Annotated in this window: 432 protein-coding genes, 12 tRNA genes, 10 rRNA genes, 2 pseudogenes and 1 riboswitch (1 of these 457 running past the window's edge); of the genes and pseudogenes, 295 read left to right on the top strand and 161 right to left on the bottom strand. The window is 54.3% G+C overall.

Features of this window, described 5'->3' with window-relative positions; translation table 11 throughout:
* The 5 genes from L3068_RS22920 to fabY form a co-directional block, all read left to right on the top strand.
* Positions 1-730 carry the 3' portion of a DeoR/GlpR family DNA-binding transcription regulator gene (locus L3068_RS22920; RefSeq protein WP_014885750.1) on the top strand. 71 nt of this gene lie to the left of the window's left edge, so 730 of the gene's 801 nt are visible here — the last part of the coding sequence; the start codon falls outside the window, past its left edge; the stop codon is at positions 728-730.
* A 119-nt stretch (positions 731-849) separates the two neighbouring features.
* On the top strand, positions 850-1,449 hold the full coding sequence (yihX, locus tag L3068_RS22915; RefSeq protein WP_023331629.1) for a glucose-1-phosphatase: 600 nt from the start codon (positions 850-852) through the stop codon (positions 1,447-1,449).
* Positions 1,443-2,324, top strand: coding sequence for a virulence factor BrkB family protein (locus L3068_RS22910; RefSeq protein ID WP_014885748.1), 882 nt, complete (start codon positions 1,443-1,445; stop codon positions 2,322-2,324). The genes yihX and L3068_RS22910 overlap by 7 nt, the downstream gene beginning before the upstream one ends.
* Complete coding sequence (gene dtd, locus L3068_RS22905) at positions 2,321-2,758, top strand: D-aminoacyl-tRNA deacylase (RefSeq protein ID WP_014885747.1); 438 nt, start codon at positions 2,321-2,323, stop codon at positions 2,756-2,758. The genes L3068_RS22910 and dtd overlap by 4 nt, the downstream gene beginning before the upstream one ends.
* A 44-nt stretch (positions 2,759-2,802) precedes the next feature.
* The gene (gene fabY / locus L3068_RS22900) at positions 2,803-3,744 is read left to right on the top strand and encodes a fatty acid biosynthesis protein FabY (RefSeq protein WP_023331628.1); all 942 of its coding nucleotides are present in this window, start codon (positions 2,803-2,805) and stop codon (positions 3,742-3,744) included.
* A gap of 8 nt (positions 3,745-3,752) precedes the next feature.
* On the opposite strand, the gene L3068_RS22895 is transcribed toward fabY, so the two are convergent.
* Complete coding sequence (locus L3068_RS22895) at positions 3,753-4,673, bottom strand: alpha/beta hydrolase (protein WP_117582090.1); 921 nt, start codon at positions 4,671-4,673, stop codon at positions 3,753-3,755.
* A 228-nt stretch (positions 4,674-4,901) separates the two neighbouring features.
* On the opposite strand from L3068_RS22895, the gene L3068_RS22890 reads away from it, so the two are divergent.
* Together L3068_RS22890 and nadS are read left to right on the top strand one after the other, a co-directional pair.
* Positions 4,902-5,213 (top strand): type II toxin-antitoxin system RelE/ParE family toxin, encoded by a 312-nt coding sequence (locus tag L3068_RS22890; RefSeq protein ID WP_117582088.1) that lies wholly within the window; start codon positions 4,902-4,904, stop codon positions 5,211-5,213.
* Positions 5,214-5,504, top strand: coding sequence for a NadS family protein (gene nadS, locus L3068_RS22885; protein ID WP_032635182.1), 291 nt, complete (start codon positions 5,214-5,216; stop codon positions 5,502-5,504).
* A gap of 41 nt (positions 5,505-5,545) precedes the next feature.
* Here the strand turns inward: nadS and fdhE are convergent, their stop codons facing one another.
* The 4 genes from fdhE to fdnG are packed head-to-tail and all read right to left on the bottom strand — an operon-like array spanning position 5,546 to position 11,069.
* Positions 5,546-6,475, bottom strand: a complete 930-nt coding sequence (gene fdhE / locus L3068_RS22880) for a formate dehydrogenase accessory protein FdhE (protein ID WP_014885738.1) — start codon at positions 6,473-6,475, stop codon at positions 5,546-5,548.
* Positions 6,472-7,107 (bottom strand): formate dehydrogenase cytochrome b556 subunit, encoded by a 636-nt coding sequence (fdoI, locus tag L3068_RS22875; protein WP_008501832.1) that lies wholly within the window; start codon positions 7,105-7,107, stop codon positions 6,472-6,474. Before fdoI ends, fdhE begins: the two co-directional genes overlap by 4 nt.
* Positions 7,104-8,006: a formate dehydrogenase subunit beta gene (gene fdxH / locus L3068_RS22870; RefSeq protein WP_008501831.1), complete on the bottom strand. Its 903-nt coding sequence runs from the start codon at positions 8,004-8,006 to the stop codon at positions 7,104-7,106. Before fdxH ends, fdoI begins: the two co-directional genes overlap by 4 nt.
* Positions 8,007-8,018: 12 nt before the next feature.
* Positions 8,019-11,069, bottom strand: a complete 3,051-nt coding sequence (gene fdnG / locus L3068_RS22865; protein ID WP_086527813.1) for a formate dehydrogenase-N subunit alpha — start codon at positions 11,067-11,069, stop codon at positions 8,019-8,021.
* Positions 11,070-11,440: 371 nt separating this feature from the next.
* On the opposite strand from fdnG, the gene fdhD reads away from it, so the two are divergent.
* Together fdhD and L3068_RS22855 are read left to right on the top strand one after the other, a co-directional pair.
* Positions 11,441-12,277: a formate dehydrogenase accessory sulfurtransferase FdhD gene (fdhD, locus tag L3068_RS22860; RefSeq protein ID WP_014885735.1), complete on the top strand. Its 837-nt coding sequence runs from the start codon at positions 11,441-11,443 to the stop codon at positions 12,275-12,277.
* A gap of 114 nt (positions 12,278-12,391) precedes the next feature.
* A complete protein-coding gene (locus L3068_RS22855; RefSeq protein WP_014885733.1) occupies positions 12,392-12,604 on the top strand; it encodes a YdgH/BhsA/McbA family protein in 213 nt (70 codons plus the stop codon).
* Between the two features lie 40 nt (positions 12,605-12,644).
* Here the strand turns inward: L3068_RS22855 and L3068_RS22850 are convergent, their stop codons facing one another.
* Entirely contained in the window at positions 12,645-13,610 is a 966-nt protein-coding gene (locus L3068_RS22850; RefSeq protein ID WP_232947961.1) for a hypothetical protein, read from the bottom strand.
* Positions 13,611-13,814: 204 nt separating this feature from the next.
* Between L3068_RS22850 and L3068_RS22845 the strand changes: the two genes are divergently transcribed.
* Complete coding sequence (locus L3068_RS22845; protein WP_014885733.1) at positions 13,815-14,027, top strand: YdgH/BhsA/McbA family protein; 213 nt, start codon at positions 13,815-13,817, stop codon at positions 14,025-14,027.
* A 40-nt stretch (positions 14,028-14,067) separates the two neighbouring features.
* Here L3068_RS22845 and L3068_RS22840 read toward each other — a convergent pair whose 3' ends face one another.
* Both L3068_RS22840 and L3068_RS22835 read right to left on the bottom strand, forming a co-directional pair.
* Positions 14,068-14,391, bottom strand: a complete 324-nt coding sequence (locus tag L3068_RS22840; RefSeq protein WP_117582082.1) for an AzlD domain-containing protein — start codon at positions 14,389-14,391, stop codon at positions 14,068-14,070.
* Complete coding sequence (locus tag L3068_RS22835; protein ID WP_014885731.1) at positions 14,391-15,050, bottom strand: AzlC family ABC transporter permease; 660 nt, start codon at positions 15,048-15,050, stop codon at positions 14,391-14,393. The genes L3068_RS22840 and L3068_RS22835 overlap by 1 nt, the downstream gene beginning before the upstream one ends.
* A gap of 104 nt (positions 15,051-15,154) precedes the next feature.
* On the opposite strand from L3068_RS22835, the gene L3068_RS22830 reads away from it, so the two are divergent.
* The 4 genes from L3068_RS22830 (at position 15,155) to L3068_RS22815 (ending at position 20,265) form a co-directional block, all read left to right on the top strand.
* A complete protein-coding gene (locus tag L3068_RS22830; RefSeq protein ID WP_014885730.1) occupies positions 15,155-15,703 on the top strand; it encodes a helix-turn-helix domain-containing protein in 549 nt (182 codons plus the stop codon).
* A gap of 17 nt (positions 15,704-15,720) precedes the next feature.
* Complete coding sequence (locus tag L3068_RS22825; RefSeq protein WP_014885729.1) at positions 15,721-16,716, top strand: LacI family DNA-binding transcriptional regulator; 996 nt, start codon at positions 15,721-15,723, stop codon at positions 16,714-16,716.
* A gap of 103 nt (positions 16,717-16,819) precedes the next feature.
* Positions 16,820-18,943, top strand: a complete 2,124-nt coding sequence (locus tag L3068_RS22820; RefSeq protein ID WP_117582080.1) for an alpha-galactosidase — start codon at positions 16,820-16,822, stop codon at positions 18,941-18,943.
* A gap of 44 nt (positions 18,944-18,987) precedes the next feature.
* Entirely contained in the window at positions 18,988-20,265 is a 1,278-nt protein-coding gene (locus tag L3068_RS22815; protein ID WP_014885727.1) for an MFS transporter, read from the top strand.
* On the opposite strand, the gene rhaM is transcribed toward L3068_RS22815, so the two are convergent.
* The 4 genes from rhaM to rhaB form a co-directional block, all read right to left on the bottom strand.
* On the bottom strand, positions 20,253-20,567 hold the full coding sequence (rhaM, locus tag L3068_RS22810) for an L-rhamnose mutarotase (protein WP_117582078.1): 315 nt from the start codon (positions 20,565-20,567) through the stop codon (positions 20,253-20,255). The two genes, L3068_RS22815 and rhaM, sit on opposite strands and share 13 nt — an antisense overlap.
* A 27-nt stretch (positions 20,568-20,594) precedes the next feature.
* The gene (gene rhaD, locus L3068_RS22805) at positions 20,595-21,425 is read right to left on the bottom strand and encodes a rhamnulose-1-phosphate aldolase (protein WP_063944119.1); all 831 of its coding nucleotides are present in this window, start codon (positions 21,423-21,425) and stop codon (positions 20,595-20,597) included.
* 73 nt (positions 21,426-21,498) lie between these two features.
* On the bottom strand, positions 21,499-22,758 hold the full coding sequence (gene rhaA / locus L3068_RS22800) for an L-rhamnose isomerase (RefSeq protein ID WP_117582076.1): 1,260 nt from the start codon (positions 22,756-22,758) through the stop codon (positions 21,499-21,501).
* A complete protein-coding gene (gene rhaB / locus L3068_RS22795; protein ID WP_014885723.1) occupies positions 22,755-24,224 on the bottom strand; it encodes a rhamnulokinase in 1,470 nt (489 codons plus the stop codon). Before rhaB ends, rhaA begins: the two co-directional genes overlap by 4 nt.
* Before the next feature lie 301 nt (positions 24,225-24,525).
* Here rhaB and rhaS point away from each other — a divergent pair, with 301 nt between their 5' ends.
* Positions 24,526-25,359, top strand: coding sequence for an HTH-type transcriptional activator RhaS (gene rhaS / locus L3068_RS22790; protein ID WP_023331610.1), 834 nt, complete (start codon positions 24,526-24,528; stop codon positions 25,357-25,359).
* 72 nt (positions 25,360-25,431) lie between these two features.
* Positions 25,432-26,280, top strand: coding sequence for an HTH-type transcriptional activator RhaR (gene rhaR, locus L3068_RS22785; RefSeq protein WP_023336471.1), 849 nt, complete (start codon positions 25,432-25,434; stop codon positions 26,278-26,280).
* Here the strand turns inward: rhaR and rhaT are convergent, their stop codons facing one another.
* Positions 26,281-27,315 carry an L-rhamnose/proton symporter RhaT gene (gene rhaT, locus L3068_RS22780; RefSeq protein WP_045268713.1) on the bottom strand — a complete coding sequence of 345 codons (1,035 nt, stop codon included), beginning with the start codon at positions 27,313-27,315 and terminating at the stop codon, positions 26,281-26,283.
* Between the two features lie 289 nt (positions 27,316-27,604).
* On the opposite strand from rhaT, the gene sodA reads away from it, so the two are divergent.
* Positions 27,605-28,225, top strand: a complete 621-nt coding sequence (gene sodA, locus L3068_RS22775; protein ID WP_004203668.1) for a superoxide dismutase [Mn] — start codon at positions 27,605-27,607, stop codon at positions 28,223-28,225.
* Positions 28,226-28,296: 71 nt separating this feature from the next.
* Complete coding sequence (gene yiiM / locus L3068_RS22770; RefSeq protein WP_045268702.1) at positions 28,297-28,971, top strand: 6-hydroxyaminopurine reductase; 675 nt, start codon at positions 28,297-28,299, stop codon at positions 28,969-28,971.
* A gap of 53 nt (positions 28,972-29,024) precedes the next feature.
* On the opposite strand, the gene cpxA is transcribed toward yiiM, so the two are convergent.
* Together cpxA and cpxR are read right to left on the bottom strand one after the other, a co-directional pair.
* Positions 29,025-30,398: an envelope stress sensor histidine kinase CpxA gene (gene cpxA / locus L3068_RS22765; protein WP_014885717.1), complete on the bottom strand. Its 1,374-nt coding sequence runs from the start codon at positions 30,396-30,398 to the stop codon at positions 29,025-29,027.
* Positions 30,395-31,093 carry an envelope stress response regulator transcription factor CpxR gene (cpxR, locus tag L3068_RS22760; RefSeq protein WP_006179159.1) on the bottom strand — a complete coding sequence of 233 codons (699 nt, stop codon included), beginning with the start codon at positions 31,091-31,093 and terminating at the stop codon, positions 30,395-30,397. The genes cpxA and cpxR overlap by 4 nt, the downstream gene beginning before the upstream one ends.
* Before the next feature lie 150 nt (positions 31,094-31,243).
* On the opposite strand from cpxR, the gene cpxP reads away from it, so the two are divergent.
* From cpxP to L3068_RS22730, 6 genes are all read left to right on the top strand, one after another.
* Complete coding sequence (cpxP, locus tag L3068_RS22755) at positions 31,244-31,750, top strand: cell-envelope stress modulator CpxP (protein WP_047027628.1); 507 nt, start codon at positions 31,244-31,246, stop codon at positions 31,748-31,750.
* Between the two features lie 154 nt (positions 31,751-31,904).
* On the top strand, positions 31,905-32,798 hold the full coding sequence (gene fieF, locus L3068_RS22750; RefSeq protein ID WP_014885715.1) for a CDF family cation-efflux transporter FieF: 894 nt from the start codon (positions 31,905-31,907) through the stop codon (positions 32,796-32,798).
* Between the two features lie 174 nt (positions 32,799-32,972).
* Positions 32,973-33,935, top strand: a complete 963-nt coding sequence (pfkA, locus tag L3068_RS22745; protein ID WP_047625594.1) for a 6-phosphofructokinase — start codon at positions 32,973-32,975, stop codon at positions 33,933-33,935.
* Positions 33,936-34,164: 229 nt separating this feature from the next.
* Positions 34,165-35,154: a sulfate ABC transporter substrate-binding protein gene (locus L3068_RS22740; protein WP_045134872.1), complete on the top strand. Its 990-nt coding sequence runs from the start codon at positions 34,165-34,167 to the stop codon at positions 35,152-35,154.
* A 107-nt stretch (positions 35,155-35,261) separates the two neighbouring features.
* Positions 35,262-36,005, top strand: a complete 744-nt coding sequence (locus L3068_RS22735) for a CDP-diacylglycerol diphosphatase (protein WP_014885712.1) — start codon at positions 35,262-35,264, stop codon at positions 36,003-36,005.
* A gap of 73 nt (positions 36,006-36,078) precedes the next feature.
* Positions 36,079-37,383: an SLC13 family permease gene (locus tag L3068_RS22730; protein WP_047625597.1), complete on the top strand. Its 1,305-nt coding sequence runs from the start codon at positions 36,079-36,081 to the stop codon at positions 37,381-37,383.
* A gap of 81 nt (positions 37,384-37,464) precedes the next feature.
* On the opposite strand, the gene tpiA is transcribed toward L3068_RS22730, so the two are convergent.
* Entirely contained in the window at positions 37,465-38,232 is a 768-nt protein-coding gene (gene tpiA, locus L3068_RS22725; RefSeq protein WP_003862019.1) for a triose-phosphate isomerase, read from the bottom strand.
* A gap of 111 nt (positions 38,233-38,343) precedes the next feature.
* The gene (locus L3068_RS22720; protein WP_048996426.1) at positions 38,344-38,940 is read right to left on the bottom strand and encodes a DUF1454 family protein; all 597 of its coding nucleotides are present in this window, start codon (positions 38,938-38,940) and stop codon (positions 38,344-38,346) included.
* Between the two features lie 112 nt (positions 38,941-39,052).
* Between L3068_RS22720 and L3068_RS22715 the strand changes: the two genes are divergently transcribed.
* Positions 39,053-39,472 carry a DUF805 domain-containing protein gene (locus tag L3068_RS22715; RefSeq protein ID WP_023331602.1) on the top strand — a complete coding sequence of 140 codons (420 nt, stop codon included), beginning with the start codon at positions 39,053-39,055 and terminating at the stop codon, positions 39,470-39,472.
* On the opposite strand, the gene fpr is transcribed toward L3068_RS22715, so the two are convergent.
* The 4 genes from fpr to L3068_RS22695 form a co-directional block, all read right to left on the bottom strand.
* Positions 39,473-40,219 (bottom strand): ferredoxin--NADP(+) reductase, encoded by a 747-nt coding sequence (fpr, locus tag L3068_RS22710; protein ID WP_014885708.1) that lies wholly within the window; start codon positions 40,217-40,219, stop codon positions 39,473-39,475. It lies immediately after the preceding gene.
* Positions 40,220-40,315: 96 nt separating this feature from the next.
* Positions 40,316-41,326 (bottom strand): class II fructose-bisphosphatase, encoded by a 1,011-nt coding sequence (gene glpX / locus L3068_RS22705; RefSeq protein ID WP_023331601.1) that lies wholly within the window; start codon positions 41,324-41,326, stop codon positions 40,316-40,318.
* Between the two features lie 117 nt (positions 41,327-41,443).
* A complete protein-coding gene (gene glpK, locus L3068_RS22700) occupies positions 41,444-42,952 on the bottom strand; it encodes a glycerol kinase GlpK (RefSeq protein ID WP_014885706.1) in 1,509 nt (502 codons plus the stop codon).
* A 21-nt stretch (positions 42,953-42,973) separates the two neighbouring features.
* Complete coding sequence (locus L3068_RS22695; protein WP_014885705.1) at positions 42,974-43,819, bottom strand: MIP/aquaporin family protein; 846 nt, start codon at positions 43,817-43,819, stop codon at positions 42,974-42,976.
* Between the two features lie 399 nt (positions 43,820-44,218).
* Here L3068_RS22695 and zapB point away from each other — a divergent pair, with 399 nt between their 5' ends.
* A complete protein-coding gene (zapB, locus tag L3068_RS22690; RefSeq protein ID WP_008501806.1) occupies positions 44,219-44,458 on the top strand; it encodes a septal ring assembly protein ZapB in 240 nt (79 codons plus the stop codon).
* A 76-nt stretch (positions 44,459-44,534) separates the two neighbouring features.
* On the opposite strand, the gene rraA is transcribed toward zapB, so the two are convergent.
* The 7 genes from rraA to priA form a co-directional block, all read right to left on the bottom strand.
* Complete coding sequence (gene rraA, locus L3068_RS22685) at positions 44,535-45,020, bottom strand: ribonuclease E activity regulator RraA (RefSeq protein ID WP_014885702.1); 486 nt, start codon at positions 45,018-45,020, stop codon at positions 44,535-44,537.
* Positions 45,021-45,112: 92 nt separating this feature from the next.
* Positions 45,113-46,033 carry a 1,4-dihydroxy-2-naphthoate polyprenyltransferase gene (gene menA / locus L3068_RS22680; protein ID WP_014885701.1) on the bottom strand — a complete coding sequence of 307 codons (921 nt, stop codon included), beginning with the start codon at positions 46,031-46,033 and terminating at the stop codon, positions 45,113-45,115.
* A 68-nt stretch (positions 46,034-46,101) separates the two neighbouring features.
* Positions 46,102-47,436: an ATP-dependent protease ATPase subunit HslU gene (gene hslU / locus L3068_RS22675; protein ID WP_010436948.1), complete on the bottom strand. Its 1,335-nt coding sequence runs from the start codon at positions 47,434-47,436 to the stop codon at positions 46,102-46,104.
* A 9-nt stretch (positions 47,437-47,445) separates the two neighbouring features.
* Positions 47,446-47,976 (bottom strand): ATP-dependent protease subunit HslV, encoded by a 531-nt coding sequence (gene hslV / locus L3068_RS22670; RefSeq protein ID WP_008501802.1) that lies wholly within the window; start codon positions 47,974-47,976, stop codon positions 47,446-47,448.
* Between the two features lie 94 nt (positions 47,977-48,070).
* Complete coding sequence (gene ftsN / locus L3068_RS22665) at positions 48,071-49,060, bottom strand: cell division protein FtsN (RefSeq protein WP_014885700.1); 990 nt, start codon at positions 49,058-49,060, stop codon at positions 48,071-48,073.
* A gap of 93 nt (positions 49,061-49,153) precedes the next feature.
* Complete coding sequence (cytR, locus tag L3068_RS22660) at positions 49,154-50,215, bottom strand: DNA-binding transcriptional regulator CytR (RefSeq protein WP_392389257.1); 1,062 nt, start codon at positions 50,213-50,215, stop codon at positions 49,154-49,156.
* Between the two features lie 83 nt (positions 50,216-50,298).
* Complete coding sequence (priA, locus tag L3068_RS22655; RefSeq protein WP_117582074.1) at positions 50,299-52,494, bottom strand: primosomal protein N'; 2,196 nt, start codon at positions 52,492-52,494, stop codon at positions 50,299-50,301.
* Positions 52,495-52,694: 200 nt separating this feature from the next.
* Here priA and rpmE point away from each other — a divergent pair, with 200 nt between their 5' ends.
* Positions 52,695-52,907: a 50S ribosomal protein L31 gene (gene rpmE, locus L3068_RS22650; RefSeq protein WP_003862040.1), complete on the top strand. Its 213-nt coding sequence runs from the start codon at positions 52,695-52,697 to the stop codon at positions 52,905-52,907.
* A gap of 48 nt (positions 52,908-52,955) precedes the next feature.
* On the opposite strand, the gene metJ is transcribed toward rpmE, so the two are convergent.
* Entirely contained in the window at positions 52,956-53,273 is a 318-nt protein-coding gene (metJ, locus tag L3068_RS22645; RefSeq protein WP_006179183.1) for a met regulon transcriptional regulator MetJ, read from the bottom strand.
* A gap of 275 nt (positions 53,274-53,548) precedes the next feature.
* On the opposite strand from metJ, the gene metB reads away from it, so the two are divergent.
* The 4 genes from metB (at position 53,549) to katG (ending at position 60,586) form a co-directional block, all read left to right on the top strand.
* A complete protein-coding gene (gene metB / locus L3068_RS22640) occupies positions 53,549-54,709 on the top strand; it encodes a cystathionine gamma-synthase (RefSeq protein ID WP_014885697.1) in 1,161 nt (386 codons plus the stop codon).
* Between the two features lie 2 nt (positions 54,710-54,711).
* The gene (locus L3068_RS22635) at positions 54,712-57,144 is read left to right on the top strand and encodes a bifunctional aspartate kinase/homoserine dehydrogenase II (RefSeq protein ID WP_023338878.1); all 2,433 of its coding nucleotides are present in this window, start codon (positions 54,712-54,714) and stop codon (positions 57,142-57,144) included.
* Between the two features lie 225 nt (positions 57,145-57,369).
* Positions 57,370-58,257 carry a methylenetetrahydrofolate reductase gene (gene metF / locus L3068_RS22630; RefSeq protein ID WP_023331596.1) on the top strand — a complete coding sequence of 296 codons (888 nt, stop codon included), beginning with the start codon at positions 57,370-57,372 and terminating at the stop codon, positions 58,255-58,257.
* Positions 58,258-58,405: 148 nt separating this feature from the next.
* Positions 58,406-60,586: a catalase/peroxidase HPI gene (gene katG, locus L3068_RS22625; protein ID WP_023331595.1), complete on the top strand. Its 2,181-nt coding sequence runs from the start codon at positions 58,406-58,408 to the stop codon at positions 60,584-60,586.
* Positions 60,587-60,678: 92 nt separating this feature from the next.
* Here katG and gldA read toward each other — a convergent pair whose 3' ends face one another.
* The 5 genes from gldA to argE form a co-directional block, all read right to left on the bottom strand.
* The gene (gene gldA / locus L3068_RS22620; protein ID WP_214602881.1) at positions 60,679-61,782 is read right to left on the bottom strand and encodes a bifunctional L-1,2-propanediol dehydrogenase/glycerol dehydrogenase; all 1,104 of its coding nucleotides are present in this window, start codon (positions 61,780-61,782) and stop codon (positions 60,679-60,681) included.
* 12 nt (positions 61,783-61,794) lie between these two features.
* Positions 61,795-62,457 (bottom strand): fructose-6-phosphate aldolase, encoded by a 663-nt coding sequence (fsa, locus tag L3068_RS22615; protein ID WP_023331594.1) that lies wholly within the window; start codon positions 62,455-62,457, stop codon positions 61,795-61,797.
* Positions 62,458-62,585: 128 nt separating this feature from the next.
* Complete coding sequence (locus tag L3068_RS22610) at positions 62,586-63,347, bottom strand: AraC family transcriptional regulator (protein ID WP_117582070.1); 762 nt, start codon at positions 63,345-63,347, stop codon at positions 62,586-62,588.
* A gap of 55 nt (positions 63,348-63,402) precedes the next feature.
* On the bottom strand, positions 63,403-66,054 hold the full coding sequence (ppc, locus tag L3068_RS22605; protein ID WP_014885691.1) for a phosphoenolpyruvate carboxylase: 2,652 nt from the start codon (positions 66,052-66,054) through the stop codon (positions 63,403-63,405).
* 271 nt (positions 66,055-66,325) lie between these two features.
* The gene (argE, locus tag L3068_RS22600) at positions 66,326-67,477 is read right to left on the bottom strand and encodes an acetylornithine deacetylase (protein WP_117582068.1); all 1,152 of its coding nucleotides are present in this window, start codon (positions 67,475-67,477) and stop codon (positions 66,326-66,328) included.
* Between the two features lie 88 nt (positions 67,478-67,565).
* On the opposite strand from argE, the gene argC reads away from it, so the two are divergent.
* From argC to oxyR, 4 genes are all read left to right on the top strand, one after another.
* Entirely contained in the window at positions 67,566-68,570 is a 1,005-nt protein-coding gene (gene argC / locus L3068_RS22595; protein ID WP_047625605.1) for an N-acetyl-gamma-glutamyl-phosphate reductase, read from the top strand.
* A 6-nt stretch (positions 68,571-68,576) separates the two neighbouring features.
* Positions 68,577-69,353, top strand: coding sequence for an acetylglutamate kinase (gene argB / locus L3068_RS22590; protein ID WP_086527814.1), 777 nt, complete (start codon positions 68,577-68,579; stop codon positions 69,351-69,353).
* Between the two features lie 77 nt (positions 69,354-69,430).
* Complete coding sequence (gene argH / locus L3068_RS22585) at positions 69,431-70,804, top strand: argininosuccinate lyase (protein WP_117582066.1); 1,374 nt, start codon at positions 69,431-69,433, stop codon at positions 70,802-70,804.
* 313 nt (positions 70,805-71,117) lie between these two features.
* Positions 71,118-72,035 carry a DNA-binding transcriptional regulator OxyR gene (oxyR, locus tag L3068_RS22580; protein ID WP_014885686.1) on the top strand — a complete coding sequence of 306 codons (918 nt, stop codon included), beginning with the start codon at positions 71,118-71,120 and terminating at the stop codon, positions 72,033-72,035.
* Here the strand turns inward: oxyR and sthA are convergent.
* Positions 72,018-73,418, bottom strand: a complete 1,401-nt coding sequence (sthA, locus tag L3068_RS22575) for a Si-specific NAD(P)(+) transhydrogenase (RefSeq protein WP_014885685.1) — start codon at positions 73,416-73,418, stop codon at positions 72,018-72,020. The two genes, oxyR and sthA, sit on opposite strands and share 18 nt — an antisense overlap.
* A 196-nt stretch (positions 73,419-73,614) precedes the next feature.
* Between sthA and fabR the strand changes: the two genes are divergently transcribed.
* Together fabR and L3068_RS22565 are read left to right on the top strand one after the other, a co-directional pair.
* Complete coding sequence (gene fabR / locus L3068_RS22570) at positions 73,615-74,253, top strand: HTH-type transcriptional repressor FabR (protein ID WP_008501784.1); 639 nt, start codon at positions 73,615-73,617, stop codon at positions 74,251-74,253.
* 9 nt (positions 74,254-74,262) lie between these two features.
* Positions 74,263-74,622, top strand: coding sequence for a YijD family membrane protein (locus L3068_RS22565; protein WP_008501783.1), 360 nt, complete (start codon positions 74,263-74,265; stop codon positions 74,620-74,622).
* A 56-nt stretch (positions 74,623-74,678) separates the two neighbouring features.
* On the opposite strand, the gene trmA is transcribed toward L3068_RS22565, so the two are convergent.
* On the bottom strand, positions 74,679-75,779 hold the full coding sequence (gene trmA / locus L3068_RS22560) for a tRNA (uridine(54)-C5)-methyltransferase TrmA (protein WP_023338877.1): 1,101 nt from the start codon (positions 75,777-75,779) through the stop codon (positions 74,679-74,681).
* A gap of 104 nt (positions 75,780-75,883) precedes the next feature.
* A riboswitch (cobalamin riboswitch) is annotated at positions 75,884-76,059 on the top strand.
* Positions 76,060-76,125: 66 nt separating this feature from the next.
* Here trmA and btuB point away from each other — a divergent pair.
* The 9 genes from btuB (at position 76,126) to L3068_RS22515 (ending at position 84,481) form a co-directional block, all read left to right on the top strand.
* Entirely contained in the window at positions 76,126-77,976 is a 1,851-nt protein-coding gene (btuB, locus tag L3068_RS22555; protein ID WP_014885683.1) for a TonB-dependent vitamin B12 receptor BtuB, read from the top strand.
* A complete protein-coding gene (gene murI / locus L3068_RS22550) occupies positions 77,921-78,772 on the top strand; it encodes a glutamate racemase (RefSeq protein WP_014885682.1) in 852 nt (283 codons plus the stop codon). Before btuB ends, murI begins: the two co-directional genes overlap by 56 nt.
* Positions 78,773-79,150: 378 nt before the next feature.
* Positions 79,151-80,690 (top strand): 16S ribosomal RNA (locus L3068_RS22545).
* Positions 80,691-80,760: 70 nt separating this feature from the next.
* Positions 80,761-80,837, top strand: a tRNA-Ile gene (locus L3068_RS22540).
* Between the two features lie 42 nt (positions 80,838-80,879).
* Positions 80,880-80,955: transfer RNA gene (locus L3068_RS22535), tRNA-Ala, on the top strand.
* 180 nt (positions 80,956-81,135) lie between these two features.
* A 23S ribosomal RNA gene (locus L3068_RS22530) occupies positions 81,136-84,039 on the top strand.
* Positions 84,040-84,103: 64 nt separating this feature from the next.
* A 5S ribosomal RNA gene (gene rrf / locus L3068_RS22525) occupies positions 84,104-84,219 on the top strand.
* The 16S, 23S and 5S rRNA genes sit together here with 4 tRNA genes alongside, the layout of an rRNA operon.
* A 56-nt stretch (positions 84,220-84,275) precedes the next feature.
* Positions 84,276-84,352: transfer RNA gene (locus L3068_RS22520), tRNA-Asp, on the top strand.
* A 53-nt stretch (positions 84,353-84,405) separates the two neighbouring features.
* Positions 84,406-84,481: transfer RNA gene (locus tag L3068_RS22515), tRNA-Trp, on the top strand.
* Positions 84,482-84,573: 92 nt separating this feature from the next.
* Here the strand turns inward: L3068_RS22515 and hdfR are convergent.
* A complete protein-coding gene (gene hdfR / locus L3068_RS22510) occupies positions 84,574-85,395 on the bottom strand; it encodes an HTH-type transcriptional regulator HdfR (RefSeq protein WP_014885681.1) in 822 nt (273 codons plus the stop codon).
* A gap of 118 nt (positions 85,396-85,513) precedes the next feature.
* Here hdfR and L3068_RS22505 point away from each other — a divergent pair, with 118 nt between their 5' ends.
* On the top strand, positions 85,514-85,852 hold the full coding sequence (locus L3068_RS22505) for a MaoP family protein (RefSeq protein ID WP_014885680.1): 339 nt from the start codon (positions 85,514-85,516) through the stop codon (positions 85,850-85,852).
* Between the two features lie 29 nt (positions 85,853-85,881).
* Here L3068_RS22505 and L3068_RS22500 read toward each other — a convergent pair whose 3' ends face one another.
* Positions 85,882-87,402: a YifB family Mg chelatase-like AAA ATPase gene (locus tag L3068_RS22500; protein ID WP_058690467.1), complete on the bottom strand. Its 1,521-nt coding sequence runs from the start codon at positions 87,400-87,402 to the stop codon at positions 85,882-85,884.
* Between the two features lie 341 nt (positions 87,403-87,743).
* Here L3068_RS22500 and ilvL point away from each other — a divergent pair, with 341 nt between their 5' ends.
* The 7 genes from ilvL to ilvA all read left to right on the top strand — a co-directional run bounded on the left by ilvL (position 87,744) and on the right by ilvA (position 94,294).
* Complete coding sequence (gene ilvL / locus L3068_RS22495; protein WP_001311244.1) at positions 87,744-87,842, top strand: ilv operon leader peptide; 99 nt, start codon at positions 87,744-87,746, stop codon at positions 87,840-87,842.
* A gap of 86 nt (positions 87,843-87,928) precedes the next feature.
* Positions 87,929-87,979, top strand: coding sequence for a peptide IlvX (ilvX, locus tag L3068_RS25355; protein ID WP_214602896.1), 51 nt, complete (start codon positions 87,929-87,931; stop codon positions 87,977-87,979).
* Between the two features lie 2 nt (positions 87,980-87,981).
* Positions 87,982-89,628 (top strand): acetolactate synthase 2 catalytic subunit, encoded by a 1,647-nt coding sequence (ilvG, locus tag L3068_RS22490; RefSeq protein WP_096217707.1) that lies wholly within the window; start codon positions 87,982-87,984, stop codon positions 89,626-89,628.
* Entirely contained in the window at positions 89,625-89,888 is a 264-nt protein-coding gene (ilvM, locus tag L3068_RS22485; RefSeq protein ID WP_003860184.1) for an acetolactate synthase 2 small subunit, read from the top strand. Before ilvG ends, ilvM begins: the two co-directional genes overlap by 4 nt.
* An 18-nt stretch (positions 89,889-89,906) precedes the next feature.
* Entirely contained in the window at positions 89,907-90,836 is a 930-nt protein-coding gene (gene ilvE, locus L3068_RS22480; protein WP_014885677.1) for a branched-chain-amino-acid transaminase, read from the top strand.
* 60 nt (positions 90,837-90,896) lie between these two features.
* Positions 90,897-92,747, top strand: coding sequence for a dihydroxy-acid dehydratase (gene ilvD, locus L3068_RS22475; protein ID WP_014885676.1), 1,851 nt, complete (start codon positions 90,897-90,899; stop codon positions 92,745-92,747).
* 2 nt (positions 92,748-92,749) lie between these two features.
* Positions 92,750-94,294, top strand: a complete 1,545-nt coding sequence (gene ilvA, locus L3068_RS22470; protein WP_014885675.1) for a threonine ammonia-lyase, biosynthetic — start codon at positions 92,750-92,752, stop codon at positions 94,292-94,294.
* A gap of 18 nt (positions 94,295-94,312) precedes the next feature.
* Here the strand turns inward: ilvA and ilvY are convergent, their stop codons facing one another.
* A complete protein-coding gene (gene ilvY / locus L3068_RS22465) occupies positions 94,313-95,203 on the bottom strand; it encodes an HTH-type transcriptional activator IlvY (RefSeq protein ID WP_014885674.1) in 891 nt (296 codons plus the stop codon).
* 152 nt (positions 95,204-95,355) lie between these two features.
* Between ilvY and ilvC the strand changes: the two genes are divergently transcribed.
* On the top strand, positions 95,356-96,831 hold the full coding sequence (ilvC, locus tag L3068_RS22460; RefSeq protein ID WP_023331585.1) for a ketol-acid reductoisomerase: 1,476 nt from the start codon (positions 95,356-95,358) through the stop codon (positions 96,829-96,831).
* Positions 96,832-96,916: 85 nt separating this feature from the next.
* On the opposite strand, the gene ppiC is transcribed toward ilvC, so the two are convergent.
* A complete protein-coding gene (ppiC, locus tag L3068_RS22455) occupies positions 96,917-97,198 on the bottom strand; it encodes a peptidylprolyl isomerase PpiC (RefSeq protein ID WP_008501570.1) in 282 nt (93 codons plus the stop codon).
* A gap of 85 nt (positions 97,199-97,283) precedes the next feature.
* Here ppiC and rep point away from each other — a divergent pair, with 85 nt between their 5' ends.
* Positions 97,284-99,308: a DNA helicase Rep gene (gene rep, locus L3068_RS22450; RefSeq protein WP_008501569.1), complete on the top strand. Its 2,025-nt coding sequence runs from the start codon at positions 97,284-97,286 to the stop codon at positions 99,306-99,308.
* Positions 99,309-99,364: 56 nt separating this feature from the next.
* Here the strand turns inward: rep and gppA are convergent, their stop codons facing one another.
* Complete coding sequence (gene gppA, locus L3068_RS22445; RefSeq protein ID WP_023331584.1) at positions 99,365-100,849, bottom strand: guanosine-5'-triphosphate,3'-diphosphate diphosphatase; 1,485 nt, start codon at positions 100,847-100,849, stop codon at positions 99,365-99,367.
* A gap of 6 nt (positions 100,850-100,855) precedes the next feature.
* On the bottom strand, positions 100,856-102,121 hold the full coding sequence (gene rhlB, locus L3068_RS22440; RefSeq protein ID WP_014885670.1) for an ATP-dependent RNA helicase RhlB: 1,266 nt from the start codon (positions 102,119-102,121) through the stop codon (positions 100,856-100,858).
* Between the two features lie 144 nt (positions 102,122-102,265).
* Here rhlB and trxA point away from each other — a divergent pair, with 144 nt between their 5' ends.
* The 17 genes from trxA (at position 102,266) to L3068_RS22355 (ending at position 117,424) form a co-directional block, all read left to right on the top strand.
* A complete protein-coding gene (gene trxA / locus L3068_RS22435) occupies positions 102,266-102,595 on the top strand; it encodes a thioredoxin TrxA (RefSeq protein ID WP_006179218.1) in 330 nt (109 codons plus the stop codon).
* Between the two features lie 344 nt (positions 102,596-102,939).
* Entirely contained in the window at positions 102,940-104,199 is a 1,260-nt protein-coding gene (gene rho, locus L3068_RS22430) for a transcription termination factor Rho (protein WP_008501566.1), read from the top strand.
* Positions 104,200-104,441: 242 nt separating this feature from the next.
* Positions 104,442-105,545 carry a UDP-N-acetylglucosamine--undecaprenyl-phosphate N-acetylglucosaminephosphotransferase gene (gene wecA / locus L3068_RS22425; RefSeq protein WP_032635152.1) on the top strand — a complete coding sequence of 368 codons (1,104 nt, stop codon included), beginning with the start codon at positions 104,442-104,444 and terminating at the stop codon, positions 105,543-105,545.
* A 13-nt stretch (positions 105,546-105,558) separates the two neighbouring features.
* Positions 105,559-106,605, top strand: coding sequence for an ECA polysaccharide chain length modulation protein (gene wzzE, locus L3068_RS22420; protein ID WP_032635150.1), 1,047 nt, complete (start codon positions 105,559-105,561; stop codon positions 106,603-106,605).
* A 56-nt stretch (positions 106,606-106,661) separates the two neighbouring features.
* Positions 106,662-107,792, top strand: a complete 1,131-nt coding sequence (wecB, locus tag L3068_RS22415; RefSeq protein ID WP_063434588.1) for a non-hydrolyzing UDP-N-acetylglucosamine 2-epimerase — start codon at positions 106,662-106,664, stop codon at positions 107,790-107,792.
* Positions 107,789-109,051, top strand: coding sequence for a UDP-N-acetyl-D-mannosamine dehydrogenase (wecC, locus tag L3068_RS22410; RefSeq protein ID WP_117582161.1), 1,263 nt, complete (start codon positions 107,789-107,791; stop codon positions 109,049-109,051). The genes wecB and wecC overlap by 4 nt, the downstream gene beginning before the upstream one ends.
* Positions 109,048-109,725, top strand: coding sequence for a dTDP-4-amino-4,6-dideoxy-D-galactose acyltransferase (rffC, locus tag L3068_RS22405; RefSeq protein WP_032635146.1), 678 nt, complete (start codon positions 109,048-109,050; stop codon positions 109,723-109,725). The genes wecC and rffC overlap by 4 nt, the downstream gene beginning before the upstream one ends.
* A gap of 4 nt (positions 109,726-109,729) precedes the next feature.
* Positions 109,730-110,860, top strand: a complete 1,131-nt coding sequence (gene rffA / locus L3068_RS22400) for a dTDP-4-amino-4,6-dideoxygalactose transaminase (protein WP_048995847.1) — start codon at positions 109,730-109,732, stop codon at positions 110,858-110,860.
* A 1-nt stretch (position 110,861) separates the two neighbouring features.
* A complete protein-coding gene (gene wzxE, locus L3068_RS22395; RefSeq protein WP_117582157.1) occupies positions 110,862-112,112 on the top strand; it encodes a lipid III flippase WzxE in 1,251 nt (416 codons plus the stop codon).
* Complete coding sequence (locus L3068_RS22390; RefSeq protein ID WP_063943803.1) at positions 112,109-113,188, top strand: TDP-N-acetylfucosamine:lipid II N-acetylfucosaminyltransferase; 1,080 nt, start codon at positions 112,109-112,111, stop codon at positions 113,186-113,188. Before wzxE ends, L3068_RS22390 begins: the two co-directional genes overlap by 4 nt.
* Positions 113,185-114,537 carry an ECA oligosaccharide polymerase gene (wzyE, locus tag L3068_RS22385; protein WP_014885661.1) on the top strand — a complete coding sequence of 451 codons (1,353 nt, stop codon included), beginning with the start codon at positions 113,185-113,187 and terminating at the stop codon, positions 114,535-114,537. Before L3068_RS22390 ends, wzyE begins: the two co-directional genes overlap by 4 nt.
* A gap of 12 nt (positions 114,538-114,549) precedes the next feature.
* The gene (gene wecG, locus L3068_RS22380; RefSeq protein ID WP_023331579.1) at positions 114,550-115,290 is read left to right on the top strand and encodes a lipopolysaccharide N-acetylmannosaminouronosyltransferase; all 741 of its coding nucleotides are present in this window, start codon (positions 114,550-114,552) and stop codon (positions 115,288-115,290) included.
* A gap of 197 nt (positions 115,291-115,487) precedes the next feature.
* Positions 115,488-116,873, top strand: a complete 1,386-nt coding sequence (gene thrP / locus L3068_RS22375; RefSeq protein ID WP_117582155.1) for a bifunctional threonine/serine APC transporter ThrP — start codon at positions 115,488-115,490, stop codon at positions 116,871-116,873.
* Positions 116,874-116,975: 102 nt separating this feature from the next.
* A tRNA-Arg gene (locus tag L3068_RS22370) sits at positions 116,976-117,052 on the top strand.
* A 67-nt stretch (positions 117,053-117,119) separates the two neighbouring features.
* Positions 117,120-117,195, top strand: a tRNA-His gene (locus L3068_RS22365).
* 21 nt (positions 117,196-117,216) lie between these two features.
* Positions 117,217-117,302, top strand: a tRNA-Leu gene (locus tag L3068_RS22360).
* A 45-nt stretch (positions 117,303-117,347) separates the two neighbouring features.
* A tRNA-Pro gene (locus L3068_RS22355) sits at positions 117,348-117,424 on the top strand.
* 541 nt (positions 117,425-117,965) lie between these two features.
* Here the strand turns inward: L3068_RS22355 and hemY are convergent.
* Genes hemY through hemC form a run of 4 tightly spaced genes read right to left on the bottom strand, consistent with a single transcriptional unit; the run spans position 117,966 to position 122,057 of the window.
* Positions 117,966-119,165 (bottom strand): protoheme IX biogenesis protein HemY, encoded by a 1,200-nt coding sequence (gene hemY, locus L3068_RS22350; protein ID WP_117582153.1) that lies wholly within the window; start codon positions 119,163-119,165, stop codon positions 117,966-117,968.
* 2 nt (positions 119,166-119,167) lie between these two features.
* On the bottom strand, positions 119,168-120,358 hold the full coding sequence (gene hemX / locus L3068_RS22345; protein ID WP_014885655.1) for a uroporphyrinogen-III C-methyltransferase: 1,191 nt from the start codon (positions 120,356-120,358) through the stop codon (positions 119,168-119,170).
* Between the two features lie 20 nt (positions 120,359-120,378).
* Positions 120,379-121,119, bottom strand: a complete 741-nt coding sequence (gene hemD, locus L3068_RS22340) for a uroporphyrinogen-III synthase (RefSeq protein WP_014885654.1) — start codon at positions 121,117-121,119, stop codon at positions 120,379-120,381.
* A complete protein-coding gene (gene hemC / locus L3068_RS22335) occupies positions 121,116-122,057 on the bottom strand; it encodes a hydroxymethylbilane synthase (RefSeq protein ID WP_048996605.1) in 942 nt (313 codons plus the stop codon). The genes hemD and hemC overlap by 4 nt, the downstream gene beginning before the upstream one ends.
* Positions 122,058-122,407: 350 nt before the next feature.
* Here hemC and cyaA point away from each other — a divergent pair, with 350 nt between their 5' ends.
* Positions 122,408-124,951: a class I adenylate cyclase gene (gene cyaA, locus L3068_RS22330; protein ID WP_014885652.1), complete on the top strand. Its 2,544-nt coding sequence runs from the start codon at positions 122,408-122,410 to the stop codon at positions 124,949-124,951.
* 91 nt (positions 124,952-125,042) lie between these two features.
* On the opposite strand, the gene cyaY is transcribed toward cyaA, so the two are convergent.
* Positions 125,043-125,363 carry an iron donor protein CyaY gene (gene cyaY / locus L3068_RS22325; protein ID WP_014885651.1) on the bottom strand — a complete coding sequence of 107 codons (321 nt, stop codon included), beginning with the start codon at positions 125,361-125,363 and terminating at the stop codon, positions 125,043-125,045.
* A 135-nt stretch (positions 125,364-125,498) separates the two neighbouring features.
* Here cyaY and lptM point away from each other — a divergent pair, with 135 nt between their 5' ends.
* From lptM to corA, 8 genes are all read left to right on the top strand, one after another.
* Entirely contained in the window at positions 125,499-125,702 is a 204-nt protein-coding gene (gene lptM / locus L3068_RS22320; RefSeq protein WP_117582151.1) for an LPS translocon maturation chaperone LptM, read from the top strand.
* 35 nt (positions 125,703-125,737) lie between these two features.
* Complete coding sequence (gene dapF, locus L3068_RS22315; protein WP_014885649.1) at positions 125,738-126,562, top strand: diaminopimelate epimerase; 825 nt, start codon at positions 125,738-125,740, stop codon at positions 126,560-126,562.
* Positions 126,559-127,266 (top strand): DUF484 domain-containing protein, encoded by a 708-nt coding sequence (locus L3068_RS22310; RefSeq protein ID WP_023331571.1) that lies wholly within the window; start codon positions 126,559-126,561, stop codon positions 127,264-127,266. The genes dapF and L3068_RS22310 overlap by 4 nt, the downstream gene beginning before the upstream one ends.
* Complete coding sequence (xerC, locus tag L3068_RS22305; protein ID WP_063943795.1) at positions 127,263-128,165, top strand: tyrosine recombinase XerC; 903 nt, start codon at positions 127,263-127,265, stop codon at positions 128,163-128,165. Before L3068_RS22310 ends, xerC begins: the two co-directional genes overlap by 4 nt.
* Entirely contained in the window at positions 128,165-128,881 is a 717-nt protein-coding gene (gene yigB / locus L3068_RS22300; protein WP_117582149.1) for a 5-amino-6-(5-phospho-D-ribitylamino)uracil phosphatase YigB, read from the top strand. The genes xerC and yigB overlap by 1 nt, the downstream gene beginning before the upstream one ends.
* 107 nt (positions 128,882-128,988) lie before the next feature.
* Positions 128,989-131,151: a DNA helicase II gene (gene uvrD, locus L3068_RS22295; protein ID WP_014885645.1), complete on the top strand. Its 2,163-nt coding sequence runs from the start codon at positions 128,989-128,991 to the stop codon at positions 131,149-131,151.
* 149 nt (positions 131,152-131,300) lie between these two features.
* Entirely contained in the window at positions 131,301-131,357 is a 57-nt protein-coding gene (ysgD, locus tag L3068_RS22290) for a YsgD/CorL family protein (RefSeq protein WP_212743980.1), read from the top strand.
* Between the two features lie 150 nt (positions 131,358-131,507).
* The gene (corA, locus tag L3068_RS22285; protein ID WP_008501540.1) at positions 131,508-132,458 is read left to right on the top strand and encodes a magnesium/cobalt transporter CorA; all 951 of its coding nucleotides are present in this window, start codon (positions 131,508-131,510) and stop codon (positions 132,456-132,458) included.
* Positions 132,459-132,542: 84 nt separating this feature from the next.
* On the opposite strand, the gene rarD is transcribed toward corA, so the two are convergent.
* Together rarD and yigI are read right to left on the bottom strand one after the other, a co-directional pair.
* Positions 132,543-133,439 (bottom strand): EamA family transporter RarD, encoded by an 897-nt coding sequence (gene rarD / locus L3068_RS22280; RefSeq protein WP_117582147.1) that lies wholly within the window; start codon positions 133,437-133,439, stop codon positions 132,543-132,545.
* Between the two features lie 51 nt (positions 133,440-133,490).
* Positions 133,491-133,958, bottom strand: coding sequence for an acyl-CoA thioesterase YigI (gene yigI / locus L3068_RS22275; RefSeq protein ID WP_014885643.1), 468 nt, complete (start codon positions 133,956-133,958; stop codon positions 133,491-133,493).
* Positions 133,959-134,118: 160 nt separating this feature from the next.
* Here yigI and pldA point away from each other — a divergent pair, with 160 nt between their 5' ends.
* From pldA to rhtC, 3 genes are all read left to right on the top strand, one after another.
* Positions 134,119-134,988: a phospholipase A gene (gene pldA / locus L3068_RS22270; protein ID WP_014885642.1), complete on the top strand. Its 870-nt coding sequence runs from the start codon at positions 134,119-134,121 to the stop codon at positions 134,986-134,988.
* Between the two features lie 90 nt (positions 134,989-135,078).
* Positions 135,079-136,908 carry an ATP-dependent DNA helicase RecQ gene (gene recQ, locus L3068_RS22265; protein ID WP_014885641.1) on the top strand — a complete coding sequence of 610 codons (1,830 nt, stop codon included), beginning with the start codon at positions 135,079-135,081 and terminating at the stop codon, positions 136,906-136,908.
* A 61-nt stretch (positions 136,909-136,969) separates the two neighbouring features.
* Positions 136,970-137,590, top strand: coding sequence for a threonine export protein RhtC (rhtC, locus tag L3068_RS22260; protein ID WP_025757538.1), 621 nt, complete (start codon positions 136,970-136,972; stop codon positions 137,588-137,590).
* On the opposite strand, the gene rhtB is transcribed toward rhtC, so the two are convergent.
* A complete protein-coding gene (gene rhtB / locus L3068_RS22255) occupies positions 137,587-138,207 on the bottom strand; it encodes a homoserine/homoserine lactone efflux protein (RefSeq protein ID WP_014885639.1) in 621 nt (206 codons plus the stop codon). The two genes, rhtC and rhtB, sit on opposite strands and share 4 nt — an antisense overlap.
* Before the next feature lie 111 nt (positions 138,208-138,318).
* On the opposite strand from rhtB, the gene pldB reads away from it, so the two are divergent.
* The 3 genes from pldB to L3068_RS22240 all read left to right on the top strand — a co-directional run bounded on the left by pldB (position 138,319) and on the right by L3068_RS22240 (position 141,125).
* Positions 138,319-139,311: a lysophospholipase L2 gene (pldB, locus tag L3068_RS22250; protein ID WP_032629594.1), complete on the top strand. Its 993-nt coding sequence runs from the start codon at positions 138,319-138,321 to the stop codon at positions 139,309-139,311.
* A 31-nt stretch (positions 139,312-139,342) separates the two neighbouring features.
* Complete coding sequence (gene yigL, locus L3068_RS22245; protein WP_023331564.1) at positions 139,343-140,143, top strand: sugar/pyridoxal phosphate phosphatase YigL; 801 nt, start codon at positions 139,343-139,345, stop codon at positions 140,141-140,143.
* Between the two features lie 82 nt (positions 140,144-140,225).
* Entirely contained in the window at positions 140,226-141,125 is a 900-nt protein-coding gene (locus L3068_RS22240; protein ID WP_014885636.1) for a carboxylate/amino acid/amine transporter, read from the top strand.
* Here the strand turns inward: L3068_RS22240 and metR are convergent.
* Positions 141,013-141,966 (bottom strand): HTH-type transcriptional regulator MetR, encoded by a 954-nt coding sequence (metR, locus tag L3068_RS22235; RefSeq protein WP_023331563.1) that lies wholly within the window; start codon positions 141,964-141,966, stop codon positions 141,013-141,015. The two genes, L3068_RS22240 and metR, sit on opposite strands and share 113 nt — an antisense overlap.
* 115 nt (positions 141,967-142,081) lie before the next feature.
* Here metR and metE point away from each other — a divergent pair, with 115 nt between their 5' ends.
* Positions 142,082-144,343: a 5-methyltetrahydropteroyltriglutamate--homocysteine S-methyltransferase gene (gene metE, locus L3068_RS22230; protein WP_117582145.1), complete on the top strand. Its 2,262-nt coding sequence runs from the start codon at positions 142,082-142,084 to the stop codon at positions 144,341-144,343.
* A 32-nt stretch (positions 144,344-144,375) separates the two neighbouring features.
* Here the strand turns inward: metE and L3068_RS22225 are convergent, their stop codons facing one another.
* From L3068_RS22225 to L3068_RS22215, 3 genes are read right to left on the bottom strand one after another with little or no spacing between them, the layout of a single operon-like run.
* Complete coding sequence (locus tag L3068_RS22225) at positions 144,376-145,458, bottom strand: ABC transporter ATP-binding protein (RefSeq protein ID WP_117582143.1); 1,083 nt, start codon at positions 145,456-145,458, stop codon at positions 144,376-144,378.
* Positions 145,455-146,843: a phosphohexomutase domain-containing protein gene (locus L3068_RS22220; RefSeq protein WP_117582141.1), complete on the bottom strand. Its 1,389-nt coding sequence runs from the start codon at positions 146,841-146,843 to the stop codon at positions 145,455-145,457. The genes L3068_RS22225 and L3068_RS22220 overlap by 4 nt, the downstream gene beginning before the upstream one ends.
* A gap of 29 nt (positions 146,844-146,872) precedes the next feature.
* Positions 146,873-147,913 (bottom strand): LacI family DNA-binding transcriptional regulator, encoded by a 1,041-nt coding sequence (locus L3068_RS22215; RefSeq protein ID WP_117582139.1) that lies wholly within the window; start codon positions 147,911-147,913, stop codon positions 146,873-146,875.
* Between the two features lie 186 nt (positions 147,914-148,099).
* Between L3068_RS22215 and L3068_RS22210 the strand changes: the two genes are divergently transcribed.
* From L3068_RS22210 to L3068_RS22190, 5 genes are read left to right on the top strand one after another with little or no spacing between them, the layout of a single operon-like run.
* Positions 148,100-149,389, top strand: a complete 1,290-nt coding sequence (locus tag L3068_RS22210; RefSeq protein ID WP_023331558.1) for an ABC transporter substrate-binding protein — start codon at positions 148,100-148,102, stop codon at positions 149,387-149,389.
* Positions 149,390-149,397: 8 nt separating this feature from the next.
* Positions 149,398-150,264, top strand: a complete 867-nt coding sequence (locus L3068_RS22205) for a carbohydrate ABC transporter permease (RefSeq protein WP_080463683.1) — start codon at positions 149,398-149,400, stop codon at positions 150,262-150,264.
* A complete protein-coding gene (locus L3068_RS22200; protein WP_045269172.1) occupies positions 150,265-151,092 on the top strand; it encodes a carbohydrate ABC transporter permease in 828 nt (275 codons plus the stop codon).
* A gap of 10 nt (positions 151,093-151,102) precedes the next feature.
* A complete protein-coding gene (locus tag L3068_RS22195; RefSeq protein ID WP_096217713.1) occupies positions 151,103-152,686 on the top strand; it encodes an alpha-amylase family glycosyl hydrolase in 1,584 nt (527 codons plus the stop codon).
* Entirely contained in the window at positions 152,670-153,728 is a 1,059-nt protein-coding gene (locus tag L3068_RS22190) for a glycoside hydrolase family 130 protein (protein ID WP_117582138.1), read from the top strand. The genes L3068_RS22195 and L3068_RS22190 overlap by 17 nt, the downstream gene beginning before the upstream one ends.
* 41 nt (positions 153,729-153,769) lie before the next feature.
* On the opposite strand, the gene L3068_RS22185 is transcribed toward L3068_RS22190, so the two are convergent.
* On the bottom strand, positions 153,770-154,573 hold the full coding sequence (locus tag L3068_RS22185; RefSeq protein ID WP_014885625.1) for a dienelactone hydrolase family protein: 804 nt from the start codon (positions 154,571-154,573) through the stop codon (positions 153,770-153,772).
* A 255-nt stretch (positions 154,574-154,828) separates the two neighbouring features.
* Here L3068_RS22185 and udp point away from each other — a divergent pair, with 255 nt between their 5' ends.
* From udp to tatD, 9 genes are all read left to right on the top strand, one after another.
* Positions 154,829-155,590, top strand: a complete 762-nt coding sequence (gene udp, locus L3068_RS22180; RefSeq protein WP_003860792.1) for a uridine phosphorylase — start codon at positions 154,829-154,831, stop codon at positions 155,588-155,590.
* A 139-nt stretch (positions 155,591-155,729) separates the two neighbouring features.
* Positions 155,730-157,187 carry a DNA recombination protein RmuC gene (gene rmuC, locus L3068_RS22175; protein ID WP_014885624.1) on the top strand — a complete coding sequence of 486 codons (1,458 nt, stop codon included), beginning with the start codon at positions 155,730-155,732 and terminating at the stop codon, positions 157,185-157,187.
* Between the two features lie 66 nt (positions 157,188-157,253).
* Positions 157,254-158,009, top strand: coding sequence for a bifunctional demethylmenaquinone methyltransferase/2-methoxy-6-polyprenyl-1,4-benzoquinol methylase UbiE (ubiE, locus tag L3068_RS22170; protein ID WP_014885623.1), 756 nt, complete (start codon positions 157,254-157,256; stop codon positions 158,007-158,009).
* A gap of 13 nt (positions 158,010-158,022) precedes the next feature.
* Positions 158,023-158,628 carry a ubiquinone biosynthesis protein UbiJ gene (gene ubiJ / locus L3068_RS22165; protein ID WP_117582136.1) on the top strand — a complete coding sequence of 202 codons (606 nt, stop codon included), beginning with the start codon at positions 158,023-158,025 and terminating at the stop codon, positions 158,626-158,628.
* A complete protein-coding gene (gene ubiB, locus L3068_RS22160; protein WP_014885621.1) occupies positions 158,625-160,265 on the top strand; it encodes a ubiquinone biosynthesis regulatory protein kinase UbiB in 1,641 nt (546 codons plus the stop codon). The genes ubiJ and ubiB overlap by 4 nt, the downstream gene beginning before the upstream one ends.
* Positions 160,266-160,341: 76 nt before the next feature.
* Positions 160,342-160,596, top strand: a complete 255-nt coding sequence (tatA, locus tag L3068_RS22155; RefSeq protein ID WP_014885620.1) for a Sec-independent protein translocase subunit TatA — start codon at positions 160,342-160,344, stop codon at positions 160,594-160,596.
* A 3-nt stretch (positions 160,597-160,599) separates the two neighbouring features.
* Entirely contained in the window at positions 160,600-161,142 is a 543-nt protein-coding gene (gene tatB / locus L3068_RS22150; protein WP_023331551.1) for a Sec-independent protein translocase protein TatB, read from the top strand.
* Positions 161,143-161,144: 2 nt separating this feature from the next.
* Complete coding sequence (tatC, locus tag L3068_RS22145; protein ID WP_023331550.1) at positions 161,145-161,915, top strand: Sec-independent protein translocase subunit TatC; 771 nt, start codon at positions 161,145-161,147, stop codon at positions 161,913-161,915.
* Positions 161,916-161,956: 41 nt separating this feature from the next.
* Positions 161,957-162,739, top strand: a complete 783-nt coding sequence (tatD, locus tag L3068_RS22140; RefSeq protein WP_032635121.1) for a 3'-5' ssDNA/RNA exonuclease TatD — start codon at positions 161,957-161,959, stop codon at positions 162,737-162,739.
* Here the strand turns inward: tatD and rfaH are convergent.
* Positions 162,736-163,227: a transcription/translation regulatory transformer protein RfaH gene (gene rfaH, locus L3068_RS22135; protein ID WP_020882871.1), complete on the bottom strand. Its 492-nt coding sequence runs from the start codon at positions 163,225-163,227 to the stop codon at positions 162,736-162,738. The genes tatD and rfaH overlap by 4 nt on opposite strands.
* A 170-nt stretch (positions 163,228-163,397) precedes the next feature.
* Here rfaH and ubiD point away from each other — a divergent pair, with 170 nt between their 5' ends.
* Positions 163,398-164,903, top strand: coding sequence for a 4-hydroxy-3-polyprenylbenzoate decarboxylase (gene ubiD, locus L3068_RS22130; protein ID WP_023331547.1), 1,506 nt, complete (start codon positions 163,398-163,400; stop codon positions 164,901-164,903).
* 30 nt (positions 164,904-164,933) lie between these two features.
* The gene (gene fre / locus L3068_RS22125; RefSeq protein ID WP_014885614.1) at positions 164,934-165,635 is read left to right on the top strand and encodes an NAD(P)H-flavin reductase; all 702 of its coding nucleotides are present in this window, start codon (positions 164,934-164,936) and stop codon (positions 165,633-165,635) included.
* Between the two features lie 182 nt (positions 165,636-165,817).
* Here fre and fadA read toward each other — a convergent pair whose 3' ends face one another.
* Entirely contained in the window at positions 165,818-166,981 is a 1,164-nt protein-coding gene (fadA, locus tag L3068_RS22120) for an acetyl-CoA C-acyltransferase FadA (protein ID WP_008501515.1), read from the bottom strand.
* 9 nt (positions 166,982-166,990) lie between these two features.
* Positions 166,991-169,180, bottom strand: a complete 2,190-nt coding sequence (fadB, locus tag L3068_RS22115) for a fatty acid oxidation complex subunit alpha FadB (protein ID WP_117582134.1) — start codon at positions 169,178-169,180, stop codon at positions 166,991-166,993.
* A gap of 190 nt (positions 169,181-169,370) precedes the next feature.
* Here fadB and pepQ point away from each other — a divergent pair, with 190 nt between their 5' ends.
* The 12 genes from pepQ to L3068_RS22055 all read left to right on the top strand — a co-directional run bounded on the left by pepQ (position 169,371) and on the right by L3068_RS22055 (position 181,906).
* A complete protein-coding gene (pepQ, locus tag L3068_RS22110; RefSeq protein WP_014885612.1) occupies positions 169,371-170,702 on the top strand; it encodes a Xaa-Pro dipeptidase in 1,332 nt (443 codons plus the stop codon).
* Positions 170,702-171,316 (top strand): IMPACT family protein, encoded by a 615-nt coding sequence (locus L3068_RS22105; protein ID WP_014885611.1) that lies wholly within the window; start codon positions 170,702-170,704, stop codon positions 171,314-171,316. The genes pepQ and L3068_RS22105 overlap by 1 nt, the downstream gene beginning before the upstream one ends.
* Positions 171,317-171,356: 40 nt before the next feature.
* Positions 171,357-172,808, top strand: a complete 1,452-nt coding sequence (gene trkH / locus L3068_RS22100) for a Trk system potassium transporter TrkH (RefSeq protein ID WP_013099227.1) — start codon at positions 171,357-171,359, stop codon at positions 172,806-172,808.
* A 10-nt stretch (positions 172,809-172,818) separates the two neighbouring features.
* Positions 172,819-173,364 carry a menaquinone-dependent protoporphyrinogen IX dehydrogenase gene (gene hemG / locus L3068_RS22095; protein WP_117582132.1) on the top strand — a complete coding sequence of 182 codons (546 nt, stop codon included), beginning with the start codon at positions 172,819-172,821 and terminating at the stop codon, positions 173,362-173,364.
* Positions 173,365-173,716: 352 nt separating this feature from the next.
* Positions 173,717-175,256 (top strand): 16S ribosomal RNA (locus L3068_RS22090).
* A 70-nt stretch (positions 175,257-175,326) separates the two neighbouring features.
* A tRNA-Ile gene (locus L3068_RS22085) sits at positions 175,327-175,403 on the top strand.
* A gap of 42 nt (positions 175,404-175,445) precedes the next feature.
* Positions 175,446-175,521 (top strand) — tRNA-Ala (locus L3068_RS22080).
* Between the two features lie 180 nt (positions 175,522-175,701).
* Positions 175,702-178,605, top strand: a 23S ribosomal RNA gene (locus tag L3068_RS22075).
* Positions 178,606-178,669: 64 nt separating this feature from the next.
* A 5S ribosomal RNA gene (gene rrf / locus L3068_RS22070) occupies positions 178,670-178,785 on the top strand.
* Between the two features lie 124 nt (positions 178,786-178,909).
* Positions 178,910-179,938 carry a UDP-N-acetylmuramate dehydrogenase gene (gene murB / locus L3068_RS22065; protein ID WP_023331542.1) on the top strand — a complete coding sequence of 343 codons (1,029 nt, stop codon included), beginning with the start codon at positions 178,910-178,912 and terminating at the stop codon, positions 179,936-179,938.
* On the top strand, positions 179,935-180,897 hold the full coding sequence (gene birA / locus L3068_RS22060; protein WP_023331541.1) for a bifunctional biotin--[acetyl-CoA-carboxylase] ligase/biotin operon repressor BirA: 963 nt from the start codon (positions 179,935-179,937) through the stop codon (positions 180,895-180,897). The genes murB and birA overlap by 4 nt, the downstream gene beginning before the upstream one ends.
* A gap of 16 nt (positions 180,898-180,913) precedes the next feature.
* Entirely contained in the window at positions 180,914-181,906 is a 993-nt protein-coding gene (locus L3068_RS22055) for a family 8 glycosyl hydrolase (RefSeq protein WP_117582316.1), read from the top strand.
* A 48-nt stretch (positions 181,907-181,954) separates the two neighbouring features.
* Here L3068_RS22055 and bcsG read toward each other — a convergent pair whose 3' ends face one another.
* The 3 genes from bcsG to bcsE are packed head-to-tail and all read right to left on the bottom strand — an operon-like array spanning position 181,955 to position 185,380.
* Positions 181,955-183,634, bottom strand: coding sequence for a cellulose biosynthesis protein BcsG (gene bcsG, locus L3068_RS22050; RefSeq protein WP_117582318.1), 1,680 nt, complete (start codon positions 183,632-183,634; stop codon positions 181,955-181,957).
* Complete coding sequence (gene bcsF / locus L3068_RS22045; RefSeq protein ID WP_117582320.1) at positions 183,627-183,821, bottom strand: cellulose biosynthesis protein BcsF; 195 nt, start codon at positions 183,819-183,821, stop codon at positions 183,627-183,629. Before bcsF ends, bcsG begins: the two co-directional genes overlap by 8 nt.
* Positions 183,818-185,380: a cellulose biosynthesis c-di-GMP-binding protein BcsE gene (gene bcsE, locus L3068_RS22040; RefSeq protein WP_014885604.1), complete on the bottom strand. Its 1,563-nt coding sequence runs from the start codon at positions 185,378-185,380 to the stop codon at positions 183,818-183,820. The genes bcsF and bcsE overlap by 4 nt, the downstream gene beginning before the upstream one ends.
* 174 nt (positions 185,381-185,554) lie before the next feature.
* Between bcsE and bcsR the strand changes: the two genes are divergently transcribed.
* From bcsR to L3068_RS21995, 9 genes are all read left to right on the top strand, one after another.
* The gene (gene bcsR / locus L3068_RS22035; RefSeq protein ID WP_008503237.1) at positions 185,555-185,743 is read left to right on the top strand and encodes a cellulose biosynthesis protein BcsR; all 189 of its coding nucleotides are present in this window, start codon (positions 185,555-185,557) and stop codon (positions 185,741-185,743) included.
* Positions 185,744-185,754: 11 nt separating this feature from the next.
* On the top strand, positions 185,755-186,507 hold the full coding sequence (gene bcsQ, locus L3068_RS22030; RefSeq protein WP_014885603.1) for a cellulose biosynthesis protein BcsQ: 753 nt from the start codon (positions 185,755-185,757) through the stop codon (positions 186,505-186,507).
* Entirely contained in the window at positions 186,504-189,119 is a 2,616-nt protein-coding gene (bcsA, locus tag L3068_RS22025) for a UDP-forming cellulose synthase catalytic subunit (protein WP_117582322.1), read from the top strand. The genes bcsQ and bcsA overlap by 4 nt, the downstream gene beginning before the upstream one ends.
* A gap of 10 nt (positions 189,120-189,129) precedes the next feature.
* Positions 189,130-191,550, top strand: a complete 2,421-nt coding sequence (bcsB, locus tag L3068_RS22020) for a cellulose biosynthesis cyclic di-GMP-binding regulatory protein BcsB (RefSeq protein ID WP_045135437.1) — start codon at positions 189,130-189,132, stop codon at positions 191,548-191,550.
* 6 nt (positions 191,551-191,556) lie between these two features.
* Positions 191,557-192,663 (top strand): cellulose synthase complex periplasmic endoglucanase BcsZ, encoded by a 1,107-nt coding sequence (gene bcsZ / locus L3068_RS22015; RefSeq protein WP_047625829.1) that lies wholly within the window; start codon positions 191,557-191,559, stop codon positions 192,661-192,663.
* Positions 192,645-196,127: a cellulose synthase complex outer membrane protein BcsC gene (bcsC, locus tag L3068_RS22010; protein WP_096218281.1), complete on the top strand. Its 3,483-nt coding sequence runs from the start codon at positions 192,645-192,647 to the stop codon at positions 196,125-196,127. Before bcsZ ends, bcsC begins: the two co-directional genes overlap by 19 nt.
* A 119-nt stretch (positions 196,128-196,246) precedes the next feature.
* The gene (gene hmsP / locus L3068_RS22005) at positions 196,247-198,253 is read left to right on the top strand and encodes a biofilm formation regulator HmsP (protein WP_023331533.1); all 2,007 of its coding nucleotides are present in this window, start codon (positions 196,247-196,249) and stop codon (positions 198,251-198,253) included.
* A gap of 159 nt (positions 198,254-198,412) precedes the next feature.
* Positions 198,413-199,699, top strand: coding sequence for a dicarboxylate/amino acid:cation symporter (locus L3068_RS22000; RefSeq protein ID WP_014885598.1), 1,287 nt, complete (start codon positions 198,413-198,415; stop codon positions 199,697-199,699).
* Between the two features lie 226 nt (positions 199,700-199,925).
* Positions 199,926-201,413, top strand: a complete 1,488-nt coding sequence (locus L3068_RS21995) for a M16 family metallopeptidase (RefSeq protein ID WP_014885597.1) — start codon at positions 199,926-199,928, stop codon at positions 201,411-201,413.
* Between the two features lie 63 nt (positions 201,414-201,476).
* Here the strand turns inward: L3068_RS21995 and kdgK are convergent, their stop codons facing one another.
* Positions 201,477-202,406 (bottom strand): 2-dehydro-3-deoxygluconokinase, encoded by a 930-nt coding sequence (kdgK, locus tag L3068_RS21990; protein WP_045135440.1) that lies wholly within the window; start codon positions 202,404-202,406, stop codon positions 201,477-201,479.
* Between the two features lie 229 nt (positions 202,407-202,635).
* On the opposite strand from kdgK, the gene pdeH reads away from it, so the two are divergent.
* Together pdeH and L3068_RS21980 are read left to right on the top strand one after the other, a co-directional pair.
* On the top strand, positions 202,636-203,409 hold the full coding sequence (gene pdeH, locus L3068_RS21985) for a cyclic-guanylate-specific phosphodiesterase (RefSeq protein ID WP_045269642.1): 774 nt from the start codon (positions 202,636-202,638) through the stop codon (positions 203,407-203,409).
* Positions 203,410-203,474: 65 nt separating this feature from the next.
* Complete coding sequence (locus L3068_RS21980; protein ID WP_096218278.1) at positions 203,475-205,517, top strand: AsmA family protein; 2,043 nt, start codon at positions 203,475-203,477, stop codon at positions 205,515-205,517.
* 94 nt (positions 205,518-205,611) lie between these two features.
* Here L3068_RS21980 and L3068_RS21975 read toward each other — a convergent pair whose 3' ends face one another.
* From L3068_RS21975 to L3068_RS21965, 3 genes are all read right to left on the bottom strand, one after another.
* Entirely contained in the window at positions 205,612-206,934 is a 1,323-nt protein-coding gene (locus tag L3068_RS21975; RefSeq protein WP_045135441.1) for an MFS transporter, read from the bottom strand.
* Positions 206,935-207,195: 261 nt separating this feature from the next.
* On the bottom strand, positions 207,196-208,221 hold the full coding sequence (yhjD, locus tag L3068_RS21970) for an inner membrane protein YhjD (protein ID WP_014885592.1): 1,026 nt from the start codon (positions 208,219-208,221) through the stop codon (positions 207,196-207,198).
* Between the two features lie 50 nt (positions 208,222-208,271).
* Complete coding sequence (locus tag L3068_RS21965; RefSeq protein ID WP_023331530.1) at positions 208,272-209,171, bottom strand: LysR family transcriptional regulator; 900 nt, start codon at positions 209,169-209,171, stop codon at positions 208,272-208,274.
* Between the two features lie 119 nt (positions 209,172-209,290).
* Here L3068_RS21965 and L3068_RS21960 point away from each other — a divergent pair, with 119 nt between their 5' ends.
* A complete protein-coding gene (locus tag L3068_RS21960; RefSeq protein ID WP_117582324.1) occupies positions 209,291-210,049 on the top strand; it encodes an SDR family NAD(P)-dependent oxidoreductase in 759 nt (252 codons plus the stop codon).
* 173 nt (positions 210,050-210,222) lie between these two features.
* Entirely contained in the window at positions 210,223-210,825 is a 603-nt protein-coding gene (locus L3068_RS21955) for a response regulator transcription factor (RefSeq protein ID WP_014885589.1), read from the top strand.
* Here the strand turns inward: L3068_RS21955 and L3068_RS21950 are convergent.
* Both L3068_RS21950 and L3068_RS21945 read right to left on the bottom strand, forming a co-directional pair.
* A complete protein-coding gene (locus tag L3068_RS21950) occupies positions 210,804-211,142 on the bottom strand; it encodes a lysozyme (protein WP_014885588.1) in 339 nt (112 codons plus the stop codon). The genes L3068_RS21955 and L3068_RS21950 overlap by 22 nt on opposite strands.
* 71 nt (positions 211,143-211,213) lie before the next feature.
* The gene (locus L3068_RS21945) at positions 211,214-211,753 is read right to left on the bottom strand and encodes a GNAT family N-acetyltransferase (protein ID WP_014885587.1); all 540 of its coding nucleotides are present in this window, start codon (positions 211,751-211,753) and stop codon (positions 211,214-211,216) included.
* Positions 211,754-211,899: 146 nt separating this feature from the next.
* Here L3068_RS21945 and L3068_RS21940 point away from each other — a divergent pair, with 146 nt between their 5' ends.
* Together L3068_RS21940 and L3068_RS21935 are read left to right on the top strand one after the other, a co-directional pair.
* Positions 211,900-213,489: an STY4199 family HEPN domain-containing protein gene (locus tag L3068_RS21940; RefSeq protein WP_014885586.1), complete on the top strand. Its 1,590-nt coding sequence runs from the start codon at positions 211,900-211,902 to the stop codon at positions 213,487-213,489.
* A gap of 115 nt (positions 213,490-213,604) precedes the next feature.
* Complete coding sequence (locus tag L3068_RS21935; RefSeq protein WP_420169936.1) at positions 213,605-214,747, top strand: IS481 family transposase; 1,143 nt, start codon at positions 213,605-213,607, stop codon at positions 214,745-214,747.
* 94 nt (positions 214,748-214,841) lie between these two features.
* On the opposite strand, the gene L3068_RS21930 is transcribed toward L3068_RS21935, so the two are convergent.
* The 3 genes from L3068_RS21930 to L3068_RS21920 form a co-directional block, all read right to left on the bottom strand.
* Entirely contained in the window at positions 214,842-216,491 is a 1,650-nt protein-coding gene (locus L3068_RS21930) for an alpha,alpha-trehalase (protein ID WP_117582381.1), read from the bottom strand.
* A 185-nt stretch (positions 216,492-216,676) separates the two neighbouring features.
* On the bottom strand, positions 216,677-218,029 hold the full coding sequence (gene gorA, locus L3068_RS21925) for a glutathione-disulfide reductase (RefSeq protein WP_117582383.1): 1,353 nt from the start codon (positions 218,027-218,029) through the stop codon (positions 216,677-216,679).
* A 71-nt stretch (positions 218,030-218,100) separates the two neighbouring features.
* The gene (locus L3068_RS21920; RefSeq protein WP_014885583.1) at positions 218,101-218,943 is read right to left on the bottom strand and encodes a 23S rRNA (adenine(2030)-N(6))-methyltransferase RlmJ; all 843 of its coding nucleotides are present in this window, start codon (positions 218,941-218,943) and stop codon (positions 218,101-218,103) included.
* Positions 218,944-219,149: 206 nt separating this feature from the next.
* On the opposite strand from L3068_RS21920, the gene prlC reads away from it, so the two are divergent.
* Together prlC and rsmJ are read left to right on the top strand one after the other, a co-directional pair.
* Complete coding sequence (gene prlC / locus L3068_RS21915; protein ID WP_117582385.1) at positions 219,150-221,192, top strand: oligopeptidase A; 2,043 nt, start codon at positions 219,150-219,152, stop codon at positions 221,190-221,192.
* A gap of 6 nt (positions 221,193-221,198) precedes the next feature.
* Positions 221,199-221,951, top strand: coding sequence for a 16S rRNA (guanine(1516)-N(2))-methyltransferase RsmJ (gene rsmJ, locus L3068_RS21910; RefSeq protein ID WP_045269647.1), 753 nt, complete (start codon positions 221,199-221,201; stop codon positions 221,949-221,951).
* A 96-nt stretch (positions 221,952-222,047) separates the two neighbouring features.
* Here the strand turns inward: rsmJ and uspA are convergent, their stop codons facing one another.
* A complete protein-coding gene (gene uspA / locus L3068_RS21905; RefSeq protein ID WP_003861223.1) occupies positions 222,048-222,485 on the bottom strand; it encodes a universal stress protein UspA in 438 nt (145 codons plus the stop codon).
* A 283-nt stretch (positions 222,486-222,768) separates the two neighbouring features.
* Between uspA and uspB the strand changes: the two genes are divergently transcribed.
* Positions 222,769-223,104, top strand: coding sequence for a universal stress protein UspB (gene uspB, locus L3068_RS21900; RefSeq protein ID WP_003861224.1), 336 nt, complete (start codon positions 222,769-222,771; stop codon positions 223,102-223,104).
* A gap of 53 nt (positions 223,105-223,157) precedes the next feature.
* Here uspB and pitA read toward each other — a convergent pair whose 3' ends face one another.
* Positions 223,158-224,657 carry an inorganic phosphate transporter PitA gene (pitA, locus tag L3068_RS21895; RefSeq protein WP_023337922.1) on the bottom strand — a complete coding sequence of 500 codons (1,500 nt, stop codon included), beginning with the start codon at positions 224,655-224,657 and terminating at the stop codon, positions 223,158-223,160.
* Between the two features lie 228 nt (positions 224,658-224,885).
* Between pitA and L3068_RS21890 the strand changes: the two genes are divergently transcribed.
* From L3068_RS21890 to L3068_RS21855, 8 genes are all read left to right on the top strand, one after another.
* The gene (locus L3068_RS21890) at positions 224,886-226,088 is read left to right on the top strand and encodes a BaiN/RdsA family NAD(P)/FAD-dependent oxidoreductase (RefSeq protein ID WP_058690723.1); all 1,203 of its coding nucleotides are present in this window, start codon (positions 224,886-224,888) and stop codon (positions 226,086-226,088) included.
* 142 nt (positions 226,089-226,230) lie between these two features.
* Positions 226,231-227,073 carry a TnsA endonuclease N-terminal domain-containing protein gene (locus L3068_RS21885; protein ID WP_000090707.1) on the top strand — a complete coding sequence of 281 codons (843 nt, stop codon included), beginning with the start codon at positions 226,231-226,233 and terminating at the stop codon, positions 227,071-227,073.
* Positions 227,060-229,183: a TnsB C-terminal domain-containing protein gene (locus L3068_RS21880; RefSeq protein ID WP_000351437.1), complete on the top strand. Its 2,124-nt coding sequence runs from the start codon at positions 227,060-227,062 to the stop codon at positions 229,181-229,183. Before L3068_RS21885 ends, L3068_RS21880 begins: the two co-directional genes overlap by 14 nt.
* Positions 229,183-230,631, top strand: a complete 1,449-nt coding sequence (locus tag L3068_RS21875) for an ATP-binding protein (RefSeq protein WP_001049180.1) — start codon at positions 229,183-229,185, stop codon at positions 230,629-230,631. Before L3068_RS21880 ends, L3068_RS21875 begins: the two co-directional genes overlap by 1 nt.
* A gap of 40 nt (positions 230,632-230,671) precedes the next feature.
* Positions 230,672-232,228 carry a TnsD family Tn7-like transposition protein gene (locus L3068_RS21870; protein WP_001324699.1) on the top strand — a complete coding sequence of 519 codons (1,557 nt, stop codon included), beginning with the start codon at positions 230,672-230,674 and terminating at the stop codon, positions 232,226-232,228.
* A gap of 11 nt (positions 232,229-232,239) precedes the next feature.
* On the top strand, positions 232,240-233,166 hold the full coding sequence (locus L3068_RS21865; protein ID WP_074520087.1) for a hypothetical protein: 927 nt from the start codon (positions 232,240-232,242) through the stop codon (positions 233,164-233,166).
* A gap of 352 nt (positions 233,167-233,518) precedes the next feature.
* Positions 233,519-233,818 (top strand): helix-turn-helix domain-containing protein, encoded by a 300-nt coding sequence (locus tag L3068_RS21860; RefSeq protein ID WP_001097216.1) that lies wholly within the window; start codon positions 233,519-233,521, stop codon positions 233,816-233,818.
* A gap of 563 nt (positions 233,819-234,381) precedes the next feature.
* Positions 234,382-236,208 carry an AAA family ATPase gene (locus L3068_RS21855; protein WP_001239419.1) on the top strand — a complete coding sequence of 609 codons (1,827 nt, stop codon included), beginning with the start codon at positions 234,382-234,384 and terminating at the stop codon, positions 236,206-236,208.
* A gap of 168 nt (positions 236,209-236,376) precedes the next feature.
* Here the strand turns inward: L3068_RS21855 and copM are convergent, their stop codons facing one another.
* From copM to silR, 4 genes are all read right to left on the bottom strand, one after another.
* Complete coding sequence (copM, locus tag L3068_RS21850; RefSeq protein ID WP_000647571.1) at positions 236,377-236,727, bottom strand: CopM family metallochaperone; 351 nt, start codon at positions 236,725-236,727, stop codon at positions 236,377-236,379.
* A gap of 147 nt (positions 236,728-236,874) precedes the next feature.
* Positions 236,875-237,306, bottom strand: coding sequence for a silver-binding protein SilE (gene silE, locus L3068_RS21845; protein WP_000790485.1), 432 nt, complete (start codon positions 237,304-237,306; stop codon positions 236,875-236,877).
* Positions 237,307-237,550: 244 nt separating this feature from the next.
* A complete protein-coding gene (silS, locus tag L3068_RS21840) occupies positions 237,551-239,032 on the bottom strand; it encodes a copper/silver sensor histidine kinase SilS (protein WP_000555736.1) in 1,482 nt (493 codons plus the stop codon).
* A complete protein-coding gene (gene silR / locus L3068_RS21835) occupies positions 239,025-239,705 on the bottom strand; it encodes a copper/silver response regulator transcription factor SilR (protein WP_000697968.1) in 681 nt (226 codons plus the stop codon). The genes silS and silR overlap by 8 nt, the downstream gene beginning before the upstream one ends.
* Before the next feature lie 189 nt (positions 239,706-239,894).
* Between silR and silC the strand changes: the two genes are divergently transcribed.
* The 7 genes from silC (at position 239,895) to L3068_RS21800 (ending at position 249,563) form a co-directional block, all read left to right on the top strand.
* Positions 239,895-241,280, top strand: coding sequence for a Cu(+)/Ag(+) efflux RND transporter outer membrane channel SilC (silC, locus tag L3068_RS21830; protein ID WP_000475506.1), 1,386 nt, complete (start codon positions 239,895-239,897; stop codon positions 241,278-241,280).
* Between the two features lie 27 nt (positions 241,281-241,307).
* Complete coding sequence (gene cusF / locus L3068_RS21825; protein WP_001246155.1) at positions 241,308-241,661, top strand: cation efflux system protein CusF; 354 nt, start codon at positions 241,308-241,310, stop codon at positions 241,659-241,661.
* Between the two features lie 113 nt (positions 241,662-241,774).
* Positions 241,775-243,067 carry a Cu(+)/Ag(+) efflux RND transporter periplasmic adaptor subunit SilB gene (gene silB / locus L3068_RS21820; protein WP_000157620.1) on the top strand — a complete coding sequence of 431 codons (1,293 nt, stop codon included), beginning with the start codon at positions 241,775-241,777 and terminating at the stop codon, positions 243,065-243,067.
* A gap of 10 nt (positions 243,068-243,077) precedes the next feature.
* Positions 243,078-246,224 carry a Cu(+)/Ag(+) efflux RND transporter permease subunit SilA gene (silA, locus tag L3068_RS21815; RefSeq protein ID WP_074519931.1) on the top strand — a complete coding sequence of 1,049 codons (3,147 nt, stop codon included), beginning with the start codon at positions 243,078-243,080 and terminating at the stop codon, positions 246,222-246,224.
* 86 nt (positions 246,225-246,310) lie between these two features.
* Positions 246,311-246,751: a DUF411 domain-containing protein gene (locus L3068_RS21810; RefSeq protein WP_000758228.1), complete on the top strand. Its 441-nt coding sequence runs from the start codon at positions 246,311-246,313 to the stop codon at positions 246,749-246,751.
* A 126-nt stretch (positions 246,752-246,877) separates the two neighbouring features.
* Entirely contained in the window at positions 246,878-249,325 is a 2,448-nt protein-coding gene (gene silP, locus L3068_RS21805; protein WP_001353604.1) for an Ag(+)-translocating P-type ATPase SilP, read from the top strand.
* Positions 249,326-249,365: 40 nt separating this feature from the next.
* The gene (locus L3068_RS21800; protein WP_000843494.1) at positions 249,366-249,563 is read left to right on the top strand and encodes a DUF2933 domain-containing protein; all 198 of its coding nucleotides are present in this window, start codon (positions 249,366-249,368) and stop codon (positions 249,561-249,563) included.
* Between the two features lie 33 nt (positions 249,564-249,596).
* Here the strand turns inward: L3068_RS21800 and L3068_RS21795 are convergent, their stop codons facing one another.
* Together L3068_RS21795 and L3068_RS21790 are read right to left on the bottom strand one after the other, a co-directional pair.
* Complete coding sequence (locus L3068_RS21795) at positions 249,597-250,334, bottom strand: peptidoglycan DD-metalloendopeptidase family protein (protein WP_000287501.1); 738 nt, start codon at positions 250,332-250,334, stop codon at positions 249,597-249,599.
* A gap of 288 nt (positions 250,335-250,622) precedes the next feature.
* The gene (locus L3068_RS21790; protein WP_214602843.1) at positions 250,623-251,072 is read right to left on the bottom strand and encodes a PcoE/SilE family metal-binding protein; all 450 of its coding nucleotides are present in this window, start codon (positions 251,070-251,072) and stop codon (positions 250,623-250,625) included.
* A gap of 234 nt (positions 251,073-251,306) precedes the next feature.
* Between L3068_RS21790 and pcoA the strand changes: the two genes are divergently transcribed.
* From pcoA to L3068_RS21750, 8 genes are all read left to right on the top strand, one after another.
* Positions 251,307-253,124 (top strand): multicopper oxidase PcoA, encoded by a 1,818-nt coding sequence (gene pcoA, locus L3068_RS21785; RefSeq protein ID WP_000925240.1) that lies wholly within the window; start codon positions 251,307-251,309, stop codon positions 253,122-253,124.
* Between the two features lie 5 nt (positions 253,125-253,129).
* Positions 253,130-254,020, top strand: a complete 891-nt coding sequence (gene pcoB / locus L3068_RS21780) for a copper resistance outer membrane transporter PcoB (protein ID WP_001378118.1) — start codon at positions 253,130-253,132, stop codon at positions 254,018-254,020.
* A 39-nt stretch (positions 254,021-254,059) separates the two neighbouring features.
* Positions 254,060-254,440 carry a copper resistance system metallochaperone PcoC gene (gene pcoC / locus L3068_RS21775; RefSeq protein ID WP_000025662.1) on the top strand — a complete coding sequence of 127 codons (381 nt, stop codon included), beginning with the start codon at positions 254,060-254,062 and terminating at the stop codon, positions 254,438-254,440.
* Positions 254,441-254,495: 55 nt separating this feature from the next.
* The gene (pcoD, locus tag L3068_RS21770) at positions 254,496-255,374 is read left to right on the top strand and encodes a copper resistance inner membrane protein PcoD (protein ID WP_229692861.1); all 879 of its coding nucleotides are present in this window, start codon (positions 254,496-254,498) and stop codon (positions 255,372-255,374) included.
* A gap of 54 nt (positions 255,375-255,428) precedes the next feature.
* Positions 255,429-256,109, top strand: coding sequence for a copper response regulator transcription factor PcoR (gene pcoR, locus L3068_RS21765; protein WP_001188930.1), 681 nt, complete (start codon positions 255,429-255,431; stop codon positions 256,107-256,109).
* Positions 256,106-257,506, top strand: coding sequence for a copper resistance membrane spanning protein PcoS (pcoS, locus tag L3068_RS21760; RefSeq protein WP_001211179.1), 1,401 nt, complete (start codon positions 256,106-256,108; stop codon positions 257,504-257,506). Before pcoR ends, pcoS begins: the two co-directional genes overlap by 4 nt.
* 217 nt (positions 257,507-257,723) lie before the next feature.
* Positions 257,724-258,158, top strand: a complete 435-nt coding sequence (gene pcoE, locus L3068_RS21755) for a copper resistance system metallochaperone PcoE (protein ID WP_000723069.1) — start codon at positions 257,724-257,726, stop codon at positions 258,156-258,158.
* 427 nt (positions 258,159-258,585) lie between these two features.
* A complete protein-coding gene (locus L3068_RS21750) occupies positions 258,586-259,611 on the top strand; it encodes a TerC/Alx family metal homeostasis membrane protein (RefSeq protein ID WP_014885578.1) in 1,026 nt (341 codons plus the stop codon).
* A 60-nt stretch (positions 259,612-259,671) separates the two neighbouring features.
* Here L3068_RS21750 and L3068_RS21745 read toward each other — a convergent pair whose 3' ends face one another.
* On the bottom strand, positions 259,672-260,334 hold the full coding sequence (locus L3068_RS21745; protein WP_014885577.1) for an HAD family hydrolase: 663 nt from the start codon (positions 260,332-260,334) through the stop codon (positions 259,672-259,674).
* A gap of 321 nt (positions 260,335-260,655) precedes the next feature.
* Between L3068_RS21745 and L3068_RS21740 the strand changes: the two genes are divergently transcribed.
* Positions 260,656-261,102: an NlpC/P60 family protein gene (locus L3068_RS21740; RefSeq protein ID WP_014885576.1), complete on the top strand. Its 447-nt coding sequence runs from the start codon at positions 260,656-260,658 to the stop codon at positions 261,100-261,102.
* 5 nt (positions 261,103-261,107) lie between these two features.
* Here L3068_RS21740 and L3068_RS21735 read toward each other — a convergent pair whose 3' ends face one another.
* Together L3068_RS21735 and L3068_RS21730 are read right to left on the bottom strand one after the other, a co-directional pair.
* Positions 261,108-261,902, bottom strand: coding sequence for an SDR family NAD(P)-dependent oxidoreductase (locus L3068_RS21735; RefSeq protein ID WP_047027090.1), 795 nt, complete (start codon positions 261,900-261,902; stop codon positions 261,108-261,110).
* A 32-nt stretch (positions 261,903-261,934) separates the two neighbouring features.
* Entirely contained in the window at positions 261,935-262,816 is an 882-nt protein-coding gene (locus L3068_RS21730) for a LysR family transcriptional regulator (protein ID WP_050861827.1), read from the bottom strand.
* A gap of 99 nt (positions 262,817-262,915) precedes the next feature.
* Between L3068_RS21730 and L3068_RS21725 the strand changes: the two genes are divergently transcribed.
* The 8 genes from L3068_RS21725 (at position 262,916) to arnF (ending at position 271,136) form a co-directional block, all read left to right on the top strand.
* Complete coding sequence (locus tag L3068_RS21725) at positions 262,916-263,422, top strand: phenolic acid decarboxylase (RefSeq protein ID WP_014885573.1); 507 nt, start codon at positions 262,916-262,918, stop codon at positions 263,420-263,422.
* 323 nt (positions 263,423-263,745) lie between these two features.
* Positions 263,746-264,885: a UDP-4-amino-4-deoxy-L-arabinose aminotransferase gene (gene arnB / locus L3068_RS21720; RefSeq protein ID WP_117581798.1), complete on the top strand. Its 1,140-nt coding sequence runs from the start codon at positions 263,746-263,748 to the stop codon at positions 264,883-264,885.
* A gap of 1 nt (position 264,886) precedes the next feature.
* Positions 264,887-265,870 carry an undecaprenyl-phosphate 4-deoxy-4-formamido-L-arabinose transferase gene (gene arnC / locus L3068_RS21715; protein WP_063667154.1) on the top strand — a complete coding sequence of 328 codons (984 nt, stop codon included), beginning with the start codon at positions 264,887-264,889 and terminating at the stop codon, positions 265,868-265,870.
* On the top strand, positions 265,867-267,849 hold the full coding sequence (arnA, locus tag L3068_RS21710; protein ID WP_059373001.1) for a bifunctional UDP-4-amino-4-deoxy-L-arabinose formyltransferase/UDP-glucuronic acid oxidase ArnA: 1,983 nt from the start codon (positions 265,867-265,869) through the stop codon (positions 267,847-267,849). The genes arnC and arnA overlap by 4 nt, the downstream gene beginning before the upstream one ends.
* Positions 267,846-268,748 (top strand): 4-deoxy-4-formamido-L-arabinose-phosphoundecaprenol deformylase, encoded by a 903-nt coding sequence (gene arnD / locus L3068_RS21705; protein WP_050862867.1) that lies wholly within the window; start codon positions 267,846-267,848, stop codon positions 268,746-268,748. Before arnA ends, arnD begins: the two co-directional genes overlap by 4 nt.
* Positions 268,745-270,400, top strand: a complete 1,656-nt coding sequence (gene arnT / locus L3068_RS21700; RefSeq protein WP_059373000.1) for a lipid IV(A) 4-amino-4-deoxy-L-arabinosyltransferase — start codon at positions 268,745-268,747, stop codon at positions 270,398-270,400. Before arnD ends, arnT begins: the two co-directional genes overlap by 4 nt.
* Positions 270,400-270,735, top strand: a complete 336-nt coding sequence (gene arnE / locus L3068_RS21695) for a 4-amino-4-deoxy-L-arabinose-phosphoundecaprenol flippase subunit ArnE (RefSeq protein WP_014885567.1) — start codon at positions 270,400-270,402, stop codon at positions 270,733-270,735. Before arnT ends, arnE begins: the two co-directional genes overlap by 1 nt.
* Positions 270,732-271,136 (top strand): 4-amino-4-deoxy-L-arabinose-phosphoundecaprenol flippase subunit ArnF, encoded by a 405-nt coding sequence (arnF, locus tag L3068_RS21690; RefSeq protein WP_047027087.1) that lies wholly within the window; start codon positions 270,732-270,734, stop codon positions 271,134-271,136. Before arnE ends, arnF begins: the two co-directional genes overlap by 4 nt.
* Here the strand turns inward: arnF and acpT are convergent.
* Together acpT and L3068_RS21680 are read right to left on the bottom strand one after the other, a co-directional pair.
* Positions 271,093-271,689 (bottom strand): 4'-phosphopantetheinyl transferase AcpT, encoded by a 597-nt coding sequence (acpT, locus tag L3068_RS21685; protein ID WP_117581794.1) that lies wholly within the window; start codon positions 271,687-271,689, stop codon positions 271,093-271,095. The two genes, arnF and acpT, sit on opposite strands and share 44 nt — an antisense overlap.
* Positions 271,690-271,789: 100 nt before the next feature.
* Entirely contained in the window at positions 271,790-272,839 is a 1,050-nt protein-coding gene (locus L3068_RS21680) for an AI-2E family transporter (protein WP_014885564.1), read from the bottom strand.
* 145 nt (positions 272,840-272,984) lie between these two features.
* On the opposite strand from L3068_RS21680, the gene L3068_RS21675 reads away from it, so the two are divergent.
* The gene (locus tag L3068_RS21675; protein ID WP_236904770.1) at positions 272,985-274,202 is read left to right on the top strand and encodes an MFS transporter; all 1,218 of its coding nucleotides are present in this window, start codon (positions 272,985-272,987) and stop codon (positions 274,200-274,202) included.
* Positions 274,203-274,205: 3 nt separating this feature from the next.
* Here L3068_RS21675 and L3068_RS21670 read toward each other — a convergent pair whose 3' ends face one another.
* Together L3068_RS21670 and L3068_RS21665 are read right to left on the bottom strand one after the other, a co-directional pair.
* On the bottom strand, positions 274,206-274,763 hold the full coding sequence (locus L3068_RS21670) for a DcrB family lipoprotein (RefSeq protein ID WP_023309515.1): 558 nt from the start codon (positions 274,761-274,763) through the stop codon (positions 274,206-274,208).
* Between the two features lie 72 nt (positions 274,764-274,835).
* A complete protein-coding gene (locus tag L3068_RS21665) occupies positions 274,836-275,501 on the bottom strand; it encodes a 7-cyano-7-deazaguanine/7-aminomethyl-7-deazaguanine transporter (RefSeq protein ID WP_014885561.1) in 666 nt (221 codons plus the stop codon).
* Between the two features lie 167 nt (positions 275,502-275,668).
* On the opposite strand from L3068_RS21665, the gene tusA reads away from it, so the two are divergent.
* A complete protein-coding gene (gene tusA, locus L3068_RS21660) occupies positions 275,669-275,911 on the top strand; it encodes a sulfurtransferase TusA (RefSeq protein ID WP_014885560.1) in 243 nt (80 codons plus the stop codon).
* 101 nt (positions 275,912-276,012) lie between these two features.
* Here tusA and yhgN read toward each other — a convergent pair whose 3' ends face one another.
* Positions 276,013-276,606: an NAAT family transporter YhgN gene (yhgN, locus tag L3068_RS21655; protein WP_003861574.1), complete on the bottom strand. Its 594-nt coding sequence runs from the start codon at positions 276,604-276,606 to the stop codon at positions 276,013-276,015.
* 177 nt (positions 276,607-276,783) lie between these two features.
* Between yhgN and asd the strand changes: the two genes are divergently transcribed.
* From asd to glgP, 6 genes are all read left to right on the top strand, one after another.
* On the top strand, positions 276,784-277,887 hold the full coding sequence (asd, locus tag L3068_RS21650; protein WP_014885559.1) for an aspartate-semialdehyde dehydrogenase: 1,104 nt from the start codon (positions 276,784-276,786) through the stop codon (positions 277,885-277,887).
* A gap of 230 nt (positions 277,888-278,117) precedes the next feature.
* Complete coding sequence (gene glgB, locus L3068_RS21645) at positions 278,118-280,304, top strand: 1,4-alpha-glucan branching enzyme (RefSeq protein WP_014885558.1); 2,187 nt, start codon at positions 278,118-278,120, stop codon at positions 280,302-280,304.
* Positions 280,301-282,274 carry a glycogen debranching protein GlgX gene (gene glgX, locus L3068_RS21640; protein ID WP_088127372.1) on the top strand — a complete coding sequence of 658 codons (1,974 nt, stop codon included), beginning with the start codon at positions 280,301-280,303 and terminating at the stop codon, positions 282,272-282,274. Before glgB ends, glgX begins: the two co-directional genes overlap by 4 nt.
* 17 nt (positions 282,275-282,291) lie before the next feature.
* Positions 282,292-283,587, top strand: a complete 1,296-nt coding sequence (gene glgC / locus L3068_RS21635; RefSeq protein WP_023337914.1) for a glucose-1-phosphate adenylyltransferase — start codon at positions 282,292-282,294, stop codon at positions 283,585-283,587.
* The gene (glgA, locus tag L3068_RS21630) at positions 283,587-285,020 is read left to right on the top strand and encodes a glycogen synthase GlgA (protein WP_023331499.1); all 1,434 of its coding nucleotides are present in this window, start codon (positions 283,587-283,589) and stop codon (positions 285,018-285,020) included. Before glgC ends, glgA begins: the two co-directional genes overlap by 1 nt.
* Before the next feature lie 18 nt (positions 285,021-285,038).
* Complete coding sequence (gene glgP, locus L3068_RS21625) at positions 285,039-287,486, top strand: glycogen phosphorylase (RefSeq protein ID WP_014885554.1); 2,448 nt, start codon at positions 285,039-285,041, stop codon at positions 287,484-287,486.
* An 86-nt stretch (positions 287,487-287,572) separates the two neighbouring features.
* Here glgP and glpD read toward each other — a convergent pair whose 3' ends face one another.
* Positions 287,573-289,081, bottom strand: coding sequence for a glycerol-3-phosphate dehydrogenase (glpD, locus tag L3068_RS21620; protein WP_014885553.1), 1,509 nt, complete (start codon positions 289,079-289,081; stop codon positions 287,573-287,575).
* 286 nt (positions 289,082-289,367) lie between these two features.
* Here glpD and glpE point away from each other — a divergent pair, with 286 nt between their 5' ends.
* Genes glpE through L3068_RS21605 form a run of 3 tightly spaced genes read left to right on the top strand, consistent with a single transcriptional unit; the run spans position 289,368 to position 291,353 of the window.
* Positions 289,368-289,700: a thiosulfate sulfurtransferase GlpE gene (gene glpE / locus L3068_RS21615; protein WP_014885552.1), complete on the top strand. Its 333-nt coding sequence runs from the start codon at positions 289,368-289,370 to the stop codon at positions 289,698-289,700.
* A gap of 47 nt (positions 289,701-289,747) precedes the next feature.
* Positions 289,748-290,578 (top strand): rhomboid family intramembrane serine protease GlpG, encoded by an 831-nt coding sequence (glpG, locus tag L3068_RS21610; RefSeq protein ID WP_014885551.1) that lies wholly within the window; start codon positions 289,748-289,750, stop codon positions 290,576-290,578.
* A gap of 16 nt (positions 290,579-290,594) precedes the next feature.
* Entirely contained in the window at positions 290,595-291,353 is a 759-nt protein-coding gene (locus L3068_RS21605) for a DeoR/GlpR family transcriptional regulator (protein ID WP_014885550.1), read from the top strand.
* A gap of 82 nt (positions 291,354-291,435) precedes the next feature.
* Here the strand turns inward: L3068_RS21605 and malT are convergent, their stop codons facing one another.
* Complete coding sequence (malT, locus tag L3068_RS21600; RefSeq protein WP_014885549.1) at positions 291,436-294,141, bottom strand: HTH-type transcriptional regulator MalT; 2,706 nt, start codon at positions 294,139-294,141, stop codon at positions 291,436-291,438.
* Between the two features lie 584 nt (positions 294,142-294,725).
* On the opposite strand from malT, the gene malP reads away from it, so the two are divergent.
* Positions 294,726-297,119, top strand: a complete 2,394-nt coding sequence (malP, locus tag L3068_RS21595) for a maltodextrin phosphorylase (RefSeq protein WP_117581790.1) — start codon at positions 294,726-294,728, stop codon at positions 297,117-297,119.
* 9 nt (positions 297,120-297,128) lie between these two features.
* Positions 297,129-299,207, top strand: a complete 2,079-nt coding sequence (malQ, locus tag L3068_RS21590; RefSeq protein ID WP_047343548.1) for a 4-alpha-glucanotransferase — start codon at positions 297,129-297,131, stop codon at positions 299,205-299,207.
* 110 nt (positions 299,208-299,317) lie between these two features.
* On the opposite strand, the gene gntT is transcribed toward malQ, so the two are convergent.
* From gntT to gntX, 3 genes are all read right to left on the bottom strand, one after another.
* Positions 299,318-300,634: a gluconate transporter gene (gene gntT, locus L3068_RS21585; protein ID WP_014885546.1), complete on the bottom strand. Its 1,317-nt coding sequence runs from the start codon at positions 300,632-300,634 to the stop codon at positions 299,318-299,320.
* A 360-nt stretch (positions 300,635-300,994) separates the two neighbouring features.
* Complete coding sequence (gene nfuA / locus L3068_RS21580; protein ID WP_003861601.1) at positions 300,995-301,570, bottom strand: Fe-S biogenesis protein NfuA; 576 nt, start codon at positions 301,568-301,570, stop codon at positions 300,995-300,997.
* 61 nt (positions 301,571-301,631) lie between these two features.
* Positions 301,632-302,315 (bottom strand): DNA utilization protein GntX, encoded by a 684-nt coding sequence (gene gntX / locus L3068_RS21575; RefSeq protein WP_117581788.1) that lies wholly within the window; start codon positions 302,313-302,315, stop codon positions 301,632-301,634.
* A 36-nt stretch (positions 302,316-302,351) separates the two neighbouring features.
* Between gntX and bioH the strand changes: the two genes are divergently transcribed.
* Together bioH and L3068_RS21565 are read left to right on the top strand one after the other, a co-directional pair.
* A complete protein-coding gene (gene bioH / locus L3068_RS21570; protein ID WP_023331493.1) occupies positions 302,352-303,125 on the top strand; it encodes a pimeloyl-ACP methyl ester esterase BioH in 774 nt (257 codons plus the stop codon).
* 111 nt (positions 303,126-303,236) lie between these two features.
* Positions 303,237-303,506 (top strand): YdgH/BhsA/McbA-like domain containing protein, encoded by a 270-nt coding sequence (locus L3068_RS21565; RefSeq protein WP_014885543.1) that lies wholly within the window; start codon positions 303,237-303,239, stop codon positions 303,504-303,506.
* Positions 303,507-303,550: 44 nt separating this feature from the next.
* Here L3068_RS21565 and feoC read toward each other — a convergent pair whose 3' ends face one another.
* From feoC to greB, 5 genes are all read right to left on the bottom strand, one after another.
* Positions 303,551-303,787, bottom strand: a complete 237-nt coding sequence (gene feoC / locus L3068_RS21560) for a [Fe-S]-dependent transcriptional repressor FeoC (protein WP_014885542.1) — start codon at positions 303,785-303,787, stop codon at positions 303,551-303,553.
* A 10-nt stretch (positions 303,788-303,797) separates the two neighbouring features.
* Positions 303,798-306,116, bottom strand: coding sequence for a Fe(2+) transporter permease subunit FeoB (gene feoB, locus L3068_RS21555; protein ID WP_236904769.1), 2,319 nt, complete (start codon positions 306,114-306,116; stop codon positions 303,798-303,800).
* A gap of 30 nt (positions 306,117-306,146) precedes the next feature.
* Positions 306,147-306,374 carry a ferrous iron transporter A gene (gene feoA, locus L3068_RS21550; protein WP_008503050.1) on the bottom strand — a complete coding sequence of 76 codons (228 nt, stop codon included), beginning with the start codon at positions 306,372-306,374 and terminating at the stop codon, positions 306,147-306,149.
* Between the two features lie 318 nt (positions 306,375-306,692).
* Entirely contained in the window at positions 306,693-309,023 is a 2,331-nt protein-coding gene (locus tag L3068_RS21545; protein ID WP_117581785.1) for a Tex family protein, read from the bottom strand.
* Between the two features lie 87 nt (positions 309,024-309,110).
* On the bottom strand, positions 309,111-309,584 hold the full coding sequence (gene greB / locus L3068_RS21540) for a transcription elongation factor GreB (protein WP_117581783.1): 474 nt from the start codon (positions 309,582-309,584) through the stop codon (positions 309,111-309,113).
* Positions 309,585-309,812: 228 nt separating this feature from the next.
* Here greB and ompR point away from each other — a divergent pair, with 228 nt between their 5' ends.
* Positions 309,813-310,532, top strand: a complete 720-nt coding sequence (gene ompR, locus L3068_RS21535) for an osmolarity response regulator transcription factor OmpR (protein WP_001157751.1) — start codon at positions 309,813-309,815, stop codon at positions 310,530-310,532.
* A complete protein-coding gene (gene envZ / locus L3068_RS21530) occupies positions 310,529-311,875 on the top strand; it encodes a two-component system sensor histidine kinase EnvZ (RefSeq protein ID WP_014885538.1) in 1,347 nt (448 codons plus the stop codon). Before ompR ends, envZ begins: the two co-directional genes overlap by 4 nt.
* 124 nt (positions 311,876-311,999) lie before the next feature.
* Here the strand turns inward: envZ and pckA are convergent, their stop codons facing one another.
* From pckA to L3068_RS21505, 5 genes are all read right to left on the bottom strand, one after another.
* Positions 312,000-313,619, bottom strand: a complete 1,620-nt coding sequence (gene pckA, locus L3068_RS21525; protein ID WP_023331490.1) for a phosphoenolpyruvate carboxykinase (ATP) — start codon at positions 313,617-313,619, stop codon at positions 312,000-312,002.
* 360 nt (positions 313,620-313,979) lie between these two features.
* The gene (gene hslO / locus L3068_RS21520) at positions 313,980-314,864 is read right to left on the bottom strand and encodes an Hsp33 family molecular chaperone HslO (RefSeq protein ID WP_162269363.1); all 885 of its coding nucleotides are present in this window, start codon (positions 314,862-314,864) and stop codon (positions 313,980-313,982) included.
* Between the two features lie 18 nt (positions 314,865-314,882).
* Positions 314,883-315,284: a ribosome-associated heat shock protein Hsp15 gene (hslR, locus tag L3068_RS21515; protein ID WP_014885535.1), complete on the bottom strand. Its 402-nt coding sequence runs from the start codon at positions 315,282-315,284 to the stop codon at positions 314,883-314,885.
* Positions 315,281-315,964 carry a GMP/IMP nucleotidase gene (gene yrfG / locus L3068_RS21510; RefSeq protein ID WP_014885534.1) on the bottom strand — a complete coding sequence of 228 codons (684 nt, stop codon included), beginning with the start codon at positions 315,962-315,964 and terminating at the stop codon, positions 315,281-315,283. The genes hslR and yrfG overlap by 4 nt, the downstream gene beginning before the upstream one ends.
* A gap of 67 nt (positions 315,965-316,031) precedes the next feature.
* Positions 316,032-318,167: an intracellular growth attenuator family protein gene (locus L3068_RS21505; RefSeq protein ID WP_014885533.1), complete on the bottom strand. Its 2,136-nt coding sequence runs from the start codon at positions 318,165-318,167 to the stop codon at positions 316,032-316,034.
* Between the two features lie 325 nt (positions 318,168-318,492).
* Here L3068_RS21505 and nudE point away from each other — a divergent pair, with 325 nt between their 5' ends.
* Complete coding sequence (gene nudE, locus L3068_RS21500) at positions 318,493-319,053, top strand: ADP compounds hydrolase NudE (protein WP_008503041.1); 561 nt, start codon at positions 318,493-318,495, stop codon at positions 319,051-319,053.
* 80 nt (positions 319,054-319,133) lie between these two features.
* Here nudE and mrcA read toward each other — a convergent pair whose 3' ends face one another.
* Positions 319,134-321,686 (bottom strand): peptidoglycan glycosyltransferase/peptidoglycan DD-transpeptidase MrcA, encoded by a 2,553-nt coding sequence (gene mrcA / locus L3068_RS21495; RefSeq protein ID WP_014885532.1) that lies wholly within the window; start codon positions 321,684-321,686, stop codon positions 319,134-319,136.
* Between the two features lie 120 nt (positions 321,687-321,806).
* Between mrcA and L3068_RS21490 the strand changes: the two genes are divergently transcribed.
* The 12 genes from L3068_RS21490 (at position 321,807) to trpS (ending at position 331,768) form a co-directional block, all read left to right on the top strand.
* Positions 321,807-322,583, top strand: coding sequence for a type IV pilus biogenesis protein PilM (locus tag L3068_RS21490; protein ID WP_117581781.1), 777 nt, complete (start codon positions 321,807-321,809; stop codon positions 322,581-322,583).
* Entirely contained in the window at positions 322,580-323,074 is a 495-nt protein-coding gene (locus tag L3068_RS21485) for a PilN domain-containing protein (protein WP_045134911.1), read from the top strand. Before L3068_RS21490 ends, L3068_RS21485 begins: the two co-directional genes overlap by 4 nt.
* A gap of 3 nt (positions 323,075-323,077) precedes the next feature.
* The gene (locus tag L3068_RS21480; protein WP_232947950.1) at positions 323,078-323,533 is read left to right on the top strand and encodes a HofO family protein; all 456 of its coding nucleotides are present in this window, start codon (positions 323,078-323,080) and stop codon (positions 323,531-323,533) included.
* Complete coding sequence (locus L3068_RS21475) at positions 323,523-323,927, top strand: HofP DNA utilization family protein (protein ID WP_117581777.1); 405 nt, start codon at positions 323,523-323,525, stop codon at positions 323,925-323,927. Before L3068_RS21480 ends, L3068_RS21475 begins: the two co-directional genes overlap by 11 nt.
* Positions 323,839-325,077 (top strand): DNA uptake porin HofQ, encoded by a 1,239-nt coding sequence (hofQ, locus tag L3068_RS21470; RefSeq protein ID WP_117581775.1) that lies wholly within the window; start codon positions 323,839-323,841, stop codon positions 325,075-325,077. The genes L3068_RS21475 and hofQ overlap by 89 nt, the downstream gene beginning before the upstream one ends.
* Positions 325,078-325,363: 286 nt before the next feature.
* Complete coding sequence (gene aroK, locus L3068_RS21465) at positions 325,364-325,885, top strand: shikimate kinase AroK (RefSeq protein WP_003861630.1); 522 nt, start codon at positions 325,364-325,366, stop codon at positions 325,883-325,885.
* A 56-nt stretch (positions 325,886-325,941) separates the two neighbouring features.
* The gene (gene aroB, locus L3068_RS21460; RefSeq protein ID WP_014885526.1) at positions 325,942-327,030 is read left to right on the top strand and encodes a 3-dehydroquinate synthase; all 1,089 of its coding nucleotides are present in this window, start codon (positions 325,942-325,944) and stop codon (positions 327,028-327,030) included.
* Between the two features lie 92 nt (positions 327,031-327,122).
* Positions 327,123-328,418 (top strand): cell division protein DamX, encoded by a 1,296-nt coding sequence (gene damX / locus L3068_RS21455; protein ID WP_117581773.1) that lies wholly within the window; start codon positions 327,123-327,125, stop codon positions 328,416-328,418.
* 67 nt (positions 328,419-328,485) lie between these two features.
* Positions 328,486-329,298 (top strand): adenine-specific DNA-methyltransferase, encoded by an 813-nt coding sequence (gene dam, locus L3068_RS21450; protein ID WP_014885524.1) that lies wholly within the window; start codon positions 328,486-328,488, stop codon positions 329,296-329,298.
* A 41-nt stretch (positions 329,299-329,339) separates the two neighbouring features.
* Positions 329,340-330,017, top strand: coding sequence for a ribulose-phosphate 3-epimerase (rpe, locus tag L3068_RS21445; protein WP_014885523.1), 678 nt, complete (start codon positions 329,340-329,342; stop codon positions 330,015-330,017).
* Positions 330,010-330,771, top strand: a complete 762-nt coding sequence (gph, locus tag L3068_RS21440; RefSeq protein ID WP_023337906.1) for a phosphoglycolate phosphatase — start codon at positions 330,010-330,012, stop codon at positions 330,769-330,771. The genes rpe and gph overlap by 8 nt, the downstream gene beginning before the upstream one ends.
* Complete coding sequence (gene trpS, locus L3068_RS21435; RefSeq protein ID WP_014885521.1) at positions 330,764-331,768, top strand: tryptophan--tRNA ligase; 1,005 nt, start codon at positions 330,764-330,766, stop codon at positions 331,766-331,768. Before gph ends, trpS begins: the two co-directional genes overlap by 8 nt.
* Positions 331,769-331,911: 143 nt before the next feature.
* On the opposite strand, the gene L3068_RS21430 is transcribed toward trpS, so the two are convergent.
* From L3068_RS21430 to nirB, 4 genes are all read right to left on the bottom strand, one after another.
* On the bottom strand, positions 331,912-332,082 hold the full coding sequence (locus L3068_RS21430) for a YhfL family protein (protein ID WP_014885520.1): 171 nt from the start codon (positions 332,080-332,082) through the stop codon (positions 331,912-331,914).
* A gap of 138 nt (positions 332,083-332,220) precedes the next feature.
* Positions 332,221-333,594: a siroheme synthase CysG gene (cysG, locus tag L3068_RS21425; protein WP_117581772.1), complete on the bottom strand. Its 1,374-nt coding sequence runs from the start codon at positions 333,592-333,594 to the stop codon at positions 332,221-332,223.
* Positions 333,595-333,729: 135 nt separating this feature from the next.
* Positions 333,730-334,056, bottom strand: coding sequence for a nitrite reductase small subunit NirD (gene nirD, locus L3068_RS21420; protein WP_014885518.1), 327 nt, complete (start codon positions 334,054-334,056; stop codon positions 333,730-333,732).
* On the bottom strand, positions 334,053-336,596 hold the full coding sequence (gene nirB / locus L3068_RS21415; protein ID WP_047027070.1) for a nitrite reductase large subunit NirB: 2,544 nt from the start codon (positions 336,594-336,596) through the stop codon (positions 334,053-334,055). The genes nirD and nirB overlap by 4 nt, the downstream gene beginning before the upstream one ends.
* Positions 336,597-336,835: 239 nt before the next feature.
* Here nirB and L3068_RS21410 point away from each other — a divergent pair, with 239 nt between their 5' ends.
* The gene (locus L3068_RS21410; RefSeq protein WP_023331477.1) at positions 336,836-338,137 is read left to right on the top strand and encodes a cytosine deaminase; all 1,302 of its coding nucleotides are present in this window, start codon (positions 336,836-336,838) and stop codon (positions 338,135-338,137) included.
* 18 nt (positions 338,138-338,155) lie between these two features.
* On the opposite strand, the gene tsgA is transcribed toward L3068_RS21410, so the two are convergent.
* Positions 338,156-339,337, bottom strand: a complete 1,182-nt coding sequence (tsgA, locus tag L3068_RS21405) for an MFS transporter TsgA (RefSeq protein ID WP_048997509.1) — start codon at positions 339,335-339,337, stop codon at positions 338,156-338,158.
* A gap of 278 nt (positions 339,338-339,615) precedes the next feature.
* On the opposite strand from tsgA, the gene ppiA reads away from it, so the two are divergent.
* From ppiA to argD, 4 genes are all read left to right on the top strand, one after another.
* Positions 339,616-340,188 (top strand): peptidylprolyl isomerase A, encoded by a 573-nt coding sequence (ppiA, locus tag L3068_RS21400; protein WP_014885514.1) that lies wholly within the window; start codon positions 339,616-339,618, stop codon positions 340,186-340,188.
* A gap of 105 nt (positions 340,189-340,293) precedes the next feature.
* Entirely contained in the window at positions 340,294-340,878 is a 585-nt protein-coding gene (locus L3068_RS21395) for a putative adenosine monophosphate-protein transferase Fic (RefSeq protein WP_014885513.1), read from the top strand.
* A gap of 30 nt (positions 340,879-340,908) precedes the next feature.
* A complete protein-coding gene (gene pabA, locus L3068_RS21390) occupies positions 340,909-341,472 on the top strand; it encodes an aminodeoxychorismate synthase component 2 (RefSeq protein WP_117581768.1) in 564 nt (187 codons plus the stop codon).
* Positions 341,473-341,558: 86 nt separating this feature from the next.
* Positions 341,559-342,779: a bifunctional acetylornithine/succinyldiaminopimelate transaminase gene (gene argD, locus L3068_RS21385; protein WP_023331473.1), complete on the top strand. Its 1,221-nt coding sequence runs from the start codon at positions 341,559-341,561 to the stop codon at positions 342,777-342,779.
* Here the strand turns inward: argD and L3068_RS21380 are convergent.
* Positions 342,776-344,863 (bottom strand): YccS/YhfK family putative transporter, encoded by a 2,088-nt coding sequence (locus L3068_RS21380; protein WP_023331472.1) that lies wholly within the window; start codon positions 344,861-344,863, stop codon positions 342,776-342,778. The two genes, argD and L3068_RS21380, sit on opposite strands and share 4 nt — an antisense overlap.
* A 57-nt stretch (positions 344,864-344,920) precedes the next feature.
* Positions 344,921-345,553, bottom strand: coding sequence for a cAMP-activated global transcriptional regulator CRP (crp, locus tag L3068_RS21375; RefSeq protein ID WP_000242758.1), 633 nt, complete (start codon positions 345,551-345,553; stop codon positions 344,921-344,923).
* Between the two features lie 311 nt (positions 345,554-345,864).
* Here crp and L3068_RS21370 point away from each other — a divergent pair, with 311 nt between their 5' ends.
* Positions 345,865-346,269 carry an OsmC family protein gene (locus tag L3068_RS21370; protein WP_014885509.1) on the top strand — a complete coding sequence of 135 codons (405 nt, stop codon included), beginning with the start codon at positions 345,865-345,867 and terminating at the stop codon, positions 346,267-346,269.
* Between the two features lie 86 nt (positions 346,270-346,355).
* Here L3068_RS21370 and L3068_RS21365 read toward each other — a convergent pair whose 3' ends face one another.
* From L3068_RS21365 to L3068_RS21355, 3 genes are read right to left on the bottom strand one after another with little or no spacing between them, the layout of a single operon-like run.
* A complete protein-coding gene (locus L3068_RS21365) occupies positions 346,356-347,225 on the bottom strand; it encodes a phosphoribulokinase (RefSeq protein WP_014885508.1) in 870 nt (289 codons plus the stop codon).
* A gap of 30 nt (positions 347,226-347,255) precedes the next feature.
* Positions 347,256-347,474, bottom strand: a complete 219-nt coding sequence (locus L3068_RS21360; RefSeq protein WP_003861664.1) for a YheU family protein — start codon at positions 347,472-347,474, stop codon at positions 347,256-347,258.
* Positions 347,471-348,493 (bottom strand): hydrolase, encoded by a 1,023-nt coding sequence (locus L3068_RS21355; protein ID WP_023331471.1) that lies wholly within the window; start codon positions 348,491-348,493, stop codon positions 347,471-347,473. Before L3068_RS21355 ends, L3068_RS21360 begins: the two co-directional genes overlap by 4 nt.
* Positions 348,494-348,721: 228 nt before the next feature.
* Here L3068_RS21355 and mdcA point away from each other — a divergent pair, with 228 nt between their 5' ends.
* The 8 genes from mdcA to mdcH all read left to right on the top strand — a co-directional run bounded on the left by mdcA (position 348,722) and on the right by mdcH (position 355,768).
* Complete coding sequence (mdcA, locus tag L3068_RS21350; RefSeq protein ID WP_014885506.1) at positions 348,722-350,377, top strand: malonate decarboxylase subunit alpha; 1,656 nt, start codon at positions 348,722-348,724, stop codon at positions 350,375-350,377.
* Positions 350,377-351,234 (top strand): triphosphoribosyl-dephospho-CoA synthase, encoded by an 858-nt coding sequence (locus L3068_RS21345; protein WP_045281917.1) that lies wholly within the window; start codon positions 350,377-350,379, stop codon positions 351,232-351,234. The genes mdcA and L3068_RS21345 overlap by 1 nt, the downstream gene beginning before the upstream one ends.
* Before the next feature lie 9 nt (positions 351,235-351,243).
* Positions 351,244-351,543: a malonate decarboxylase acyl carrier protein gene (gene mdcC / locus L3068_RS21340; RefSeq protein ID WP_014885504.1), complete on the top strand. Its 300-nt coding sequence runs from the start codon at positions 351,244-351,246 to the stop codon at positions 351,541-351,543.
* Positions 351,536-352,369: a biotin-independent malonate decarboxylase subunit beta gene (locus L3068_RS21335; protein WP_014885503.1), complete on the top strand. Its 834-nt coding sequence runs from the start codon at positions 351,536-351,538 to the stop codon at positions 352,367-352,369. Before mdcC ends, L3068_RS21335 begins: the two co-directional genes overlap by 8 nt.
* Complete coding sequence (gene mdcE, locus L3068_RS21330; protein WP_014885502.1) at positions 352,369-353,169, top strand: biotin-independent malonate decarboxylase subunit gamma; 801 nt, start codon at positions 352,369-352,371, stop codon at positions 353,167-353,169. The genes L3068_RS21335 and mdcE overlap by 1 nt, the downstream gene beginning before the upstream one ends.
* Positions 353,170-353,292: 123 nt before the next feature.
* On the top strand, positions 353,293-354,252 hold the full coding sequence (locus L3068_RS21325; RefSeq protein WP_023331468.1) for an AEC family transporter: 960 nt from the start codon (positions 353,293-353,295) through the stop codon (positions 354,250-354,252).
* A 2-nt stretch (positions 354,253-354,254) separates the two neighbouring features.
* Complete coding sequence (locus tag L3068_RS21320) at positions 354,255-354,872, top strand: malonate decarboxylase holo-ACP synthase (RefSeq protein ID WP_058690263.1); 618 nt, start codon at positions 354,255-354,257, stop codon at positions 354,870-354,872.
* Positions 354,872-355,768, top strand: coding sequence for a malonate decarboxylase subunit epsilon (gene mdcH / locus L3068_RS21315; RefSeq protein WP_117581766.1), 897 nt, complete (start codon positions 354,872-354,874; stop codon positions 355,766-355,768). The genes L3068_RS21320 and mdcH overlap by 1 nt, the downstream gene beginning before the upstream one ends.
* 85 nt (positions 355,769-355,853) lie before the next feature.
* Here the strand turns inward: mdcH and L3068_RS21310 are convergent, their stop codons facing one another.
* Both L3068_RS21310 and L3068_RS21305 read right to left on the bottom strand, forming a co-directional pair.
* Positions 355,854-356,786: a LysR family transcriptional regulator gene (locus L3068_RS21310; RefSeq protein WP_117581764.1), complete on the bottom strand. Its 933-nt coding sequence runs from the start codon at positions 356,784-356,786 to the stop codon at positions 355,854-355,856.
* Positions 356,787-356,801: 15 nt separating this feature from the next.
* On the bottom strand, positions 356,802-358,706 hold the full coding sequence (locus L3068_RS21305; protein ID WP_023331460.1) for an ABC transporter ATP-binding protein: 1,905 nt from the start codon (positions 358,704-358,706) through the stop codon (positions 356,802-356,804).
* Between the two features lie 138 nt (positions 358,707-358,844).
* On the opposite strand from L3068_RS21305, the gene kefG reads away from it, so the two are divergent.
* The 4 genes from kefG (at position 358,845) to slyD (ending at position 362,100) form a co-directional block, all read left to right on the top strand.
* Entirely contained in the window at positions 358,845-359,396 is a 552-nt protein-coding gene (gene kefG / locus L3068_RS21300; RefSeq protein ID WP_014885493.1) for a glutathione-regulated potassium-efflux system ancillary protein KefG, read from the top strand.
* Positions 359,396-361,201 carry a glutathione-regulated potassium-efflux system protein KefB gene (kefB, locus tag L3068_RS21295; protein ID WP_014885492.1) on the top strand — a complete coding sequence of 602 codons (1,806 nt, stop codon included), beginning with the start codon at positions 359,396-359,398 and terminating at the stop codon, positions 361,199-361,201. The genes kefG and kefB overlap by 1 nt, the downstream gene beginning before the upstream one ends.
* A gap of 13 nt (positions 361,202-361,214) precedes the next feature.
* Positions 361,215-361,415: a YheV family putative zinc ribbon protein gene (locus L3068_RS21290; protein ID WP_003861689.1), complete on the top strand. Its 201-nt coding sequence runs from the start codon at positions 361,215-361,217 to the stop codon at positions 361,413-361,415.
* A 94-nt stretch (positions 361,416-361,509) separates the two neighbouring features.
* Positions 361,510-362,100: a peptidylprolyl isomerase gene (gene slyD / locus L3068_RS21285; RefSeq protein WP_014885491.1), complete on the top strand. Its 591-nt coding sequence runs from the start codon at positions 361,510-361,512 to the stop codon at positions 362,098-362,100.
* Positions 362,101-362,151: 51 nt separating this feature from the next.
* Here the strand turns inward: slyD and L3068_RS21280 are convergent, their stop codons facing one another.
* The gene (locus L3068_RS21280) at positions 362,152-362,370 is read right to left on the bottom strand and encodes a protein SlyX (RefSeq protein ID WP_008503009.1); all 219 of its coding nucleotides are present in this window, start codon (positions 362,368-362,370) and stop codon (positions 362,152-362,154) included.
* A gap of 237 nt (positions 362,371-362,607) precedes the next feature.
* Between L3068_RS21280 and fkpA the strand changes: the two genes are divergently transcribed.
* From fkpA to bfr, 11 genes are all read left to right on the top strand, one after another.
* A complete protein-coding gene (gene fkpA, locus L3068_RS21275) occupies positions 362,608-363,429 on the top strand; it encodes an FKBP-type peptidyl-prolyl cis-trans isomerase (protein ID WP_023331457.1) in 822 nt (273 codons plus the stop codon).
* A 165-nt stretch (positions 363,430-363,594) separates the two neighbouring features.
* A complete protein-coding gene (locus L3068_RS21270; protein ID WP_014885489.1) occupies positions 363,595-364,317 on the top strand; it encodes a helix-turn-helix transcriptional regulator in 723 nt (240 codons plus the stop codon).
* Positions 364,317-364,703, top strand: coding sequence for a sulfurtransferase complex subunit TusD (gene tusD / locus L3068_RS21265; RefSeq protein ID WP_023337892.1), 387 nt, complete (start codon positions 364,317-364,319; stop codon positions 364,701-364,703). The genes L3068_RS21270 and tusD overlap by 1 nt, the downstream gene beginning before the upstream one ends.
* Positions 364,703-365,062: a sulfurtransferase complex subunit TusC gene (gene tusC / locus L3068_RS21260; protein ID WP_117581762.1), complete on the top strand. Its 360-nt coding sequence runs from the start codon at positions 364,703-364,705 to the stop codon at positions 365,060-365,062. Before tusD ends, tusC begins: the two co-directional genes overlap by 1 nt.
* Positions 365,063-365,069: 7 nt before the next feature.
* Positions 365,070-365,357, top strand: a complete 288-nt coding sequence (gene tusB, locus L3068_RS21255; RefSeq protein ID WP_014885486.1) for a sulfurtransferase complex subunit TusB — start codon at positions 365,070-365,072, stop codon at positions 365,355-365,357.
* 124 nt (positions 365,358-365,481) lie between these two features.
* Positions 365,482-365,856, top strand: a complete 375-nt coding sequence (gene rpsL, locus L3068_RS21250; RefSeq protein ID WP_000246815.1) for a 30S ribosomal protein S12 — start codon at positions 365,482-365,484, stop codon at positions 365,854-365,856.
* 96 nt (positions 365,857-365,952) lie between these two features.
* Positions 365,953-366,423 (top strand): 30S ribosomal protein S7, encoded by a 471-nt coding sequence (rpsG, locus tag L3068_RS21245; protein ID WP_003861706.1) that lies wholly within the window; start codon positions 365,953-365,955, stop codon positions 366,421-366,423.
* A 96-nt stretch (positions 366,424-366,519) separates the two neighbouring features.
* Positions 366,520-368,634, top strand: a complete 2,115-nt coding sequence (gene fusA / locus L3068_RS21240; protein ID WP_023331453.1) for an elongation factor G — start codon at positions 366,520-366,522, stop codon at positions 368,632-368,634.
* Positions 368,635-368,703: 69 nt separating this feature from the next.
* The gene (tuf, locus tag L3068_RS21235) at positions 368,704-369,888 is read left to right on the top strand and encodes an elongation factor Tu (protein WP_014171903.1); all 1,185 of its coding nucleotides are present in this window, start codon (positions 368,704-368,706) and stop codon (positions 369,886-369,888) included.
* A gap of 179 nt (positions 369,889-370,067) precedes the next feature.
* Positions 370,068-370,262 carry a bacterioferritin-associated ferredoxin gene (gene bfd / locus L3068_RS21230; RefSeq protein ID WP_008503493.1) on the top strand — a complete coding sequence of 65 codons (195 nt, stop codon included), beginning with the start codon at positions 370,068-370,070 and terminating at the stop codon, positions 370,260-370,262.
* 72 nt (positions 370,263-370,334) lie between these two features.
* Positions 370,335-370,814, top strand: a complete 480-nt coding sequence (gene bfr / locus L3068_RS21225; RefSeq protein WP_014885483.1) for a bacterioferritin — start codon at positions 370,335-370,337, stop codon at positions 370,812-370,814.
* A gap of 34 nt (positions 370,815-370,848) precedes the next feature.
* On the opposite strand, the gene L3068_RS25285 is transcribed toward bfr, so the two are convergent.
* The 11 genes and pseudogenes from L3068_RS25285 to gspD form a co-directional block, all read right to left on the bottom strand.
* Positions 370,849-371,628, bottom strand: a complete 780-nt coding sequence (locus L3068_RS25285) for a prepilin peptidase (protein WP_048339401.1) — start codon at positions 371,626-371,628, stop codon at positions 370,849-370,851.
* 1 nt (position 371,629) lies between these two features.
* On the bottom strand, positions 371,630-372,103 hold the full coding sequence (locus tag L3068_RS21210; RefSeq protein ID WP_032635368.1) for a type II secretion system protein M: 474 nt from the start codon (positions 372,101-372,103) through the stop codon (positions 371,630-371,632).
* Positions 372,096-373,304 carry a type II secretion system protein GspL gene (gspL, locus tag L3068_RS21205; protein WP_214602846.1) on the bottom strand — a complete coding sequence of 403 codons (1,209 nt, stop codon included), beginning with the start codon at positions 373,302-373,304 and terminating at the stop codon, positions 372,096-372,098. The genes L3068_RS21210 and gspL overlap by 8 nt, the downstream gene beginning before the upstream one ends.
* On the bottom strand, positions 373,237-374,196 hold the full coding sequence (gspK, locus tag L3068_RS21200) for a type II secretion system minor pseudopilin GspK (protein WP_214602847.1): 960 nt from the start codon (positions 374,194-374,196) through the stop codon (positions 373,237-373,239). Before gspK ends, gspL begins: the two co-directional genes overlap by 68 nt.
* Positions 374,193-374,774: a PulJ/GspJ family protein gene (locus L3068_RS21195; protein WP_214602848.1), complete on the bottom strand. Its 582-nt coding sequence runs from the start codon at positions 374,772-374,774 to the stop codon at positions 374,193-374,195. Before L3068_RS21195 ends, gspK begins: the two co-directional genes overlap by 4 nt.
* Positions 374,767-375,135 carry a type II secretion system minor pseudopilin GspI gene (gene gspI / locus L3068_RS21190; RefSeq protein WP_050863167.1) on the bottom strand — a complete coding sequence of 123 codons (369 nt, stop codon included), beginning with the start codon at positions 375,133-375,135 and terminating at the stop codon, positions 374,767-374,769. The genes L3068_RS21195 and gspI overlap by 8 nt, the downstream gene beginning before the upstream one ends.
* Entirely contained in the window at positions 375,132-375,632 is a 501-nt protein-coding gene (gene gspH / locus L3068_RS21185) for a type II secretion system minor pseudopilin GspH (RefSeq protein WP_087529697.1), read from the bottom strand. The genes gspI and gspH overlap by 4 nt, the downstream gene beginning before the upstream one ends.
* A 2-nt stretch (positions 375,633-375,634) precedes the next feature.
* Positions 375,635-376,078, bottom strand: a complete 444-nt coding sequence (gspG, locus tag L3068_RS21180) for a type II secretion system major pseudopilin GspG (protein ID WP_047626063.1) — start codon at positions 376,076-376,078, stop codon at positions 375,635-375,637.
* 9 nt (positions 376,079-376,087) lie between these two features.
* Positions 376,088-377,287: a type II secretion system inner membrane protein GspF gene (gspF, locus tag L3068_RS21175; protein ID WP_179121248.1), complete on the bottom strand. Its 1,200-nt coding sequence runs from the start codon at positions 377,285-377,287 to the stop codon at positions 376,088-376,090.
* Entirely contained in the window at positions 377,284-378,759 is a 1,476-nt protein-coding gene (gene gspE / locus L3068_RS21170; RefSeq protein ID WP_214602849.1) for a type II secretion system ATPase GspE, read from the bottom strand. Before gspE ends, gspF begins: the two co-directional genes overlap by 4 nt.
* Positions 378,756-379,901 (bottom strand): annotated as a pseudogene (gene gspD, locus L3068_RS21165) (type II secretion system secretin GspD); the annotation flags it as partial. The pseudogene gspD and the gene gspE, both read right to left, overlap by 4 nt.
* A gap of 63 nt (positions 379,902-379,964) precedes the next feature.
* Between gspD and L3068_RS21160 the strand changes: the two are divergent.
* Positions 379,965-381,133, top strand: a protein-coding gene (locus L3068_RS21160) for an IS3-like element IS911 family transposase (protein WP_094461488.1) whose coding sequence is annotated in 2 segments (ribosomal slippage) — positions 379,965-380,214 and positions 380,214-381,133 — 1,170 coding nt in all. Because the reading frame shifts where the segments join, the coding sequence is not laid out codon by codon here.
* Between the two features lie 8 nt (positions 381,134-381,141).
* Here the strand turns inward: L3068_RS21160 and L3068_RS21155 are convergent.
* Both L3068_RS21155 and gspC read right to left on the bottom strand, forming a co-directional pair.
* A pseudogene (locus L3068_RS21155) lies at positions 381,142-381,993 on the bottom strand (secretin N-terminal domain-containing protein); the annotation flags it as partial.
* Complete coding sequence (gspC, locus tag L3068_RS21150) at positions 381,994-382,809, bottom strand: type II secretion system protein GspC (protein ID WP_214602917.1); 816 nt, start codon at positions 382,807-382,809, stop codon at positions 381,994-381,996.
* Positions 382,810-383,010: 201 nt separating this feature from the next.
* Here gspC and L3068_RS21145 point away from each other — a divergent pair, with 201 nt between their 5' ends.
* From L3068_RS21145 to L3068_RS20985, 33 genes are all read left to right on the top strand, one after another.
* Positions 383,011-384,432, top strand: coding sequence for a peptidoglycan-binding domain-containing protein (locus tag L3068_RS21145; protein ID WP_214602918.1), 1,422 nt, complete (start codon positions 383,011-383,013; stop codon positions 384,430-384,432).
* Positions 384,429-384,800, top strand: a complete 372-nt coding sequence (locus tag L3068_RS21140; protein ID WP_058690798.1) for a type II secretion system protein GspB, cryptic system variant — start codon at positions 384,429-384,431, stop codon at positions 384,798-384,800. Before L3068_RS21145 ends, L3068_RS21140 begins: the two co-directional genes overlap by 4 nt.
* Positions 384,801-385,047: 247 nt before the next feature.
* Positions 385,048-385,359: a 30S ribosomal protein S10 gene (gene rpsJ / locus L3068_RS21135; protein ID WP_001181005.1), complete on the top strand. Its 312-nt coding sequence runs from the start codon at positions 385,048-385,050 to the stop codon at positions 385,357-385,359.
* A 32-nt stretch (positions 385,360-385,391) separates the two neighbouring features.
* The gene (rplC, locus tag L3068_RS21130) at positions 385,392-386,021 is read left to right on the top strand and encodes a 50S ribosomal protein L3 (RefSeq protein WP_003863274.1); all 630 of its coding nucleotides are present in this window, start codon (positions 385,392-385,394) and stop codon (positions 386,019-386,021) included.
* 10 nt (positions 386,022-386,031) lie between these two features.
* Positions 386,032-386,637 carry a 50S ribosomal protein L4 gene (gene rplD, locus L3068_RS21125; protein ID WP_000424395.1) on the top strand — a complete coding sequence of 202 codons (606 nt, stop codon included), beginning with the start codon at positions 386,032-386,034 and terminating at the stop codon, positions 386,635-386,637.
* Positions 386,634-386,936, top strand: a complete 303-nt coding sequence (rplW, locus tag L3068_RS21120; protein ID WP_000617546.1) for a 50S ribosomal protein L23 — start codon at positions 386,634-386,636, stop codon at positions 386,934-386,936. The genes rplD and rplW overlap by 4 nt, the downstream gene beginning before the upstream one ends.
* 17 nt (positions 386,937-386,953) lie before the next feature.
* Entirely contained in the window at positions 386,954-387,775 is an 822-nt protein-coding gene (rplB, locus tag L3068_RS21115; RefSeq protein WP_000301859.1) for a 50S ribosomal protein L2, read from the top strand.
* A 16-nt stretch (positions 387,776-387,791) separates the two neighbouring features.
* Positions 387,792-388,070, top strand: a complete 279-nt coding sequence (gene rpsS / locus L3068_RS21110) for a 30S ribosomal protein S19 (protein WP_001138117.1) — start codon at positions 387,792-387,794, stop codon at positions 388,068-388,070.
* Between the two features lie 14 nt (positions 388,071-388,084).
* Positions 388,085-388,417: a 50S ribosomal protein L22 gene (rplV, locus tag L3068_RS21105; RefSeq protein WP_002919773.1), complete on the top strand. Its 333-nt coding sequence runs from the start codon at positions 388,085-388,087 to the stop codon at positions 388,415-388,417.
* Between the two features lie 17 nt (positions 388,418-388,434).
* Positions 388,435-389,136, top strand: a complete 702-nt coding sequence (gene rpsC / locus L3068_RS21100) for a 30S ribosomal protein S3 (protein ID WP_000529945.1) — start codon at positions 388,435-388,437, stop codon at positions 389,134-389,136.
* Between the two features lie 12 nt (positions 389,137-389,148).
* Positions 389,149-389,559, top strand: coding sequence for a 50S ribosomal protein L16 (gene rplP, locus L3068_RS21095; RefSeq protein ID WP_002919759.1), 411 nt, complete (start codon positions 389,149-389,151; stop codon positions 389,557-389,559).
* Complete coding sequence (gene rpmC / locus L3068_RS21090; protein ID WP_003863282.1) at positions 389,559-389,750, top strand: 50S ribosomal protein L29; 192 nt, start codon at positions 389,559-389,561, stop codon at positions 389,748-389,750. Before rplP ends, rpmC begins: the two co-directional genes overlap by 1 nt.
* Positions 389,750-390,004 (top strand): 30S ribosomal protein S17, encoded by a 255-nt coding sequence (gene rpsQ, locus L3068_RS21085; protein ID WP_008503489.1) that lies wholly within the window; start codon positions 389,750-389,752, stop codon positions 390,002-390,004. The genes rpmC and rpsQ overlap by 1 nt, the downstream gene beginning before the upstream one ends.
* A 166-nt stretch (positions 390,005-390,170) precedes the next feature.
* Positions 390,171-390,542, top strand: coding sequence for a 50S ribosomal protein L14 (rplN, locus tag L3068_RS21080; RefSeq protein WP_002919748.1), 372 nt, complete (start codon positions 390,171-390,173; stop codon positions 390,540-390,542).
* Between the two features lie 10 nt (positions 390,543-390,552).
* The gene (rplX, locus tag L3068_RS21075) at positions 390,553-390,867 is read left to right on the top strand and encodes a 50S ribosomal protein L24 (protein WP_003863287.1); all 315 of its coding nucleotides are present in this window, start codon (positions 390,553-390,555) and stop codon (positions 390,865-390,867) included.
* Positions 390,868-390,881: 14 nt separating this feature from the next.
* Positions 390,882-391,421: a 50S ribosomal protein L5 gene (gene rplE, locus L3068_RS21070; RefSeq protein WP_001096206.1), complete on the top strand. Its 540-nt coding sequence runs from the start codon at positions 390,882-390,884 to the stop codon at positions 391,419-391,421.
* Positions 391,422-391,435: 14 nt separating this feature from the next.
* Positions 391,436-391,741, top strand: a complete 306-nt coding sequence (gene rpsN / locus L3068_RS21065) for a 30S ribosomal protein S14 (protein ID WP_003863291.1) — start codon at positions 391,436-391,438, stop codon at positions 391,739-391,741.
* A gap of 30 nt (positions 391,742-391,771) precedes the next feature.
* Positions 391,772-392,164, top strand: a complete 393-nt coding sequence (rpsH, locus tag L3068_RS21060) for a 30S ribosomal protein S8 (protein ID WP_006178918.1) — start codon at positions 391,772-391,774, stop codon at positions 392,162-392,164.
* A 12-nt stretch (positions 392,165-392,176) separates the two neighbouring features.
* Positions 392,177-392,710 carry a 50S ribosomal protein L6 gene (rplF, locus tag L3068_RS21055; protein WP_003863296.1) on the top strand — a complete coding sequence of 178 codons (534 nt, stop codon included), beginning with the start codon at positions 392,177-392,179 and terminating at the stop codon, positions 392,708-392,710.
* Between the two features lie 9 nt (positions 392,711-392,719).
* On the top strand, positions 392,720-393,073 hold the full coding sequence (gene rplR / locus L3068_RS21050) for a 50S ribosomal protein L18 (RefSeq protein ID WP_003863297.1): 354 nt from the start codon (positions 392,720-392,722) through the stop codon (positions 393,071-393,073).
* A gap of 14 nt (positions 393,074-393,087) precedes the next feature.
* Positions 393,088-393,588 (top strand): 30S ribosomal protein S5, encoded by a 501-nt coding sequence (gene rpsE, locus L3068_RS21045; protein WP_003863299.1) that lies wholly within the window; start codon positions 393,088-393,090, stop codon positions 393,586-393,588.
* A gap of 6 nt (positions 393,589-393,594) precedes the next feature.
* Positions 393,595-393,774 carry a 50S ribosomal protein L30 gene (gene rpmD, locus L3068_RS21040; RefSeq protein WP_003863301.1) on the top strand — a complete coding sequence of 60 codons (180 nt, stop codon included), beginning with the start codon at positions 393,595-393,597 and terminating at the stop codon, positions 393,772-393,774.
* Between the two features lie 3 nt (positions 393,775-393,777).
* A complete protein-coding gene (gene rplO / locus L3068_RS21035; protein WP_014885468.1) occupies positions 393,778-394,212 on the top strand; it encodes a 50S ribosomal protein L15 in 435 nt (144 codons plus the stop codon).
* 7 nt (positions 394,213-394,219) lie between these two features.
* A complete protein-coding gene (gene secY, locus L3068_RS21030; protein ID WP_003863305.1) occupies positions 394,220-395,551 on the top strand; it encodes a preprotein translocase subunit SecY in 1,332 nt (443 codons plus the stop codon).
* Positions 395,552-395,582: 31 nt separating this feature from the next.
* Positions 395,583-395,699: a 50S ribosomal protein L36 gene (gene rpmJ / locus L3068_RS21025; RefSeq protein ID WP_000868187.1), complete on the top strand. Its 117-nt coding sequence runs from the start codon at positions 395,583-395,585 to the stop codon at positions 395,697-395,699.
* A gap of 146 nt (positions 395,700-395,845) precedes the next feature.
* Complete coding sequence (rpsM, locus tag L3068_RS21020) at positions 395,846-396,202, top strand: 30S ribosomal protein S13 (RefSeq protein ID WP_003863308.1); 357 nt, start codon at positions 395,846-395,848, stop codon at positions 396,200-396,202.
* Positions 396,203-396,218: 16 nt separating this feature from the next.
* Positions 396,219-396,608, top strand: coding sequence for a 30S ribosomal protein S11 (rpsK, locus tag L3068_RS21015; protein ID WP_003863312.1), 390 nt, complete (start codon positions 396,219-396,221; stop codon positions 396,606-396,608).
* 32 nt (positions 396,609-396,640) lie between these two features.
* Positions 396,641-397,261 (top strand): 30S ribosomal protein S4, encoded by a 621-nt coding sequence (gene rpsD, locus L3068_RS21010; protein WP_003863314.1) that lies wholly within the window; start codon positions 396,641-396,643, stop codon positions 397,259-397,261.
* Positions 397,262-397,286: 25 nt separating this feature from the next.
* The gene (locus L3068_RS21005; RefSeq protein WP_002919219.1) at positions 397,287-398,276 is read left to right on the top strand and encodes a DNA-directed RNA polymerase subunit alpha; all 990 of its coding nucleotides are present in this window, start codon (positions 397,287-397,289) and stop codon (positions 398,274-398,276) included.
* Positions 398,277-398,316: 40 nt separating this feature from the next.
* On the top strand, positions 398,317-398,700 hold the full coding sequence (rplQ, locus tag L3068_RS21000) for a 50S ribosomal protein L17 (RefSeq protein WP_001216368.1): 384 nt from the start codon (positions 398,317-398,319) through the stop codon (positions 398,698-398,700).
* 107 nt (positions 398,701-398,807) lie between these two features.
* A complete protein-coding gene (locus tag L3068_RS20995; protein ID WP_014885466.1) occupies positions 398,808-399,176 on the top strand; it encodes a DnaJ family domain-containing protein in 369 nt (122 codons plus the stop codon).
* Positions 399,177-399,178: 2 nt separating this feature from the next.
* The gene (gene zntR / locus L3068_RS20990) at positions 399,179-399,604 is read left to right on the top strand and encodes a Zn(2+)-responsive transcriptional regulator (protein WP_014885465.1); all 426 of its coding nucleotides are present in this window, start codon (positions 399,179-399,181) and stop codon (positions 399,602-399,604) included.
* A 57-nt stretch (positions 399,605-399,661) separates the two neighbouring features.
* Positions 399,662-399,877 carry an alternative ribosome-rescue factor A gene (locus L3068_RS20985; RefSeq protein WP_014885464.1) on the top strand — a complete coding sequence of 72 codons (216 nt, stop codon included), beginning with the start codon at positions 399,662-399,664 and terminating at the stop codon, positions 399,875-399,877.
* Here L3068_RS20985 and mscL read toward each other — a convergent pair whose 3' ends face one another.
* The 5 genes from mscL to def form a co-directional block, all read right to left on the bottom strand.
* Positions 399,878-400,288 carry a large-conductance mechanosensitive channel protein MscL gene (gene mscL / locus L3068_RS20980; RefSeq protein WP_045135129.1) on the bottom strand — a complete coding sequence of 137 codons (411 nt, stop codon included), beginning with the start codon at positions 400,286-400,288 and terminating at the stop codon, positions 399,878-399,880.
* A 146-nt stretch (positions 400,289-400,434) separates the two neighbouring features.
* Entirely contained in the window at positions 400,435-401,811 is a 1,377-nt protein-coding gene (trkA, locus tag L3068_RS20975) for a Trk system potassium transporter TrkA (protein WP_014885463.1), read from the bottom strand.
* A 22-nt stretch (positions 401,812-401,833) separates the two neighbouring features.
* A complete protein-coding gene (gene rsmB / locus L3068_RS20970; protein WP_214602919.1) occupies positions 401,834-403,120 on the bottom strand; it encodes a 16S rRNA (cytosine(967)-C(5))-methyltransferase RsmB in 1,287 nt (428 codons plus the stop codon).
* Between the two features lie 51 nt (positions 403,121-403,171).
* On the bottom strand, positions 403,172-404,119 hold the full coding sequence (gene fmt / locus L3068_RS20965; protein WP_047343785.1) for a methionyl-tRNA formyltransferase: 948 nt from the start codon (positions 404,117-404,119) through the stop codon (positions 403,172-403,174).
* A gap of 25 nt (positions 404,120-404,144) precedes the next feature.
* A complete protein-coding gene (gene def / locus L3068_RS20960) occupies positions 404,145-404,654 on the bottom strand; it encodes a peptide deformylase (RefSeq protein WP_006812188.1) in 510 nt (169 codons plus the stop codon).
* Positions 404,655-404,782: 128 nt separating this feature from the next.
* Here def and dprA point away from each other — a divergent pair, with 128 nt between their 5' ends.
* From dprA to L3068_RS20930, 6 genes are read left to right on the top strand one after another with little or no spacing between them, the layout of a single operon-like run.
* Complete coding sequence (gene dprA / locus L3068_RS20955; protein ID WP_023337877.1) at positions 404,783-405,907, top strand: DNA-protecting protein DprA; 1,125 nt, start codon at positions 404,783-404,785, stop codon at positions 405,905-405,907.
* The gene (smg, locus tag L3068_RS20950; RefSeq protein WP_008503477.1) at positions 405,879-406,352 is read left to right on the top strand and encodes a DUF494 family protein Smg; all 474 of its coding nucleotides are present in this window, start codon (positions 405,879-405,881) and stop codon (positions 406,350-406,352) included. The genes dprA and smg overlap by 29 nt, the downstream gene beginning before the upstream one ends.
* A 27-nt stretch (positions 406,353-406,379) precedes the next feature.
* Positions 406,380-406,934, top strand: a complete 555-nt coding sequence (locus L3068_RS20945; protein WP_023338824.1) for a DNA topoisomerase family protein — start codon at positions 406,380-406,382, stop codon at positions 406,932-406,934.
* On the top strand, positions 406,927-407,499 hold the full coding sequence (gene tsaC / locus L3068_RS20940; RefSeq protein WP_023337875.1) for an L-threonylcarbamoyladenylate synthase type 1 TsaC: 573 nt from the start codon (positions 406,927-406,929) through the stop codon (positions 407,497-407,499). Before L3068_RS20945 ends, tsaC begins: the two co-directional genes overlap by 8 nt.
* A 4-nt stretch (positions 407,500-407,503) precedes the next feature.
* The gene (aroE, locus tag L3068_RS20935) at positions 407,504-408,322 is read left to right on the top strand and encodes a shikimate dehydrogenase (RefSeq protein WP_014885457.1); all 819 of its coding nucleotides are present in this window, start codon (positions 407,504-407,506) and stop codon (positions 408,320-408,322) included.
* Positions 408,319-408,567 carry a DUF1488 family protein gene (locus tag L3068_RS20930; protein WP_023337873.1) on the top strand — a complete coding sequence of 83 codons (249 nt, stop codon included), beginning with the start codon at positions 408,319-408,321 and terminating at the stop codon, positions 408,565-408,567. Before aroE ends, L3068_RS20930 begins: the two co-directional genes overlap by 4 nt.
* Here the strand turns inward: L3068_RS20930 and L3068_RS20925 are convergent.
* Positions 408,543-409,097 carry a gamma carbonic anhydrase family protein gene (locus tag L3068_RS20925; RefSeq protein WP_023337872.1) on the bottom strand — a complete coding sequence of 185 codons (555 nt, stop codon included), beginning with the start codon at positions 409,095-409,097 and terminating at the stop codon, positions 408,543-408,545. The two genes, L3068_RS20930 and L3068_RS20925, sit on opposite strands and share 25 nt — an antisense overlap.
* A gap of 472 nt (positions 409,098-409,569) precedes the next feature.
* Between L3068_RS20925 and L3068_RS20920 the strand changes: the two genes are divergently transcribed.
* The 6 genes from L3068_RS20920 to rrf (L3068_RS20895) all read left to right on the top strand — a co-directional run bounded on the left by L3068_RS20920 (position 409,570) and on the right by rrf (L3068_RS20895) (position 414,796).
* Positions 409,570-411,109 (top strand): 16S ribosomal RNA (locus L3068_RS20920).
* Between the two features lie 85 nt (positions 411,110-411,194).
* Positions 411,195-411,270: transfer RNA gene (locus tag L3068_RS20915), tRNA-Glu, on the top strand.
* 192 nt (positions 411,271-411,462) lie between these two features.
* A 23S ribosomal RNA gene (locus L3068_RS20910) occupies positions 411,463-414,366 on the top strand.
* A gap of 65 nt (positions 414,367-414,431) precedes the next feature.
* Positions 414,432-414,547, top strand: a 5S ribosomal RNA gene (gene rrf, locus L3068_RS20905).
* Between the two features lie 14 nt (positions 414,548-414,561).
* Positions 414,562-414,637, top strand: a tRNA-Thr gene (locus tag L3068_RS20900).
* A 43-nt stretch (positions 414,638-414,680) separates the two neighbouring features.
* A 5S ribosomal RNA gene (rrf, locus tag L3068_RS20895) occupies positions 414,681-414,796 on the top strand.
* Between the two features lie 106 nt (positions 414,797-414,902).
* Here the strand turns inward: rrf (L3068_RS20895) and L3068_RS20890 are convergent.
* The 7 genes from L3068_RS20890 to L3068_RS20860 form a co-directional block, all read right to left on the bottom strand.
* Positions 414,903-415,661, bottom strand: coding sequence for an amino acid ABC transporter ATP-binding protein (locus L3068_RS20890; protein ID WP_014885454.1), 759 nt, complete (start codon positions 415,659-415,661; stop codon positions 414,903-414,905).
* Positions 415,662-415,668: 7 nt separating this feature from the next.
* The gene (locus L3068_RS20885) at positions 415,669-416,772 is read right to left on the bottom strand and encodes an amino acid ABC transporter permease (protein WP_014885453.1); all 1,104 of its coding nucleotides are present in this window, start codon (positions 416,770-416,772) and stop codon (positions 415,669-415,671) included.
* Between the two features lie 9 nt (positions 416,773-416,781).
* Positions 416,782-417,963, bottom strand: a complete 1,182-nt coding sequence (locus tag L3068_RS20880) for an amino acid ABC transporter permease (RefSeq protein WP_014885452.1) — start codon at positions 417,961-417,963, stop codon at positions 416,782-416,784.
* Positions 417,964-418,030: 67 nt separating this feature from the next.
* On the bottom strand, positions 418,031-419,056 hold the full coding sequence (locus tag L3068_RS20875) for an amino acid ABC transporter substrate-binding protein (RefSeq protein ID WP_014885451.1): 1,026 nt from the start codon (positions 419,054-419,056) through the stop codon (positions 418,031-418,033).
* A gap of 474 nt (positions 419,057-419,530) precedes the next feature.
* Positions 419,531-419,752: a lipoprotein gene (locus L3068_RS20870; protein ID WP_008502867.1), complete on the bottom strand. Its 222-nt coding sequence runs from the start codon at positions 419,750-419,752 to the stop codon at positions 419,531-419,533.
* Between the two features lie 304 nt (positions 419,753-420,056).
* On the bottom strand, positions 420,057-423,170 hold the full coding sequence (locus L3068_RS20865) for an efflux RND transporter permease subunit (protein ID WP_117582364.1): 3,114 nt from the start codon (positions 423,168-423,170) through the stop codon (positions 420,057-420,059).
* A gap of 11 nt (positions 423,171-423,181) precedes the next feature.
* Positions 423,182-424,321: an efflux RND transporter periplasmic adaptor subunit gene (locus tag L3068_RS20860; RefSeq protein ID WP_014885449.1), complete on the bottom strand. Its 1,140-nt coding sequence runs from the start codon at positions 424,319-424,321 to the stop codon at positions 423,182-423,184.
* 389 nt (positions 424,322-424,710) lie between these two features.
* On the opposite strand from L3068_RS20860, the gene envR reads away from it, so the two are divergent.
* Positions 424,711-425,427, top strand: a complete 717-nt coding sequence (envR, locus tag L3068_RS20855; protein WP_032635392.1) for an acrEF/envCD operon transcriptional regulator — start codon at positions 424,711-424,713, stop codon at positions 425,425-425,427.
* Here the strand turns inward: envR and L3068_RS20850 are convergent.
* Positions 425,343-427,424, bottom strand: a complete 2,082-nt coding sequence (locus tag L3068_RS20850) for a putative bifunctional diguanylate cyclase/phosphodiesterase (protein WP_045268630.1) — start codon at positions 427,422-427,424, stop codon at positions 425,343-425,345. The two genes, envR and L3068_RS20850, sit on opposite strands and share 85 nt — an antisense overlap.
* 135 nt (positions 427,425-427,559) lie before the next feature.
* Positions 427,560-427,724: a DUF2556 family protein gene (locus L3068_RS20845; RefSeq protein WP_014885446.1), complete on the bottom strand. Its 165-nt coding sequence runs from the start codon at positions 427,722-427,724 to the stop codon at positions 427,560-427,562.
* A gap of 371 nt (positions 427,725-428,095) precedes the next feature.
* On the opposite strand from L3068_RS20845, the gene L3068_RS20840 reads away from it, so the two are divergent.
* The 3 genes from L3068_RS20840 to L3068_RS20830 all read left to right on the top strand — a co-directional run bounded on the left by L3068_RS20840 (position 428,096) and on the right by L3068_RS20830 (position 430,483).
* Positions 428,096-429,319, top strand: a complete 1,224-nt coding sequence (locus tag L3068_RS20840) for a tyrosine-type recombinase/integrase (RefSeq protein ID WP_023304532.1) — start codon at positions 428,096-428,098, stop codon at positions 429,317-429,319.
* A complete protein-coding gene (locus tag L3068_RS20835) occupies positions 429,316-430,158 on the top strand; it encodes a DUF6387 family protein (protein ID WP_236904768.1) in 843 nt (280 codons plus the stop codon). The genes L3068_RS20840 and L3068_RS20835 overlap by 4 nt, the downstream gene beginning before the upstream one ends.
* A gap of 115 nt (positions 430,159-430,273) precedes the next feature.
* Positions 430,274-430,483, top strand: a complete 210-nt coding sequence (locus tag L3068_RS20830; RefSeq protein WP_032668248.1) for a helix-turn-helix transcriptional regulator — start codon at positions 430,274-430,276, stop codon at positions 430,481-430,483.
* Between the two features lie 382 nt (positions 430,484-430,865).
* On the opposite strand, the gene L3068_RS20825 is transcribed toward L3068_RS20830, so the two are convergent.
* Both L3068_RS20825 and L3068_RS20820 read right to left on the bottom strand, forming a co-directional pair.
* Positions 430,866-431,105: a hypothetical protein gene (locus L3068_RS20825; RefSeq protein ID WP_071882735.1), complete on the bottom strand. Its 240-nt coding sequence runs from the start codon at positions 431,103-431,105 to the stop codon at positions 430,866-430,868.
* Positions 431,105-431,299: a YlcI/YnfO family protein gene (locus L3068_RS20820; protein WP_023304530.1), complete on the bottom strand. Its 195-nt coding sequence runs from the start codon at positions 431,297-431,299 to the stop codon at positions 431,105-431,107. Before L3068_RS20820 ends, L3068_RS20825 begins: the two co-directional genes overlap by 1 nt.
* Between L3068_RS20820 and L3068_RS25350 the strand changes: the two genes are divergently transcribed.
* From L3068_RS25350 to L3068_RS20790, 6 genes are all read left to right on the top strand, one after another.
* Entirely contained in the window at positions 431,235-431,705 is a 471-nt protein-coding gene (locus L3068_RS25350; RefSeq protein WP_308417539.1) for a host cell division inhibitor Icd-like protein, read from the top strand. The two genes, L3068_RS20820 and L3068_RS25350, sit on opposite strands and share 65 nt — an antisense overlap.
* Complete coding sequence (locus tag L3068_RS20810) at positions 431,698-431,883, top strand: hypothetical protein (RefSeq protein ID WP_023304528.1); 186 nt, start codon at positions 431,698-431,700, stop codon at positions 431,881-431,883. The genes L3068_RS25350 and L3068_RS20810 overlap by 8 nt, the downstream gene beginning before the upstream one ends.
* Positions 431,876-432,103 (top strand): hypothetical protein, encoded by a 228-nt coding sequence (locus L3068_RS20805; RefSeq protein ID WP_023304527.1) that lies wholly within the window; start codon positions 431,876-431,878, stop codon positions 432,101-432,103. The genes L3068_RS20810 and L3068_RS20805 overlap by 8 nt, the downstream gene beginning before the upstream one ends.
* Entirely contained in the window at positions 432,100-432,468 is a 369-nt protein-coding gene (locus L3068_RS20800; RefSeq protein WP_023304526.1) for a hypothetical protein, read from the top strand. The genes L3068_RS20805 and L3068_RS20800 overlap by 4 nt, the downstream gene beginning before the upstream one ends.
* Complete coding sequence (locus tag L3068_RS20795) at positions 432,465-433,829, top strand: helicase RepA family protein (protein WP_023304525.1); 1,365 nt, start codon at positions 432,465-432,467, stop codon at positions 433,827-433,829. Before L3068_RS20800 ends, L3068_RS20795 begins: the two co-directional genes overlap by 4 nt.
* Positions 433,830-434,043: 214 nt before the next feature.
* The gene (locus L3068_RS20790) at positions 434,044-434,304 is read left to right on the top strand and encodes a hypothetical protein (protein WP_023304524.1); all 261 of its coding nucleotides are present in this window, start codon (positions 434,044-434,046) and stop codon (positions 434,302-434,304) included.
* A 34-nt stretch (positions 434,305-434,338) separates the two neighbouring features.
* Here L3068_RS20790 and L3068_RS20785 read toward each other — a convergent pair whose 3' ends face one another.
* The gene (locus L3068_RS20785; RefSeq protein ID WP_023304523.1) at positions 434,339-434,848 is read right to left on the bottom strand and encodes a hypothetical protein; all 510 of its coding nucleotides are present in this window, start codon (positions 434,846-434,848) and stop codon (positions 434,339-434,341) included.
* 55 nt (positions 434,849-434,903) lie between these two features.
* The gene (locus tag L3068_RS20780) at positions 434,904-435,644 is read right to left on the bottom strand and encodes a hypothetical protein (protein WP_023304522.1); all 741 of its coding nucleotides are present in this window, start codon (positions 435,642-435,644) and stop codon (positions 434,904-434,906) included.
* A gap of 245 nt (positions 435,645-435,889) precedes the next feature.
* Between L3068_RS20780 and L3068_RS20775 the strand changes: the two genes are divergently transcribed.
* The 12 genes from L3068_RS20775 (at position 435,890) to L3068_RS20720 (ending at position 443,837) form a co-directional block, all read left to right on the top strand.
* A complete protein-coding gene (locus L3068_RS20775) occupies positions 435,890-437,056 on the top strand; it encodes a phage major capsid protein (RefSeq protein ID WP_042348054.1) in 1,167 nt (388 codons plus the stop codon).
* Between the two features lie 51 nt (positions 437,057-437,107).
* Positions 437,108-437,668 (top strand): HK97 family phage prohead protease, encoded by a 561-nt coding sequence (locus L3068_RS20770; protein WP_236904767.1) that lies wholly within the window; start codon positions 437,108-437,110, stop codon positions 437,666-437,668.
* Between the two features lies 1 nt (position 437,669).
* Entirely contained in the window at positions 437,670-438,905 is a 1,236-nt protein-coding gene (locus L3068_RS20765; protein ID WP_032673048.1) for a phage portal protein, read from the top strand.
* Positions 438,902-439,240: a phage head closure protein gene (locus L3068_RS20760; RefSeq protein ID WP_236904766.1), complete on the top strand. Its 339-nt coding sequence runs from the start codon at positions 438,902-438,904 to the stop codon at positions 439,238-439,240. The genes L3068_RS20765 and L3068_RS20760 overlap by 4 nt, the downstream gene beginning before the upstream one ends.
* Positions 439,237-439,530, top strand: coding sequence for a head-tail connector protein (locus tag L3068_RS20755; RefSeq protein WP_042348057.1), 294 nt, complete (start codon positions 439,237-439,239; stop codon positions 439,528-439,530). The genes L3068_RS20760 and L3068_RS20755 overlap by 4 nt, the downstream gene beginning before the upstream one ends.
* The gene (locus L3068_RS20750) at positions 439,530-439,973 is read left to right on the top strand and encodes an HNH endonuclease signature motif containing protein (RefSeq protein ID WP_032655283.1); all 444 of its coding nucleotides are present in this window, start codon (positions 439,530-439,532) and stop codon (positions 439,971-439,973) included. The genes L3068_RS20755 and L3068_RS20750 overlap by 1 nt, the downstream gene beginning before the upstream one ends.
* Positions 439,966-440,118, top strand: a complete 153-nt coding sequence (locus L3068_RS20745) for a hypothetical protein (RefSeq protein ID WP_162184623.1) — start codon at positions 439,966-439,968, stop codon at positions 440,116-440,118. Before L3068_RS20750 ends, L3068_RS20745 begins: the two co-directional genes overlap by 8 nt.
* Positions 440,119-440,248: 130 nt before the next feature.
* A complete protein-coding gene (locus tag L3068_RS20740; RefSeq protein ID WP_000113647.1) occupies positions 440,249-440,605 on the top strand; it encodes a phage terminase small subunit P27 family in 357 nt (118 codons plus the stop codon).
* Positions 440,589-442,250: a terminase large subunit gene (locus L3068_RS20735; protein WP_023304452.1), complete on the top strand. Its 1,662-nt coding sequence runs from the start codon at positions 440,589-440,591 to the stop codon at positions 442,248-442,250. The genes L3068_RS20740 and L3068_RS20735 overlap by 17 nt, the downstream gene beginning before the upstream one ends.
* A gap of 13 nt (positions 442,251-442,263) precedes the next feature.
* On the top strand, positions 442,264-442,863 hold the full coding sequence (locus L3068_RS20730; protein ID WP_023304512.1) for a tail assembly protein: 600 nt from the start codon (positions 442,264-442,266) through the stop codon (positions 442,861-442,863).
* Entirely contained in the window at positions 442,860-443,210 is a 351-nt protein-coding gene (locus tag L3068_RS20725; RefSeq protein ID WP_023304511.1) for a hypothetical protein, read from the top strand. The genes L3068_RS20730 and L3068_RS20725 overlap by 4 nt, the downstream gene beginning before the upstream one ends.
* 87 nt (positions 443,211-443,297) lie before the next feature.
* Positions 443,298-443,837: a hypothetical protein gene (locus L3068_RS20720; protein ID WP_023304510.1), complete on the top strand. Its 540-nt coding sequence runs from the start codon at positions 443,298-443,300 to the stop codon at positions 443,835-443,837.
* 671 nt (positions 443,838-444,508) lie between these two features.
* On the opposite strand, the gene fis is transcribed toward L3068_RS20720, so the two are convergent.
* The 14 genes from fis to acuI all read right to left on the bottom strand — a co-directional run bounded on the left by fis (position 444,509) and on the right by acuI (position 459,052).
* Complete coding sequence (gene fis / locus L3068_RS20715; RefSeq protein ID WP_000462905.1) at positions 444,509-444,805, bottom strand: DNA-binding transcriptional regulator Fis; 297 nt, start codon at positions 444,803-444,805, stop codon at positions 444,509-444,511.
* A 23-nt stretch (positions 444,806-444,828) separates the two neighbouring features.
* Positions 444,829-445,794: a tRNA dihydrouridine synthase DusB gene (gene dusB, locus L3068_RS20710; RefSeq protein WP_014885445.1), complete on the bottom strand. Its 966-nt coding sequence runs from the start codon at positions 445,792-445,794 to the stop codon at positions 444,829-444,831.
* A 330-nt stretch (positions 445,795-446,124) separates the two neighbouring features.
* A complete protein-coding gene (locus L3068_RS20705; RefSeq protein ID WP_063862157.1) occupies positions 446,125-446,865 on the bottom strand; it encodes a carbonic anhydrase in 741 nt (246 codons plus the stop codon).
* Between the two features lie 128 nt (positions 446,866-446,993).
* Positions 446,994-447,875: a 50S ribosomal protein L11 methyltransferase gene (prmA, locus tag L3068_RS20700; protein ID WP_014885443.1), complete on the bottom strand. Its 882-nt coding sequence runs from the start codon at positions 447,873-447,875 to the stop codon at positions 446,994-446,996.
* A gap of 11 nt (positions 447,876-447,886) precedes the next feature.
* A complete protein-coding gene (panF, locus tag L3068_RS20695; RefSeq protein WP_014885442.1) occupies positions 447,887-449,338 on the bottom strand; it encodes a sodium/pantothenate symporter in 1,452 nt (483 codons plus the stop codon).
* Positions 449,328-449,570, bottom strand: coding sequence for a YhdT family protein (locus tag L3068_RS20690; protein ID WP_014885441.1), 243 nt, complete (start codon positions 449,568-449,570; stop codon positions 449,328-449,330). Before L3068_RS20690 ends, panF begins: the two co-directional genes overlap by 11 nt.
* Before the next feature lie 104 nt (positions 449,571-449,674).
* Positions 449,675-451,573, bottom strand: coding sequence for a M60 family metallopeptidase (locus tag L3068_RS20685; RefSeq protein ID WP_228037406.1), 1,899 nt, complete (start codon positions 451,571-451,573; stop codon positions 449,675-449,677).
* Between the two features lie 171 nt (positions 451,574-451,744).
* Positions 451,745-453,646 (bottom strand): M60 family metallopeptidase, encoded by a 1,902-nt coding sequence (locus tag L3068_RS20680; protein WP_214602841.1) that lies wholly within the window; start codon positions 453,644-453,646, stop codon positions 451,745-451,747.
* Between the two features lie 222 nt (positions 453,647-453,868).
* Positions 453,869-455,218, bottom strand: a complete 1,350-nt coding sequence (accC, locus tag L3068_RS20675) for an acetyl-CoA carboxylase biotin carboxylase subunit (protein ID WP_003860388.1) — start codon at positions 455,216-455,218, stop codon at positions 453,869-453,871.
* 10 nt (positions 455,219-455,228) lie between these two features.
* Positions 455,229-455,690 (bottom strand): acetyl-CoA carboxylase biotin carboxyl carrier protein, encoded by a 462-nt coding sequence (accB, locus tag L3068_RS20670; RefSeq protein ID WP_010436174.1) that lies wholly within the window; start codon positions 455,688-455,690, stop codon positions 455,229-455,231.
* Between the two features lie 21 nt (positions 455,691-455,711).
* Entirely contained in the window at positions 455,712-456,164 is a 453-nt protein-coding gene (gene aroQ / locus L3068_RS20665; RefSeq protein ID WP_023331425.1) for a type II 3-dehydroquinate dehydratase, read from the bottom strand.
* A gap of 234 nt (positions 456,165-456,398) precedes the next feature.
* A complete protein-coding gene (gene msrQ / locus L3068_RS20660; RefSeq protein ID WP_014885437.1) occupies positions 456,399-456,998 on the bottom strand; it encodes a protein-methionine-sulfoxide reductase heme-binding subunit MsrQ in 600 nt (199 codons plus the stop codon).
* Positions 456,999-458,000 carry a protein-methionine-sulfoxide reductase catalytic subunit MsrP gene (msrP, locus tag L3068_RS20655; RefSeq protein WP_096217823.1) on the bottom strand — a complete coding sequence of 334 codons (1,002 nt, stop codon included), beginning with the start codon at positions 457,998-458,000 and terminating at the stop codon, positions 456,999-457,001. It lies immediately after the preceding gene.
* 77 nt (positions 458,001-458,077) lie between these two features.
* The gene (gene acuI / locus L3068_RS20650; RefSeq protein ID WP_023337867.1) at positions 458,078-459,052 is read right to left on the bottom strand and encodes an acrylyl-CoA reductase (NADPH); all 975 of its coding nucleotides are present in this window, start codon (positions 459,050-459,052) and stop codon (positions 458,078-458,080) included.
* A 182-nt stretch (positions 459,053-459,234) separates the two neighbouring features.
* On the opposite strand from acuI, the gene csrD reads away from it, so the two are divergent.
* Entirely contained in the window at positions 459,235-461,175 is a 1,941-nt protein-coding gene (csrD, locus tag L3068_RS20645) for an RNase E specificity factor CsrD (RefSeq protein WP_023337866.1), read from the top strand.
* Positions 461,176-461,373: the final 198 nt, after the last annotated feature.

Raw genomic sequence — 461,373 nt, 5'->3', positions numbered from 1 at the left:
TATGAATATTGATGAACTGGCGCAGCTGCTGGATGTGTCCACACAAACGGTACGACGGGATATCCGTAAGCTCAGCGAGCAGGGACTCATAACGCGTCATCATGGCGGTGCGGGCAGGGCGTCCAGCGTGGTGAACACGGCGTTCGAGCAGCGTGAAGTTTCGCTCACCGAAGAGAAGCGGGCGATTGCCGAAGCGATTGCGGACTACATTCCCGATGGCTCGACCATCTTTATCACCATCGGGACGACGGTGGAGCATGTTGCCCGGGCGCTGCTCAATCACAACCATTTGCGCATTATCACCAACAGCCTGCGGGTGGCGCACATTCTCTATAAAAACCCGCGCTTTGAAGTGATGGTCCCCGGCGGCACGCTGCGCCCGCATAACGGCGGCATTATCGGCCCGGCGGCGACGGCGTTTGTATCCGGCTTCCGGGCGGACTATCTCGTGACCAGCGTAGGGGCGATTGAGCACGACGGTGCGATGATGGAGTTTGACGTCAATGAAGCCAGCGTGGTGAAAACCATGATGGCTCACTCGCGCCATATTTTACTGGCAGCCGATCACACGAAATACAGCGCTTCCGCCGCCGTAGAAATTGGCAACGTGGCGCAGGCCACGGCGCTATTCACGGATGAGCTTCCCGGCTCGGCGCTGCAAAATCTCCTCAAATCCAGCAAAGTGGAAGTCGTTGAAGTCAGTTCAGGAGAAGAACAGCAGGCTGGCTGACCTTTTTATGGCCCGATATCTCTCTTCGGGCCATTCCTTTCTTTAAGCTGAATCTCGCACGTAGCCAAACCTTCTCTTTCCCGCTACAGTTATTTTTCCACGGCGAGCAGGAGATAAACATGCTTTATATCTTTGATTTAGGAAATGTAATCGTCGATATCGATTTTAATCGCGTGCTGGGCGCATGGAGCGACTTTAGCCGTGTTCCGCTGGCGACGTTAAAGCAGAATTTCGCGATGGGCGAAACCTTTCATCAGCATGAGCGCGGTGAAATGAGTGACGAAGAATTCGCAGAGCGTTTCTGCCAGGATATGGGGCTGTCGTTAAGCTATGAGCAGTTTTCGCACGGCTGGCAGGCGGTATTTGTCGCCATCCGCCCGGAAGTGATCGACATCATGCACAAATTGCGCGAGCAAGGGCACCGTGTGGTTGTCCTGTCGAATACTAACCGCCTGCACACCACGTTCTGGCCTGAAGAATACCCTGAAGTTAAGGCAGCGGCAGATAAAATCTATCTCTCGCAGGAGATGGGTATGCGCAAGCCCGAAGCGCGGATATATCAGGCCGTTTTGCAGGCAGAAGGTTTCACTGCCGCCGATGCCGTCTTTTTCGACGACAATGCCGATAATATAGAGGGAGCTAACCAGTTAGGTATCACGTCAATTCTGGTGACCGGAAAAGAGACGATACCCAACTACTTTGCGAAGCAGTTATGTTAAAAACCGTTCATCAAAAAGCCACGCATCATACGCGCCCGCTGAGAGCCTGGCTAAAACTGCTCTGGCACCGCATTGATGAGGACAACATGACCACGCTGGCGGGAAACCTCGCGTACGTGTCGTTGCTCTCATTAGTGCCGCTGGTGGCGGTGATCTTTGCGCTATTTTCCGCCTTTCCGATGTTTGCGGACGTCAGCCTGCAGCTTCGCCATTTCGTGTTTGCGAATTTCATTCCTGCCACCGGGGATGTTATCCAGAACTACATCGAGCAGTTCGTTGCCAACTCCAACAAGATGACGGCGGTGGGGGCGTGCGGGCTGATTGTCACTGCGCTGCTGCTGATGTATGCCATTGATAGCGCACTGAACACCATCTGGCGGAGTAAAAAAGCGCGGCCAAAAGTCTACTCTTTTGCCGTGTACTGGATGATCCTCACGCTCGGCCCGCTGCTGGCCGGGGCGAGCCTTGCCATCAGCTCTTACCTTCTGTCATTGCGCTGGGCGAGTGATTTAAACGGCGTTATTGATAATGTGCTTCGCATCTTTCCGCTGATCCTGTCATGGCTTTCGTTCTGGCTGCTCTATAGCGTCGTACCGACCACGCGCGTACCAAACCGCGATGCGGTAGTGGGGGCGCTGGTGGCGGCCGTGCTTTTTGAGCTGGGTAAAAAAGGGTTTGCCCTCTACATCACCATGTTTCCGTCCTATCAGCTGATTTACGGCGTGCTGGCGGTGATCCCCATTTTGTTTGTCTGGGTCTACTGGACCTGGTGTATCGTCTTGCTTGGTGCCGAAATAACTGTCACTCTCGGCGTATACCGCGAACTTAAAAAAGCAGCAGCAGCTGAAAAACAACAAGAAGCAGACCAACCATGATTGCATTGATACAGCGCGTAACCCGTGCCAGCGTCACCGTGGAGGGAGAGGTGACGGGTGAAATTGGCCCAGGACTTTTGGTGTTGTTAGGTGTCGAAAAGGATGATGACGAACAAAAAGCTAACCGCTTATGCGAGCGGGTGCTGGGTTACCGCATTTTCAGCGATGCGGAAGGCAAGATGAACCTGAACGTCCAGCAGGCGGGCGGCAGCGTGCTGGTGGTGTCCCAGTTTACGCTGGCAGCGGATACCGAGCGCGGCATGCGCCCGAGTTTCTCGAAAGGCGCCGCGCCCGATCGTGCAGAAGCACTTTACGAATACTTTGTTGAGCGTTGTCGCCAGCAGGAAATGCATACGCAAACCGGACGATTCGCTGCAGATATGCAGGTTTCGCTGGTGAACGATGGCCCCGTCACATTCTGGCTCCAGGTATGAGCCAACTGGCGGCGTGGCCGCGGGTAACAAGAGAGAGTACAGCTATGTATCACCTTCGAGTACCGCAAACGGAAGAAGAGTTAGAAGCCTATTACCAGTTCCGCTGGGAAATGCTGCGCAAGCCATTACATCAACCGAAAGGCTCTGAGCGCGACGCCTGGGACGCAATGGCCCATCACCAGATGGTGATGGACGAGGAGGGCAATCTCGTCGCTGTCGGGCGTCTGTATATCAATGCCGATAACGAAGCATCTATTCGCTTTATGGCGGTTCACCCTTCCGTACAGGACAAAGGGCTGGGGACGCTAATGGCAATGACCCTTGAGTCCGTCGCCCGCCAGGAAGGCGTTAAGCGCGTCACCTGTAGCGCCCGCGAAGATGCCGTGGAGTTTTTTGCCAAACTCGGTTTTGTTAATCAGGGGGAAATCACCGCCCCGCAAACCACGCCGATTCGTCATTTTTTGATGATCAAACCCATTGCCACTCTGGACGACATTCTGCATCGCGCAGACTGGTGCGGTCAGTTACAGCAAGCCTGGTATGAACATATCCCTCTGAGTGAAAAGATGGGCGTGCGCATCCAGCAGTACACCGGGCAAAAATTCATTACCACCATGCCGGAAATCGGCAACCAGAACCCTCACCACACCCTGTTTGCTGGCAGCCTGTTTTCTCTGGCAACGCTCACCGGCTGGGGGCTGATCTGGCTGATGTTGCGCGAGCGCCATCTTGGCGGCACCATCATTCTGGCCGATGCCCATATTCGTTACAGCGCGCCGATCAGCGGCAAACCGAGCGCGGTGGCTGACCTTGGCGCACTGGGCGGCGACCTTGATCGTCTGGCGCGTGGCCGCAAAGCGCGTGTACAGATGCAGGTTGAGCTGTTTGGTGATGAAACCCCGGGCGCGGTTTTTGAAGGAACTTACATCGTTCTCCCTGCGAAGCCGTATGGCGCGTATGAAGAGGGGGGAAATGAAGAGGAGTGATCGCCTGTTTACTCTTCCCGGACGTGCCTAATCCGCCCGGCGATATCCCGCATTACGTCTCGCGCTGACTGGCTAATTCCACCAAGCTGGAAGAAGCCATGGATGACACCCAGCCAGCGTTGAGCGGTACACTCCACACCCTGCTCTGTCAGGCGCTGATACAACATTTCTCCTTCATCACACAGCGGATCATACTCTGCGGTAATGATGTGCACAGGGGGAAGACCGTGAAAATCATCCCGCCACAATGGGCTGGCTTCGGGATGCTGACGGTCAGTGTCTGCGAGATACATCTCATACCCGCTAAGCAAGGTATCTCGGGTGATGACATAATCCGCACCATTGAGAATATAACTTTCAAAACTGGCCGTAGCATCAAGCATAGGGTAGATAAGAATCAGCTGTGCAGCTTGCCAGACACCTTTCGTTTTGAGTCTAAGCGACGTCACCAGCGCCAGATGTGCGCCTGCACTGTCTCCGCAAAGGGTGACCCGGTATTTATCTACGCCTAATTTTTCGGCATTGTGCCAGATAAGATCAGCCGCCCTTTCTGCATCGTCGTGTGCGGCGGGGAAGAGATGCTCGGGTGCGAGTCTGTACTGAACCGCAATGACCCGACAGTTACCGTAAAACGCCAGTTGGCGAAGCTGATTATCATGGGTTTCAAACCCACCGCTGACAAAACACCCACCATGATAGTAGAGGGCACAAGGTAACGTTTCAGGGGCATTGACAGGCGAAAATACCCGAAAGGTCAAATCCTCAAGAACAAGCGTTTCAACCTGGACACGAGTTTCTTTTTCCCCGGCCAGCGCTGTGCTGGCGACATATCCGCTTCTCCGGTCATCAATACTCTGCTTTCGCGAGGAAGGTCGTCCTGCGGCAATAAACTCCTGTACCAGCTTATCAATACCCTTCTCCAGAGCCATGGTTACGTCCTTTTACTGTGTGTTTATACAGTTTATAGCCTGGTTTACAGCAGATGAAAACAAAGAAATTGGGTTAAACCAGAGATTTGGAAAAAGGCTCGCAAAATCCTTATACACTCAATGAAATAAATGGATTAGTTGCTCGAATATCAATAACGTAGCTCATATGGGAGTACGTCATTGACGTACATAGGAGATGTGTTACTCTAAGCCAATGGCGTATAATTTATGCTGTTCATTGAAACGGATATTTTCACTGAAGACGTCAAAACGTTACTGGATGACGACGAATACCATAAGCTTCAGGTTTTCCTGGCAACGCAACCTAATTATGGCGATCTGATTCAGAATACGGGGGGCCTGCGAAAGATTCGCTGGTTTTCCGGAAGCAAGGGAAAGCGTGGTGGAGTAAGGGTTATTTATTTTCATCGTACGCGTGAGTTTGAAATTAGGTTGCTGCTCATTTATCGCAAAGGGATCAAAGATGACCTGTCCGCGAAGGAGAAAGCCATTCTGAAAAAGATGATAGAGAGGTGGTAAATGGATAAGGCGCTGTTTGAGCGATTAACCCAAAGCATTGCGCAAATGAACGAAATTGCCGAGGGCCAACGCGAGCCGTCGCGTACGTTTCAAATCGATGCGATGAAAATAAAAGAAATTCGCCAGGCGTCCGGGTTGTCGCAGAGTAAATTCGCGAACTTAATCTCAGTCAGTGTTGATACGTTGCGTAACTGGGAACAAGGCAGACGCTCACCCACAGGCCCGGCCAAAGCGCTATTGCGCGCCATTGCTAACGACCCTCAACATGTCATCCCTGCGCTATCGCAGTAAATAGCCCGGTTGCACAGAGGCTCACCGGGCTTTGGTGGAAATTACTCCCCTTCACCCGGGAACAGGAACGGGTTGATTGAGCTGCGGGCGAAGCCCTCCTGCTCCATTTTGGCGTCCAGAATCAGCGAGGCGAGATCGTCGGCTACCGCTTCGACTTTCGGGTCTTTTTCCTGATACAGAATCTTCAGGTAGGTCCCACAGTCGCCGCAGCTTTCGGCTTTCACTGCCGCTTCTTCATTTTCCAGCGACCAGTAGTTGAGATCGCGGGTCTGCTCGCAGTTGCTGCACTTCACGCGCACGACGTGCCATTCGGTTTCGCACAGGTTGCAGTGCAGGTAGCGCAGCCCCTGGGTGGTGCCAATCTGTACCATGCTAGAGACCGGCATGGAACCGCACACCGGGCAGAACTGGCGCGCTTCGCCGTACTCGGCGCGGGCTTTGCCGGGGATCAGGCTTGCCATCTGCGCCCAGTAGAGCGACAGTGCCGCCCAGATAAACGGCGCTTTATCACTGCTGACCAGCGAGAAGTCGGAAGCAAACAGCGCACTCGCCATCTCTTCCAGCTCCTGTTCGGACGCTTTTTCCAGGTTCTCAATGACCGCCAGCGCAGTACCGCTCATTTCGGGCTTTAGCTCGGCAATCAGCGAATGCAGCAGCTTGTGCCAGTGCTTGTCGCGCGGCAGGACGTGAATATCCAGCGGCGGCTTGCCCTGCTCATTGGCTTCTTTGATGCGCGCAGTCAGGTCCATTTGCAGTGGGTGGTCGTACAGCACCACTTCCTGCGCGTGGGCGACAAGCGCAGCAAAACGCAGAAAATCGCCCAGCGGGTTGTTCTCTGCCAGCTCGCGCAGACGCTCTGCGCGGCGGTTGTAGAGGTTCTTGAGTCTGGGGAATAACAACGGCGGAATATACTCCGCCGTACGTTTCTCGCTCGACCCCAGCTCATCTTGCGGGATTATGCGAATACTCATTCAGATGACTTTTCCTGTTTCTGGCGGACTTCACGGTACCAGCGCGGGTGATGTTTCTTCGCCCACGTACTGGTTACCCAGCCTTCCACCATCGCGGTAATGGTGCCTTTCACCCAGAGGGCGGCGTAAATATGCACCATGATAACCACAATTAGCGCCACTGCGGCAAATGAATGCAGCATCAGCGCGAATCGGATCACCGGGATTGAGAAAGCAGGCGCAAAATACGGACGCCAGATGATCACGCCGCTGACCAGCAACAGGACCAGGAAGATAATCGCCGCCCAGAATACGCATTTCTGACCGAAGTTATAACGCCCGGTATCACCTACTTCCTCGTTGACGACGATCTTACGAATATTCTTCGCCCAAAAGATATCATCCCGATTGATTAGGTTATGGTGCCAGTAGCGGAAAAACATGATGATGAACGACGCGAACATGATGACGCCAACAAACGGGTGCAGTATACGCGCCAGTTGTGGTGTCCCCATGATCTGCATCAGCCAGTTGAAGGAGGGGAAGAAGAACCCCAGCCCGCTTATCGCCGCCAGCATGAAGCAGAAGGCGGTGACCCAGTGGTTGATGCGTTCCGGCGCGGTGTAGCGCACGATGGTGTCACGTTTTCTCATTTGCGCACCTCGTCTTTCTCTTCATGCAGGTTGTCGTCTTCCTCTTCCGCACGGTTCGGACCGACGCCGACGTAGTGGAAGATGCTCGCTGCGAAGGTGGCAGCAAAACCTACCGCGGCCAGCGGTTTCCAGATGCCTTTCCAGAACTTCACGGTGGCGCTGATTTCCGGGTTCTCCGGCAGGCCGTGATACAGATTCGGCTTGTCGGCGTGGTGCAGCACATACATCACATGCGTACCACCAACACCGGCCGGATCGTACAGGCCCGCATTGTCGTAACCACGGGTTTTCAGCTCGCCCACGCGCTCTGCCGCCAGCGTTTTCATATCCTCTTTAGAGCCAAAGTGGATAGCGCCGGTTGGGCAGGTCTTCACGCACGCGGGCTCCTGGCCGACAGTGACGCGGTCAACGCACAGCGTGCATTTGTAGACGCGGTTGTCTTCCGGATTCAGGCGCGGTACGTCGAACGGACAGCCCGCAATGCAGTAGCCGCAGCCGATGCACTGCTCGGACTGGAAGTCGACGATGCCGTTGGCATACTGAATGATAGCCCCTTCTGACGGACATGCCTTCAGGCAGCCCGGATCCGCGCAGTGCATACAGCCATCTTTGCGGATAAGCCATTCCAGTTTGTCGTTCTGCTCCACTTCCGAGAAACGCATCACCGTCCAGGACTTGGCGGTCAGGTCCGCAGGGTTGTCGTACACCCCAACGTTGTGACCCACTTCGTCACGCAGATCGTTCCACTCAGAGCAGGCCACCTGACAGGCTTTACAGCCGATACAGGTGGTCACGTCGATAAGTTTCGCCACTTCCTGCTGGTGGTCCCGCGCCTGAGGCGCGGGCGTGAAACCGTTAGTCGCGGAACGACGGATAATGTCTTGAGATTGATAAGCCATAAGTCGTCTCCGTTACACCTTTTCCACGTTCACGAGGAAGGCCTTAAACTCCGGCGTCTGCGTGTTCGCATCACCGACGAACGGCGTCAGGGTATTCGCAATGAACCCTTTCTTCGCCACGCCCTCATAGCCCCAGTGAATTGGGATGCCGATGGTATCCACCTGCTGACCATGAACGTTCAGCGTGCGAATACGCTTGGTCACCACCGCCTTGGCTTTAATGTAGCCGCGGTTAGAGGAGACCTTCACGGTATCGCCATGGGCGATGCCGAGCTTGTTCGCTAGCTTCTCGCCGATCTCCACAAACTGCTCCGGCTGCGCGATGGCGTTAAGCAGCGCGTGCTTGGTCCAGTAGTGGAAGTGCTCGGTCAGACGATAGGTGGTGCCCACGTACGGGAACTTGTCTTTTTTACCCAGCGCTTCAAAGTCGCCCTTGAAGATACGCGCTGCCGGGTTAGAGACCACGTTCGGGTGCAGCGGGTTAGTGCCCAGCGGCGTCTCAAACGGCTCGTAGTGTTCCGGGAACGGCCCTTCTGCCATCTTATCAATGGCAAACAGACGTCCCATCCCTTCAGGCTGCATGATAAACGGTCCGACATCGCTGCCTGGTGCGGCAGTGCTGTAGTCCGGAATATCCACGCCGCCCCATTTCGCGCCGTCCCACTTCAGAAGCTGACGCTTCGGATCCCACGGGTTGCCCTGCGGGTCAGCGGAGGCACGGTTATAGAGGATGCGACGGTTAAGCGGCCACGCCCACGCCCAGCCCAGCGTATTGCCGAGGCCCGACGGGTCGGCGTTGTCGCGGTTGGCCATCTGGTTGCCTTTCGGCGTCCAGCTACCAGCGAAGATCCAACAGCCGCTTGACGTGGTACCGTCATCGCGCAGATGGGCGAAGGTACTGAGCTGATCGCCTTTCTTCGCCAGCACGGTGCCGGTGGTCGGGTCGATAACATCCGCCAGCGCCTTACCGTTGCTCTCCATCGCCACTTCTTCCGGCGCAGGATTTTCAGGCGTCGAGTAGTTCCAGGTCATGTTCAACACCGGTTCCGGGTTCGCGCCACCTTCAGCCGCGTACATCTTACGCAGGCGTAAGAAAATACCGGCCAGGATCTCGCCGTCGTTCATGGCGATGCCCGGGGCGTCCGCACCTTTCCAGTGCCACTGCAGCCAGCGGCCGGAGTTGACAATAGACCCGTTCTCTTCCGCGAAGCAGGTAGATGGCAGACGGAACACTTCAGTCTGAATCTTCGACGGATCGACGTCATTCGATTCGCCGTGGTTCTGCCAGAAGGTCGAGGTTTCAGTATTGAGCGGGTCAATCGTCACCAGGAACTTCAGTTTCGACAGGGACTCAACAACCTTGTTCTTGTTCGGGAACGAGGCTACCGGGTTAAAGCCCTGGCAGATATAACCGTTGACCTGACCCTGATGCATCATCTCGAAGTACTGAAGCACGTCGTAGCCTTTGTCCCACTTCGGCAGCCAGTCAAAGCCCCAGCTGTTTTCCGCCGTCGCCTTGTCGCCGTAGAAGGCTTTCATCAGCGAGACGAAGAACTTCGGATAGTTGCCCCAGTAGTTCACCTGGCCTTCGAGCAGCGGTTTTGGCGTGCTGGCCGTCAGGTAGGTTTGCAGGTCGGTTTGTTTCTCGCTTGGCAGGTTCATATAACCTGTCAGGCTTTGAGACAGCAGGCCGAGGTCGGTCAGACCCTGAATGTTGGAGTGACCGCGCAGGGCGTTCACGCCGCCGCCTGCCATGCCCATGTTGCCGAGCAGGAGCTGAACCATCGCCATGGTACGGATGTTCTGCGCACCGATGGAGTGTTGCGTCCAGCCGAGGGCGTAGAGGAACGACGCGGTTTTATCTTTCGCGCTGGTTTCGGCGATCAGCTCGCAGACCTTCAGGAAGTCCGCCTTCGGCGTACCACAGATGTTTTCGACCACCTCCGGCGTGTAGCGGGAGACGTGCTCTTTCAGCAGGTTCCACACGCAGCGCGGGTGTTGCAGGGTGGTATCGCGTTTCGCAAAGCCTTTCTCATCCAGCTCGTAGTTCCAGCTGGTTTTGTCGTACTTGCGTTTTTCGGCGTCGTAACCGCTGAACAGGCCATCTTCGAAGTGGTAATCCTCACGCACGATCAGGCTGGCGTTGGTATAGGCTTCGGTGTATTCGCGGTTGTATTTTTCGTTGGTCATCAGGTACAGCAATACGCCTGACAGGAAAGTGATGTCAGTACCTGAACGAATAGGGGTGTAGAAATCCGCCACTGACGCTGTACGCGTGAAGCGGGGATCGATCACAATCAGTTTCGCACCGTTGTGGATTTTGGCTTCCATCGCCCAGCGGAACCCGACAGGGTGCGCTTCAGCGGCGTTACCGCCCATCACCACAATAAGGTTGGCGTTCTTGATGTCGACCCAGTGGTTGGTCATCGCACCGCGACCAAATGTTGGAGCAAGACTTGCTACCGTTGGTCCGTGTCAGACACGCGCCTGGTTGTCGACCGCGAGCATACCGAGTGCGCGCGTAAATTTCTGGGTTAAATAGCCGGTTTCATTACTGGACGCTGAAGCACACAGCATCCCGGTGGAGAGCCAGCGGTTGACCGTCACGCCGTCGGCGTTCTTCTCAATGAAGTTCGCATCACGGTCTTCTTTAATATGTTTAGCGATGCGGTCAAACGCCTCTTCCCAGCTGATTTGCTGCCATTTGTCGGAGCCAGGCGCACGATATTCAGGGAACTTCAGGCGGCTTTCAGAGTGGATAAAGTCCACCAGACCGGCCCCTTTCGGACACAGCGCGCCGCGGTTGACCGGGTGATCCGGGTCACCTTCGATATGGAAAATAGACGCTTTGGCGTTTTTAGCACCGTCGCCGAGGCTATACATTAACAGCCCGCAACCGACAGAGCAGTACGTACAGGTATTACGGGTTTCACGGGTGCGCAGCAGTTTATACTGCCGCGTTTCCGCCAGCGCGACGCCGGGCGCAAAGCCCAGTGCTGCTGCCGTTGTGCCTGCCATACCGCCAGCGCAGATCTTAAAGAACTGCCTTCTGCTGACCTGCATGGGTCACTCCTTGTTTCGACATTGCTTACATATGTAGTTTTGACTTCGCGGTTGAAGAATGACCGCAAAGGAAAAAATTTGCGTTAATCCCTCATTTCTCCGAGGGATATCATCAGAATACCACAATGTCGGTACACCTGTTCTAATGGCGTTAATACAAAGTGAACGTATTATCACCATGTTGATTATAAAGTGTGATACAGATCACGCTATTGCTTCTGCATGTTAAAGCGGTGTAGCGCTGGCCGGGTTGCACCCCTTCTAAATGAGTAGGAGAATGATTGTCGAAAAGTTGATCCATACTATGCGTAAGGCCTGTTGTTTATGCTGCAATAGCAGGCTCACCTCCGTGGTTGTTCAGGAATACCGCTGTGTCTAAACAAAACCGTGCTACCCACTCGTCGCCACTGCCTGCAGGCATTGTGGAACTGTCGGTACGCAGACCGCCCCACATTACCCACGCCACGCCCGATTTGCTGGCGGAAGAAGTGCCTGTTGCGCTTGTTTACAACGGTATTTCGCATGTGGTGATGATGGCTTCGCCGAAAGATCTCGACCTGTTCGCCATTGGCTTTTCTCTCTCGGAAGGCATTATTGCGCATCCGCAGGAGATCTACGGGATGGACGTGGTGAAGGCGTGTAACGGTCTTGAAGTGCAAATCGAACTCTCCAGCCGTCGCTTTATGGGGTTGAAAGAGCGCCGCCGCGCGCTGGCCGGACGCACCGGCTGCGGCGTGTGTGGCGTTGAGCAGCTCAATGATATCGGCAAGCCCGTTGCGCCGCTGCCGTTTACCCAGACCTTCAATCTGGCACACCTTGATCATGCGCTTGAACATCTCAACGACGTACAGCCCATCGGCCAGTTGAGCGGTTGTACGCATGCGGCGGCGTGGGTGTTGCCGTCGGGCGATATTGCCGGAGGGCATGAAGACGTGGGTCGCCATGTCGCGCTGGATAAGCTGCTGGGACGCCGGGCGCGAGAAAGCGAGGTCTGGCAACAGGGCGCGGCGCTCGTTTCCAGCCGTGCAAGTTATGAGATGGTGCAAAAGTCCGCAATGTGCGGTGTGGAAATCCTGTTTGCGGTATCGGCGGCCACAACGCTGGCGGTGGAAGTGGCGGAGCGCTGCAACCTGACGCTGGTCGGGTTCTGCAAGCCGGGAAGGGCAACAATCTATACCCATCCGCAGCGATTAATAGTTGATCAATAATTTTGAATGTTTCAGGCAAAACCTTCCGCTTTTAGTTGTTCGGGATGAGGTCTAGTATTTATCTCATCAAGGCACGGTGCCTTACCAAAACAACTTAACGAAAGGATTTATATCATGAAAAGCATCAAAACTTTTGTCGCTGTAATCGCTCTGGCTGCTTCTTTCGGTTCTTTCGCTGCACAGACTGTGACCGCAACCGCCTCTACCATCGACGGTGCAGAAGCTAAAATCGCGGCGCAGGCTCAGGAAGCGGGTGCATCATCCTACAAAATTACCCAGGCATTCACGGGTAACCGCGTACACATGACTGCTGAACTGAATAAATAAGCCAGTCACACCGTCGAAAGAGCGCCCACGGGGCGCTTTTTTATTTTTTCTCTTTTTTAACAATATCTTTTCTATCCTGAACCTCTACCAGGGAATAAAAAGGCGCGACGTTTTTACAGGTCAGACGCCAGATCCCGTAATCCCGCTTTTTTGGCGTAAACACGCGATAATTACCTTCACCTACCATCATAAAGCGCGCATTGGGATAGTCGTTGAGAATTCGATATTCATTGTTACAGTAAAACGTATCCCGAGTGTCGTAATCGATTGTCACATTGAGGACGTATTCAAGCACCCGGCTGGTATTGACGTTATAGGCAATAAAGAAGATATAGCCAGCGCAGAAAAGGGGGGCAGAAATCGCCATGACGTTAAACTGGACCGATGAATTCTGCAACAAGGGAAGCGCCATCGTGAATAGCAGAAATACCATGGAAAAGAATAAGGTGCAGAAGATTAAAAAGAACCCAAACGACGTAATTTTATTGAAAGTCGCCTCGTAGGTGACATCCGTGACGTCCATAAAGACCTTTCGCGCCAGTATGTAGCAGATGAAGGAAATTAACAGCCATACACCACGTGTAAGGGTGAAAGCCTTTTTCGCAATTTTCTTTCTGTCATCATCCACGGCGTCCAGATAGAGGGTGATGGAATAGTAGATACATCCCACCGTCCCGATCGCGAGCGTGACGGGTAGCTCCAGGCCATTTCTGGCGAAATATTTAAATGCCACACACGATGTTAAAAACAGCAGAGAAGACATCAGCGTCGAGCCCGCTATTTTTTTGTATTCACCCCATTCCATTTGGGACAGCTGCAACAGCGTGAGGGGTTTTATGCGTGAGGAAATGATGATAGCGCAGGCTATCAGCATGGCCATCCAGACGAAGACGGGCATCGCTTTACTGTTAAAGGGCGTTATGACAAAAATGGCGCCCGTATAAGCGATAAAATGGACGGCAGTACTATGTCTGATGAGGAATGAGGGTTGTTTTCTGCTTTGCATCGGCGTTTTTCTCCCTGAAAAAGGCTGACGTTCAGGACATCAGGAAACAGATATCAGCGCAATGCATGACGTTTTTTTTGAGTTCAGTAATTTTGAATGATAATAGCAAATCCTTCCGCTTTTAGTTGTTCGCGATGAGGTCTAGTATTTATCTCATCAAGGCACAGTGCCTTACCTGAGCAACTTAATGAAAGGGTTTATATCATGAAAAGCATCAAAACTTTTGTCGCTGTAATCGCTCTGGCTGCTTCTTTCGGTTCTTTCGCTGCACAGACTGTGACCGCAACCGCCTCTACCATCGACGGTGCAGAAGCTAAAATCGCGGCACAGGCTCAGGAAGCGGGTGCATCATCCTACAAAATTACCCAGGCATTCACGGGTAACCGCGTACACATGACTGCTGAACTGAATAAATAAGCCAGTCACACCGTCGAAAGAGCGCCCCCGGGGCGCTTTTTTAGTTTATGCTCGCCACGCGCAGTAGCGCCGTCACTACTGCCGCCGCGATGATCACCACAATCAATGGCATTTTTCGCCACGCCAGAAATACCGCAAACGCCACGCCCAGCACGCGCGCCATCCCGGCGAAATGTTCCCCTTCATAAAATGTGGTCGCCAGCGCCACAGAAAACAGCAACACCGTTGCCGCATCTGACAGCAGCGCCTGAGATCGTTCAGAGAGTGCCAGTCGGTTGCCGAGTTTTGCTCCGCCGAGACGCATCAAATAGGTTCCCGCAGACAAAATGGCGATGCCGAGAATAAAAATCGTCATATTTTCCATTATTTCTTCCTCGCAGCGAGACCGAGTAAAGAGAGCAGCACCGGTAATCCCACCGGGGCAAACGGTACGGCAGCCAGGGATAGCACGGCACCGCTACAGGCGCGGATTAACGTGGTACGGTTTTTAAACGCGGGAACCACTAACGCCAGCAGAATGGCCGGAAAGACCGCATCCAGCCCGATGGTTTCCGGGGCCGGGAGCAGCTTACCGACCATGGCGCCCAGCAAGGCGCCCACCGGCCAGATAATTGCAACGCCTAAACCACATAACCAGTACGCCGCCTTACGCTGCTCGGGCGTTTTTTGCGACAGGCCAAACACCACGCTTTCGTCATTCATAATGTGGCAGCCCAACAGGCTCAGGCCGCGCTTGCCTACCAGTTCACGCACCGTCACGCCAAACGGCACATGGCGTGCGTTGACCAGCAAACCGGCTGCCGCCGCCGCCAGAGGGTTACCGCCGCTGGCCACAATGCCGATAAACATAAATTCCGATGCGCCCGCGAGGACGGTGAGCGAGAGAACAAACGGCACCCAAAGCGGGAAACCGTAGGCCATCGCCAGTGAGCCGTAAGACATCCCGACCACGCCGACCGCGAGGCAAACCAGGATGATTGCTTTTATCGTGTCGCCTTTAAGGCAGGAGAGATGATGCTTCATACAATTTTAGCCATATCGAACGTGTATCCATTATAATGAACGCAACAGAACTGTTTTTCAAGACGAACGATTCGTTCGATTTATAGAACAAAAAGGGCCGTTATATGACGCAGCCAATTAGCGTAATCGCCAAAAGCCTGGTGCGAGAACGCCTGCGAACCGGGCTTTCACTGGCGGAAATTGCCCGCCGTGCCGGGATCGCTAAATCCACGCTTTCCCAGCTGGAATCCGGCAACGGCAACCCCAGCCTGGAGACGCTGTGGTCGCTCTGCGTGGCGCTGGATATTCCCTTCGCCCGTTTGCTGGAGCCGCAGTTGCCGAGCACGCAGGTGATCCGCCGTGGTGAAGGAACGAAAGTGGTTGCCGGACAGGCAAACTATGAAGCCATACTGCTGGCTGCGTGCCCGCCAGGCGCGCGACGGGATGTCTATCTCCTGATGACCCAGCCGGGTGCAGACCGCATTTCTCAGCCGCATTCGCCTGGCTCGGTAGAACATATTATCGTCATGCAGGGAAGGGCTCTGGTCGGCCTGCTGGATGCGGCAGAAGAGCTCGCCGCCGGGGATTACATCTGTTACCCCGCCGACCAGCCGCACATTTTTAAGGCGCTGGAGCCAGACACGCATGCGTTGCTGGTGGCGGAACAAAATTAACGTAGATACGGAAAATCATGTCGCTTAAAGCCATTGCCAAAGAGCTGGGACTCTCCATTACGACCGTCAGCCGCGCCCTCAACGGCTATGACGACGTCTCTGCTGAGACGCGCGCGCGCGTGGAAGCCGAGGCTCAGCGCCGTGGTTACCGACCTAACACCTTCGCCCGCCGCCTGAAGATGGGCAAAATTGACGCGGTCGGGCTGGTGTTTCCCGTCCATCCTGTTCCGCTCAATAACAGTGTATTTATGGACATGGTCGGCGAAATTAGCCACGAACTGGCGCGACATGAGATCGACTTACTGCTCATTGCCGATGACGATCTGGCGGATAAGCACAGCTATATGCGCATGGTACAGAGCCGGCGCGTCGATGCGCTGATTGTGGCGCATACGCTGGATCGCGATCCGCGGCTTGAGCAGCTGCAGGCCGCCGGGTTCCCTTTCCTGGCGCTTGGGCGCAGCCAGCTGCCGCAGCCTTACGCGTGGTTTGATTTCGATAACTATGCCGGTACGTACAATGCTACCCGCTGGCTGATTGAGAAAGGCCATCAGCGTATTGCGCTGCTCGGCGAAAGCAATAATCAGGCATTTATCACCCAGCGCCGTCAGGGCTATCTGGACGCTCTGCGGGAAGCCGGGCTTTCCAGCGAATGGCTGCGCGCCATGCCGCCGTCGCGCCGCGTGGGATATGCCACCACGAAAGAACTGCTTGCCCTGCCGCAACCGCCCACGGCGATCATTACTGACTGCAACACCCACGGCGACGGGGCGGCGATGGCGCTCGAACAGCTGGGGCGTTTATCCGGCGACAACGCCGTGTCGCTGGTGGTCTACGACGGACTGCCGCAGGACAGTATCGTCGATACCGACGTGGCGTCGGTGATCCAGTCCACCCGTCAGGGTGTCGGAAAACAGATTGCCGACATGGTCCGCCGGCTAATTAACGGCGACGATATTGCGCAGCTTCAGGTGCTCTGGCAACCGGAATTCTCCCCCGGCCAGACGGCCTGAATATCTCCATTTTCTAAACCCGATCACAAATCCGAAACGTTTTGGTTTGTATCCGAAACGTTTCGGATCAAAACTCAAGGCATCCCATGACAGGAGATGTCTGATGCAAGATTCTATTTTACGACTTGAAAGCGCAACGGTAGATGTGGTGATAAAAACGCGCCCGTTCGCCGAAATTATTTACTGGGGGCCGCATCTTCAGCACTTTTTGCCGCAAAATGCTGAAACCCTTTCGCGGCCCGTTGCTAACGGCAGGCTGGATGTCGATTCTCCGGTTACGCTGATGGCTGAACTCGGGCATGGCCTGTTTGGCTCGCCGGGTATTGAGGGGCACCGACAGGGGCTGGACGGTTCCCCGGTATTCAGAACTACGCGGGTACAGCAGGAATTAAACACCCTGACGATTACCGCTGAAGATGACTATGCGGGCCTGCGTCTGACCAGCGAGCTGGCGCTGGACGACAGCGGCGTGCTGGTGGTTCGTCACGGTTTAACGAACCTGAAAGCACGTCCCTGGCAGGTTGACCGCTTTGCCGTCACGCTGCCGGTGGCCGAGCGCGCCCGGGAGGTGATGGCCTTCCACGGACGCTGGATCAGAGAGTTCCAGCCGCACCGCGTAAACCTTGAGCACGACAGCGTTGTGATTGAAAACCGCCGGGGTAAAACCTCCCACGAACACTTTCCTGCACTGATAGCCGGTACGCCATCGTTCAGCGAAATGCAGGGTGACGTCTGGGGCGTGCATCTGGGCTGGAGCGGGAACCATCGCCTGCGCGCGGAAGCGAAAACCGACGGTCGCCGTTATATTCAGGCCGAAGCGCTCTACCTGTCGGGGGAAATGGCGATAGAAGAGGGCGATACGCTCTGGACACCGCGCCTGTATGCCAGCTACTCCCCGCGGGGCCTGAACGGCATGAGCCAGTCTTTCCATCGCTACCTGCGCGACAACGTCATCCGCTTCCCGGAAAATAAACCGCGTCCGGTACACCTCAATACCTGGGAGGGGATCTACTTCAACCACGATCCGGATTACATCATGCGCATGGCCGACGAGGCCGCCACGCTGGGCGTGGAGCGCTTTATTATTGACGACGGCTGGTTCAAAGGCCGCAATGACGACCACGCCGCGCTGGGCGACTGGTATCTGGATGAGAAAAAATATCCGAATGGCCTGACGCCGGTGATTGACCACGTCAAACGGCTCGGCATGGAGTTTGGCATCTGGGTTGAGCCGGAGATGATCAACCCGGACTCCGATCTGTATCGCGCGCATCCTGACTGGGTGCTGGCGCTGCCGGGCTATGCCCAGGCGACCGGGCGTCATCAGCTGGTGCTCAACCTCAACATTCCGCAGGCTTTTGATTATCTTGTGGAACGCATGAGCTGGCTGCTGGGCGAGCATGCGATCGACTACGTGAAGTGGGACATGAACCGCGAGCTGGTGCAGCCGGGACACAACGGTAAAGCCGCCGCCGACGCCCAGACCCGTCAGTTTTACCGGCTGCTGGATGTGCTGGGCGAGCGCTTCCCGCATATTGAATTCGAATCCTGCTCTTCCGGCGGCGGGCGCATTGATTACGAAGTGCTGAGCCGGAGCCATCGCTTCTGGGCGTCCGACAACAACGACGCGCTGGAGCGCAGCACCATCCAGCGTGGCATGAGCTATTTTTTCCCGCCGGAGGTGATGGGGGCGCATATCGGTCATCATAAATGCCACGCCACCTTCCGCCAGCACAGCATTGAATTTCGCGGCCTGACGGCGCTGTTTGGCCATATGGGGCTGGAGCTGGATCCGCTCACCGTGGACGCGCAGGAGCGCGAGGGGTACCGACATTACGCCGCGCTGCACAAGCAGTGGCGAGAGGTGATCCACAACGGCACCCAATGGCGGATTGATATGCCGGACGCCACCACGCTGGCGCAGGGGATTGTGAGCGAAGACAAGGCGCAGGGGCTATTTATGGTCAGCCAGCTCGCGATGCCGGATTACAGCCTGATGATGCCGCTGCGCATGCCGGGGCTGGAGGCCAGCGCGCAGTACCGCGTCGCGCTGCTCGATCACCCGAATATTCAAATTACGGGCGAAGGCGGGCACACCATGCGCAAGCTGCCGGCGTGGATGGAAACACCGCAAACGGTGAGCGGTGAGTGGCTGATGCAGGCGGGCATTGCGCTGCCGATTCTCGATCCGGAAACCGCCATTCTGATTGGCGTGGAACGCGTGTAAAGGTGATGGGCCGGGAAACTGGCCCTCCGTTGAGGATAAAAATAATGAACACAACAACCTGTACCCACAAAGACAACCCAAATTTCTGGATCTTCGGGCTGTTCTTCTTTCTCTACTTCTTCATCATGGCCACCTGCTTTCCGTTCCTGCCGATCTGGCTGTCGGATATCATCGGCCTGAATAAAACCCATACCGGGATTGTTTTCTCCTGCATCTCGCTGTCGGCCATTGCGTTCCAGCCGGTGCTGGGGGTGATTTCGGACAAGCTGGGGCTGAAAAAACACCTGCTGTGGATAATCTCGGTGCTGTTATTCCTGTTCGCACCGTTCTTCCTGTACGTCTTCGCGCCCCTGCTGAAAACCAGTATCTGGCTGGGGGCGTTGAGCGGCGGGTTGTATATCGGTTTTGTCTTCTCGGCGGGATCGGGCGCAATCGAGGCCTACATCGAACGCGTGAGCCGCAACAGCTTCTTCGAATACGGCAAGGCGCGCATGTTCGGCTGTCTCGGCTGGGGGCTATGCGCGTCTACGGGCGGCATCCTGTTCGGCATCGATCCGTCGTATGTATTCTGGATGGGATCAGGGGCCGCATTGCTGTTGATGCTGCTGCTGGTGGTCGCGAAGCCGAAGCCCAACCAGACGGCGCAGGTGATGAACGCCCTGGGAGCCAACCAGCCGCAGATCACTGCCAGAACCGTCTTTAAGCTGTTCCGCCAGCGCAGAATGTGGATGTTCATTCTGTACGTGATTGGCGTTGCCTGCGTGTATGACGTTTTCGATCAGCAGTTTGCCACCTTCTTTAAAACCTTCTTCGCCACGCCGCAGGAAGGCACTCGCGCCTTTGGCTTTGCCACCACGGCGGGGGAAATCTGTAACGCCATCATCATGTTCTGCTCGCCGTGGATCATTAACCGTATCGGCGCGAAAAATACGCTGCTGATCGCCGGGGTGATAATGGCGACGCGTATTATCGGCTCGTCGTTCGCTACCACTGCCGTGGAGGTGATTGCCCTGAAGATGCTGCACGCGCTGGAAGTCCCGTTCCTGCTGGTGGGCGCCTTTAAGTACATCACCGGGGTGTTTGATACCCGACTGTCGGCGACTATCTATCTGATCGGCTTCCAGTTTGCCAAACAGTCGGCGGCGATTTTCCTTTCTGCCTTTGCCGGAAATATGTATGACCGGATCGGTTTCCAGGAGACGTATTTGATGCTGGGCTGTTTCGTGCTGGCAATTACGGTGGTGTCGGCGTTTACGTTGAGCAGCAGGCAGGAGATTGCTGCCGCCTCGGGGGCAGCAGCGTTAACACATCAGTCCAGGTAAAACACTTCGGTAAGCTCCGTACTCACCGGGCTGTTATCCGGGTTTGACGGCATAACGTCGCCCATATGTTCCCACCAGCGCTGGCAGACGTCGGTATTCGCTACCGCGCGCCAGCGCTCCTCCGATTCAATCTCCACGGTCGCAAACAGCAGGTTGCGTGATTTGTCGAGATAAATGGCGTAGCGGTGCGCGCCGTGGTCTTTCAGCACCGCTTCAAGCTCGGGCCATATGGGGTTATGGCGACGCACATACTCCTCGTGCGCGTCCGGGTTTACCTGCATCACAAACGCTTTGCGGATCATCATGCCTCCAGTCGCTTTCGCGGACGGCTATGGGTACAAATCCAGTGCCGACTGCATCGGCGTAACGCCAAAGCGTTTACCGAGTGCAATCAGCTCTTCCCGGGTAATGGTCTGCTTCATACCGCCCATGGAATAGACCTTCACCAGCACTTCAGCTGATTTTTCAGCGGTATCGATCAGGCCGAAAGTTTCATCCAGCGTCGGGCCGCTGCCGAAAACGCCGTGGAACGGCCACAGCACCAGAGAATGCTTTTGCATCTCTTTGGCGGTTGCCTGGCCGATCTCGTCGGTACCGGGCACCATCCACGGCAGAATGCCGACGCCGTCCGGGAAGACCACCAGGCACTCGGTGCTGCCTTCCCACAGCTTGCGGGTGATGAGATCGGCGTTGTTTTCCACCACGTAGGTCAGGGCAATCAGATTGGTGGCGTGGCAGTGCATGATGACGCGGTCTTTACCGTGGGTCGCCTTGATGCGCTGGCAGTGCGAGAGGAAGTGCGCTGGCAGTTCAGAGGTGGGCACTGCCTCGTCCGTGAGCCCCCAAAGAATGTGGTAGCCCGCGCCGTCGCTGTCCACCCTCACGACGCCGAGATTGGCCTGCGGGTCGAGCTGGACGTTGCGAAAGAACTTGCCGGATCCGGTGACGATAAACGGCGTGTTAGCGAGCAGCGGCATCGGCTGGCTCAGGGCGATATAGCGCGGTTTTTGATGGAAATCAGCGGCGTACGGCTCGATGTCGGCATCGTCCAGGCGCAGCGTCAGGTTGCCGCCGTTACGCTCATCCCACCCTTTCAACCAGGCGTCAGAGGTGGCTTTAATCATGCCCTGGACGAACCAGGAATGGGTGATGGTCTGCATACTGTGGTTCCTTTGAAAATGCCGGGTGGCGCTATGCTTACCCGGCCTACTTATACTGCGGGGGAGGGTTGAATCACCCGCGTGTGCTCAACACGTCTTTCTCATACGCCCGCACGTTCTCCAGCCACTGGCTGCCTGTTGGTACGTCGTTGCGCTGACAGTACATTTCCCACACGGCCTGCCACGGCAGCGATTTCTGCTCTTCCAGCAGCGCCAGGCGGGCCGTGTAGTCACCTCCCTGCTCCAGCTGTTTCAGTGCTTCAGTGGGCTCCAGCAGGGCACGAAGCAGCGCTTTCTTCATGTTGCGGGTGCCGATAACCCACGCCGCGATGCGGTTGATGGAGGCGTCAAAGAAGTCGAGGCCAATATGGACGCGGTCGAACAGGTCGTGGCGAACGATCTCGCTGGCAATGGCCTGCGTTTCGTCATCCAGCAACACCACATGGTCGCTGTCCCAGCGCACCGGACGGCTGACGTGCAGCAGCAGGCGCGGCACGTAGAGCATGGCGGCAGAAATTTTGTCGGAGATGACCTCCGTCGGGTGGAAGTGCCCGGCATCCAGACACAGGGCAGTCTGGCGGCTGGTGGCGTAACCCATATAGAACTCGTTCGAGCCGACGGTATAACTCTCCGCGCCAATGCCGAACAGCTTGCTCTCCACGGCATCAATATGGTGCGCCGGGTTAAGCTTCTCGCTAATGGCTTCATCCAGTGCAGCCAGCAGGCGCTGGCGCGGGGCGAGGCGGTCAATGGTGACGTCCTTCATGCCGTCCGGGATCCAGATATTCATCACCGACGGGGTGCCAAGCTGTTCACCAAACCAGGCTGAAACGCGGCGGCAGGCCTTCACGTGGTCGATCCAGAACTGACGGATCTCGTGACTGGCATGGGCGAGGGTAAAGCCGTCAGCGCTGAGCGGGTGCGAGAAGCAGGACGGGTTGAAGTCCAGACCCAGACCGTTGGCTTTTGCCCACGCCACCCAGTTTTTAAAGTGTTTCGGCTGGATTTCATTACGCGCGACCGGCTCGTCGGATTCCAGATAAATCGCGTGCAGGTTCAGGCGCTTCGGACCGGGTATCAGGCTGAGCGCCAGCGTCAGATCGGCGCGCAGTTCGGTCGCGTTGCGCGCTTTCCCGGGATAGTTACCGGTTGCCTGAATACCCCCCGTCAGGGAACCGCCTGGGTTTTCGAAGCCGGCGACGTCATCGCCCTGCCAGCAATGCATGGAGACCGGCAGACGGTCGAGCTGACGCAGTGCCGCTTCGACATCCACGCCGACGGCGGCGAAACGCTGTTTAGCCAGGTTCCAGGCTTGTTCAAGTTGAGTGGTCATGCGCAAAGCTCCTTAGTCAGTCGGTTTTGCTGAAACTGCGCCCGGTAGCGGGCAATTTCATGGCAGGGATCGGGAAGGAACGTGGTCAGGCTGCCGCTGGCGGTGACTACCGAGCGGAAATCGTCCACGCTGGCCAGTTCGTCAAGGGTCATCAGCTGAATGCCGATATTGCCGAGCGTGGAGGCCTCGACCGGGCCCGCCACTACGGTGATGCCGCAGGCATCGGCACAAAGCTGGTTTAACAGCGCGTTCTGGCAACCGCCGCCAACAATATGCAGCGTGTCGAACGGTCTGCCGCGAAGGCTGGCCAGCTCGCTCAGCACATCCGCATAAAGCAGGGCAAGGCTGTCAAAAATACAGCGCGCCAGTTCGGCCGGGCTTGATGGTACAGGCTGTCCGGCCTCGCGGCAGGCGGCCTGGATCTCGGTGCTCATGTGCGCCGGATTGATAAAGCGATCGTCATTGGGATGAATCAGGAACGTACAGGCTTTGCGCTTTTCGGTGTCGGCGATAAGCCCGGGCAGATCGGTAATTTTCTGCTCCTTAAGCACCCGCTGGAGCAGCCACAACCCCATAATGTTCTTTAACACCCGATAGCGCCCTTCGGCCCCGCCTTCGTTGGTGATATTTGCGGCCATTGCCTCCTCGCTGACGTAAGGCGTTTTGCTTTCAAAGCCCATCAGCGACCAGGTGCCGGAAGAGAGATAGGCGGCATCTTTACCGCAAAGCGGCGAGGCAATAACCGCGCTGGCGGTATCGTGGCTCGCCACGGCAACGACCGGGATCGCATTCCCCTGCGGGCACACCCACTGGCCGATGACGTTGCCGGGATGGGTCGGCGTACCGAACCACGCCGGGGATGCGCCCGTCCAGGCCAGCAGGTGCTCATCCCAGTTATCCGAGTTGATGTTGACCAGCTGGGTGGTGGTGGCGTTGGTATATTCCCAGTTCATGTTGCCGGTCAGGCGATAGCTCAGATAGTCCGGGATCAGCAGCACATGGGCAACGTCTGCTGCCAGCCCTGGCTGCTGCTCGACCAGCGCGCGCAGCTGATACAGCGTGTTAAACGGCAGAAACTGTATGCCGCTGCGCCCGTAGATATCATCCTTACCGAGCCGGGCGATGGCGTGCGCCATCAGGCCATCCGTGCGGCTGTCGCGGTAGGAGACGGGCAGGCCAACGCGAGCGCCGCTGCTGTCCAGCAAGACATAATCGACGCCCCAGGTATCTATGCCGATGCTGTCGATGAGGATCCCGCTATCGCAGACTTTTTTGAGCCCTGTACGGATCTCCGTCTCAAGTTCATCAATGTTCCAGGTATCAAAGCCGTCCTGTTTTTGCAGGCAGTTCGCAAAACGATGCATCTCGCGAAGGGAAAGGGTGTGCTGGTCGCAGTCCCAGGTGGCGAGCATTACACGGCCGCTGGATGCGCCTAAATCCACAGCGACACAATGGCGAAAGGTCATGGTCGGATCCTTCTTGAAATCATTAGCGCTGAGTGTAAAAAAGGGGCGAAAAGACCACCTTCTCGCCACTGACAGTCCGCAACCCGTGCTGGCAAGAAAGCAAAGATGAACGTGAGGGGGTTCACACTTTTCCGCGAAGGCGCGCCGTTCAGCCACTGTGACGTTGACCGCAATTCCGGATCTTTCCCGCTTATTCTTGAAAAACAGGCAGGTTTTGCGGCGTTTGCTGTCGAAAATTTAAGGTGAGGGTGAGAGGCCTTATTTACTATTTTGAGAACATTTCTCATTGGTGGGGGGCGTTATGACCATACTGCACAGCGTGGACTTTTTTCCGGCGGGTGGCTCGCCTGTAGCGATAGAGCCGCGGCTGCCGCAGGCGGCTTTCCCGGAGCATCATCATGATTTTCATGAAATCGTGATTGTTGAGCATGGCACGGGCATCCATGTCTTTAACGGTCAGCCCTACACCATCAGCGGCGGCACAGTCTGCTTTGTGCGCGACCACGATCGGCATCTGTATGAGCATACCGACAACCTGTGCCTGACGAACGTGCTCTATCGATCCCCGGACGCATTCCAGTTTCTCGCAGGGCTTCATCAGCTACTGCCGCAGGAGAAGGAAGGACATTATCCGTCGCACTGGCGCGTGAATCAGGCCACGCTGCAGCAGGTTCGCCAGATTTTGCTTCAGATGGAGCAGAGTCAGGACGGACAGGAGATGCATGCGCTCGCCACGCGCGAGATGTTGTTTATGCAGCTGCTGGTGGCGTTGCGCCGCAGTAACCCGGTGGAGGGGGAGAGCAGCGAAGCCCGCCTGAACCAGCTGATGGCCTGGCTGGAGGAACATTTTGCCGAGGATATCTGCTGGGAAATGCTGGCGAGTCATTTTTCACTCTCACTGCGCACCCTGCACCGCCAGCTTAAGCAGCGAACCGGGCAGACGCCCCAGCGTTACCTTAACCGACTGCGGCTGATAAAGGCGCGCCACCTGCTGCGCCACAGTGATGAAAGCGTCACGGATATCGCTTATCGCTGCGGTTTCGGCGACAGTAACCACTTTTCGACGCTGTTTCGTCGGGAGTTCAGCTGGTCTCCGCGTGATATTCGCCAGGGGAGGGACACATCACTACAGTAACGCGAGCCCAGTCAACGTTTTGCTGCCGTAAAGCGGGTAATAATGTCAGGTTTTCGCCGTTGAGGTGGTGATGTGGCCGCACCGTTAATTCTTCGCAAAGATGACTTTTTTGCCTCCGCTGAACAAGCTGTTGCGGTGGCGGATCGCTATCCGCAAAACGTCTTTGCTGAACACACGCACGAATTTTATGAGCTGGTGCTGGTGTGGCGCGGCAACGGTCTGCACATTCTCAACGATCGGCCTTACCGCATTACCCGGGGGGATCTGTTTTACATTCGTGCCGAAGATAAACACGCCTACGCCTCGGTGAATGACCTGGTTTTACAGAACGTTATCTACTGCCCCGATCGGCTCAGCCTTAACGTTGACTGGGCAGCATGCATTCCCGGCTTCAACGGTGCGAAAGGCTCGCCGCACTGGCGTTTAAGCAGCAGCGGCATGACTGCCATCCGTCAGGCCATTTCCCTCCTTGAACAGGAGAGCTATAAAACCGATCCGCTGGCTAACCCGATGGCGGAGATCCTCTTCGCACAGCTGGTGATGATGCTTAAACGGCATCGCTACGAGACGGATAACCCCTCCGCCACGCAGCAGGAGACCCTGCTCGATAAGCTGATTGCCACGCTGGCGGCCAGCCTGAATAAAAGCTTTGTTCTGGAAAAGTTCTGCGAGCAGGAGCAGTGCAGCGAACGTGCCCTGCGTCAGCAGTTCCGTACCCAGACTGGCATGACGGTAAATCACTATTTGCGCCAGCTGCGCATTTGCCACGCCCAGTATTTGCTCCAGCATACAGAGTTCATGGTCAGTGACGTGGCAATGCGCTGCGGCTTTGAGGACAGTAACTACTTTTCGGTGGTCTTTAATCGCGAGGTAGGGATGACGCCGGTGCAATGGCGTCATCACAGTCGCAGGGCGGCGTAATCAGTTCGCCATACCGAGGCCGACAATGTTGGCCGCAATGATAATCACCACGCAGCCCAGGCTCAGAACGCCCACCGGTCGGCGTCCGGCATTGTTCCACTCCCTCAAGATGAGACCCACCATTCCGCCGCACAGCACGTAGAAGCTCATGTGCAGCATCCAGCTCATATAGTCATATTGTGCCGGGATGCTGGCGTGTCCCCAGGCGTAGAAAAAGAATTGCAGGTACCACATCAGTCCGCCGAGCGCCGAAAGCAGTACGTTGGTGATGATGACCCGTTTTGCCAGTGAGAAGTCGGCTTTTAGCGACAAACTCTCAACTTTTGCCAGACGAATTACGCAATAGCCGAGGTTAACCAGTGCGCCGCCGCCCATGATCACCACGTAGCTGGGCAGCGCCACGTACAGCGGGTCGACGCCCAGCGCGGCGGCCGCCTCGTGCATCGGTTTGGCGGCGTTCATGGCAAACGACATTCCGGCGGAGAAGATGCCGCACATTACCGCCAGCAGCAGACCCTTTTTCAGGTTAAAGTCCTCGGCTTTAATGCCCATCTTGCGCTCTTTCAACTGGCCCGCGCGGGTCACTATTCCGACGCCAATAACCGCTACCAGCACGCCCAGCAGCGTCATTCTGCCGCCTTCGGTATTCAGTAACACGTCGAGGTTACCGTTGAGGATGGGCGTCATCAGAGTGCCGACAATCAACGTGATGCCAATCGCGATGCCGATCCCCATCGACATGCCGAGATAGCGCATGGTGAGGCCATAGTTAATATTGCCGATGCCCCACATGGCACCAAACAGAAACACTGGCAGCAGAGTGGAGGCGTTAAAAGAGGAGAAGTAGCCCCAGAAATCCGGGAGTAGCATGGCGCTGATGGCCCAGGGAAGCAGGATCCAGGAGACCACACCGCCAACCGACCACATGGTTTCCCATGACCACTGCCTGACTTTTTTAAACGGAGCATAGAAGCAGGCTGCACTGGCCGCACCTATCAAATGCCAGAAAATACCCATCGTAATCGCATGATTCATGTTTACGTCCTCATCGTTTTTATCGGTCAATGGCATCCCACCGACCCGATGAGTGTAAAAATTAAGCAGAACGACCACCTTCGGGAGGCTGCCGCACTTTGGTTTTAAATGGCAATCAACGCGTTAAGCGCGTGAGCAGATTCACATTTTCACGCTTCATCAGAAAAGGAATGACCTTACAAAAACTACGGCATTGATAATCATTTTCAATATCATTTAATTAACTATAATGAACCAACTGCTTACGCGGCATTAACAGCTGTGCCGCCCGACAATAATGGAGAGGATTATGAGTTATACACTGCCATCCCTGCCGTATGCCTACGACGCACTGGAACCGCATTTCGACAAGCAGACGATGGAAATCCATCACACTAAACACCACCAGACCTATGTGAACAACGCGAATGCTGCGCTGGAAAGCCTGCCAGAGTTCGCTAACCTGTCTGCTGAAGAACTGATCACTAAACTTGACCAGCTGCCAGCGGACAAGAAAACCGTTCTGCGTAACAACGCGGGCGGCCACGCTAACCACAGCCTGTTCTGGAAAGGCCTGAAAACCGGTACCACCCTGCAGGGCGACCTGAAAGCGGCTATCGAGCGCGACTTCGGCTCCGTTGACAACTTCAAAGCGGAATTCGAAAAAGCCGCTGCAACCCGTTTCGGCTCTGGCTGGGCGTGGCTGGTTCTGAAAGGTGACAAACTGGCGGTGGTTTCCACTGCTAACCAGGACTCCCCGCTGATGGGTGAAGCGATCTCTGGCGCATCCGGCTTCCCGATCCTGGGTCTGGACGTGTGGGAACACGCTTACTACCTGAAGTTCCAGAACCGTCGCCCTGACTACATCAAAGCGTTCTGGGATGTGGTGAACTGGGACGAAGCAGCAGCGCGTTTCGCCGCTAAAAAATAAGGTTGCATTGACGCCTGTGAGAAGCGAGTCTGATGACTCGCTTTTTTTGTATCTGCGTAATGGAGGCAGCGATGCATTACCCGGTGAATGTGTTTACAGGCAAGGTAAGGGAGTACGACGGCAGCCGCCCGAGCGCCATCGCGAAAGTGCAGGTTGACGGTGAACTGACCTTAACCGACCTTGGGCTGGCAGGCGATGAGCAGGCCGAAAAGAAAATCCACGGCGGGCCGGATCGCGCGCTGTGTCACTATCCTCGCGAGCACTATCAGCACTGGAAAACCGAATTTCCTAACCAGGCGGACCTCTTCGTTGCGCCTGCATTTGGTGAGAATCTCTCGACGGAAGGGCTGACGGAAAAGAACGTGTTTATCGGCGATATTTATCGCTGGGGCGACGCCCTGATTCAGGTGACGCAGCCTCGCTCGCCGTGCTTCAAGCTCAACTACCACTTCGGCATTCAGGATATGTCGGCCCAGCTGCAAAGCGCGGGTAAAACCGGCTGGCTGTACCGTGTGGTGCTGGCCGGGCAGGTTTCGGCGGATGCGCCGCTTGAGCTGGTTTCGCGCCTGAGCGACGTGTCGGTGTATGACGCCTGCGCCATCGCCTGGCATATGCCGTTTGATGATGAACAATATCATCGGTTGCTGTCTGCGGCGGGGTTATCGACCAGCTGGACCAGAACGATGCAGAAGCGGCGGTTAAGCAACAAGATCGAAGATAATTCGCGGAGATTGTGGGGAAAATAGTGCTCCGCAGAAAGTAGGCCGGGTAAGGCGAAGCCGCCACCCGGCACATACCGTTACGAACGCTTATACAACGGCAGCCACAGCGTTAACCGCAACCCGCCCAGCGGGCTGTCGTCAGCTTTCACCCAGCCGCGATGCTGTTGCATGGCGGTTTCAACAATGGCCAGACCCAAACCTGTACCGCCGGATTCACGGTCGCGCGCTTCGTCAGTACGGTAGAACGGACGGAAAATCTGCTCCCGATCTTCAGGGCTGACGCCAGGACCGTCGTCATCCACGATAACGGTGATCCCGTCTTTATCTACCGAGAACGCCACCTCAATCTTGGTATGCGAGTAGCGCAGAGCATTACGCACAATATTCTCCAGCGCGCTTTCCAGCGTGTTGGGGTTGCCGTACAGCGGCCATGGACCCGGCGGGAAGTTGACGGTGAACGATTTGCCCATCTGTTCCGCTTCGAACGCCGCGTTGTCCAGCACCTCATGCCACAGGTGATTGGCTTTCACTGTTTCGCTGACCAGCGCGTTTTTCTGCTGGTTGCGTGACATCACCAGCAGGTCATTAATCATGCTGTCCAGGCGGTGAGCTTCCGTTTCAATACGTTCCAGCTCTTTACTTTCCCCACTGCGGCGGCGCAACAGCGCGGTGCCAAGCTGCAAACGCGTAAGCGGGGTGCGCAGCTCGTGCGAGATGTCCGATAGCAGACGCTGCTGTGCGGTCATCATCCGATCGAGGGCGCTGACCATCTGGTTAAAACTGGTCCCGGCGGCAAGGAATTCCTGTGGCCCCGCTTCCAGCTCAGGGTGTTGTCGCAGGTTACCCTGCGCCACTTCATCGGCGGCGTTTTTCAGCTTACGTGCGGGTTTTGCCAGACTCCACGCCAGCCATAACAGCAGCGGCGAGCTGACCAGCATGGTAACAATCAGCAGCAGGAGCGGACGGTCAAACAGCAGGTTGATGAAATCGGACTGGGAACTGCTCGCAGGGCGAATCAAATAGAGCTGGTAATTGTCTTCCCCATCCCGTACCGAGAAAGGACCGACCATCTCTACCCGACCATATTTCTTTTTCTGTGGGTGATCGGCATTATCCGCTTGGCCAATAAAGTTACGGATAATCTGCATTTCATTGCGATCGGCCCCAATGACGCGGCCTTCGCTGGTGACCAGCAAAAGGCGTTGCCCGGGCGGCGCCCACTTGTCGATAGCGCGAAACAGCCTGCGCCACCACATCAAATCGTTCGGCGGATCGTTTGCCAGCTCCGCTTCAACATGCTGCTCGATCATCACGCCCTGACGTTGCTCGCTGTCAAGAAGCTCCGTCATCTGGCGTGAGTCGAGTTTTGGCAACATCAACACGAGCATTAAAACCAGGGCCAGCGTCAGCCAGAAGATGGCAAAGATGCGGGCGGTTAAGCTGCCTATCATGAAGCGGAAACCATCAGATAGCCACGACCACGCAGGGTTTTAAACCATGGGTGACCGTCTTTACGCTCCGGCAGCTTGCGGCGCAGGTTAGAGATGTGCATGTCGATGGCGCGGTCAAACGGGGTAAGACGTTTGCCCAGCACTTCCTGACTCAGGTGTTCACGCGATACCACCTGGCCGAGGTGCTGCGCCAGCAGATAAAGCAGGGTGAACTCTGTGCCGGTCAACTCCAGGGTCTGACCGTCGAAGCTCGCTTCCTGACGACCTGGGTTCAGGCTCAGGGAGTCCACTTCCAGCGTGGGTGAGCTGTTGTCGGTATTCTGCTGCTGCTCGCTCCAGTGGGAACGGCGCAGGATAGCGCGAATACGGGCCACCAGTTCACGATCGTTGAACGGTTTCGGTAAATAGTCATCCGCACCCAGCTCAAGGCCGAGAACGCGGTCAAGTTCGCTGCCGCGGGCGGTCAGCATGATAACGGGGGTCTGGTGTGTCTGGCGAAGCTCTTTCAGCGTATCAATACCGTTTTTCTTCGGCATCATGACGTCGAGCAAAAGTAAATCGATGCTGTCGTCAAGGAGACTCAGCGCCTGCTCGCCATCATGGGCAACCAGGACGTTGAAACCTTCCATGTCGAGCAACTCCTTTAAAAGGGATGTGAGCTCTCGGTCATCATCAACTAACAGGATTTTATTCATTGTTTAAATACCTCCGAGGCAGAAATTACGACATCAAGGCTATCTAATCCATGACTTTACGTTGTTTTACACCCCCTGACGCATGTTTGCAGCCTGAATCGTAGACTGTCTCTCGTTGAATCGCGACACGAAAGATTTTGGGAGCAAGTGATGCGCAAAGTTACCGCTGCCGTCATGGCCTCAACGCTGGCGTTCAGTGCGTTTAGCCAGGCCGCTGTAGCTATCAACGGCGATACCGGTCCCTCACCAGAGGGTGCAACGCAGCTCAGTAGCCAAAGCCATATGTTTGACGGCATAAGTTTAACCGAACATCAGCGTCAACAGATGCGAGATCTGATGCAGAGGGCACGACACGACCAGCCCCCTGTTAATGTTAGCGAAATGGAGACAATGCATCGCCTTGTCACCGCAGAAAATTTTGACGAAAGCGCTGTACGCGCTCAGGCCGAAAAAATGGCAGAGGAACAGGTTGCCCGCCAGGTAGAGATGGCGAAGGTCCGTAACCAGATGTTCCACCTGCTAACGCCCGAGCAGCAAGCGGTTTTGAACACCCGACATCAGCAACGAATGGACCAGTTGCGTGAGGTTGCACGGATGCAGCGAAGCCTGGATGCGACGCTTTTCAGTAGCAATAGCAGTACCCGTAGTAACCAGTAAACCCTGTTTTCCTTGCCATAGACACCATCCCTGTCTTCCCCCACATGATGTGGGGGTTTTTTTTGCCCCCGCATTCTGATTTGTTAACCGTTTATTCATCCTCCGTCCCCCTATGCTTCCGTTATACTAGCGGCAAGACATGACAGGAGCGTTTATGAATCAATCCTATGGAAGGCTGGTAAGCCGGGCCGCTATTGCGGCAACCGTTGTGGCGTCTGGCCTGTTACTGATTAAAATCTTTGCCTGGTGGTATACCGGTTCGGTCAGTATTCTGGCGGCGCTGGTGGATTCGCTAATGGATATTGCCGCCTCGCTGACCAACCTGCTGGTGGTGCGCTATTCACTGCAGCCCGCGGATGAAGAGCACACGTTTGGGCACGGTAAAGCGGAGTCGCTGGCCGCGCTGGCGCAAAGCATGTTTATTTCCGGTTCTGCACTGTTCCTGTTTTTGACCGGCATTCAGCATCTCGTCTCGCCGACACCGATGAACGATCCCGGCGTGGGCGTAGTGGTGACGGTCGTTGCACTTATAAGCACACTTGTTCTGGTAACGTTCCAGCGCTGGGTGGTTCGCAAAACGCAAAGCCAGGCAGTACGGGCGGATATGCTTCATTATCAATCTGATGTTATGATGAATGGGGCAATTCTTATTGCGCTGGGCCTGGCCTGGTATGGCTGGCACCGGGCCGATGCGCTATTTGCGTTAGGTATCGGCATCTATATTTTGTATAGCGCCTTACGGATGGGGTATGACGCGGTGCAATCGTTGCTTGACCGAGCCCTTCCGGACGCAGAACGCAATGAAATTTTTTCTCTTGTGACCTCCTGGCCTGGCGTCAGCGGTGCACACGATCTTCGAACGCGGCAGTCAGGGCCGACCCGCTTTATTCAGATTCATATTGAAATGGAAGACAACCTGCCACTGGTACAGGCTCACGTAATTGCTGAGCAGGTCGAGCAGGCAATTTTGCAGCGTTTTCCTGGTTCAGACGTCATTATTCACCAGGATCCCTGCTCGGTTGTACCCGGACACGTGGGGCTTTCGTAATTGGTTGTAAAAAAGTGAGCCAGGCCAGCATTTTGTGTATAAATTACCGCCATTTGGTCTGACCTGAATCAATTCAGCTGGAAGGGATTGATATACTATTTGCAGTATTCGTTGGTCGATAAGTTTCTTCCGGCAACAGATTTCAATTTTGCATTCCTAAGTTCAGAGGTAGTCATGATTAAGAAAATCGGTGTGTTGACAAGCGGCGGTGATGCGCCGGGCATGAACGCGGCAATTCGTGGTGTTGTCCGTGCAGCGCTGACGGAAGGTCTGGAAGTTTTTGGTATCTATGATGGTTACCTGGGTCTGTATGAAGATCGTATGGTTCAGCTCGACCGTTACAGCGTGTCCGACATGATTAACCGTGGCGGTACCTTCCTTGGGTCTGCGCGCTTCCCGGAATTCCGTGACGAACACATCCGTGAAGTGGCTATCGAGAACATGAAAAAACGCGGTCTGGACGCGCTGGTGGTTATCGGCGGTGACGGCTCTTACATGGGTGCAAAACGTCTGACCGAAATGGGCTTCCCGTGCATCGGTCTGCCGGGCACCATCGACAACGACATCAAAGGTACTGACTACACTATCGGCTTCTTTACTGCACTGGGTACCGTTGTTGAAGCGATCGACCGTCTGCGCGATACCTCGTCTTCTCACCAGCGTATCTCTATCGTTGAAGTGATGGGGCGTTACTGCGGTGACCTGACCCTGGCGGCAGCCATTGCGGGTGGTTGCGAATTTATCGTTGTGCCAGAAGTCGAATTTAGCCGTGAAGATCTCGTGGCTGAAATCAAAGCGGGCATCGCGAAAGGTAAAAAACACGCGATCGTGGCTATCACCGAGCACATCTGTGACGTTGACGAGCTGGCGAAATACATCGAAGCCGAAACCAAACGCGAAACCCGCGCGACCGTACTGGGTCACATTCAGCGTGGCGGTTCCCCTGGCCCTTACGACCGCATTCTGGCGTCCCGTATGGGCGCGTACGCTATCGATCTGCTGCTGCAGGGTCACGGCGGCCGTTGCGTCGGTATTCAGAACGAAAAACTGGTTCACCATGACATCATCGACGCGATTGAAAACATGAAGCGTCCGTTCAAAGGTGACTGGCTGGACTGCGCGAAAAAACTGTACTGATCGGCTCTGTTGCCCGGTGGCAAGGTAAATGCAAAACGGTAACCCTTGGGTTACCGTTTTTTATGTTTGCTCCCTCTCCCGTGGGAGAGGGTTGGGGTGAGGGCATCTGGCTGCTCACATTCTTCTTTTTATTCCTCTACGTTATAGCCAATCTTTTTTTATTCTTTAATCATCGAATCGCTTTCTGGCACGCTGCATTCATCAAAACACTACACAAGAGAGCCGGGCGATGAATAAATGGGGCGTGGGTTTAACATTATTGCTGGCATCGGCCAGCGTTCTGGCGAAGGACATCCAGTTACTGAACGTGTCTTACGACCCGACGCGTGAGCTGTATGAGCAGTACAACAAAGCATTTGCGGCGCACTGGAAACAGGAAACTGGCGACAATGTCGTGGTTCGCCAGTCTCACGGCGGCTCCGGTAAACAGGCGACCTCCGTCATCAACGGTATCGAAGCCGATGTGGTCACGCTGGCGCTGGCCTACGATGTTGACGCCATTGCCGAGCGTGGCCGTATCGACAAAAACTGGATCAAACGCCTGCCGGATAACTCTGCACCATACACCTCGACCATCGTCTTCCTGGTGCGTAAAGGCAACCCGAAACAGATTAAAGACTGGAACGACCTGGTAAAACCGGGCGTGTCAGTGATTACACCAAACCCGAAAAGCTCCGGCGGCGCTCGCTGGAACTACCTGGCGGCCTGGGGTTACGCGCTGCATCACAACAACGGTGACCAGGCCAAAGCGCAGGAGTTCGTGAAAGCGCTGTACAAAAACGTCGAAGTGCTGGACTCCGGCGCGCGTGGCGCCACCAACACCTTCGTCGAGCGCGGTATCGGCGACGTGCTGATCGCATGGGAAAACGAAGCCCTGCTGGCCACCCACGAGCTGGGCAAAGACAAGTTCGAGATTGTGACCCCAGGTGAGTCTATTCTTGCCGAGCCGACTGTTTCCGTGGTCGACAAAGTGGTTGATAAGAAAGGGACAAAAGCGGTGGCGGAAGCCTACCTGAAATATCTCTACTCGCCTGAAGGCCAGGAAATTGCGGCGAAAAACTACTATCGTCCACGCGATGCGGCTGTTGCGAAGAAATATGAAGGGGAATTCCCGAAACTGAAACTCTTCACCATTGATGATGTGTTCGGCGGCTGGACGAAAGCGCAGAAAGAGCACTTCTCTAATGGCGGCACCTTCGATCAGATTAGCCAGCGCTAAGCGTTATCAAACGGCACGGTGACCCGGTGTGAGAAATCCACCGGGTTTTTTATTTGGTCATCATTTTGCGTTACTCTTTCGCCTCTATCGAAAACAGGGAACGCGTTGTGAAAAAAATTATCTTATTGATCCTTATTATCATCGCCCTTGCCGCTGGCGGCGTGTACTGGATAAAAGCGGGTAATCCGAATGCGTTGCGTCATATCGTTCTCGACCAGTGCCTGCCTAATCAACTGCAACACCGTAACCCGGCACCCTGCGCACAGGTGAAGCCTGATGCGGGCTATGTCGTATTTAAAGACCGCAACGGGCCGTTGCAGTATCTGCTGATGCCGACATACCGCATTAATGGAACCGAAAGCCCGCTCCTGACCGAGCCTCACACGCCAAATTTCTTCTGGCTGGCGTGGCAGTCGCGCAGCTTTATGACCCTGAAGCGGGGATCTGAGGTGCCTGACAGCGCCATTTCACTGACGATTAACTCGCCGACTGGCCGTACGCAGAACCATTTCCATATTCATATCTCCTGTCTGCGCCCGGACGTACGTGAGAAACTCAATGCGGCACAGGGCGACATCAGCACCCAGTGGCTACCTCTGCCCGGTGGGCTGGAGGGGCACGAGTATCTTGCCCGACGGGTAACGGAGAATGAACTGGTCCAGCGCAGCCCGTTTATGATGCTGGCGGAAGAGCTACCCGAAGCGCGCGACCACATGGGGCGCTTTGCGCTGGCGATGGCGCAGCAGTCGGATGGTTCGTTTGTTTTGCTGGCGACCGAGCGAAACCTGCTCATGCTTAACCGCGCCTCGGCTGAGGAATTGCAGGATCATCAATGCACTATCCTGAAGTGACCCCACCATAAATAGCGTTTACTCGTCCTGCCTGTCGCCGTAGACTTGCTGAAAAAATCTACAGGAGACAGGTATGTCGCTCTGGTTATCTCATCCTCTGCTGCTGCCTTCGTTGATTGTTGGCGTCACCATCGTGCTATGGGCGACGTCGCTATTGCCAGAATTTATCACCGCGCTGCTGTTTTTCACGGCAGCGATGGCCGCCAGAATCGCCCCGCCGGAAGTCATTTTCGGCGGCTTTGCCTCGTCGGCTTTCTGGCTGGTATTCAGCGGTTTTGTACTGGGGGTGGCGATCCGTAAAACCGGTCTGGCTGACAGGGCCGCCCGGGCGCTGTCAGCAAAGCTTACCGATTCCTGGATATTGATGGTGGCGAGTGTGGTGCTGCTGAGCTATGCGTTGGCGTTTGTGATGCCGTCGAATATGGGGCGTATTGCGCTGCTGATGCCGATTGTTGCGGCGATGGCGAAACGTGCCGGTATCCCTGACGGTTCCCGCGCCTGGTTTGGTCTGGCGCTGGCTGTGGGGTTCGGCACTTTCCAGCTCTCAGCAACTATCCTGCCTGCTAACGTCCCTAACCTGGTGATGAGCGGTGCGGCGGAAGGCTCGTACGGCATCCACCTGAACTATGTTCCGTATCTGCTGCTGCACACCCCAGTGCTGGGCATTCTCAAAGGACTGATCCTGATTGGCCTCATCTGCTGGTTATTCCCCGGCAGCCCAAAACCGCCGAAGGATCTGGCGCCAGCTGAACCCATGGGGCAGGATGAAAAGCGCCTCGCCTGGCTGCTGGCGGTGGTGCTGGTGATGTGGGTCACGGAGAGCTGGCATGGTATTGGGCCGGCATGGACTGGGCTGGCGGCGTCCGTCATCGTTATGCTGCCGCGCGTTGGTTTTATCACCGGGGAAGAGTTTTCTGCGGGGGTGAATATGCGTACCTGCATTTACGTCGCGGGCATTCTTGGGCTGGCGATTACTGTTACGCAAACCGGTATCGGCACGGCAGTGGGCGAAGCGTTGCTCCGCATTATGCCGCTGGACGCAGACAAACCGTTCACCAGTTTCCTGGCGCTGACCGGTATCACCACCGCGCTCAACTTCATTATGACTGCTAACGGCGTTCCGGCGCTGTATACCACCCTGGCACAGAGCTTCTCAGATGCCACCGGCTTCCCGCTGCTGTCGGTGATTATGATTCAGGTACTGGGTTATTCCACGCCGCTGCTGCCGTATCAGGCGTCGCCGATTGTTGTGGCGATGGGGCTAGGGAAGGTGCCTGCAAAGGCGGGGATGATGCTCTGTCTGGCGCTGGCCGTTGCGACGTACCTGGTACTGCTGCCGCTGGATTATCTGTGGTTTAGCTTGCTGGGGAAAGTGTAGTCCGCCCAACCCTCTCCCGAAGGGAGAGGGAGGAGAAGAGCGTAGGGCGGGTTAGCGAAGCGCCACCCGCCGCAAAGGCAATTACGCCTGTTTAGCCGCTTCTGCCGCTTTAACGATCACCGCGAAAGCGTCAGCCTTCAGGGATGCACCGCCAACCAGCGCGCCATCGATGTCTGGCTGGGTGAACAGCTCAGCAGCGTTGGAGGCGTTTACGGAACCGCCGTACTGGATAATCACTTGCTCAGCCACTTTCGCATCAGCTTTAGCAATGTGGTCACGGATGAATTTGTGCACGGCCTGAGCCTGCGCTGGCGTTGCAGATTTGCCGGTACCGATCGCCCAGACTGGCTCGTAAGCAATGACTGCACCTTCGAACGCTGCTGCGCCCTGCGTTTTCAGAACCGCGTCGATCTGACGTGCGCACACTTCTTCGGTTTTGCCCGCTTCGTTTTCTGCTTCGGTTTCACCGATGCACAGAACCGGGATCAGACCCTGCTCTTTCAGCACAGCGAATTTCTTCGCGATGAACTCGTCGGATTCTTTGTGGTAGGTGCGACGCTCTGAGTGGCCGATGATGATGTATTTTGCGCCGATATCTTTCAGCATTTCAGCGGAAGTTTCACCGGTGAACGCGCCAGACAGGTTAACGTCAACGTTCTGTGCACCCAGAATGATGTGGCTGCCGTCAGCGGCGCGTTTAGCCAGATCCAGGTACATATCCGGCGGAGCGATAGCAACCGCGCAGCCCGTTACGCCAGCCAGCTCTTTACGCAGGTTCGCAACCAGTTCGTTTACCATGTGGCGGCTGCCATTCAGTTTCCAGTTACCCATCACTAAAGGATGTCGCATTTCAATTCTCCACGCTAAATAAGCGAATTAAGGAATATGGCCGCCCTGTCGGGCAGCATGGTCTGTGAATCAGTATAGAGATTTTCCCTCGAAAGGCTTTGCTTTTTGTCATTAATTCGCCCCGCCGAGGGTGTCAGATAGCGCCAGCTTAATCGGTTCAACTGCGAAGGTCAGTCCTTTTTCGCCGTTATCCGCCACCACATAGCGAATTGCCCCTTCAGTTGTGGCGTAGTACCGCTTGTTTTTACCCGCGGCCAGCAGCTTTTGCAGCTTTTGCTGGCTTTGCTTTTTCGTCAGCGCGGGCGTAAACGCCTGTAATACCGCGCTCATGTACTCCTGAGCCTTCGTTTTTGCCGCTTTCTGCTCTGGCCCCTGGATCGGTAGCCAGGTGATTTGCATGCTTTTGATTTTTAACGTCCCACGCTCCAGCGCCGTGGAGGCATACAAGTTTTCGTTTATCTTGCTCGCCGCGCGGGTCAGGGTTGGGGTATCACGAGAGTTATCAATCGCGCGAAACTCATCCAGCGGCAACGTAGGGTTGGTCTGATTGAAGGTTTCACGAAACTGACTGATGGATTGATCGAACGACGGCGCGCCTGCCAGCAAATAGGGTGCCGTGGTAGGGGCCGACGTGTCGGCGGCGTGCAGCGGAAAACCCGCGCCAAGCATCGCTATACACAGGAAGAGAGTGTGTGCCGAACTTTTCATCAACATTGCCCCTGGCCGTAAGTGCTCATGATTAAAACGATATCTGCCCGGCTTGTCAAAAGGTCACAACTCCAGGGTAAAATGCGGACTAAATGATAATAAGGAACCTTACATGACCATACAGCAGTGGCTGTTTTCATTCAAAGGGCGTATCGGACGCCGTGATTTCTGGGTCTGGATGGTGACGTGGGTTGTCGCCATGCTGCTTCTGTTTTTCGTTGCGTACAATGCCTGGTTGAGCACGCAAACGGCGGCTTTTGCGCTGGTCTGTTTGCTGTGGCCAACGGCGGCCGTGGTGGTGAAGCGTCTTCACGATCGTGGCCGTTCCGGCGCGTGGGCCTTTCTGATTATTCTGGCGTGGATGCTGGTCGCAGGGAACTGGGGGATGCTGCCGTCCATTCTTCCCTGGGTGGTGGGCAGACTGCTGCCGTCCGTTATCTTCGTGATGATGATTGTCGATCTGGGCGCGTTTATCGGCACCCAGAGCGAAAATAAATACGGTAAAGACACCCTTGAGGTGAAGTACCGCTGATCACCAGTAGTGTTCGGCAGTCATATGACCCGGTCGGCGGCGAAGATGTTTCGTCATCTGCCGGGTATCCTTCAGAAGCTGTTGCGTATCCCGAACCATCTGCGGGTTACCACACAGCATGACGTGGCTGGTGTCTGCAGTCATCGGCAAACCCACTGCGTTTTCCAGCACACCACTCTCAATTAACGCCGGCACGCGACCGGTCAGCGTACCTGCTACGGTTTCGCGGCTGACGACGGTCTGAATTTTCAGCTTCCCGCCATATCGCTGTTCCAGCGCCTGCATCTGCGGCAAGTAGCTCAGGTCTGCGGCGTAGCGCGCAGCATGCACCAGCACGATGTTTTTAAAGCGCTCAAGGTCTTTGCCATATTGCAGAATGGAGAGGTAGGGGCCAATGGCCGTGCCGGTTGCCAGCATCCAGAGCGTGTCACAATCAGGGATCTCTTCGAGTACAAAGAAACCTGCTGCTTCACTCACAATTTGCACATCGTCACCGGGCTTAAGGGCGGCAAGGCGCGGGCTGAGCTTACCGTCCGGGACGGTCACCAGATAGAACTCAAGATCCGGATTATCCGGCGCGTTAACGTAAGAGTAGGCGCGCTGCACGCGTTCGCCGTCGACATCCAGCCCCAGCTTCGCAAATTGCCCGGCCTTAAACGGGTGAACGGGAGCATGCAGGGTGAGACTAAATAGCGCATCGGTCCAGAACTCTATCTTTGTGACTTTACCTGTTACCCAGTCCGCCATGATCTTCTCCTGTGCTGTTTCTCTGTTCTATCTTCCGTACTTGTGGGAAACATTTCCAGCCCCTTCGGGCCGGAAAGCTCTATCGATCAAACGGTTTTACAGAATGTGCGTCTGTACGTCCGGGTCTTTACGATCGAGATAGTGAATGGACTGAATGCGGCGAATGGTGCGCGATTTACCGCGGATCAGCAGCGTTTCGGTGGTCGCCATATTGCCCTTGCGGGTGATGCCGTCCAGCAGGTCACCTTTGGTGATGCCGGTGGCGGAGAAGACAACGTTGTCGCTGCGTGCCATTTCATTCAGCGCGAGAACCTTATTGGCTTCGATACCCATTGCTTCGCAGCGCGCCAGCTCGTTTTCACCGATACGGCGGTTCTCGTCGCTGTCGCCTTTCACCTCATGCCGAGGCAGCAGGCGCGCCTGCATATCGCCGTCCAGCGCGCGGATCACCGCCGCCGAGACCACGCCCTCCGGCGCACCGCCGATGCCGTACAGCACGTCTACTTCGCTGTCCGGCATGCAGGTCAGAATTGAGGCGGCAACATCGCCATCCGGAATGGCAAACACGCGCACGCCGAGCTTTTGCATCTGCGCGATGGTGGCGTCGTGGCGCGGTTTTGCCAGAATCGTCACGGTCAGTTCACTCAGGGGTTTGCCCAAAGCTCTGGCGATGTTGCGCAGGTTCTCTTCCAGCGGCAGGCTGAGGTCGATTGCGCCCTTCGCACCAGGACCGACTATCAGCTTTTCCATGTACATATCCGGCGCGTTAAGGAAGCAGCCTTTATCGCCCACGGCCAGAACCGCAAGCGCGTTGGCCTGACCCATCGCCGTCATGCGGGTGCCTTCAATCGGGTCTACGGCGATATCCACCGCATCCCCTTTGCCGGTACCGACTTTTTCACCGATATAGAGCATTGGCGCTTCGTCGATCTCGCCTTCGCCGATGACGATAGTGCCGTCGATGTTGACCTGGTTAAGTACAATGCGCATGGCATGGACAGCAGCACCGTCCGCGGTATTTTTGTCGCCACGCCCCAGCCATTTATAGCCTGCGAGGGCGGCCGCTTCGGTGACGCGGGAAAACTCAATAGCAAGTTCACGTTTCATGAGGTACTCGTGCAATCAAAAGGAATTGCACGAAGTTTATCACAGAGTGGGGAGGGGAGAGGGGACCGGTGCTGTCTGGGCCCCTCACCCTCTCCTCATGGGAGAGGGAATATAGGATTACTCGTCGTGCTCTTCCCACGCCAGGGCGCGCTTCACTGCTTTCTTCCAGCCGCTGTAGCGGAAGTTGCGCTCGGTGGTTTCGATGCCCGGGCGGAACTCGCGTTCGATAACCGCTTTTTCCTGCAGCTCGTCCAGGTTCTGCCAGAAGCCTACCGCCAGACCGGCAAGATACGCCGCACCCAGCGCCGTGACTTCACGCACTTCAGGGCGCTCAACGCGGGTACCCAGAATGTCGGACTGGAACTGCATCAGGAAGTTATTCGCTACCGCGCCGCCGTCCACGCGCAGGGCGTGCAGACGAATGCCGGAGTCTGCCTGCATCGCTTCCAGCACGTCGCGCGTCTGGTAGGCAATGGATTCCAGGGTGGCGCGAATAATGTGGTTCGAGTTCACACCACGCGTCAGACCGAAAATCGCACCGCGTGCATAGGGATCCCAGTACGGTGCGCCCAGGCCGGTGAACGCTGGCACCACGTACACACCGTTGGTGTCCTTCACTTTGGTCGCAAAGTATTCGGAGTCGAAGGCATCGCTAATCAGCTTCATCTCGTCACGCAGCCACTGAATAGATGCACCCGCCATAAACACCGCACCTTCCAGGGCGTAGTTCACTTCACCGCGAGGGCCGCAGGCGATGGTGGTCAGCAGGCCGTTTTCTGATTTCACCGCTTTCTCACCAGTATTCATCAGCATAAAGCAGCCGGTGCCGTAGGTGTTCTTCGCCATCCCTTCTTTGACGCACAGCTGGCCGAACAGTGCCGCCTGCTGGTCACCGGCGATACCGGCGATAGGAATACGGGTGCCGCCTTTACCGCCAATGTTGGTCTGACCGTAGACCTCTGAAGACTTGCGCACTTCAGGCAGCATCGCGCGTGGGATATCCAGCGCGTCCAGCATCTTGTCATCCCACTCCAGGGTGTTGATGTTGAACAGCATGGTACGCGAGGCGTTGGTGTAGTCGGTGACGTGAACGCGTCCCTGGGTCATCTTCCAGATAAGCCAGGTATCAACGGTCCCGAACAGCAGCTCGCCGCGTTTTGCACGCTCGCGTGAACCTTCCACGTGGTCGAGGATCCACTTCACTTTGGTGCCGGAGAAGTACGGGTCAACCACCAGACCGGTGGCGCTGCGCACGTACTCTTCCATCCCGTCACGCTTCAGCTGTTCACAGATTTCTGAGGTACGGCGGCACTGCCAGACGATAGCGTTGTAGATAGGCTTACCGGTTTCGCGTTCCCAGACAATCGTCGTTTCACGCTGGTTGGTAATACCGATAGCGGCAATCTCGTCGGAACTGATATCGGCTTTCGCCAGTACTTCAACCAGCGTTGAGCTTTGTGAAGCCCAGATCTCCATTGGGTCATGTTCTACCCAGCCTGGACGAGGGTAAATTTGCTCAAATTCACGTTGAGACACGCTGACAATGTTCGCGTCATGATCCATTACGACAGCGCGGGAGCTGGTAGTGCCCTGGTCGAGCGCAACGATATATTTTTTTTCGGTCATGGTATGTGTCCCGTAGTCAGATTACAGCGAAGCTTTTTGTTGTGCGGTAGAAGTCGTTTCCTTCTCCTCTTCCACACAGGTGTCGCACGGTAAGTGGCGACCAATTAATTTGCGGTAGCTAAACGCGCCCAGCGCAGCCCCAACTACCGGCGCAAACAGCGGTACCAGGAAGTAAGGGATATCTTTCCCGCCAGTAAAGGCCACGTCGCCCCATCCCGCGATAAACGCGAAGGCTTTCGGTCCGATATCACGCGCCGGGTTCATCGCAAACCCGGTCAGCGGGCCCATGGATGCGCCGATCACCGCAATCAGCAGACCAATCAGCAAGGGGGCCAGCGGGCCACGCGGAATGCCGTTTCCGTCGTCGGTCAGCGCCAGGATAACGCCCATCAGAATAGCGGTAATCACCATTTCAACTGCGAACGCCTGCACAAAATTGATATGCGGGTTTGGATAGGTTGAGAAGATGCCTGCCAGATCCAGACTTTCGACGCTGCCGCGCACCATATGATGCGTCTGTTCGAAGTCGATGAAAAGATTGTAATAAAGCCCGTAAACTAACGCCGCTGCACAAAACGCGCCGGCAAACTGAGAAAGAATGAAGGGAACAACTTTGCGTCCGTCGAAGCACGCGAACAGCCACAGTGCGATAGTCACCGCCGGGTTAAGATGTGCACCAGAAACCCCTGCAGTCAGGTAGATGGCCATCGCCACGCCCAGACCCCAGATGATACTGATTTCCCACTGACCAAAACTGGCACCCGCCACTTTCAGTGCAGCGACACAGCCCACTCCGAAGAATATCAACAACCCGGTACCAAGGAACTCGGCAATGCACTGGCCTTTTAAGGTTGATGTCTGACTCATAATCGGAATCCTGAAGAAATTGATGTTTATTGTTAGCGTGGTCGCCCGTGACAGCCACGATGCCCTGTAGACATAGTGTTAATTTATCGTTAACGAGCAAAAACGAGAAATATCGAAATCAAAATGTGTGGTCTGCGTCAATAAAATGAGCGTTTTCGCGCCATAAAGAGCGTTTTTGCATCAGAAATGGAATGTGAGCTGAATCATTTCATTAACGAATGAGTTAACAACTTAGTGGTATATGCCGCGAACGCACCAGGACGAGACCGAAAAGTGTTGCAAACCGCGATCTGCGCGGCGTGTCGCTGGACACAGAGCGCCGCGCTCCATACAATCGATGGAATATGTCGTGCGCGTTTACGTTAAAGCGTCGCCTTGCAATTCAGGAGAGGTAGCATCATGTCTTTAGAAGTGTTTGAGAAACTGGAATCGAAAGTACAGCAGGCGATTGACACCATCACGCTGCTGCAAATGGAAATTGAAGAGCTGAAAGAGAAAAACAACAGCCTGGCGCAGGAAGTGCAGAACGCGCAGCACAGCCGCGAAGAACTGGAGCGTGAAAACAACCAGCTGCGCGAACAGCAGAACGGCTGGCAGGATCGCCTGCAGGCGCTGCTGGGACGTATGGAAGAAGTCTGATTCCCATTGCCCGAGGGACAAAAAAACCGCCACATTGTTATTGGCGGTTTTTTTATGATTTACGCTTACTGTTTTATTACTCAATATCCAGCGGATCTTCCGAAAGAATAATCCCGGTGTTATCAGCGTAGAGATGGTCGCCGGAGAAGAAGGTCACGCCGCCAAAATTGACGCGGACGTCGCTTTCACCGATACCGTCACCTGCTGCGCCTACCGGAATGGCCGCAATCGCCTGAATCCCGATATCCAGGTCTTCGAGATCGTCCACCTGGCGCACGGAACCGTACACCACAATGCCTTCCCACTCGTTCTGCACGGCAATGCCGGCCAGCTCTGCATCTATCAGAGCGCGACGCACGGAACCGCCGCCATCGACGACCAAAACGCGGCCACGACCGTTCTGTTCGAGCAGATCGTACAGCAACCCGTTGTCCTCGAAACATTTCACCGTGACGATTTGTCCGCCAAACGACGACCGTCCACCAAAGTTGGAGAACAGCGGTTCAACGACGTTGACATCTTCCTGGTAGATGTCACAAAGCTCGGAGGTATCGTATTTCATAGGTTTACCGCTCAGTTGCTGCGAATGTGTTCAGTATATCGTGCTAAATGCGTTGTTGGCAAAATCATCAATTGTTAATTGATATTTGTCAGCTAACTGAGCGTCTGGCTTAAGACAATCCCAATGACGAACAACAGGTTAGTCAGCAGGGCGCCTTTTACCGTTCGTTCCAGCATCGGCGGCATCGCGGCCGGGCTAAGTTCACGCATGACGAAGCGGGCCTGCTTAATCAGCAGCGGCGCGGCGAGTATAAACAGCCAGCCCCATACGCTGTGCAGCGAGATCAGATTAAACAGTGCCAGACAAACCAGGGCACCAATCAGCAGGCAGGCATGATAGCGGCGCGCATTGACCGGCCCCAGACGTACCGCGAGCGTGTTTTTACCGTTCTCACGGTCGCTGTCGATATCGCGCAGGTTATTGATGTTGAGTACCGCGGTCGCCAGCAGACCGCAGGCGGTTGCGGGCAGGAAAAGGGCAGGGATAACGGTATGCACCTGCAGGTACCAGCTCCCCATCACGCTCAGCCAGCCGAAGAACACCAGCACGGAGATATCCCCGAGGCCAATATACCCGTAAGGACGCGTACCGACGGTGTAGGTAATGGCCGCGATAATTGCGAGCAAGCCCAGCACCAGGAAGCCGATGAAGTCGCTGGTGGTTTTCGAGGCGACCGTCACCAGTGCCAGACCCGATAAACAAATCAGTACCACGGTGATAATCAGCGCGCGCTTCATCTGTGCCTGGGTAATCACCCCTTTCTGCATCCCGCGCAGCGGTCCGATACGGTCAGGTTTGTCACTGCCTTTCACCGCATCACCGTAGTCGTTAGCGAGATTGGAGAGAATTTGCAGCAGCCCTGCGGTAATCAATGCCAGCGCAGCGACCAGAGGATCAAAATAACCTTGCCACCAGGCAAGTGCCGTGCCGACGATAATGGCGGCAAAGGCCAGAGGAAGCGTTTTAGGGCGTAGACTTTCGAGCCACGCCTGAGTACGGCTGATATCAGTCATAAGTATTTAGCCAATAAAAATGGGGGCATTAGCCCCCATTAACGGTGATGAGAATGCAATAACCGCGATTATAGGATAAAACGGCTAAGATCTTCATCTGCCACTAACGCATCAAGATGTTTGCTCACATATTCAGCGTCAATGGTAATGGTTTGACCGTTAAGGTCGCTCGCATCATAAGAGATATCCTCCACCAGGCGTTCCAGCACGGTATGCAGACGACGCGCACCGATGTTTTCGGTGGTTTCGTTAACCTGCCACGCGGCCTGGGCGATACGTTTGATACCGTCTTCGGTGAACTCCAGGTTCACGCCTTCGGTCGCCATCAGCGCTTTGTACTGTACGGTCGCAGAGGCGTTTGGCTCGGTCAGGATGCGTTCGAAATCTTCGGTGGTCAGCGCCTGCAGTTCAACGCGGATCGGCAGACGACCCTGCAGTTCCGGGATCAGGTCAGACGGGCTGGCAACCTGGAACGCGCCGGAAGCGATAAACAGGATGTGGTCCGTTTTCACCATACCGTGCTTGGTGGAGACGGTGCAGCCTTCAACCAGCGGCAGCAGGTCGCGCTGAACGCCTTCACGGGACACGTCCGGGCCGGAGCTGTTGCCGCCGCGCTTACAAATTTTGTCGATTTCGTCGATGAACACAATGCCGTGCTGCTCAACCGCGTCGATAGCATCCTGCTTCAGCTCTTCCGGGTTCACCAGCTTCGCCGCTTCTTCTTCAATCAGCAGCTTCATCGCGTCTTTGATTTTCAGCTTACGTGCTTTCTGCTTCTGGCCGCCCAGGTTCTGGAACATGGACTGCAGCTGGCTGGTCATCTCTTCCATGCCTGGAGGTGCCATGATTTCTACACCCATTGGCGCGGCAGCAAGATCGATCTCAATCTCTTTATCATCCAGCTGGCCTTCACGCAGTTTTTTGCGGAATGCCTGACGCGCGGCAGACGGTTCAGCCTGCTGCTCAGCCTGGCCCCAGTTGTTTTTCGCCGGTGGGATCAGCACATCGAGAATGCGCTCTTCGGCCATCTCTTCCGCGCGATAGCGGTTTTTCTCAATTGCCTGTACGCGCACCATTTTGATCGCCGAATCGGTCAGATCGCGGATGATGGAGTCCACTTCTTTACCCACATAGCCCACTTCGGTGAACTTGGTAGCTTCGACTTTGATGAAAGGCGCGTTCGCCAGCTTCGCCAGACGACGGGCAATTTCGGTTTTACCGACACCGGTTGGGCCGATCATCAGAATGTTTTTCGGCGTCACTTCATGGCGCAGCTCTTCGTCAAGCTGCATACGACGCCAGCGGTTACGCAGAGCGATAGCCACGGAGCGCTTGGCGTTATCCTGGCCGATAATGTGTTTGTTCAGTTCGCTGACAATTTCGCGTGGGGTCATTTCAGACATGGGAGATCCTTACGCTTTGGAGGTCAATTCTTCGATGGTGTGGTTATGGTTGGTATAGATGCAGATATCACCTGCAATATCCAACGCCTTCACCGCGATATCACGTGCGTTCATGTCGGTATTTTCCAACAGCGCGCGGGCTGCAGCCTGGGCATAAGGGCCGCCAGAGCCGATGGCAATCAGGTCATTCTCCGGCTGAATAACGTCACCGTTACCGGTGATGATCAGCGAAGCGGTTTCATCGGCTACCGCCAGCAGCGCTTCGAGCTTGCGCAGCATACGGTCGGTACGCCAGTCTTTTGCCAGCTCAACGGCCGCTTTCACCAGATGACCCTGGTGCATTTCAAGCTTGCGTTCAAACAGTTCAAACAGCGTGAAGGCATCAGCTGTACCGCCTGCAAAACCGGCGATCACTTTGTCGTTATAGAGACGACGGACTTTCTTCACGTTGCCTTTCATGACGGTATTACCCAGCGTGGCCTGGCCATCACCGGCGATTACCACATGGCCGTTACGGCGTACACTTACTATTGTTGTCACGAGCAGACCCCCTGGTTACAAATTCGGGAAACAGAAGCCCTGAGCCTGTGCTCAGGGCTGAATTAAATGATAGATGGGGGAGATTTTGGGGGTTTCAACCCCCGGAGGCGAGTCGAATGCAGTTTGTGTGGCCGGCCACTTTCAAACGAGAAAGGGTGCCATCGGCGTTTTCTTTGCCTTTGACCGGGCCAATCACCACGCGATTCCAGCCATTATTGGTGGTAATGCGTGAATCAAACCCTTCAAATGCCAGCTGAGCACGCACGGTTTCGGCCTGCTCCGCACCTTTAAACGAACCGCACTGTACCATCCAGCGACGTTCGTCTTTTTTCTCCGCCGTCTGCTTCGGCGCTTCGGTCTCTTTGGTCACCGGCGCAGCCTGCTGCGTTTTCGGCTGCTGTGCAGTGGTATGCGCTGGCGTCTGGAGCAGATCCTGATACGGCTGAGCCGCCTGTTTTTGCGGCTGTGCTTTTGGCTGCTGCTGAACAGGCTGAGATTGTACCGTACGTGTCTGCTGCTGCGGTTGCTGGTAAGGCTGTGCCTTCGGCTGCTGTACCGGCTGAGTTTGCGTCCACTGCTGCTGCTGTTGCTGCTGAATTTGAGCCTGGCGCTGACGCTGCAACTGCAACGTTTGCTGACGCTGCGCTGGCGTTTGTTCATTCCATGGCACTTCGTTCAACTGCGTCGGCTGCTGGCGCATATCGGCCTGCATTTGTGCCAGCAACTGGCGCTGCTCGTCCGTCAGCTGATCGGCATTCTTCACTTCACCACCGGCAGAGGGCTCGGTAGGCGCACGCACGCCAGGCTGGCGGCTTTCCAGCTCTTTGATATAGCGCCAGCGCTCTTCAGGTTTCGGAGGAAGGCCATTACCGGCCACTTTACTGGCCTGAAGCGCCTCGGACTCTTCCTTTTTATGGTGCGTGATGAAGTACAGACCACCAATAAAGGCGACGACAACAGCCGCAGCAATAGCGACCATTGCTGGCGAGACAGCAGGCAGGCTACGTTGCTTTTTCCTTGAGCTACTCTTTTTGCGTCGCGAAGGTGCCGGCTGGCCGCGACGTACATAATCTCGTTGTGCCACTATCGTTTCGCTGTATTTATTCGTTCGTCAGCCCGCCATGTTACTTAAGCGGCGGGGCTTTGACCAGATAAGGGTGTCCTAAAGACGTTTACGTTAAGTCAATGCCTGGGTAGAGCCCCGGACTATCAGTTCGCAGTCCAGCAACCGCGAGCCGCTGCTAACTGTTTGACCGTGAAGCTGATCCAGCAGAAGCAGCATCGCTTCGCGACCGATTTGATAGCGCGGTTGCGCGACCGTTGAGAGCGGCGGATCGCAAAATTCTGAAAGCGAAATATTATCGAATCCGATGATGGATAAATCTTTCGGTATGCGCAGGCCGCGGCGTTTGGCGTACGATAACGCGCCCAGCGCCATCACGTCGCTGTGACAAAATACGGCGGTTGGCGGTTCAGGCAGGTCCAGAAGCTTCTCCAGCGCCTGGCCACCGGCTGCGAAGGTAAAATCACCGCGGGCAATGTAGTGCGGATCGACGATAACGCCAGTACGGCGCAGTGCCTGAACGTAGCCCTGCAGGCGGTAGTGGCACAGCGGCATCTCTTCTGGCCCGGCAATACAGCCAATGCGCTTATGCCCCAGCTCCTGAAGATAGTTCACCGCGTTGAATGCGGCGGTGAGGTTATCGATATGGACCGTCGGCAACTCCAGTTCAGGGGCAAACTCGTTAGCCATGACCATCGGCGGTAAATTACGCTGCTCTTCAATGCTGGCGTCAAACGGCAGGCGCGAGCCAAGCAGCAGCATGCCATCGATCTGCTTGGTAATAATGAGGTCGATAAAGGTTTTTTCCTGCTGGTTCTGGTGGGCGCAGTCGCCAATTAGAACGAGGTAGCCTTGTTCCGCCGCCGTCACTTCGATACCGCGGATAATCTCACTGAAGAAGGGATCGCAGATGTCCGGCACAATCACAAGGATTGTGCGTGACTCATTGCGTTTGACGTTGCGCCCCATCGCCTGTGGGAAATAACCCACTTCAAGCGCAGCCTGCTCAACCCGGTTGCGGGTCGCCTGGGAGACTTTATCCGGGTTCATTAATGCGCGGGACACGGTTGCCGTTGAGACTTGTGCTTTCTCGGCAACGTCTTTCATGGTCGCCGTGGCAACCTCTTTCCTGGACTTCAACGTCTTCTCCTCGCCTGAACACCGAACTTCTGACATCACCATTTTTACAGATAGTTAATGGAATCGGTTACAGAATTTTCATAAAAAGTGTGAGGAGCGTTAAATTTTTCGATCCGTCTTCAGCCTTCGATGGGATCGACGTCGAGCACCCACTTCACTTTACGTGCTTCAGGCAGGGTGTTGATCAGCGCCAGCGTGCCGCTAACAATGTGCTGTAAACGGATCCGCGAAGGATGCTGGAGCAAAATTTGCCAGCGGAAACGTCCGCCGCGTTTCGGCGCCAGCGCCGGTACCGGCCCCAGGATCCACAGCTGATTATCCACCAGGGGGCTGGCCTGCAGGAGATTTCTCAGCTGCTGCAGGAAAAGCGGTGCCTGCTGGTTGTTATGATCTTCCGCGCGGATGATGACGTGGCTGGTCCACGGTGGCAGCTGCATGGTCTGTCGTTCGGCCAGCGCCTGCTCGGCAAAAGCGTCATAGCCTTTGTGCAGCAGGGTTTGCAGCAGCGGGTGCTCAGGGTGGTGCGTCTGCAGAACCACTTCGCCCTGTTTGCCTGCGCGCCCTGCCCGTCCGGCCACTTGGGTATAGAGCTGGGCAAAACGCTCGGCCGCGCGGAAATCCGCAGAGAACAGCGCGCCGTCCACGTCCAGCAGGGCGACCAGCGTGACGTCCGGGAAGTGGTGCCCTTTTGCCAGCATTTGGGTACCAATCAGAATGCGCGCCCCGCCGCGATGTACTTCCGCGAGCTGCTGTTCCAGCGCGCCCTTGCGGCTGGTGGTGTCTCTGTCGATACGAGAGATTGGAACGTCAGGGAAGAAGGGTGCCAGCGCCTGCTCAAGCTGTTCCGTTCCTAGTCCGACCGGCACGATATGCGTTGACCCGCACGATGGACACTGGCGCGGCACCGGACGCTGGCTGTCGCAGTGGTGACAACGCAGGTGGCGCTGTGCCTGATGGAAGGTGTAGTAGTGGTCACAGCGTGGGCATTCCGCAATCCAGCCGCAGTCGTGGCACAGCAGGGCGGGTGCAAATCCGCGGCGGTTGAGGAACAGAATTACCTGGTTGCCCGCCTGCAAATGCTGACGCATGCGGGTAATCAATGCGGGTGCTAGCCCGGCCTGAACCTGCTGACCTTTTAGATCGAGCACGTGCTGAATGGCCGGACGGGCATTCCCGGCACGACGCGTCAGACGCAGCATATGATATTTGCGCTGGCGCACGTTGTGCAGGGTTTCGAGCGCAGGGGTGGCGGAGCCGAGAATGATCGGAATTTGCTCGCTGTGGGCGCGATAAACTGCCAGATCGCGGGCACGGTAGCGCCAGCCTTCCTGTTGCTTATAGGAGCTGTCGTGCTCTTCGTCGATCACGATCACGCCAAGATTTTTAAACGGCGTAAACAGCGACGAGCGGGTGCCGATCACAATCGCCGCTTCGCCATTTTTCGCTTTCAGCCAGGCGCTGAGGCGTTCGCTGTCGTTCAGACCGGAGTGCAGAACCTCAACCGGTGCGTTAAAGCGCTCGCGGAATCGAGCGATGGTTTGAGGGGTTAAGCCAATTTCCGGCACCATGACCAGCGCCTGTTTGCCCTGCGCGAGCACGTTTTCCAGCACGCTCAGATACACTTCGGTCTTACCGGAACCGGTGACGCCCGCCAGCAGCCAGGCAGAAAAATGGTCCGAGGCGCTGTGAATGGCGCCGACCGCGGTGGCCTGCTCGGTATTCAGGCGCAGACGATCCCCTGAAACGGAGAAGCCGTCGCGCCAGTCGTGAAGGGCTGGGGCCTGGCTTGCCAGCTCGCTCAGACCTTTCTTTCTCAGGGCCTGTAAAGCGGCTTCGCTCACCTCAAGTTCGTCGACCTGATGCCGCCAGATGTTACCCTGGCGCAGAGCGGCCAGCGCCTGCTGCTGTTTCTGCGATCGTTTGAGGCTATTAATGTCTACGGCTTGCCCTTGCTCGGTGGCAAACCAGTACCACATCGGCGCATGGCTGGCGCTCTTACCCTGGCGCAGCAGGATAGGCAGGGCGTGGAACAGGACATCCCCAATCGGATGATGGTAGTAATCAGCCGCCCACAGTAGCAGTCGCCAGGTGCTGGTGGAGTAAACCGGTTCGCTGTCCAGTACCTCAAGGACCGATTTCAGCTCATTAAGGGGGAGTTCGCTTTTATCGCTGACGGAAACAACGATCCCCACACGCTGTTGTTTGCCAAACGGCACGGTCACGCGACAGCCCGCTTTGGCGCTCATGCTGTCGGGCAGCAGGTAGTCAAAGGTGCGGGGAAGCGGAACGGGCAGGGCAACGTGAGCGACGGGCATCGAATCTTCCTGACTTGAAAAGTGGCGCGTTAGTATACACATTAGTGAAAGCGGCGTGCGGATCAGTTTGCATACGTTGGTCAAATTCTGTATGATTCGCCGCCTTTGGTGTACTTTACGCCAAAGAACTTACATTCAACATCGCGTGGTGTCTGGCGTTAGGGCTGGAAGAGCGACGCGGCCTTAACTGAGGTTCTCCCATGAAAAAAGATATTCACCCGAAATACGAAATGATTACTGCAAACTGTTCTTGCGGTAACTCTATCCAGATCCGCTCCACCGTGGGTCACGATCTGAACCTGGACGTGTGCGGCAAATGCCACCCGTTCTACACTGGTAAGCAGCGTGATGTTGCAACCGGTGGCCGTGTTGACCGCTTCAACAAGCGTTTCAGCATCCCGGGCGCTAAGTAAGTTTCCCGAAAAAAAGGCACCGCAAGGTGCCTTTTTTGTATCCGCTTCTCAGTATTCCCACGTATCCGGGTCAATACCCAGTTCACGCATGATCACCTTCGCCTCTTCCGGGATTTCGTCGCTACGCTCTTTGCGCAGATCGTCATCGTTCGGCAACGGTTGACCGGTAAACGCATGCAGGAACGCTTCGCACAGCAGTTCGCTATTGGTCGCGTGACGCAGGTTGTTCACCTGACGACGCGTACGTTCATCGGTGAGGATCTTCAACACCTTCAGAGGAATGGAAACCGTAATTTTCTTTACTTGCTCACTCTTCTTACCGTGCTCAGCGTATGGGCTGATATATTCGCCGCTCCATTCAGCCATGAGATACCTTTAATCCTCTCAGTCATTAATCTAAAGGTGCAAACCGGTCACTGCCCGTTTTGAACCGTAATCTTGCGTAGTTTACCGTAGAGACGATACCGTGGCACGGATATTGCCGCTGCAGCGTGCACTAAAGCATATAATTTTAACGGCTATTTGCGCATTGCTCAATCTATACGCAAAGAAGTTTAGATGTCCAGATGTATTGACGTCCATAATTTGAATGTTTACTCTGGTGCCTGACTTTTCACCTCATTCGCCAGGAAGCCCTCACCATGACGCGTAAACAGGCCACTATTGCAGTGCGTAGCGGATTAAATGATGACGAGCAGTACGGCTGCGTTGTCCCGCCGATTCATCTTTCCAGTACCTACAATTTCACCGGATTTAATGAACCCCGCGCGCACGACTACTCGCGTCGTGGCAACCCTACGCGTGATGTGACCCAGCGTGCGCTGGCCGAGCTGGAAGGGGGCGCAGGGGCCGTATTGACCAACACCGGGATGTCTGCGATTCACCTGGTGACGACGGTATTTCTGAAGCCGGGAGACCTGCTGGTCGCCCCGCACGACTGCTATGGCGGCAGCTATCGCCTGTTTGACAGCCTCGCAAAACGCGGCTGCTATCGCGTGCTGTTTGTCGATCAAAACGACGAACAGGCGCTGAAACAGGCGCTGGCAGAGAAACCAAAGCTCGTTCTGGTGGAAAGTCCAAGCAACCCATTGTTGCGCGTTGTCGATATTGCGAAAATTTGTCAGCTCGCAAGGGATGCGGGAGCGATAAGTGTAGTGGATAATACGTTCCTCAGTCCGGCCCTTCAGAACCCACTCGCACTGGGTGCTGATCTGGTATTGCATTCATGCACTAAATATCTGAACGGCCACTCTGACGTGGTAGCGGGCGTGGTGATTGCAAAAGATCCCGACGTTGTCACGGAACTGGCATGGTGGGCCAATAACATTGGCGTCACCGCCGGGGCGTTCGACAGCTACCTGCTGTTGCGCGGCATCCGTACGCTTTCTCCGCGTATGGAAGTGGCGCAGCGCAATGCCCAGGCCATTGTCGATTTCCTGAAAACCCAGCCGCTGGTGAAGAAGCTTTATCACCCGTCGCTGCCGGAAAACCAGGGGCACGAGATTGCCGCGCGCCAGCAGAAAGGGTTTGGCGCGATGTTAAGTTTTGAACTGGACGGCGACGAGCAAACGCTGCGTCGCTTCCTGAGCGGGCTGTCATTGTTTACGCTGGCGGAATCATTAGGTGGGGTTGAAAGCTTGATCTCCCACGCCGCAACCATGACGCACGCCGGTATGGCACCGGAAGCACGTGCCGCCGCCGGGATTTCCGAGACGCTGCTGCGTATCTCGACCGGTATTGAAGATTCTGAAGATTTAATTGCCGATCTGGAAAATGGCTTCCGGGTCGCAGCCAAGGGGTAATCATGAGTGTGATAGCGCAGGCAGGGGCGAAGGGTCGTCAGCTGCACAAGTTTGGTGGTAGTAGTCTTGCTGATGTGAAATGTTATCTGCGCGTTGCAGGGATCATGACGGAGTATTCACAGCCGGGTGACATGATGGTTGTCTCCGCGGCGGGCAGCACCACCAACCAGTTGATTAGCTGGCTGAAACTGAGCCAGACCGATCGCCTTTCTGCGCATCAGGTGCAACAGTCCTTACGCCGCTATCAGAGCGAACTGATTGCTGGCCTGCTGCCAGCGGACGTTGCCGACGGGCTGATCAGCGCTTTTACGCACGATCTTGAACGTCTGGCGGCCCTGCTGGACAGCGGGATCACCGACGCGGTGTATGCCGAAGTGGTGGGCCACGGTGAAGTGTGGTCTGCACGTCTGATGGCTGCCGTGCTGCAACATCTGGGTGTGGATGCCGCCTGGCTCGACGCCCGTGATTTCCTCCGCGCCGAACGCGCCGCACAGCCGCAGGTGGATGAAGGGTTATCCTATCCGCTGCTGCAACAGCTCCTGGTGCAGCATCCCGGCAAACGTATTGTTGTCACCGGCTTTATCAGCCGCAGCAACGCGGGCGAAACCGTGCTGCTGGGCCGTAACGGTTCTGACTATTCGGCAACCCAAATCGGTGCGCTGGCGGGCGTGTCCCGCGTGACCATCTGGAGCGACGTGGCCGGCGTTTACAGCGCGGACCCGCGTAAAGTGAAAGATGCCTGTTTGCTGCCGCTGCTGCGTCTGGACGAAGCCAGCGAGCTGGCGCGTCTGGCCGCGCCGGTACTGCACGCGCGCACGCTGCAGCCGGTGTCCGGCAGCGATATAGACCTGCAGCTGCGCTGTAGCTATACCCCGGATCAAGGCTCTACGCGTATCGAGCGCGTGCTGGCGTCCGGTACCGGGGCGCGTATTGTCACCAGTCATGATGACATCTGCCTGATTGAGTTCCAGGTGCCCGCGGGTCAGGATTTCAAGCTGGCGCATAAAGATATCGACCTGGTGTTAAAGCGTGCCCAGGTGCGTCCGCTGGCCGTTGGCGTGCATAACGACCGCCAGCTGCTGCAGTTCTGCTATACCGCTGAAGTGGCGGACAGCGCCCTGAAGATTCTGGATGAAGCGGGCCTGCCGGGCGAGCTTCGCCTGCGTCAGGGGCTGGCGCTGGTGGCGATGGTGGGGGCGGGCGTCACCCGTAACCCGCTGCATTGCCACCGCTTCTGGCAGCAGCTGAAAGGCCAGCCGGTTGAATTTACCTGGCAGTCAGAAGAGGGCATCAGCCTGGTAGCCGTGCTGCGTAAAGGGCCAACCGAAAGCCTGATTCAGGGTCTGCACACCTCCCTGTTCCGCGCGGAAAAACGCATCGGCCTGGTGCTGTTTGGTAAAGGCAACATCGGTTCCCGCTGGCTGGAGCTGTTCGCCCGTGAGCAGGTGACGCTTTCGGCACGTACCGGGTTTGAATTCATTCTCGCAGGCGTGGTGGACAGCCGCCGCAGCCTGCTGAATTACGAAGGGCTGGACGCCAGCCGGGCGCTGGCCTTCTTTAACGATGAGGCCGTCGAGCAGGATGAAGAGTCGCTGTTCCTGTGGATGCGCGCGCACCCGTATGACGATCTGGTGGTGCTGGACGTCACCGCCAGCGAACAGCTTGCCGATCAGTATCTGGATTTCGCCAGCCACGGTTTCCACGTTATCAGTGCCAACAAGCTGGCGGGGGCGAGCAGCACGGATAAATACCGTCAGATCCACGACGCGTTTGAAAAAACAGGACGCCACTGGCTGTATAACGCCACCGTTGGGGCTGGCCTGCCGGTTAACCACACCGTGCGTGACCTGATTGAAAGCGGCGACAGCATTCTGGCGCTGAGCGGGATCTTCTCCGGCACGCTCTCCTGGCTGTTCCTGCAGTTTGACGGCACCGTACCGTTTACCGACCTGGTGGATCAGGCGTGGCAGCAGGGCTTAACCGAGCCTGACCCGCGTGTCGACCTCTCCGGTAAAGACGTGATGCGTAAGCTGGTGATTCTGGCGCGCGAAGCGGGTTACGACATCGAGCCGGATGCCGTCCGCGTCGAGTCCCTGGTGCCTGCTGGCTGTGAAGAAGGGTCTGTGGACCATTTCTTTGAAAATGGTGAAGAGCTTAACGAGCAGATGGTGCAGCGTCTGGAAGCGGCGAACGAGATGGGACTGGTGCTGCGCTATGTGGCGCGTTTTGAGGCCAACGGTAAAGCCCGTGTCGGCGTCGAGGCGGTGCGACCTGACCATCCGCTGGCGGCGCTGCTGCCGTGCGATAATGTCTTCGCGATCGAAAGCCGCTGGTACCGCGATAATCCGCTGGTGATCCGTGGCCCGGGCGCGGGGCGCGATGTCACCGCCGGAGCGATCCAGTCCGACATCAACCGTCTGGCTAAGCTGCTGTAACGTCTACATTTCCCTCTCCCTGTGGGAGAGGGCCAGGGTGAGGGCATCGGACCGCGCTCACCCCATCATGAATTTCCTTCATCTTCCCTGAGCAAACCTCACCGTTATTGTTGATTATTTATGTTGACGTCCCTCCGCTTTTCCGTCATTTTTACATCTGGACGTCTAAACGTATAGAAGTTCACAATACAACAAACAATGACACGCGACAGATAGAGGTAAGGTATGAGCTTTTTTCACGCCAACCAGCGGGAAGCACTGAATCAGAGCCTGGCCGAAGTAAACGGCCAGATTAACGTCTCTTTTGAATTTTTCCCGCCGCGCACCAGTGAAATGGAGCAAACCCTGTGGAGCTCTATCGATCGCCTGAGCAGCCTGAAGCCAAAGTTTGTCTCCGTGACCTACGGTGCGAACTCCGGCGAGCGCGACCGCACGCACAGCATCATCAAAGGCATTAAAGACCGTACCGGTCTGGAAGCTGCGCCGCACCTCACCTGTATCGACGCCACCCGTGACGAGTTACGTGCCATTGCCCAGGACTACTGGAACAACGGTATCCGTCATATTGTCGCCCTGCGCGGCGATCTGCCGCCGGGAAGCGGTAAGCCGGAAATGTATGCCGCCGACCTGGTCGCGTTGCTGAAAGACGTGGCCGACTTTGATATCTCCGTCGCCGCGTATCCTGAAGTTCATCCGGAAGCGAAAAGCGCCCAGGCGGACCTGCTCAACCTGAAGCGTAAAGTGGATGCGGGTGCCAATCGCGCGATTACGCAGTTCTTCTTTGATGTGGAAAGCTACCTGCGTTTCCGTGACCGCTGTGTGTCCGCGGGCATCGACGTTGAAATTATCCCGGGGATCCTGCCGGTCTCTAACTTCAAACAGGCGAAGAAATTTGCTGATATGACCAACGTGCGCATTCCGCTGTGGATGTCCAAAATGTATGAAGGGCTGGACGATGACCCGGAGACCCGCAAGCTGGTGGGCGCTAACATCGCGATGGACATGGTGAAGATCTTAAGCCGCGAAGGGGTGAAGGATTTCCACTTCTACACGCTCAACCGCGCGGAAATGAGCTATGCCATCTGTCACACCCTGGGCGTTCGTCCGGCATAAAAAAATAGAAAGCCCTTATAAAATGAGGGCTTTTTAATCAAACAGATAGTTAAAAGGTATTAACTATCGAATCTGTGGATTATTTCAACTATATCTTATTGCTAGTGGTGTATATCGTAACGGTAACACTGTACAAGGGAGCATAGCGATGAGCACGTCAGACGAGACCAATAACGCAGCATCAGCCGGCAAATGCCCGTTCCATCACGGCGGCGCCGATCACAGCGCGGGAGCAGGTACAAGCAGCCGTGACTGGTGGCCAAAGCAACTCCGCATTGACCTTCTTAACCAACATTCCAACCGTTCTAACCCGCTGGGTGAAGACTTCGACTACCGCAAAGAATTTAGCAAACTCGACTACTCTGCCCTCAAAGGCGATCTCAAAGCGCTTTTAACCGACTCTCAGCCGTGGTGGCCTGCTGACTGGGGCAGCTATGCTGGCCTGTTTATTCGCATGGCGTGGCACGGCGCGGGTACTTATCGCTCCGTTGATGGACGCGGCGGGGCAGGACGCGGTCAACAGCGTTTTGCACCGCTGAACTCCTGGCCCGATAACGTCAGTCTGGATAAAGCGCGTCGTCTGCTGTGGCCGATCAAGCAAAAATATGGGCAAAAAATTTCCTGGGCTGACCTGTTCATCCTGGCGGGGAACGTGGCGCTGGAAAACTCCGGTTTCCGCACCTTTGGTTTCGGTGCCGGTCGTGAAGACGTCTGGGAACCGGATCTGGACGTGAACTGGGGCGATGAAAAAGCCTGGCTGACCCACCGTGACCCGGAAGCGCTGGCGAAGCGTCCTCTGGCCGCAACCGAAATGGGCCTGATCTACGTTAACCCGGAAGGGCCAAACGCCAGCGGTGAACCACTGTCCGCGGCGGCAGCCATCCGCGCGACCTTTGGCAATATGGGCATGAACGACGAAGAGACCGTGGCGCTGATCGCCGGTGGTCATACCCTCGGTAAAACCCATGGCGCAGGTGAAGCCACACATGTGGGCACCGACCCTGAAGCCTCACCGATTGAAGCGCAGGGCCTGGGCTGGGCGAGTACGCACGGTACAGGCGTTGGTGCAGATGCCATTACGTCCGGTCTGGAAGTTATCTGGTCACAAACTCCGACCCAGTGGAGCAACTACTTCTTCGAGAACCTGTTCAAATATGAGTGGGTCCAGACCCGCAGCCCGGCAGGTGCCATTCAGTTTGAAGCCGTGGATGCGCCAGAAATTATGCCGGACCCATTCGACCCGTCGAAAAAACGCAAACCAACGATGCTGGTCACCGACCTGACGCTGCGTTTTGATCCGGAATTCGAGAAAATTTCTCGCCGCTTCCTGAACGATCCGCAGGCTTTCAACGAAGCCTTTGCGCGCGCGTGGTTCAAACTGACTCACCGCGATATGGGGCCAAAAGCGCGGTACATTGGTCCGGAAGTGCCGAAAGAAGATCTGATCTGGCAGGATCCGCTGCCTCAGCCGGTGTTCAATCCTTCGAAAGAAGACATTGAAAGCCTGAAAGCGGAAATCATTGCCTCGGGTCTCTCCGTGAGTGAGCTGGTTTCCGTTGCCTGGGCGTCTGCATCGACCTTCCGCGGTGGCGACAAGCGTGGCGGCGCCAACGGTGCGCGTCTGGCGCTGGCGCCTCAGCGCGACTGGGATGTTAACGCCGCTGCCGTACGTGCATTACCGGCTCTGGAAGCCATCCAGCGCACCACCAATAAAGCCTCCCTGGCCGATATCATCGTGCTGGCGGGCGTGGTAGGCGTTGAGCAGGCGGCAAAAGCGGCGGGCGTTTACGTTACTGTACCGTTCACGCCGGGCCGCGTGGATGCGCGCCAGGACCAGACGGATATCGAGATGTTTAACCTGCTCGAGCCGATTGCCGATGGCTTCCGCAACTACCGTGCGCAGGTGGATACGTCAACCACCGAATCACTGCTGATCGACAAAGCGCAGCAGCTGACGCTGACCGCACCCGAACTGACGGTTTTGGTCGGCGGTCTGCGCGTACTCGGGGCAAACTTCGATGGCAGCAAGAATGGCGTGTTCACCGACCGTGAGGGCGTGCTGAGCAATGACTTCTTCGTGAACCTGCTGGATATGAATACCCAGTGGAAGGCGACCGACGACTCAAACGAGCTGTTTGCCGGTAGCGATCGCGCCAGTGGCGAAGTGAAATACACCGCGACCCGCGCGGACCTGGTGTTTGGTTCAAACGCCGTCCTGCGCGCGCTGGCTGAAGTCTACGCCAGCAGCGATGCACACGAGAAGTTTGTGCGTGATTTTGTTGCCGCCTGGGCGAGAGTGATGGATTTGGATCGGTTTGACGTGAAGTAACCAGTGTGCCGGGTGGCGGCTACGCCTTACCCGGCTTACAAAAGCGTGTCATTCGTAGGCCGGGTAAGCGTTAGCGCCACCCGGCTTTTTTATTACTCCCACTCCTGCAGGAACAGCTGTCCATACTGGTCAGCCACCAGCAGCGCCGCATACACCTGATCTGGCGTTACTCCGCCCGGCATGTTGTGAATAGTTTCCCCTTCTGCACAGGACGCTTCTGCGATCAGCCGCATTTTGGCCGGAATATCCTCTTTAATATTCAGCTGCGCCAGCGTGATCGGCAGTCCCACGCTGTGGCAAAGCGCCGCGACGGTCTCTATTTCTTCTACCGGCGCATTTTCGAGCACCAGCTGCGTCAGCGTACCAAACGCTACTTTTTCACCGTGATAGAAGTGATGCGCATCCGGCACCGCCGTCATACCGTTGTGAATCGCATGTGCCGCAGCCAGTCCACCGCTTTCAAAACCTACGCCGCTGAGATAGGTGTTGGCTTCGATAATGCGCTCCAGCGCAGGCGTTACGACATGCTGTTCCGCCGCCAGCATGGCTTTCTCACCCTCTTCAAGCAGCGTGTTGAAACACAGCTCCGCCAGCGCGAGTGCCGCCTGCGTGCATTTACCGCCCGCCATCGTCGTGGCACCGCTACGCGAGCAGGCGCGCGCTTCAAACCAGGTCGCAAGCGCATCGCCAATCCCCGCGGCAAGCAGACGAGCCGGCGCACCCGCGACGACTTTGGTATCCACAATCACCATGTTCGGGTTGTGCGGCAGCATCAGGTAGCGATCGAACTCGCCGCTGTCGGTATAGATTACGGAAAGTGCGCTGCACGGTGCATCGGTGGAGGCAATGGTCGGGGCAATCGCAACCGGCACGTCCATAAAGTGTGCCAGCGCTTTGGCGGTGTCAAGCGTCTTCCCGCCGCCGATACCCAGCACGGCCAGACAGTCGGCGCTATCGGCCAGTTTTTTCAGACGATCGATTTCATTTTGTGAACATTCGCCACCAAACGGTGCGATTTCTGCATGCAGCTCTGCGTTTTTAAAGCTCTGGCGCAAGGTTTCTTCAGCAAAACCCAGCACAAATTTATCGCCGACAACCAGCCAACGCGTTGCCAGCGGTTTCAGGTAGTCGCCGAGACGGGTAAGCACATCAGCGCCCTGGATATATTTTCCGGGCGATTGAATGATACGGTCCATAACATTTCTCCCTTAGAGGTTGAGGTTACCAAACGCGTTTTTCCAGTCCTGCTCGAACTTCTCTATGGCTGACTCTACCGCCGGCGTGCCGAGCATTTGTTGCGCTACATCTAAAGGAAGCGTGATTGCCTCGCATCCGGCCAGCAGGCAGTCCAGCGCCTGACGTGGCGTTTTGAAGCTGGCGGCCAGCACCTTGCTCTCAGGGGCATGCATTTCCAGAAGAGACTGCAGCTCCTGGACCATGCGGATACCATCACTGCCCTGGGCGTCGACGCGGTTCACATACGGTGCGACATACGACGCGCCCGCCAGTGCAGCCAGCAGACCCTGTGCGGCGCTGTATACGGCCGTCCCGAGTGTAGTGATCCCCTCGTTTTTCAATGCCTTAATCGCTACAAGTCCTTCTGCCGTTACCGGAATTTTCACCACGATATCCGGCAGGGCATTACTGAGACGTTTGGCTTCCGCCACCATTCCCCCGGCGTCACGGCTCATGGTCTGGGCAAACAGAGTGCCCCGGGGACCGATGGCTTTTTGCAGGCGCGGCAGCACGCTCCAGATGGACTCCCGGCTGGCGGCAATAATGCTCGGGTTAGTGGTCACACCCGCGATCGGGAATACCCGCGCCAGACGCTCAACTTCCGCCACGTTGGCGGTGTCCAGGTACAGTTCCATTATTTTTCCTTAAGTCAGAAAGGTTGAATAAAGGATAAGGCGCGGCAGAGTACGGCGGATACAGGTCAATTTTGCCAAATACTGGACAAATGTAATGTCCTTAGTGAAGTGAGAGAACGATCACAATGCTATTTTTTGGCGATCAGCTGGCTGTGATACTGACGACGATATTCGGAAGGGGAGCGCTCGGTGTGCTTACGAAAGAGACGGCAAAAGTAGTTGCTGTCGGTAAATCCGCAGCGTGCGGCGATATCTTTAATTTTGAGGTCATAGCCTTTCAGCAGCTGGCGCGCGTGTTCCAGACGGGTCTGCGTCAGGTATTCATTGAACCCGACGTTCCCGGTCTTCTGAAAAAGGTGAGAGAGATAGTTAGGGGAAATATAAAATTCCCCGGCAACGGAATCCCGGGTCAGCGCCGAGGCATGCTTTTCGTCAATAAAGCGACGAACGGCTTCGAATAATGCGCGACTGCGGCTATCAGTGTGGATATCACTGCCAAGCAGATCGCGGCAGTGGCTGAGCAGACTTAATATCACCAGCCTGGCCGTGTCCTGCTCAGTTGGCTGCATCTGCAGCTCATTGAGCGTTTGCAGGAGAAACGCGCCCGTCCGGGGCCCTCTTCTGGCAATCTGCTGCTGTTGTATAAGAGCGTTACCCCGGTAGAGCTGAAGCGTCAGCTGCTGTTTGCCGAAGCTTATTCTGAGCGAGTTTGAAGAATGCAGCGGGACGTTCCCGGATGCGGAAAAGAAGGCTTCGCAGCGGATTTCCAGGATAACTGAGAGACAAGGTGATGTGCGGTTATTCTCGGCAGGCGTGACAAAATGCACTAGATCCAGGGGGAATGCGCCTTTAATCAGAGCCGTGAGGATGTGCGTAATATCGTGGAACATGTTTTGGATACCGGGGTATTGCCGGGTGGGCGCAAGCACCCCCCGGCATAGCCGATTAGCCCGTGTTACGCATACCCGCCGCAACGCCCGCAATCGTCACCATCAGCGCCTGCTCAACGCGAGGATCCGGCTCCTTGCCTTCTTCTTCCGCCAGACGAGAACGGTGCAGCAGCTCTGCCTGCAGGACGTTCAGCGGGTCGGTGTAGATGTTACGCAGCTGGATAGACTCGGCGATCCACGGCAGGTCCGCCATCAGGTGTGAGTCGTTGGCGATATCCAGCACCACTTTGATGTCGCCTTCCAGCAGTTCGCGCAGCTCTTTACCCAGCGCCCACAACTCAGGCTTAACAAGACGCTGATCGTAGTATTCCGCCAGCCACAGGTCAGCTTTCGAGAAGACCATCTCCAGCATACCCAGACGGGTAGAGAAGAATGGCCAGTCGCGGCACATGGTTTCCAGTTCGTTCTGTTTACCGTCTTCCACCACTTTCTGCAGCGCGGCACCGGCACCCAGCCAGGCAGGCAGCATCAAACGGTTCTGCGTCCAGGCGAAAATCCATGGAATTGCGCGCAGTGACTCTACGCCGCCGGTCGGGCGACGCTTCGCCGGACGCGAGCCCAGCGGCAGTTTACCCAGTTCCTGCTCAGGTGTTGCCGAGCGGAAGTAAGGCACAAAATCTTTGTTTTCACGCACGTAGCCACGGTACAGATCGCAGGAGATCGCCGACAGTTCGTCCATGATATGGCACCAGGACGCTTTCGGCTCCGGCGGTGGCAGCAGGTTTGCTTCCAGAATGGCGCTGGTATAAAGCGACAGACTGCTGATGGTCACTTCCGGCAGGCCGTATTTGAAGCGGATCATCTCACCTTGCTCGGTCACGCGCAGGCCGCCTTTCAGGCTGCCCGGCGGCTGCGACAGCAGTGCCGCGTGTGCAGGCGCGCCGCCGCGGCCGATTGAGCCACCGCGTCCGTGGAACAGCGTCAGCTCAATACCGGCTTTCTCGCAGGTTTTGATCAGTGCATCCTGCGCCTGATACTGCGCCCAGGATGCCGCCATCACGCCCGCATCTTTGGCGGAGTCGGAATAGCCAATCATCACCATCTGCTTGCCCTGAATAAAGCCGCGATACCAGTCGATGTTCAGCAACTGGGTCATCACGTCGTTGGCGTTGTTCAGGTCATCGAGGGTTTCAAACAGCGGCGCCACCGGCAGGGCATAGTCGATGCCCGCTTCTTTCAGAAGCAGATGAACGGCCAGCACGTCGGACGGGGTCTTCGCCATGGAGATCACATAGGCGGCCACCGATCCTTTCGGTGCGTCCACGATCGCTTTACAGGTGTTGAGCACCTCGCGGGTTTCGTTGCTTGGCTCCCAGTTGCGCGGCAACAGAGGGCGCTTGGAGTTCAGTTCGCGGATCAGGAATGCCTGTTTGTCGGCTTCGGACCAGCTTTCATAGTCGCCGATGCCGAGATAGCGGGTCAGTTCACCCAGCGCTTCGGTATGGCGGGTACTTTCCTGACGTACGTCGATACGCACCAGCGGCACGCCGAAACATTTCACGCGGCGCAGGGTGTCGAGCAGTTCGCCGTTAGCGATGATGCCCATCCCGCAGGCCTGGAGTGATTTATAACAGGCGTACAGCGGTTCCCAGAGCTGTTCGTTCTGGCTGAGCAGGCCTTCCGGCTTCGGCAGACGCTGGCCTTTCAGGCGCGCTTCCAGCCAGGCCTGAGTCGCCATCAGCTGACCGCGCAGTTTTTTCATCAGGAAACGGTACGGCTCGCTGGCGCCTTCTTCACCGGCCAGCGCGCGCAGTTCCGGCGTCGCTTCGACCATCGACAGTTCGGAAATCAGCACCTGAATATCTTTCAGGAACAAATCGGTCGCTTTCCAGCGGCTCAGCAACAGAACGTGACGGGTGATTTCCGCAGTGACGTTCGGGTTGCCGTCGCGGTCACCGCCCATCCAGGAGGTGAAGCGTACCGGCACAAAGTCGACCGGCAGGCGGTAGCCGAGGTTCTCTTCCAGCTGTTCGTTCAGCTCGCGCAGGTAGTTCGGCACCCCTTCCCACAGGCTGTTTTCCACCACCGCAAAGCCCCATTTGGCTTCGTCGACCGGGCTGGGGCGTTGCTTACGAATTTCGTCGGTATGCCAGGACTGAGCAATCAGCTGGCGCAGACGGCGCATCAGCTGGTTGCGTTCATAGTCGGCGATGTCTTTGTTATCCAGCTGCTTGAGGCAGTTGTTCACTTCCACCATTTTGTGGATCAGGGTACGACGGGTGATCTCGGTTGGGTGAGCGGTCAGAACCAGCTCCAGCGAGAGAGACTCCACCGCTTTTTTGATGGTGGCTTCGGTGAGATCGGGCTGGTCTTTCAGTTTACGCAGCGTACGGGCAATCACTTCCGGGTTGCTGGCAGCTTCGCCATTAGGCGAAATGCTGTGGTATTGCTCAGCGGTGTTGGCCAGGTTCAGGAACTGGCTGAAGGCACGGGCAACGGGCAGCAGCTCATCGTTGGAGAGGTTCTGCAAGGTGGTGAGCAGTTCCTGACGGCTGGCCTCGTTACCGGCACGGGAAGATTTAGACAGCTTGCGGATGGTTTCAACACGTTCGAGGATGTTTTCCCCCAACGCATCTTTGATGGTATCTCCAAGCACTTTGCCGAGCATACTGACATTACTACGCAACGCGGAATATTGTTCGTTCATAAAAACCCAGTCACCCCATCATTTTTGTTTATGCCCATGCGAAAATCTGCTGGACAATATTTTGTCATCTCCCTTTATAAAGCCACGTAAAACCCCCGTCGTCAATTGCTGCGAAAACGGTTCAGCAAACGAATAAATGCGGGCAATTTACGAAATTTAATTCGCATTGCGTCAGATAAGAGATGCTTATGGGAATGTGACGGAGATCATGCGATTTGTTGCCCTCACTCTAACCCTCTCCCACCGGGAGAGGGTTAGAGTCGGTGCGGTTTTAATGCCAGCAGAAGTGGTGCACAACCTGGGTAATCAACTCGCGAGTGTGCTTGATGAAGCGGGTTTCCAGATACTCATCCGGCTGGTGCGCCTGGTTAATGGAGCCAGGGCCAAGGACCAGCGTCGGACACAGCGTCTGAATGAACGGCGCTTCGGTGCAGTAGTTCACCACGTCGGTTTTTTCACCAAGCAGTTTTTCCACCACTTCAACCAGCTGGTGATCCGGAGGGCACTCATAACCCGGGATCGGCGGATGCAGTTCGGAGACCGTCAGGCGGCCCGGCCAGCGCTCGCTCACCGGGGCCAGTGCTTCATTCAGCAAGCCGTCGAGATCGCTCAGCGTCATACCCGGCAGCGGGCGGATATCCATATGCAATTCGCAGCAGGCGCAGATACGGTTGGAGGCATCGCCGCCGTGCAGGCTGCCGAGGTTTAGGGTCGGATACGGCACGGTGAATGCGTCATAGTGATAACGTTCTTTCAGCGAGTCGCGCAGGGTCATGATGCGGCCGATGGCGTCATGCATCAGCTCAATCGCATTTACGCCGCGCGCCGGATCGCTGGAATGACCGGACTGGCCCAGCACGCGCACGGCCGTCGAGATATGGCCTTTGTGCGCGCGAATCGGTTGCAGTGACGTCGGCTCGCCGATAATGGCGCAATCCGGGCGAATCGACGTGTTTTCAGAGAAGTAGCGCGCGCCCGCCATGCTGGTCTCTTCGTCGGCGGTCGCCAGAATGTAGAGCGGCTTTTTCAGTTTTGTCACGTCCACGTCACGCAGCGCGTCGAGGATAAAGGCGAAGAAGCCTTTCATGTCGGCGGTGCCGAGACCATAGAGTTTGTTGTCGTGCTCGGTCAGGGTGAACGGATCGCGGGTCCAGCGGCCATCGTCAAACGGCACGGTGTCGGTATGACCGGCAAGCAGCAGGCCGCCCGCACCGGTTCCGGTGCTGGCCAGCAGGTTAAATTTATGACGGGTTCCGGGGACGGGCTGTACCTCAACGTTAAACCCAAGATCGCTAAACCAACCCGCCAGCAGATTGATTAAAGACTCATTGCTTTGATCCAGCGCTTCTTCCGTTGCACTGATGGACGGTGTGGCAATCAGGGCGCGGTAGATCTCGATAAATGGCGGTAAGTTCATTTTCATTGTTGACACACCTTAGGTCGTGATAGTATCAATATTCATGCAATAAATGTGAATAAAAATACATTAACGTTGAGCATAAAGGAACCCGATGTTGAATACGCTGATTGTAGGCGCTAGCGGTTATGCGGGCGCAGAGCTTGTAAGCTACGTGAATCGCCATCCACATATGACCATAACCGCTTTGACCGTGTCAGCGCAAAGCAATGATGCAGGAAAGTTAATTTCCGATTTGCATCCGTGGCTTAAGGGCATTGTCGATCTGCCGCTGCAGCCGATGTCTGACATCAGTGAGTTCACCGACGGCGTTGACGTGGTGTTTTTAGCCACTGCGCACGAAGTCAGTCATGACCTGGCACCGCAGTTCCTGGCAGCCGGCTGCGTGGTGTTCGATCTCTCCGGCGCGTTCCGCGTTAACGACGGCGCGTTCTACGAAAAATATTACGGTTTCACCCATCAGCACCCCGATCTGCTTGAAAAAGCGGTTTACGGCCTGGCGGAGTGGAGCACAGACAAACTCAAAGAAGCGGATCTGATTGCCGTGCCGGGCTGCTACCCGACGGCGGCGCAACTTTCCCTGAAACCGCTGATCGACGCAGGTCTGCTGGATCTGAACCAGTGGCCGGTGATCAACGCCACCAGCGGCGTGAGCGGAGCAGGGCGCAAAGCGGCGATCTCTAATAGCTTCTGCGAAGTGAGCCTTCAGCCGTATGGCGTGTTTAATCACCGCCATCACCCTGAAATCACGACGCATCTGGGTACGGACGTCATTTTCACGCCGCATCTGGGCAGCTTCCCGCGCGGGATCCTTGAAACCATCACCTGCCGCCTGAAACCGGGCGTGACCAAAGAGCAGGTGAGCGAGGTCTTCACGCAGGCGTATGCGGATAAACCGCTGGTGCGTCTGTATGACAAAGGCGTGCCGGCGCTGAAAAACGTGGTCGGGCTGCCGTTCTGCGACATCGGCTTTGCCGTACAGGGCGAGCACCTGATTGTGGTCGCTGCAGAAGATAACTTACTCAAAGGCGCTGCCGCACAGGCAATGCAGTGTGCAAATATTCGTTTCGGCTTCCCTGAAACGCAGGCTCTTATTTAAGGTGTGATGATGAACCCATTAATTATCAAACTCGGTGGTGTACTGCTGGACAGCGAAGAAGCGCTGGAGCGTCTGTTTACCGCGCTGGTGAACTATCGTGAATCACACCAACGTCCGCTGGTGATTGTGCACGGCGGCGGCTGCGTGGTAGATGAGCTGATGAAAGGGCTCAACCTGCCAGTGAAAAAGAAAAACGGCCTGCGCGTCACGCCCGCTGACCAGATTGACATCATTACCGGTGCGCTGGCGGGAACGGCGAACAAAACGCTGCTGGCATGGGCGAAGAAACATCATATCGCCTCCGTTGGTCTCTGTCTGGGGGATGGCGACAGCGTAAAAGTGACCCAGCTCGATGAAGAACTGGGCCACGTTGGACTGGCGCAGCCGGGTTCGCCTAAGCTGATTAACACGCTGCTGGAAGGTGGTTTCCTGCCAGTGGTGAGCTCTATCGGCGTGACCGAAGAGGGCGAGCTAATGAACGTTAACGCGGATCAGGCGGCAACGGCTCTGGCGGCTACGCTGGGCGCAGACCTGATCCTGCTTTCCGACGTGAGCGGCATTCTGGACGGCAAAGGCCAGCGCATCGCGGAAATGACCGCGGCCAAAGCCGAACAGCTGATCGCGCAGGGCATCATTACTGACGGCATGATCGTCAAAGTGAACGCCGCGCTGGATGCCGCTCGCACGCTGGGTCGCCCGGTGGATATCGCCTCCTGGCGTCACGCGGAACAACTGCCAGCGCTGTTTAACGGCACGCCGATTGGCACGCGTATTTTAGCGTAATCGATTTAATGTTTTGTAGGCCCGGTAAGCGCAGCGCCACCGGTCAATGAAATTCAAAGATATTAAGGAAGCATGTTATGGCACTTTGGGGTGGGCGTTTTACACAGGCAGCGGATCAGCGGTTCAAACAGTTCAATGACTCTTTGCGCTTCGACTACCGCCTGGCCGAACAGGATATTGTCGGCTCTGTGGCCTGGTCCAAAGCGCTGGTGACCGTTGGCGTGCTGACCGCAGAGGAGCAGCTACAACTGGAAGAGGCGCTGAATAACCTTCTGGAAGAGGTGCGTCTGGATCCGCAGCAAATCCTGCAGAGCGATGCCGAAGATATTCACAGCTGGGTGGAAGGCAAACTTATCGACAAAGTCGGTCAGTTGGGTAAAAAGCTACACACCGGCCGGAGCCGTAACGACCAGGTTGCGACCGACCTGAAGCTGTGGTGTAAAGAGACCGTTGGCGAGCTGCTGGCAGCTAACCGTCAGCTGCAGAGCGCGCTGGTAGAGACCGCGCAGAACAACCAGGAAGCCGTGATGCCGGGCTATACCCACCTGCAGCGCGCGCAGCCGGTGACCTTTGCCCACTGGTGTCTGGCCTATGTTGAGATGCTGGCGCGTGACGAAAGCCGTCTGCAGGACACCCTGAAACGTCTGGATGTCAGTCCACTGGGTAGCGGCGCGCTGGCTGGTACAGCGTATGAAATCGACCGTGAACAGCTCGCAGGCTGGCTGGGCTTTGCGTCCGCCACCCGTAACAGCCTGGACAGCGTCTCTGACCGTGACCATGTACTGGAGCTGCTCTCCAATGCGTCTATCGGGATGGTGCATCTGTCGCGCTTTGCCGAAGACCTGATCTTCTTTAACTCCGGTGAAGCCGGTTTTGTGGAGCTGTCCGACCGCGTGACCTCAGGCTCTTCCCTGATGCCGCAGAAGAAAAACCCGGACGCGCTGGAGCTGATCCGCGGCAAATGTGGCCGCGTGCAGGGCGCGCTGACCGGCATGATGATGACCCTGAAAGGGCTGCCGCTGGCGTATAACAAAGACATGCAGGAAGACAAAGAAGGGCTGTTCGACGCGCTCGACACCTGGCTGGATTGTCTGCATATGGGTGCGCTGGTGCTGGATGGCATTCAGGTGAAACGTCCGCGCTGCCAGGAAGCGGCGCAGCAGGGGTATGCCAACTCCACCGAGCTGGCGGATTACCTGGTCGCGAAGGGTGTACCGTTCCGTGAAGCGCACCATATTGTGGGCGAAGCGGTGGTGGAGGCGATTCGTCAGGGTAAACCGCTGGAAGACCTGGCGCTTGCTGACCTGCAGAAGTTCAGTGCGGCTATCGGGGAGGATGTCTATCCGATTCTGGCGCTGCAATCCTGCCTGGATAAGCGTGCCTCGAAAGGCGGCGTGTCGCCGAAGCAGGTCGCGCAGGCGATTACGGATGCGAAAAACCGGTTGGTTTGATTTGGTTTGAATAGTGCGGGCTGGTGCCCTCACCCCGGCCCTCTCCCATGGGGAGAGGGAGCAAAATGGAGCCTGGCGTAATGCCGGGCTTTTTTGTGCAAAAAAAAGCGGACCACGGGGTCCGCAAAAGTTCACGTTGGCTTTAGTTGTTCGAGTTTTGAGAGAAACTCGATGACGGTGCGGGGACGTCAAGGGTCAAACACGTGCCGCCTCGTCTATGTGGTGTATTATTCAACAGAAAGCTTGATAGGGATAATCGTTCGTTGCTATGCTATCTATCGCCATGAACTATCGTGGCGACGGAGGATGAATAATGAATATTCGTGATCTTGAATACCTGGTAGCGCTAGCCGAGCACCGCCATTTTCGCCGTGCTGCAGATTCCTGCCACGTCAGCCAGCCGACGCTGAGCGGTCAGATCCGCAAGCTGGAAGATGAGCTGGGCGTGATGCTGCTGGAGCGCACCAGTCGTAAGGTACTGTTCACCCAGGCCGGTTTGTTGCTGGTGGATCAGGCGCGCACCGTGCTGCGCGAGGTCAAAGTGCTCAAGGAAATGGCAAGCCAGCAGGGGGAAGCGATGTCCGGCCCACTGCATATTGGCCTGATCCCAACCGTTGGCCCGTATCTTTTGCCGCACATCATTCCAATGTTGCACCAGACTTTCCCAAAACTTGAAATGTACCTGCATGAAGCGCAAACCCATCAACTGCTGGCGCAGCTAGATAGCGGCAAGCTCGACTGCGCTATTCTGGCGCTGGTGAAAGAGAGCGAAGCGTTTATTGAAGTGCCGTTGTTCGATGAGCCAATGATGCTGGCGATCTATGAAGATCACCCGTGGGCGAACCGCGATCGCGTGCCGATGGCCGATCTGGCCGGTGAAAAGCTGCTGATGCTGGAAGATGGCCACTGTCTGCGCGATCAGGCAATGGGCTTTTGCTTTGAAGCGGGTGCCGACGAAGATACCCATTTCCGCGCAACCAGCCTGGAAACGCTGCGTAATATGGTGGCGGCGGGAAGCGGGATTACGCTGCTGCCTGCGCTGGCCGTGCCGCGCGAGCGTAAGCGTGATGGCGTGGTTTATCTGCCGTGCATTAAGCCTGAACCGCGTCGCACGATCGGCCTTGTTTATCGTCCGGGGTCACCGCTGCGCAGCCGCTATGAGCAGCTGGCAGAGGCCATCCGCGGTGCGATGGATGGCCATTTCGATAACGCGTTAAAACAGGCGGTTTAAGCCGTTCAGCGCGGCGACCCGATAGGCTTCCGCCATAGTCGGGTAGTTAAAGGTGGTGTTAACGAAGTACTCAATGGTGTTACCGCCGCCTTTTTGCTCCATAATCGCCTGGCCGATGTGAATGATTTCCGCCGCGCGTTCACCAAAGCAGTGAATGCCGAGGATCTCTTTCGTCTCGCGATGGAACAGGATTTTCAGCGTCCCCACGCTCATTCCGACAATTTGCGCCCGCGCCAGATGTTTAAACTGCGCGCGACCCACCTCATATGGCACTTTCATTGACGTCAGCTGCTGCTCGGTTTTCCCTACGGAACTGATTTCCGGAATGGTATAGATGCCGGTCGGGATATCTTCGATCAGATGCGCCGTCGCTTCACCTTTCACCAGCGCCTGTGCGGCAATACGGCCCTGGTCATAAGCGGCAGAGGCCAGGCTTGGGTAACCAATCACGTCGCCGACCGCGTAAACGTGCGGCAGGGCAGTCTGGTACATGCTGTTGACCTTCAGCTGACCGCGGCTGTCGGTCTCAAGTCCGATATTCTCCAGCTGCAGGGAATCGGTGTTGCCGGTACGACCGTTGGCGTACAGCAGGCAGTCCGCTTTCAGCTTCTTACCGGACTTGAGGTGCATGATCACACCGTCGTCGCAACCTTCAATCTTCTCGTACTCTTCGTTGTGGCGAATCACCACGCCGCTGTTCCAGAAGTGGTAGGAGAGAGAGTCTGACATCTCCTGATCGAGGAATGCCAGCAGGCGGTCGCGCGTGTTGATGAGATCAACTTTGACATCCATTCCGCGGAAGATCGACGCATATTCGCAGCCAATGACCCCTGCGCCATAGATGATGACGTGGCGGGGTTCATGGTGCAGGCTCAGAATCGAGTCGCTGTCGTAAACGCGCGGGTGCGAGAAGTCGACGTCGGCCGGGTGGTAAGGGCGCGATCCGCAGGCAATCACAAATTTTTCGGCGGTGAGGGTCTCCACCGAACCGTCGTGGCATTCAAGTGCCAGGGTGTGTTCATCCACAAAATGCGCGTTGCCCTGCAAAATCTCACAGTGGTTACGCTCATAAAACCCCTGGCGCATGCGCGTCTGCTGGTTAATGACGGTATCCGCATGATTCAGGATGTCGGCAAAGGAGGAACGAAGAAGTCGGGAGTGGTCGCTGTAAAGAGGGTTCTGGTTAAATTCGATAATGCGGCTAACGGCGTGGCGGAGGGCTTTTGAAGGGATGGTGCCCCAGTGGGTGCAACCGCCGCCGACATTATGGTAGCGCTCAATGACCGCTACTCTGGCTCCCTGTTTCACCAGACCCATAGCAGCGCCTTCGCCGCCGGGGCCGGAACCAATAACTATTGCGTCGTAATCGTAGGAATGTGGCATGGTAAGGCTTACCTGTTCTTATACATAAAAGCAACAGAATCATAACATCATTGCCAGGGTAACCCAATTATCGTTGTGCTTTTTTCCGGCAGTGGAGCACAAACCGCACGTAAACAATCATTCACAAAGCCAGGCAAACAGATTAATTTTATTCTCTGGTATAGTGCCAGCAGGCCTTTGGAAGGATTCAACTATCGTGATGGGCGTAAGAGCACAACAAAAAGAGAAAACCCGGCGTTCGCTGGTGGAAGCCGCATTCAGTCAACTGAGTGCCGAGCGGAGTTTTGCCAGTTTGAGCCTGCGCGAAGTCGCACGCGAGGCCGGGATTGCGCCAACGTCCTTCTATCGTCATTTCCGTGATGTGGATGAACTGGGCCTGACCATGGTCGATGAAAGCGGTCTGATGCTGCGCCAGCTGATGCGCCAGGCACGTCAGCGTATCGCCAAAGGGGGTAGCGTGATACGCACCTCCGTGTCGACCTTTATGGAATTTATTGGCAATAACCCCAACGCGTTTCGTCTGCTTTTGCGCGAGCGTTCGGGCACATCGGCGGCGTTTCGTGCCGCCGTCGCGCGTGAAATTCAGCACTTCATCGCGGAACTTGCCGACTATCTTGAACTCGAAAACCATATGCCGCGTGCGTTTACTGAAGCACAGGCTGAGGCGATGGTGACGATTGTTTTCAGCGCGGGTGCCGAAGCGCTGGATGTCAGCATTGAACAACGCAAACAGCTCGAAGAGCGACTGGTATTGCAGCTCAGGATGATCTCCAAAGGCGCGTACTACTGGTATCGCCGTGAACAAGAGAAACTGGCACATCAAACCGAAGAGTGAAGGTGAGTAATGAAACAGTCAGGTCAGGATAAAGGGACGCTGTTGCTGGCATTGATCGCTGGCTTATCCATTAATGGGACGTTTGCCGCTATTTTTAGCTCAATTGTTCCGTTTTCGATTTTCCCGCTTATTGCGCTGGTGCTGACGGTGTACTGCCTGCATCAACGTTACCTGAACCGCACCATGCCGGTGGGGTTACCGGGGCTGGCCGCTGCCTGCTTTATTCTGGGCGTATTGCTGTATAGCACCGTGGTGCGTGCGGAGTATCCGGATATCGGATCTAACTTCTTCCCTGCGGTACTGTCTGTGGCGCTGGTATTCTGGATTGGCTCGCGCATGCGTAGCCGTAAGAGCCAGTTACCAGAGTAATGAATTATTTGTAGGGCAGGTAAGCGAAGCGCCACCTGCCAAAAACGGCCTACAGATTACCGTGCGGTCAGTAAAACGCCGCACTCCATATGGTGCGTATACGGGAACTGATCGAACAGCGCCAGACGTTCAACTTTGTGCGTCTGGCTTAATGTTTCGAGGTTCTTGCACAGCGTCTCCGGGTTACAGGAGATGTACAAAATGCGCGGGTACGCCTGCACCATCTTTTCGGTTTCGCTGTCCAGGCCACTGCGCGGCGGGTCGACAAAAATCGTCTCACACTGGTAGCTCTTCAGGTCGATCCCTTCCAGGCGGTTAAACGCCCGCACGCCGTTCATGGCCTGCGTAAACTCTTCTGCGGCCATACGAATGATCTGCACGTTGTCGATATGGTTAGCGGCAATGTTGTACTGCGCGGCGGCAACTGACGGCTTGGCAATTTCGGTTGCCAGAACGCGATCAAAGTTACGTGCCAGGGCCAGGGAGAAGTTGCCGTTACCGCAGTACAGCTCAAGCAGGTCGCCTTTAGATCCTTCCGTCGCCTTGAGCGCCCACTCCAGCATCTGCACGTTCATCGCTGCGTTCGGCTGAGTGAAGCTGTTCTCGACCTGACGATAAATCATCTCTTTACCCGCCACCGGCAAACGCTCATCGACGTAATCCTGATCCAGCATGATTTTGGTTTTGGTCGCGCGGCCAATCAGGTGGACATTGATGTTCTGCGCACGCAGCGCATCGCGCAGGGCTTCTGCCTGTTCGCGCCATTCGTCGGTCAGCGCTTTGTGGTAGAGCAGAGAGACAATCGCCTGATTGCTTTGCGTGGTCAGATAGTCAATCTGGAACAGCTTATGACGCAGCACCGGATTATCGCGTACACCGTCAATGATCAGGGTCATCAGCTGGTTGATGAGCTCACTCGCCGCCGGGAAACTGTCCACGCGAATGCGGGATTTCGTCTGCTGATCGAAAATGATGTGGTACAGGTCATCTCCGTCGTGCCAGATGCGGAACTCGGCGCGCATGCGGTAGTGGCTGACGGGAGAGCGGAACACCTCGGGAACGGGCGCGTTGAACGGCGTCATCATACTTTGCAGGCGGACGACTTTCTCTGCCAGCTGCGCGTCGTACTGTTCTGTCGGGAGGTGTTCTGGGGTCATGATGCGTCCTGAGTGATAAAGAATTACGCGGGGATTGTAGGCATTGTGCAGGGGATGTCCAGATTTAATGGCTCATAGCTGTCTGGACATCTATACGTGTCTAATTGTAGCATTCTGTTTCCGGTCTCCTGAGAGTGAAAAGGGAATCCAGTGTAATTCTGGAGCTGACGCGCAGCGGTAAAGACTGGCGGGATGAACGTTGTAGACACTGTGAAAATGGGAAGTCTTCATCCGTATAACGCCACCTAGCCCGAAGACCTGCCGGGATCACGTCGCATTTGGTTTCATCATCGCGTGCTATCGATGGGGCCTGCGGCATCCTTCTTATATTGTGGATGCTTTAACAATGATTAAAAAAGTATCGCTGTTGACGGCGCTGTCCGTCACGGCATTTTCGGGCTGGGCGCAGGATAGCGCCGACTCGTTGGTGGTGACGGCAAATCGTTTTGAACAACCGGCAAAAACCGTTCTGGCGCCGACGTCCGTTGTGACGCGAGAAGATATTGAACGCTGGCAGGCAAAGAGCGTTGTGGAAATCATGTCGCGTTTGCCGGGAGTGGACATCGCGCAAAGTGGTGGCCTGGGTGCGACCTCTTCTACTTTTATTCGTGGTACTGAGTCCCGTCACGTTCTGGTTCTGATTGACGGTGTACCGCTGAACAATGCCGGGATCAGCAACGTTCCCGATCTTAGCCAAATCCCCACCTCGCTGATTCAGCGCATTGAGTACATCCGCGGCCCGCGTTCTGCGCTGTATGGCTCCGACGCGATTGGCGGTGTGATCAACATTATCACCGGGCGCGATAAACCGGGCGCGGAAATTTCTGCCGGAGTGGGTTCTAAGGGTTATCAAACTTATGATGGTTCTTTCCAGCAGGTTCTGGATAAAACCAAAATCACCATGGCGGGTAATTACACTTATACCCGTGGTTTCGATATCGGTGCGAAAGATGCTCCGCGTCAGCCGGATCGTGACGGTTTTATGAGTAAGTCACTTTACGGTTCTGTGGAACAGCAAATTACCGATAGCATAAGTGGTTTTTTCCGCGGCTTTGGTTACGACAATCGCACTGCGTATGACGGCTATGACCATTACGATGCTAATTTTGTTGTTGATGGACGACCGGATACGCGCCAACTCTACAGTCAAAATTGGGATACTGGCCTGCGCTACAGTCAGGGGATATTTAAATCGCAGTTGGCCATAGGTTATGGTCGCAGCAAAGATCAGAACTATGACCCGAAGAAAGGGCGTTATTCAGATTCCGCAACGACGGACGATGTGAAGCAGTACACCACACAGTGGTTAAATTCCCTTGAAGTAGGTCATGGTAATATTGGTGCGGGCCTGGACTGGCAGAAACAAAAAACTCAGGCTGGTTCTAGCACTATGGATAATGGCTATGAGCAGCGCAATACGGGCGTCTTCCTCTCGGCGATGCAGCAATTTGACAGCATCACGTTAGAAGCTGCGGCACGTAACGATGATAACTCGAATTTTGGCAATCATGCTACGTGGCAAACAAGTGCTGCGTGGGAGTTTATCGATGGTTACCGGATTATTGGTTCATATGGCACGGCTTATAAAGCACCGACGATGAGCCAGATTCACAGTGAGAAATATGGCAATCCTGACCTTAAGCCTGAAGAGAGTAAACAGTGGGAAGGAGGCTTTGAAGGTCTGACGGGGCCGGTTAACTGGCGCGTAACGGGTTATCGTAACGACATTGATAACCTAATTGGCTACGACGCAAACTACCGGTACTACAATGTGGACGAAGCCCGTATCAAAGGGATTGAAGCCACCGCGCAGTTTGATACCGGTCCGGTAGGGCACCAAATTTCCTATGACTATGTTGACCCACGTAATACTAAAACCAATGAAGTTCTGGCGCGCCGTTCTAAGCAGCAGGTTAAGTACCAGCTTGACTGGCAGGTATGGGATCTCGACTGGAATGTTTCCTATCGTTATTTGGGTACACGCTATGACGTTGCGGTCGATCCGAATACCTATTCTACAGAACGTGTAAAAATGGGTGGTGTCAGCCTGTGGGATGTCGCAGTTTCGTATCCTGTCACCTCACACCTCACAGTTCGTGGTAAAATAGCCAACCTGTTCGATAAAGATTACGAGACAGTTTATGGCTACCAAACTGCAGGACGGGAATACACCTTGTCTGGCAGCTACACCTTCTAATCCGCGTCCCACCGTGCTGGTATTTGATTCCGGCGTCGGTGGGCTTTCGGTCTATGATGAGATTCGGCATCTCCTGCCGGATCTCCATTACATTTACGCTTTCGATAACGTCGCGTTCCCGTACGGGGAAAAGAGTGAGGACTTTATCGTCGAGCGCGTGGTTGAAATCGTCACCGCAGTGCAAAAGCGCTATCCCCTTGCACTGGCCGTCATCGCCTGTAATACGGCGAGCACCGTTTCCCTTCCCGCCCTGCGTGAAAAATTCCCGTTCCCGGTTGTGGGCGTCGTGCCTGCAATCAAGCCTGCGGCACGTTTGACGGCGAATGGCATTGTGGGATTGCTGGCCACGCGAGGTACGGTAAAGCGTCCTTATACCCGCGAGCTGATCGAGCGTTTTGCTAACGAATGCCAGATTGCGATGCTCGGTTCGGCAGAGCTGGTGGAGATGGCCGAAGCGAAATTGCATGGACAGGCGGTATCACTCGACGAGCTGCGTCGTATTCTTCGTCCATGGTTGCGGATGCCCGAACCCCCGGATACGGTTGTGCTCGGCTGCACCCACTTCCCGTTACTACAGGAAGAGCTGTTAGAGGTACTACCGGAGGGAACACGGCTGGTGGATTCCGGTGCGGCTATCGCGCGTCGTACGGCCTGGCTGCTGGAACATGAAGCGCCTGATGCGAAATCAGCCGATGCGAATATTGCTTTTTGTATGGCAATTACGAAAGAGACTGAGCAACTTTTACCCGTTTTACGCCGTTATGGCTTTCAAACGCTCGAAAAACTGGCGCTATAGCACGGTTTTGAGCAAAAAAGAGACGGTTGAAAGTTTTTTTTAAAAGAGGGGTTGTCAACGTCTGAGAACTCCCTATAATGCGCCTCCACTGACACGGAACAACGGCTTACAGGCCGCCGGGTTAGCGGGGTTCAGAGATGAGCGCCAACAGAGAAAAGCAAAAATAAACGCTTGACTCTGAAGCGGGAAAGCGTAATATGCACACCCCGCGCCGCAGCGAAAACGAAGCGGCACTGCTCTTTAACAATTTATCAGACAATCTGTGTGGGCACTCAAAGTGACATGGATTCTTAATGTCTTCGGACAATAAATGAATACCAAGTCTCTGAGTGAACATACGTAATTCATTACGAAGTTTAATTCACGAGCATCAAACTTAAATTGAAGAGTTTGATCATGGCTCAGATTGAACGCTGGCGGCAGGCCTAACACATGCAAGTCGAACGGTAGCACAGAGAGCTTGCTCTCGGGTGACGAGTGGCGGACGGGTGAGTAATGTCTGGGAAACTGCCTGATGGAGGGGGATAACTACTGGAAACGGTAGCTAATACCGCATAACGTCGCAAGACCAAAGAGGGGGACCTTCGGGCCTCTTGCCATCAGATGTGCCCAGATGGGATTAGCTAGTAGGTGGGGTAACGGCTCACCTAGGCGACGATCCCTAGCTGGTCTGAGAGGATGACCAGCCACACTGGAACTGAGACACGGTCCAGACTCCTACGGGAGGCAGCAGTGGGGAATATTGCACAATGGGCGCAAGCCTGATGCAGCCATGCCGCGTGTATGAAGAAGGCCTTCGGGTTGTAAAGTACTTTCAGCGGGGAGGAAGGTGTTGTGGTTAATAACCGCAGCAATTGACGTTACCCGCAGAAGAAGCACCGGCTAACTCCGTGCCAGCAGCCGCGGTAATACGGAGGGTGCAAGCGTTAATCGGAATTACTGGGCGTAAAGCGCACGCAGGCGGTCTGTCAAGTCGGATGTGAAATCCCCGGGCTCAACCTGGGAACTGCATTCGAAACTGGCAGGCTAGAGTCTTGTAGAGGGGGGTAGAATTCCAGGTGTAGCGGTGAAATGCGTAGAGATCTGGAGGAATACCGGTGGCGAAGGCGGCCCCCTGGACAAAGACTGACGCTCAGGTGCGAAAGCGTGGGGAGCAAACAGGATTAGATACCCTGGTAGTCCACGCCGTAAACGATGTCGACTTGGAGGTTGTGCCCTTGAGGCGTGGCTTCCGGAGCTAACGCGTTAAGTCGACCGCCTGGGGAGTACGGCCGCAAGGTTAAAACTCAAATGAATTGACGGGGGCCCGCACAAGCGGTGGAGCATGTGGTTTAATTCGATGCAACGCGAAGAACCTTACCTACTCTTGACATCCAGAGAACTTTCCAGAGATGGATTGGTGCCTTCGGGAACTCTGAGACAGGTGCTGCATGGCTGTCGTCAGCTCGTGTTGTGAAATGTTGGGTTAAGTCCCGCAACGAGCGCAACCCTTATCCTTTGTTGCCAGCGGTCCGGCCGGGAACTCAAAGGAGACTGCCAGTGATAAACTGGAGGAAGGTGGGGATGACGTCAAGTCATCATGGCCCTTACGAGTAGGGCTACACACGTGCTACAATGGCGCATACAAAGAGAAGCGACCTCGCGAGAGCAAGCGGACCTCATAAAGTGCGTCGTAGTCCGGATTGGAGTCTGCAACTCGACTCCATGAAGTCGGAATCGCTAGTAATCGTAGATCAGAATGCTACGGTGAATACGTTCCCGGGCCTTGTACACACCGCCCGTCACACCATGGGAGTGGGTTGCAAAAGAAGTAGGTAGCTTAACCTTCGGGAGGGCGCTTACCACTTTGTGATTCATGACTGGGGTGAAGTCGTAACAAGGTAACCGTAGGGGAACCTGCGGTTGGATCACCTCCTTACCTTAAAGAACCTGCCTTTGCAGTGCTCACACAGATTGTCTGATGAAAAAACAGCAGTAAAAATCTCTGCAGGCTTGTAGCTCAGGTGGTTAGAGCGCACCCCTGATAAGGGTGAGGTCGGTGGTTCAAGTCCACTCAGGCCTACCAAACTCCTTTTAAAGGATGAGCGGTACAGAGATTACAAACGATGGGGCTATAGCTCAGCTGGGAGAGCGCCTGCTTTGCACGCAGGAGGTCTGCGGTTCGATCCCGCATAGCTCCACCATCTTTTACTGCGAACACAAGAAAACTTCAGAGTGAACCTGAAAAGGTGCACTGCGAAGTTTTGCTCTTTAAAAATCTGGATCAAGCTGAAAATTGAAACGACACACATGTTATGTGTGTTCGAGTCTCTCAAATTTTCGCAAACCGATGGTGAATCGAAAGAAACATCTTCGGGTTGTGAGGTTAAGCGACTAAGCGTACACGGTGGATGCCCTGGCAGTCAGAGGCGATGAAGGACGTGCTAATCTGCGAAAAGCGCCGGCGAGGTGATATGAACCTTTGACCCGGCGATGTCCGAATGGGGAAACCCAGTGTGTTCCGACACACTATCGTTAACTGAATACATAGGTTAACGAGGCGAACCGGGGGAACTGAAACATCTAAGTACCCCGAGGAAAAGAAATCAACCGAGATTCCCCCAGTAGCGGCGAGCGAACGGGGAGCAGCCCGGAGTCTGAATCAGCTTGTGTGTTAGTGGAACGGTCTGGAAAGTCCGACGGTACAGGGTGATAGTCCCGTACACGAAAATGCACAGGTTGTGAACTCGAAGAGTAGGGCGGGACACGTGGTATCCTGTCTGAATATGGGGGGACCATCCTCCAAGGCTAAATACTCCTGACTGACCGATAGTGAACCAGTACCGTGAGGGAAAGGCGAAAAGAACCCCGGCGAGGGGAGTGAAAAAGAACCTGAAACCGTGTACGTACAAGCAGTGGGAGCCTCTTTATGGGGTGACTGCGTACCTTTTGTATAATGGGTCAGCGACTTATATTCTGTAGCAAGGTTAACCGTATAGGGGAGCCGAAGGGAAACCGAGTCTTAACTGGGCGTTAAGTTGCAGGGTATAGACCCGAAACCCGGTGATCTAGCCATGGGCAGGTTGAAGGTTGGGTAACACTAACTGGAGGACCGAACCGACTAATGTTGAAAAATTAGCGGATGACCTGTGGCTGGGGGTGAAAGGCCAATCAAACCGGGAGATAGCTGGTTCTCCCCGAAAGCTATTTAGGTAGCGCCTCGTGAACTCATCTTCGGGGGTAGAGCACTGTTTCGGCTAGGGGGCCATCCCGGCTTACCAACCCGATGCAAACTACGAATACCGAAGAATGTTATCACGGGAGACACACGGCGGGTGCTAACGTCCGTCGTGAAGAGGGAAACAACCCAGACCGCCAGCTAAGGTCCCAAAGTCATGGTTAAGTGGGAAACGATGTGGGAAGGCACAGACAGCCAGGATGTTGGCTTAGAAGCAGCCATCATTTAAAGAAAGCGTAATAGCTCACTGGTCGAGTCGGCCTGCGCGGAAGATGTAACGGGGCTAAACCATGCACCGAAGCTGCGGCAGCGACACTATGTGTTGTTGGGTAGGGGAGCGTTCTGTAAGCCGTTGAAGGTGGCCTGTGAGGGTTGCTGGAGGTATCAGAAGTGCGAATGCTGACATAAGTAACGATAAAGCGGGTGAAAAGCCCGCTCGCCGGAAGACCAAGGGTTCCTGTCCAACGTTAATCGGGGCAGGGTGAGTCGACCCCTAAGGCGAGGCCGAAAGGCGTAGTCGATGGGAAACAGGTTAATATTCCTGTACTTGGTGTTACTGCGAAGGGGGGACGGAGAAGGCTATGTTAGCCGGGCGACGGTTGTCCCGGTTTAAGCATGTAGGCGGAGGTTCCAGGTAAATCCGGTACCTTTTAACGCTGAGGTGTGATGACGAGGCACTACGGTGCTGAAGTAACAAATGCCCTGCTTCCAGGAAAAGCCTCTAAGCATCAGGTAACATCAAATCGTACCCCAAACCGACACAGGTGGTCAGGTAGAGAATACCAAGGCGCTTGAGAGAACTCGGGTGAAGGAACTAGGCAAAATGGTGCCGTAACTTCGGGAGAAGGCACGCTGATATGTAGGTGAAGCCCCTGCGGGTGGAGCTGAAATCAGTCGAAGATACCAGCTGGCTGCAACTGTTTATTAAAAACACAGCACTGTGCAAACACGAAAGTGGACGTATACGGTGTGACGCCTGCCCGGTGCCGGAAGGTTAATTGATGGGGTTAGCGGTAACGCGAAGCTCTTGATCGAAGCCCCGGTAAACGGCGGCCGTAACTATAACGGTCCTAAGGTAGCGAAATTCCTTGTCGGGTAAGTTCCGACCTGCACGAATGGCGTAATGATGGCCAGGCTGTCTCCACCCGAGACTCAGTGAAATTGAACTCGCTGTGAAGATGCAGTGTACCCGCGGCAAGACGGAAAGACCCCGTGAACCTTTACTATAGCTTGACACTGAACACTGGTCCTTGATGTGTAGGATAGGTGGGAGGCTTTGAAGCGTGGACGCCAGTCTGCGTGGAGCCAACCTTGAAATACCACCCTTTAATGGCTGGTGTTCTAACGTAGACCCGTGATCCGGGTTGCGGACAGTGTCTGGTGGGTAGTTTGACTGGGGCGGTCTCCTCCCAAAGAGTAACGGAGGAGCACGAAGGTTAGCTAATCCTGGTCGGACATCAGGAGGTTAGTGCAATGGCATAAGCTAGCTTGACTGCGAGAGTGACGGCTCGAGCAGGTGCGAAAGCAGGTCATAGTGATCCGGTGGTTCTGAATGGAAGGGCCATCGCTCAACGGATAAAAGGTACTCCGGGGATAACAGGCTGATACCGCCCAAGAGTTCATATCGACGGCGGTGTTTGGCACCTCGATGTCGGCTCATCACATCCTGGGGCTGAAGTAGGTCCCAAGGGTATGGCTGTTCGCCATTTAAAGTGGTACGCGAGCTGGGTTTAGAACGTCGTGAGACAGTTCGGTCCCTATCTGCCGTGGGCGCTGGAGAATTGAGGGGGGCTGCTCCTAGTACGAGAGGACCGGAGTGGACGCATCACTGGTGTTCGGGTTGTCATGCCAATGGCACTGCCCGGTAGCTAAATGCGGAAGAGATAAGTGCTGAAAGCATCTAAGCACGAAACTTGCCCCGAGATGAGTTCTCCCTGAGACTATAAGTCTCCTGAAGGAACGTTGAAGACGACGACGTTGATAGGTCGGGTGTGTAAGCGCAGCGATGCGTTGAGCTAACCGATACTAATGAACCGTGAGGCTTAACCTTACAACGCCGAAGGTGTTTTGGCGGTGAGAGACGATTTTCAGCCTGATACAGATAACAGAATTTGCCTGGCGGCTTTAGCGCGGTGGTCCCACCTGACCCCATGCCGAACTCAGAAGTGAAACGCCGTAGCGCCGATGGTAGTGTGGGGTCTCCCCATGTGAGAGTAGGGAACTGCCAGGCATCAAATTAAGTAGTAAGCCGGTGCATAAATCCGGTGGTTACAAGCAGTCTTCGGTGGAGCGGTAGTTCAGTCGGTTAGAATACCTGCCTGTCACGCAGGGGGTCGCGGGTTCGAGTCCCGTCCGTTCCGCCACTTATTAAGACATTAAGCCTGCCTCACTGGCAGGCTTAATGGCAAAAAACTTTAGGGGCGTAGCTCAGTTGGTAGAGCACCGGTCTCCAAAACCGGGTGTCGCGAGTTCGAGTCTCTCCGCCCCTGCCATATCGAATCCTTTGCTTCGGCAAAGGATTTTTTTTGCCTGAAATACAACGGCACACCTGAATTTTCAGCCAGCTTCCCTGCTGGCTGATGCATCATTCCATAATATTGATTTTTAAGAGATCTTTTATCTGCGACTGCTTATCGCTGTTTTGCAGCCAAATCGCATACAGCGGGCGCGAAATGGTGGTGGAATCTATCACGGTATGTAGCCCCGCTTTAGTATCTGCCCAACGGGCTGGTAACCAGGTGCAACCCTTCAACAAGGGAAGTTGCTGACAGGCAATCTCGGCAGAACTGGTGGTTAACTGTGGAACATCATCTGGGGCTATCAATCCCGCCTCATGCTGCTGAAAATCAGGACCCCACTCCAGGCGCAAATAGGTCAGATCGGCTTTCATCATTGAAGGTTCAGAAGCATAAAGTGCCAGACCAAACTGCCCTACGATCTGGCTGCTAAATTCGTCCATCTTGGGGGCTTCGGTCGTGATAAGAAGATCAAGCTGGCGCTCATGAAGTTGCTTAACCAGGGACTGGCGTTGCGCAATTCTGGCTTCAAATTGCAAATGTTCATGAGAACGATATAGCCGGGTAAGCCACTGACTTAGCATACATTCCCACAGGGACGCGCTGGCCCCTATCGAGAACTCATTGTGCCTCGACGTATGGGCAACCTCTTTACGTGCTGCCTGCCAGGTATTCATCAACGTTTCCGCATAGGGGAGCAGTTTCTCACCGGCAGGCGTTAAACGTATGTTGTTGCGGTGACGGGTAAAAAGATTCACACCCAGTTGATTTTCCAGCTGTCGAATACGAAAACTGACCGCTGACTGCGTCAGGTAAAGGGCTTCAGCAGCTCGCCCAAAGTGGCGTGTTCTGCTCACTTCGAGGAAAGTTTTTAGCAATTCCGTATCCACATCTTTCTCCGCAAAATAATTTGTCGTTATGATTTAAATGTTTTGTTTTACACTCTGTCAAGCGTAACTAATACTCCGCGCCATAAATAGCTCGGCCAAAGAATTAGGAGCGTGTAGGATGGCGGAAAGCTTTACGACGACTAATCGTTTTTTCGACAATAAACATTATCCGCGCGGGTTCTCTCGTCACGGCGATTTCACCATCAAAGAGGCGCAGCTGCTTGAGCGTCATGGTTATGCCTTCAACGAGCTGGATCTGGGTAAGCGTGAGCCTGCAACTGAAGATGAAAAGCAGTTTGTCTTAGTGTGCCGTGGCGAGCGTGAGCCACAGTCTGAAGCAGAACGTGTATGGATCAAGTACATGGCGCGGATTAAGCGTCCAAAACGCTTCCATACGCTCTCCGGCGGTAAGCCGCAGATGGAAGGCGCAGAAGACTACACTGAGTCTGATGACTAAGATGATGAGAAGGGGCTACGGCCCCTTTTTTACGCCAGCAACTTCTGCAGATGGAGCAGCAAACGATCGATAGCGCGGTAGCTCAGCGCCTCCTGCAAGTGTTTCCTCTGAATGTCACTACAACCCTCCACGTCAGCAATGGTTCTGGCCACTTTCAGCAAACGCTGCCACGCGCGTATAGAAAGACCAAAACGCGTCAAGGTTTCCTCCAGCCAAACCGCATCCTCCATGTTAAGAGAACAAAACTGCCGGATCCCGGCATTATCCAGCCGTGCATTCAGCCTGTTCTGACGGGCATATTGTCGCGTCTGGGCAGCAATGACCCGCTCGCGTACATCTGCTGAGCTTTCACCCGTGATGCCTTTTTGCCTGAGCAGGCCCGGCGGGGGAAGGGGGATTTCGAGGGATAAATCGAAACGGTCGAGAAACGGGCCGGATAACTTTCCCAGATAGCGCAACGTCTGCTCTGGCGTACAGCGGTTATGATTGCCCTGATAATGACCCGTAGGGCTGGGATTCATCGCAGCGACCAGCTGAAACTGCGCGGGATAGCTTATTTTGGCTCGCGTGCGTGAGATGTGTATCTCTCCAGATTCAATGGGTTCTCTCAGGGCATCCAGGACGCGGCGCTCAAACTCAGGCAGCTCGTCGAGAAACAGAATGCCATTGTGCGCCAGTGAGATTTCACCCGGCCCGGGAATAGACCCACCGCCGACCATCGCCGTCAGTGAAGCGCTATGATGAGGTGAACGAAAAGGGCGACGGCGCCACTGTTTTTGCAAGGAGGTAGAACTGATAAGGCTATAAATGGCGGCACTTTCCAGCGCTTCATGATTATTGAGCGGTGGCAGCAAGCCACTCAGCCTGCTCGCCAGCATCGTTTTACCCGTACCAGGCGGGCCGATCAAAAGAAGATTGTGTCCACCTGCGGCCGTAATCTCCAGCGCCCGTTTCCCTTGCTCCTGTCCCATAATCTCGCTGAGATCCTCTGGGGTATCGGCTATAAGATTGTCACACTCTTCCGGCTCGGACAGTTCATGGCGCCCTTCCAGCCAGGCGCAAACTTCCTGTAAATGCCCTGCGACAAGACACCCCTTCTCGGCGATAAGACTCACTTCTGATGCATTTTCATTCGCGACAATGATTTGCCGCCCTGCGCGTATAGCTTCCAGCGCGCCCGATATCGCACCGGGAACGCCCCTTAACGCGCCTGTGAGCGCGAGTTCTCCCACAAACTCGTACGAGCCTAGCCTGGTCGTATTAAGCTGCTCAGAGGCTGCGAGAAGCGCAATCGCGATAGGTAAATCATATCGTCCTCCCTCTTTGGGCAGATCGGCGGGAGCCAGGTTGATGGTGATCTTCTTCGCGGGGAAGGTATAACCGCTATTTATTATTGCGCTGCGAACGCGATCCCGGGCTTCTTTAACCGTCGTTTCAGGTAGCCCGACGAGCGTGAGCCCGGGTAGCCCATTACTCAGATGAACCTCTACAGAAATCAGCGGTGCCTTCACCCCGAGAGCCGCACGCGTATAAACAACTGACAGTGACATTTGCACTACCTCCTGGTACGACTATGCCAGTGCCTCTTTTGTCTGTTTAGCGTCATTTTGTGTATTTACGGCTCTTATTCAGAGATTTTAAGCGCACACTGAAATCATTACATACCCGTGGAAGACTTCTCGCAGAAGGTAAAAAGCGCCGTTTTGATGGTTAGCGCCGTCGTAAAAATATGAAAAATATTCATTCTTCAATTTCCCCATATAAAACAACGATTTTAAGAAATATGATTCGCGGCCTAACCAAATGCGTCATAAATAAATCTTGTGTTTGATTTAAAAACTGTGATACCTCTTTAGGTATTCCTTCGAACAAGATGCAAAAAGAACTGAAAATGACAGCCCTTCTACGAGTGATTAGCCTGGTCGTGATTAGCGTGGTGGTGATTATTATCCCACCGTGCGGGGCTGCACTTGGACGAGGAAAGGCTTAGAAATCAAGCCTTAACGAACTAAGACCCCCGCACCGAAAGGTCCGGGGGTTTTTTTATGACTAAAAAACGTAAACGAGGAGCAGGACATGAAGACTAGCATAAAATTCTGTTTCTCCAGATTTATGACGGGGAACTAACTATGAATGGGGCACAATGGGTTGTACATGCGTTGCGCGCGCAGGGAGTCGAGACCGTATTCGGTTATCCGGGTGGCGCGATCATGCCGATTTACGATGCACTGTATGACGGCGGCGTGGAACATCTCTTGTGCCGACACGAGCAGGGGGCAGCAATGGCCGCTATCGGCTATGCCCGCGCGACGGGTAAAACTGGCGTGTGCATGGCAACGTCAGGTCCGGGCGCAACGAACCTGATTACCGGCCTGGCTGATGCGCTGCTCGATTCCGTGCCCGTCGTGGCGATCACCGGTCAGGTGGCTTCCCCGTTCATCGGTACCGATGCTTTCCAGGAAGTGGACGTACTTGGTTTATCGCTGGCCTGCACCAAGCACAGCTTCCTTGTCCAGTCTCTGGATGAGCTGCCGCGCGTAATGGCCGAAGCGTTCGAAGTGGCGAGCTCGGGCCGCCCTGGCCCCGTTCTGGTGGATATCCCGAAAGATATCCAGGTTGCACTCGGCGAACTGGAACCGCACTTCTCCACCGTGGAAAGCGACGATGCGTTCCCGCATGCAGAGGTTGAAGAGGCGCGCCAGATGTTGGCGCAGGCGAAACAGCCGATGCTGTACGTCGGCGGGGGTGTCGGCATGGCGCAGGCCGTGCCTGCCCTGCGTGAATTTATCGCGGTAACGCAAATGCCTGCCACCTGCACGTTGAAAGGTCTTGGTGCGGTTGATGCAGACTACCCATACTATCTCGGCATGCTGGGGATGCACGGCACTAAAGCCGCAAACCTGGCGGTGCAAGAGTGCGATCTGCTCATCGCCGTGGGTGCGCGTTTTGACGACCGCGTTACCGGCAAACTGAATACCTTCGCGCCAAATGCCAAAGTTATCCATATGGATATCGACCCGGCGGAGATGAACAAACTGCGTCAGGCGCACGTCGCGCTGCAGGGCGATCTCAATACGCTGTTACCGGCACTGTCGCAGCCACTGGATATTAGCGCGTGGCGCCAGCACGCCGCAGAGATGCGCGCCGAACACGCCTGGCGTTACGACCATCCTGGCGATGCCATCTACGCGCCGCTGCTGCTGAAACAGTTGTCTGACCGTAAACCGGCTGATAGCGTCGTCACCACCGACGTAGGCCAGCACCAGATGTGGTCAGCCCAGCACATGACCTACACCCGTCCGGAAAACTTCATCACCTCCAGCGGCTTAGGCACCATGGGCTTTGGCCTGCCTGCCGCCGTGGGTGCGCAGGTGGCTCGCCCGAACGATACGGTTATCTGTATCTCCGGTGACGGCTCCTTCATGATGAACGTTCAGGAGCTGGGCACCGTTAAGCGCAAGCAGTTGCCGCTGAAAATCGTGTTGCTGGATAATCAGCGTTTAGGGATGGTTCGACAGTGGCAACAGCTGTTCTTCCAAGAGCGTTACAGCGAAACCACCCTGACCGATAACCCCGATTTCCTCACCCTGGCCAGCGCCTTCGGCATTCCTGGCCAGCACATCACCCGTAAAGACCAGGTTGAAGCGGCACTCGACACCATGCTGTCAAGCGAAGGGCCGTACCTGCTTCATGTCTCAATCGACGAGCTTGAGAACGTCTGGCCGTTGGTACCGCCCGGTGCCAGTAACTCACAAATGCTGGAGAAATTATCATGATGCAACATCAGGTCGCCGTGCAGGCTCGCTTCAACCCGGAAACCTTGGAACGCGTTTTGCGTGTGGTCCGTCATCGTGGTTTTCAGATTTGCTCTATGAATATGGAGACGGCCACCGACGCGCAGAACATCAGTATCGAATTAACCGTTGCCAGCCCGCGGCCGGTCGACTTACTGTTTAGTCAGTTATCAAAACTGGTAGACGTTGCCCATGTTGCCATCTGCCAGAGCACAACCACATCACAACAAATCCGCGCTTAAGCGTGACAGGACGAAAAAATGACGACAAAAAAAGCTGATTACATTTGGTTCAATGGTGAGATGGTTCGCTGGGAGGACGCGAAGGTCCACGTCATGTCCCACGCGCTGCACTACGGCACCTCCGTCTTTGAAGGTATCCGTTGCTACGATTCTCACAAAGGGCCAGTGGTGTTCCGCCATCGCGAACACATGCAGCGTCTGCATGATTCAGCCAAAATTTATCGTTTCCCGGTTTCACAGAGCGTTGATGAGCTGATGGAAGCCTGCCGCGAAGTCATTCGCAAGAATAACCTGACCAGCGCCTACATTCGTCCACTGGTCTTCGTGGGTGATGTCGGTATGGGCGTGAACCCGCCAGCCGGTTACAACACCGATGTGATCATTGCCGCGTTCCCGTGGGGGGCTTACCTCGGAGCAGAAGCCCTGGAGCAGGGGATCGACGCAATGGTTTCTTCCTGGAACCGCGTGGCGCCAAACACCATCCCGACCGCTGCTAAAGCGGGCGGTAACTACCTTTCCTCTCTGCTGGTCGGTAGCGAAGCGCGCCGTCACGGCTATCAGGAAGGTATCGCGCTGGACGTGAATGGCTACATCTCGGAAGGCGCAGGTGAAAACCTGTTTGAAGTGAAAGATGGCATCCTGTTCACGCCGCCATTCACATCTTCCGCGCTGCCGGGTATTACCCGTGACGCCATCATCAAGCTGGCGAAAGACCTGGGTATCGAAGTGCGCGAGCAGGTGCTGTCCCGCGAATCCCTGTATCTGGCTGATGAAGTGTTCATGTCCGGTACGGCGGCTGAAATCACGCCGGTTCGTAGCGTAGACGGTATTCAGGTCGGCGAAGGCCGCTGTGGCCCGGTCACCAAACGCATCCAGCAAGCCTTCTTTGGCCTCTTTACTGGCGAAACAGAAGATAAATACGGCTGGTTGGATCAGGTTAATCACTAAATATAAATTTGGGACGGCACGCACCGTCCCATTGAATAGTCAGACGGGAGTAAATAAAGCATGCCTAAGTATCGTTCAGCCACCACCACCCACGGCCGTAACATGGCGGGTGCCCGCGCACTGTGGCGCGCCACCGGGATGACCGACGCCGATTTCGGCAAGCCAATTATCGCCGTGGTGAACTCCTTCACCCAGTTTGTGCCAGGCCATGTGCATCTGCGCGACCTCGGTAAACTGGTTGCCGAGCAAATCGAAGCTTCCGGCGGTGTGGCGAAAGAGTTCAACACCATCGCGGTGGATGACGGTATCGCAATGGGCCACGGGGGCATGCTCTATTCACTGCCGTCGCGTGAGCTGATCGCCGACTCGGTTGAGTACATGGTCAACGCCCACTGCGCCGATGCAATGGTCTGTATCTCCAACTGCGATAAAATCACCCCAGGGATGCTGATGGCCTCCCTGCGCCTGAACATTCCGGTGATCTTCGTCTCCGGCGGCCCAATGGAAGCCGGTAAAACCAAGCTGTCCGACAAAATCATCAAGCTCGACCTGGTCGATGCGATGATCCAGGGCGCGGATCCGAAAGTGTCTGACGAGCAGAGCGACCAGGTTGAACGCTCCGCGTGTCCGACCTGCGGCTCCTGTTCCGGGATGTTCACCGCCAACTCCATGAACTGTCTGACCGAAGCGCTGGGCCTGTCGCAGCCGGGTAACGGCTCGCTGCTGGCGACCCACGCCGATCGTAAACAGCTGTTCCTCAACGCCGGTAAACGCATCGTTGAGCTCACCAAACGCTACTACGAGCAGGATGATGCGAGTGCACTGCCGCGTAACATCGCCAGCAAAGCGGCGTTTGAAAATGCGATGACGCTGGATATCGCCATGGGCGGTTCCACCAATACCGTTCTGCACCTGCTGGCCGCCGCGCAGGAAGCCGAAATCGACTTCACCATGAGTGATATCGACAAGCTGTCCCGTAAAGTGCCGCAGCTGTGTAAAGTTGCGCCAAGCACCCAGAAATACCATATGGAAGATGTTCACCGTGCCGGTGGTGTAATCGGTATTCTGGGCGAGCTGGATCGCGCCGGGCTGCTGAACCGCGACGTGAAAAACGTGCTCGGCCTGACGCTGCCGGAGTCGCTGGACCAATACGACGTGATGCTGACCAAAGACGACGCGGTGAAAACGATGTTCCGCGCCGGTCCCGCCGGGATCCGTACCACGCAGGCGTTCTCGCAGGATTGCCGCTGGGATTCCCTGGATGACGATCGCGCCGAAGGCTGCATCCGTTCGCTGGAGCACGCCTACAGCAAGGACGGCGGTCTGGCCGTGCTGTACGGTAACTTTGCGGAAAACGGCTGCATCGTGAAAACGGCAGGCGTGGACGACAGCATCCTGAAATTCACCGGCCCGGCGAAAGTGTACGAAAGCCAGGATGAAGCGGTGGACGCCATCCTCGGTGGCAAAGTGGTAGAAGGCGACGTGGTTGTTATTCGCTATGAAGGGCCGAAAGGCGGGCCGGGCATGCAGGAAATGCTCTACCCAACCACCTTCCTGAAATCCATGGGTCTCGGCAAAGCCTGTGCGCTGATCACCGACGGCCGTTTCTCCGGCGGTACGTCCGGGCTCTCCATCGGCCACGTTTCACCGGAAGCGGCAAGCGGCGGCAACATCGCCATCATTGAAGACGGTGACCTGATCGAAATCGATATCCCGAATCGCGGCATTCAACTGAAGCTGAGCGACCAGGAAATTGCGGCCCGTCGTGAGGCACAAGAAGCGCGCGGCGATAAAGCCTGGACGCCGAAAGATCGTCAGCGTGAAGTCTCCTTCGCCCTGCGCGCATACGCGAGCCTTGCCACCAGTGCAGATAAAGGCGCGGTGCGCGATAAATCGAAACTTGGGGGCTAATGATGGCCGAGTCACAACCCTTATCCGCCGCCCCCGAGGGGGCGGAATATCTGAGAGCGGTGCTACGCGCACCGGTCTATGAAGCCGTGCAGGTCACGCCGCTTCAGAAAATGGAAAAACTCTCTTCGCGCCTCGACAATGTGATCCTGGTGAAGCGCGAAGACCGCCAGCCGGTGCACAGCTTCAAGCTGCGCGGCGCCTACGCGATGATGGCCGGACTGACCGACGAGCAAAAAGCGCGCGGCGTCATTACCGCCTCGGCGGGCAACCATGCGCAGGGCGTGGCGTTCTCGTCTGCTCGTCTGGGGTTGAAAGCGCTAATCGTGATGCCGGTTGCTACCGCTGACATCAAAGTCGACGCGGTACGCGGTTTCGGCGGGGAAGTGCTGCTCCACGGCGCTAATTTTGATGAAGCCAAAGCCAAAGCCATTGAGCTGGCACAGCAGCAGGGCTTCACCTGGGTGCCGCCGTTCGATCACCCGATGGTCATTGCCGGACAAGGCACGCTGGCGCTTGAACTGCTGCAGCAGGATGCCCATCTCGACCGCGTCTTCGTTCCGGTGGGCGGCGGCGGGTTAGCGGCGGGTGTGGCCGTGCTGATCAAACAGCTGATGCCGCAGATCAAAGTCATCGCTGTTGAAGCGGAGGACTCTGCCTGCCTGAAAGCGGCGCTGGATGCCGGGCATCCGGTGGATCTGCCGCGCGTTGGTCTGTTTGCTGAGGGCGTGGCGGTAAAACGCATTGGCGATGAAACCTTCCGTCTCTGCCAGGAATACCTCGACGATATCGTCACGGTTGATAGCGATGCTATCTGCGCGGCAATGAAAGATCTGTTTGAGGATGTACGTGCGGTGGCGGAACCGTCCGGCGCGCTGGCCCTGGCGGGGATGAAAAAATACATCGCGCAGCACAACATCCGCGGCGAGCGCCTGGCGCACGTGCTTTCCGGCGCCAACGTGAACTTCCACGGCCTGCGCTACGTGTCCGAGCGCTGCGAGCTGGGTGAACAGCGTGAAGCATTGCTGGCGGTGACTATTCCGGAAGAGAAGGGGAGCTTCCTGAAGTTCTGCCAGCTGCTGGGCGGTCGTTCGGTGACGGAGTTCAACTACCGTTTCGCCGATGCCAAAGATGCCTGCATTTTCGTCGGCGTGCGTCTGAGCCGTGGCGTCGAGGAGCGTAAAGAGATCCTTAACCTCCTGCATGACGGTGGTTACAGCGTGGTGGACCTTTCAGACGACGAAATGGCGAAGCTACACGTGCGCTATATGGTCGGCGGGCGTCCCTCGAAGCCGCTCAGGGAACGCCTGTTCAGCTTCGAATTCCCGGAATCACCGGGCGCGTTGCTCAAATTCCTGCACACGCTGGGCACGCACTGGAACATCTCCCTGTTCCATTACCGTAGCCACGGCACCGACTACGGCCGCGTGCTGGCGGCGTTTGAACTGGGTGAGCACGAGCCGGATTTTGAAACACGGCTGAACGAACTGGGCTATGAGTGTCACGACGAAACCCACAACCCCGCCTTCCGTTTCTTCCTGGCAGGATAAGCGGAGCGCCACCCGACTTCAATGGTTGGGCAATATCTTCCAGAACGCATCAATAAGCGGCTCATGCAGCCGCTTTTTTTGTGCGCACACGCCAAGCTCAAACGGCGTTTTCTCATCGCTGCGATCCAGAATCATCACGCGATTGCGCACCGGTTCCGGGCTATTTTCCAGCACCACTTCCGGCAATAGCGCCACGCCGCAGCCGAGCGCCACCATCGACACCATCGCCTCATGACCGCTGACCGTGGCGTAAATCAACGGGTTACTGATTTTTTGTCGGCGGAACCACAGCTCAATGCGACGGCGCACGGGCCCCTGGTCGGCCATGATAAACGGCACCGTGGACCAGTCCGGTTTTTCTACCGATACCTGGTTTCGCACCGGGCAGGGCAGCGCCGGGGCAATCAGTACCACCGCCAGATTTTCGAGCATTGAAAACGCTACCGCACCCGGGAGCGTTTCGGGTTTCCCTGCAATGGCGAGATCTGCTTCGCCCGTCACCACTTTTTCCATCGCGTCGGCGGCGTCGCCCGTGGTCAGCTTAATTTCAACCGATGGATGTGCCGCGCGGAAGCGATCAAGAATGGGCGGCAGATGGCTGTAGGCGGCAGTGACGGAGCAGAAAATATGCAGCTCGCCGGACAGCGACGGCCCCTGCTGGTCAATGGCGTGCCGTAGCTGCTGATACTGCAGCAACGTCTGCTGGGCAAAAAGGCGCAGTTCTTCACCCGCTTCCGTGAGCGTGACGGTGCGGTTATCGCGCACAAACAGCGGCTGGCCGAGGTCTTCCTCAAGGCGCTGTATCTGGCGCGAGAGCGTGGAGGGGCTGACGTGCATCGCCCGTGCGCTGCGGCCAAAGTGACGGCTTTCCGCCAGATGCAGAAACATTTTCAGATCGCGTAAATCCACCGATTCCACTCCCTCTTTTTATATTGCAAAAATTGCAATATGACGTTGTGAATATATCAATTTCCGCAATAAATTTCCTGTTGTAATGTGGTTCCATTCTCGCTGAAACGCGAACCGAACAATAAGACACACAACATCACGAGGTATCACCCATGGCTAACTACTTTAATACACTGAACTTGCGCCAGCAGCTGGCGCAGCTGGGCAAATGCCGCTTCATGGCGCGCGATGAATTTGCCGATGGCGCGAGCTACCTTCAGGGTAAAAAAGTGGTCATCGTCGGCTGTGGCGCACAGGGTCTGAACCAGGGCCTGAACATGCGTGACTCCGGTCTGGATATCTCTTATGCCCTGCGTAAAGAAGCGATTGCTGAAAAGCGTGCTTCCTGGCGCAAAGCGACCGAAAACGGCTTCAAAGTGGGGAGCTACGAAGAGCTGATCCCGCAGGCGGATCTGGTGGTTAACCTGACCCCGGACAAACAGCACTCTGACGTGGTGCGTTCCGTGCAGCCGCTGATGAAAGACGGTGCCGCGCTGGGTTACTCCCACGGCTTCAACATCGTTGAAGTGGGCGAGCAGATCCGCAAAGACATCACCGTAGTGATGGTGGCACCGAAGTGCCCGGGTACGGAAGTACGCGAAGAGTACAAACGTGGCTTCGGCGTACCGACCCTGATCGCGGTTCACCCGGAAAACGATCCGAAAGGCGAAGGCATGGCGATTGCCAAAGCATGGGCAGCGGCGACCGGCGGCCACCGTGCGGGTGTGCTGGAATCGTCCTTCGTTGCCGAAGTGAAATCTGACCTGATGGGCGAGCAGACCATTCTGTGCGGTATGCTGCAGGCCGGTTCTCTGCTGTGCTTCGACAAGCTGGTGGAAGAAGGCACCGACCCGGCCTACGCGGAAAAACTGATCCAGTTCGGCTGGGAAACCATCACCGAAGCGCTGAAGCAGGGCGGTATTACGCTGATGATGGACCGTCTGTCCAACCCGGCAAAACTGCGTGCTTACGCGCTGTCTGAACAGCTGAAAACCATCATGGCACCGCTGTTCCAGAAACATATGGACGACATCATCTCCGGCGAATTCTCTTCCGGCATGATGGCGGACTGGGCGAACGACGATAAGAAACTGCTGACCTGGCGTGAAGAGACCGGCAAAACCGCGTTCGAAACGGCGCCACAGTTTGAAGGTAAAATTGGCGAGCAGGAGTACTTCGATAAAGGCGTACTGATGATCGCCATGGTGAAGGCGGGTGTTGAGCTGGCGTTCGAAACCATGGTGGATTCAGGCATCATCGAAGAGTCTGCCTACTACGAATCTCTGCACGAACTGCCGCTGATCGCGAACACCATCGCCCGTAAGCGTCTGTACGAAATGAACGTGGTTATCTCTGATACCGCTGAATACGGTAACTACCTGTTCTCTTACGCCTGCGTACCGCTGCTGAAAGAGTTCATGACCACCCTGCAACCGGGCGATCTGGGCAAAGCGATTGCGGAAGGTGCGGTAGACAACGCGCAGCTGCGCGATGTGAATGAAGCGATTCGCAGCCACCAGATCGAGAAAGTGGGTCACAAACTGCGTGGCTACATGACCGATATGAAGCGTATCGCGGTAGCGGGTTAACAACCTCGTCGGGTGGCGCTTCGCTTACCCGACCTACAAACACGTAAAATGTAGGCCGGGTAAGGCGCAGCCGCCACCCGGCTTTTTATTTACGATATAACACTTTAATGACGTGGTAGCCAAACTGCGTGTGCAGCGGACCCGTCGGCTCCAGCACCGGGCAGGAGAAGACTACTTTATCGAACGCCGGCACCATCTGGCCCTGACGGAATTCACCTAAATCGCCGCCACGTTTGCCTGAAGGACAAATTGAGTGCTTCTTAGCCAGCTTGCCGAAGTCGGCGCCGTTTTTGATCTGCTCCAGAAGATCCAGAGCCAGTTTCTCTTCTTTAACAAGAATATGCAGTGCTGCTGCTGTTTTTGCCATGATCGTGCCTTGAGTGGTATGGATTAGGCTCGCTATACTACCACGCTGTTATTCTCCCCTCCTGACTTTCATTGAGTGATCATTTATGCGTCTAAACCCCGGACAACAACAAGCCGTCGAATTTGTCACCGGACCCTGTCTGGTGCTGGCGGGAGCAGGATCCGGTAAAACGCGCGTCATCACCAATAAGATTGCGCACCTGATCCGTGGCTGTGGTTATCAGGCCCGTCACATTGCGGCGGTCACTTTTACCAACAAAGCGGCACGCGAAATGAAAGAACGTGTCGGCCAGACGCTGGGGCGCAAAGAGGCGCGCGGGCTGATGATCTCCACGTTCCACACGCTGGGGCTGGATATCATCAAACGTGAGTATGCCGCGCTGGGGATGAAATCCAACTTTTCGCTTTTCGATGACACCGACCAGGTGGCATTACTCAAAGAGCTCACTGAAGGGCTGATCGAAGATGACAAGGTGCTGTTGCAGCAGCTGATCTCGACGATCTCTAACTGGAAAAACGATCTAATGACCCCGGCCCAGGCTGCGGCGATCGCCAAAGGGGAACGGGATCGGATCTTCGCCCACTGTTATGGTCTGTACGATGCGCACATGAAAGCGTGTAATGTGCTGGACTTCGACGACCTGATCCTGCTGCCGACGCTGCTTTTACAGCGAAATGAAGAGGTGCGCGAGCGCTGGCAGAATAAAATCCGCTACCTGCTGGTGGATGAATATCAGGACACCAACACCAGCCAGTACGAGCTGGTAAAGCTGCTGGTGGGCCAGCGCGCCCGTTTCACCGTGGTAGGCGACGACGACCAGTCGATCTACTCCTGGCGCGGCGCGCGTCCGCAAAACCTGGTGCTGCTGAGTAAAGACTTCCCCGCGCTGCAGGTGATTAAGCTGGAGCAAAACTACCGCTCCTCCGGGCGGATCCTGAAGGCGGCAAACATCCTGATTGCCAATAACCCGCACGTATTTGAGAAGCGCCTGTTCTCCGAGCTGGGCTATGGCACGGAGCTGAAAGTGCTCAGCGCCAACAATGAAGAACATGAAGCGGAGCGCGTGACGGGCGAACTGATTGCCCACCACTTCGTCAACAAAACCGAATATAAAGATTACGCGATCCTTTATCGCGGTAATCACCAGTCGCGCGTCTTTGAAAAGATGCTGATGCAGAACCGCATACCGTACAAAATCTCGGGCGGCACCTCGTTCTTCTCACGGCCTGAAATTAAAGATCTGCTGGCCTATCTGCGTGTGCTCACTAACCCGGATGACGACAGCGCGTTTCTGCGCATCGTGAATACGCCGAAGCGCGAAATCGGTCCGGCGACGCTGCAAAAGCTGGGTGAATGGGCGATGACCCGCAATAAAAGCCTGTTTACGGCCAGCTTCGATATGGGACTAAGCCAGACGCTGACCGGGCGCGGTTACGACTCGTTAACGCGATTCACCCACTGGCTTGGTGAAGTGCAGCGTCTTGCAGAGCGCGAGCCGGTGGCAGCGGTGCGCGATCTGATTCACGGTATTGATTACGAATCCTGGCTGTACGAAACCTCCGCCAGCCCGAAAGCGGCTGAGATGCGCATGAAAAACGTTAATCAGCTCTTCAGCTGGATGACCGAAATGCTGGAAGGCTCGGAAATCGATGAGCCGATGACCCTGACCCAGGTGGTCACCCGCTTTACCCTGCGCGACATGATGGAGCGCGGCGAGAGCGAAGAAGAGGCCGATCAGGTTCAGCTGATGACGCTGCATGCGTCAAAAGGGCTGGAGTTTCCGTATGTGTATCTGGTCGGCATGGAAGAGGGGTTGTTGCCCCATCAGAGCAGTATTGATGAAGACAACGTCGACGAGGAGCGGCGTCTGGCCTATGTGGGGATCACCCGTGCGCAGAAAGAGCTGACGTTCACGCTGTGTAAAGAGCGCCGCCAGTATGGTGAGCTTGTCCGCCCGGAGCCAAGCCGTTTTCTGCTGGAACTGCCGCAGGACGACCTGATTTGGGAACAAGAGCGCAAGGTGATTACCGCTGAAGAGCGGATGCACAAAGGCCAGGCGAACGTGGCAAACATTCGCGCCATGCTGGCAAAAGCCAAAGAGAAGGGATGAGTTTGAAGGGCTTGCAGGCCGGGTAAGCGCAGCGCCACCCGGCATATTCTACTCTCTTATTTTACTTCCAGTGCCCAGTGCACATAGCTTTGCCACTGGCACTCCTGCTCGATCATCTCTGCGCCGAGCGGGTGATGGTCAATCCAGTTTTCCGGCAGCGTCAGCGTCAGCTTCTCATCATCGGCCACCAGATTAATCGCAGGCAGCAAATCATCACGACGACGGCTGGCAAACAGAATTGCCAGACGCAGCAGGCGGCACAGATGCTCGGCCACGCGCGGCGGTACAGCGTTTTGCTGATGAAGAGAGGAGAGATCAACGGCGTTGGTCTGGTTCAGCAGCAGCGTTGCCAGCAGCTTTTTCTGTGCGGGCGTGTAGCCCGGTAAGTCAAGGTTACGCACAAGATAGGCTGCATGAGCCGGGGCCTGCTTAAAGTCGATGCTCAGCCCCACTTCATGCAGAGCACAAGCGCTCAGCAATAAATCGCGGCTCAGAGGGTCAAGATCCCAGACGTTAGCGACCTGATCGGCAAAGCGAGAGGCCAGCTGCGATACGCGGCCAGCCTGATCGATATCAACCAGAAAACGACGCTGCACGTTGCGCAAAGTACGGTTGCGGATGTCCTGATCCACTGAAAGATGCAGCATCCCGTAGACCAGACCTTCGCGCAGCGCGCCGCCGGCAAGGGTCATACACTGGATGTTCAGCTCGGTGAAAATGGCGATCAGAATGGCGAGCCCGCTCGGGAAGACCAGGGCACGTTCCAGCGTCAGGCCTTCAATTTCCAGCTCTTCCAGGCGTCCGCACTGAATAGCGCGCTGTTTAAGCTGCTGAAGCTTGGCAAGCGTAATGCGCTCGTCCATTCCCTGCGCCATCATGATTTCCTGCAGGGCCTGAACGGTACCTGACGCACCGACACACACTTTCCAGCCGTGGTAGCGCAGTTCGTCCATCACCGGACGTAACACTTCGCGCGCGGCATTTTCTGCCTCGTCGAAATTCTCTTTACCCAGATTGCGGTCAGCGAAGTAACGCTCAAGCCAGGTTACGCAGCCCATCGACAGGCTGAACAGCGAGGTCGCCTGCGCGCCGGTACCGGTCACAAGCTCGGTACTGGCACCGCCGATATCTACCACCAGACGGCGATCGTCCCCGCCTGTCGTATGCGCAACTCCCTGATAGATCAGGCGAGCTTCTTCTTCGCCGCTGATTACCTGAACCGGGCACCCCAGGATTTCCTGCGCTTTGGCAATAAAATCCACGGCGTTAACCGCCAGGCGGAGCGTCGCGGTGGCGACCACGGTGATTTGGGCATGCGGGATATCCTGCAGACGCTCTGCAAAGAGCCGCAGACACTGCCAGCCACGTTCCATGGCTTCGGGAGAGAGAACATTATCGCTGCTCAGGCCCGCCGCGAGGCGGACCTTGCGCTTAATGCGCGTCAGCGTTTGTATGCTCCCTGCCACCTCGCGTACAACCAGCATATGAAAACTATTCGAACCGAGATCGATTGCTGCATAAAGCGAGGTGGAGCTGAGCATATTTTCTTAACCTGAACGACGACGATTACGCGGCGCGCCTGAACGACGCGGGCCATTGCCGGAGCGTGGGCGTGTAAGACGCTTAGGCGGCGGCAGTTCGCTTAACAGCGCTTCCGGATTGTATTTGCTCTGCGGAATCGAGTGACCGATGTACGTCTCAATGGCTGGAAGATTCAGCGCATACTCTTCACACGCAAGGCTGATTGAGTGGCCGCTCGCACCCGCGCGACCGGTACGACCGATACGGTGTACATAGTCTTCGCAGTCATCCGGCAGATCATAGTTAAAGACGTGCGTAACGGCAGGAATGTGCAAGCCACGCGCTGCCACGTCGGTTGCGACCAGAATATCGAGATCGCCACGGGTAAATTCGTCGAGGATACGCAGGCGTTTTTTCTGTGCAACGTCGCCAGTGAGCAGGCCCACACGGTGACCGTCTGCAGCCAGATGGCCCCAGATGTCTTCACAGCGGTGTTTGGTGTTTGCGAAGATAATGGCGCGGTCCGGCCACTCTTCTTCGATCAGCGTTTGCAGCAGACGCATTTTCTCTTCATTAGAAGGATAGAAGAGCTCTTCTTTAATGCGATGACCTGTTTTCTGCTCAGGCTCGACTTCCACGTATTCGGCGTTGTTCATCTGTTCAAACGCCAGTTCACGCACACGGTAAGAGAGGGTGGCAGAGAACAGCATGTTCAGACGCTGATTGGCCGGCGGCATGCGGCGGAACAGCCAGCGGATATCTTTAATGAAGCCCAGATCGTACATACGGTCGGCTTCATCAAGCACCACAACCTGGATTGCGCCGAGGTTGATGTGGTTCTGTTTGGCGTAGTCGATAAGACGGCCAGTGGTACCAATCAGGATATCCACGCCGCTTTCCAGCACTTTCAGCTGCTTATCGTAGCCGTCACCGCCATAGGCCAGGCCAAGCTTCAGACCGGTAGCCTGTGCCAGGGGTTCAGCGTCTGCGTGGATCTGTACCGCCAGTTCTCGCGTCGGGGCCATAATGAGCGCGCGCGGCTGGTTAACTTTGCGGTCTGCAATCGCTGGGTGAGAAAGTAAATAATGAAACGTTGACGTTAAAAACGCCATCGTTTTGCCGGTACCGGTTTGCGCCTGCCCTGCAACATCGCGACCGGCCAGCGTCAGCGGCAGTGCGAGAGCCTGAATGGGCGTGCAGTTATGAAACCCTTTAGTTTCAAGGGCTTCAATCACTTTTGGGTGCAGGGCGAAGTCGGAAAACTTCTGTTCTGTTAAATGTGTTTTGCTCATAGTGTGGTAGAATATCAGCTTACTATTGCTTTACGAAAGCGTATCCGGTGAAATAAAGTCAACCTTTAGTTGGTTAATGCGACATCAACACGTCGTTGGTGTAGACAAAACCAACGTACCAGGCTTATTCCTGTGGAGTTATATATGAGCGATAAAATTATTCACCTGACTGACGATAGTTTTGACACGGACGTACTTAAGGCTGACGGGCTGATCCTCGTCGATTTCTGGGCTGAATGGTGTGGTCCTTGCAAAATGATCGCTCCGATTCTGGATGAAATCGCTGACGAATATCAGGGCAAACTGACCGTTGCTAAACTGAACATCGACCAGAACCCGGGCACCGCACCAAAATACGGTATCCGTGGCATCCCGACCCTGCTGCTGTTCAAAAACGGCGAAGTGGCGGCGACCAAAGTGGGCGCGCTGTCCAAAGGTCAACTGAAAGAGTTCCTGGACGCTAACCTGGCGTAAGGTTTCTCCGCTGTGCGTCCAGAGCACCCGGCTAAATGATGTGGAACTCTGGACGCCCGGCTTAAGTCGTGCTAAGTTAGCTATGACTTCGTTTTAAACATATCTGTTGTTTGAATCTTGTTTTACCCGATACTTCCCCTTGTTGACATCAACAGTGCGTGAAGTGGCTAAATTCCGGGCTTGTCACTCAATCCGTCTTGTCGTTTCAGTTCTGCGTTCTTTCCCTGTGACCAGACAGCGAACAGACATGAGATGATGGCCGCTAAACAGGCATGGATGACCCTGCCATACCATTCACAACATTAAGTTCGAGAATCACCCCGAGTTTAAGAACCCACACCATTATGAATCTTACCGAATTAAAGAATACGCCGGTTTCTGAGCTGATCACTCTCGGCGAAAATATGGGGCTGGAAAACCAGGCTCGTATGCGCAAGCAGGACATCATTTTCGCCATCCTGAAGCAGCATGCTAAGAGTGGCGAAGATATCTTTGGCGACGGTGTGTTGGAGATATTGCAAGACGGATTTGGTTTCCTCCGCTCTGCAGACAGCTCCTACCTCGCCGGCCCCGACGACATCTACGTATCCCCCAGCCAAATCCGCCGTTTCAACCTCCGCACTGGTGACACCATTTCAGGTAAGATTCGTCCTCCTAAAGAGGGTGAACGCTACTTTGCGCTGTTGAAAGTCAATGAAGTTAACTTTGACAAGCCAGAAAACTCACGTAACAAGATCCTCTTTGAGAACTTAACGCCTCTGCACGCGAACTCTCGCCTGCGCATGGAGCGTGGTAATGGTTCAACGGAAGACTTAACCGCGCGTGTTCTGGATCTGGCATCGCCAATTGGTCGCGGCCAACGTGGTCTGATTGTGGCACCGCCAAAAGCGGGTAAAACGATGCTGCTGCAGAATATCGCGCAGAGCATCGCCTATAACCACCCAGACTGCGTGCTAATGGTACTGCTGATTGACGAACGTCCGGAAGAAGTGACCGAGATGCAGCGTCTGGTTAAAGGTGAAGTGGTTGCTTCTACCTTTGACGAACCCGCCTCTCGTCACGTTCAGGTCGCGGAAATGGTTATCGAGAAGGCGAAACGCCTGGTTGAGCACAAGAAAGACGTGATCATCCTGCTCGACTCCATTACCCGTCTGGCACGTGCTTACAACACCGTGGTTCCGGCTTCCGGTAAAGTACTGACCGGTGGTGTGGACGCCAACGCCCTGCACCGTCCGAAACGCTTCTTCGGTGCGGCACGTAACGTGGAAGAGGGTGGTAGCCTGACCATCATCGCAACGGCGCTGATCGATACCGGCTCCAAAATGGACGAAGTGATTTACGAAGAATTTAAAGGTACAGGTAACATGGAACTGCACCTTTCTCGTAAGATCGCTGAAAAACGCGTCTTCCCGGCAATCGACTACAACCGTTCCGGTACCCGTAAAGAAGAGCTGCTCACTACCCAGGAAGAGCTGCAGAAAATGTGGATCCTGCGCAAAATCATCCATCCAATGGGTGAAATCGACGCAATGGAATTCCTCATTAACAAACTGGCGATGACCAAAACAAACGACGACTTCTTCGATATGATGAAGCGCTCGTAACGTAAATAAAGCCAGTAAACGCCACGTTTTTACGTGGCGTTTTTCTTTTATGGATTATACGCTAGTACCATCTACTCCCAATTTTGACCGGTCAGTGCGACAATAAGAACGTTTGCACAGTCAAAGAAATAATTGATTGAAAAATATACAAAGGGAGTTGTAAGAAGCCAGCTTTATTACTTCTGAGGGAGTGGCTTCATGGTTATACTTCCGGGACTAACATTTGTTGAGAGCAATCCATTGTGAATCTACTCACTGCCGTTACTGAGCTGATCAGTATTTTTTTATTCACAACCTGTTTTTTGTTCATCGCGCGCAAGGTGGCAAAACGAATAGGGTTGGTGGATAAGCCCAATTTTCGTAAACGTCATCAGGGACTTATTCCGCTGGTTGGGGGTATCTCTGTTTACGCAGGGATTTGCTTCACGTTTGGCATTGCCGATTATTATATTCCACACGCAGCGCTCTACCTTGCCTGTGCTGGTGTCTTAGTTTTAGTCGGTGCGTTAGACGACCGATTCGATATCGCCGTCAAAATTCGAGCTACCGTTCAGGCGGCTATCGGCGTGATTATGATGGTGGTGGGTGGACTGTATTTACGAAGCCTCGGCTATGTGTTTGGTCCCTGGGAGTTGGTACTTGGGCCATTTGGTTTCTTCCTGACGCTCTTTGCCGTCTGGGCAGCAATCAATGCTTTCAACATGGTGGATGGTATCGACGGTTTGCTGGGTGGCTTGTCGTCAGTATCATTTGCCGCTATCGGTATCATTCTGTGGTTTGATGGCCAGTACAGCCTGTCGATGTGGTGTTTTGCCATGATCGCCGCCATCCTGCCTTATATCCTCTTAAACCTCGGTGCGCTGGGGCGTCGCTACAAAGTCTTTATGGGTGACGCGGGCAGTACGCTGATCGGTTTTACCGTTATCTGGATCCTGCTTGAAACCACGCAGGGGAAAACTCATCCTATAAGCCCGGTAACTGCGCTGTGGATTATTGCTATCCCATTAATGGATATGGTGGCGATTATGTATCGCCGTCTGCGTAAAGGGATGAGTCCGTTCTCACCAGACCGACAGCATATTCATCACCTTATTATGCGTGCCGGTTTTACCTCTCGTCAGGCATTCGTTTTAATCACTCTGGCGGCCGCTATTCTCGCTGCCATCGGGGTGGCAGCGGAATACGCTCATTTCATTCCTGAATGGGTAATGTTGGTATTATTCTTGCTAGCATTCTTCCTGTACGGCTACTGCATTAAGCGCGCATGGAAAGTCGCGCGATTCATTAAACGTCTTAAGCGCAGGATGCGTCGTAACAGTGGCAAAAACACAACATTAACTAAGTAAAACCGGGACTATGATGACTCAACCGTTGGCGGGAGCGAAATCAGTGGTAACTGAGAATGAACTGGATATTCGGGGTTTGTTTCGCGTGTTATGGGCAGGCAAACTTTGGATTGCGGGGATCGCGCTGGGGTTTGCACTGTTGGCGCTGGCCTACACATTCTTTGCAAAACAGGAGTGGAGCGCCACGGCAATCACAGACAGACCAACGGTTAACATGCTCGGGGGGTACTATTCCCAGCAGCAATTCCTGCGAAACCTTGATATTAAAGCCAGTCTCGCGACGCCGGACCAGGCTTCCGTTATGGATGAAGCCTATAAAGAGTTTGTGATGCAACTGGCCTCGTGGGATACACGCCGCGATTTCTGGTCCCAGACGGATTACTACAAGCAGCGTCGGGTTGATAACACCAAAGCCGATGCCGCGCTGCTGGACGATCTGATTAACAATATTCAATTTATGCCGGGTGATGCGCTACGTAACGTCAACGACAGCGTCAAGCTGATTGCAGAAACCGCGCCGGACGCCAACAATCTGTTGCGTCAGTACGTCGCGTTTGCCAGCCAGCGTGCCGCAAGCCATCTTAATGAAGAGCTGAAAGGCGCATGGGCGGCCCGCACAATCCAGATGAAGGCGCAGGTTAAACGCCAGGAGGAAGTGGCAAATGCCATTTTCGCTCGCCGCATACATAACATTGAACAGGCGTTGAAAATTGCGGAGCAGCACAATATTTCCCGCTCTGAGACGGATGTCCCGGCAGATGAACTGCCTGACTCTGAAATGTTCCTGCTTGGTCGCCCAATGCTGCAGTCGCGTCTGGAAAATCTGCAGGCCGTTGGCCCTGATTTTGACCTCGACTACGATCAAAATCGCGCGATGCTGAACACGCTTAATGTCGGTCCCACGATGGACCCACGTTTTCAGACCTATCGTTATTTAAGAACGCCTGAAGAACCTGTAAAACGCGATAGTCCGCGTCGTGCATTCCTGATGATCATGTGGGGGATTGTGGGCGCACTGACGGGCGCTGGCGTGGCGTTAATGCGTCGTCGCACAAACTAAGAACGCCGTCTACGATGAAGGCTATGGCCTTCATCGCCTAATCGAAGAGAATCGATGTGAAAGTACTTACCGTATTTGGCACCAGGCCGGAGGCCATTAAGATGGCACCTCTGGTTCATGCGCTGGCCAGCGATCCTGATATTGAAGCGAAAGTCTGCGTCACGGCCCAGCACCGTGAGATGCTCGACCAGGTCTTAACGCTCTTTTCCATTGTCCCGGATTACGATCTCAATATTATGAAACCGGGACAAGGATTGACGGAAATTACCTGCCGTATTCTGCAAGAGCTTAAACCGATCCTGGAGTCATTCCAGCCCGACGTTGTTCTGGTACATGGCGATACCACGACGACGATGGCAACAAGCCTGGCCGCTTTTTACCAGCGTATTCCCGTCGGCCATGTTGAGGCGGGCCTGCGTACCGGCAACCTTTATTCGCCGTGGCCAGAAGAGGCCAACCGTACGCTTACCGGCCATCTGGCGATGTACCATTTTGCCCCTACCGAGAATTCGCGTCAGAACCTGCTGCGCGAAAATATCGCCGACAACAAAATTTTTGTGACCGGCAATACGGTCATCGATGCGTTGATTTGGGTACGCGATCGCGTCCTGGCAAACAGCGATCTGCAGAAAGCGCTCGCTGCCCGCTATCCATTCCTGAATAACGGCAAAAAAACCATTCTGGTCACAGGCCATCGTCGCGAAAGCTTCGGCCGGGGTTTTGAGCAAATCTGTCACGCGCTGGCTGAAATTGCGGCGCAGAACGTCGATGTACAGATTGTCTATCCGGTCCACCTCAATCCTAACGTCAGCGAGCCGGTCAACCGCATCCTTGGCCATGTTGAAAACGTCCTGCTGATTGAACCGCAGGACTACCTGCCGTTTGTCTGGCTGATGAACCATGCCTGGCTGATCCTCACCGATTCCGGCGGCATTCAGGAGGAAGCACCGTCCCTCGGCAAGCCGGTGCTGGTGATGCGTGAAACGACTGAACGCCCGGAAGCGGTTAAAGCGGGTACCGTGCGTCTGGTCGGTACTGACGCGCAGCTCATCGTCGAAGAGGTGACGCGACTTCTGCATGATGATGACGCATATCAGACAATGAGCCGGGCCCATAATCCGTACGGAGATGGCCAGGCTTGTGGTCGTATTTTGCATGCACTTAAACACAATCGGGTATCGCTATGAGTTTTACTACCATCTCTGTCATTGGTCTTGGCTACATTGGCCTGCCCACCGCGGCGGCGTTTGCCTCTCGTCAGAAACAGGTTGTCGGTGTGGATATCAATGCCCGGGCGGTGGAAACCATTAACCGCGGCGAAATTCATATTGTTGAGCCCGATCTGGACCGCGTGGTGAAAGAGGCCGTTGACGGCGGCTTCCTGCGTGCCAGCACGACGCCAGTGGAAGCGGATGCGTACCTGATCGCCGTCCCGACGCCTTTTAAAGGCGAGCACGAGCCCGATATGATCTACGTCGAGGCGGCAGCGAAATCCATTGCCCCTGTGCTGAAGAAAGGGGCGCTGGTGATCCTGGAATCGACCTCGCCAGTGGGCGCCACCGAGCAGATGGCGCAGTGGCTGGCCGACGCGCGTCCCGATTTAAGCTTCCCGCAACAGGCGGGAGAGCAGGCGGATATCAACATCGCCTACTGTCCGGAGCGAGTGCTGCCGGGCCAGGTCATGGTTGAGCTGATTAAAAACGATCGCGTTATTGGCGGTATGACCCCCGTCTGCTCGGAACGTGCCAGCACCCTGTACAAAATTTTCCTCGAAGGCGAATGCGTAGTCACCAACTCCCGCACCGCTGAAATGTGCAAGCTGACGGAAAACAGCTTCCGTGACGTGAATATCGCCTTTGCGAATGAGCTGTCGCTGATCTGCGCCGATCAGGGGATTAACGTCTGGGAATTGATTCGCCTGGCGAATCGCCATCCGCGCGTGAACATTCTTCAGCCGGGCCCGGGTGTGGGTGGACACTGTATCGCCGTCGATCCGTGGTTTATCGTGGCGCAGAATCCGGCGCAGGCGCGTCTGATCCGTACCGCGCGCGAAGTGAACGACAGCAAACCTCACTGGGTGCTCAACCAGGTCAAAGCCACAGTAGCCGATTGTCTGGCAGAGAGCGGCAAGCGTGCCAGCGAGCTGAAAATCGCCTGCTTTGGCCTGGCGTTTAAACCCAATATTGACGATTTGCGCGAAAGCCCGGCAATGGAAATTGCCGAGATGATCGCCGGGTGGCACAAGGGCGATACGCTGGTGGTTGAGCCGAATATCCATGAACTGCCGGCTAAACTGGCGGGGCACTGCACGTTGACCACCCTTGATGACGCGCTGGCAACGGCGGATGTGCTGGTGCTGCTGGTGGATCATAAAGAATTTAAAGCGACGTCTGGTGATACCGTGCATCAACAGTATGTCGTTGATACCAAAGGCGTCTGGCGTTGAGTGAACTCCACGGCGTGCTTGAATCCCTTGAATGGGAAAGCACTTTTTTTGCTCGCCCCTCGGCGATAGTGCGCTTGCGTGAGGATGCGCCTGCTCTGCAGGAAGCTGACTTCAGCGCCTGGCAGCGCGTGCAGGCTAAGATCCCGGCGGACCGCGCCGATTGGCTTGATGCGCTCCAGCAACACGGTTTTCAGCTGGTTGAAGGTGAGGCAGACCTGTCTATTGCCCTTACCCGACACGATGCGTGCGGGGCGGAACTTGCAACGGAACAGGATATCCCTGTATTACGCCAGATGGCGGCTAAGGCATTTGCTCAGAGCCGCTTTCGTGCGCCCTGGTATGCACCTGATGACAGCGGACGCTTCTATGCCCAGTGGATTGAGAATGCGGTCAAAGGCACCTTTGACCACGTCTGTCTGGTATGTCGTGCCGCGGACGGTCAGATCCAGGGATTCGTTTCGCTGCGTAAGCTCAACGAGCGCGAGGCGCGTATTGGCTTATTAGCCGGACGCGGTATGGGGGCAAAACTCATGCAGGCGGCGCTGCACTGGGCGCAGCAGCAGCAGAGTGTGACGCTGCGGGTGGCTACCCAAATGGGCAACACTGCCGCGCTTAAACGTTATATTGCGAGTGGTGCCAACATCGACGCCACCGCCTACTGGTTATACAGGTGACAAGATGATTCCATTTAACGCCCCCCCCGTCGTCGGTACGGAACTCGACTATATGCAGTCTGCCATGGGCAGCGGCAAACTTTGCGGTGATGGCGGTTTCACCCGTCGCTGCCAGCAGTGGATGGAGCAGCGTTTTCGCAGCGCTAAAGTGCTGCTGACCCCGTCCTGTACGGCATCGCTGGAGATGGCGGCACTGCTGCTGGATATCCAGCCTGGCGATGAAGTGATCATGCCGAGCTATACCTTTGTCTCCACGGCAAATGCGTTTGTCCTGCGCGGAGCAAAAATCGTCTTTGTGGATATCCGCCCGGATACCATGAACATTGATGAGACGCTGATTGAAGCTGCGATCACCGACAAAACGCGGGCGATCGTGCCGGTTCACTACGCGGGCGTAGCCTGTGAAATGGACACCATCATGGCGATCGCCAAAAAACACAACCTGTTTGTGGTGGAAGATGCCGCTCAGGGTGTGATGTCCACCTACAAGGGACGCGCGCTGGGCACTATCGGCCACATTGGCTGCTTTAGCTTCCACGAAACGAAAAACTATACGGCGGGTGGAGAAGGTGGCGCGACGCTGATCAACGACCCGGCGCTCGTGGAGCGTGCGGAAGTGATCCGTGAAAAAGGCACCAACCGCAGCCAGTTCTTCCGCGGGCAGGTGGATAAATACACCTGGCGCGATATCGGCTCAAGCTATCTGATGGCGGATCTGCAGGCGGCATATCTGTGGGCACAGCTGGAAGCGGCGGAGCGGATTAACCTTCAGCGCCTGTCCCTGTGGCAAACCTATTACGATGCACTTGAACCGCTGGCAAAAGCCGGGCGTATCGAGCTGCCAACTATTCCGGCTGATTGCGTTCACAATGCCCACATGTTCTACATCAAGCTTCGCGATAACGACGATCGCAGCCAGCTCATCGCCTGGCTGAAAGAAGCCGAAATTATGGCGGTCTTCCACTACATTCCGCTGCATTCGAGCCCGGCAGGCGAGGCGTTCGGGGTGTTCGCCGGTGAAGACCGTTACACTACAAAAGAAAGTGAGCGTTTGCTTCGCTTGCCACTGTTCTACAACCTCGCGCCAGTTAACCAGCGTACGGTGATTAATACCCTTCTGAGTTATTTCGGCTGATATGTCTCTGGCAAAAGCATCGGTGTGGACCGCCGCGTCCACGCTTGTAAAGATTGGCGCCGGACTGCTGGTCGTCAAGCTGCTGGCCGTCTCATTCGGTCCTTCAGGCGTCGGGCTGGCGGGGAACTTCCGCCAGCTGGTGACCGTCCTTGGCGTGCTGGCCGGGGCCGGTATTTTCAACGGTGTGACCAAATACGTTGCTCAGTATCATGATGATGCGGCACAGCTTCGCAGGGTCGTCGGCACCGCGTCGGCGATGGTTACCGGGTTTTCGACCCTGCTGGCTATCGTATTTTTGCTCGCGGCGGCCCCCATCAGTCAGGGATTATTTGGGCACACCCAGTATGAGGGGCTGGTGCGTCTGGTCGCATTGGTTCAGATGGGTATTGCCTGGGCAAACCTGCTGCTGGCATTGATGAAAGGCTTTCGTGATGCTGCCGGGAACGCGCTTGCGTTAATCCTGGGGAGCGTCATCGGCGTGATTGCCTATTACTTCTGCTACCGCCTGGGTGGCTATGAAGGGGCACTGCTCGGGCTGGCGCTGGTTCCGGCGCTGGTTGTCGTTCCTGCCGCGTTTATGCTGATGCGTCGGGGCGTTATCCCTCTGAGCTACCTCAAACCGCAATGGGATAAAGTGCTTGCCAGCCAGTTGGGTAAATTTACCCTGATGGCGCTCATCACGTCCGTCACGCTGCCGGTGGCCTACGTGATGATGCGAAACCTGCTGGCGGCGCATTACAGCTGGGATGAGGTCGGAATATGGCAGGGCGTAAGCAGTATTTCCGACGCCTACCTACAGTTTATTACGGCTTCCTTTAGCGTTTATTTGCTGCCAACCTTATCGCGTCTGACGTCCAGGCAGGATATTACCCGTGAGATTTTCCGCTCGCTGCGCTTTGTGCTTCCCGCCGTGGCGGCGGCCAGTTTTACCGTCTGGCTATTGCGCGATGTCGCCATCTGGCTGCTTTTCTCAGCGGAGTTTACCGCCATGCGCGATCTGTTTGCCTGGCAACTGGTGGGCGATGTGCTGAAAGTGGGGGCTTACGTTTTCGGCTACCTGGTGATTGCGAAAGCCTCGCTGCGGCTGTATATCCTGGCGGAGATAAGCCAGTTTGGGTTACTGACGGCATTTTCACACTGGCTAATACCTTCGCATGGTGCGCTGGGGGCGGCTCAGGCCTATATGGCAACCTATATCGTTTATTTCGCTGCCTGTTGCGGCGTATTTTTATTGTGGCGTAAACGCGCATGACTGCACTGATTCACATCCTGGGATCGGATATCCCACACCATAACCAGACCGTTTTGCGGTTCTTTAACGATGAACTGGCACCGGGTAACCCTGATGCACGTGAGTTTATGGTTGCAGGTCAGGATAAGGGCCTGAGCGAGGCATTTCCGGCGCTGACTCTTCGCTTCTGGCCGGACAAGGCCGCGCTGGCGAAGGCGGTCATTGCCAAAGCCAAAGCGAATCGCCAGCAACGTTTCTTTTTCCACGGGCAGTTCAATACCGGCCTGTGGCTGGCCCTGCTCAGCGGGGGAATCAAACCTTCCCAGTGCAGCTGGCATATCTGGGGGGCGGATCTCTACGAAGTCTCACGCGGCTGGAAATTCCGCCTTTTCTATCCCCTGCGCCGCATGGCACAGGGCAGGGTGGGCTGCGTTTTTGCCACCCGTGGCGATCTCAACTATTTTGCGAAACAGCATCCGAACGTGCGCGGTGAGCTAATCTATTTCCCAACCCGCATGGATCCGGCGCTAAATACCCTGGCGAATGACACGGTTCGTGAAGGCAAGCTGACGATTCTGGTGGGAAATTCAGGCGACCGCAGTAACGAGCATGTTGCCGCGCTGCGGGCGGTACACCAGCAGTTTGGCGACACGGTGAACGTGGTCGTGCCGATGGGTTATCCGGCCAATAACGACGCCTACATCAACGAGGTTCGCCAGCAGGGTCTTACGCTTTTTAGCCCTGAGAATCTTCAAATCCTCAGTGAAAAGCTGGCGTTTGATGAATACCTTACGCTGCTAAGAAAATGCGATCTCGGCTATTTTATCTTTGCGCGTCAGCAGGGGATAGGTACGTTGTGTCTGCTGATCCAGGCGGGGGTGCCGTGCGTGCTCAACCGTGACAACCCATTCTGGCAGGATATGGTTGAACAGCATATTCCGGTGCTGTTTACCTCCGATACGCTGAATGTCGAGGTGGTTCGGGAAGCACAACGTCAGCTCACGCTGGTGGATAAAAACAGTATCGACTTTTTCAGCCCGAACTATCTCACGCCGTGGCACCGTGCGCTGCGTATCGCGTCAGGAGAGAAAGCATGAGTCAGTTGCAATTCAGCGGCTTACTGGTTGTCTGGCTTCTGAGCACGCTGTTTATCGCCACCCTCACCTGGTTTGAATTCCGCCGGGTGCGCTTCAACTTTAACGTATTCTTCTCGTTACTGTTTCTGCTGACCTTCTTTTTCGGCTTTCCGCTGACCAGCATTCTGGTTTTCCGGTTTGACGTGAGCGTCGCGCCGCCGGAAATCTTGCTCCAGGCGCTTCTGGCGGCGACCTGTTTCTATGCGGTTTACTACGTCACCTACAAAACGCGGCTGCGTTCAGCCAGGGCCACTGCATCACGCCGGGCGCTCTTTACCATGAATCGGGTGGAGACCCACCTGACATGGGTGATATTGATGGCTATCGCCCTGGTCAGTGTCGGGATCTTCTTTATGCATAACGGCTTCCTGCTGTTTAAGCTCAACTCCTACAGCCAGATTTTTTCGGCTGAAGTTTCGGGCGTGGCGTTAAAGCGATTCTTCTACTTCTTTATCCCGGCGATGCTGGTGATTTTCTTCCTGCGACAGGACAGTAAAGCGTGGCTGTTCTTCCTGGTCAGTACCGTCGCGTTCGGTATCCTGACCTACATGATTGTGGGCGGTACGCGCGCCAATATCATCATTGCTTTCGCTATCTTCTTGTTTATTGGCATCATCCGCGGCTGGATCTCGCTGTGGATGCTGGTGGCGGCAGGGGTGTTTGGCATTGTGGGGATGTTCTGGCTGGCGCTGAAGCGCTACGGGATGAACGTGGCGGGCGATGAGGCGTTTTACACGTTCCTCTACCTGACGCGCGATACCTTCTCGCCGTGGGAAAACCTGGCCTTGCTGCTGCAAAACTACGACAAGATTGATTTCCAGGGGCTTGCGCCGATTGTTCGCGACTTCTATGTCTTTATCCCGAGCTGGCTATGGCCGGAGCGCCCTGGCGTGGTGCTCAATACCGCGAACTATTTTACCTGGGAAGTGTTGAACAATCATTCGGGTCTGGCGATCTCGCCAACGCTGATCGGCTCCCTGGTGGTGATGGGCGGCGGCTGGTTTATCCTGCCTGGTGCGGTTGTCGTAGGGCTGATTATTAAATGGTTCGACTGGCTTTACCTGCGCGGTATTGAAGAGACGAACCGCTACAAAGCGGCCATTTTGCACAGTTTCTGCTTTGGTGCCATTTTCAATATGATCGTACTGGCGCGCGAAGGCCTGGATTCATTCGTTTCGCGCGTGGTGTTCTTCATGGTCGTTTTCGGCATCAGCCTGTTACTGGCCAAATTGCTGTACTGGCTGTTTGACAGTGCAGGGCTTGTGCACAAGCGCGGGCAACAGGGCAGCACAACGCTGTCGCAAGTTTAAGAAAGGATAGTCATGACGGATAAAACTTCTGCACCGCGTTATGCGCTTCGTGGTTTGCAGCTTATTGGCTGGCGCGATATGCAGCACGCGCTGGATTTTCTTTTTGCCGATGGTCAGATGAAATCCGGTACGCTGGTTGCCATCAATGCAGAAAAGATGCTGGCGGTGGAAGATAACGCCGAAGTCAAAAGCCTGATTGAAGCGGCTGAATTTAAATACGCGGACGGGATTAGCGTGGTCCGATCTATCCGTAAAAAGTTTCCTGGCGCTAATGTTTCCCGCGTGGCGGGGGCCGATCTCTGGGAGCATCTTATGGCCCGCGCGGGCGCGGAGGGGACGCCAGTCTTCCTGATTGGCGGTAAGCCCGAAGTGCTGGCACAGACCGAAGAGAAGCTGCGTCGTCAGTGGAATGTTAATATTGTCGGCAGTCAGGATGGTTACTTTAAGCCTGAAGATCGGCAGGCCTTGTTTGCACGCGTTCGCGACAGCGGGGCAAAAATTGTCACCGTGGCGATGGGTTCCCCGCGCCAGGAAATCCTGATGCGCGACTGTCGGCTGGTCAGCCCGGATGCCCTGTATATGGGCGTAGGAGGCACCTACGACGTCTTTACCGGCCACGTTAAGCGTGCACCGACGGTCTGGCAAAATATGGGGCTGGAATGGCTCTACCGCCTGCTTTCACAACCCACACGCATTAAACGACAGATTCGTCTGCTTCGCTACCTCGCCTGGCACTACACCGGGAAAATGTAATCAAAATGTAGCGCGATATGCTGCTCGCGCTGCAACTCCCCTGCAAAACTGCTGATAATTTGTGCAATGCATTCATTTTTTTTATGCATCGTTTGCCATTTGGTCGATTTTAAGAAACCATTCGCTCCGTATTTTAGTCCCCCTAAAAAACAATACCCGGTATTAAGCCGGGAAACAGCAAACACAATCGAGGATTTATGGCAGAGAAACAACCGGAGCTACAGCGTGGGCTGGAAGCTCGTCATATCGAACTGATCGCGCTGGGCGGCACTATCGGCGTGGGCCTGTTTATGGGCTCCGCAAGCACCCTTAAATGGGCAGGCCCTTCCGTATTACTGGCGTATATCATCGCCGGGCTGTTTGTTTTCTTCATCATGCGCTCAATGGGCGAAATGCTCTTTCTGGAACCCGTAACCGGATCTTTTGCCGTTTACGCGCACCGTTATATGAGCCCGTTCTTCGGCTACCTGACAGCCTGGTCCTACTGGTTTATGTGGATGGCGGTGGGCATCTCTGAAATCACCGCGATAGGGGTCTACGTCCAGTTCTGGTTCCCGGACATGGTTCAGTGGATACCGGCGCTGATTGCCGTGGGGCTGGTGGCGCTGGCAAACCTGGCCGCGGTGCGCCTGTACGGTGAAATAGAGTTCTGGTTTGCGATGATCAAAGTGACCACCATCATCGTGATGATAGTGATTGGTCTGGGCGTGATTTTCTTTGGCTTTGGCAACGGTGGGCACGCCATCGGCTTTGGCAACCTGACTGAACACGGCGGCTTCTTCGCTGGCGGCTGGAAGGGCTTCCTGACAGCGCTGTGTATCGTGGTGGCTTCATATCAGGGTGTGGAGCTGATCGGTATTACTGCCGGTGAAGCGAAAAACCCGCAGGTCACGCTGCGCAGCGCGGTGGGCAAAGTGCTGTGGCGCATCCTGATTTTCTATGTGGGCGCGATCTTCGTTATCGTGACCATCTTCCCGTGGAATGAAATTGGCACGACCGGAAGCCCGTTCGTTTTAACCTTTGCGAAGATTGGTATTACCGCAGCAGCAGGCATCATCAACTTTGTGGTTTTGACGGCGGCACTCTCTGGCTGTAACAGCGGGATGTACAGCTGTGGCCGTATGCTCTACGCGCTCTCGAAAAATAACCAGCTACCTGCGGCGATGAGTAAAGTATCACGGGCGGGTGTGCCGGTTGCGGGGGTCGCGGTATCCATTGTGATTCTGCTGATTGGCTCATGCCTGAATTACATCATTCCTAATCCGCAGCGTGTGTTTGTTTACGTCTACAGTGCCAGCGTGCTGCCGGGTATGGTGCCGTGGTTTGTCATTCTCATCAGCCAGCTGCGTTTCCGTCATGCACATAGAAAAGCGATCGCCAGCCATCCGTTCCGCTCGATCCTGTTCCCATATGCGAACTATTTAACGATGGCGTTCCTGATTTGCGTATTAATTGGAATGTACTTTAATGAAGATACCCGCATGTCGCTGTTTGTCGGGCTAATCTTCCTGGCGGCAGTGACGGCCGCGTATAAGCTTTTTGGCCTGGGTCGCCGCGGCACCACGCACAAAGTGGAGGAATAAGCGGCAAAATGTGCAAACCATAACCAAACGCGCATTTTTTTCAAAAAAGCACTAGACAGCGGGGACGGAGGTACGTAATATCCAGCCCCGCAACGGCGCTAAGCGCCCGTAGCTCAGCTGGATAGAGCGCTGCCCTCCGGAGGCAGAGGTCTCAGGTTCGAATCCTGTCGGGCGCGCCATTTTAGTCCCGGCGCTAGAGCTGCGGTGGTCTGAGAAGTAGTCAGTACCGCGTGAAAGAATACAGTGGTGGCTATAGCTCAGTTGGTAGAGCCCTGGATTGTGATTCCAGTTGTCGTGGGTTCGAATCCCATTAGCCACCCCATTATTGAAAGAGTTGTGAATTGCGAAGGTGGCGGAATTGGTAGACGCGCTAGCTTCAGGTGTTAGTGTCCTTAGGATGTGGGGGTTCGAGTCCCCCCCCTCGCACCACGACTTTTTAAATGAATTGAACTAAAAATTCAAAAAGCAGTACATCGGCGAGTAGCGCAGCTTGGTAGCGCAACTGGTTTGGGACCAGTGGGTCGGAGGTTCGAATCCTCTCTCGCCGACCAATTTTGAACCCCGCTTCGGCGGGGTTTTTTGTTTTCTGTGATGTTTCTTTCCTGTAGTGATTCCCCGACAGCGCCCTTTTTCAGTGTCGCGATTCAGCGACATGTAATCCGTTGAAAGTAATAGAAATATTTATTTAGGGGCTTTACTGTCTCTTTCTGACGACATAATTCTGCATTTAGCGATACGTTATGAAGCTTCAGACAGTGCTTAACAGCATAATTTCCTTTTATCTTAAAATGTTGCGTCATGTAAACGTTTTGCGTGTAACTCTGGCACGTTACGTGCAATAATATACGTGTAGATGCTCATTCCATCTCTTATGTTCGCCTTAGTGCCTCATAAACTCAGGAATGACGCAGAGCCATTTACGGTGCTTATCGTCCACTGACAGATGTCGCTTCGGCCTCATCAGACACCATGGACATAACGTTGAGTGAAGCACCAAATATGTTGTCTTACAGACCTGTTTTAACGCCTGCTTTTATAGCAGGCGTTTTTTTATGCCCATAAAAAAAGGAGGCCGTCTGGCCTCCCTGTTAATTACTGCTGTGTGCCGTTGTTCTGCAACGTCAACAGCAACCCATCTCGCCGCATGGCAGCAGCCTCTTCTGGCTTATGCTGTTTGTCGAGCGTATCGGCAAGCCACGCGTAGTCATAGGCGTCCGGACGCTGTTTCAGTGCCGCACGGAAGGCGAGGCTCGCCTCCTGCCATTCGCCGTGCTTCATCAGCGACTGGCCCAGCGTGCTCCACAGCAGCGGGCGGTCGCCGACGGTTTTGATCTGCTGACGCAGCACTTTCTCGACTTGCTCTGGGTTATTGGTTTTCAGGCGCGGGATCACCATGACCAGACGATCGTCGTACTGGCGCTTGAGACCGTCGAGGAGGATCTCCTGGGCGGTGTCATGATCGTCACATTCAATGAGATGTTCCGCCATCGCCACCTGCAGAGGAACCTGCTGACGCGTTTTCCGGCTCTGATTTTTCCACCAGGTCTTCAGGCCGTCGCTACCCAGGTCGGCGCGTGCCTGATCCATCAGGCCAATCCATGCCAGACGCTGAAGCTCGTCACGATGCTCGTCATCACCCACTTCGGCCTTCGCCATTGACGGAATGATGTCCAGCAGCGAGCCCCACGCACCGGTACGAATATAAGCCTGTTCGGCAAGACGCAGGACTTCAGGATGGCGGGGAGCAATTTCCAGCAGGCGGTCAACGCCATGGCGCGCCGCATGGTTCTCATTGCGTGCCAGCTGCAGACGAACGCGGGTGATCTCCACCGGAATCGGGTCACCGGAAGCCAGTTCTGACGCACGTTCCAGATGCTGATTCGCACGGGCTTCATCACCGCGCTGCTGCGCTGCTTCGGCAGCCAGAAGATAGTTCACCACCGGCTGTTCTGCATGGTCGGCATTTTTCGACATCAGCTTTTCAACCTGCTGATAATCGCCTTCGGCGAGCTTAAGGAGCGCCTGCTCGGTTTGCTTACGCGCACGACGACGCTTGCGGCCAACGAACCAGCCGCGCGTATGCGCGCCGGTACGGAAAATACGGCGCAGGATCCATTCGACTGCCAGCAGTACTACGACGCCGAGGATCAGAATAATCACCAGACCCGTTACGCTGGTTTCGATGTTGTAATTATCGGTCTGGATCAGAACGTATCCCTGATGACCGGCAAGCATCGGTCCCAGGACGATCCCGGCGATCAACAAAATGAAGAGTAAGAGAACTTTTAGCATCATTACTCTCCTTGTGGCGCGCTTTCAGGCGCTGGCGCTGGTGCCGCTCCGCCTGTTTGCTCTGCCGGAACGCCCGGCTGTGCCAGCAGGTTACGCACGCGCGTCTGCATCAGTTTCTCCAGTATCGGCTGGCTGGCCAGCTTATCCGGTACGTTCATCGTGATGTTCTGCTGGCTCAGCTTATCGATGTCTTCGAGGAAAGCGGTGGTCGTCGCGTCATCGGTATTGTAATACGCACGCACCCACGTCGAGACGTTATCCAGCGCCTGTTTGTAGGTCTCTTCCTGATGACGCGGCACAGCCTGAGCCGCCACCAGCAGGCGGGAACGGATGTTTTCGCGCAGATAGATATCCTGATTCGGCGCTAACAGCGGTACAGCGGTTTCATCGCGACGACGGATGGTGATAAAGCTGTCCATAAAGTTCTGCCAGCTTTTCTGCAGGTTAATGCGCCATTCGCTCAGAGAGCTGGAAAGCTCGGTACCGTCGGAATCCATGGGGGAGTCGTCGTCGTTGTTATCCGCCAGCTGCAGGTTATCAATCTGATTCGAAAGCTGGTTCACCTTGAGGATAATGCCGTCGTAATCCACCTGCGAAACGGCGGAAAGACTCGCGATATCTTCGGTGATCGCGCGACGTGCGGTAATGAGACTGGGATCGTTCATGTCTGCAAGGCTTGCATCGGCGCTTTTCAGCAGTGCGGCGGCGGTGGTAACGTCCTGGTCGCTCCAGAGCTTACGCCCGGCGAGTTTTACGAGGAAATCGGCCTGAGAGAGCAGCCAGGTTTTGGCATCGGTACCGGAAATCGTGGCGACTTTCTGCTGTACTTCGTCCAGTTGTTTGGTCAGCTCTTGCTGTTTGTTGTTTGCCTCGGCCAGCGCGGCAGCCTGCTGCTTAATCACCGCTTCCAGCTCGGTTTTCTGCGTTTCCTGCGCTTTTTGCAGGGAGGTAAGCTGATTGACCAGCGTATCGCTGGTGGCCGTCTGGTTAGCGCCCTGTTGCTTCACAAGGCCGTACAGGCCAACACCTGCCGCCAGTGCAATGGCGATGGCAATTGCGCTCAGCGCGAGGCTGGTTTTGTTGCTGCCGTTTTTCTTCTCAGCGGTTTTCTCAGTCGTCTCTGGCTGTGGCGTGGTGTCCACAGTCTCCCTGGTCTCTTCAACCACGGCGGAGGATTTTTCGTGTTCCGTCATTATGGCTTCCCATTTGAGAGTTATTGTAATGCGCGCAGCAGCGCATCGTTGTCGGCGTTATCAGCGATCCGAATATCCTGCCAGCCCAGTTCCCGGGCGAGGTTCGCCAGACGCTCACTGACGACCAGAAGCCGACAGCGGAGTAACCAGTTTTCGCGATACCAATGCGGTATCAGCGACCAAAGCTGTTGTAACATTTCACCGCTGGTGACCACCAGCGTATTAATGCCGCGCGCGTGCCAGCGCATCGCTTCTTCCGCGCCATCGTAGTGCTTTGCGCAACGCTGATAGCACTCAACGAACGTCACGTCGGCACCCCGTTCACGCAGCGTTTCGCCCAGCAGCTCGCGGCCACCATTGCCGCGCAAAATGAGCGCGCGCTTTCCGGCAATAGTTTGTAATTCAGGTAATTGTAGCAAGACTTCGCTAATTTCCCGATCTAACGGGTAGCGAACATCAGCGCCGCTTACGGTATGCAGCGCCAGCGCCGTTGAGCGACCAATGGCGAAATAGCGTGGGGCAGTTGTCCAGGACAAACTTTGCTGTTGCAGCTGGGCGTTGGCGAATTCCACGGCATGTTGCGACAACGCAAACAGCAGATCGCCTTCCTGCAGGGTATTTATCCGATCGGCGAGCGCAGAGAGCTCGCGACCGGGGGAGAATTCAATCAGCGGAAAACTCCAGGCCACCTGCCCCAGTGTGCGCAGACGGCTCACTAACTGCTCTCCTGCGGGAGAAGGGCGGGTGACAAGAATACTCATGCAGGGGGTTCTCCGTTATAGACCTCAGCCAGGATTTCACGCGCGCCGTTATTCAGCAGCTCTTCCGCCAGCGACACGCCAAGCTGTTCGGCATCTTGCGGATTGCCACGACGTTCGCCGCGTACCATCTGTGAACCGTCCGGGGCACCCACCAGCGCGCGCAGCCAGAGTTTCCCTTCGGTTAATTCAGCATAGCTGCCAATCGGCACCTGGCATCCGCCTTCGAGGCGGGTATTCATCGCCCGCTCGGCTTTTACGCGGATAGCGGTCTCGTCATGGTTCAGCGGCGCGAGCAGTTGGCGGGTACGCACATCGTCCAGACGGCACTCGATGCCGACGGCACCCTGGCCCACGGCCGGCAGCGACAGTTCTGGTGGTAGCGCCACGCGAATGCGTTCCTCCAGCCCCAGACGCTTCAGTCCAGCGACGGCAAGAATAATGGCATCGTATTCACCGTTATCCAGTTTGCCCAGGCGTGTGCCGACGTTGCCGCGCAGCGAGCGGATGATCAGGTCAGGGCGACGCTCCGCCAGCTGACACTGACGGCGTAAACTGGAGGTGCCAACTACGCTACCTTCGGGCAACGCATCAAGCGAGTCATAGCGGTTAGAGACAAACGCATCACGCGGATCTTCGCGCTCGCAGATGGTCACCAGCCCCAGCCCTTCCGGGAACTCGACGGGCACATCTTTCATGGAGTGCACGGCGATATCGGCGCGGTTCTCAAGCAATGCCAGTTCCAGTTCTTTGACAAACAGGCCCTTGCCGCCCACCTTCGCCAGTGGCGTATCCAGGATCACGTCACCGCGCGTGACCATCGGCACCAGCTCGACGCGCAATCCATTGTGGCAGGCTTCAAGGCGCTGCTTAACATAATGTGCCTGCCAGAGCGCGAGAGGGCTTTGGCGTGTGGCAATTCTCAAAACATTGTCTAACATGCTTGTTACCGTCATTATCAATCGCTAACCATCCTAACATTGTTGACTCTGGGATGGCAGTTTTACGGTTGATGAAGCGCGAGAGGGACACGGTGGCGTATTGGCCAGCCATAGCCGTATTCAGGAATTTACACGTACAGAACGGTGCTACACTTGTATGTAGCGCATCTTTCTTTACGGTCAACCGGCAAGGTGTTAAATTGATCACGTTTTAGACCATTTTTTCGTCGGTACCACCATAATGATAAGGGCGAAAAAAGGGTAACGGTTATCTTTTTGAAATACTGCGGGCTCGCGGTTATTCGTGTTTTGAATGGCTTACGACACCCGGAAACATCAGGCGATACGTCTTGTACCTCTATATTGAGACTCTGAAACAGAGACTGGATGCCATAAATCAATTGCGCGTGGATCGCGCGCTTGCTGCCATGGGCCCTGCTTTCCAGCAGGTATACAGTCTGCTGCCGACATTATTGCACTATCACCATCCGCTGATGCCTGGGTACCTTGACGGTAACGTTCCCAGAGGCATATGTCTTTTCACGCCTGATGAAACCCAACAGCATTATCTGAACGAGCTGGAACTCTACCGCGGCATGCCGCCGCAGGAATCACCGACAGGTGAATTGCCGATTACCGGCGTTTACACGATGGGGAGTACCTCATCGGTAGGGCAAAGCTGTTCTTCAGACCTGGATATCTGGGTCTGCCATCAATCCTGGCTCGATAACGAAGAGCGGCAGCTGCTGCAGCGTAAATGCAGCCTGCTGGAGAGCTGGGCCGCGTCGCTTGGCGTGGAAGTGAGCTTCTTCCTGATTGATGAAAACCGTTTCCGCCATAACGAAAGCGGCAGTCTGGGTGGTGAAGACTGCGGCTCGACTCAGCACATCTTATTGCTGGATGAATTTTATCGTACTGCTGTGCGTCTGGCCGGGAAGCGTATTCTGTGGAATATGGTGCCGTGCGATGAAGAAGAGAATTATGACGACTACGTCATGTCGCTTTATTCGCAGGGCGTTCTGACGCCAAACGAGTGGCTGGATCTGGGCGGCCTTAGCTCCCTGTCCGCAGAAGAGTACTTCGGCGCTAGCCTCTGGCAGCTCTATAAGAGCATTGATTCACCGTACAAAGCGGTGTTGAAAACGCTGTTGCTTGAAGCCTACTCCTGGGAATACCCCACGCCGCGTCTGCTGGCGAAAGATATCAAGCAGCGCCTGCACGATGGTGAGATTGTCTCCTACGGGCTTGATGCCTACTGCATGATGCTGGAACGCGTTACCGAATACCTGAAAGCCATTGATGACTCGACGCGTCTTGACCTGGTGCGTCGATGTTTTTATCTCAAAGTTTGTGAAAAACTGAGCCGCGAGCGCGCCTGTGTGGGCTGGCGTCGTGAAGTGGTCAGCCAGTTAGTGAAAGAGTGGGGATGGGACGAAGCGCGTCTGTCCATGCTCGACAACCGCGCTAACTGGAAAATCGATCAGGTGCGTGAAGCGCATAACGAACTGCTCGATGCGATGATGCAAAGCTACCGTAACCTGATCCGCTTTGCGCGCCGCAACAACCTTAGCGTCTCCGCCAGCCCGCAGGACATTGGCGTACTGACCCGTAAGCTCTATGCCGCGTTTGAAGCGCTGCCGGGCAAAGTCACCCTGGTGAACCCGCAGATTTCGCCTGATCTGTCAGAACCGAACCTGACCTTTATCTATGTACCGCCGGGCCGCGCAAACCGCACCGGGTGGTATCTGTACAACCGTGCGCCTAGCATGGACTCGATCATCAGCCATCAGCCGCTGGAATATAACCGCTACCTGAACAAACTGGTGGCCTGGGCGTGGTTTAACGGTCTGCTGACTTCACGCACCCGCCTGTTTATCAAGGGCAACGAGGTCGTCGATTTAGCCAAGCTGCAGGAGATGGTGGCTGATGTTTCGCACCACTTCCCACTGCGTCTGCCTGCGCCAACGCCGAAAGCGCTCTACAGCCCCTGTGAAATTCGCCATCTGGCGATTATCGTCAACCTGGAATACGACCCGACGGCAGCTTTCCGTAATCAGGTAGTCCATTTTGACTTCCGCAAACTGGACGTCTTCAGCTTTGGCGAACAGCAAAACTGTCTGGTGGGCAGCGTGGATCTGCTGTACCGCAACTCGTGGAATGAAGTGCGTACTCTGCATTTCAACGGCGAGCAGGCGATGATCGAAGCGCTGAAAACTATTCTGGGCAAAATGCATCAGGACGCCGCGCCGCCGGACAGCGTCGAAGTGTTCTGCTACAGCCAGCACCTGCGCGGTTTGATTCGTACCCGCGTGCAGCAGCTGGTCTCCGAGTGCATCGAGCTGCGTCTCTCCAGTACCCGTCAGGAAACCGGGCGTTTTAAAGCGCTGCGCGTCTCCGGCCAGACCTGGGGGCTGTTCTTCGAACGTCTGAATGTATCGGTACAGAAGCTGGAAAACGCCATTGAGTTTTACGGGGCGATTTCACATAACAAGCTGCATGGACTGTCGGTCCAGGTGGAAACCAACCACGTCAAACTGCCACAGGTGGTGGACGGCTTTGCGAGTGAAGGGATTATTCAGTTCTTCTTCGAAGAGTCGGGCGACGATGCCGGGTTTAACATTTACATTCTGGATGAGACCAACCGCGCCGAGGTGTATCACCATTGTGAAGGTAGCAAAGAGGAGCTGGTGCGCGACGTCAGCCGTTTCTACTCTTCTTCACATGACCGCTTCACCTATGGCTCCAGCTTTATCAACTTCAACCTGCCGCAGTTCTATCAGATTGTGAACGTTGATGGGCGAGCGCAGGTGATCCCGTTCCGTACGCAGGCAATTACCCCTGCGGTGCCAGCAAACCAGGATACCGCACCGCTGTTGCAGCAGTATTTCTCCTGATTTCGTGAGCCCGGTGGCGGCTAAGCCTTACCGGGCCTACAACAGCCCGAACCCGTAGGCCGGGTAAGCGCAGCGCCACCCGGCAACAAAACTACCTGAAACTGACGGTCTCACCCGCCTGCGCCGTCGCTGCCTGCTCCAGCAAATCCCAGAACGTTTCGCCGCTGCGGTCGCAAATCCATTCCCCGTCTTTCAGATCGAAATGATATCCGCCCTGTTTTGCGGCCAGCCAGACCTGGTGAAGCGGTTCCTGGCGGTTAATAATAATTTTGCTGCCGTTTTCGAAGCTCAGGGTCAGAATGCCGCCGTTGATTTCACAATCGATATCGCTGTCGCCGTCCCAGTCGTCGAGACGTTCTTCGATGGTCATCCACAGGGTGTCTGCAAGGCGATGGAATTCACTGTCGTTCATGGTTTTGTTCCTGTTTTTCGTGATGCCGGCAGTATAACGCTAAATAATTCCCGTTGCAGGAAAGCGGCAAACTCTTGCTTTTGTGTCTTCTCCTGCGATGATAGAAACAGATTTGAACTTACGGGCAACTTTATAATGAAAAACGCTTTCCGAACGCTTGCCGTTCTCATCACCCTGTTTAGCCTGACGGGCTGCGGACTGAAGGGACCACTCTACTTCCCACCTGCGGATAAAACCGCGCCGCCGCCGACGAAACCCGTCCAAAGCGGCATTGAGTCTACCACGCCAAATACTAACGATCGTGGCGAAAACGGTGGCCCGACTCAGGTTAATCTCTGACGACAACGTTCTGTACCCGCGCAATGGAGCAAATGATGCAGTTCTCTAAAATGCATGGCCTTGGCAACGATTTTATGGTCGTCGACGCGGTAACGCAGAATGTGTTTTTCTCCCCGGAACTGATCCGTCGCCTGGCGGATCGGCATCTGGGCGTGGGGTTTGATCAACTGCTGGTGGTTGAGCCGCCATACGATCCCGACCTCGATTTCCACTACCGTATTTTTAACGCGGACGGCAGCGAGGTTAACCAGTGCGGCAACGGTGCGCGCTGTTTTGCCCGCTTTGTCCGCCTGAAAGGGCTGACCAACAAGCGCGATATTCGCGTCAGTACGGCCAACGGCCGCATGGTGCTCAGCGTCACCGATGACGAACTGGTGCGCGTGAACATGGGCGAGCCTAACTTCGAACCCTCTGCCGTGCCGTTTCGCGCAAATAAAGCGGAAAAGACCTATATTATGCGTGCGGCCGAGCAGACAGTATTGTGCGGCGTCGTCTCGATGGGTAATCCGCACTGCGTGATTCAGGTGGATGATGTGGAAACCGCCGCGGTTGAAACGCTCGGTCCGGTGCTGGAAGGCCACGAGCGTTTTCCGGAGCGGGCGAACATCGGTTTCATGCAGGTGGTGAAGCGTGAGCACATTCGCCTGCGGGTTTACGAGCGCGGCGCGGGCGAAACCCAGGCCTGCGGTAGCGGTGCGTGTGCGGCCGTGGCGGTCGGCATCTCACAGGGGCTACTCGCCGAAGAGGTTCGCGTCGAGTTACCGGGCGGTCGGCTTGATATCGCCTGGAAAGGACCGGGTCATCCACTGTATATGACTGGCCCGGCGGCACATGTCTATGACGGGTTTATCCATCTATGAAACAACCAGGGGAAGAACTGCAGGAAACAGTGACGGAACTGGACGACAGAGCTGTTGTGGATTATCTGCTGCGCAATCCTGAGTTTTTTATTCGCAATGCACGCGTCGTCGAAGAGATGCGCGTGCCGCATCCGGTTCGCGGGACCGTGTCGCTGGTCGAATGGCACATGGCGCGCTCGCGCAACCACATCAATCAGCTTGAAGAGAACATGACGCTGCTGATGGAACAGGCCAGTACCAACGAAAGCCTGTTCTATCGTTTGCTGCATTTGCAGGCGCGTCTGGCCTCGGCGCACAGCCTTGATGAGTTCCTTAGCCGCTTCCACCGCTGGGCGCGTGAGCTTGGGCTGGCGGGTGCAACGATTCGTCTTTTTCCTGACCGCTGGCGCATTGGCGCACCGTCCGGGTTTACCCATCTGGCGCTCAGTCGTCAGGCGTTTGAACCGCTGCGCATTCAGCGTCTGGGCCATGCGCATCACTATCTGGGGCCGCTGAACGGGCCTGAACTGCTGGTGGTATTACCGGAAGCGAAGGCGATTGGCTCGGTGGCGATGTCGCTGATGGGACGCGATGGCGATCTGGGCGTCATGTTATTTACCAGCCGCGACGCGCACCACTACGAGCAAGGCCAGGCCACGCACCTGCTGCAGGAGATCGCCCTGATGCTGCCCGAACTGCTGGAGCGCTGGATTGAACGCGTATGACGGACGGACTGCTTTCCACTGACGTCGCGCGCTTTCTGCGCTATCTGGGGGTGGAACGTCAGCTCAGCCCCATTACGCTGCTTAACTACCAGCGTCAGCTTGATGCCATCATGCAGATTGCCGACGAGATCGGCCTGAAAAGCTGGCAACAATGTGACGCTGCCACGGTACGCGGGTTCGTTGTGCGTAGCCGTAAAAAAAACCTCAGCCCGGCGAGCCTGGCGCTCAGGCTTTCCGCGCTACGCAGTTTCTTTGACTGGCTGGTCAGCAAGGGTGGCATAAAAGCCAACCCGGCAAAAGGGATCGCCACGCCGAAAGCCCCGCGCCATCTGCCGAAAAATATCGACGTCGACGACGTAAACCGTCTGCTGGATATCGATCTGAACGATCCGTTGGCGGTGCGTGACCGCGCGATGCTGGAGGTGATGTACGGTGCCGGACTGCGTCTGTCTGAACTGGTCAATCTCGATATAAAACATCTCGATCTGGACACCGGCGAAGTGTGGGTGATGGGCAAGGGCAGCAAAGAGCGCCGCCTGCCCATTGGCCGCAATGCCGTCGCCTGGATTGAGCACTGGCTTGACCTGCGCGGGCTATTTGGCGCGGAAGAAGATGCGCTGTTTTTATCGAAACTCGGCAAGCGGATCTCGGCGCGTAACGTACAGAAGCGCTTTGCGGAGTGGGGTATTAAGCAGGGGCTGAACAGTCATGTTCACCCGCATAAGCTGCGCCACTCTTTTGCGACACACATGCTTGAGTCGAGCGGCGATCTGCGCGGCGTGCAGGAGCTCCTCGGCCATGCGAATCTGTCGACCACTCAAATCTACACCCACTTAGACTTCCAACACCTTGCCTCGGTGTATGACGCGGCGCATCCACGCGCCAAACGGGGGAAATAATGCGTTTTTACCGCCCACTCGGCCAGATCTCAGCCCTGACGTTTGACCTTGATGACACCCTTTATGACAACCGCGAGGTGATTCTGCGTACCGAGCAGGAATCGCTGGCGTTTGTACAGAATTACCATCCGGCGCTGAAAGCGATGCAGAACAAGGACTTCCAGACGCTGCGTCAGTCCCTGCGGGAGACCGAGCCGGACATTTACCATGATGTGACCGAATGGCGTCGCCGCGCGGTGGAGCAGGCGATGCTCAACGCGGGTCTGAGCGTGCAGGACGCGGCCATCGGTGCTGAGGCAGCGATGGAAAACTTTGCCAAATGGCGCAGCCGTATCGACGTACCGCAGGAGACCCACGACACGCTGGCGAAGCTCGCCGAAAAGTGGCCGCTGGTGGCCATCACCAACGGCAATGCCCAGCCCGAGCTGTTTGGCCTCAGCGATTACTTTGAATTCGTGCTGCGCGCAGGCCCGCACGGTCGCGCCAAGCCGTTTAGCGATATGTACCACCTGGCGGCCGAAAAGCTGAATCTACCGCTCGGCCAGATCCTGCACGTGGGTGATGACCTGACTACAGACGTGGCCGGGGCTATCCGCTGCGGCATGCAGGCCTGCTGGATCAAGCCAGAGAACGCCGACCTGATGACCACGCTGGATAGCCGTCTTCTGCCGCACGTGGAAATTTCACGGTTGGCATCCCTCACGACGCTGATATAATCACCAGTAATATTGTATAAATTACCAGGGTTTTGCAGTTGTAGGCCCGGTAAGCGAAGCGCCACCGGGCGTTTTGCTCTGTTCCTGAATACTATGTGACGGTGCCAATGGACGTTTCTTACCTGCTCGACAGCCTTAATGACAAACAGCGTGAAGCCGTAGCGGCCTCGCGCACCAACATGCTGGTGCTGGCAGGGGCGGGCAGTGGTAAGACGCGCGTGCTGGTGCACCGTATCGCGTGGCTGCAGAGCGTGGAAAACTGCTCGCCGTACTCAATCATGGCCGTCACGTTTACCAATAAGGCGGCGGCGGAGATGCGTCACCGTATCGCCCAGTTAATGGGTACCAGCCAGGGCGGCATGTGGGTCGGCACCTTCCACGGCCTGGCGCACCGCCTGCTGCGCGCGCACCATATGGACGCCAACCTGCCGCAGGATTTTCAGATCCTCGACAGCGAAGACCAGCTCCGTCTGCTGAAGCGTCTGATCAAGGCGATGAACCTTGACGAGAAACAGTGGCCGCCGCGTCAGGCGATGTGGTACATCAACGGTCAGAAAGACGAAGGGTTGCGCCCGCACCATATTCAGAGCTTCGGCAACCCGGTGGAGCAGACCTGGCAAAACGTCTACAAAGCCTACCAGGAAGCTTGCGATCGCGCCGGTCTGGTGGATTTCGCCGAGCTGCTGCTGCGCGCCCACGAACTGTGGCTCAACAAACCACATATCCTTCAGCACTACCGTGAACGCTTTACCAATATCCTGGTGGACGAATTCCAGGATACCAACAACATCCAGTACGCATGGATCCGCCTGCTGGCGGGCGACACCGGTAAGGTGATGATCGTGGGGGATGATGACCAGTCGATCTACGGCTGGCGCGGGGCGCAGGTGGAAAACATCCAGCGCTTCCTCAATGACTTCCCCGGCGCACAAACCATCCGTCTGGAGCAGAACTATCGCTCCACCAGCAACATTCTGAGCGCAGCCAACGCCCTGATTGAAAACAACAACGGGCGTCTGGGTAAAAAGCTGTGGACCGACGGCGTCGACGGCGAGCCGATTTCAATTTACTGCGCCTTCAACGAGCTCGACGAAGCCCGCTTCGTGGTGAACCGTATTAAAACCTGGCAGGATAACGGCGGCGCGTTAGAGCAGTGCGCCATTCTCTACCGCAGTAACGCCCAGTCACGCGTGCTGGAAGAGGCGCTGCTGCAGGTAGGTATGCCGTACCGCATTTATGGCGGTATGCGCTTCTTCGAACGTCAGGAAATCAAAGATGCGCTCTCGTATCTGCGTCTGATTGCGAACCGTAATGATGATGCGGCGTTTGAGCGCGTGGTCAACACCCCAACCCGTGGCATTGGCGACCGCACGCTGGACGTGGTGCGTCAGGCCTCGCGTGACCGCCAGCTGACGCTGTGGCAGGCGTGCCGCGAGCTGCTGCAGGAGAAAGCCCTTGCCGGTCGTGCGGCCAGCGCATTGCAGCGCTTCCTTGAGCTGATTGACGCCCTGGCGCAGGAAACCGCCGATATGCCGCTGCACGTGCAGACTGACCGGGTGATCAAAGACTCTGGCCTGCGCACCATGTACGAGCAGGAAAAAGGCGAGAAGGGTCAGACCCGTATTGAGAACTTAGAGGAACTGGTCACGGCAACGCGTCAGTTCAGCTACAACGAAGAAGACGAAGACCTGATGCCGCTGCAGGCGTTCCTTTCCCACGCCGCGCTGGAGGCGGGTGAAGGGCAGGCGGACACATGGCAGGATGCGGTGCAACTGATGACACTGCACTCCGCCAAAGGTCTGGAGTTCCCGCAGGTCTTTATCGTCGGGATGGAAGAGGGGATGTTCCCGAGCCAGATGTCGCTCGATGAAGGCGGACGGCTGGAAGAGGAGCGTCGACTGGCCTATGTGGGCGTGACGCGCGCGATGCAAAAGCTGACGCTAACCTATGCGGAAACCCGCCGCCTGTACGGGAAAGAGGTCTACCACCGTCCGTCTCGCTTTATTGGCGAACTGCCGGAGGAGTGCGTGGAGGAAGTGCGCCTGCGTGCCAGCATCAGCCGCCCTGTCAGCCATCCGCGTATGGGGTCACCGATCTCTGAAACGGACACCGGCTACAAGCTGGGTCAGCGCGTGCGCCATTCGAAGTTTGGCGAAGGCACCATTGTAAATCTGGAAGGCAGCGGCGAGCACAGCCGCCTGCAGGTGGCGTTCCAGGGGCAGGGGATCAAATGGCTGGTGGCCGCTTACGCTAAGCTGGAAACAGTGTAACATTCAGAAAAATATCATTATTTTGTAATAATGTGCTAGCCTTATACGTTGAAGGTCAATTAATGCCCTTCAGCGTTCCGTTGCGTGTTGACGCCACAGTTACTGCTGGCGTAACATGCGCGCACGATTACGCTAAGAGGACATTCGCCTTGGACACACCCAGTAGATACTGGCTCAATTCCCTGTCATCCAGGAACAACTCCTAAGGCTATCTCCCCTTGCTGATGGCCTTAGTGGTTGTCAGCGACTGCATTATTCCCGTCGCGCTGAGTCAGGCTGTTTAATGGTCTGAAACCCAATTTGTTTCTGTGTGCCCACCGAACTGTCCGATATTTTTTGCATTGGGAGTCCCGGTCATGTTGAGCGCATTTCAACTCGAAAATAACCGACTGACTCGGCTTGAAGCCGAAGAGTCACAGCCCCTCATTGATGCCGTATGGGTGGATCTGGTCGAGCCGGACGACGATGAGCGCCTTCGCGTACAATCTGAGCTGGGGCAAAGCCTGGCAACCCGTCCTGAACTGGAAGACATCGAAGCTTCTGCGCGTTTTTTTGAAGATGAAGATGGCCTGCACATTCACTCCTTCTTCTTCTTTGAAGATGCGGAAGACCATGCGGGCAACTCCACCGTGGCCTTTACCATTCGCGACGGTCGCCTGTTTACCCTTCGCGAGCGTGAACTGCCCGCGTTTCGTCTCTACCGCATGCGCGCCCGCAGCCAGGCAATGGTGGACGGCAACGCTTACGAACTGCTGCTCGACCTGTTTGAGACCAAAATTGAACAGCTGGCGGATGAGATTGAAAACATCTACAGCGATCTGGAAAAGCTGAGCCGCGTGATCATGGAAGGCCATCAGGGCGATGAATACGACGAAGCGCTCTCCACGCTGGCCGAGCTGGAAGATATCGGCTGGAAGGTGCGTTTGTGTCTGATGGATACCCAGCGCGCGCTGAACTTCCTCGTACGCAAGGCGCGTCTGCCGGGCGGTCAGCTGGAGCAGGCGCGTGAGATCCTGCGCGATATCGAATCCCTGCTGCCGCACAACGAATCCCTGTTCCAGAAGGTGAACTTCCTGATGCAGGCGGCGATGGGCTTTATTAACATCGAGCAGAACCGCATCATCAAGATCTTCTCGGTGGTATCCGTGGTGTTCCTGCCGCCGACGCTGGTGGCCTCCAGCTATGGGATGAACTTCGAGTTTATGCCGGAGCTGAAGTGGAGCTTTGGTTACCCGGGGGCGATTATCTTTATGATCCTCGCCGGGCTGGCGCCGTATCTGTACTTTAAGCGTCGTAACTGGCTTTGAGAATCCGCCCGGTGGCGCTACGCTTACCGGGCCTACAGAACGTGTAGGCCGGATAAGGCGCAGCCGCCATCCGGCAAAAAGGCACTACAGCCCTTTGCGCACTCTGCGCTGGGTGTAAATCGCATCGGCGACAAAAATCGCCAGCGCTACCCAGATAAAGGCGAACGTCACCATCTTATCTGCGCCCGGCACTTCGCCGTAAAACACCACCGCCAGCAGAAACATCAGCGTCGGGCCGATGTACTGGAAGAAGCCCAGCGTGGAGAGACGCAGACGCGTTGCCGCACCGGTGAAGCACAGCAGAGGAATAGTGGTCACCACGCCTGCCGCCATCAGCATCAGATTCAGCGACCACGGGTTGCTGCCCATATGACTGGTGGCGCTGTCGGCGATACCGAAGAGGTAGATCGCCGCCACCGGCAGCAGCCACAGGGTTTCAAACAGCATCCCCGTTTGGGCTTCCACCGCAATCTTGTTACGTACCAGACCGTAGAACGCAAAGCTGAACGCCAGGCCGAGGGCAATAATCGGCAGCGAGCCGAACGTCCAGAGCTGTACCAGCACGCCGCAGAAGGCCAGAAACACCGCCAGCCACTGCATACGGCGGAAACGTTCGCCGAGGAAAAGCATCCCCAGTACGATGTTCACCAGCGGGTTAATAAAGTAGCCAAGACTGGCTTCGAGCATGTGGTGGTTATTCACCGCCCAGATAAACAGCAGCCAGTTTCCGCCAATGAGCACCGCCGAGAGTGCCAGCAGGAAAACTTTCTTAGGCGTTTTGAGCAGCGTCTTGACGCCGGACCACTGACGGCTGAGGCTCATTAGCGCGATCATAAAGAAAAAGGACCAGATGACGCGGTGAGTGAGGATCTCGTCGGCCGGTACATAAGCGATAAATTTGAAGTACGCCGGTGCAATACCCCAAATAAAATAAGCGGCAAGGGCGAGTAAAACGCCCTGCCGCGTCTGTTTAGCATCCATCGGGAAAATCCGTTACAAAAAAGTGAATTAATTTTACCCGATTTTGCCGCTTCAACCCACCATATAAGTGGCGGTTGCGCTGGCGATATAAACCTGTTCTTCGTTGTGTAATTCTACGCGCGCCACCGCAACTTTATTCCCCGCACGCAGCAGGCTGCTGGAGCAGGTAAAGCGATTGCCGCGTCCGGGGCGAAGATAATCGACGCGTAAATCAATGGTGCCCATGCGTGCCAGACGCTGGCGGAGTTCGTCTTCATTGATGGTGTCATGACGCGTCAGCGTACTGCCCACGCAGACCAGACCAGCCGCCACGTCCAGCGCGGAAGCAATCACCCCGCCGTGCAAAATACTTTGCGCCCAGTTGCCCACCATCATCGGCTGGTTGTTGAAGCTCAACTGGGCAAACTCTTTCTCGTAACGCTCCAGCTCCAGACCCAGCGCACGGTTAAATGGCATATGGTAAACAAAAATCTCGCCCACGAGCTTTAACACTTCTTCAGAGGTAAGCATGGCTGACATGAGGTTTCACATCCCTATTGTTAATGAAATGTTGATTTTATGCCTCAACAATACGGATTTCCACTTTCAGAAACGAGGAGGCGGAAGTTGGCGCAGAAGTCTGTAGAATGCCCGGATAAAATTATTCATTACACGTCACTATTTCAGGAGAACACCACCGATGCGGACGTATCTGGGTTGGTTACTAGCGGCGGTTGCGCTGCCCCTCACAGCATATGCGCAGGAAGCGACAGTTAAAGAAGTGCACGATGCGCCATCCGTACACGGTAGCATCATTGCTAACATGCTTCAGGAGCATGACAATCCGTTCACGCTTTACCCGTATGACACCAACTACGTGATTTACACCCAGACCAGCGATCTGAACAAAGAAGCGATAAGCTCCTATAACTGGTCTGATAATGCGCGTAAAGATGAGGTGAAGTTCCAGTTGAGCCTCGCCTTCCCGTTCTGGCGCGGTATTCTGGGGCCGAACTCGGTACTCGGTGCCTCTTACACGCAGAAATCCTGGTGGCAGCTTTCCAACAGCGGCGAATCTTCGCCGTTCCGTGAAACCAACTATGAGCCGCAGCTGTTCCTTGGCTTTGCAACGGATTATGAATTTGCCGGATGGACGTTGCGTGACGTCGAAGTCGGCTTTAATCACGATTCTAACGGCCGTTCCGACCCCACGTCTCGTAGCTGGAACCGTGCCTATACGCGCCTGATGGCGCAGAACGGCAACTGGATGGTGGAAGTGAAGCCGTGGTATGTGGTGGGGAGCACCGACGATAACCCGGATATCACCAAATATATGGGTTACTACCAGCTCAAGGTCGGCTACCAGTTAGGCGATGCCGTGCTGAGCGCGAAAGGCCAGTACAACTGGAATACCGGCTACGGTGGTGCGGAAGTGGGCCTGAGCTATCCGGTAACGAAGCACGTGCGCCTCTATACGCAGGTGTACAGCGGTTACGGCGAGTCGCTGATCGACTATAACTTCAACCAGACCCGCGTGGGTGTGGGCGTAATGCTGAACGATATTCTCTAAGCTGCTCGAATGTTTTTGCGTTAAACGTTGAAGTTTCTCTCTCAGGCGCTGAAAATAGCGCCTGTTTCATTTCTGGCATATGGGGTTAACGTGGCGCAGGCGGAAGTATTGAATCAGGAGTCGCTGGCTAAACAGGTTTTGCATGAAACCTTTGGCTACCAGCAGTTCCGCCCTGGCCAGGAAACCATCATTGAAACCGTGCTGGAAGGCCGTGATTGTCTGGTCGTTATGCCGACCGGCGGCGGGAAATCACTCTGTTATCAGGTGCCCGCGCTGGTGCTTAACGGCCTGACGGTCGTGGTATCGCCCCTTATTTCTCTGATGAAAGACCAGGTTGATCAACTGCTCGCCAACGGCGTGGCGGCGGCCTGTCTTAATTCCACGCAAACCCGGGAGCAGCAGCAAGAGGTGATGGCCGGGTGTCGCACCGGGCAGGTTCGTCTGCTGTATATCGCGCCGGAACGCCTGATGCTGGATAACTTCCTCGACCATCTCGCACACTGGAACCCGGTCCTGCTGGCGGTGGATGAAGCGCACTGTATCTCGCAGTGGGGGCACGATTTCCGCCCGGAATATGCCGCCCTCGGCCAGCTCCGTCAGCGCTTCCCGGAACTGCCGTTTATGGCGCTTACCGCCACGGCAGATGATACGACGCGTCTGGATATCGTTCGCCTGCTGGGGCTGAATGATCCCTATATTCAGGTCAGCAGTTTCGACCGCCCTAACATCCGCTACATGCTGATGGAAAAATTCAAGCCGCTGGATCAGCTCCTGCGCTATGTCCAGGAACAGCGCGGCAAGTCGGGCATTATTTACTGCAACAGTCGGGCGAAGGTGGAAGACACCGCCGCGCGTCTGCAAAACCGTGGCTTTAGCGCCGCGGCGTATCATGCCGGGCTGGAGAACCACATCCGCGCGGATGTGCAGGAGAAATTCCAGCGTGACGACCTGCAGATTGTGGTCGCGACGGTGGCGTTTGGAATGGGGATTAACAAGCCCAACGTGCGTTTTGTGGTGCATTTCGACATCCCGCGTAATATCGAATCCTACTATCAGGAAACCGGCCGCGCCGGGCGTGATGGTCTGCCTGCGGAAGCGATGCTGTTTTACGATCCAGCCGATATGGCGTGGCTGCGCCGCTGTCTGGAAGAGAAACCGCAGGGACAGCTGCAGGATATCGAACGCCATAAGCTCAACGCGATGGGGGCGTTTGCCGAAGCGCAAACCTGCCGCCGTCTGGTGCTGCTCAACTATTTTGGTGAAGGGCGACAGGAGCCGTGCGGCAACTGCGATATCTGCCTGGATCCGCCGAAGCAGTACGATGGCCTGATGGACGCGCGTAAGGCGCTTTCGACCATTTACCGTGTGAATCAACGCTTCGGGATGGGTTACGTGGTGGAAGTGTTGCGCGGCGCCAATAACCAGCGTATCCGCGACATGGGCCACGACAAACTGCCGGTATACGGGATCGGTAAAGATCAGAGCCACGAGCACTGGGTTAGCATTATTCGTCAGCTGATTCACCTCGGATTTGCCACGCAGAACATCGCTCAGCACTCGGCGCTACAGCTGACCGAAGCCGCGCGTCCGGTGTTGCGCGGTGACGTTGAACTGAAGCTCGCCGTACCGCGCGTGGTCGCCCTCAAACCACGCGTGATGCAGAAATCCTACGGCGGTAACTATGACCGCAAGCTGTTTGCCAAACTGCGTAAGCTGCGTAAAGCCATTGCTGATGAAGAGAACATCCCGCCTTACGTGGTGTTCAACGACGCGACGCTGATTGAGATGGCGGAACAGATGCCGCTCAGCGCCAGCGAAATGCTCAGCGTTAACGGCGTCGGCACGCGCAAGCTGGAGCGCTTCGGTAAAGAGTTTATGGCGCTTATCCGTTCTCACGTTGACGGAGATGATGAGGAGTAGTCAGCCGGCCAAAAAAGTGCCAGTATGATGACTCACTGAATTATTTCCCTGCGAGCCAATTATGTTAATGCTATTTCTCACCGTGGCGTTAGTGCACATCGTTGCGCTGATGAGCCCGGGCCCTGACTTTTTCTTCGTATCGCAAACAGCAGTCAGTCGTTCCCGTAAAGAGGCGATGATGGGCGTGCTCGGTATTACCATGGGCGTCATGGTCTGGGCGGCCGTTGCGCTGCTCGGTTTGAACCTGATCCTGGCGAAGATGGCCTGGCTGCATAACATTATTATGGTTGGCGGTGGCCTGTACCTGTGCTGGATGGGCTACCAGATGCTGCGCGGGGCGCTGAAAAAAGAAGAGAAAAAACCGCAAGAGCCTAAGGTGGAGCTGGCAACGGGTGGACGGAGCTTTGTAAAAGGGCTGCTGACCAACCTGGCGAATCCGAAAGCGATTATCTATTTCGGCTCGGTGTTCTCGCTGTTTGTGGGCGACAGCGTTGGCGCGGGCGCACGTTGGGGCATTTTCCTGCTTATCGTCGTGGAGACCTTCGCGTGGTTCACTATCGTGGCAAGCCTGTTTGCCTTACCGGCGATGCGCCGTGGCTACCAGCGTATCGCGAAGTGGATCGATGGCTTCGCCGGCGCGCTGTTTGCCGGCTTCGGCATTCATCTCATCATTTCTCGCTAAGCATGACGCGCTGACGCAAGCAGCGCGCCAACCAGCATAAACAGCGAGCCAAACACTTTGTTCAGGGCCTTCATCTGCTTAGGCCCTTTTATCCATCCGGCAATCCGCTGTGCCAGCGTCGCGTAACCAATCATCACGATAATATCGACAATAATTGTGGTCGCACCCAGCACCACGTACTGCATCACCTGAGGCTGGTGCGGCACGATAAACTGTGGGAACAGCGCGGCGAGGAACACAATGCTTTTCGGGTTGGTCAGGTTGACGAATACTGCCCGCTTAAACAGATGACCACGGTTTTGCGTCTGCGCGAGCGTATTCAGGTTAATGGCGCCAGCCGCGCGCCACTGCTGAATACCCAGCCAGATAAGATATGCCGCACCGGCCCATTTCAGCACTTCAAACGCCAGCACCGAGCGGGAGAATAGCGTTCCCAGCCCAATCCCGACCAGGACGATGTGAATGCCCAGCCCGGTTTGCAAACCGGCAATCGACGCCGCCGCCCCGCGATAGCCGTGGTTGATGGAGGTAGTCATGGTGTTAATCGCACCCGAACCCGGTGAAAGGCTCAGGATGATGGATGTCAGCAGGTAGGCGAACCACCACTCGAAGGTCATTTGAAACTCCCGAATCGTCTGTTTTTATGCCACAATACGCTATTGATGAGTCATTTTGTGACCGGTTACGAAAAAAAACGATATTCCCTGGATTACGTGAGTGGAAACCCAATGTTTCAGCAGAAAAAGGACTGGGAAACACGAGAAAACGCATTTGCTGCTTTCTCTATGGGGCCGCTGACCGATTTCTGGCGGCAGCGTGAGGAAGATGAGTTTACGGGCGTCGGGGGCATCCCGGTACGCTTCGTTCGTTTCCGTGATGAGAAAAATGACCGGGTAATCGTGGTTTGCCCGGGGCGCATTGAAAGCTACGTTAAATACGCCGAACTGGCATACGATCTGGTCCATATGGGGTTCGATGTGCTTATCATCGACCACCGTGGACAGGGGCTGTCCGGACGCATGCTACAGGACACGCACCGTGGACATGTCGATCGCTTCAGCGATTACGTCGACGATTTTGCCGCGTTCTGGCAGCAGGAAGTGCAGCCCGGTCCCTGGCGTAAGCGCTATATCCTTGCGCACTCCATGGGTGGCGCTATTTCGACGCTGTTTTTGCAGCGGTATCAACACCAGTGTGATGCCATTGCGCTAACCGCGCCGATGTACGGTATCGTCATACGTTTCCCCGACTGGATGGTGCGTCATCTTCTCGACTGGGCTGAGGGCCATCAGCGCATTCGTGAAGGCTATGCCATCGGGACCGGACGCTGGCGTGCGCTGCCGTTCGCCATCAACGTCTTAACCCACAGTCGGCAGCGTTATCGCCGCAACCTGCGCTTTTATGCCGATGAACCGCGCTTACGCGTCGGTGGCCCGACCTGGCACTGGGTGCGGGAGGGGATTCTGGCCGGTGAACAGGTGCTGGCGGGGGTAGGTGATGATGACACGCCAACACTCCTGATTCAGGCTGAAGAAGAGCGTGTGGTCGATAACCGCATGCATGACCGTTATTGTGAATTGCGCGCCGCCGCCGGTCACCCTTGTGAAGGGGGAAAACCGCTGGTCATCAACGGCGCTTACCATGAGATCCTTTTCGAAAAGGACGCTATGCGCTCAGTCGCGCTCAACGCCATTGTTGAATTTTTCAACAGGCATAACTGATTATTGTTTTCCACCAGAGGTTGAAATCCCTATGTACCAGGTTGTTGCATCTGATTTAGATGGCACGCTGCTTTCCCCTGACCACACCCTGTCGCCTTACGCGAAAGAGACCTTAAAGCTTCTGACTGCCCGTGGCGTGAACTTTGTGTTTGCCACCGGCCGCCACCACGTAGACGTGGGGCAGATCCGCGATAATCTTGAGATCAAATCGTACATGATCACCTCCAACGGTGCGCGCGTGCATGATACTGACGGTAACCTGATCTTTACCCATAACCTGGATCGCGATATTGCCGCCGATCTCTTCGGCGTGGTGCATAACAACCCGGCTATCATCACCAACGTGTACCGCAACGACGACTGGTTCATGAACCGCCACCGCCCGGATGAAATGCGTTTCTTCAAGGAAGCGGTATTTAACTACTCCCTGTACGAGCCGGGCCTTCTTGAGCCGGAAGGTATCAGTAAGGTGTTCTTCACCTGCGATAGCCATGAAGAACTGCTCCCACTGGAACAGGCGATCAACGCCCGCTGGGGCGATCGCGTCAACGTGAGCTTCTCAACCCTGACCTGTCTGGAAGTGATGGCGGGGGGCGTCTCCAAAGGTCACGCGCTGGAAGCGGTCGCGAAACGTCTGGGTTTCGCGCTGAAAGACTGCATCGCTTTTGGTGATGGCATGAACGACGCTGAAATGCTCTCCATGGCAGGCAAGGGCTGCATCATGCAGAACGCGCATCAGCGTCTGAAAGATCTGCACCCGGAACTGGAAGTGATTGGTTCCAACGCTGATAACGCGGTACCGAAATACCTGCGCAAGCTGTTCCTTGAATAATCTTCATTCGGTTGTTTGTTGACCAGATGTCAACTGAAGAGTCCGCTACAATGCCTGTCCTTCTTTCTGAGAGACAAGCATTGTGGCGCTACTCATTATCACCACTATCCTGTGGGCCTTCTCCTTTAGCCTGATTGGCGAGTACCTTGCCGGTTCGGTCGACAGCTACTTCTCGGTGCTGATGCGCGTGGGGCTGGCGGCGCTGGTATTTCTGCCGTTTCTGCGCACGCGTGGTCAATCGCTGAAAACGATTGTGCTGTACATGCTGGTGGGCGCGATGCAGTTGGGCATCATGTATCTGTTCAGCTTCCGGGCTTACGTCTATTTGTCCGTCTCTGAATTCCTGCTCTTTACCGTGTTGACGCCGCTCTATATTACGTTGATTTACGACCTGCTCAGCAGGCGTCGTCTGCGCTGGGGATACCTGCTGAGCGCGGCGCTGGCGGTGATTGGCGCGGCAATTATTCGCTATGACAAAGTCAGCGATCACTTCTGGACCGGGTTGATGTTCGTCCAGCTCGCCAACATCAGTTTCGCCATCGGCATGGTGGGCTACAAACGCCTGATGGAAACCCGCCCGATGCCTCAGCACAATGCATTTGCGTGGTTCTATATGGGCGCGGCGATTGTCGCGGTATCGGCGTGGTTTCTGCTCGGTAACCCGCAAAAGCTGCCGACCACGTCGGTGCAGTGGGGCGTTCTGGTCTGGCTGGGCGTGGTGGCGTCAGGGCTGGGTTACTTCATGTGGAACTACGGCGCGACGCAGGTCGACGCCGGAACGCTCGGGATAATGAACAACGTGCACGTCCCGGCGGGGCTGCTGGTCAACCTCGCCATCTGGCAGCAGCAACCGCACTGGCCGAGCTTCCTTATTGGGGGAGCGGTGATCCTGGCTTCACTGTGGGTCCATCGCCGCTGGGTCGCTCCGCGCTCCGCACAAACGGAAGATGGTCGCACGCGTGGTTCCGCGCTGAGCGAATAAACGCTTCTGTCACCGGCTGACGCTGCTCGCCATCGCGCACGGCAGCGTACAGACGGCTCCACAGTCCTTCACCCAGGGTTTTGGTCACCACCAGGCCCTGGCGTTCAAAACTCTCCACCACCCAGTGCGGCAGCGCCGCGATGCCCATGTTGGCGGCAACCATCTGAATCAACAGCAGGGTGTTATCCACGCTTTTCAGCTGCGGGCTAATGCCTGCCGGCTGCAGGAAATGACGCCAGATATCCAGGCGACTGCGCTGAACCGGATAAATCAGCAGCGTTTCTGTTGCCAGGTCTTCCGGCGTGATGCGCGTTTTAGCCGCCAGCGGATGATCCGGTGCCAGCACCAGGCGCACTTCAAAATCAAACATCGGCGAATAGTGCAGGCCGCTGCGCGGCAGAATGTCGGAGGTCATCACCAGATCCAACTCACCCTGCTGCAGCGAGGGTTGCGGGTCGAACGTCACACCGGATTTAAAATCCATCTCCACCTGCGGCCACTTCTGGCGGAAGTTCTCAAGCGCAGGGGTCAGCCATTGAATACAGCTGTGGCACTCAATGGCGATGCGCAGTTTTGTCTGCTGCGGCTCGTTACAGGACTGTAGCGCGCTGGCGATCTGCGGCAGGACCTGATTCGCCAGTTGAAGAAGAATTTCACCCTGCGGCGTAAAGCGCAGAGGTTGGCTCTTACGCACAAAAAGACGAAATCCGAGGCGTTGTTCCAGATCGCTGAACTGGTGAGAAAGGGCAGACTGGGTCTGGTGCAGCGTGGCCGCAGCCGCCGCGAGCGATCCGCAGTTCCGCAACGCTTGCAGCGTTTTCAGGTGTTTTATCTCGATCATGAAAGTCCTTCACTTCGCCATGAACATTTTGCGCTTGAGGAATATACAGTACCTGCCAATTATAGATGTGTAAACATCTGGACGTCTAAATAGCGAAATTCACAAGGGGCATAACATGACAATCCGCAATCACACTCTCGGTTTCCCTCGCGTTGGCCTGCGTCGCGAGCTGAAAAAAGCGCAAGAAAGCTACTGGGCGGGTAACGCTACCCGTGAAGAACTACTGACCGTGGGGCGCGAGCTGCGCGCCCGTCACTGGGATCAGCAAAAGCAGGCGGGCATTGACCTGCTGCCGGTGGGCGATTTCGCCTGGTACGACCATGTTCTGACGACCAGCCTGCTGCTGGGCAACGTGCCGGCTCGTCATCAGAACAAAGATGGATCGGTAGATATCGATACCCTGTTCCGCATCGGCCGTGGTCGTGCGCCAACGGGTGAACCCGCGGCAGCGGCGGAAATGACCAAGTGGTTTAACACCAACTATCACTATATGGTGCCGGAGTTCGTAAAAGATCAGCAGTTCAAACTGACCTGGACACAGCTTCTGGACGAAGTCGACGAAGCGCTGGCGCTGGGCCACCAGGTGAAACCGGTGCTGCTCGGACCGGTAACCTACCTGTGGCTGGGCAAAGTCAAAGGCGAGCCGTTTGACCGCCTCAGCCTGCTGAAGGACATTCTGCCCGTCTACAAACAGGTACTGATTGAGCTGGGTAAACGCGGCATTCAGTGGGTGCAAATCGACGAACCTGCTTTGGTGCTTGAGCTGCCCCAGGTTTGGCTCGATGCCTTCAAACCGGCGTATGACGCGCTTACCGGGCAGGTGAAGCTGTTGCTGACCACCTATTTCGAGGGCGTGACGCCTAACCTGAGCACGATTGCCGCGCTGCCGGTTCAGGGCCTGCATGTTGACCTGGTTCACGGCAAAGATGACGTGAAGGAACTGCACAAACGTCTGCCCGCAGACTGGCTGCTCTCAGCGGGGCTGGTAAACGGTCGTAACGTCTGGCGTGCCGATCTCACCGAAAAGTATGCTCAAATTAAAGACATTGTCGGTAAACGTGAGCTGTGGGTGGCCTCATCATGTTCACTGTTGCACAGCCCGATCGATCTGAGCGTGGAGACCCGTCTCGACCCGGAAGTGAAAAGCTGGTTTGCCTTCGCCCTGCAAAAATGTGAAGAACTGGCGCTGCTGCGCGACGCGCTGAACAGCGGTGACACGGCGGCGATTACCGAATGGAGCGCCCCGATTCAGGCGCGCCGTCATTCGGCACGCGTGCATAATCCGGCAGTGGAAAAACGTCTGGCGGCCATCACCGCTCAGGACAGCCAGCGCCAGAGTCCGTATGAAGTCCGTGCCGAAGCCCAGCGCGCCCGCTTCAACCTGCCCGCATGGCCAACCACGACGATCGGTTCATTCCCACAAACGACCGAGATCCGCGGCCTGCGTCTCGACTTCAAAAAGGGCAATCTGGATGCGAATCACTACCGTACCGGCATTGCTGAGCACATCAGGCAGGCGATCATCGAGCAGGAGCGTTTAGGTCTGGACGTGCTGGTGCACGGTGAAGCCGAGCGTAACGACATGGTGGAATACTTCGGTGAACACCTGGACGGCTTCGTGTTTACCCAGAATGGCTGGGTGCAGAGCTACGGTTCCCGCTGCGTGAAGCCACCGGTGGTGATCGGTGACGTCAGCCGCCCGGAAGCGATTACGGTGGCGTGGGCGAAGTATGCTCAGTCTCTGACCGACAAGCCAGTAAAAGGCATGCTGACCGGGCCGGTGACCATTCTGTGCTGGTCGTTCCCGCGTGAAGACGTGACCCGTGAAACCATTGCGAAGCAAATCGCGCTGGCGCTGCGTGATGAGGTGGCGGATCTGGAAGACGCTGGCATTGGCATTATCCAGATTGACGAACCGGCGTTACGAGAAGGTTTGCCGCTGCGCCGCAGCGACTGGGATGACTATCTGAAGTGGGGCGTGGAAGCCTTCCGCATCAATGCGGCGGTGGCGAAGGACGACACGCAGATCCACACCCATATGTGTTACTGCGAATTTAACGACATTATGGATTCCATTGCCGCGCTGGATGCCGACGTGATCACCATCGAGACCTCGCGTTCAGATATGGAGCTGCTCGAGTCGTTTGAAGAGTTCGACTATCCAAACGAAATCGGACCGGGGGTGTACGACATTCACTCCCCGAACGTGCCGAGCGTGGAGTGGATTGAAGCCCTGCTGAAAAAAGCCGCTCAGCGTATTCCGGCAGAGCGCCTGTGGGTGAACCCGGACTGCGGCCTTAAAACCCGCGGCTGGCCGGAAACCCGCGCAGCGCTCGCCAACATGGTGAAGGCAGCGCAGCATTTGCGTCAGGGGTAAGTCTGCGCATTTCCCGCCGCCTGATACTCTACTCAGGCGGCATTTTCCGTCATTGCAATCCGCTTGCCTGCCGCGTCAAAGAGATGTAGATGAGCCTCCTGCACGGTCAGCGTGATACGTTGCTGCGCAGGCAGACTCAGTTGCTGGAAGGATTTCAGGCACACGGCATGCCCTGCCACGTCCAGCCACACCAGGGTTGAATCTCCCTGCAGTTCGCATAACCGCGTTTTCCCGCTCAGGCTAAAATCCCCCGGCTGCTGATAATCCAGGTGTTCAGGGCGGATCGCGACAAATACCGATTCCCCCTCCTGAATGTCTGCGGGCTGACGCGAAAGCGGGAAGACGGTATCAGGGTCGATATGCAATGCCCCCTGCTGCCAGATGGCGGGTAACATATTGATTTTTGGCGTACCGATGAATTCGGCCACGAAGCGGTTCGCCGGGGTGTTGTACAGTTCAAGCGGCGTACCCGTTTGCTCAATATTGCCTTTACACATCACCACGATACGGTCGGCCAGCGTCATCGCCTCGACCTGATCGTGCGTGACGTAAATCATGGTGTTTTTCAGGGTATTATGGAGTTGCTGGATCTCCTGGCGCATTTCAACCCGCAGAGCGGCGTCAAGGTTGGAAAGGGGTTCGTCAAACAGGAACAGCGCGGGCTGCTGGACAATAGAACGACCTATCGCCACGCGCTGGCGCTGGCCGCCGGAGAGGTGTTGCGGAAGCCTGTCGAGCAGCTCGTCCAGCCTGAGCATGTTGGCGGCATGGGTGATGCGCTGCGCAATGTCGGCCTCCGGGGTGCGGATATTGCGTAAGCCAAAGGCGAGGTTCTCCCGCACGGTCATATGCGGATAAAGTGCGTAGGACTGGAAAACCATCGATAAGCTCCGCTTGCCCGCCGCCAGGTGGGTGACATCCTCATTGCCCATCATCAGCATGCCACTGTCTGGCGCCTCTAATCCCGCGATCATGCGCAGCAGCGTTGATTTCCCGCACCCGGAGGGGCCCACAAGAACGATAAATTCTCCTGATGCTATCTCCAGTGACAGATCCGCCACGATGACGTTTTTATCGTACTTTTTATGAATATGTCGTAATGAAAGGGCGGTCATAATGTCTCCTGAGCCCCTTGTAGGGCAGAAATCAGCATCAGCACTTCATGAGTTTTATGGACAAGCAGAGCGGTATCTCCCCGCGCTTCAACATTAAGGCGAACCAGCGGCTCGGTATTGGAGGCGCGGAGGTTAAAACGCCAGTCTGCGAAGGACAGGCTCAGGCCGTCGCAGTTGTCGCGTTCGCATGCGACCGGGGCATAGTGCGCGGCGACGTCATTGAGGAGTGCGGCGGGCTCGTTGACCGTCAGATTGATTTCACCAGACACCGGATAGCGGGCCTGTGCGTGACGCATAAGATGAGAGAGCGGCTGCGCGTCTGCGCCCAGGATCTGGAGCATCAGGATCAGCGGGATCATGCCGCTATCGCAGTAGCCAAAATCGCGAAAATAGTGATGGCCACTCATCTCGCCGCCGTAAATGGCATTTTCCCTTCGCATCCGGGCTTTCAGGAAGGCATGCCCAGTTTTACTCACGATTGCGCTACCGCCGCAACGGGCGACCGTGTCGAGCGTGTTCCAGATTAAGCGGGGATCAAGAATGATACGGCTGCCGGGATAGCGTCGCAGAAAATGTTCGGCAAACAGCCCCACGAGATAATAGTTCTCAACGTAATCCCCGCGCTCGTCGAAGAAAAAGCAACGATCGAAATCGCCATCCCAGGCGATGCCAGCATCGGCGTGATGTTCGATGACGGCCAGTCGGGTGCTTTGCCGGTTTTCAGGCAGCATCGGGTTAGGTACGCCAGCGGGAAAGCGGCCATCTGGCTGGTGATGAATACGGATAAACTCGACCGGTACACCGGCACGCTTTAAGCCCTCATCAAGCGCATCTAGCGCCGGACCTGCGGTGCCGTGCCCGGCGTTGACCACCAGGCGTAACGTTCGCGTTGGGGACGTAGTGATAAATCGCAGCAGAGCGTTCACCCAGGCCGGGCGATTGTCGAAGGGAAAAATGCCCCCACGACGCACGCAGGGTGGAAAGCGGTTCTGTTCTGCCAGCGCTTTGATCTCCAGCAGACCGTTGTCATTACTGATCGGGCGCGCCTCAAGGCCAACCAGCTTAAAGCCGTTGTAATGGGCGGGATTGTGGCTCGCCGTCACCTGGATCCCTCCGTCTGCCCGCAATTCCCGGGTGGCGAAATAGACCTCTTCCGTACCGGTCATGCCCAGGTCGATAACATCGACGCCGCCTGCGGTAAGCCCGTCGATCAGGGCCGTTTTTAGCGCCTCCGAGCTGAGGCGGACATCAGCGCCTACTACCACGCGCCGGGGATGCAGCCAGACGGCGTACGCCCTTCCGATGCGACGCGCAATGTCAGGGGTGAGATTGACGTCAACTTCGCCACGAATGTCATAGGTTTTAAAGCACGTTAGTTCATCCATAGTTCACTCTTATCTTAAGCAGGGTAATCTCATGCCGTATCACGCTCGATAAGCCGGTGTTCCAGCGCAACGTGGGTGACGGGGCCATTGTTCAGAAGCAGATCAACCGCGATTTCACCTTTACGTTCGGCATCCTGCGCGATGGTGGTAAGTCCAGGTCCGTTATACTGCCGGGCGGTATTGTCGAATCCGGTAATGGCGACCCGGCCAGGTATAGCAAGACGCTGTCGCTGGCAATAATTCACCGCGCCGATGGCAAAACGATCGGATAAGCAGATCAGCGCCGTGATCTCAGGGTGTGCCGTCAGCAATGCTTCCGCTGCCCGTTCGCCGTGTGGCTCATCGTGATGGGTTTCACACAGCCAGCAGTCGCTGAGCGTAATACCGTGCTCTTGAAACGCGTCGCGGCAGGCATTCACGCGGGTCAGCATGAGTTGGTTATCCCCCGTCACGCGGTGCGTCAGAGGCCGCATCCCGCGCGCGTTCGGGTGAGACGGGAAGGCAATAATGCCGAAATGGCGATGACCCTTTTGTATCAGGTAGTGGGTGATATCACGCATGGCGCGTGTGTTATCCACCGACACGCTGCTGAACTGCGGAAGCTGAAAATCGAGCGTCACCACAGGCAGATTGCGGGCCAGGGTTTGTTGAATAATGGCGGCGCTGTTATGCGTGGCGTTGAGAATATACCCGTCCACCAGGGTAGTGAGCGATGAAGGCCCTTTTTGAAGCGGAATCAGCACCAGATTAATATTACGGTCTTCGCAGCGGGTCGCGACGCCGCGCATCAGGCTGACGTCATGCGGATCGATAAAAACATAGCTCATGGTATCGTTAAAAATGACGCCGATCGCCCCGGATTTTCCGGTGCGTAAAGCCCGGGCGAGTTTATCCGGCCCCTGAAATCCAACCTGACGGGCGTACCCAAGTATCTTTTCACGTAATTCAGCAGACAGCTTTTCGGGATTATTCCACGCGTTAGATACCGTGGTATGTGAAATACCCATCTCCGCTGCCAGCGATTTAATCGTCACGTTTTTATTCTTTCTTTTGCTAAATGAATTAGGCATTTTATATTCACGTAAATTATTTATGAGGCGTAATTAAATAAATAATAGCGGCTGAGTTTATCGTTAAATATAAATAGTTTTGTGATTTGTTTAACGTTAAACATAAAAAAGGGGTGTTAGCTTACGCACCATTCACAGAGTGCAGCAGTGAGCGATTAACACTTATCGACATCAGGGAGATATAACGTGAGAGTTGCAGAAGCAGCAAAATTAATAGCATCGGTAATATTCCTCTTTTTTCTTACCGGTTGCGGGCCTGATGATAAAAAAGAGACACAATCCGGGGCGCGTGAAACAATCAAAATGTGGGTCACACCCACCGTCAATGAAGAAGCCTTCTGGAGTAAAATAGTGGCGGAATGGAATAAAGACCCTGCCCATATGCCCGTCGAATTTACCGCTATTCCTGCCGCAAACAGTTCAGAAGAAGCGATAATGAATGCGCTGGCATCAGGGACTGAACCGGATATTTCAACCAATATATTTATTGGTTTTGCCAGCCAGCTTGTTGATGTCGGGCAGATAGAAGATCTCTCCAGAATGCCGGGTTTTCAGGAAACGATTCAGAAACGGCAAATGGCTTCTCTGCTGTCAGCCTGGGAATTAAACGGCAAACAAACGGTACTGCCGGTATATATCAACCCGATTGTCTGGTGGTGGCGCGGTGATTTACTGAAGCAATACGGTTTTGATCGGGTACCGGTTAGCTACGATGAACTTTACGCGCTGGCGAAGCGTCGGGCGGCGGATAATCACGGCTATGTGATACAGCTTACGGCAGGTAAAAACTGGTGGGAACGCTGGTTCGACTTCATTCCGCTGTTCTACGCCCAGAGCCACGGCAAGCCGTATCTGGTCGACAAAAAACCTGCGCTGACCACGCCTGCTGGCGAGGCCGTGCTGACCTTCATGGGCAACGTTTTTAACAATAAGTGGAGCAGCTACGACTTCACCTCTGCCGAGGATCCGCTCGCAACGGGGCAGGTTATCGCCTCAGCGCGCGGACCGTGGGATTTAGCCCGCTATCGCAAGCAGTATCCGGACATATTAAAAACGATTCAGATCGGTCCGATGCTGACCGAGACGGGCATTGAACACCCCTATACGTTCGGCGACAGCAAAGGTCTGGTGATCTTCAGTTCCAGTAAGCGAAAGGCGCAGGCCTGGCAGTTTATGCAGTGGGTCTTCAGTAACCCTGAACATGACCGGCTGTGGCTTGAGTTGACAGGGATGCCGCCCGCCCGCGCGGATTTAATGAGTAATCCGATCTTTGTCAGTTACTTCAAACAAAATCCGCTAGAGAAACAGATCGCCTCGTGGGTGGACGTCGCGCTTCCTCCTGCGGCAACAAACCAGACGACAGAAATACAGCGCAGCATGACGCAGATGCTTGAGCGCGTGATATTCAAAACCAGTACGCCTGCCGACGCGCTGAAACAATCTCAGCAGGAAATCAGCGCCCTCGCGGGCCAGTAGGGGGCATGATGGCTGGATATGAATCCCGAACCGGAGGCCTGCTGGCCTCCACCTGGATTGGCTATTCGCTGCTATTCTGGTTCTACCCCCTTGCCTGGCTGGTGGTGCTAAGCGTGACCCGCTGGCAGTTTATCGGCGTGCCGCAATTTACCGGTTTGCAGAATATTATTGGCGTACTGCACGATGCATTATTCTGGACATCCATGTGGAACATTTGCCGCTTTTTAATGTGGTATGTCCCGATCGTGTTTATTACCGCGCTGCTTTTTGCTGCCGGATTACGCAGAATTAACTACGGCCGGGGGTTTATCGCCTTAAGCTTTTTACTGGCAAATATCTCGTCAGGGGTGGCGTACTCAATTGTCTTTTCCCGTCTTTTTAATGAGTATGGCCCGGTTAACCGCTTATTGTCTGCGTGGTTTGGGATTTCCGTGCCGTGGTTTACCAACCCTGACTGCGCGATGCTATCCATTGCGCTTATCGTGACCTGGAAATTTGTCGGTTATTACGGATTAATTCTCTATTCCGGCATGCAGGCTATTCCATCGGATATTTATAGTGCGGCTATTCTCGATAAAACCGGGCGTTTTCAGAAAGGTTGGGCAATAACGCTGCCGATGATGAATCCGCAAATTGTGATGGTGATGGTGCTGGCTATTACGGTGGCGTTCAGTATTTTTACAGAGCCCTATTTAATTACCGGTGGTGGGCCACTAAACAGTACCACCAGTCCCATGGTGGTCATGTACGAAGCCGCGTTTCAAAATATGAAACCTACCTGGGCCGCTGCCATGTCGATTATCGTCGCTGCCTGCAGTTTTCTGATGATCTGGCTATTTCGTCGGTTATTCGAAAAACACATTGAGATTGTATGAATGAAAAAACTCACGCCCCTGAGCCTGCTAATTCATGCGCTGATGTTTATTCTGGCGTTAAGCTGGCTCTATCCGTTTGTCTGGATGGTCGTGTCATCCCTGAAGCCTACGGCACAGATTTATACCACGGATCTCTTTTCGGGCACGCTGACGCTCGAAAATTACACTTTCCTTTTCGATAACAGCAACAGGGCCGATAAGCCGTTTCTGCGCACGCTGCTTAACTCGCTTTTCGTCTCTGTCACCGTGACCGCGAGTGTGACCGTCACCTCCATGCTGGTGGGCTATGCGCTGGCAAAAACGGAATTCTGGGGCAAAAACGCTTTCCGTAATCTCTTGATTGTGCAGATGGTTTTCCCGGTTTTCATGTTCATCATTCCACAGTTTGTGCTGATGCGTGAGCTCGGTCTGATCAACCGTTACAGCGCCATGATCCTGCCTTATGCAATGAGTGCCTGGGGGATCTTCATGGTGTCTCAGAGCTTCAAGGGTACGCCCAACGATTACCTGTACGCCGCGCGTCTGGATCATGCCAGCCTGTGGGCCATTCTGCGGCACGTCATGATGCCGCTGAACAAGTCCATTCTAGCGATCGTGGCGCTATTTACCTTCTCAAGCTCGTGGGACAACTTCCTCTGGCCGCTGATTGTCATGCGCGATGCCGACAAAATGCCGTTTTCGGTGCTGCTGGCCACCTTCAGTAAATCCTACGGCGTTTATCTGGGGCCAGTGATGGCGGGAGCCGTGGTGCAAATGCTGCCGGTCATCGTGTTGTTTATCCTGTTCCGGAAATATTTCCTGCAGGGCATGTCGTTATCACTGAAATAAGGAATGTACGGTGAACAAACAACCCTGGTGGCAGGCCTGTACCTGTTACCAAATTTATCTGCCGTCGTTTTGCGATGGTAATGGTGACGGGCTGGGTGATTTCCCCGGCCTGCTCTCAAAAGTGGATTACCTGAGCGCGTTAGGCATCGGTGCCATCTGGATCACGCCGTTTTACCCCTCTCCTCTGGTGGATAACGGGTATGACATTAGTGATTACTGCGCCGTCGACCCACGATTCGGCACGCTGACCGATTTTCGCGACGTCGTTCATCGCTGCCATGAAAAGGGGATCCGGGTCATTATCGATCTGGTGCTTAATCATGTCTCTTCGCAGCATCCGTGGTTTCAGGATGCCTGGAATAATCCCGCAAGCCGCTATCGGGACTATTTTCTTTTCAGCGCGCACCCTAACAACTGGGAGTCATTTTTTTCCGGCAGCGCCTGGAGCCCGGAGCCGGACACCGGCGAGTTTTACTACCATAAATTCGCGCCTGAGCAGGTCGATCTTAACTGGGCGAACCCCGCGGTAGAGCAGGAAATGCTTCAGGTCATTGATTTCTGGCAGGCACAGGGCGTGGATGGCTTCCGCTTCGACGTGATTAATTTCCTCAGCACGCGCGGCATCGGGCCTGACAATCCGGAGAAAGCGGGAGTACAGCAGCATGAGCATGACGTGAACCAGCCGGGACTCATCGGCACACTGCAGCGCGTATGCCAACATGCCAGGCAGCAAGGGGATGTTTTCCTGATCGGCGAAATCGGCAGCGAGGAGAGGGAGACCCTGGCCCGTTATCAGGCCCCGTCGCTGATGGACGTGGTCTTTAACTTCAATATTGGCAGCCAGAAAACCTTCGATGCGGCACGCCTGTGCGACGAGATTAACGCCACGCTGGCGCTGCAGTCTGGCCTGCCGACGCTATTCTTTTCCAGCCACGATATGCCGCGCATGATTAGCCGCTTTGGTGAAGGCCCGCATGACGCCGCCCGGGCGTTGGCCGTTCTGGCGCTACAGCTGACCGTGCGCGGCGTACCGTTTATTTTTCAAGGTGACGAGTTGGGGATGCCCGACTATGTGCCTCAGACGGTCGGGCAGATTTTTGATATTCAGGGAAAAACCTTCTACGACACGGCCATGCGGCAGGGGTGCAGTGCCGCCGACGCGCTGGCGCAGGCCATTGAACATTCACGGGATGGGTCCCGTTCCCCCTTCCTCTGGTGCGACGCCCCGTTTGCGGGCTTTTCCACCTCCACGCCGTGGATGCCCGTCAGCCAGGACTATCCCTTGCTCAATGCCGAACATCAGATATCGACGTCCGGCTCGTTGTGGCGTCAGTACCAGACCTTCATTGCGCTTCGGACCGCCATCGGGGCGCTACAGCATGGGGAGTGCAGCCTGCTGAAACGCCATAAGGCGTGCGTCTGGTTTACCCGAACAACGACGCAGGAACAGGTCTGGGTGGCCGTGAATTTTGGCCAGCCGGTACAAAACCCATTGTGGGCCATTGAAGCGGATGTCCTGTACGGCCAAAACGCGCAGCAGCTGGACAAAAATCAAATTCTGATAAAAAGGAGTGTATATGAACAGACACGGTAAGAATCCGTTGATCACCCCCAGCGACGTGGCGCCTTCTCTGCCTGGACGGAAAGTGGAGTGCGTCTTTAACGCCGGTGTAACGGAGTATCATGGGGAGATTATCCTGCTGCTTCGGGTTGCCGAGAGCGTGATAAATGATGACCCACAGAAGATCGTCGTTCCGCTTCTGGTGCAGCAGTCCGGCGGCTGGCAGGCGGCAACAAAAACGTTCGACCGCAACGACCCGCGCTATGATTTTAGCGACCCGCGTACCATTGTGCTAAAAAGCGACCCGGCTCAGGTCTGGCTGACGTCAATGTCCCACCTGCGCCTGGCGCGAAGCCAGGACGGTGTAAATTTCACCATCGATCAACAGCCGTTTATTACCGCCGACAGCCGCTATGAGGAATTTGGCTGTGAAGATGCGCGTATCATCCTGATTGACGATGTCTGGTACATCAATTACTCCGCCGTGTCATCGCTGGGTATCTCCACCGCGCTGGCGACCACCGTTGATTTTATCTCCGTCGACAAGAAAGGGCTGATTTTCTGCCCTGATAACCGCGACGTCTGTTTCTTCCCGGAGAAGGTTGGCGGATCCTTCCGGGCGCTTACCCGGCCCGCGCCCTGCCATTTCGGCCACCCGGAAATCTGGATCTGCGAATCGCCCGATATGCTGCACTGGGGAAACCACCGGCATCTGCTGGGGCGCTCGGGAGACGAATGGGATGCGCTGAAGTCGGGTGGCGGCGCGCCGCTGATCAAGACCGCGCGCGGCTGGCTGGAGATTTATCACGGCGTTGACGCTAGCCAGCGTTATTGCCTGGGCGCTCTGCTTCTGGATCTTGAGGATCCGCTCACCCTCATCGCCAAATCTTCCGTACCGCTGCTGGAGCCGAGCGCGCCCTATGAGCGTGAAGGCTTTTTCGGTAACGTCGTCTTTACCTGCGGGGCGCTGGTGCGTAATGACACGTTGCATATCTGGTATGGTGCGGCGGATGAGCGTATCGCCCTGGCCACGTTGCCGATGGACGAGCTGTGGAAACATCTGGGCCTGGAGTAAGCCCTGACGCAGCCCCGGCGAAAGCCGGGGCTGCGAAGTGTTTATTTCTTCCCGCCGTACTGGCTAAACCACGCCAGCATTCTCTGCCAGCCATCTTTCGCCGATTCCGCGTGATAACTCGGACGGTAATCTGCGTTAAACGCATGTCCGGCATCCGGATACACCACAATCTCAGCATTGGCATTGGCTGCCCGTAGCGCATGGCGCATGGTTTCTACCGAATCAAGCGAAATACCGGTGTCCTGGCCGCCATACAGACCCAGCACCGGGGCATTGAGCTCAGTGGCGATGTCCACCGGATGTTTTGGCGAATTCAGCGTTTTCTCGCCCACCAGTTTGCCATACCAGGCGACAGCCGCTTTGAGCTGCGGATTGTGTGCGGCATACAGCCAGCTAATGCGTCCGCCCCAGCAGAAGCCGGTGACCATCAGACGGTGCGGGTCGCCGCCGTTACGCGCCGCCCAGCTGGCAACGTGGTCGAGATCGGCCAGCACCTGCGCGTCCGGGACTTTGCTGACCAGATTGCTGAACAGCGTTGGAATATCGCTATAGTCGTTCGGATCGCCCTGACGGAAGTAGAGTTCTGGCGCAACGGCCAGATATCCTTCAAGTGCCAGGCGACGGCAGAGGTCGCGAATATGTTCGTGAACCCCAAAAATCTCCTGAACCACAATCACGATGGGCAGCGGACCGTCTGCCGATTTTGGTCGTGCGTGCCAGGCAGGCATATTCTCCCCCTGAGAGGGAATGGAGGTCTCTCCCGCCGTAATGGCCTCTTCTGAGGTTGAAACGATGGTTGAAGCAAGCGGGGCTGCAGCAGGTGCAAAACCGGTTTTTTCAGTCATGGCATTCTCCGTACCAATGAGTTAGCGCAAAGGTAAATATAGACACCAGGTTAACAACTCACAGTGCCTTAAACGGTCTATCTTTTGTGCAGCACCTGACGATATAACTTGTTAATGTGATGTAAATCACTTTTTGATGGAAATTCACTGCAATCATTTTCATTCATGGTGAGATGCATCACGAAATTATGCTTACTGCTTCTGTAAAGTACCGTTTTACTTCTTCTGACTAACCGACCCACAGAGGAGTCACCTATGTCTAAGTCTGATGTTTTTCATCTCGGCCTCACTAAAAATGATTTACAAGGGGCTACGCTCGCTATCGTCCCTGGCGACCCTGAGCGTGTGGAAAAGATCGCCGCGCTGATGGATAAGCCGGTCAAACTGGCTGCCCATCGTGAATTCACCACCTGGCGTGCAGAGCTGGATGGCAAAGCGGTGATTGTGTGCTCCACCGGTATCGGCGGTCCGTCTACCTCTATTGCTGTTGAAGAGCTGGCGCAGCTGGGCATTCGTACTTTCCTGCGTATCGGCACGACCGGCGCGATTCAGCCGCACATCAACGTGGGCGACGTACTGGTGACGACGGCATCCGTTCGTCTGGACGGGGCAAGCCTGCACTTTGCGCCTATGGAATTCCCGGCAGTGGCTGACTTCGAATGCACCACCGCGCTGGTTGAAGCCGCGAAGTCCGTGGGCGCGACCACCCACGTTGGCGTAACCGCCTCTTCCGACACGTTCTACCCGGGCCAGGAGCGCTACGACACCTTCTCTGGCCGCGTTGTGAGCCGTTTCAAAGGCTCAATGGAAGAGTGGCAGTCCATGGGCGTAATGAACTACGAAATGGAATCCGCGACGCTGCTGACCATGTGTGCAAGCCAGGGTCTGCGTGCCGGTATGGTGGCGGGCGTTATCGTCAACCGTACTCAGCAGGAGATCCCGAACGCCGAAACCATGAAGCAGACCGAAAGTCATGCGGTGAAAATTGTGGTGGAAGCGGCTCGTCGCCTGATCTAGCCCTCTCTTCTCAAATCAAAGGCCGACGCGTTCGGCCTTTATTTTTTGCGTAGCGCCTCGCAGGAAAACCCTTTCAAACTGGACGTTTATACAGCACAATTCTATTTTGTGCGGGTAATACGTTGATGCAGGGGGCATTGTGGATATCTCAATCCTGATTTATGCGGTGATTGCGCTGGCTGGCGTTGCGATAGGCTGGCTGATTTCCAGCTACCAACATGCGCAGCAGAAGGCCGATCAGCTGGCGGAGCGCGAAGAGATCGTCGCCGAGCTCAGCGCGGTAAAGCAACAGCTTGCGCTAAGTGACCACTGGCGCGACGAGTGCGAGCTGCTCAATAACGAACTGCGCAACCTGCGTGATATCAACACGTCGCTGGAGGCCGATCTCCGCGAAGTGACTACCCGCCTCGAATCCACGCAGCTGCATGCGGAAGACAAAATCCGTCAGATGATTAACAGCGAGCAGCGCCTCAGCGAGCAGTTTGAGAATCTCGCCAACCGCATTTTCGAACACAGCAACCGCCGCGTTGACGAACAGAATCGCCAGAGTCTGAACAGCCTGCTGACGCCGCTGCGTGAACAGCTGGACGGTTTTCGCCGTCAGGTGCAGGACAGCTTTGGACAGGAAGCCCGCGAGCGGCACACGCTGGCGCACGAGATTCGTAATCTTCAGCAGTTGAATGCGCAAATGGCGCAGGAGGCGGTCAACCTCACTCGGGCGCTGAAAGGGGATAACAAAACCCAGGGTAACTGGGGAGAAGTGGTGCTCACCCGCGTGCTGGAGGCCTCTGGCCTGCGCGAGGGGTATGAATACGAAACGCAGGTGAGTATCGAAAACGATGCCCGCTCGCGGATGCAGCCGGACGTCATTGTGCGTCTGCCGCAGGGGAAAGATGTGGTGATCGACGCCAAAATGACGCTGGTGGCGTATGAGCGTTACTTTAATGCGGAAGACGACTACACGCGCGAGTCGGCGCTGCAGGAGCATATTGCCTCCGTGCGTAACCATATCCGACTGCTGGGCAGAAAAGATTATCAGCAGCTTCCGGGGCTGCGCTCGCTGGACTATGTGCTGATGTTTATTCCGGTCGAACCGGCGTTCCTGCTGGCCCTCGACAGACAGCCCGAACTGATCACCGAAGCGCTCAAAAATAATATTATGCTGGTGAGCCCCACCACCCTGCTGGTGGCATTACGTACCATTGCTAACCTGTGGCGCTATGAGCACCAGAGCCGCAATGCACAGAAGATTGCCGAGCGTGCCAGCAAGCTGTACGACAAAATGCGCCTCTTCGTGGACGATATGTCCTCGGTCGGGCAAAGCCTGGACCGTGCGCAGGATAACTACCGTCAGGCGATGAAAAAACTCGCCTCCGGGCGGGGCAACCTGCTTGCTCAGGCTGAAGCATTCCGCGGCCTGGGGGTGGAGGTCAAACGCGAGATTAATCCGGAACTGGTGGAGCAGGCCACGGCGCAAGACGAAGAGTTCCGTCTGCGTGAAGGCGCAGATGAGCAAAAGACCCCCAGTGAAGACAACGAGTTAACGACGGATTTATCGTCTGACGAGCCGCCGACACGTTTCTATCACGGCGGTTGAATCGTAGGGCAAACGCGCCCAATCTGTTACACTTCACGAACATTTGACTGATTAGCAGGCTCTGAGATGGTTGACGATTCACAAGACACGACGCACTTTGGCTTTCAGACTGTCGCCAAAGCGCAGAAAGCTGACATGGTGGCCCACGTATTTCATTCCGTGGCGGCGAAGTACGATGTGATGAATGACTTGATGTCGTTCGGCATTCATCGCTTGTGGAAACGCTTCACCATTGACTGCAGCGGTGTGCGACGTGGACAAACCGTGCTGGATTTAGCCGGTGGAACAGGCGATCTGACGGCGAAGTTTTCCCGTCTGGTGGGTGAAACTGGCCGCGTTGTTCTGGCCGATATCAATGACTCCATGCTGAAAATGGGACGCGAAAAGTTGCGTAACATCGGCGTGGTGGGCAATGTGGAATACGTGCAGGCAAACGCCGAAGCGCTGCCATTCCCGGATAATACCTTTGACTGCATCACGATCTCCTTCGGCCTGCGTAACGTCACCGACAAAGAAAAAGCGCTGCGCTCCATGTACCGTGTACTGAAGCCGGGTGGACGTCTGTTGGTGCTCGAGTTCTCTAAACCGATCATTGAGCCGCTGAGCAAAGCCTACGACGCCTATTCCTTCCACGTGCTGCCGCGTATCGGTGAACTGGTGGCGAACGACGCGGAGAGCTACCGCTATCTGGCGGAGTCCATTCGCATGCACCCGGATCAGGACACCCTAAAAGCCATGATGCAGGATGCGGAATTTGAGAACGTTGAATACTTCAACATGACGGCGGGTGTCGTTGCGCTGCATCGCGGTTACAAATTCTGAGTGGAGGTGTCCCGTGCCCTTTAAACCCTTAGTCACCGCAGGCATCGAGAATGTGCTCAATGCCTTCCTGTATCGCGCGCCGGCGCTAAAAGCTGCACGTCAGCGACTTAACGGGAAGGTCCTGCGCATTATATTAAAAGAGTTCTCAACGCCGCTCGTGCTGGTCTTCAGCGAACGCCAGCTCGATGTTCTGGGTGAGTGGGAAGGCGAGGCGGATTGCTCGGTCATTACCCATATGAGCGTGCTGCCAAAACTGCGCGATCGCCAGCAATTGACGGCGCTTATCCGCAGCGGTGAGCTGGAAGTGGAGGGCGACATCCAGGTCGTACAAAACTTCGTTGCGCTCAGCGATCTGGCGGAGTTTGACCCGGCAGAACTGCTCGCGCCTTTTATTGGTGACATCGCCGCTGAAGGGATCGGGAAAGCTATTCATGGCGGCACGGCGTTCTTGCGCAAAAATCTGCAACGGCAGCAGCGCTATGCCGCAGAAGTCCTGACTGAAGAGTGGCGCATGGCCCCCGGTCCGCTGGAAGTGGCATGGTTTGCGGAAGAAACCGCTGCTGTTGAACGTGCGGTTGATGCATTAACCAAACGGCTGGAAAAACTGGAGGGCAAATGACGCCTGGTGAAATTCGGCGCCTCTATTTTATCGTCCACACCTTTTTGAGTTACGGGCTCGATGAGCTTATCCCCAAAATGCGTATCACGCTGCCGCTTAGAATCTGGCGGCGGATGTTGTTCTGGATGCCTAATCGTCATAAAGGTCAGCCGCTGGGTGAACGTCTGCGTCTGGCGCTGCAGGAGCTTGGCCCGGTATGGATTAAGTTCGGACAGATGCTCTCAACCCGCCGCGATCTCTTCCCGCCTCATATTGCCGATGAACTGGCAATGCTGCAGGACCGTGTTGCCCCGTTTGACGGAGTGAGGGCGAAGAAACAGATCGAAGAGGCAATGGGTAATCTTCCCGTTGAAACCTGGTTTGACGATTTCGAAATAGCCCCGCTGGCGTCGGCGTCTATTGCTCAGGTGCATACCGCGCGTCTGAAAGAGAACGGCAAAGAGGTGGTGATCAAGGTGATCCGCCCGGATATCCTGCCGGTCATTAAAGCTGACATGAAGCTGATTTATCGTCTGGCGCGCTGGGTACCACGTTTGTTACCTGATGGCCGTCGTCTGCGCCCGATGGAAGTGGTGCGGGAATACGAAAAAACGCTGATTGATGAGCTTAACCTGCTGCGCGAGTCGGCAAACGCCATTCAGCTGCGTCGTAATTTTGAAAACAGCCCGATGCTTTATGTGCCTGAGGTCTATTCAGACTACTGCAGTCAGAACATGATGGTCATGGAGCGCATCTACGGTATTCCGGTTTCGGATGTGGCGGCGCTGGAGAAGCAGGGAACGAACATGAAGCTGCTGGCCGAACGTGGCGTTCAGGTCTTCTTTACTCAGGTGTTCCGCGACAGCTTTTTCCATGCGGATATGCACCCAGGCAATATTTTTGTGAGCTACGAGCATCCTGAGGATCCGAAGTATATCGGTATCGACTGCGGGATTGTGGGGTCGCTGAATAAAGAAGATAAGCGTTATCTGGCCGAGAACTTTATCGCGTTCTTCAACCGTGACTACCGTAAGGTGGCTGAGCTGCACGTTGACTCCGGCTGGGTTCCGCCGGACACCAACGTCGAAGAGTTTGAGTTTGCTATTCGTACCGTCTGCGAGCCGATTTTTGAAAAGCCGCTGGCAGAAATCTCCTTCGGGCACGTGCTGTTAAACCTGTTTAATACGGCTCGCCGCTTTAATATGGAAGTTCAGCCGCAATTAGTTTTACTTCAGAAAACATTACTTTACGTTGAGGGTGTAGGTCGCCAACTCTATCCTCAGTTAGACTTGTGGAAGACGGCTAAACCGTTCCTGGAATCCTGGATTAAGGATCAGGTAGGTTTTCCAGCGCTGGTGCGCTCATTGAAAGAGAAAGGCCCGTTCTGGATTGAAAAAATGCCCGAAATTCCTGAACTGGTTTACGACAGTTTGCGTCAGAGCAAGAACCTTCAGCACAGCATGGATAAAATCGCCCGCGAGCTTCAGTCCAGTCGCGTGCGCCAGGGACAATCACGCTATCTCTTTGGGATTGGCGCAACGCTGCTGTTGAGCGGTACGTTGCTGCTAATCAATCGTCCGGACTGGCAGATGATGCCCGCCTGGCTGATGGCTGGCGGGGTTGTTGTCTGGCTAGCCGGATGGAGAAAAACGCGCTGAGTTTGCGTCGCCATCGACGGGTCGCATACGTATAATGCGACTTGACCAATTAATCATCTATTCCTGAGGAATTTGTATGGGTGGTATCAGTATCTGGCAATTAGTCATTATTGCCGTCATCGTCGTGCTGCTGTTTGGCACTAAAAAGCTCGGTTCTATCGGTTCCGATCTGGGCGCGTCTATCAAAGGCTTCAAGAAAGCAATGAGCGATGATGAGAACAAGCAGGATAAAGCCAGCCAGGATGCTGATTTTACTGCAAAATCCATCTCCGATAAGCAAGAAGAAGCCAAAAAAGAAGACGCCAAAAGCCACGATAAAGAGCAGGTGTAAGTCGTGTTCGACATTGGTTTTAGTGAGCTGCTGCTAGTCTTTGTGATTGGCCTGATCGTGCTGGGTCCGCAGCGTCTGCCCGTGGCGGTGAAAACCGTTGTGGGCTGGGTGCGTGCGCTGAGATCGCTGGCATCGACCGTTCAGAATGAACTGGCACAGGAACTTAAGCTCCAGGAGTTTCAGGAAAGCCTGAAAAAGGTCGAGAAGGCGAGCATGGATAACCTGACGCCGGAACTGAAAGCCTCAATGGATGAACTGCGCGAAGCGGCGGAATCCATGAAGCGCTCTTACAGCGTTAACGATCCTGAAAAAGCGAGCGATGAAGCGAACACCATTCATAACCCGGTGGTGAAGGACAGCGAAGCGCAACGTGAGGGCGTGACGCCAGCGAGTGCTGAGCACCAGGCCGCCGCGCCAGAACAGACGCCGCAGGAAACCGAAGTGAAAAAACAGGCGCAGCCGGAAGACCCCACGATAAAAGTGGCGGAAGCGAAACCCGTCGCGCCTGTTTCCGAATCATCCCCCTCGTCGAGTGATAAAGCGTAACCATGGCAGTAGATGATACTCAACCGCTTATTACGCACCTTATTGAGCTGCGTAAGCGCCTGTTAAACTGCATTATTGCGGTTCTGGTGATATTCCTGTGCCTGGTCTATTTCGCCAACGATATCTATCAGGTGGTCTCTGCACCGCTGATTAAGCAGATGCCGCTGGGGGCAACGATGATTGCAACAGATGTTGCCTCACCGTTCTTTACCCCTATTAAGCTCACCTTTTGGGTGTCGTTGATTGCGTCTGCACCCGTCATCCTTTATCAGGTATGGGCGTTTGTGGCACCAGCGCTGTATAAACATGAACGTAAACTGGTGATCCCGCTGCTGGTCTCCAGCTCGTTGCTGTTCTATATCGGTATGGCGTTTGCCTACTTCGTTGTCTTCCCGCTGGCCTTTGGCTTCCTGACGCACACCGCGCCGGAAGGGGTGCAGGTGTCGACAGATATCGCCAGCTATCTCAGCTTCGTCATGGCGCTGTTTATGGCGTTTGGCGTGGCATTTGAAGTGCCGGTCGCCATTGTGCTGCTTTGCTGGGTTGGGGTAACGACCCCTGAAGACCTGCGTAAAAAGCGTCCGTATATCCTGGTAGGTGCATTTGTGGTCGGCATGCTGCTCACGCCGCCGGATGTTTTCTCGCAGACGTTACTGGCCATACCGATGTATTGCCTCTTTGAGGTTGGCGTATTCTTCTCGCGTTTCTACGTGGGTAAAGGACGCCGATCGGACGATGTAGACGATGCGTCTGAAAAGACCACTGAAGAGTAAAACCAGCCGCCCGTCAGGGCGGTTGTTATATGGGGATTCGCATGTTTGATATCGGACTCAACCTGACCAGCTCGCAGTTTGCAAAAGATCGCGATGACGTTGTTGCGCGTGCTTTTGACGCCGGCGTTAAAGGACTCCTGCTGACCGGAACTAACCTTCATGAGAGCGAGCAGGCGCAGCTTCTGGCGCAACGTTATGAACACTGCTGGTCAACCGCAGGCATCCACCCTCATGACAGTAGCCAGTGGACCGAGGAGAGCGCACAAATCCTTTACAGGCTGGCGAAAACCGCTGAGGTGGTGGCCATTGGCGAGTGTGGGCTCGATTTTAACCGCAACTTCTCCACGCCTGACGAACAGGAAAAGGCATTCACTGCCCAGCTTGCTCTGGCGGCAGAGCTTGAAATGCCCGTCTTTATGCATTGCCGCGACGCGCACGAACGTTTTCTCGCGCTTCTGGATCCCTGGCTGGATAAACTCCCCGGCGCGGTGCTGCACTGCTTCACCGGTTCAAGGCAGGAGGCGCAGGAGTGCCTGGCGCGCGGGCTGTTTCTCGGCATTACCGGCTGGGTTTGTGATGAGCGCCGCGGGCTTGAGCTACGCGAGCTGTTACCGTTGATTCCGGCCGACCGTTTGCTTATTGAGACCGATGCGCCTTATCTGCTGCCGAGAGATATGACGCCCAAACCGTCATCGCGTCGAAATGAGCCTGCATACCTGGGGCACATTGTTGAGCGCGTGGCGCGATGGCGTGGAGACGATCCGCACTGGCTTTCTGCGCAGACGGATGACAACGTGCGCCATCTCTTCAGGATCAGTTTTTAAACTTTACGGAAGTCGGTATTTTTGACGCTCTGCAACACCTGCTTGTTCAGCAGGTTGAGCAACAACATGGAGCGTGCTTCACCGTCCGGCTCGGCGAAAATCGCCTGCAGGCCTTCGAATGCACCTTCCGTAATGACGACGCTATCACCCGCGTAAGGGGTTTCCGGGTCGGTGATCCCTTCGGGCTGTTGATACACCGAAAGCTGATGAATGACCGTCGACGGAACGGTGGCCGGGTGGGCGCCAAAACGAACGAAGTGGCTGACGCCGCGCGTTGCGCTGATGGTGGTGGTGTGGATCACCTCAGGGTCGAACTCCACGAACAGGTAGTTCGGGAATAACGGCTCACTGACGGTTGTGCGCTTCCCGCGCTGCATTTTTTCAAGCGTGATCACGGGTGTCAGACAATTTACAGACTGACGTTCAAGATGTTCCTGCGCGCGCTGAAGTTGCCCGCGTTTGCAATACAGTAAATACCAGGCCTGCATAATCACTCTTTCCCTTAGTTCGGGGCGCAAGCATATCAAAACCCTGGAGGGATCGCTAAGTTGATTATAATGGGTGAACCTGGAACAGAACGCATAAGTTCACGCTAATTTAACAAAATTACAGCATCAAGCAGGCTTACGCCGTATAATGAAGCGCTTACAGAGAGGCCATGACTAACTGCATGAAATACCACGATCTCCGCGACTTCCTGACGCTGCTGGAAAAGCAGGGCGAACTCAAACGCATTACACTTCCTGTTGATCCTTATCTGGAAATGACAGAAATTGCTGACCGCACCCTGCGTGCCGGTGGCCCCGCGTTACTCTTTGAAAATCCGAAAGGTTACTCCATGCCGGTGCTGTGCAACCTGTTTGGTACACCGCGTCGTGTCGCATTGGGGATGGGGCAGGAAGACGTTACCGCGTTGCGTGAAGTGGGTAAGCTGCTGGCATTTCTGAAAGAGCCAGAGCCACCGAAAGGCTTCCGCGATCTGTTCGACAAGCTGCCGCAGTTTAAGCAAGTGCTGAACATGCCAACCAAACGCCTGCGCGGTGCGCCGTGCCAGCAAAAAGTGCTGGAAGGCGATGCGGTTGATTTGACCAAAATTCCCATTATGCAGTGCTGGCCTGAAGATGCTGCGCCGCTGATCACCTGGGGTTTGACCGTCACGCGCGGTCCGCATAAAGAACGGCAAAATCTGGGTATTTACCGCCAGCAGTTGATTGGTAAGAATAAGCTCATCATGCGCTGGCTGTCGCATCGCGGCGGCGCGCTGGATTTCCAGGAGTGGTGCGCTGCGCATCCGGGTGAACGTTTCCCGGTCTCTGTCGCCTTAGGCGCTGACCCGGCCACTATTCTGGGAGCCGTCACACCCGTGCCGGATACGCTCTCTGAATATGCGTTTGCCGGCCTGCTGCGCGGGACAAAAACCGAAGTCGTGAAGTGTATTTCGAACGATCTCGAAGTTCCGGCCAGTGCGGAAATTGTGCTGGAAGGTTACCTTGAGCAGGGCGAACTGGCACCGGAAGGCCCTTACGGCGACCACACCGGTTATTACAACGAAGTGGATAACTTCCCGGTGTTTACCGTTACGCACATTACGCAGCGTGAAGATGCGATTTATCACTCTACCTACACCGGTCGTCCACCGGATGAACCCGCAGTACTGGGGGTGGCGCTGAATGAAGTATTTGTGCCGATCCTGCAAAAGCAGTTCCCGGAAATCGTTGATTTTTACCTGCCCCCTGAAGGGTGCTCGTATCGCCTGGCGGTAGTGACGATGAAGAAGCAGTATCCCGGTCATGCGAAACGCGTGATGATGGGCGTCTGGTCTTTCCTGCGCCAGTTTATGTATACCAAATTTGTTATTGTCTGCGATGATGACGTTAACGCTCGCGACTGGAATGACGTCATTTGGGCGATTACCACGCGAATGGACCCGGCGCGCGATACGGTGTTAGTCGAGAACACGCCGATAGATTACCTGGACTTTGCCTCGCCGGTTTCCGGTCTTGGCTCAAAAATGGGACTGGATGCCACAAATAAATGGCCTGGCGAAACCGACCGTGAATGGGGTCGCCCGATCAAAAAAGATCCTGCCGTGACCGCGCGTATTGACGCGATCTGGGATGAACTGGCCATAATGAATAACGGTAAACCTGAAACAGGCCGTTAAGCCCTATAGACTTCACGACAGAGAGAGCGAATGACAACCTTAAGCTGTAAAGTGACCTCGGTAGATGCCATCACCGACACCGTATATCGCGTCCGTTTAGTGCCAGAAGCGGCATTCTCTTTCCGCGCTGGTCAGTACTTAATGGTAGTGATGGATGAGCGTGATAAGCGTCCTTTCTCTATGGCCTCTACGCCAGCAGAGAAAGAATTTATTGAGCTGCATATTGGTGCGTCTGAGCTTAACCTGTACGCGATGGCCGTTATGGACCGCATCCTGAAAGAACGTGAGATTGTGGTCGACATCCCTCACGGCGAAGCGTGGCTGCGCGATGACGAAGATCGTCCGCTGATCCTGATCGCTGGCGGTACGGGATTCTCTTATGTGCGCTCTATTCTGTTGACCGCTCTGGCACGTAACCCGGACCGTGACATCACCATTTACTGGGGTGGCCGCGAAGAGAAACATCTGTATGACCTGTCTGAGCTGGAAGCGCTGAGCGTAACCCATCCTAACCTGCGCATTGAGCCGGTGGTTGAGCAGCCGGAAGAGGGCTGGCGTGGGCGTAGCGGTACCGTGCTGACGGCGGTATTGCAGGATCACGGCACGCTGGCAGGACACGATATCTATATCGCAGGTCGTTTCGAGATGGCGAAAATCGCCCGGGACCTGTTCTGTAACGAACGTGACGCGCGTGAAGATCGCCTGTTTGGCGATGCGTTTGCCTTCATTTAAATAAAAAACCCGCCCCTGACAGGCGGGAAGAACGGCAACTAAACTCTCTCTCTTCGCCAATGACGCCATAACTGCGTTGGCTGCGCTCGTTCACCCGAATCACTTACTTGAGTAAGCTCATCGGGGTTCGCTCGCTTGCCGCCTTGTTCTGACGTCATTGGCTTTGAGATACTTTTCCTGATTTACACTCTCTCAAACACCGTCGCGATACCCTGACCCAACCCGATGCACATTGTTGCCAGTCCGAACTGGGCATCTTTGCGCTCCATCAGATTAATCAGCGTCGTGCTGATACGCGCCCCGGAGCAACCGAGTGGGTGGCCGAGGGCGATCGCGCCGCCGTTGAGGTTAATTTTCTCGTCGATCTGTTCCATCAGCCCCAGATCTTTAATGCACGGCAGGATCTGCGCGGCGAAGGCTTCGTTCATCTCGAACAGATCGATGTCGCTGGCGGTTAGTCCCGCTTTTTTCAGCGCCAGCTTCGAGGCCGGAACCGGGCCGTAACCCATGATTGAAGGATCGCAGCCCACGACAGCCATCGAACGTACCCGAGCGCGTGGGGTTAACCCCAGCTCACGGGCGCGGCTTTCGCTCATCACCAGCATCGCCGCTGCTCCGTCGGACAGCGCCGACGAGGTACCTGCCGTGACCGTACCGGTGACCGGATCAAATGCCGGACGCAACGTAGAAAGTGCTTCCACCGTTGTTTCCGGGCGGATCACTTCGTCGTAGCTGAACTGCTTCAGAACACCGTCCGCATCGTGACCGCCGGTAGGGATGATCTCGTTTTTAAATGCGCCGGACTGCGTGGCAGCCCAGGCGCGGGCATGGGAACGTGCGGCAAACGCATCCTGCATTTCACGACTGATGCCGTGCAGGCGGGAGAGCATCTCCGCGGTGAGACCCATCATTCCCGCAGCTTTTGCTACGTTACGGCTCATCCCCGGATGGAAATCGACGCCGTGGCTCATCGGGACGTGCCCCATATGCTCCACACCGCCCACCAGGCAGGCCTGAGCATCGCCGGTCATGATCATACGTGCCGCATCGTGCAGCGCCTGCATGGACGAACCGCACAGACGGTTAACGGTGACGGCCGGAACCGAATGCGGGATCTCCGCCAGCAGTGACGCATTACGCGCGATATTGAAGCCCTGCTCCAGGGTCTGCTGCACGCAGCCCCAGTAGATATCGTCGAGCGCGGCGGGGTCCAACGCCGGATTACGCGCCAGCAGGCTACGCATCAGGTGTGCGGAGAGGTCTTCCGCGCGCACGTTACGGAATGCGCCGCCTTTTGAACGGCCCATCGGGGTGCGAATCGCATCAACAATGACAACCTTTTCCATTGTGACTCCTTAAGCCGTTTTCAGCTCGCCAACCGGACGGGCTGGCTCAACTGCTGGGTAATAGGGTTCGTTATGGCGCGCTTTGTTGCGCAGCCCTTCAGGCACTTCATAGAGCGGGCCGAGGTGCTGATACTGCTGAGCCATATCGAGATAGCGGGCGCTGCCGATGGTGTCCAGCCAGCGGAATGCGCCACCGTGGAACGGAGGGAAGCCCAGGCCGTATACCAGCGCCATATCCGCTTCGGCCGGGCTGGCGATAATGCCTTCTTCCAGACAACGCACCACTTCGTTGATCATCGGGATCATCATGCGGGCGATGATCTCATCGTCGGTGAAGTCACGTTTTGACTGGCATACGTCGGCCAACAGGCCATCCACCGCCGCATCCTCTTCTTTCTTCGGTTTGCCTTTGCTGTCTTCTTTATAGCGCCAGAAGCCCAGGCCGTTTTTCTGACCGAAGCGGTTAGCGTCGAACAGGGCGTCAATCGCGTCGCGATAATCTTTCTGCATGCGCTGCGGGAAGCCCGCCGCCATCACCGCCTGGGCGTGATGGGCGGTATCAATACCGACCACGTCCAGCAGATACGCCGGGCCCATCGGCCAGCCGAACTGTTTTTCCATCACTTTGTCGATTTTGCGGAAGTCTGCCCCGTCGCGCAGCAGCTGGCTGAAACCGGCGAAGTAAGGGAACAGTACGCGGTTGACGAAGAAGCCCGGGCAGTCGTTAACAACGATCGGCGTTTTGCCCATCTTGCTTGCCCACGCCACCACTTTGGCGATGGTTTCGTCAGAGGTTTTTTCCCCTCGGATCACTTCGACCAGTGGCATACGGTGTACCGGGTTGAAGAAGTGCATTCCGCAGAAGTTTTCCGGACGCTTCAGTACGCTCGCCAGTTCGCTAATCGGAATAGTCGAGGTATTTGAGGCCAGTACGGTATCCGGACGAACTTTGTCTTCCGTTTCCGCCAGCACCGCTTTTTTGACTTTCGGGTTCTCTACGACCGCCTCAACGACCACGTCCACACGATCAAAACCGCTGTATTCCAGCACAGGCTGAATGGTGGAGATCACGCCCGCGAGCTTCAGCCCGTCAATTTTGCCGCGCTCCAGCTGTTTATTCAGCAGCTTGGCCGCTTCGGTCATGCCCAGCGTCAGGGATTTCTCGTTAATGTCTTTCATCACTACCGGCACGCCTTTCCAGGCTGACTGGTAGGCGATGCCGCCACCCATAATGCCCGCCCCGAGTACCGCCGCGTGTTTTGGGGTCTCAACGTTTTTGGTCAGCTGTTTAGCTTTGCCTTTCACGAACTGATCGTTCAGGAAGATACCAACCAGCGCGCGGGCTTCGTTGGTGTGCGCCAGCGGGACGAAGCTCTGATTTTCCAGTTTCAGGGCTTCGTCACGGCCCAGACGGGCGGCCGCTTCAATGGTTTTCACTGCCGTAATCGGCGCCGGGTAGTGTTTACCCGCCGTCTGCATCACCATGCCTTTGGCGATGGTGAAGCTCATGGTGGCTTCTATCTTACTGAGTTTTAACGGCTCAAGCTTCGGCTGGCGTTTGGCTTTCCAGTCGAGATCGCCATTAATCGCCTGATGCAGAATGGCCAGAGCGCCTTCAACCAGTTTTTCTGGCTTAACCACGCCGTCCACCAGGCCGATTTTCTGCGCCTGTTCCGCGCCGACATCTTTACCGGCGGCAATGATCTCCAGCGCGCTGTCAGCACCCAGCATGCGCGGCATACGGACGGATCCGCCAAAGCCAGGCATGATCCCCAGTTTGGTTTCCGGCAGGCCGATACGCAGATCCGGCGTGGCCAGACGGTAGTCGGTCGCCAGCACGCACTCGCAGCCACCGCCTAATGCGTAACCATTAACGGCGGAAATAGTCGGAACAGGCAGGTCTTCCAGACGGTTAAAGACGCTGTTAGCAAAGTGCAGCCACTGGCTCAACTGTTCTTCAGGCACCTGGAACAGGGAAAGGAATTCGGTGATATCGGCACCGACGATAAAGGCTGCTTTGTTTGAGCGCAGCATCAGCCCTTTTAATTCAGTTTGCTTTTCAAGTACTTCCAACGCCTGGCCAAGACTGGCCACGGTCGCGGTATCAAGCTTGTTCACTGAGCCGGGAGCATCGAACACCAGTTCGGCAATGCCATCTTCCAGCCAGTTGAGGTACAGGGTGTCGCCTTTGTAGAGCATGTCAGTCTCCTGAATCCAGCAATTGGATCTGGTCATACCAGATGAAACGGAGTGTGGGATTTATGTTAATAAAATGCAAATTACTCATTAAGAAATTGCTGCATTGATCACGGTCGGTGGAAATCACGCAGCCGGAGCGAGGTGTGCTAAGATGCGATGACTTGAGGTCAAAAAAACGAAAGGAAGAATGATGGACTCACTGGCTTCGCTTTATAAAAATCATATCGTTACTCTACAGGAACGTACCCGCGATGTACTGGCCCGCTTCAAACTGGATGCTCTGCTTATCCATTCCGGCGAGCTGATAAACACATTTCTTGATGACCATGCCTATCCGTTCAAGGTTAACCCGCAGTTTAAAGCCTGGGTGCCTGTTACTCAGGTGCCTAACTGCTGGTTGCTGGTGGATGGCGTGAACAAGCCGAAACTGTGGTTCTACCTGCCGGTCGATTACTGGCACAACGTGGAACCGCTGCCGACCTCTTTCTGGACGGAAGAAATTGACGTGATTGCGCTGCCAAAAGCGGACGGCATTGGCAGCCAGCTGCCTGCTGCGCGCGGTAATATCGCCTATATTGGCCCGGTTCCGGAGCGTGCATTGGGTCTGGATATCCCCGCGGACAAACTCAACCCGAAAGGGGTGCTGGACTTCCTGCATTACTACCGCGCGTACAAAACCGATTACGAACTTTACTGCATGCGTGAAGCGCAAAAAACGGCGGTGAATGGCCATCGTGCCGCACACGAGGCGTTCCAGTCCGGCATGAGCGAATTCGATATCAACCAGGCGTACCTGACCGCGACCGGCCACCGTGATACCGACGTGCCATACAGCAATATTGTCGCGCTGAATGAGCATGCTTCTGTTCTTCACTACACCAAACTGGACCATCAGGTTCCGTCGGAAATGCGCAGCTTCCTGCTTGATGCCGGTGCTGAGTACAACGGTTATGCGGCTGACCTGACCCGTACCTGGGCGGCTAATGCTGACACCGATTTCGCGCAGCTGATTAAAGACGTGAACGATGAGCAACTGGCGCTTATTGGTACCATGAAAGCCGGTACCAGCTACGTGGATTATCACGTTCAGTTCCATCAGCGCATCGCGAAGCTGCTGCGTAAGCATCAGATTGTGAAAGACATGAGTGAAGAGGCAATGGTCGAGAACGATCTCACCGGGCCATTCATGCCGCACGGTATTGGTCACCCGCTGGGCCTGCAGGTTCACGACGTCGCTGGCTTTATGCAGGATGATACCGGTACGCATCTTGCGGCACCGTCTAAATATCCTTACCTGCGCTGCACCCGTATTCTTGAGCCGCGTATGGTGTTGACGATTGAACCGGGGATCTACTTTATTGAATCCCTGCTGGCGCCATGGCGTGAAGGTCAGTTCAGCAAACACTTCAACTGGGAAAAAATTGACGCACTGAAACCGTTTGGCGGTATTCGTATCGAAGATAACGTGGTGATTCACGAGAACGGTATCGAGAATATGACGCGAGACCTGAAGCTGGCCTGATGGAAAGCTGGCTGATACCGGCTGAACCGGTCACCTTTGTTGAGGAAATCAAGAAAAGCCGCTTTATTACGCTGCTGGCACACACCGACGGCGTTGAAGCGGCAAAGGCATTTGTCGAGTCTGTCCGGGCTGAGCATCCTGACGCACGTCACCACTGTGTGGCGTGGGTGGCAGGGCCCCCGGACGATTCGCAACAGCTTGGCTTTTCCGATGACGGTGAACCCGCGGGAACCGCCGGTAAACCCATGCTCTCGCAGCTGATGGGCAGCGGCGTGGGTGAAATTACCGCCGTGGTGGTGCGTTACTACGGCGGCATCTTGTTAGGCACGGGCGGGCTGGTGAAAGCCTATGGCGGTGGCGTTCAGCAGGCACTGAATATATTGACGACCACCCGCAAAACGCCGCTCACCGAATATACTCTATTGTGCGATTACGCCCAATTATCCGGCATCGAAGCGTTGCTGAAACAGTTTAATGGCGTTATCGCGCACAGTGACTTTCAGGCGATGGTTCAATTACGCGTGGCGCTTCCTCAGGCGGAGCTGGCTGCTTTTTCAGCAAAACTGGCAGATTTTAGTCGCGGTTCGTTGCAATTACTGCCGATTGAAGAATAATCCCCACCTACTTTTTTGGATACCAAAGGAAGCGGCAGAGATGCATTTTCGTGCCATAACCCGAATCGTTGGACTGCTGGTCATACTTTTTTCCGGGACGATGATTCTCCCAGGACTGGTGGCGCTTATCTACCGGGACGGCGCGGGGCGGGCATTTACCCAGACCTTTTTTGTCGCACTGGCGATTGGCTCGCTGCTGTGGTGGCCGAATCGTCGTCAGAAAGGTGAGCTGAAATCCCGCGAAGGCTTTCTGATCGTGGTGCTGTTCTGGACGGTGCTGGGGAGCGTGGGTTCGCTGCCCTTTATCTTCTCCGAGCAACCTAACCTCAGCATCACGGATGCCTTTTTTGAATCGTTCTCGGGGTTAACGACCACCGGGGCGACGACGCTGGTGGGTCTGGATTCATTACCCCACGCCATCCTCTTTTATCGCCAGATGCTGCAGTGGTTCGGCGGTATGGGGATCATCGTTCTGGCGGTAGCTATTCTGCCCATTCTGGGCGTCGGTGGGATGCAGTTGTACAGGGCTGAAATGCCCGGGCCGCTGAAAGATAACAAGATGCGCCCGCGTATTGCCGAGACGGCGAAAACCCTGTGGCTGATTTATGTCCTGCTGACGGTGGCCTGTGCGCTGGCGCTCTGGTTTGCCGGGATGCCTGCTTTTGATGCCATCGGACACAGCTTTGCGACAATCGCTATCGGCGGGTTCTCCACCCACGATGCCAGCGTAGGCTACTTCGATAGCCCAACGATCAACACCATCATTGCGATTTTCCTGCTGATTTCTGGCTGTAACTATGGCCTGCACTTCTCTTTACTGAGCGGGCGAAGCCTGAAGGTGTACTGGCGCGACCCTGAGTTCCGCATGTTTATTGGTGTCCAGCTTACGCTGGTCGTCATCTGTACCCTGGTGCTGTGGTTCCATGATGTTTACAACTCCGCGCTGACGACCCTAAACCAGGCGTTCTTCCAGGTGGTATCCATGGCGACGACGGCCGGATTTACCACGGACAGTATTGCGCGCTGGCCGCTGTTCCTTCCGGTACTCCTGCTGTGCTCTGCGTTTATTGGCGGCTGCGCCGGGTCGACGGGCGGTGGCCTGAAGGTGATTCGTATTCTGCTGCTGTTCAAGCAGGGCAACCGTGAGCTGAAACGACTGGTCCACCCGAACGCGGTCTACAGCATTAAACTGGGGAACCGCGCGCTGCCGGAACGTATTCTCGAAGCCGTATGGGGCTTTTTCTCGGCGTATGCGCTGGTCTTTATCGTCAGTATGCTGGCGATCATCGCGACGGGGGTGGATGATTTCTCCGCCTTTGCGTCCGTCGTCGCAACATTGAATAACCTCGGGCCAGGCCTGGGGGTCGTGGCGGATAACTTTGCCAGCATGAACCCGGTCGCGAAATGGATCCTCATTGCTAATATGCTGTTTGGTCGTCTTGAGGTCTTTACGCTGCTGGTGCTCTTCACCCCAACATTCTGGCGCGAATAAGGAGCCGTTGATGAAAACACTGATTCTTTTCTCTACGCGAGACGGGCAAACGCGTGAGATTGCCGCGTATCTGGCGTCGGAATTAAAAGAACTGGGTATTTACTCGGATGTGGTGAACCTGAATCGCGCGGAGCAGATTACCTGGCAGGAGTACGATCGCGTGGTGATTGGCGCCTCTATTCGTTACGGGCATTTCCATCCAGCGCTGGATCGCTTCGTGAAAAAGCACACAGCGGTGCTCAACACACTGCCCGGCGCGTTTTACTCGGTCAATCTGGTTGCGCGTAAAGCCGAGAAGCGTACGCCGCAGACCAACAGCTATACGCGCAAGTTTTTACTCAACTCACCGTGGCAGCCAGACCTGTGCGCGGTTTTTGCTGGTGCGCTGCGTTACCCTCGATACCGTTGGTATGACCGTTTCATGATCCGCCTGATTATGAAAATGACTGGTGGTGAAACCGATACCCGTAAAGAAGTGGTTTATACCGACTGGTCGCAGGTGGCCAGTTTTGCGCGGGAAATCGCACATTTAACGAACGATGCGCGACTTAAATAAGCGTTAAGTTTGAAAAGTGAGCGAACAAAAAGTTTTTTGTATTTTGTGCTTGTCACTGTGAAATAACTCCCTATAATGCGCCTCCACTGACACGGAACAACGGCACACACGCCGCCGGGTCAGCAGAGAAAAGCAAAATAAACGCTTGACTCTGAAGCGGGAAGGCGTAATATGCACACCCCGCGCCGCAGCGAAAACGAAGCGGCACTGCTCTTTAACAATTTATCAGACAATCTGTGTGGGCACTCAAAGTGACATGGATTCTTAATGTCTTCGGACAATAAATGAATACCAAGTCTCTGAGTGAACATACGTAATTCATTACGAAGTTTAATTCACGAGCATCAAACTTAAATTGAAGAGTTTGATCATGGCTCAGATTGAACGCTGGCGGCAGGCCTAACACATGCAAGTCGAACGGTAGCACAGAGAGCTTGCTCTCGGGTGACGAGTGGCGGACGGGTGAGTAATGTCTGGGAAACTGCCTGATGGAGGGGGATAACTACTGGAAACGGTAGCTAATACCGCATAACGTCGCAAGACCAAAGAGGGGGACCTTCGGGCCTCTTGCCATCAGATGTGCCCAGATGGGATTAGCTAGTAGGTGGGGTAACGGCTCACCTAGGCGACGATCCCTAGCTGGTCTGAGAGGATGACCAGCCACACTGGAACTGAGACACGGTCCAGACTCCTACGGGAGGCAGCAGTGGGGAATATTGCACAATGGGCGCAAGCCTGATGCAGCCATGCCGCGTGTATGAAGAAGGCCTTCGGGTTGTAAAGTACTTTCAGCGGGGAGGAAGGTGTTGTGGTTAATAACCGCAGCAATTGACGTTACCCGCAGAAGAAGCACCGGCTAACTCCGTGCCAGCAGCCGCGGTAATACGGAGGGTGCAAGCGTTAATCGGAATTACTGGGCGTAAAGCGCACGCAGGCGGTCTGTCAAGTCGGATGTGAAATCCCCGGGCTCAACCTGGGAACTGCATTCGAAACTGGCAGGCTAGAGTCTTGTAGAGGGGGGTAGAATTCCAGGTGTAGCGGTGAAATGCGTAGAGATCTGGAGGAATACCGGTGGCGAAGGCGGCCCCCTGGACAAAGACTGACGCTCAGGTGCGAAAGCGTGGGGAGCAAACAGGATTAGATACCCTGGTAGTCCACGCCGTAAACGATGTCGACTTGGAGGTTGTGCCCTTGAGGCGTGGCTTCCGGAGCTAACGCGTTAAGTCGACCGCCTGGGGAGTACGGCCGCAAGGTTAAAACTCAAATGAATTGACGGGGGCCCGCACAAGCGGTGGAGCATGTGGTTTAATTCGATGCAACGCGAAGAACCTTACCTACTCTTGACATCCAGAGAACTTTCCAGAGATGGATTGGTGCCTTCGGGAACTCTGAGACAGGTGCTGCATGGCTGTCGTCAGCTCGTGTTGTGAAATGTTGGGTTAAGTCCCGCAACGAGCGCAACCCTTATCCTTTGTTGCCAGCGGTCCGGCCGGGAACTCAAAGGAGACTGCCAGTGATAAACTGGAGGAAGGTGGGGATGACGTCAAGTCATCATGGCCCTTACGAGTAGGGCTACACACGTGCTACAATGGCGCATACAAAGAGAAGCGACCTCGCGAGAGCAAGCGGACCTCATAAAGTGCGTCGTAGTCCGGATTGGAGTCTGCAACTCGACTCCATGAAGTCGGAATCGCTAGTAATCGTAGATCAGAATGCTACGGTGAATACGTTCCCGGGCCTTGTACACACCGCCCGTCACACCATGGGAGTGGGTTGCAAAAGAAGTAGGTAGCTTAACCTTCGGGAGGGCGCTTACCACTTTGTGATTCATGACTGGGGTGAAGTCGTAACAAGGTAACCGTAGGGGAACCTGCGGTTGGATCACCTCCTTACCTTAAAGAACCTGCCTTTGCAGTGCTCACACAGATTGTCTGATGAAAAAACAGCAGTAAAAATCTCTGCAGGCTTGTAGCTCAGGTGGTTAGAGCGCACCCCTGATAAGGGTGAGGTCGGTGGTTCAAGTCCACTCAGGCCTACCAAACTCCTTTTAAAGGATGAGCGGTACAGAGATTACAAACGATGGGGCTATAGCTCAGCTGGGAGAGCGCCTGCTTTGCACGCAGGAGGTCTGCGGTTCGATCCCGCATAGCTCCACCATCTTTTACTGCGAACACAAGAAAACTTCAGAGTGAACCTGAAAAGGTGCACTGCGAAGTTTTGCTCTTTAAAAATCTGGATCAAGCTGAAAATTGAAACGACACACATGTTATGTGTGTTCGAGTCTCTCAAATTTTCGCAAACCGATGGTGAATCGAAAGAAACATCTTCGGGTTGTGAGGTTAAGCGACTAAGCGTACACGGTGGATGCCCTGGCAGTCAGAGGCGATGAAGGACGTGCTAATCTGCGAAAAGCGCCGGCGAGGTGATATGAACCTTTGACCCGGCGATGTCCGAATGGGGAAACCCAGTGTGATTCGTCACACTATCGTTAACTGAATACATAGGTTAACGAGGCGAACCGGGGGAACTGAAACATCTAAGTACCCCGAGGAAAAGAAATCAACCGAGATTCCCCCAGTAGCGGCGAGCGAACGGGGAGCAGCCCGGAGTCTGAATCAGCTTGTGTGTTAGTGGAACGGTCTGGAAAGTCCGACGGTACAGGGTGATAGTCCCGTACACGAAAATGCACAGGTTGTGAACTCGAAGAGTAGGGCGGGACACGTGGTATCCTGTCTGAATATGGGGGGACCATCCTCCAAGGCTAAATACTCCTGACTGACCGATAGTGAACCAGTACCGTGAGGGAAAGGCGAAAAGAACCCCGGCGAGGGGAGTGAAAAAGAACCTGAAACCGTGTACGTACAAGCAGTGGGAGCCTCTTTATGGGGTGACTGCGTACCTTTTGTATAATGGGTCAGCGACTTATATTCTGTAGCAAGGTTAACCGTATAGGGGAGCCGAAGGGAAACCGAGTCTTAACTGGGCGTTAAGTTGCAGGGTATAGACCCGAAACCCGGTGATCTAGCCATGGGCAGGTTGAAGGTTGGGTAACACTAACTGGAGGACCGAACCGACTAATGTTGAAAAATTAGCGGATGACCTGTGGCTGGGGGTGAAAGGCCAATCAAACCGGGAGATAGCTGGTTCTCCCCGAAAGCTATTTAGGTAGCGCCTCGTGAACTCATCTTCGGGGGTAGAGCACTGTTTCGGCTAGGGGGCCATCCCGGCTTACCAACCCGATGCAAACTACGAATACCGAAGAATGTTATCACGGGAGACACACGGCGGGTGCTAACGTCCGTCGTGAAGAGGGAAACAACCCAGACCGCCAGCTAAGGTCCCAAAGTCATGGTTAAGTGGGAAACGATGTGGGAAGGCACAGACAGCCAGGATGTTGGCTTAGAAGCAGCCATCATTTAAAGAAAGCGTAATAGCTCACTGGTCGAGTCGGCCTGCGCGGAAGATGTAACGGGGCTAAACCATGCACCGAAGCTGCGGCAGCGACACTATGTGTTGTTGGGTAGGGGAGCGTTCTGTAAGCCGTTGAAGGTGGCCTGTGAGGGTTGCTGGAGGTATCAGAAGTGCGAATGCTGACATAAGTAACGATAAAGCGGGTGAAAAGCCCGCTCGCCGGAAGACCAAGGGTTCCTGTCCAACGTTAATCGGGGCAGGGTGAGTCGACCCCTAAGGCGAGGCCGAAAGGCGTAGTCGATGGGAAACAGGTTAATATTCCTGTACTTGGTGTTACTGCGAAGGGGGGACGGAGAAGGCTATGTTAGCCGGGCGACGGTTGTCCCGGTTTAAGCATGTAGGCGGAGGTTCCAGGTAAATCCGGTACCTTTTAACGCTGAGGTGTGATGACGAGGCACTACGGTGCTGAAGTAACAAATGCCCTGCTTCCAGGAAAAGCCTCTAAGCATCAGGTAACATCAAATCGTACCCCAAACCGACACAGGTGGTCAGGTAGAGAATACCAAGGCGCTTGAGAGAACTCGGGTGAAGGAACTAGGCAAAATGGTGCCGTAACTTCGGGAGAAGGCACGCTGATATGTAGGTGAAGCCCCTGCGGGTGGAGCTGAAATCAGTCGAAGATACCAGCTGGCTGCAACTGTTTATTAAAAACACAGCACTGTGCAAACACGAAAGTGGACGTATACGGTGTGACGCCTGCCCGGTGCCGGAAGGTTAATTGATGGGGTTAGCGGTAACGCGAAGCTCTTGATCGAAGCCCCGGTAAACGGCGGCCGTAACTATAACGGTCCTAAGGTAGCGAAATTCCTTGTCGGGTAAGTTCCGACCTGCACGAATGGCGTAATGATGGCCAGGCTGTCTCCACCCGAGACTCAGTGAAATTGAACTCGCTGTGAAGATGCAGTGTACCCGCGGCAAGACGGAAAGACCCCGTGAACCTTTACTATAGCTTGACACTGAACACTGGTCCTTGATGTGTAGGATAGGTGGGAGGCTTTGAAGCGTGGACGCCAGTCTGCGTGGAGCCAACCTTGAAATACCACCCTTTAATGGCTGGTGTTCTAACGTAGACCCGTGATCCGGGTTGCGGACAGTGTCTGGTGGGTAGTTTGACTGGGGCGGTCTCCTCCCAAAGAGTAACGGAGGAGCACGAAGGTTAGCTAATCCTGGTCGGACATCAGGAGGTTAGTGCAATGGCATAAGCTAGCTTGACTGCGAGAGTGACGGCTCGAGCAGGTGCGAAAGCAGGTCATAGTGATCCGGTGGTTCTGAATGGAAGGGCCATCGCTCAACGGATAAAAGGTACTCCGGGGATAACAGGCTGATACCGCCCAAGAGTTCATATCGACGGCGGTGTTTGGCACCTCGATGTCGGCTCATCACATCCTGGGGCTGAAGTAGGTCCCAAGGGTATGGCTGTTCGCCATTTAAAGTGGTACGCGAGCTGGGTTTAGAACGTCGTGAGACAGTTCGGTCCCTATCTGCCGTGGGCGCTGGAGAATTGAGGGGGGCTGCTCCTAGTACGAGAGGACCGGAGTGGACGCATCACTGGTGTTCGGGTTGTCATGCCAATGGCACTGCCCGGTAGCTAAATGCGGAAGAGATAAGTGCTGAAAGCATCTAAGCACGAAACTTGCCCCGAGATGAGTTCTCCCTGAGACTATAAGTCTCCTGAAGGAACGTTGAAGACGACGACGTTGATAGGTCGGGTGTGTAAGCGCAGCGATGCGTTGAGCTAACCGATACTAATGAACCGTGAGGCTTAACCTTACAACGCCGAAGGTGTTTTGGCGGTGAGAGACGATTTTCAGCCTGATACAGATAACAGAATTTGCCTGGCGGCTTTAGCGCGGTGGTCCCACCTGACCCCATGCCGAACTCAGAAGTGAAACGCCGTAGCGCCGATGGTAGTGTGGGGTCTCCCCATGTGAGAGTAGGGAACTGCCAGGCATCAAATAAGTGAAAAGGCCATCCGTAAGGATGGCCTTTTTGCGTTTCTGCGCTATACAAACTAATCCCCCAACGCCCTGCTTATACGGTAAACTACCTGCGTTTTTGCATCAGGATAGCGTCTATGAACCACTCCCTTAAGCCCTGGAATACCTTTGGTATTCAACGCAATGCTAATCACATTGTCCGTGCCGATACTGCACAGCAGTTGCTGAATGCATGGCAAAGCGCAACCGAAAAAAACGAACCCGTACTGATTCTGGGCGAAGGAAGTAATGTCCTGTTTCTCGACGATTTTGCGGGAACAGTGATCGTTAACCGCATCATGGGAATTGATGTGGAAGAGCGCGCCGATAGCTGGCACTTGCACGTGGGGGCCGGAGAAAACTGGCATCACCTGGTGCAATTTACCCTGGAAAAAGGGATGCCTGGCCTGGAAAACCTTGCGCTTATTCCGGGCTGCGCGGGATCATCACCGATTCAAAACATCGGTGCCTATGGCATCGAGCTGAAACATGTCTGTGAATACGTCGACTGCATCGAACTGGCGACTGGAACGGCTAAGCGTTTAACCGCAGAACAGTGCCGTTTTGGCTACCGTGACAGTATCTTCAAACATGAATATCAGGATCGCTACGTGATTGTCGCCGTGGGCCTGCGCCTGTCGAAGAACTGGCAGCCCGTACTGACCTACGGTGATTTAACGCGTCTCGATCCGGCTACCGCCACCCCCCGCGATGTGTTTGACTCGGTTTGTCATATGCGAATGACCAAGCTTCCCGACCCGAAAGTAAATGGAAATGCCGGAAGTTTCTTCAAAAACCCGGTGATCGACAGCGAAAAGGCAAAGGTCTTCCTGGAAGGATGGCCCGCAGCACCACATTACCCTCAGGCAGATGGCAGCGTGAAGCTGGCTGCGGGATGGCTTATCGATCAATGCCAGCTAAAAGGCACTTCGGTCGGAGGCGCTGCCGTTCATCAGCAGCAGGCTCTGGTACTGATCAATCAACATGATGCGAGCAGTGATGACGTGGTCAAACTGGCTCATTATGTTCGTGAACGTGTGGGTGAAAAGTTTAACGTCTGGCTGGAGCCAGAAGTCCGCTTCATTGGCCGCACAGGTGAAGTGAATGCCGTGGAGACCATCGCGTGAAAGACAATACCATCCCGTTAACCCTGATTAGCATCCTCGCGGATGGGGAGTTTCACTCTGGCGAGCAGCTGGGTGAGCAGCTGGGCATGAGCCGTGCAGGCATTAATAAGCATATCCAGACCCTCCGCGACTGGGGTGTCGATGTCTTTACCGTTCCTGGAAAAGGGTACAGCCTGCCGGAACCCATTCAATTGCTGAATGAAGACGTGATTCGTAGCCAGATTGGGCACGGCAATGTTGCGGTGCTGCCGGTGATTGACTCAACGAACCAGTATCTTCTGGATCGTCTGCCTGAACTGAAATCCGGCGATGCCTGCGTTGCAGAGTATCAGCAGGCCGGGCGTGGTCGCCGAGGGCGAAAATGGTTCTCGCCCTTCGGTGCCAACCTTTACCTGTCCATGTACTGGCGACTCGATCAGGGCCCTGCCGCAGCGATTGGCCTGAGTCTGGTCATCGGGATTGTCATGGCAGAGGTGCTACACGATCTGGGCGCCGATCGGGTGCGTGTTAAATGGCCTAACGATCTTTACCTGAACGATCGTAAACTTGCCGGTATTCTGGTCGAACTAACGGGAAAAACGGGCGATGCGGCGCAAATCGTGATTGGCGCGGGCCTCAATATGGTCATGCGTAACGTACAAAACGATGTGGTCAACCAGGCCTGGACGAATCTCCAGGAGGCGGGGATCGTCATCGATCGTAACATCCTTGCCGTGCGTATGATTAAAGAGTTGCGTAGTTCACTGACGCTTTTTGAACAGGAAGGGCTCGCAACGTTCCTGTCTCGTTGGGAAAAACTGGACAACTTCATCAATCGCCCGGTGAAATTACTGATTGGTGATAAAGAGATCTACGGCATTTCCCGCGGGATTGACGCTCAGGGCGCGTTGCTCCTGGAACAGGATGGCGTGATCAAGCCCTGGATGGGCGGTGAAATTTCACTGCGAAGTGCCGAATAACCGAATGGGGTGAATGATGCGAAAACCCGTCTGCGCGACCCTGGCTGTGATGATGAGTTTGCTGTTCTCTCCTCTCTCACAGGCGAGTCAGGCCTGGGAGAGTTACAAGGCGCGCTTTTTCAAACCGGAAGGCCGCATTGTTGATACCGGCAACGGCGACGTTTCGCATACGGAAGGTCAGGGTTTCGCCATGTTAATGGCGGTGGCTAACGACGATAAAGCCACGTTCGATAAGCTCTGGCAATGGACCAACAGGACGCTAAAGAACAACGAAAATGGTCTGTTTTACTGGCGTTATAACCCCGCGGAGTCCAATCCGGTCGCTGATAAAAACAACGCCACAGATGGCGATGTCCTGATTGCATGGGCGTTGTTAAAAGCCGATGCGCGCTGGCATGACAAACGCTACAGCGCCGCATCGGATGCGATTACGAAAGCATTGATTGACCACAACGTAATCCGCTATGCGGGTTACCGCGTGATGCTGCCCGGCGTACAGGGATTTAAGCTTGAGGGTGAAGTGGTCCTTAATCCTTCCTATTTTGTGTTTCCGGCCTGGCAGGCCTTTGCCGGACGCAGTCATTTGCCGGTCTGGCGTGAATTGATAAAGGACGGGAAACGTCTGCTGGGAAAAATGGGATCGGGTAAAGCGAATCTACCGACAGACTGGGTTTCGCTGGCATTCGCGGGCAAGCTGACGCCGGCCAAAGACTGGCCACCGCGAATGAGCTACGATGCGATTCGTATTCCGCTGTACATAGCCTGGTCTGATAAACAAAGCCCGCTGCTGACGCCCTGGAAAGCCTGGTTTGGTCAGTTCCCACGGGAACATACACCCGCCTGGGTTAACGTCACGACCAACGAATACGCGCCCTATATGATGGAAGGCGGTCTGCTGGCGGTCAGGGATTTAACGATGGGTCAGCCATCCGGCGAACCGGAAATCACCTCTAAAGACGACTACTATTCGGCAAGTCTGAAAATGCTGGTATGGATTTCAGCGCAATAATAACGCACTGACAATCCCCTCTCCCTACAGGGGAGAGGGGTAAATCCTTTATTGCGGATACGGTACCCAATCTCCGCCGTTCAGACGAACGTACGGTTTGTTCTGGTACTGAATCACCACAGCATTCGCGTTTTCGGAGACCTCTGCCGTTTGCGGCAGGTTGCTGGTGAGCTGATTCCAGTTCACGCTATCTTCCACAAACAGCTTCCCGTCCACGGCACGGGCAACCAGTTCTGAAATTGCCAGATAGCTGGTTGGCTGTGTAATCTCAATCGGCGCGCCCTGGTGCGGAGCCTTCATACCAAAGAATTTAATGCCCGCAGGCACGTTGGTAATGGACGGGCTTGGAATATCACGCAGACCTGACACCTGCATTCTGTCGCCTTTCAGCGCGCCACCGTGTTCAGGCACGACAACCACCATCACTTTACGGCCTGATTTTTCCAGCTCAGTGAAGAACGCATCCAGCTCGTCGAAGAATTTCTGCGCACGCACTTTATAATCTGCCGTTTTGCTCACGCCCGGGAAGTGGTTACCATCGTGAAGCGGCAGGGTGTTAAAGAACGTCGCACTGCGCGGGTTGCTGTCTTTTTCGATGGTTTGCAGCCAGCGCTGCAGTACGGCTGTATCGTCGTAAACAGGTGAACCGTCGAAGCCGAGCAGAGTAACGGGAAGCCCGGTTTGATCCATCAGCGGTGCCTGCATGCCACCCTGTTCACGCACCTCTTTCAGGAAGTTACCGAACTGGCCGTTATGTCCCAGCATCAGATGCTGCGTAAAGCCCAGCTTCGCGAGGTTATCGAACAGATAACACTGATTCCCTGCCGGCTGGTACAGGTTTTTATGCGATGTCTGACCGCAGCTTGCACGCAGCAGGCGAATCGCTGCCGGGCCGCTGTATGAGGTGGCAGAGTTGAAATCTTTAAACTGGATATCGAAATGAGACCACAGTGGGTGAGACATTAATCCGGCTGCATCCACATCGGCCCAGGAGAGGGAACAGATGTTAATCACCAGCAGCTCAAACGGTTGAGCATCTGCCGGCAGTGCATCCGGGAATTTCGTCTGTCGCTTATCTTCTGCGGTATAGAAGCTGGAAAGCCACGCATTGAGGTTGGTGGAGGTCGGCGGTGCGGTCTGGGTTGGAATATCACCTACCACAGGCGTATCGCCTGCCGTGATAACAGTAGCCGCTGCGCTTCCACCCGTGGTGGTCACCGTGGTGGTTGGTTGACCGGCAGGCCACAGGGAGAAGTTCGGTCCTGCCAGCGTCAGCACGTTAAGCCAGATCATAATGGCGACAACAAACACCGTGACGCGGATCCACTGCGACAGGAACAGCCAGGCCACCAGCAGGACAAAGATAGCGCCAATCATCTGCCAGTTAATAAAACGCTCAACCAGATCAAGCATGTAGTCTGCACTGAAGCCCGCGACCTGTGACCCCTGGCTCATTATGCTGTCCGGACCCGGTAGCCAGGTATCGTGCCAGAACAGCGCAAAGCCGACGGGGATGGCTACCCAGTGACGTAAACGATGCAGCCTGATATTCGGCAACGGCATCAGCAGGAAGGCCATAAAGACCAGGTTAAGCAGGGGATGGAAATTCAGATAGCCTGCCCAGAGCAAACCAAACTTCACCAGAAAGTAAAAGTTCCAGCCGGAAAGGCCGCGCCAGTATTGCCAGAGCGGCGAGGGTGACGAAGCGGTATAGGTAGAATTAGTCATGTTTTCGGTCTGCCTTGACGTGTGATGCCCGTGTCAGTGTTCCGGCTGGTTTTACATAGCGAGGTTTTATAAACATCACTCTGGCCGTATCACGGATACGACGTATGGAATGGCGCGCATAGTAGCCAAGCGTGAAAAAGATCAGCGCACAGAATACGACCAGTTGAATAATATCGCTGATATTCATGATGGTACGTTCTCCCCATTCTCGGTTAATAAGCGATGGGGTTCCGGAACCCGACGCCAGACATGACCGTCATGTCTGGCATTGAGAATCGGTTTTGCATCGCTGGTGATCGCCAGCGGTTTAACCCATTGTTCAGGCTGAAGTGCGCGCATCTGCACCAGCTCCGCGCTGATAGCATTATCTTCGAACCAGATCATACGGTTTGAGAAAATATCCCCGGTAGGCAGGGGAAAGATGTGGTTAAGCGCGGTATCAAGATCGTTCACCCGGCAGAAGGACAAAAATAGCACCAGGCGATTGTCGCCAATGGTCATGATGTCCCCTGTACGATTCGGACGACATAAGGTGAGAGCCTGTTCAACGCGGATACCCGGAACAGGACGCAGGGCAACCATCACCCCTTTCCCGTCCGCAGGAAGTAGCGTGTTGCTCATCATATTGCCGACGGCGTCGCAGAAGTTATCCCATTTCTGGTATCCGCGCAGCTTCATCGGCTGCGTCATGGAGAGCAAGGTGGAAATGTCTTCCGGCACATGGCGGCTGAACTGCTGGCCCTGAACGCTTTCGATTAGCGTCAGGCAGCGTGACAGCGGCGCATTCCATGGAACAACCATATTTGCTCCGCAGCCAAGCAGCAGACGCTCATCGGTGGCGCGCAGGCTGGTATTGTTTTCCCGCACCACAATTTTTAATGCGCTGCCGCGCTGGCGACGTAAGGTATGAATTTGTCTCGCCAGCGTCTCAATCTGGTTATTTTGCATCAACGAGAAAACAAGGGTTGCCGCCTGGGTTGTACGAGCTTCATGAAAAAGCGCTTCGTTAGACTCAAACAGCGACCAGTTTTCCGACAGCGCGGGCGCGCCCTCTAAAACCGCAATATGGCTCAGGATGCGTTTTTCATCACTGCGCGGCTGCACAACCGTTTCTTCCTGCTGTGCCAGGTGCCATTTCCCCTCACTCTGTTTCAGGGTCAGCTGTTGCCTGGCGCTCACGCCTTTTTCATTACACCAGAAAGCAATATCGTAGAGATAGCTGCCCACCTGGTCACGCAGACTGGCCAGACCGAACAGGGAGCGATATTCACCCATTAAAAGTGAAAACAACTTGTCATTATTACTGCCGGGATTGACGACCAATAGCGTGCAATTTTGAAATTTTGCCCATTTATTGATTTTTTCCAGCCACGGCAGCAGTTTTTCAGCAGGGATATTTTGCAGGACGTTATTTGCGCATTTAAGAATCACTAAATAGTGATCCGGATCAATGGAGCACTGAACGTCGCGGGACAAAAAGTATAGACTATCCACTTCTGCTGACATGGAAAATAAGCGCACGGTTTGCGGTCCGCCGTCACTTTCCAGCGTGATAATTTTCTTCGGCTCTTCGCCCATGCTAATGACAGCCACGCGGGAATCCTTATCCTGGGCGGCAATTGTCTGGTTTACCAGACTGATGGCATCTTCATTACGGTCGGTATTAATCCACCAGACTCCACCGACTGGCATGTGGCTCAATTCGTCCCATAATGACTGGATGCCAATAGAAAATATGGAGTCCACGGTGTCCCTCTTTTCGTCTAATTTATCTGTATCTCAGTTTACTAGCGAAAGCGTAGAAATAAACCTAACATTGAAATTAAAGAACATCAGATTTAGCATGTAAATGAAATTTGTCAGGGCAGGACGCCCCGCAACTTCTGAGCGTGCGATTTTCCTCAAAGGGATGGCAGAAAAATGGATAATAACGAACCCGGAACCCCAGTCGACTCGACCCTGGGCTATACATTCCAAAACGATTTTCTGGCGCTGACGCAGGCCTTTTCTTTACCTGAAATAGATTACACCGATATTTCCCAGCGGGAACAGTTGGCCGCGGCTATTAAACGCTGGCCATTATTAGCTGAATTCGCCCATCAACAATAAGGGAGCCATTGATGGCCATACTCGGATTACAGGGTGTCCGTGGCGGTGTGGGTACCACATCCGTTACCGCGGCGCTGGCGTGGTCATTACAGCTTTTAGGTGAATCGGTGTTGGTGATTGACGCCTGCGCCGATAATTTGCTGCGTATGTCGTTCAACGTCGACTTCACTCGTGAAGCGGGTTGGGCACGCGCGTTGCTTGATGATAAAGACTGGCGGGATGCAGGGCTGCGCTATACCTCTCAGCTTGATTTACTGCCTTTTGGTCAGCTCACCACCACCGAACGTGAGAATGAAGCCGCTTATCAGCGGTTGTTTTCGCAGTTCACGCTTGCATTGCAAAGTCTGAAAGAAAAAGGCCACTACCAGTGGATCCTGGTGGATCTGCCGCACGGCGCCGGGACGTTAACCCGGCAGCTTATCGCGCAGTGCGATCATGTTCTCTCCATCGTCAACGTGGATGCAAATTGCCATATTCGTCTGCATCAACAGGGGCTGCCGCAAAATGCGCACCTCCTGATTAACGACTTACGCATCGGGAGCCAGATCCAGGACGATCTCTACCAGGTCTGGCTACAGAGTCAGCGTCGCCTGCTACCCATTGTGATTCACCGGGATGAAGGAATGGCAGAATCCCTGGCCTCCAAGCAGCCGCTCGGCGAGTACCGCAGCGATTCCCTGGCGGCAGAAGAGATCCTCACGCTGGCTAACTGGTGTCTGCTGAACTTCGCCAACGCGGCGGAGCCGGCAGGGAGTTCGGTATGAGTCGACTCGCCAGTTGGTTCCTTATCCCGCCGGTTAATGCGCGTCTGAGCGAACGCTACCGACATTTTCGTCGGCATGGTGCGTCGGCATTCAGTGCCGCGCTTGGCTGTTTCTGGATGATTATGGCCTGGATGTTCATTCCGCTTGAACATCCGCGCTGGCAGCGCATACGTGCGCACCATAATGAATTATATCCACACATTAACCCTGACCGGCCGCGGCCTTTGGATCCGGCGCGTTATCTCATTCAGGCCGTCTGGCTGGTCGTCACCTCGTCACAGCGAGAACGCCAGACGCCGCACTGGCGCAGTTTCTCCCGCGTTCAACAGCTGCGCGAGCGCTATCACCAGTGGCTGGATAAATTGCCTGACAGCGTGACCGACAAAACCAGCCATCTGGATAATCAAAAAGAGCTCGGGCACCTCCACCCGGGCCTGCGGCGTTTTATCCTCGGCGTGATTGTCGTGTTCTCACTGATTCTGGCGCTGGTCTGTATTACGCAACCCTTCAATCCCCTGGCGCAGTTCACCTTCCTGATCCTGCTCTGGGGCGTAGCGTTGCTGGTGCGTCGTATTCCGGGCCGCTTCTCGGCGCTGATGCTGATTGTGCTGTCGCTGACCGTTTCCTGCCGCTATATCTGGTGGCGTTACACCTCAACGCTGAACTGGGACGACCCGGTGAGTCTGGTCTGCGGTCTGATTCTGCTGTTTGCCGAAACCTATGCCTGGATTGTGCTGGTGTTGGGGTATTTCCAGGTCATCTGGCCGCTCAATCGCCAGCCCGTACCGCTGCCGAAGGACACCACGACGTGGCCGACTGTCGATCTCTTCGTCCCAACCTACAACGAAGACCTGAGCGTGGTGAAAAACACCATTTATGCTGCGCTCGGCATCGACTGGCCGAAAGATAAACTCAAGGTCTGGATCCTGGATGACGGCAACCGCCCAGCGTTCCGCCAGTTCGCGGAAGAGGTCGGCGTCGAATACATCGCCCGTCTGACGCACGAACATGCTAAAGCCGGTAACATCAATAACGCGCTGAAGTATGCTACCGGGGAGTTTGTCTCGATCTTTGACTGCGACCACGTACCTACGCGATCGTTCCTGCAGATGACCATGGGCTGGTTCCTGAAAGAGAAAGAGCTGGCAATGATGCAGACGCCGCACCACTTCTTCTCGCCGGACCCGTTTGAACGCAACCTTGGCCGTTTCCGTAAGACCCCGAACGAAGGCACGCTGTTCTATGGTCTGGTGCAGGATGGTAACGACATGTGGGACGCCACGTTCTTCTGCGGCTCCTGTGCGGTTATCCGCCGTAAACCGCTGGATGAAATTGGCGGTATTGCCGTCGAAACGGTGACTGAAGATGCGCACACCTCGTTGCGTCTGCACCGTCGGGGTTATACCTCGGCCTATATGCGTATTCCTCAGGCCGCCGGTCTGGCGACGGAATCGCTCTCGGCGCACATTGGTCAGCGTATTCGCTGGGCGCGCGGCATGGTGCAGATTTTCCGTCTGGATAATCCACTGATAGGGAAAGGGCTCAAGCTGGCGCAGCGTCTCTGCTACGTCAACGCGATGTTCCACTTCTTATCCGGCATCCCGCGGCTGATCTTCCTGACCGCACCGCTGGCGTTTCTGCTCCTTCACGCCTATATCATCTACGCCCCGGCGCTGATGATTGCGCTGTTTGTTCTGCCGCACATGATCCACGCGAGCCTGACGAACTCGAAGATTCAGGGTAAATATCGCCATTCCTTCTGGAGTGAAATCTACGAAACGGTGCTGGCCTGGTACATTGCGCCGCCAACGATGGTGGCGCTGATCAACCCGCATAAAGGGAAATTCAACGTCACCGCGAAGGGGGGGCTGGTGGAAGAGGAGTACGTCGACTGGGTGATCTCCCGTCCGTATATCTTCCTGGTGTTGCTGAACATCGTTGGCGTCATCGCCGGTATCTGGCGTTACTTCTACGGCCCGGAAAACGAAATCCTGACCGTCTTTGTGAGTATGGCCTGGGTCTTCTACAACCTGATTATTCTTGGCGGCGCGGTGGCGGTGTCGGTGGAGAGTAAACAGGTTCGTCGCGCGCATCGCGTTGAAATCTGCATGCCCGCGGCGATTGCCCGTGAAGATGGTCACCTCTTCTCCTGTACCGTGCACGACTTCTCTGACGGTGGTCTGGGGATCAAAATCAACGGCCAGGCGAAAGTGCTGGAAGGGCAAAAAGTTAACTTGCTGCTTAAGCGCGGCCAGCAGGAGTATGTCTTCCCGACGCAGGTAGCGCGTGTGGCGGGCAATGAAGTCGGTCTGCAACTGATGCCGTTGACCAAAAAGCAACACATTGATTTTGTGCAGTGTACGTTTGCCCGTGCGGATACATGGGCTCTCTGGCAGGACAGCTTCCCGGAAGATAAACCTCTGGAAAGCCTGCTGGATATTCTGAAGCTGGGGTTCCGTGGCTATCGTCACCTTGCAGAATTTGCCCCGTCGTCGGTGAAATTAATTTTCCGGTCACTTACTTCGCTGGTTTCCTGGGTCGTGTCGTTCATTCCTCGTCGTCCTGAGCGGGATGAGGCGAAGCAGGCGGACCCGGTTATGGCTCAACAATGATGATAACGCGATGAAAACAAAACTTTCCTGGTTATGTGCAGTGGCAATGGGGATGAGTGCGCTCCCCGCAACAATGGCTAACGCAGAGCCTGATAACGCAGCGGCAACGCCTGCGCCAACAGTGCCTGTGGTCGCGCAGGCAACCGATCCGGTTATTACTGCCGCGCCCGGTCAAACAGAAAATGTCATTCCGAACCAGCCAACGGAGGGGAACACTCTACCCGCCGAGAACCCGGTTATCGGACAGGTGATGCCGGGTGTTCGGGGGGCGAATGCGCCCGTTGTCGCGGAAAATGCCCCGTCACGCGACGTCAAGCTGACCTTCGCGCAAATCGCGCCGCCGCCGGGCAGCATGGTGTTGCGCGGCATCAATCCTAATGGCGGCATTGAATTTGGCATGCGCAGCGATGAAGTCGTCTCGAATGCCGTACTGAACCTTGAATATACCCCGTCGCCGTCCCTGCTGCCGACCCAGTCTCAGTTGAAGGTTTACCTGAACGATGAGCTGATGGACGTACTGCCGGTTACCAAAGAACAACTGGGTAAGAAAACGCAGGCGCAGGTGCCGATTAACCCGCTGTTCATTACCGACTTTAACCGCATTCGTCTGGAGTTTGTGGGTCACTACCGCGATGTCTGTGAAAACCCGGCCAGCAACACGCTGTGGATGGACATCGGGCGTAACTCCTCGCTGCAGATGACCTATCAGTCCCTGGCGCTGAAGAACGATCTCTCCGCCTTCCCGGTGCCGTTCTTCGATCCTCGTGATAACCGTCCGCTCACGCTGCCGATGGTGTTTGCGTCGTCCCCGGACGTAACCGAGCAGCTGGCGGCCACCATTGTGGCTTCCTGGTTTGGTTCGCGTTCCGGCTGGCGCGGTCAGAATTTCCCGGTGATGTATGACAAAATGCCGGACAGAAACGCGATTGTATTTGCCACTAACGCGAAACGTCCTGCCTTCCTGCGCGATCATCCTGAAGTCAAAGCGCCAACCATTGAGATGGTCAGCCACCCGGATAACCCGTACGTGAAGCTGCTGGTGGTCTTTGGTCGTGACGATAAAGATCTGGTCCAGGCGGCAAAAGCGATTGCCCAGGGCAACGTTCTTTTCCGCGGCAACAGCGTCGTGGTGGACGAGGTCAAGCCGCTGCTGGCGCGTAAACCTTATGATGCGCCAAACTGGGTGCGTACCGACCGTGTCGTGACGTTTGGTGAGCTGAAAACCTATGAAGAGCAGCTGCAGGCGTCCGGGCTTGAACCCTCGCCAATTAGCCTGTCACTGAACCTGCCGCCCGATCTGTACCTGCTGCGTACCAACGGCATCGATATCAATCTTAACTACCGTTATACCGCGCCGGCGACGAAAGACAGCTCGCGCATGGATATCAGCCTGAATAACCAGTTCCTGCAATCGTTCAGCCTGCAGAGTACCCAGGACACTAACCGACTGATGCTTCGCCTGCCGGTGCTGCAGGGGCTGCTGGACGGTAAAACGGATGTCTCCATTCCGGCACTGAAGCTTGGGGCAATCAACCAGCTGCGTTTTGACTTCCAGTACATGAACCCGATGCCTGGCGGTTCGGTGGATAACTGCATCACCTTCCAGCAGGTTCAGAACCACGTTGTCATCGGCGATGAGTCGACCATCGACTTCTCGAAGTACTATCACTTCCTGGCGATGCCGGATCTGCGCGCCTTTGCTAATGCAGGCTTCCCGTTCAGCCGCATGGCCGATCTCTCTGAGTCCATCGTTGTGATGCCAAAAGCGCCAAACGAAGGTCAGGTGACAACCCTGCTTGATACCATAGCAACCGTTGGGGCCCAGACGGGATTGCCGGCAATTAACGTCACGTTGACGGACGATGGCAGCCAGATCCAGAACAAAGACGCTGACATCATGGTCATCGGTACGATTCCGGATAAGCTGAAGGATGATAAGCGTATCGATCTGCTGGTGAAAGCCACGGAGTCCTGGGTTAACACCCCGCTGCGCCAGACCGATTTCCCGAGCATCATGCCGGATGCGAACGATCGCCAGGCCAGCGCGCAGACGGCCGTCACCTCTCAGGGGGCGATGGCTGCGGTAGTGGGCTTCCAGTCACCTTATAACGATCAGCGTAGCGTGGTGGCGCTTCTGGCGGACAGCCCGCGTGGCTATGAACTGCTGAATACGGCGATGAACGACAGTGGTAAACGTGCCGCGATGTTTGGCTCTGTGTCGGTGATCCGTGAGTCTGGCGTCAACAGCCTGCGCGTGGGTGATGTGTACTACGTCGGCCATCTGCCGTGGTTCGAACGCCTGTGGTATGCGCTGTCTAACCATCCGGTTCTGCTCGCCATCCTGGCCGCGGTCAGCGTGGTCTTGCTGGCATGGGTGCTGTGGCGTCTGCTGCGTATCATCAGCCGTCGTCGCCTCAACCCGGATGAGTAAGATGTGATGAAAGCCTTTCGCTGGTGTGCAGTAGCAGCGTTGATGCTGGCGGCGCTTCCTCTTCGCGCCGCCTGTACCTGGCCTGCCTGGGAGCAGTTCAAAAAGGATTACATCAGCGAGGGTGGACGCGTCATTGATCCCAGTGACACGCGCAAAATTACGACGTCGGAAGGGCAAAGCTATGCGTTGTTCTTTGCTCTGGCCGCCAACGACCGCCGCGCGTTTGAGCAAATACTGACATGGACGCGCGATAACCTTGCCGGCGGCAATCTCAACGACCATCTGCCTGCCTGGCTCTGGGGGCAGAAAGACAAAGAAAACTGGGCGGTGATTGACACCAACTCCGCCTCAGATGCCGATGTCTGGATCGCCTGGTCACTGCTTGAAGCGGGCCGGTTATGGAAACATCCGGACTACACCCGCACGGGTAAGGCGCTGTTGAAACGCATTGCCGGTGAGGAAGTGGTGAAAGTACCAGGGCTCGGCGCCATGCTGCTTCCGGGTAAAGTCGGTTTTGCTGATGAAAACGCCTGGCGCTTTAACCCCAGCTATCTTCCTCCGCAGTTAGCAAGCTATTTCACCCGCTTTGGTGCCCCGTGGACCACGCTTCGTGAAACGAATCTGCGACTGCTGCTGGAAAGCGCGCCAAAGGGGTTCTCGCCGGACTGGGTGCAGTATCAGAAAAACAGAGGCTGGAAGTTAAAGCAGGATAAAGCGCTGGTAGGGGGCTACGACGCTATTCGTGTCTATCTTTGGGTGGGCATGATGAGTGATAAAGATCCTCAGAAAGCCCGATTGCTGACGCGCTTCCAGCCGATGGCGGCAAAAACAATGAAACAGGGCGTGCCGCCGGAAAAAGTGGACGTGGCGACGGGTAAACGCACCGGCAATGGTCCGGTCGGGTTCTCTGCCGCCATGCTGCCGTTTTTACAACAGCGCGATGCTCAGGCGGTTCAGCGCCAGCGCGTTGCAGACCATTTTCCCGATAACAACGCCTATTACAGCTATGTACTGACTCTCTTTGGTCAGGGATGGGATCAGCATCGTTTTCGCTTCACCGCTAAAGGTGACTTAATACCGGATTGGGGCCAGGAATGCGCAAGTTCACAGTAAATTTACTCACTTTATCGCTTGGGCTGGCACTGATGCCGCTGGCGCAGGCCGTTAACTCTCCGCAGCAGAAACAGCTGCTGGAGCAGGTTCGGCTGGGCGAGTCGACACAGCGTGAGGATTTGGTTCGTCAGTCGCTCTATCGTCTTGAACTGATTGATCCGAACAACCCTGATGTTATTGCCGCCCGTTTTCGTTACCTGCTGCGCCAGGGCGATACCGCCGGTGCGCAAAAAGAGCTGGATCGCCTGAAAGGGATCGCTCCAGGCTCCAGCGCGTATCAGTCCTCACGCAATACGATGCTGCTTTCCACCCCGGATGGCCGACAGCAGTTACAGCAGGCGCGCTTGCTCGCCACGACAGGGCACACTCAGGAGGCGATTGCCGCCTATGACAAGCTCTTTGACGGCAACCCGCCGGGTGGCGACGTGGCGACGGAATACTGGAATGTGGTGGCGAAAGATCCTGCCCGCCGCAATGCGGCCATTAACCAGCTGAAAAAAATTAACAGCAGCAGCCCCGGTAATACGCAGCTGCAGACGACGCTTTCCCAGCTCCTGTTCCAGAGCGGGCGCCGTGATGAGGGCTTTGCGGTCCTGCGGGAGATGGCTAAATCGACCGGCGGCCGCAGCCAGGCGTCTGACATGTGGTATGAGCAGATCAAAGACCAGCCTGCCAGCAGCGCCAGCGTCAGCGCGTTGCAAAAATACCTGAGCGTTTTCAGCGACGGCGATAGCGTCGTGGCGGCGCGTGCCCAGCTTGAAGCGCAGCAAAAACAGCTCGCAGACCCGGCCTTCCGGGCGAAAGCGGAAGGTCTGGCGGCAGTGGATGCCGGGCAGGGGAGTAAGGCGGTTGCGGAGCTGCAAAAAGCCGTCAGCGCCAACCATGCTGACAGTGAAGCGGTGGGTGCCCTGGGACAGGCTTATTCCCAGAAAGGCGATCGTGCCCGCGCGGTGGCGCAGTTCGAAAAGGCCATAGCCCTCGACCCGCAGAGCGATAACCGGGGTAAATGGGACAGTTTGCTGAAGGTCAACCGCTACTGGCTGCTGATCCAGCAGGGCGATGCGGCGCTCAAGGCGAATAACCCGTCACAGGCGGAACGTTACTATCAGCAGGCACGTAACATCGACAATACCGACAGTTACGCGGTGCTGGGCCTGGGTGATGCCGCGGCGGCACGTAAAGATAACGATGCGGCGGAGCGTTATTATCGTCAGGCGTTGCGTATGGACAGCGGTAACAGCAATGCGGTTCGCGGTCTGGCCAATATTTACCGCGCACAGTCACCGGAGAAAGCCTCGCAGTTTATCCAGTCGCTTTCTGCCAGCCAGCGCCGGAGCATTGATGATATTGAACGTAGCCTGACTAACGAGCAACTGTCTGCCCAGGCCGAACAGCTGGAGAATCAGGGGAAATACGCCCAGGCAGCAGAAATACAGCGCCGCCGTCTGGCGCTCTCGCCAGGCGACGTCTGGATAACGTATCGTCTCTCGCGCGATCTCTACAGCGCGGGCCAGCGTAGCCAGGCGGACACCCTGATGCGCCAGCTTGCCAGCCAGAAACCGTCTGACCCGGATCAGGTGTATGCCAACGGGCTCTATCTCTCCGGGAACAATCAGGACCGGGCCGCGCTGGCGCATCTGGATACGCTGCCGCGTAGCCAGTGGAATGGCAACATTCAGGAACTGGCCGACCGTCTGCAAAGTAACCAGGTGCTGGAAACCGCCAACCGCCTGCGCGACAGCGGTAAAGAGCAGGAGGCGGAAAACCTTCTGCGTCAGCAGCCGACCTCTACCCGTATCGACTTAACGCTGGCCGACTGGGCGCAGCAGCGTGGCGATCTGGAATCGGCGAAAACCACGTACAACGCCGTCCTGCAGCGTGAGCCGCAGAACGAGGACGCGATCCTCGGTCTGACCGAGATTTATAGCGCGCAAGGTAACAAGGACGCTGCGCGTGCCGAGCTGGCGAAACTGCCTGCCGCGCAAAATGGCGAACCGTTATCCCTCAATATGCAGCGCCGGATTGCGATGGCGCAGGCGGGGCTGGGCGATTCCGCCGCCGCAGAGCAGACCTTCAACAACATCATTCCGCAGGCCAAATCGCAGCCTGCCTCAATGGAAAAAGCGCTGGTGTTACGTGATGCCGCGCGCTTCCAGGTGCAGAACGGTCAGCCTCAGCAAGCGCTGGAGACGTATAAAGACGCGATGGTGTCATCAGGCATCACGACGACCCGTCCGGTGGACAACGACAGTTTCACCCGTCTGACGCGTAACGATGAAAAAGATGACTGGCTGAAGCGCGGCGTACGGAGTGACGCCGGTGATTTGTACCGTCAGCAGGATGTTAACGTCACGCTGCAGCACGATTACTGGGGCTCCAGCGGCACGGGGGGCTATTCCGATCTGAAAGCCCATACCACCATGCTCCAGGTCGATGCCCCGCTCTCTGATGGCCGCATGTTCTTCAGAAGCGATTTGGTCAATATGGACGCCGGTTCATTTGATAACAATAACGGAACGTACGACCCTAAATGGGGGACCTGCTACGAAACACCGTGTAGCGGCAGCACCCATCAGAGTGACAGTGGCGCCAGCGTCGCCGTCGGCTGGCAGAATAAAACCTGGTCGATGGATATTGGTACCACCCCAATGGGCTTTGACGTCGTCGACGTGGTGGGCGGCCTGAGCTACAGCAGCGATCTGGGTCCCATCGGTTATACCGTCAACGCCCATCGTCGGCCAATCTCCAGTTCACTGCTGGCCTTCGCCGGGCAGAAAGATACCAATACCGGCACCACCTGGGGCGGCGTACGGGCGACCGGGGGTGGCGTAAGCATCAGCTATGACAAAGGTGAGGCGAACGGTGTCTGGTCAAGCCTGAACGCAGAAACGCTGACGGGTAAAAATGTGGAAGATAACTGGCGCGTCCGCTGGATGACGGGTTACTACTACAAGCTCATTAATAAAAACAACGAGCGCCTGACGGTCGGCGTCTCCAATATGCTCTGGCATTACGACAAAGACCTGAGCGGATATACCCTGGGTCAGGGCGGCTATTACAGCCCGCAGGAGTATGTCTCCTTCGCACTGCCGGTGACCTGGCGTAAACGCACAGAAAACTGGTCCTGGGAGCTGGGCGGCTCTGTCTCCTGGTCACACTCCAAAACCAAAGATGAACTGCGCTACCCGATTCAGAGTCTAATCCCGACCGATGAACCCGGCCGCTATACTGACCGGGGGGCGATGGAAACCGGCAGCAGCAGCTCCGGCACGGGTTATACCGCACGGGCGATTATCGAACGCCGGGTCACGTCCAACTGGTTTGTGGGCATGGGCGTGGATATTCAGGAAGCGAAAGACTATACCCCAAGCCATGCGCTGATTTATGTGCGTTACTCTGCCGCAGGCTGGCAGGGCGATATGGACTTACCGCCGCAGCCGCTCATTCCTTACGCGGACTGGTAATCGGATTTTCCTTAATCCATTTGTAAGTCTCTCTTAATAGCACAGCAATCGGGTATACTCAGGCGCGCCAGGTTTACACCCTGGCGCGCCCTGCGCTTCGAGTTTTGTGGAGAGTCATTTTGCGTGTCAGCCGTTCCTTAACGATCAAACAGATGGCGATGGTGTCTGCCGTCACGATGCTGTTTGTCCTGCTTTTCTGCGTCATTTTGCTGTTTCATTCCGTGCAGCAGAATCGCTATAACACGGCTTCGCAGTTAGAAAGTATCGCCCGCTCGGTGCGCGGCCCACTCTCCGCCTCGATCCTGAAAGGGGATATTCCCGAAGCGGAAACCATTTTAAAACGCATTCAGCCTGCTGGCATCGTGAGCCGCGCGGATGTCGTCTTGCCCAACCAGTTCCAGGCGCTGCGGATGAGCTTTATCCCGGAACGCCCCGTCCCGATGATGGTCATGCGCCTGTTTGAACTGCCGGTGCAAATTTCTCTGCCTCTCTATTCGCTGGAACGTCCTGCCAATCCGCAGCCGCTGGCCTACCTGGTCCTGCAGGCAGACTCGTATCGCATGTATAAGTTCGTCATGAGTTGGGTGGTGACGTTAGTGACCACTTGCTTACTTATGACCCTGATTCTCAGCGTGGCGTTAACCTGGTGTATTAACCGGTTGATTGTGCATCCGTTGCGCCGTATCGCCCGCGAGCTGAATGCGCTTGCGCCGCAGGATCAGCTGGGGCACCAGCTTGAACTGCCGCGACTTCATCATGACGATGAGATCGGGATGCTGGTACGCAGCTATAACCTCAACCAGCAGCGCATTCAGCGTCAGCAGGATGAGTTAAATAACAGCGCCACGCGATTCCCGGTGTCAGAACTTCCTAATAAGGCGTTTCTGATGGCGATGCTGGAGCAGACGGTTGCGCGCCAGCAAACCACGGCGCTGATGGTGATCGCCTGTGAAACCCTGCAGGATACGGCGGGCGTGCTCAAGGAGAGCCAGCGTGAAATGCTGCTGCTGACGCTGGTGGAAAAGGTGAAATCTGTCCTGGCCCCGCGCATGGTGCTGACGCAGGTCAGCGGTTACGACCTGGTGGTGATAGCCAACGGCGTGAAAGAGCCGTGGCATGCCATCACATTAGGTCAGCAAGTGCTCACTGTCATTAACGAGCGGCTGCCTGTTCAGGGGATCCAGCTGCGTCCAAGCGCCAGTATCGGTATCGCCATGTACTACGGTGATTTAACGGCGGAGCAGCTGTATCGCCGCGCGTTCTCGGCGGCGTTTACCGCCCGGCGCAAAGGCAAAAATCAGATCCAGTTCTTCGACCCGGAACAGATGGAAAAGGCGCAGCAGCGCCTGACGGAAGAGAGCGACATCCTGACCGCGCTGGATAACCGTCAGTTTGCTCTCTGGCTACAGCCGCAGGTGAATTTACAGACGGGTGAAGTAAAAAGCGCCGAGGCGCTGCTTCGTGTACAGCAGCCGGACGGCTCATGGGAGCTGCCGGAGGGGCTGATTGAACGCATTGAATCCTGTGGCCTGATGGTCACCGTCGGTTATTGGGTGCTGGAGGAGTCCTGCCGCCAGCTTGCCGCCTGGCAGGAGCGCGGCGTGACGCTGCCGCTGTCGGTTAATTTGTCTGCGTTGCAGCTCATGCATCCGACGATGGTTTCCGAAATGCTGGAGCTGATCAATCGCTACCGGATCAAGCCTGATACGCTGACGCTGGAAGTGACGGAGAGCCGACGCATTGACGATCCTAACGAAGCCGTTGCCATTCTGAAGCCGCTGCGCAATGCCGGCATTCGCATCGCGCTGGACGATTTTGGTATGGGCTACGCCGGGCTGCGTCAGCTTCAGCATATGAAAACCCTGCCGGTGGATGTGCTGAAAATCGACAAAGCGTTTGTCGAAGGGTTGCCAGAGGACAGCAGCATGGTGCAGGCCATTATTCAGATGGCGCGCAGTCTCAATCTGCATCTGATTGCCGAGGGGATTGAAACCGACGCGCAGCGCATCTGGCTGGCAGAGGCGGGCGTAGAGAGCGGTCAGGGCTTCCTTTTTGCCGCTGCTGTTCCTGCGGATGTCTTTGAACAACGCTACCTTCCCGGTGCTGACAATCACGCAAAAGTGTAATTTTGTTGCTGGCTTGTGCGAGCCAGCTCAAAGTTCTTAACATTTGTGTTTCAAATTTGAACTGAGTTTATTTCTGTCCTGTTATACGGGTGTTATTTTAGAGCCGCAGGTTAACCATAACCTTACAAAACCTGTGGTTTTTCTTCCCAAGGACACCTTATGAAAACCTCACTCTTCAAAAGTCTCTATTTCCAGGTCCTGACAGCCATCGCCATCGGTATTTTGCTGGGGCATTACTACCCTGAGCTGGGCGCGCAAATGAAACCGCTTGGCGACGCGTTCGTGAAGCTCATCAAAATGGTCATCGCCCCGGTAATCTTCTGTACGGTTGTCACGGGCATCGCTGGCATGGAAAGCATGAAAGCGGTAGGCCGTACCGGTGCTGTGGCGCTGCTCTATTTCGAAGTGGTCAGTACCCTTGCGCTGATTATTGGTCTGATTATCGTTAACGTGGTCCAGCCTGGTGCGGGCATGAACGTTGACCCCTCAACGCTCGATGCCAAAGCGGTCGCGGTCTATGCCGAGCAGGCGAAGGATCAGGGCGTGGTGGCCTTCCTGCTGGACGTGATACCCGGCAGCGTCATTGGCGCATTTGCCAGCGGAAACATTCTGCAGGTACTGCTGTTTGCCGTCATGTTTGGCTTTGCCCTGCACCGTCTGGGCAGCAAAGGCCAGCTTATCTTTAACGTGATTGAGAGCTTCTCACAGGTCATCTTTGGCATCATCAATATGATCATGCGCCTGGCGCCAATCGGTGCCTTCGGTGCGATGGCCTTCACCATCGGTAAATATGGCGTCGGTACGCTGGTGCAGCTGGGCCAGCTGATTATCTGCTTCTATATCACCTGTATTCTTTTCGTGGTGGTGGTGCTGGGCTCCATTGCCCGTGCGACAGGTTTCAACATCTTCAAATTTATCCGTTACATTCGTGAAGAGCTGCTGATTGTGCTGGGGACCTCTTCTTCAGAATCGGCGTTGCCGCGTATGCTCGACAAGATGGAAAAACTCGGGTGCCGTAAGTCGGTGGTCGGGCTGGTGATCCCGACGGGCTACTCCTTCAACCTTGATGGTACGTCGATATACCTGACGATGGCGGCGGTGTTCATCGCTCAGGCGACCAACAGCCATATGGATATTTTCCATCAGATCACCCTGTTGGTGGTGCTCCTGCTCTCCTCGAAAGGCGCGGCAGGCGTAACGGGCAGTGGCTTTATCGTGCTGGCGGCCACCATTTCTGCGGTGGGGCATCTGCCGGTGGCGGGCCTGGCGCTGATTCTCGGTATTGACCGCTTTATGTCCGAGGCGCGCGCATTAACCAACCTGGTAGGTAACGGTGTGGCGACGGTCGTTGTCGCGAAATGGGTGAAAGAGCTGGATCACAAAAAACTCGACGATACGCTGAATAATCGCGTGTCTGATAGCAAAACTCCTGGTTTAACCTCCTAATCTTGTTACAAATGCCCGCATTCCCTTGTCGGGATGCGGGCTCCTGCGCATAATAACCCTTCATACCTGTCATAATTCGACAAGATTTTTTTTGGGTATATTTCACTTCGGACCGTGACGTTTTGCCGAACGCGCGGTCTAATCGACGTGTTTTCATCGTCATCTTTTAGAGTGCAGCGCGTCGCGAGACACTCTTTTTAACCAGGAATGTTGATCAGGGGTTCACATGCAGGGCACAAAAATTCGACTCTTAACCGGCGGTTTGCTGATGATGGCAGCAGCCAGTTATGTGCAGGCAGATGCGCTCCAGCCAGACCCGGCCTGGCAACAAGGCACGTTAGCGAACGGTTTCCAGTGGCAGGTTTTATCCACCCCGCAACGTCCGAGCGATCGTGTTGAAATCCGTCTGTCCGTTAATACCGGCTCCCTTACGGAAAGTACTCAGCAAACCGGTTTTAGCCATTTTATTCCCCGTCTGGCGCTCACTCAGAGCGGCAGCCTGCAAGCGGTTCAGGTGCGTTCGCTGTGGCAACAGGCCATCGATCCAAAACGCCCGCTGCCTCCGGCTGTGGTCTCCTATGACTACACCATGTTTAACCTGAGCCTGCCAAATAACCGTAACGATCTGCTCAAAGAAGCGCTGACCTATCTCGCTGATGCCTCAGGCAACCTGGCGATTACGCCGGATACCGTTAACTATGCGCTGAGCAACAGCGACATGGTGGCGACCTGGCCTGCGGATACCAAAGAGGGCTGGTGGCGCTACCGTCTGAAAGGTTCAACGTTGCTGGGTCACGATCCGGCGGAGCCGCTGAAGCAGCCGGTCGATGCCGAACAGGTGAAATCGTTCTACCAGAAATGGTACACCCCGGACGCCATGACGCTGATTGTGGTTGGTAATGTCGATAGCCGCGCGGTGGTTGAACAGATCAACAAAGCGTTTGGCGATTTGAAAGGCAAGCGTGAAACGCCTGCCCCGGTTCCGACACTCTCTCCGCTGCGCGCCGAGCCTGTCAGCATTATGACGGACACCGTGCGTCAGGACCGACTCTCCGTGATGTGGGATAACGCCTGGCAGCCTATCCGCGAGTCCGCCGCGCTGCTGCGCTACTGGCGTGCCGACCTGGCGCGTGAAGCGTTGTTCTGGCACGTTCAGCAGACGCTCAGTAAGAATAACGTGAAGAATATTGGTCTTGGCTTTGACTGTCGCGTGCTTTTCCAGCGTGCGCAATGTGCCATTAACGTTGAATCGCCGGGCGATAAGCTGAATGCGAATCTGGGTGTGGTCGCCAAAGAGCTGGCAAAAGTGCGTAAAGAGGGCCTCTCTGAAGAGGAGTTCAATGCGCTGGTGGCCCAGAAAAAACTGGAGCTGCAGAAGCTGTTTGCGACCTACGCGCGTGCCGATACCGATATTCTGATCAGCCAGCGCATCCGCTCCCTGCAGAATCAGGTTGTCGACATTGCGCCTGAACAGTACCAGAAGCTTCGTCAGGATTTCCTGAACGGTTTGACCGTGGATATGTTAAATCAGGATTTACGTCAGCAGCTGTCGCAGGATATGGCATTGATCCTTATGCAGCCGAAAGGCGAGCCGGAATATGACATGAAGGAACTTCAGAAGACCTGGGATTCTATTATGGTTACCGCGCCGCAGCCGGCGACCGCAGCGGATGATTTACACCCGGACGCGACGGATATTCCGCAAGGACAGTAATGCGTAGACATGCCCTCTCCCTGTGGGAGAGGGCCAGGGTGAGGGCATCAGCCCGCACTTTGGTTAAACAGGCATCGCCTCACGCGGAATAATCGCCCCGCGATACTGAATCACGGTGCTGGCCGTCAGGTGTCCGCGCTGTGCCGCGGCTTCCGGCGTTCCCCCGGTCAGACGTACCGCCAGGTAACCCGCGCTGAAGGAGTCCCCTGCCGCTGTCGTATCAATCACGTTCTCTTTGGCCAGCTTCACCGCCGGGACTTCAACCACCGCTTCACCCGCCATCGCGACCAGGCATGATTCCGCCCCGCGCTTAATAACGACTTCGCTTACGCCCGCCGCCTGCGTGCGTGCAATCACGTCATCTACGGACTTCTCACCCCACAGGGCGTCTTCATCGTCGAGCGTCAGGAACGCAATGTCCGTGCACTGCAGCATCTGCTGATAAACCTGCTGCGTCTCTTCACGGCTGGCCCACAGGCGTGGACGGTAATTGTTATCAAAAATCACCTTACCGCCGTTGGCGCGGCATTTATGCAGCAGCGACAGCAGCTTTTCGCGGCTGACTGGACTGAGGATCGCCAGGCTGATCCCACTCAGATAGAGATAGTCAAAGCTTGCCAGTGCTTCACAAATGGCCGGGGCTGCATCGCTCTCCAGCCAGAACTTCGCCGCGGCTTCGTTACGCCAGTAATAAAACGTGCGTTCGCCGGTGCTGTCGGTTTCGATGTAGTAAAGCCCGGGAAGGCGGTTTTCCATACGCTGGATCAGCGCGGTGCCCACATGTTCATTCTGCCAGGCTTCCAGCATCTGCTGGCTGAAGCTGTCCGTGCCGAGGGCGGTAACATAGTCCACGGAGAGTGCTTCTGGCGCAACCTGACGGGCGATATAGACGGAAGTGTTTAACGTGTCGCCACCAAATCCGCGGCTGACTTCCGCGCCTTTTTGGGACAGCTCAATCATGCATTCGCCAATCACGGCAATTTTTTTGGACATAGTCGTGAACCTGAACAAAAGAATTTATCAGCAGTGTGCGCTGAGTGAATTAGATGGTCAACTATATTAAAACGACGTTCCATTATTTAATTTGAGCCAGCACGTGTTCCGGCAAATTTCTGTCATCTTAATTTCATTTTCCCGGTGAATTGAACATAAAGTTCTCAATTGTCGCGCCGATAACCCAGTGACGAGTCCAGAAAGGCCATCCAACAACAGGACATCTGAAATGAAGTCAGAGCAGGTTATCCAGCGGCTGAGCACTACGCCTGAGGCAAGTATTGAGAACTTGCAGGAGCATCGCTACTGGCTGCAATGTGAGCGTGCGTATACCTATCAGCCGATCTACCGAACGGACGGTCGACTGATGGCCATTGAAATTTTGACCGTTGTTACGCACCCGTCAAACCCTTTACAGCGTATCGCGCCAGATCGCTATTTTGCCGAAGTTGCCGTTCGCCAGCGCCTTGACGTGCTGGAAGAGCAGCTTCGTATGCTGGCGACCAAACAGGCCTTTTTCGAGCGGCACAATATCCTCGCCTCGGTTAACGTGGATGGCCCGACACTGCTGGCGCTGCGTCAGAATGCAAAATTGCAGGAACTGATCGCCACTCTGCCGTGGATGCGTTTTGAACTGGTGGAGCACGTCCGGCTGCCCCAGGACTCCTCGTTTGCCTCGATGTGTGAATTTGGCCCGCTGTGGCTGGATGACTTTGGTACGGGCATGGCGAACTTCTCTGCGCTGAGCGAAGTGCGTTATGACTACATCAAAGTGGCCCGCGATCTGTTTATTATGCTGCGTCAGACCCCGGAAGGGCGAAACCTGTTTACGCTGTTATTGCAGCTGATGAACCGCTATTGCAAAGGGGTGATTGTCGAAGGTGTGGAAACGCTGGAAGAGTGGCGCGATGTGCAACACTCACCCGCCGCTGCCGCACAGGGTTATTTCCTCTCTCGTCCGGTTCCTATGGATACCCTCGATACCGTCATAACTAACCTCTGATCCGCCCGTTTCCCCTTGTCTGGACTATAGTTTTACAGGACAGGCCATCAGGAAAGGGGACAAAAATGACAAAGACAACCAGGGTTATCTCCTGGACTACAGGGATTTTCTTGTTGTTGATCGTGGTTATCGTCGTCATTATTGCGACGTTTGACTGGAATCGCCTTAAGCCGACCATCAACCAGAAAGTCTCAGCTGAGCTGAACCGTCCCTTCGCCATCCGCGGCGATTTGGGCGTGGTATGGGAACGTCAGAAACAGGAGACCGGCTGGCGAAGCTGGATCCCCTGGCCGCACGTCCACGCCGACGACATTATTCTCGGCAACCCGCCGGATATTCCGGACGTCACCATGGTCCATCTGCCACGCGTTGAAGCCACGCTGGCGCCGTTAGCGCTCCTGACCAAAACCGTCTATCTGCCGTGGATTAAACTCCAGCAGCCCGATGCGCGTCTGATCCGCCTTTCTGAAAAGAACAACAACTGGACGTTTAACCTTGCCAGCGACGGCGAAAAAGATCCCAATGCCCGGCCCTCTTCATGGTCATTCCGTCTGGACAATATTCTTTTCGATCGCGGGCGGATCGCCATCGACGATAAGGTCAGCAAGGCGGATGTGGAGATCCTGGTCGATCCGTTGGGTAAACCGCTACCGTTTAGCGAAGTGACGGGCAACCAGGAAAAAGGCGATAACGCCAAGGCGGGAGATTATGTGTTCGGCCTGACGGCCAAAGGGCGCTACAACGGCCAGCCGCTGAGCGGGAAAGGAAAAATGGGCGGCATGCTGGCGCTCAGGAGCGAAGGTACGCCGTTCCCGGTGCAGGCGGATTTCCGTTCAGGGAATACGCGCGTGGCATTCGTGGGCACGGTCAACGACCCGATGAACATGGGGGGCGTGGATCTGCGGCTGAAATTTGCCGGTGATTCGCTGGGTGAACTGTATGAGCTGACCGGTGTGTTGCTGCCCGATACGCCGCCGTTCGAAACGGACGGGCATCTGGTTGCCAAAATCGACACCGAAAAATCGTCTGTCTTTGACTACCGGGATTTTAACGGCCGCATCGGTGACAGTGATATCCACGGCTCGCTAACCTACACCACCGGAAAACCGCGCCCGAAACTGGAAGGGGATGTGGAGTCCCGCCAGCTACGTCTGGCCGATCTGGGCCCGTTGATTGGCGTGGATTCGGGCAAAGGCACGAAGTCGAAAGAGGCCAAAAAGGACGTTCAGCCTGCGGGGAAAGTGCTGCCTTACGATCGCTTCGAAACTGACAAATGGGACGTGATGGATGCCGATGTACGCTTCAAAGGGCGTAAAATTGAGCACGGCAGCACGTTACCGCTGAGCGATCTCTCGACGCATGTCATTCTTAAAAACGCCGATCTGCGCCTGCAGCCGCTGAAGTTTGGTATGGCGGGCGGAACGATTTCCTCGAACATTCACCTCGAGGGCGATAAAAAGCCGATGCAGGGGCGCGCCGAAATTCAGGCCCGCAGGCTGAAGCTGAAAGAGTTGATGCCAAACGTGGAGTTGATGCAGAAAACCCTCGGTGAAATGAACGGTGACGCGGACATTCGCGGGGTAGGGAATTCCGTGGCGGCGCTGCTGGGCAGCGGCAATGGTAACCTGAAACTGCTGATGAACGACGGCCTGGTCAGCCGCAACCTGATGGAGATCCTGGGGCTGAACGTGGGCAACTTTATCATCGGGCAAATTTTCGGGGATGACGAGGTGCGGGTGAACTGCGCCGCGGCCAATCTGGATCTGGTTAACGGCGTGGCGCGTCCGCAGATTTTTGCCTTCGACACGGAAAACGCGGTGATTAACGTGACCGGTACCGCCAGCATGGCCTCAGAGCAGCTGGATTTGACGATCGACCCGGAAAGTAAAGGGATCCGTATTATTACCCTGCGCTCGCCGCTTTATGTCCGCGGCACCTTTAAAAATCCGCAGGCAGGCGTGAAGCCCGGGCCGCTGATCGCGCGTGGTGCGGTGGCCGCAGCCCTCGCGACGCTGGTCACCCCAGCCGCCGCGCTGCTGGCATTGATCTCGCCGTCAGAAGGTGAGGCGAACCAGTGTCGGACAATTTTGTCGCAGATGAAGAAGTAAGATGCGGGATGTTTTTGCCGGGTGGCGCTGCGCTTACCCGGCCTACATGTTGAATCGTAGGCCGGGTAAGGCGTAGCCGCCACCCGGCATTAGCTTACAGTGCCTGATGCTTAGTCTCATGCGTCAGCAGCAGCGCAATCAGCGTCAGCGCCGCCATGGCCGCCAGGTAAACGCCCACGTAGAACAGACCATAATTTGCCTGCAGCCAGGTGGCGATGTATGGCGCAACGGACGCCCCCAGAATGGAAGAGACGTTGTAGGAGAACGACGCACCGGTATAACGCACTTCCGTCGGGAACAGCTCTGGCAGCAGCGCGCCCATTGGGCCGAAGGTGAGCCCCATCAGGCTAAGGCCAATCAGCAGGTAGGCCATCACCAGTGCCGGGCTACCCGAACCCAGCAGCGGCGGGAAGACGAACAGGGCAAACAGAATGATCAGCGTGGTGATCGTAATCATGCTCGTACGACGACCGAATTTATCCGCCAGCAGGCCGGCAATCGGCACCATCACACCAAACCCGATGACCGCCATCATCAACATCCACAGTACTTCGTTACGCGGCAGACCCAGCCCAACCGGCGCGGCGGCGGTACTGTAGGTCATGGAGTAAACCGTCATGATGTAGAACAGCGTATAGGTTGCCAGCATGATGAACGTGCCCAGCACGGTGACGCGGACGTGTTTGGTCAGCAGCGTGCCCAGCGGGACTTTCACCTGTTTTTTCGCCGCGGCCACTTTAGCGAACACCGGCGTCTCATGCAGGGACACGCGGACATACAGGCCAATCAGCACCAGCACGGCAGAGAAGACAAACGGAATACGCCAGCCCCAGTTCATGAACTGTTCATCCGTCAGCAGCCAGGAAAGCAGCAGGAAGGTCCCGTTGGCAAAGAAGAAGCCAATCGGCGCGCCAAGCTGCGGGAATGAACCGTACAGCGCGCGTTTACGCGGCGGGGCATTTTCGGTCGCCAGCAGCGCCGCACCACCCCATTCACCGCCCAACCCCAGACCCTGACCAAAACGCGCCAGCGCCAGCAGGACCGGCGCCAGAATGCCAATGGTTTCGTAGGTCGGCAGCAGGCCGATCGCCACGGTGGAGATCCCCATCGTCAGCAGCGAGGCCACCAGGGTGACCTTACGACCAATACGGTCGCCAAAGTGTCCAAACAGCGCAGAGCCAATCGGACGTGCAACAAACGCGATAGCAAAGGTTGCCAGAGACTGCAGCGTCGCCGCCGTCGGGTCTCCCTGAGGGAAGAAAATATGCGGGAAGACGATGACCGCAGCGGTGGCGTAAATGTAAAAGTCGAAGAACTCAATGGCGGTGCCAATCAGCGATGCGACGACAACTTTATTGCGCGAGTTGACCGGGACGTTTTCCGCGCCAGAGTCGAGTGTTGTGGCTGTTGCTTGCATAATATTTTCTTATTTTTTATCGAACGAAAGGCCATATTACGCACAGCAAAAGCGACATTTCAATCTGTAACAAAGTCGCGTTCTGGTGATAAAAGCAACAAAAAGCGGATAATTTTCAGGCCAGCGAAAATGCTTCCATGAAATGCTTCACAGTTTTTAAATATTGGTGAATAAAACTGGTTTTTGGTTAAATAAAAGTTACGGGCTGGATTTATATGCTGAAATGATGAGTCGGGCTGAAATTTCAGCCCGAGAGAGGGGTTAGCGGTGTGTTTTTCCCGGCATGCGTGTGTCGCCTTTGTACTCGGCGGTGGCAATCCACGCGGCGCAGAACAGGGTCAGGCGGGCGAAGAAGTAGAAGAAGGCCATCAACCCCAGCACGGAGCCGAACGCCGCGCCCGACGGGGATTTCACCAGCGACGGCAGGGTGTAGGTCATCACGATTTTAATCACTTCAAAGCCTATCGCCGCAATCAGCGTTCCGCGGAGCAGGGCCTTCTTGCGCGGACGATGACGGGGCAAACGCCAGAAAATCCAGAAGAACAGCAGGTAGTTGGCGAAAATGGAAATCGCCAGCCCAATGCCGCGCCAGGCCGGTTTCAGCCATTCGATGTAATCCAGATAGAGTGCAGAGATAATCATCTGCTGTGCGGAGCCCGCCACGGAGGTAATCGAAAGCGTAACGATGAGCGCAATGAGCAGGCCAATCAGCGAAACAAAGTCGCGGAGATACTTAACCCATATTTTCTCCTGATCCTGCGGCTTACGCTCCCACACCTCACGCGACTGGGCGCGAATGGCCTCGCGGAGGTTGCCCATCCAGTTTACCCCGGAGTAAAGGGCGATAAGCAAACCAACGATCCCAACGGTCGTACGTTGCTGAACAGCGGTATTAATCGTGCTTTTTAGCGTGGTGGCGAGGGTCGGGTCACTGACGTTATTCAGGATTTTATTGAAAATATCCTGCAGCAGCGTCGGGTGCGACGCGAGCACAAAACCGGCCGCTGCAAACGACACCATCAGAATGGGGATCATCGACAGGAAGGAGAAATAGGTGATGGCAGCACCAAACTGGTTCCCCATGCGGTCATTAAAGCGCTCGGTCGCACGTATCAAATGCGCAACCATGGGAAACTGCTGAATTCTTTCTGCCAGGCTGGTGACGGTGCCCAGCGTCTTACTGGCCGCCCCTGGGGTTTTAGCCTTTTCTGGCCCGGTTTCCATCTTCTTGATGGGATCATAATCTAAATGTTGGGTGGGTCGTTGCGGGTTATTTTCCGGCGTCACGCGTCTTTTCCTTTTCGTTAGGCTGGATGTTACTGAATTATAGCTTGCGACTAATCTACGTAAGCTTTTGTGAGTTCGGTCAGCCACTCCATGAACAGATGTACCCGACGGGAGAGGTTGCGGCGATGGGGATAAATCAGGGACACGGGCATCGGTTCCGCGCGATATTGCGGGAGGATCTCAATCAGTTTTTTCGCCCGCAGTAAATCACGTACCCCAACACGTGGAACCTGAATGATGCCCAGCCCGGCAAGGCAGGCTGCCTGATAGGTCTCCGTGCTGTTGACGGTTAATACACCGCCCGTCTTTATCCACTGCGTTGCACTGCCGTTATAAAATTCAAAGCCCTGCGGACGGGTACCCAGCATGGCGGCGTAGTGAATCACCGCGTGTGAGCCCAAATCATCCAGCGTTTCAGGGTAGCCAAAACGCGCCAGATAATCCGGACTGGCACAGTTAATTACCGTCAGTTTCCCCAGCGGCCGGGCAATTAACCCTGAATCTTTCAGGGAGCCCACGCGGACCACGCAATCAAACCCTTCGCGAATCACATCCACCAGACGATCGCTGCTGCTGAGTTCCAGTTCAATACCCGGGTATTGCTGCAAAAAAGTCGGCAGTCTGGGGATGACTAAATTTCGAGCAACGCCGACGGGCATATCCACGCGCAGCCTTCCGCTTATGGTGGAGGGATCGTGCTGAAACAGTCCGTCCAGTTCATCAAGGTTTGCCAGCAGATCTTTTGCCCGTTCGTAATAGACCATGCCGTCCTGCGTCAGGCTGACGCGACGCGTGGTCCGGTGCAACAGCTGGGTGCCAAGGCGGTTTTCAAGGGCCTGAATTTGCCGCGAAACGCTGCCTTTCGGCAGCGTTAAGGTTTCTGCAGCACGGGAAAAACTTTCCAGTTCCGCGACGCGAACAAACAGCTGCATTGCGTGAATTTTATCCATAGATGAAGCTCATTGTTGTTGCTGTTGAAACAGTGAAGCGTTTTAAACCCTCTTTATTGATCTTCTATCACCTAATAAGCTCTTTCTCAATCTCCATAACAGCCAAAACGAGGTTTATGATGACTGAACGTATCGCATTAGTGACGGGTGGTAGCCGTGGTTTGGGTAAAAACGCGGCGTTGAAGCTGGCGGCAGACGGAACGGGAATTGTTCTGACGTACCACAGCAATCAGCAGGACGCGCTGGAGGTTGTTCGCGAAATTCAGGAAAAAGGCGTGAATGCTGCAGCATTACAGCTCAACGTCGGTGATATTGCCAGCTTCGATAAGTTTGCTCAGCAGCTTCAGGAAATCCTTAAGACCGTCTGGCAACGCGACACCTTTGATTATTTATTGAACAATGCCGGGGCGGGTTTATATGCACCCTATACCGACACAACGGAAGCCCAGTTTGATGAGGCGATGAATATTCATTTCAAAGGGCCTTTCTTCCTGACACAGCGCCTGCTGCCTCTGCTGAATGACGGAGGCCGGATCCTCAACGTCTCCAGCGGGCTGGCCCGTTTTACCCAGCCAGGCTCCGGTACCTATGCAGCGATGAAAGGGGCGATGGAGGTGTTGACCCGCTATCAGGCGAAGGAGCTGGGTGCGCGTGGTATCTCCGTCAATATTATCGCGCCGGGCGCGATAGAAACCGACTTTGGCGGTGGACGCGTTCGCGACAACGCGCAGCTTAATCAGATGCTGGCATCACAGACGGCGCTGGGGCGGGTGGGGTTGCCGGACGATATCGGCGATGCCATCGCGGCACTGCTCAGCGATAAGCTGGGCTGGATGAATGCGCAACGTATTGAGTTGTCAGGCGGTATGTTCCTGTGAGGCCTGCTGTAAAGGGGAGGGAACCCCTTAAGGAAATCCTTAATGCCGATGTGTCAAAATACGGGCAAATATAAAAACCACTCGCGGATTTGTAACCTCTCCATTCATTGAGTTTTTTCTTAAATACTGCCTCTGTAGAATCCCCCTTCGCTATTCTCAGAGGGAGAAAAACGATGCGAGTAATCATGTTTGACAGGCAGTCGATATTTATTCATGGAGCGATACACGGTCTGCAGGAGTTAATTCCTGAAATAAATATAACGGGCGCTTGTCAGGCGGACGATTTATGGGGGCAAATATCTGCTTCACCGTCTGCTATCGTGATGATTGACGGCAATTTGATCCAGGAAGAGGAGAGTGCTTTCCTGGAAGAGCTTATGGATTCCTTCCCGGCGATACGGGTGATTATGGTTCTGGCAAGAAAAGAGGCCAGATGGGTTGAGCAACTCATGCAGCGAAACGTGATGGCCATTATCCCCCGTAACGCTAACCCCGAACGGTTTGCCGCCGTGCTGGATTCCGTGTCGAGAGGGATGGTCTGCTTTCCCGGGGAGTGGGTTAGCCAGCAATCATCAGCACAGCCGTTACTCTGTTTAAGCGAGCGTCAGCGCGAGGTACTCAAACTGCTGGCAGCGGGAGAGTCAAATAAAGAGATTGGCCGCAATCTCAACATCAGCGCGGCCACGGTAAAAGCGCATCTGGAAGCACTTTTTCGGCGGCTGGAGGTGAAAAACCGGACCCAGGCGGCCATGTACTATACCCGGGCGATAGCCTGATACAGCGCGTTCAGACGTGAAGGCGTCTCGGCGAAACTGAATATCAATACTACCAATGCATCATGCTGCTGTTGGGTTAATGGGCGTGTTATATTTTCCCGCAGCAGCCTCTCACATAACTGAATATCTTCCTGAAGCAAACATTCTGCCTGAAGCGGAGTAATGCCTCCGTGAAAATTGTCCTCCTCATGGATCGCATGTCCATAGCCGATCACCCATAAACCATTTTCATCACGATATTTCTCCAGTGAAAGCCCCTGATGCTTCTTTATTAAATCAATGGCGGCATAAGAGATATTCAGCGCATGACCTTTCATATTCATTTCCTCGTAATGGCGATACTGTAGAGGAATTGAACAATGAAAAATATCCGCCAAATGGCTGTTGATCAGGCGTTATGGTTCAGATATTCATGCCGCAATAAACCCAATAACCAGTCATTTTGCCAGCGTCCGGAAAGGTAATAGCTCTCGCGAAGCTCCCCCTCCAGACGAAAGTGGGCTTTTTCCAGCAGACGTCTGGAGGCGACATTTCCCGCCGTGACGGTGGCGGTTAGCCGACGTAGTCCGCCCTCACGAAAGGCGTAATCGCAAAGCGCCTGCAGGGATTCGAAACCGTAACCTTTCCCCTGCGCCTCGGGTGCAAAAAGAAAGCCCACTTCAGCGCAATCGTCCTCACGATGAATATACCCGGTCACGCCCAGCGGTGCCTGAGAGGTGGCATCACGGACGACGAGACACAGCCAGTGCGTGCTGCCCGGCGTCCAGAGGGGCAGACGAGAATCAAACGCCTCACGAATCGCGGCAACGGGACGGTCTTCCGCCACAAAGCGCATCACGTCAGGATGTTGCTGCAACGCCAGAAAAAAGGGCCAGTCATGCTCCTGCAGAGGCGAGCAATTCAGGCGTGAAGTCATTAAAACCGGCATTAAGATTCTCCTGAAACATTTTTAATGATTTTAGGGTTGTCACTTTATTTCAACAGAAAGTCAGGTATGGTTAAGCATGTATAAATAAAAGAAAAATGGCCATAAGTGCCCATTCCTGATGTCTTCGTTGTCGCTTAAGGAAAACAATGACTCTCAGCACATCACATCATATTCGCGAACAGTTTGAACACTGTCTGGCGGTCATTCGCCAGGCGTCGGTTGAAATTTTGCTTCTCCTGAATGTACATGTTTCTGAGGGAAAAGATCCACGCTGGCTCCTGGAACAACTGGATAGCGCACGTTTAGCGCTCGGGGGATGGGCAGCCGTTGCGAAGACGCTCAATCTGAATGATGCCGAGATGTCGGAATTTACGCTGCAGCTGCGCCTGCTGCAGCAGCGCGTTCCACAGTATGAAAGCGGGCAGGATGTCAGCGAAAACCAGCTGATTGCGGCGATGCGCTTTGTGACCACGCTGGAACATCTTCGTTTGCAGCAACCGTTGCTGACTTACAGCACGGAGCTGGCAACGGGTAGCGAACTGCAGCAACAGCAGGCGCACAAGCAGGTTCGCGCCATTGAGCTGATGATTAAAGGACTTATTCAGCAGGCCTGGCCCGATCAGGTGCGGCTCAATAATCATCTTAAGACCTTATTTAATGCCGACCGGGTAAGACGCTGGCTGAAGCTCGGGGAGATCAACGATATCCTGAGCGGGATGATGTTCAGTGAACTGGCGCAGATGCTGGTGGATAAAAAAGAGTTCAGCCGGTATTACGCCTCGCTGTTTAACGATCCTGCCATGCTGACGCTCCTGGTAGAACCGCGTAAAACGCTGCAAACCTTCCTTGATGATATTCGGCAAATTCGCAACAACATCACGGTTCAGAAAACGTTAAGTTCGGCGCAAATTCAGCTGCTGGATAACTACTACATGCAGATTTCCCGACCGGTTCAACGTGCATTCGAAGAGGGGAGAACGCGCGTCAACCCGGCCGGATTGATGGCGGTGGACGCCAGTGAACTGCACACTTTCTGGGAAAAGGCGCAGAAAATGGATCGGGTTACCGGTGGCGATCTGTTTGAGGTTCGTGACACGATTGAAAAGCCGACCCAGCGCGCGCCGCGCACGCCCGAACAGCGTGAGCAGCTTATCTCCGGTGCGTTATGGGGCGCGGTTGGCGTGATGGTAATCGCCATCCTGGTGGGCGGCTTCTGGCTGGTGACCAGCAGCAAACCGCAGTCATCGGCCGAACACACTGCGCAAGCGGCTCCGCCGAAAGATATGCGCGAAACCCCTTCTGCGCGCGAGACGCTGACCCGCATGGGGGTGACCTGGGACGACAATAATTTCCGTTCAGCGATTAACCGCAACGATACCCGTGTCGCGCAGCTCTTTTTGCAGGGCGGGATGGACTGGAAGCTGTCATGGACCGAAGAGGCGATGTCGGCAGGCCATGACGACGTGCTGGAGCTCATGCTGCGCTACCGACGGAACATGACGGAAGAGAAGCCATGCCGTCGCTTTATCAACACGCTCAGCCACGCGATGTCGAACGGTGAGTCCCTGACCTCAGTGCGTAAAGCGTATCTCAAAGCGTTCTGCACCGTGCCCGCCGTGGTGAAGCGCCAGCAGCACGATCTGGATATGGCTACGCGGCGTGCGCAGTCGCAACCGGATGCCACCACGAAAAAATGGCAGTCTATTCAGACTGCCATTTATGAGGTTATCCGCTGATCCCTTTACCCTCTCCCTGTTGTGGGTGTACAGTCCGGGGACATAGTGAGCACTTGTTCGGGGACATGGTAGACACTTACAACTAAGGCATAAGAACCCGTTTATGGAGTCACTTATGCCCTGGGATGCGAGAGATACCATGTCATTACGTACCGAGTTTGTACTGTTCGCCTCGCAGGACGGGGCGAACATACGTTCGCTGTGCCGTCGCTTCGGCATTTCACCCGCCACCGGCTACAAGTGGCTTCAGCGCTGGGCTCAGGAAGGCCTCTCCGGCCTTCAGGACCGGCCCCGCGTGCCTCATCATTCCCCGAACCGCTCATCTGACGACATCACCACGCTGCTGCGCATGGCGCACGACCGTCATGAACGCTGGGGGGCCCGCAAGATTAAGCACTGGCTCGAAGACCAGGGACACCGTATGCCTGCCTTCAGCACCGTCCATAACCTGATGGCCCGCCACGGCCTGCTGCCCGGCACCGCTCCCGGCATTCCGCCCACGGGCCGCTTCGAACACGACGCGCCGAACCGGCTCTGGCAGATGGATTTTAAGGGGCACTTCCCCTTTGGCGGCGGCCGCTGCCATCCTCTCACCCTGCTGGACGACCACTCCCGCTTTTCCCTGTGCCTCACACACTGTACCGATGAACGGCGTGAGACCGTGCAGCAGCAGCTGGTCAGCGTGTTTGAACGCTATGGCCTGCCGGAGCGGATGACGATGGACAACGGCTCCCCGTGGGGCGACACCACCGGGACCTGGACGGCGCTTGAGCTGTGGCTGATGCGCCAGGGTATCCGGGTGGGCCATTCCCGGCCTTATCATCCGCAGACGCAGGGCAAGCTGGAGCGTTTTCACCGCAGCCTGAAGGCGGAAGTGCTGCAGGGGAAATGGTTCGCGGACAGCGGTGAACTGCAGCGCGCCTTCGACCACTGGCGGACGGTCTACAACCTTGAACGCCCGCATGAGGCGCTGGGTATGGCGGTGCCCGCCTCGCGGTATCAGCCGTCTTCGCGGCAGTACAGCGGCACCGTGACATCACCGGAATACGATGATGGTGTGGTGGTCAGGAAAGTGGATATCAGCGGGAAGCTGAGCTTACAGGGAGTCAGTCTGAGCGCAGGAAAGGCGTTCAGGGGAGAGCGGGTCGGGCTGAAGGAGACACAGGAGGATGGCTGCTATGAGGTGTGGTGGTACAGCACGAAAGTGGGGGTGATCGACCTGAAGAAAAAGTCGATCACCATGGGTAAAGGATGTTAAAAAGTGTTCACCATGTCCCCGAACACCTGTCTACCATGTCCCCGGACCGTACAGTGGGAGAGGGCCGGGGTGAGGGCACCAGACCGCACCCCACTCAAGGCTCCCCATACAACCCTATCAGCCGTCGCACTACGCCGTTGGTCCAGCCGAAGCCGTCCTGAAGGGGATATTCACCCCCGCCCCCCTCGCGTGGCGTACTGCTGGCGATATGATACTTCTCAATCAGCTTGTGGTGGGTCTTATAAAAATGATTCACCGTCTGCAGCCAGCTCCAGGCGATCTCATCGCCCAGTGAGTCATTGCCATACTGCTTGAACCCCTGAATGGCCATCCACTGCAGCGGGGCCCAGCCGTTGGGTTTATCCCATTGCTCGCCGGTTTCATACTCGGTTGCCAGAACCCCGCCCGGCGTCAGCAGTCGCGTTTTCACCGCATCCGACAGTCGATCGGCCTGTTCATGCGTGGCCATACCGACGTACAGCGGCACAATGCTCGCCGCAGAGAACAGCGCCATCACTTCGCGGCGCCAGTCATAGTCGCGATAGCAGCCGCTTTCTTCATCCCAGAGGTAGCGGTTAATCGCGGCGCGGCGATCGCTGGCCTTCTGATGGAACAGTTCAGCGGTCTCTTTATCCCCTTTCGACGCCGAGATATTGGCGATAGTACTCTCCAGCTTGAAAAGGAAGGCATTCAAATCGATCGGGATAAACTGCGTGGTGCGAATGCTGGCCAGTCGGCCAGGCTCACGCAGCCAGCGGGAGGAGTAATCCCAGCCTGAGGCTGCACCCGCGCGCAAGTCACGATACACTTCGTTTGGCGGACGTCCGGAGTGACGGGCCGTTTCTACGTCCTCAATCCACGATTCGTCCCGGGGCGTGTCGCGGTCGTCCCAGTAGCGGTTGAGCAATGATCCATCCGGCATACGGACCGCGCTGCGATAGGCCTGATTAAGCAGCAGCGACTCGGCACCGTCCATCCAGAAGGCGTGCTCCATCTTGAGGTGCTCAAGGTAACGCTTCGCGCCGCGTACCCCGTCCTCTTCAAACAACTCGACCATCAGGGCAAAGACCGGCGGCTGAGAGCGGCTGAGGTAATAGGTACGGTTACCGTTTGGGATATGCCCGTAGCGTTCGATCAGCCACGCGAAGTTATCCGCCATACACTTCAGCAGGTCGTTACGTCCGCTCTCCGCCAGCCCCAGCATGGAGAAATAGGAGTCCCAGTAATAGGTCTCACTGAATCGCCCGCCGGGCACAATATAGGCCTGCGGTAACACCAGCAGAGAGGACCAGGGGATATGGTCCTGCGGTTCGCGCGTCAGCACCGGCCACAGGCTGTCAATGTGCTCTTTTAGCGACAGACCGGGGTCAGAAACATATTCCGTGCCGTAGGTGGCCGGTAGCCAGAAGTGGTTCTCTACAAACTGGCGCAGGTCGAAATCCCGGTGACGTTTCACTTTACGATAGCGGATCAGGATATCCAGCGGGTCCATCTTCGGTGCGCAGTCAGGGAAGGTTTTGCTGTCCGCGAACAGGCGTGTTGACTGAACATGCTCGAACAGTTCCAGATAGCGATCGGCGGGCGTCAGGGCATCGGAGGCGGGTAGCCCCTCGATCATTTCGGGTTCCGGCTCCGCCTCAATCATTTCATCCAGTTTCAACTCGCAGGGATCGGTCTCGTAGCGCAGCTCTTCTGCGATCTCGAATTCGATATTCTCGGTAGCCTGTAGTTTCTGGTTGAACATGGTGATAGGGACCTCCGGTTGTGTGTACTTAAAGACAGTTTTTTTCCGGGCGTCTTATAAGCGTAGACATTCGCTTCGGTAGATGGGGAGGGAAATGTGCGGTAGATCACTATTTTCGGAGCATTCGTTTTGCAACGATTTATGAATGTGAATAAAAAAAGCCCCTCCGGGGAGGGGCTTCTGCCTTAACGCATGGTAACAAACTCTTCCGCGGCGGTCGGATGGATTGCCACGGTGTTGTCGAAGTCTTTCTTGGTCGCGCCCATCTTCAGCGCCACGGCGAAGCCCTGCAGGATCTCGTCCATGCCGAAGCCAATGCCGTGGATACCCACAATCTTCTCGTCCGGACCGACGCAGACCAGCTTCATGCGGCACGGCTGACGGTGAGAGGTGACGGCGGTATACATCGCGGTGAACGCGGATTTATACACTTTCACCTGGTCGTCGCCATACTGCTCGCGCGCCTGCGGCTCGGTTAAGCCAACGGTTCCGATGGGCGGATGGCTGAAGACCACGGTCGGGATGTTGGTGTAATCGAGATGCTCGTCAGGCTTGTTGTTAAACAGACGTTCGGAGAGACGACGTCCCGCCGCAACGGCCACCGGGGTCAGCTCTACGGCACCGGTGTTATCGCCAACTGCGTAAATGCCCGGTACGCTGGTGTTCTGGAACTTATCGACGACGATATAACCTTTTTCGTCGGTTTTCACGCCGGTCACGGCCAGGTTAAAGTTGTCATTCGCCGGTTCACGACCAATCGCCCAGATCAGGCAGTCGACGGTCTGGCTACGGCCATCTTCCAGCTCCAGCGTCAGGCTGCCGTCCGCATTTTTCACTACCGCTTTCGGCACCGCGTGGGTGTGGAGTGTTGGGCCTTCAGCGTTCATGACTTCAACCAGCGTCTCGACAATCAGCGGGTCAAAGCTGCGCAGCGGCGCGTGTTTACGCACAAACAGGTGCGCTTCCGCACCCAGGCCGTTGATCACGCCCGCCAGCTCTACCGCAATGTAACCCGCGCCAACCACGGCAACGCGCTTAGGCAGGGCAGGCAGTTCAAAGAAACCGTCTGAGTCGATGCCGTATTCCACGCCCGGAATGTCCGGGTGGCTCGGACGACCGCCGGTGGCGATCAGGATATGATCGGCGGTGATCGTCTCACCGTTCACTTCGATCGTTTTCGCATCCACAAAGCGGGCAAAGCCGTGGATCACATCGACGTTGTTCTTACCCAGCACGTTGTCGTAGGAGGTGTGAATACGGTCGATGTAGGCGGTACGGCTGGCGATTAACTTGTCCCAGTCAAAGTGATTGAGGGTGGTGTCAAAGCCGTAATCCGGGCCGTACATATGGATAGCTTCACGGATTTGCGCCGCGTGCCACATCACTTTCTTCGGTACACAACCCACGTTCACGCAGGTGCCGCCCAGCGCTTTAGCTTCGATCAGCGCACATTTCTGGCCATACATGGCCGCGCGGTTGATGGAGGCGATGCCGCCGCTGCCGCCGCCGATTGCGATGTAGTTATAATGCTTAGTCATAGCTTTTATCCTTAATCGTGAATTGCCGCGATTGTATACCTGAAATCAATAGTTTCCACCGATGGCTGTGATTACTCCGGCACGATCCAGCTGACGGTAGCGTGGCCTGTACCGGCTGGCACCAGCGTTTTGTGCAGCCACGGCAGCACGTTGTTCATCTGCGCTTCGAGCTTCCACGGCGGGTTAATCACAATCATGCCGGAGGCGGTCATGCCGCGCTGGTCGCTGTCCGGGCGCACGGCCAGCTCAATCTGGAGGATTTTGCGGATGCCGGTCGCTTCCAGATCTTTGATCATGCGTTTGATTTGCGCGCGCAGCACCACCGGGTACCACAGGGCGTAAGTGCCGGTGGCAAAACGTTTGTAGCCTTCGTGGATGCCGGTCACCACCGCCTGATAGTCGGTTTTGATTTCGTACGGCGGATCGATCAGCACCAGGCCGCGGCGGGAAACGGGCGGCAGTTTGGCTTTCAGCTGCTGGTAGCCGTCGGCTTTCTCCACGCGGGCGCGGTTATCTTTCTGAAACTCAGAGCGCAACAGCGGGAAATCGCTTGGATGCAGTTCGGTCAGCTGAATGCTGTCCTGCTCGCGCAGCAGCTGGCGGGCAATCAGCGGTGAGCCTGGGTAGTAGCGCAACTGGCCGTTGCGGTTGAAGTGGTTCACCACGCCGATGTACGGTTCCAGTTCGGCTGGCAGGTCGTCCTGCTGCCAGATGCGGGCGATCCCTTCCAGATATTCACCGGTACGCTCGGCATGCTCGCCGCTCAGCTGATAACGGCCCGCGCCCGCGTGGGTGTCCAGATAGAGAAACGGCTTCTCTTTCTCTTTGAGCGATTCAATGATCAGGCTCTGAACGGTGTGTTTGAGGACGTCGGCATGGTTGCCAGCGTGGAAGCTGTGGCGATAACTGAGCATGGGTAATGATTTTCCGCTGAATTGACGATTTGCCACAGTTTACAGCAGAACGGCACAGATTACCCGCAGGCCCGGTAAGCGCAGCGCCACCGGGCGCTTTTCCACGACGTCCGGCATTGAAATCCTCTACACTTAACCCCATTAATTAATAATATGCACAGCGCCGGATGCGCGCTTCATTCACCTATTTCAACAGGACAGCGCTTATGACCAATCCATTACTGACGCCTTTTTCGTTGCCGCCGTTTTCTAAAATCCTCCCTGAGCATGTGGTTCCAGCCGTTACGCAATCGCTGGACAACTGCCGCGCGGCGGTAGAAAGCGTGGTGGCGCAGGGCGCACCGTACACCTGGGAAAATCTGTGTCAGCCGCTGGCCGAAGTGGACGACGTGCTGGGGCGTATCTTCTCCCCGGTAAGCCACCTGAACTCGGTGAAAAACAGCCCGGAACTGCGCGAGGCCTATGAACAGACCCTGCCGCTGCTCTCGGAGTACAGCACCTGGGTCGGCCAACACGAAGGACTATACAAAGCGTATCGCGATCTGCGTGACGGCGACCATTACGCCGAGCTGAACACGGCGCAGAAAAAATCGGTCGATAACGCCCTGCGTGATTTCGAGCTGTCCGGGATTGGTCTGCCAAAAGAGAAGCAGGTTCGCTACGGTGAAATCGCCGCGCGCCTGTCCGAGCTGGGCAACCAGTACAGCAACAACGTCCTCGACGCCACCATGGGCTGGACGAAGCTGATTACCGATGAATCCGAGCTGGCCGGGATGCCGGAAAGCGCGCTGGCAGCAGCGAAAGCGCAGGCCGAAGTGAAAGAGCAGGAAGGCTATCTGTTAACGCTGGATATCCCAAGCTACCTGCCGGTAATGACCTACTGCGATAATCAGGCCCTGCGTGAAGAGATGTACCGCGCCTACAGCACGCGCGCCTCCGATCAGGGGCCGAATGCCGGTAAGTGGGACAACAGCCCGGTGATGGCGGAAATCCTCGCCCTGCGTCACGAGCTGGCACAGCTGCTGGGCTTCGAAAACTACGCCGACAAATCCCTCGCCACCAAAATGGCGGAGAACCCACAGCAGGTGCTCGACTTCCTGACCGATCTGGCAAAACGCGCCCGTCCTCAGGGTGAGAAAGAGCTGGCTCAGCTGCGTGCTTTTGCGAAAGCGGAGTTCGGCGTGGACGAGCTGCAGCCGTGGGATATTGCGTACTACAGCGAAAAACAGAAGCAGCATCTTTACAGCATCAGCGACGAGCAGTTGCGCCCGTACTTCCCTGAAAACAAAGCCGTTAACGGCCTGTTCGAAGTGGTGAAGCGCATCTACGGCATCACAGCCAAAGAGCGAACCGATATCGACGTCTGGCATCCGGACGTGCGCTTCTTCGAATTGTATGACGACAAGAATGAGCTGCGCGGCAGCTTCTACCTTGATCTCTACGCGCGTGAGAATAAGCGCGGCGGAGCGTGGATGGATGACTGCGTCGGCCAGATGCGTAAAGCCGACGGTTCTCTGCAAAAGCCTGTCGCTTACCTGACCTGTAACTTTAACCGCCCGGTGAATGGCAAACCTGCGCTGTTCACTCACGACGAAGTGATCACCTTGTTCCACGAGTTCGGTCATGGTCTGCATCACATGCTGACCCGCATCGAAACCGCAGGCGTGGCTGGCATCAGCGGGGTACCGTGGGATGCGGTCGAGCTGCCAAGCCAGTTTATGGAAAACTGGTGCTGGGAGCCGGACGCGCTGGCGTTTATCTCTGGTCACTATGAGACCGGCGAACCGTTGCCGAAAGAGCTGCTGGATAAAATGCTGGCGGCCAAGAACTACCAGGCCGCGATGTTCATCCTGCGTCAACTGGAGTTCGGCCTGTTTGATTTCCGTCTGCACGCCGAGTTTAGCCCGGAACAAGGGGCGAAAATCCTCGAAACGCTGGCCGAGATTAAAAAGCAGGTTGCTGTGATCCCTGGGCCAACCTGGGGCCGCTTCCCTCATGCGTTCAGTCACATCTTCGCAGGCGGCTATGCGGCAGGTTACTACAGCTACCTGTGGGCCGACGTGCTGGCAGCGGATGCTTTCTCCCGCTTCGAAGAAGAGGGGATCTTCAACCGTGAAACCGGCCAGTCGTTCCTCGATAACATCCTGACCCGCGGCGGTTCTGAGGAGCCAATGGTACTGTTCAAACGCTTCCGTGGCCGCGAGCCGCAGCTGGATGCGATGCTTGAGCATTACGGGATCAAAGGCTGATAGTTCGTGAAAATCTGCTTAGTGGATGAAACAGGCGCCGGAGACGGCGCCTTATCTGTTCTGGCGGCCCGTTGGGGGCTGGAGCACGATGAAGATAACCTGATGGCGCTGGTGATGACACCGGAGCATCTTGAATTACGTAAGCGCGACGAACCGAAACTCGGCGGGATTTTTGTCGATTTTGTCGGCGGTGCGATGGCGCACCGGCGCAAGTTCGGCGGCGGTCGCGGCGAGGCGGTGGCCAAAGCGGTGGGCATTAAAGGGAACTATCTTCCGGACGTGGTCGATGCCACGGCGGGGCTGGGTCGCGATGCGTTTGTGCTGGCGTCTGTTGGCTGCCGTGTGCGAATGCTGGAGCGTAACCCGGTGGTCGCCGCATTGCTCGACGACGGGCTGACGCGTGGCTACGCGGACCCGGAAATCGGCCCGTGGCTGCAGGAGCGGTTGCAGTTGATCCACGCCTCCAGCCTGACGGCGCTCACTGATATCACCCCGCGCCCGCAGGTGGTCTATCTCGACCCGATGTTCCCGCATAAGCAGAAAAGTGCGCTGGTGAAGAAAGAGATGCGGGTGTTTCAGTCGCTGGTGGGGCCGGATTTAGATGCAGATGGTCTGCTGGAGCCTGCCAGACAGCTCGCGACGAAGCGGGTGGTGGTGAAGCGCCCTGACTACGCGCCGCCGCTGGCGGACGTGGCCACGACTAACGCGGTGACCACGAAAGGGCACCGGTTTGATATCTATTCAGGTACACCGGAATAAAAAAGCCGGGTGGCGGCTTCGCCTTACCCGGCCTACATCCTCGATCTATTCCTTCTCCCTCTGGGAGAGGGTTAGGGTGAGGGGAATTTAACGCACTTACTCGTCTTCTTCGTCACGCAGTGGAACAATCAGCATATCCACGTGAACGGTGTTGATCAGCTGGCGCGCGGACGACATCAGCTTGCTCCAGAAGTCCTGGTGGTGACCGCATACGACCAGGTCCATGTCATATTTCTTAATCGCATCAACCAATACCTGACCCAGGTCGCCGCTGCCGCTCAGGGTCTCGGTAATCGGGTAGCCCGCGTTGGTGGACAGTTCGCTCAGGGCGTGATGCGTCTCTTCGGAGATGCGCTTCTGCATATCGCCGAGATTCACGTCGATCAGACCGGTATAGAGGTCGGAGTAATTCACATCAACGTGAATCAGGGAAACTTTCGCGTTGTAGGGGCGTGCCATGGATACCGCTTTATCAACCAGCACTTTGCTCTCCGGAGAGAGGTCTACCGCGATGAGAATGTGTTTGTAAGCCATAGTGTTACTCCTTCCTTAAGTTATCGATGACTAAATGAGAATGCCGTCGTCTGATACTTTCATTACGGCCCAGTTAAACATATTTTTCAAGCTTTGGTGTTGATAACGATTAACCTTGTGGCAAAAAAATTAACGGATCTCCTACACTATTTAATGAGCCGTTCGGATATTAAAACGCGAACCGGATCGACTTTTGGTCATTCTTTCACTGAACTGTCTGTCAGGGCATTGGGGTGCGGGAGCTCAGGAGCCTTGCTCCGTGGGCGGACGCCGGGGAGGATGTATGATTAGCACCGTCGCATTGTTTTGGGCGTTATGCGTAGTTTGCATAGTGAATATGGCGCGCTACTTCTCATCGTTACGTGCGCTGTTAGTGGTACTTCGTGGTTGCGATCCGTTGCTTTATCAGTATGTGGACGGTGGAGGGTTCTTCACATCGCATGGACAGCCCAGCAAACAGATGCGACTGGTGGGATACATCTACTACCAGCGTTACCGCGATCATCACGATGAAGAGTTTATCCGTCGCTGCGAGCGTCTGCGTCGGCAGTTCATTCTGACCAGCGCCCTGTGCGGGCTGGTTGTGGTCAGTATGATTGCATTGATGATTTGGCACTGAGCATAAAAAAAGCGGGTCAGTTTCCTGACCCGCTTTTTGTCGCCTTCAGCTGATTAGATCAGCTTCAGCGAAATCCAGTACAGACCACCAGACAGCAGGATGGACGCCGGAAGGGTGAACACCCAGGCCATCAGGATGTTGGTCACGGTTTTGCGCTGCAGACCGCCACCGTCAACAATCATGGTACCTGCCACGGACGAGGAGAGTACGTGGGTGGTGGATACCGGCATCCCGGTGTAGCTCGCTAGGCCGATAGAAACCGCCGCCGTCATCTGCGCGGACATCCCCTGCGCATAGGTCATGCCTTTCTTACCGATCTTCTCGCCGATGGTGGTTGCCACACGACGCCAGCCAATCATTGTACCGATACCCAGTGCCAGCGCGACGGCCATGATGATCCAGATTGGCGCGTACTCAATGGTGTTGAGCATATCGCTTTTCAGTTTCTTCAGAAGACGTTTGTCGTCGGCATTCACCTCTGGCAGTTTCGCGACTTTATCGGTCACGTCAGAGATGCAGAGCATGATACGACGCAGCTGACCACGCTGTTCAACGGCCAGTTTGTCGTAGCTTTCGATATCGCCCAGCATGCCTTTGGCGCGTTCCAGCGCATTAATCGCGTTTGCCGGATGGCAGTGGAATTCGCCCGGCGCGGTAGTTGCACCGGCTTCCGGAGATGGGATCAGCTGATCAACGCCGGTCGCTTTTTTCAGCAGATCGGGATGCTGCTGGAAATAGGTCTCAACGTTATTGACGGCATCACGGGTACGGGTGATTTCGTAACCAGAGGCGTTCATGTTAACCACGAAACCTGCCGGTGCGACACCGATCAGTACCAGCATCACCAGACCAATGCCTTTCTGCCCATCGTTCGCGCCATGAGAGAAGGCCACGCCGATAGCGGAAATGATCAGCGCGATACGCGTCCAGAATGGCGGTTTTTTCTTACCGTCTTTCTTCTCACGCTCTGCTGGCGTCAGGTGGATGCGCGCACGTTTCTTGGTGTTGCTCCAGTAGCGACGCAGGATGAAAATCAGTCCACCCGCAACCACCAGACCCACAATTGGAGAGATGATCAGAGAACCGAAAATGCCCAGTACTTTAGGCAGGTTCAGCGCATCAACGACGGATGTCCCGGTCATCAGGGCGTTCGTTAACCCGATACCGATAATCGCGCCGATGAGAGTGTGAGAGCTGGATGCAGGCAGGCCAAAATACCAGGTACCGAGGTTCCAGATAATGGCAGCAAGCAGCATTGAGAACACCATGGCAAGGCCATGACCGGAACTCACGTTAAGCAGCAGATCCGTTGGCAACATATGCACGATCGCATACGCCACGCTCAGTCCGCCCAGAAGGACACCAAAAAAGTTAAATACCGCCGCCATAACAACCGCAAGTTGCGATCGCATTGCGCGAGTGTAGATAACCGTTGCTACTGCGTTTGCAGTGTCGTGGAAGCCGTTGATCGCTTCGTAAAACAGTACAAAAACCAGAGCAAGCAATAATAAAAGCCCGGTATGTAAATCCAGGCCGGCAAACAAATGTAGCATAGGACGTTACGCCATTTTGAGGACATGAACGCGGCGCATTATCCAGGACAAATGCGCAACGGGCAAAGTGAAATATAGACTTTTTTTGACATACCACCTGATTTGAGAAAAGTGCTTGAAGGGATAATCGTTAAATTTCAATGGAATGGCTTTGTAAGAACTTTTTACGCTGGTGTGACCACAGAGGAAACTTTACAATCCGCGGCAGTTAACGAAGAGGATTTTGACGTGGAAAGGTTTGATGCCGTGGTAATTGGCGCCGGTGCGGCGGGTATGTTTTGTGCGGCGATGGCCGGACAGGCGGGTCGTCGTGTGCTGTTACTGGACAACGGAAAAAAGCCTGGCCGCAAGATCCTGATGTCGGGCGGCGGGCGTTGTAACTTCACCAATCTTTATGTCGAACCCGCGGCGTATTTGAGCCAAAACCGTCATTTTTGCAAATCTGCACTGGCGCGTTACACCCAGTGGGACTTCATCGACCTGGTGGGCAAGCACGGCATCGCGTGGCATGAAAAGACGCTGGGACAGCTGTTCTGCGACGACTCCGCGCAGCAGATTGTCGATATGCTGGTCGCCGAGTGCGAGAAGGGCGGCGTGGTGATGCGTCTGCGCACGGAAGTGCTGGAGGTCGCCCGCGACGAACAGGGGTACACGCTGCAGCTGAACGGTGAAACCGTCAGTGCTGATAATCTGGTCATCGCCAGCGGTGGCCTCTCTATGCCGGGTCTGGGCGCGTCCCCGTTCGGCTATAAGATTGCCGAGCAGTTTGGTCTTAAGGTACTGCCCACGCGCGCGGGTCTGGTGCCGTTCACGCTGCACAAACCCCTTCTTGAACAGCTTCAGACGCTTTCTGGCGTCTCCGTTCCTTCCGTCATGACTGCCGAAGACGGGACGGTATTCCGTGAAAACTTGCTCTTTACCCATCGGGGGCTCTCTGGCCCGGCGGTACTGCAAATCTCCAGCTACTGGCAGCCGGGTGAATTTGTCACGGTGAATCTGGTGCCGGACTGCGACCTGGACGCGTTCCTCAACGAGCAGCGCGAGGCGCACCCGAATCAGAGCCTGAAAAACACGCTGGCGATGCAGCTGCCAAAACGTCTGGTGGAGTGCCTTCAGGTGCTGGGGCAGATCCCGGACGTATCGCTTAAGCAATTGAACAGCCGCGAGCAAGAGACGCTGGTGGAGACGCTGACAAACTGGCGCGTTCAGCCAAACGGCACCGAGGGGTACCGCACGGCGGAAGTGACGCTGGGCGGCGTTGATACAAATGAACTCTCCTCGCGCACCATGGAAGCCCGCAACGTGCCGGGGCTCTACTTTATCGGCGAAGTGATGGACGTCACCGGCTGGCTCGGCGGGTATAACTTCCAGTGGGCGTGGGCAAGTGCCTGGGCGTGTGCGCAGGCGCTGGCCGATGTCCGAGGACAATAAAGTTGTACACAAAGCACTAAAGTTGTAACCATTCTCAAAAAACGACGCTAATGTTGTATACTTACTGAATGTGTGGTTATAGGGTTGGAGACTATAAAATGCACATATAGGTACGTATCAATGTCGTTTTTAGGGTACGATCATGGCTAGGGGTAGGCGTCTCAAATCCTATTTGGATTATGAAAATGCGCTAGGTGACGGCATAGGAGTGGGCTATGGCCAAAGTTATCAGCCCTGGCTTAGAGCTCAGGACGTTAAATCCCGTGGAAACCGTTCGATAGTCTTTGGCCTTAAGACGTTTCGAAACCATCATCTCCTTTCTTCTGTCGAAAGTAACTTTTTCTATCTGGCTGAGTTTAATGACTCGGTGATTGATATCCGGGAACAATTCCCACTCTTTCCTCTCCGGCTTACCCAACAAATAGCAAATCATCTACATTTTCAACATCCTATGGTGAGGGGAGTAAGAGGAGTACCTGTCGAAGTTCTGAATGTTATGACAACCGATTTTTTACTGACCTTGAGAACTCCTGAAGGCGGACTTCGATACAAAGCTATAGCAGTAAAACATAACGAGAGCATACCTGAACGCGAAGCCCAAAAACTTGAAATAGAGAGGATGTTTTGGCAGTTGATTGATGTTGAGTTTCAAATTTATGTTGGCTCGGAACTCAATAACGTCGTCGGTAAAAACATTTGCTGGGCTACTTCTGTATTAAGAGATGGTTCTGAATTTTATGATAAATATCCTCTTGATAAAATCCTATGGAAGCTTAAACCAGATGTTTATCCCATAGTAGGACTACGTGCAATGATTTCATCAATCTTTGGGGTAGATGCACAAGAAGCGATGATGTTATTGCAGGCAATGATTGGATTAAAAATGATAAATGTTGATTTATCATATCCAATACTCGAAACCGGTCTGATAAAGATAATTTCCAATGACCACTATATAGGACTGAACGCAAATGGATATTATTAGGAATTCAGTCTGGCTCTCTCAAGGCACTGATTTGCTTGCAGAGGGACTTTACCGTGTTTTGGATTTTGACAGAAAGGTCGATTTGTTAATTTTGTTTAAAATAAAATCAGAAAGAACGGGTAAGCCAATCCCTTTCTCATTTTCAATGTTTAAATATTATATTGAATCAAATAGCATAACTTGTAAAGATTATATATATCCTTCATATATGTTAGTAGATGAGAAAGAATTAACAGATAAAGACAGAGGAAGGCGAGATGAAAATTACAATATCATTAAAGATCTTGTAGATGACAGAATGTTTCTGTTCGACTATGCATTACATAAAAAGTCGCACCTTTTAATGGATTACTCAAGAAATAAAAAAATATCACAATATACTATCAGAACGCTTCTGGCGTTGTATTGGCGACATGGGCAGGATATTTATGCATTGCTACCCGCATTCTCGAACTGTGGCGCAGCTGGGAAAAGTAGAATCAAACATGAAATTAAACTTGGGAATTCCAAAAAAAACAGAGCATTACCTAATGAACGATCACGTGTTTTCATTCTTAATGAAAGAGATATAAATAATATTAGAAAATCTCTCATTACGTATCATTATAAAGTTAACGGAGATACGATAAAGAAAACATTAGAGAGACATATTGATTTGTATTTTAGGGATGAAATTAAAACAGCAAACCTAGAAAATAGAGCTCCATATGTTCCTTCTTTAAAACAATTTTCATACTGGAATAAAAAACTCTTCACTAAAGATTTCTCGATAAATAAGAAGAACACGAAAAAAGAAATAGACCTCAAAATGCGGGCGCTTTTAGGTAGTGTGGCTAATACAACTGTTTTGCCGGGTGATGTTTTCGAAATAGACTCAACTGTCGCTGATGTACATCTTATTTCGAGTTTAAACAGACGAAAAGTCATTGGGCGTCCTACTATTTATACAGTGGTGGATCGTGCAACAAGAATGATTGTTGGCCTTCATGTTTCTTTATACCATGCTTCATGGCGAGCCGCCCGACAAGCGTTAGCAAATTGCTTTATGCCAAAAAAAGAATATTGTAGATTATTTGGAATCTCTATTACTGATGATGATTGGCCTTGTTCTCACATTCCATTAACATTGATGTGTGACAACGGGGAGATGATTGGTCTTAAACCTCAGGAAGAGATGACCCCCCTGACAAAACTTGAGTTTGCGCCAGTCGGTAGAGGCGACAGAAAAAGCATTGTTGAACGCTGTTTCGGCATTCTGAATGATGAGGTTATTCATAGGCTTATTGGAACAACACGAAGGGGAAAGATTGTTAAAGGAGAGCCAACACCGCAATCCAGGGCTTGTTTAACGATTCAGGAGGTCACGTCTTTACTGATTCGGGAGATACTTGCACATAATCAGAGAACGTATGAGGAACTGGCTTATATCAATCCCTTACTGATTGAAAATGATCTCGTAATATCACCAAAAAATAGTTGGATGATAAGCTTAAAGCACGGGAGATTCAGCGCAAGAGCCGTTGGGGCCGACGAAGTGATCGCACGATTGTTAATCCCTGTGAACGCTAACATTACCGCCGGTGGGATTCAGTACAATAATCTTTTTTATGAATGTGATCCTGAAATTGCATCAGGTGTCAGAGTATTTGGAAGAACCACTTGTGAAGCAAGAATAGATGACAATTGCGTAGATTATATATATGTAAGATTTGACAAAAATAGCATTTTCAAAAAACATTACCTACTTAAGAAAAGAGATGTATTTAAAGGGAAAGCTCATCTTGATACAGATGTAATGGCTGATTGGGTAGATACTCAAAAAGAAATTAATTTATTTACTCTGGATTCGCTCAGCAATATCAATAATAAAGATGAATTTAACAGGAAAGGTAACGAAAGATTAAATGAAATATACGAATCTCGCCGGGTACATGGTAAAGATATTAAAAAGAACAGGAAAAATGAACTTGATTCATTAGGGCGAACTCATGTTGCTAATGGAAGATCTGAACCCCTACTTCCTTCATCCAGTAATGTTCTGCTTTTGCCTGGCCGGGAGGAGAAACAAAGATGGTTAAAAGGTAAGAAGAAGACTGAGGACGCAGAATAATGAATCTTATACGGCGCGTTTCAGCGATATATAAAGAACAGGAGTTACCTGAGTATCGTGGCAATCCCTTAATTGAAGCACTTCCTGAAGCGCTTACGGAAGATGAAGTACTTCTGGAAATGAGTTATTTCCCCGAAATTGACGAAAAAATCCGCTGGACTGCCCCGGCGAATGTTAGAGAGCAGTATGTCGAACGTATAAAGAAATTCCGTTGCCCTCAAACCAATCTTATCCAGGCTTATAAGATGATCTTACGGGCACTTAGGGAAAGCTATGCAGCTCGTAATCCTTTAAAAAGCGGAACAATTCAATATCTTCATTACTATGGAAATGAGCGTCCTGATATTGAGCCAGAAAGTGGATATTTTAAATCCCAGGCTGAAACTATTACGATAGTTGGAATGAGTGGTTCTGGAAAAACTACCATGATTGAGCAAGTCATGGATCATTTCCCTCAGATTATAGAACACAGCAGCTATAAAGGAGTTTTTCCCGGCTTCAGTAAGCAAATTGTATGGGTAAAGATTAATTGTCCATACAATTCAAGTGTGAGAGACCTTTGTGAAGAGATTTTACAAAAATTAGATGATGCAATTGGTATTGAACGAACTACACCTGAGATTAGAAATGGTGCTCTGGCTCGCCAGATTGCACAAAGAATTAAATCATCATTTTTGGGTATCCTTGTTATTGATGAAATGCAGAGGCTTAAATTTTCAAGAACCGGGGGTGAGAGTAAGTTGATTGATTTTTTACATGAAATTGTAGATTCCATGGGGGTATCTATGGTTTTTTGTGGAAATCATCCTTTTGACGAGACGCTGACAAAGAAAATGAGAATTGCCAGGCGGGCAGAGTCTGGTGGTTACATGAAAATTAAGAATGTTAGATACGATTCACAAGACTGGCAATCGTTTATTCATTATTTATGGCCATTACAATGGACAAATGTTGAAACTCCATTAAATGATGAGTTAAACGAAAAATTATTCATTTTATCTAAAGGCAATATTGGATTGGCTCAGATGATTTATCGGGGGGCACAATTAAAGGTTATCGGTAGCGGCAATGAAATCATCACTGGCGCAGTCTTGTCGGCCTCTGTACCGGTACTCGTGAGTCATACGGAGGAATATAAGGATACTCCACTCCCGGGGGCCGCGACTGAAGATGAGGAAGCTAAATGGCTCTCTGCATCTAATGAGGGTGATGCTTCGGCTAAAATCATGGCAGAGAAGTCCCTAAAGTCTTTGATCCCTGGGGATATAGACAGGCCACAGCACAAGGAATTCGTAGGAAAAATAGACGAGGTTTTGCGCAATTTCGACGAGAAAATACTGTCTCTTGACCACGATCTTGTTATCAACAGAACAGCTGAAAAGAAAAATACCTACGATGCTCTTCAGCGTTGCGGGCTTATAAATATAGATCCACTTAATAAATTGTAATGAGGTAACAGTTCGTAACGGTCAAAGAGAGGTGTGGGAAATGAGAATGTTGCCTGTTTTGCCTGATGAATCCTTGTTCAGCCGGTTTTGTCGGACAACTACCGTGTACGGTATGTCCCCATCTTCTCTGTTAACGATCATTTTCAACAAACCTGATATGAACGTCCATCCAATTCTCAATTCAGGATTAAAGGCTATTTCTCTTCATACATCCGAAAGTGCAGATCAGCTCTGGCATGAACAGACTTTACTCCCTCTTTTTGCCTGGGCACTACCAATCAGTCGTAATGAAATTATGGATTTCAACACGACCCCTGCCAGGCTTAATCGATTGTGCCGCCTTAGTAATTTTTCACTAGGGCAGCGCACACTATTGAAGTTTTGCCCGGTTTGCGCTCGTGAAGATACTTTTCATTATGGTGTTACTTATTGGCATCTGGCGCATCAGCTTCATGGGGTTACAACCTGCCATCGGCATCCGGTAGCGCTTGAAAGCATCCATGTCCCTTCTTCACCGCACATACGTATTGGACTGATGCCTCCTGTTTCGTATACAGAACAACTTAGCAATGAGATAGACTTCGATTTTGCTAAGTTTTGTTATGAGTCCCTAAATATAATCAGAAGAAAAGATATTACACACCCCAATTACATGGATGTACTTAAAAAGTTGAATTTATTATCATTGGATGGAAATTTAAAGAAAAATGTATTCTACGCACATGTTTATGCTAAGTGCCAGTTATTTGGGGAGGGTTCATCGGGACTTATACCAACATCCCTAACTGATTATCATTACTGGGAGCCTATACTCAAAGACAAATGTTGTCAGCATCCCACAAAGCATCTTTTGCTTTGTTATTGTTTGTTAAATACTTGCTGGCCAACGTATGCAGGAAGTCGTACTAATAAAAAGAAAGAAATCTTTAAAAGTCATAAGAAATACAGTTTTCATATAGTTGAAAATAATACTAGTGTTAGCAACCTTGGGAAGGAATTTAGTCGCAGCAGATGTTACATTAAAACACTTATTTATAAAAAATACCTGAGGGCGTTTAAGCGAAACACAAAAATTAATATATTCACTGAATTGCTTATCAAGTCTATGGCTGTAAGGGGGTTTAGTCTGGCATCCATAGCTGAGAAAAACTCATTATCGGAAGGAGCTGTATCCTCTGTAATTTCATCTTGTTACGGTTTATGCTCATGGCGTAAAAAATGTAAAAAAGATTCTTTAAGACGGCGTCATAAGCAGAAAATATTAAGATTTATACATAATCAATCCGTTTCTATAACACGAAAGTTAGTCAAAGAAAGTTGTTATGCAAGTTTCTATTGGCTAAATAAACATGAATGTGACTGGCTTAATTCCTGTCTTCCTAAAACAATACGATGCTATAAAAATAAAAGAGTAGACTGGAGCGAGAGAGATATTATCTCATCATCATTAATAAATGATGTTTTATCTCAGGGGCAGTACTCGATGTCACTTACAAGTCTAGATGCTTTACTGGGAGGGCATGGCTGGCTTTTGAAATACAGAGATAAACTACCAATGACAATGATACTTCTCAGAAAAATGGAACTAATTAAATAAGAGGGAGTTATATGGTTTACGAAAATGAATTGTGGCACAGTTTTCTTCTGCGTTCACAGATAATGTATAACTTATCCAATTGCAGGAACATAATATCAAAGCATGGCGCACTAAGGTACGATGCCTTTCCTCGTTTCGAACTGATTGATATGTACAAATTGCATAGCTTGCAGGATATATATGACATTCTTGCCACTAGAAATGGTTATATACTAACTTCCAATATAGTGTCGTTATCTTCTGGTGTTTACGGGTATTTTAACGCTGTTGAAGATGCCTGTCGGAAAAATTTTCACATAACTAATTCATATCCATTGGTAAACATCTCAAACATTCGTTACTGTCACAAATGTATTGTTGAAGATATACACTCTAAAGGCATTGGTTATCTGCGTCATAGATGGTTGTTTGAATCTAAATGTGCAGTTCATAGTACCAGTTTATATGAGGTTTGTTTTGATAACTATTTGAATGCAGTGAAAGGACTTAGTGACTTAATTATAAGTGGAATAAATCCTCATGGTTATTGTTCCCTTGTGGTTGACGTTTCAAACCCTTTCAAAAACCCAGTGTATATATTACCATGTGCACGTAATAAAATTTTAAAATGGATTTCGGACAATAAAAATATGCTGATTTACTTTCTCTTTGATCTCTTCAAATGTAAGTCGCATTCAAGTTTATCTAAGGTTATCGAAGTCAGGATAATGCATGATAGATATATTTCTGCGGTGTTCAAGATGTTAAGTGAAGTTAATTTTTGTAATTTCAACTCATTTATTTCTGATATTTTTGAGGACGTAAGTTATGCCTCTATCGGACTTGATGATTATTCTGTTAATGTGCATTTTCTCAGGCTAAGGGCTGCAGATTGTAAATTTTGCCAGTTGAATGGTAAATATTTTTGCTCACTTTACAATGTAAAACTTCTTCGCTAATTTCACTTCATTTATAAAATACTAAGAAAGCTAGTTAGATAAGGTTTTATATTTTGACTGGGGCAGGAATAAATTATCACTCATAGAGTTTCCCTGGGGGTTACCACCTGTGTATGATGCCGGTTAGCAACAACGTCTAAAAGACCTGCGATCACGTGGGTCCCTCTCCAGCAAAGGGGCAAGGGGTGCTATATAACGGTGTACTGCTTACCCAATACGGCCTTGTATTTGAAAGATGCCGCATCTTGGCAGGATTCGTATTACAGCCTATAGTCTGTTAATGAGCATTACAGCCTATATGCTGTAAATCCCTGCGTTATGCTTGTTAACTCGTCGATACGGAAGGTCACTTATGAACACTCAATACGCTTTGAAGACTTTGAATCAGTTACGTCCTGTTTTAATCGGCTTTCGCAAAGCCAATGGACTGACGCAAAAAGATGTTTCTGAACGTTTGGGTATAACACAGCAAACTTATGCCCGACTAGAGGCCAACCCTGCAAGTGCGGGTTTTGAGCGTTTGTTTAGGGTGTTCAGCGTCCTTGGAGTGGAGATCGTACTTTCATCCAGGGAACCATTGTCAGATGCAAAGCCCGAATACGGAGCTATGCACAATTATTCTTCACTTCCAGCCAGGCGGGAGAAATGGTGACGCCTGGCGCTTCCCGGTCTAATTTTTCTTCAACAAGATTAACCCCTTAGCGGCCTGAAGTATCAGGTTGCGATAGAGCCTTTCATTTCTTCTGTTATGTTAAATACACCATTTTGAGCTATTTCGCTCGGCCTTAAATTATCTCTTCATTCTTCAGTGAAAATTTTATGTCGATCACATTATCGATGAATTTAGGAAATAATCCGTAAATGAAAATCTATCTTCTTTTAAATTCATCAGTGTCAGTAGCAAATATTACGCATAAAAGAATGGTTATTATTATCATTTAAATTATAAAGCTCATGAGTCAATTCCAAAAAATATAATAAGCATTGAAATCATTACCCGTGATTCTGGAGTTTTAACTTTGCCATGTAACCAACCACAAGTTAGTTTCCGGTGTTTTGAGGGGCAGTAAAGTTCTGAAAGCGCGACCAGATCATAATCCCGAAATGTCGTTAAGATATTCTGAATAACGGTTATCCCTGCTTGTTGGCAGGCATTTGAAAATATATTTTGTATTCAGGTTGCAGCAAAACGCTTTCTTACACACAGGACTTCATATGCGGCTCAGAAAATTAAAACTGAAAAACTTCAGAGGCTACAGAAACTCTACTGAAATCATTATTGATGAAAGCATGACGGGTATTGTCGGTCGTAATGACTTTGGGAAATCAACGCTTCTGGAAGCGCTGGCTATTTTTTTTGAAACAGAAGGAATGAAGGCTGACAAGAATGACATGAACTGTTTCAGCCTAAGAGAAGGGGACGGCCGTTTTGAAATAGCCTGTGAATTTGATGACCTGCCCGATTTTATCATGATCGACGACAGGGTGCAGACCACGCTCGCCTCAGAACATCTGCTGAATGAGGACGGCAATTTTGAAATCGTCAAAACGTTTAAAGCAACGACCTCAGGAAAACCGGAGCAGACCTGCATCCGCTGCATCCACCCGGATGAGGAGCCCCTGAGAAATTTACTGGGCATGAAAATTTCTGAGCTCAAGGCGGTGGGAAAAGAAGTTGAAAAAAATGTGGCGGATAAACGCACTGCATCGTTATGGCGTCAGGCCATCAGGGAAGCCGCAGCCCCCTATACCTGTTCGGAAATTATGCTGGATGTCGATAAAGAGTTCGGAACCGACACAAAATCATTATGGGGTAAGATCCTCGATTTGCTGCCCACGTATGCGATTTTCAAAGCCGACAGGGAAAGCAGCGACGGGGATTCCGAAGCTAAAAACCCCTTACAGCAGGCCGTAAAAGACGCTCAGGCTGCGCTGCAGGACAAAATTACAGCGCTGGAAAATGAGATTCAGGACAGCGTCCTGGATGTCGCACAGAGAACGCTGGATAAATTACGTGAAATGGCCCCCGAACTCGCCAGTGAACTGACTCCACGATTTAAGGAGAAACCCAAGTGGACCTTCAATTTCACCCTGGACGGGGAAAATGGCATCCCCATCAATAAGCGCGGCAGCGGGATAAGGAGGCTTATCCTGTTGAATTTTTTTCGGGCTGAGGCTGAAAAGAATGTCGCGGGGACGCCCAGAAATGTGATTTATGCCATAGAGGAGCCTGAAACGTCACAGCATCCGAACTATCAGATGATGCTGATGAAAGCGTTACTGGCACTGGCAGGCCAGCCGCACCGTCAGATTATCGTCACCACCCATGTCCCGGCGCTGGCCGGATTAATCCCTGTCGAAGGCGTACGTTATGTTACCCGAAATGAGGCGGGTGAACCCGTAGTAAAAATGCCGGATGACGCAGTGCTGAAGGAAGCCACTGAAAGCCTGGGGGTGCTGCCAGAGACCGGTATGGAAAGGGCGCAGGGGATTGTTCTGGTAGAGGGAAAGTCGGATGTTACTTTCCTGAGGCATGCGGCCAGTTCATTAAAACAGTCAGGTGCGCTGCCAGCCTCTCTGGAGGACGTGAAAATAGTGCCAGTCCTCATAGGAGGGTGTGGTAGCGTCAAACACTGGGTTACATTGAATCTGGCCAAAGATCTGGGGCTTCCCTGGTGCGTATTTCTGGACTCCGATATTGGGGGAGACCCTGCACAGGTTCTGTCCATCCAGAAGCGTAAAAAAGAAGTAGAGGAGGCCGGTAAGGTATTTTTCGCTACGCGCAAACGTGAGATAGAAAACTATCTGTGCCCGGATCTTATCGAGGAAATTACTGGTGTAGCCGTCACGTTTACGGACACCTGTGACGCTAAAAAAATAATCGGCCGGGCTGTGGGAATGAAACCCGATAATGTACTAGATAAATTCTGGCCTCAGATGACATCAGAAAGAATCATCTCAAGATCAACCTATCATGACGGAACGCAGGAGAGAAGCGAGCTGGTTGAGATCCTGAGCGACATTGTATCCATGACGAGATAATGTATTAAATAAGCATCTCAGGTGCATATATTCCGGTCCTCAACAAAGGACCGGAGTACAGAGTAGTAAAAACCCGAAATTAATCGGGTTTGAATTATATAAAGATTAACCGACTCCCGCGCCCAGGAACGATGTAAAATCACGCTTGTCGTGACATTTCTACAATGTTTACTTTTGACTATCAAGCCATTTATTCATCTGCTCAATTTCACCTTTTTGAGCTTTAATGATGTCCTGCGCGAGCTTTCTCATTTTCGGATCTTTTCCGTATTTGAGCTCGGTCTCAGCCATTGCTATTGCCCCTTCATGGTGCGCTACCATGCCTTTCGCAAAAGCCTTGTCGGGATCGGACTCATTTACGGCAGCCATCATTTTGTCATGCATGTCTTTCATGCCAGCCATATATTCCTGTGACGAAGCCGAGGTAGACATATCAGTCATTTTCATTTCTGAATGTTCTGCTGAAATCGCTGGCAGGGATAACATTAATACTGCAAATAAAGTGTTTCTGGCTTTCATAAAAAATATCCTTTTAGCGTTGATGCCCGTTAACTGTAGCAGAATCTGATAAAAATGCCCCCTGTAGGGGGCAAAGATGTTGCCATATATCCGGTTACGGAAAAATCTATCAAGGAAATAAGGACAGCACAGATACTTCCCTCGCCGTCAGCCTGCACTGAGCATGCGACGATGCGCTTCGGCCATGGCCTGATGTGGGCCAGACTGACCGTTATTCATAAATTCATGGGCAACTGCAGCTCTTTCATGCTCATTCATTGCCGCTAATGACTTCGACGGCCCGGTAGGGGAAACGGTCTGACTTCCCATCATCCTCTGATGACTTTCCACCATTTTCTGGTGCGCATCCGCCGACCCGTTCGTCATGGTTTCATGAGCAATAATGGCCTGTTCATGCTGGTCCATACCGGCCATACGAGGTGCAGTCCCCTGGATCCCGACAGGAGCCGCAGCAGACTGCATCTGGTGAGCAGGTGCCTGTGCATTGTTGACCCGCTCATGGATATTCACGGTTTCAGTGGCCCAGGCCGAAGAAATTAAGCCAAAGCCCAGCAAGGATGCTAATACGATATTTTTCATGATAACTCTCCATTTCTTAATTAGTGATGTCCGGGGGAGTACAACCGGTGTTTTCAGTTCCATAACTGAAACAGGTTCGGAAGTGTTTATTTCTCCGGGAGGGGACTGGATATTCATTTCCTGGCGTCCACTGACGCCGGATATTGATAAAGCAATCCAGCCTTCCTGATAAGTTGCACTAATTATATCGAATGGCTTCTGTTTGCTGCATGACAGGCTAATGACATCTTTGTCATTTAAATCTTTATTCCCAGCACTGGGTGTCCGGAATCATTTTCTCCAGTCTGGGCACGGATAAGATAAAACGCGTTGAGTGTACGTCCGATTCCACCTGCACTCTTCCGTGATGTGCTTCCACGATTGACTTCACAATCGCAAGGCCGATGCCGCTGCCTTCTCCTTTTCGTTGTCTGGACGGATCCACCCGATAAAAACGGTCAAACAACCTTGATAAATGCTCTTCAGGGATTGGTTTCCCCGGATTTTCAATCACAAGGTCAAAAAAGCTCTCCTGCTCTCTTATTGAGACGGTGATTGCCTGTCCCTCCGGGGTATAACGCAGGGCATTGGATAACAGATTATTGATCGCCCTTCTGAACATTTGTGGATCTCCCTCAACCAGGCAGGGCATCCCGTTAAATTTGAGCGTGATATTGCGTTCTTCGGCCCAGGCTTCGAAAAACTCGAAGACTTTCATGACTTCCGCTCTGAGGTCAAACATGACCCTGTCAGGTATCAGCTGATTATTATCTGCCTGTGCCAGGAACAGCATATCGCTGACCATTTTGGTCATCCGGTTATACTCTTCAAGACTGGAATAGAGGACATCCTCAAGTTCCCTCTGTGTTCGATCCTGACTCAGTGCGATTTCAGTCTGCGTCACCAGATTGGTGATGGGCGTTCTGATCTCATGCGCGATATCGGCAGAGAAATTGGCCTGGCGGGTAAAGACATCCTCAATCTTTCCAATCATATGATTGAACGAGATAACCAGTTGCTCCAGCTCAATGGGAACGCGTGTCGGTTCCAGTCGCGCATCAAGATTCTCGGAGGTGATGTTTTTAATGGCATTGCTGACATTACGAAGGGGCAGGTGCCCCTGACGGACAGCGATTCGAATGATCAGAACAATCAACAGGCTTATCACGACGGCAATCGCAATCAGGTTCTTTTTCAGCGCATCGAGGTAATGGAGATGGAAATTAATGGATAGGCCAGTCAGCATGACATAGTTCTGCTGTTTGCCCTGAAATATCGCCTGACCAGAGGAGGCGATAATCCTGTATGTTTCCATCTTCATTTCGGACCCGGTATCCATCGGTCCCGCAGGATCCTCCACCGTCCAGAGAAAGACATCCCGTGCGCGGCTGTGCTCGCTAAAATCTGCTGAATTCACTGCCGGGCGTAGTGCCGCCCCCTGAGCTGAGCTAAAGAGCACTTCCCCCCTGGGATTGAGGAGCAAAAGGGCAACGTTGCGGTAGCTGGCAATTGATTCCTTTATTTTGCTTATTTTTTTATCATCCGGATCCACCGGGGACTGCAGTATACGGTTCAGTGTGGTGCTGATTTGTTGAAGATCGCTGACATCCTGCTCGGCAAAATGATTTTCAACAGAATGCAGCATAAACCAGGTGAATGCGATAAAAGCCAGTATCGTGGACAGGCTGATAAAAAAGGTCAGCCGCAGAGCGAGTGAGAAAGGGCGCCTGGAAGGTTTGCTATGCATCCGGGACCTCCAGCATGTAGCCCACGCCCCGGACTGTCTGGATCAGCTTTGTCTCGTAATCGTTGTCTATTTTAGCGCGGAGTCGCTTTACTGCGACATCGATCGCATTAGTGTCGCTGTCAAAATTCATGTCCCAGACCTGAGAGGCAATCAGGGAGCGGGGAAGAACCTCTCCCTGATGGCGAATGAAGAATTCCAGCAGGCTGAACTCTTTACTGGTGAGCACAATGCGGTTTCCGGCGCGACTGACTTTTCTGGATACGAGATCAATCGAGAGGTCAGCCACCTTAAACTGGCTTTCCGTGATCATCGTGTTTCCCCGCCTCAGAAGGGTTCTCACCCGGGCGAGCAGTTCGGCAAACGCAAAGGGTTTAACCAGATAATCGTCCGCACCCAGTTCCAGTCCTTTGACCCTATGTTCGATCGTGCCGAGGGCTGTCAGCAGTAAGACCGGCATACCCTTTCCGGCAGTGCGCAGCATGCGGATGATATCCCAGCCGTTCACATCAGGTAGCATGATATCCAGAATGACTAAATCATACTCGGCTGTCATGGCGAGATGATATCCGGTAAGACCATTATCAGCGTGATCCACTACGAACCCTGCCTCTGTAAGCCCTTTGCTGAGATATTCACCTGTTTTAATTTCGTCTTCGACGATCAATATTTTCATCTTGCTCCCCGGCTGGCTGCTAATGTCATTCTATTGCGCCCACGATCGTTATCAACGGATTACAGCAAAAATGACAACATTGTCATTATCCTGTCACCCGGCAAACAGAGAGCGTTAGGTAAAGTACCCCTATCAATACTCTGGACTTCATTTGAACCATTTACCAGGTCTGCCTGGACGAGAAGCGTTATGTTCAAATTAAAATTACTCAGCATTAGCACGATATTCATCCTGGCAGGCTGCGTGTCGCTTGCGCCTGAATATCAGCGGCCCGCAGCACCGGTACCCCAGCAGTTTTCACTGTCCCATAACAGCCTGACGCCAGCGGTAAATGGCTATCAGGATACGGGCTGGCGTAACTTTTTTGTCGATCCCCAGGTTACCCGGTTGATCGGTGAAGCTCTGACTAATAACCGTGATTTGAGAATGGCTGCCCTGAAGGTTGAAGAGGCCCGAGCCCAGTTCAACGTCACGGATGCAGATCGTTATCCCCAGCTGAATGCCTCATCCGGGATAACATACAGCGGTGGTCTGAAAGGTGACAAGCCGACCACACAGGAGTACGACGCGAGACTGGAGCTCAGCTATGAGCTCGATTTTTTCGGCAAACTTAAGAACATGAGTGATGCTGATCGCCAGAACTACTTTGCCAGCGAAGAAGCCCGTCGGGCCGTACACATCCTGCTGGTATCCAACGTTTCACAAAGCTATTTCAGCCAGCAACTGGCGTACGAACAACTTCGTATTGCGCGGGAAACGCTGAAAAATTATCAACAGTCCTATGCTTTCGTTGAGCAGCAGCTCGTGACCGGGAGTACGAACGTTCTGGCACTTGAACAGGCGCGAGGACAAATCGAAAGTACCCGCGCCGAAATAGCCAAACGAGAAGGCGATCTGGCTCAGGCAAACAATGCCCTGCAACTGGTGCTGGGAACGTACCGCGCACTTCCGTCAGAAAAAGGGATGAAAGGCGGGGAGATAGCCCCAGTAAAATTGCCACCAAATCTGTCTTCACAAATTTTGCTGCAGCGACCGGATATTATGGAAGCGGAATATCAGCTGAAAGCGGCTGATGCCAATATTGGCGCAGCGCGAGCGGCCTTTTTCCCCTCAATTACCCTGACCAGTGGTCTTTCCGCAAGCAGTACGGAGCTGTCCAGCCTGTTTACGTCAGGAAGTGGAATGTGGAATTTTATCCCTAAAATTGAAATTCCTATATTTAATGCTGGCAGGAATAAAGCCAATCTGAAGCTGGCTGAAATTCGCCAGCAACAGTCGGTGGTTAATTACGAACAAAAAATTCAGTCAGCCTTTAAGGATGTTTCCGACACGCTTGCGCTGCGCGACAGCCTTAGCCAGCAACTTGAGTCACAGCAGCGTTATCTTGATTCACTTCAGATAACTCTCCAGCGTGCCAGAGGATTGTATGCAAGTGGTGCTGTCAGTTACATCGAAGTGCTGGATGCAGAACGTTCCCTCTTCGCTACCCAGCAAACCATTCTCGATCTTACCTATTCCCGGCAGGTTAACGAAATTAATCTGTTTACCGCGCTGGGTGGCGGTTGGGTAGAGTAAATTTATTTAATTAATCAGGAAATTAAAATGCGTAATTCACTTAAAGCCGTTTTATTTGGTGCCTTCTCTGTCATGTTTTCTGCCGGTCTTCATGCTGAAACACATCAGCATGGCGATATGAATACTGCCAGTGATGCTTCGGTACAGCAAGTTATCAAGGGCACCGGTGTCGTTAAAGACATTGATATGAATACTAAGAAAATCACCATTTCGCATGAAGCAATTCCAGCGGTGGGCTGGCCTGCAATGACCATGCGCTTTACTTTTGTTAATGCAGACGATGCTATTAATGCCCTGAAAACAGGCAACCATGTCGATTTCTCGTTTATTCAGCAGGGCAATATCTCCTTACTCAAAAGCATTAACGTGACGCAGTCCTGATTGGCTGTCCGGAGCGATTACATCCTGTGCGCCTGTACATTCACATAGGTATATGTGTGAGTTAACCGTCAGGCGCATATGCCAGGTGTTTTGATTTTTTAGCGGAAAATTGTATGGCTTCTTTAAAGATAAAATATGCTGCAATAATTATCAGCAGCCTCATAGCAGGGGGGCTGATATCGGTTACTGCCTGGCAGTATGTAAACTCAGCACAAAAGACAGAAAAAACAGAACAAAAGGCACCGGAACGAAAGGTGCTTTTCTGGTATGACCCAATGAAACCGGATACCAAATTTGATAAACCCGGAAAATCGCCCTTTATGGATATGGACCTGGTGCCAAAATATGCTGATGACAGTGGCGATAAAAGCAGTGGCGGGATCCGTATCGACCCAACCCAGGTTCAGAATCTGGGATTAAAAACGCAAAAAGTCACGCGAGGAATGCTGAATTATTCTCAGACAATCCCGGCTAATGTCAGCTATAACGAGTATCAGTTTGTTATTGTGCAGGCGCGTTCTGACGGGTTTGTCGAAAAAGTCTACCCCATGACGATTGGCGATCATGTGAAGAAGGGGACGCCACTTATCGATATTACCATTCCGGACTGGGTGGAAGCACAGAGTGAATTCCTTCTGTTATCCAGCACCGGTGGTACTTCCACGCAAATTAAAGGCGTTCTGGAACGGCTTCGCCTGGCAGGTATGCCGGAAGAGGATATTCAGAGACTGCGTTCTACCCGGAGCATTCAGACCCGTTTTACCATTAAAGCACCTATTGATGGTGTCATTACTGCATTTGACCTGCGCACCGGCATGAATATTTCGAAAGATAAGGTGGTGGCTCAGATTCAGGGAATGGACCCGGTCTGGATCAGCGCTGCAGTGCCAGAATCTATCGCCTATCTGCTGAAAGATACGTCGCAGTTTGAAATTTCGGTACCGGCTTATCCGGATAAAACATTCCATGTCGAAAAATGGAATATTCTTCCCAGCGTGGATCAGACAACCCGTACGCTTCAGGTCCGTCTCCAGGTTTCTAATAAGGATGAGTTTCTCAAGCCGGGCATGAATGCCTATCTGAAACTGAATACCAGAAGCCAGGAGATGCTGCTGATACCAAGCCAGGCCGTTATCGATACCGGCAAAGAACAGCGCGTGATTACTGTTGATGATGAAGGCAAGTTTGTGCCGAAACAGATCCACGTTCTGCATGAGTCACAGCAACAGTCCGGCATCGGCTCCGGCCTGAATGAAGGCGATACCGTGGTGGTCAGTGGCCTGTTCCTCATTGACTCTGAAGCCAATATTACGGGCGCACTGGAACGTATGCGCCACCCTGAAAAAACAGAAAGCAGTATGCCAGCAATGTCTGACCAGCCTGTAAATATGCATTCAGGGCACTGAGGAGACGACGATGATTGAATGGATTATCCGGCGCTCTGTCGCCAACCGTTTCCTGGTCATGATGGGGGCCCTGTTTCTCAGCATCTGGGGCACATGGACGATTATTAACACGCCTGTCGATGCCTTGCCTGACCTGTCAGATGTGCAGGTCATTATCAAAACCAGCTATCCCGGCCAGGCCCCGCAGATTGTAGAAAACCAGGTCACCTATCCACTTACCACCACCATGCTGTCCGTGCCTGGCGCAAAAACCGTGCGTGGTTTTTCACAGTTCGGTGATTCGTATGTGTATGTCATTTTTGAAGACGGCACCGATCTGTACTGGGCCCGTTCCCGCGTGCTGGAGTACCTGAACCAGGTACAGGGAAAACTGCCCGCCGGTGTGAGTTCTGAAATCGGTCCGGACGCCACGGGGGTGGGCTGGATATTTGAATATGCCCTTGTCGATCGCAGCGGAAAACACGACCTTTCAGAACTGCGTTCTCTGCAGGACTGGTTCCTGAAATTTGAGCTGAAAACCATCCCGAACGTGGCTGAGGTCGCTTCGGTTGGCGGCGTGGTGAAACAGTACCAGATTCAGGTCAATCCGGTAAAATTGTCTCAGTATGGTATCAGCCTGCCCGAAGTGAAACAGGCCCTTGAATCGTCTAACCAGGAGGCCGGTGGCTCATCCGTTGAAATGGCCGAAGCTGAGTATATGGTCCGTGCCAGCGGTTATCTTCAGAGCATTGATGATTTTAATAACATCGTCCTGAAAACAGGCGAGAACGGCGTGCCGGTTTATCTGCGGGATGTTGCCCGCGTGCAGACCGGGCCTGAAATGCGGCGTGGTATTGCCGAGCTGAACGGCCAGGGCGAAGTCGCTGGCGGCGTGGTGATCCTGCGGTCGGGTAAAAATGCACGCGACGTTATCACGGCAGTGAGGGATAAACTTGAGACGCTGAAGGCCAGCCTGCCGGAAGGCGTTGAAATCGTGACCACCTACGATCGCAGCCAGCTCATCGACCGGGCGATTGATAACCTCAGTTCCAAACTTCTGGAAGAGTTTATCGTGGTGGCCATCGTCTGTGCCCTGTTCCTGTGGCACGTACGTTCTGCCCTGGTGGCGATTATCTCTCTGCCGCTTGGTCTGTGTATCGCCTTTATCGTCATGCACTTCCAGGGACTGAACGCCAATATCATGTCGCTGGGAGGGATAGCGATTGCCGTCGGTGCGATGGTGGATGCCGCCATTGTGATGATTGAGAATGCGCATAAGCGGCTTGAGGAGTGGGATCATCAGCATCCGGGTGAGCAGATTGACAACGCCACCCGCTGGAAGGTGATTACCGATGCCTCCGTTGAAGTGGGACCCGCACTGTTTATCAGCCTGCTGATCATCACCCTGTCCTTTATTCCTATCTTTACCCTGGAAGGTCAGGAAGGACGTCTGTTTGGCCCGCTGGCATTCACGAAAACGTACTCCATGGCGGCCGCGGCCGCGCTGGCCATCATCGTCATTCCGATTCTGATGGGATTCTGGATCCGGGGGAAAATTCCTGCAGAGACCAGTAACCCCCTGAACCGGGTACTGATCAAAGCGTATCATCCATTGCTGTTGCGGGTTCTCCACTGGCCAAAAACAACCCTGCTGGTTGCGGCCTTGTCCATTTTCACCGTTATCTGGCCGCTGAGCCAGGTGGGCGGTGAGTTTCTGCCGAAGATTAACGAGGGCGACCTGTTGTATATGCCGTCGACCCTGCCGGGTGTCTCTCCGGCTGAAGCTGCAGCGCTCCTGCAGACGACGGACAAGTTAATCAAAAGCGTTCCTGAAGTGGCCTCTGTATTTGGCAAGACCGGTAAAGCAGAGACCGCCACGGATTCCGCACCGCTCGAAATGGTTGAAACCACGATCCAGCTCAAACCTGAGGATCAGTGGCGTCCAGGCATGACGATTGACAAGATTATTGAAGAACTCGACAGGACCGTCCGTTTACCGGGGCTGGCAAACCTCTGGGTGCCGCCAATCCGTAACCGTATTGATATGCTCTCAACCGGGATCAAAAGCCCGATAGGTATCAAGGTGTCCGGAACGGTTCTGTCCGATATCGATGCAACGGCGCAGAGTATCGAAGCGGTCGCCAAAACCGTACCCGGCGTAGTGTCTGCTCTCGCAGAGCGACTGGAAGGCGGGCGCTACATTGATGTGGATATCAACCGGGAAAAAGCCTCCCGCTACGGAATGACGGTGGGCGATGTGCAGCTGTTCATCTCATCAGCCATCGGCGGCGCGACGGTAGGGGAAACGGTTGAAGGCGTGGCCCGGTACCCGATTAATATCCGCTATCCGCAGGATTACCGGAACAGCCCGCAGGCCCTGAAACAGATGCCGATCCTGACCCCGATGAAGCAGCAGATCACGCTGGGCGATGTTGCGGATATTAAGGTCGTTTCCGGGCCGACTATGCTGAAAACGGAAAATGCCCGTCCAGCCAGCTGGATTTACATTGACGCGCGCGGCAGGGATATGGTGTCGGTGGTTAATGACATTAAAACGGCGATCAGTCAGAAAGTGAAACTGAGACCGGGTACCAGCGTGTCATTCTCCGGACAGTTTGAACTGCTTGAGCATGCCAACAAGAAACTGAAGCTGATGGTGCCGATGACGGTGATGATCATCTTCATCCTGTTGTATCTGGCATTCCGCCGGGTTGATGAAGCCCTGCTGATCCTGATGAGCCTGCCGTTCGCCCTGGTTGGCGGGATATGGTTCCTGTACTGGCAGGGCTTCCATATGTCTGTCGCAACCGGAACGGGGTTTATCGCTCTGGCCGGGGTGGCAGCAGAGTTTGGCGTGGTCATGCTGATGTATCTGCGTCATGCCATTGAAGCGCACCCGGAATTGTCCCGTAAAGAGACGTTCACACCGGAAGGCCTTGATGAAGCCCTCTATCATGGTGCCGTACTGCGTGTCCGGCCGAAAGCCATGACCGTGGCGGTGATCATTGCGGGTCTGCTGCCAATACTCTGGGGAACCGGTGCAGGTTCAGAAGTCATGAGCCGTATCGCGGCACCCATGATTGGTGGGATGATCACGGCTCCGCTGCTGTCCCTGTTCATTATTCCTGCCGCCTACAAATTAATCTGGCTGCGCAGACATAAAAAAAGCGTGTCCTGAACCTGAAAGGGCACCCCCTGTGGGTGTCCTTCTTTACTGATTCACCCTGACGTCAGGGTTTAAATCGATAATATACAGAGGTGAGTATGAAAAAAGTGGTTCTGATGGCGCTGGCTCTCGGCCTTTCACTGCCCGCGATGGCGAGTGAAAAAGTGATTGATATGTACAAATCTGAAAACTGTGGCTGTTGTTCCCTGTGGGGCAAGGCGATGGAAAAAGACGGGTTTGAAGTACGAACTCACGTCATGAATGATCAGGCGCTGTCAGCCCTGAAAGAAAAGCATGCTATTCCTGCAGGACTGCGAAGTTGTCATACCGCGGTTGCCGGTAATTTGATCATTGAAGGCCATGTGCCTGCGACAACGATACATAAGGCAATGCAGTCTGGTTCAGGTATATACGGTCTCGCCACCCCCGGTATGCCAGCAGGAAGTCCTGGAATGGAGATGGGAGCCCGAAAAGAGGCTTACGATGTTATCGCATTCTCACCGGATGGAAGTAAAAAAGTCTTCCAGCGAATCGAATAGTCAGCGGAACGGCTGATAACGGGACGCCGGTAGCAGGCACTCCTGTGCCGGCGATATTCGTGGTAATCGCATCCATGACATACCCTGAAGACAGAAGATGCTTCGGTATGCATAAGGAGAGTTACTGTGAAAAATGACAATGCAGTGCAACACAACAACCAGACTGCTTCTGAGCAGACATTATCCCCGGACGAGGGCCACGTATTGCATAAGGTGAGAGATCCCGTGTGCGGGATGGCCATCCTGCCCGACAGGGCGCACAGCAGCATTCGATACCAGGACCATCAACTTTATTTCTGCTCCGCCAGCTGTGAGAGTAAATTTAAAGCCCATCCCGATCGTTATCTTACCGAAGATGCCAGTGAACATTCCCATCACCATCACCACGATCATCACGAAGTCAGCCCTGATCAGATAAAACAGCCTCACCACCAGGCGGAAAAAGAGAATTCTGAAGGTGTGTGGACATGTCCGATGCACCCGGAGATACGCCGCAGTGGTCCCGGAAGCTGTCCTGTCTGTGGAATGGCACTGGAGCCGCTCGTAGCTACGGCATCCACGGGGCCGAGTGATGAACTTCACGACATGACAAGACGCTTCTGGCTGGGGTTGTTGCTGGCGTTTCCGGTTCTGGTACTCGAAATGGGATCTCATCTGTTTCCCGAGTTGAGGAATACAGTACCGCCACAGTACAACACATGGCTGCAGCTGCTTCTGGCCTCCCCTGTCGTGTTGTGGTGTGGCTGGCCATTCTTCGCCCGGGCCGGAATGTCGTTACGTAACCGCTCCCTGAATATGTTTACCCTTGTTGCAATGGGGACCGGCGTAGCCTGGGTTTACAGCGTCATTGCAACCGTCTTCCCCTCCTGGTTTCCTGCATCGTTCAGAAACATGGATGGCCTGGTGGCCGTTTATTTTGAAGCCGCAGCAGTTATTACGGTGCTTGTTCTGCTGGGACAGGTTCTTGAGCTGCGGGCACGGGAACAAACCTCAGGCGCCATTACTGCGCTTCTGAACCTTGCCCCCAAAACCGCCAGACGGCTGGATCATGACGGTCATGAAACGGATATTAATGCGGAAGATGTCCTGCCTGGCGATAAGCTCCGCATCAGACCTGGAGAGAGTATTCCGGTCGACGGTATCGTGATCGAAGGCAAAACAACCGTTGATGAATCGATGGTGACCGGGGAATCTATGCCGGTTACCAAAACGGAGGGTGACCCTGTCATCGGGGGGACCATTAATCAGACAGGGAGTCTCATCATCCGTGCAGAGAAAGTCGGTGATGAAACAATGCTCTCACGAATTGTTCAGATGGTCGCTGATGCACAGCGTTCGCGTGCCCCCATCCAGAGAATGGCTGACAGCGTTTCAGGCTGGTTTGTTCCTCTGGTGATACTTATCGCGGTTGTTGCTTTCGTGATCTGGTCTGTCTGGGGGCCCGAGCCCAGGATGGCGCACGGTCTCATTGCGGCTGTGTCGGTCCTGATTATTGCCTGTCCCTGCGCGCTGGGGCTGGCCACGCCGATGTCGATAATGGTGGGGGTGGGCAAAGGAGCCCAGGCCGGGGTGTTAATCAGGAATGCCGAAGCCCTTGAGCGTCTTGAAAAAGTGGACACGCTGGTTGTCGACAAAACAGGCACGCTCACGGAAGGTTCGCCTACGGTGACAGGGATTATCAGTCTCAATCCGGGTGGGGAAACATCTCTTTTGCGTGTAACAGCCGCAGTGGAAAAAGGCTCGCAGCATCCGCTGGGTATGGCAGTAGTTAAAGCAGCACAGGAAAAGGGGATCGCAATACCCGCAGTCACTCATTTCGATGCACCGTCGGGTAAAGGTGTCTCAGGCGATGTCGAAGGTCAACGGGTTGTTATTGGTAATGAACTGGCTATGCAGGAAAACAGTATAGTTATTGATAATCAAAAGGCCGTTGCGGATACGTTGCGGATGGAAGGCGCTACCGTTATCTATGTGGCCACAGACGGGGACCTTGCAGGCCTGATAGCTATCTCGGATCCCGTGAAAACAACCACGCCGGATGCGCTTAAAGCTTTGCGTCAGGCGGGGATCCGCATCGTTATGCTCACCGGGGATAACCAGCTTACTGCTGAAGCAGTCGCACGGAAACTGGGAATAGATGAGGTTGAAGCCGGAATTCTGCCGGATGGCAAAAAAGCAGTGATAACCCGACTGAAAGAGTCTGGCCATGTGGTTGCGATGGCCGGAGACGGTGTGAATGATGCCCCGGCGCTGGCAGCGGCTGACGTGGGTATAGCCATGGGAACGGGTACAGATGTGGCAATTGAAAGTGCCGGAGTCACCCTTCTCAAAGGCGACTTGATGATACTGAACAGGGCCCGTCATCTGTCAGAGATCACCATGAAAAATATCCGTCAGAATCTGTTTTTTGCATTTATCTACAACGCACTTGGCGTGCCTGTGGCTGCAGGTCTGCTTTATCCTGTGTATGGAATACTGCTGTCGCCAGTTATTGCGGCGGCGGCCATGGCTCTTTCCTCCGTCAGCGTCATTGTGAATGCGTTGCGTCTGAAAAGTGTCAGGCTCGGGAAATAACACTGAGTGAAGGGTCAGTTACGAACAGAAGGAGTCCAGTATGAAAAGTACCACCTATGCGCTTATTGCTGTCGCCGCGATCGCGGCATTTGCCCTCCTGCGCGAACACTGGTCACATGTGGCAGGTTACTGGCCATATCTGTTATTGCTGGTCTGCCCGCTAATGCATCTTTTCCACGGCCACGGAGGGCATGGAGATCATCAACATCACGGAAGTGAAAACGATAAAAAAAATTAATCCGGCAGACGGGGCCGCGTCGCGGTCCCGTTATCAGTCCAGGTATCGTTCGTAGTCTCTGGCATGCGCAAAGGCATGCTGTTCGAGTTTGTTATCAGCGGGTGCCGCTGCCCGGAACGCCAGAGAGTTAACAGGGTTGTTATTGATGACCAGCTCGTAATGCAGATGAGGACCGGATGAACGTCCGCTGTTACCGGATAACGCAATAGCACCTCCCCGTGTAACCCTGGCCCCTTTAGTAACGAGTATTTTATTGAGGTGGAGATAGCGAGTTTTAACACCGGCTTTTCCCGTTACTTCAACAAAATATCCCATGGTACTGTTGTATTCGGCCCGGGTGATTTTTCCGTCGATGACGCTGACTATTTTCGTGTTCATGGGCATGGAATAATCAATGCCATTATGGGGACTCACTTTTCCCGATACCGGGTTAAGTCTTGCAGGATTGAAAGGCGAACTGAGTCTTGCTGTGGCCGGTAACGGATAATCGAGACTGCCTTTCCCGGAAGTATCGGAAAGGTTATAGAACTTTTTATCTGATATACGATACGCCGTGTAATTAAATGAACCGGACGTAAATTTATAGGCCACGACACGTGATTTTCCCGCTTTCTTTTGCAGTACGAGTTTTAATGATTCATTTTTTTTCAAATGCCGCAGATTAAACCGGGAAGGCAAGGAGCGCTGAAGAGTAGCGATCTCGTTCGATTCCAGCCCCGAGCGGGTGGCTGAAAGGTAGGCATTTTCTTTTACGACATCGGTAGAATACATTTACTGGAATTCGCCGTTAGCATGAACACTGCGGCGTATGCTAGGGGTTTTCAGGAGGCGTGTCATCTGTCAGTTAATCGGGAGCACCGTTGATGGTCGTCATTTTTGTAACATATCTTGTTTCCCGTTTGCTCCTGAAGCTCTGGGAACTGTATGACCAGCCCGACGGTGATGATTAACGGGACTGAAACAGGTTACGGCAGAGCAATATGGGGCTCATGTCCTGCTACGTAACCCGTCAGTAAAGCCCTGCTGCGCACCTGACGCTAAGCACTAACCCGCCTGCAGTTACCTGGTCGAATACAGCCCGCGAAGCTTTCTTGCCTGCGTCTGATGTGCTTCCGCACCGGCATTATTGACCTGCTCATGCACGAGAGCGGCTTTTTCTCCGGCATTCAGTTCGTTAAAAGAAGAAGACGAGGTCTTTGAATTTGCATCACTGCCGGACAGCATTTTTTTATGTTCCTCAATCATTTTCTGATGCGCATAGGACGCGCTGTTGTTCATAAATGAATGAGCAACAATGGCCCTTTCATGTTCATTCATTTCAGAGAATGAGGGCGTGTTGTTTTTATTAACCCTGTCCGGTAAGTTTTCATGCGTCGAGGAATTCACATGACTGACGGCTGAGGCATTATTAACAAATCGATGTGCTTCATTGGCAATATCACTGGACTGAGCAAAAGCTGCCCCACAAAATAAAGCTGTAAACGCAGTGGTCGTGATTAATATATTCATGTGTAATTACCTTCTGAGGTACATAAAAGATGTCCTTATGATCATATATAAAAATAATCAACCTGTGGGGAAGATGACGTAAATGTAATACAGCTATGTACATTACACGATTGTAATGAATTTGTTTCTTAAGGTGTGCTAGATTCATTTCATTGTAAGTGGATGAACCAGTAATTTAATTTAAATCGGTTCTCGAATTCTGTCAGTAACCATACTTTAAATAAGGGAATGCGCATGCTGTTGAAAACGTCTCGACGAACTTTCCTGAAGGGGTTAACCCTCTCTGGCGTAGCCGGAAGTCTTGGCGTATGGAGTTTCAATGCGCGTTCCAGTCTGAGCCTGCCAGTTGCCGCATCCCTGCAGGGTACTCAGTTTGACCTGACCATTGGTGAAACGGCCGTCAATATCACGGGCAGTGAGCGTCAGGCCAAAACAATCAATGGAGGCCTGCCGGGGCCCGTTCTTCGCTGGAAAGAAGGTGACACCATTACCCTGAAGGTCAAAAACCGTCTTAATGAACAGACGTCCATTCACTGGCACGGCATTATTCTTCCGGCCAATATGGATGGTGTTCCGGGGCTGAGTTTTATGGGCATAGAGCCTGATGATACCTACGTTTACACCTTTAAGGTTAAGCAGAACGGGACTTACTGGTACCACAGCCATTCCGGTCTGCAGGAACAGGAGGGGGTATACGGTGCCATTATCATCGATGCCGGGGAGCCAGAACCGTTTACTTACGATCGTGAGCATGTGGTCATGTTGTCTGACTGGACCGATGAAAATCCTCACAGCCTGCTGAAAAAATTAAAAAAACAGTCGGATTACTACAATTTCAATAAACCAACCGTTGGCTCTTTTTTCCGCGACGTGAATACCAGGGGGCTGTCAGCCACCATTGCCGATCGGAAAATGTGGGCTGAAATGAAAATGAATCCGACTGACCTCGCGGATGTCAGTGGCTACACCTACACCTATCTCATGAACGGGCAGGCCCCGCTGAAAAACTGGACCGGACTGTTCCGTCCCGGTGAAAAGATACGCTTACGGTTTATCAACGGCTCGGCAATGACCTATTTCGATATCCGTATCCCCGGGCTGAAAATGACGGTCGTGGCTGCAGATGGCCAGTATGTAAACCCGGTTACCGTTGACGAATTCAGGATTGCCGTTGCCGAAACCTATGATGTCATTGTGGAGCCTCAGGGTGAGGCCTATACCATCTTCGCACAATCCATGGACAGGACCGGTTACGCTCGAGGGACACTGGCCACGAGAGAGGGGTTAAGTGCTGCCGTTCCCCCCCTCGATCCCCGTCCTCTGTTGACCATGGAAGATATGGGTATGGGGGGAATGGGACATGATATGGCAGGAATGGACCACAGCCAGATGGGAGGCATGGATAACAGCGGAGAGATGATGTCTATGGACGGTGCTGACCTTCCGGATAGCGGGACATCCTCCGCGCCCATGGATCACAGCAGCATGGCCGGTATGGATCATTCCCGGATGGCCGGAATGCCGGGTATGCAAAGTCATCCTGCGTCAGAAACGGATAACCCACTGGTTGATATGCAGGCGATGAGCGTCTCTCCGAAATTAAATGATCCGGGTATTGGTCTTCGAAATAACGGAAGAAAGGTTCTCACGTACGCGGATTTGAAAAGCCGCTTTGAGGATCCTGACGGACGTGAACCTGGCCGTACCATAGAACTGCATTTAACCGGCCACATGGAAAAGTTTGCCTGGTCATTTAACGGAATCAAGTTTTCAGATGCCGCACCGGTGCTGCTGAAATACGGTGAGCGGCTCAGGATCACGCTGATCAACGATACCATGATGACTCACCCCATTCACCTGCATGGTATGTGGAGCGATCTGGAAGATGAAAACGGTAATTTCATGGTTCGTAAACACACAATAGATGTTCCCCCTGGTACAAAACGCAGTTACAGAGTGACAGCAGATGCGCTTGGCCGCTGGGCGTATCACTGCCATTTGCTCTATCACATGGAAATGGGAATGTTTCGTGAAGTCCGGGTGGAGGAATGATGCGAATGAAGAGAAATTTGAAGGCCATACCTGTTCTGGTCGCCGGTTTGTTTACCTCACAGCTTTCTATTGCGGCGGGCTCCGTCTCTGCAGATCCCCACGCCGGGCACGACATGTCTGCCATGCAGATGCCAGCAGATGAGAATTTCACTGAGATGACGTCAATGGAGCCCATTGTAACTGAGAGCAGAACGCCAATTCCGCCTGTTACCGATGCCGACCGGAAGGCTGCATTCGGCAATTTACAGGGGCATGCGATTCACGACAGTGCGATTAATTATCTGGTTCTGCTGGATCAACTGGAATGGCAACGGTCGGATAACACCAACAATTTCAGCTGGAGTGTTAACAGCTGGATTGGAGGCGACACAGATCGGATTTGGCTAAAGAGTGAAGGTGAACGAAGCAATGGGGAAACGGAGGCGGCTGAAGCGCAGTTACTCTGGGGACATGCGGTTGGCCCATGGTGGGATTTGGTTGCGGGTGTCAGGCAGGATTTCAGACCTGCTTCTGCCCGGACCTGGGCTGCTGTCGGTTTTCAGGGGCTGGCACTCTATAATTTTGAGTCTGAAATTACGGGTTTTGTCAGTAATGGCGGAAAAGCAGCCCTTCGTCTGGGAGGAGAATACGACGTTTTACTGACTAACCGGCTCATACTCCAGCCATCCTATGAGGTGAATTTCTACAGTCAGGATGATGAATCGCGGGGTCGCGGCAGGGGACTGACTGACACAGAGCTGGGGCTCCGGCTGCGCTATGAAATACGCCGTGAGTTTGCACCCTATATAGGCGTTTCCTGGAATCAACTTTACGGGAAAACATCCGATATGGCGAAAAGAGAAGGTGAGAAAGACCATCAGGTAGTATTCCTGGCGGGAGCCAGAATCTGGTTTTAACGCACTGATATAAAACACTCAACTAAACAGGTAAATAAAATGTCGATTTTAAATAAAGCCATTCTTACAGGTGGCCTCGTTATGGGCGTTGCTTTCTCTGCTATGGCCCATCCGGAATTAAAAAGCTCTGTGCCACAGGCTGATTCAGCCGTAGCGGCCCCGGAAAAGATTCAGCTTAATTTCTCGGAAAATCTGACCGTGAAATTCTCAGGTGCAAAATTAACGATGACGGGTATGAAAGGCATGTCATCACATTCTCCGATGCCGGTCGCGGCAAAAGTGGCGCCAGGCGCTGACCCTAAATCGATGGTCATTATTCCGCGAGAGCCTTTACCCGCTGGCACTTATCGTGTTGACTGGCGCGCGGTTTCTTCAGATACGCACCCTATTACCGGTAATTACACCTTTACAGTGAAGTAATATTATGAACGACCTGATTATGATTGTTATTCGTTTTCTTCTTTATCTGGATTTGATGGTAATATTTGGATTGCCATTTTTTCAGATATATGGAATAAGCGGTGTCAGACATGAAACCTATAACCTGACTAATTTCAGGTCGTTTATAACTTTTGCTGTTGTTACAGGCATCATTCTTACTGGCATTAATATGCTCCTGGTATCTAATGCCATGAGTGGAGTAACTGACCTCAGAGAATTATCCATCCATGTTATCGAGATGGTGATAGAAGAAACTGATGTGGGTATTAGCTGGATTGTCAGGCTCTGTGCCCTGTTTACCACACTCGGTGCTTTGTTCCTTTACACTAATAAGAGAGTATTGTCCTGCCTGCTGATGACGATGAGTGGGGGCGTGGCGCTGGCTACACTTGCCTGGGGAGGACACGCCGTTATGCATGACGGTCTGCATTACTATCTCCATTTACTGAGCGATCTGACCCATCTCGGCGCTGCAGGTGCCTGGACAGGTGCTCTGGTTGCATTTGCTATCCTGCTGATGCGCAGAAACGAGCATAATGCACAGAGCGTCATTGTGATATCTGACTCCCTGGCAAAATTTGCCACGGCAGGAACGGTGATTGTTGTAGCCCTGATCCTGAGTGCGCTGGTCAACTATCTGTATATTGCTGAGGGTAACTTAACTCCCTTATTCAACAGTTCCTGGGGGAGGATATTGCTTGCCAAGACGGCTCTGTTTGTTCTGATGCTTCTTCTGGCTGCAGCAAACCGGTTTCACCTGGGTCCCCGGCTTGAAGTTATGGTCAGGGAAGGGAATTATGATCGCAGCGTTGCCCTGATGCGAAACAGCATCCTGACAGAATTCGTTGTTGCGATTATCATTCTGGGCGCCGTAGCGTGGCTCGGAATGCTTGCTCCGTCTCAGGTCAGCTAGGGGACAGCCAAAGCTCATGCGTGAGATTTTTACTTTCATATCAGCGAGTTGACCATGCAGCGTATTTTAATCGTTGAAGACGAACAAAAAACAGGTCGTTACCTGCAGCAGGGACTGGTTGAGGAAGGCTATCAGGCCGATCTCTTTAATAATGGCCGCGATGGTCTCGGGGCCGCGTCGAAGGGACAGTATGATTTGATAATACTGGACGTGATGCTGCCTTTCCTCGACGGGTGGCAAATCATCAGCGCACTGAGGGAGTCCGGGCACGAAGAACCGGTCCTGTTTTTAACCGCAAAGGACAACGTGCGGGACAAAGTGAAAGGACTGGAGCTTGGCGCAGATGACTACCTGATTAAGCCCTTTGATTTTACGGAGCTGGTTGCACGTGTAAGAACCCTACTGCGCCGGGCACGCTCGCAGGCCGCAACAGTCTGCACCATCGCCGATATGACCGTTGATATGGTGCGCCGGACCGTGATCCGTTCGGGGAAGAAGATCCATCTCACCGGTAAAGAATACGTTCTGCTTGAGTTGCTGCTGCAACGCACCGGAGAAGTGTTACCCAGGAGTCTTATCTCGTCCCTGGTCTGGAACATGAATTTTGACAGTGATACGAATGTGATTGATGTCGCCGTGAGACGTCTGAGAAGTAAAATTGATGATGACTTTGAGCCAAAACTGATCCATACCGTTCGCGGTGCCGGATATGTCCTGGAGATCAGAGAAGAGTGAGGTTCAAAATTTCCCTGACCACACGCCTGAGCCTGATTTTTTCTGCGGTGATGCTTACGGTATGGTGGTTATCAAGTTTTATCCTGATTAGCACCCTTAATGGCTATTTCGATAATCAGGACCGCGATTTTCTGACAGGTAAACTTCAGCTCACCGAAGAGTTTCTTAAAACAGAGACGTTCAGGAACAAAACGGATATTAAGTCATTATCAGAAAAAATAAACGATGCGATGGTGGGGCACAATGGCTTATTCATTTCTATAAAAAACATGGAAAATGAAAAAATTGTTGAACTCTATGCCAAAAATTCTGTTGTTCCAGCGATCCTGCTTAATAAGTCGGGTGATATTCTCGACTATATGATCCAGACGGAAGAAAATAACACCGTGTACCGCAGTATCTCGCGGCGGGTTGCCGTGACGCCGGAACAGGGTAAAAGCAAACATGTCATCATTACGGTTGCCACGGATACTGGGTATCACACCCTGTTTATGGACAAACTCAGTACCTGGCTGTTCTGGTTCAATATCGGTCTGGTCTTTATTTCTGTTTTTCTGGGCTGGCTGACCACACGTATTGGTCTGAAACCGCTACGGGAAATGACCAGTCTGGCTTCCTCCATGACCGTACACAGCCTGGATCAGCGTCTAAATCCCGATCTGGCTCCGCCGGAAATCTCTGAGACCATGCAGGAGTTCAATAATATGTTTGATCGCCTGGAGGGGGCATTCCGGAAACTGTCAGATTTCTCGTCTGACATCGCGCATGAGCTGCGCACACCAGTCAGTAATCTGATGATGCAGACGCAGTTTGCACTGGCTAAGGAAAGGGATGTTTCGCATTACCGCGAAATTTTATTCGCTAACCTGGAAGAACTGAAAAGGTTGTCACGAATGACCAGTGACATGCTTTTTCTGGCACGTTCAGAGCATGGTCTGCTGCGGCTGGATAAACATGATGTGGATCTGGCAGCCGAACTGAATGAATTACGTGAGTTGTTCGAGCCCCTGGCAGACGAAACAGGAAAGACAATCACGGTTGAAGGAGAGGGCGTTGTTGCCGGAGACAGCGATATGCTCCGACGTGCTTTCAGTAACCTGCTTTCCAATGCAATCAAGTATTCTCCCGATAACACCTGTACAGCGATACACCTTGAGCGTGACAGTGACTGTGTGAACGTGATGATTACGAATACGATGTCCGGCCAGGTTCCCGCTAATCTGGAACGTTTGTTTGACCGGTTCTATCGCGCAGACTCATCAAGGTTCTACAACACGGAAGGCGCGGGGCTGGGATTATCAATTACAAGGTCGATCATTCATGCTCACGGCGGCGAGCTGTCAGCAGAACAGCAGGGGCGTGAAATTGTGTTCAAAGTGCGCCTGTTAATGGATTAATCCCGTTGTTCAGGAGAAACCTGGAAGGTGACAAAATTGTCATCATTCAGTCACGCGATAAACAGAGGCGGTTTTTTATAATTATTCATAAATCAGGAGCAGCGTGATAACACAATCACCTGGTTCCTGGAGTGATGATTAACCCGCCCTGAGATCAACTGCTTTCTCTGTTATAAGCCATTGATTGTTTGGGTATGTAAACACCGGAGACCCAACCATGAAAAAGATTCTCGTATCATTTGTTGCCATTATGGCTGCCGCTTCATCTGCCATGGCTGCAGAGACAATGAACATGCATGACCAGGTAAATAATGCACAGGCACCTGCCCACCAGATGCAGTCATCTGCTGAAAAAAGTGCAATTCAGGGAGACAGCATGACAATGATGGATATGAGCAGTCACGATCAGGCCGCAATGTCCCATGACATGATGCAAAACAGCAATTCTGCTGCCCACCAGGACATGGCTGAAATGCATAAAAAAATGATGAAAGCTAAACCCGGAGCTACCAACGAAACAGCAAAGTCATTTTCTGAAATGAGCGAGCATGAGAAGGCCGCAGCTGTACATGAGAAGGCGAATAATGGTCAGTCTTCCGTTGTTCACCAGCAGCAGGCTGATAAGCATCGCAGTCAGATCACCCAGAATTAACCCGCAGCTCCACTTGTTAGACCCTCATTTGACGCCGAAGTCACTGGCTTACGCTCCCGTCCGGGAGCGTTTTTTTTCCCATATATCAAACTTTAACTCTGAAGAGGTGGAAGTATCTGACCAACACTGTCACGTAACGCCAGATAACTACAAAAACACCTTTTTCCTCCTGTAAATTGCAGTTCCTGCAAGAACATCAAGGCATAATGTTGGAACAGCGTGTGATACACACTTAGCATCATGTTTTGTATGTGTTTTTTTAAAACTTTACAACTTTAAAGTCTTTTTCAGGTTAAAGGATACAACTTTAATGTCTCTACACAGCCGAAAAGAACAGTTAATATTTATTTTTTTGCGTGCTGTGCCCTTAACGGGCTCGCGCTTTTTATTGTCTGCATGGTGTTTTGTATCCAAAAAAGGGTTGTGTATGTCAGCTGCTCATCTCGGTTTCCCGACGGAAACCGTTGTTGTCTTTGTGGTGATGGCCGTTGGGGCGATGTTTATCGACCTCTTTATGCACCGTCACGATAAACCTGTCTCGCTGAAAAGCGCGGCGATGTGGTCCATCTTCTGGGTCATGATGGCGATGGCGTTCGCCGGGTTCCTGTATGTCCACCACGGTGCAGAGATGGCGAGCCTGTTCCTCACCGGCTATGCGCTGGAAGAGGTGCTTTCCGTCGATAACCTGTTTGTGATGATGGCGATTTTCGCCTGGTTCGGCGTGCCGGATAAGTACCGTCACCGCGTGCTCTACTGGGGTGTGCTGGGGGCGATTGTTTTCCGCGGTATTTTCGTGGCGATCGGGACCAGCCTGCTGAGCCTGGGGCCGTACGTGGAGGTCATTTTTGCGCTGGTTGTCGGCTGGACGGCGGTGATGATGCTCAAACGCAATGAAGAGAGTGACGAAGTGGAAGATTACTCCGGCCATCTCGCGTACCGCCTGGTGAAGCGCTTCTATCCGGTCTGGCCGAAAATCAGCAGCAATGCCTTTATCCTGACCCAGAAAGAGGTGGATGCGGAGCTTGAAAAGCCGGAAAACCAGGACGTCATGGTCGGGCGCGTGAAGAAGGCGAAACGCTACGCGACGCCGCTGCTGCTTTGCGTGGCGGTGGTGGAACTTTCTGACGTGATGTTCGCCTTTGACTCCGTACCGGCCATTATTGCCGTGAGCCGCGAGCCGCTGATTATCTATAGCGCCATGATGTTCGCCATTCTCGGCCTGCGTACCCTCTACTTTGTGCTGGAAGCGCTGAAGCAGTATCTGGTCCACCTTGAGAAAGCCGTGGTGTTGCTGCTGTTCTTCGTGGCGTTCAAGCTGGGGTTAAATGCCACCGATCACTTCTGGCATCACGGGTACAGCATTGGCGCGACGGCGAGCCTGTTTGTGGTCTTAGGCGTGCTGGCGCTGGGGATTATTGCGAGCGTGATGTTCCCTGGGAAACGTGAGGCCTGATGCTTTGCCTTTCTCCCTCTCCCTGTGGGAGAGGGCCGGGGTGAGGGCACCAGACCGCACCTAACCCTTAATCGGCGAATTCCGGCGCTTGCGCGGGTGGTGGAAATGCCGCCAGTGAGGATCCTGCGCCGCGGCCAGCAGCTCGTGGTCGCCGCGGGTATCTCCCCAGGCGCGCAGGTGATAGGCGTTCAGATCGCCATACACTTTTTCCAGTCTTGCGACTTTCTGGGCACAGCGGCAGTTATTGCCGGTGATGCGTCCTGTCAGCTTGCCGTCTTTCACTTCCAGCTGGGTGCCAATCAGCTTAATACCGAGCTTATCTGCCCAGGGCTGAAGCACCAGCGCCGGAGAGGCAGAACAGATCGTCACCTCCGCACCGGAATTCACCTCCGCCGCCACGGCCAGAACCCCTTCGGGGCGCATCAGCTTGTTCCAGTATTTTTCGCAAAATGCTTCCGCCTGCTGGCGCAGCCAGTGCTCATCCACTCCCGTCAGGAATGTTTTGATCAGCACTTCCTTGAGCTCATCCCGGGTCAGCTTGCGGCGAACGCAGTGCAGCGTAGGTAACGCCATGCGCACCAGGCGGCCTGCGAAGTAGCGTTTCCCAAAGGCAAAACGCAGGAAAGGGATAAAGCTATCGTGGTGCGTTAGTGTCCCATCAAAATCAAAGACAGAGAGCACGCTGGATTTAGCCACCGTCTCGTCGGCAATCATATTGGTCATAAATACGTCTTAGCTGAAATACACATTCTGAGGATCAGTTTACCTGCTTTATCTAAACAGTCCTTACATCTCCACCCTTTTTTTCACGATCTTGCGATCTAAAAGTGAGTCCATTTTTGGCCTCGATAGTCGTTGGTGAAAAAATGAACTGTCTATATTATCGCCACATCGAAAGATATTTCGGGGGAACATTGGCCCCCACGCGTAAGGAAAAATTCACTCTAAGCCACGATTTTTGATATGACGTTAAGATCGCTTATTTCAATCCTCACACTCAGTTTTGCTTCGTTTTCTGCAATGAGTTTTCAACTGCCTGCATCGATGATCTCGATGAATTCTGCGTTTGCGGAATCACCCGCGAAATCGGCGCTGTTTCATCAGGAAACGGGCCCGCTGCGCTCGCGCATTCTCGATCAATACCAGAAGTGGAAGGGAACCCAGTATCAGTGGGGCGGCACGAGCCACCGCGGCGTGGATTGCTCTGCACTGATGCAGCACCTGTTCAGCGATGCGGCGAATCTTAATTTGCCGCGCACGACCAGCGAGCAAATCCATCGCGGCGTGCAGGTGGCGCAGTACCGTCTTAAGGCCGGCGACCTGGTCTTCTTCCAGACGGGGCCAAACCGAAAGCATGTCGGTGTCTACATCGGTGACAACCGGTTTATTCACGCCTCCAGCAGCCAGGGGGTGACGGTGTCAACCCTGACCGATGACTACTGGCAAGCACATTACATCACGGCCCGCCGCGTGACGGGCAGTGCGGCGTAACGGGATCAGATGATGTCATCCACCACGCCACCGTCAACGCGCAACGCTGCGCCCGAGGTGGCGGAGGCCTGAGGCGAACAGACATAAATCACCATATTGGCCACCTCTTCTACCGTGGCCGCACGCTGGATAACCGAGCTGGGGCGGTTGGCCATGACAAATTCTTTCGCCAGCTGCTCCAGCGATTTCCCGGTTTTCTCGATTTCATCTTTCATCATTTCAGCGAAACCGTCCGACAGGGTGGGCCCCGGCAGTACGCTGTTCACCGTCACGCCGCTTCCCGCCACGAACTTCGCCAGCCCGCGCGCGAGCGAGAGCTGTGCCGTTTTGGTCACCCCGTAGTGGATCATATCCGCCGGAATATTGCATGCCGATTCGGAAGAGATAAACACCACCCGTCCCCAGCCTTTTTTCACCATGCCTGGCAGCAGAGCGCGGGAAAGACGCACGCCGGACATCACGTTGGTCTGCCAGTAACGCTCCCAGGTTTCATCGTCGGTGCTATAGAAGTCCTGCGGGCCGTAAATTCCGGCGTTGTTCACCAGAATATCGACATCACTTGCGACCTTCAGCAGCGACTCCACCCCTTCTGCCGTACTGAGATCGGCAATGGCGGCACGCACCTGTACGCCGGGTACAACCTGCTGTAACTGCTGAATACCCTTGTTCACCGAGTCGATGCTGCGGCCATTCACGATCACTTCCGCGCCGCTTTCCGCCAGGCCTCTGGCAATGGCGAACCCGATACCGCCGGTTGAGGCAGTCACCAGCGCCACTTTCCCCGCAAAGTCGATTTTCATCTTCTGCTCCTTATCGTTTTAGCGTTCGGACCTTAAAGCGTAGCAGGTGGTGATGACGGCTCCTGGCTAAAAAGGCGCAGCAGGGTTTCAACCTGCTCATCCAGCGGGGCGAGGGTACGTTTCACGATCAAATGCAGCGGCGTGGCCCGGCGGACACCGTGGTTCAGCGGAAGGATTTTCAGTAAGCCTCGCTCCAGCAGGGGCTGGATGCGTTCCTCTGGCAGCCAGCCGTAGCCGACCTGAGATACAACCGCCTCTATGGCAGCATCAATGGTGGAGAACGTCCACGACTCGCCGGCAGCCCGCGCGGCGTTCTGGCTGTCCGCAATCTGGATAAGCGGCCACGGGCGCAGCATCTCATCATTAAGCGGTGCATCAAGACAAAAGAGCGGATGCTGGTAATGCGCCACGGCGACAAAGTCGATATTCATCAGCCACTCGCCAAGCCCGGTAATGTCCTGGCGGCGGGTCAGGACCATTACGTCCGCTTCGTCGTTTATCGTGTCCGCGCGGCTATTTTCCAGCACCTCGGTAAGGCGCACCTGGGTTTGCGGATACCGTTGCTGGAATTGTCTTAAAATCGCGAACAGCCTGCGGCGGGGAAAAATACTGTCTACGATCAGATCGACTCGGGTGCGCATGCCGCTATGCAGCGTCGCGGCGCGCGTCTCAACATAAGAGAACGCTTTCAGCAGCGGTTTTACCTGATTCAGCAATAATTCTCCTGCGGGCGTGAGGACTGCCCGTCTCCCTTCCACCACCAGCAGCGCAATGCCCAGGCGCTCCTGGAGTAAAGAGAGGTTGTAACTGACGGAAGACTGGCTGCGGTGTGTCTGTTCTGCCGCTTTGGCAAAACTCCCGGCCTCGACCACTTTTTCCAGGAGTGACCACTGTTCAAGAGTTGTTTTATGCATGACATATCTAATTTTTGAATTAATTTGATTCAAACATAGCGTTATTCATTCATTTTTTGAAGGGGTACGATACGTTCATCAAAACAAAGGAGACACATCATGAGCAACTTCGACAAACATGACTTAAGCGGCTTCGTTGGCAAACATCTGGTTTATACCTACGATAACGGCTGGAACTACGAGATTTACGTCAAAAATGAAAACACCCTCGACTACCGTATTCACAGCGGCCTGGTCGGAAACCGTTGGGTAAAAGATCAGCAGGCGTATATCGTTCGCGTCGGGGAGAGCATCTATAAAATCTCCTGGACAGAGCCAACCGGTACTGACGTGAGCCTGATTGTTAACCTGGGCGACAACCTGTTCCATGGCACTATCTTCTTCCCGCGCTGGGTAATGAACAATCCGGAAAAAACCGTCTGTTTCCAGAACGATCATATTCCGCTGATGAATAGCTATCGCGATGCCGGTCCGGCATATCCCACAGAAGTGATTGATGAATTCGCGACAATCACCTTTGTGCGCGACTGTGGTCCAAATGATGACAGCGTGATTGCCTGTGCGGCCAGCGAGTTACCTGAAAACTTTCCAGAAAACTTAAAATAAGCGCGACAATTAACTAAAAAGAAAAGTTCCCGGCTATTTCATATTATTTTGAAATGGCCGGGATTTTTTTTGTTTGTTGATGTTTGGTTTAAATCACTTCCTGGCAAAACGTTGTGAAGATCACAATAAAAAATATTTAATATTAATTTAACTTGTTGTTTTTAAAGTGCCTGCTAGTAATTCTATAACGTTATAAACGTTGTCTTAATTTTTCCCTAAGAAATGAAAGCTATTTTGATATGAGTTTATGGTTCGTTGAAATAAACGGACCGGCATTTGGTTAATATCAAAAACGTGCCATTTTTATTGCAAGGAAATTAATAATGAGTGATTTTCTGCCCTTTTCGCGACCCTCAATGGGTGCCGAAGAAATGGCGGCGGTTCAGGACGTTTTGATGTCGGGCTGGATCACCACGGGGCCTAAAAATCAGGAGCTTGAAGAGGCATTTTGTCACCTGACGGGCAATCAGCATGCGATTGCCGTCTGTTCTGCTACCGCGGGCATGCATGTCACGCTGATGGCGCTGAATATTGGCCCCGGCGATGAAGTGATCACCCCCTCCCAGACCTGGGTTTCCACGCTAAATATGATCGTGTTGCTGGGTGCCACACCGGTGATGATTGATGTGGACAACGACACGTTGATGGTGACGCCTGACGCCGTTGAAGCGGCGATAACCTCGCGTACTAAAGCCATTATCCCCGTCCATTATGCTGGCGCACCGTGTGACATCGACGCGATTCATGCCATTGGCGAACGTCACGGTATTCCCGTTATTGAAGATGCTGCCCATGCCGCCGGAACCTATTACAAGAACCGCCATGTGGGCTGGAAAGGGACGGTGATTTTTTCCTTCCACGCCATTAAAAATATGACCTGTGCAGAAGGCGGTTTAGTTGTCACGGATAACGCTCAGCTTGCTGCGCGGATCCGCAGTCTGAAATTCCACGGCCTGGGGGTGGATGCCTATGACCGCCAGACGCACGGTCGTGCACCGCAGGCTGAAGTGATCTCGCCGGGCTATAAATACAACCTGGCGGATATTAACGCCGCGCTGGCGCTGGTGCAGTTGGGCAAATTAAAAGAGGCCAACAAACGCCGTGAGGAAATCGCGCAACGCTACCTGCGGGAGCTGGCCGATACGCCGTTCCAGCCGCTGACCATTCCAGCATGGCCGCACGTTCACGCCTGGCACCTGTTTATTATTCGCGTTGATGAAGCCCGCTGCGGTATTTCACGCGACAACCTGATGGCGGCGCTGAAGGAGAAGGGCATCGGTACCGGCCTGCACTTCCGTGCGGCGCACACTCAAAAATACTACCGCGAGCGTTTTCCTGATGTATCGCTCCCGAATTCGGAATGGAATAGCGCGCGTATTTGTTCTCTCCCTCTTTTCCCGGACATGACTCATGACGACACAACCCGCGTCATTACCGCGCTCCATCAGCTTGCAGGACATTGATATGTTCAGTGCACCACCCGTACAAAAAGTTTCCGTCGTCATTCCTGTTTATAACGAACAGGAGAGCCTGCCTGAACTGATTCGCCGCACGACGGCCGCCTGCGAGACGCTGGGCAAAGCGTATGAAATTCTTCTGGTGGACGATGGCAGTAGCGATGGCTCCGCAATGATGCTGACCGATGCTGCCCAGGCTGAAGGCAGCCATATTGTTGCCGTGCTGCTGAACCGTAACTACGGCCAGCACTCGGCGATCATGGCCGGATTTAGCCACGTTACGGGCGATCTGATCATCACTCTGGACGCGGATCTGCAAAACCCGCCGGAGGAGATCCCACGCCTGGTGGCGAAAGCCGATGAAGGCTATGACGTGGTCGGCACGGTGCGTCAGAACCGTCAGGACAGCCTGTTCCGCAAGCTGGCCTCACGCACTATCAACCGTCTTATCCAGCGTACGACCGGTAAAGCGATGGGCGATTATGGCTGCATGCTGCGCGCCTACCGCCGTCATATTGTCGACGCCATGCTGCATTGCCACGAGCGCAGCACGTTTATTCCGATCCTCGCTAACACGTTCGCCCGTAAGGCAACGGAAATCCCGGTCCTGCATGCCGAGCGTGAGCACGGGGAATCGAAGTACAGCTTCATGCGTCTCATCAACCTGATGTACGACCTTATCACCTGTCTGACCACCACGCCGCTGCGTCTGCTGAGCGTTTTCGGCAGCATCATCGCGCTGGCGGGGTTCGCGCTCTCCGTCCTGCTGGTGGTGCTGCGGCTGGTCTTTGGCCCGCAGTGGGCGGCTGAAGGGGTCTTCATGCTTTTTGCCGTGCTGTTTATGTTCATCGGTGCCCAGTTTGTCGGCATGGGCCTGCTCGGTGAATACATTGGCCGAATTTATAACGATGTCCGCGCACGTCCGCGCTACTTTATTCAACGTGTTGTCCGTCAGGAACACAAAGCATCTCAAGAGGAAATCCACCCATGAAAGCTGTTGTATTTGCCTATCACGATATGGGGTGCACGGGCACGCTGGCCCTGCTGGAAGCGGGCTATGACATTGCGGCAATCTTTACCCATCCGGACACGGCGGGCGAAAATCACTTTTTCAGCTCAGTGGCGCGCATCGCCGCCGAGCGGGGGATTCCGGTTTATGCCCCGGACGACGTGAACCATCCGCTGTGGGTGGAGCGCATCCGCGCGCTTGCCCCTGATGTCATCTTCTCGTTTTACTATCGCAACCTGATCTGCGACGAGATCCTCGGCCTGGCCGCAAAAGGAGCATTTAACCTTCACGGCTCACTGCTGCCAGCCTACCGTGGGCGCGCGCCGCTGAACTGGGTGCTGGTGAACGGCGAAACGGAAACGGGCGTGACCCTGCACCGGATGGTCCACCGTGCGGATGCGGGGGCCATCATTGCCCAGCACCGCGTGGCAATCGATGCGGATGAAACGGCGCTGCAGCTGCACCAGAAACTTTGCACCGTGGCACAAAGCCTGCTGCACGACGCGCTGCCAGCTATCCTGAACGGCACCTTCAGCGAGACCGTGCAGGATGAGAGCAAAGCAAGTACCTTCGGTCGCCGCACGCCGGAGGATGGTCGTCTGGACTGGAACCAACCTGCTCGCCAGCTTCACAACCTGGTGCGTGCCGTGACCGACCCATGGCCGGGGGCATACAGCTTTGCGGGCGTGAGCAAGTTTATCGTCTGGAAATCCCGCGTGCGCGACGACATCCCGGCGGCAAAACCGGGCACCGTTGTCTCCGTCTCACCGCTGATTGTGAGCTGCGGCGAGCAGGCGCTGGAGATTATTACCGGGCAAACCGACAGCGGTCTTTACGTGCAGGGCACGCAGCTGGCCCAGTCTCTGGGGCTGGTCGCCGGGGCGCTGATCACAAGCGCCCCGGTGGTTGCCGTTAAACGCCGCACCCGCGTGCTGATCCTCGGCGTAAACGGCTTTATCGGTAACCACCTGACTGAACGCCTGCTCAAAGACGATAACTACGAAATCTATGGCCTGGATATTGGCGCGGATGCGATCAGTCGTTTCCTCGACAACCCACGCTTCCACTTCGTGGAAGGGGATATCAGCATCCATTCCGAGTGGATTGAATACCACATTAAAAAATGTGACGTGGTACTGCCGCTGGTCGCCATCGCCACGCCTATCGAGTACACCCGTAACCCGCTGCGCGTGTTCGAGCTGGACTTCGAGGAGAACCTGAAGATCATTCGCGACTGCGTGAAATACGACAAGCGCATCATCTTCCCGTCCACCTCTGAAGTGTACGGCATGTGTACCGACAAAAACTTCGACGAAGACACCTCTAACCTGGTGGTCGGGCCGATCAACAAACAGCGCTGGATCTACTCTGTCTCCAAACAGCTGCTGGACCGCGTGATTTGGGCCTACGGTGAGAAAGAGGGGCTGCGCTTTACCCTGTTCCGTCCGTTCAACTGGATGGGCCCGCGTCTGGATAACCTGAACGCGGCGCGTATCGGTAGCTCCCGTGCGATCACCCAGCTGATCCTGAACCTGGTGGAAGGCTCACCGATTAAGCTTATTGAAGGCGGCAAACAGAAACGCTGCTTCACGGATATCAGCGACGGTATCGAAGCGCTGTTCCGCATCATCGAAAACAAAGATAACCGCTGCAACGGTCAAATCATCAACATCGGGAACCCTGACAACGAAGCGAGCATTCGCGAACTGGCTGAGATGCTGCTGGCCAGCTTTGAGCGCCATCCGCTGCGCGATAAATTCCCACCGTTTGCCGGTTTCCGCGAAGTGGAAAGCAGCAGCTACTACGGTAAAGGCTACCAGGACGTTGAGCACCGTAAGCCGAGCATTCGCAATGCGAAGCGCTGCCTGAACTGGACACCGACGGTGAAGATGGAGCAAACCATTGACGAGACGCTCGATTTCTTCCTGCGCACCGTGGAGCTGTCGGAACAGGTCTCATGAAAAAAGTCGGTTTACGCATTGATGTCGACACCTTCAGGGGAACGCGTGACGGCGTCCCCAGGCTGCTGGAACTGCTGAGCAAGCACGGTGTGCGTGCCAGCATCTTCTTCAGCGTGGGGCCTGACAACATGGGACGCCATTTATGGCGTCTGATTAAACCGGCATTTCTGTTCAAAATGCTGCGCTCACGCGCAGCATCTCTCTACGGCTGGGATATTCTGCTGGCCGGCACCGCCTGGCCCGGTAGACGCATCGGCGCGGGTAACGAAGCGGTTATCCGTGAGGCGGCGCAGCAGCATGAGGTCGGCCTGCATGCCTGGGATCATCACGCCTGGCAGGCGTGGGCAGGCGTCTGGGATATCCCACGTCTCTCCCGTGAAATTGAGCGTGGAATGCTGGAGCTTGAGGCCATCACCGGTCAGCCCGTGCGCTGTTCCGCCGTGGCAGGATGGCGTGCGGATCAACGGGTCGTAAAGGCCAAAGAAGCCTTTGCGTTTCGCTACAACAGCGATTGCCGCGGAACCGGTCCGTTTTTGCCGCTGTTAGGCGAAAATCACTACGGTACGGTGCAAATTCCGGTCACGCTTCCCACCTGGGATGAAGTGGTCGGACGCGAGGTGAAGGCGGAAGAATTTAATCGTTATATTCTGGACCGTATGCATCGCGATACGGGTACGCCGGTGTATACCATCCATGCAGAAGTAGAGGGGATTGCGTATCAGCATGATTTCGATGCGTTGCTGACCCTGGCCGCTCAGGAGGGCATTGAATTCTGCCCGTTGAGCGAGCTGCTGCCCGACGACTTCAGCACCCTGCCTGTGGGAAAAATTGTCCGTAATGAACTGGCTGGCCGGGAAGGCTGGCTTGGCCATCAACACACCGTGAGTCCGGTCCCATGAAAACAGCCCGTTATGGCTTAGCGCTTCTCGCACTGTTTATCGTTTACTACCTCATTCCTGTCGATGTCCGCCTGCTGTGGCAGCCTGACGAAACGCGCTATGCGGAAATCAGCCGCGAAATGCTGGCATCGGGTGACTGGGTCGTCCCGCATTTTCTGGGGCTGCGTTACTTTGAAAAACCGATTGCTGGCTACTGGATCAACAGTCTCGGGCAACTGCTGTTCGGGCACACCAACTTTGCCGTACGCGCCGGGGCGATATTCTCCACCGGGTTAACGGCGCTGCTGGTGATCTGGATGGCCTGGCGTCTCTGGCGGGATAAGCGAGTAGCCATTTTCTCCGGCCTTATCTTCCTGACCCTGTTCCTGGTGTACGGTAACGGCACGTATGCGGTGCTGGATCCTATCATCACCCTGTGGCTGGTGGCGGCGATGTGCAGCTTCTGGCTGGCCTCGCAGGCCCAAACCGTGGCCGGAAAAGCGGGTGGCTATGTGCTGCTTGGGCTGGCCTGCGGGATGGGGGTGATGACCAAAGGCTTCCTGGCGCTGGCCGTTCCGGTGATTGGCGTGCTGCCGTGGGTGATCGTCCAGAAGCGCTGGAAAGAGGTGCTGATTTTTGGCTGGCTCGCGATCCTGAGCTGCGTGCTGATTGTCCTGCCGTGGGCGCTGGCGATTGCGCATCGGGAGCCTGATTTCTGGCGTTACTTCTTCTGGGTTGAACATATTCAGCGTTTTGCCCAGAGCGACGCCCAGCATAAAGCCCCATTCTGGTATTACCTGCCGTTCCTGCTCGCGGGCAGCCTGCCGTGGCTGGCACTGCTGCCGGGCGCGTTTCGTCTCGGCTGGAATGACAGACAAAGCGCGGGGGGAGGATTCTATCTGCTGGGCTGGGTGGTGATGCCGCTGCTGTTCTTCAGCATCGCCAAAGGCAAACTGCCGACCTACATCCTGCCCTGTTTTGCCCCGCTGGCTATCCTGATGGCGCGCTATGCCTGCCTCGCGGCGGAAAAAGGTGCGAGAGCGTTGCGCATTAACGGTGGGATTAACCTGGCGTTTGGGGTGATCGGCGTGATTGCGGCGCTGGTGGTCTCGCCATGGGGGCTGGCTAAGCATCCGGTCTGGACGCCGGTCGAACTGTACAAAGTGTTCTGTGCAGTAGTGGCGTTCCTCCTCTGGGCCGCGGTGGGCTGGTTTACGTTCAGACAGAGTCAGCAGCGCTGGTGGCTGGCAGCCTTGTGTCCTGCAGGCCTGGCATTGCTGATTGGTTTTGCCATTCCTAACCTGGTGGTGGATTCCAAACAGCCGCAGTCGCTGGTCGATACCGTGCGCGAGCCGCTTCAGGAAAGCCGATTTGTGCTGGCCAATAACGTTGGCGTGGCCGCGGGTCTGGCGTGGGAGCTGAAGCGTAATGACATTACGCTGTTTGGTCAGAGCGGCGAACTGCGTTACGGGCTGGATTATCCCGATGTGAAAGATCGTTATGTCGACAAAGATGACTTCGCGCAGTGGCTGGCGACGCATCGTCAGCAGGGGCGTGTGTCGCTGGTGGTTCTGCTGTCAAAGCGTGACGATATCTCACGGGCGAATTTACCGCAGCCGGACAATCTCTATATCCAGGGACGGTTTGCTTTGCTGGAGTATCTGCCGAAGTGATGACCTGGACCTGGCTGGTACTGGCAAGCTTGCTCAGCTGCGCGGGGCAGTTATGCCAGAAACAGGCCACCCGTCCGGCGAAAGCCGGGCGGCGCGGCGCGCACATTATGTTGTGGCTGGGTCTGGCAGGGCTGGCGCTGGGTAGCGGAATGCTGGTCTGGCTGGTGGTGCTGCAACGCCTGCCCGTTGGCGTCGCCTATCCTATGCTGAGCCTCAACTTTGTCTGGGTAACGCTGGCGGCAAAAGTATTCTGGCGCGAACACGTTGCTGCGCACCACTGGCTGGGGGTCGGGTTTATCATCATTGGGATTATCGTGCTGGGAGGAAGCCTGTGAAAGGCGCGTTCTGGGCGTTATGCAGCGTGCTGTTAGTCAGCGCCGCACAGCTGTTGCTGCGCGATGCCATGCAGGCACTGCCGCCGGTCAGCGATGTTCGGGGGCTTATTTCCGCGCTGTGGCACTTCTCATCCGGCACGGGCGCGCTGCTGCTGGGGTTGATGGGGTATGTGGCCTCAATGGGCTGCTGGTATCTGGCGCTGCATCGCATGGCGCTCAGCAAAGCATATGCCTTGCTGAGCCTCAGTTATATTCTGGTGTGGGCCGCGGCAATCGTCCTGCCCGGCTGGGGGGAACACTTCTCCTGGCACGGGCTGGTGGGCGTAGGGTTTATTATGCTGGGTGTACTAACGATTTTTAGGCCAGCACGTCGTCAGCAGAATGGATCAGGCCGGCGCTGAGTTCGAAGGGCGTTGCGGTACAGACCGCAAGACTCAGCGAGTCTATGCGGCAGTGGCTGACTGAATGAAACGCGCTGGCGGTACTGTCAATGCTAACCATTTGCCAGGCGTGACCGCCGCACTGTTTAACGATCGCTTCCTTTCGCGTCCAGATACGCCAGAATGCCGTAAGCTGGCGCTCTGGCGTTTCCTTCTCCAGCTCTTCATGCTCGGCGCCGCTGAAGACGGCATTGGCGAGCGTGCGCCAGTTATCCTGCGGGCGAATACGTTCCAGGGAACAGCCCACGTCACCTTCGTCACTGATAATTAATGCAATCTCATCTCCCGAGTGGCTAAGGCTGAACCACAGCGGAAAGTCGCCGGCAAAAAGGGGTTTCCCCTGTTCGTTGTGGATAATCTCCGGGAGTGGCGTCGGCGCCAACAGACGCGAAAGCAACCCGCGTCCAGCGAGCCAGCGCGCGCGATGGGCGCCTTCGGGCGCGTGTCGGGAGAGCGCTTGAGCCCAGCGGTTGGTGCTCAGCGAGGAGATTTTTCCCAGAAAAACCTGGTACATATAACGTCTGGCCTTCAGTCAAACAGAGAGTCGCAAAGTTGCGCGGCGAAACCATTACTATAATCTATTGTCCCCGATAATGGCTAACCCGACCAGCGGCTTAGCCCGGCAACCGGCTTTTGGGTCGTCCCGGCCCCAGCAGGATCGCCAGCTTGCTGCCCCCTTTGGTGGTCTCCATCCAGATTTTACATACGCTGGTCAGCGGAACCGACAGCAGCATCCCAACCGGGCCCAGCAGCCATCCCCAAATCAGTAAGGATAAAAATACCACCAGCGTCGACATGCCCAGCCGGTGCCCCATCATGCGCGGCTCGAGAATATTCCCCAGCACCATATGCACAACGAGGAACAGCGCGCCGACCAGCATACATTCATAAAATCCATTAAACAGAAACGCCTGAATCATCGGCGGCACGGCGGAGAGCACGGCGCCAATGTTGGGAACGTAGTTCAGCAGAAATGCCAGCACCCCCCACATCAGGGCGAACTGGACGCCCATCAGCATCAGTCCCAGCCAGACAATGATCCCGGTCCATACGCTCAACAGCGTTTTCAGCGCCAGATATTTGGACACACCCTTCAGCGCGCGGTGTAAACCGGCAATATGGATTTGCGGGTTATTTAATGCAAAACGCAGCTTGTAGGGCACATGACGGACTTCGAACAGCATGAACACCACCGTCATGACCAGCAGCAAAATGCTGGCCATCGCGCCGGAAAGACCGGTCATCAGCGTGGTGGCGTAGGTCATGACTTTCTCTGAATCCATCCTGCGCAGCATCCGTTCTGGCGAGATATGCAGATTAAGAAAGGGCATCATCTCCTGCAGGGCGATGATTTTGCGCGTCAGCTCTTTATTGTACTGCGGCAGCATGGTGGAGAATTCGCTCAGCGATGCGGCCAGTACGCCGAAGAGTGCCGTCAGGCCAATCAGCATTACAATCACCACAATAGTGATGGCCACCGGGCGGCTAACGCCCCGGCGTAAAAACCAGGTCACCAGCGGATTGAGAACAATGGCAAAAAAGAGTGCCAGCAGAAGCTGGACGATAATGTCAGCGGCAGCATGAATACCCGCGAGGATAACCACCAGACAGGCGAGTTTTAATAAAATATGGAGTCCTGCTTTATCGGGCTGGGGGGAGATCATGCGCGTTCCTTAGTAAGATGACGCATTAAGTGTAGTGCCTGGCTTCCGCTTCGTCTGGCACCGATAATCTGAAAGTCGGGGCTGATTTTCTGATGGCGTCGTGGTAATAGTGAAACACTGTTGCAAAAAATTCAGGTCTAACTCCATGCCCGAACCTGCCGCTGAACCGGCGCTGAGCGGATTGCGCCTCAATCTGCGTATTGTTTCCGTCGTCATTTTCAACTTTGCCAGTTATCTGACCATTGGTCTGCCGCTGGCGGTCTTGCTGGGCTATGTCCATGACGTAATGGGGTTTAGCGCATTCTGGGCGGGGCTGGTGATTAGCCTGCAGTATTTCGCCACGCTGTTAAGCCGGCCGCATGCCGGGCGCTACGCGGACATGTTCGGACCAAAAAGCATCGTCGTGGTGGGGTTGTGCGGCTGTTTCCTCAGTGGCCTGAGCTACCTGCTGGCGGCCACAACCAGCGCCTGGCCGCTGGTCAGTCTGACGCTCCTCTGCCTGGGCCGCGTCATCCTCGGTATTGGGCAAAGTCTGGCGGGAACCGGCTCCACGCTGTGGGGCGTGGGCGTTGTCGGCGCATCACATATTGGCCGGGTGATCTCCTGGAACGGAATTGTTACCTACGGCGCGATGGCGCTCGGTGCACCGCTCGGCGTGGCCTGTTATGCCTTTGGCGGGCTCTATGGACTCGCCATCACCATTATGGTGGTCGCGCTTCTGGCGATTCTGTTTGCCCTGCCGCGCCCGAAAGTAAAGGCCAGCAAGGGCAAGCCACTGCCGTTTCGGGCTGTGCTGGGCCGCGTATGGCCGTACGGTATGGCACTGGCCCTGGCGACGACCGGCTTCGGCGTCATTGCGACCTTCATTACCCTGTTCTATGACGCCAAAGGCTGGGAGGGCGCGGCCTTTGCGTTAACCCTCTTTAGCGTGGCGTTTGTTGGCGCGCGCCTGCTTTTCCCGAACGGCATCAACCGTCTGGGTGGGCTGAATGTGGCGATGATCTGCTTTGCGGTCGAGATAGTCGGGCTGCTGTTGACCGGTATCGCCAGTGCACCCTGGATGGCGAAAATGGGCGTCTTCCTTGCGGGGGCCGGTTTCTCGCTGGTCTTCCCGGCGCTGGGCGTGGTGGCGGTGAAAGCAGTGCCGCAGCAGAACCAGGGAGCGGCGCTGGCGACCTATACGGTATTTATGGATATGTCGTTAGGCATTACCGGGCCGCTGGCGGGGCTGGTGATGGCCTGGGCAGGGGTACCGGTGATTTATCTTGCCGCAGCGGGTCTGGTGATAATTGCCTTGTTACTGACGTGGCGGCTAAAAAAATGGCCCCCGGTGCAAGCACCGGAGGCCACGTCATCATCGTGAAGGTTACTGGATCACGATGGTGTTAATGATGTTTTCAGCCGCCGTCTGCGCTTTCTGCTGATCTTCCGCTGGCAGGGTGATCTGCAGGGTCAGCAGTTTGTTATCCACCTTGCCCAGCACCACAGAAGAGTAAGCGGTCTGGCCTTTGGCAGAGATGATGCTGTCCAGCTGTTGCAGCGTGTGGCCTTTCAGCTCGATGGATTTATTGGTCACCACCTGCAGCTGCGGATCGCGGCCGCGCTGCTGATCTTCCAGACGTTTAGACAGGACGGCCAGGTCTTCGCTGGTATCGTCGCCCACAATCACAATGACCGCTTTCTGACCGGTTGCGTCGGAGTAAACGTGCATGTTGTTCGCCTGGGTACCCAGCTTGCCGCTCTGGTCAGTCATATCGGCTGGCAGAGAGAAACTGAGTTTGCCATCCATCAGATTCACCGGCTGGCCGGTCGCGTTGCTCTCTGCGGATGCGCCCTGAGCAGGCGTTTTCGTGTCGCTGTTATCACAGGCTGCAAGACCCACAACCAGCAGGCCAATCCCGACATATTTAACCAGATTGCGCATTGACTTCTTCCTTTCGATAAACGGCCATAACGGCTCATTCGTCCATCTTATCACAACTGATAAAGCGAACCCTTAACCAGCCTGCAATGCCGTGATTTCAGATTTATCTGCCAGCCTTTTCAGCAGCATATTCAGCAGCACGCCGTACATTGGCAGGAAGAAGACAATGCTGATGAGGACCTTGAAGCAGTAGTCCACCAGCGCAATTTCCATCCAGTGCTCGGCCATAAAGGCATCCGGGCTGCGCCAGAAAGCGATGAAGAAGAAGGCCAGCGTATCGCTCACGTTACCGAATAGCGTGGAGGCGGTAGGCGCCATCCACCAGCGATGGTTCTGGCGCAGACGGTTAAACACGTGCACGTCAAGGATCTGCCCCAGCGCGTAGGCCATAAAGCTTGCCGCGGCGATACGGGCGACAAACAGGTTGAAGTGCGTCAGCGCCTCAACGCCCTGCCAGCTTCCCATATAAAACAGGGACGACACCACGTATGAGATGAACAGCGCCGGAAGCATGACCGCAAAAATAATGCGGCGGGCCAGCGGTGCGCCAAAAATACGCACGGTCAAATCCGTGGCGAGGAAAATAAACGGAAAACTGAACGCGCCCCAGGTGGTATGAAAACCAAAGATGGAGATGGGGAGCTGCACCAGATAGTTACTGGACGTGATCACCAGTAAATGAAAAAGCGAAAGCCAGAACAACGCTTTAACGCGCTGTGATTCAGAGAACTGCGTCATATTGTGACCTTTTTATACGTTGGGGTGAGGGAACCCAATAAAAACCGCAGCATGATACTGCTTTGGCTGGACATTGCAATGGTTGATTTTTGCGCAATCGTTAACCTGGTTTGCATTGTCCGCCACCGGGCGTAAACTACAGCCGTTTTTACCAGACCGAGAAGACCATGACCGACCTGTTTTCCAGCCCAGACCATACCCTTGATGCTCAGGGCCTTCGCTGCCCGGAGCCGGTAATGATGGTACGCAAGACCGTGCGTAACATGCAGCCCGGTGAAACGCTGCTGATTATTGCAGACGACCCGGCCACGACCCGCGATATTCCCGGGTTTTGTACCTTTATGGAGCATGAGCTTGTGGCGCAGCAGACAGAAGCGCTGCCGTACCGGTATTTGATTCGTAAGGGGTAGGTGGTCCGCCGCTGCGGTCTGATGCCCTCACCCCGGCCCTCTCCCACGGGGAGAGGGGGCAAACACTAAAAATGGCCACTGCGTGGCCATTTTGCTTTTACCTAGCCTTTCATCCACGCGCGGATCCCGTCCAGGAACATCTGCGTCGCCATCATCACCAGAATCAGCCCCATCAGGCGCTCCAGCGCGTTAACCCCTTTCTCCCCCAGCAGGCGCAAGAACAGCGACGATTGCAGCAGGATGATAAATGTCCCGCCCCAGGCGATAAGCAGGGCAATCACCAGGTGGCTCATTTGATTCGGATACTGATGTGACAGCAGCATCAGGGTGGCCAGAATGGTCGGCCCGGCGACGAGGGGAATCGCCAGCGGTACGATAAACGGCTCTTCGCCCGCGGGCAGGCCGCTGCTGCTCCCTTCGGCGCTCGGGAAAATCATCTTAATGGCAATCAGGAACAGAATAATCCCGCCGGAAATGGAGACCGTTTCTGCGCGCAGGTTCAGGAAGGCGAGGATCTTTTCTCCCGCAAACAGGAAGATAAACATCACCAGCAGGGCGATGAGCAACTCGCGGATCATGATCGCCCGGCGGCGCTTCGGCTCAGTGTGCTTCAGCACCGACATGAAGATAGGCAGGTTGCCCAGTGGATCCATTATCAGGATCAATAAAACCGCTGCGGAAATGATTTCACTCATGTAAATTATCCCTGAACATCTCTATGGTTATTATGATAATTAGCTGTATTTCTGATTGCCGGGCAATCATCGATTAATTTCGCTTGCGACTTTGGCAGCATTTTGTAATGTGAAGCATATCCCAGTTCAATACTGGCTTGCACAATCAGCACACACCCTCAGCAGGAAAAAAATGCTATGAAAAACGTTGGTTTCATCGGCTGGCGCGGTATGGTCGGCTCTGTACTCATGCAACGCATGGTTGAAGAGCGCGATTTCGACGCTATCCGCCCGGTCTTCTTCTCCACTTCCCAGCTCGGCCAGGCTGCACCGTCCTTTGGTGGAACCACAGGCACGTTGCAGGATGCATACGATCTGGAAGCGTTGAAGGCACTTGATATTATTGTGACCTGCCAGGGCGGCGATTATACCAACGAAATCTATCCAAAGCTGCGTGAAAGCGGCTGGCAGGGCTACTGGATTGACGCGGCCTCTTCGCTGCGCATGAAAGACGATGCCATCATTATTCTCGACCCGGTTAACCAGGGCGTGATCACCGATGGCCTGAACAACGGTGTGAAAACCTTTGTCGGTGGTAACTGCACCGTCAGCCTGATGCTGATGTCCCTTGGCGGCCTGTTTGCGCAGGATCTGGTTGAATGGGTTTCCGTGGCGACCTACCAGGCCGCGTCCGGCGGCGGCGCGCGTCATATGCGCGAGCTGCTGACCCAGATGGGCCAGCTGCACCACAGTGTCGCAACCGAGCTGGCAAACCCGGCATCCGCGATCCTCGATATCGAGCGTAAAGTCACCGATCTAACCCGCAGCGGCGTGCTGCCGGTGGATAACTTTGGCGTACCGCTGGCCGGTGGCCTGATCCCGTGGATCGACAAACAGCTGGATAACGGCCAGACTCGCGAAGAGTGGAAAGGTCAGGCTGAGACCAACAAAATCCTCAATACCGCGAACACCATTCCGGTTGACGGTCTGTGCGTGCGTATCGGCGCACTGCGCTGCCACAGCCAGGCCTTCACCATTAAACTGAAAAAAGATGTGTCTATTCCGACCGTGGAAGAGCTGCTGGCCGCGCACAACCCGTGGGCGAAAGTGGTACCAAACGATCGCGATATCACCATGCGTGAGCTGACCCCGGCTGCCGTCACCGGCACGCTGACCACGCCGGTTGGCCGTCTGCGTAAGCTAAACATGGGGCCGGAGTACCTCTCCGCGTTCACCGTCGGTGACCAGCTCCTGTGGGGCGCCGCCGAACCGCTGCGCCGCATGCTACGCCAGCTGGCGTAATAATTTGTTAATGACCGGGGGTGATTTTCACCCCCTTTTTTTGCGTACTACATGGAGTAACACGCGTATGTCTTATTTTTTATCAGGAGTCATGTAGAGCGTTGGCTATGCTTTAAGGAAGAGTCATTTCTTACCTGAGGTTAGGACGGGACTGAGTGGATGCCCGTCAGGTCACATTAAAGTCGTCCCAGGCGCTAAAAAAGGACGACATAAAAAACAGGATGAATACCATGTCCGATCGTGTGGATAGAGACGTGATTAATGCGCTTATTGCGGGTCATTTTGCAGACCCCTTTTCCGTGCTGGGGATGCACCGTACAGAGGCCGGGCTGGAAGTTCGGGCGTTGTTACCGGATGCGACCGAAGTGTGGGTCATCGAGCCCAAAACCGGCCGCAAGGTGGCCAATCTTGAATGCCTCGACTCGCGTGGCTTCTTCTCGGGCATCATGCCCCGTCGTAAAAACCCCTTTCGTTATCAACTCGCCGTTATCTGGCACGGCCAGCAAAACCTGATTGATGATCCTTACAGCTTCGGTCCGCTCTTAAAAGAGATGGACGCCTGGCTGCTGTCTGAAGGTACGCATCTGCGCCCTTATGAAACGCTGGGTGCTCATGCGGATACCATGGACGGCATCACCGGCACGCGTTTTGCGGTGTGGGCGCCTAACGCCCAGCGCGTCTCCGTTGTCGGGCAGTTTAACTACTGGGACGGTCGTCGCCATCCGATGCGCCTGCGCCGGGAGACGGGCATCTGGGAGCTGTTTATCCCGGGGGCGCATAACGGCCAGCTCTACAAATTCGAAATGATCGATGCTCACGGCAAGCTGCGAATTAAAGCCGACCCGTATGCCTTCGAGGCGCAGATGCGTCCGGACACGGCGTCGCTGATTTGCGGCCTGCCGGAGAAGGTGGTCCAGACGGAAGAGCGTAAACAGGCCAACCGCTTTGATGCGCCGATTTCCGTCTATGAAGTGCATCTCGGCTCCTGGCGCCGCCACACCGATAACAACTTCTGGCTGAGCTACCGGGAACTCGCCGACCAGCTGGTGCCGTACGCTAAATGGATGGGCTTTACCCACCTCGAACTGCTGCCGGTTAACGAGCACCCGTTCGACGGCAGCTGGGGCTACCAGCCAACCGGGCTGTATGCCCCAACACGCCGCTTCGGCACGCGCGATGACTTCCGCTATTTCATTAATGCCGCGCACGCCGCCGGGCTGAACGTGATCCTCGACTGGGTGCCTGGCCATTTCCCTTCTGATGACTTTGCGCTGGCAGAGTTTGACGGCACAAAACTGTACGAGCACAGCGACCCGCGCGAAGGCTATCACCAGGACTGGAACACGCTGATCTACAACTATGGTCGTCGTGAAGTCGCGAACTATCTGGTCGGCAATGCCCTGTACTGGATTGAGCGCTTCGGCATTGATGCCCTGCGCGTGGATGCGGTGGCGTCAATGATCTACCGCGACTACAGCCGCAAAGAGGGCGAGTGGATCCCGAACGAGTATGGCGGCCGCGAAAACCTGGAAGCGATTGAATTCCTGCGCAGCACTAACCGTATTATCGGTGAGCAGGTCGAGGGTGCGGTTACCATGGCGGAGGAGTCGACGGACTTTGCAGGCGTCTCCCGACCCCCGTCATCAGGCGGTCTGGGGTTCTGGTATAAGTGGAACCTGGGCTGGATGCACGACACGCTCGACTACATGAAGCTCGACCCGGTGTACCGTCAGTACCATCACGACAAGCTCACCTTCGGCTTGCTCTATAACTACACCGAAAACTTCATGCTGCCGCTGTCGCACGATGAAGTGGTGCACGGCAAAAAATCCATTCTCGACCGTATGCCGGGCGATGCGTGGCAGAAGTTTGCCAACCTGCGCGCCTACTACGGCTGGATGTTTGCCTTCCCGGGTAAAAAACTGCTGTTTATGGGCAATGAATTTGCCCAGGGGCGCGAGTGGAACCACGACTCCAGTCTCGACTGGCATTTGCTGGAAGGCGGCGACAACTGGCACCACGGCGTGCAGCGTCTGGTGCGTGACCTGAACCTGACCTATCGCCATCACAAAGCCCTCCACGAGCTGGATTTCGACCCCTACGGCTTCGAGTGGCTGGTAGTGGACGACCATGAGCGTTCGGTATTTGTCTTTGTGCGTCGTGATAAAGCCGGCAACGAAATCATCGTCGCCAGTAACTTCACGCCGGTACCGCGCGAACACTACCGCTTTGGCATTAACCAGCCGGGGAAATGGCGCGAAATTCTGAATACCGATTCCATGCACTACCACGGCAGCAACGCCGGTAACGGCGGGCTGGTGCAGAGCGACGCCATCGAAAGCCACGGGCGGCCAAACTCCCTGAGCCTGACGCTGCCGCCGCTTGGCACCATCTGGCTGATGCGGGAGGGTGAATGACGCAGCTTACGGCAGGTCATCCCGAACCGCTCGGCGCGCGTTTTGACGGTAAGGGCGTGAACTTCACGCTCTTTTCCGTTCACGCGGAGCGGGTGGAACTTTGTGTGTTTGACGGGGAAGGTAACGAGCACCGTTACGATTTACCGTCTCGCACAGGGGATATCTGGCACGGGTACCTGTCCGGCGGGCGTCCGGGGATGCATTACGGTTTTCGCGTACACGGTCCGTGGCAACCGGCTCAGGGGCACTGGTTTAACCCGGCGAAGCTGTTGATTGACCCGTGCGCGCACCGCGTCGATGGCGAGTTTAAAGACGACCCGCTGTTTCACGTCGGCTACGGTGAGCCCGACCACCGCGACAGCGCGCCGGTCGTGCCCAAAAGCGTGGTGGTGAACGACCTCTACGACTGGGAAGACGATGCTCCGCCGCGCACGCCGTGGGGCAACACCGTGATTTATGAAGCGCATGTCAAAGGGCTGACCTGGCTGCACCCGTCGATCCCCAACGCGATGCGCGGCACCTATCAGGCACTCGGCCATCCGACGATGATTGCCTATCTGAAACACCTCGGTATCACCGCGCTGGAACTGCTCCCCGTCGCCCATTTCGCCAATGAACCCCGCCTGCAGCGGCTGGGGCTGAGCAACTACTGGGGCTACAACCCGCTGGCGATGTTCGCCCTAGAACCCCGCTACGCCGCCCATCCGGAGACGGCGCGGGACGAGTTTCGTGATGCGGTGAAGGCGCTGCACGCGGCGGGCATTGAGGTCATTCTGGACGTGGTGCTGAACCACAGCGCTGAAAGCGATCTCGACGGCCCGACGCTCTCCATGCGCGGAATTGATAACCGTAGCTATTATTGGATCAGAGAGGATGGCGATTACGAGAACTGGACCGGCTGCGGTAACACCCTCAACCTCAGCCATCCGGCGGTCACGCATTTTGCTTATGAATGCCTGAAATACTGGGTTGAGACGTTCCACGTCGACGGTTTTCGTTTCGACCTGGCGCCCGTCATGGGACGCACGCCGGCATTCAGCCAGCAGGCTCCTCTGTTTGAGGCCATCAAAAATTGCCCGGTGCTCTCGCAGGTGAAACTGATCGCCGAGCCGTGGGACATCGGTGAGGGTGGCTATCAGGTGGGGAATTTCCCGCCACTGTTTGCCGAGTGGAACGACCATTATCGCGATGCCATGCGCCGCTTCTGGCTGGCGCGCGATCTGTCACTGGGGGAGTTCGCCGGGCGCTTTGCCGCCTCCAGCGATCTCTTCAGGCGCGACGGCAAACGGCCGTCGGCCACCATTAATCTGGTGACGGCGCACGACGGTTTTACGCTGCGCGACTGCGTTTGTTTCAATCAGAAACACAATGAAGCGAACGGCGAAGAGAATCGCGATGGGACTAACAATAACCATAGCTTTAATCATGGTATAGAAGGATTAGGCGGGAGCCTGGACGTGATTGAGCGGCGTCGCGCCAGCGTTCATGCGCTGCTGACGACGCTTTTGTTATCGCAGGGCACGCCGATGCTGCTGGCGGGCGATGAGCACGGCCACAGTCAGCACGGCAACAATAACGCCTATTGCCAGGACAATACCCTGACCTGGCTCGACTGGGGTGAGGCGAACAGTGGGCTGACCCATTTCACCGCAGCGCTGATCCACCTTCGCCAGCAGATCCCCGCGCTCACCGCCGATCGCTGGTGGGAAGAGGGCGACGGCAACGTTCGCTGGCTGAATAAAGACGCGCAACCGTTGAGTGCGCAAGAGTGGCAACACGGCATCACCTGTCTGCAAATCCTGCTGTCGGATAAGTGGCTGGTGACGCTGAACGCGACGGATGACGTCGCAGAGATTGTTTTACCTGACGGGGAATGGCGCGCTGTTCCCCCCTTTGCCGGAGCGGATAATCCGGTAGTAATGGCTGTCTGGCACGGGCCTGCGCACGGAGTGTGCGTATTCCAAAGATGATAAAAAAGGAGTTAGTCATGGTTAGATTAGAGAAGAACGATCCCTTAATGTTGGCACGCCAGCTACCATTAAAAACGGTTGCCCTGATACTTGCGGGCGGGCGTGGTACCCGTCTGAAAGATTTGACCATCAAGCGCGCCAAGCCGGCCGTTCACTTTGGTGGTAAGTTCCGCATCATCGACTTTGCGCTCTCCAACTGCCTGAACTCAGGCATTCGCCGTATTGGCGTCATTACGCAGTATCAGTCGCACACGCTGGTTCAGCATATTCAGCGCGGCTGGTCATTCTTCAGTGAAGAGATGAACGAGTTTGTCGATCTCCTTCCTGCTCAGCAACGTGTTCACGGCGAGAACTGGTATCGCGGGACGGCGGATGCGGTGACGCAGAACCTCGACATCATTCGTCGCTATAACGCGGAATACATTGTGATCCTCGCCGGGGATCACATCTACAAGCAAGATTACTCCCACATGCTCATCGACCACGTCGAAAAAGGCGCGCGCTGCACCGTGGCGTGTCTGCCGGTGCCCGTTGCCGAGGCGACGGCGTTTGGCGTGATGCACGTGGACGCCGACGATAAAATCATCGACTTCGTCGAAAAACCGGCGAACCCGCCAACCATGCCGGGCGATGACACTAAATCCCTCGCCAGCATGGGGATCTATGTCTTTGATGCAGATTATCTTTATGAGCTGCTGGAAGACGACGACAAAGACGAAAACTCCAGCCACGACTTCGGTAAAGACATCATCCCGAAAATCACCAAAGCTGGCATGGCGTATGCACATCCTTTCCCGCTGTCCTGCGTGCAGTCAGACCCGAATGCCGAGCCTTACTGGCGCGATGTGGGCACGCTGGAAGCGTACTGGAAAGCGAACCTCGATCTGGCCTCAGTCACGCCTGAGCTGGATATGTACGACCAGAACTGGCCGATTCGTACCCACATGGAATCCTTGCCGCCGGCCAAATTCGTGCAGGACCGCTCCGGCAGCCACGGTATGACGCTGAACTCGCTGGTCTCTGGCGGGTGCATTATCTCCGGTTCGGTGGTGGTGCAGTCCGTGCTGTTCCCGCGCGTGCGGATAAATTCATTCTGTAATATCGATTCGGCGGTCTTATTGCCGGATGTCTGGGTAGGGCGTTCGTGTCGTCTGCGTCGTTGCGTGATCGACCGCGCCTGCGTCATCCCTGAGGGGATGGTCATCGGTGAAAACGCGGAAGAAGACGCGCGTCGTTTCTACCGTTCGGAAGAGGGGATCGTGTTAGTCACACGGGAAATGTTGCGGAAGCTGCAGATCAAACAGGAGCGATGATGCAGGTTTTACACGTATGTTCTGAGATGTTCCCGTTGTTAAAAACGGGCGGTCTGGCGGATGTTCTTGGTGCATTACCGGCGGCACAAATCGCCGGAGGCGTGGATACCCGAGTCCTGCTGCCTGCCTTCCCGGATATCCGGCGCGGCATTCCTGATGCAAAGGTTGTGACCCGCCGTGAGACGTTTGCCGGACGCATCACCCTGCTGTTTGGACATTACAATGGCGTAGGGATTTACCTGATCGACGCGCCACACTTATACGACCGACCGGGCAGCCCGTATCACGATACGAACCTGTTCGCCTATACCGACAACGTGCTGCGCTTTGCGCTGCTCGGCTGGGTCGGGGCAGAAATGGCTACGGGGCTGGATCCGTTCTGGCGTCCGGATGTGGTGCACGCGCACGACTGGCATGCCGGGCTGGCTCCGGCGTATCTCGCCGCGCGCGGTCACCCGGCAAAATCGGTCTTTACGGTGCATAACCTCGCCTATCAGGGGATGTACTACGCGCATCATATGAATGACATCGATCTGCCATGGTCGTTCTATAACATGCACGGGCTGGAGTTTAAGGGGCAGATTTCGTTCCTGAAGGCGGGGCTGTACTACGCCGATCACATCACGGCGGTCAGCCCAACCTATGCGCGAGAAATCACCCAGCCGGAGTTTGGCTACGGCATGGAAGGGCTGCTGCAACAGCGCCATCGGGAAGGCCGCCTGTCGGGCATTCTGAACGGCGTGGATGAACAGATCTGGAGTCCGGAAACCGATCTCTTGCTGGCGGCACGCTATGGCCGCGATTCCGTGGAAGACAAAGCGGAAAACAAACGCCAGCTGCAGATTGCAATGGGGCTGAAGGTCAACGACAAAGTGCCGCTCTTCGCGGTGGTGAGCCGCCTGACCAGCCAGAAAGGGCTGGACCTGGTGCTGGAGGCGCTGCCCGGCTTGCTCGAGCAGGGCGGACAGCTGGCGCTGCTCGGCGCAGGCGACCCGGTGCTGCAGGAAGGTTTCCTCGCGGCGGCAGCGGAACACCCGGGGCAGGTGGGCGTGCAGATTGGTTACCACGAGGCATTTTCGCACCGCATTATGGGCGGCGCAGACGTCATTCTGGTGCCAAGCCGCTTCGAGCCCTGCGGCCTGACGCAGCTCTATGGCCTGAAATACGGCACCCTGCCGCTGGTACGCCGCACGGGCGGACTGGCGGATACGGTGTCCGATAGCTCACTGGAAAACCTGGCGGACGGTATCGCCAGCGGGTTTGTTTTTGAAGACAGTAATGCCTGGTCGCTGCTTCGGGCGATTCGGCGTGCTTTCGTCTTGTGGTCCCGTCCGTCGCTGTGGCGTTACGTACAACGTCAGGCGATGTCCATGGACTTTAGCTGGCACGTTGCGGCGCAGTCGTACCGCGATCTTTATCAACGCTTGATGTAACGAGGCGAAGTTACTGATATGAATGCTCCATTTAGCTACTCTTCACCCACGCTCAGCGTTGAGGCGTTAAAGCACTCCATCGCCTATAAGCTGATGTTCACCATCGGGAAAGATCCGGTCATCGCCAACAAACATGAGTGGCTGAACGCCACTCTGTTTGCGGTGCGCGACCGTTTAGTTGAACGCTGGCTGCGATCAAACCGCGCCCAGCTCTCGCAGGAAACGCGTCAGGTTTACTACCTGTCGATGGAATTTTTGATTGGCCGCACGCTCTCCAACGCGCTGCTGTCGCTCGGCATTTACGACGACGTTAAAACCGCCCTCGAAGAGATGGGGCTGGATTTAGAAGAGCTGATTGACGAAGAGAACGACCCGGGCCTCGGCAACGGCGGCCTGGGGCGTCTTGCCGCCTGCTTCCTCGACTCGCTGGCGACCCTGGCGCTGCCGGGACGCGGGTACGGCATTCGCTACGACTACGGCATGTTCAAGCAGAACATCGTCGACGGGCGTCAGAAAGAGTCGCCGGACTACTGGCTGGAGTACGGCAACCCGTGGGAGTTCAAGCGTCACAATACCCGCTACAAGGTGCGCTTTGGCGGGCGTATTCAGCAGGAAGGCAAAAAATCCCGCTGGGTGGAGACCGAAGAGATCCTGGCCGTGGCCTACGACCAGATCATCCCCGGCTATGACACCGATGCCACCAACACGCTGCGCCTGTGGAGCGCCCAGGCCAGTAGCGAGATTAACCTCGGTAAATTCAATCAGGGTGACTATTTCGCCGCGGTGGAAGATAAAAACCACTCTGAAAACGTATCCCGCGTCCTTTATCCGGATGACTCAACCTACTCCGGCCGCGAGCTGCGCCTGCGCCAGGAGTATTTCCTCGTCTCGGCGACGATTCAGGATATCCTCAGCCGCCATCACCAGCTGCACAAAACCTACGCCAATCTGGCGGAGAAAACCGCGATTCACCTCAACGACACGCACCCGGTGCTCTCTATTCCAGAGCTGATGCGCTTGCTTATCGACGAGCATAAGTTCAGCTGGGATGAGGCATTCGAAGTGACCTGCCAGGTGTTTTCGTACACCAACCACACGCTGATGAGCGAAGCGCTGGAAACCTGGCCGGTGGATATGCTCGGCAAAATCCTGCCGCGCCATCTGCAGATTATCTTCGAGATTAACGACTACTTCCTCAAGACGCTGCAGGAGCAGTACCCGAACGATACCGGCCTGCTGAGCCGGGCGTCGATCATTGATGAATCCAACGGTCGTCGCGTACGCATGGCCTGGCTGGCGGTAGTGATCAGCCACAAGGTAAACGGCGTGTCTGAGCTCCACTCAAACCTGATGGTGCAGTCGCTGTTTGCGGATTTCGCGAAGATCTTCCCGACGCGTTTCTGCAACGTGACCAACGGCGTCACGCCGCGTCGCTGGCTGGCGCTGGCGAACCAGCCGCTTTCTGACGTGCTGGATCAGAACATTGGCCGCACCTGGCGCACCGACCTGAGCCAGCTGAGCGAGCTGGAACAGCACATTGATTTCCCGACGGTGAACAAAGCCGTGCGCGAAGCCAAGCTGCTGAACAAAAAGCGTTTGTCGGTTTACCTTGCGCTGCATCTGAACGTGGTCGCCAACCCGAAAGCGTTGTTTGACGTGCAGATCAAACGTATTCACGAGTACAAGCGTCAGCTGATGAACGTGCTGCATGTGATTACCCACTACAACCGGATTAAGGCCGACCCGACGGCCGAGTGGGTGCCGCGCGTGAAAATCTTCGCCGGTAAAGCCGCTTCCGCCTATTACATGGCGAAGCACATTATCCATCTCATCAACGATGTGGCGAAGGTCGTCAACCTGGATCCGGATATTGGCGACAAGCTGAAGGTGGTGTTCATCCCGAACTACAGCGTAAGCCTGGCGCAGCTGATCATCCCGGCGGCGGATCTCTCTGAGCAGATTTCGACGGCGGGTACGGAAGCCTCCGGGACCAGTAACATGAAGTTTGCCCTCAACGGTGCGCTGACCATTGGCACCCTGGACGGGGCGAACGTTGAGATGCTGGAGCACGTAGGGGCTGAGAACATCTTTATCTTCGGGAACACCACGGAAGAAGTGGAGGCGCTGCGCAGAAAAGGCTACTCGCCGCGTGAGTTCTATGAAAAAGATGAAGAGTTACGTCAGGTACTGACGCAAATCGCGACCGGTGTATTCAGCCCGGACGAGCCGGGCCGCTATCGCGATCTGGTGGATTCGCTGATTAACTTTGGCGATCACTACCAGGTGCTGGCGGATTATCGCAGCTACGTGGACTGTCAGGATAAGGTGGACGAACTGTACCGTCAGCAGGAGAAGTGGACCAGTGCTGCGATGCATAACATCGCCAATATGGGGTATTTCTCGTCCGACAGGACCATCAAGGAGTATGCCGAGACGATCTGGCATATTGATCCGGTGAGGCTGTAAAAACATAGCCGGGTGGCGGCTTCGCCTTACCAGGCCTACTCGATCCCGTAGGCCCGGTAAGCGTAGCGCCACCGGGCTTTTTTACATCAAGACGCTAACGACAGCTCACGCTTTCCCGCATGCTGCTGCAGCCACTGCGCCACACGTGACTGCTGTTCGGCATTCAGCCACATCCCTTCTTTGGTACGGCGCCAGATGGCGTCGTCCAGGCGGCGAACCCACTCGTGCTCGACCAGGTAACGCAGCTCGGCTTCGTACAGCTCGTGACCGAAATGCTCGCCCAGATCCGCAATGTCCTTCGCATCACCGAGGAACAGCTCGGTATTGCTGCCGTAGGTGCGGGCGTAGTGGCGCGCCATGCCTTCGGTAATGAACGGGAAGCGACGGCGCAGCTTCGCGGCATAATCGTCGCGGTTGTCGCCGATATCACCGCCGGGCAATACCGCGCCTTTGGTCCATGCCGGGCCAATGCCCTTATAGTACGGGGCCAGTTTTTCCAGCGCGTGCTCCGCCAGCTTGCGGTAGGTGGTGAGCTTGCCGCCAAACACCGACAGCAGCGGCGCCTGGCCGTCTACGTCGTGAATATCGAGCGTATAGTCGCGGGTGATGGCCTGCGGTGAGTCAGACTCGTCATCGCACAGCGGACGCACGCCGGAGTAAGTCCAGACTACGTCATCGCGGGACAGCTGTTTCTTAAAGTGTGCGTTATACACTTTAAGGAGGTAGTTCACTTCGCTCTCGTCGATCTCAACGTTTTTCGGATCGCCTTTGTACTCCACGTCGGTGGTGCCGATGATCGAGAATTCGTCCATCCATGGGATCACAAACACGATGCGCTTATCTTCGTTCTGCAGAATGTACGCTTGTTTTTGCGTGTGTACGCGCGGCACCACAATATGGCTGCCCTTGATCAGGCGGATGCCGTACGGCGAAGGCAGATGCATGCCGTCGTCGAAGAACTGCTTCACCCACGGACCGGTGGCGTTCACCAGACCGCGCGCTTTCCAGCTGAATTTCTCGCCGGTATCAATGTCTTCTGCTTCGACGATCCACAGGCCGTTTTCACGACGCGCGGCGGTAGCGCGGGTACGGGTTTTCACCTCGCCACCTTTCTTCTCCACCATCTGCGCATTCGCCAGCACCAGACGTGCATCGTCCACCCAGCAGTCGGAATATTCGAAACCGCGCACGATTTCAGGCTTCAGGACCGATTCTGAGCCAAAACGCAAACCGTTCGAACCCGGCAGGCTGGTGCGTTTACCCAGATGATCGTACATAAACAGACCAATTCGTATCATCCATGCCGGACGCAGGTGCGGGCGATGGGGCAGACGGAAACGCATCGGGATCGCCAGATGCGGCGCCATTTTTAGCAGCACTTCGCGTTCGGCCAGCGCTTCACTGACCAGGCGGAATTCGTAGTGTTCCAGGTAGCGCAGGCCACCGTGGATCAGCTTGGAGCTGGCGGACGACGTCGCGCAGGCGAGATCGTTAGCTTCCAGCATCAGCACGGATAAACCGCGTCCTGCGGCATCGACCGCAATACCGGCACCGTTGATGCCACCGCCTATCACAATCAGATCTTTGGTTTCCATAACACCCTCATGCACTTTCGTTAAAGCTCAAAAATGTTCGATATCGCTCATAATAGCAAAGGAACGCGCTTTTGGTAACATCAAAAAAACAATTTAGAGTGATATGGATAACATAATGGCGTTTACCCGCCGCCAGGACGTACACTACGGGGTAAAATAGTGCGGTCTGATGCCCTCACCCCAGCCCTCTCCCACGGGGAGAGGGGGATCCGTTTCCCTCTCCCTCCGGGAGAGGGTAGGGTGAGGGGGAAAACCGCACCACACCTGAATATAAGATGAGAACACCATGGATCAGTTTGAATGTATTAACGTAGAAGAAGCCCATCAGAAGATGCACCAGGGAACGGCGGTGCTGGTGGATATCCGCGATCCGCAGAGTTTTGCGATGGGCCATACGCCGGGCGCGTTCCATCTCACCAATGACACGCTGGGCGCGTTTATGCGCGATAACGACTTCGATACGCCGGTGATGGTGATGTGTTACCACGGCAACAGCAGCAAAGGCGCGGCGCAGTATCTGCTTCAGCAGGGCTACGACGCGGTGTACAGCGTCGACGGCGGCTTCGATGCCTGGCATCGTCATTTCCCGGCAGAAGTGGAATACGCCTTTGAGCGCTAATCCCGCTATACTGTTCCCTTTTGTGTGGAAATAAGCGACCGCTGCCCATGTTGATGATCACCTCTTTTACCAATCCGCGCGTCGCCCAGGCGTTTGTCGACTATATGGCAACGCAGGGCGTTATTCTGACCATTCAGCAACATACGCAGACCGATGTCTGGCTGGCCGATGAGAGCCAGGCCGGGCGGGTAAACGAGGAGCTGGCGCGTTTTCTTGAGAATCCTGGCGACCCGCGCTATCTGGCGGCAAGCTGGCAATCCGGCCAGACGGGCAGCGGATTGCATTACAGTCGTTTCCCTTTTCTTGCCACTATTCGCGAGCGCGCAGGGCCGTTTACGCTGCTGCTGATGGCCGCCTGTATTATCGTCTTCATTATCATGAACGTGGTGGGCGACCAGAGCGTGATGATCGCCCTGGCGTGGCCGTATGACCCCTCTCTGGAGTTTGACGTCTGGCGCTACTTCACTCATGCGCTGATGCACTTCTCAGTGATGCATATTCTCTTCAACCTGCTGTGGTGGTGGTATCTCGGCGGGATTGTCGAGAAGCGACTCGGCAGCGGTAAGCTGATCGTAATCACCGTGATTAGCGCCCTGTTGAGCGGCTACGTGCAGCATAAATTCAGCGGCCCGTGGTTCGGTGGGCTGTCGGGCGTCGTCTACGCCCTGATGGGCTATGTCTGGCTTCGCGGAGAGCGCGACCCGGAAAGCGGCATCTATTTACAACGCGGATTAATAGCCTTTGCGTTAATATGGCTAATTGCCGGATGGTTTGATCTGTTTGGTATGTCTATCGCCAATGGTGCGCACGTCACTGGCCTGGCGGTCGGGCTGGCAATGGCGCTTGCCGACACGCTCCATGCGCGAAAACGAACATAATTCTCAGGGATAATTGATGAAACAAACACAACGTCATGACGCCATTATCGAACTGGTCAAAAAACAGGGATACGTCAGCACCGAAGAGCTGGTCGAGCAGTTTGCCGTCAGCCCGCAAACGATCCGTCGTGACCTTAACGATCTGGCCGATCAGAACCGTATTTTGCGCCACCACGGCGGTGCGGCGCTGCCGTCCAGCTCGGTCAACACCTCCTGGCATGACCGTAAAGCCACGCAGACGGCGGAAAAAGAACGCATAGCCCGTAAAGTGGCGAGCCAAATCCCAAACGGGGCGACGCTGTTTATTGACATCGGCACCACGCCGGAAGCGGTTGCTCACGCGCTGCTGGATCACGAGAACCTGCGCGTGGTCACTAACAACCTGAACGTCGCCAACACTCTGATGCAGAAAGACGATTTCCGGATCATCCTCGCCGGTGGTGAACTGCGCAGCCGCGACGGGGGCATTATCGGTGAAGCGACGCTCGACTTTATCTCTCAGTTCCGCCTCGACTTCGGCATTCTGGGGATCAGCGGTATCGACAGCGACGGCTCGCTGCTGGAGTTTGATTACCACGAGGTGCGCACCAAGCGCGCGATTATTGAAAATTCACGCCACGTGATGCTGGTGGTGGACCATTCGAAGTTTGGCCGTAACGCGATGGTGAACATGGGCAGCATCAGCATTGTGGATGCGGTCTACACCGACGCGATGCCGCCAGCGGGCGTGATGCAGGTGATTAAAGATAATAATTTACAGCTGGAATTGTGCTAGGAATTGTGTCGGGTGGCGCTGCGCTTACCCGGCCTACAAAACCCCGTAGGCCCGCGCAAGCGTAGCGCCGCCGGGCAAGGAATCACACGCCATACCCCATCATCTTCAATAGCTGCTGCGCATGCTGTACCGCATCCTGACGATGCGCCACACCCAGCTTCTGATACAGATTACGAATGTGCGTTTTGATGGTGGTCGCCGCCACCGCCAGCTCACCGGCAATCTGCTCGTTGCTGTAGCCGGAATAGATCAGCCCCAGCACCTGCCATTCCCGCTGGGTGAGCGGGCTGGTGCGAATAAGCTCCGGCACTTCCGGATGGTTTAGCAGACGTTCAACGAAGTTCTCATCAAAATGCGCAAATTTGTGGCGATGATGCTGATTAATCTCGCGCAGAATACGCTGAGCACGATGCTGATCCAGCTCCGGCAGGGTATTCAGCTGAATCAGCTGGCGCAGCTGTTGCGCCATCACTTCACCTTCAATCACAAAGTGGCTGATAAACCCGGTACGGTTCGCCAGCTGCAGCGCTTCCAGCAGCACGCGCTGGGCGTCATTTTTGCGTCCCGCCTGCCAGTAAAGCTGGTTAAGCAGCAGCAGGTTGCGGTTCAGATCGCTCATCAGGCGCAGGCTACGGGCGTTTTCGTTTAACTCTTCCAGTACGATCTCGGCAGGCTCGAAGTCACCCAGCAGGATCTGCACGCGGGCGATGTTGCGCCACTGGCTTTGCAGGAAGTGGTTATTGGCAAACTCTGGTTTTGGCGTATGACGCAGCCAGTTGGCGGCGGATTTTTTATCCCCCGTCATCTGCCAGTAAATCACCCGGACCTTATCGGCGTTTGACACCCAGTCGCTGTGGTACTGGCCGTTGCCGAGCAGGTTTTCCAGACGGTTAAGGTGATTGCGGGCGTTATCAAGATCGCCGCGCGCCAGCGAGCACTGCACCAGCAGCGCCAGGCACTGCAGCTGCTGCTGCGGCTGGAAGCCAGAGAGCACGTTCACACCCTGACGGGCGCAGCTTTCTGCTTCATCGAGGCGTGACCATGCCCATAGCAGCTGAGCGCGAATGCGCAACAGGAACTCGTGCATCGGCAGCTGTTCCAGATGCTGTTCACGAATCAGCTGGAACGCTTTTTCCTGATTTTCCCAGGCAGCCTGCAGGAACCCCTGAGCGAATAAAATTTCACTTTGCTGAATCAGACTCCACAGGGCGTAGTGCCACACATCATGGCGGCGCGCCATCTGCTCGGTTTGCTGCATCAGGGAAAGGGAGCGCGTCAGCTCGCCCTTGCAGTGCAGTACTTCCCCGTGTACCGAGGTCGCCACGATGCGGCTGTAGAAATTAGCCAGCGGCAGTTCATCCAGCGCGACCATCGCCAGCCGTTCCGCTTCATCCGGGTCGCCGTCGTTAATTGCGACCTGCGCCCGCAGGGCGTTAAATTCGCCGTGCAGGGTGGTATCCATTTCACTTTCCATCTCCTGCTCGGCACGCGCCAGCAGGGTATTGACCTCACTGTAGCGGTGCTGGCTTTGCATCAGCCAGGCCTGCAGCAGAACCAGACGCGGGTTCTCCAGCAGGCTCTCCCACGGCAGGGCTTTCAGCGACTCTTCCAGCAGCGTCAGTTCGCTGTGGTTAAACAGCCCCCACGCGTGGTTGAGCAGAATATCGCGCAGCATACTGGCGTCACCGGCAGCCAGCGCGTGGTGAATGGCCTCGCTCGGGAAGCCTTGCGCCATCCAGCTTTCAGCGGCGGCGCGATGGATTTCCGGCAGTTCTGTGGCAAGCTCCCACTGACAGCGCTGGCGCAGGAAGCTACCAAACAAGGGATGGTAGCTGAACCACTCGCCGGGATCGTCCATGCGTGTCAGGAACAGGCCCTGACGTTCAATCTCCTCCAGTTGTAACTGGCCGTTTTCACAGCCGGTAACGCGCACGATCAGCGCGTCGTTCATCGAACGCAGCAGGGAGCTTTTCAGCAGGAAATGACGGGTTGAAGGATCAACGCTGTCCAGCACCTCGTCCACCAGATAATCAGAGAGATGGCTGGCGTTGATACCGGCCAGACGCCGTGCCGACTGGTGTGTCGGGCTGTTGTTTTGCCGCGCAGAGAGGGCAATCAGCTGCAACGCCGTGGCCCAGCCCGCGACGTCATCGCACAGGCGGCTGCTTTCAGCGGCCTCAATCGGCGAGGTCAGGCGACAGTCGAAGAACTGTTTCGCTTCCTGATGGGTAAAGGCCAACTGCTGGCTGCCAATCTCCAGCAGCTGATCGCGCACGCGCAGGTTGGCAATGCCCAGCTGCGGCAGGTTGCGCGACAGCACCACCAGGGTCAGGTTTTCCGGTTGATGGCGCAGGAAGAAACGCATCGACTCGTGGATAACCGGATTTGAAATCAGATGATAATCATCAATCACCACATAAAGCGGACGATGCCATTCAGCCAGTTCAATGAACAGCTGAGAGAAAAGGGAGGACAGGCTGGCGTACTGGCGCTTTTGCACCATCACCTCACTGGCGACGCAGTGTCCATTCGTGGCCTGTTGAATGGCAGCAATCAGATAGCTGGCAAAACGCTCTTGCTGGTTATCGCCCTCATCAAGGGAGTACCAGCCAAGATCGCTCTTACCTGCGGCCCATTGCGAAATGAGCGTTGTTTTTCCATAACCTGCAGGGCTCGTAACCAGCGCCAGTCGGAAATTATGCGCGCCGGAAAGTTTAGCCAGCAGACGCTCGCGGACCACTGTATGGTCGAGACGAACCGGGCGACTTAATTTAGACGGAATCAACATAGGTTTCACTTCACTGTGGGGAACGAGAGATTTTATTTTTTTGCGCTTCGTAATTAATAGCTATAAGGTCGGACAGATAGAGAACTATTGCAAGTTATGTCTGGATTTGGTGGCTCTGAATTTGCACTCTGTCACAAAACATTCAGGCAGATGATGGAACTTTCCTGAAAGGGCTGTGACGCCGCGCCAGTGCTGGCTTGTATGGTTCTCTTGCGGTTATGCTGAAACTGGTTTCAGAAAGGGATAGTGACGCCAAATTTAATAAAGTCCGGGTAAAGTTCAGTGAGCTTAATAATCTCCTTAGATATGACCCAATTGCAGAAATATTATTCTACGTAAGTAATCATTTCAGCGCGGATTAATTTCGTCCGAAACTGCATTTCATTTCTTTGACATTCTTCCCGGTGACGTTTTCCTCTTCCGGGCACACTCAGGCTATGCTCTGAGAGTGGCCTCGATCACACTTTTATGCTCATCCCCGCTACTCCTCCCTGTCTAATCCCCCACAGGATGAGGAAGAGGTGAAATGAGCCAGGCACACTAGCGCCAACTTGTGTTTTCTTTCTAAAGGATGCCGATCCCCTATGTCACAGCCTACCTTCAACAAAGCTCAATTCCAGGCTGCCCTGACGCGTCAGTGGCAGCGTTTTGGCCTTCATGCTGCAAACGAGATGACGCCTCACCAGTGGTGGCAGGCGGTGAGCGGGGCGCTCGCAGAGCAGCTGGATGCTCAACCCGTGGCGAAGCCCGTCAAAGGCCAGCGTCACGTCAACTATATCTCGATGGAATTCCTGATTGGCCGCCTGACGGGCAACAATCTGCTGAACCTTGGCTGGTATCAGGAGGTGGGTGATGTGCTGAAAGCGCACGACATCAACCTGACTGACCTGCTGGAAGAAGAGATTGACCCAGCTCTCGGTAACGGTGGTCTGGGTCGCCTGGCGGCCTGCTTCCTTGACTCCATGGCAACGGTTGGCCAGTCCGCCATTGGCTATGGCCTCAACTATCAGTATGGCCTGTTCCGTCAGTCGTTCGCTGATGGTCACCAGATGGAAGCGCCAGATGACTGGCACCGCAATACCTACCCGTGGTTCCGCCACAATGCGCAGCTGGACGTGCAGGTCGGCATCGGTGGGAAAGTCACAAAGCAAGGCCTCTGGGAACCGGCTTTCACCATCACCGGTGAAGCCTGGGATCTGCCGGTGCTTGGCTACCGTAACGGCGTGGCGCAGCCGCTGCGCCTGTGGCAGGCGAAGCACGCTCATCCGTTCAACCTGACCAAATTCAACGACGGCGATTTCCTGCGTGCCGAGCAGCAGGGTATCGACGCCGAGAAGCTGACCAAAGTCCTCTACCCGAACGACAACCATCTGGCGGGTAAAAAACTGCGTCTGATGCAGCAGTATTTCCAGTGCGCCTGCTCCGTGGCGGACATTCTGCGCCGTCATCACCTGGCGGGCCGCAAGCTGGCACAGCTGCCGGACTTCGAAGTGATTCAGCTCAACGACACGCACCCGACCATCGCCATTCCTGAACTGCTGCGCGTGCTGATCGACGAGCATCAGCTGAGCTGGGATGACGCCTGGGCGATTACCAGCCGCACCTTCGCCTACACCAACCACACCCTGATGCCGGAAGCGCTGGAGTGCTGGGATGAGAAGCTGGTGAAAGCGCTGCTGCCGCGCCATATGCAGATCATCAACAAGATTAACGATCGGTTTAAAACCCTGGTGGATAAAACCTGGCCAGGCAATAAAGCGGTCTGGGCGAAGCTGGCAGTGGTTCACGATAAGCAGGTTCGCATGGCGAACATGTGCGTGGTGAGCGGCTTTGCGGTGAACGGCGTAGCGGCCCTGCACTCGGATCTGGTGGTTAAAGATCTGTTCCCGGAATATCACCAGCTGTGGCCGACCAAATTCCACAACGTGACCAACGGCATCACGCCGCGTCGCTGGATCAAGCAGTGCAACCCGCTGCTGGCCGATCTGCTGGATAAGACCCTGAAGAAAGAGTGGGCCAACGATCTGGACCAGCTCATCAACCTGGAAAAATACGCGGATGACGCGAAGTTCCGCGAGCAGTACCGTGCCATCAAGCTGGAGAACAAAGTTCGTCTGGCGGCGTTTGTGAAAGCGCGCACAGGGATTGAGATCAACCCGAATGCCATTTTCGATATCCAGATCAAGCGCCTGCATGAGTACAAACGTCAGCACCTTAACCTGCTGCACATCCTGGCGCTGTATAAAGAGATCCGCGAGAACCCGCAGGCCGACCGCGTGCCGCGCGTGTTCCTGTTCGGTGCGAAAGCGGCACCGGGCTACTACCTGGCGAAAAATATCATCCTCGCCATTAATAAAGTGGCGGCGGCGATCAACAACGATCCGAAGGTGGGCGACAAGCTGAAGGTGGTGTTCCTGCCGGATTACTGCGTCTCGGCGGCTGAAATGCTGATCCCGGCGGCGGATATTTCCGAGCAGATCTCGACCGCAGGGAAAGAGGCCTCCGGCACCGGTAACATGAAGCTGGCGCTGAACGGTGCGCTGACCGTTGGCACGCTGGACGGTGCGAACGTCGAAATCGCTGAGCAGGTCGGTGAAGAGAATATCTTCATCTTCGGTCATACCGTGGAAGAGGTGAAAGCCATCAAGGCCAAAGGCTACGACCCGGTGAAATGGCGTAAGAAAGACAAAGTGCTGGATGCGGTGCTGAAAGAGCTGGAGAGCGGTAAATACAGCGACGGTGACAAGCACGCGTTTGACCAGATGCTGCACAGCATGGACAAGCATGGCGGTGACCCGTATCTGGTGATGGCCGATTTCACCGCCTATGTGGACGCGCAAAAGCAGGTCGACGTGCTGTATCGCGACCAGGACGTGTGGATCCGGGCATGCATTCTGAACACGGCGCGCTGCGGTATGTTCAGCTCTGACCGCTCAATCCGTGATTATCAGGCTCGTATCTGGCAGGCAAAACGCTAAGGAAGCGCGATGGAGAGTAAACGTCTGGACAGTGCCGCGCAGGCGGCGGGAATTAGCCTCAGTTACATCAATGCGCACGGCAAACCGCAGTCTATTGGTGCGGACACCAAAAGACGTTTGCTGAATGCCATGCACAAAGCCGACGCGAAAGCGTCGGCACTACCGGTGCCAAACGTAAAGGTCTTTACTGCGGGCAAAAAAATGTCGCTGACGGTGGAGGGGCGCGGCGAGTTTAGCTGGCTGCTCACCACCGAAGAGGGGCATCAGCATAAAGGCCACGCCACCGGCGGCAAAGCGTTTAACCTTCCGGCGAAACTGCCGGAGGGCTATCACAGCCTGACGCTCACCCAGGACGAGCAGCGTTTTCACTGCCGGGTGATCGTCGCGCCAAAACGCTGCTATGAGCCGCAGGCGCTGCTCGAAGGCAAAAAGCTGTGGGGCGCCTGCGTGCAGCTCTACACGCTGCGTTCCGACAGCAACTGGGGCATCGGCGATTTTGGCGATCTGAAGAATATGCTGGCCTCCGTGGGTGAGCGCGGCGGCGCGTTCATCGGCCTCAACCCGATCCACGCGCTCTATCCGGCGAACCCGGAAAGCGCCAGCCCGTACAGCCCGTCCTCCCGTCGCTGGCTGAACGTCATTTATATCGACGTTAACGCGTTGGATGATTTTAAAAACAGTAAAGACGCGCAGGCGTGGTGGAAGCTTGAGACCACGAAGCAGATGCTGAAACAGGCCCGCGAAGCGGACTGGGTCGATTATGCTACTGTGACCGCGCTAAAAATGGCGGCGCTGCGTCTGGCCTGGAAAGGCTTTGCTAAGCGCGATGACGATCAGATGGCGGCCTTCCGCCAGTTTGTGGCGCAGGAAGGCGAAAGTCTCTACTGGCAGGCGGCATTCGATGCGCTGCACGCGCATCAGGTGAAAGAGGACGAAATGCGCTGGGGCTGGCCGGTCTGGCCGGAAGCGTACCAGTCCGTGGACACCCCGGAAGTCAAAGCCTTCTGTAAAACGCATGCCGACGAGGTGGACTTCTATCTGTGGCTGCAGTGGCTGGCCTACAGCCAGTTTGCCGCCTGCTGGCAGGTAAGCCAGGGCTATAACATGCCGATCGGCCTGTATCGCGACCTCGCCGTCGGTGTGGCAGAAGGCGGCGCGGAAACCTGGTGTGACCGTGAGCTTTACTGCCTGAAAGCGTCCGTCGGTGCGCCGCCGGATATCCTTGGGCCGCTCGGTCAGAACTGGGGCTTGCCGCCGATGGATCCGCACGTGATGGCGGCGCGCGCCTACGAGCCGTTTATCGACCTGCTGCGTGCGAACATGCAAAACTGTGGCGCGCTGCGTATTGACCACGTCATGTCCGTACTGCGCCTGTGGTGGATCCCTTACGGTGAAACGGCCGATCACGGCGCGTACGTCCAGTATCCGGTAGACGATCTGCTGTCGATCCTGGCCCTGGAGAGTAAGCGTCACCAGTGTATGGTGATCGGGGAAGATCTCGGTACCGTGCCGGTGGAAATTGTTAGCAAGCTCCGCGACAGCGGCGTGTACTCCTATAAAGTGCTCTATTTTGAAAACGACCATGAGAAAACCTTCCGCGCGCCGAAAGCGTATCCAGAACAGTCAATGGCAGTCGCGACGACGCATGATCTTCCTACGCTCAGAGGCTACTGGGAAAGCGGCGATCTGACGCTCGGGAAAACGCTGGGTCTCTATCCTGATGAAGAGGTTCTGCGCGGGCTGTATCAGGATCGCGAGCTGGCGAAGCAGGGGCTGCTGGATGCGCTGCATAAGCATGGCTGCCTGCCGAAGCGCGCCGGTCACAAGGCGTCGCTGATGGCGATGACGCCAACGCTCAACCGCGGTTTGCAGCGCTATATTGCCGACAGCAACAGCGCTCTGCTTGGCCTTCAGCCGGAAGACTGGATTGATATGGCGGAGCCGGTGAACATCCCGGGCACCAGCTATCAGTACAAGAACTGGCGTCGCAAATTGTCCACAACGCTTGAGAAGATGTTTGCCGATGACGGGGTGAACAGGCTGATTAAGGATTTGGATAAGCGGCGAAAAGCGGCTGCTAAGAAGTGATAAAAAACCCGCCAGTGGCGGGTTTTTTATTGCCCGGTGGCGCTACGCTTACCGGGCCTACATGGAGCCAGTAGGTCGGGTAAGGCGAAGCCGCCACCCGACTTATGACATCAAACCACCATATTCAACAGCAGCACCCCAACCAGGCCACACACCGAAATAATGGTTTCCAGCGCGGACCAGGACTTGATGGTTTCACCGATGGTCAGGTTGAAGTACTCCTTAAACAGCCAGAAGCCCGGGTCGTTCACGTGAGAGAAAATCACGCTACCGGAACCGACCGCGATAACCATCAGCTCAGGACTGACGCCCGTGGTGGCAATCAGCGGCGCAACGATACCGCCTGCAGTAATCGCAGCAACGGTTGCAGAACCCAGCGCAATACGCAGAACCGCGGCAATAGACCAGGCCATCAGGAGCGGCGACACGTTGGTTTCATGCATCATCGCAGCGATATATTTGTCCACGCCGCTGTCAACCAGCACCTGCTTGAACGCACCGCCACCGCCGATGATCAGGAGCATCATGGCAATAATTTTGATGGAAGAGGTCAATGTGTCGTTGATCTGATCCATTGAACGACCCCGGTTCAGACCGAAGGTGAACATCGCGATCAGGACGGCAATCAGCGTAGCCATGACCGGATCGCCCAGGAACTCTGCCACGCCCAGGAACGCATGACCTTTCGGCAGGATCATCTCTGCCACGGCGCGCATCGCCATCAGGATCACCGGTACCAGTGAGGTCCAGACGCTGACGCCAAAGCCTGGCATCTCTTCTTCGGTGAAGGTTTTCGCGCTGTACAGACCTTCCGGAATTGGCTTATCGATACCTTTCAGGAAGCGGGCATATACCGGGCCTGCCAGAATCACGGTCGGGATTGCCAGAATCGTACCGAACAGCAGGGTTTTACCCATATCGGCGTGGAAGATGGTGGCGATTGCCGTTGGGCCCGGGTGAGGTGGCAGGAAGCCGTGGGTCACGGACAGCGCCGCAGCCATTGGCACACCCACAAACAGCAGCGGAATGTTAGCTGCCGCTGCGATGGTGAACACCAGTGGCAGCATCAGCACAAAGCCCACTTCATAGAACAGCGCGAAACCGACGGTAAAACCGGTCAACACCACCGCCCACTGAATGTTCTTCTTACCAAATTTGTCGATAAGCGTGGTGGCAATACGCTGCGCGCCGCCACAGTCTGCCAGCATTTTGCCGAGCATGGCACCGAAGCCCATGATCAGCGCCAGGCTGCCGAGCGTGCCGCCGACACCGGCTTTAATGGAGCTGATAACTTTAACCAGCGGCATACCCTGCATCAGACCGACTGCAAGTGCCACCAGAACCAGAGCGATAAATCCGTTCATTTTGAAACGGATCATCAAGAGCAGTAATAACACAACACCGATAGCAACGATGACTAATGGCATGATTTACCTGGCCTTTGAATTGTTATGGGTAACGTCATTGTTTCAACGACACATTCCGATTGTCCCAACTGGGAACAGAGAAGTAACGGCACTAATACTGATGCCTTGCAAACCATTAAGTTTAGTCGGCTGTTATGAGTGTGCTTAGTGCCCACGAGAATGATACGGGTAACATGGCGTGGTTGAGAATCACCCAGGCAGGCAAAATGTGAATTATGAGACGCAGGTCAACATATAGAGGAGGCGCGGCGGGAAAACAAAAGCCGGGTGGCGGCTTCGCCTGACCCGGCCTGCGATTCGAATGCAGTAACTGTTTTGTAGGCCCGGTAAGCGCAGCGCCACCGGGCAAAGGCAGACGGCTTAGTAGTAAGAATGCTCGCCGCGCTGGTGCTCGGTCAGGTCACGTACGCCTTTCAGTTCCGGGAACTCGTTCAGCAGCTGCTTCTCGATCCCTTCTTTCAGCGTCACATCGACCATAGAACAACCGTTACAGCCGCCACCAAACTGCAGGATCGCCAGGCCGTCTTCCGTGATTTCCATCAGGGAAACGCGACCACCATGACCCGCCAGCTGGGGGTTGATCTGGGATTGCAGCAGATATTCAACGCGCTCCATCAGCGGGGCATCGTCTGAGACTTTACGCATTTTGGCGTTCGGCGCTTTCAGGGTCAGCTGAGAGCCCAGTTGGTCGGTGACGAAGTCGATCTCCGCATCTTCAAGATACGGCGCGCTCAGCTCATCAACATAAGCGGTGAGCTGTTCAAACTTAAGGGCAGTGTCAGTTGCTTCCACAGCGTCTGGTGGACAATAAGAGACACCGCATTCTGCATTCGGCGTGCCTGGGTTGATCACAAACACGCGGATCTGCGTCCCTTCTTCCTGATTTGCCAGCAGTTTGGCAAAGTGCGCTTGTGCAGAATCGGAAATACGGATCATAGCTTTGGCCTAATAGTTGACTAAATTACCTGGGTATAATCATACGCCCATTGAAGAAGGGCTACAAGGTACGGCACAGACACCATACCTGAACCGACGCGGCGCCGCTTCGCAAAAGCAGTCGGGAAAGTTCAGCAACGGTACTGCCTGTGGTGACGACATCATCCACAATCGCGATATGGAGGCCGTTAACCGCCAATTCAAGGCGAAAGGCATTTTTGAGGTTTATTTTGCGCAGCCGGGCGTTGAGCTGATGCTGAACGGCGGTGGCATGTACGCGGGTGAGTGCGCTGGCAGTGTATCGACAGCCGAGCCAGCGGGCGAGCGGACGGCAGAGCAGGTCGCTCTGATTGTAACCACGCCGCCAGTGGCGATGGCGATACAGGGGAACATTGACCACCATATCAATTTTCGGCAGGGCGCGGGTTCGCCGTGCCTGTAAAACCGCCAGCAATAACAGGCGGGCAAGGGGCGGTGCCAGCGAACTCTGGCCGGAAAACTTCAGGGCGTGAATCAGCCTGCTCAGCGGCCGAACGTAATCATCCACAGCCACCAGTGCGCTCCACGGCGGGGGTTTTTTCAGGCAGCGGCCACAGGGTAAATAGCGGTTCGCGGCGGGTAAACCACATTGTGGGCAGGTGGTGATACGCCTTTCCAGCGAACGCGTGCAGACGGAACAGACGCCCCAGGCGCTAAGGGCAAGCGGCATTTTGCATAGCCAGCATAAGCCGGGCACTGTTAGCATATTCAACCTCCATGTGAAAAAAGAGAACAGTAACTGATGAAGACGCTGTGGTGGCAGACCGTTGGGACAGGAAATTGCCATCTTGTGCTGCTGCACGGATGGGGCCTGAATGCAGAAGTATGGCATTGCATAAACGAGGAACTTGCCTCGCAATTTACGTTACATCTGGTTGATCTACCGGGGTATGGCCGTAGCCATGGTTATGGTGCGATGACGCTCGAAGAGATGGCGCAGGAGGTGCTGAACGCGGCGCCACAACATGCCATCTGGCTGGGCTGGAGTCTGGGCGGGCTGGTGGCAAGCCAGATTGCGCTTTCCTGGCCCGAGCGCGTAAACGCGCTGGTGACGGTGGCCTCATCGCCCTGCTTTAGCGCGCAGGAGACGTGGCCCGGCATAAAGCCTGACGTACTGGCGGGTTTCCAGCAGCAGCTGAGTGACGATTTCCAGCGGACCGTAGAGCGGTTCCTCGCGCTACAGACGATGGGCACCGAAACCGCGCGACAGGATGCCAGAGCGCTGAAGCAGGTGGTGCTCTCTTTGCCGATGCCGGACGTTGAGGTGCTCAACGGCGGCCTTGAAATTCTGAAAACGGTCGATCTGCGTGAGCCGCTGGCCGCGCTGACGATGCCGCATCTGCGTATCTATGGTTATCTTGACGGGCTGGTGCCGCGCAAAGTGGTGCCCTTGCTGGACTCCCTCTGGCCGGACAGCGAATCGCAGGTCATTGCCAAAGCCGCGCATGCCCCGTTTATCTCTCATCCGACGGAATTTTGTTCAGCGCTCATTGCGTTAAGTCAACGTTTAGACTGATTATTTTCTATCCAGCCTGGAAAAAGTTACACACCGCAACCATACTCCAGATGTCGTTGCGGTTGTTATGCCTACGATGATCAAAACAACAATCCTATGGAGAGTCAGGCTATGAAACTTGTTACAGGTATTGTCACTTCTCTGGTTATTGGGTCACTGTCATTTGGCGTCTTTGCGGCAAAAGAGCTGGAAAAAGATAAAGTTGCCGGCATGAATCTGACGAAAATCGGTGAGATTTCTACGTCTGACACCACCGCGCCGATGGATGCGAGAAAAGAGCTGTCGAAGAAAGCGGATGAGATGGGCGGGACGTACTACGTCGTCACCAGTGCAGAAAAACAGACCAAAAACGTACGCGCCACCGCGGACGTCTATAAGTAATATGATAAAGCCGGGCAGCGATGCCCGGCTTTATGAGTGCAGTATTAGCGCAGTGCCCACCACTCCCGCAGGCAAGCCTTTCCTTCCGGACAACTTTTACAACTGCCAGAGAGGCAACCCTCTGCCTCCTCCTGGATCCGCACGGCTTTACCCATGGCTTCAAGGCGTTCCAGCATGGCATCGATCATCGGCTGGGGCGTATGCAGGCTGAGGCTCAGCTGTTTCGCCTCCATCCGGCCCTGCAGAGCCAGCATGTCACGCACCTGAATCAATGACGCCATGGTGTGCTCCTTAGTGACAGTCGCCCGCCGGGCTGTTGCAGCAGGTCGCGGCGGTTTTACGATTTGCCAGCAGGTCAATATCGACGCGGCTGCGTGCCCGGCGCAGCAGGCCAAGAACAATCACGTTAAACAGGACAACCGCGAGGATACAAACCAGGCTGTAGCGTGGGTGCTGACTGAAATTAACGGTCTGATAAAACAGCGTCGCCAGCGAGTAAGCGATATTTAGCCCCCACAGAATGGAGAAGCCCATCCAGCCGCGACTGGATTCACGCGCAATCGCTCCCATGACGGAGATGCACGGAATATAGAGCAGAACAAAGATGAGATAGCTGTAGGCCGCAGATGCGCTACCAAATTTCTCGCCCATCACGCCCATGGCACCCGTCGCCATTTCACCGTCGCCTTTGCTTGCCTCAATCGGGTTCGCCAGCACGCTCAGGCTGAAGGTATCTTTCAGGCTCTGCCAGGTCTCCTCGACGGCACCCAGCAGTTCATCACCAAGGTGAAACGCTGCCGGATTAAATTCCTGTTCCTGGATGTTCTCCGCGGTGTAGAGCGTGTTCAGGGTGCCGACAACCACCTCTTTCGCCATCGCACCGGTGAACAGGCCCACGGTCGCCTGCCAGTTATCCTCATGCACGCCAATCGGTTTGAAGACCGGCGTGATGATGCGGCTGACGGAGGCGAGGGCAGAATCGTTGATGTTATCTGCTGCCTGACCGCTGAGGGTGAAGCTGTTCAGCGCGCTCAGGAAAATGCTGACGATGACAATCACCTTACCGGCGCGCAGCACAAACCCTTTCAGGCGTTGCCAGGTCTGGATCACCAGGCTTTTCAGGTGTGGAACGTGATAGACCGGCAGCTCCATGACAAACGGTGAGGCTTCACCGCGCATAATCGTGTGCTTGAGCATTAAACCGGTCAGGATCGCCATCACGATGCCCAGAACATACAGCGAGAAGACAGCCAGCGCGCCCTGCTGACCAAAGAAGGCGGCCGCAAAGACGGCGAAGATGGCCAGACGCGCACCGCAGGACATAAACGGCGCCATCATAATGGTCATCAGGCGTTCACGCGGAGCATCCAGGGTACGGGCACCCATGACCGACGGCACGTTACAGCCGAAGCCGACAATCAGCGGTACGAAGGATTTGCCGGGCAGACCCAGGGCCTGCATCAGGCGGTCCATGACGAACGCGGCGCGCGCCATATAACCTGAATCTTCCAGGAACGAGAGGAACAGATACATCATGCCGATCTGCGGTACCAGCGGCAGAACGGTGTTAATGCCCCCGCCGAGCCCCTGAGCGAGGAAAATGGTCAGCCACTCCGGGAAGTGCAGGGTGTAACCCACCCACTGAATCCCGTGTACAAAGATCGCGACGGAACCGGCGTCAAAAATCGGCTGGAGTGCGCCGCCGATGTTGATGGCGAGCAGGAACATCACGTACATCACCAGCAGGAAGATCGGCAAACCGAGGAAGCGGTTGAGTACAATCTTATCCACCGCCGCCGTAAAGCGGCTGGGTTCCGCCGTCAGGGCATTACTGACCACGTCGCAAATCGAGGCGATGGCCTGGTATCGTGCATCGGCGATGTGCAGCGCCGGGTCGTCCAGCTCGTCGCTGAGACGGGCCACCGTCGCGTCCAGTTTATCTGCCGCATGTCCGGCACAGGCGCGGCTATAGATATCGCCTTCCAGCATCTGCAGGCCGAGCCACTGGCGCTGTTTTGCAGGCATGCTTTTGTCCATCTCCTGCGCCAGCAGATCGGCTTCGCGCAGCAGCGGGCGGGCGTAATGCACCAGCTCAACGTCGTGATTTCCCGTGTGACGGTCAATCGCCAGCTTCAGGGCATCAATCCCGCGAGCGCGCGTTGAGACCAGCGGCACTACCGGGCAACCCAGGCGCGAGGAGAGGGCATCGACGTCGATGCGCAGCTTTTGTTTCTCTGCAATGTCGAGCATGTTGAGCGCCACGATGCAGGGAATACCCAGCTCCAGCAGTTGCAGCGTCAGGTAGAGGTTGCGCTCGAGATTGGAGGCGTCGACCACGTTGATCAGCAGATCCGCGTCGCCGCTCAGAATGTAGTGGCAGGCAATTTGCTCATCGAGCGAGGTCTGCGACGAAATGGTGGTCAAGGAATAGGTGCCGGGAAGGTCAACCAGAGTGACCTGATGATCCGTTGTCGTGAACTGGCCTTCTTTACGTTCAACGGTTACGCCTGCCCAGTTACCGACGCGCTGGCGCGCGCCCGTGAGCTGGTTAAATAGCGTGGTCTTGCCGGAATTAGGATTGCCAATTAAGCCAATAGTTAATTTTTTCATTTTTTTAGACTCACTGAAACCGCTGGCTCGTTATCGGGATAAGGCTTCGACTTCTATTAATGCGAGGTCTTTTTTACGCAGGACCAGATTCACGCGTCGGGTTTCAATGTGAACCGGATCGCCTAACGGCGCCACGCGCACCACCTGGAATGACGAGCCGGGCAGCATGCCCAGCGAGAGTAGCTTTTGCCGATAGGCCGGGCTTATTTCGCGGGTAAAACCGGTAATCTTCCACGCACTGTCTGGAGTGAATTGCATAACGCCTGCTTCCACGAAAGGTTAAATTATCTACTATGGGATGATAATGAGAATAGTTTTTATCAGCAATAATAAAACTGTGACGGAATGTTGTTTGGTGTATTAATTTACGGCCTGTTTGACCTTGCTCAATATTTGCTGAAATGCGGAGATAAAGAGAAGAGGGTTATTTGTTAACGAAGTGATAATTAGTGGTTTAAATATGGATGCACTCTATTTGTTTTAATTCTTTGCGGCCTGCTTGCCGGGCGGCACTGCGTTTGCCCGGCCTACAAAACCGTAGGCCCGGTAAGCGTAGCGCCACCGGGCGTTTATCACTTAGCGCTTCTTGCCCATCGCGGCCGCCAGCGCATCCATCATCGCACTATTGCCCGCTGGCTGAGCATCACGCCCGCGCGGTTTTGCCGCTTTCGCGGCCGGGCGCTGAGAGTCACGAGCGCCGCCGTTTCCGCCACGGCGCGCGTTGGTGTCGCCTGGCTGCTCGTCCAGACGCATGGTCAGGGCGATACGTTTGCGCTGCAGGTCCACTTCCAGCACTTTCACCTTCACGATGTCGCCCGCTTTGACCACGGTGTGCGGGTCTTCAACGAACTTGTCGGCGAGAGAAGAGATGTGAACCAGGCCATCCTGATGCACGCCGATATCCACAAACGCGCCGAAGTTGGTGACGTTAGTTACCGCACCTTCCAGCACCATGCCGGGCAGCAGATCGTTCATGGTCTCGATGCCGTCAGCAAAGGTCGCCGTTTTGAACTCAGGACGCGGATCGCGGCCCGGTTTTTCCAGCTCTTTGATGATATCGGTGACGGTTGGCACACCAAATTTGTCGTCGGTGAAATCCACCGCTTTGAGGTTGCGCAGGGCACTGTTATCGCCCATCAGGTCCTTCAGCGCCTGCTGGGTGGCGGCCAGAATACGTTCCACCACCGGGTAGGCTTCCGGGTGAACGGTGGAGGCATCCAGCGGGTTATCGCCGTGGTTGATGCGCAGGAAGCCCGCGCATTGCTCAAACGCTTTCGGCCCCAGACGGCTCACCTTCAGCAGCTGCTGACGGTTCTGGAACTGGCCGTTCTCATCACGCCAGGCGACGATGTTCTGCGCCATCATGCGGGTTAAGCCCGCCACGCGGGTCAGCAGCGGCACGGAGGCGGTATTCAGGTCAACACCGACGGCGTTTACGCAGTCTTCTACGACCGCATCCAGCTTGCGTGCCAGCTGAGTCTGGCTCACATCGTGCTGGTACTGGCCCACGCCGATGGATTTCGGATCAATTTTCACCAGCTCCGCCAGCGGATCCTGCAAACGACGGGCGATAGAGACCGCGCCGCGCAATGAAACGTCCAGGTCCGGGAATTCCTGCGCCGCCAGCTCGGAGGCGGAATAGACTGATGCGCCCGCTTCGCTGACGATCACCTTCTGCGCCGTGACTTTCGGGAACTGCTTCTGCACGTCGAGGAAGAAACGTTCAGTCTCGCGGGACGCCGTACCGTTACCGATGGCGACCAGCTCGACGTTGTATTTTTCACACAGAGCGGCAACCACGACAGCCGCTTTCGCTGCCTGTCCGGTGTGCGGATAGATGGTGTCAGTGGCGACCAGCTTGCCGGTGCCGTCAACCACCGCCACTTTCACGCCGGTACGCAGGCCCGGATCGAGACCCATGGTCGCGCGCAGGCCAGCAGGCGCCGCCATCAGCAGGTCATGCAGGTTCCGGGCGAAAACGTTGATCGCTTCATCTTCGGCGCGCTCGCGCACGGTGCCCATCAGCTCGGTTTCGAGGTGCATCAGCACCTTGATGCGCCAGGTCCAGCTCACCACGCCTTTGCGCCAGCTGTCTGCCGGAGCGTTGTTCAGGCGCAGGCCGAGATGGTCAATGATGATCTGCTCGCAGTGGCTCTCTTTCGGCGGCTCGTCAAACTGCGGATCAGCGTTCAGAGAGAGCTGCAGCACACCTTCGTTGCGGCCGCGGAACATTGCCAGCGCACGGTGTGAAGGGGTGGTAGAAATCGGTTCGTGGTGATCAAAGTAGTCGCGGAATTTCGCGCCTTCGTCCTCTTTCCCCGCCACGACGGTAGAGACGATGTGCGCATTCTTCCACAGGTAATCACGCACTTTAGCCAGCAGGGCTGCGTCTTCGGCAAAGCGTTCCATCAGAATGTAACGCGCACCGTCGAGGGCGGCCTTGGTGTCCGCGACGCCTTTGTCGGCATCGATGAATTTCACCGCCTCAGTTTCCGGATGGTGGGACGGCTCATTCCACAGCAGGTCGGCCAGCGGCTCAAGGCCTGCTTCAATCGCGATCTGCCCGCGCGTGCGGCGCTTCGGTTTGTAAGGCAGATAGAGATCTTCGAGTTCGGTTTTGCTCAGGGTGCCGTTAATGGCGCTTTCCAGTTCGCTGGTCAGCTTGCCCTGTTCGCCAATGGATTTGAGGATCGCCTGACGACGGTCTTCCAGCTCACGCAGGTATCCCAGACGGGTTTCCAGGTTACGGAGCTGCGTGTCATCCAGACCGCCGGTGACTTCCTTACGATAACGTGCAATAAACGGCACGGTGTTCCCTTCATCAAGCAGGCGAACGGCAGCTTCTACCTGTTCGGCTCTGGCCTGAAGTTCACCCGCAATAATGCGGCAGAGCGAATCTTTCATCATGGCTTTATCATCTGTTGAGTCGAAAAATCAGGGGATAGTTATACGGGCTGACACGGCAAAATGCCAGCCGGGGAGGGCGCTCTCGGACTATTTTACGTAGACGATCTCATTGACGTACCAGCTGGCTTCACCGGCGGGAGTCTGAACGACGGCCAAATCACCCACTTCCTTTTTCAGCAGCGCGCGGGCCATCGGGGAGTCGATGGAGATGTAATCCTTACGACCAAAAATTTCATCGTAGCCGACAATGCGAAAACGCAGGGTGTCACCGTCGTCGTTTTCAATCTCCACCCACGCGCCGAAGAACACTTTGCCCTCCTGCTGCGGGGAGTAATCGACAATTTTCAGGTTCTCAAGGCACCTGGTCAGGTAGCGTACCCGACGGTCAATCTCACGCAGTCGCTTTTTGTTGTACTGGTAGTCAGCATTTTCGCTGCGATCGCCCAGGCTTGCCGCCCAGGTCACCTTTTTGGTTACTTCAGGGCGCTCTTCTCGCCACAGGTAATCCATCTCTTTTTTGAGTTTTTCGTACCCTTCGCGGGTGATCAGGGGCGTTTTCATGGTAAAGCCTTTGCTGCCTGTTTTCTGTCTGGCGCACAATACGTACCACACAGTGTAACAGACAGGATTAATAATGATTTATGTGATGAAATGAGCAGATAAGCTGCTGTTAAATATGCTTTGTAACAATTTCGACTAGAATTTATACCAGATTTCGCTGGTCGAATACGTGCACTTTTTTAGAATACGCTGTCACAAAGACTATCCGAACCTTTGGGAGTACACACAATGCAAGAGAACTACAAAATTCTGGTCGTGGATGACGACATGCGCCTGCGTGCGCTGCTGGAGCGTTATCTGACCGAGCAGGGCTTCCAGGTTCGTAGCGTCGCGAACGCTGAGCAGATGGATCGTCTGCTAACCCGTGAATCTTTCCATCTGATGGTTCTCGACCTGATGCTGCCGGGCGAGGACGGGCTCTCTATCTGCCGTCGTCTGCGTAGCCAGAGTAACCCGATGCCGATCATCATGGTGACCGCGAAGGGTGAAGAAGTTGACCGTATCGTGGGCCTCGAAATCGGCGCGGATGACTACATTCCAAAACCGTTTAACCCGCGTGAACTGCTGGCGCGTATTCGTGCCGTGCTGCGTCGTCAGGCGAACGAGCTGCCTGGCGCACCGTCGCAGGAAGAAGCGGTGATTGCCTTCGGCAAGTTCAAGCTGAACCTCGGTACGCGTGAGATGTTCCGTGAAGACGAGCCAATGCCGCTCACCAGCGGTGAGTTTGCGGTGCTGAAAGCGCTGGTCAGCCACCCGCGTGAGCCGCTTTCCCGTGACAAGCTGATGAACCTGGCGCGTGGTCGCGAATACTCGGCAATGGAACGCTCCATCGACGTGCAGATCTCCCGTCTGCGCCGCATGGTGGAAGAAGATCCGGCGCATCCTCGTTATATTCAGACCGTATGGGGTCTGGGCTACGTGTTCGTTCCGGACGGCTCTAAAGCATGAGGCGAATGCGCTTCTCGCCGCGAAGCTCATTTGCCCGCACCCTGTTACTGATCGTCACCTTGCTGTTTGTCAGCCTGGTGACGACCTACCTGGTGGTTTTGAACTTTGCGATTTTGCCGAGCCTCCAGCAGTTTAATAAGGTCCTGGCGTACGAAGTCCGTATGCTGATGACCGATAAACTGCAACTGGAGGACGGCACGCAACTGGTCGTTCCCCCGGCGTTTCGCCGTGAAATCTACCGTGAACTGGGCATTTCGCTCTACTCGAATGAGGCGGCAGAAGACGCGGGTTTGCGCTGGGCGCAGCACTACGAATTTCTTAGCCAGCAGATGGCGCAGCAGCTGGGTGGCCCAACGGAAGTCCGCGTTGAGGTTAACAAAAGCTCGCCTGTCGTCTGGCTGAAAACCTGGCTGTCACCCAACATCTGGGTGCGCGTTCCGCTGACGGAAATCCATCAGGGCGATTTCTCGCCGCTGTTCCGCTATACGCTCGCCATTATGCTGCTGGCGATAGGCGGGGCCTGGCTGTTTATCCGTATACAGAACCGACCGCTGGTCGACCTGGAGCACGCTGCGCTGCAGGTCGGTAAAGGCATTATTCCTCCCCCGCTGCGCGAGTATGGCGCCTCGGAAGTGCGTTCTGTTACGCGGGCCTTTAACCACATGGCCGCAGGCGTGAAGCAGCTGGCGGATGACCGTACGCTGCTGATGGCGGGCGTCAGTCATGACCTGCGCACGCCGTTGACGCGTATCCGTCTGGCAACGGAGATGATGGGCGAAGAAGATGGTTATCTCGCCGAGTCCATCAACAAGGACATCGAAGAGTGTAACGCCATCATCGAGCAGTTCATCGACTATCTCCGTACCGGGCAGGAGATGCCGATGGAGATGGCGGATCTGAACGCGGTGCTGGGTGAAGTGGTGGCCGCGGAAAGTGGTTATGAACGTGAAATTGATACTGCCCTTCAGGCCGGTGAAATTCAGGTCCGTATGCACCCGCTCTCCATTAAGCGTGCGGTGGCGAACATGGTGGTCAACGCGGCGCGCTACGGCAACGGCTGGATTAAAGTCAGCAGCGGGTCTGAACTCAACCGCGCCTGGTTCCAGGTGGAAGATGACGGTCCGGGTATTAAGCCCGAGCAGCGTAAGCATCTGTTCCAGCCGTTTGTGCGTGGCGACAGTGCGCGCAGCACCAGTGGTACGGGCTTAGGCCTGGCGATTGTGCAGCGTATTATCGATAACCATAACGGATTGCTGGAGATCGGTACCAGCGAGCGGGGTGGGCTGAGCATTCGCGCCTGGTTACCGGTGCCGGTGACGCGCGGACAGGTGAAAGAGAGTTAAAAAAAGGTGGCAAAAGCCACCTTTTTTGTAGGTCGGGTAAGGCGAAGCCGCCACCCGACAACATGCGACCTCTGCGGCCTGATGCCCCCACCCTGGCCCTCTCCCACAGGGAGAGGGAGAAGGGCTACAGCTTCGGTCCCGCACTCACCAGCGCTTCGCCCGCTGGAGTATCGGTATATTTCTCGAAGTTCTCAATAAACAGCTTCGCCAGCGATTCTGCCTTCTCGCGCCACTGTTCCGGCGAACCGTACGTATTGCGCGGGTCGAGGATATGCGTATCCACACCCGGCAGCGACGTTGGAATGGCCAGGTCAAACATCGGCAGCGTGAAGGTTTCGGCGTTATCGAGAGAACCATCCAGAATGGCGTCGATAATGGCGCGAGTATCCTTGATAGAGATACGTTTGCCAGTCCCGTTCCAGCCGGTGTTCACCAGGTAGGCCTGCGCGCCAGACGCCTGCATGCGTTTCACCAGCACTTCAGCGTACTGCGTCGGGTGCAGCGACAGGAATGCTGCGCCGAAGCAGGCGGAGAAGGTTGGGGTTGGCTCCGTCACGCCGCGCTCGGTACCCGCCAGTTTGGCCGTAAAGCCAGAGAGGAAGTGGTACTGCGTCTGGCTGGCGGTCAGGCGAGATACCGGAGGCAGCACGCCAAAGGCATCCGCCGTCAGGAAAATCACCTTCGTAGCATGACCCGCTTTTGACACCGGCTTCACGATGTTGTCGATGTGGTAGATCGGGTATGACACGCGCGTGTTTTCGGTTTTCGAGGCGTCGTCAAAGTCGATAGAGCCGTCGGCACGTACGGTGACGTTTTCCAGCAGCGCATCGCGACGGATTGCGTGGAAGATATCCGGCTCAGCCTCTTCTGACAGGCGAATGGTCTTCGCGTAGCAGCCGCCTTCAAAGTTAAACACGCCGTCATCGTCCCAGCCGTGTTCGTCATCGCCAATCAGACGACGTTTCGGGTCGGTGGAGAGGGTGGTTTTCCCTGTGCCGGACAGGCCGAAGAACACCGCCACATCGCCTTTCTCGCCGACGTTCGCCGAGCAGTGCATGGACGCGATGCCGCGCAGTGGCAGCAGGTAGTTCATGACCGAGAACATCCCTTTCTTCATCTCGCCGCCGTACCAGGTACCGCCGATCAGCTGGATACGCTCGGTCAGGTTGAAGGCGACAAAGTTTTCGGAGTTCAGGCCCTGCTCTTTCCACTGCGGGTTAGTGCATTTCGCACCGTTCATTACGATGAAGTCAGGCGTGAAGTCCTGCAGCTCTTCGTCGGTTGGACGAATAAACATGTTCTTCACGAAATGCGCCTGCCAGGCTACTTCGGTAATGAAACGTACGGAGAGACGGGTGTCGGCATTAGCGCCGCAGAAAGCGTCTACGATAAACAGACGCTTGCCAGAAAGTTGATGGGTGACGAGCCCTTTCAGATGCTGCCAGGTTTCCGGGGAGAGCGGTTTGTTGTCGTTCTTCCCTTTGCCTTTGTCAGCCCACCACAGCGTATCGCGGGTGGTTTCGTCTCGGACGATATACTTATCTTTCGGCGAACGACCGGTAAAAATACCGGTATCGACGGCGATAGCACCAAGATTCGTCAACACACCGCGCTCGTATCCTTCCAGTGCTGGATTGAGCTCTTCCTGATACAGCGTATCGTAGTCGGGGTTGTAGACGACTTCCTGGACGTCGTGAATACCATAAGCCTTGAGATCTTGCGGGGTTAAACCAGTAACACGCATATCACTGCTCCTTAGCCAATATGTACTGCCTGAAATTGTAGGGTTTTTCTGGGGTTGTTAACCGCGACGGGGCTCATAGATTTACGCATCTGGACAAAACCCTTACTAACGGAAAACGCTGCGACTCCAGTCACAGTGCAGGCGGATTATCGAAGGAATCGCTTTTTGGTTGGGGAAAATGTTCCGAAAAGGTTAAAGGCTGGTGATTTTATCGGAGAGAATGTGAATGTAATCGCATACACGTAAGAAAATTACGTAAGAGTTACATACGGAAAACGATTCAGCTTAAGCGAGGTTTTTTGCCCTCACCCTAACCCTCTCCCACTGGGAGAGGGAACTGGATGGGGAGAGGGAAGGGTATTAGTGAACCTGCGGATCCGCCGGGGAGGCGTTGTTGCGGATCTCAGCGATATCCATTGAATTGAACACATAGTGCGTACCGCAGTAGTCACAGTGCATATCAATTTCGCCGTCTTCCGCCATGATGCTGTCGATCTCTTCATCTGGCAGGGTTTTCAGCGCACCCGCGCAGCGTTCGCGAGAACAGGAGCATTTGAACTCCACCGCCTGCGGGTCGTAAACGGTCACTTCTTCTTCGTGGTACAGACGCCACAGCACGTCAGTCGCCGACAGGTTAAACAGCTCTTCTGCTTTGACGGTTTCGGTCAGCGTCGCCAGGTGCTCGAAGTCATTGGTCTGTGCGTCCTGGGCTGGCAGAACTTGCAGCAGCATACCGCCCGCAGCAGGCTGACCATCCACTTCACCGGTGCGGATGAACAGACGCGTCGGCAGCTGTTCAGAACGCATGAAGTAATCTTCCAGGCAGGCTGCCAGGGTATCCCCTTCGAGGCCGACCACGCCCTGATAGCGTTCACCTTCCTCAGGGGAGATGGTGATCACCAGGTAGCCATTCCCCACCAGCGTTTTGAGGTCTGCATTTTCTGGCACATCGCCCTGAACGCGTGCGACGCCGCGCATCTGCTGCTGGTTATTGCCGTTGATCACTGCCAGCGTCATTGGGCCGTCACCCTGCAACTGCACGGTAATATCACCGGCAAATTTCAGCGTCGCGGTCAGCAGGCTGGTGGCAACCAGCAGTTCGCCCAACAGGGTCTTCACCGGCAGCGGGTAATTGTGGTTTTCCAGAATCTGTTTCCAGGTTTCGGATACGGTGACCAGTTCGCCGCGCACGGCGAATTGTTCAAACAGATAGCGGTGTAATTGGTCGTGTTGGGCCATTTTCATCTCTCGTGCGGGTGAGGGTTACTCTGTCTCACCGTGTTTAAATTTCATCAGATCGCGGCGCTCTTTTTTATCCGGCCGCCGGTCCGGGTGGGGCATGGTTAGCGCATTCATTTTGCGCGCCAGCGCGGTCTTCTCGCGTTTCTCAACGCTTTCCGCCGTCTCTTCATAAAGCAGTGCGGCTTCCGATGCGGGCCGACGTTGTTCGGTAATGGCTTTAATCACCACCGTTTTTTCATCGTTGCCCTGGCGTAGCGTTAAGGTGGCGTTCAGCTCAACCAGCTTGCTCGGCTTGCTGCGCTGGCCGTTGTAATGCACTTTACCGCCGTCAACCATCTCGCGGGCAAGGGCGCGCGTTTTATAAAAACGGGCCGCCCACAGCCATTTATCCAGTCTTACCCCGTCAGAGGGTTTTTCTTTCATGGCGTCTCCTTCACGGTCAGTGAGGGGATCATCTGGCGGTAGTCGTTCAGTCCAGGATGTCGCAGATAGCGTTTTTCAGCCAGGCCAGAGTCAGGATTGGTGACGCCCAGACAATAGCGAATGCCAAACGTTGCCGCGGAATCCAGAATGGGCTCGCTGTCGTCAATGAACAGCGTGCGTTCCGGCTGCAAGCCGGTCTCTTCCTTCACCGCATGCCACAACCGCTGATCCTCTTTCGGATAACCAAATGTGTGGGTAGAAAGCAATAAATCAAGGTGCGATGCCAGCCCCGTGTGCTCCAGCTTCACGGCCAGATTATGTGGATGCGCGTTGGTCAGCAAAATACGGCGCTTGCCGCTGGCTTTCAGCGCGTCCAGGAACGGAACCGTATCTTCGCGCAGTACCGCGCGCGGGCCCTGGGCGGTGGTCATGGCACAAATATCCAAACCGAGGCGCTCGCTCCAGTAGTCAAGACAGTACCAGTTTAGCGTATGTTGCACCGCGCTATATTGCGAACGAATGAATGCCTGTGCTTCTGCCGGGGAGATACCCTGCTGTTCGCCGTAGGTTTCCGGTACCAGCTTTTGCCAGAAATAGTTATCAAAGGCGAGATCGAGCAGTGTGCCGTCCATATCCAGCAGAACGGTGTCGACCTGCTGCCAGTCGATATCAAGATGCATAAGGGGGAACTCCAGCCAGAAGAAACGTGCGCGACAGGGTAGCACATCTTGTCGCGCAACGAGGTTATCAGATCAGGCTCTCGGAGGAGGGGATCAGCTTGGGATTAAGGCAATTTTCATAATATTGCTGGATCTCAGCAAGACGGGTGCGCGAGCGTTGATAGCGGCGCAGCGCCATAATACCGTTCCAGACAATGGCGATAAGCATGGCGATCATCAGCAGAGAGGTGCCAATGTATCGCCACAATCCTGCGCTATCCGGCATCCTGTGCAGGCCGATATGACGGGTGCCGTTGGCATCGGTATAAATACTGGTGACAATCCCTTCGGCGCTGAAGGGGGTTTGCATCAGCATCTGCGCCAGACGCTGGAACTGACCCCACTGCTCCTGTGCCGGATAGTCATAAAGCGCCACCTGCGGGTAAGGCTGATCGACCAGGTCGCTGCCCTCATCGCTGACAATCACAAAGCCGCCCGGTGCCGGGCTGTTGAGCGCCTGCGCCGCACGGGTGGTTTCGCGCATCATAAACGGCGATGTCGACGTGGCGACCAGGTTATCCAGCGATTCGGCGCTTACCGGGCGCAGCAGGACATTGACGCCGTCCAGTCGTCCCGCTTCGGCGCGTTTGACCAGTGAGTCCCAGTCTTTGCTGTTCCCCAGGTTAACCAGCGCGTTTTTGAGGCGTATGCACTCATCCTGCGAGGAACATAAATCCTGGGTTTTGAGAACGATATCGCCAAAGTCATCCAGCAGAACCATGCCTGACTTCTGTATGGCAGAACGCAGCGCAGGGCTGACGCGTGAATCGTCATCCGCTTTCGGGTGCAGCTGGCGGTTAACCGTCTGGGTCAGCGCCGTGGCTTTATTCACAACTTCGGATTCCGGTAATGGCAGCGGCGGCGCATCGTTCCAGATAATTTGCGAGCAGTCGAACGGCATGAAAGGCGAGCTCTGCCGCGTGTTCCATCCGCCCGGGCTGTGGATATTACACATCCCGGTTCCCTTCAGGCGCAGCGTATCGCCCACCCGTACCCCTGCTTCATCCAGCTGGTTGACGCTGGTCGCTTCGATGGTCTGCGCGCCTTTAATCCACGACAGGGTGAATTTGATGGGCATATCCAGCGGCACGAAAAGCAGCAGCATGATAAACACCAGCGCGGCGCCGCCAGCAATGACCGTGCTACGGAGCCAGTGCTGAAGCGGGAAATTTTTCACTTCATCATGCAGAGACAGGAAGCGTCCCTGACGCACAACGTGGCGGTCAAGGTAGATATCAATATCGGTTTTCTGCCCTAAATCCTGCGCGATCCACGGTTGCCAGTGGCGCGGATAGATAAGGTCGATAATACCGAGCGAAATATTGTTGAGATGCTCCTGATCGTTTTCACCGAACAGACCCCAGCGCTTTGGTGTGCCGCGCAGGCAGTGGATCTCCCGCAACGAGGTTTTGGCCGGCGGTGCAAAAAGCCCCCACAGTCCGGCAGCCAGAAGCAGCACAGCGCCCCCCGCCAGCCACGGAACAAAGACGTCCGGCGTCAGCAGGCAGACAAAAAAGAGCAGGAAAGCGGCAACGATCAGAATGGCTTCACGGATGCCGTCCGGACGGCTCAGGGCGTATTCTTCATGCGTTTCCTGACGAATGTTCAGCAGTTCGATCTGCTCGGTCTCTTCGCCACGAATGGAGGCCTGTGTTGAACTCGCGCGTTCCAGCGCAAAACGCGGAGCTTCGTGAAGATATTCACTCAGGGTATGACCGTTAAGCGAGATAACCAGCGGCAGCGAATCGGTATGAATCAGCTCAACGCTGTTTTCGTCGTTAATGTACTGTTCCCAGGAGGGGGGCAGATGTACCTCGACGGAATCAAGATAGTAGCGCCACTTGTTGGGGTCGTCCGTTGTGATACCGTAGCGAGTAATGGAACGCGTCACGCAGAGCACGGTGTCGCTCTGTGCGTTAAGTTTCAGTGCGACAGGCGCAGCTGTGGCTCCCGTCGGCCCAGGCGATAACTGGGTACGGTTCAGCGTTTCGAGATAGTTTTCAACTGCATCGCGCTCATCTTGCGCGAGTTTACGGGTGGTCGCACCCGCGAAGGCATTTAAAAAAGGCAGCCGGTAACGGCGCTGTGCGCGTCGCCAGTACAGCCACCCTGCAATCAATGCGCTGGCCAGCATAGCAGCGAGAACAATCAAAATGGTGCTCATGCTTTCCCCATCTTACTAATCTTCTTACAGGTGTAATCAGTAGCACCTTTACATTGAATGAGAGTCTGTGGCTGGCTATCGGCAAGTATGGAGTCGAACTTGAGCATTCTGAAGCGCATCCCAGTGACCGGTGATGATAGCAAAGCCTCTTATGGCGCGATATCAGCAAATTCCTGGAAACATTTCAACCTCTTGACATTTGTTTTGAATTGAGGATTGATCCCAGCTACGTTGCATAAATGTAAATAAAGAGCGATTGACATTGCCGAAACCGTGCGGCATATCGCACAATAAAGTCAGTTCACACTGTTAAGACCCCATCAAGATGAGCAAACCACTACAAAAACCCACCATTCTGAATGTTGAAACTGTCGCCAAATCGCGCCTGTTTAATGTTGAAAGTGTGGACCTGGAGTTCAGCAACGGTGTGCGTCGTGTTTATGAACGTATGCGCCCCTCTTCGCGCGAAGCGGTGATGATTGTCCCTATCGTCGACGATCATCTGATTTTGATCCGCGAATACGCCGTGGGAACAGAATCTTACGAACTTGGGTTCTCCAAAGGACTGATCGACCCGGGTGAAACGGTCTTTGAAGCGGCAAACCGTGAGCTGAAAGAAGAGGTGGGTTTTGGCGCGAATGAGCTGTCGTTCCTGAAAAAACTGAGCATGGCGCCGTCCTATTTTTCCAGCAAAATGAATATTGTGGTGGCTGAAGATCTCTACCCTGAATCGCTGGAGGGAGATGAGCCGGAACCGCTGCCGCAGGTGCGCTGGCCGCTGGCGCATCTGATGGATCTGCTGGAAGACCCAGACTTTAACGAGGCCCGCAACGTGAGCGCGTTGTTCCTGGTTCGGGAATGGTTGAAGGGGCAGGGGCGGTTGTAGGTCATAAAAAAAGCCGGGTGGCGGCTACGCCTTACCCGGCCTGGGATTCTTTGCCCGGTTTTTACCGGGCATTTTTATGCTTAGAACAGCTCGTGCGTTTCGCCGTTATCAATAATCTCTGTACCCACCTCATGCACCGCCTGCGTGGTTGGCTGCGTGCCTTCGATGAAATACTCGGCACGGCTATTACCGCCATTAGCGAGCTGTCCGGTGCTACGGTCGATATTGACCGTGACCACACCCGGCGGTGGCGTTAATGGCTGCTCTGGTACGCCTTCAAGAACGGATTTCATGTACGCATCCCACGCCGGTTGTGCGCTTTTCGCGCCGCCTTCGTAGCCGGAAATCTGATCTTTAATCGCGCCGGATGCCGTGGTACGACCTAAGTCACGGCGATGATCGTCGAAACCGATCCACACCGAGGTCACTACGCCCGGACCGTAGCCGGAGAACCATGCATCTTTCGAGCTGTTGGTGGTACCCGTTTTACCGCCGATATCATGGCGCTGTAAATCGCGTCCCGCACGCCAGCCGGTACCTTGCCAGCCTGGTTCACCGAAGATGTTGGTGTTCAGCGCGCTCTTGATCAGGAATGACAGCGGCGTGTTGATCACATGCGGGGCATACTCCTGCGCGCCGGTCTGTGCAACCAGCGACTGGTTAGCCTGCTCCAGCTGTGGCTGCGGTACAACGATATTCGGCTGCTCCTGAGACACGGCAGGGTCTTCCATGTCCTTGTTTTCAAGCACCTCGGATTTCGGTGTATTGCCGTAAATGACCGGGATATCACACTCAGGGCAGGCAATTTTCGGTTTTGCCTCAAACAGCACGCCGCCCTGATCGTTCTCGATTTTACTGATGAAGAACGGGTCAACCAGGAAGCCACCGTTGGCCATCACCGAGTATCCACGTGCGACCTGAAGCGGGGTAAAGGAAGCGGAGCCTAACGCCAGCGACTCGGTGCGAACGATGTTCTGCGCCGGGAAGCCGAAACGCTGCAGATACTCTGCCGCATAGTCAACGCCCATTGCGCGCATGGCACGTACCATCACCACGTTTTTCGACTGTCCCAGACCCTGACGAAGACGAATAGGGCCGGCATATTCCGCAGGCGAGTTTTTCGGCTGCCAGTCGGAACCGGCACCAGCGTCCCAGCGGGAGATAGGCACGTCGTTAAGGATGCTGGCAAGGGTTAAGCCCTTATCCATCGCCGCGGTGTAGAGGAACGGCTTGATGTTGGAGCCAACCTGACGCAGTGCCTGAGTCGCGCGGTTGAACTTGCTCTGGTTGAAATCGAACCCGCCAACCAGCGCCATGACCGCACCATTCTGTGGGTTGATCGAGACCAGGGCCGAGTTGACGTCAGGGACCTGCGCCAGCCACCAGGCATCGCCCACCTTACGCACCCAGATTTGCTGTCCGGTCTGTACCACATCGGTGACTTTACGCGGGGTTGGCCCTTGCAGAGTGTCCGAACGGTAAGGTCGTGCCCAACGCATCCCGTCCATACGCAGGGAGACGGAAGTGCCATCCGCCAGGGTCGCAACGGCTTCCTGAGGATTGGCCTGCGTCACGACAGCAGGGAGGAGCGGGCCATAGGTTGGCAGCGCCCTCAGCGTGCTGGTGATTTTTTTGCTGTCCCACGCGCTTTCACCCACTTTCCAGAGCACGTTTGACGGGCCGCGATAGCCGTGACGCATGTCGTAGTCCATCACGTTGTTGCGCACCGCCTCCTGAGCCGCCTGCTGCACTTTGCGAGTGACGGTGGTGTACACGCGATAGCCATCTTCATAGGCCTTGTCGCCATAACGGCTCACCATCTCCTGGCGCACCATTTCGGTCAGGTAAGGCGCAGAGAAGGCGATCTCAGGGGCGTGGTAGTTGGCGTCGATGACATCATTGCGTGCCTGGTCGTACTCGCTCTGGCTGATATAGCCTTCGCTCAGCATACGTGACAGGACGACGTTACGACGCGAGGTGGCGCGATCGAGCGAATAGAGCGGGTTAAACGTAGAAGGCGCTTTAGGCAGACCGGCGATGGTGGCCATTTCGCTTAAGGTGAGTTGATCCACCGGTTTACCGAAATACACCTGTGCCGCAGCCCCCACGCCATAAGCACGGTAGCCTAGGTAGATTTTATTGAGGTACAGCTCAAGGATTTCGTCCTTGCTCAGCAACTGCTCAATACGGATCGCCAGGAACACCTCTTTGATCTTACGTATCAGCGTTTTTTCAGGGCTGAGGAAGAAGTTACGCGCCAGCTGCTGCGTAATGGTACTTGCCCCCTGGGAGGCATGACCAGAGAACAACGCAATGCTCGCGGCGCGGAAAATCCCCACCGGATCGACACCGTGGTGCTCGTAAAAACGGCTGTCCTCGGTGGCGATAAAGGCTTTCACCATCACGGGCGGAATTTGGTTTAAGGTCAGCGGGATACGACGCTTCTCGCCATACTGCGCCATCAATTCGCCATCGGCGCTATAGACTTGCATCGGGATCTGGAGCCGCACATCGCGAAGCGTGGCGACATCAGGTAGCTGTGGCTCAATATATTTGTACAAACCGTAAATCGAGCCTGCTCCCAGCAGAATGCAACAGACTGCAAGGATGAATAAATACTTTACGAACTTCACCGGAGATTTCCCATTTGGTTTCACTTGGGCAGTTTCTAAACAATCGCGCGGTAGTATAAAGGCAAGCCTGATTCATTGATATAGCCGTCACGGCGACGGGCGATAAGGAGATCGTGAAGCATGGCTTTCAAAACATGGCAAACGGGCGTTCATATTCAACAGGATAGGGTGCAGATTGCGGCGCTGGCCCAGGAGAGAGGCGGCTGGTGTTTACGCCGCTGGTGGGCATTCACTCTTGCTGAAGGCACGATTCGTGACGGCAAAATTTGCCAGCCGGAACAGCTGGTTAATGCGTTGCGCGACTGGCGAAAGACGCTGCCGCATTATCACCGGGTCTATCTCTCATTCCCAGCCGCGCGCACTCTGCAAAGGTCGCTTCCCCGCCCGGCGGTTGCGCTGCGCGACAGCGAACAGCTCTCATGGCTGGGCGCGTCGCTCTCGCGCGAACTGGAGATGTCCGCAGATACCCTCTGTTTCGATTACACCCAGGATACGTTCAGCAATACGTATCACGTCACTGCCGCACAAAACAAGGAGGTTGAAACGCTGCTGGCGCTGGCGAAAACACTACATTTGCGGCTGGCGACCATCACCCCGGATGCCAGCGCGCTGGCGAACCTGCTCCCTGCGGTAGCACCGACGCCGTGCGTCGCCTGGCGGGATCAGCATCAATGGCTGTGGGCCATGCGCCACCAGTGGGGACGTCGATACACCACTGAAGCAGAAAACGTCACTGAGCTGGCGGCGCTGCTGGCCCTCAACCCGAACGACATCGCGCTATTTGATACCCAACGGACGCCATGGGAAACCCTGCAACGCTGCCATGCTCCTCTCCCCGAATGCGGCGCTGACTTTACCGTCGCGCTGGCACTGGCTATGAGTGAGGAGCCTGAATGAACGTCACCAATTTCCTGCCCTGGCGTCAGCAGCGTCGCGCGCGATGCCTGCGTTTCTGGGGCGGCATGTTTATCAGCACGTCGCTGCTGATCCTCATGATCGTTTTCAGTCTGCGAATGAACCATCAGGTAACGCTGCGCGCGCTGCAAAGTCAGCTTGTGGGAACCCAGTCCGTGCAGCGTGGCCTTATGTCTCGCCAGAAACTGACCACCGTGACGCAGAAGCCTGCGGGCACGCTGCAACGACACGCATGGCAGCCGGTGCTGGAATCACTTTCCCGCGCCATGCCCCCACAGGTCTGGCTGACAGAGCTGCGTTATCAGCCTCCCGCGCTGATGATGATCGGGTATGCCTCCACCCTTCCGGCTCTCTCTGCGCTGCGCAACGGGGTGGGACAACTCGCCGGCTTTATGCCCGGGCCTGAAGGGGAGCTTCGGCAGGATAGCCAGGGGCGCTGGATGTTCACGCTGTACCTGAAAAGCGAGGGGTAGCGCGTGGAGACATTGTTAGAACGCTGGTGTGATAGCCGCCCCTGGTGTCGGCTGATCTGCATGTGTCTGGGGATTTTCCTTGTGGGACTGGCAGCATGGAGCACGGTGCTTCGGCCAGTTGAGAGGCAGTGTACAGAGCGACAGCAGCAGCTGGTCCAGGAGGTGCGGACTAACGCGTCGCTGTGGCCTTCCGCCAGTAAGACAACGCTTCGTCCGGAAACCCAGACGGCACGGGAGATGATGCCATTTTCGCCGCTCGATTTTCACGGTGAAGGAACAACGCTCCTGCACTGGAAGCCGTTGCAAAACGGCGGCGAACTGGCGCTGGAATCGGCGTGGCAGGCGATCCCCGCACTCTTTTCCCGGCTGGCACAGCGGGATGTGCAGGTCGCTGCTTTTACGATTTCGCCCCAAAGTACGGTGTTACGCCTGCGGCTGGAGCTGGAACATGCGAAATAGCGCGAAGTGCCTGCTGGTTTGTTCCGTGCTGTTACTGACCGGCATGCGCGATCCGTTTCGCCCGCCGGATGACCCTTGCGCCACGGGCGAGCTGGCGCAGTGGCACTACCGCGGAATGGTAGCAGGGCAGCAGCGACTGGCTATCTTACAGGACGGGCAACAGCGCTGGCATCGTATGAAAATGCGCGATCGTTTTCCGGCGGGCTGGCAGATAACCGCCATCAATGAAATGGAACTGGACATTGCCGTGGGGGAGACATGTGAACCCGGGCAATGGACGTGGCAACGAGAAGGAAAGGATACAAATGACGTTAAGGATAGTGCTGTTGCTGCTGGCGTTCAGCCACCCGCTGTGGGCCGCCGCGCCAAAGCCGGTCACGCTGGTGGTGGATGATGTTCCTGTGGCCCAGGTGCTCCAGGCACTGGTTACGCAGGAGAACCGTAATCTGGTGATATCGCCCGATGTCAGCGGCACGCTCTCGCTTAATCTGACGGGCGTCCCCTGGCGGCAAGCATTGCAGACGGTCATTGCCAGCGCCGGGCTCGTTTTGCACGAGGAGCGCAGCATTTTTTATGTTCATACCCCGGCATGGCTGCGCGATCGGCGGGAACGTTTAGAGCAGGAGCGGGCGCGTCGGCAGCTTGATGCACCGCTGGTCTCGCAAAGCCTCCCATTTTCATATGCGGACGCCGGGGAACTGCAAAAAGCCGCAGAAAAGCTTCTGAGTCCAAAGGGGAGTGTATCGGTCGACAAACGTACCAACCGCCTGCTGGTCAGAGATAACGCGGCCGCGCTGGAAGCGCTGCAGCAGTGGGCGTTGCAGATGGATATTCCCGTCGAGCAGGTTGAGCTGGCGGCGCATATTGTCACCATTAATGAAAAAAGCCTCCGTGAGCTGGGCGTGAAATGGAATCTCGCTGACGCTACCGAGGCGGGCAGGGTTGGACAGATTACGACGCTTGGCAGCGATCTGTCCGTGGCCAGCGCAACCAGCCATGTGGGGTTTAACATCGGGCGGATTAACGGCAGGCTGCTGGATCTGGAGTTATCTGCGCTGGAACAAAAACAGCAGGTCGATATCATCGCCAGCCCCCGGCTGCTGGCCTCGCATATGCAACCGGCAAGCATCAAGCAGGGCAGTGAGATCCCGTATCAGGTCTCAAGCGGCGAAAGCGGCGCGACCTCGGTGGAGTTTAAAGAGGCAGTACTCGGAATGGAGGTCACGCCGGTGGTATTGCCCGGTGGACGCGTGCGACTGAAATTACACATCAGTGAAAACATGCCGGGACAGGTGTTGCAGCAGGCTGACGGTGAAACGCTGGCCATCGACAAGCAGGAGATAGAAACCCAGGTGGAGGTCAAAAGTGGAGAAACGCTGGCGCTGGGCGGGATTTTCTCGCAAAAGAATAAAACCGGCAGTGACGGCGTACCCGGGCTTAGCCGCATCCCCTGGCTGGGACAACTTTTTCGCCATGATGGAAAAGACAATGAACGGCGTGAGTTAGTGGTGTTTATTACACCACGTCTGGTGGCTATTCACTGACGGGTAACGATCCCCGCAATGATTTTGCATTCAGTTTGTTGCAGATGTTTGACGTGGGGCATGAATTAGCATACAAGGAGTACCGATTTGAGTTGGACTTACGTCTTATTACCTTATGCGACCGGCGTGGTGATTTAATCAGTTGCCAAACAAGCCGGAGTATTGAGATAATTTTTAGTCTGACTCTCGCTCTATTGCATATGAGGTTTCAGTTCATGTCCTGCTACGCCGGGTGTCTGCGAAGCGGGGATTACCATTAACGAATAGTCTTAGTAGTACCGATAAAATGGCAGAGAAACGCAATATCTTTCTGGTTGGGCCTATGGGTGCCGGCAAAAGCACTATTGGGCGTCAGTTAGCTCAACAACTCAATATGGAATTTTACGATTCTGATCAAGAGATTGAGAAACGAACCGGAGCTGATGTGGGCTGGGTTTTCGATGTAGAAGGCGAAGAAGGTTTCCGTGACCGAGAAGAAAAAGTGATCAACGAACTCACGGAAAAACAGGGCATCGTACTGGCAACAGGCGGCGGCTCTGTGAAATCTCGCGAAACCCGCAACCGTCTCTCCGCCCGTGGCGTAGTGGTCTATCTTGAGACGACCATTGAGAAACAGCTGGCACGTACGCAGCGCGATAAAAAGCGCCCGTTGCTGCAGGTTGAAACGCCACCTCGCGAAGTTCTGGAAGCGTTGGCCGATGAACGCAATCCGCTGTACGAAGAGATTGCCGATGTGACCATTCGCACTGACGATCAGAGCGCTAAAGTGGTTGCAAACCAGATTATTCATATGCTGGAAAGCAACTGATTCTGGCTTTATATACACTCGCCTGCGGGTAAAGCATTAAAGGTGGATGTCGCGTCATGGAGAGGATTACAGTTACTCTCGGGGAACGTAGTTACCCTATCACCATCGCGGCTGGTTTGTTTAACGACCCAGCTTCCTTTTTACCACTAAAAGCGGGTGATCAGGCGATGCTGGTCACCAATGAGACGCTGGCTCCGCTTTATCTCGACCGCGTACGCCACCTGCTTGAGCAGGCAGGCGTTAAAGTCGACAGTGTGATTCTGCCCGATGGCGAGCAGTATAAAAGCCTGACGGTACTGGATACCGTCTTTACCGCATTGCTGCAAAAACCGCATGGTCGCGATACAACACTGCTTGCCCTGGGCGGCGGTGTTGTGGGCGATCTCACCGGCTTTGCGGCCGCAAGCTATCAACGTGGCGTTCGTTTTATTCAAATCCCGACCACGTTGCTGTCACAGGTCGACTCCTCTGTCGGCGGCAAAACCGCAGTCAACCATCCGCTCGGCAAAAACATGATTGGCGCGTTCTACCAACCCGCATCGGTCGTGGTGGATCTCGACTGTCTGAAAACCCTGCCGACGCGCGAGCTGGCTTCGGGTCTGGCTGAAGTGATCAAATACGGCATTATTCTGGATGGCGAGTTCTTTAACTGGCTGGAAGAGAATATGGATGCGTTGTTGCGCCTGGATGAAGCAAAACTGGCATACTGCATTCGTCGTTGTTGTGAACTGAAAGCAGAAGTTGTCGCCGCAGACGAGCGTGAAACCGGCTTACGTGCTTTACTGAATCTTGGGCATACGTTTGGTCACGCCATTGAAGCCGAAATGGGTTACGGCAACTGGTTGCACGGTGAAGCCGTCGCAGCCGGAATGGTCATGGCAGCCCGCACCTCTGAACGTCTGGGTCAGTTTAAACCGGAAGAGACGGCACGTATCATTGCGCTGCTTGAACGTGCAGGTTTGCCGGTAACCGGGCCGCAGGAGATGTCGGCGCAAGCGTATTTACCCCACATGATGCGCGATAAAAAAGTATTGGCAGGTGAGATGCGTCTTGTACTCCCGCTTGCAATAGGGAAGAGTGAAGTGCGCGGCGGAGTGTCGCACGATGTCGTTCTTGGCGCTATCGCTGATTGTCAGCAGGCGTAACAACTAGAAAGGTCAGGCCACTTTTACCGGTGGTCGTTTAGCTTCAGGCGAAATGCAAAGACGTAGGCATAAGCCTTTGAGTGGGGTGTTAAATGGATGAATTCAAACCAGAAGACGAGCTGAAACCCGATCCCAGCGATCGTCGTACTGGTCGTTCTCGTCAATCTTCAGAACGTGATAACGAGCCGCAGATCAACTTTGACGATGTTGAACTGGATGCAGACGATCGTCGCCCTTCGCGTAGCCGCAACGCGCGTGATGAGCGAGAAGAAGAGGATTATGAGTCCGAAGAAGATTCAATGGACGAACAGCCTGTAGAGCGTCGCCCGCGTAAACGTAAAAAAGCCGCTGCGCAGAAACCGGCTTCCCGCCAGTATATTATGATGGGCCTTGGCGTTTTGGTGCTTGTGCTGCTGATTGTTGGCATTGGCTCCGCGCTGAAAGCACCGTCAACGAACTCAACCGAGCAGACGGCTTCTACTGAGAAGAGCATTAATCTTTCCGGTAACGATGCGACGGATCAGGCGAACGGTGCGCAGCCAGCGCCGGGCACCACTTCCGCTGAGCAGACTGCCAGCAACACCACGACGCCGCAGGATGTTTCCCTGCCGCCTGTGTCATCAACCCCAACTCAGGGTCAGGCTCCCGTTACGCCTGAAGGCCAGCAGCGTGTAGAAGTTCAGGGAGACCTGAACAATGCACTGACGCAGCCACAGAACCAGCAGCAGGTTGATAACGTTGTGGTGAACTCTACGCTGCCAACTGAACCTGCAACCGTTGCGCCGATTCGCGGTGGTAACGCTCAGCCGCAAACTGCGGCGATGGAAACCAAGCCGCGTCAGACGCAAACGGCGACACGTCCTGAACGTAAGCAGGCGGTGATTGAGCCTAAGCGTGAAACCAAACCTCAGGCCGTAGTCAAAGCGCCTGAAGTGAAAGCCGCACCGACACAGCCGAAACACACGGCTACAGCTGCCGTGAACGAGCCGGCCAAAGCGCCAGTCACGCAGACTGCACCGAAAGCGACGGCGACCACAACGGCACCGGCGGCCACCACTGCGCCTGCCGCGACGGCTTCCAGCACGACAGCAGGCAAAACCGCAGGCAACGTCAGCTCGCTGAAATCTGCGCCATCCAGCAACTACACGCTGCAGTTGAGCAGTTCGTCTAACTATGACAACCTCAACGGTTGGGCGAAGAAATCAAATCTGAAAAACTACGTGGTTTATCAGACGACCCGAAACGGTCAACCGTGGTATGTGTTGGTTAGCGGGGTTTATGCATCCAAAGATGAAGCGAAACGTGCCGTGGCGTCGCTGCCTGCAGATGTTCAGGCTAAAAACCCATGGGCGAAGCCGATTCATCAGGTTCAGGCCGATCTGAAGTAATGTTTAAAGCGCAGGATGCTGTCGGAGCTTTCTCCACAGCCGGAGAAGGTGTAATCAGTTAGTCAGCATGAAAAAAAATCGCGCTTTTCTGAAATGGGCAGGGGGGAAATACCCCCTGCTCGATGATATTAAAAAGCACCTGCCAAAAGGCGAGTGTCTTATCGAGCCCTTCGTGGGTGCAGGATCGGTGTTTCTGAACACTGATTTTTCTCGTTATATCCTCGCGGATATCAACAGCGACCTTATCAGCCTCTATAACATCGTCAAACTGCGTACCGATGAGTATGTGGAAGAGGCGCGTAAGCTGTTTACGCCTGAGAACAACAACCCTGACGTCTACTATCGGTTCCGCACGGAGTTTAATCAGAGCCAGGATCCGTTCCGCCGCGCTCTGTTGTTCCTCTATCTCAACCGTCATGGTTACAACGGCCTGTGCCGGTATAATCTGCGTGGTGAATTCAACGTGCCGTTTGGTCGTTATAAGCGCCCGTACTTCCCGCAGGACGAGTTATATCACTTTGCTGCAAAAGCGCAGAATGCAGAGTTCCACTGTCTCTCCTATGAGGAGTGTATGGAACTGGCGGGCGTAAATTCGGTGGTTTACTGTGACCCTCCGTACGCCCCGCTGTCTGCGACGGCGAATTTCACGGCCTACCATACCAACAGCTTCAGCCCGGCCGAACAGGCGCGTCTGGCGGAGATGGCGGAAAAGCTGGTCAGCAAAAGAATTCCGGTGTTAATTTCGAATCACGATACGCCTGATACGCGCGAATGGTATAAAGCCGCGAAGCATTTTCAGGTTAAAGTGCGGCGTAGCATTAGCAGCAACGGCGGCACACGTAAAAAGGTGGACGAACTCCTGGCTCTTTATCGCCCCTGAGCCGTTTTGCCCGCCGGTAAACACATTTCAAGGAGATGCGGATGAAACAGTTTTTGATTGCTCCCTCAATTCTGTCGGCCGATTTTGCCCGCCTGGGTGAAGACACGGCTAAAGCTCTCGCGGCTGGCGCAGATGTCGTCCATTTCGACGTTATGGATAACCACTATGTCCCCAACCTGACGATTGGCCCAATGGTGCTCAAGGCGCTGCGTAACTACGGCATCACCGCGCCGATCGACGTTCACCTGATGGTCAAGCCGGTCGACCGAATCGTGCCAGACTTCGCCGCGGCGGGGGCCAGCATCATCACTTTCCATCCGGAAGCCTCAGAACATGTGGACCGCACCCTGCAGCTGATCAAAGAGAATGGCTGTAAGGCGGGTCTGGTGTTTAACCCGGCCACGCCGTTGAGCTATCTCGATCATGTCATGGATAAACTGGACGTCATTTTGCTGATGTCTGTTAACCCGGGCTTTGGCGGTCAGTCGTTCATCCCTCATACGCTGGACAAGCTGCGCGAAGTGCGCCGTCGTATTGATGAGTCAGGATACGATATTCGCCTGGAAGTGGACGGCGGTGTGAAAGTGAATAACATTGGTGAAATTGCGGCAGCGGGCGCGGATATGTTCGTTGCCGGGTCGGCCATTTTCGACCAACCGGATTACAAAAAAGTCATTGATGAAATGCGCCGCGAGCTGGCGAAGGTAAGTCATGGATAAATTGCAGGCAATTCGGGGTGTAGCGTTCGACCTCGACGGCACGCTGGTTGACAGCGCGCCGGGCTTAACGAGCGCCGTGGATCAGGCGCTGTATGCCCTTGAACTGCCCGTTGCGGGCGAAGAACGTGTTGTGACGTGGATTGGCAACGGTGCCGATGTGCTGATGGAGCGCGCGTTAACGTGGGCTCGCCAGGAGCGCGCGTCGCAGCGTTCCGCGCAGGGCAAACCGAGCGTCGATCACGCGGATATCCCTCAGGATGAGCAGCTGCGTATTCTGCGCAAACTGTTCAATCGTTTCTATGAAGAGACCGTTGAAGAGGGGAGTTTTCTCTTCCCGGACGTCCAGGAAACCCTGAGCGCGCTGCATGCCAAAGGCATCCCGCTTGGGCTGGTGACCAATAAACCCACGCCGTTTGTTGCCCCTCTTCTCGACGCGCTGGATATCGCGAAATATTTCTCCGTGATTGTGGGCGGCGATGATGTGCAAAACAAAAAGCCGCATCCGGAACCGCTGTTGCTGGTGGCAGGAAAATTATCCTTAACACCTGCGGAGCTGCTCTTTGTCGGGGATTCCCGCAATGATATTCTGGCTGCCCGCGCGGCAGGATGTCCTTCCGTCGGATTGACCTATGGCTACAACTACGGTGAGGCCATTACGCTGAGTGAGCCGGATGTTGTGTTCGACCACTTCAAAGATTTGTTGCCCGCACTCGGGCTTTCGCACAGTGAACATCAGGAATTGAATAATGACTAAGCCCATCGTATTTAGTGGCGCACAGCCGTCAGGTGAATTGACCATTGGTAACTACATGGGTGCGTTGCGTCAGTGGGTCAGCATGCAGGATGACTACCATTGCATTTACTGCATCGTGGACCTTCATGCCATCACTGCGCGTCAGGATCCTGAGAAGCTGCGCAAAGCCACCCTGGACACCCTGGCCCTCTATCTGGCCTGCGGCATCGATCCTGAGAAGAGCACCATTTTCGTTCAGTCACATGTACCAGAGCACGCACAGCTGGGCTGGGCGCTGAACTGCTACACCTACTTCGGTGAACTGAGCCGCATGACCCAGTTCAAGGATAAATCCGCACGCTATTCTGAAAACATCAACGCCGGTCTGTTTGACTATCCGGTGCTGATGGCGGCTGACATTCTGCTGTACCAGACCAACCAGGTTCCTGTCGGTGAAGACCAGAAACAGCACCTGGAGCTGAGCCGCGATATCGCCCAGCGCTTCAACGCGCTTTATGGCGAGGTGTTTAAAGTACCAGAGCCGTTTATTCCGAAATCGGGCGCACGCGTCATGTCGCTGCTGGAACCGACCAAGAAGATGTCCAAGTCAGACGATAACCGCAACAACGTTATCGGCCTGCTGGAAGATCCGAAATCCGTGGTTAAAAAGCTTAAGCGTGCGGTGACCGACTCCGACGAGCCGCCAGTGGTGCGCTACGACGTGCAGAATAAAGCGGGCGTTTCCAACCTGCTGGATATTCTCTCCGGTGTGACCGGCCAGAGCATTCCAGAGCTGGAACAGCACTTCGAAGGCAAGATGTACGGCCACCTGAAAGGTGAAGTGGCAGACGCCGTTTCCGGCATGTTGACCGAGTTGCAGGAGCGTTATCACCGCTACCGTAACGACGAAGCTTTCCTGCAGAAGGTGATGAAAGACGGTGCGGAAAAAGCCAGCGCGCGCGCGTCAGAAACCCTCAAAGCGGTGTATGAAGCGATTGGGTTTGTGGGTAAACCATAGGTAAAAGCAAAACGGTAACCACGTTACCGTTTTTAGGGTTTGTTCCCTCTCTCTGTGGGAGAGGGTAAGGGTGAGGGCATCAGGCCGCACTTCCCAAAACTAAAAAACCGGGTAATCCCGGTTTTTTTACGCCTGAAAACGGCTTACTGCTGTGCCGCCTGTCCGCAACCACCGATGATCTTCGAAATTGAGATCGCCGGGTGCAGCAGATAATCGTAGCTGCAGTTATTTTTGGTGTTTTGAACGTGACCGGTACAGGCCGTCAGGGTCGATAACAGGCCAACCAGAACGGCGGCTTTTGCCAGCTTGAACATACGCATTCCTTGTCTAAAAAATTGGATGTAATACGAGGGAATAAATGGAAAAGTTCCACTATGCGGGCGGTATGTTAGCGGTAGCCGTTAGAGGGGAGTAGTCCGCTTAAGGACTACTCGAAGAGGGAAAAATATGTGTCAGTGATTCGAGAACCAGTTCAGCTTATCGCGTAATTCAACCACGCGACCCACCACAATCAACGCCGGACTTTCAACCTGCTGCGCCAGCTCGCCGAGTTGAGTCAGCACACCATCGACAACACGCTGCGTAATGGCGGTACCGTTTTCAACCAGCGCAACGGGCATATCTGCCTCCATGCCGTGCTCCAGCAGTTTCGCCTGAATGGTGGCGGCCTGATTCAGCCCCATGTAGAAGACCAACGTCTGCTTTTCAGCGGCCAGGTTATGCCAGTCCAGTTCGCTGCCGGTTTTGAGGTGGCCCGTCACAAGACGCACGCTCTGCGCGTAATCGCGGTGGGTCAGCGGGATGCCGGAGTAGGCTGAGCAGCCGGACGCCGCCGTAATCCCTGGCACCACGGAGAACGGAATACCTGCGTTGCATAGGGTTTCCAGCTCTTCGCCGCCGCGACCAAAGATAAACGGATCGCCGCCTTTCAGACGCACCACGCGCTTACCTTTCTGCGCCTCGCGCAGCAGGATCTGGTTAATCTCTTCCTGCGGTACGCAGTGGTAGCCCGCGCGCTTGCCGACGAAGACGCGATCGGCGTCGCGACGCACCAGGTTCATGATGTCATCGGAGACCAGGCGGTCGTAGACCACGATATCCGCCTGCTGGATCTGTTGCAGGCCTTTCAGCGTCAGTAAGCCTGCATCGCCAGGACCCGCGCCGACCAGCACCACTTCACCACGGTGATCCAGCGGTTCGTTCAGTAACTGTTCGGTCGTCTCTTCCACCGCTTTTGTGTCCTGGTTCGCCAGCGACTGCGCCAGCCTGTCGTTCACAAAGAACTTTTCCCAGAAGCGACGACGCTCCCCTACGGTCGCGAAGGTTTGCTTCACGCGGGAACGAAGTTGTCCGGCATAGTGGGCAATATGACCAAGATGCTGCGGCAGCACGGCTTCCAGTTTTTCCCGCAGCAGGCGAGCGAGAACAGGTGAGCGTCCACCGGATGACACCGCAATCATCAGCGGTGAGCGGTCGATAATCGACGGCATGATAAAGCTGGCTTCTTTCGGCGCATCTACCACGTTGCAGAAGATACGCCGCGCTTCGCAGGCATCGCTGACGCGCTGATTCACGGCATCGTCATCCGTTGCGGCAATGGTCAGCCAGCAGGTATCCAGCAGGGATTCATCAAACTCTCCTTGTACCCGCGTGAGCATCCCTTCCTGAGCCCAGACGTCAAACTGCGGGGTGAAGGTGAGAGCATTCACGGTCAGTCGGGCCCCCGCTTCCAGCAGCAGGCGCGCCTTGCGCTCAGCCACATCGCCGCCGCCCACAAGCAGGCAGTCGCGATGGCGTAATTGACAAAAAATCGGCAGGTGGTCCACGACGATACCTCACAGCATTCAAGGAGGGGGTAAGCATTGACGTCAGGATAACAGCAGGAATCGCCGAAAATATACGGTTTTTCCTGCCGTTACCCATAAGGGGTCATAAGCCTTTCCTATTGAAAAGGCGGGGGGTTACGCTTTGAGCTGCACCTTGCCGTCCTTCACGCGGACGTCATAGTGCTTCACGGAGACGCTTTCATCTTCCATGCAGCGTCCGTCGGTTAAACGGAAACGCTGCTTTTTCAGCGGGCTGGCGACCCACAGTTCACCCTGGTGCTCGGCAATCAGGCCACGGGAGAGCACGCTGGCCTCGAAGAACGGGTCGATATTGCTGATGGCAAAAACCTGTTCATCGTGACGGGGACGGAAAATCGCGACCTGCTCGTTACCCAGCAGCGCACACACGCCGGTGGCGGGCAGAATGTCGTTAATCTCGCAAATGTTTACCCACTGGCTCATGCGTTTTCCTCCACCAGCGTGACTGGAATGCGTTCATACGGTGTTGCCGGGCGATGCTGCTCGCGCTCTGGCACCACCTGCACGTTCGGGTCGCGCTGGGTGCTGTTGATAAAGTGTTTGAAGCGTATCTGCGCCGCAGGGGTATTCACGGTTTCGGTCCACTCGCAGATCACTGCCTCGCGCAGGCGAGCCATCTCTGCTTCCAGATGCTCGTTCAGGCCCAGCTTGTCGTCGATGATCACCGCTTTCAGATAATCAATGCCGCCTTCCAGGTTATCCAGCCAGGACGCTGTACGGGTCAGCTTATCGGCGGTACGGATGTAGAACATCATAAAGCGGTCGAGGTACTTAATCAGCGTGTCGTGGTCAAGATCCGCTGCCAGCAGGTCTGCATGGCGTGGTTTCATCCCGCCGTTACCGCAGACGTACAGGTTCCAGCCTTTTTCGGTGGCAATAATACCCACGTCTTTACCCTGCGCTTCGGCACATTCACGGGTACAGCCGGAGACGCCGAACTTCATTTTATGCGGGGTACGGATGCCTTTATAGCGGTTTTCCAGTTCCACGCCGAAGCCGACGCTGTCGCCCACGCCGTAGCGGCACCAGGTGCTGCCCACGCAGGTTTTCGCCATACGCAGCGCTTTGGCATACGCGTGGCCGGTTTCAAAGCCTGCTTCAATCAGCTGGCGCCAGATTTCTGGCAGGTCGTCTTTCTGCGCCCCAAACAGCCCGATACGTTGTGAACCGGTAATTTTGGTGTACAGGTTAAATTCGCGGGCGATCCGGCCCACCGCGACCAGCCCTTCCGGCGTGATTTCGCCACCGGCGGAACGTGGAATGACGGAGTAGGTGCCGTCTTTCTGAATGTTCGCCAGGAAGTTGTCATTGGTATCCTGCAGCGGCGTGTGCTCGGGTTTAAGCACGTATTCATTCCAGCAGGAGGCCAGCAGGGAGCCGACGGTCGGTTTACACACTTCACAGCCGTAACCCTGGCCGTGTTTCGCCAGCAGTTCGTCGAAGGACTTAATGCCTTCCACACGGATCAGGTGATACAGCTCCTGGCGAGAGTAAGCAAAATGCTCGCACAGGTTGTTGTTCACTTCGATGCCCTGTTTCGCCAGCTCGGCGTTCAGCACCTGAGTCACCAGTGGAATACATCCGCCACAGCCGGTACCGGCTTTGGTTTCGGCTTTCAGCGCGGCAACGGTATGGCAGCCCTTGTTGATGGCAGAGATCAGCATGCCTTTGGTGACGTCGAAGCAGGAGCAAATCTGCGCGCTGTCCGGCAGTTTATCCACGCCGATGGACGGTTTACCGCTGGAGGCGTGCGCCGGGAGGATCAGCGCGTCCGGGTTTTCCGGCAGCTCGATGGCGTTGAGCACCAGCTGGAGCAGGTTACCGAAGTCGCTGGTATCGCCTACCAGTACTGCGCCGAGCAGGGTTTTATTGTCCTTACTGACGATAAGACGTTTGTAGACTTCTTTGCTTTCGTCGAGATAGACGTAGCTGCGAGCGCCAGGCGTGCGACCGTGCGCATCGCCGATACCGCCCACGTCCACGCCCAGCAGCTTCAGCTTGGCGCTCATATCCGCGCCGGTGAAGGCGTTTTCGCTGCCGAGAATATGGTCCACGGCGACCTGCGCCATTTTGTAGCCTGGCGCCACGAGACCGTATACGCGGTTATTCCAGCTGGCGCATTCGCCAATCGCGTAGATATCCGGGTCGGAGGTCTGGCAGGTATCGTTAATCATGATCCCGCCGCGCTGCGCGACGGCCAGACCGCACTGGGTTGCCAGTTTGTCGCGTGGACGAATACCGGTGGAGAAGACGATAAAGTCTACTTCCAGCTCGCTGCCGTCAGCAAAGCGCATGGTTTTACGTGCTTCGGTGCCTTCCTGCACGATCTCTTTGGTGTTCTTGCTGGTGTGAACTTTCACGCCCATGCTTTCGATTTTACGGCGAAGCTGGTCGCCACCCATGTGGTCGAGCTGTTCGGCCATCAGCATCGGGGCAAATTCGATGACGTGGGTTTCTACGCCGAGGTTTTTCAGCGCGCCCGCGGCTTCTAAGCCCAGCAGACCGCCGCCGACAACGGCGCCGCGCTTGCTGCGGCGTGCGCAGGATTCAATGGCGTTGAGGTCTTCAATCGTACGGTAAACGAAGCAATCCTGAGTTTCAGAACCTTTAATAGGCGGGATCCACGGATACGAGCCTGTCGCCATGATCAGCTTGTCGTAAAAAACCGTACGTCCGGCGCTGGAGTGGATCACTTTTTCCTGACGGTTGATGGTGATGGCGCGTTCGCCCACCAGCACTTTTACGCCATGCTTCTCATAGAAACCTTCACGCACTAAAGAGAGCTCTTCGGCGGTATGATGGGAGAAGTAGGAAGACAAGTGCACACGGTCGTACGCCTTGCGGGGTTCTTCACAGAACACGGTAATATCGAACTGGTCGGCACCGGCTTTATCGAGAAGATCCTCAATAAAGCGATGGCCGACCATGCCGTTACCGATGATAGCGAGTCTGACTTTGCTCATTTTTGCCTCGATTTCTTTTCTATTACTGCCTACCTTAACGATTCAGCAGGGGCGCTTATTGATGTAAATCAAATACGTCTTCGCCTACTCCTTAGGTGGTATGCGGCTGATTTGTCAGGATTTTTATAAGTTATGGAAATCGCAGGCTTTTCGGGGGCGTCGATTTTGTGTACAAAGCAATGGCGTATTTTTGAACAAAAATATGCTTAAACAACGTTGCGTTGATCAGGGGATAAGAAATGTCTACAACACCGCTTTGGCTTGTTCAGAATGTTCGCTTACCGGGCCGGGAAGGACTATGGCAACTCGCCATTGAGAACGGGCGATTTGGTGACATCACCCCAATGGACGACACCCGCGCTGAAAGTTATGAAGTGTTGAACGCGCGCGGTGGGCTGGCGATCCCACCGTTTATCGAGCCGCATATCCATCTTGATACCACCCAGACGGCAGGCGAGCCGAACTGGAATCAGTCGGGCACGCTCTTTGAGGGCATTGAACGCTGGGCGGAGCGCAAAGCGTTACTCAGCCATGACGACGTCAAAGCGCGCGCCTGGAAAACGCTGAAGTGGCAAATCGCCAACGGCATTCAGTTTGTCCGTACCCATGTGGATGTCTCCGACCCGACGCTCACCGCCCTGAAGGCCATGCTGGAAGTGAAGCAGGAGGTGGCCCCATGGGTGACGCTGCAAATCGTCGCGTTCCCCCAGGAGGGTATTCTCTCTTACCCGAACGGCGCGGCGCTGCTGGAAGAGGCGTTAAAACTGGGTGCCGACGTGGTGGGGGCAATCCCGCACTTCGAATTCACCCGCGAGTATGGCGTCCAGTCGCTGCATATTGCTTTTGCACTGGCGAAGAAATATGACCGTCCGCTGGATATCCATTGCGATGAAATTGACGACGAACAGTCGCGGTTTGTCGAGACGGTGGCTACCCTGGCCTACGAGGCTGGCATCGGTCCGCGCGTGACCGCCAGCCATACTACCGCCATGCACTCCTACAACGGTGCGTACACCTCGCGCCTGTTCCGCCTGTTGAAGATGTCAGGGATTAACTTCGTCGCTAACCCGCTGGTCAATATCCACCTGCAGGGGCGTTTTGACGACTATCCTAAGCGCCGCGGCATCACGCGCGTGAAGGAACTCCAGGAAGCAGGCATTAACGTCTGCTTTGGTCATGACGATGTTTTTGACCCCTGGTACCCGCTGGGAACCGGCAATATGCTCCAGGTGCTGCACATGGGGTTACACGTCTGCCAGATGATGGGCTATCCGCAAATCGACAGCGGCCTGGATCTGATCACCCATAACAGCGCCCGTACCTTTGGCCTGAGCGATTACGGTATTGCCACGGGCAATCCGGCGAATCTGGTGATTTTGCCTGCGGAAAGCGGGTTTGAAGCGGTGCGCTGTCAGGTGCCGGTGCGCTGGTCGATTCGTCAGGGGCGGGTGATTGCCACGACGCAGCTGGCGCAGACGTGGATCCAGATGGATATCGGGGGTGAAGAGGTCAGCTTTGCCAGAAACAGCCCCTCTGCGTAGCGCAAAGGGGCGTGAAGGTTAGTGAGACGCTACCGCGTTGTGCTGGCGGTGGCGAGTCACGAAGCCCAGCACGAAGCACATGATGAACACCACGGCATACAGACCGTTAGCGGTGTGCAGCGCCGCCAGCGGGCCGCTGTGGGCAACGATCGGCCCCGTCACCACAAAGGTGAGCATGGTGCCGATGGTACCGCAGGTCAGCACGAAGTTAACCAGCTTCGGCGAAGCTACTTTGGTCTGCAGGGAGCCCAGCGTGATGATAGAGGTGTAAATCGCGCTGGAGAAGAAGCCCAGGGTCATAATGAACCACGGCATATTGTCCGGGGAACCGTTGATGAACAGATACATCAGCACGGTTGCCAGGCCCGCCAGCACCGTCAGGATGCGCTGCAGATCGAAGAAGCGCAGGATGAAGCTAAACGCCCACATGCCGAACATGTAAGACATCCAGAAATCGCTTACCAGTTTACCCGCGTCGTTCAGGCTCATGCCCAGGCCTTTCGCGTATTCCGGTACCCAGGAGATAAAGCCCAGCTGGCCCAGGATATAGCACAGGGCGGCGATGGAGAGGAACAGTACGCCGATGCCCCATTTCTCTTTCGCGACGGGTTCTGCGGCGGTTTGCGCTTTTTTGCCCAGAACCGGGAATTCACAGCCGAAGGTCAGAATAAAGATTGCTACGTAAACCAGACCGATACAGGCATAGACCCAGTACCACTCAATGCTGCGTGCCAGCAGAACGGCGGCCACCATCGGGAAAATCATCCCGGCCATGCTGAAGAAGGAGTCGGTGAACAGCAGGCGCGCGCCGCGCTGACGGCCTTCATACATATGGGTAATCAGGAACGTACCGATCGACATGGTGATCCCGCTGACCAGGCCGAGCACGAACATGGCGGCGGAGAACAACGCGATGCTGTGACTCAGCATCAGACCCGCCACGGCGGCGACCATCAGCACAAAACCAAAACGCAGCTGCGTCTTCAGCGGCACGATTTCCATCAGCCAGGCATTCAGGAAGATAGAAATCAGGATCCCGGCGTTGAGGAAGGTAAAGGTGTTACTCATACTGGAGACGGGCAGCTGGAAGTAGTCTGCGATATTCCCCATCACCATCCCGGTGACGATCACCAACGCGCCGGTCAGGGCGTAGGAGAAGAAGCTGATCCATGTGAGCTTGATGCGATTGCTGTTAGTCATGTCTGGCCTGTTCAAAAAAAGAAAAGCGCCCGGAGGGCGCTGAGAGCGGGCAGATTTTAGACATTAAAGTGATCCATTCATACCTTTTCAGAGAAATTTAAACTTCATTGCAGTTTTTTATGTGATCTCTATCACATAAAAAGACGCCGTAACCAATCGTTTGCGTGGTTACAACTGTTTCAATTTCGTAAAATTAGGTAAAAGGCTGGTCTCCGTTCATACTGCTCTTTAGAATCAAGCCATTCGCTTTTTATACTGCGCTTTGTTAAGGAATTCTCATGCTCAAATCAACACTGGCGGCTGTCGCAGCTGTGTTTGCTCTTTCTGCCGTTTCCCCTGCTGCGCTGGCAGCCAAAGGGGACCCTCACGTTCTGCTGACCACCTCTGCCGGGAATATTGAGCTGGAACTGAATAGCCAGAAAGCTCCGGTTTCCGTGAAAAACTTCCTCGACTATGTGAACAGTGGTTTTTATAACAACACCACTTTCCACCGCGTGATCCCTGGCTTCATGATTCAGGGCGGCGGTTTCAACGAGCAGATGCAGCAGAAGCAGCCGAACCCGCCGATCAAAAACGAAGCGGACAACGGCTTGCTGAACAAGCGCGGCACGATTTCCATGGCACGTACGGCGGATAAAGACAGCGCCACCAGCCAGTTCTTCCTCAATGTGGCGGATAACGCCTTTCTCGACCATGGCCAGCGTGACTTCGGTTACGCGGTCTTCGGTAAAATTGTGAAAGGGATGGACGTGGCGGATAAGATTTCTCAGGTTCCTACTCATGACGTCGGCCCGTACCAGAATGTGCCGTCCAAACCGGTCGTGATCCTCTCCGCAAAAGTACTGCCGTAACCCTCTTTGACACGGGCGGCGCTCGCCCGTGTAATGCCCCCTCCCTGCGAAAGCGCGTTTTGCTGCTTATACTTGTGGCAAACGGACTATTCAGGGAGGCGTTAAGTGAAAAAACTCACCGACAAGCAAAAATCCCGTATTTGGGAGCAGCAGCGTAACGTCAATCTTCAGGCCAGTTGTCTCCTTGAAAAAGGTCATGGTCCTTCAGAACCCCATATTGAGACGCTGGAGCTCGGGCCTTCCGCGCCCGGTTTACCCCATCTTTGCCTTATTCACCGCCATCTGTATCGCAAAGAGCTGAAGCGGGCGGGCGAATACCGTACCGACGATATTTTTAAAGGTGACATTCCTTTCTGCCACTTCGAGTACATCGAGAAGATGGGCAATGAATTGATGGCGGACCTGGAAAGCGAAAAGTATCTGGTGGGTCTTCAGAAAGAAACCTTTGTGAACAGAGTTAGTCACTACTACTGTGAAATCAATATGCTGCATCCTTTTATGAGCGGCAATGGTATTGCCCAACGGGTCTTCTTTGAGCAGCTGGCCATTCATGCCGGGTATATGCTGGACTGGCGGGGTATCGATCCCGAGCAGTGGGTGGCGGCGAACCGAAGCGGCGCCACGGGCGATTTGACTGCGCTGAACGCTGTCTTTGCCAAAGTAGTGAGCGAAGCGCGGGAATCTGAGTAGAATAGGGCGGCATTTTTTTCGGGAGCCGCCATGATTCTGCTGATTGATAACTACGATTCCTTCACCTGGAACCTTTACCAGTATTTTTGTGAGCTGGGAGCAGAGGTGGTTGTCCGCCGTAACGACGACGTGACTCTGGCCGATATTGCGACGCTGGCTCCGCAGAAAATTGTGATTTCACCCGGCCCCTGCACGCCGTCGGAATCGGGCGTGTCTCTGGATGTTATCCGGCACTATGCAGGCAAGCTGCCCATTCTGGGCGTCTGCCTGGGCCATCAGGCCATTGCCCAGGTATTCGGCGCCACCATCGTGCGTGCCGCGAAAGTGATGCACGGAAAAACGTCGCCGGTCACGCATACCGGTACCGGGGTATTCACGGGGCTCAATAATCCCTTAACCGTGACGCGCTACCATTCGCTGGTGATTGACCCGCCGACGCTGCCAGACTGCTTTGAGGTGACCGCCTGGAGCGATACGCAGGAGATCATGGGGATTCGCCACCGCGAGTGGGATCTTGAGGGCGTGCAATTCCATCCGGAAAGTATCCTTAGCGAGCAAGGGCATGACCTGCTGGCTAATTTCTTCCATCGCTGAATATCTGTTGCCTTGCTGTGATTTTTTATGCATATTTTGTGATTATATTTTCACAATCAATGTGACATAAAATGGATGGGCATGACATGGCAACTGAACAACCAGCAATTACCCGCGCAACATTCGATGAAGTGATTCTGCCGATTTATGCACCGGCTGAGTTTATCCCGGTTAAGGGGAAAGGCAGCCGCGTTTGGGATCAGCAGGGAAAAGAGTATGTGGATTTCGCGGGCGGTATTGCGGTCACGGCGCTGGGTCATTGCCATCCTGCGCTGGTGGAGGCGCTGAAAACCCAGGGCGAAACCCTGTGGCACACCAGTAACGTATTCACCAACGAGCCGGCGCTGCGTCTGGGCCGCAAAATCATTGATGCCACGTTTGCCGAGCGTGTGCTGTTTATGAACTCCGGCACCGAAGCCAACGAAACCGCCTTTAAGCTGGCGCGCTATTACGCGACGACGCGTCACAGCCCGTACAAAACCAAAATCATCGCCTTCCACAACGCCTTCCACGGGCGCTCGTTCTTTACCGTCTCCGTCGGCGGCCAGCCGAAGTATTCCGACGGCTTTGGCCCAAAACCGGCCGACATCGTCCATGTGCCGTTTAACGATCTGCATGCGGTGAAAGCGGTGATGGACGACCACACCTGCGCGGTAGTCGTGGAGCCAATTCAGGGCGAAGGCGGCGTGACGGCGGCCACCCCGGAATTCCTGCAAGGGCTGCGCGCGCTGTGTGATGAGCATCAGGCGCTGCTGGTGTTTGATGAAGTGCAGTGCGGAATGGGACGTACCGGCGATCTGTTCGCTTATATGCACTACGGTGTGACGCCGGATATTTTGACCAGTGCCAAAGCGCTCGGCGGTGGTTTCCCGGTGAGTGCGGTGCTGACGACTCAGGAGATCGCCTCTGCGTTCCATGTCGGTTCGCACGGCTCAACCTATGGCGGTAACCCGCTGGCGAGCGCCGTGGCGGGGGCGGCATTTGATCTCATCAATACCCCAGAAGTGCTGAACGGCGTGAATGCGAAGCGTGAGCTGTTCGTAAAACATCTGCAAAAGATCAATGATCAGTATGATGTGTTCAGCGAAATCCGTGGCATGGGTCTGCTGATCGGTGCCGAGCTCACGCCACAGTACAAAGGCCGCGCCCGCGATTTTCTGCATGCTGCCGCCCACGAAGGGGTAATGGTGCTGAATGCGGGGCCAGACGTGATGCGTTTCGCACCGTCGCTGGTGGTGGAAGAGAAAGACATTGAAGACGGGTTAACCCGCTTTGCCGCGGCGGTGGCGAAGATCGTTAAAGGCTAATACTCGGTTCGTTTTAACCGGCGCGTTAACCAAATGCCATGATGCGGACGCTGACGCCATGCCACCGACGAAATGGTGTGCATGGTGTTCAGGTGGCCCAGCACGCGCTGCAAATGCTGCTCCAGGGTGCTCATCGGCCCGTGGGTCAGCGTTTCCGGCGCTTCCAGAATGTTCGAATCCCCCGACTCACCCGGCGCGTCATACTCCAGACGCTGCTGACACCTCTGCAGGGCGATTTCACACGACTGCAAATAACGCTGCGCCAGATCCGGCGTTAGCATCGTGTGCTCGCGCGCCAGGGTGGTCATGGCGTTAATATGCTCGACGATAAACTGGCTGTGCGTGACCCAGAGCTTCATGTCCGCCAGATAGTGCGCGTTAAAGCCTGGCTCCTGCATCGCCTGGTTGAGCGAGTTAAACAGGGCATTGTGCGCCTGATTAACTTTCATCCGCTGATACGCCAGCGGGGAGGGCTGCGGGTCGTCGCTCAGGATCAGACGAATGGCCTGCTGGTCAGCCTCCAGCGCGTCGTGGGCGTTCTGGCGCAGCAATCCGCTTTGCCACTGCGGCCACAGCCAGACCATGCCACCAAAGGCGATCAGGCAGCCAATCAGCGTATCGATCAGGCGGGCAACGATAAACTGTTCGCCGTTTAGCGTAAGCAGCTGAAGGGTATATACCGCCGTCACCGTAAAGCCCACCATCGCCCAGCCGTAGTTTTTGCGGATAATCAGGTAACTCACCAGCGTAATCACCAGCATCCCAGCCAGGGTATACCCCTCGGGAACGTGGAAGTGTAGCGTTACGCCCGCAATAATCAGCCCCGCCATTGTGCCGCCTGCCCGGTGCAGAATACGTACCCGCGTGGCGCCGTAGCCGTTCTGGGTGACAAACAGCACGGTCATTAAGATCCAGTACGGTTTCGGCAGATGCAGCGCCATGCCCATCAGGCTGGCGATACTGAGCATAACGCTAATCCGCGCGGCATTGCGCAGGGCAGAAGACTTAAGAGAGAGATAGCTTCTGAGTGCTGGCAGGAGCGGCAGACGTTTTTGCTTATCCGCCATCAGGTCGCGGGGATACAGCGGGCGCTGGGTGCGCAGCACGCGGGCAATGCGGCTGAAGTGCCAGGCGGCAAACTGGCCGACCGGGTTATCCGGATGCTGACGAGCAATTTTCTCCAGCGCGCCGAGCTGTTTATCCATGTTAAAGCGCGTGGGGTAGCGGTGATAGAGAATGTCGTCCGCCAGCACCCGCAGGCGCGCGGAGACGGTCTGCGCATTCCAGCGGATCACCGCCTCGGCGTGGCTGCGCTCGACCAGCTTTTGCACCTCTTGTGGGTGATGAAGGCTCACGGAGATATGCTCCTGCAGATCCAGCCCCACCTGGAAGGTGCGCAGCAGGCGTTTATATTCGTGATTCTTGTTGGCGGCGAGCATATGCAGCTGCTGATAGCACTGGCTTATCAGATCCACCACCTTTTGCTGGCGCGTCAGCAGCGGCGGTAAGGATTTTTCCGGGTCGGTATGCTGGGTCAGCAAGGTGTATTTGGCTTCGCAGTAATCCGCAAGCTGGACATACAACAGGCTCAGAGATTCACGCAGCGGCTGTTCCCGCCACAGCCAGAACCAGAACCAGTTAAACAGCCCGTACCACAACGTGCCGAGGGCGTAGATCAGCAGCGGCTCCCACACCGGCATATTCCCGGCGAGGCTCAGGGTGAAGATGGCGGCAATCAGTGAAGCGGGAAGCAGGCGGGCGTGCAGGGAACTGATTTCTGCGGTAACACCGAGGCTCATCGCCAGTACGGTCAGGATCAGCGGCAGCGGAATATCGCGCGCCAGTAAAAGCTGCACGGCGAGGCTACAGCCAGCAAACAGCGAACCGCCAACGATCAGGCGTTTGAAAAAGCGTTTATGCGGCGTGTCCAGACCGGCGATGTTGCAGCAGGCGGGAACGAGAGAAAACAGCAGACCCTGCTGGAGATGTCCCAGAATCAGGCCCACGGCCACAGGAAGGCACAACACCAGCGTTTGTCGCAGTGCGTAATTAACTTCCGGGTGATAGATCAGCCTGCGCCACATGGGGAATAGAGACAAAAACGGCGTGACACCTTGCGATGGCACGCCGTTTGAGCGGAATTAACGCGTTCCGTAGACCACGATGGTTTTACCGTGGGCTGAGATCAGGTTCTGATCTTCCAGCATTTTCAGGATACGACCCACCGTTTCGCGGGAGCAACCGACGATCTGACCAATTTCCTGACGGGTAATTTTAATTTGCATGCCGTCCGGGTGGGTCATGGCGTCTGGCTGTTTCGCCAGGTTCAGCAGGGTCTGCGCGATACGACCGGTGACGTCCAGGAAGGCGAGGTTACCCACTTTCTCGGATGTGACCTGCAGACGACGCGCCATCTGGGAAGAAAGACGCATCAGGATGTCAGGGTTTACCTGAATCAACTGACGGAATTTCTTGTAAGAAATTTCAGCCACTTCACATGCTGTCTTTGCACGAACCCAGGCGCTACGTTCCTGGCCTTCTTCAAACAGGCCCAGTTCACCGATAAAATCGCCCTGGTTCAGATAAGAAAGGATCATCTCTTTCCCTTCCTCATCTTTGATCAGCACTGCCACCGAGCCTTTGACGATGTAATACAACGTTTCCGCTTTTTCACCCTGGTGAATCAGCGTGCTCTTCGATGGGTACTTATGAATGTGGCAATGAGACAAGAACCATTCGAGAGTCGGGTCTGTTTGCGGTTTGCCAAGCACCATGCGCTGTTATCCTCTGTTATAAGCTGTCACCAGAGTCATCAGATGCATCCGGACTCTGGGGTTGCAATCGAATTCTTACCCATACCCTGGGAAGTCGGCTGTCGTAACGTTTCGCAGCCAGTAAAGTTTGATGTCCTCTGCATACATGTGTAACGTCAATGTATTACTGTAGCATCCTGAGTGTTTTAGCATAGCTTTCGCCGCGTGTCTCCTGGTGTCTCGCTTCAGCATGATGCAGGTCGCCTTCCGTTGCGAGAAATGTAACGCACGCGTAATCTGTCACCGAAAATGCAACGTTGGAGTTAAAGAATATGCAAGCGCGCGTGAAATGGGTTGAAGGTTTAACGTTCCTGGGCGAATCCGCGTCAGGGCACCAGATTTTGATGGACGGTAACTCCGGCGATAAAGCCCCCAGCCCAATGGAAATGGTGCTGATGGCGGCGGGTGGATGCAGCGCGATTGACGTTGTGTCGATTCTGCAAAAAGGTCGTCATGACGTGACGGATTGCGAGGTTAAACTCACCTCAGAACGTCGCGAAGAGGCGCCACGCCTGTTCACCCACATTAATCTGCACTTTGTGGTCACCGGTAAAGCGCTGAAAGACGCGGCGGTTTCGCGTGCTGTGGATCTGTCTGCGGAAAAATACTGCTCTGTGGCGTTAATGCTGGAGAAAGCGGTAAAAATCACGCATTCGTATGAAGTGATCGAGGCTTAATCTTTTGGCGGGTGGCGCTTCGCTGACCCGCCCTACAAAAGCATGAACCCAGGCCCGGTAAGCGCAGCGCCACCGGGCAGAACAACTCACGCAATCTGCTTCCCTTCCATCAACCGCTCCACCAGTGGCGTCATGATGAGCTCCATCGCCAGCCCCATTTTTCCGCCTGGTACCACTAACGTATTCATGTGCGAAATAAACGAGCCCTGCAGCATCGCCAGCAGCCAGGGGTAATCAATGCCTTCGAGATTGCGGAAATGGATCACCACAAAGCTCTCGTCCAGCGACGGGATGGTTTTCGCCGCGAACGGGTTAGAGGTGTCCACCGTCGGCACGCGCTGGAAGTTAATGTGCGTGCGGGAGAACTGTGGCGTGAGGTAGTTGATGTAGTCTTCCATGGAGCGCACCACCGAATCCATCACCGCTTCGCGCGAATGGCCGCGCTCGCTCATGTCGCGCGTCAGCTTCTGGATCCACTCCAGGTTCACGATAGGCACCACGCCGACCAGCAGATCCACATGGCGCGCCACGTCATGCTGTGGGGTGACTACGCCGCCGTGTAATCCCTCATAAAACAGCACATCGGTGGGTTCCGGCAGCGGCTGCCAGGGGGTAAAGGTGCCCGGCACCTGATTCCACGGCACAGCTTCATCATAGGTATGCAGATACTTACGCGACTGCCCTTTGCCGCTCTGACCGTACTCCAGGAAGGTTTGCTCAAGAAGGCCAAAGTCATTGGCTTCGGGACCGAAATAGCTGATGTGTTTACCCAGATCGCGCGCCTTACGGATCGCCATGTCCATTTCAGGTCGCGTATAGCGGTGAAAACTGTCGCCTTCGACCTCCGCCGCCCGGAGATTCAGTTGGGCGAAAATCTTACGAAACGCGAGGCTGGTGGTGGTCGTTCCCGCACCACTCGACCCCGTAACGGCAATAATGGGATGTCTGGCAGACATAGCAACTCCCTGACTGAAAGTGTTGGAAGGTCAGCCGTGAAACGCGTTGCGGGGCATGATATTGACCGTCTCATGCAGTTCTGACCACACCAGCACCACGTCGCCGCTTTTCAGCTGGCGTTTTACATCGTTGACCTTCTGCTCGAGTGAGCGTTCATGTTCACCATAATCGGTGCCTTCACGTAATACAAAGCTTTCAATCAGATTATCGAGCGTTTCGGGAGACAGATCCTGCCAGGGGATGATCATTTTGCACCGTCCAGATAAGGAGTAAGCCAGTCAGGAATACGCGCCTCCAGCCACATTTTCGGGCGGCGCAGCGTCCCGCCAATAAACCCAACGTGGCCGCCATGTTCAGTCAACTGATAGTGAACATTGTCGGGAAGGAATTCCTGCGCGGGAATAGAGTGATGATCCATAAAGGGGTCATCTTTGGCGTGAATAATCAGCGTCGGCTGGGTGATTTTGCTGAGCAACGGCATGGCGCTGCACTGACGGTAATAGTCGATCGCATCGGCGAAGCCGTGAATTTTTGCGGTGATCAGATCGTCGAATTCACGAATGCGGCGCACCTTTTTCAGCTGGCGCAGGCTGACCGGCAGGGTATCCGGGTAAGCCTTCAGCTTACGTGCGGCGTTGGCTTTCAGCAGGTTGAGCAGATAGCGCTGATAGACGCGGGAAAACCCTTTATCCATATGGTAGCTGCACTGCTCCAGCATAAACGGCGCGGAGACAATCACTGCGGCATTGAGCGGTACGCTGTCGCCCTCTTTGGCCAGCAGGCAGGCGAGCATATTTCCGCCCAGCGAATACCCCACGGCCGCCGTTGGCACGGTGCCATAGTTTTCCCGCAGCCAGTGTAAAAACCAGGTTCCGTCTTCGGTTTCACCCGAGTGATAGATGCGTTTCTGACGATTTGGCTCGCCGCTGCAGCCACGAAAATGCATCACCACCCCGAGCCAGCCGCGCGCTTTTGCCGCCTCAATCAATCCATGCGCATAAGGGCTGTGCAGACTCCCTTCCAGACCATGAAAAACCACCAGACGCGGCTTATGACGTGCCTGCTCGGGGTCTTCGCTCCAGGCGAGATCCAGAAAATCACCGTCTGGCAGGTCAAGCCGCTGCCAGTGCGGCGTGAACTGAACCTTACGGCGGATCAGCCGTGGCAGCATGGTCTGCAAATGGCAGTTGGACACACCGCGCATGGGCACGAACTCGGTGCTGTCTTCGGCTGCAATGTCGAAGTCTGTTGGAATGATTTGGGTCATAAGCGCGATGCTGATTCTTGTCGGAAATTAACGATACTTTCCGAATTGTACCCCGTTTAGCCTGGTTTTCCGAAACATGAACTGATCCCGATCACAAATCTTTACCGTGATTATTACTCTCAGGCTAATGATTCCGCTCTACGCTTAATTGATGCCTTTCCCACCAGAGCGCACACTTTACTCAACGTTAAGCAAATCAAAATGATTAGCTGAATCAGGAGGTTAATAATGTTATCTGGGCAAACACCCACCCGGCAATGGAACACGCGACGCAGCGAAAAAGCGCGTCGTCTGGCGTCCGTACCGGTGCAGGGCAAGGTACTGCCAACCGGCGACCTTGTCGCCATGCTGGAAAAACTGATCGCCCCTGGCGATAAGGTCGTTCTGGAAGGTAACAACCAGAAGCAGGCCGATTTCCTTTCACGCTCGCTGGCTGAAGTGAACCCGCAAATTGTCCACGATCTGCATATGATCATGCCGAGCGTCGGCCGTAGCGAGCATCTGGATATCTTTGAGAAAGGCATCGCCCGCAAGCTGGACTTCTCCTTCTCCGGGACGCAGAGCCTGCGAATCTCCCAGCTGCTGGAAGATGGTCAGCTCGAAATCGGCGCTATCCATACCTATATCGAGCTCTATTCACGCCTCTACGTCGACCTCTCGCCCAACGTGGCGCTGATTGCGGGGTTTAAAGCAGACCGCAAAGGCAACCTCTACACCGGGGCGAGCACCGAAGATACTCCGGCACTGGTGGAAGCCGCGGCCTTCCACGACGGGATTGTGATTGCGCAGGTGAATGAACTGGTGGACGACGAATGCGACCTGCCGCGCGTCGATATTCCGGGCTCCTGGATTGACTATGTTGTCGTTGCCGACAAGCCATTCTTTATCGAACCGCTGTTTACCCGTGATCCGCGACTGATCAAACAGGAACACATCCTGATGGCGATGATGGCGATTAAGGGCATCTACGCGGAACATCAGGTGCAGTCCCTCAACCACGGGATCGGTTTTAACACCGCAGCGATTGAACTGCTGCTGCCGACCTACGGCGAACAGCTCGGCCTGAAGGGCAAAATCTGTAAGCACTGGACCCTGAACCCGCACCCAACGCTGATCCCGGCAATTGAAAGCGGCTGGGTGGAAAGCGTGCACTGCTTCGGCGGCGAGCTGGGGATGGAAGAGTACATCCGCGCCCGTCCGGACATCTTCTTTACCGGTGCCGACGGCTCCATGCGTTCCAACCGTGCGTTCTGTCAGCTGGCCGGTCAGTATGCGGTCGATATGTTTATCGGCTCAACTCTGCAGGTTGATGGTTACGCCAACTCCTCAACGGTGACACGCGGTCGTCTTTCCGGCTTCGGCGGTGCGCCAAACATGGGGCACGACCCACATGGTCGTCGCCACGCTACACCGGCCTGGCTGAACATGATCACCGAACCTGACCCGATGCAGCGCGGTAAAAAACTGGTCGTGCAGATGGTGGAAACCTTCCAGGCGGGCGTAAAGCCGACCTTTGTGGAAAAGCTTGATGCTGTTGACGTGGCAAAAGCGTCCGGGATGCCTCTGGCGCCGGTCATGATATACGGCGACGACGTGACGCACGTGCTGACGGAAGAGGGGATTGCTTACCTCTATCGCGCCAAAGATCTTGAGGAGCGTCGTGCCATGGTCGCCGCTGTGGCGGGGATTACCGATATCGGCCTGGGCGTGGATGCTAAACGCGTGGCGGAACTGCGCCAGAGCGGCAAGGTTGTTTATCCGGAAGATATGGGTATTCGCCGCACCGACGCCACCCGCTCTCTGCTGGCGGCGGGCAGCGTGTCAGACCTCGTTGAATGGTCCGGCGGTCTGTACAACCCACCTGCGAAATTCCGGAGCTGGTAATGAAACTTCTGCCCCAGATTCAGGTTGAAGGCGGTGCCGAATGGCTGGCGCGAACCGCCACGCAGTGTCTGATTGACGAAGCACGATTAAGCCCGAAACCCGGTCTGGTGGACAGTCGGGGGAACGGTGCGCACCACGATTTATCCCTTGCGCTGATGGAGCGCTCCGCGCGCAGCCTGACCCCGACGTTTCAGGCGCTGGCGCAGCAAAGCTGGCTGCGTCCGGCAGATATTGCGCTTCGGCAAACCGTTGGCCGTCTTGGTCGCGAAGGCGAGCAGCAGATGATGGCTGCAACGTGTGGCGTAAACACCCATCGCGGCGCGATTTGGGCGCTGGGGTTGCTGGTCAGCGCGGTGGCGATGCTGGGCGGGGAAGCCAGGGCGCACGACGTCGCCCGCACTGCCGCGCAGCTGGCGAAACTCCCTGACGAGGCGGCGCCGAAAGTGTTCAGCAAAGGCCTTCGCGCCACGCACCGCTACCGCGTACCGGGTGCACGCGAAGAGGCTCAGCAGGCGTTCCCGCACATTATGCAGCGCGCGTTGCCGCAGCTTCGCCTGAGCCGTCTCAACGGCAGCAGTGAAACGCACGCCAGGCTTGACGCGCTGATGGCGATCATGACGTCGCTTACCGACACCTGCGTGCTGTCGCGCGCCGGGCTGGAGGGGCTGGACGCCATGCAGGACGGTGCCCGTGCGGTACTGAACGCCGGAGGTTGTGCAACGGCTGCAGGCCAGCAGGCGCTGGCTAACTTAGACCGTCAGATGCTGGTGCTAAACGCCTCCCCAGGCGGCGCTGCTGACCTGCTTGCTGCCACGCTGTTTCTCGATCGCGTCGAAACGCCTTATTCAAAGCATTAAGAGGATGTTATGGAAAAAATCACATTGACCGTGCCAGCCAGCCGCGCGTTAAGCGGCAGGGCCCTGGCAGGGGTAGTCGGTTCCGGGGATATGGAGGTGCTCTTCACCGCCGAACCGGGCCAGACGTTAACCATTGATATCACCACCTCCGTCGACAACAGCCGGGGTCGCTGGGAGGCACTGTTCAACCGCCTGCAAACGGTCAGTAGCCTGCCAGCAGGAAAACTGACCATTCATGATTTCGGCGCGACGCCGGGCGTGGCTCGCATTCGTATCGAACAGGTTTTTGAGGGGGTGAGCCATGCGTGATGACAGCAGCTTTATCGAATTGAAAGCACGCCAGCGTGCGCAGGCCCTGCTCGATGAGGGTAGCTATCGCGAACTGCTGGATCCGTTTGAAGGCATTATCTCTCCGTGGCTTGGGCCACAGGGCATTGTTCCGCAGGCGGACGACGGCATGGTGGTGGCGAAAGGCACGATCAACGGTCAGCCAGCCGTTGTGGTCGCCATTGAAGGTGCGTTCCAGGGCGGCAGCATGGGTGAAGTGTCCGGTGCCAAAATGGCGGCGGCGCTGGAGCTGGCGGCAGAAGATAACCGCAACGGCATTCCGACTCAGGCTGTGCTGTGCCTCGAAACCGGCGGCGTTCGTCTGCAGGAGGCGAACCTGGGTCTGGCCGCCATTGCCGATATCCACGCGGCGATTGTTGACCTGCGTCGTTACACGCCCGTTATCGGGATTGTCGCAGGGACCGTGGGCTGCTTCGGTGGGATGTCCATCGCGGCGGCGCTGTGCAGCTACCTGATTGTGACCCGCGAAGCGCGTCTCGGACTGAACGGTCCGCAGGTCATCGAGCAGGAAGCGGGGATTGAAGAGTACGACTCCCGAGACCGTCCGTTTATCTGGAGCATGACCGGTGGCGAAGTGCGCTATCAAAGCGGGCTGGTTGACGCGCTGGTCGGTGACGGTATCAACGCGGTGAAAGCGGCGATGAACGACGCGATTGCCAGGGGCGTACCCGCGAAACACCGCACCGATAACTACGACGATTACCTGAACCGTCTGACGAATTTCGACACCCGCAAACAGGCCGATGCCGAACAAATTAACGCGCTTTTTGCCCGGGAGGTGAAATGATGACTAACGCAATAAGTCGTGGCGAACTCTGGATGACTCTGCTCGCGCCGAATGCAAAACGTGTGGAAGGGCTTTGCCCGTCCGTGCAGGCGGCAGACGGCGAACTGAACGGTGAAGCGGTGCGTTTTGTTGCCGTGGTGCCGGATGCCCACAACCATTTCCCGCGCGCGGCGAAAGGGGAAGTTGGTCTGCTGGAGGGCTGGACGCTGGCGAAAGTGGTGAGCGAAACCGTGGCTGAGGATGCCAGTAAGTCCGTGAAGCGTCCGATTGTGGCGGTAATTGACGTCCCAAGCCAAGCCTATGGCCGTCGCGAAGAGGCGTTTGGTATCCACCAGGCGCTGGCGGGGGCTGCCGCCGCGTATGCGAATGCGCGTCTGGCCGGTCATCCGGTGATTGGGCTTATCGTCGGTAAAGCGATGTCCGGCGCATTTCTGGCGCATGGCTACCAGGCTAATCGCCTGATTGCTTTCAACGATAAAGGGGTGTTGATCCACGCGATGGGTAAAGAGTCTGCGGCGCGCATTACGTTGCGAACCGTCGACGCGCTGGAAAAACTGGCGGCCACCATTCCGCCGATGGCCTATGACATCAGCAACTACGCCACCCTGGGGTTGCTTTCAAACCTGCTGGACATCAGCAACCCGGATGCCCCCTCCGATAACGATCTGGCGCAGGTGAAAACCACCCTGCAACAGGCCATCAGTGACGCTCGTCAGGACACCACGCTGAACAATCGTCTGGGTGCTGACAACCGCCGCAGCTCTGCCCTCGTACGCGAACGCATGCGGGCAAGCTGGTAAGTAAAAAGAGACCTGCCAGATGCACGACCCCGCGGACGTAACCGTTACGTCCGCGCGGGAACCTGCATCCTGAAAATAATAATCATCGCGCCAGTGCTTAAACTTTTTTACTACAGGTGAATTATGACTTACGTAATTGTTCATGCTCTTGCACCGATTTTCGTCATCATGCTGCTGGGATTCTGGGCCGGTAAGGCAAAGATGGTCGATAACAAAAACGTTTCCCTGCTTAATATTTTCGTGATGGATTTTGCACTGCCTGCCGCGCTGTTCAGCGCCACCGTGCAAACGCCGTGGACCGGCATTGTGGCCCAGTCGCCGCTGATTCTGGTACTGACCCTGGCGATGTGGATAACCTATGCGGCCATCTACTTCCTCGCCACCGGCGTCTTTAAAAAATCGCCGCAGGATGCCGCCGTGCTGACGCTGACCGTCGCCCTGCCAAACTATGCGGCGCTCGGCCTGCCTATTCTGGGCAGCGTGCTGGGTGAAGGTTCATCGACATCACTGTCTGTTGCGGTCTCCATCGCCTGCGGTTCGGTGCTGATGACCCCGTTCTGCCTGCTCATTCTGGAACGTGAAAAAGCGCGCACCGAAGGGAATAACTCTGGCTCAACGCTCTCCATGCTGCCGGTGCTGATGTGGCGTTCGATTAAAAAACCGATCGTGATGGGCCCGCTGCTGGGTGTCATTTTGTCCGCCATCGGTATCAAAATGCCGGAACTGGTGCTGGCGGCGATTAAACCGCTGGGGCTGTCCGCGACCGCTGCAGCGCTGTTCCTGACCGGGGTGATCCTCTCTGCCCGTAAGCTGCAGATCAACACCATGGTGATCACGTCAACTATCGCCAAGCTGCTGATTCAGCCTGCGATTGCCTGGGGTATCGTTTTACTCTTTGGTCTGCACGGTTCCGTGGCGATCACCGCTATCCTGATGATTGCGCTTTCTGCGGGCTTCTTCGGTGTGGTGTTCGGTAACCGCTTTGGCGTGCAGTCTCCGGATGCGGAAGCCGTGCTGCTGTTAAGCTCCGTACTGTGTATCCTGTCGCTGCCGCTGTTTATCTCGCTGACCTCAGGAATGTAATCATGACCATAACATTACGCCCCCACGACCTCATCTGGCTTACCGCGCGAGACGCGCTGGAAGGCATCACCGACGACTGGGTGGAGGCGGCCTGGCATACCGGTTTGCCGGTCGTAGTGCGGCGTGATGTTGATAACGCTGGCCGTATTCCCGTTGGCGTGCGCGGCCTGCGCCGCGACCAGCGTGCGGCCGGATGGGTGAAACCAGAACACGTAACGCGTGTGGTGTCACCCGAATCACTGAGCGTAACGGCGGATCTGCTGCGCTCGCCCTTTGTGACGCAGCCACCGGTACAGGTGGCGCTACAACTTTCTCAGCAGCTGTGGCCATGGTCGTGGGGCATTACCGGCAGCACTGGCTATGCGCTGGCGACCGGTATTCCGGTTATCCACGCCGACAGCGATCTCGACCTGGTGATCCGCGCCCCTCAGCCGATTTCCCCTGATGCGTTTACCGCATGGCAGTCGCAGTTGAGCCGCGCATTGTGCCGGGCGGATACGCAGGTCGATACACCCGAAGGGGGATTTGCGCTGGCGGAGTGGCTGCGCGACGGCAAAACGCTGCTGAAAACGCGCCGCGGACCGCGTCTGGTAACGGACCCGTGGCGCAGGGAGGAGTAATGAAAATACTGTTTACCTTTCCGGGGCAGGGCACTCAGCATGAAGGTATGCTGCATAACCTGCCGGGAACGGCGTTGGCTCAGGCGCGTAAGGTACTGGGAAGCGAAGTCGATACGCTGGACAGTGCAGCCTCGTTACGCCACACCCGCGCGGTTCAACTTTGTCTGTTGATTTCAGGCGTGGCCTGGGCACGCGAGCTTGAACGTCGCGGCGTGACGCCGGATATCGTCAGCGGGCTGTCCATTGGCGCATACCCGGCGGCGGTTATCGCGGGCGCGCTGGATTTCACCGACGCGCTTAGGCTGGTCGCGCTGCGTGGCGATTTAATGGAGCAGGCATATCCGCACGGCTATGGCCTGACGGCGATTATGGGGTTGACCCTGTCGCAGGTGGAACAGCTTATCGAAGGCACGGGCACGTATATCGCGAACCTGAACGCCGAAACGCAGATTGTGATCGCCGGACGCGATGACGGGATGGCGCAGGTAGCCGAGCGCGCGCTGGCGAAAGGGGCGAGCAAGGCCAAACGACTGGCGGTCAGCGTACCATCGCACTGCGCGCTGCTGGAGGAGCCGGCGCAGAAGCTGGTGGCGGCGTTTGAAAAAGTGACGCTCTCTCGCCCACGCTTAGCGTATCTTAGCGGCAGCACCGGCCGCGTGCTGTGGCAGCCGGAGAAGATCGCCGACGATCTGGCGATGAATATGGCCCGCACCGTGCGCTGGCAGGAGGCAGTCATTTCCGCCAACGAACGCGACGCGCGACTGGCTATTGAGATGCCGCCCGGCGGCGTGCTGACCTGCTTAACGCGACAGGCGGCGTGGGAAGGGGAGTCTATATCGCTGGAGCGCAGCGGGGTGGATGTGGCGGTGCATCTGGCGGGGCGGCTTCGAGCGTAGGTTTTTCGCCCGGTGGCGGCTGCGCCTTACCGGGCCTACAATCCGGGAGTAGGCTCGGTAAGCGTAGCGCCACCGGGCAATAACATCAGGCACCTTCCTGAAGGCTGCGCGCATACATCCGCCCTTCGGCGGCCAGTGCGCGCAGGCTCGGATCCTGCTCGCGGTTGCGGGCAAATACAATCGCAATCAGCTGCTGCATCTGGTACGGTTCCGCCAGCTTCAATAGCTGCACCGAGTTCTCATACACTTTCTTCATCCTCCCCGGCATCAGCGTAAAACCGACGCCCGCCTGCACCAGGCTCAACATAGAGAAAATGTCATTCACGCGCGTGACGATTTCCGGCTCGAATCCGGCGATGTGGAACGCTTCCTGGAACCCGGCGTAGGTGGCGAACCCTTCTGCCAGCGCGACAAATTTCTGGTGTTTGTAATCACGAAGATCCGCTGGCCCATGGGCGTTCAGCGTGGCGGACGCGGGCGCGGCAAGGAAAATGTCGTCGTGAAACAGGGGCAGTACTTCGAGGCTGTTACGGTCGATATCGCTTTCGGAGATGGAGATCAATATGGCGTCCAGCGACCCTTCGTCCAGCATGTGTAGCAACGTGTCGTTAGAGCCCATCGTCAGATCCATCTCCAGATCCGGACGGCGTAATTTCATGCCCATAATCAGGCGCGGTACGGTTTCCAGAGTGAGCGAGTAGAGCGTACCGACGCGCAACCGACCCTGGCCGATACCGGCGATTTTGCGCGACTCTTCCAGCCCGCGCTCCATCACCTGCATGACTTCCTGGCAATATTCCAGCAGCGTCCAGGCGGAAGGCAGCGCAATCAGATTGCGCCCCTTGTGGGTAAAAAGCGGGCAGCGCACGTTCTCTTCCAGCGTGTGCAGCGCGCGGTGCACGCTGACACCGCTCAGCCCGAGCGTTTCGGCGGTACGGGCGATATTCCCTTTCTCCATGAAGGTCATGAAGATGCTGAGTTTGCGGAATGTAATCTCGCTCGTGATATCGAAACGCATAACCCTCCCGGTGTGTTAGTCGGCCTGCAGCATCGCTTCCAGCTGTTCCTGCGCGTCCAGCCACGCCATTTCGCACGCTTCGAGGCTCGATTTGGTCTTTGCCTGCGTTTGCAGGCAATCCGTCAGCTCCGCTTTACGGCTTTGATCGTACAGGCCGCTGTCGCCCAGCTTCTCTTCAACGGTGGCAAGCGTGGCGTTGAGCTTCTCCATCTCTTTTTCCAGACGGGCAATCTCTTTACGCAGCGGCTGAGTCTGGGTGCGCAGCTCCGCTTCCCGGCGCTTCTGGTCTTTACGCGCCTGCGCGCTGTTGGCGTTGTCTTTCGCCGACTCATCCGGCTGGTTTTCCTGCTTCTGCACGTCCGTCAGCCACTGCTGGTAGTCTTCCAGATCGCCGTCGAACGGTTCAACTTTGCCATCATGCACCAGGTAGAGATCGTCTGTGGTGGAGCGGATCAGGTGACGATCGTGCGAGACCACCACCAGCGCGCCTTCGAACTCAATCAGCGCTTCGGTCAGCGCCTGACGCATGTCGAGATCCAGGTGGTTGGTCGGTTCATCGAGCAGCAGCAGGTTCGGGCGCTGCCAGACGATCAGCGCCAGTACCAGGCGGGCTTTTTCACCGCCGGAGAAACGCTCGGTGTTTTCGGTGACTTTATCGCCCTGGAAGCCGAAGCCGCCGAGGTAATCGCGCAGCTTCTGCTCCATTTCCTGCGGTGCCAGACGCGCAAGGTGCTGGATAGGCGATTCATCCGCGCGTAAAAATTCCAGCTGATGCTGAGCGAAATAGCCAAGCTTAATGCCTTTCGCCAGGCCGATTTCGCCGCTGACCGGGTTAAGTTCGCCCGCCAGGAGTTTGATTAGCGTTGATTTACCGGCGCCGTTACGCCCCAGCAGACCGATACGTGAGCCCGGCACCAGGTTGAGCTTAATGGAGTCGAGAATAATGCGATCGCCATAGCCCGCGCTCACTTTTTCCATTTTCAGCAGCGGATTCGGCAGGCTTTCCGGCTCGCGGAAATTGAAGTGGAACGGGTTATCGACGTGCGCCGGGGCAATCATCTCCATGCGTTCCAGCATCTTGATGCGGCTCTGGGCCTGCTTGGCTTTAGAGGCTTTGGCCTTAAAGCGATCCACAAAGCTTTGCAGGTGCGCCACGCGCTGCTGCTGGCTTTCGTACATCGCCTGCTGCTGGGCCAGGCGCGTCGCGCGCTGGCGCTCGAAAGAGCTGTAGTTGCCGGTATATTCGAACATCGTTTGCTGTTCGATATGAATGATTTTATCCACCACCGGATCGAGGAAGTCGCGGTCGTGGGAGATCAGAATCAGAGTGCCCTGATAGCTCTTAAGCCACTTCTCCAGCCAAATAACCGCATCGAGATCGAGGTGGTTAGTCGGTTCATCGAGTAGCAAAAGATCAGAACGGCAGATCAGCGCCTGCGCCAGGTTGAGGCGCATACGCCAGCCGCCGGAGAAGTCGCTGACCGGGCGTTCCAGCTGTTCATTGCTGAAGCCCAGGCCGTGCAGCAGGCTGGAGGCGCGGGAGCGAATGGTCCACGCGTCGATGGCGTCCAGCTTGCCATGAACGGTGGCGATGGCGTGACCGTCGTTGCGCTCGTTGGCGGCGTGGAGTTCCGCTTCGAGTTTGCGGTATTCACGGTCGCCGTCGATAACATAGTCGAGGGCCGGTTCGCTCAGGGCAGGCGTCTCCTGGTTCACCCAGGCGAGCTGCCAGTTTCCCGGATAAGTAAAGCTTCCGCCATCCGCGCTAATCTCGTTTTTCAGCAGCGCCAGCAGCGTGGATTTGCCACAGCCGTTTTTGCCGACCAGACCCACTTTTTGGCCCGGGTTGATGGTAGCAGTGGCGTTATCGAGCAGAACGCGCACGCCGCGACGAATTTGTAACGAGGAGAAAACAATCATAGAAGCGCCGTATGTTCCGACTATGTTAATTTGTCATTATGATAATGTAAGGTGTGGGCCATTTTCCGCACCGGGCCGCCATGGTAGCCCAAAACAACAACGATACACAAAAACAGAAACACGACCGGGAGGGGAATGATGTCTCAGACAGCGAAAGTGCTGCTGCTGTATGCCCATCCGGAATCTCAGGACTCGGTGGCGAACCGGGTGCTGCTTAAGCCGGCCACACAGCTCAGTAACGTTACGGTGCACGATCTCTACGCGCACTATCCTGATTTCTTTATTGATATTCCGTACGAGCAGGAACTGCTGCGTCAGCATGACGTGATTGTGTTCCAACACCCGCTTTACACCTATAGCTGTCCGGCACTGCTGAAAGAGTGGCTGGACCGCGTGCTGAGCCGCGGCTTCTCCAGTGGGGTGGGGGGAAACCAGCTGGCGGGAAAGTACTGGCGTAGCGTGATCACCACCGGTGAACCCGAAAGTGCTTACCGTCACGACGGGCTGAACCGTTATCCGATGAGCGATATCCTGCGGCCATTCGAGCTGACGGCGGCGATGTGCCGTATGCACTGGATGAGCCCGATCATTGTCTACTGGGCACGGCGTCAGGATCCGAAAGAACTGGCCAGCCACGCCAGAGCTTATGGCGAGTGGCTGGCATCGCCGATTCCGGCAGGAGGTCGTTAATGGAAGGATCGAATTTGCTCCTCGCCGGGGTACTGTTTTTATTTGCGGCCGTCGTCGCGGTTCCGCTTGCCGCCCGTCTCGGCATCGGTGCGGTACTGGGATATTTGCTCGCGGGGATCGCCATTGGTCCCTGGGGACTGGGATTCATCAGCGATGTGGATGAAATTCTCCATTTCTCCGAGCTAGGCGTGGTGTTCCTGATGTTCATCATCGGTCTGGAACTGAATCCCTCTAAATTGTGGCAGCTCCGACGCTCTATCTTTGGCGTGGGTGCCGCGCAGGTGTTGTTCAGCGCCGCGATTCTGGCTGGCCTGCTAATGCTGACCCACTTTTCCTGGCAGGCCGCGGTGATAGGCGGGATTGGTCTCGCCATGTCGTCGACGGCGATGGCGTTGCAGCTGATGCGCGACAAAGGGATGAACCGCAATGAAGCCGGGCAGCTGGGCTTTTCGGTGCTGCTGTTTCAGGATTTAGCGGTGATCCCGGCGCTGGCGCTGGTGCCGCTGCTGGCGGGTTCTGGCGACGATAGCTTCGACTGGGCAAAGATTTCCATGAAGGTGCTGGCTTTTGCGGGCATGCTGATTGGCGGACGCTTCCTGTTGCGTCCGGTGTTCCGCTTTATTGCCGCATCGGGCGTGCGTGAAGTGTTTACCGCTGCGACGCTGTTGCTGGTGCTTGGCTCGGCGCTGTTTATGGACGCGCTGGGGCTATCAATGGCGCTGGGTACTTTTATCGCCGGGGTGCTGCTGGCGGAGAGCGAGTATCGTCACGAACTGGAAATTGCCATCGATCCCTTCAAAGGGCTCCTGTTAGGGTTGTTCTTTATTTCGGTGGGGATGGCGCTCAATCTCGGTGTGCTTTATACCCATCTGCTCTGGGTTGTGGTCAGCGTCGCCATCCTGGTGGCGGTGAAAATGCTGGTGCTGTACGTCATGGCGCGTATTTACGGGTTGCGCAGTTCGGAACGTATGCAGTTTGCCAGCGTGTTAAGCCAGGGGGGAGAGTTCGCGTTTGTGCTGTTTTCCGCCGCGTCCTCTCAGAAGCTGTTTAAGGACGATCAGATGGCGCTGCTGCTGGTGACGGTGACGCTGTCGATGATGACCACGCCGCTGCTGATGAAGCTGGTGGATAAACTGCTGTCGCGCCGCTTAAACCCGACGGACGATGAAGATGAAGCGCCATGGGTAGAAGACGATAAACCCCAGGTGATAGTGGTGGGCTTTGGCCGCTTCGGGCAGGTGATTGGTCGCCTGTTGATGGCGAATAAGATGCGCATTACGGTGCTGGAACGCGATATCAGTGCGGTTAACCTGATGCGTAAATATGGCTACAAGGTTTATTACGGCGACGCGACCCAGCTTGAGCTGCTGCGCTCGGCGGGCGCTGAGGCCGCCGAGTCCATCGTGATCACCTGTAACGATCCGGAAGACACGATGAAACTGGTGGAGCTGTGTCAACAGCACTTCCCGCACCTGCATATACTGGCGCGTGCCCGGGGACGTGTTGAAGCTCACGAATTGTTGCAGGCGGGTGTGAAACACTTCTCCCGTGAGACGTTCTCCAGTGCGCTGGAGTTAGGCCGTAAGGCGTTGATCTCGCTGGGCATGCATCCTCATCAGGCGCAACGTGCCCAGATGCACTTCCGTCGGCTGGATATGCGAATGCTGCGCGAACTGATGCCGGTACATACCGACACGGCGCAGATCTCCCGCGTGCGGGAAGCGCGTCGCGAGCTGGAGGAGATCTTCCAGCGAGAGATGCAACAGGAACGACGCCAGCTTGATGGCTGGGATGAATTTGAATAAAGGGTAACGAAAGATGGCTGTCCGTAAACGCTTTATCGCAGGTGCAAAATGCCCGTCCTGCCAGGCGCAAGATACTCTGGCGATGTGGCGAGAAAATAATATTGATATCGTTGAGTGTGTTAAGTGTGGTCACCAGATGCGTGAGGCCGATAAAGAGGCCCGCGATCATGTTCGCAAAGAAGAGCAAGTGATCGGCATTTTTCATCCGGACTAGCGATATGCCCTGAGTTTTTTTAAGCTAAAGGGTACACGGGTGCAGATTTCCGCTACAATCTGCGCCAGCAATTTTCCCACGCTCAGGAGATATCATGAAAGTAGCAAAAGACCTGGTGGTCAGCCTGGCCTATCAGGTACGTACAGAAGACGGTGTGTTGGTTGATGAGTCTCCGGTGAGTGCGCCGCTGGACTACCTGCATGGCCACGGTTCCCTGATTTCTGGCCTGGAAACTGCGCTGGAAGGTCATGAAGTTGGCGACAAATTCGACGTTGCTGTCGGCGCGAACGACGCTTACGGTCAGTATGATGACAACCTGGTTCAGCGCGTTCCTAAAGACGTGTTCATGGGCGTTGACGAACTGCAGGTTGGCATGCGCTTCCTGGCTGAAACTGACCAGGGGCCAGTGCCTGTTGAAATCACTGAAGTTGAAGACGACCACGTTGTGGTTGACGGCAACCACATGCTGGCTGGCCAGAACCTGAAGTTCAACGTAGAAGTTGTTGCGATCCGTGAAGCGACCGAAGAAGAGCTGGCTCATGGTCACGTTCACGGTGCGCATGGTCACGACCATGACCACGATCACGGCCACGACGGCTGCTGCGGTGGTCACGGCCACGATCACGACCATGGTCATGACCATGGCAAAGGTGGTTGCGGTAACGGCGGCTGCGGTTGCCACTAATTCCGCTAAGCGGAAAATAAAAAAGCGGGTGAACCCCGCTTTTTTTACGCCTCAATAATGAGGTGGTGGTGTCTCTTCAGACTGAGAGGCAATGTTTGACGGCTGAGTTGCCTTTAGCTTTTCCGTCAGCAGACGCATGTGATCCCGCAGTTTCGCCATTTCGAGTTCATGTGCTGTGACGGTCTGGTTTAGCTCTTCGATGGTGATGTCCTGAAAAGCCAGGCGGCTTTCCAGCTCAGCCATTCTCGCTTCTATCGTTGTATCCTTCATCATTCACCTCGTTTATGTCTGATTTACCTGATGGTCCAGCGGCGGCGCAGTTTAACTGAGTTTATCCTTAAGTGCAGTCTCTATCCCGCTGGCAAGAAACTTATTTAAACAAAAATAGTCTGAAAAGTGGTGAGAATTGGGAGTGTCTGTCTGTAGATTTCTTCTGCAACGTTTTATAGTACGTCACTCATTTACGTTTAACGCTGGGGTGAGAGTCCCCAGGCCCTGGAGATATGGATGAAATCACTGTTTAAAGTAACGCTGCTGGCGACGACGATGGCTGTTGCGCTGAACGCGCCGCTGTCATTCGCTGCTGATACTGCTGCGAAGCCTGCTGCCACTGCAGACAGCAAAGCGGCGTTCAAAAATGACGACCAGAAATCCGCCTACGCACTGGGCGCATCTCTGGGTCGTTACATGGAAAACTCTCTGAAAGAACAAGAGAAACTGGGCATCAAACTGGATAAAGCCCAGCTGATCGCAGGCGTACAAGACGCATTTGCGGATAAGAGCAAGCTGTCTGACCAGGAAATTGAGCAGACGCTGCAGGCGTTCGAAGCACGCGTGAAGGGTGCCGCTCAGACCAAGATGGAAGCGGACGCGAAAGACAACGAAGCGAAAGGCAAAGCCTACCGCGATACCTTTGCTAAAGAGAAGGGTGTGAAGACCTCCTCTACTGGCCTGGTGTACAAAGTTGAGAAAGAAGGTACCGGCGATGCGCCGAAAGACAGCGATACTGTTGTCGTAAACTACAAAGGTACGCTGATCGACGGTAAAGAGTTCGATAACTCTTACACCCGCGGTGAGCCGCTCTCCTTCCGTCTGGACGGTGTGATTCCTGGCTGGACTGAAGGCCTGAAAAACATCAAGAAAGGCGGCAAGATCAAGCTGGTTATTCCACCGGATCTGGCCTACGGCAAAACGGGCGTTCCGGGTATCCCGGCTAACTCCACGCTGGTCTTCGACGTAGAGCTGCTGGACATTAAACCAGCACCGAAAGCGGATGCGAAACCGGAAGCGCAGGCAGATCAGAAAGCTGCGACAGACGCTAAGAAGTAATGTAATGAAAACCGCCGCCTTTAAGGCGGCGGTTTTTTTATTGCGGGGCAGATATAATTAACACTGGAAAGCGTCTGGTACGCTGTATTAATTTAGTTGTCCGTGTAGATAATGAGCCTGCCCTGAAAACCTAACGACAGGCTCCTGAAAAGGAGTGTTTTTTTCATGTCCAGGTCGCTTTTAACCAACGAAACCAGTGAACTTGATTTGCTGGATCAACGTCCTTTTGACCAGACCGACTTCGATATTCTTAAATCCTATGAGGCGGTGGTGGACGGGTTAGCGATGCTCATTGGTTCCCACTGCGAAATCGTATTGCACTCCCTGCAAGATCTGAAGTGTTCCGCCATCCGCATTGCTAATGGTGAGCATACCGGCCGTAAAATTGGTTCGCCAATCACCGACCTTGCATTGCGTATGTTGCATGACATGACCGGCGCGGACAGCAGCGTCTCCAAATGTTATTTCACCCGCGCCAAAAGCGGCGTGCTGATGAAATCAGAAACTATCGCGATTCGAAACCGCGAACATCGTGTGATTGGACTGCTGTGCATCAACATGAACCTTGATGTGCCTTTCTCGCAGATCATGAGCACCTTTATTCCGCCTGAAACGCCAGACGTTGGCTCCTCCGTTAACTTTGCCTCCTCCGTAGAAGATCTGGTGACTCAAACGCTTGAGTTTACGATTGAAGAGGTCAATGCCGATCGCAACGTCTCGAACAATGCCAAGAATCGTCAGATCGTACTCAATCTCTACGAGAAAGGGATTTTTGATATCAAAGACGCCATTAACCAGGTGGCCGATCGTCTGAATATCTCCAAGCATACGGTCTACCTCTACATCCGCCAGTTCAAAAGCGGCGACTTCGTAGGGCAAGACAAGTAATGCGTTTTGCGTTAATGGTGACAGGCCCGGCGTACGGCACTCAGCAGGCCAGCAGCGCGCTGCAGTTTGCGCATGCGCTACTGGCGGCCGGACATGAACTGGCGAGCGTCTTTTTCTATCGGGAAGGGGTGTATAACGCGAACCAGTTCACGTCACCGGCGAGCGATGAGTTTGATCTGGTCCGCGCGTGGCAGGCGTTAAATGAAAAGCAGGGCGTTGAGCTGAACATCTGCGTGGCGGCGGCACTGCGTCGCGGCGTGACGGATGCAACCGAAGCCGATCGCCTGGGGTTATCGGGCGCTAACCTTCAGCCTGGCTTTTCGTTGAGTGGTCTGGGCGCGCTGGCTCAGGCGGCGTTAACCTGCGACAGAGTGGTGCAATTCTGATGAACCGCGTGGCATTTGTTTTTACTTCTGCGCCGCACGGTAGCGCCTCGGGCCGCGAAGGGCTGGATGCGTTACTTGCGACATCGGCGTTAACAGAAGATATCGGCGTCTTTTTTCTGGGGGACGGGGTGTTTCAACTGCTCGCGGGCCAACAGCCGCAGGCCATCCTGGCGCGCGATTACATCGCAACCTTCAAAGTGCTGCCGCTGTACGATATCGAAACCTGCTATGTCTGTGCCGACTCCTTAACGGCGCGCGGTTTGAGTGATAAGTCGTCTTTTGTGCTGGATGTGACGATCTTATCTTCCTCTGATCTGCGTGAACACCTTTCCCACTACGACACCGTTTTGACGTTCTGAGGCCGCCATGCTCCATATTCTGAGCCACTCACCGTGGCAATGTGATATCGACACACTGTTGAGCATGCTGCGCGAAGGTGATGATTTGCTGCTCATTCAGGACGGCGTGCTCGCGGCGCTTGAAGGCAGCCGTTTCGTTGAAATTCTCACGAATGCCCCCATAACAGTCTCTGCGCTGAAGGACGATCTGGACGCGCGAGGTCTTTCTGGTCAAATTTCAGCCAAAATTGACGTGGTTGGCTATACTGATTTCGTCAATCTTACTGTGACGCACGCCAGTCAAATGAACTGGTGATCCGAGATCGCTGTATATTTCTTGACACCTTTTCGACGTAGCCCTAAAATTTCGCGTCCTCATATTGTATGAGGTCGTTTTATTACGTGTTTACGAAGCAAAAGCTAAAACCAGGAGCTATTTAATGGCAACAGTTAACCAGCTGGTACGCAAACCACGCGCACGCAAAGTTGCAAAGAGCAACGTGCCTGCGCTGGAAGCCTGCCCGCAGAAACGTGGTGTATGTACTCGTGTATATACCACCACTCCTAAAAAACCAAACTCCGCACTGCGTAAAGTATGCCGTGTGCGTTTGACTAACGGTTTCGAAGTGACTTCCTACATCGGTGGTGAAGGTCACAACCTGCAGGAGCACTCCGTGATCCTGATCCGTGGCGGTCGTGTTAAAGACCTTCCGGGTGTTCGTTACCACACCGTTCGTGGTGCGCTGGACTGCTCAGGTGTTAAAGACCGTAAGCAGGCTCGCTCCAAGTACGGCGTGAAGCGTCCTAAGGCTTAATGGTTCTCCGTTAAGTAAGGCCAAACTGATTTATCTAAATGTCAAACTAAACTCGTAGAGTTTTGGACAATCCTGAATTAACAACGGAGTATTCCCATGCCACGTCGTCGCGTCATTGGTCAGCGTAAAATTCTTCCAGATCCGAAGTTCGGATCAGAACTGCTGGCAAAATTTGTAAATATCCTGATGGTAGATGGTAAAAAATCTACTGCAGAAGCCATCGTATACAGCGCGCTTGAGACCCTGGCTCAGCGTTCTGGTAAAAATGAACTGGAAGCTTTCGAAGTCGCTCTCGACAACGTTCGCCCAACTGTAGAAGTTAAGTCCCGCCGCGTTGGTGGTTCTACTTATCAGGTTCCAGTTGAAGTTCGTCCGGTTCGTCGTAATGCTCTGGCAATGCGTTGGATCGTTGAAGCTGCTCGTAAACGCGGTGATAAATCCATGGCTCTGCGTCTGGCGAACGAACTTTCTGATGCTGCAGAAAACAAAGGTACTGCAGTTAAGAAACGTGAAGACGTTCACCGTATGGCAGAAGCCAACAAGGCGTTCGCACACTACCGTTGGTAATCCCTTCGGAGTATTAGTCACCAGGCGGGCGCTTCAGAGAAGCCGCCCGCTCTGGGTAACTTAACTGAACGCCTAAAGAAACAAACGAGGAATCAAATGGCTCGTACAACACCCATCGCACGCTACCGTAACATCGGTATCAGTGCGCACATCGACGCCGGTAAGACCACTACTACCGAACGTATTCTGTTCTACACCGGTGTAAACCATAAAATCGGTGAAGTTCATGACGGCGCAGCCACCATGGACTGGATGGAACAGGAGCAGGAGCGTGGTATCACTATCACCTCCGCAGCGACTACTGCATTCTGGTCAGGTATGGCTAAGCAGTACGAACCGCATCGCGTAAACATCATCGACACCCCAGGGCACGTTGACTTCACCATCGAAGTAGAACGTTCCATGCGTGTGCTCGACGGCGCGGTAATGGTTTATTGCGCAGTTGGTGGTGTTCAGCCACAGTCTGAAACCGTATGGCGTCAGGCGAACAAATATAAAGTTCCACGCATCGCGTTCGTTAACAAAATGGACCGTATGGGTGCTAACTTCCTGAAAGTTGTTGGTCAGATCAAAACCCGTCTGGGCGCGAACCCTGTTCCGCTGCAGCTGGCAATTGGTGCTGAAGAAGGCTTCACCGGCGTTATCGACCTGGTGAAAATGAAAGCCATCAACTGGAACGACGCAGACCAGGGCGTGACCTTCGAATACGAAGACATCCCGGCTGAGATGCAGGACCTGGCTGACGAATGGCACCAGAACCTGATCGAATCCGCTGCTGAAGCTTCTGAAGAGCTGATGGAGAAATACCTGGGTGGTGAAGAACTGACTGAAGAAGAGATCAAAAAAGCTCTGCGTCAGCGTGTTCTGAACAACGAAATCATCCTGGTAACCTGTGGTTCTGCGTTCAAGAACAAAGGTGTTCAGGCGATGCTGGATGCGGTAGTTGACTACCTGCCATCCCCGGTTGACGTTCCTGCGATCAACGGCATCCTGGACGACGGTAAAGATACTCCGGCTGAGCGTCACGCAAGCGACGACGAGCCGTTCTCTGCACTGGCGTTCAAAATTGCTACCGACCCATTCGTGGGTAACCTGACCTTCTTCCGCGTTTACTCTGGTGTGGTTAACTCCGGTGACACCATCCTGAACTCCGTGAAAGCGGCGCGTGAGCGTTTTGGCCGTATCGTACAGATGCACGCTAACAAACGTGAAGAGATCAAAGAAGTTCGTGCGGGCGACATCGCTGCAGCTATCGGTCTGAAAGACGTGACCACTGGTGACACCCTGTGTGACCCGGATCACCCGATCATTCTGGAGCGTATGGAATTCCCAGAGCCGGTAATCTCCATCGCGGTTGAACCAAAAACCAAAGCTGACCAGGAAAAAATGGGTCTGGCTCTGGGCCGTCTGGCGAAAGAAGACCCATCATTCCGCGTATGGACTGATGAAGAATCTAACCAGACCATCATCGCTGGTATGGGTGAACTGCACCTGGACATCATCGTTGACCGTATGAAGCGTGAATTCAACGTTGAAGCGAACGTGGGTAAACCTCAGGTTGCTTACCGCGAAGCGATTCGCGCGAAAGTTACCGATGTTGAAGGTAAACACGCTAAGCAGTCTGGTGGTCGCGGTCAGTACGGTCACGTTGTGATCGACATGTACCCACTGGAGCCGGGCTCTAACCCGAAAGGTTACGAGTTCATCAACGACATCAAAGGTGGTGTAATTCCTGGCGAATACATCCCAGCCGTTGATAAAGGTATCCAGGAACAGCTGAAAGCGGGCCCTCTGGCTGGCTATCCGGTTGTTGACATGGGTGTTCGTCTGCACTTCGGTTCTTACCACGACGTTGACTCCTCTGAACTGGCGTTTAAACTGGCTGCGTCTATTGCCTTTAAAGAAGGCTTTAAGAAAGCAAAACCAGTTCTGCTTGAGCCAATCATGAAGGTTGAAGTAGAAACTCCTGAAGAGAACACCGGTGACGTTATCGGTGACTTGAGCCGTCGTCGCGGTATGCTGCGTGGTCAGGAATCTGAAGTAACTGGCGTTAAGATCCACGCTGAAGTTCCGCTGTCTGAAATGTTCGGATATGCAACTCAGCTGCGTTCTCTGACCAAAGGTCGTGCATCATACACCATGGAATTCCTGAAGTATGATGATGCGCCTAACAACGTTGCTCAGGCCGTTATTGAAGCCCGTGGTAAGTAATCCACAGGATTAAAACCTAAGTCCCGTGCTCTCTCCGAAGGGGAGAGCACTATAGTAAGGAATATAGCCGTGTCTAAAGAAAAATTTGAACGTACAAAACCGCACGTTAACGTTGGTACTATCGGCCACGTTGACCATGGTAAAACTACCCTGACTGCTGCAATCACTACCGTTCTGGCTAAAACCTACGGCGGTGCTGCTCGTGCATTCGACCAGATCGATAACGCACCAGAAGAAAAAGCGCGTGGTATCACCATCAACACTTCTCACGTTGAATATGACACCCCGACTCGCCACTACGCACACGTAGACTGCCCAGGCCACGCCGACTATGTTAAAAACATGATCACCGGTGCTGCGCAGATGGACGGCGCGATCCTGGTTGTTGCTGCGACTGACGGCCCAATGCCTCAGACTCGTGAGCACATCCTGCTGGGTCGTCAGGTAGGCGTTCCTTACATCATCGTGTTCCTGAACAAGTGCGACATGGTTGATGACGAAGAGCTGCTGGAACTGGTAGAGATGGAAGTTCGTGAACTGCTGTCTCAGTACGATTTCCCAGGCGACGACACCCCAATCGTTCGTGGTTCCGCGCTGAAAGCGCTGGAAGGCGAAGCAGAGTGGGAAGAGAAAATCATCGAACTGGCTGGCTTCCTGGATTCTTACATCCCAGAACCAGAGCGTGCGATTGACAAGCCATTCCTGCTGCCAATCGAAGACGTATTCTCCATCTCCGGTCGTGGTACCGTTGTTACCGGTCGTGTAGAGCGCGGTATCATCAAAGTGGGTGAAGAAGTTGAAATCGTTGGTATCAAAGAGACTGCGAAGTCTACTTGTACTGGCGTTGAAATGTTCCGCAAACTGCTGGACGAAGGCCGTGCTGGTGAGAACGTTGGTGTTCTGCTGCGTGGTATCAAACGTGAAGAAATCGAACGTGGTCAGGTTCTGGCGAAGCCAGGCTCAATCAAGCCACACACCAAGTTCGAATCTGAAGTGTACATCCTGTCCAAAGACGAAGGCGGCCGTCATACTCCGTTCTTCAAAGGCTACCGTCCACAGTTCTACTTCCGTACAACTGACGTGACCGGTACCATCGAACTGCCAGAAGGCGTTGAGATGGTAATGCCAGGCGACAACATCAAGATGGTTGTGACTCTGATCCACCCAATCGCGATGGACGACGGTCTGCGTTTCGCAATCCGTGAAGGCGGCCGTACCGTTGGCGCGGGCGTTGTTGCTAAAGTTCTGGGCTAATTAATTATCCCCGAATTAAAAAAGGACGCTTCGGCGTCCTTTTTTGTTTTGTGCTGCTCAGGTGTTGTCACAAACTTTCGCATTTTTTGCCTGCACCCGCCCCGTATTCTGGCGTTTGTGCTATTGTAATCATAACCATTCTCACTTACACTTTGCGCATAATTTGAACGGGAGTCTCTATGTACGTTTGTTTATGTAATGGTGTAAGCGACAAAAAAATACGTCAGGCCGTTCGCCAGTTTCAGCCTCAGTCATTTCAGCAGCTTCGCAAATTTGTTCCGGTTGGAAATCAATGCGGTAAATGTGTACGTGCTGCACGTGAAATCATGCAGGACGAGTTGATGCAGATCCCGGAATACAAAGAGATCGCGTAAGCGCCCATCTTTTTTTTGACATCCCCGTAGCCCGATCTACGCTTCAATGAGTGGAAGCGGAGGGACTATATAATGAAAGGTGATGTTAAAATCATAAGTTATCTCAATAAATTATTGGGAAATGAGCTTGTCGCAATCAACCAGTACTTTCTTCACGCGAGAATGTTCAAAAACTGGGGACTTAAACGTCTGAACGACGTTGAGTACCATGAATCTATAGATGAGATGAAACACGCCGATAAATATATCGAGCGCATTTTATTCCTTGAAGGTATTCCAAACCTGCAGGATCTCGGCAAGCTGGGCATCGGTGAAGATGTCGAGGAGATGCTACGTTCCGACCTCAGGCTGGAACTTGAAGGTGCCAAAGATCTCCGTGAAGCCATTGCCTATGCCGACAGCGTTTTTGATTATGTCAGCCGTGACATGATGATTGAGATCCTTGCCGATGAAGAAGGCCATATAGACTGGCTGGAAACCGAGTTGGATTTGATCGATAAGCTGGGTATTCAAAACTATCTGCAGGCGCAAATCCGCGAAGAAAAAGAGTAGTTGATACAGGAAGGAAACCCTCCTTCCTGCCTCCTCACAGCGTTGCCCAGCAGAAACAGCCCCAGCCGCTCAGTGCCAGCGCCGGACCGAAAGGTATCGGGTCACCGAAATGCCCTTTTTTTACCCACAGCAGAAGCCCGTAAAAGATCCCTGCGATTGACGCTACGTAAAGGATCACGGGTACCTCTCGCCAGCCGCACCAGGCGCCCACTGCCGCAAGCATCTTGAAATCCCCGTAACCGATCCCTTCTTTGTGACAGATTAAGCGGACCAGCCAGTAGAGCAGCCACAGAATTAAATAGCCGGCAGCGGCACCCACAATGGCGTCCTGGGAGGAAACAGGGCCAAAAAAGGCATTAAACAACAGGCCAACCCACAGTAACGGTAGCGTGAGCTTGTCGGGTAAGAGGTAATGCTGCAGATCGATCACGCTGAGTGCGAGTACAAACCAAAAGAACAGAAAAAGCGCCAGTGACATTATCATTGATGCTGGATGGAGGGCATAGCAAATGACGGCCATCATCGCACAAAGCCCTTCCAGCAAGGGATAGCGTGTTGAAACAGGCTGGCCGCAGTGGCGACATTTCCCTTTGAGAAGCATCCAGCCGAGCAGGGGAACCGTGTCGTACCAGAACAGTGGGGTTTGACACTGGCAGCACCGGGAGCCAGAGAACGTAAACTCTGACGTTGAACCCGCCTCGCCTGTCGAAGACGGTCGTAAAATCTCGGCAGGCAAACGCCAGGTGAGTATACCCATTGCGGTTCCTGACAGCAGGCCAATGATGAGAAACAGAGTAACCAGTGAGCTATCCATTTTATTTCACTCCGAGCGTCAGGCGCGTCAGGATTATAGTGTCCGTACCCTGTTCACTGGCGTGGAATTCAAGTTCCGCAATCCGCAGACCGTAGTCTCCCTGTAGCACTGCCAGCCAGTTCATAAAAGCGTCCATCCTGAGAGCGTCGGCCGATACAGTCAGTTCTCCGCTATCGGTGCGCTGGAGTTTTGCGGCAGTGCCCAGCATGTGCAAACTGCTTTTAACCTGATTCTCCAGGGAGCCTGATGGTCTCTTTTCCGGAAGAAGAGCTGCAGCCGAAACCTGTTTCTGCAACCACTGCAGATCGCGTTGCACCTTAGCATAGCGGGATTGCATGGTGTCCGTAGCCTGCTTCAGGGGCTGGTAGAGCCCAAACCAGAAAAGAATGCTGACACCGCAGACAAGCAGTGCGAGTAGCAGCCGCTGTTCACGCGGATCTTTTTGGTGAAACCATTCCTGAGCGCGTTTAATCATTTCGAATCGTCCATAATCCCTGTTCATGTTTATCGACTTTGAGTGAGTAGCCAGCCAGTTTTTGATTTAAAAACGCCTGGATCTGTTGGTCATCGCGGGTAGAAATAAAAAGACGTAAATCATTACGTGCCGGGTTATAACTCACCCCTTCCAGCGCCAGTCCCGGGAAAGCGGACAGATGAGCCTGAAGCTGTTGTAAGAGCAAATAGGGGGCAGGCGATCGTTGCTGTAGCTGCCTGGGTAAATAGGTACGCAGATTACGGGTATGCCTGTTTTCTGGAATATAACGTTGCCATTGCTGCATCAGTGTGTGGCTCAGCTGTTTTTCATACTCCCGAAGTTGCAAATACACGACAGCCTGAGCCAGACACGCACTCCCGGCTAACAGGAGAAGACTGCAAAGCGCCATGCGTTTGATATTGGTGGTCCAGAAAGAGCGCGGGGCAGGCGGGCGCATTTTCCCGTGCAAAAGGTTAGCGGGTGGTTCCTGTGGATGGAGTATCAAACTATGACATGCGGGACGCGTTTCCTTCGCGGAAAGGCCAGCTGGCAGTGGACCGTAGCTGACGACCTCTTGCGGGGGATAATGCGCTAGCAGCTGTGCTAGCCAGGGTTCTGTCAGATGGGCAACACTGTTCTCATGCGTTCTGAGCAACCATCCACCGCTGTCTGATAATACCGTCCAGCCGCTTTGACAGGCTGGCAAGCGAAGGGCGTCAATCGTCGCATGCGTGACGTTAAAACCAGCCCCGGCAAAGAGACGAAGCTGGGACATAAGCCAGTCGGCGTCAACGCCAATGACGGAAACTCGCGTTCCCTCCCGAGAGAGTAGCGTCCAGTGCAGCGAGGGCATGCCCTCGTCCAGTGTTTCATCCGCAAGCCACTGAAGTTTTTGATCGGTCAGTTCGTAATTTTCGTCTGGGATGACGATTATTCTGCTCGTTGCCTTTTGGGCCGGAATAACGAGATGAGTGCATCCTGATGCCGGACGTGCGACAAGCTCCGGCAACTGTTCTGTTGTCAGACTCTGAACCTGGCTGTAGCCACATCCATCATATTCCACCCATTCAAGGGCATTCGGCGTCGATCCAGAAAGCCGGATAAGCAGTTTCGTCGCAGGGGCGTTAACTGCTTTATTGTTCGCTACTGTCATCCGTAAGCTGGCGTAAATAGAGTTTGAGTGTTTTAGTTTTTTCGTCATAAATGAAAAATGTGCGCATACCAAAGGTAAGGTCACCCTCATGAACCGTGGATGTGGTCAAAAAATAACTGCTGCTGGTTGTAATCTGTTTTTTAAGCGAATCCACCAGCGGTTTTGCTGCGCTGAAATCCTGTTGGGCCTGGTAAAGAAAATCCTCTACCTTTTCCCAGCCATTTACAGGACGTTTTTTCAGGAGCATTTTTGCATCTGACAAGCTGATATTGTTGAGGAAGAGGGCTGCCAGAAGCGGCGCTTGCTGCTCAGTAAGGGTATTGATATTAATGGCGAGGTCACTGCTGAATCGGGTGCAGATAAAAGGGGCGAGTTTTTGATAAAGCGCGTCAGTCATCCCTTTAATTTTGCGCACTTCTGTGGGTAAAAAGAGCACCTGACCGGCGGTCAGGTAGCCTGGCTGACTATGCTGATAGTATTCGTCTTCTGCACCTTTAACGCGCGTTGAGTCGTTATCATCGATGTAGTCTGCGATGGATTGTGCGATCTCTTCTGCCCGGTATTTTTCAACGGCGAGCTTCTCCAGTAGGGCGTAAAACACGCTGATTTCATACGGTGGCGTCGCCAGTGGTTCTTCCGGCGTATTCTTCAGTGCGTTCAGGTTGTAGCAATGGTGCAGATCGTTTATCTGCCAGCTGACGTCGGTGTCGTCGCCAGGACTCTCCGAGTGGGTGAGTACGTCTCCAGGCTTCTCCTGAAAACGGGCCATAGATTGTGCTTCAGCGTAGAGCAGGGCGTATTTCCCCTGCTGGCTATCATTGATGCGCCGGGTGCGCTGGAGCTGAACCTGAAAACTTATCGTCATCTCAGCTGCCAGCGCAGCCATCAGCGCCAGAATCATTAAAACAATCAGCAATGCAGAACCTTTTTGCGCATTCATTGCGTCGCTCCTGCAGTTTGGCTGGCGGCTTTTTTTTCCGGAAACCAGCCGGGCAGGACAACGTGTCGGGTTATTTCCGCTTTACCGTCACGCTCCAGCGTTATCGTGGCTGTCGTTGACACGCTCTTTTCATCCGCCGGCGTCATTGTTGCAGAAAAATGGGAGACATGATCCAGCAGGGGCTGTGGTGCCACGTCCTTTTCACTGTCGGATGAGTAGCGTACTGCACGGAATAATGTGTCGTTTTCGACATACCAGTGGACGGTCGTCAAAACGAACGTTGCCCCAAAAGGCATTGCGGGATCCCGGGTTTGTGTTGTGAAAATTACGCTCTCTTTTTCACTCAAGAAGGGGAGCGGTGTTTGCCGGTTTTTCCGCGGGACATACTGCATTAAATCATTTTCAAGCATGAGCACGGTGTGCTGGATGGCCTCAAAATCATCGCCAGTCTTCTTGGCTCGCTGGTACTGTTCGGTTGCCTGGGAGAACACCTGAGAGGCCAGAAAGCTGAGCGTTGAGAAAATGACGATCGCCAGCATCACTTCCAGAAGCGTAAAGCCGTTGGGGACCTTACTCATGCTTCGCCTCCGTTTTCTTACTTTCTGAAGACCAGGAAAACAGGCTGAGGGTTCGGCCATCAGACGTTATCACTCTGGCCTCTTTCTGAAGCAAAGGAGACGAACTTTGTTTCCCTTCAACCAGTTGCCAGGAGAAGGTCTCATTTAATTGAGAAGAGGCTCCCTCTTTGGCGGCGAGTTGTCCGTAAGTCGAGGTCACGAGTACGTTGTCTGCAACCCAAAGCGCTAGCGTTTCCTGTTTTAACGTTTCCAGTGCTGAAAGCTGCCATTGCATACTGTTGAGGAGTGCAATAATGGCGGTCGCAAAAATAGCCATTGCCAGCAAGACTTCAAGCAGCAGCATTCCGCTTTGTTGTTTCATTGCGGTTCCTTAAAGCGAATGACCTCAAGCGGCAGCGCGCCGTGTGATTGCAGAATGGCGATTTTTTCGCCATCTTTAGCGTTGAAAACCACTGAAAAGGGAGTGACTTGTCCATCGGGCAGGATGACGATTTGCGGCTTGGCCTCCTCCGACGACGGTGTCACGTCAGGCCTGGCCGGTGCGTCCCAATCGCCGCGTAACGGCAAATTGTCATTGTTTGCTATTTCCTGCCACTGCCATTCACCGGTGCGATCCTTTTTCGGTGCATAGAAAAGCCAGCCGTCAGTAGTGAGCTGAAGGCCGACAGTATGTTTTTCCAGTAGCGCCACGTCTGACATGTATTTTGCTGTCTGTCTGAGGACATCGATCTGCCGCAGTAGCTTTCCGGTAGCGCTCAGCCTGTCACTTTGCATAGCGACAACGCCGGCTGCCGCCAGGGCGATGATGACCATAACCAGCATCACCTCCAGCAGTGTGAATCCTTTCTGATGGGCCATTTTTAGCGTGACTTTTTATCGTTATCCCAGTTGTGGATATCATCCTCGGTGCCGGTTTCAGCATCAGGACCTGTGGACATGATATCGATCGCGCCATGCTCACCCGGGCTAATCAGGATGTAGTCATTCCCCCACGGATCGGCGGGCAGACGGCGGATATAACCGTCCGGGTTGTAGTTTTCAGCCCGGGGAGCTTGCCCTGGGGCGGTAATAAGCGCCTCCAGGCCCTGTTCTGTAGTGGGATAACGATGATTATCCAGCTTGTACATATCCAGCGCATTTTCGAGAGCAATAATATCGCTGGCGGCTTTTTGCCGGTCTGCCCGATCCTTATTGCCCATTAAGTTAGGCACCACCAGGCTGGCCAGAACCCCCATAATCACGATGACGACCATCAATTCCATAAGCGTGAAACCACGCTGCCTTTCCTTCTTCTGCGCTTCCATGATTTTTCCTTAATTCATCAATGAGTTGAGTTGTAAGATGGGCTGCATGATCGAGACAACGATAAACAAAACGATCGCTGCCATGACAACAATCAGCGCCGGTTCAAAAATCGCCAGGGTCAGCGAAATGCGGTTTTGCAGCTGCACCTCCTGGTTATTTGTCGCACGTTGCATGAGTTCCCCGAGCTGACCGCTTTTTTCTCCGGAAGCAATCATGTAAATCATCATGGGGGGAAATATTTGCGTCTGCTTCAGGGACTGGCTGATGCTATTTCCCTGACGTACGCTTTCTGCTGCGTCGCTGAGCCGCCGGCCTATCTCCCGATTGCCAACGCCTTCCGCCGAGAGTGACATCCCCTCCAGGAGGGGGATACCGCTGCGATTGAGAATACTCAGGGCGCGCAGATAACGGGCGCTATTGATCGCGCAGACCAGCGGGGAGGTAATGCGAAACGCGATGAGCCAGCGATGAAAATGATCCCGGTTTTTCCCGCGCTTCAGCCAGAAAGAGAACAGCGCTCCTCCACAGATAAGCGTCAGTGCGATCCAGGGACCATATGTCGACAGAAAGTGACTCATCGCCAGTAACGTACGGGTGGAAAGCGGTAGCTCGTGCTTAAGATGAGTGAACTGCGCGGCGACCTTCGGTACCACCGTGGTAAGCAAAATGATAACCACCAGAATGGCGACCGTGGTGAGCAGGGCAGGGTAAATCAACGCCTGTGTGAGTTTGCTGCGCATTTGCTGACGTGCTTCATTATATTCGGCCAGCCTTTCAAGAACGGTGCCCAGTTGGCCGACCGTCTCTCCCGCTTTTACCAGGGTGCAAAAGACCGTATCAAACAGACGAGGGTGGGCTTGCATGGCCACAGAGAGGGGCTGTCCCTCCAGAACGGCGAGGTGCAGAGAAGTGATGACGTCGGCCAGTTTTTTATTTTCTTTTTGCTGTTGAACAACGGCGAGCGCTTCATCCAGCGGCAACGCCGCCGCGATCAGCGTCGCCAGCTGACGCGTAAAAAGCGTTAATTCGCTGTGGCTGATTCGTGTCGAAAAAGCCCTGAGGGCAACCTTGGGTCGCTGCCGTTTTAGCGTTTGCGGTAATAACCCCTGGCTACGCAACTGCGCGACCATCTCTCTTTCACTCGCGGCCTCACTCAGCCCCGTATGGCGGTTTCCCCGCGCGTCCGTTGCCGTCCAGTGAAATTTCATTGGCGCCCATCCGCTGGAGTCTGACCTTCAGAGGTCACCCGCAGAATTTCTTCAAGTGAGGTCATCCCTTCTGCCGCTACGCGAAGACCGTTTGCCAGCAGGCTGAGGTGATGACGACGCTGGATCTGTTCCAGCTGCCTTTCATGACGCTCATTGTGAATAGCGTCACGCAGTTCTGGTGTCGCGAGTAACAGTTCATGGATCGCCATACGCCCCTGATAGCCGCTTTGTCTGCAAGCGGGGCAGCCTTTTGCTTGCCAGAGTTGGGATGCATTTATCCCGTGGGCTTGCAGAAGCTGTAGTTTCTGAGGCCGCACGGCGTGAGCCGTTTTACAGTGGGGGCATAGCCGTCTGACCAGACGTTGGGCAATCACCCCAACGAGCGAGGAAGAGAGAAGGAACGGCTCAACGCCCATATCCCGTAATCGCGTTACGGCACCGCACGCGCTATTGGTGTGGAGAGTGGAAAGCACCAGATGCCCGGTCAAAGAAGCCTGAACCGCAATTTGAGCGGTTTCGTTATCGCGAATTTCTCCTACCATGACGACATCAGGATCCTGACGTAAAATAGCGCGTAGTCCGCGGGAAAATGACATATCTACGCGGCTATTAACCTGGGTTTGTCCGATACCTTCCAGTTCGTATTCAATTGGGTCCTCTACCGTAAGCACATTGCGTTCGGGGCTATTTAGCGCGGAGAGAATGGCGTAGAGCGTGGTGCTTTTCCCGGAGCCCGTTGGCCCCGTGACCAGAATAATACCGTGGGGAAGGGCAAGCAGATTCTTCAGACTGTGTGTGTCTGCCGCTGACATATCCAGTTTATCGATGGATAAGCGCAGACTACTTTTATCCAACAGACGCAGAACAACACGTTCGCCATGCTGCGACGGGAGCGTCGACACACGGACATCCACATTTCGCTGACCAATTTTTAAGGTAATGCGTCCATCCTGCGGCAGCCTTTTTTCGGCAATATCCAGTTTGGCCATGATTTTGATACGTGAGATGAGTAAGGCCGCCAGTTTTTTATTCGGCTGAACCACCGGGCGCAAGATGCCATCAACCCGGAAGCGGATACTCATCGCTTTTTCAAATACTTCAATATGAATATCTGAGGCGTGTTCTTTAATTGCTTCGCTGAGCACGGCATTAATAAGCCTGATAACCGGCGCGTCCGACTGCTCGTTCAGCAGATCTTCATTCGTTGGGATCTCTTTAGAGAGAGTATTGAGATCGTCCGAGTTATTAATATCTTCGGCAATTAACTGGGCTGACCCGCTGTTCTGTTGGTAAATAAGCTCCAGCTTTTCGGCAAACTGCTGCGGGGGGAGCCGGGTAAAACAGGTGCACTCTGGCGCAACGGATGCGAACTCGAGCAGATGCTCAAGTGTGGCATCTGTCGAGTAGAAGAGAGTCTCTCCTTGTAAGGCAATGCCATAGCGCTGCGCTTTTTTCCATGCGTGCTGACTCATTCCGTTCGACCTTCCCTGAACGGATTTTTAGCGTCCGGTGTCGCCGTTGCATTATTAAAAGCCCGATCTTCAAGCTCTTTGATGTTATCGACGTTAATCAGTGTTTCACTTTGCTTTTCACGTCTCTCTTTTTGCAGATCTTTGAAATTAGTGTATTTCTCACGTGAGAGTGAACGATAGACCTCATCGTCTCTGATAATGGTCGGGCGGATAAAGACCATCAGGTTACGTTTGCTTTTCTCATTGGATGTGTAGCGGAAAAGCTGTCCCACCAAAGGGATATCGCCCAGCAGGGGAACTTTTGAAACTTCTTGCTTACTGGCGTCATCCATTAAACCGCCAAGCACAACGGTTTCGCCACTTTTCACCAGGACGGCATTCTGTATTGTTCGGGTGTTGAAGGTTGGGCCGAGCGAGGAAGAGCTTGTCGATGTGTCGACGCTGGAAACCTCTTGCTCGATCTCCATCAGAACAGAATCACCCTCGTTAATCTGCGGGGTGACTTTTAACTTGGTCCCCACCGTCTTACGCTCGACGGTATTGTAAATATTATCGCCGGAGGTCGTCTGGGAACCGGAAAGTACGGGCACATCCTGCCCGACGTTGAAGGCTGCTTCTTTATTATCAAGCGTAACGATGCTGGGCGTAGACAGGATGTCGTTTTTGTTGTCGGTATTGAGTGCTGTGAGGAGCACCCCCCAGTCGCCGTTGAAAAAACCTGCCGCAAGGCCGTTATAATTACTGAAGAGGTTGTAAGCTGGGTTATCGCTGGTGATCCCTCCGTTTGCTTTGAATTCACCCACGCCCTGTGCCGCGTTAAAGATTGGCAGGCCAGTTTTTGTAAACTGTTGTCCACCAACGTTTTTCTCAGCCCACTGCACACCCAGGTTCAGACCTTTACCGTCCTGGACTTCAACGATAATCGCTTCCACCAGAACCTGTGCACGACGAATATCCAGCTTAGCGATAACCTCATCGAGTTGCTGGAGAATACCCTGATCGGCGGTCACAACCAGTGAGTTGGTTTGTTCATCTGCAGTAATAGAGATATCGCGGCTGCTGCTGGTTGCCGTATTGGTTGTGCCACTTTTGCCCTCTTTCAGTTTTTGTGTGACACCGGTTAAAACGTCGAGTGAAGTGGCACACTGAATTTGGCCACCTGAACAGAGGTGATATGCTCACCTCAGAACAACACAGGTGCTCCAATGAAAAAAAGAAATTTCAGCGCAGAGTTTAAACGCGAATCCGCTCAACTGGTTGTTGACCAGAACTACACGGTGGCAGATGCCGCCAAAGCTATGGATGTTGGCCTTTCCACAATGACAAGATGGGTCAAACAACTGCGTGATGAGCGTCAGGGCAAAACACCAAAAGCCTCTCCGATAACACCAGAACAAATCGAAATACGTGAGCTGAGGAAAAAGCTACAACGCATTGAAATGGAGAATGAAATATTAAAAAAGGCTACCGCGCTCTTGATGTCAGACTCCCTGAACAGTTCTCGATAATCGGGAAACTCAGAGCGCATTATCCTGTGGTCACACTCTGCCATGTGTTCGGGGTTCATCGCAGCAGCTACAGATACTGGAAAAACCGTCCTGAAAAACCAGACGGCAGACGGGCTGTATTACGCAGTCAGGTACTTGAGCTACATGGCATCAGCCACGGTTCGGCCGGAGCAAGAAGCATCGCCACAATGGCAACCCGGAGAGGCTACCAGATGGGACGCTGGCTTGCTGGCAGGCTCATGAAAGAGCTGGGGCTGGTCAGCTGTCAGCAGCCGACTCACCGGTATAAACGTGGTGGTCATGAACATGTTGCTATCCCTAACTACCTTGAACGGCAGTTCGCCGTGACCGAGCCAAATCAGGTGTGGTGCGGTGATGTGACCTATATCTGGACGGGTAAGCGCTGGGCGTACCTCGCCGTTGTTCTCGACCTGTTCGCAAGAAAACCAGTGGGCTGGGCCATGTCGTTCTCGCCGGACAGCAGGCTCACCATGAAAGCGCTGGAAATGGCATGGGAAACCCGTGGTAAGCCCGGCGGGGTGATGTTCCACAGCGATCAGGGCAGTCATTATACGAGCAGGCAGTTCCGGCAGTTATTGTGGCGATACCAGATCAGGCAGAGTATGAGCCGGCGCGGAAATTGCTGGGATAACAGCCCAATGGAACGCTTCTTCAGAAGTCTGAAGAACGAATGGATACCGGTGGTGGGTTACGTAAGCTTCAGCGAGGCAGCTCACGCCATAACGGATTATATCGTTGGATATTACAGCGCACTAAGACCGCACGAATATAACGGTGGGTTACCCCCAAACGAATCGGAAAATCGATACTGGAAAAACTCTAACTCGGTGGCCAGTTTTTGTTGACCACTTCAAACAAGCTTATCCGCTTTGGCATATTTCAGGTACCATACCCGCGTGTTTCCTTGCCCTTGCTCCTGGGTATCAAGACGTTTTATCAACTCAGTAATTCTTGCGCGGGCGCGTTCTGAGCCTCTGATAATCAGCGTATTGCTTCTTTTATCGGCAACGATGTGCGTCTGGAGTGTCGCAGGTTGTGCCTCTTTTGCGTTCTCACGCGACAGCGTGTTAAGGACATCGGCAAGATCGACTGCGGAAGCATATTTCAGCGGGATAATTTGCTCTTGCTCGTCACCCATGACATCGACACGTTTAATGACTTCCAGCATGCGATTGACGGTTGATGCTTTGCCGGTAATGACCAGCGCATTAGAGGGCTCATAATGCGAGACGTTACCGACATTACCGCCATCGAGCATTTGACGAAGCAGAGGAGACAGCGATCGCGCTGGAACATTTTCCAGAGAAACAATACGTGTCACCAGTTCATCACCCTTGCCGGGTTGCGTATTACTGGTAAGCTTTCCTGGAAGATTTTTCACGGTTTCTGAACGCACGACTTTCAGCAGGCCATTATCAAGAGTGATAAGTGAAAAGCCATAAAGGTCGAGTACGCTCAGGAAAAATTGATAGTATTCCTCTTTATTAAAGGTATCTACGCTTCTGACGGAAATGGATGCTTTAACATCGGGATCAATCAGAATCGTTTTCCCCATGTTTTGTCCCACGATGTTGACAAACGTTTGAATGTCCGCACCGTTAAAATTCGCCGTGTAATCAGCTGAATATCCGGGCTTAGCGGTGGCGATGAGCAAAAAAAACAGCGAAAGCGCTTTCAGTCGCTGGCTTGCGGAGGTTCCATCCATTTATTTATCCTGACCGTCCTGGAATTGTTGAACGGCAACATTAATTAGTTTTGGTGATGCATTTCGCAAGAGGGTAATCTGCGCCGTCTGCAGATGTCTAAGTGCCTCCTGCGCATGGGTTATATTCGCCTGTTGCGTTAAAGACATATTGTTAAGCTGAATAGCAATGTCACCAGGTGCAATGGCTGTCCGTGAAAATAATTCTGTATTACCGCGAGGTAAAAGGCGTAATCCTCGCAAGACATTTTTATCAACGACAGGAATCGCTTCAATAAAATCTGACAATGTGACATCTGTTGGTGCCGGCTGCTCGTTCACTTTTTCTGGCGTTGCGGCAGGTGGCGTCAGTTCGGTAAGCAGCGTAAGCTGCGCGGTGTTTCCGCCTGAGGAGAAAAACACCTGGTTCTTAGTGATATCAATGATGCGCGTGCTGTTGGATGATTTAAGCACATCATCAATAGAATAGACATTCTGTTCCCCCCCTTCCTGCAGAATGGCCCGGGACGATAATTTATCCGAACTATGAATAATACCGCTTAAATGGATATTGGACAGAGTATCTACGTTGCCACTCACTAATGGGGGCGCGTCAATGCGATTATTGGCTGACGATGATAAATTCCATTTATATTTTTCATTGAAATTATTCAATGGCGTGATGATATCCTCATTAATCAGCGACGCTTTTTTATTACCCCACTGTATATATGCTGAGTAAATGAAAATAAAGATACCCATAGCGCTAGTCAATATAATCATAAGGCTCAGGGTGCGATACGATAACGCATTTTTCACTAAGGGAGAGATGGTTGCCATGAAATCACTTTTAAGAATGACTAAGAGTGAACGTGTTTCTTGTTTAAGTCCGTCATAATATAATCAGTCATTGGCACGCAGCAAGTCATATGCAATATATATCCCTGTTTTAGGAATAGAATAATTTTCGAGGTAATGCGGCTATTCATGGATGAGCTAAATACTTTTTATACTACGCGGCATTGTCTGATTCGGGACAGCATGTTTTCCACGTTAATTCAGGAACAATGGCTAATATTACAGGGCGGTAAAGGGTCAGGAAAAAGTGTGCTTGCGCAAGGGGTGATTAGCGCGTGGCCTTATCGCGCGCTCACCATCAGCCCTTTGAACCGAAAAGGTTACCTGTGGGAGTGGGTGATTATTGCGGATTCGCAGACGGATAACAGTCTGGCGGGAAAAATATTCCCTGTTGAGAAGCTCTGGGAGGAACTGTACAGCGCGGGGACCGTGACACACGGCAGTATGCCGCTGTTTGTCCTGGAAGATGGACACCGAATCTCCAGGGGGCTTGTTTCAACGATTCTGGCGTTTATGACCATGATGCCGCAAGCCCGATTGCTACTTACAGGGATATTCAACCGTCGTCAGCAGCGCGAGTTACGGGTATTACAGCCCGTATGGTTTGAGATACCCGCGCCGGACAGTAAAGATTACCGCAAGGTGATCTCCTCTCATGCAGGCATTGGCCCTGAGACAACCAACACTCTTCCGGAACAATTTATCAGACGATGCATGAGACGTTGCGATGGCAATCTTCATCTTGCCGCACGACTGGGAGGGGTTATTCGTCGTAATAAGATGGAGGGGGAGGAACACCCCGCCTCTATTATTGACGCTTCTCTTCAGCGTGAGGCGTTGCGTTACCTGCCCGCACCGGGCCGTCAGGGCGTAACCTGGTTGCTGCTGTTGGTGTTAACGGTGTTATGTGGTGGAGGAGGCGCATACTTCGCCAGGCCTCTTTCCCGCTGGCTGCCACCGCTCACAACGTTGCTTCCTGTAGAATTCTCAAGACCTGTCTCAACTCATGCGCGACTGATGGCAGAGACGATGTCTACCAATGAATCGCTCAGTTTACTGTTTAGCGTCTGGGGGTATGAGGTAGACAAAGGGGAAGCCTGGTGCGATCAGGCATACCGGGGCGGGATGGCCTGCCTTTCCGGCACCGAAACGCTTGAAACACTGTTGTCTGACGGACTTCCCTGGGTCGCCACCCTGGAAGTTGATAGCGCCAGTTTCCCTGTCGTCGTGATCGGGGGAGGAGAGAACACGCTTACCGTGCTGTCAGGAAATCAAACATGGATCCTTGATAAGGCATGGTTCAGCCATGTCTGGACAGGGAATGTGACGCGAATGTGGAAGCCATCGCCCGACGGCAACGCAAGCATAACAAAGAAGAGTAGCACCGATGACATTGTCTGGCTTGATACGATGCTGAGCCGCGTGCTGAATGTCGAGGCGGAAGGGACAGGAGAATGGAGTTCGCTGCTAACTGAGAAGGTCCGCCAGTTTCAGGCGCAAAATAAGATTAAAGTCGATGGTGTGATGGGACAGTTGTCACTTATCAGGCTATGGCAATCCCTGGGTGAAAGTCCAACGTTGATTCAGGAAAGAGGGACGATATGAGCGAGCAAACGGAAACCTCTTTGCAGCCCAAAGTACGCTTTGTCCGGCCAGATATGCCGCGCACGCTTTGGGCGGGGATATGCATCGCATTGTCCTGGCTTTTATATAGTGTGGGTTGCGCGGTCGTCGGGTATTACCTGTACCGCGGGATTGCTCTGCACGCGTCTTCATCACCAGAGCCTCAGCATTATCGGCTTTCTGAGGAGCACTATATCTATAAGAAGCGTCCCTTGCCGGTGCCGGTGCCAGTGGAAGAGACGGATGTTAGTGTGTCGGAGGAAAGCGACGCTGCGCATCCGGTTGCTGCCGGAGAAAAGGGCGATCTTGAAGCGCGTGTTAAGCAGGCGATAGCAGATATTGACCAGTAGTGTACGTGTCTTGCAAAAGGTTGGTTATTATCGACACAGTCGACTTGCATTAAGCCTGTAAATACGTATAATGCGCGGGCTTGTCGTAATTGACGGCTGGTTCGATATGAACCTGGGTAGCGCATTTTGTTACTCAACAATGCTCCCAATTGGGGAGCTACGTAAGAACGGTTACACTCTCCCATCAATCGTAATGGGTTTGAGGAGTAATCATTTTCGTTTATAAAATAATTGGAGCTCTGGTCTCATGCAGAACCAAAGAATCCGTATCCGCCTTAAAGCGTTTGATCATCGTCTGATCGATCAATCAACCGCGGAAATCGTCGAGACTGCTAAGCGCACTGGTGCGCAAGTCCGTGGTCCGATCCCGCTGCCGACCCGCAAAGAGCGCTTTACCGTTCTGATCTCTCCGCACGTTAACAAAGACGCGCGTGATCAGTACGAAATCCGCACTCACAAGCGTCTGGTTGACATCGTTGAGCCAACTGAGAAAACCGTTGATGCTCTGATGCGTCTGGATCTGGCTGCCGGTGTAGACGTGCAGATCAGCCTGGGTTAATCAGGTCATCGAGCGATTGAGAGGTTGAAACAATGATTGGTTTAGTCGGTAAAAAAGTGGGTATGACCCGCATCTTCACTGAAGATGGCGTTTCTATCCCAGTAACCGTAATCGAAGTTGAAGCAAACCGCGTTACTCAGGTTAAAGATCTGGCTAACGATGGCTACCGCGCTATTCAGGTTACCACTGGTGCTAAAAAAGCTAACCGTGTAACCAAACCAGAAGCGGGTCACTTCGCTAAAGCTGGCGTAGAAGCTGGCCGTGGTCTGTGGGAATTCCGTCTTGCTGAAGGCGAAGAGTTCACCGTAGGTCAGGACATTAGCGTTGAGCTGTTTGCTGACGTTAAAAAAGTTGACGTAACCGGTACCTCTAAAGGTAAAGGTTTTGCTGGTACCGTTAAGCGCTGGAACTTCCGTACCCAGGACGCTACCCACGGTAACTCCTTGTCTCACCGCGTTCCGGGTTCTATCGGTCAGAACCAGACTCCGGGCAAAGTGTTCAAAGGCAAGAAAATGGCAGGTCAGCTGGGTAACGAACGTGTAACCGTTCAGAGCCTGGACGTAGTACGTGTTGACGCTGAGCGCAACCTGCTGCTGGTTAAAGGTGCGGTCCCGGGTGCAACCGGTAGCGACCTGATCGTTAAACCAGCTGTGAAGGCGTAAGGGGATAGCAATGGAATTAGTATTGAAAGACGCGCAGAGCGCGCTGACTGTTTCCGAAACTACCTTCGGTCGTGATTTCAACGAAGCGCTGGTTCACCAGGTTGTTGTTGCTTATGCAGCTGGTGCTCGTCAGGGTACTCGTGCTCAGAAGACTCGTGCTGAAGTAACTGGTTCTGGCAAAAAGCCATGGCGCCAGAAAGGTACCGGCCGTGCGCGTTCAGGTTCTATCAAGAGCCCGATCTGGCGTTCAGGTGGCGTGACCTTCGCTGCGCGTCCACAGGACCACAGTCAAAAAGTTAACAAAAAGATGTACCGCGGCGCGCTGAAAAGCATCCTGTCCGAACTGGTACGTCAGGATCGTCTGATCGTTGTCGAGAAGTTCTCTGTAGAAGCGCCTAAAACTAAGCTGCTGGCACAGAAACTGAAAGACATGGCTCTGGAAGATGTGCTGATCATCACCGGTGAGCTGGACGAGAACCTGTTCCTGGCCGCACGTAACCTGCACAAGGTTGACGTACGCGATGCGACTGGTATCGACCCGGTTAGCCTGATCGCCTTCGACAAAGTCGTAATGACTGCTGATGCTGTTAAGCAAGTTGAGGAGATGCTGGCATGATTCGTGAAGAACGTCTGCTGAAGGTGCTTCGCGCACCGCACGTTTCTGAAAAAGCGTCTACTGCGATGGAAAAAACAAACACCATCGTTCTCAAAGTTGCTAAAGACGCGACCAAAGCAGAGATCAAAGCTGCTGTGCAGAAACTGTTTGAAGTCGAAGTCGAAGTCGTTAACACCCTGGTTGTTAAAGGGAAAGTTAAACGTCACGGACAGCGTATCGGTCGTCGTAGCGACTGGAAAAAAGCTTACGTCACCCTGAAAGAAGGCCAGAACCTGGACTTCGTTGGCGGCGCTGAGTAAGTCGGAGGAGTAATACAATGGCAGTTGTTAAATGTAAACCGACATCTCCGGGTCGTCGCCACGTAGTTAAAGTGGTTAACCCTGAGCTGCACAAGGGCAAACCTTTTGCTCCGTTGCTGGAAAAAAACAGCAAATCCGGTGGTCGTAACAACAATGGCCGTATCACCACTCGTCACATCGGTGGTGGCCACAAGCAGGCTTATCGTATTGTTGACTTCAAACGCAACAAAGACGGTATCCCAGCAGTTGTTGAACGTCTTGAGTACGATCCGAACCGTTCCGCGAACATCGCGCTGGTTCTGTACAAAGATGGCGAACGCCGTTACATCCTGGCCCCTAAAGGCCTGAAAGCTGGCGACCAGATTCAGTCTGGCGTTGATGCTGCAATCAAAGCAGGTAACACCCTGCCGATGCGCAATATCCCGGTTGGTTCTACCGTTCATAACGTAGAAATGAAACCAGGTAAAGGCGGTCAGCTGGCGCGTTCCGCGGGTACTTACGTTCAGATCGTTGCGCGCGACGGTGCTTATGTCACCCTGCGTCTGCGTTCTGGTGAAATGCGTAAAGTCGAAGCAGACTGCCGCGCTACTCTGGGCGAAGTTGGCAATGCTGAGCATATGCTGCGCGTTCTGGGTAAAGCAGGTGCTGCACGCTGGCGTGGTGTTCGTCCTACCGTTCGCGGTACTGCGATGAACCCAGTCGACCACCCACATGGTGGTGGTGAAGGTCGTAACTTTGGTAAGCACCCGGTAACTCCGTGGGGCGTTCAGACCAAAGGTAAGAAGACCCGCAGCAACAAGCGTACTGATAAATTTATCGTACGTCGCCGTAGCAAATAATTTTAGAGGATAAGCCATGCCACGTTCTCTCAAGAAAGGTCCTTTTATTGACCTGCACTTGCTGAAGAAGGTAGAGAAAGCGGTGGAAAGCGGAGACAAGAAGCCCCTGCGCACTTGGTCCCGTCGTTCAACGATCTTTCCTAACATGATCGGTTTGACCATCGCTGTCCATAATGGTCGTCAGCACGTTCCAGTCTTTGTTACCGACGAAATGGTTGGTCACAAACTGGGTGAATTCGCACCGACTCGTACTTATCGCGGCCACGCTGCTGATAAAAAAGCGAAGAAGAAATAAGGTAGGAGGAAGAGATGGAAACTTTAGCTCAACATCGCCATGCTCGTTCTTCTGCACAGAAGGTTCGCCTTGTTGCTGACCTGATTCGCGGTAAGAAAGTGTCGCAGGCTCTGGACATCCTGACCTATACCAACAAGAAAGCTGCGGTATTGGTCAAGAAAGTACTGGAATCTGCCATTGCTAACGCTGAACACAACGATGGCGCTGACATCGACGATCTGAAAGTCGCGAAAATTTTCGTAGATGAAGGCCCAAGCATGAAGCGCATTATGCCGCGTGCGAAAGGTCGTGCAGATCGCATCCTGAAGCGCACCAGCCACATTACTGTGGTTGTGTCCGATCGCTGAGACTCTGGAGACTAGCAATGGGTCAGAAAGTACATCCTAATGGTATTCGCCTGGGTATTGTAAAACCATGGAACTCTACCTGGTTTGCGAACACCAAAGAATTCGCTGACAACCTGGACAGCGATTTTAAAGTACGTCAGTACCTGACTAAGGAACTGGCTAAAGCGTCTGTATCTCGTATCGTTATCGAGCGTCCAGCTAAGAGCATCCGTGTGACTATTCACACTGCTCGTCCTGGCATCGTTATCGGTAAGAAAGGCGAAGACGTAGAAAAACTGCGCAAGGTCGTAGCGGATATCGCTGGCGTTCCTGCACAGATCAATATCGCTGAAGTTCGTAAGCCTGAACTGGACGCTAAATTGGTTGCTGACAGCATCACTTCTCAGCTGGAACGTCGTGTTATGTTCCGTCGTGCTATGAAGCGTGCTGTACAGAACGCAATGCGTCTGGGCGCTAAGGGTATCAAAGTTGAAGTTAGCGGCCGTCTGGGCGGCGCGGAAATCGCACGTACCGAATGGTACCGTGAAGGTCGCGTTCCGCTGCACACTCTGCGTGCTGACATCGACTACAACACCTCTGAAGCGCACACCACTTACGGTGTAATCGGCGTTAAGGTATGGATCTTCAAAGGTGAGATCCTGGGTGGTATGGCTGCTGTTGAACAACCGGAAAAACCGGCTGCTCAACCTAAAAAGCAGCAGCGTAAAGGCCGTAAATAAGGAGCGTCGCTGATGTTACAACCAAAGCGTACAAAATTCCGTAAAGTGCACAAAGGCCGCAACCGTGGTCTGGCGCAGGGTACGGATGTTAGCTTCGGCACTTTCGGTCTGAAAGCTGTTGGCCGTGGTCGTCTGACTGCACGTCAGATCGAAGCAGCACGTCGTGCAATGACCCGTGCAGTTAAGCGTCAAGGTAAGATCTGGATCCGTGTATTCCCGGACAAACCGATCACCGAGAAGCCGCTGGAAGTTCGTATGGGTAAAGGTAAAGGTAACGTGGAGTACTGGGTTGCCTTGATCCAACCGGGCAAAGTCCTTTATGAAATGGACGGTGTTCCGGAAGAGCTGGCCCGTGAAGCCTTCGGCCTGGCAGCAGCGAAACTGCCTATCAAAACCACCTTTGTAACTAAGACGGTGATGTAATGAAAGCAAAAGAGCTGCGTGAAAAAAGCGTTGAAGAGCTGAACGCTGAGCTGCTGAACCTGCTGCGTGAGCAGTTCAACCTGCGTATGCAGGCTGCAAGTGGCCAGCTGCAACAGACTCACCTGCTGAAGCAAGTGCGTCGCAATGTTGCACGCGTTAAGACTTTACTGACTCAGAAGGCGGGTGCGTAATGACCGATAAAATCCGTACTCTGCAAGGTCGTGTTGTTAGCGACAAAATGGAGAAATCCATTGTTGTAGCTATCGAACGTATTGTGAAACACCCGATCTACGGTAAATTCATCAAGCGTACGACCAAACTGCACGTACATGACGAGAACAACGAATGTGGTATCGGCGACAAGGTTGAAATCCGTGAATGCCGTCCACTGTCCAAGACTAAGTCCTGGACGCTGGTTCGCGTTGTAGAGAAAGCGGTTCTGTAATACAGTACGCATTCTCAATACGAATAAACGGCTCAGCGATGAGCCGTTTATTTTTTCTACCCATATTGCAGAAGCGGTGTTATAATGCCGCGCCCTCGATATGGGGCTTTTTAACGGCTCTGATTTTAGAGTCTCAGGTAGTAGTTGACATTAGCGGAGCACTAAAATGATCCAAGAACAGACTATGCTGAACGTCGCCGACAACTCCGGTGCACGTCGCGTAATGTGTATCAAGGTTCTGGGTGGCTCGCACCGTCGCTACGCAGGCGTAGGCGACATCATCAAGATCACCATCAAAGAAGCAATTCCACGTGGTAAGGTCAAAAAAGGTGATGTGCTGAAAGCGGTAGTGGTGCGCACCAAGAAGGGTGTTCGTCGCCCTGACGGTTCTGTCATTCGCTTCGATGGTAATGCATGCGTTATTTTGAACAATAACAGCGAGCAGCCTATCGGCACGCGTATCTTTGGGCCGGTAACTCGTGAACTTCGTACTGAGAAGTTCATGAAAATTATCTCTCTGGCACCAGAAGTACTCTAAGGAGCGAATCATGGCAGCGAAAATCCGTCGTGATGACGAAGTTATCGTGTTAACCGGTAAAGATAAAGGTAAACGCGGTAAAGTAAAAAATGTTCTGTCTTCCGGCAAACTCGTCGTTGAAGGTATCAACCTGGTTAAGAAACATCAGAAGCCGGTTCCGGCCCTGAACCAACCAGGTGGCATCGTTGAAAAAGAAGCTGCTATTCAGGTTTCTAACGTTGCAATCTTCAATGCGGCTACCGGCAAGGCTGACCGTGTAGGCTTTAGATTCGAAGACGGCAAAAAAGTCCGTTTCTTCAAGTCTAACAGCGAAACTATCAAGTAATTTGGAGTAGTACGATGGCGAAACTGCATGATTACTACAAAGACGAAGTAGTTAACAAACTCATGACTGAGTTTAACTACAATTCTGTCATGCAAGTCCCTCGGGTCGAGAAGATCACCCTGAACATGGGTGTTGGTGAAGCGATCGCTGACAAGAAACTGCTGGATAACGCAGCAGCTGACCTGACAGCAATCTCCGGTCAAAAACCGCTGATCACCAAAGCACGCAAATCTGTTGCAGGCTTCAAAATCCGTCAGGGCTATCCGATCGGCTGTAAAGTAACTCTGCGTGGCGAACGCATGTGGGAGTTCTTTGAGCGCCTGATCACTATTGCTGTTCCACGTATCCGTGACTTCCGTGGCTTGTCCGCTAAGTCTTTCGACGGTCGTGGTAACTACAGCATGGGTGTCCGTGAGCAGATCATCTTCCCAGAAATCGACTACGATAAAGTCGACCGCGTGCGTGGTTTGGATATTACCATTACCACTACTGCGAAATCTGACGAAGAAGGCCGTGCTCTGCTGGCTGCCTTTGACTTCCCGTTCCGCAAGTAAGGTAGGGTTACTGAATGGCTAAGCAATCAATGAAAGCACGCGAAGTAAAGCGCGTAGCTTTAGCTGATAAATTCTTCGCTAAACGCGCTGAACTGAAAGCGATCATTTCTGATGTGAACGCTTCCGACGAAGATCGTTGGAATGCGGTTCTCAAGCTGCAGTCTCTGCCGCGTGATTCCAGCCCGTCTCGTCAGCGTAACCGCTGTCGTCAAACAGGTCGTCCACATGGTTATGTGGGCAAGTTTGGGTTGAGCCGTATCAAACTGCGTGAAGCCGCCATGCGCGGTGAAGTGCCAGGCTTGAAAAAGGCTAGCTGGTAATTACCAATTGAATCACGGGAGTAAAGACAGATGAGCATGCAAGATCCGATCGCGGATATGCTGACCCGTATCCGTAACGGTCAGGCCGCGAACAAAGTTGCGGTCACCATGCCTTCCGCCAAGCTGAAAGTGGCAATTGCCAACGTGCTGAAGGAAGAAGGTTTTATCGAAGATTTTAAAGTTGAAGGCGACACCAAGCCGGAACTGGAACTTACTCTCAAGTATTTCCAGGGTAAAGCTGTTGTAGAAAGCATTCAGCGTGTCAGCCGCCCAGGCCTGCGCATCTATAAGAAAAAAGATGAGCTGCCAAAAGTTATGGCTGGTCTTGGTATCGCAGTTGTTTCTACCTCTAAAGGTGTTATGACTGATCGTGCAGCGCGCCAGGCTGGTCTTGGTGGCGAAATTATCTGCTACGTAGCCTAATCGGAGGAAAGAATGTCTCGTGTTGCTAAAGCACCGGTCGTCATTCCTGCCGGCGTTGATGTTAAAATCGACGGTCAGGTTATTACGATCAAAGGTAAAAACGGCGAGCTGACTCGTACCCTCAACAAAGCTGTTGAAGTTAAACATGCAGATAACGCTCTGACCTTCGGTCCACGTGATGGTTTCGTGGATGGATGGGCTCAGGCTGGTACCGCGCGTGCCCTGCTGAACTCAATGGTTGTTGGTGTTACCGAAGGCTTCACTAAAAAGCTTCAGCTGGTTGGTGTAGGTTATCGTGCAGCGATCAAAGGGAATGCAGTAGGCCTGTCTCTGGGCTTCTCACACCCTGTTGAGCATCCGCTGCCGGCCGGTATCACTGCAGAATGTCCGACTCAAACTGAAATCGTGCTGAAAGGCGCTGATAAACAGCTGATCGGTCAGGTTGCAGCAGATCTGCGCGCCTACCGTCGTCCTGAGCCTTACAAAGGCAAGGGTGTTCGTTACGCCGACGAAGTCGTGCGTACCAAAGAGGCTAAGAAGAAGTAAGGTAACACTATGGATAAGAAATCTGCTCGTATCCGTCGTGCGACCCGCGCACGCCGCAAGCTCAAAGAGCTGGGTGCAACTCGCCTGGTGGTACATCGTACCCCGCGTCATATTTACGCACAGGTAATTGCACCGAACGGTTCTGAAGTTCTGGTAGCTGCTTCTACTGTAGAAAAAGCTATCTCAGAACAATTGAAGTACACCGGTAACAAAGACGCCGCTGCAGCTGTAGGTAAAGCTGTTGCTGAACGCGCTCTGGAAAAAGGCATCAGCAATGTTTCCTTTGACCGTTCCGGGTTCCAATATCATGGTCGTGTCCAGGCACTGGCAGATGCTGCCCGTGAAGCTGGCCTTCAGTTCTAAGGTAGAGGTGTAAGATGGCTCACATCGAAAAACAGGCTGGCGAACTGCAGGAAAAGCTGATCGCGGTAAACCGCGTATCTAAAACCGTTAAAGGTGGTCGTATTTTCTCCTTCACAGCTCTGACTGTAGTAGGCGATGGTAACGGTCGCGTTGGTTTTGGTTACGGTAAAGCGCGTGAAGTTCCAGCAGCGATCCAGAAAGCGATGGAAAAAGCCCGTCGCAATATGATTAACGTCGCGCTGAACAACGGCACCCTGCAACACCCTGTTAAAGGTGTTCACACGGGTTCTCGTGTATTCATGCAGCCAGCTTCAGAAGGTACCGGTATCATCGCCGGTGGTGCAATGCGCGCCGTTCTGGAAGTTGCTGGGGTTCATAACGTTCTGGCCAAAGCATATGGTTCCACCAACCCGATTAACGTGGTTCGTGCAACTATTGATGGCCTGGAAAATATGAATTCTCCAGAAATGGTCGCTGCCAAGCGTGGTAAATCCGTTGAAGAAATTCTGGGGTAATTGACCATGGCAAAGACTATTAAAATCACTCAAACCCGCAGTGCAATCGGTCGTCTGCCGAAACACAAGGCAACGCTGCTTGGCCTGGGTCTGCGTCGTATTGGTCATACCGTTGAGCGCGAGGATACTCCTGCTGTTCGTGGTATGGTCAACGCGGTTTACTTCATGGTTAAAGTTGAGGAGTAAGAGATGCGTTTAAATACTCTGTCTCCGGCCGAAGGCTCTAAAAAGGCGGGTAAACGCCTGGGTCGTGGTATCGGTTCTGGCCTCGGCAAAACCGGTGGTCGTGGTCACAAAGGTCAGAACTCTCGTTCTGGCGGTGGCGTACGTCGCGGTTTCGAGGGTGGCCAGATGCCACTGTACCGTCGTCTGCCGAAGTTCGGCTTCACCTCTCGCAAAGCAGCGATCACAGCGGAAATCCGTCTGTCTGACCTGGCGAAAGTTGAAGGCGGCGTTGTAGACCTGAACACGCTGAAAGCAGCAAACATTATCGGTATTCAGATCGAGTTCGCGAAAGTGATCCTGTCTGGTGAAGTTTCTACTCCGGTAACTGTTCGTGGCCTGCGTGTTACTAAAGGTGCTCGTGCTGCTATCGAAGCTGCTGGCGGTAAAATTGAGGAATAAGTAGCAGATGGCTAAGCAACCGGGATTAGATTTTCAAAGTGCCAAAGGTGGATTTGGCGAGCTGAAACGCAGACTGCTGTTTGTTATCGGCGCGCTGATTGTGTTCCGTATTGGCTCTTTTATTCCGATCCCTGGTATCGATGCCGCTGTACTTGCCAAACTGCTTGAGCAACAGCGAGGCACCATCATTGAAATGTTCAACATGTTCTCTGGTGGTGCTCTCAGCCGTGCTTCTATCTTCGCTCTGGGTATCATGCCGTATATTTCGGCATCGATTATTATCCAGCTGCTGACGGTCGTTCATCCGGCCCTGGCAGAATTGAAGAAAGAAGGGGAGTCTGGACGTCGTAAGATTAGTCAGTACACCCGTTACGGTACTCTGGTGCTGGCAATATTCCAGTCGATCGGTATTGCTACCGGTCTGCCGAATATGCCTGGTATGCAGGGCCTGGTATTAAACCCAGGCTTTGCATTCTATTTCACCGCTGTTGTTAGTCTGGTCACAGGGACGATGTTCCTGATGTGGCTCGGCGAACAGATTACTGAGCGTGGTATCGGTAACGGTATCTCAATCATTATCTTCGCCGGTATTGTTGCGGGTCTTCCGCCAGCCATCGCCCACACTATCGAGCAAGCGCGTCAAGGCGACCTGCACTTCCTCCTGTTGCTGTTGGTTGCAGTATTAGTATTTGCAGTGACGTTCTTTGTTGTCTTCGTTGAACGTGGTCAACGCCGCATTGTGGTGAACTACGCGAAACGTCAGCAAGGTCGTCGTGTCTATGCTGCACAGAGCACACATTTACCGCTGAAAGTGAATATGGCGGGGGTAATCCCGGCAATCTTCGCTTCCAGTATTATTCTGTTCCCGGCAACCATCGCGTCATGGTTCGGGGGCGGTACTGGTTGGAACTGGCTGACAACAATTTCGCTGTATTTGCAGCCTGGGCAACCACTTTATGTGTTACTCTATGCGTCTGCGATCATCTTCTTCTGTTTCTTCTACACGGCGTTGGTCTTCAACCCGCGTGAAACAGCAGATAACCTGAAGAAGTCCGGTGCATTTGTACCAGGAATTCGTCCGGGAGAGCAAACGGCGAAGTATATCGATAAAGTAATGACCCGCCTGACTTTGGTTGGTGCGCTTTATATTACTTTTATCTGCCTGATCCCGGAGTTCATGCGTGATGCAATGAAAGTACCGTTCTACTTCGGTGGGACCTCACTGCTTATCGTTGTTGTCGTGATTATGGACTTTATGGCTCAAGTGCAAACTCTGATGATGTCCAGTCAGTATGAGTCTGCATTGAAGAAGGCGAACCTGAAAGGCTACGGCCGCTAATTGGTCGCCTGAGAAGTTACGGAGAGTAAAAATGAAAGTTCGTGCTTCCGTCAAGAAATTATGCCGTAACTGCAAAATCGTTAAGCGTGATGGTGTCATCCGTGTGATTTGCAGTGCCGAGCCGAAGCATAAACAGCGCCAAGGCTGATTATTTCGCATATTTTTCTTGCAAAGTTGGGTTGAGCTGGCTAGATTAGCCAGCCAATCTTTTGTATGTCTGTACGTTTCCATTTGAGTATCCTGAAAACGGGCTTTTCAGCATGGTGCGTACATATTAAATAGTAGGAGTGCATAGTGGCCCGTATAGCAGGCATTAACATTCCTGATCAGAAACATGCTGTGATCGCATTAACTTCGATCTACGGCGTCGGCAAGACCCGTTCTAAAGCCATTCTGGCTGCAGCGGGTATCGCTGAAGATGTTAAGATCAGTGAGCTGTCTGAAGAACAAATCGACACGCTGCGTGACGAAGTTGCCAAATTTGTCGTTGAAGGTGATCTGCGCCGTGAAATCAGCATGAGCATCAAGCGCCTGATGGATCTTGGTTGCTATCGCGGTTTGCGTCATCGTCGTGGTCTGCCAGTGCGCGGTCAGCGTACTAAGACCAACGCACGTACCCGTAAGGGTCCGCGCAAACCGATCAAGAAATAATCGGGGTGATTGAATAATGGCAAAGGCACCAGTTCGTGCACGTAAACGTGTAAGAAAACAAGTCTCTGACGGCGTGGCTCATATCCATGCTTCTTTCAACAACACCATCGTTACTATTACTGATCGTCAGGGTAACGCTTTGGGTTGGGCAACAGCCGGTGGTTCCGGTTTCCGTGGTTCTCGCAAATCCACTCCGTTCGCAGCTCAGGTTGCAGCAGAGCGTTGCGCTGAAGCCGTAAAAGAATACGGCATCAAGAATCTGGAAGTTATGGTTAAAGGTCCGGGTCCGGGTCGTGAATCTACTGTTCGCGCTCTGAACGCCGCTGGTTTCCGCATCACGAATATTACTGATGTGACTCCGATCCCTCATAACGGTTGTCGTCCGCCGAAAAAACGTCGCGTATAACGCTCGTTTTTTAGGTTAGTTGGAGATAGAAAATGGCAAGATATTTGGGTCCTAAGCTCAAGCTGAGCCGTCGTGAGGGCACCGACTTATTCCTTAAGTCTGGCGTTCGCGCGATCGATACCAAGTGTAAAATTGAACAAGCTCCTGGCCAGCACGGTGCGCGTAAACCGCGTCTGTCTGACTATGGTGTGCAGTTGCGTGAAAAGCAAAAAGTTCGCCGTATCTACGGTGTGCTGGAGCGTCAGTTCCGTAACTACTATAAAGAAGCAGCACGTCTGAAAGGCAACACAGGTGAAAACCTGCTGGCTCTGCTGGAAGGTCGTCTGGACAACGTTGTTTACCGTATGGGCTTCGGCGCGACTCGTGCTGAATCACGCCAGTTGGTTAGCCACAAAGCAATCATGGTAAACGGTCGTGTTGTTAACATCGCTTCTTATCAGGTTAAAGCGAATGACGTTGTTAGCATTCGTGAGAAAGCGAAAAAGCAATCTCGCGTGAAGGCCGCTCTGGAGCTGGCTGAGCAGCGTGAAAAGCCAACCTGGCTGGAAGTTGATGCTGGCAAGATGGAAGGTACGTTCAAGCGTCAGCCGGAACGTTCTGATCTGTCTGCGGACATTAACGAACACCTGATCGTCGAGCTTTACTCCAAGTAAAGCTTAGTACCAAAGAGAGGACACAATGCAGGGTTCTGTGACAGAGTTTCTAAAACCGCGCCTGGTAGATATCGAGCAAGTGAGTTCGACGCACGCCAAGGTGACCCTTGAGCCTTTAGAGCGTGGCTTTGGCCATACTCTGGGTAACGCACTGCGCCGTATTCTGCTCTCATCGATGCCGGGTTGCGCGGTGACCGAGGTTGAGATTGATGGTGTACTTCATGAGTACAGCACCAAAGAAGGCGTTCAGGAAGATATCCTTGAAATCCTGCTCAACCTGAAAGGGCTGGCGGTGAGAGTTCAGGGTAAAGATGAAGTTATTCTTACTCTGAATAAATCTGGCATTGGCCCTGTGACTGCAGCCGACATCACCCACGACGGTGATGTTGAAATCGTCAAGCCGCAGCACGTGATCTGCCACCTGACCGATGAGAACGCAGCTATTAGCATGCGTATCAAAGTTCAGCGCGGTCGTGGTTATGTGCCGGCTTCTGCCCGAATTCATTCGGAAGAAGATGAGCGCCCAATCGGCCGTCTGCTGGTCGACGCATGCTACAGCCCTGTAGAGCGTATTGCCTACAATGTTGAAGCAGCGCGTGTAGAACAGCGTACCGACCTGGACAAGCTGGTCATCGAAATGGAAACCAACGGCACAATCGATCCTGAAGAGGCGATTCGTCGTGCGGCAACCATCCTGGCAGAACAACTGGAAGCTTTCGTTGACTTACGTGATGTTCGTCAGCCGGAAGTGAAAGAAGAGAAACCAGAATTCGATCCGATCCTGCTGCGCCCTGTTGACGATCTCGAATTGACTGTCCGCTCTGCTAACTGCCTCAAGGCAGAAGCTATCCACTATATCGGTGATCTGGTACAGCGTACCGAGGTTGAGTTGCTGAAAACGCCGAACCTGGGTAAAAAATCTCTTACCGAGATTAAAGACGTGCTGGCTTCACGTGGTTTGTCTCTGGGCATGCGCCTGGAAAACTGGCCACCAGCAAGCATTGCTGACGAGTAACCGGATCACAGGTTAAGGTTTTACTGAGAAGGATAAGGTCATGCGCCATCGTAAGAGTGGTCGTCAACTGAACCGCAACAGCAGCCATCGCCAGGCTATGTTCCGCAACATGGCAGGTTCACTGGTTCGTCATGAAATCATCAAGACGACCCTGCCTAAAGCGAAAGAGCTGCGTCGCGTAGTTGAGCCGCTGATTACTCTTGCCAAGACTGACAGCGTTGCTAATCGTCGTCTGGCATTCGCCCGCACTCGTGATAACGAGATCGTGGCAAAACTGTTTAACGAACTGGGCCCGCGTTTCGCGAGCCGTGCCGGTGGTTACACTCGCATTCTGAAGTGTGGTTTCCGTGCAGGCGACAACGCGCCGATGGCTTACATCGAGCTGGTTGATCGTTCAGAGAAAGCAGAAGCTGCTGCAGAGTAATCTGCAGTAACGTAAAAAAACCCGCCTCGGCGGGTTTTTTTATATCCGCAGTATCTCCACTTCTCTACAATGTCTGTATTAATTCTGTTCATCCCCTGGAGCTGACGATGTGGTTGCTTGACCAGTGGGCAGAACGCCATATTCGCGATGCCCAAAATAAAGGTGATTTCGACGATCTCCCCGGAAGCGGCGAACCTCTTGTGCTGGAAGATGATTCGCATATTGCGCCTGAACTGCGGGCCGGATACCGTTTACTAAAAAACGCCGGCTGTCTTCCTCCTGAGCTTGAGCAGCGCAGAGAGGCCGTTGAACTTATCGATTTGCTAAAAGGTATTCGCCGGGACGATCCACGACATACTGAACTTAGCCGCAGGCTTGCCCTTGTCGAGCTCAAGTTACGTCAGGCCGGGTTGAGTACTGAATTTCTGCATGGCGAATACAGTGAAAGATTGATGCAGAAAATAAACGAGGAGTAGCGATGTACCGTATCGGTGAACTTGCAAAGCTCGCGAACGTAACGCCGGATACTATCCGATATTACGAAAAGCAGCAGATGATCGATCATGAAGTACGCACAGAAGGCGGGTTTCGGCTTTATACCGATAACGATCTACAGCGTTTAAGATTTATACGCTATGCGCGACAGCTTGGATTCACGCTGGACTCGATCCGCGAGTTATTATCGATCCGCATCGATCCTGAACATCATACCTGCCAGGAATCAAAAAGCATCGTGCAGGCCCGGCTTGATGAAGTTGAAGCCCGTATTCAGGAGCTGCAAACCATGCAACGTTCTCTGCAAAGGCTGAATGATGCCTGCTGTGGAACGGCCCATAGCAGTATTTATTGTTCAATTCTTGAAGCCCTTGAACAGGGAGCCAGTGGAGAAACGCGGGGATGTTGATTTTTAATCCACCCGGGTCTAGACTTCAGTCGTCATAAATCATGCTCAGGAGAAAAGATGAGCCACTATCAGCATACGAAGGGACAAATTAAAGACAATGCCATTGAGGCCTTACTTCACGACCCGCTTTTTCGACAGCGTGTTGAAAAGAATAAAAAAGGGAAGGGAAGTTATCTGCGTAAAAACAAACATGCAAAACGGGGTAACTGGGAGGCCAGTGGCAAGCAAGCGAATCGCTTATTTACCACTGGCCTTCCTGCTTTAATTTGCTGATTAAACGCGGTTGTTCTGCTCTTTTAACAGATCGCGGATTTCAGTCAGCAAGACTTCTTCTTTCGTTGGTGCTGGCGCAGCTGCTGGCTCTTCTTTTTTACGGTTGAGTCTGTTGATCAGCTTGATAGCCATGAAAATAGCAAACGCCACAATCACGAAATCAAATACGTTCTGAATAAATAAGCCATAATGCATCACTACTGCCGGGATATCCCCCTGCGCTTCACGCAGCGTGAAGGCAAATTGTTTGAAATCAATGCCCCCGATGAGCAACCCTAAAGGTGGCATGATGATATCTGCAACTAATGATGAAACAATCTTGCCGAATGCCGCACCAATAATGACACCCACTGCCAAATCAACCACGTTCCCGCGCATCGCAAATTCGCGAAATTCTTTAATAAAACTCATTATGTTCTCCTTGTGCCAGCTGACGACTATAAGTTTAACAAATGATTAGCTATTTGCCATTCGGGATAATTAAACGTTATGAAAAATAAAAGGCACAGGAATTAAGCGGTTAAAGCGTGGGTGCTCGTATGCGAGCACCCGACTCATTAAAGGAAGAAGGGACTTGGCTGGAATAAACGTTCGACGTCGGTAATAAACTTTTTATCGGTAAGGAACATAATTACGTGATCGCCTTGTTCAATACGCAAATTATCATTGGCGATCATGACATCATTCCCACGCACGACAGCGCCGATTATGGTGCCTGGCGGCAATTTAATTTCGTCGATGGCGCGGCCCACAACGCGTGACGTGGTTTCATCACCATGCGCCACCGCTTCAATGGCTTCAGCCACACCGCGGCGGAGCGATGAAACACCGACAATGTCCGCTTTACGTACATGGCTAAGCAGGGCAGAAATCGTTGCCTGCTGCGGTGAAATGGCAATATCAATAACGCTGCCCTGAACGAGATCAACATAAGCCTTACGCTGGATAAGCACCATGACCTTCTTTGCCCCCATACGCTTGGCGAGCATGGCAGACATAATATTCGCCTCGTCATCATTAGTGACGGCAATAAAAAGATCTACTTGATCAATATGTTCTTCTGCCAGCAGCTCCTGATCCGACGCATCGCCATAAAATACGATCGTATTTTGCAACTTCTCCGCCAGTTCAGAAGCACGCTGTTGATCGCGCTCGATCAATTTCACGCTATAGTCTTTTTCCAGCCTGCGCGCGAGACCCGCGCCGATATTGCCGCCGCCGACCAGCATAATACGTTTATAAGGCTTTTCGAGACGCTGTAGCTCACTCATCACCGCACGGATATGCTGAGAGGCAGCAATAAAGAAGACCTCATCGCCAGCTTCGACAATGGTAGAGCCTTGCGGGCGGATAGGTCTGTCGTGACGGAAAATAGCGGCGACGCGCGTATCAATATGGGGCATATGTTCGCGCATGGTGGACAACGCGTTGCCAATCAATGGCCCACCGTAATAAGCCTTAACTACAGCCAGACTGACTTTCCCTTCGGCAAAGTTCACCACCTGCAGTGCCCCTGGATATTCGATCAGGCGATAGATATTGTCGATAACCAGTTGTTCAGGCGCGATGAGATGATCGATTGGAACCGCTTCTGAATTAAACAGTTTCTCGGCATCGCGAACATAGTCCGGAGAGCGGATACGTGCGATTCGGTTTGGTGTGTTGAAAAGCGAATAGGCTACCTGACAAGCCACCATATTGGTTTCATCAGAACTGGTGACCGCAACCAGCATGTCGGCATCGTCAGCGCCAGCCTCGCGCAGAACGCGCGGATGCGAACCGTGACCCTGCACAACGCGAAGGTCAAATTTGTCCTGCAATACGCGCAGACGATCTCCGTTGGTATCAACAATAGTGATGTCATTGTTTTCGCCAACCAGGTTTTCTGCCAGCGTTCCACCAACCTGTCCTGCGCCCAGAATGATAATCTTCATATCTTGTGACCTGTTCTCAACATCACTCTTTGATTAGCTTAGCGTAAAAGAAGCCATCACCCTCTTCCGCACCCGGCAGGTTCTGCTGACCCGGGTTTTCAGGTGTTCCCGTATCACGCAGCGTAGCGTCCGGAGTGCGTTTAAGGAAGGCCGCGATTTGCTGGCTGTTTTCTTCCGGCAGCACGGAGCAGGTCGCGTAGATCAGCGTTCCACCAGGTTTTAGATGCGGCCAGATGGCGTCAAGAATATCCGATTGCAGTTGGGCAAGTTCCTTGATATCACGATCGCGGCGCAGCCACTTGATATCGGGGTGACGGCGAATAACACCGGTTGCAGAGCAAGGGGCATCCAGCAAAATACGATCGAATTGTGTTTCACCACACCATTCTGCGGGTTTGCGTCCATCGCCCTGCTTAACCTGAGCCTTCATACCCAGACGCTTAAGGTTATCGTAGACGCGTGAAAGACGCTGCTCATCAACATCGACTGCCATCACGCTGGCCTGCGGAGCCACTTCCAGAATGTGCGTTGTTTTTCCGCCCGGTGCTGCGCACAGATCGAGGATCTGCTCGCCATTTTTCGGGTCAAGGAAAGTCATACAACCCTGAGCAGAGGCATCCTGTACGGTCACCCGGCCTTCATCAAAACCGGGTAAAGCATGTACCGGTGCAGGGGAAGCTAAACGCACGGCGTCAGGATAGGCATCATGTGTGAATCCACTCATTCCGGCCTCTTCGAGCAAGCTCAGCCAGGCATCGCGGGTATGATGATTCCGGTTAACGCGCAGCCACATCGGTGGACGTTGATTATTGGCTTCGGCAATGTTTTGCCATTGTTTTGGATACGCCTTTTTAAGGCGATTCAGAAGCCAGTCCGGATGCAGGTAACGTGTTTCGCTTTGCGTAAATTCAGCCAGCAGCTCTTCCTGCTGTCGCTGGAACTGACGCAGTACACCGTTGATCAACCCTTTCAACTGAGGACGTTTAATCGCAACGGCACCTTCCACCGTCTCAGCCAGTGCGGCATGAGGGGGGATTCGGGTATGAAGAAGCTGATAAAAACCCACCATAATCAAATAATGTATGGTGCGCTGTTTGCCGGTCATTGGGCGTGACATCAGCTTATTAATGAGCCACTCAAGTTGAGAGAGAGTGCGCAGGACGCCAAAACAGAGCTCCTGAAGCAGGGCTTTGTCTTTATCAGATACTTTTTGTTGCAGGGGAGGCAGGACATTACTCAATGACTGACCCTGCTCGATGACCTGCTCAACGGCCTGCGCCGCCATACTGCGAAGATTTTGTTTTTTCATAACCGTAAAAATAAAAATGCCCGGAACACCGGGCTTTAAGCAAATATTGGATCAGGCAAGGCGATTGCCCGGTATAAACCATTCGCGACGGGAATTTAACAGATCCTGTGCACTCATGGCTTTCTTACCGGCCGGTTGTAATGACTCAAGATTCAGGATCCCTTCTGCAGTCGCAACCTGGATTCCGTTCTTGCTGGCGTCGATAATCGTACCGGGTTCAGCTGCTGTGATGCTGTTAATCACTGACGCTTTCCAGACTTTCAGGGGCTGCTCATCAATCATCAGCCAGCTCATTGGCCATGGATTGAAGGCGCGGATGCAGCGTTCAAGTTGAGCGGCGGAGAGAGACCAGTCGATCCGGGCTTCTTCTTTGCTCAGTTTTTCGGCGTAGGTGACGAGAGACTCATCCTGAACCTCAGGCTTCGCCGTATTGTCAGCAAGCTGCTGTAAGGTCTTAATGAGCCCTTGTGGGCCGAGATCTGCCAGCTTGTCATACAGCGTAGCGCTGGTATCTTCTGCCGTAATGGGACACGTCAACTTATACAGCATGTCGCCCGTGTCTAAACCTACATCCATCTTCATGATTGTAACGCCGGTTTCAGCATCACCCGCCCACAGGGAGCGCTGTATAGGTGCCGCACCACGCCAACGCGGGAGCAGGGAACCATGCACGTTGATACAGCCCAGGCGAGGCATATCAAGCACGGCTTTTGGCAGAATTAAACCATACGCCACCACCACCATTACGTCGGCATCCAGGTCAGCAACCAGCTGCTGGTTTTCCTGTGGGCGTAAGGAGGCGGGCTGGAAAACGGGTAGCCCATGCTCTTCTGCCAGCACCTTTACGGGGCTCGGCATCAGTTTTTTACCGCGACCTGCCGGGCGGTCCGGCTGGGTAAAGACGCCAACAACCTGGTGACCAGAAGATAACAGCGCGCCAAGATGACGCGCTGCAAAATCAGGGGTTCCCGCGAAGATAATACGTAGTGTTTTAGACACGATGATCCTTGTATCCGGGGGGACGTTATGCGCGAGAGCGCAAACGATCCAGTTTCTCTACTTTCTGACGAATACGCTGCTGTTTCAGCGGCGAGAGGTAATCGATAAACAGTTTACCGACCAGATGATCCATCTCATGCTGAATACAAATCGCCAGCAGGTCGTCTGCTTCCAGTTCGAACGGATTACCGTCACGATCCAGGGCGCGAATTTTCACTTTTTCGGCACGTGGCACCAAAGCGCGCTGTTCAGGAATGGACAAACAGCCTTCCTCGATACCCGTTTCGCCGCTCTTTTCAAGCAACTCAGGGTTAATCAGCACCAGACGCTCATCGCGATTTTCAGAAACGTCGATCACGATAATACGCTTGTGAATGTCTACCTGGGTCGCCGCCAGGCCAATGCCTTCTTCAGCGTACATGGTATCGAACATATCATCGACGATACGCTGAATTTCTGCATTCACTTCTTTAACCGGTTCAGCGACGATGCGAAGGCGCTCGTCCGGAATATGTAACACTTGCAAAACTGCCATAAATTTCCAGAGTCGTGTTCAGGAGTTGATAAGAATATTACTTCTATTCTAGACAAATCCCCGGTCGATTGACAGCATCAGTGACCAATCGCAATGATTGCGCAGGCCGCTTATGGCAGGGGGAAAGGATGACGTCTACCGAGATATGGTTACGGCTTATCCACACGGGTTCTCTGTGTGGTGATGGGATGCTGGAAGCCGCTGCACGGTTGCTCAAGCAGACAAATATAGATGTTCCTGCTGTCATAGACGCCGGGCTGTCAGCAAAACAGGCTAGCCGGTTCTTTGCCTTAGAGGAAAGTGAACTGGAGCGAAGCCTTAAGTGGCTTGAAATGCCGGGAAATCATTTGTTGACGGCAAACCATCCCTTTTATCCCCCTTTGCTGCGAACGATTCCCGATTATCCTGGGGCATTATGTGTAAAAGGTAACTTAGCGACACTTAATACTGTCCAACTGGCTGTGGTGGGGAGTCGGGCGCCGTCATGGTACGGTGAGCGGTGGGGGAAAATCCTGTGCGAACAGCTTTCACAAAGCGGTTTCACAATCACCAGTGGGTTGGCCTGCGGTATTGACGGTGTCGCCCATCACGCTGCGCTGTCCGCAAAAGGACGTAGCGTGGCCGTGCTGGGGAACGGCCTGTTTAGCGTTTATCCCCGTCGGCATCAGGCTCTGGCGATGCAGATTATTGAATCTGACGGGGCGATAGTGTCTGAGTTTCCTCTCTCGGCACAGCCCCGACCGGCAAACTTTCCGCGCCGTAATCGGATTATCAGCGGGTTAAGCCAGGGCGTCTTGGTCGTTGAAGCGGCAGTGCGAAGCGGCTCTCTGGTCACGGCCCGGTGCGCACTTGAGCAGGGGCGGGAGGTTTTCGCCTTGCCCGGTCCGATAGGTAACCCCGGCTGCGAAGGGCCACACTGGCTGATAAAGCAGGGCGCAACGCCGGTAACCGAGGTAGGGGATATTCTTGAAAATTTGCAACATGGGTTGCAATGGCTGCAGGAAGATCCCGAAAAGCGACATTATTCGTCAGATCAGGGAAAGGTGGCATTGCCATTTCCTAAGCTCCTGGCTAACGTAGGAGATGAGGTAACACCTGTTGACGTTGTCGCTGAACGTGCCGGCCAACCTGTGCCAGTAACGGTAGCACAGCTACTCGAACTGGAGTTAGCAGGGTGGATCGCAGCTGTACCCGGCGGCTATGTCCGATTAAGGAGGGCATGCCATGTTCGACGTACTGATGTATTTGTTTGAGACTTACATCCATAACGAAGCAGAAATGCGAGTGGATCAGGACAAATTGACACAGGATCTTACCGATGCGGGGTTTGAGCGGGAAGATATCTATAATGCGTTGATGTGGCTGGAAAAACTGGCTGATTATCAGGAAGGCCTCGCCGAACCGATGCAGCTTGCTTCTGACCCATTGTCAGTACGCATCTATACCGCTGAAGAGTGTGAAAGGCTGGATGCCAGCTGCCGGGGATTCATCTTATTCCTTGAGCAGATTCAGGTGCTAAACCTCGAAACGAGAGAAATGGTGATAGAGCGCGTCATGGCGCTGGATACGGCAGAATTTGAACTGGAAGATCTCAAATGGGTGATCCTGATGGTTCTGTTTAATATCCCGGGTTGTGAAAATGCCTATCAGCAAATGGAAGAATTACTCTTTGAAGTGAATGAAGGTATGCTGCATTAATTCAAATGTGCAGCACCAAGAGTTGTTATGGCCAAATCCGCACTATTTACGGTGCATAAAAACGAGCCCTGCCCGCAGTGCGGGGCTGAACTTGTTATTCGGTCCGGGAAACACGGTCCGTTTCTCGGTTGTTCACACTATCCGGAATGTGATTATGTCCGTCCTCTTAAAAGCCAGGCGGATGGACATATCGTCAAAATTCTGGAGGGGCAGTTATGTCCTGCCTGTGGTGGTGAATTAGCGTTGCGTCAGGGGCGGTTCGGTATGTTTATTGGCTGTAGCCGTTATCCGGAATGTGAGCATACAGAACAAATTGATAAGCCAGATGAAACGGCTATTGCCTGTCCTCAGTGCCAACGTGGTCAACTGGTACAGCGTCGTTCTCGTTTTGGTAAGACTTTCCATTCCTGCGATCGTTACCCTGACTGCCAGTTCGTTATCAATTTCAAACCGGTAGCGGGTATCTGCGTGCATTGCCATTATCCGCTACTCATCGAGAAGAAAACCGCGCAAGGCATTAAACGCTTCTGCGCCAGTAAACAATGTGGAAAGCCGGTTCCGGCGGATCAAAACAGTGAATAATAACCTGCCATCAGGTTCCATTGCGTATGCAGTGGACGTACTGAAAAAAGAAGAAGTCATCGCTTATCCAACTGAAGCTGTTTTTGGGGTCGGTTGCGATCCTGACAGTGAGACGGCCGTTGGCCGATTGCTGGCACTTAAGCAACGGCCTGTCGAAAAAGGACTGATTTTAATCGCGGCCAATTATGAGCAGCTTAAACCTTACATTGATGATTCCATGCTTACCCCGGCCCAGCGTGAAGCCATCTTCTCCGTATGGCCTGGACCGGTGACCTTCGTTTTCCCGGCCCAGCCGACAACACCGCGCTGGTTAACCGGAAGGTTTGATTCGCTGGCGGTGCGCGTCACCGACCATCCGCTGGTGGTTGAGCTTTGTGTGGCGTTTGGTAAACCACTGGTTTCAACCAGCGCGAATCTGACCGGGTTACCTCCGTGCCGGACAACCGAAGAAGTGCTGGCACAGTTCGGGAATGATTTCCCGGTTGCTGCCGGCGAGACGGGAGGGCGCCTGAATCCGTCCGAAATTCGCGACGCATTAACCGGTGAACGTTTTCGTCAGGGGTAATCTCATGGAAACTTATGCTGTTTTTGGTAACCCGATTGCGCACAGTAAGTCACCCTTGATCCATCAGCAATTTGCGGAACAGTTGCAGATAGATCACCCTTACGGTCGCGTGCTGGCACCGGTTGATGCATTTATCCCAACGCTCGAGGCGTTTTTCGCTGCGGGCGGCAAAGGGGCGAATGTGACGGTTCCCTTTAAAGAAGAGGCATTTGAACGTGCAGACGAACTGACCGAGCGTGCTTCACTTGCTGGTGCAGTAAATACCTTAAAACGGCTTGAGGATGGCCGCCTTCTGGGTGACAACACTGACGGGATTGGTTTACTGAGCGATCTGGAAAGACTTTCGTTTATCAAGCCTGGTTTCCGGGTTCTGCTGATTGGTGCGGGTGGTGCATCGCGGGGCGTGCTGTTGCCCCTGCTTTCACTGGACTGTGCAGTGACCATTACCAACAGAACCTTTTCCAGGGCAGAAGCGCTGGCGGCGTTGTTTGCCCATACCGGTAGCGTGAGCGCCATCGCGCTTGAGGATCTCGAAGACCGTGAATTTGATCTGGTCATCAATGCCACGTCCAGCGGCATTAATGGTGAGATCCCGGCAATCCCCGTTTCTCTTATCAACTCTCATATGTACTTCTATGACATGTTTTACCAGAAAGGGAAGACACCCTTCCTTATGTGGTGTGAAGAACATGGCGCGAAACAGTTAGCCGATGGGCTGGGGATGCTGGTGGGCCAGGCTGCGCATGCGGTGCTGCTCTGGCATGGGGTGTTACCTGCAGTCGAGCCGGTCATAGAAAAGTTAAAGCAGGAGCTTTCGGCGTGAATCAGGCTATTCACTTCCCGGACAGAGAGAGCTGGGATGAGGATAAACAAGCAGTCTGCTTCCCGGTGCTGGTGCAGGGGATGCAACTTACCTGTGCCATTCATAGGGAAACGCTGCTACGTCGTTTTGGCGGTTCAGATCCTTTAGACATATTTTGTGAAAATCGCTGGGATCTTGAAGAAGAAGCCAGCGATTTAATCCGCGACCAGCAGGAAGACGATCAGGGCTGGGTCTGGTTATCCTGATCCAGATAGTCATTCTTCCATTTAACGTAGTTGTTCGCCGAGTATTTTAATCCTTCGATCTCTGCCTCCTTCAGGGGGCGGATCTGTTTTACAGGGCTACCCAGATAGAGATAGCCGCTCTCCAGCCGTTTGTTCTGCGGGACCAGGCTACCGGCACCAATCATTACGTCATCTTCTACTATGACGCCATCCAGCAAAATCGATCCCATGCCAACAAGTACGCGATTTCCTATAGTGCAGCCGTGAAGCATCACTTTGTGACCAACGGTGACATCCTCTCCAATAATGAGTGGATTACCTTCCGGGTTATAAGAGGATTTGTGCGTGACATGCAGAACGCTGCCGTCCTGAATATTGGTACGTGCGCCAATCGACACAGAGTTAACGTCTCCCCTGATGGCAACGAGTGGCCAGATACTGACATCATCAGCCAGTCGGACATCACCTACGACTACGCTGCTGGCATCGATCATCACGCGATCGCCTTGTTTGGGGAACAGATCTTTATAAGGACGTAATACAGTAGACATAACTACCTCTAAGGATGAGCGCTAGACAGAAGACTTTGATCATATTATGGGATCGAGGCAAGGCAAAATACGTCAATATTTAAGCAGATCGGGCGGGATTTCAGCGAAAAGCGCGGAAAATCAGCAGTTGGAAAAAAAGATCTAAAAAATACTTGTGCTAAAAAATGGGATCCCTATAATGCGCCTCCATCGACACGGCAGATGTGAATCACTTCACAGACAACCCGGTCGGTTGAAGAGAAAAAATCCTGAAATAACGGGTTGACTCTGAAAGAGGAAAGCGTAATATACGCCACCTCGCAACGGTGAGCGAAAGCCGCGTTGCAACTGCTCTTTAACAATTTATCAGACAATCTGTGTGGGCACTCAAAGTGACATGGATTCTTAACGTCGCAAGACGAAAAATGAATACCAAGTCTCTGAGTGAACATACGTAATTCATTACGAAGTTTAATTCACGAGCATCAAACTTAAATTGAAGAGTTTGATCATGGCTCAGATTGAACGCTGGCGGCAGGCCTAACACATGCAAGTCGAACGGTAGCACAGAGAGCTTGCTCTCGGGTGACGAGTGGCGGACGGGTGAGTAATGTCTGGGAAACTGCCTGATGGAGGGGGATAACTACTGGAAACGGTAGCTAATACCGCATAACGTCGCAAGACCAAAGAGGGGGACCTTCGGGCCTCTTGCCATCAGATGTGCCCAGATGGGATTAGCTAGTAGGTGGGGTAACGGCTCACCTAGGCGACGATCCCTAGCTGGTCTGAGAGGATGACCAGCCACACTGGAACTGAGACACGGTCCAGACTCCTACGGGAGGCAGCAGTGGGGAATATTGCACAATGGGCGCAAGCCTGATGCAGCCATGCCGCGTGTATGAAGAAGGCCTTCGGGTTGTAAAGTACTTTCAGCGGGGAGGAAGGTGTTGTGGTTAATAACCGCAGCAATTGACGTTACCCGCAGAAGAAGCACCGGCTAACTCCGTGCCAGCAGCCGCGGTAATACGGAGGGTGCAAGCGTTAATCGGAATTACTGGGCGTAAAGCGCACGCAGGCGGTCTGTCAAGTCGGATGTGAAATCCCCGGGCTCAACCTGGGAACTGCATTCGAAACTGGCAGGCTAGAGTCTTGTAGAGGGGGGTAGAATTCCAGGTGTAGCGGTGAAATGCGTAGAGATCTGGAGGAATACCGGTGGCGAAGGCGGCCCCCTGGACAAAGACTGACGCTCAGGTGCGAAAGCGTGGGGAGCAAACAGGATTAGATACCCTGGTAGTCCACGCCGTAAACGATGTCGACTTGGAGGTTGTGCCCTTGAGGCGTGGCTTCCGGAGCTAACGCGTTAAGTCGACCGCCTGGGGAGTACGGCCGCAAGGTTAAAACTCAAATGAATTGACGGGGGCCCGCACAAGCGGTGGAGCATGTGGTTTAATTCGATGCAACGCGAAGAACCTTACCTACTCTTGACATCCAGAGAACTTTCCAGAGATGGATTGGTGCCTTCGGGAACTCTGAGACAGGTGCTGCATGGCTGTCGTCAGCTCGTGTTGTGAAATGTTGGGTTAAGTCCCGCAACGAGCGCAACCCTTATCCTTTGTTGCCAGCGGTCCGGCCGGGAACTCAAAGGAGACTGCCAGTGATAAACTGGAGGAAGGTGGGGATGACGTCAAGTCATCATGGCCCTTACGAGTAGGGCTACACACGTGCTACAATGGCGCATACAAAGAGAAGCGACCTCGCGAGAGCAAGCGGACCTCATAAAGTGCGTCGTAGTCCGGATTGGAGTCTGCAACTCGACTCCATGAAGTCGGAATCGCTAGTAATCGTAGATCAGAATGCTACGGTGAATACGTTCCCGGGCCTTGTACACACCGCCCGTCACACCATGGGAGTGGGTTGCAAAAGAAGTAGGTAGCTTAACCTTCGGGAGGGCGCTTACCACTTTGTGATTCATGACTGGGGTGAAGTCGTAACAAGGTAACCGTAGGGGAACCTGCGGTTGGATCACCTCCTTACCTTAAAGAACCTGCCTTTGTAGTGCTCACACAGATTGTCTGATGAAAAGTAAATAGCAAGGCGTCTTGCGATTGAGACTTCAGTGTCCCCTTCGTCTAGAGGCCCAGGACACCGCCCTTTCACGGCGGTAACAGGGGTTCGAATCCCCTAGGGGACGCCACTTGCTGGTTCGTGAGTGAAAGTCACCTGCCGTCATATCTCAAAACTGACTTGCGAGTCATGTTTGAGATATTTGCTCTTTAAAAATCTGGATCAAGCTGAAAATTGAAACGACACACATGTTATGTGTGTTCGAGTCTCTCAAATTTTCGCAAACCGATGATGAATCGAAAGAAACATCTTCGGGTTGTGAGGTTAAGCGACTAAGCGTACACGGTGGATGCCCTGGCAGTCAGAGGCGATGAAGGACGTGCTAATCTGCGAAAAGCGCCGGCGAGGTGATATGAACCTTTGACCCGGCGATGTCCGAATGGGGAAACCCAGTGTGTTCCGACACACTATCGTTAACTGAATACATAGGTTAACGAGGCGAACCGGGGGAACTGAAACATCTAAGTACCCCGAGGAAAAGAAATCAACCGAGATTCCCCCAGTAGCGGCGAGCGAACGGGGAGCAGCCCGGAGTCTGAATCAGCTTGTGTGTTAGTGGAACGGTCTGGAAAGTCCGACGGTACAGGGTGATAGTCCCGTACACGAAAATGCACAGGTTGTGAACTCGAAGAGTAGGGCGGGACACGTGGTATCCTGTCTGAATATGGGGGGACCATCCTCCAAGGCTAAATACTCCTGACTGACCGATAGTGAACCAGTACCGTGAGGGAAAGGCGAAAAGAACCCCGGCGAGGGGAGTGAAAAAGAACCTGAAACCGTGTACGTACAAGCAGTGGGAGCCTCTTTATGGGGTGACTGCGTACCTTTTGTATAATGGGTCAGCGACTTATATTCTGTAGCAAGGTTAACCGTATAGGGGAGCCGAAGGGAAACCGAGTCTTAACTGGGCGTTAAGTTGCAGGGTATAGACCCGAAACCCGGTGATCTAGCCATGGGCAGGTTGAAGGTTGGGTAACACTAACTGGAGGACCGAACCGACTAATGTTGAAAAATTAGCGGATGACCTGTGGCTGGGGGTGAAAGGCCAATCAAACCGGGAGATAGCTGGTTCTCCCCGAAAGCTATTTAGGTAGCGCCTCGTGAACTCATCTTCGGGGGTAGAGCACTGTTTCGGCTAGGGGGCCATCCCGGCTTACCAACCCGATGCAAACTACGAATACCGAAGAATGTTATCACGGGAGACACACGGCGGGTGCTAACGTCCGTCGTGAAGAGGGAAACAACCCAGACCGCCAGCTAAGGTCCCAAAGTCATGGTTAAGTGGGAAACGATGTGGGAAGGCACAGACAGCCAGGATGTTGGCTTAGAAGCAGCCATCATTTAAAGAAAGCGTAATAGCTCACTGGTCGAGTCGGCCTGCGCGGAAGATGTAACGGGGCTAAACCATGCACCGAAGCTGCGGCAGCGACACTATGTGTTGTTGGGTAGGGGAGCGTTCTGTAAGCCGTTGAAGGTGGCCTGTGAGGGTTGCTGGAGGTATCAGAAGTGCGAATGCTGACATAAGTAACGATAAAGCGGGTGAAAAGCCCGCTCGCCGGAAGACCAAGGGTTCCTGTCCAACGTTAATCGGGGCAGGGTGAGTCGACCCCTAAGGCGAGGCCGAAAGGCGTAGTCGATGGGAAACAGGTTAATATTCCTGTACTTGGTGTTACTGCGAAGGGGGGACGGAGAAGGCTATGTTAGCCGGGCGACGGTTGTCCCGGTTTAAGCATGTAGGCGGAGGTTCCAGGTAAATCCGGTACCTTTTAACGCTGAGGTGTGATGACGAGGCACTACGGTGCTGAAGTAACAAATGCCCTGCTTCCAGGAAAAGCCTCTAAGCATCAGGTAACATCAAATCGTACCCCAAACCGACACAGGTGGTCAGGTAGAGAATACCAAGGCGCTTGAGAGAACTCGGGTGAAGGAACTAGGCAAAATGGTGCCGTAACTTCGGGAGAAGGCACGCTGATATGTAGGTGAAGCCCCTGCGGGTGGAGCTGAAATCAGTCGAAGATACCAGCTGGCTGCAACTGTTTATTAAAAACACAGCACTGTGCAAACACGAAAGTGGACGTATACGGTGTGACGCCTGCCCGGTGCCGGAAGGTTAATTGATGGGGTTAGCGGTAACGCGAAGCTCTTGATCGAAGCCCCGGTAAACGGCGGCCGTAACTATAACGGTCCTAAGGTAGCGAAATTCCTTGTCGGGTAAGTTCCGACCTGCACGAATGGCGTAATGATGGCCAGGCTGTCTCCACCCGAGACTCAGTGAAATTGAACTCGCTGTGAAGATGCAGTGTACCCGCGGCAAGACGGAAAGACCCCGTGAACCTTTACTATAGCTTGACACTGAACACTGGTCCTTGATGTGTAGGATAGGTGGGAGGCTTTGAAGCGTGGACGCCAGTCTGCGTGGAGCCAACCTTGAAATACCACCCTTTAATGGCTGGTGTTCTAACGTAGACCCGTGATCCGGGTTGCGGACAGTGTCTGGTGGGTAGTTTGACTGGGGCGGTCTCCTCCCAAAGAGTAACGGAGGAGCACGAAGGTTAGCTAATCCTGGTCGGACATCAGGAGGTTAGTGCAATGGCATAAGCTAGCTTGACTGCGAGAGTGACGGCTCGAGCAGGTGCGAAAGCAGGTCATAGTGATCCGGTGGTTCTGAATGGAAGGGCCATCGCTCAACGGATAAAAGGTACTCCGGGGATAACAGGCTGATACCGCCCAAGAGTTCATATCGACGGCGGTGTTTGGCACCTCGATGTCGGCTCATCACATCCTGGGGCTGAAGTAGGTCCCAAGGGTATGGCTGTTCGCCATTTAAAGTGGTACGCGAGCTGGGTTTAGAACGTCGTGAGACAGTTCGGTCCCTATCTGCCGTGGGCGCTGGAGAATTGAGGGGGGCTGCTCCTAGTACGAGAGGACCGGAGTGGACGCATCACTGGTGTTCGGGTTGTCATGCCAATGGCACTGCCCGGTAGCTAAATGCGGAAGAGATAAGTGCTGAAAGCATCTAAGCACGAAACTTGCCCCGAGATGAGTTCTCCCTGAGACTATAAGTCTCCTGAAGGAACGTTGAAGACGACGACGTTGATAGGTCGGGTGTGTAAGCGCAGCGATGCGTTGAGCTAACCGATACTAATGAACCGTGAGGCTTAACCTTACAACGCCGAAGCTGTTTTGGCGTGAGAGAGACGATTTTCAGCCTGATACAGATAACAGAATTTGCCTGGCGGCTTTAGCGCGGTGGTCCCACCTGACCCCATGCCGAACTCAGAAGTGAAACGCCGTAGCGCCGATGGTAGTGTGGGGTCTCCCCATGTGAGAGTAGGGAACTGCCAGGCATCAAATTTAGTGTGCTGATATGGCTCAGTTGGTAGAGCGCACCCTTGGTAAGGGTGAGGTCCCCAGTTCGACTCTGGGTATCAGCACCACTTTATACTTAGGTTAAAGTTCGGCAAGAAGTAAAAGAATTTGTCTGGCGGCTTTAGCGCGGTGGTCCCACCTGACCCCATGCCGAACTCAGAAGTGAAACGCCGTAGCGCCGATGGTAGTGTGGGGTCTCCCCATGTGAGAGTAGGGAACTGCCAGACATCAAATAAGTGAAAAGGCCATCCGAAAGGATGGCCTTTTTGCGTTTATGTGCAGAAAAAACGGTAGGCCGGGTAAGGCAAAGCCTCCACCCGGCAAAGCAAATGACTAATGAATCACCTGCGACAGGAATGCACGCGTACGTTCCGACTTCGGATGCGCAAAGAATTCATCCGGTGGGGCCTGTTCAACGATCTCACCGCGGTCCATAAAGATCACCCGGTCTGCCACCGTTCTGGCAAAACCCATCTCATGCGTCACGCACAACATCGTCATCCCGGATTGCGCCAGCCCAATCATAGTATCCAGCACTTCTTTCACCATTTCCGGATCCAGCGCAGATGTCGGTTCGTCAAACAGCATAATTTTGGGTTTCATGCATAGTGAACGGGCGATAGCCACACGCTGCTGTTGTCCGCCTGAGATCTGGCCGGGAAACTTATTGGCGTGCTCTGCAATACGTACGCGTTCGAGGTAATGCATTGCCAACGCCTCCGCTTCCTGTTTCGGCATCTTTCGTACCCAAATCGGCGCAAGCGTACAGTTCTGCAGAACGGTCAGGTGAGGAAATAGATTAAAGTGCTGAAATACCATCCCCACTTCCTGGCGCACGCGTTCGATATTGCGAATATCTTCATTCAGCTCGATACCATCAACCACAATGCGTCCCTGCTGATGCTCTTCAAGATGGTTGATACAGCGTATGGTTGTCGATTTCCCTGAACCGGAAGGGCCGCAAAGAACGATTCGTTCACCTTGCTTTACCTTGAGATTAATGTCTTTCAGGACATGAAACTGTCCATACCATTTATTCACGTTTTCCAGCGTAATCATCGCGTCGGCGGGTGTCATAGTAATTTGGCTCATAATTTCCTCAGTGCGGTGTACGCCCGGTGTTAAAGCGCTTTTCCAGGTGCTGGCTGTAGCGCGACATGCTAAAACAAAAGATCCAGTAGATCAGAGCAGCAAAGACATATCCCTCGGTGGACATGCCCAGCCAGGCAGGGTCAACGGTTGCCTGCTGCACGCTGCTAAAGAGATCGAACAGTCCGATGATGATGACCAGGCTGGTATCTTTGAAGAGGGCAATGATCGTGTTGACCAGGCCCGGGATCACCAGCTTGAGTGCTTGTGGAAGGATGACCAACCCCTGCGTTTTCCAGTATCCGAGAGCCAGTGATTCCGCTGCTTCGTACTGGCCTTTAGGTAACGCCTGCAGGCCACCACGCACAACTTCAGCGACATAGGCAGACTGAAACAGAATCACCCCGACCAGGGCACGAATCAGTTTGTCGATCGTTGTACCTTCTGCCATAAACAGCGGCAGCATGACCGAAGACATAAACAATACGGTGATCAGTGGTACGCCACGCCAGAACTCAATAAAGATCACTGAGAGCACACGCACGACCGGCATTGTTGAACGACGCCCCAGAGCGAGTAAAATGCCCCACGGCAGAGCGCCAGCTATCCCCACAGAAGCGATAATCAACGTCAGCGTCAGACCGCCCCACTGGCGTGTTTCAACGCGTTCCAGCCCCAGGAAGCCGCCATACAACAACACCCAAACAATAATGGGATACGCTACAGCCCAGCCGGCAATATAGCGTCCGCGATGAGGTAGCTTTTTCCAGAACATTACGGCGATGGAAAGCAGACCGATAACCAGCGCCAGATTAATCCGCCAGCGCTGTTCATGAGGATACAATCCATACATGAACTGGCCAAAACGCTCGTGAATAAACACCCAGCATGCGCCCGCTTTCGTACAGTCGGCACGCGTGGAACCCACCCAGTTCGCCTGCAGGAATGCCCAGTTGAGTAGCGGCGGGATCAGTTCCCACATCAACCACAGGCAGACTATTGTCAGCAGGCTGTTGCTCCAGCTGGAGAACAGGTTCTTACGTGCCCAGATAATGAAACGTCCACCGGTTGTGCTGGCTGGACGCGAGGAGTGCGACAGTATCGCTTTCGACATCATAAATCCTTAGCGCTCGACCAGTGCAATACGGCGGTTATAAAGGTTCATCAGCAATGAAATCGCCAGACTGATGATCAGATAGACAGACATGGTGATGGCAATGGTTTCTATAGCTTGTCCGGTCTGGTTAAGCACGGTGCCGGCGAAGAGAGACACCATATCCGGGTAACCAATCGCGGCGGCCAGCGATGAGTTTTTGACAATGTTGAGATATTGACTGGTCAGTGGCGGAATGATTACCCGCAGGGCCTGGGGAATAATGACCTGGCGCAGCGTCACGGTATTAGGTAAACCAAGTGAACGCGCCGCCTCGTGCTGTCCGTAAGGCACCGCCTGGATCCCGGAGCGAATGATTTCTGCAATAAATGCGGAGGTATAAATCGAGAGCGCCAGCGTGAGTGCTGCCAGTTCAGGAATTAACACCATCCCGCCCTGGAAATTGAACCCGCGCAGATGGGGGATATCCCAGTGCAAAGCCGCACCAAAAAGCCAGTGAGCGACTAACGGTAAGCCAACAATTAGCGCAGCGCCAACGGGCCATGTTTTACGAAGCTGCCCGGTTTTAATCTGGTGCTTGCGGTTATAACGGAACAGCCCGACAGAAATGGCGATCGCAATAATAACGGCGACGATGAAGGCGTAAAGCCCTTCGGCGAACTGCGGAGAGGGAATGTATAGCCCACGATTACTCAGGAAAAACAGCTCAAACGCATCGACGGCCTGACGGGGGCCAGGAAGGTTACGCAGGACCGCGAAATACCAGAAAAAGATCTGCAGCAGCGGTGGGATGTTGCGGAACGTCTCAATATAAAAGGTTGAAAGCTTCCGCAGGAGCCAGTTTTCAGAAAGACGAGCCAGGCCAATAAAGAAACCCAATATCGAGGCGAAGACAATACAAAGCGCCGATACCAGCAGCGTATTCAGTAAACCGACCACAAACACGCGTCCGTACGTGTCACCTTCCTCATAATCAATAAGATGCTGAACAATGCCAAACCCTGCGCTGCGATCCAGGAACGCAAAACCGGAGGTAATACCGCGGTTATTCAGGTTGGTGATGGTGTTATGGATGAGATACACGGCGATGAGAACAACCGCAACAATAGCAATGATCTGGAATAGCCAGGCGCGGACCGCGGGATGAGAAAAGGATAGCGTTCCTTTTACGGCTGAGCGGCGATGGGACATAAAGAAACCTCAGTAACCATGACTCTGGACTGGGCACCGCCTGAGCAGTGCCCGTTACAGCTTTGACTTAACGTACTGGTGGCGCGTACTGAATGCCGCCGTTATTCCAGAGATTGTTCTGGCCGCGTTTGATCTTCAGCGGGCTTTCCGATCCCACGTTGCGCTCAAAGATCTCAGAATAGTTACCCACCTGCTTGATGATGTTGTAAGCCCACTTGTTATCCAGCTTCAGATCCTTGCCGAAATCACCCTCTTTACCGAGCAGGTGAGCCATATCCGGGTTGGATGGATTAGCGGCTTTCTCATCAACGTTTTTCGAGTTGATGCCCATCTCTTCCGCGTTCAGCATGGCAAACAGGGTCCAGCGAACAATGGAGAACCAGTCTTCATCACCACGACGAACAACAGGTCCGAGAGGTTCTTTGGAGATCACTTCTGGCAGCACAATCCATTCTGCCGGGTTGCTCAGCTTAATACGTAAGGCATACAGCTGTGACTGGTCAGAGGCCAGCGTGTCGCAACGGCCGGATTCCAGTGCTTTGGCTGATTCATCCGAGCGATCAAACGTCACAGGGGTGTATTTCATCTTATTGGCTTTGAAATAATCCGCGACGTTCAGCTCAGTATCTGTACCCGCCTGGATACATACGGTGGCGCCATCCAGTTCTTTGGCACTTTTCAGGCCCGCTTTATTGTGGGTCAGGAATCCGATGCCGTCATAATAGGTCACGCCGGTAAATGACATCCCCATACCTGCATCACGAGAGGAGGTCCAGGTGGTATTACGCGAGAGCATGTCAACTTCACCGGATTGCAGCGCCGTAAAGCGTTCTTTCGCCGTCAGCGGGGTGTATTTTACTTTGCTGTCATCCCCAAAAACGGCAGCTGCGACGCCGCGGCAGACATCCACATCAATACCGGTAAATTTGCCGTTCGCATCGGCATATGAGAAGCCAGGCAGACCATCACTGATACCACATTGAACAAAACCTTTCTTTTTAACGGCATCCAGTGTCGTACCCGCATGGGCCTGGCCCGCTACGGCAAACAACATGCCTGCAGCGGTCAGGCTGGCTATCATCGTCTTTTTCATAATGCATCCTGTGTGGCGAAATTTATCGTTATAGAAGCGCTTTTTAAGCGCTAAACCTGTCTGTGGCTTTGGCCAACGTTTATAAAGCAAACGTAATGCCAGTTTTGCGTTCCACAAAATAAGTGATAACAGAACGCTTAATGCTGAGTGTAGACACGCTTAAATAAAACGAACGCCCCGAAACGGTGCGAAATTACAACCTGTGCCACAAATCGGAGCAAAAGTTTCGATGAGGATGAGATAAATCAAGAGATAGTTTCTGAAGTGAATATTGGCAGGGTATTCAATAAGATTAATGTGTGAAAATCATCACGATAAAATATGAAATAAACTTTTATATACTAAAAAAATGTGATAGCCAGTCGATGGGAGTTAATTTCTTGAATAAAAACGGGGCTATTTTTTTACTTATTAGAAAACAATGCACTTTTTAAACGCAAAAGCGCGGCCCGAGCCGCGCTTTCTTAATTGATGTTACTTCGTCAGGGCAACGATACCCAGCGTCAAACCCGCCACGGCAGCCGCTCCGCCGGCGATAGCACCCGCGGTTTCCCAGTTATCCTGGGTGGTGCCTTTCATACAGGTATTGGTATGAACCAGTCGACCCTGGTCATCGTAAACCGGTACACATGGAGAATCGTGCGCGCATCCAGCAAGTAGCGCAGCGAGAAGTGCAACGGAAATGAATCTTTTCATGATGTTACCTCAGTATTATTTCTCATTCGCTACAAAGCCAGGAGGGCTATTAACGAACTGGAGGCTATTTTACCACCGGGGTAACACCTCGTTGCACGAGGAATAATCTCAAAGTATGTCGTTTGTAAAAATCGTGGAGAAAAGTCGGTTTCAGGATGAATTAATGGAGAAATTATGGAGACACAACAGGGCGTTTCTACTTAATGTAAATCACCGCATTTTTAACACTGCAATTCAATAATGTCTAATTTATTGTTTATATTAAAAATAAAAAAGGCACCACAGGGTGCCTTTCATGGGGGCGTTACTCTTTATGGCGGGTAAACCGTCGCCGGACAACCACAAAGAAAACGGGAACGAAGAAAATCGCCAGCAGCGTCGCGGAAAGCATGCCTCCCATAACGCCCGTACCGACAGCATTTTGCGCACCGCTCCCGGCTCCGGTACTGATTACCAGCGGCATGACGCCAAGGATAAAGGCCAGGGAGGTCATCAGGATTGGTCGAAGGCGCATCCTTGATGCTTCCAGGGTGGCTTCAATAATCCCTTTACCTTCTTTATCCATCAGGTCCTTAGCAAATTCGACAATCAGGATGGCGTTTTTCGCCGACAGGCCAATTGTCGTCAGCAGGCCGACCTGGAAATAGACGTCATTGTTCAATCCGCGCAGCGACGCGGCGAGCAGAGCACCGATAACACCCAGCGGCACAACCAGCATCACGGAGAATGGGATGGACCAGCTCTCATACAGGGCCGCCAGACACAGGAACACCACGATCAGTGAAATGGCATACAGTGCGGGCGCCTGGTTACCGGAAAGGCGTTCCTGATAAGACATGCCTGTCCAGTCATAGCCAATCCCAGCGGGCAGTTTTGAAGCAAGGCTTTCCATCAATACCATCGCTTCGCCGGTACTTTTACCCGGTGCGGATTCCCCGAGGATCTCCATTGAAGGCATCCCGTTGAAGCGTTCCAGGCGAGGTGAGCCATAAACCCAGTGAGAGTAGCTAAAGGCGGAGAAGGGAACCATCTCTCCGTTCGCGCTGCGCACGTAGAGGTTATTAATGTCTCCCGGCAGCATGCGGAAACGGGCATCTGCCTGCACGTAAACTTTTTTCACGCGTCCGTGGTCGATAAAGTCGTTTACATAGGTGCCACCCAACGCTGTCGAGATAGTCTGGTTGACGTCGGAAAGGCTGACGCCCAATGCCTGCGCTTTTTCCTGGTCGACATCCAGCTTGAACTGAGGCGTATCTTCCAGTCCGTTTGGACGCACGCGCACCAGCAGGTCAGGGTGCTCTTTCACCATTCCGAGCAGTTGATTACGCGCCTGCGTCAGCTGGGTATGTCCCAGGTTAGCCTGATCGATAAGTTCAAAGTCAAATCCCGTTGCAGTTCCAAGCTCAATAATCGCAGGCAGGTTAAACGGGAAGACAAGGCCGTCTTTAATCTGGCTGAACGCTTTCGTCGCGCGACCCACGATTGCTTCAACGCTATTTTTCTCTCCCGGGCGTTCCTCCCAGGGCTTCAGGCTGATAAAGGCAATACCGGAGTTCTGACCCTGGCCGCTAAAGCTAAAGCCGTTAACGGTGAAGACGGATTCAACGTTCGCCTTCTCTTTGTCCAGATAGTAGTCCTGAACCTGATCGAGGACTGCCTGAGTACGCGTCTGGGTCGCCCCCGCCGGAAGTTGAACCATCGTCATAAATACCCCCTGGTCCTCTTCGGGCAGGAAGGAGGTCGGTAAGCGCAGGAACAACACCGCCATGCCACCAACAATAATGACGTACACCACCAGATAGCGACCGGTCTTACGCAAAATACCGCTCACGCTGTTGCTGTAGTGCTCCACGCTCTTATCAAAGAGCGCATTAAACCAGCCAAAGAAGCCACCTTTCTTCTCGTGGTGGTCGCCTAAGACGGGCTTAAGCAACGTTGCGCAGAGAGCGGGGGTCAGGATCAGTGCGACCAGCACGGATAGCGCCATCGCAGAAACGATAGTTAACGAGAACTGGCGATAGATGGCCCCAGTCGAGCCACCAAAAAAGGCCATCGGAACAAAGACCGCCGAGAGGACCATGGCGATCCCCACCAGCGCGCCCTGAATCTGCTCCATCGACTTCTGCGTGGCCTCTTTCGGCGGCAGTTTATCTTCCACCATCACGCGCTCAACGTTCTCGACAACCACGATGGCGTCATCAACCAGTAGCCCTATCGCCAGCACCATCCCAAACATCGTCAGGGTATTGATGGAGAAACCGAACGCAGCCAGCACGGCGAAGGTCCCCAGCAGAACAACCGGCACGGCGATCGTTGGGATCAGCGTTGCCCGCAGGTTTTGCAGGAACAGATACATGACCAGGAAGACCAGAATGATCGCCTCAAACAGGGTCTTCACCACTTCATGAATCGAGATTTTCACAAAAGGCGTGGTGTCGTAGGGGTAGACGACCTTCAGTCCCTGCGGGAAGAACTGTTGCAGTTGTGCCAGCTTGCTCTTGATGGCTGCCGCCGTATCCAGCGCGTTTGCACCAGTAGCGAGCTTAATCCCCAGACCGGTTGCCGCCTGCCCGTTGATTTTGGTCACCATATTGTAGTTTTCGCCACCCAACTCAATGCGAGCCACATCCTTCAGATGAACCATTGAGCCGTCCTGGTTCACTTTGAGCGTGACGCGACCAAACTCTTCCGGTGATTTCAGGCGAGTTTGCGCGATGATGGAGGCATTCAGCTGCTGTCCAGGGACTGATGGTGTTCCACCCAACTGGCCTGCCGCTATCTGGTCGTTCTGCGTTTTTAACTGATTGATAATATCCAGCGGCGTCAGTTGGTATTTGTTCATCGCGTTACTGTCGAGCCAGATGCGCATCGCATACTGGGCACCAAACAGCTGAACGTCGCCGACACCCGATGTTCGGCTGATGGCATCCTTGACGTTCGAAGCGACGTAGTCGGAGATATCATCCTGAGTAAGGCTTTTATTGTCCGAAACAAAACCGGCGACCAAAAGGAAGCTGCTGCTGGACTTCTCAACGCCAATCCCTTGCTGCTGAACTTCTTGCGGCAGCAGCGGCATGGCCAGCTGCAACTTGTTCTGCACCTGCACCTGGGCGATGTCCGGGTCTGTTCCCGACTCGAAGGTCAGGGTGATGGTGACATTACCCGCTGAATCGCTGGTGGAGGACATATACATCAGGTTATCGATACCGTTCATGTTCTGTTCGATAACCTGGGTCACGGTATCCTGTACCGTCTGGGCATCTGCGCCGGGGTAGGTTGCGGAAATCGCAACGGCTGGCGGGGCAATCGTTGGATACTGGGCAACGGGCAGTTTGAGAATAGCCAGCCCGCCTGCAATCATCAAAATGATGGCAAGTACCCAGGCGAAAACCGGCCGCTGTATAAAGAAATTAGCCATGTCGTCGTTCCTTAACTGGCGGGCGCTGTGGTGGTATCTGGGGTGGCGACGACGGTGGCACCTGGCCTGGCTTTTTGTAATCCGCTGACAATCACGCGGTCACCGTTTTTCAGCCCTTCCGTCACCAGCCAGCGATCACCAATGGCCTGAGGCGCAACGACGGTGCGTGGCTCAACCTGGTTTTTATCGTTAACCACCATGACGGTTGCATCACCTCGCGGCGTACGGGTCAGACCCTGCTGGGGAATCAGAATTGCATTCGGCTGTGTGCCTTCATCAATGCGGGCGCGAACGAACATCCCGGGTAACAGAAGGTGTTGAGGGTTAGGGAAAATGGCGCGCAAGGTAATCGAACCGGTGCTTTCATCCACCGTGACGTCTGAGAACTGCAAAGTACCTTTCAGCGGATAAGGCTGACCATTTTCCATCAGCAGTTCAACGCTGCTGGCCGTGTCGCCTTTTTGCAGGCTTGTCTGTTTCAGGCGCATAAATTCATTGCTGGACTGGGTGACGTCGACGTAAATCGGATCAAGCTGCTGGACTGTTGCCAGTGCAGAGGCCTGCCCGTTCGTGACGAGAGCACCTTCTGTCACGCTGGATTTGCCGATGCGCCCATCGACGGGAGACGTCACTTTGGTATAGGCAAGGTTAATACGTGCACTTTCGACGCCGGCTTTGGCGGCGATAACACTGGCATCGGCCTGTTGGGCTGTTGCCACGGCCTGGTCATACTCCTGCTTGCTGACATACTGGGTGCCTACCAGCGGGAGATAACGTTTTACTGTCAGATGCGCAATATTGGCCGCCGCCTGGGCCTTCGCCAGCTCACCTTTCGCGCTATCGTAAGCCGCCTGATAGGTCGCAGGATCAATCTGGTAAAGCGAATCTCCTGCTTTTACATCGCTACCTTCCGTGAAGTTACGACGCAGGATGATACCGCTAACCTGTGGACGAACCTCCGCCACGCGGAATGCATCCGTTCTGCCCGGGAGTTCAGTGGTGACCGCCAGCGGCGCGCTTTTCACGATATGCACGCTGACCTGAGGTGCCTGGGGATGTTGTTGTTGGTTTTCCTGGCCATCGCATCCAGAGAGCAGTACAGCGCAGACAATGAAACCGGATAAGGGCAAACGTCTGAAATGATTCGTCATTACTGTTCCTTTAAATACCCATTAACCGAGATTTGCCGTAGAACGGTCGTTGGGGCAGAGGGATAAAAAAATAAAATGTAGCTGCGTATAATAATGAGGATATTTAATGTTTTTTAATTTATAAGTGCGAATGACGAGGCGTGAAGGAAAAATCAGAATGGGGCCCGGAGAAGATATGAATATACTCCCCTCCAGGCTAACCAGATAAAGAGGGTTTAATGCCTTAAAATATTCACATCATGAATTAAATATTGATTATGCATTTGTATAAATTATGAGTTAAGGGATTTGACTTTTTTTGTGCAAAATGAAAACGGGTTTTAGGGAATAATTCCAGCCATCCGAACCCGAGGTTACGTATAAACCCAGTGAGTAACGAGTAGCTGCCTATGGCGCGTAAAAAGAAAGAAGAGGCTCAACAGACCCGACAGCAGTTGATTGAGGCGGCTATCGGGCAGTTTGCGACGCGTGGCGTGGCCAGCACGACGCTGACGGATATCGCGGATGCCGCAAAGGTTACGCGCGGTGCCATCTACTGGCACTTTACCAGTAAAGCAGAGATATTTAATGCCATCTGGGAACAGCAATTACCGCTGCGTGACATTATTTGCGACAGGCTTTCTCTTTCCGAAAATGATGACCCGTTGTTAATGCTTCGTGAGCAATTTATTACTGCGCTACAGTATATCGCGCATGAACCCCGGCAATGCGCGCTTTTACAAATTCTGTATCATAAATGTGAGTTTCATAGCGATATGATTTCAGAAGATGAAATCCGTAAACGCATTGGCTTTAATTATGATTCTTTACGTATTACGCTGGAAAAATGTATTTCTCAGAGAATCGTTGCGGCGCAGATGAATGTTGAACTGACCATGATTGTATTGCATGGCTTTTTTAGCGGAATCATTAAAAACTGGTTAATGAATACCGACAGTTTTAATCTCTATCAACAGGCACCCGCGCTGGTCGACAGTATTCTGGCGACACTCCCTGTCTTGCGCGTGTCGCCTCAGGATGACTACAGCTCAGCGCCAGGCAACATTTCACCTCGCGCACAAAGCGCCTCTATGGTCTGCGCGCTGGCTGGTTTGCCTAACAGATAACCCTGAAGGGTGTTACAACCCAGCTCTGTTAAAAAGGTTTGCTGGGCTTCGGTTTCCACACCTTCAGCCACGACTTTCAGGTTAAGTGTTTTTGCGAGAGCCACAATCGCCGAGACAATGGTGGCATCCTCGCTTTCCCCGCTTAACTCTTTTACAAATGCTCTGTCGATCTTCAGTTCACAGGCCGGTAAGCGCTTGAGATACAGCAGGCTTGAATACCCGGTTCCAAAGTCATCAATGGACGCTTTCACGCCTGCATTCGTCAATTCTGTCAGCACCCGTACGCTCTCATCCGGGTTGCTCATTGCCGTCGTTTCCGTAACTTCCAGGATCAGCATTTCCGGCGGTACCTGATGGCGCTCCAGGCAGTCGAGAACCGTTTTAACCAGTGATGGTTGTTCAAACTGCAATGTCGACAGGTTTACAGCCATTGACCAGTCTTGATGTCCCTGAAGATGCCATTCTCTCAGCTGGCGGCAGGCTTCATTGATCACCCAGTTACCAATAGGGATGATAAGCCCCGTCTTTTCCGCCAGTGGCAGGAAAAGATCCGGCGTCAGTAGTCCCTGCTTAGGATGTTGCCAGCGCAACAGTGCCTCAAACCCGAGGAGAGGTCCTGCGGGCGCGTGAAATTTTGGCTGATACAACAGGCGCAGCTCATTGCGTTCGATGGCCATCCACAAATCGTTCATTAACTGAAGATGGGTCTGCGCCAGGGTGTTCATGGAAGGCTGGAAAAAGTGATAACCGTTTCGGCCCATATGCTTGGTGTGGTACATCGCCGCGTCGGCGTTAAACATCAACTCGCGTTCGGTTTTGCCGTCGTGAGGATAAAAAGCGATACCAATGCTGAGGGTCACCATCAGTTCATACGGGTCGAGGTTGAACGGGCTATCGATCGCGCGTACCAGCGAATTTGCCAGCGAGGCCGCATCGTCCGGGCCTTCGCCCTCAGCCAGCAGAACAAACTCATCACCGCCGATACGTGCAAGAGTGAACTGGCCCTTCAGAAGCAGCAGCAGACGCTGCGTAACGGCGACCAGCAGTTTGTCACCGACATCATGACCATAGGCGTCATTGATGGCTTTAAAGCCGTCGAGATCCATAAACATCAGCGCAAAATGGGTTCCTTCACGATCGGCTTTACTGATCGCCTGATCGAGTCGGTCTTCCAGCAGGATGCGGTTGGGCAGGCGCGTTAGCGTATCCTGCAGCGCCAGTTGAGCAAGTTCCCGGTTCGCTTCTGCAAGCGATGAGGCCAGTAGGGCAGTACGTGCCTGAAGACGGGCATCCAGCATCGACACCAGCAGGGTGATCCCAAGAATAGAGAGCGCGACGACGCTGACCAGCATGGCGAGCCAGCTGCTGTTAATACCAACATGGTGCGTCATCGTCGACATTGGAAACTGCGCGGCTCTCATCCCGGCGTAGTGCATACCGGCAATGGCAATGCCCATTGTGATGGCGGCACCCAGACGCATCAGCACGACCTGAGCCGCTTCGTGACGCAGGCGGAAGGTCAGCCACAATGCAGCAAGCGAAGCGGCAAGGGCAATGACGACTGAAATGGCCACCCACAACGTGTCCCAGACGATACCGGGCCTCACTTCCAGCGCGGCCATACCGGTGTAATGCATGGCGATAATACCGCTTCCCATCACCAGCGCGCCGGGTAGCAGACGGCGCAAGCGCAGTTGTTCACAGCTGACGAGCCAGAGTGCAAACAGTGAAGAACCCACGGCAATGACCATGGATAAAATGGTCAGGCTTACGTTGTAACTCATGCTCATGGAGAGGTCCATCGCCAGCATGCCGATAAAGTGCATGGCCCACACGCCAATGCCCATCGCAATACCGCCGCCAGCCAACCAGACGCGGGCGGCGACGCCCTGACTTCCGGCGACGCGTGCCGCCATATTCAGTGCGGTATACGACGCGAGGATGGCCACAACGAAGGAGAGAACTACAAGGATAAGGTTGTATTGGCTAACCAGCATGGTCGGTTCTACTCGTGTCTGACGTTAAGCAGGAGAGGTTGAGAAGGGCGAGACATTATCACCGTAAGGTAACGGCTCAAAGGGTTTTAAATCCCCGTTTTTAGTGGGTAATTCGGGGGCAGTGACGTCAGGGCGTTAATCGAGTTCTGAGCAGTTCACTAATTTGAGCGGGTTCACGGAGTTCATATTGCGGCACTTGTCGGTTTCAGTGCTCATCAGTTCAATCCACTGCATCAAAAGGGCATCGAAGAGGAAAACGGAGATTGCAAAGACAACCAGCCACCAGTATTTACGAATCATTGTGTCAGTCCGCGAGAAGAGAACCACTGAAGTGGTGGAAATATACACGAAAAGTTGCGGTTTAAAAGCGGGATACGCGAGGGTTTACAAAGTGTTGACGATAGCATTGGCAGGCAATAAAAAAGGCGCATCCCCATGCCGAGTAGCGCCTTTTTAAACAAGCATTTCGCTAATCGAAATTAGTTCATGCCGTATTTTCAAAACCTACGTTTTTTACCGTTCGGCTATGTTTGCTAATGCTCGCCTATCATTCTGATACTAAACAATAAAATTGATTTCCCGGTTTGTCTTTGTTCATTGCCGTTCATAGAGTAACATTGAGATGTGCAGTCAGTGGTGCAGTCAGTCTCCAATATGAACTAAGGTTTTCTATGGCTGGTGGAACGAACAAATTAAGCGACACGTCGCTTCGTAAAATGCTGGGAAGAGAAAGCCCCGGAGACAGCTTCTATGCTGATGGCGATGGGCTAAGTGTGAAGGTGTCCAGATCGGGCGTATTGACCTGGTATTTCACTTTCCGCATAGGTGGCCGGGAATCAAAATCTCAGCGTATAAAGCTGGGTAATTATCCAGACCTTTCACTTAAAGCAGCTCGTGAGAAACGAGAGCAGTGTCGCGCATGGCTCGCAGAAGGAAAGAATCCAAAGCACCAGTTGAGCGTTACGACTCAGGAAACGTTAAAGCCAGTGACGGTCAGGGATGCCCTTGAATACTGGATCAGGGAATATGCCACCCATAACCGCGCTAATGTTGAAAAGCACATTGAGCAGCTCAATAAGCATATCTTTCCTTATATAGGTACTTATCCGCTTTCTATGTGTGAAACTCGCCACTGGCTGGAATGTTTCGCCAGGGTAAGGAACGAAGCGCCTGTAGCGGCTGGCTATCTTTTGCAGATGTGTAAGCAAGCACTCAAGTTCTGCCGGGTTCATCGGTATGCGGTGAGTAACGTCCTGGACGATCTGACCATTGACGATGTTGGACGTAAACAGAATAAGCGGGACAGGGAGCATAGCCGGCAAGAGCTTGCTGATATATGGCGAGAATGCTCAGGCCTGAAATTTAAGCCCTACTACTCAGCTCTATTACGTCTGCTGGTGGTGTTTGGCTGCCGAACTCAGGAGCTGAGATTATCTCGCGTAACCGAATGGGATCTAAATGATTGGGTTTGGACAGTACCTAAAGAGCACAGCAAAGGTGGTGAGAAAATACTACGGCCTATTCCCGTAGATATCCGCCCATTTATCAAACAGCTTTTAGAGGAGCACCAAAGCACAGGGCTATTGCTGGGAGAGATAAAGAAACCGGAAGCTGTCAGTCAGTGGGGAAGGATGTTGTATAAGCGTCTGGGCCACTCTGAACCGTGGACGCTTCACGATTTACGCCGTACATTTTCCACGACTCTGAACAACATGGGAATTGCTCCGCATGTTGTTGAGCAGCTTCTGGGCCATGCGCTGGGCGGTGTCATGTCCGTATATAACCGCAGTCAGTATTTACCTGAAAAGCTGGATGCACTGAATAAATGGATGCAGAGATTAGAGGTTATTACCTCTGATATCTCAAATGTTACTATCCTTGAGGTCGCAAGATGACAAAAAAAATTAACAGTAAAAGAGACTTACCAAAGTCATTCAGCCTGGAAAAATATGATGACCTTGAAAATATGTCTGATAAGGATTTGTTTCGTCAGCTTTATTGGCGATGCGATGATTTAACAATAAAAAATACAGACTGCCCTGACTATGGTTTGCAATATGGTGCTAAATACCAGCTTAACAATAATTTTGGTGATCCATTCGGGGAGCTCAAAGCAGAAGAATGGTTTCTTGAAAAGCAAAAGGAATACGAATACAAGACTCAGCCTGATTTGCTAAAATTAAGTTACGGCGATGGCATAAAACCATTAATGAGATTTGAGTTGGCATTTTTAAATAAAATCAATGCTGATAAAGGTCACTGGAAAGGAAAGCCAATAGTAGTTGACGATGATTTGGTGGGGGATTTGTTTACAGCAGATAACGGTATGTTTTGGGCTGTCATGCGCGAGCCAGTAAACTTACTTTCTGATGTTGTGGAAAACGTGATGATTACTGTTGACTTAAACAACAGAGATGATCTTTTGATTGAAGCATTCACGAACCTCCTCCCAAAATGGCGCGAAGAACTCGGAATACCTGAACCAGATAAGCCAGTCTCAGGGGACTGGGAGAGCGTCAGACGTAAGATAATTGACTACAGAATAATTCCACTTATTGATTTGATGTCATGGGAAAGCGCTACCGACAGCAAAATATCTCTTGGCGTACTCGCAGTATCCCTGTTCCCGGATGGAGAAAAGGAGTCCTTTGCCATAGCTCAAACGGTAAAACCTTTCTTGGATAAAATCATAAGAAGTGATTCTTTAGATAAAATCAGGAAAGAATTATCTTGATATAAGTGAATAAATGTAAATCCTTTAGAGGAATATAATTTTTTTCTCACCGTCGCGGTGATAATTTTGTTGAATAAGAATGCTCTCGAACCTTAGCGAACGAGAGCATTTTTTTATGAACAATATTAAACAATCCCAGCAGCCAGCAGAAAGAGTTATCCGTGAGGCTGAGTGCCGACAGCTCACCGGTATTTGTCGAACCACACGATACATGATGGAAAAAGAGGGGAACTTTCCCGCCCGCCGCAAGCTGGGAGGTCGTGCCGTTGGTTGGCTTCTGTCTGAGGTCACAGCATGGCAGCAGAGCCGCAGCAAAGCAGCGTGAGGGGTGGGGAATGTCACATAAAACAAAAGCGGCCATGCAGGGCCGCCAATGTCACTACCAAAAACTTAAGCAAAGTCAGGATACCAGGGTTAATGCTGGTGGTCAAAGCCTGAGCGCTCCTGTGATTACAGGAACTGCGCCATTGGCGCGGTTCGGGGGTATATCCAAATCTGGACACTCTCGCCAAGGGTATACGAACCTTTCCGCACACCTACAAACTACCCATAAATTGGGCTGTTTAGGGTGTACGGCATTGGCGCATACCCCATTTCCCCAAATCTGGGGAGATCTGGATCAGCGTGCAGGGTCTACTGCAATGCAGCATACCCCGGAGATATCCCGTAATTTCGACCGTTACCCAGATATTGGGTATCACTGTTTTTTAGTGACCGCTGAGCAATTCTTTTATCCGCCTGAGCCGGTGAAGAAAGGTATCTGGTTTCGAGTAGTCTTTATAACCAAATTCGCCCTGTTCTATATGGTTTTCATCGTCATTAGAAGCAAAGATTTTATAGGCGATTGGATCGGTATCCCATGCTTTGTCCGTTCTGACAATGAAGGGGGAGAGTTCTTCTTTAAATTTTTCGATAGCCTGTTCTCTGGTAAGGCGATTCTTGGTCATTACTCAGGATCCCCATTGGCTGATTGCTTGCTCTGTTTACGTAGGCGGCGTTTGATCTCGCCTTGCATGGCAGAGTTTATAAATTGCCCTGTACTTTCGCCGGGAGTTTTCACCGACTCCATTCCTTCAATGATTTCGTGTGCGATGCGAGCTGTTACTGATTGTGATTTCGCATTCTTTGAACCGGTTGCCATGTCTACATTCTCCAAAGTTGAGTGTAAGACACTATACACTAAAAATTATTACTTGGAAGCATTGACGTGTAAGACACTTGCGGGCTATTGTGTGTCTTACACCTTGTTTGAGTTAAGGTGCGTAAATAGCGAAGCCCGGCAGTGCGCTAACACTAACCGGGCCTCTGACCACAATGTTATCGGAGCTAACAATATGGCTGACTTACAGCATACCCAAACTCGCCCGGAATTTACATGGAGATTTCTCTCCGCTTCTGAGCGCTACCCTAACGCCAAACCATTGGTGATCTACCTCAACGCATCCAGCGAACAGGAGGCCCGCGACAGTATGCCGGGTGTAAACCTCATTTTCGCTGCACGTCTCCCATTCCATGCCTTTCAGGCTATGGAGGTACGCCATGCGTGAATTAACCAATAAAAGTGCGTCAATAGCCTGTGAACTGGCTGCGTTGTTGATGGTTGTCGAAGAGTGCGACGTTGATCAGGTTGAGCGTGAAAACCTTATCAGCCTGGCTAGACGAGTATCGGATCAGTTGGCGGCAAGCATGGTCGAGCAGAATTCAACGGGGGCGCTTAATGGATAACTTTTACACCTACCGCAGCAAAAAAGATTTGCTGTTACTGGCGCAAGAGGTTGCCGCGCTTCTGTCATGTGCTGCTTACCTTGCGACTATCAGGGGCGAGAAAGAACGTATCCATGTAATGAGTTTAACGCACATTGCTCAACGTCTTTCTGACGAATTGGCAAACTCACTGGATATTTCTACTTTTTCAGACCCTGAAGCTGAGGAGGCAAAACCATGATCAGCAATGTGAAGTTTAACGAGCTGGCTAACCGCGTTGATCTGATGGTTGAAAAGATTTTGCACCTTGAGGCACAGGTTAAGTCACTCACCGATAGTCAGGGTGGTGAAATCCCTCCGGGTATGACGCCAGTAGCAACACTGGCCGCTGAATACGGTATCTCAACCAAAAAGGCTGAGGAGTTGGCGAAAAACACAGGGGTGATGCTGGTTAAGCTGAAATCTGGCGGGTTCGTTGCGCCTGATGAAAAGTTCAGGGAAGCGGCGCGGCTGGTGTTGCGCAGTGCTAAGCGCAAATATGGCTCTGCATACTGGTTCCATCCTCTGATCGGCAAATTCCAGATGAGCGGAGGCATACCAAAATGACGGTACAACTGACAGCTGTAGAAACTGTATCTGATGCTCTGTTCACCTGTTCTTACCTGTGGGCGCATGGCAAGCAGTACAGTCGCAGCGATTTGGATAAAGCCCTCCACCAGCATAAGGACCCCACTACCCGTTACGGAAAGCTGGTGGCTCGCCTCAACCAGATAGCAGCAATGCCGTATGAGGAGCTTTGTGATGCCGGGTATCTCGACACGGACCGCAAACAAATGATTACCGCGCGGCGTTCTGTGCTGGTGGAAGAGATAGGCGAAGGGGAAATGAACGCCATGCTATCTGACGTGCAGCGCATTCACCGCGTCTTCCCTGATGCTGGAGCAAAGTTCAGGACAAAGCTGCCTCTCTCTCGCGGTTCTGAGGGCTTTGATATCCGTCAGGACTATATCCTTAAACACTTTCTGCCAGCGCAATCACTGTGCAGCATTTACGGTCCCAGCGGTTCGTATAAGAGTTTTCTCGCTGTATCGTGGGCCTGTCACATTGCTGCGGGTCTGCCATGGGCTGGGAAGAAGGTCACTTCCGGCGCGGTGCTGTATGTGGTTGGTGAGGGGGGCGTAGGCGTTCCCCGGCGTATAAAGGCTTGGGAGCAGGTGCACGGCATACAGGCGGACAACCTCTGGCTGGTCAATCGTCCGGTGTTTCCTGTGCGCGAGTCAGAGGTAACGGAAGTGCTTCTGGCTGCCAGGCAGATTGAAGCTGAATGTGGTGTGCCGGTTCGCATGGTGGTGATCGATACGCTGGCCCGTTGTTTTGGCGGTAACGACGAGAACGATGCTCGTGATATGGGGGCATTTATTGAAGGGTGTGACGTTATCAAACAGAAAACGGGTGCAACGGTGCTGGTAGTTCACCACTCCGGCAAAGATGAAGGGAAAGGCGCTCGCGGTTCCAGTGCTTTCCGCGCTGCGCTTGATACTGAATTTAACGTTAAGCGTGAAGGGGATGGAAAGGCGCTTATTCTGACCTGTACCAAGATGAAAGACGCGGAGGAGCCAGAGCGTAAAGCGTATGACCTGAGAACGGCAGAACTTTACACCGATGAAGATGGTGAGCTTGTTTGCTCTCTGGTTGTGCACGATCAGCCGAGAGAGGCTAAAGAGGTTGAGCCTGAACTGGCCAATGTCTCCCGTCTTAGCGATAACCACCATGCACTATGGCAGGCAGTACGCAGCCGCACAGCTAAGGGGGAGCCATGCACTATCTCCGTCATTAAAGACGATCTACGTGCAACGCTGGGTGCAGACAAAGTGAGAAAGTCATTCCCGCGCTGGCTGGACAAGCTGGAGAGTGAGCAAATCATTCGCATCGAGGGTGAGAACCTTTACCCAGTAACAGTCGAGTAAATGCGGCGGTAAGTGCGGCACGTGCGGCATTTAGTATGTTTTATGACCAAATGCCGCACTTAGTCCCTGTATACACGCGCTAAGTGCGGCATTTCACTGAAACCCCCGTCATTACTGGGTTTGCGTAATTTTTTGAGAAAACTGGTGCGGCGCTAAGTGCGGCATTGCTAAACGCGGCACTAAATGCGGCAAGTTAGACAAACGAGGAGAATGTATGCCTATTACGGTTCAGGAAATAAAAGAGTATTACGATCAGTTTGGGCTTCATGACCTGAGCTCAATGCCTACCTCCGACTACCGTCAGGCTCTATCAAATGGCGGTCTGTTGTGGATAGACCATCATGATTTTATTCGTAGCACTTTATCAGATGAAATTCTTGCAACAAACAGAGAGCAGGTTGATGCTTTGATTGAACATCTGCGGGCTTTTCGAGAAAGAATGCCAACACCTCCTAAATGGATGAGTGATAAATGATTTATTTGGCCTGGTTCTTTGCCAGGCCATTTATTCAAAGCAAAGCTAATAATGCTGAGGCTCCAGCACCAACGAGACTAGCTACAGTGCTATTATTTAATAAATCCTTAAGTAAAGATTTTGCTTGAGGATCTTGTGATTGAGACACCTTTTCAACAAGTTCAGTGATACTTATATTTACAATAAGATGGTTACGTTCACCGATTTGAACTTGTGTGCCTGATACGCTACCAATGTTGAATGTGTTTTGGCTGGATGGTTTGGGCTTATGCTCATTGGCAGTTAAATTTTCAACCATCAATTTAAGCATGTGTGGGTGTTTTGTACCCCTTTTAAGGGTGCCTCCAGGCAAAAATGACATATCAATTATTTTTAAGGAGATTTCTCCACTTCCCAATTTCTGAGTGATTTCATCACCGATATTTATATGTGGCTCTTCTGTGTAAGGTATCAATACTTTATTTTCTATAGAATTTCTACGTCCTTTGTAGTCAGTCCCTCCAATTGTAAAAACTTCAGGATAGATCATAGAGTTAAGATTCATTGGATTACTCCTTTGGTTGCTGTTTTTAATTTAATCAATGCTTAATAAATAATAGTCATGGCTGGGATTTAAAAATAGATATTAGAAAGTCATATTTTTCTTTGCTCAGTAAGTTTTTTGACATAATGCTCTTCAAAAGTATTTTTGAGAGGGTGATAACTTCATCTTCACCCGAAGAAGCGATCATTGTGAAGAACTCACTAAGTTCTTGAGTGTTGATATTATTGCTTGTGCCAAATTGCGCATATTTGCTATTTACAGTATCTATATTGAATATGTTATGGTTTGGAAATGGTTTTTTCAGTTTTTCTATTTCAGCGTATTCTTTAATCTTCTGGGACATGCTCTCAATGTAACCGCTGACATCTTTCTTTTCTGGGAAGGAAAATCCATCTCCTCTTAAGATTTTATCTGTCTCGGCCATTTCATGGTAAAGCCTGCGAACCATTACAAGTAACAGGAGTTTTGCTTCTTCAATGGGTTCATCTATTGAAAATTGGCATTCAATTGCTAAGGCTGAGGTCTGCTCTAATACATTCACTGAGTAATTTTCAATGTAAGGGCCGATAAAGCCGCTCCAAAAAACATCAACGGGAGAACCTTTGAATGCTACACCTTGATAGCAGATTTCTGTTCCATCATACGCAGTAACTCTCATAGGCGGTCCCGCATTGAAAAATCGCCATCTATGAATCAGCTTGGTTAATTTTTCATCGATATCTTGAACGGATTTATAGGTTCTTTTGTACAACGGGGATGGATGTACACCCGGAACGGCAAGAATCTCTTTTGTCATATGAATCCCCATCATTTTGACCATTGCTTTTTGTAAATTATTTGTGCGTTATCTTTCAAGGATGTTCGGAGTAAAAATACCTTATTTACATCGATAATTTGATCCATATCTTAAAGAGTGGCACTCAGACGTGAGCCGCCACTGGCCGTCAGGTTTTTTGCCCTTCAGACAGGCTCCTTTACTGACGGCCTTCCCTCCAAGCGCTGGTTTCACGTCTTAACATTAATTGTTACGGAAACCACTCCATGAAGAAATTACTCGAATTACGCCAGCAGAAAGCCGCACTCAAAACCCAGATGCGATCCATGCTGGACAAAGCCGACACCGAAAAGCGCAGTCTGAACGAAGAAGAGGGCAAAAAGTTCGACGAACTCCGCGCCGAGGCTGATGCGCTTGAAGTTGAAATCACACGTCTTGAAGCCGTCGCCGACGATCAGCGCAATCTGCCTGGTACTTCCGTTCAAGGTGAGCCTGTAAGCAACGACGAGCTGCGCCACTACATCATGACCGGTGATACCCGCTCTCTCTCCACGCTGGTGCAGGCTGACGGCGGCTATACCGTTATCCCTGAGCTGGACAAAGAGATTATGCGCCAGTTGCAGGATGATAGCGTGATGCGCTCCATCGCAACGGTGAAGACCACTAAAACCAACGAATACCAGAAGCTGGTATCTGTGGGCGGCACTACCGTTAATCGCGGTACAGAAGGTGAAGCACGTACCGAAACCAGCACGCCGAAGATGGAGCGTGTTGATATCAAACTCAACCCGATCTACGCCTACCCGAAAACCACCCAGGAGATTCTCGACTTCTCCGAGGTGGATATTCTGGGCTGGCTGTCTTCTGAAATCGCTGACACCTTCACCGCTACCGAAGAAAGCGACTTTGTGAACGGCGACGGTGATAAAAAATCCAAAGGCTTCCTGTCTTACCCTCGCGCGGCCACTGCCGATAAAACCCGTCCGTTCGGCACGCTGGAGAAGATGGAAGCCGCTGACGTTTCCTCTGATGGTCTGATCGACCTGCTGTACAAACTGAAAGCCAAATACCGCAAAAACGCCGTATGGGTGATGAATTCCAACACCGCCGCCAAACTGCAAAAGCTGAAAAACGGCAACGGGGATTACATCTGGCGCGATCGTCTGGTTGCCGGTTCTCCCGATACGCTGTTGGGCCGTCCTGTTCAGTATCTGGAAACCATGCCGGATGCGGAGGCGGGTAAAGCGTTCCTCGCGGTGGGCGACTTCAAGCGCGGCTATTTTATCGTGGATCACACCACTGGCGTGCGTACCCGTCCTGACAACATCACCGAACCGGGTTTCTACAAGGTGCATACCGATAAATACCTGGGCGGCGGCGTGGTGGACTCCAACGCCATCAAGGTGCTTGAGATTTCCGGCTCCGGTTCCTGATTTGACGTTTAAGGGGCTTCGGCCCCTTTTTGCCCTCTGTGGAGTCCAGTAATGAAAACTATCGATTTTGAAATCCGTACTTCCGAAGTGAGCGCCAGCAACAAAAAGCTGGTGGGCTATGCGGTGCGCTGGAACAGTCTGTCAGAAGTGATCTGGGATGAGTTCCGCGAACAGTTTGCGCCGGGCGCGTTTAAAGACAGCCTGGCATCCGGTAGCGATGTGCGTGCGCTGTACGAGCATAACTATACCCAGCTGCTGGGCCGCACTAAATCCGGCACGCTGGTGCTGTCCGAAGACGATACCGGACTGCGCTTTGAGCTGACCCCGCCGAATACCCAGCTTGGCAATGATGTGCTGGAGCTGGTGGAGCGCGGGGATATCTCCGGCATGAGCTTTGGTTTCCGGGCGCTGAAAGAGGCGTGGGATATTGCGCAATCGCCTTACCTGCGCACCGTGACCGCCGCTGAACTACGGGAAATTACCGTAACATCAATGCCCGCCTACCCGGAATCTGGCGTGGAAATCGCTCACCGTTCGCTTTTCTCCCAACATCCTGAACTGCGCCGCGCTGGCGATAACCGTCGCCGCAGGGCTGAATTAGCGGGGCTTTGATATGTGGAATATCTGGCCGTTTGGCCGTAAGTCTGAATCCTCCGAACAGCGCAGCATGACCATTGATGAGTGGCTGGCGATGGCAGGGATTCCAAATACCGGATCAGGCGAGTATGTGTCTGCGGGTACTGCGGAATCTCTGCCTGCGGTGATGAACGCCGTGTCAGTTATTAGTGAGGCGGTGGCGACAATGCCCTGCTACCTCTACCGCGTCCGTAATGATAATGGTCGTGAGGCGCGGGAGTGGCTGAGCAATCACCCGGTGGATTTTCTCCTGAACGAGCAGCCGAACGACTGCCAGACGCCTTACCAGTTTAAACGCACAATGATGCGTCATTGTTTGCTGAACGGTAACGCCTATGCGGTGATCCAGTGGGGGCGCGACGGTCAGCCGCAATCCCTGCATCCGTATGCGCCGGGGGCGGTTGTTCCTGAGCGTATCGGCCAGCATAAGTACAAATACACCATTACTGAGCCGTTTACCGGGGCTGTGCGCACTTACCTCCAGGAAGAGATTTTGCATCTTCGCTATGCCACCGATGATGGTTTTCTGGGGCGCTCTCCAATTTCCATCTGCCGCGAGGCGCTGGGGTTAGGTCTGGCTCAGCAGCGCCACGGTGCCAGCGTTATGAAAGATGGCATGATGGCGGCGGGAGTCATAACCACAAATGAGTATCTCGACAGCGTGAAGGGCAAGCAGGCTATGGATGCGCTGGATCGGTACAAAGGCGCTAAAAATGCTGGGAAAGTGCCGATCCTTGAAGGTGGGATGGACTACAAGCAGCTTGGTATGAGCAACCAGGATGCCGAATGGCTGGCCTCTCGCCGCTTCACCATCGAAGACATTGCCCGCATGTTCAACGTGTCGCCTATTTTCCTCCAGGAATACAGCAACAGCACCTACAGCAACTTTAGCGAAGCGAGCCGCGCCTTTCTCACCATGACCATGCGCCCGTGGCTGGCGAACTTCGAACAACAAATCAAATCTGCGCTGCTGGTGGCCTCCCCGGTTCCGGGAAGCCGCTATCAGGTGGAGTTTGACTCTGCTGACCTTCTCCGCGCCACGCCAACCGAGCGTTACGCCACTTATGAGCGAGGCATCAAGAACGGGATCATGAACCCGAACGAAGCCCGTGAGCGTGAGGGGATGCCGCCGCGTGACGGTGGTGATGAGTTTAGCCAGGCATGGAAGCAGGAAGTGAAGATCAGTAAGGACGGCAAGGAAGGTGACGCATGAGAGCCGGGGGACTGAGAAACCGGGTAACTATCCGGGTATTCACTACTCACAGAGATCCATCTGGTCAGGTTATTCAGATCTGGGAAGACGGGGAAACCATCTGGGCTGAGGTTAAGGGGATCAGCGGTCGTGAACTGGTAGCGGCTGGTGCCGAGGTTGCCGAAGCAACGATCCGTGTCTGGGTGCGTTTCCTTCGAGATATTACTGCTGCCAACCGTCTGAAGGTGCTGACTGGCCCGTTTGCCGGGGCGACGCTCAACATTATCGGGCCGCCCATACCGGACTCAGGTATGACGCGCCTTGAGATTCTCTGCAAACAGGGGACCGAGAAATGACTACTGAAATCACCCTGACTGAAGCAAAGCTGCATTGTCGTGTTGATGGCTCTGAGGAGGATGCGCTGATTCAGGCGTACATCGATGCGGCGCTGGAGGTCTGCCAGAAGCATATCGGCAAGCGGTTTGATAACGGGCTGGAGTTCACCCCGGCTATCAAGATTGGTTGCCTGATGTACGTCTCTCAGCTGTACGAGTACCGCACGATGATTGCCGATGCTGAGGCGAAAGAGGTTCCGCTGGCTATCTCTGCGCTGTGGTCTGTCTATCGTGATGTGGGGGTGTACTGATGCCATGGCAGCCAATGCGCCGGTGCACCGAACCGGGATGTAATAAGCGGGTAAGGTCCGGCAAGTGTGACGAGCACAGGCGGGAAGCGTGGCGGGAGCAGGATGCCAGACGCGGCCATCGGCGCGCCCGTGGTTACTCTGCCTCATGGGAGAAGTACCGCGCTCAGTATCTGAAACGTCACCCCCTTTGTGTTGAGTGCCAGAAGCTGGGCCTCTACGTTCCTGCAAAGATTGTCGATCACATCATCCCTATCAATGGCGGTGATGATGTTCTGTTCTGGCCGGAGTGGAACCACCAGCCGTTATGCCAGACACATCATAACCAGAAGACCACGCAGCAGGACCCCATCACCAAAGCGAATCGTAAAGCAGGGCTCTACATCGAGCAGGAAGAGCGGGCAGCACAGCGTAATAACTGGATGTATGAGGCCAGCGATGAATGAGAAAGACGTGGTGAATCTGTATCAGTCACTGGCCCGATGCCGTGATGGCTTTGTGCGGGCCCGCACCAGACGCAATGAGCGCCAGCCAGTGAAGCGCATGAGCGAACGTGAGCGGGAGGTGATGGAATGCTTCCGCAACCGCTGACAGGCCGCATGGACGGGGTGGGGGAGGTTTTCAGGACAAAACCCCAGCCGCAAGGCACCGCCTGCCCCCTCAAATTTTTACGCACGGTGATTTTTTTGAAAATAAAACGCGATGGAAACGAGAAATTTTTATGGCAAGACCACCAAAACCGCCCGCTTACCTTGATGAGTTAGCCGCGCAGCAGTGGAAGGCGAAGGCAAAGCAACTGGCCGAACGCGGGGATCTGACTCCCGCCGACTGGAACAACCTTGAGCTTTTTTGCGTTAACTATTCGATGTACCGCAAAGCAGTGGAAGACCTTGCCAGCCGCGGATTCAGCATTGTTAACAGCCAGGGCGGCGAGAGCCGTAATCCGGCGCTTAGCGCAAAGGCCGACGCTGAAAAAATCATGATTAAAATGTCGTCGCTGCTGGGCTTTGATCCGGTAAGCCGCCGCCGTAATCCGGTAGAAACGGAAGAGGAGGACGAGCTTGACCGTCTGGAATGATTACGCAAACGCCATTAAATCCGGTGAAATTCCGGCCTGTAAGCGCGTAAAACAGGCCGTTGAAAGGTACTTTTCAGACCTGAATGATCCCCGTTATGAGTTCGATACGGCGACCGTAGAGCGGTTTATTGCGTTCTCCCGGCTCTGTCCGCACGTCAAAGGCCCGCTTCGGGGCCAGCCTATCGAGCTGGAGCCATGGCAGCAGTTCGCCTTTGCTAACCTGCTGGGCTTTAAGGTCAGAGAGTCAGGCCGCCGGAAGTACAGCAGCGCTTTTATTGAGGTGCCGCGTAAGAACGCTAAATCCACCGTGGCCGCCATGCTGGCTAACTGGTTTCTGGTGATGGAGAAGGGCCAGCAGGATATCTACACGGCGGCGGTTAGCCGGGATCAGGCCCGAATCGTGTTCGACGACGCCCGCCAGATGTGCCTGCTGTCAAAACCTCTGAAAAAGCGCGTCAATATCCAGGCGCATAAGGTCATTTTCCCGAAGAGCAACAGCCTGTTAAAGCCGCTGGCGGCGAAAGCGGCCACCATTGAGGGGACTAACCCCAGCCTGGCGATTGTCGATGAGTACCACCTTCACCCGGATAACGGCGTTTATTCCGCGCTTGAGCTGGGTATGGGCGCACGCCCTGAGGCGATTTTGTTCGCCATCACGACCGCCGGGAGTAACGTTGTCTCCGCCTGTAAACAGCATTATGACTACTGCTGCCAGATTCTGGCCGGGGAAGAGAACAACGATTCGCTGTTTGTCCTGATCTACGAGCTGGACGACGAAAGCGAGGTTGAGCAGCCTGAAATGTGGATTAAGGCTAACCCTAACCTGCATGTGTCCGTTGACGCGGCGAAACTGGAGTCCACCATCCAGAAAGCGCGGGGCATACCGTCGCAGTGGGTCGAAATGCTGACCAAACGTTTCAATATCTGGTGTCAGGGCTCCACGCCGTGGATGGGCGCCGGTGCATGGGATGCCTGTGCGCTCGACTATACCGAAGTCGATCTGGCCGGAATGGAGTGTTATGCCGGGTTTGACCTGTCCTCTACCAGCGATATCACCAGCGTAAGCTATGCATTCCCGTTCGACAGGGAGATCAGACTCCTTACCCGTCATTATCTGCCGGAAGCGCAGCTGCTTAACGTCGCCAACAAAAACCGCGCCATCTACCGCCAGTGGGTAAAAGCGGGATGGATACGCACCACACCCGGCGACTGCATCGACTATGACCGAATCCGTGACGATATTCTTCGCGACGCTGAAACCTTCAATATCCGGCTGGTGGGCTTCGATACGTGGAACGCCACGCACCTGCGCACCCAGCTACAGGGGGCGGGCCTCGATGTGGAGCCGTTCCCGCAAACCTATCTCAAATTCAGTCCGGTAGCGAAATCCTTTGAGGTGTTCGTTAACCGCAGAGTGGTGCGCCACCGTGGCGATCCAGTTCTGGCCTGGGCGATTGGTAACGTGGTGATGGAGACCGACGCTAACGCCAACATTAAGCCCAACAAGAAGAAATCCTCCAACAAGATAGACCCGGCTGTATCTGCGCTGATGGCGTTCGGTACCTTCCAGGCTGAGCATGAGGATTTTGCTTTCGATATGAGCGACAGCCACAAGCAACGGCTGGCGACATTTAACGGTATCTGACAGGAGCAGAATGATGAATACAGCTAATAATGAAACACTTGCGACTATCCGTATGTTTGGCCCGCTCGGCAAAACCTTCGGTAGAACTCACCAGCGCCTGGTGCGAACTACGCATGAGGCATTCCGGGCTCTGGCCGTAACGATCCCCGGATTCGAAAAATACATGAATACAAGCAGGGCTCGTGGTTTAACGTATGCGATCTATGTCGGGAAAAAGAACATTGGAGCAGATGACCTGGAATTTCCTAACAATGGGCGCGAGATTCATATCGTGCCGGTGGTAATTGGAAGCAAAAAAGCAGGAGTGCTACAAACTATTTTAGGTGCTGTTATTGTGGCTGCCTCGATCTGGATGCCTGGTATTGGAATTGCTGCAAGTAATATGATGTTTGCTGCTGGTACTGCGATGACTGTAGGAGGAGTAGCCCAACTTCTTTCCCCTCAGGCTACGGGGCTTGCAAGCAAACAAAGTGCTGATAATAAGGCCTCATACGCGTTTGGAGGCGTAACTAACACTGCTGCGCAAGGCTATCCGGTGCCATTGCTTTACGGTAAACGCCGTATCGGCGGAGCAATCATATCGGCGGGTATCTATGTGGAGGATCAGCAATGACAAATCAGGCGCAGATATGGCCAGAGGGAGAGACATTCACCCGCGAAGTTCTCATTCCTACAAAATACGAGCCGTTGCCGGTGGAAATCACTTACATTGTTCCAGCATTCGAAGTGGTTGTGGATAATTGTCATAACAAAGACCCGGCGAAAGGCTACGCTCTGTTTCGCCAGTTTATAGTTGACTGGGATCAGCAGGATAAGCTGACAGATGATGTGCTGATGTCATTTCTGTTGGCTTACCCCGGTACTGATGAGGCAATTTTAGCTGGATGGTGCGAGCACATGAAAAAGGTGTTGGCGACCAATAAAAAACAGTTCTCTACATTGAGCCAGACGATTAATTGAGGTTGAAAATTTTAAAGTGTGAAACCCGGCTGTTCAACAGCCGGTTGAATATTAGTCCCCATAGCGATTCGTTCGGAAGCTGAAAAAATGCAAATTGATCTAACTAAATGGGTATCCAAAAGAAGTTTACCCTCTAAAGAAAAGATCTTTCTCGAGGGCATTTATGATAGTAAAGATTGGGAACAGTTACGACGTGAGGTAAAGAATCAGACGACGTTAATCACACCAGAATTGCGAGAGGCTTTCCATCTACTATGGATTGAGAAGGGGCATTTTATTAGGCAGCACCTTGGTTGTGATGATGTTGTACTTGATATCCTTCGTACTTTTTTGCCGCCATACACTGGGGATGGGCAATATTTGTTTCGCGGTGAAAATGTTGACCGATTCAAGTGCTCAACAATCGGTTTTTGCTGGACACAATGTGAGAAAAAGGCCCGTCAATTTGCCAGTGGATTAAACGCCTGCGGTAGCGGAGGCCTGCTATTGAAAGCATGGGTTCCGGCAACATCAATTCTTGCAGATGTGCACCCACATAGTATTTATCTCGGAGAGTATGAAGTTACTGTAGATAGTGCGGGTGTTGAACAGCTTGAAGTCATAGAACAATACCCGCCATCACATTAGATTTTAAGGTTATCCTCCAGCGGATCGCACTCCAGCTTTATAACCTTCTTTGTAAGGATCTGAGCCTAGCGGGGTGATTGGCCCAATTGGGGGGACCGGTGGTATTACGTTACCTTGAACAGATTTATAGCCATCTCTGTAACCCCTGGCATACTCATCTTGGTGACTCATGATCAAAATCTCCGCGTGTGTAAAAACCATAAATTAAATATGACTATATATTTTTTCAAGAGATTTTAAACACTCTTTATAGCTAATGGATACAGAGGGGGCTAATCAGATGTGTGGATTGGAATGCATTCCGTTGTCTGCGTATTGCGCTATGACGGGAGAAACCAAAGATAAAATAAAGAATCGTGTAAAGGTTAAGGAGTGGCGGTTAGGTACTCAGGTGCTTAGCGTTCCGGGTACTCGCGAATGGTGGGTAGATTTGGCAGAAGTGACTCGATGGGCCAGGCAGTACTCTATACCTCTCACAGATAAAGAGAGTGGTTTCAATATTGAGGCATTAGACAAGATGGATTCACGTCGAACCAAAAAGAACAGTAAAAACTGATAGTGTTCGCAGTCGTTCATCAATCGGTGCAGTCAGTGGTGCAGTCATTTCAATAAAAAAGGCGCTTCCCCATGCCGAAGAGCGCCTTTTTAAACAAACATTTAACTGATTAGTATCAGTTCATGCCGTATTTTTTCAGTTTCTTACGCAGAGTACCACGGTTGATACCCATCATCAGCGCAGCGCGGGTCTGGTTACCGCGGGTGTATTGCATCACCATGTCCAACAGTGGCTGTTCAACTTCAGCCAGTACCAGCTCATACAGGTCATTAACATCCTGACCATTCAGTTGAGCAAAATAGTTCTTCAGTGCCTGTTTAACCGAGTCACGCAGGGGCTTTTGAGTTACCTGGTCCTGAGAGTTAACGGTAGAAACGGTCAGTACGTCAGAATTTACGCGTTGTTCGAACATAGTTCTGTCAGCTCTTTATTTCATTACGCAAGATTTTCGAAGTATGCCTCCAACGCCTCCAGCTGTTCGCTGGCATCCTCTATGGCGTTGAATGTGCGCCGAAACTGGTCATCTGGAGCGTGCTCCTGGAGATACCAGGAGACGTGTTTACGCGCAATTCGGTACCCTTTTGCCTGACCGTAATGGTCATGCAGTTCCCGAACATGCGAACAAAGCAAGCGCTTAACCTCTGCCAGAGGCAGTGGGGCAAGCAGCTCCCCAGTGTCCAGATAATGCTGGATTTCCCGGAAGATCCAGGGTCTTCCCTGAGCTGCACGTCCTATCATCAGAGCATCAGCTCCCGTATAGTCGAGCACAGCCCTGGCTTTAAGCGGGTCAGTTATGTCGCCATTCGCGATAATCGGAATGGAAACCTTCTGCTTAACTGCCCGAATGCTGTCGTATTCAGCTTCACCATTGAACAAACAGGCGCGAGTGCGTCCATGAATGGTCAGGGCCTGAATGCCACAGTCTTCGGCCAGTTGGGCAATCTCTACACAGTTACGGTGTTCCGGCGACCAACCCGTGCGAATCTTCAACGTAACAGGAACGTCCACCGCGCTGACAACCGCCGTCAGGATAGACTTCACCTGATCGGGGTATTGCAGAAGGGCTGAACCTGCAAGCTTGCGATTCACTTTCTTGGCCGGGCAACCCATATTGATATCAATAATCTGGGCGCCACTTTCCACGTTAATACGCGCGGCATCTGCCATCTCTTCAGGCACGCTTCCGGCGATTTGCACGGTGCGGATACCTGGCTCATCAATGTGCACCATCCGAAGGCGGGATTTATCGCTTTCCCAGACCTGCGGGTTAGACGACATCATCTCGGATACGGTTAAACCGGCTCCCATCTCATAGCACAGCGTCCTGAACGGCCGGTCGGTAATACCTGCCATTGGGGCTGCGATCAGGCGATTTCTAAGCTGGTGGTGTCCGATGCGCATGAGTTAAGAAATGACCATACTGTGACTGCAAGGCGGCGTATATTACGCATTTTTTGCACGAGATGAAAGGCCAAACTTTGAACAATCCACTGTTGTAGATCAAGGAATCGCCGCTCAATCATTCCGTTAAAAATTATTCATCATTTAAATCATTGGGTTATAATTAAATGATTGTTTTATGAGCGCTTACAATTTCCCGTAACTTCTCATCATTTCTCATTAAACGCGACAGTTGAGCGGGATAATCTGCTGTTTTTCGCAGCAGATTTCCTCACTTCTTTGCGATCTCTGTCGCATTTTAGAACATGATCTCAGGGCAAAAAATGCAGATTATTCGACCACAAGACGGCCATGCAGGGCCTGTACCGGGCGGTTGTTATCGTGATGCATTGTATGGGTGAATTTCTCCAGCTGCTCTGCTGAGAGCGTGAGAGGGTGCTTAAGCACAATCCAGGTGACGCCTTCTGAACAAGGTGGGGTGGTCAGTGAACCGCTGAAGCGCCAGTAAGTTTTGTTGACCGGGAGCAGCTTGTTCAGGTTGAGATCCTGCTTAATGGAGATGTTCTGTTCGGCCTGTTGGGGCATCACGCTCCACAGCTTATCAAGCTCCGGGTTCGCGGCGCCTTTATCAAACATGACGGCCACTACGGTCAGCTCACCTGCGCTATTTTTATGCACCAGATGCATTTCCATTGCGTATTTTTTGCCATGCACGGTGTTCTCGCTCGGCGCGTGGAAATGGAACTGCTGCAGAGTCCAGGCTTGATTATCCAGGGTTATCGTGTCGCGGGTATCCGCTTTCTCACTGGCCTGAATGGTATGGCCATTGTTCGTCAACGTCATAGGGCCATCAATGTAGTGCGTTTTAAGCGGAGAGAAATGGGCGTTTGCAGTCGATTCAATGTTAATCGGAGACTGATACATCCCGTTTTGACAGGTCTTGTAGGCCTCGTCCAGTTCACCCCAGTGTTCAGGTGAACCTTCCCCTTCGTAGCTCCAGTGTGATGCGAAAGCTGAAGCCGAGATCATACTCAGCGCAATCAGCGCTGCCTTGCCAGTAATGTGATTCATAATATTCTTCCGGTGAATTGTTGTAATTCAAATCATTATGATTTGTGTGGTTATTTTACCGGAGAAATGCGCGGGGAGAGAGGACTATCAGTGGAGGAGAGGCGTGGTCAGATGACCACGCCAAATGCTTATTTTTTACGACCGGTGATCCTGCACCACTCCTCTTTCTCTACCACCGGGTCGAGGGCGAAGAGATCCGCATAGGCTTCACACACGCTGTCGGCCTGGCTTGCCAGGATACCTGAAAGCCCCAGCAGACCGCCCTCAACGGGCAGTACGCTGATTAACGGTGCCAGTTCACGTAACGGGCCTGCCAGGATGTTGGCGACCACCACGTCGGCTTTCATGGCCGCTGGCTGCGCATCCGGCAAATACAGCTCCAGACGATCGGAGACGCCGTTACGCTCGGCGTTATCGCGGCTGGCCTGAATTGCCTGCGGATCGATATCGATCCCAATCGCTTTTGCCGCACCGAGTTTCAGCGCCGCGATAGCGAGGATCCCGGAGCCGCAGCCGAAGTCGATCACGGTTTTTCCTGCCAGATCCAGACCGTCCAGCCACTGCAGGCACAGGGAGGTGGTCGGGTGGGTGCCGGTACCAAATGCCAGGCCCGGGTCGAGCATCACGTTGACGGCGTTTTCATCTGGCACTTCGCGCCAGCTTGGGCAGATCCACAGTCGCTTGCCAAATTGCATCGGGTGGAAGTTATCCATCCACTCCCGTTCCCAGTCTTTATCTTCCAGCTGTTCGATTTTGTGCACGAAACCTGCACCTAACAGTGGATGGTTTTCCAGGATCGCGACGACCTCTTTCATGTCGGTCTCGGCATCGAACAGGCCAATGACGTCGGTATCACCCCACAGGCGCGTTTCGCCCGGCAGCGGTTCGAAGACTGGCGTGTCATGCGTGTCCTGGAAGGTGATGGAGACCGAGCCGGCCTCCATCAGCGCATCGCTCAGTTCCTCGGCGTTTGCGCCGGTTGTATTCAGTTTTAATTGGATCCACGGCATGGCAAAACTCTTTATTTATCAGTAGAAATCATAGCGGACTGTGGGACGGGCTGACCGAAACGGTTCCCCACCACAAACGCCAGTAAACTTAGCAGTAACGAAGGCACAATAGGATGGAAGCCCAGGTACTGAATCTTAAACGTTGCGAGGACGGCATACAGCACACCGCCAACAATCATCGCGCCCAGCGCGCCTGCAGCATTGGCACGTTCCCAGTAGAGACCTAACACCAGCGGCCAGAGGAAAACGGCTTCAAGGCCGCCGAACGCCAGCAGGTTCAGCCAGATGATCATCTCCGGCGGGCGCCATGCGGCTAACAGCAGCAATGCCCCTAACACCAGCGTAATAATGGCTGACATACGCTTCAGGCGACGTTCATTTTCTACCTGCTCAGGACGCAGGTTGAGATAGAGATCTTTAATGATCGTCGCGGAGCTTTGCAGTAGCTGGGCGTTGATAGTGGACATAATAGCGGCCATTGGCGCAGCAAGGAAAATCCCGGCGGCAAATGGCGGCAGCACTTTAACCATCAGTGTCGGGATCACCAGATCCGGCACGGTAAGGTCAGGGATGACTGCACGTCCTAATGCACCCGCCAGATGCATGCCGAACATCAGGATCGCGACGACAATCGTCCCGATAATAATGCCTTTGTGAACGGCTTTGCTGTCTTTATAGGAGATACAGCGCACGGCGGTATGGGGCAGACCAATCACCCCAAAGCAGACTAACACCCAGAACGACGTCATAAATGCCGGAGAAAGAATATCATCCGCGCCTTGCGGCGAGACCAGTTTCGGATCTATGGCTTCCAGGGTTTCCACCGCATGCGTAAGTCCACCCGCAGCATGAACGATGCCCACCAGCAGAACGATCGTGCCAATCAGCATGACCATTCCCTGCAGCGTATCGTTCAGCACGCTGGCGCGGAATCCGCCAAACGCAGTATACAGCGCAATGCTTACCCCGAAGATAATCAACCCTGTCTCGTAGGGGATCCCGGCTGCCGTTTCCAGCAGACGAGCTCCACCGATAAACTGCACCGTCATCGCACCAATAAAGGCGACCAGCAGGCTCAGGCTTGCCAGCCACACCAGCAAGCGACTCTGGTAGCGTGCAAACAGCATATCGTTGAGCGTCACGGCGTTATAGCGCCGTGCCAGAATGGCAAACTTTTTACCCAGAATACCCAGAGAGAGCCAGACGGCAGGTAGCTGGATCATGGCCAGCAGTACCCAGCCTAACCCGTACTTATACGCGGCACCGGGACCGCCGATAAATGAACTGGCGCTGATGTAGGTGGCCGTCAGCGTCATGGCCAGCACGACGCCACCCATCGAACGGCTACCGAGGAAATACTCATTCAGAAAGGCGCCGGTCGCCCTTTTACGCATGGCATAAATGGACAAGCCAAATACGACCAGCAGGTATGCGACAAGCGGCAGAATGACTTCAAGCTGCATCATCGTCCTCCAGCGGAATATCCCGGTAGATAAATTTAACCATCGCCCAGCACAGCAGGATAAATACCAGCGGTACCAGCAGGCACGCCATTTCAAACCAGTGTGGCAGGCCGGTAATACCGATGTCTGAATTAGGTAAGTAAGCGGTTACCAACCATGCGGCAAGATAGAGAAGGGTCAGCCACAGCGCCCAGCGCGCTTCTTTATGGGCCTGAACAAAACGAGCGTCCATCCACTCTCCTGGATAATTCATAGTGAGAGGCGGATTGTACGCATTGCAGGGGGGATACCAAATCATTTTCTGCTGCGCCAGAAACTGGCGCAGCAATAAAGCATTTACTTCACAATGGAGAGATCGACATTCACGTTTGCCGTCCAGTCAGTGTTGTGCCAGTCATTCGCAATCAGGTGGAGAACACCCGTATAGCTGCCCTGAGGCAAAAGCGGGTTATCTTCTGCTTTATAAGCGATTCTTAAATATGCACTTGTTCCAGAGTTGCAGTTTACCGCGGTGTTAACGGAATGAATATTGCAGCCGCCATGGCTGTTCTGGCCACGCAGTTTCACGATGAAGGTTCTGTTACGGCTATCGACAACCTGCGCATACAGTGGCGTTTCACCATCCTCAACCCAGACCAGAGAGGTAGGGCCCGCCTTAGGTGTGTTGGTCACAAAAGCAATATTTACGGTGTTATCTTCAGCTGGAACTTCAATCGTTATCGGGGAAGAGCCGTTCAGGCTACCGGTAAAGGTTTTCGCAACTTTCTTAGGCTGAGGTAAATTCAGCGCATTAATTGCTGCAATCGCCTCTGCGGAAAGGGGAATATTCCACTGCTGGAAATACTGGTTCAGATTAACGCCGGCGATTTTACTGGCATTAAGCGTAAACCAGTCGATTTTTTTCTGGCTGCTATTAACCAGGGTTGGGTCATTCTGGTTAACTTCACGGTAAGCTTTCGACAGTGCCGGGTAAAGCTGTGGCCAGCTCGTCATTATTTCACCAAAGAAAGACGCCCTACGGAACAGATCTTCTTTAGCAAAATTCCAGGTGTGCCCGGATTTCAGCAGAGTGCCGATAGCTTGTTGATCCCAACCGAAACCGTAAAAGCCTTCATTACTATGACAGTTTTTGAAATCGGTATCGCCGAGGGTGGTGTAACATGCAGCGATAGAATAAAGGTTGACGGTAACTTCTCCCTGGTCACTCCAGGACCATCCCATCTGGAACTGATGACCGTATTCGTGCCAGTCGAGCCAGCTCGGCGTCTCAGGGATTGAGCTGTCACCACCCACGCCAATCAGCCCTTGCCCGCTATTTGCCCAGCAGCAGCTCTGATAAGAGACGAAGAGCAAGCCACGGCTAGGCTGGTGCAACCAGCTCGAGCCATCCAGCCCATCGACTTTGTCATAAGTAATGGTTCGCAGCAGCGACTGGCGGAGGGTCTGCTCTATATTTTTAGTTGCTGAGTTTTGCGCAATTGCCTGACTTGCAACGAAGCGTGTCCTGCCATCAAACATAAAGTGGTAGCCTGATGGCGTTGTGGCCTGTGCCTGCTGGCGCCACTCGGCTCTGTCATTCATACCAAAGATAAAGAGGGGGTGATACGTACCGCCGTTAACAATATCAACGGAGACGAATGTATCAATATTCTCCATTTTTTTGGTTTTATCCTGACACCCAACGATAAGCAGCGCGTTCTGAGAGAATGTGTAGGTTGTGTCACCGTTTGCATTCAGAATAAGCTCATTAGCAGGACCGACAATACCTTCGTAGTTAGGATCAACGGCAGCATAGCAGGAAACATTTTGCGGAACATCACCGAGACGGAGGGTAACGTTTTCACCCTTGACGCCCCATGTATGTGTTAAGAAGTAATTATTACGTCCACCGTTGGTGGTTCTGTTCGTGCCATTGCCATGAACTTCGGTAACAGGAATTTGATAGCGACCTTGTTCAGCCTCACCGTAAACTTTTAAAGTACGGTTGAGCCAGAACAGGGGGTTATTGACATTTTGTACATCATAGGTTGATGCATAAGCTGGATTGATTAAATTATTGTAGTCAATACCTAATTCATCGAGTGCTTCAGTAAATCCCGGATTATTTTTCCACTCGTCCCACATCGTTTGGTTAGTAGAGACCGTCTCCGCCGCATAACAAGCGGAAGAAACAGACGCACAGAGTAGTGCTGCGATGGAAAAAGTTTTCTTTATTCCATGTTGAAATATATTCATAGTTAAAATGTCCGTAATTAAACATGAGGTGAAGCTTGTTTAATTACAACATTTCGTAACGGATTATTAAATGTAGAACTAATTAATATTCATTGTAGTGAATCTGATAAATAAGCAAGTCAGGCCGAATCATTTTCTGCTGCGCCAGAAACTGGCGCAGCAATAAAGCACTTACTTCACAATGGAGAGATCGACATTCACGTTTGCCGTCCAGTCCGTGTTGTGCCAGTCACGCGCAATCAGATGAAGAACACCCGTATAGCTGCCCTGAGGCAGATGCGGGTTATCTTCTGCTTTATAAGCGACTCTTAAATATGCGCTTGTTCCTGAGTTGCAGTTAACCGCGGTGTTAACGGAATGAATATTGCAGCCGCCATGGCTGTTCTGGCCACGCAGTTTCACGATGAAGCTTCTGTTACGACTATCGACAACCTGCGCATACAGTGGCGTTTCACCATCCTCAACCCAGACCAGAGAGGTAGGGCCAGCCTTAGGTGTGTTGGTCACAAAAGCAATATTCACAGTGTTATCTTCAGCCGGAACTTCAATCGTAATCGGGGAAGAGCCGTTCAGGCTACTGGTAAAGGTTTTTGTCACTTTGTTCGGCTGAGGTAATTTCAGGGCAGCAATTTGTGAGTCAGCATCAGCGGAATATCCTAAACCCCAACGTGTAAAGAATTCACGTAAATCATGCCCCGCTGCTTTGCTGGCATTGACCACAAAGAAATCAATTTTTTGTTGATTGGTTGCAACCAGAGATTTGCCTTTACCCTCGTTATAGGTTTCGCGGTAGGTTTTGCCAATATAAGCGAAGAGATCGGGCCACGATGTTTTCAGCTGGGTAAACATCATTAATTTACGGAAGACGTCATTGTCAGTATCAAACTGATGTGTTTCGCCAGCGTTCAGGAAAGAACCGACGGCCTGCTGATCCCAGGAGAAATTGTTGTAATACAGATTTTCGTGACAGGATTTATCCGTGACTTCTCCGCGTAACACACGGCAGGCTGAAACGGACATAATATTATTTGTCACTTCCGTTAACCCGTCCCATGCCCAGGTCATCTGATTTTGGTGGCCATATTCATGCCAATGGCCCCAGCTGGTTTCGGTTGGTAAGCTGTTGCCAAAGCCGATCCCAATACGTCCGGCTCCTCCCTGAGACCAGCAGCAGCTGTTAAAAATACCGAAATTCAAACCACGCAGAGGCTGATGTAAATACGATGACCCATCAAGCCCGTTAACCCTATCATAGTCCATGACGTAGCTTAATTGTTCGCGCAGCATTTGCAGCACATTGGTATTCAGTGACGCTTTAGCGGTGGAATTATTCACGACATACCGAGAGCGCCCGTCAAACAGCAGCGTTTGCCCGGTCGGTGTACTCTGCTGGCTCAGGGCCTTCCACTCTTCTTTTGTGTTAAGTCCGAAAACAAATAGCGGGTGTTTTTTCGCGGTCGTCGATGTGACATCCACACGAACGAGTGTGTTCATATGGCTATAGGTACCACTTTTATCCCAGCAGGCCAGCAGCATTAATCCATTTTCACTCAGGGTATATTGCGTTGAGTGATTGGCATTTAACTGCACCTGATATTTAGTGGTGATTGTACCGCTGTATTGATTTTCCAGTCCTGCGTAGCAGACCACATCATCGGGTTGGGAAGAGGTGGTCAATGTGAACGTATCACCCTCTTCACCATAATAATAGGTATTAAAATAGGGATTGCGACCTGTGAAGCCTGTTCTGGCACGAGCTTCATCATGATCTTCAATGGCTGGAATATAATAAATGTCTTTGTCAGCATCACCATAAATTTGCATGGTGCGCTTTTGCCAGTAGAGAACATCAGTCGGGTCGGCTGAACGGGTGAGGGTTTTTTGTGGATCTTCAGATAACAGTTGATAACTCATACCGAGTTCATCCAGAGCTTCATTGAAGGCCTGGTTATCCTGCCATCTTTCCCACCAGTTGGCCGTGGTTTCAGCGTATAAAGGCAAAGACGTTACCGATGCACATAACAGCGCAGCAGCAACACATTTTTTCTGTATGCCACTCTTCAGTATATTCATAAAAGATATGTCCGTTATCGAGAAAATATTAAGAAAAACGGACTCATTACATCACGCTGTAATATCGTTAAGAACCGAGGAATAATGAAAAGTAAATGTAGAAAAAATGATGATATTGAATATTTCTAGGTTGGGTTGGAGATATAGTGACGGTAAATAGTTTGGGGTGAGAAACAAGGACGCAAAAAATAAACACGCCTGATAAACAGGCGTGTTTTTAGATTACTTCTCGTTGAGGCCGAGTTTCTTCTCAAGATAGTGGATGTTAGTTCCACCATTCTGGAAGTGCTCGTCGCTCATGATGCGCATCTGGAGATCAACGTTGGTTTTAATACCGTCGATGATCAACTCCTGCAGGGCGTTCTTCATGCGGGCAATCGCCACGTCACGGTTTTCGCCGTAGCAGATGAGCTTGCCGATCATTGAGTCATAGTACGGCGGTACGGTGTAACCGGCGTAGATATGAGACTCCCAACGCACACCAAAGCCACCCGGCGCGTGGAAACGCGTGATTTTACCCGGGCTTGGCAGGAAGGTGTTCGGGTCTTCGGCGTTGATACGGCATTCAACCGCATGGCCTTTCACCACGACTTCTTCCTGCTTGATGGACAACGGCTGACCCGCAGCGATACGCAGCTGTTCTTTGATCAGGTCAACGCCGGTGATCATTTCGGTAACCGGGTGTTCAACCTGAATACGGGTGTTCATCTCAATGAAGTAGAATTCGCCGTTTTCGAACAGGAACTCAAAAGTACCCGCCCCGCGATAGCCGATATCGACACACGCCTTGGCGCAACGCTCACCGATGTAGCGACGCAGTTCCGGGGTAATGCCCGGCGCAGGTGCTTCTTCGACGACTTTCTGGTGACGACGCTGCATGGAGCAGTCACGTTCTGCCAGATAGATCGCGTTACCCTGACCGTCAGCCAACACCTGAATTTCGATGTGGCGTGGGTTTTCCAGGTATTTTTCCATGTACACCATGTCATTGCTGAAAGCCGCTTTCGCTTCCGCTTTGGTCATGGAGATGGACTGCGCCAGTTCAGCATCGCTGCGTACTACGCGCATACCGCGACCGCCGCCACCGCCGGACGCCTTGATGATAACCGGGTAGCCAATGCGTTTAGCATGAGCACGGTTAGCATCCATGTCGTCGGTCAGAGGGCCGTCAGAGCCTGGTACGGTTGGCACACCGGCTTTTTTCATCGCGGTGATCGCAGACACTTTGTCGCCCATCAGGCGGATAGTGTCGGCTTTCGGGCCGATGAAGATAAAGCCAGAACGTTCAACCTGCTCAGCAAAGTTGGCGTTCTCAGAGAGGAAGCCATAACCCGGATGAATTGCCACCGCGCCGGTGATTTCAGCGGCGCTGATGATAGCCGGGATGTTCAGATAGCTTTTTACGGACGGAGCCGGGCCAATACAGACCGTCTCATCCGCCAGCAATACGTGTTTTAAATCGCGATCCGCACTTGAGTGCACCGCGACGGTCTTGATGCCCAGTTCTTTACAGGCACGAAGAATACGCAGTGCAATCTCGCCGCGGTTGGCGATAACAATTTTATCCAGCATGTTCGCCTCGTTACTCGATGACGACCAGCGGCTCGTCAAATTCAACCGGCTGACCACTTTCGACCAGAATCGCTTTCACAGTACCTGATTTGTCTGCTTCGATCTGGTTCATCATTTTCATCGCTTCAACGATGCACAGGGTATCGCCTACGTTGACTTTCTGACCCACTTCGATGAACGCCTTCGCGTCCGGGCTCGGGGTGCGGTAGAAAGTACCAACCATTGGGGAACGTACGATGTGACCACTGATTTCTGCTGCAGCGGCAGGTGCGGCTTCAGCTGCTGGTGCAACGGCTGCGGAGAGCGCAGGCTGCTGCACTGGCGCAGCGTAAGCCTGCTGCATTACCGGGAAGCTAGCGGCTGGGGCTGCACGGCTGATGCGTACAGACTCTTCGCCTTCAGAAATTTCCAGTTCGGAGATGCCTGATTCTTCAACCAGCTCGATCAGTTTTTTAATCTTACGAATATCCATGAGTGGGTTCCGTACTCTTGTTTAGTGTGATTGTGACAAGCGTTTTACCGCTGTCTGTAAAGCGTATGAATAACCGTCAGCGCCCAGTCCGCAGATAACGCCAGTAGCGATATCCGACAGATACGAATGGTGGCGGAACGGCTCTCGGGCGTGCACGTTACTCAGGTGGATCTCGATAAACGGGATACTCACCGCGAGCAGTGCGTCGCGGATAGCAACACTGGTGTGCGTAAACGCGGCCGGATTGATCAGGATATAGTCCACATTGTCTTTAGCCTGATGAATACGGTCGATGATTGCGTACTCCGCGTTTGACTGAAAATGATCCAAATCCACATTCAGCGACGCTGCTTCCGTGCTCAGACGGTTAACAATTTCGCTCAATGTTAGCGTGCCGTACTTCTCTGGCTCACGGGTGCCGAGCATGTTCAGGTTCGGTCCGTTCAATACTAAGATATGGAACTTGTCAGTCATTATGCCGCTATCTCCTGCGATTTTCGGGTAAAAAACAAAATATACCGTCGAAGCGCAAATGTCACCTTTTCAGAGGCCAAAAACCACTGTCAGGCGAACCAAGGTCGCACATTATAACGATTTCGTAGCATTTGGCAGCTAAATACTGGTCTTATCAGGGAAGATTATCAACCGCAATCCAAAAAAGATTTGCGGTTGAGGGGGAATCTGCGGGAAAACGCACAGTTTCGCGAACTATCGCAACCACTGGCGGAACTTCTTGTAACGCCATGCTAAAAGCGCCACTGCCGCCAGCGCATACAGGACTGGCTGCGGGGAGAGGATCTTCACCGACCACAGATAATGAATGGGGGCGAGGATCGCGACAAGATAGACGAAGTTGTGCAGTAACTGCCAGCGTCTGCCCAGCTTTCGCTGCGCATATTGCGTGGACGTCAGCGCTAACGCCAGTAAAACCAGCCAGCTTACGATACCCAACGTCAGATAAGGGCGTGTCACCAGCTCTCGGCCAAGCAGTGTCAGATTGTTAATTCCCAGTTCCAGCAGGGCGTAGCTGGTAAGGTGCAGCGTCGCCCAGGCAAAACACCATAGCCCCAAAAGCCGACGGGTACGTATCAATAATGGCTGTTTAGCGTAGCGCGCCAGCGGCGAGACGAGCAAGGTTGCCAGTAAAAATTTCAGAGCCATCCGACCCGTAAAATGCTGGATATCTTTTGCTGGATCGGCGCTAAAGAGGCCCTGACTGGCGGCCCAGAACAACCAGATAAAAGGAAGTATCCCAGCTAAATGCAGCAGCACTTTCAGCCAGGTAATCTGCTTTGCCGTTAAACGCACTCAGAAGTTCTCCCGTAAATTAAGGCCACGGTAAAGCGAAGCCACTTCATCCGCATACCCGTTAAACAACATCGTGGGCTGACGCTTAACGTCCAGCGCACCACCCGCGCCAATAAAGCGCTCAGTCGCCTGCGACCAGCGGGGATGATCCACATGCGGATTCACATTCGCGAAGAAACCGTATTCACCCGGTGCTGCCAGGTTCCAGGTCGTTGGCGGACGCTCGCGGGTCAGCTTAATGCTGACGATAGACTTAATTCCTTTGAAGCCGTATTTCCACGGTACGGTTAACCGAATGGGGGCGCCGTTCTGAGGAGGAAGCGCCTTGCCGTAAACGCCGACGGTCAGCAGGGTAAGGGGATGCATGGCTTCGTCGAGGCGTAGCCCTTCAACGTACGGATAGTCCAGCCCACCGCCGATAAACCGATCTTTCTGGCCCGGCATCTCGTCCGGAGCGTAGCGCGTCTGGAAGGCGACATATTTTGCATTGCTAGTGGGCTCAACCAACGCCAGCAGCTTATGCAGCGGGAAGCCGACCCAGGGCACCACCATCGACCAGGCTTCCACGCAGCGCATGCGATAGATACGCTCTTCGAGCGGGAAGCGGGTGGTCAGATCGTGGTGGTCGAGCGTCAGGGGTTTTGCCACCTCGCCGTCAATTTTCAACGTCCACGGATCGGTTTTCATGCTGCCTGCATTGGCGGCAGGATCGGCTTTATCCAGACCAAATTCGTAAAAGTTGTTGTAGCCGGTGACTTTGTCTTCAGGGGTGAGCGTCAGTTTGTTTTGCCACTCGGCGGGTTTCGTAAACGTAAGCGGGGCACCGGAAGGCGCCTTAGGGCGATCGTTACCTTTAAACCAGTCGAGCAGGTCGGCATGTGCCGCAGGGGAGAGCGTCAGTGCAGTGGCGCTGATGCCAAGCATTTTCAGGATCTGGCGGCGCTGTAACATAAAGACAGACTCGGACGTTACGTCGGCTTCCGTCAGTTTTCGGTTTTTCATGGCATCCTCCGTCATGCGTTTTTCTAAGCATGACGGAGGAGAGCGCTTAACGCGAATATGTCACGAAAATTTGAAGATTAGGCGATTTTCACCAGCGCGCGACCGTGGAACTGGTTATCCATGATTTTACTGGCATAGTCTGGCGCCTGGCTGAGGCTTATCTCCGTTGCGCTCTGGGTAAAGAACGATTCCGGCAGATCGCGTACCAGACGTTCCCAGGCCTCCGTGCGGCGAGCCGCTGGCGTCATCACGGAGTCCACGCCCTGCAGGCGAACGTTACGCAAAATAAACGGCATGACGGTAGTTGGCAGGGCAAAGCCGCCCGCCAGACCGCAGGCTGCCACGCAGCCGCCGTAGTTCATCTGCGCCAGGACCTTCGCCAGCACTTTATCGCCGACGGTATCTACCGCGCCCGCCCAGACCTGTTTTTCCAGTGGACGGGTTTCGGCGAATTCATCGCGGCCAAGAATGCGGCTGGCACCGAGCTGGCGAAGATAATCATGCGTACTTTCCCGGCCGGAAACCGCCGTGACCTGGTAACCCAGTTTGTGCAGCAACGTTACCGCCGTGCTCCCCACGCCACCGCTGGCGCCGGTCACGACAATGTCACCCGACTCAGGGCGAACCCCCGCCTCTTCCAGCGCCATCACGCAAAGCATGGCGGTAAAGCCTGCGGTGCCGATGATCATCGCTTTGCGACCATCCATGCCTTTCGGCATCGGCACGAGCCAGTCGCCTTTTACGCGCGCCTGTGTTGCCAGCCCGCCCCAGTGATTTTCACCCACACCCCAGCCGGTGAGCAACACGTGCTGGCCCGCATGGAAGCGAGGGTCTTCGCTGCTGTGGACCCGGCCAGCAAAATCAATACCCGGCACCATAGGGAAATTTCGGATGATTTTACCCTTACCGGTGATCGCCAGTGCATCTTTGTAATTTAAACTGGACCAGTCGATGTCGACGGTGACGTCGCCTTCCGGCAGACGGCTCTCTTCTACGGCCTGTACTGAGGCAAGCGTTTTGCCGTCCTGCTGTTCTAAGATCAAAGCCTGCATACGGGGTCCTCACGACTCAGATGATTGGAAAATAATTTCTGAAGACTATACTCGCTCAGGGTAATTCAATGCCGATTTAACGCAATAAATTGCCAGATACGCCCGATTTGGTAGTATGCCGCATTTGAAATGCAAGTTAGCGCTTACTCGCTACCCCCTCAACCCACGGAGTAATCTCAAGGATGCGATTAACGACGAAGTTCTCGGCTTTTATCACCTTGCTAACGGGGCTGACCATCTTTGTCACGCTTCTGGGTTGCTCTTTGAGCTTTTATAACGCCATTCAGGACAAACTGGTCAACCGGGTGCAGTCTGTTGCGTCGGTCATTGATACGCGTCTGCTGACCACGCCACTCCCGTCGCTCTCCCGGGAACTGGATGAGTTGATGGTGCCGGTTGATATTATTCGGATCGATATTCAGCAGGGAAAGCATCAGGTTTTAAGCCATGAACGGCAGGGAAGTTATCGCCCTGCGGGCGTAGTGAGTCAGTACCGGGAAGTAACGGTGCACTCCCTTAAAAACCCGGGTATGACCATTCACATGGTCTATCTCGATCCGATGGCCAGCTATTTCCGTTCCATGATGACCACCGCGCCGCTCACGATCGCGGTTGCATTCATTATTCTGCTCATTTTTCTCGCGGTTCGCTGGTTGCGCCGCCAGCTCTCAGGGCAGGAACTGCTGGAAATCCGCTCCGTCCGCATCCTGAATGGTGAGCGCGGCCCGCAGGTGCGCGGCTCTGTTCATGAATGGCCGTCACGCACCAGCAGTGCGCTGGATACGTTGCTCTCAGAAATTCAGTTTGCCAGCGACCAGCGCAGCCGTATGGATACGCTGATCCGCTCTTATGCCGCGCAGGATAATAAAACCGGCCTTAACAACCGCCTTTTCTTTGATAATCAACTGGCCACGCTGCTCGACGATTCGGAAAAAGTGGGCACTCACGGCGTGGTGATGATGATTCGCCTGCCCGATTTCGATCTGCTGCGCGACACATGGGGGCAGCGGGCCGCGGAAGAAAATCTCTTTACGCTGATCAACCTGCTCTCCACCTTTATCATGCGCTACCCCGGGGCACTATTGGCCCGCTATCACCGCAGCGACTTTGCCGTGTTATTGCCGCATCGCACGCTAAAAGAGTCGGAAAGTATTGCCAGCCAGCTGCTGAAGGCGGTAGACGCGCTGCCCCAGAGTAAAATGCTCGATCGCGACGACATGGTGCATATGGGGATCTGCGCCTGGCGCGGCGGTCAGTCGACGGAGCAGGTGATGGAGCATGCGGAATCGGCTACCCGCAACGCCGTGTTGCAGGGGGCGAACGGATGGGCCGTTTACGATGACTCGTTACCGGAAAAAGGGCGTGGAAACGTGCGGTGGCGTACGTTGATTGAGCAAATGCTGAGCCGCGGTGGGCCACGTATTTATCAAAAACCGGCGGTCATGAAAAACGGCTATGTCCACCATCGCGAACTGATGTGCCGTATTTTTGACGGTACGGAAGAGGTTATTTCTGCGGAATATCTGCCAATGGTGCTGCAATTTGGGCTGTCTGAAGAGTATGACCGCCAGCAAATTTCCCGCCTGATCCCATTTTTATCTTTCTGGCCGGAAGAAAGTCTGGCGTTACAGGTCACCGTTGAGTCGTTAATACGCCCGCGTTTTCAGCGCTGGCTGCGTGATACATTAATGCAATGCGAAAAATCGCAACGCAAACGCATTATTTTTGAACTTGCTGAGGCGGATGTGGGTCAACACATCAGCCGGTTACGTCCGGTGGTTCGTTTGATCAACGCGCTCGGTGCGCGTGTGGCGGTGACACAAGCTGGTTTAACGCTGGTCAGTACCGACTGGATCAAGGAACTGGATGTGGAGCTATTAAAGCTGCATCCGGGGCTGGTAAGAAATATTGAAAAGCGCACGGAAAACCAGCTGCTGGTTCAGAGTCTGGTTGAAGCGTGTAAAGGAACCCGAACACAAGTCTTTGCCGCGGGCGTGCGCTCCAGGGGCGAATGGCAGATGTTAACAGAGCGCGGTGTCATGGGCGGTCAGGGCGATTTTTTTGCCGCCTCTCAACCGCTTGACACCAACGTGAAAAAATATTTGCAAAGATACTCTGTTTGACCTGCCGTTTACGTTGTTTTCACGTAGAATATCGCGCCTGTAGCTTTGAGTATGTCGAGCAAAAAGCCAGTGAACGACCTTTAACGGGTTACAAAGGTCAGTAAGGAATGCTGCTGTTGACTCAGCCCTGAGGGAGTCAGGGATCAATTTTGTAACATCAGGAAACGTACTGCACAAATTTTCACCGTTGCAGATGAT

This window comes from Enterobacter cloacae complex sp. ECL414, from assembly GCF_021869685.1.
Taxonomy (GTDB): domain Bacteria; phylum Pseudomonadota; class Gammaproteobacteria; order Enterobacterales; family Enterobacteriaceae; genus Enterobacter; species Enterobacter kobei.
Note: the sequence above shows the minus strand (reverse complement) of the source record. Positions and strands in the feature narration are given on the sequence as shown.

Coding starts and splice junctions, on each gene's coding strand:
- L3068_RS22840 (WP_117582082.1), bottom strand. CDS start 14,391: ATGGAAAATATGACGATTTTTATTCTCGGCATCGCCATTTTGTCTGCG.
- gspH (WP_087529697.1), bottom strand. CDS start 375,632: ATGGCCCATCAGAAAGGATTCACACTGCTGGAGGTGATGCTGGTTATG.
- L3068_RS21355 (WP_023331471.1), bottom strand. CDS start 348,493: ATGACCCAAATCATTCCAACAGACTTCGACATTGCAGCCGAAGACAGC.
- rpsL (WP_000246815.1), top strand. CDS start 365,482: ATGGCAACAGTTAACCAGCTGGTACGCAAACCACGCGCACGCAAAGTT.
- uvrD (WP_014885645.1), top strand. CDS start 128,989: ATGGACGTTTCTTACCTGCTCGACAGCCTTAATGACAAACAGCGTGAA.
- metJ (WP_006179183.1), bottom strand. CDS start 53,273: ATGGCTGAATGGAGCGGCGAATATATCAGCCCATACGCTGAGCACGGT.
- metR (WP_023331563.1), bottom strand. CDS start 141,966: ATGATCGAGATAAAACACCTGAAAACGCTGCAAGCGTTGCGGAACTGC.
- rhtC (WP_025757538.1), top strand. CDS start 136,970: ATGTTAATGCTATTTCTCACCGTGGCGTTAGTGCACATCGTTGCGCTG.
- L3068_RS21145 (WP_214602918.1), top strand. CDS start 383,011: ATGTTTTCCACGTTAATTCAGGAACAATGGCTAATATTACAGGGCGGT.
- L3068_RS21320 (WP_058690263.1), top strand. CDS start 354,255: ATGACCATAACATTACGCCCCCACGACCTCATCTGGCTTACCGCGCGA.
- rpmD (WP_003863301.1), top strand. CDS start 393,595: ATGGCAAAGACTATTAAAATCACTCAAACCCGCAGTGCAATCGGTCGT.
- envZ (WP_014885538.1), top strand. CDS start 310,529: ATGAGGCGAATGCGCTTCTCGCCGCGAAGCTCATTTGCCCGCACCCTG.
- L3068_RS21935 (WP_420169936.1), top strand. CDS start 213,605: ATGCCCTGGGATGCGAGAGATACCATGTCATTACGTACCGAGTTTGTA.
- L3068_RS20985 (WP_014885464.1), top strand. CDS start 399,662: ATGAGCCACTATCAGCATACGAAGGGACAAATTAAAGACAATGCCATT.
- ppiC (WP_008501570.1), bottom strand. CDS start 97,198: ATGGCAAAAACAGCAGCAGCACTGCATATTCTTGTTAAAGAAGAGAAA.
- L3068_RS20800 (WP_023304526.1), top strand. CDS start 432,100: ATGATCAGCAATGTGAAGTTTAACGAGCTGGCTAACCGCGTTGATCTG.
- L3068_RS21945 (WP_014885587.1), bottom strand. CDS start 211,753: ATGCCGGTTTTAATGACTTCACGCCTGAATTGCTCGCCTCTGCAGGAG.
- L3068_RS22310 (WP_023331571.1), top strand. CDS start 126,559: ATGAAACAACCAGGGGAAGAACTGCAGGAAACAGTGACGGAACTGGAC.
- wecG (WP_023331579.1), top strand. CDS start 114,550: ATGACGGATAAAACTTCTGCACCGCGTTATGCGCTTCGTGGTTTGCAG.
- rep (WP_008501569.1), top strand. CDS start 97,284: ATGCGTCTAAACCCCGGACAACAACAAGCCGTCGAATTTGTCACCGGA.
- malT (WP_014885549.1), bottom strand. CDS start 294,141: ATGTTGATTCCGTCTAAATTAAGTCGCCCGGTTCGTCTCGACCATACA.
- aroE (WP_014885457.1), top strand. CDS start 407,504: ATGGAAACTTATGCTGTTTTTGGTAACCCGATTGCGCACAGTAAGTCA.
- L3068_RS20925 (WP_023337872.1), bottom strand. CDS start 409,097: ATGTCTACTGTATTACGTCCTTATAAAGATCTGTTCCCCAAACAAGGC.
- L3068_RS21740 (WP_014885576.1), top strand. CDS start 260,656: ATGATCTCGATGAATTCTGCGTTTGCGGAATCACCCGCGAAATCGGCG.
- pdeH (WP_045269642.1), top strand. CDS start 202,636: ATGAAGTCAGAGCAGGTTATCCAGCGGCTGAGCACTACGCCTGAGGCA.
- pabA (WP_117581768.1), top strand. CDS start 340,909: ATGATTCTGCTGATTGATAACTACGATTCCTTCACCTGGAACCTTTAC.
- oxyR (WP_014885686.1), top strand. CDS start 71,118: ATGAATATTCGTGATCTTGAATACCTGGTAGCGCTAGCCGAGCACCGC.
- rffA (WP_048995847.1), top strand. CDS start 109,730: ATGATTCCATTTAACGCCCCCCCCGTCGTCGGTACGGAACTCGACTAT.
- L3068_RS21980 (WP_096218278.1), top strand. CDS start 203,475: ATGACAAAGACAACCAGGGTTATCTCCTGGACTACAGGGATTTTCTTG.
- aroQ (WP_023331425.1), bottom strand. CDS start 456,164: ATGACTGACAAGTTCCATATCTTAGTATTGAACGGACCGAACCTGAAC.
- mscL (WP_045135129.1), bottom strand. CDS start 400,288: ATGAGTTTTATTAAAGAATTTCGCGAATTTGCGATGCGCGGGAACGTG.
- murB (WP_023331542.1), top strand. CDS start 178,910: ATGAACCACTCCCTTAAGCCCTGGAATACCTTTGGTATTCAACGCAAT.
- mdcE (WP_014885502.1), top strand. CDS start 352,369: ATGACTAACGCAATAAGTCGTGGCGAACTCTGGATGACTCTGCTCGCG.
- L3068_RS20885 (WP_014885453.1), bottom strand. CDS start 416,772: ATGTCGAAAGCGATACTGTCGCACTCCTCGCGTCCAGCCAGCACAACC.
- rpsQ (WP_008503489.1), top strand. CDS start 389,750: ATGACCGATAAAATCCGTACTCTGCAAGGTCGTGTTGTTAGCGACAAA.
- fpr (WP_014885708.1), bottom strand. CDS start 40,219: ATGGCGGACTGGGTAACAGGTAAAGTCACAAAGATAGAGTTCTGGACC.
- cpxP (WP_047027628.1), top strand. CDS start 31,244: ATGCGCAAAGTTACCGCTGCCGTCATGGCCTCAACGCTGGCGTTCAGT.
- bcsF (WP_117582320.1), bottom strand. CDS start 183,821: ATGAATATCAGCGATATTATTCAACTGGTCGTATTCTGTGCGCTGATC.
- sodA (WP_004203668.1), top strand. CDS start 27,605: ATGAGTTATACACTGCCATCCCTGCCGTATGCCTACGACGCACTGGAA.
- bcsC (WP_096218281.1), top strand. CDS start 192,645: ATGCGCAAGTTCACAGTAAATTTACTCACTTTATCGCTTGGGCTGGCA.
- rhaT (WP_045268713.1), bottom strand. CDS start 27,315: ATGAATCATGCGATTACGATGGGTATTTTCTGGCATTTGATAGGTGCG.
- pcoC (WP_000025662.1), top strand. CDS start 254,060: ATGTCGATTTTAAATAAAGCCATTCTTACAGGTGGCCTCGTTATGGGC.
- dusB (WP_014885445.1), bottom strand. CDS start 445,794: ATGCGCATCGGACACCACCAGCTTAGAAATCGCCTGATCGCAGCCCCA.
- bcsA (WP_117582322.1), top strand. CDS start 186,504: ATGAGTCGACTCGCCAGTTGGTTCCTTATCCCGCCGGTTAATGCGCGT.
- rplB (WP_000301859.1), top strand. CDS start 386,954: ATGGCAGTTGTTAAATGTAAACCGACATCTCCGGGTCGTCGCCACGTA.
- L3068_RS22715 (WP_023331602.1), top strand. CDS start 39,053: ATGACCATACAGCAGTGGCTGTTTTCATTCAAAGGGCGTATCGGACGC.
- ubiB (WP_014885621.1), top strand. CDS start 158,625: ATGACGCCTGGTGAAATTCGGCGCCTCTATTTTATCGTCCACACCTTT.
- envR (WP_032635392.1), top strand. CDS start 424,711: ATGGCGCGTAAAAAGAAAGAAGAGGCTCAACAGACCCGACAGCAGTTG.
- L3068_RS22695 (WP_014885705.1), bottom strand. CDS start 43,819: ATGAGTCAGACATCAACCTTAAAAGGCCAGTGCATTGCCGAGTTCCTT.
- rpmC (WP_003863282.1), top strand. CDS start 389,559: ATGAAAGCAAAAGAGCTGCGTGAAAAAAGCGTTGAAGAGCTGAACGCT.
- metE (WP_117582145.1), top strand. CDS start 142,082: ATGACAATCCGCAATCACACTCTCGGTTTCCCTCGCGTTGGCCTGCGT.
- L3068_RS22185 (WP_014885625.1), bottom strand. CDS start 154,573: ATGACTGAAAAAACCGGTTTTGCACCTGCTGCAGCCCCGCTTGCTTCA.
- glgB (WP_014885558.1), top strand. CDS start 278,118: ATGTCCGATCGTGTGGATAGAGACGTGATTAATGCGCTTATTGCGGGT.
- bcsQ (WP_014885603.1), top strand. CDS start 185,755: ATGGCCATACTCGGATTACAGGGTGTCCGTGGCGGTGTGGGTACCACA.
- silC (WP_000475506.1), top strand. CDS start 239,895: ATGTTCAAATTAAAATTACTCAGCATTAGCACGATATTCATCCTGGCA.
- L3068_RS20790 (WP_023304524.1), top strand. CDS start 434,044: ATGCCTATTACGGTTCAGGAAATAAAAGAGTATTACGATCAGTTTGGG.
- L3068_RS21365 (WP_014885508.1), bottom strand. CDS start 347,225: ATGTCTGCCAGACATCCCATTATTGCCGTTACGGGGTCGAGTGGTGCG.
- yiiM (WP_045268702.1), top strand. CDS start 28,297: ATGCATTACCCGGTGAATGTGTTTACAGGCAAGGTAAGGGAGTACGAC.
- fre (WP_014885614.1), top strand. CDS start 164,934: ATGACAACCTTAAGCTGTAAAGTGACCTCGGTAGATGCCATCACCGAC.
- L3068_RS21140 (WP_058690798.1), top strand. CDS start 384,429: ATGAGCGAGCAAACGGAAACCTCTTTGCAGCCCAAAGTACGCTTTGTC.
- L3068_RS20725 (WP_023304511.1), top strand. CDS start 442,860: ATGACAAATCAGGCGCAGATATGGCCAGAGGGAGAGACATTCACCCGC.
- L3068_RS20685 (WP_228037406.1), bottom strand. CDS start 451,573: ATGAATATATTTCAACATGGAATAAAGAAAACTTTTTCCATCGCAGCA.
- gldA (WP_214602881.1), bottom strand. CDS start 61,782: ATGGACCGTATCATTCAATCGCCCGGAAAATATATCCAGGGCGCTGAT.
- cusF (WP_001246155.1), top strand. CDS start 241,308: ATGCGTAATTCACTTAAAGCCGTTTTATTTGGTGCCTTCTCTGTCATG.
- rpe (WP_014885523.1), top strand. CDS start 329,340: ATGAAACAGTTTTTGATTGCTCCCTCAATTCTGTCGGCCGATTTTGCC.
- argB (WP_086527814.1), top strand. CDS start 68,577: ATGATGAACCCATTAATTATCAAACTCGGTGGTGTACTGCTGGACAGC.
- tusB (WP_014885486.1), top strand. CDS start 365,070: ATGCTCCATATTCTGAGCCACTCACCGTGGCAATGTGATATCGACACA.
- slyD (WP_014885491.1), top strand. CDS start 361,510: ATGAAAGTAGCAAAAGACCTGGTGGTCAGCCTGGCCTATCAGGTACGT.
- cytR (WP_392389257.1), bottom strand. CDS start 50,215: ATGTCAGAAGTTCGGTGTTCAGGCGAGGAGAAGACGTTGAAGTCCAGG.
- pitA (WP_023337922.1), bottom strand. CDS start 224,657: ATGCTACATTTGTTTGCCGGCCTGGATTTACATACCGGGCTTTTATTA.
- ubiE (WP_014885623.1), top strand. CDS start 157,254: ATGGTTGACGATTCACAAGACACGACGCACTTTGGCTTTCAGACTGTC.
- fusA (WP_023331453.1), top strand. CDS start 366,520: ATGGCTCGTACAACACCCATCGCACGCTACCGTAACATCGGTATCAGT.
- smg (WP_008503477.1), top strand. CDS start 405,879: ATGTTCGACGTACTGATGTATTTGTTTGAGACTTACATCCATAACGAA.
- rplR (WP_003863297.1), top strand. CDS start 392,720: ATGGATAAGAAATCTGCTCGTATCCGTCGTGCGACCCGCGCACGCCGC.
- pckA (WP_023331490.1), bottom strand. CDS start 313,619: ATGCGTGTTACTGGTTTAACCCCGCAAGATCTCAAGGCTTATGGTATT.
- L3068_RS22105 (WP_014885611.1), top strand. CDS start 170,702: ATGGAAAGCTGGCTGATACCGGCTGAACCGGTCACCTTTGTTGAGGAA.
- bcsZ (WP_047625829.1), top strand. CDS start 191,557: ATGAAAGCCTTTCGCTGGTGTGCAGTAGCAGCGTTGATGCTGGCGGCG.
- L3068_RS21335 (WP_014885503.1), top strand. CDS start 351,536: ATGCGTGATGACAGCAGCTTTATCGAATTGAAAGCACGCCAGCGTGCG.
- bfr (WP_014885483.1), top strand. CDS start 370,335: ATGAAAGGTGATGTTAAAATCATAAGTTATCTCAATAAATTATTGGGA.
- dam (WP_014885524.1), top strand. CDS start 328,486: ATGAAAAAAAATCGCGCTTTTCTGAAATGGGCAGGGGGGAAATACCCC.
- glpK (WP_014885706.1), bottom strand. CDS start 42,952: ATGACCGAAAAAAAATATATCGTTGCGCTCGACCAGGGCACTACCAGC.
- thrP (WP_117582155.1), top strand. CDS start 115,488: ATGGCAGAGAAACAACCGGAGCTACAGCGTGGGCTGGAAGCTCGTCAT.
- rplF (WP_003863296.1), top strand. CDS start 392,177: ATGTCTCGTGTTGCTAAAGCACCGGTCGTCATTCCTGCCGGCGTTGAT.
- cpxA (WP_014885717.1), bottom strand. CDS start 30,398: ATGATAGGCAGCTTAACCGCCCGCATCTTTGCCATCTTCTGGCTGACG.
- secY (WP_003863305.1), top strand. CDS start 394,220: ATGGCTAAGCAACCGGGATTAGATTTTCAAAGTGCCAAAGGTGGATTT.
- hslO (WP_162269363.1), bottom strand. CDS start 314,864: ATGAAAATGGCCCAACACGACCAATTACACCGCTATCTGTTTGAACAA.
- L3068_RS22740 (WP_045134872.1), top strand. CDS start 34,165: ATGAATAAATGGGGCGTGGGTTTAACATTATTGCTGGCATCGGCCAGC.
- L3068_RS21360 (WP_003861664.1), bottom strand. CDS start 347,474: ATGATCATCCCCTGGCAGGATCTGTCTCCCGAAACGCTCGATAATCTG.
- L3068_RS20745 (WP_162184623.1), top strand. CDS start 439,966: ATGAATGAGAAAGACGTGGTGAATCTGTATCAGTCACTGGCCCGATGC.
- arnA (WP_059373001.1), top strand. CDS start 265,867: ATGAAAGCTGTTGTATTTGCCTATCACGATATGGGGTGCACGGGCACG.
- rpsS (WP_001138117.1), top strand. CDS start 387,792: ATGCCACGTTCTCTCAAGAAAGGTCCTTTTATTGACCTGCACTTGCTG.
- arnD (WP_050862867.1), top strand. CDS start 267,846: ATGAAAAAAGTCGGTTTACGCATTGATGTCGACACCTTCAGGGGAACG.
- glpX (WP_023331601.1), bottom strand. CDS start 41,326: ATGAAACGTGAACTTGCTATTGAGTTTTCCCGCGTCACCGAAGCGGCC.
- tpiA (WP_003862019.1), bottom strand. CDS start 38,232: ATGCGACATCCTTTAGTGATGGGTAACTGGAAACTGAATGGCAGCCGC.
- L3068_RS21210 (WP_032635368.1), bottom strand. CDS start 372,103: ATGATTAAACGCGCTCAGGAATGGTTTCACCAAAAAGATCCGCGTGAA.
- L3068_RS20995 (WP_014885466.1), top strand. CDS start 398,808: ATGTGGTTGCTTGACCAGTGGGCAGAACGCCATATTCGCGATGCCCAA.
- pldA (WP_014885642.1), top strand. CDS start 134,119: ATGCGGACGTATCTGGGTTGGTTACTAGCGGCGGTTGCGCTGCCCCTC.
- rhaB (WP_014885723.1), bottom strand. CDS start 24,224: ATGACCTTTCGCCATTGTGTCGCTGTGGATTTAGGCGCATCCAGCGGC.
- fabY (WP_023331628.1), top strand. CDS start 2,803: ATGTATCACCTTCGAGTACCGCAAACGGAAGAAGAGTTAGAAGCCTAT.
- csrD (WP_023337866.1), top strand. CDS start 459,235: ATGCGATTAACGACGAAGTTCTCGGCTTTTATCACCTTGCTAACGGGG.
- L3068_RS20770 (WP_236904767.1), top strand. CDS start 437,108: ATGAAAACTATCGATTTTGAAATCCGTACTTCCGAAGTGAGCGCCAGC.
- rplV (WP_002919773.1), top strand. CDS start 388,085: ATGGAAACTTTAGCTCAACATCGCCATGCTCGTTCTTCTGCACAGAAG.
- rplQ (WP_001216368.1), top strand. CDS start 398,317: ATGCGCCATCGTAAGAGTGGTCGTCAACTGAACCGCAACAGCAGCCAT.
- hemY (WP_117582153.1), bottom strand. CDS start 119,165: ATGCTAAAAGTTCTCTTACTCTTCATTTTGTTGATCGCCGGGATCGTC.
- L3068_RS21955 (WP_014885589.1), top strand. CDS start 210,223: ATGCGAGTAATCATGTTTGACAGGCAGTCGATATTTATTCATGGAGCG.
- yigL (WP_023331564.1), top strand. CDS start 139,343: ATGTACCAGGTTGTTGCATCTGATTTAGATGGCACGCTGCTTTCCCCT.
- rhaM (WP_117582078.1), bottom strand. CDS start 20,567: ATGATCCGCAAAGCGTTTGTGATGCAGGTAAACCCGGACGCGCACGAG.
- L3068_RS21290 (WP_003861689.1), top strand. CDS start 361,215: ATGGCTGTCCGTAAACGCTTTATCGCAGGTGCAAAATGCCCGTCCTGC.
- panF (WP_014885442.1), bottom strand. CDS start 449,338: ATGCAGCTTGAAGTCATTCTGCCGCTTGTCGCATACCTGCTGGTCGTA.
- bcsG (WP_117582318.1), bottom strand. CDS start 183,634: ATGACTAATTCTACCTATACCGCTTCGTCACCCTCGCCGCTCTGGCAA.
- L3068_RS21875 (WP_001049180.1), top strand. CDS start 229,183: ATGAATCTTATACGGCGCGTTTCAGCGATATATAAAGAACAGGAGTTA.
- fdhE (WP_014885738.1), bottom strand. CDS start 6,475: ATGAGTATTCGCATAATCCCGCAAGATGAGCTGGGGTCGAGCGAGAAA.
- gph (WP_023337906.1), top strand. CDS start 330,010: ATGGATAAATTGCAGGCAATTCGGGGTGTAGCGTTCGACCTCGACGGC.
- murI (WP_014885682.1), top strand. CDS start 77,921: ATGGCTACCAAACTGCAGGACGGGAATACACCTTGTCTGGCAGCTACA.
- arnB (WP_117581798.1), top strand. CDS start 263,746: ATGAGTGATTTTCTGCCCTTTTCGCGACCCTCAATGGGTGCCGAAGAA.
- ilvD (WP_014885676.1), top strand. CDS start 90,897: ATGCCTAAGTATCGTTCAGCCACCACCACCCACGGCCGTAACATGGCG.
- kefB (WP_014885492.1), top strand. CDS start 359,396: ATGGAAGGATCGAATTTGCTCCTCGCCGGGGTACTGTTTTTATTTGCG.
- ilvM (WP_003860184.1), top strand. CDS start 89,625: ATGATGCAACATCAGGTCGCCGTGCAGGCTCGCTTCAACCCGGAAACC.
- pcoR (WP_001188930.1), top strand. CDS start 255,429: ATGCAGCGTATTTTAATCGTTGAAGACGAACAAAAAACAGGTCGTTAC.
- L3068_RS22505 (WP_014885680.1), top strand. CDS start 85,514: ATGGCGGAAAGCTTTACGACGACTAATCGTTTTTTCGACAATAAACAT.
- L3068_RS20835 (WP_236904768.1), top strand. CDS start 429,316: ATGACAAAAAAAATTAACAGTAAAAGAGACTTACCAAAGTCATTCAGC.
- msrP (WP_096217823.1), bottom strand. CDS start 458,000: ATGAAAAACCGAAAACTGACGGAAGCCGACGTAACGTCCGAGTCTGTC.
- L3068_RS20760 (WP_236904766.1), top strand. CDS start 438,902: ATGAGAGCCGGGGGACTGAGAAACCGGGTAACTATCCGGGTATTCACT.
- L3068_RS20845 (WP_014885446.1), bottom strand. CDS start 427,724: ATGATTCGTAAATACTGGTGGCTGGTTGTCTTTGCAATCTCCGTTTTC.
- mdcC (WP_014885504.1), top strand. CDS start 351,244: ATGGAAAAAATCACATTGACCGTGCCAGCCAGCCGCGCGTTAAGCGGC.
- L3068_RS21410 (WP_023331477.1), top strand. CDS start 336,836: ATGTCTACAACACCGCTTTGGCTTGTTCAGAATGTTCGCTTACCGGGC.
- gspE (WP_214602849.1), bottom strand. CDS start 378,759: ATGAGTCAGCACGCATGGAAAAAAGCGCAGCGCTATGGCATTGCCTTA.
- hemX (WP_014885655.1), bottom strand. CDS start 120,358: ATGACGGAACACGAAAAATCCTCCGCCGTGGTTGAAGAGACCAGGGAG.
- L3068_RS22205 (WP_080463683.1), top strand. CDS start 149,398: ATGGCTGGATATGAATCCCGAACCGGAGGCCTGCTGGCCTCCACCTGG.
- L3068_RS21745 (WP_014885577.1), bottom strand. CDS start 260,334: ATGACCAATATGATTGCCGACGAGACGGTGGCTAAATCCAGCGTGCTC.
- L3068_RS21730 (WP_050861827.1), bottom strand. CDS start 262,816: ATGCATAAAACAACTCTTGAACAGTGGTCACTCCTGGAAAAAGTGGTC.
- pcoA (WP_000925240.1), top strand. CDS start 251,307: ATGCTGTTGAAAACGTCTCGACGAACTTTCCTGAAGGGGTTAACCCTC.
- L3068_RS21670 (WP_023309515.1), bottom strand. CDS start 274,763: ATGCGCAATCTGGTTAAATATGTCGGGATTGGCCTGCTGGTTGTGGGT.
- copM (WP_000647571.1), bottom strand. CDS start 236,727: ATGAAAGCCAGAAACACTTTATTTGCAGTATTAATGTTATCCCTGCCA.
- gspF (WP_179121248.1), bottom strand. CDS start 377,287: ATGAAATTTCACTGGACGGCAACGGACGCGCGGGGAAACCGCCATACG.
- rplO (WP_014885468.1), top strand. CDS start 393,778: ATGCGTTTAAATACTCTGTCTCCGGCCGAAGGCTCTAAAAAGGCGGGT.
- rpsK (WP_003863312.1), top strand. CDS start 396,219: ATGGCAAAGGCACCAGTTCGTGCACGTAAACGTGTAAGAAAACAAGTC.
- L3068_RS22910 (WP_014885748.1), top strand. CDS start 1,443: ATGTTAAAAACCGTTCATCAAAAAGCCACGCATCATACGCGCCCGCTG.
- argC (WP_047625605.1), top strand. CDS start 67,566: ATGTTGAATACGCTGATTGTAGGCGCTAGCGGTTATGCGGGCGCAGAG.
- L3068_RS21860 (WP_001097216.1), top strand. CDS start 233,519: ATGAACACTCAATACGCTTTGAAGACTTTGAATCAGTTACGTCCTGTT.
- arnT (WP_059373000.1), top strand. CDS start 268,745: ATGAAAACAGCCCGTTATGGCTTAGCGCTTCTCGCACTGTTTATCGTT.
- L3068_RS22830 (WP_014885730.1), top strand. CDS start 15,155: ATGACGCAGCCAATTAGCGTAATCGCCAAAAGCCTGGTGCGAGAACGC.
- L3068_RS20720 (WP_023304510.1), top strand. CDS start 443,298: ATGCAAATTGATCTAACTAAATGGGTATCCAAAAGAAGTTTACCCTCT.
- trkH (WP_013099227.1), top strand. CDS start 171,357: ATGCATTTTCGTGCCATAACCCGAATCGTTGGACTGCTGGTCATACTT.
- L3068_RS21810 (WP_000758228.1), top strand. CDS start 246,311: ATGAAAAAAGTGGTTCTGATGGCGCTGGCTCTCGGCCTTTCACTGCCC.
- metB (WP_014885697.1), top strand. CDS start 53,549: ATGACGCGTAAACAGGCCACTATTGCAGTGCGTAGCGGATTAAATGAT.
- L3068_RS20730 (WP_023304512.1), top strand. CDS start 442,264: ATGAATACAGCTAATAATGAAACACTTGCGACTATCCGTATGTTTGGC.
- rpsH (WP_006178918.1), top strand. CDS start 391,772: ATGAGCATGCAAGATCCGATCGCGGATATGCTGACCCGTATCCGTAAC.
- L3068_RS21310 (WP_117581764.1), bottom strand. CDS start 356,786: ATGCGTTTCGATATCACGAGCGAGATTACATTCCGCAAACTCAGCATC.
- L3068_RS20875 (WP_014885451.1), bottom strand. CDS start 419,056: ATGAAAAAGACGATGATAGCCAGCCTGACCGCTGCAGGCATGTTGTTT.
- L3068_RS21790 (WP_214602843.1), bottom strand. CDS start 251,072: ATGAATATATTAATCACGACCACTGCGTTTACAGCTTTATTTTGTGGG.
- L3068_RS22815 (WP_014885727.1), top strand. CDS start 18,988: ATGAACACAACAACCTGTACCCACAAAGACAACCCAAATTTCTGGATC.
- rpsN (WP_003863291.1), top strand. CDS start 391,436: ATGGCTAAGCAATCAATGAAAGCACGCGAAGTAAAGCGCGTAGCTTTA.
- L3068_RS21920 (WP_014885583.1), bottom strand. CDS start 218,943: ATGCTCAGTTATCGCCACAGCTTCCACGCTGGCAACCATGCCGACGTC.
- pcoD (WP_229692861.1), top strand. CDS start 254,496: ATGGTAATATTTGGATTGCCATTTTTTCAGATATATGGAATAAGCGGT.
- glpD (WP_014885553.1), bottom strand. CDS start 289,081: ATGGAAACCAAAGATCTGATTGTGATAGGCGGTGGCATCAACGGTGCC.
- gspI (WP_050863167.1), bottom strand. CDS start 375,135: ATGAAACAACAAAGCGGAATGCTGCTGCTTGAAGTCTTGCTGGCAATG.
- L3068_RS22890 (WP_117582088.1), top strand. CDS start 4,902: ATGCTGTTCATTGAAACGGATATTTTCACTGAAGACGTCAAAACGTTA.
- kefG (WP_014885493.1), top strand. CDS start 358,845: ATGTCTCAGACAGCGAAAGTGCTGCTGCTGTATGCCCATCCGGAATCT.
- hemC (WP_048996605.1), bottom strand. CDS start 122,057: ATGTTAGACAATGTTTTGAGAATTGCCACACGCCAAAGCCCTCTCGCG.
- acuI (WP_023337867.1), bottom strand. CDS start 459,052: ATGCAGGCTTTGATCTTAGAACAGCAGGACGGCAAAACGCTTGCCTCA.
- gspL (WP_214602846.1), bottom strand. CDS start 373,304: ATGACGAAAAAACTAAAACACTCAAACTCTATTTACGCCAGCTTACGG.
- glpG (WP_014885551.1), top strand. CDS start 289,748: ATGTTGATGATCACCTCTTTTACCAATCCGCGCGTCGCCCAGGCGTTT.
- trxA (WP_006179218.1), top strand. CDS start 102,266: ATGAGCGATAAAATTATTCACCTGACTGACGATAGTTTTGACACGGAC.
- prlC (WP_117582385.1), top strand. CDS start 219,150: ATGACCAATCCATTACTGACGCCTTTTTCGTTGCCGCCGTTTTCTAAA.
- L3068_RS22220 (WP_117582141.1), bottom strand. CDS start 146,843: ATGGATGAACTAACGTGCTTTAAAACCTATGACATTCGTGGCGAAGTT.
- ompR (WP_001157751.1), top strand. CDS start 309,813: ATGCAAGAGAACTACAAAATTCTGGTCGTGGATGACGACATGCGCCTG.
- tusD (WP_023337892.1), top strand. CDS start 364,317: ATGCGTTTTGCGTTAATGGTGACAGGCCCGGCGTACGGCACTCAGCAG.
- rplN (WP_002919748.1), top strand. CDS start 390,171: ATGATCCAAGAACAGACTATGCTGAACGTCGCCGACAACTCCGGTGCA.
- rpmE (WP_003862040.1), top strand. CDS start 52,695: ATGAAAAAAGATATTCACCCGAAATACGAAATGATTACTGCAAACTGT.
- L3068_RS21940 (WP_014885586.1), top strand. CDS start 211,900: ATGACTCTCAGCACATCACATCATATTCGCGAACAGTTTGAACACTGT.
- fadB (WP_117582134.1), bottom strand. CDS start 169,180: ATGCTCTACAAAGGCGACACCCTGTACCTCAACTGGCTGGAAGATGGC.
- ppc (WP_014885691.1), bottom strand. CDS start 66,054: ATGAACGAACAATATTCCGCGTTGCGTAGTAATGTCAGTATGCTCGGC.
- yrfG (WP_014885534.1), bottom strand. CDS start 315,964: ATGCATCTTGATATCGACTGGCAGCAGGTCGACACCGTTCTGCTGGAT.
- rhlB (WP_014885670.1), bottom strand. CDS start 102,121: ATGAGCAAAACACATTTAACAGAACAGAAGTTTTCCGACTTCGCCCTG.
- dprA (WP_023337877.1), top strand. CDS start 404,783: ATGACGTCTACCGAGATATGGTTACGGCTTATCCACACGGGTTCTCTG.
- L3068_RS21305 (WP_023331460.1), bottom strand. CDS start 358,706: ATGATTGTTTTCTCCTCGTTACAAATTCGTCGCGGCGTGCGCGTTCTG.
- L3068_RS21870 (WP_001324699.1), top strand. CDS start 230,672: ATGAGAATGTTGCCTGTTTTGCCTGATGAATCCTTGTTCAGCCGGTTT.
- glgA (WP_023331499.1), top strand. CDS start 283,587: ATGCAGGTTTTACACGTATGTTCTGAGATGTTCCCGTTGTTAAAAACG.
- L3068_RS22055 (WP_117582316.1), top strand. CDS start 180,914: ATGCGAAAACCCGTCTGCGCGACCCTGGCTGTGATGATGAGTTTGCTG.
- L3068_RS20870 (WP_008502867.1), bottom strand. CDS start 419,752: ATGAAAAGATTCATTTCCGTTGCACTTCTCGCTGCGCTACTTGCTGGA.
- tatD (WP_032635121.1), top strand. CDS start 161,957: ATGTTTGATATCGGACTCAACCTGACCAGCTCGCAGTTTGCAAAAGAT.
- greB (WP_117581783.1), bottom strand. CDS start 309,584: ATGAAAACGCCCCTGATCACCCGCGAAGGGTACGAAAAACTCAAAAAA.
- rpsC (WP_000529945.1), top strand. CDS start 388,435: ATGGGTCAGAAAGTACATCCTAATGGTATTCGCCTGGGTATTGTAAAA.
- L3068_RS22200 (WP_045269172.1), top strand. CDS start 150,265: ATGAAAAAACTCACGCCCCTGAGCCTGCTAATTCATGCGCTGATGTTT.
- L3068_RS21965 (WP_023331530.1), bottom strand. CDS start 209,171: ATGGATAAAATTCACGCAATGCAGCTGTTTGTTCGCGTCGCGGAACTG.
- L3068_RS21005 (WP_002919219.1), top strand. CDS start 397,287: ATGCAGGGTTCTGTGACAGAGTTTCTAAAACCGCGCCTGGTAGATATC.
- L3068_RS21800 (WP_000843494.1), top strand. CDS start 249,366: ATGAAAAGTACCACCTATGCGCTTATTGCTGTCGCCGCGATCGCGGCA.
- wzxE (WP_117582157.1), top strand. CDS start 110,862: ATGTCTCTGGCAAAAGCATCGGTGTGGACCGCCGCGTCCACGCTTGTA.
- glgP (WP_014885554.1), top strand. CDS start 285,039: ATGAATGCTCCATTTAGCTACTCTTCACCCACGCTCAGCGTTGAGGCG.
- L3068_RS22565 (WP_008501783.1), top strand. CDS start 74,263: ATGAAACAGTCAGGTCAGGATAAAGGGACGCTGTTGCTGGCATTGATC.
- katG (WP_023331595.1), top strand. CDS start 58,406: ATGAGCACGTCAGACGAGACCAATAACGCAGCATCAGCCGGCAAATGC.
- L3068_RS21930 (WP_117582381.1), bottom strand. CDS start 216,491: ATGTTCAACCAGAAACTACAGGCTACCGAGAATATCGAATTCGAGATC.
- L3068_RS21880 (WP_000351437.1), top strand. CDS start 227,060: ATGGATATTATTAGGAATTCAGTCTGGCTCTCTCAAGGCACTGATTTG.
- L3068_RS22895 (WP_117582090.1), bottom strand. CDS start 4,673: ATGGCTCTGGAGAAGGGTATTGATAAGCTGGTACAGGAGTTTATTGCC.
- L3068_RS21270 (WP_014885489.1), top strand. CDS start 363,595: ATGTCCAGGTCGCTTTTAACCAACGAAACCAGTGAACTTGATTTGCTG.
- pcoE (WP_000723069.1), top strand. CDS start 257,724: ATGAAAAAGATTCTCGTATCATTTGTTGCCATTATGGCTGCCGCTTCA.
- L3068_RS20810 (WP_023304528.1), top strand. CDS start 431,698: ATGCGTGAATTAACCAATAAAAGTGCGTCAATAGCCTGTGAACTGGCT.
- L3068_RS21865 (WP_074520087.1), top strand. CDS start 232,240: ATGGTTTACGAAAATGAATTGTGGCACAGTTTTCTTCTGCGTTCACAG.
- zapB (WP_008501806.1), top strand. CDS start 44,219: ATGTCTTTAGAAGTGTTTGAGAAACTGGAATCGAAAGTACAGCAGGCG.
- L3068_RS21680 (WP_014885564.1), bottom strand. CDS start 272,839: ATGATCTCCCCCCAGCCCGATAAAGCAGGACTCCATATTTTATTAAAA.
- corA (WP_008501540.1), top strand. CDS start 131,508: ATGTTGAGCGCATTTCAACTCGAAAATAACCGACTGACTCGGCTTGAA.
- L3068_RS21485 (WP_045134911.1), top strand. CDS start 322,580: ATGAACGTCACCAATTTCCTGCCCTGGCGTCAGCAGCGTCGCGCGCGA.
- fdoI (WP_008501832.1), bottom strand. CDS start 7,107: ATGAGAAAACGTGACACCATCGTGCGCTACACCGCGCCGGAACGCATC.
- trmA (WP_023338877.1), bottom strand. CDS start 75,779: ATGACCCCAGAACACCTCCCGACAGAACAGTACGACGCGCAGCTGGCA.
- cyaY (WP_014885651.1), bottom strand. CDS start 125,363: ATGAACGACAGTGAATTCCATCGCCTTGCAGACACCCTGTGGATGACC.
- silA (WP_074519931.1), top strand. CDS start 243,078: ATGATTGAATGGATTATCCGGCGCTCTGTCGCCAACCGTTTCCTGGTC.
- L3068_RS21545 (WP_117581785.1), bottom strand. CDS start 309,023: ATGATGAAAGATTCGCTCTGCCGCATTATTGCGGGTGAACTTCAGGCC.
- fis (WP_000462905.1), bottom strand. CDS start 444,805: ATGTTCGAACAACGCGTAAATTCTGACGTACTGACCGTTTCTACCGTT.
- L3068_RS22820 (WP_117582080.1), top strand. CDS start 16,820: ATGCAAGATTCTATTTTACGACTTGAAAGCGCAACGGTAGATGTGGTG.
- L3068_RS22855 (WP_014885733.1), top strand. CDS start 12,392: ATGAAAAGCATCAAAACTTTTGTCGCTGTAATCGCTCTGGCTGCTTCT.
- L3068_RS21280 (WP_008503009.1), bottom strand. CDS start 362,370: ATGAAGGATACAACGATAGAAGCGAGAATGGCTGAGCTGGAAAGCCGC.
- lptM (WP_117582151.1), top strand. CDS start 125,499: ATGAAAAACGCTTTCCGAACGCTTGCCGTTCTCATCACCCTGTTTAGC.
- L3068_RS21855 (WP_001239419.1), top strand. CDS start 234,382: ATGCGGCTCAGAAAATTAAAACTGAAAAACTTCAGAGGCTACAGAAAC.
- yihX (WP_023331629.1), top strand. CDS start 850: ATGCTTTATATCTTTGATTTAGGAAATGTAATCGTCGATATCGATTTT.
- pldB (WP_032629594.1), top strand. CDS start 138,319: ATGTTTCAGCAGAAAAAGGACTGGGAAACACGAGAAAACGCATTTGCT.
- trpS (WP_014885521.1), top strand. CDS start 330,764: ATGACTAAGCCCATCGTATTTAGTGGCGCACAGCCGTCAGGTGAATTG.
- ilvE (WP_014885677.1), top strand. CDS start 89,907: ATGACGACAAAAAAAGCTGATTACATTTGGTTCAATGGTGAGATGGTT.
- L3068_RS21795 (WP_000287501.1), bottom strand. CDS start 250,334: ATGTATTCTACCGATGTCGTAAAAGAAAATGCCTACCTTTCAGCCACC.
- L3068_RS22730 (WP_047625597.1), top strand. CDS start 36,079: ATGTCGCTCTGGTTATCTCATCCTCTGCTGCTGCCTTCGTTGATTGTT.
- gntX (WP_117581788.1), bottom strand. CDS start 302,315: ATGCTAACAGTGCCCGGCTTATGCTGGCTATGCAAAATGCCGCTTGCC.
- L3068_RS22720 (WP_048996426.1), bottom strand. CDS start 38,940: ATGAAAAGTTCGGCACACACTCTCTTCCTGTGTATAGCGATGCTTGGC.
- uspB (WP_003861224.1), top strand. CDS start 222,769: ATGATTAGCACCGTCGCATTGTTTTGGGCGTTATGCGTAGTTTGCATA.
- silS (WP_000555736.1), bottom strand. CDS start 239,032: ATGCATAGCAAACCTTCCAGGCGCCCTTTCTCACTCGCTCTGCGGCTG.
- silB (WP_000157620.1), top strand. CDS start 241,775: ATGGCTTCTTTAAAGATAAAATATGCTGCAATAATTATCAGCAGCCTC.
- rplX (WP_003863287.1), top strand. CDS start 390,553: ATGGCAGCGAAAATCCGTCGTGATGACGAAGTTATCGTGTTAACCGGT.
- L3068_RS21475 (WP_117581777.1), top strand. CDS start 323,523: ATGCGAAATAGCGCGAAGTGCCTGCTGGTTTGTTCCGTGCTGTTACTG.
- prmA (WP_014885443.1), bottom strand. CDS start 447,875: ATGCCGTGGATCCAATTAAAACTGAATACAACCGGCGCAAACGCCGAG.
- mdcA (WP_014885506.1), top strand. CDS start 348,722: ATGTTATCTGGGCAAACACCCACCCGGCAATGGAACACGCGACGCAGC.
- fkpA (WP_023331457.1), top strand. CDS start 362,608: ATGAAATCACTGTTTAAAGTAACGCTGCTGGCGACGACGATGGCTGTT.
- acpT (WP_117581794.1), bottom strand. CDS start 271,689: ATGTACCAGGTTTTTCTGGGAAAAATCTCCTCGCTGAGCACCAACCGC.
- L3068_RS21995 (WP_014885597.1), top strand. CDS start 199,926: ATGCAGGGCACAAAAATTCGACTCTTAACCGGCGGTTTGCTGATGATG.
- L3068_RS20705 (WP_063862157.1), bottom strand. CDS start 446,865: ATGAATCACATTACTGGCAAGGCAGCGCTGATTGCGCTGAGTATGATC.
- rarD (WP_117582147.1), bottom strand. CDS start 133,439: ATGGATGCTAAACAGACGCGGCAGGGCGTTTTACTCGCCCTTGCCGCT.
- tusA (WP_014885560.1), top strand. CDS start 275,669: ATGACCGACCTGTTTTCCAGCCCAGACCATACCCTTGATGCTCAGGGC.
- L3068_RS21325 (WP_023331468.1), top strand. CDS start 353,293: ATGACTTACGTAATTGTTCATGCTCTTGCACCGATTTTCGTCATCATG.
- L3068_RS21675 (WP_236904770.1), top strand. CDS start 272,985: ATGCCCGAACCTGCCGCTGAACCGGCGCTGAGCGGATTGCGCCTCAAT.
- gspC (WP_214602917.1), bottom strand. CDS start 382,809: ATGGCAACCATCTCTCCCTTAGTGAAAAATGCGTTATCGTATCGCACC.
- ilvA (WP_014885675.1), top strand. CDS start 92,750: ATGGCCGAGTCACAACCCTTATCCGCCGCCCCCGAGGGGGCGGAATAT.
- L3068_RS20890 (WP_014885454.1), bottom strand. CDS start 415,661: ATGAGCCAAATTACTATGACACCCGCCGACGCGATGATTACGCTGGAA.
- ilvG (WP_096217707.1), top strand. CDS start 87,982: ATGAATGGGGCACAATGGGTTGTACATGCGTTGCGCGCGCAGGGAGTC.
- nudE (WP_008503041.1), top strand. CDS start 318,493: ATGAGCAAACCACTACAAAAACCCACCATTCTGAATGTTGAAACTGTC.
- L3068_RS21345 (WP_045281917.1), top strand. CDS start 350,377: ATGAAACTTCTGCCCCAGATTCAGGTTGAAGGCGGTGCCGAATGGCTG.
- zntR (WP_014885465.1), top strand. CDS start 399,179: ATGTACCGTATCGGTGAACTTGCAAAGCTCGCGAACGTAACGCCGGAT.
- yhgN (WP_003861574.1), bottom strand. CDS start 276,606: ATGAGTGAAATCATTTCCGCAGCGGTTTTATTGATCCTGATAATGGAT.
- malQ (WP_047343548.1), top strand. CDS start 297,129: ATGGAGAGTAAACGTCTGGACAGTGCCGCGCAGGCGGCGGGAATTAGC.
- L3068_RS21725 (WP_014885573.1), top strand. CDS start 262,916: ATGAGCAACTTCGACAAACATGACTTAAGCGGCTTCGTTGGCAAACAT.
- L3068_RS20865 (WP_117582364.1), bottom strand. CDS start 423,170: ATGGCTAATTTCTTTATACAGCGGCCGGTTTTCGCCTGGGTACTTGCC.
- L3068_RS21885 (WP_000090707.1), top strand. CDS start 226,231: ATGGCTAGGGGTAGGCGTCTCAAATCCTATTTGGATTATGAAAATGCG.
- rhaA (WP_117582076.1), bottom strand. CDS start 22,758: ATGACCACTCAACTTGAACAAGCCTGGAACCTGGCTAAACAGCGTTTC.
- arnE (WP_014885567.1), top strand. CDS start 270,400: ATGACCTGGACCTGGCTGGTACTGGCAAGCTTGCTCAGCTGCGCGGGG.
- tsgA (WP_048997509.1), bottom strand. CDS start 339,337: ATGACTAACAGCAATCGCATCAAGCTCACATGGATCAGCTTCTTCTCC.
- gspK (WP_214602847.1), bottom strand. CDS start 374,196: ATGAATGCGCAAAAAGGTTCTGCATTGCTGATTGTTTTAATGATTCTG.
- L3068_RS22835 (WP_014885731.1), bottom strand. CDS start 15,050: ATGAAGCATCATCTCTCCTGCCTTAAAGGCGACACGATAAAAGCAATC.
- tatA (WP_014885620.1), top strand. CDS start 160,342: ATGGGTGGTATCAGTATCTGGCAATTAGTCATTATTGCCGTCATCGTC.
- hslR (WP_014885535.1), bottom strand. CDS start 315,284: ATGAAAGAAAAACCCTCTGACGGGGTAAGACTGGATAAATGGCTGTGG.
- accB (WP_010436174.1), bottom strand. CDS start 455,690: ATGGATATTCGTAAGATTAAAAAACTGATCGAGCTGGTTGAAGAATCA.
- argD (WP_023331473.1), top strand. CDS start 341,559: ATGGCAACTGAACAACCAGCAATTACCCGCGCAACATTCGATGAAGTG.
- L3068_RS22825 (WP_014885729.1), top strand. CDS start 15,721: ATGTCGCTTAAAGCCATTGCCAAAGAGCTGGGACTCTCCATTACGACC.
- damX (WP_117581773.1), top strand. CDS start 327,123: ATGGATGAATTCAAACCAGAAGACGAGCTGAAACCCGATCCCAGCGAT.
- L3068_RS21960 (WP_117582324.1), top strand. CDS start 209,291: ATGACTGAACGTATCGCATTAGTGACGGGTGGTAGCCGTGGTTTGGGT.
- pfkA (WP_047625594.1), top strand. CDS start 32,973: ATGATTAAGAAAATCGGTGTGTTGACAAGCGGCGGTGATGCGCCGGGC.
- dapF (WP_014885649.1), top strand. CDS start 125,738: ATGCAGTTCTCTAAAATGCATGGCCTTGGCAACGATTTTATGGTCGTC.
- argE (WP_117582068.1), bottom strand. CDS start 67,477: ATGAAAATGAACTTACCGCCATTTATCGAGATCTACCGCGCCCTGATT.
- L3068_RS22225 (WP_117582143.1), bottom strand. CDS start 145,458: ATGACCGCCCTTTCATTACGACATATTCATAAAAAGTACGATAAAAAC.
- L3068_RS20880 (WP_014885452.1), bottom strand. CDS start 417,963: ATGTCCCATCGCCGCTCAGCCGTAAAAGGAACGCTATCCTTTTCTCAT.
- hemG (WP_117582132.1), top strand. CDS start 172,819: ATGAAAACACTGATTCTTTTCTCTACGCGAGACGGGCAAACGCGTGAG.
- L3068_RS20805 (WP_023304527.1), top strand. CDS start 431,876: ATGGATAACTTTTACACCTACCGCAGCAAAAAAGATTTGCTGTTACTG.
- fsa (WP_023331594.1), bottom strand. CDS start 62,457: ATGGAACTGTACCTGGACACCGCCAACGTGGCGGAAGTTGAGCGTCTG.
- L3068_RS22190 (WP_117582138.1), top strand. CDS start 152,670: ATGAACAGACACGGTAAGAATCCGTTGATCACCCCCAGCGACGTGGCG.
- wzyE (WP_014885661.1), top strand. CDS start 113,185: ATGAGTCAGTTGCAATTCAGCGGCTTACTGGTTGTCTGGCTTCTGAGC.
- feoB (WP_236904769.1), bottom strand. CDS start 306,116: ATGAAAAAATTAACTATTGGCTTAATTGGCAATCCTAATTCCGGCAAG.
- L3068_RS21750 (WP_014885578.1), top strand. CDS start 258,586: ATGTCAGCTGCTCATCTCGGTTTCCCGACGGAAACCGTTGTTGTCTTT.
- L3068_RS25350 (WP_308417539.1), top strand. CDS start 431,235: ATGATTTCGTGTGCGATGCGAGCTGTTACTGATTGTGATTTCGCATTC.
- L3068_RS20830 (WP_032668248.1), top strand. CDS start 430,274: ATGAACAATATTAAACAATCCCAGCAGCCAGCAGAAAGAGTTATCCGT.
- L3068_RS21565 (WP_014885543.1), top strand. CDS start 303,237: ATGAAACTTGTTACAGGTATTGTCACTTCTCTGGTTATTGGGTCACTG.
- wzzE (WP_032635150.1), top strand. CDS start 105,559: ATGACTCAACCGTTGGCGGGAGCGAAATCAGTGGTAACTGAGAATGAA.
- yigB (WP_117582149.1), top strand. CDS start 128,165: ATGCGTTTTTACCGCCCACTCGGCCAGATCTCAGCCCTGACGTTTGAC.
- rplW (WP_000617546.1), top strand. CDS start 386,634: ATGATTCGTGAAGAACGTCTGCTGAAGGTGCTTCGCGCACCGCACGTT.
- rpsG (WP_003861706.1), top strand. CDS start 365,953: ATGCCACGTCGTCGCGTCATTGGTCAGCGTAAAATTCTTCCAGATCCG.
- metF (WP_023331596.1), top strand. CDS start 57,370: ATGAGCTTTTTTCACGCCAACCAGCGGGAAGCACTGAATCAGAGCCTG.
- silE (WP_000790485.1), bottom strand. CDS start 237,306: ATGAAAAATATCGTATTAGCATCCTTGCTGGGCTTTGGCTTAATTTCT.
- gntT (WP_014885546.1), bottom strand. CDS start 300,634: ATGCCATTAGTCATCGTTGCTATCGGTGTTGTGTTATTACTGCTCTTG.
- fdxH (WP_008501831.1), bottom strand. CDS start 8,006: ATGGCTTATCAATCTCAAGACATTATCCGTCGTTCCGCGACTAACGGT.
- L3068_RS22215 (WP_117582139.1), bottom strand. CDS start 147,913: ATGCCTAATTCATTTAGCAAAAGAAAGAATAAAAACGTGACGATTAAA.
- L3068_RS20740 (WP_000113647.1), top strand. CDS start 440,249: ATGGCAAGACCACCAAAACCGCCCGCTTACCTTGATGAGTTAGCCGCG.
- argH (WP_117582066.1), top strand. CDS start 69,431: ATGGCACTTTGGGGTGGGCGTTTTACACAGGCAGCGGATCAGCGGTTC.
- L3068_RS20690 (WP_014885441.1), bottom strand. CDS start 449,570: ATGGACGCTCGTTTTGTTCAGGCCCATAAAGAAGCGCGCTGGGCGCTG.
- tusC (WP_117581762.1), top strand. CDS start 364,703: ATGAACCGCGTGGCATTTGTTTTTACTTCTGCGCCGCACGGTAGCGCC.
- wecC (WP_117582161.1), top strand. CDS start 107,789: ATGAGTTTTACTACCATCTCTGTCATTGGTCTTGGCTACATTGGCCTG.
- L3068_RS20860 (WP_014885449.1), bottom strand. CDS start 424,321: ATGACGAATCATTTCAGACGTTTGCCCTTATCCGGTTTCATTGTCTGC.
- sthA (WP_014885685.1), bottom strand. CDS start 73,418: ATGCCACATTCCTACGATTACGACGCAATAGTTATTGGTTCCGGCCCC.
- L3068_RS21975 (WP_045135441.1), bottom strand. CDS start 206,934: ATGCAAGCAACAGCCACAACACTCGACTCTGGCGCGGAAAACGTCCCG.
- feoA (WP_008503050.1), bottom strand. CDS start 306,374: ATGCAATTCACTCCAGACAGTGCGTGGAAGATTACCGGTTTTACCCGC.
- bcsR (WP_008503237.1), top strand. CDS start 185,555: ATGGATAATAACGAACCCGGAACCCCAGTCGACTCGACCCTGGGCTAT.
- L3068_RS21195 (WP_214602848.1), bottom strand. CDS start 374,774: ATGAGTAAGGTCCCCAACGGCTTTACGCTTCTGGAAGTGATGCTGGCG.
- rfaH (WP_020882871.1), bottom strand. CDS start 163,227: ATGCAGGCCTGGTATTTACTGTATTGCAAACGCGGGCAACTTCAGCGC.
- L3068_RS20780 (WP_023304522.1), bottom strand. CDS start 435,644: ATGACAAAAGAGATTCTTGCCGTTCCGGGTGTACATCCATCCCCGTTG.
- mdcH (WP_117581766.1), top strand. CDS start 354,872: ATGAAAATACTGTTTACCTTTCCGGGGCAGGGCACTCAGCATGAAGGT.
- pepQ (WP_014885612.1), top strand. CDS start 169,371: ATGGACTCACTGGCTTCGCTTTATAAAAATCATATCGTTACTCTACAG.
- hemD (WP_014885654.1), bottom strand. CDS start 121,119: ATGAGTATTCTTGTCACCCGCCCTTCTCCCGCAGGAGAGCAGTTAGTG.
- L3068_RS20825 (WP_071882735.1), bottom strand. CDS start 431,105: ATGACCAAGAATCGCCTTACCAGAGAACAGGCTATCGAAAAATTTAAA.
- L3068_RS21380 (WP_023331472.1), bottom strand. CDS start 344,863: ATGTGGCGCAGGCTGATCTATCACCCGGAAGTTAATTACGCACTGCGA.
- rplP (WP_002919759.1), top strand. CDS start 389,149: ATGTTACAACCAAAGCGTACAAAATTCCGTAAAGTGCACAAAGGCCGC.
- rplD (WP_000424395.1), top strand. CDS start 386,032: ATGGAATTAGTATTGAAAGACGCGCAGAGCGCGCTGACTGTTTCCGAA.
- L3068_RS22845 (WP_014885733.1), top strand. CDS start 13,815: ATGAAAAGCATCAAAACTTTTGTCGCTGTAATCGCTCTGGCTGCTTCT.
- L3068_RS21950 (WP_014885588.1), bottom strand. CDS start 211,142: ATGAAAGGTCATGCGCTGAATATCTCTTATGCCGCCATTGATTTAATA.
- trkA (WP_014885463.1), bottom strand. CDS start 401,811: ATGAAGATTATCATTCTGGGCGCAGGACAGGTTGGTGGAACGCTGGCA.
- glgC (WP_023337914.1), top strand. CDS start 282,292: ATGGTTAGATTAGAGAAGAACGATCCCTTAATGTTGGCACGCCAGCTA.
- ilvC (WP_023331585.1), top strand. CDS start 95,356: ATGGCTAACTACTTTAATACACTGAACTTGCGCCAGCAGCTGGCGCAG.
- nfuA (WP_003861601.1), bottom strand. CDS start 301,570: ATGATCCGTATTTCCGATTCTGCACAAGCGCACTTTGCCAAACTGCTG.
- L3068_RS21370 (WP_014885509.1), top strand. CDS start 345,865: ATGCAAGCGCGCGTGAAATGGGTTGAAGGTTTAACGTTCCTGGGCGAA.
- bfd (WP_008503493.1), top strand. CDS start 370,068: ATGTACGTTTGTTTATGTAATGGTGTAAGCGACAAAAAAATACGTCAG.
- L3068_RS20750 (WP_032655283.1), top strand. CDS start 439,530: ATGCCATGGCAGCCAATGCGCCGGTGCACCGAACCGGGATGTAATAAG.
- L3068_RS25285 (WP_048339401.1), bottom strand. CDS start 371,628: ATGGATAGCTCACTGGTTACTCTGTTTCTCATCATTGGCCTGCTGTCA.
- L3068_RS21430 (WP_014885520.1), bottom strand. CDS start 332,082: ATGTTCAAGCTGGCAAAAGCCGCCGTTCTGGTTGGCCTGTTATCGACC.
- dtd (WP_014885747.1), top strand. CDS start 2,321: ATGATTGCATTGATACAGCGCGTAACCCGTGCCAGCGTCACCGTGGAG.
- udp (WP_003860792.1), top strand. CDS start 154,829: ATGTCTAAGTCTGATGTTTTTCATCTCGGCCTCACTAAAAATGATTTA.
- ilvL (WP_001311244.1), top strand. CDS start 87,744: ATGACAGCCCTTCTACGAGTGATTAGCCTGGTCGTGATTAGCGTGGTG.
- gspG (WP_047626063.1), bottom strand. CDS start 376,078: ATGGAAGCGCAGAAGAAGGAAAGGCAGCGTGGTTTCACGCTTATGGAA.
- uspA (WP_003861223.1), bottom strand. CDS start 222,485: ATGGCTTACAAACACATTCTCATCGCGGTAGACCTCTCTCCGGAGAGC.
- btuB (WP_014885683.1), top strand. CDS start 76,126: ATGATTAAAAAAGTATCGCTGTTGACGGCGCTGTCCGTCACGGCATTT.
- gorA (WP_117582383.1), bottom strand. CDS start 218,029: ATGACTAAGCATTATAACTACATCGCAATCGGCGGCGGCAGCGGCGGC.
- L3068_RS20840 (WP_023304532.1), top strand. CDS start 428,096: ATGGCTGGTGGAACGAACAAATTAAGCGACACGTCGCTTCGTAAAATG.
- rpsD (WP_003863314.1), top strand. CDS start 396,641: ATGGCAAGATATTTGGGTCCTAAGCTCAAGCTGAGCCGTCGTGAGGGC.
- L3068_RS22000 (WP_014885598.1), top strand. CDS start 198,413: ATGAAAACCTCACTCTTCAAAAGTCTCTATTTCCAGGTCCTGACAGCC.
- hofQ (WP_117581775.1), top strand. CDS start 323,839: ATGACGTTAAGGATAGTGCTGTTGCTGCTGGCGTTCAGCCACCCGCTG.
- L3068_RS20755 (WP_042348057.1), top strand. CDS start 439,237: ATGACTACTGAAATCACCCTGACTGAAGCAAAGCTGCATTGTCGTGTT.
- glpE (WP_014885552.1), top strand. CDS start 289,368: ATGGATCAGTTTGAATGTATTAACGTAGAAGAAGCCCATCAGAAGATG.
- rho (WP_008501566.1), top strand. CDS start 102,940: ATGAATCTTACCGAATTAAAGAATACGCCGGTTTCTGAGCTGATCACT.
- ppiA (WP_014885514.1), top strand. CDS start 339,616: ATGCTCAAATCAACACTGGCGGCTGTCGCAGCTGTGTTTGCTCTTTCT.
- rraA (WP_014885702.1), bottom strand. CDS start 45,020: ATGAAATACGATACCTCCGAGCTTTGTGACATCTACCAGGAAGATGTC.
- L3068_RS22500 (WP_058690467.1), bottom strand. CDS start 87,402: ATGTCACTGTCAGTTGTTTATACGCGTGCGGCTCTCGGGGTGAAGGCA.
- feoC (WP_014885542.1), bottom strand. CDS start 303,787: ATGGCGTCATTGATTCAGGTGCGTGACATGCTGGCTCTGCAGGGCCGG.
- def (WP_006812188.1), bottom strand. CDS start 404,654: ATGGCAGTTTTGCAAGTGTTACATATTCCGGACGAGCGCCTTCGCATC.
- L3068_RS20785 (WP_023304523.1), bottom strand. CDS start 434,848: ATGAATCTTAACTCTATGATCTATCCTGAAGTTTTTACAATTGGAGGG.
- tatC (WP_023331550.1), top strand. CDS start 161,145: ATGGCAGTAGATGATACTCAACCGCTTATTACGCACCTTATTGAGCTG.
- rpmJ (WP_000868187.1), top strand. CDS start 395,583: ATGAAAGTTCGTGCTTCCGTCAAGAAATTATGCCGTAACTGCAAAATC.
- hslU (WP_010436948.1), bottom strand. CDS start 47,436: ATGTCTGAAATGACCCCACGCGAAATTGTCAGCGAACTGAACAAACAC.
- L3068_RS20850 (WP_045268630.1), bottom strand. CDS start 427,424: ATGCTGGTTAGCCAATACAACCTTATCCTTGTAGTTCTCTCCTTCGTT.
- glgX (WP_088127372.1), top strand. CDS start 280,301: ATGACGCAGCTTACGGCAGGTCATCCCGAACCGCTCGGCGCGCGTTTT.
- L3068_RS20795 (WP_023304525.1), top strand. CDS start 432,465: ATGACGGTACAACTGACAGCTGTAGAAACTGTATCTGATGCTCTGTTC.
- rhtB (WP_014885639.1), bottom strand. CDS start 138,207: ATGACCTTCGAGTGGTGGTTCGCCTACCTGCTGACATCCATCATCCTG.
- pcoB (WP_001378118.1), top strand. CDS start 253,130: ATGAAGAGAAATTTGAAGGCCATACCTGTTCTGGTCGCCGGTTTGTTT.
- L3068_RS21735 (WP_047027090.1), bottom strand. CDS start 261,902: ATGAAAATCGACTTTGCGGGGAAAGTGGCGCTGGTGACTGCCTCAACC.
- L3068_RS22390 (WP_063943803.1), top strand. CDS start 112,109: ATGACTGCACTGATTCACATCCTGGGATCGGATATCCCACACCATAAC.
- nirD (WP_014885518.1), bottom strand. CDS start 334,056: ATGAGCCAGTGGGTAAACATTTGCGAGATTAACGACATTCTGCCCGCC.
- L3068_RS21505 (WP_014885533.1), bottom strand. CDS start 318,167: ATGAGCACCATTTTGATTGTTCTCGCTGCTATGCTGGCCAGCGCATTG.
- yigI (WP_014885643.1), bottom strand. CDS start 133,958: ATGTCAGCCATGCTTACCTCTGAAGAAGTGTTAAAGCTCGTGGGCGAG.
- L3068_RS22635 (WP_023338878.1), top strand. CDS start 54,712: ATGAGTGTGATAGCGCAGGCAGGGGCGAAGGGTCGTCAGCTGCACAAG.
- nirB (WP_047027070.1), bottom strand. CDS start 336,596: ATGAGCAAAGTCAGACTCGCTATCATCGGTAACGGCATGGTCGGCCAT.
- L3068_RS21490 (WP_117581781.1), top strand. CDS start 321,807: ATGGCTTTCAAAACATGGCAAACGGGCGTTCATATTCAACAGGATAGG.
- arnC (WP_063667154.1), top strand. CDS start 264,887: ATGTTCAGTGCACCACCCGTACAAAAAGTTTCCGTCGTCATTCCTGTT.
- aroK (WP_003861630.1), top strand. CDS start 325,364: ATGGCAGAGAAACGCAATATCTTTCTGGTTGGGCCTATGGGTGCCGGC.
- nadS (WP_032635182.1), top strand. CDS start 5,214: ATGGATAAGGCGCTGTTTGAGCGATTAACCCAAAGCATTGCGCAAATG.
- crp (WP_000242758.1), bottom strand. CDS start 345,553: ATGGTGCTTGGCAAACCGCAAACAGACCCGACTCTCGAATGGTTCTTG.
- L3068_RS20820 (WP_023304530.1), bottom strand. CDS start 431,299: ATGGCAACCGGTTCAAAGAATGCGAAATCACAATCAGTAACAGCTCGC.
- rpsE (WP_003863299.1), top strand. CDS start 393,088: ATGGCTCACATCGAAAAACAGGCTGGCGAACTGCAGGAAAAGCTGATC.
- rsmB (WP_214602919.1), bottom strand. CDS start 403,120: ATGAAAAAACAAAATCTTCGCAGTATGGCGGCGCAGGCCGTTGAGCAG.
- rplE (WP_001096206.1), top strand. CDS start 390,882: ATGGCGAAACTGCATGATTACTACAAAGACGAAGTAGTTAACAAACTC.
- aroB (WP_014885526.1), top strand. CDS start 325,942: ATGGAGAGGATTACAGTTACTCTCGGGGAACGTAGTTACCCTATCACC.
- L3068_RS22850 (WP_232947961.1), bottom strand. CDS start 13,610: ATGCAAAGCAGAAAACAACCCTCATTCCTCATCAGACATAGTACTGCC.
- L3068_RS20680 (WP_214602841.1), bottom strand. CDS start 453,646: ATGAATATACTGAAGAGTGGCATACAGAAAAAATGTGTTGCTGCTGCG.
- fadA (WP_008501515.1), bottom strand. CDS start 166,981: ATGGAAAAGGTTGTCATTGTTGATGCGATTCGCACCCCGATGGGCCGT.
- silR (WP_000697968.1), bottom strand. CDS start 239,705: ATGAAAATATTGATCGTCGAAGACGAAATTAAAACAGGTGAATATCTC.
- accC (WP_003860388.1), bottom strand. CDS start 455,218: ATGCTGGATAAAATTGTTATCGCCAACCGCGGCGAGATTGCACTGCGT.
- L3068_RS20775 (WP_042348054.1), top strand. CDS start 435,890: ATGAAGAAATTACTCGAATTACGCCAGCAGAAAGCCGCACTCAAAACC.
- L3068_RS20765 (WP_032673048.1), top strand. CDS start 437,670: ATGTGGAATATCTGGCCGTTTGGCCGTAAGTCTGAATCCTCCGAACAG.
- kdgK (WP_045135440.1), bottom strand. CDS start 202,406: ATGTCCAAAAAAATTGCCGTGATTGGCGAATGCATGATTGAGCTGTCC.
- bcsB (WP_045135437.1), top strand. CDS start 189,130: ATGAAAACAAAACTTTCCTGGTTATGTGCAGTGGCAATGGGGATGAGT.
- malP (WP_117581790.1), top strand. CDS start 294,726: ATGTCACAGCCTACCTTCAACAAAGCTCAATTCCAGGCTGCCCTGACG.
- L3068_RS21665 (WP_014885561.1), bottom strand. CDS start 275,501: ATGACGCAGTTCTCTGAATCACAGCGCGTTAAAGCGTTGTTCTGGCTT.
- priA (WP_117582074.1), bottom strand. CDS start 52,494: ATGCCCGTCGCTCACGTTGCCCTGCCCGTTCCGCTTCCCCGCACCTTT.
- L3068_RS20945 (WP_023338824.1), top strand. CDS start 406,380: ATGGCCAAATCCGCACTATTTACGGTGCATAAAAACGAGCCCTGCCCG.
- cpxR (WP_006179159.1), bottom strand. CDS start 31,093: ATGAATAAAATCCTGTTAGTTGATGATGACCGAGAGCTCACATCCCTT.
- rplC (WP_003863274.1), top strand. CDS start 385,392: ATGATTGGTTTAGTCGGTAAAAAAGTGGGTATGACCCGCATCTTCACT.
- fieF (WP_014885715.1), top strand. CDS start 31,905: ATGAATCAATCCTATGGAAGGCTGGTAAGCCGGGCCGCTATTGCGGCA.
- L3068_RS22610 (WP_117582070.1), bottom strand. CDS start 63,347: ATGTTCCACGATATTACGCACATCCTCACGGCTCTGATTAAAGGCGCA.
- rhaS (WP_023331610.1), top strand. CDS start 24,526: ATGACCATACTGCACAGCGTGGACTTTTTTCCGGCGGGTGGCTCGCCT.
- rhaD (WP_063944119.1), bottom strand. CDS start 21,425: ATGCAGACCATCACCCATTCCTGGTTCGTCCAGGGCATGATTAAAGCC.
- ubiD (WP_023331547.1), top strand. CDS start 163,398: ATGACTAACTGCATGAAATACCACGATCTCCGCGACTTCCTGACGCTG.
- menA (WP_014885701.1), bottom strand. CDS start 46,033: ATGACTGATATCAGCCGTACTCAGGCGTGGCTCGAAAGTCTACGCCCT.
- L3068_RS21605 (WP_014885550.1), top strand. CDS start 290,595: ATGAAACAAACACAACGTCATGACGCCATTATCGAACTGGTCAAAAAA.
- bioH (WP_023331493.1), top strand. CDS start 302,352: ATGAAGACGCTGTGGTGGCAGACCGTTGGGACAGGAAATTGCCATCTT.
- gppA (WP_023331584.1), bottom strand. CDS start 100,849: ATGCTCAGCTCCACCTCGCTTTATGCAGCAATCGATCTCGGTTCGAAT.
- xerC (WP_063943795.1), top strand. CDS start 127,263: ATGACGGACGGACTGCTTTCCACTGACGTCGCGCGCTTTCTGCGCTAT.
- asd (WP_014885559.1), top strand. CDS start 276,784: ATGAAAAACGTTGGTTTCATCGGCTGGCGCGGTATGGTCGGCTCTGTA.
- rpsJ (WP_001181005.1), top strand. CDS start 385,048: ATGCAGAACCAAAGAATCCGTATCCGCCTTAAAGCGTTTGATCATCGT.